The organism is Pusillimonas noertemannii (assembly GCF_003096595.1).
Taxonomy (GTDB): domain Bacteria; phylum Pseudomonadota; class Gammaproteobacteria; order Burkholderiales; family Burkholderiaceae_B; genus Pusillimonas; species Pusillimonas noertemannii.
In genome coordinates this window covers 348,867-796,293 of the sequence record NZ_QEKO01000002.1, presented here as the reverse complement: position 1 = coordinate 796,293, position 447,427 = coordinate 348,867, and the positions used below count along the sequence as shown (strand labels likewise).

General features: G+C 62.8%; 432 protein-coding genes, 1 tRNA gene and 1 riboswitch (2 of these 434 only partly in view). Of the genes, 198 read left to right on the top strand and 235 right to left on the bottom strand.

From position 1 onward, the window contains the following. Positions 1 to 478 carry the 3' portion of a S1C family serine protease gene (locus C7440_RS10900; protein WP_165832556.1) on the top strand. It extends 680 nt beyond the left edge of the window, so 478 of the gene's 1,158 nt are visible here — the last part of the coding sequence; the start codon falls outside the window, past its left edge; its stop codon occupies positions 476 to 478. A gap of 31 nt (positions 479 to 509) precedes the next feature. On the opposite strand, the gene tatC is transcribed toward C7440_RS10900, so the two are convergent. The 23 genes from tatC to C7440_RS10785 form a co-directional block, all read right to left on the bottom strand. After that, a complete protein-coding gene (tatC, locus tag C7440_RS10895; RefSeq protein ID WP_017523113.1) occupies positions 510 to 1,265 on the bottom strand; it encodes a twin-arginine translocase subunit TatC in 756 nt (251 codons plus the stop codon). After that, positions 1,262 to 1,816 (bottom strand): Sec-independent protein translocase protein TatB, encoded by a 555-nt coding sequence (gene tatB, locus C7440_RS10890; RefSeq protein WP_116518523.1) that lies wholly within the window; start codon positions 1,814 to 1,816, stop codon positions 1,262 to 1,264. Before tatB ends, tatC begins: the two co-directional genes overlap by 4 nt. 104 nt (positions 1,817 to 1,920) lie before the next feature. Then, positions 1,921 to 2,154 (bottom strand): Sec-independent protein translocase subunit TatA, encoded by a 234-nt coding sequence (gene tatA, locus C7440_RS10885; RefSeq protein WP_017523115.1) that lies wholly within the window; start codon positions 2,152 to 2,154, stop codon positions 1,921 to 1,923. A gap of 85 nt (positions 2,155 to 2,239) precedes the next feature. Continuing rightward, positions 2,240 to 2,590 carry a phosphoribosyl-ATP diphosphatase gene (locus C7440_RS10880; protein WP_116518522.1) on the bottom strand — a complete coding sequence of 117 codons (351 nt, stop codon included), beginning with the start codon at positions 2,588 to 2,590 and terminating at the stop codon, positions 2,240 to 2,242. Then, on the bottom strand, positions 2,587 to 3,000 hold the full coding sequence (hisI, locus tag C7440_RS10875; protein WP_116518521.1) for a phosphoribosyl-AMP cyclohydrolase: 414 nt from the start codon (positions 2,998 to 3,000) through the stop codon (positions 2,587 to 2,589). Before hisI ends, C7440_RS10880 begins: the two co-directional genes overlap by 4 nt. A 2-nt stretch (positions 3,001 to 3,002) precedes the next feature. Then, positions 3,003 to 3,803 (bottom strand): imidazole glycerol phosphate synthase subunit HisF, encoded by an 801-nt coding sequence (gene hisF / locus C7440_RS10870; RefSeq protein WP_026067674.1) that lies wholly within the window; start codon positions 3,801 to 3,803, stop codon positions 3,003 to 3,005. Then, complete coding sequence (gene hisA / locus C7440_RS10865; RefSeq protein ID WP_017523119.1) at positions 3,800 to 4,543, bottom strand: 1-(5-phosphoribosyl)-5-[(5-phosphoribosylamino)methylideneamino]imidazole-4-carboxamide isomerase; 744 nt, start codon at positions 4,541 to 4,543, stop codon at positions 3,800 to 3,802. Before hisA ends, hisF begins: the two co-directional genes overlap by 4 nt. A 48-nt stretch (positions 4,544 to 4,591) precedes the next feature. After that, a complete protein-coding gene (gene hisH, locus C7440_RS10860; RefSeq protein ID WP_017523120.1) occupies positions 4,592 to 5,245 on the bottom strand; it encodes an imidazole glycerol phosphate synthase subunit HisH in 654 nt (217 codons plus the stop codon). 24 nt (positions 5,246 to 5,269) lie between these two features. After that, positions 5,270 to 5,857, bottom strand: coding sequence for an imidazoleglycerol-phosphate dehydratase HisB (gene hisB / locus C7440_RS10855; protein WP_017523121.1), 588 nt, complete (start codon positions 5,855 to 5,857; stop codon positions 5,270 to 5,272). A 101-nt stretch (positions 5,858 to 5,958) separates the two neighbouring features. Then, complete coding sequence (gene hisD, locus C7440_RS10850; protein WP_116518594.1) at positions 5,959 to 7,260, bottom strand: histidinol dehydrogenase; 1,302 nt, start codon at positions 7,258 to 7,260, stop codon at positions 5,959 to 5,961. Between the two features lie 66 nt (positions 7,261 to 7,326). Beyond that, positions 7,327 to 8,013: an ATP phosphoribosyltransferase gene (gene hisG, locus C7440_RS10845; protein ID WP_017523123.1), complete on the bottom strand. Its 687-nt coding sequence runs from the start codon at positions 8,011 to 8,013 to the stop codon at positions 7,327 to 7,329. After that, positions 8,010 to 9,272: a UDP-N-acetylglucosamine 1-carboxyvinyltransferase gene (murA, locus tag C7440_RS10840; RefSeq protein ID WP_017523124.1), complete on the bottom strand. Its 1,263-nt coding sequence runs from the start codon at positions 9,270 to 9,272 to the stop codon at positions 8,010 to 8,012. The genes hisG and murA overlap by 4 nt, the downstream gene beginning before the upstream one ends. Then, positions 9,265 to 9,513, bottom strand: coding sequence for a BolA family protein (locus tag C7440_RS10835; RefSeq protein ID WP_017523125.1), 249 nt, complete (start codon positions 9,511 to 9,513; stop codon positions 9,265 to 9,267). The genes murA and C7440_RS10835 overlap by 8 nt, the downstream gene beginning before the upstream one ends. A gap of 11 nt (positions 9,514 to 9,524) precedes the next feature. Further along, positions 9,525 to 10,316: an ABC transporter permease gene (locus C7440_RS10830; RefSeq protein ID WP_017523126.1), complete on the bottom strand. Its 792-nt coding sequence runs from the start codon at positions 10,314 to 10,316 to the stop codon at positions 9,525 to 9,527. Next, positions 10,313 to 11,107, bottom strand: a complete 795-nt coding sequence (locus C7440_RS10825) for an ABC transporter ATP-binding protein (protein WP_017523127.1) — start codon at positions 11,105 to 11,107, stop codon at positions 10,313 to 10,315. The genes C7440_RS10830 and C7440_RS10825 overlap by 4 nt, the downstream gene beginning before the upstream one ends. A 140-nt stretch (positions 11,108 to 11,247) precedes the next feature. Further along, the gene (locus C7440_RS10820) at positions 11,248 to 11,895 is read right to left on the bottom strand and encodes an MlaC/ttg2D family ABC transporter substrate-binding protein (RefSeq protein WP_116518520.1); all 648 of its coding nucleotides are present in this window, start codon (positions 11,893 to 11,895) and stop codon (positions 11,248 to 11,250) included. Between the two features lie 15 nt (positions 11,896 to 11,910). After that, positions 11,911 to 12,759 (bottom strand): MlaA family lipoprotein, encoded by an 849-nt coding sequence (locus tag C7440_RS10815; RefSeq protein WP_165832541.1) that lies wholly within the window; start codon positions 12,757 to 12,759, stop codon positions 11,911 to 11,913. A 45-nt stretch (positions 12,760 to 12,804) separates the two neighbouring features. Then, positions 12,805 to 13,299, bottom strand: coding sequence for an outer membrane lipid asymmetry maintenance protein MlaD (gene mlaD / locus C7440_RS10810; protein WP_116518518.1), 495 nt, complete (start codon positions 13,297 to 13,299; stop codon positions 12,805 to 12,807). A gap of 15 nt (positions 13,300 to 13,314) precedes the next feature. Further along, complete coding sequence (gene mlaE, locus C7440_RS10805; RefSeq protein WP_116518517.1) at positions 13,315 to 14,100, bottom strand: lipid asymmetry maintenance ABC transporter permease subunit MlaE; 786 nt, start codon at positions 14,098 to 14,100, stop codon at positions 13,315 to 13,317. Beyond that, positions 14,097 to 14,930, bottom strand: coding sequence for an ABC transporter ATP-binding protein (locus C7440_RS10800; protein WP_116518593.1), 834 nt, complete (start codon positions 14,928 to 14,930; stop codon positions 14,097 to 14,099). Before C7440_RS10800 ends, mlaE begins: the two co-directional genes overlap by 4 nt. A 110-nt stretch (positions 14,931 to 15,040) precedes the next feature. After that, positions 15,041 to 16,504 (bottom strand): glutamate synthase subunit beta, encoded by a 1,464-nt coding sequence (locus C7440_RS10795; RefSeq protein ID WP_116518516.1) that lies wholly within the window; start codon positions 16,502 to 16,504, stop codon positions 15,041 to 15,043. 11 nt (positions 16,505 to 16,515) lie between these two features. Next, on the bottom strand, positions 16,516 to 21,234 hold the full coding sequence (locus C7440_RS10790; protein WP_116518515.1) for a glutamate synthase-related protein: 4,719 nt from the start codon (positions 21,232 to 21,234) through the stop codon (positions 16,516 to 16,518). 414 nt (positions 21,235 to 21,648) lie between these two features. Beyond that, the gene (locus C7440_RS10785; protein ID WP_165832540.1) at positions 21,649 to 22,392 is read right to left on the bottom strand and encodes a hypothetical protein; all 744 of its coding nucleotides are present in this window, start codon (positions 22,390 to 22,392) and stop codon (positions 21,649 to 21,651) included. Between the two features lie 294 nt (positions 22,393 to 22,686). Between C7440_RS10785 and fghA the strand changes: the two genes are divergently transcribed. From fghA to C7440_RS10740, 9 genes are all read left to right on the top strand, one after another. Then, positions 22,687 to 23,547 (top strand): S-formylglutathione hydrolase, encoded by an 861-nt coding sequence (gene fghA / locus C7440_RS10780; RefSeq protein ID WP_116518513.1) that lies wholly within the window; start codon positions 22,687 to 22,689, stop codon positions 23,545 to 23,547. Positions 23,548 to 24,020: 473 nt separating this feature from the next. Continuing rightward, positions 24,021 to 25,136, top strand: a complete 1,116-nt coding sequence (locus tag C7440_RS10775) for an ABC transporter substrate-binding protein (protein WP_116518512.1) — start codon at positions 24,021 to 24,023, stop codon at positions 25,134 to 25,136. A gap of 84 nt (positions 25,137 to 25,220) precedes the next feature. Next, positions 25,221 to 27,101: an ABC transporter permease gene (locus tag C7440_RS10770; RefSeq protein ID WP_116518511.1), complete on the top strand. Its 1,881-nt coding sequence runs from the start codon at positions 25,221 to 25,223 to the stop codon at positions 27,099 to 27,101. A gap of 8 nt (positions 27,102 to 27,109) precedes the next feature. Next, positions 27,110 to 27,952 carry an ABC transporter ATP-binding protein gene (locus tag C7440_RS10765; RefSeq protein ID WP_243410883.1) on the top strand — a complete coding sequence of 281 codons (843 nt, stop codon included), beginning with the start codon at positions 27,110 to 27,112 and terminating at the stop codon, positions 27,950 to 27,952. Then, the gene (locus tag C7440_RS10760; protein WP_116518509.1) at positions 27,936 to 28,673 is read left to right on the top strand and encodes an ABC transporter ATP-binding protein; all 738 of its coding nucleotides are present in this window, start codon (positions 27,936 to 27,938) and stop codon (positions 28,671 to 28,673) included. The genes C7440_RS10765 and C7440_RS10760 overlap by 17 nt, the downstream gene beginning before the upstream one ends. Continuing rightward, entirely contained in the window at positions 28,670 to 30,421 is a 1,752-nt protein-coding gene (locus tag C7440_RS10755; RefSeq protein ID WP_116518508.1) for an FAD-binding protein, read from the top strand. The genes C7440_RS10760 and C7440_RS10755 overlap by 4 nt, the downstream gene beginning before the upstream one ends. Continuing rightward, the gene (locus tag C7440_RS10750; RefSeq protein ID WP_116518507.1) at positions 30,418 to 30,789 is read left to right on the top strand and encodes a 2Fe-2S iron-sulfur cluster-binding protein; all 372 of its coding nucleotides are present in this window, start codon (positions 30,418 to 30,420) and stop codon (positions 30,787 to 30,789) included. Before C7440_RS10755 ends, C7440_RS10750 begins: the two co-directional genes overlap by 4 nt. Beyond that, positions 30,782 to 31,327, top strand: a complete 546-nt coding sequence (locus tag C7440_RS10745) for a winged helix DNA-binding protein (protein ID WP_017523143.1) — start codon at positions 30,782 to 30,784, stop codon at positions 31,325 to 31,327. The genes C7440_RS10750 and C7440_RS10745 overlap by 8 nt, the downstream gene beginning before the upstream one ends. Further along, on the top strand, positions 31,324 to 34,980 hold the full coding sequence (locus tag C7440_RS10740) for a hydantoinase B/oxoprolinase family protein (RefSeq protein WP_116518506.1): 3,657 nt from the start codon (positions 31,324 to 31,326) through the stop codon (positions 34,978 to 34,980). The genes C7440_RS10745 and C7440_RS10740 overlap by 4 nt, the downstream gene beginning before the upstream one ends. Positions 34,981 to 35,025: 45 nt before the next feature. Here C7440_RS10740 and C7440_RS10735 read toward each other — a convergent pair whose 3' ends face one another. The 10 genes from C7440_RS10735 to C7440_RS10690 are packed head-to-tail and all read right to left on the bottom strand — an operon-like array spanning position 35,026 to position 47,705. Then, entirely contained in the window at positions 35,026 to 36,246 is a 1,221-nt protein-coding gene (locus C7440_RS10735) for an MFS transporter (RefSeq protein WP_207775400.1), read from the bottom strand. Between the two features lie 13 nt (positions 36,247 to 36,259). Beyond that, positions 36,260 to 36,988 (bottom strand): SDR family NAD(P)-dependent oxidoreductase, encoded by a 729-nt coding sequence (locus tag C7440_RS10730; RefSeq protein ID WP_116518505.1) that lies wholly within the window; start codon positions 36,986 to 36,988, stop codon positions 36,260 to 36,262. Further along, positions 36,985 to 37,830, bottom strand: a complete 846-nt coding sequence (locus C7440_RS10725; RefSeq protein WP_371743456.1) for a cyclase family protein — start codon at positions 37,828 to 37,830, stop codon at positions 36,985 to 36,987. The genes C7440_RS10730 and C7440_RS10725 overlap by 4 nt, the downstream gene beginning before the upstream one ends. A gap of 34 nt (positions 37,831 to 37,864) precedes the next feature. Next, positions 37,865 to 39,106 carry an SDR family NAD(P)-dependent oxidoreductase gene (locus C7440_RS10720; protein WP_116518503.1) on the bottom strand — a complete coding sequence of 414 codons (1,242 nt, stop codon included), beginning with the start codon at positions 39,104 to 39,106 and terminating at the stop codon, positions 37,865 to 37,867. Next, the gene (locus C7440_RS10715) at positions 39,103 to 40,278 is read right to left on the bottom strand and encodes a thiolase family protein (protein ID WP_017523149.1); all 1,176 of its coding nucleotides are present in this window, start codon (positions 40,276 to 40,278) and stop codon (positions 39,103 to 39,105) included. Before C7440_RS10715 ends, C7440_RS10720 begins: the two co-directional genes overlap by 4 nt. Continuing rightward, positions 40,275 to 41,906 carry an AMP-binding protein gene (locus C7440_RS10710; protein ID WP_116518502.1) on the bottom strand — a complete coding sequence of 544 codons (1,632 nt, stop codon included), beginning with the start codon at positions 41,904 to 41,906 and terminating at the stop codon, positions 40,275 to 40,277. Before C7440_RS10710 ends, C7440_RS10715 begins: the two co-directional genes overlap by 4 nt. A gap of 17 nt (positions 41,907 to 41,923) precedes the next feature. After that, a complete protein-coding gene (locus C7440_RS10705; protein ID WP_116518501.1) occupies positions 41,924 to 42,418 on the bottom strand; it encodes an aromatic-ring-hydroxylating dioxygenase subunit beta in 495 nt (164 codons plus the stop codon). Continuing rightward, the gene (locus tag C7440_RS10700) at positions 42,415 to 43,743 is read right to left on the bottom strand and encodes an aromatic ring-hydroxylating dioxygenase subunit alpha (protein ID WP_116518500.1); all 1,329 of its coding nucleotides are present in this window, start codon (positions 43,741 to 43,743) and stop codon (positions 42,415 to 42,417) included. Before C7440_RS10700 ends, C7440_RS10705 begins: the two co-directional genes overlap by 4 nt. A 49-nt stretch (positions 43,744 to 43,792) precedes the next feature. Continuing rightward, on the bottom strand, positions 43,793 to 45,343 hold the full coding sequence (locus C7440_RS10695) for an indolepyruvate oxidoreductase subunit beta family protein (RefSeq protein ID WP_116518499.1): 1,551 nt from the start codon (positions 45,341 to 45,343) through the stop codon (positions 43,793 to 43,795). 10 nt (positions 45,344 to 45,353) lie between these two features. Beyond that, positions 45,354 to 47,705, bottom strand: coding sequence for an indolepyruvate ferredoxin oxidoreductase subunit alpha (locus C7440_RS10690; RefSeq protein ID WP_116518498.1), 2,352 nt, complete (start codon positions 47,703 to 47,705; stop codon positions 45,354 to 45,356). Between the two features lie 291 nt (positions 47,706 to 47,996). Here C7440_RS10690 and C7440_RS10685 point away from each other — a divergent pair, with 291 nt between their 5' ends. Then, the gene (locus tag C7440_RS10685) at positions 47,997 to 48,434 is read left to right on the top strand and encodes a MarR family winged helix-turn-helix transcriptional regulator (RefSeq protein WP_040548296.1); all 438 of its coding nucleotides are present in this window, start codon (positions 47,997 to 47,999) and stop codon (positions 48,432 to 48,434) included. A 43-nt stretch (positions 48,435 to 48,477) separates the two neighbouring features. On the opposite strand, the gene C7440_RS10680 is transcribed toward C7440_RS10685, so the two are convergent. The 5 genes from C7440_RS10680 to C7440_RS10660 are packed head-to-tail and all read right to left on the bottom strand — an operon-like array spanning position 48,478 to position 52,842. After that, positions 48,478 to 49,881, bottom strand: a complete 1,404-nt coding sequence (locus C7440_RS10680) for a sulfite reductase subunit alpha (RefSeq protein ID WP_165832539.1) — start codon at positions 49,879 to 49,881, stop codon at positions 48,478 to 48,480. Continuing rightward, positions 49,872 to 50,849 carry an FAD:protein FMN transferase gene (locus C7440_RS10675; RefSeq protein ID WP_116518495.1) on the bottom strand — a complete coding sequence of 326 codons (978 nt, stop codon included), beginning with the start codon at positions 50,847 to 50,849 and terminating at the stop codon, positions 49,872 to 49,874. The genes C7440_RS10680 and C7440_RS10675 overlap by 10 nt, the downstream gene beginning before the upstream one ends. Positions 50,850 to 50,853: 4 nt before the next feature. After that, entirely contained in the window at positions 50,854 to 51,657 is an 804-nt protein-coding gene (locus C7440_RS10670; protein WP_116518494.1) for a DUF4198 domain-containing protein, read from the bottom strand. 28 nt (positions 51,658 to 51,685) lie between these two features. Continuing rightward, positions 51,686 to 52,210, bottom strand: coding sequence for a DUF2271 domain-containing protein (locus C7440_RS10665; protein ID WP_180064383.1), 525 nt, complete (start codon positions 52,208 to 52,210; stop codon positions 51,686 to 51,688). Positions 52,211 to 52,212: 2 nt separating this feature from the next. Continuing rightward, positions 52,213 to 52,842: a PepSY-associated TM helix domain-containing protein gene (locus tag C7440_RS10660; protein ID WP_116518493.1), complete on the bottom strand. Its 630-nt coding sequence runs from the start codon at positions 52,840 to 52,842 to the stop codon at positions 52,213 to 52,215. Between the two features lie 226 nt (positions 52,843 to 53,068). On the opposite strand from C7440_RS10660, the gene rpoH reads away from it, so the two are divergent. After that, positions 53,069 to 53,953: an RNA polymerase sigma factor RpoH gene (gene rpoH / locus C7440_RS10655; protein ID WP_116518492.1), complete on the top strand. Its 885-nt coding sequence runs from the start codon at positions 53,069 to 53,071 to the stop codon at positions 53,951 to 53,953. 248 nt (positions 53,954 to 54,201) lie between these two features. Here rpoH and C7440_RS10650 read toward each other — a convergent pair whose 3' ends face one another. Genes C7440_RS10650 through C7440_RS10630 form a run of 5 tightly spaced genes read right to left on the bottom strand, consistent with a single transcriptional unit; the run spans position 54,202 to position 58,239 of the window. Next, positions 54,202 to 54,798, bottom strand: coding sequence for an SCO family protein (locus tag C7440_RS10650; RefSeq protein ID WP_116518491.1), 597 nt, complete (start codon positions 54,796 to 54,798; stop codon positions 54,202 to 54,204). Positions 54,799 to 54,857: 59 nt separating this feature from the next. Beyond that, positions 54,858 to 55,751 carry a heme o synthase gene (gene cyoE, locus C7440_RS10645; RefSeq protein ID WP_116518490.1) on the bottom strand — a complete coding sequence of 298 codons (894 nt, stop codon included), beginning with the start codon at positions 55,749 to 55,751 and terminating at the stop codon, positions 54,858 to 54,860. Continuing rightward, positions 55,748 to 56,761 (bottom strand): COX15/CtaA family protein, encoded by a 1,014-nt coding sequence (locus C7440_RS10640; RefSeq protein ID WP_116518489.1) that lies wholly within the window; start codon positions 56,759 to 56,761, stop codon positions 55,748 to 55,750. Before C7440_RS10640 ends, cyoE begins: the two co-directional genes overlap by 4 nt. Positions 56,762 to 56,765: 4 nt before the next feature. Then, positions 56,766 to 57,407 carry an SCO family protein gene (locus C7440_RS10635; protein WP_116518488.1) on the bottom strand — a complete coding sequence of 214 codons (642 nt, stop codon included), beginning with the start codon at positions 57,405 to 57,407 and terminating at the stop codon, positions 56,766 to 56,768. Positions 57,408 to 57,435: 28 nt separating this feature from the next. Continuing rightward, on the bottom strand, positions 57,436 to 58,239 hold the full coding sequence (locus C7440_RS10630) for an SURF1 family protein (RefSeq protein ID WP_116518487.1): 804 nt from the start codon (positions 58,237 to 58,239) through the stop codon (positions 57,436 to 57,438). A 35-nt stretch (positions 58,240 to 58,274) separates the two neighbouring features. On the opposite strand from C7440_RS10630, the gene C7440_RS10625 reads away from it, so the two are divergent. Next, a complete protein-coding gene (locus C7440_RS10625) occupies positions 58,275 to 58,481 on the top strand; it encodes a twin transmembrane helix small protein (protein ID WP_017523167.1) in 207 nt (68 codons plus the stop codon). A 252-nt stretch (positions 58,482 to 58,733) separates the two neighbouring features. Here the strand turns inward: C7440_RS10625 and C7440_RS10620 are convergent, their stop codons facing one another. The 5 genes from C7440_RS10620 to coxB all read right to left on the bottom strand — a co-directional run bounded on the left by C7440_RS10620 (position 58,734) and on the right by coxB (position 62,848). Further along, a complete protein-coding gene (locus C7440_RS10620; protein ID WP_116518486.1) occupies positions 58,734 to 59,609 on the bottom strand; it encodes a cytochrome c oxidase subunit 3 in 876 nt (291 codons plus the stop codon). A 41-nt stretch (positions 59,610 to 59,650) separates the two neighbouring features. After that, complete coding sequence (locus C7440_RS10615) at positions 59,651 to 59,875, bottom strand: DUF2970 domain-containing protein (protein ID WP_017525245.1); 225 nt, start codon at positions 59,873 to 59,875, stop codon at positions 59,651 to 59,653. Positions 59,876 to 59,888: 13 nt separating this feature from the next. Beyond that, on the bottom strand, positions 59,889 to 59,999 hold the full coding sequence (locus C7440_RS20105; protein WP_017525246.1) for a cytochrome oxidase small assembly protein: 111 nt from the start codon (positions 59,997 to 59,999) through the stop codon (positions 59,889 to 59,891). A 6-nt stretch (positions 60,000 to 60,005) separates the two neighbouring features. Continuing rightward, positions 60,006 to 61,604: a cytochrome c oxidase subunit I gene (gene ctaD, locus C7440_RS10610; RefSeq protein ID WP_116518485.1), complete on the bottom strand. Its 1,599-nt coding sequence runs from the start codon at positions 61,602 to 61,604 to the stop codon at positions 60,006 to 60,008. Between the two features lie 83 nt (positions 61,605 to 61,687). Continuing rightward, positions 61,688 to 62,848: a cytochrome c oxidase subunit II gene (gene coxB / locus C7440_RS10605; RefSeq protein ID WP_026068095.1), complete on the bottom strand. Its 1,161-nt coding sequence runs from the start codon at positions 62,846 to 62,848 to the stop codon at positions 61,688 to 61,690. Between the two features lie 257 nt (positions 62,849 to 63,105). Between coxB and C7440_RS10600 the strand changes: the two genes are divergently transcribed. Next, a complete protein-coding gene (locus C7440_RS10600; RefSeq protein WP_116518484.1) occupies positions 63,106 to 63,933 on the top strand; it encodes an NUDIX hydrolase in 828 nt (275 codons plus the stop codon). 21 nt (positions 63,934 to 63,954) lie between these two features. Here C7440_RS10600 and C7440_RS10595 read toward each other — a convergent pair whose 3' ends face one another. Beyond that, positions 63,955 to 64,179, bottom strand: coding sequence for a DUF3717 domain-containing protein (locus tag C7440_RS10595; RefSeq protein WP_116518483.1), 225 nt, complete (start codon positions 64,177 to 64,179; stop codon positions 63,955 to 63,957). Positions 64,180 to 64,306: 127 nt separating this feature from the next. Here C7440_RS10595 and C7440_RS10590 point away from each other — a divergent pair, with 127 nt between their 5' ends. From C7440_RS10590 to C7440_RS10570, 5 genes are all read left to right on the top strand, one after another. Then, positions 64,307 to 65,083: a PhaM family polyhydroxyalkanoate granule multifunctional regulatory protein gene (locus tag C7440_RS10590; RefSeq protein ID WP_116518482.1), complete on the top strand. Its 777-nt coding sequence runs from the start codon at positions 64,307 to 64,309 to the stop codon at positions 65,081 to 65,083. Positions 65,084 to 65,164: 81 nt separating this feature from the next. Beyond that, complete coding sequence (gene glmU, locus C7440_RS10585; RefSeq protein ID WP_116518481.1) at positions 65,165 to 66,538, top strand: bifunctional UDP-N-acetylglucosamine diphosphorylase/glucosamine-1-phosphate N-acetyltransferase GlmU; 1,374 nt, start codon at positions 65,165 to 65,167, stop codon at positions 66,536 to 66,538. 1 nt (position 66,539) lies between these two features. Next, the gene (locus C7440_RS10580) at positions 66,540 to 67,928 is read left to right on the top strand and encodes an MFS transporter (RefSeq protein WP_116518480.1); all 1,389 of its coding nucleotides are present in this window, start codon (positions 66,540 to 66,542) and stop codon (positions 67,926 to 67,928) included. A 73-nt stretch (positions 67,929 to 68,001) separates the two neighbouring features. Further along, positions 68,002 to 69,324 carry a UDP-glucose dehydrogenase family protein gene (locus tag C7440_RS10575; RefSeq protein ID WP_116518479.1) on the top strand — a complete coding sequence of 441 codons (1,323 nt, stop codon included), beginning with the start codon at positions 68,002 to 68,004 and terminating at the stop codon, positions 69,322 to 69,324. Further along, positions 69,321 to 70,391: a glycosyltransferase family 4 protein gene (locus tag C7440_RS10570; RefSeq protein ID WP_116518478.1), complete on the top strand. Its 1,071-nt coding sequence runs from the start codon at positions 69,321 to 69,323 to the stop codon at positions 70,389 to 70,391. Before C7440_RS10575 ends, C7440_RS10570 begins: the two co-directional genes overlap by 4 nt. Here the strand turns inward: C7440_RS10570 and C7440_RS10565 are convergent. Then, on the bottom strand, positions 70,380 to 70,886 hold the full coding sequence (locus C7440_RS10565) for an Lrp/AsnC family transcriptional regulator (protein WP_116518477.1): 507 nt from the start codon (positions 70,884 to 70,886) through the stop codon (positions 70,380 to 70,382). The genes C7440_RS10570 and C7440_RS10565 overlap by 12 nt on opposite strands. A 146-nt stretch (positions 70,887 to 71,032) precedes the next feature. Between C7440_RS10565 and glmS the strand changes: the two genes are divergently transcribed. Next, a complete protein-coding gene (glmS, locus tag C7440_RS10560) occupies positions 71,033 to 72,865 on the top strand; it encodes a glutamine--fructose-6-phosphate transaminase (isomerizing) (RefSeq protein WP_116518476.1) in 1,833 nt (610 codons plus the stop codon). A 40-nt stretch (positions 72,866 to 72,905) separates the two neighbouring features. On the opposite strand, the gene C7440_RS10555 is transcribed toward glmS, so the two are convergent. Both C7440_RS10555 and C7440_RS10550 read right to left on the bottom strand, forming a co-directional pair. Continuing rightward, on the bottom strand, positions 72,906 to 73,205 hold the full coding sequence (locus C7440_RS10555) for a type II toxin-antitoxin system RelE/ParE family toxin (RefSeq protein WP_116518475.1): 300 nt from the start codon (positions 73,203 to 73,205) through the stop codon (positions 72,906 to 72,908). Beyond that, positions 73,195 to 73,440 (bottom strand): type II toxin-antitoxin system ParD family antitoxin, encoded by a 246-nt coding sequence (locus tag C7440_RS10550; RefSeq protein WP_026068097.1) that lies wholly within the window; start codon positions 73,438 to 73,440, stop codon positions 73,195 to 73,197. Before C7440_RS10550 ends, C7440_RS10555 begins: the two co-directional genes overlap by 11 nt. A 201-nt stretch (positions 73,441 to 73,641) precedes the next feature. On the opposite strand from C7440_RS10550, the gene C7440_RS10545 reads away from it, so the two are divergent. After that, positions 73,642 to 74,562 (top strand): alpha/beta fold hydrolase, encoded by a 921-nt coding sequence (locus tag C7440_RS10545; protein WP_243410882.1) that lies wholly within the window; start codon positions 73,642 to 73,644, stop codon positions 74,560 to 74,562. A gap of 65 nt (positions 74,563 to 74,627) precedes the next feature. On the opposite strand, the gene C7440_RS10540 is transcribed toward C7440_RS10545, so the two are convergent. Continuing rightward, complete coding sequence (locus tag C7440_RS10540) at positions 74,628 to 75,569, bottom strand: DMT family transporter (protein WP_116518473.1); 942 nt, start codon at positions 75,567 to 75,569, stop codon at positions 74,628 to 74,630. Positions 75,570 to 75,821: 252 nt separating this feature from the next. Between C7440_RS10540 and C7440_RS10535 the strand changes: the two genes are divergently transcribed. Together C7440_RS10535 and C7440_RS10530 are read left to right on the top strand one after the other, a co-directional pair. Further along, positions 75,822 to 76,355, top strand: coding sequence for a pseudouridine synthase (locus C7440_RS10535; protein WP_207775399.1), 534 nt, complete (start codon positions 75,822 to 75,824; stop codon positions 76,353 to 76,355). A 33-nt stretch (positions 76,356 to 76,388) separates the two neighbouring features. Next, complete coding sequence (locus C7440_RS10530; protein WP_165832538.1) at positions 76,389 to 76,619, top strand: hypothetical protein; 231 nt, start codon at positions 76,389 to 76,391, stop codon at positions 76,617 to 76,619. A 57-nt stretch (positions 76,620 to 76,676) separates the two neighbouring features. Here C7440_RS10530 and C7440_RS10525 read toward each other — a convergent pair whose 3' ends face one another. From C7440_RS10525 to C7440_RS10515, 3 genes are all read right to left on the bottom strand, one after another. Continuing rightward, positions 76,677 to 77,162, bottom strand: a complete 486-nt coding sequence (locus C7440_RS10525) for a nucleoside deaminase (protein WP_116518589.1) — start codon at positions 77,160 to 77,162, stop codon at positions 76,677 to 76,679. Between the two features lie 63 nt (positions 77,163 to 77,225). Further along, on the bottom strand, positions 77,226 to 78,248 hold the full coding sequence (locus tag C7440_RS10520; protein ID WP_165832537.1) for a TerC family protein: 1,023 nt from the start codon (positions 78,246 to 78,248) through the stop codon (positions 77,226 to 77,228). 234 nt (positions 78,249 to 78,482) lie between these two features. Continuing rightward, on the bottom strand, positions 78,483 to 79,661 hold the full coding sequence (locus C7440_RS10515) for an ABC transporter substrate-binding protein (protein WP_165832536.1): 1,179 nt from the start codon (positions 79,659 to 79,661) through the stop codon (positions 78,483 to 78,485). Between the two features lie 199 nt (positions 79,662 to 79,860). On the opposite strand from C7440_RS10515, the gene C7440_RS10510 reads away from it, so the two are divergent. After that, positions 79,861 to 80,946, top strand: coding sequence for an aromatic ring-hydroxylating dioxygenase subunit alpha (locus C7440_RS10510; protein WP_116518469.1), 1,086 nt, complete (start codon positions 79,861 to 79,863; stop codon positions 80,944 to 80,946). 30 nt (positions 80,947 to 80,976) lie between these two features. Here C7440_RS10510 and C7440_RS10505 read toward each other — a convergent pair whose 3' ends face one another. The 8 genes from C7440_RS10505 to C7440_RS10470 all read right to left on the bottom strand — a co-directional run bounded on the left by C7440_RS10505 (position 80,977) and on the right by C7440_RS10470 (position 88,332). Next, a complete protein-coding gene (locus C7440_RS10505; protein WP_116518468.1) occupies positions 80,977 to 81,810 on the bottom strand; it encodes an IclR family transcriptional regulator in 834 nt (277 codons plus the stop codon). Between the two features lie 97 nt (positions 81,811 to 81,907). Then, a complete protein-coding gene (locus tag C7440_RS10500; RefSeq protein ID WP_116518467.1) occupies positions 81,908 to 82,624 on the bottom strand; it encodes an ABC transporter ATP-binding protein in 717 nt (238 codons plus the stop codon). Then, on the bottom strand, positions 82,621 to 83,349 hold the full coding sequence (locus C7440_RS10495; RefSeq protein ID WP_116518466.1) for an ABC transporter ATP-binding protein: 729 nt from the start codon (positions 83,347 to 83,349) through the stop codon (positions 82,621 to 82,623). The genes C7440_RS10500 and C7440_RS10495 overlap by 4 nt, the downstream gene beginning before the upstream one ends. Further along, the gene (locus C7440_RS10490) at positions 83,346 to 84,272 is read right to left on the bottom strand and encodes a branched-chain amino acid ABC transporter permease (RefSeq protein WP_116518465.1); all 927 of its coding nucleotides are present in this window, start codon (positions 84,270 to 84,272) and stop codon (positions 83,346 to 83,348) included. The genes C7440_RS10495 and C7440_RS10490 overlap by 4 nt, the downstream gene beginning before the upstream one ends. Next, positions 84,269 to 85,165: a branched-chain amino acid ABC transporter permease gene (locus C7440_RS10485; protein ID WP_116518464.1), complete on the bottom strand. Its 897-nt coding sequence runs from the start codon at positions 85,163 to 85,165 to the stop codon at positions 84,269 to 84,271. The genes C7440_RS10490 and C7440_RS10485 overlap by 4 nt, the downstream gene beginning before the upstream one ends. A 39-nt stretch (positions 85,166 to 85,204) precedes the next feature. Next, positions 85,205 to 86,392, bottom strand: coding sequence for an amino acid ABC transporter substrate-binding protein (locus tag C7440_RS10480; RefSeq protein WP_116518463.1), 1,188 nt, complete (start codon positions 86,390 to 86,392; stop codon positions 85,205 to 85,207). Between the two features lie 27 nt (positions 86,393 to 86,419). After that, positions 86,420 to 87,250 carry an alpha/beta hydrolase gene (locus tag C7440_RS10475; RefSeq protein ID WP_116518462.1) on the bottom strand — a complete coding sequence of 277 codons (831 nt, stop codon included), beginning with the start codon at positions 87,248 to 87,250 and terminating at the stop codon, positions 86,420 to 86,422. A 2-nt stretch (positions 87,251 to 87,252) separates the two neighbouring features. Continuing rightward, positions 87,253 to 88,332, bottom strand: a complete 1,080-nt coding sequence (locus tag C7440_RS10470) for a 2,5-dihydroxypyridine 5,6-dioxygenase NicX family protein (protein ID WP_116518461.1) — start codon at positions 88,330 to 88,332, stop codon at positions 87,253 to 87,255. A 211-nt stretch (positions 88,333 to 88,543) separates the two neighbouring features. On the opposite strand from C7440_RS10470, the gene C7440_RS10465 reads away from it, so the two are divergent. Both C7440_RS10465 and C7440_RS19865 read left to right on the top strand, forming a co-directional pair. Further along, positions 88,544 to 89,176, top strand: a complete 633-nt coding sequence (locus tag C7440_RS10465; RefSeq protein ID WP_116518460.1) for a TetR/AcrR family transcriptional regulator — start codon at positions 88,544 to 88,546, stop codon at positions 89,174 to 89,176. A 67-nt stretch (positions 89,177 to 89,243) separates the two neighbouring features. Then, positions 89,244 to 89,384 (top strand): hypothetical protein, encoded by a 141-nt coding sequence (locus tag C7440_RS19865; protein WP_165832535.1) that lies wholly within the window; start codon positions 89,244 to 89,246, stop codon positions 89,382 to 89,384. Positions 89,385 to 89,942: 558 nt separating this feature from the next. On the opposite strand, the gene C7440_RS10455 is transcribed toward C7440_RS19865, so the two are convergent. Next, entirely contained in the window at positions 89,943 to 90,335 is a 393-nt protein-coding gene (locus C7440_RS10455; protein WP_165832534.1) for a CBS domain-containing protein, read from the bottom strand. Between the two features lie 525 nt (positions 90,336 to 90,860). Here C7440_RS10455 and C7440_RS10450 point away from each other — a divergent pair. From C7440_RS10450 to C7440_RS10435, 4 genes are all read left to right on the top strand, one after another. Then, on the top strand, positions 90,861 to 91,451 hold the full coding sequence (locus C7440_RS10450; protein WP_116518457.1) for a lytic transglycosylase domain-containing protein: 591 nt from the start codon (positions 90,861 to 90,863) through the stop codon (positions 91,449 to 91,451). Positions 91,452 to 92,024: 573 nt separating this feature from the next. Continuing rightward, a complete protein-coding gene (locus C7440_RS10445) occupies positions 92,025 to 93,158 on the top strand; it encodes an ABC transporter substrate-binding protein (protein ID WP_218940650.1) in 1,134 nt (377 codons plus the stop codon). Between the two features lie 56 nt (positions 93,159 to 93,214). Then, the gene (locus C7440_RS10440) at positions 93,215 to 94,087 is read left to right on the top strand and encodes an N-acyl homoserine lactonase family protein (RefSeq protein WP_116518455.1); all 873 of its coding nucleotides are present in this window, start codon (positions 93,215 to 93,217) and stop codon (positions 94,085 to 94,087) included. Between the two features lie 135 nt (positions 94,088 to 94,222). After that, positions 94,223 to 95,038, top strand: a complete 816-nt coding sequence (locus C7440_RS10435) for a class I SAM-dependent methyltransferase (protein WP_116518588.1) — start codon at positions 94,223 to 94,225, stop codon at positions 95,036 to 95,038. Positions 95,039 to 95,103: 65 nt separating this feature from the next. Here the strand turns inward: C7440_RS10435 and C7440_RS10430 are convergent, their stop codons facing one another. Then, complete coding sequence (locus C7440_RS10430) at positions 95,104 to 95,514, bottom strand: cupin domain-containing protein (RefSeq protein ID WP_165832533.1); 411 nt, start codon at positions 95,512 to 95,514, stop codon at positions 95,104 to 95,106. A 133-nt stretch (positions 95,515 to 95,647) separates the two neighbouring features. On the opposite strand from C7440_RS10430, the gene C7440_RS10425 reads away from it, so the two are divergent. Further along, positions 95,648 to 96,904 carry a citrate synthase gene (locus tag C7440_RS10425; protein WP_116518453.1) on the top strand — a complete coding sequence of 419 codons (1,257 nt, stop codon included), beginning with the start codon at positions 95,648 to 95,650 and terminating at the stop codon, positions 96,902 to 96,904. A gap of 40 nt (positions 96,905 to 96,944) precedes the next feature. On the opposite strand, the gene C7440_RS10420 is transcribed toward C7440_RS10425, so the two are convergent. Together C7440_RS10420 and C7440_RS10415 are read right to left on the bottom strand one after the other, a co-directional pair. Further along, positions 96,945 to 97,418 carry a DUF2269 family protein gene (locus C7440_RS10420; RefSeq protein ID WP_116518452.1) on the bottom strand — a complete coding sequence of 158 codons (474 nt, stop codon included), beginning with the start codon at positions 97,416 to 97,418 and terminating at the stop codon, positions 96,945 to 96,947. After that, a complete protein-coding gene (locus tag C7440_RS10415) occupies positions 97,406 to 98,695 on the bottom strand; it encodes an SDR family oxidoreductase (RefSeq protein WP_165832532.1) in 1,290 nt (429 codons plus the stop codon). Before C7440_RS10415 ends, C7440_RS10420 begins: the two co-directional genes overlap by 13 nt. A gap of 91 nt (positions 98,696 to 98,786) precedes the next feature. On the opposite strand from C7440_RS10415, the gene C7440_RS10410 reads away from it, so the two are divergent. Beyond that, a complete protein-coding gene (locus tag C7440_RS10410; RefSeq protein WP_116518450.1) occupies positions 98,787 to 99,251 on the top strand; it encodes a hypothetical protein in 465 nt (154 codons plus the stop codon). Positions 99,252 to 99,255: 4 nt separating this feature from the next. Here the strand turns inward: C7440_RS10410 and C7440_RS10405 are convergent, their stop codons facing one another. Then, positions 99,256 to 100,593: a PepSY-associated TM helix domain-containing protein gene (locus tag C7440_RS10405; RefSeq protein ID WP_116518449.1), complete on the bottom strand. Its 1,338-nt coding sequence runs from the start codon at positions 100,591 to 100,593 to the stop codon at positions 99,256 to 99,258. 254 nt (positions 100,594 to 100,847) lie between these two features. Between C7440_RS10405 and C7440_RS10400 the strand changes: the two genes are divergently transcribed. After that, positions 100,848 to 103,013 (top strand): TonB-dependent receptor, encoded by a 2,166-nt coding sequence (locus C7440_RS10400; RefSeq protein ID WP_243410881.1) that lies wholly within the window; start codon positions 100,848 to 100,850, stop codon positions 103,011 to 103,013. Positions 103,014 to 103,165: 152 nt separating this feature from the next. On the opposite strand, the gene C7440_RS10395 is transcribed toward C7440_RS10400, so the two are convergent. The 4 genes from C7440_RS10395 to C7440_RS10380 all read right to left on the bottom strand — a co-directional run bounded on the left by C7440_RS10395 (position 103,166) and on the right by C7440_RS10380 (position 106,239). Continuing rightward, a complete protein-coding gene (locus tag C7440_RS10395; protein WP_116518447.1) occupies positions 103,166 to 103,552 on the bottom strand; it encodes a hypothetical protein in 387 nt (128 codons plus the stop codon). 14 nt (positions 103,553 to 103,566) lie between these two features. Next, positions 103,567 to 104,649, bottom strand: a complete 1,083-nt coding sequence (locus tag C7440_RS10390) for an aromatic ring-hydroxylating oxygenase subunit alpha (RefSeq protein WP_116518446.1) — start codon at positions 104,647 to 104,649, stop codon at positions 103,567 to 103,569. Positions 104,650 to 104,767: 118 nt separating this feature from the next. Then, positions 104,768 to 105,679, bottom strand: coding sequence for a LysR family transcriptional regulator (locus C7440_RS10385; RefSeq protein ID WP_116518445.1), 912 nt, complete (start codon positions 105,677 to 105,679; stop codon positions 104,768 to 104,770). Between the two features lie 68 nt (positions 105,680 to 105,747). After that, positions 105,748 to 106,239 (bottom strand): MarR family winged helix-turn-helix transcriptional regulator, encoded by a 492-nt coding sequence (locus tag C7440_RS10380; RefSeq protein ID WP_116518444.1) that lies wholly within the window; start codon positions 106,237 to 106,239, stop codon positions 105,748 to 105,750. Between the two features lie 83 nt (positions 106,240 to 106,322). On the opposite strand from C7440_RS10380, the gene C7440_RS10375 reads away from it, so the two are divergent. Continuing rightward, a complete protein-coding gene (locus tag C7440_RS10375; RefSeq protein WP_116518443.1) occupies positions 106,323 to 107,264 on the top strand; it encodes a DMT family transporter in 942 nt (313 codons plus the stop codon). 18 nt (positions 107,265 to 107,282) lie between these two features. Here the strand turns inward: C7440_RS10375 and C7440_RS10370 are convergent, their stop codons facing one another. The 6 genes from C7440_RS10370 to C7440_RS10345 form a co-directional block, all read right to left on the bottom strand. After that, entirely contained in the window at positions 107,283 to 107,762 is a 480-nt protein-coding gene (locus C7440_RS10370; protein WP_116518442.1) for a VOC family protein, read from the bottom strand. A 101-nt stretch (positions 107,763 to 107,863) separates the two neighbouring features. Next, complete coding sequence (locus tag C7440_RS10365) at positions 107,864 to 108,643, bottom strand: 2-keto-4-pentenoate hydratase (RefSeq protein WP_116518441.1); 780 nt, start codon at positions 108,641 to 108,643, stop codon at positions 107,864 to 107,866. After that, complete coding sequence (locus tag C7440_RS10360) at positions 108,640 to 110,304, bottom strand: bifunctional 3-(3-hydroxy-phenyl)propionate/3-hydroxycinnamic acid hydroxylase (RefSeq protein WP_116518440.1); 1,665 nt, start codon at positions 110,302 to 110,304, stop codon at positions 108,640 to 108,642. Before C7440_RS10360 ends, C7440_RS10365 begins: the two co-directional genes overlap by 4 nt. After that, a complete protein-coding gene (locus tag C7440_RS10355) occupies positions 110,294 to 111,085 on the bottom strand; it encodes an IclR family transcriptional regulator (RefSeq protein ID WP_116518439.1) in 792 nt (263 codons plus the stop codon). The genes C7440_RS10360 and C7440_RS10355 overlap by 11 nt, the downstream gene beginning before the upstream one ends. A 6-nt stretch (positions 111,086 to 111,091) precedes the next feature. Then, positions 111,092 to 111,946, bottom strand: a complete 855-nt coding sequence (locus C7440_RS10350) for a fumarylacetoacetate hydrolase family protein (protein WP_116518438.1) — start codon at positions 111,944 to 111,946, stop codon at positions 111,092 to 111,094. A gap of 50 nt (positions 111,947 to 111,996) precedes the next feature. Continuing rightward, positions 111,997 to 112,821 (bottom strand): VOC family protein, encoded by an 825-nt coding sequence (locus C7440_RS10345; protein WP_017524470.1) that lies wholly within the window; start codon positions 112,819 to 112,821, stop codon positions 111,997 to 111,999. Between the two features lie 333 nt (positions 112,822 to 113,154). Here C7440_RS10345 and C7440_RS10340 point away from each other — a divergent pair, with 333 nt between their 5' ends. Further along, positions 113,155 to 114,690, top strand: coding sequence for a GGDEF domain-containing protein (locus C7440_RS10340; RefSeq protein WP_116518437.1), 1,536 nt, complete (start codon positions 113,155 to 113,157; stop codon positions 114,688 to 114,690). Positions 114,691 to 114,807: 117 nt separating this feature from the next. On the opposite strand, the gene C7440_RS10335 is transcribed toward C7440_RS10340, so the two are convergent. After that, positions 114,808 to 116,262 (bottom strand): MFS transporter, encoded by a 1,455-nt coding sequence (locus tag C7440_RS10335; RefSeq protein ID WP_116518436.1) that lies wholly within the window; start codon positions 116,260 to 116,262, stop codon positions 114,808 to 114,810. Positions 116,263 to 116,496: 234 nt separating this feature from the next. On the opposite strand from C7440_RS10335, the gene C7440_RS10330 reads away from it, so the two are divergent. The 4 genes from C7440_RS10330 (at position 116,497) to C7440_RS10315 (ending at position 120,136) form a co-directional block, all read left to right on the top strand. After that, entirely contained in the window at positions 116,497 to 117,051 is a 555-nt protein-coding gene (locus C7440_RS10330; RefSeq protein WP_116518435.1) for an NADPH-dependent FMN reductase, read from the top strand. A gap of 242 nt (positions 117,052 to 117,293) precedes the next feature. After that, positions 117,294 to 118,268 (top strand): TRAP transporter substrate-binding protein DctP, encoded by a 975-nt coding sequence (gene dctP, locus C7440_RS10325; protein WP_165832531.1) that lies wholly within the window; start codon positions 117,294 to 117,296, stop codon positions 118,266 to 118,268. A 21-nt stretch (positions 118,269 to 118,289) separates the two neighbouring features. Further along, a complete protein-coding gene (locus tag C7440_RS10320) occupies positions 118,290 to 118,823 on the top strand; it encodes a TRAP transporter small permease (RefSeq protein ID WP_165832530.1) in 534 nt (177 codons plus the stop codon). Further along, a complete protein-coding gene (locus C7440_RS10315) occupies positions 118,823 to 120,136 on the top strand; it encodes a TRAP transporter large permease (RefSeq protein WP_116518432.1) in 1,314 nt (437 codons plus the stop codon). The genes C7440_RS10320 and C7440_RS10315 overlap by 1 nt, the downstream gene beginning before the upstream one ends. A 115-nt stretch (positions 120,137 to 120,251) precedes the next feature. Here the strand turns inward: C7440_RS10315 and C7440_RS10310 are convergent, their stop codons facing one another. The 8 genes from C7440_RS10310 to C7440_RS10275 form a co-directional block, all read right to left on the bottom strand. After that, positions 120,252 to 120,959 (bottom strand): class II aldolase/adducin family protein, encoded by a 708-nt coding sequence (locus C7440_RS10310; RefSeq protein WP_116518431.1) that lies wholly within the window; start codon positions 120,957 to 120,959, stop codon positions 120,252 to 120,254. Positions 120,960 to 121,030: 71 nt separating this feature from the next. Further along, positions 121,031 to 122,053 carry an ABC transporter permease gene (locus C7440_RS10305; protein WP_116518430.1) on the bottom strand — a complete coding sequence of 341 codons (1,023 nt, stop codon included), beginning with the start codon at positions 122,051 to 122,053 and terminating at the stop codon, positions 121,031 to 121,033. Then, positions 122,050 to 123,600: a sugar ABC transporter ATP-binding protein gene (locus C7440_RS10300; RefSeq protein WP_165832529.1), complete on the bottom strand. Its 1,551-nt coding sequence runs from the start codon at positions 123,598 to 123,600 to the stop codon at positions 122,050 to 122,052. The genes C7440_RS10305 and C7440_RS10300 overlap by 4 nt, the downstream gene beginning before the upstream one ends. Further along, the gene (locus C7440_RS10295; protein ID WP_116518428.1) at positions 123,585 to 124,640 is read right to left on the bottom strand and encodes a sugar ABC transporter substrate-binding protein; all 1,056 of its coding nucleotides are present in this window, start codon (positions 124,638 to 124,640) and stop codon (positions 123,585 to 123,587) included. The genes C7440_RS10300 and C7440_RS10295 overlap by 16 nt, the downstream gene beginning before the upstream one ends. 51 nt (positions 124,641 to 124,691) lie before the next feature. Next, positions 124,692 to 126,830, bottom strand: a complete 2,139-nt coding sequence (locus tag C7440_RS10290; RefSeq protein WP_116518427.1) for a hydantoinase B/oxoprolinase family protein — start codon at positions 126,828 to 126,830, stop codon at positions 124,692 to 124,694. 13 nt (positions 126,831 to 126,843) lie between these two features. Then, a complete protein-coding gene (locus C7440_RS10285) occupies positions 126,844 to 128,922 on the bottom strand; it encodes a hydantoinase/oxoprolinase family protein (RefSeq protein ID WP_017524453.1) in 2,079 nt (692 codons plus the stop codon). Between the two features lie 44 nt (positions 128,923 to 128,966). Next, the gene (locus C7440_RS10280) at positions 128,967 to 130,583 is read right to left on the bottom strand and encodes a GMC family oxidoreductase (RefSeq protein WP_017524452.1); all 1,617 of its coding nucleotides are present in this window, start codon (positions 130,581 to 130,583) and stop codon (positions 128,967 to 128,969) included. A gap of 9 nt (positions 130,584 to 130,592) precedes the next feature. Continuing rightward, entirely contained in the window at positions 130,593 to 132,065 is a 1,473-nt protein-coding gene (locus tag C7440_RS10275; RefSeq protein ID WP_017524451.1) for an aldehyde dehydrogenase family protein, read from the bottom strand. Positions 132,066 to 132,331: 266 nt separating this feature from the next. Here C7440_RS10275 and C7440_RS10270 point away from each other — a divergent pair, with 266 nt between their 5' ends. Next, the gene (locus C7440_RS10270) at positions 132,332 to 133,294 is read left to right on the top strand and encodes a LysR family transcriptional regulator (RefSeq protein WP_243410880.1); all 963 of its coding nucleotides are present in this window, start codon (positions 132,332 to 132,334) and stop codon (positions 133,292 to 133,294) included. Positions 133,295 to 133,391: 97 nt separating this feature from the next. On the opposite strand, the gene C7440_RS10265 is transcribed toward C7440_RS10270, so the two are convergent. The 3 genes from C7440_RS10265 to C7440_RS10255 form a co-directional block, all read right to left on the bottom strand. Then, positions 133,392 to 134,120, bottom strand: coding sequence for an alpha/beta hydrolase (locus tag C7440_RS10265; protein WP_116518426.1), 729 nt, complete (start codon positions 134,118 to 134,120; stop codon positions 133,392 to 133,394). Positions 134,121 to 134,196: 76 nt separating this feature from the next. Further along, on the bottom strand, positions 134,197 to 134,799 hold the full coding sequence (locus tag C7440_RS10260) for a TetR/AcrR family transcriptional regulator (RefSeq protein ID WP_116518425.1): 603 nt from the start codon (positions 134,797 to 134,799) through the stop codon (positions 134,197 to 134,199). Beyond that, the gene (locus tag C7440_RS10255) at positions 134,800 to 135,255 is read right to left on the bottom strand and encodes a MaoC family dehydratase (protein WP_116518424.1); all 456 of its coding nucleotides are present in this window, start codon (positions 135,253 to 135,255) and stop codon (positions 134,800 to 134,802) included. A 179-nt stretch (positions 135,256 to 135,434) separates the two neighbouring features. On the opposite strand from C7440_RS10255, the gene C7440_RS10250 reads away from it, so the two are divergent. Further along, on the top strand, positions 135,435 to 136,679 hold the full coding sequence (locus C7440_RS10250; protein ID WP_116518423.1) for an MFS transporter: 1,245 nt from the start codon (positions 135,435 to 135,437) through the stop codon (positions 136,677 to 136,679). Between the two features lie 7 nt (positions 136,680 to 136,686). Here the strand turns inward: C7440_RS10250 and C7440_RS10245 are convergent, their stop codons facing one another. The 11 genes from C7440_RS10245 to C7440_RS10195 form a co-directional block, all read right to left on the bottom strand. Continuing rightward, on the bottom strand, positions 136,687 to 137,502 hold the full coding sequence (locus tag C7440_RS10245; protein WP_116518422.1) for an alpha/beta fold hydrolase: 816 nt from the start codon (positions 137,500 to 137,502) through the stop codon (positions 136,687 to 136,689). Next, positions 137,499 to 137,966, bottom strand: coding sequence for a nuclear transport factor 2 family protein (locus C7440_RS10240; RefSeq protein WP_165832528.1), 468 nt, complete (start codon positions 137,964 to 137,966; stop codon positions 137,499 to 137,501). The genes C7440_RS10245 and C7440_RS10240 overlap by 4 nt, the downstream gene beginning before the upstream one ends. Further along, a complete protein-coding gene (locus C7440_RS10235; protein WP_116518420.1) occupies positions 137,963 to 138,901 on the bottom strand; it encodes a fumarylacetoacetate hydrolase family protein in 939 nt (312 codons plus the stop codon). The genes C7440_RS10240 and C7440_RS10235 overlap by 4 nt, the downstream gene beginning before the upstream one ends. Continuing rightward, a complete protein-coding gene (locus tag C7440_RS10230) occupies positions 138,898 to 139,770 on the bottom strand; it encodes a DODA-type extradiol aromatic ring-opening family dioxygenase (RefSeq protein WP_116518419.1) in 873 nt (290 codons plus the stop codon). Before C7440_RS10230 ends, C7440_RS10235 begins: the two co-directional genes overlap by 4 nt. Further along, positions 139,770 to 140,186 carry a protocatechuate 3,4-dioxygenase gene (locus C7440_RS10225; protein WP_116518418.1) on the bottom strand — a complete coding sequence of 139 codons (417 nt, stop codon included), beginning with the start codon at positions 140,184 to 140,186 and terminating at the stop codon, positions 139,770 to 139,772. The genes C7440_RS10230 and C7440_RS10225 overlap by 1 nt, the downstream gene beginning before the upstream one ends. Positions 140,187 to 140,195: 9 nt before the next feature. After that, complete coding sequence (locus tag C7440_RS10220) at positions 140,196 to 141,245, bottom strand: aromatic ring-hydroxylating oxygenase subunit alpha (RefSeq protein WP_165832527.1); 1,050 nt, start codon at positions 141,243 to 141,245, stop codon at positions 140,196 to 140,198. Between the two features lie 129 nt (positions 141,246 to 141,374). Next, a complete protein-coding gene (locus tag C7440_RS10215; protein WP_165832526.1) occupies positions 141,375 to 142,136 on the bottom strand; it encodes an ABC transporter ATP-binding protein in 762 nt (253 codons plus the stop codon). After that, positions 142,133 to 143,896 carry a branched-chain amino acid ABC transporter ATP-binding protein/permease gene (locus C7440_RS10210; RefSeq protein WP_116518415.1) on the bottom strand — a complete coding sequence of 588 codons (1,764 nt, stop codon included), beginning with the start codon at positions 143,894 to 143,896 and terminating at the stop codon, positions 142,133 to 142,135. The genes C7440_RS10215 and C7440_RS10210 overlap by 4 nt, the downstream gene beginning before the upstream one ends. Further along, positions 143,893 to 144,942: a branched-chain amino acid ABC transporter permease gene (locus tag C7440_RS10205; RefSeq protein WP_116518414.1), complete on the bottom strand. Its 1,050-nt coding sequence runs from the start codon at positions 144,940 to 144,942 to the stop codon at positions 143,893 to 143,895. Before C7440_RS10205 ends, C7440_RS10210 begins: the two co-directional genes overlap by 4 nt. 30 nt (positions 144,943 to 144,972) lie before the next feature. Then, positions 144,973 to 146,088, bottom strand: a complete 1,116-nt coding sequence (locus C7440_RS10200; RefSeq protein ID WP_116518413.1) for an ABC transporter substrate-binding protein — start codon at positions 146,086 to 146,088, stop codon at positions 144,973 to 144,975. A gap of 111 nt (positions 146,089 to 146,199) precedes the next feature. After that, a complete protein-coding gene (locus C7440_RS10195; RefSeq protein WP_116518412.1) occupies positions 146,200 to 147,282 on the bottom strand; it encodes an aromatic ring-hydroxylating oxygenase subunit alpha in 1,083 nt (360 codons plus the stop codon). A 335-nt stretch (positions 147,283 to 147,617) separates the two neighbouring features. On the opposite strand from C7440_RS10195, the gene C7440_RS10190 reads away from it, so the two are divergent. The 3 genes from C7440_RS10190 (at position 147,618) to C7440_RS10180 (ending at position 150,408) form a co-directional block, all read left to right on the top strand. Then, complete coding sequence (locus C7440_RS10190; RefSeq protein WP_165832525.1) at positions 147,618 to 148,424, top strand: IclR family transcriptional regulator; 807 nt, start codon at positions 147,618 to 147,620, stop codon at positions 148,422 to 148,424. 97 nt (positions 148,425 to 148,521) lie between these two features. Next, positions 148,522 to 149,160: an aspartate/glutamate racemase family protein gene (locus tag C7440_RS10185; protein ID WP_116518410.1), complete on the top strand. Its 639-nt coding sequence runs from the start codon at positions 148,522 to 148,524 to the stop codon at positions 149,158 to 149,160. Between the two features lie 81 nt (positions 149,161 to 149,241). Beyond that, positions 149,242 to 150,408, top strand: a complete 1,167-nt coding sequence (locus C7440_RS10180) for an MFS transporter (protein ID WP_116518409.1) — start codon at positions 149,242 to 149,244, stop codon at positions 150,406 to 150,408. Positions 150,409 to 150,475: 67 nt separating this feature from the next. Here the strand turns inward: C7440_RS10180 and C7440_RS10175 are convergent, their stop codons facing one another. Next, the gene (locus C7440_RS10175) at positions 150,476 to 150,958 is read right to left on the bottom strand and encodes an SgcJ/EcaC family oxidoreductase (protein ID WP_116518408.1); all 483 of its coding nucleotides are present in this window, start codon (positions 150,956 to 150,958) and stop codon (positions 150,476 to 150,478) included. 74 nt (positions 150,959 to 151,032) lie between these two features. Here C7440_RS10175 and C7440_RS10170 point away from each other — a divergent pair, with 74 nt between their 5' ends. From C7440_RS10170 to C7440_RS10140, 7 genes are all read left to right on the top strand, one after another. Beyond that, positions 151,033 to 152,334: a TRAP transporter substrate-binding protein gene (locus C7440_RS10170; RefSeq protein ID WP_165832524.1), complete on the top strand. Its 1,302-nt coding sequence runs from the start codon at positions 151,033 to 151,035 to the stop codon at positions 152,332 to 152,334. Then, complete coding sequence (locus C7440_RS10165) at positions 152,331 to 152,861, top strand: TRAP transporter small permease (protein WP_116518407.1); 531 nt, start codon at positions 152,331 to 152,333, stop codon at positions 152,859 to 152,861. Before C7440_RS10170 ends, C7440_RS10165 begins: the two co-directional genes overlap by 4 nt. Continuing rightward, positions 152,858 to 154,150 carry a TRAP transporter large permease gene (locus tag C7440_RS10160; RefSeq protein WP_116518406.1) on the top strand — a complete coding sequence of 431 codons (1,293 nt, stop codon included), beginning with the start codon at positions 152,858 to 152,860 and terminating at the stop codon, positions 154,148 to 154,150. Before C7440_RS10165 ends, C7440_RS10160 begins: the two co-directional genes overlap by 4 nt. A gap of 105 nt (positions 154,151 to 154,255) precedes the next feature. Beyond that, complete coding sequence (locus C7440_RS10155) at positions 154,256 to 155,413, top strand: FAD-dependent oxidoreductase (protein WP_116518405.1); 1,158 nt, start codon at positions 154,256 to 154,258, stop codon at positions 155,411 to 155,413. Continuing rightward, positions 155,410 to 156,333 carry an alpha/beta hydrolase gene (locus C7440_RS10150; RefSeq protein WP_083851272.1) on the top strand — a complete coding sequence of 308 codons (924 nt, stop codon included), beginning with the start codon at positions 155,410 to 155,412 and terminating at the stop codon, positions 156,331 to 156,333. Before C7440_RS10155 ends, C7440_RS10150 begins: the two co-directional genes overlap by 4 nt. A 1-nt stretch (position 156,334) precedes the next feature. Continuing rightward, positions 156,335 to 157,330 carry a DODA-type extradiol aromatic ring-opening family dioxygenase gene (locus C7440_RS10145; protein WP_116518404.1) on the top strand — a complete coding sequence of 332 codons (996 nt, stop codon included), beginning with the start codon at positions 156,335 to 156,337 and terminating at the stop codon, positions 157,328 to 157,330. 30 nt (positions 157,331 to 157,360) lie between these two features. Then, a complete protein-coding gene (locus tag C7440_RS10140; protein WP_116518403.1) occupies positions 157,361 to 157,900 on the top strand; it encodes a MarR family winged helix-turn-helix transcriptional regulator in 540 nt (179 codons plus the stop codon). Between the two features lie 27 nt (positions 157,901 to 157,927). Here C7440_RS10140 and C7440_RS10135 read toward each other — a convergent pair whose 3' ends face one another. Then, positions 157,928 to 158,641 carry a GntR family transcriptional regulator gene (locus C7440_RS10135; RefSeq protein ID WP_116518402.1) on the bottom strand — a complete coding sequence of 238 codons (714 nt, stop codon included), beginning with the start codon at positions 158,639 to 158,641 and terminating at the stop codon, positions 157,928 to 157,930. Beyond that, complete coding sequence (locus C7440_RS10130; protein WP_116518401.1) at positions 158,638 to 158,991, bottom strand: V4R domain-containing protein; 354 nt, start codon at positions 158,989 to 158,991, stop codon at positions 158,638 to 158,640. Before C7440_RS10130 ends, C7440_RS10135 begins: the two co-directional genes overlap by 4 nt. A gap of 147 nt (positions 158,992 to 159,138) precedes the next feature. Between C7440_RS10130 and C7440_RS10125 the strand changes: the two genes are divergently transcribed. From C7440_RS10125 to C7440_RS10100, 6 genes are read left to right on the top strand one after another with little or no spacing between them, the layout of a single operon-like run. Continuing rightward, positions 159,139 to 160,152 (top strand): ABC transporter permease, encoded by a 1,014-nt coding sequence (locus C7440_RS10125; protein ID WP_116518400.1) that lies wholly within the window; start codon positions 159,139 to 159,141, stop codon positions 160,150 to 160,152. Further along, positions 160,149 to 161,042 (top strand): ABC transporter permease, encoded by an 894-nt coding sequence (locus tag C7440_RS10120; protein WP_116518399.1) that lies wholly within the window; start codon positions 160,149 to 160,151, stop codon positions 161,040 to 161,042. Before C7440_RS10125 ends, C7440_RS10120 begins: the two co-directional genes overlap by 4 nt. Next, positions 161,039 to 162,916, top strand: a complete 1,878-nt coding sequence (locus C7440_RS10115; RefSeq protein WP_116518398.1) for a dipeptide ABC transporter ATP-binding protein — start codon at positions 161,039 to 161,041, stop codon at positions 162,914 to 162,916. Before C7440_RS10120 ends, C7440_RS10115 begins: the two co-directional genes overlap by 4 nt. 35 nt (positions 162,917 to 162,951) lie before the next feature. After that, entirely contained in the window at positions 162,952 to 164,277 is a 1,326-nt protein-coding gene (locus C7440_RS10110; protein WP_116518397.1) for an aromatic ring-hydroxylating oxygenase subunit alpha, read from the top strand. Further along, positions 164,274 to 164,756 carry an aromatic-ring-hydroxylating dioxygenase subunit beta gene (locus tag C7440_RS10105; protein ID WP_017524415.1) on the top strand — a complete coding sequence of 161 codons (483 nt, stop codon included), beginning with the start codon at positions 164,274 to 164,276 and terminating at the stop codon, positions 164,754 to 164,756. Before C7440_RS10110 ends, C7440_RS10105 begins: the two co-directional genes overlap by 4 nt. A gap of 23 nt (positions 164,757 to 164,779) precedes the next feature. Beyond that, positions 164,780 to 165,475 carry a flavin reductase family protein gene (locus C7440_RS10100; protein ID WP_017524414.1) on the top strand — a complete coding sequence of 232 codons (696 nt, stop codon included), beginning with the start codon at positions 164,780 to 164,782 and terminating at the stop codon, positions 165,473 to 165,475. Between the two features lie 42 nt (positions 165,476 to 165,517). On the opposite strand, the gene C7440_RS10095 is transcribed toward C7440_RS10100, so the two are convergent. From C7440_RS10095 to C7440_RS10085, 3 genes are all read right to left on the bottom strand, one after another. Next, positions 165,518 to 165,817, bottom strand: a complete 300-nt coding sequence (locus C7440_RS10095; RefSeq protein WP_017524413.1) for a hypothetical protein — start codon at positions 165,815 to 165,817, stop codon at positions 165,518 to 165,520. Positions 165,818 to 165,857: 40 nt separating this feature from the next. Next, on the bottom strand, positions 165,858 to 167,492 hold the full coding sequence (locus C7440_RS10090; protein ID WP_116518396.1) for a Na+/H+ antiporter: 1,635 nt from the start codon (positions 167,490 to 167,492) through the stop codon (positions 165,858 to 165,860). 111 nt (positions 167,493 to 167,603) lie between these two features. Continuing rightward, complete coding sequence (locus tag C7440_RS10085; RefSeq protein ID WP_157787568.1) at positions 167,604 to 167,855, bottom strand: DUF4148 domain-containing protein; 252 nt, start codon at positions 167,853 to 167,855, stop codon at positions 167,604 to 167,606. 175 nt (positions 167,856 to 168,030) lie between these two features. Between C7440_RS10085 and C7440_RS10080 the strand changes: the two genes are divergently transcribed. After that, positions 168,031 to 168,936 carry a LysR family transcriptional regulator gene (locus tag C7440_RS10080; RefSeq protein WP_116518395.1) on the top strand — a complete coding sequence of 302 codons (906 nt, stop codon included), beginning with the start codon at positions 168,031 to 168,033 and terminating at the stop codon, positions 168,934 to 168,936. A 31-nt stretch (positions 168,937 to 168,967) separates the two neighbouring features. Here the strand turns inward: C7440_RS10080 and C7440_RS10075 are convergent, their stop codons facing one another. Both C7440_RS10075 and C7440_RS10070 read right to left on the bottom strand, forming a co-directional pair. Next, positions 168,968 to 170,167, bottom strand: coding sequence for a Gfo/Idh/MocA family oxidoreductase (locus C7440_RS10075; RefSeq protein WP_116518394.1), 1,200 nt, complete (start codon positions 170,165 to 170,167; stop codon positions 168,968 to 168,970). Beyond that, positions 170,167 to 170,769 carry a MarR family winged helix-turn-helix transcriptional regulator gene (locus tag C7440_RS10070; RefSeq protein ID WP_243410879.1) on the bottom strand — a complete coding sequence of 201 codons (603 nt, stop codon included), beginning with the start codon at positions 170,767 to 170,769 and terminating at the stop codon, positions 170,167 to 170,169. The genes C7440_RS10075 and C7440_RS10070 overlap by 1 nt, the downstream gene beginning before the upstream one ends. A gap of 408 nt (positions 170,770 to 171,177) precedes the next feature. On the opposite strand from C7440_RS10070, the gene C7440_RS10065 reads away from it, so the two are divergent. The 6 genes from C7440_RS10065 to C7440_RS10040 all read left to right on the top strand — a co-directional run bounded on the left by C7440_RS10065 (position 171,178) and on the right by C7440_RS10040 (position 177,043). Beyond that, entirely contained in the window at positions 171,178 to 172,461 is a 1,284-nt protein-coding gene (locus tag C7440_RS10065) for an aromatic ring-hydroxylating oxygenase subunit alpha (protein ID WP_116518393.1), read from the top strand. 26 nt (positions 172,462 to 172,487) lie between these two features. After that, positions 172,488 to 173,219: a class II aldolase/adducin family protein gene (locus C7440_RS10060; protein ID WP_017524406.1), complete on the top strand. Its 732-nt coding sequence runs from the start codon at positions 172,488 to 172,490 to the stop codon at positions 173,217 to 173,219. 56 nt (positions 173,220 to 173,275) lie between these two features. Beyond that, positions 173,276 to 174,322 (top strand): ABC transporter substrate-binding protein, encoded by a 1,047-nt coding sequence (locus tag C7440_RS10055; protein ID WP_116518392.1) that lies wholly within the window; start codon positions 173,276 to 173,278, stop codon positions 174,320 to 174,322. A gap of 169 nt (positions 174,323 to 174,491) precedes the next feature. Beyond that, positions 174,492 to 175,010: a low affinity iron permease family protein gene (locus C7440_RS10050; protein ID WP_116518391.1), complete on the top strand. Its 519-nt coding sequence runs from the start codon at positions 174,492 to 174,494 to the stop codon at positions 175,008 to 175,010. 124 nt (positions 175,011 to 175,134) lie between these two features. Then, on the top strand, positions 175,135 to 175,482 hold the full coding sequence (gene fdxA, locus C7440_RS10045) for a ferredoxin FdxA (protein WP_116518390.1): 348 nt from the start codon (positions 175,135 to 175,137) through the stop codon (positions 175,480 to 175,482). Between the two features lie 139 nt (positions 175,483 to 175,621). Then, the gene (locus tag C7440_RS10040; RefSeq protein ID WP_165832523.1) at positions 175,622 to 177,043 is read left to right on the top strand and encodes an MFS transporter; all 1,422 of its coding nucleotides are present in this window, start codon (positions 175,622 to 175,624) and stop codon (positions 177,041 to 177,043) included. Positions 177,044 to 177,101: 58 nt separating this feature from the next. Here C7440_RS10040 and C7440_RS10035 read toward each other — a convergent pair whose 3' ends face one another. Beyond that, positions 177,102 to 177,947 (bottom strand): aldo/keto reductase, encoded by an 846-nt coding sequence (locus C7440_RS10035; protein ID WP_116518389.1) that lies wholly within the window; start codon positions 177,945 to 177,947, stop codon positions 177,102 to 177,104. 158 nt (positions 177,948 to 178,105) lie between these two features. Between C7440_RS10035 and panB the strand changes: the two genes are divergently transcribed. The 6 genes from panB to C7440_RS10005 all read left to right on the top strand — a co-directional run bounded on the left by panB (position 178,106) and on the right by C7440_RS10005 (position 184,690). After that, complete coding sequence (gene panB, locus C7440_RS10030; RefSeq protein WP_116518388.1) at positions 178,106 to 178,942, top strand: 3-methyl-2-oxobutanoate hydroxymethyltransferase; 837 nt, start codon at positions 178,106 to 178,108, stop codon at positions 178,940 to 178,942. 4 nt (positions 178,943 to 178,946) lie between these two features. After that, complete coding sequence (locus C7440_RS10025) at positions 178,947 to 180,677, top strand: DNA recombination protein RmuC (protein ID WP_017524399.1); 1,731 nt, start codon at positions 178,947 to 178,949, stop codon at positions 180,675 to 180,677. Continuing rightward, positions 180,674 to 181,636 carry a pseudouridine synthase gene (locus C7440_RS10020; RefSeq protein ID WP_116518387.1) on the top strand — a complete coding sequence of 321 codons (963 nt, stop codon included), beginning with the start codon at positions 180,674 to 180,676 and terminating at the stop codon, positions 181,634 to 181,636. The genes C7440_RS10025 and C7440_RS10020 overlap by 4 nt, the downstream gene beginning before the upstream one ends. Positions 181,637 to 181,759: 123 nt before the next feature. Beyond that, positions 181,760 to 182,494: a phosphoadenylyl-sulfate reductase gene (locus C7440_RS10015; RefSeq protein ID WP_017524940.1), complete on the top strand. Its 735-nt coding sequence runs from the start codon at positions 181,760 to 181,762 to the stop codon at positions 182,492 to 182,494. Then, positions 182,487 to 183,395 carry a sulfate adenylyltransferase subunit CysD gene (cysD, locus tag C7440_RS10010; RefSeq protein WP_017524939.1) on the top strand — a complete coding sequence of 303 codons (909 nt, stop codon included), beginning with the start codon at positions 182,487 to 182,489 and terminating at the stop codon, positions 183,393 to 183,395. Before C7440_RS10015 ends, cysD begins: the two co-directional genes overlap by 8 nt. After that, entirely contained in the window at positions 183,395 to 184,690 is a 1,296-nt protein-coding gene (locus C7440_RS10005; RefSeq protein ID WP_116518386.1) for a sulfate adenylyltransferase subunit 1, read from the top strand. The genes cysD and C7440_RS10005 overlap by 1 nt, the downstream gene beginning before the upstream one ends. 240 nt (positions 184,691 to 184,930) lie before the next feature. Here C7440_RS10005 and C7440_RS10000 read toward each other — a convergent pair whose 3' ends face one another. Further along, positions 184,931 to 185,413, bottom strand: a complete 483-nt coding sequence (locus C7440_RS10000) for an acyl-CoA thioesterase (RefSeq protein WP_017524937.1) — start codon at positions 185,411 to 185,413, stop codon at positions 184,931 to 184,933. A gap of 151 nt (positions 185,414 to 185,564) precedes the next feature. Between C7440_RS10000 and C7440_RS09995 the strand changes: the two genes are divergently transcribed. Together C7440_RS09995 and C7440_RS09990 are read left to right on the top strand one after the other, a co-directional pair. Beyond that, the gene (locus C7440_RS09995; RefSeq protein ID WP_116518385.1) at positions 185,565 to 186,263 is read left to right on the top strand and encodes a YggS family pyridoxal phosphate-dependent enzyme; all 699 of its coding nucleotides are present in this window, start codon (positions 185,565 to 185,567) and stop codon (positions 186,261 to 186,263) included. Between the two features lie 14 nt (positions 186,264 to 186,277). After that, positions 186,278 to 187,294 (top strand): amino acid ABC transporter substrate-binding protein, encoded by a 1,017-nt coding sequence (locus tag C7440_RS09990; protein WP_116518384.1) that lies wholly within the window; start codon positions 186,278 to 186,280, stop codon positions 187,292 to 187,294. Positions 187,295 to 187,375: 81 nt separating this feature from the next. Here the strand turns inward: C7440_RS09990 and C7440_RS09985 are convergent, their stop codons facing one another. Together C7440_RS09985 and dprA are read right to left on the bottom strand one after the other, a co-directional pair. Beyond that, a complete protein-coding gene (locus C7440_RS09985) occupies positions 187,376 to 187,852 on the bottom strand; it encodes a hypothetical protein (protein WP_017524934.1) in 477 nt (158 codons plus the stop codon). Between the two features lie 144 nt (positions 187,853 to 187,996). Next, positions 187,997 to 189,244, bottom strand: coding sequence for a DNA-processing protein DprA (gene dprA, locus C7440_RS09980; RefSeq protein WP_026068032.1), 1,248 nt, complete (start codon positions 189,242 to 189,244; stop codon positions 187,997 to 187,999). A gap of 149 nt (positions 189,245 to 189,393) precedes the next feature. On the opposite strand from dprA, the gene def reads away from it, so the two are divergent. Both def and fmt read left to right on the top strand, forming a co-directional pair. After that, positions 189,394 to 189,906, top strand: a complete 513-nt coding sequence (gene def / locus C7440_RS09975) for a peptide deformylase (RefSeq protein ID WP_017524932.1) — start codon at positions 189,394 to 189,396, stop codon at positions 189,904 to 189,906. A 56-nt stretch (positions 189,907 to 189,962) separates the two neighbouring features. Beyond that, positions 189,963 to 190,904 (top strand): methionyl-tRNA formyltransferase, encoded by a 942-nt coding sequence (gene fmt / locus C7440_RS09970; protein WP_017524931.1) that lies wholly within the window; start codon positions 189,963 to 189,965, stop codon positions 190,902 to 190,904. A 14-nt stretch (positions 190,905 to 190,918) separates the two neighbouring features. Here the strand turns inward: fmt and C7440_RS09965 are convergent, their stop codons facing one another. Then, positions 190,919 to 191,329, bottom strand: a complete 411-nt coding sequence (locus C7440_RS09965; protein WP_017524930.1) for a DoxX family protein — start codon at positions 191,327 to 191,329, stop codon at positions 190,919 to 190,921. Between the two features lie 135 nt (positions 191,330 to 191,464). Then, a complete protein-coding gene (rimO, locus tag C7440_RS09960; protein WP_017524929.1) occupies positions 191,465 to 192,814 on the bottom strand; it encodes a 30S ribosomal protein S12 methylthiotransferase RimO in 1,350 nt (449 codons plus the stop codon). Between the two features lie 133 nt (positions 192,815 to 192,947). On the opposite strand from rimO, the gene rsmB reads away from it, so the two are divergent. From rsmB to C7440_RS09940, 4 genes are read left to right on the top strand one after another with little or no spacing between them, the layout of a single operon-like run. Then, entirely contained in the window at positions 192,948 to 194,294 is a 1,347-nt protein-coding gene (rsmB, locus tag C7440_RS09955; protein WP_371743457.1) for a 16S rRNA (cytosine(967)-C(5))-methyltransferase RsmB, read from the top strand. Between the two features lie 51 nt (positions 194,295 to 194,345). Beyond that, positions 194,346 to 194,933, top strand: coding sequence for a DUF4390 domain-containing protein (locus C7440_RS09950; RefSeq protein WP_017524927.1), 588 nt, complete (start codon positions 194,346 to 194,348; stop codon positions 194,931 to 194,933). Beyond that, a complete protein-coding gene (locus tag C7440_RS09945; RefSeq protein WP_116518382.1) occupies positions 194,930 to 197,287 on the top strand; it encodes a sensor histidine kinase in 2,358 nt (785 codons plus the stop codon). Before C7440_RS09950 ends, C7440_RS09945 begins: the two co-directional genes overlap by 4 nt. A gap of 10 nt (positions 197,288 to 197,297) precedes the next feature. Then, positions 197,298 to 197,996, top strand: coding sequence for a response regulator (locus C7440_RS09940; protein WP_116518381.1), 699 nt, complete (start codon positions 197,298 to 197,300; stop codon positions 197,994 to 197,996). A gap of 89 nt (positions 197,997 to 198,085) precedes the next feature. Here C7440_RS09940 and C7440_RS09935 read toward each other — a convergent pair whose 3' ends face one another. Beyond that, positions 198,086 to 198,568, bottom strand: a complete 483-nt coding sequence (locus C7440_RS09935; RefSeq protein ID WP_017524924.1) for a MaoC/PaaZ C-terminal domain-containing protein — start codon at positions 198,566 to 198,568, stop codon at positions 198,086 to 198,088. A 223-nt stretch (positions 198,569 to 198,791) separates the two neighbouring features. Between C7440_RS09935 and C7440_RS09930 the strand changes: the two genes are divergently transcribed. From C7440_RS09930 to C7440_RS09910, 5 genes are read left to right on the top strand one after another with little or no spacing between them, the layout of a single operon-like run. Beyond that, positions 198,792 to 199,985 carry an ABC transporter substrate-binding protein gene (locus tag C7440_RS09930; protein WP_026068028.1) on the top strand — a complete coding sequence of 398 codons (1,194 nt, stop codon included), beginning with the start codon at positions 198,792 to 198,794 and terminating at the stop codon, positions 199,983 to 199,985. Positions 199,986 to 200,036: 51 nt separating this feature from the next. Continuing rightward, the gene (locus C7440_RS09925; protein WP_017524922.1) at positions 200,037 to 200,900 is read left to right on the top strand and encodes a branched-chain amino acid ABC transporter permease; all 864 of its coding nucleotides are present in this window, start codon (positions 200,037 to 200,039) and stop codon (positions 200,898 to 200,900) included. Beyond that, on the top strand, positions 200,901 to 201,878 hold the full coding sequence (locus tag C7440_RS09920) for a branched-chain amino acid ABC transporter permease (protein WP_017524921.1): 978 nt from the start codon (positions 200,901 to 200,903) through the stop codon (positions 201,876 to 201,878). Then, positions 201,875 to 202,624: an ABC transporter ATP-binding protein gene (locus C7440_RS09915; protein WP_026068027.1), complete on the top strand. Its 750-nt coding sequence runs from the start codon at positions 201,875 to 201,877 to the stop codon at positions 202,622 to 202,624. Before C7440_RS09920 ends, C7440_RS09915 begins: the two co-directional genes overlap by 4 nt. After that, a complete protein-coding gene (locus C7440_RS09910) occupies positions 202,617 to 203,318 on the top strand; it encodes an ABC transporter ATP-binding protein (protein WP_017524919.1) in 702 nt (233 codons plus the stop codon). The genes C7440_RS09915 and C7440_RS09910 overlap by 8 nt, the downstream gene beginning before the upstream one ends. Positions 203,319 to 203,405: 87 nt before the next feature. Here C7440_RS09910 and C7440_RS09905 read toward each other — a convergent pair whose 3' ends face one another. The 5 genes from C7440_RS09905 to C7440_RS09885 form a co-directional block, all read right to left on the bottom strand. Beyond that, positions 203,406 to 205,088 (bottom strand): acetate--CoA ligase, encoded by a 1,683-nt coding sequence (locus C7440_RS09905; RefSeq protein ID WP_017524918.1) that lies wholly within the window; start codon positions 205,086 to 205,088, stop codon positions 203,406 to 203,408. A 71-nt stretch (positions 205,089 to 205,159) separates the two neighbouring features. Continuing rightward, a complete protein-coding gene (locus C7440_RS09900) occupies positions 205,160 to 206,665 on the bottom strand; it encodes a bifunctional 3-(3-hydroxy-phenyl)propionate/3-hydroxycinnamic acid hydroxylase (RefSeq protein ID WP_165832522.1) in 1,506 nt (501 codons plus the stop codon). Between the two features lie 24 nt (positions 206,666 to 206,689). Further along, positions 206,690 to 207,865, bottom strand: coding sequence for a thiolase family protein (locus tag C7440_RS09895; protein WP_116518380.1), 1,176 nt, complete (start codon positions 207,863 to 207,865; stop codon positions 206,690 to 206,692). Continuing rightward, positions 207,862 to 208,671: an enoyl-CoA hydratase/isomerase family protein gene (locus C7440_RS09890; RefSeq protein ID WP_083851309.1), complete on the bottom strand. Its 810-nt coding sequence runs from the start codon at positions 208,669 to 208,671 to the stop codon at positions 207,862 to 207,864. The genes C7440_RS09895 and C7440_RS09890 overlap by 4 nt, the downstream gene beginning before the upstream one ends. Before the next feature lie 11 nt (positions 208,672 to 208,682). Next, positions 208,683 to 209,465: an alpha/beta fold hydrolase gene (locus C7440_RS09885; RefSeq protein WP_083851308.1), complete on the bottom strand. Its 783-nt coding sequence runs from the start codon at positions 209,463 to 209,465 to the stop codon at positions 208,683 to 208,685. 216 nt (positions 209,466 to 209,681) lie between these two features. On the opposite strand from C7440_RS09885, the gene C7440_RS09880 reads away from it, so the two are divergent. Then, complete coding sequence (locus C7440_RS09880) at positions 209,682 to 210,683, top strand: PaaX family transcriptional regulator (RefSeq protein WP_165832521.1); 1,002 nt, start codon at positions 209,682 to 209,684, stop codon at positions 210,681 to 210,683. A gap of 24 nt (positions 210,684 to 210,707) precedes the next feature. Here C7440_RS09880 and C7440_RS09875 read toward each other — a convergent pair whose 3' ends face one another. Continuing rightward, positions 210,708 to 211,619 carry a methyltransferase domain-containing protein gene (locus C7440_RS09875; RefSeq protein WP_180064384.1) on the bottom strand — a complete coding sequence of 304 codons (912 nt, stop codon included), beginning with the start codon at positions 211,617 to 211,619 and terminating at the stop codon, positions 210,708 to 210,710. Positions 211,620 to 212,043: 424 nt separating this feature from the next. Here C7440_RS09875 and C7440_RS09870 point away from each other — a divergent pair, with 424 nt between their 5' ends. Beyond that, positions 212,044 to 212,568, top strand: coding sequence for a ComF family protein (locus C7440_RS09870; protein ID WP_243410878.1), 525 nt, complete (start codon positions 212,044 to 212,046; stop codon positions 212,566 to 212,568). Between the two features lie 10 nt (positions 212,569 to 212,578). Next, positions 212,579 to 213,049, top strand: a complete 471-nt coding sequence (locus tag C7440_RS09865; protein ID WP_116518377.1) for a tRNA (cytidine(34)-2'-O)-methyltransferase — start codon at positions 212,579 to 212,581, stop codon at positions 213,047 to 213,049. A gap of 126 nt (positions 213,050 to 213,175) precedes the next feature. Here the strand turns inward: C7440_RS09865 and C7440_RS09860 are convergent, their stop codons facing one another. Genes C7440_RS09860 through C7440_RS09845 form a run of 4 tightly spaced genes read right to left on the bottom strand, consistent with a single transcriptional unit; the run spans position 213,176 to position 215,478 of the window. After that, a complete protein-coding gene (locus C7440_RS09860; RefSeq protein WP_017524909.1) occupies positions 213,176 to 214,207 on the bottom strand; it encodes an NAD(P)H-dependent glycerol-3-phosphate dehydrogenase in 1,032 nt (343 codons plus the stop codon). A 9-nt stretch (positions 214,208 to 214,216) separates the two neighbouring features. Continuing rightward, entirely contained in the window at positions 214,217 to 214,744 is a 528-nt protein-coding gene (gene secB, locus C7440_RS09855) for a protein-export chaperone SecB (RefSeq protein WP_116518376.1), read from the bottom strand. A gap of 38 nt (positions 214,745 to 214,782) precedes the next feature. Next, on the bottom strand, positions 214,783 to 215,040 hold the full coding sequence (gene grxC, locus C7440_RS09850; protein WP_026068023.1) for a glutaredoxin 3: 258 nt from the start codon (positions 215,038 to 215,040) through the stop codon (positions 214,783 to 214,785). A 27-nt stretch (positions 215,041 to 215,067) separates the two neighbouring features. Next, a complete protein-coding gene (locus C7440_RS09845; protein WP_017524906.1) occupies positions 215,068 to 215,478 on the bottom strand; it encodes a rhodanese-like domain-containing protein in 411 nt (136 codons plus the stop codon). 144 nt (positions 215,479 to 215,622) lie between these two features. Here C7440_RS09845 and gpmA point away from each other — a divergent pair, with 144 nt between their 5' ends. The 4 genes from gpmA (at position 215,623) to C7440_RS09825 (ending at position 220,119) form a co-directional block, all read left to right on the top strand. Next, positions 215,623 to 216,372 (top strand): 2,3-diphosphoglycerate-dependent phosphoglycerate mutase, encoded by a 750-nt coding sequence (gene gpmA / locus C7440_RS09840; protein ID WP_026068021.1) that lies wholly within the window; start codon positions 215,623 to 215,625, stop codon positions 216,370 to 216,372. Between the two features lie 7 nt (positions 216,373 to 216,379). Continuing rightward, complete coding sequence (locus tag C7440_RS09835) at positions 216,380 to 217,783, top strand: murein hydrolase activator EnvC family protein (RefSeq protein ID WP_017524904.1); 1,404 nt, start codon at positions 216,380 to 216,382, stop codon at positions 217,781 to 217,783. Positions 217,784 to 217,856: 73 nt separating this feature from the next. Further along, positions 217,857 to 219,377, top strand: coding sequence for a S41 family peptidase (locus tag C7440_RS09830; protein WP_116518375.1), 1,521 nt, complete (start codon positions 217,857 to 217,859; stop codon positions 219,375 to 219,377). Then, positions 219,370 to 220,119 (top strand): HesA/MoeB/ThiF family protein, encoded by a 750-nt coding sequence (locus C7440_RS09825; RefSeq protein ID WP_017524902.1) that lies wholly within the window; start codon positions 219,370 to 219,372, stop codon positions 220,117 to 220,119. The genes C7440_RS09830 and C7440_RS09825 overlap by 8 nt, the downstream gene beginning before the upstream one ends. A 1-nt stretch (position 220,120) precedes the next feature. Here C7440_RS09825 and slmA read toward each other — a convergent pair whose 3' ends face one another. The 7 genes from slmA to C7440_RS09790 form a co-directional block, all read right to left on the bottom strand. After that, positions 220,121 to 220,693, bottom strand: a complete 573-nt coding sequence (slmA, locus tag C7440_RS09820; protein ID WP_017524901.1) for a nucleoid occlusion factor SlmA — start codon at positions 220,691 to 220,693, stop codon at positions 220,121 to 220,123. Between the two features lie 22 nt (positions 220,694 to 220,715). Next, a complete protein-coding gene (locus C7440_RS09815) occupies positions 220,716 to 221,462 on the bottom strand; it encodes a pyrimidine 5'-nucleotidase (RefSeq protein WP_100224211.1) in 747 nt (248 codons plus the stop codon). Positions 221,463 to 221,515: 53 nt separating this feature from the next. Next, the gene (gene argB / locus C7440_RS09810; protein ID WP_017524899.1) at positions 221,516 to 222,421 is read right to left on the bottom strand and encodes an acetylglutamate kinase; all 906 of its coding nucleotides are present in this window, start codon (positions 222,419 to 222,421) and stop codon (positions 221,516 to 221,518) included. A gap of 77 nt (positions 222,422 to 222,498) precedes the next feature. Next, positions 222,499 to 222,993, bottom strand: coding sequence for a TlpA disulfide reductase family protein (locus C7440_RS09805; protein ID WP_017524898.1), 495 nt, complete (start codon positions 222,991 to 222,993; stop codon positions 222,499 to 222,501). Next, positions 222,990 to 223,697 carry a BON domain-containing protein gene (locus tag C7440_RS09800; protein ID WP_017524897.1) on the bottom strand — a complete coding sequence of 236 codons (708 nt, stop codon included), beginning with the start codon at positions 223,695 to 223,697 and terminating at the stop codon, positions 222,990 to 222,992. Before C7440_RS09800 ends, C7440_RS09805 begins: the two co-directional genes overlap by 4 nt. Then, positions 223,697 to 224,290, bottom strand: a complete 594-nt coding sequence (locus tag C7440_RS09795) for a phosphoheptose isomerase (protein WP_165832520.1) — start codon at positions 224,288 to 224,290, stop codon at positions 223,697 to 223,699. The genes C7440_RS09800 and C7440_RS09795 overlap by 1 nt, the downstream gene beginning before the upstream one ends. A 79-nt stretch (positions 224,291 to 224,369) precedes the next feature. Beyond that, a complete protein-coding gene (locus C7440_RS09790; protein ID WP_116518374.1) occupies positions 224,370 to 224,867 on the bottom strand; it encodes a YraN family protein in 498 nt (165 codons plus the stop codon). Between the two features lie 31 nt (positions 224,868 to 224,898). On the opposite strand from C7440_RS09790, the gene rsmI reads away from it, so the two are divergent. Next, complete coding sequence (rsmI, locus tag C7440_RS09785) at positions 224,899 to 225,822, top strand: 16S rRNA (cytidine(1402)-2'-O)-methyltransferase (RefSeq protein ID WP_116518373.1); 924 nt, start codon at positions 224,899 to 224,901, stop codon at positions 225,820 to 225,822. A gap of 368 nt (positions 225,823 to 226,190) precedes the next feature. On the opposite strand, the gene C7440_RS09780 is transcribed toward rsmI, so the two are convergent. After that, complete coding sequence (locus C7440_RS09780; RefSeq protein ID WP_116518372.1) at positions 226,191 to 228,266, bottom strand: hypothetical protein; 2,076 nt, start codon at positions 228,264 to 228,266, stop codon at positions 226,191 to 226,193. Positions 228,267 to 228,491: 225 nt separating this feature from the next. On the opposite strand from C7440_RS09780, the gene C7440_RS09775 reads away from it, so the two are divergent. Both C7440_RS09775 and C7440_RS09770 read left to right on the top strand, forming a co-directional pair. Continuing rightward, positions 228,492 to 229,217: a response regulator transcription factor gene (locus C7440_RS09775; RefSeq protein ID WP_116518371.1), complete on the top strand. Its 726-nt coding sequence runs from the start codon at positions 228,492 to 228,494 to the stop codon at positions 229,215 to 229,217. Further along, on the top strand, positions 229,214 to 231,160 hold the full coding sequence (locus C7440_RS09770) for a sensor histidine kinase (protein WP_116518370.1): 1,947 nt from the start codon (positions 229,214 to 229,216) through the stop codon (positions 231,158 to 231,160). Before C7440_RS09775 ends, C7440_RS09770 begins: the two co-directional genes overlap by 4 nt. On the opposite strand, the gene C7440_RS09765 is transcribed toward C7440_RS09770, so the two are convergent. The 10 genes from C7440_RS09765 to C7440_RS09720 all read right to left on the bottom strand — a co-directional run bounded on the left by C7440_RS09765 (position 231,096) and on the right by C7440_RS09720 (position 238,958). Continuing rightward, positions 231,096 to 232,124, bottom strand: coding sequence for a septal ring lytic transglycosylase RlpA family protein (locus C7440_RS09765; protein ID WP_116518369.1), 1,029 nt, complete (start codon positions 232,122 to 232,124; stop codon positions 231,096 to 231,098). The two genes, C7440_RS09770 and C7440_RS09765, sit on opposite strands and share 65 nt — an antisense overlap. Continuing rightward, positions 232,121 to 232,993, bottom strand: a complete 873-nt coding sequence (gene rapZ / locus C7440_RS09760) for an RNase adapter RapZ (RefSeq protein ID WP_017524890.1) — start codon at positions 232,991 to 232,993, stop codon at positions 232,121 to 232,123. Before rapZ ends, C7440_RS09765 begins: the two co-directional genes overlap by 4 nt. 103 nt (positions 232,994 to 233,096) lie before the next feature. Further along, positions 233,097 to 234,026: an HPr(Ser) kinase/phosphatase gene (gene hprK / locus C7440_RS09755; protein WP_017524889.1), complete on the bottom strand. Its 930-nt coding sequence runs from the start codon at positions 234,024 to 234,026 to the stop codon at positions 233,097 to 233,099. Between the two features lie 15 nt (positions 234,027 to 234,041). Next, entirely contained in the window at positions 234,042 to 234,506 is a 465-nt protein-coding gene (locus tag C7440_RS09750; RefSeq protein ID WP_026068019.1) for a PTS sugar transporter subunit IIA, read from the bottom strand. A gap of 188 nt (positions 234,507 to 234,694) precedes the next feature. Beyond that, positions 234,695 to 235,018, bottom strand: a complete 324-nt coding sequence (gene hpf / locus C7440_RS09745) for a ribosome hibernation-promoting factor, HPF/YfiA family (RefSeq protein ID WP_017524887.1) — start codon at positions 235,016 to 235,018, stop codon at positions 234,695 to 234,697. A 199-nt stretch (positions 235,019 to 235,217) separates the two neighbouring features. Continuing rightward, entirely contained in the window at positions 235,218 to 236,012 is a 795-nt protein-coding gene (lptB, locus tag C7440_RS09740; protein WP_017524886.1) for an LPS export ABC transporter ATP-binding protein, read from the bottom strand. 51 nt (positions 236,013 to 236,063) lie between these two features. Further along, positions 236,064 to 236,663, bottom strand: a complete 600-nt coding sequence (gene lptA / locus C7440_RS09735; RefSeq protein WP_100224209.1) for a lipopolysaccharide transport periplasmic protein LptA — start codon at positions 236,661 to 236,663, stop codon at positions 236,064 to 236,066. 43 nt (positions 236,664 to 236,706) lie between these two features. After that, positions 236,707 to 237,345 carry an LPS export ABC transporter periplasmic protein LptC gene (gene lptC, locus C7440_RS09730; RefSeq protein ID WP_017524884.1) on the bottom strand — a complete coding sequence of 213 codons (639 nt, stop codon included), beginning with the start codon at positions 237,343 to 237,345 and terminating at the stop codon, positions 236,707 to 236,709. A gap of 19 nt (positions 237,346 to 237,364) precedes the next feature. Next, positions 237,365 to 237,967 carry a KdsC family phosphatase gene (locus tag C7440_RS09725; RefSeq protein WP_017524883.1) on the bottom strand — a complete coding sequence of 201 codons (603 nt, stop codon included), beginning with the start codon at positions 237,965 to 237,967 and terminating at the stop codon, positions 237,365 to 237,367. Position 237,968: 1 nt separating this feature from the next. After that, entirely contained in the window at positions 237,969 to 238,958 is a 990-nt protein-coding gene (locus C7440_RS09720) for a KpsF/GutQ family sugar-phosphate isomerase (protein WP_017524882.1), read from the bottom strand. A gap of 128 nt (positions 238,959 to 239,086) precedes the next feature. Here C7440_RS09720 and C7440_RS09715 point away from each other — a divergent pair, with 128 nt between their 5' ends. After that, positions 239,087 to 239,638: an adenine phosphoribosyltransferase gene (locus C7440_RS09715; protein ID WP_017524881.1), complete on the top strand. Its 552-nt coding sequence runs from the start codon at positions 239,087 to 239,089 to the stop codon at positions 239,636 to 239,638. 53 nt (positions 239,639 to 239,691) lie between these two features. Here C7440_RS09715 and ilvA read toward each other — a convergent pair whose 3' ends face one another. Further along, positions 239,692 to 241,203, bottom strand: a complete 1,512-nt coding sequence (ilvA, locus tag C7440_RS09710) for a threonine ammonia-lyase, biosynthetic (RefSeq protein WP_116518368.1) — start codon at positions 241,201 to 241,203, stop codon at positions 239,692 to 239,694. A 91-nt stretch (positions 241,204 to 241,294) separates the two neighbouring features. On the opposite strand from ilvA, the gene C7440_RS09705 reads away from it, so the two are divergent. Then, positions 241,295 to 241,840: a YqaA family protein gene (locus tag C7440_RS09705; protein WP_116518367.1), complete on the top strand. Its 546-nt coding sequence runs from the start codon at positions 241,295 to 241,297 to the stop codon at positions 241,838 to 241,840. A 93-nt stretch (positions 241,841 to 241,933) separates the two neighbouring features. Next, positions 241,934 to 245,881 (top strand): DUF3683 domain-containing protein, encoded by a 3,948-nt coding sequence (locus tag C7440_RS09700; protein WP_026068018.1) that lies wholly within the window; start codon positions 241,934 to 241,936, stop codon positions 245,879 to 245,881. 87 nt (positions 245,882 to 245,968) lie between these two features. On the opposite strand, the gene phoR is transcribed toward C7440_RS09700, so the two are convergent. Both phoR and phoB read right to left on the bottom strand, forming a co-directional pair. Beyond that, positions 245,969 to 247,276: a phosphate regulon sensor histidine kinase PhoR gene (gene phoR / locus C7440_RS09695; protein ID WP_017524877.1), complete on the bottom strand. Its 1,308-nt coding sequence runs from the start codon at positions 247,274 to 247,276 to the stop codon at positions 245,969 to 245,971. 44 nt (positions 247,277 to 247,320) lie between these two features. Next, complete coding sequence (gene phoB, locus C7440_RS09690; RefSeq protein ID WP_017524876.1) at positions 247,321 to 248,031, bottom strand: phosphate regulon transcriptional regulator PhoB; 711 nt, start codon at positions 248,029 to 248,031, stop codon at positions 247,321 to 247,323. 194 nt (positions 248,032 to 248,225) lie between these two features. On the opposite strand from phoB, the gene ubiE reads away from it, so the two are divergent. From ubiE to rfaE2, 6 genes are all read left to right on the top strand, one after another. After that, on the top strand, positions 248,226 to 248,993 hold the full coding sequence (gene ubiE, locus C7440_RS09685; protein WP_116518583.1) for a bifunctional demethylmenaquinone methyltransferase/2-methoxy-6-polyprenyl-1,4-benzoquinol methylase UbiE: 768 nt from the start codon (positions 248,226 to 248,228) through the stop codon (positions 248,991 to 248,993). A 324-nt stretch (positions 248,994 to 249,317) separates the two neighbouring features. Continuing rightward, positions 249,318 to 250,286, top strand: coding sequence for a Tim44 domain-containing protein (locus C7440_RS09680; RefSeq protein WP_116518366.1), 969 nt, complete (start codon positions 249,318 to 249,320; stop codon positions 250,284 to 250,286). A 179-nt stretch (positions 250,287 to 250,465) separates the two neighbouring features. Next, positions 250,466 to 251,101 (top strand): ubiquinone biosynthesis accessory factor UbiJ, encoded by a 636-nt coding sequence (locus tag C7440_RS09675; RefSeq protein ID WP_243410877.1) that lies wholly within the window; start codon positions 250,466 to 250,468, stop codon positions 251,099 to 251,101. Positions 251,102 to 251,103: 2 nt separating this feature from the next. Beyond that, positions 251,104 to 252,660 carry a ubiquinone biosynthesis regulatory protein kinase UbiB gene (gene ubiB / locus C7440_RS09670; RefSeq protein ID WP_116518364.1) on the top strand — a complete coding sequence of 519 codons (1,557 nt, stop codon included), beginning with the start codon at positions 251,104 to 251,106 and terminating at the stop codon, positions 252,658 to 252,660. A gap of 158 nt (positions 252,661 to 252,818) precedes the next feature. Next, complete coding sequence (locus C7440_RS09665) at positions 252,819 to 253,679, top strand: ferritin family protein (protein ID WP_017524871.1); 861 nt, start codon at positions 252,819 to 252,821, stop codon at positions 253,677 to 253,679. Next, on the top strand, positions 253,676 to 254,158 hold the full coding sequence (gene rfaE2 / locus C7440_RS09660) for a D-glycero-beta-D-manno-heptose 1-phosphate adenylyltransferase (protein ID WP_017524870.1): 483 nt from the start codon (positions 253,676 to 253,678) through the stop codon (positions 254,156 to 254,158). Before C7440_RS09665 ends, rfaE2 begins: the two co-directional genes overlap by 4 nt. A 314-nt stretch (positions 254,159 to 254,472) precedes the next feature. Here rfaE2 and C7440_RS09655 read toward each other — a convergent pair whose 3' ends face one another. The 6 genes from C7440_RS09655 to C7440_RS09630 form a co-directional block, all read right to left on the bottom strand. Continuing rightward, a complete protein-coding gene (locus tag C7440_RS09655; protein ID WP_116518363.1) occupies positions 254,473 to 255,825 on the bottom strand; it encodes a TolC family outer membrane protein in 1,353 nt (450 codons plus the stop codon). Beyond that, a complete protein-coding gene (locus C7440_RS09650; protein ID WP_017524868.1) occupies positions 255,826 to 256,506 on the bottom strand; it encodes a protein-L-isoaspartate O-methyltransferase family protein in 681 nt (226 codons plus the stop codon). Between the two features lie 100 nt (positions 256,507 to 256,606). Then, a complete protein-coding gene (gene thiD / locus C7440_RS09645; RefSeq protein WP_017524867.1) occupies positions 256,607 to 257,416 on the bottom strand; it encodes a bifunctional hydroxymethylpyrimidine kinase/phosphomethylpyrimidine kinase in 810 nt (269 codons plus the stop codon). A gap of 30 nt (positions 257,417 to 257,446) precedes the next feature. Then, entirely contained in the window at positions 257,447 to 258,241 is a 795-nt protein-coding gene (locus C7440_RS09640; protein ID WP_017524866.1) for a thiazole synthase, read from the bottom strand. 286 nt (positions 258,242 to 258,527) lie between these two features. Then, on the bottom strand, positions 258,528 to 259,493 hold the full coding sequence (locus C7440_RS09635; protein ID WP_116518362.1) for an ABC transporter substrate-binding protein: 966 nt from the start codon (positions 259,491 to 259,493) through the stop codon (positions 258,528 to 258,530). Between the two features lie 2 nt (positions 259,494 to 259,495). Beyond that, entirely contained in the window at positions 259,496 to 261,322 is a 1,827-nt protein-coding gene (locus C7440_RS09630; RefSeq protein WP_116518361.1) for a TonB-dependent receptor domain-containing protein, read from the bottom strand. A gap of 90 nt (positions 261,323 to 261,412) precedes the next feature. Beyond that, a riboswitch (cobalamin riboswitch) is annotated at positions 261,413 to 261,601 on the bottom strand. A gap of 188 nt (positions 261,602 to 261,789) precedes the next feature. Here C7440_RS09630 and metH point away from each other — a divergent pair. Both metH and C7440_RS09620 read left to right on the top strand, forming a co-directional pair. Then, entirely contained in the window at positions 261,790 to 265,563 is a 3,774-nt protein-coding gene (gene metH / locus C7440_RS09625) for a methionine synthase (RefSeq protein WP_116518360.1), read from the top strand. Between the two features lie 20 nt (positions 265,564 to 265,583). Continuing rightward, positions 265,584 to 266,423, top strand: a complete 840-nt coding sequence (locus tag C7440_RS09620) for a helix-turn-helix transcriptional regulator (RefSeq protein WP_017524862.1) — start codon at positions 265,584 to 265,586, stop codon at positions 266,421 to 266,423. A gap of 27 nt (positions 266,424 to 266,450) precedes the next feature. On the opposite strand, the gene C7440_RS09615 is transcribed toward C7440_RS09620, so the two are convergent. After that, positions 266,451 to 267,824: a DHA2 family efflux MFS transporter permease subunit gene (locus C7440_RS09615; RefSeq protein WP_017524861.1), complete on the bottom strand. Its 1,374-nt coding sequence runs from the start codon at positions 267,822 to 267,824 to the stop codon at positions 266,451 to 266,453. A 136-nt stretch (positions 267,825 to 267,960) separates the two neighbouring features. On the opposite strand from C7440_RS09615, the gene C7440_RS09610 reads away from it, so the two are divergent. The 4 genes from C7440_RS09610 to C7440_RS09595 all read left to right on the top strand — a co-directional run bounded on the left by C7440_RS09610 (position 267,961) and on the right by C7440_RS09595 (position 270,358). Further along, the gene (locus tag C7440_RS09610; RefSeq protein ID WP_017524860.1) at positions 267,961 to 268,149 is read left to right on the top strand and encodes a DUF3460 family protein; all 189 of its coding nucleotides are present in this window, start codon (positions 267,961 to 267,963) and stop codon (positions 268,147 to 268,149) included. A 10-nt stretch (positions 268,150 to 268,159) separates the two neighbouring features. Next, positions 268,160 to 269,038, top strand: a complete 879-nt coding sequence (locus C7440_RS09605) for a segregation and condensation protein A (RefSeq protein ID WP_017524859.1) — start codon at positions 268,160 to 268,162, stop codon at positions 269,036 to 269,038. A 31-nt stretch (positions 269,039 to 269,069) separates the two neighbouring features. Further along, complete coding sequence (gene panC / locus C7440_RS09600; RefSeq protein WP_116518359.1) at positions 269,070 to 269,924, top strand: pantoate--beta-alanine ligase; 855 nt, start codon at positions 269,070 to 269,072, stop codon at positions 269,922 to 269,924. A gap of 203 nt (positions 269,925 to 270,127) precedes the next feature. Next, positions 270,128 to 270,358: a response regulator transcription factor gene (locus C7440_RS09595; protein WP_017524857.1), complete on the top strand. Its 231-nt coding sequence runs from the start codon at positions 270,128 to 270,130 to the stop codon at positions 270,356 to 270,358. A gap of 128 nt (positions 270,359 to 270,486) precedes the next feature. Here the strand turns inward: C7440_RS09595 and C7440_RS09590 are convergent, their stop codons facing one another. Beyond that, positions 270,487 to 271,164 (bottom strand): hypothetical protein, encoded by a 678-nt coding sequence (locus C7440_RS09590; RefSeq protein ID WP_116518358.1) that lies wholly within the window; start codon positions 271,162 to 271,164, stop codon positions 270,487 to 270,489. 184 nt (positions 271,165 to 271,348) lie between these two features. Between C7440_RS09590 and coaE the strand changes: the two genes are divergently transcribed. The 6 genes from coaE (at position 271,349) to C7440_RS09560 (ending at position 282,022) form a co-directional block, all read left to right on the top strand. Continuing rightward, positions 271,349 to 271,984 (top strand): dephospho-CoA kinase, encoded by a 636-nt coding sequence (coaE, locus tag C7440_RS09585; RefSeq protein WP_026068012.1) that lies wholly within the window; start codon positions 271,349 to 271,351, stop codon positions 271,982 to 271,984. Positions 271,985 to 272,006: 22 nt separating this feature from the next. After that, positions 272,007 to 272,759 (top strand): cell division protein ZapD, encoded by a 753-nt coding sequence (gene zapD, locus C7440_RS09580; RefSeq protein ID WP_026068011.1) that lies wholly within the window; start codon positions 272,007 to 272,009, stop codon positions 272,757 to 272,759. A 141-nt stretch (positions 272,760 to 272,900) separates the two neighbouring features. Beyond that, on the top strand, positions 272,901 to 274,163 hold the full coding sequence (locus tag C7440_RS09575; RefSeq protein WP_040549168.1) for an MdtA/MuxA family multidrug efflux RND transporter periplasmic adaptor subunit: 1,263 nt from the start codon (positions 272,901 to 272,903) through the stop codon (positions 274,161 to 274,163). A 27-nt stretch (positions 274,164 to 274,190) separates the two neighbouring features. Further along, the gene (locus C7440_RS09570) at positions 274,191 to 277,298 is read left to right on the top strand and encodes a multidrug efflux RND transporter permease subunit (RefSeq protein WP_116518357.1); all 3,108 of its coding nucleotides are present in this window, start codon (positions 274,191 to 274,193) and stop codon (positions 277,296 to 277,298) included. Continuing rightward, a complete protein-coding gene (locus C7440_RS09565) occupies positions 277,295 to 280,414 on the top strand; it encodes an efflux RND transporter permease subunit (protein ID WP_116518356.1) in 3,120 nt (1,039 codons plus the stop codon). Before C7440_RS09570 ends, C7440_RS09565 begins: the two co-directional genes overlap by 4 nt. Positions 280,415 to 280,537: 123 nt before the next feature. Further along, complete coding sequence (locus C7440_RS09560) at positions 280,538 to 282,022, top strand: efflux transporter outer membrane subunit (protein ID WP_116518355.1); 1,485 nt, start codon at positions 280,538 to 280,540, stop codon at positions 282,020 to 282,022. Positions 282,023 to 282,128: 106 nt separating this feature from the next. On the opposite strand, the gene C7440_RS09555 is transcribed toward C7440_RS09560, so the two are convergent. Next, positions 282,129 to 283,199, bottom strand: a complete 1,071-nt coding sequence (locus tag C7440_RS09555) for a thiamine phosphate synthase (RefSeq protein WP_017524849.1) — start codon at positions 283,197 to 283,199, stop codon at positions 282,129 to 282,131. After that, complete coding sequence (locus C7440_RS09550) at positions 283,192 to 284,058, bottom strand: ATP-binding protein (RefSeq protein WP_017522994.1); 867 nt, start codon at positions 284,056 to 284,058, stop codon at positions 283,192 to 283,194. Before C7440_RS09550 ends, C7440_RS09555 begins: the two co-directional genes overlap by 8 nt. A 170-nt stretch (positions 284,059 to 284,228) precedes the next feature. Here C7440_RS09550 and C7440_RS09545 point away from each other — a divergent pair, with 170 nt between their 5' ends. The 4 genes from C7440_RS09545 (at position 284,229) to C7440_RS09530 (ending at position 286,511) form a co-directional block, all read left to right on the top strand. Next, on the top strand, positions 284,229 to 285,194 hold the full coding sequence (locus C7440_RS09545; protein WP_026067646.1) for a polyprenyl synthetase family protein: 966 nt from the start codon (positions 284,229 to 284,231) through the stop codon (positions 285,192 to 285,194). Between the two features lie 97 nt (positions 285,195 to 285,291). Then, positions 285,292 to 285,368 (top strand) — tRNA-Pro (locus C7440_RS09540). Positions 285,369 to 285,600: 232 nt separating this feature from the next. Further along, complete coding sequence (locus tag C7440_RS09535) at positions 285,601 to 286,050, top strand: antitoxin Xre/MbcA/ParS toxin-binding domain-containing protein (RefSeq protein WP_116518354.1); 450 nt, start codon at positions 285,601 to 285,603, stop codon at positions 286,048 to 286,050. Beyond that, the gene (locus C7440_RS09530; protein ID WP_116518353.1) at positions 286,047 to 286,511 is read left to right on the top strand and encodes an RES family NAD+ phosphorylase; all 465 of its coding nucleotides are present in this window, start codon (positions 286,047 to 286,049) and stop codon (positions 286,509 to 286,511) included. The genes C7440_RS09535 and C7440_RS09530 overlap by 4 nt, the downstream gene beginning before the upstream one ends. 76 nt (positions 286,512 to 286,587) lie before the next feature. On the opposite strand, the gene C7440_RS09525 is transcribed toward C7440_RS09530, so the two are convergent. Then, entirely contained in the window at positions 286,588 to 287,691 is a 1,104-nt protein-coding gene (locus tag C7440_RS09525; protein WP_165832519.1) for an acetamidase/formamidase family protein, read from the bottom strand. A gap of 193 nt (positions 287,692 to 287,884) precedes the next feature. On the opposite strand from C7440_RS09525, the gene C7440_RS09520 reads away from it, so the two are divergent. The 11 genes from C7440_RS09520 to C7440_RS09470 all read left to right on the top strand — a co-directional run bounded on the left by C7440_RS09520 (position 287,885) and on the right by C7440_RS09470 (position 298,105). After that, positions 287,885 to 288,562: an isochorismatase family protein gene (locus C7440_RS09520; RefSeq protein WP_116518582.1), complete on the top strand. Its 678-nt coding sequence runs from the start codon at positions 287,885 to 287,887 to the stop codon at positions 288,560 to 288,562. Continuing rightward, positions 288,559 to 289,476, top strand: a complete 918-nt coding sequence (locus tag C7440_RS09515; RefSeq protein ID WP_116518351.1) for a polysaccharide deacetylase family protein — start codon at positions 288,559 to 288,561, stop codon at positions 289,474 to 289,476. Before C7440_RS09520 ends, C7440_RS09515 begins: the two co-directional genes overlap by 4 nt. Before the next feature lie 13 nt (positions 289,477 to 289,489). Next, entirely contained in the window at positions 289,490 to 290,428 is a 939-nt protein-coding gene (locus C7440_RS09510) for a polysaccharide deacetylase family protein (protein WP_116518350.1), read from the top strand. Beyond that, positions 290,421 to 291,851, top strand: coding sequence for a 3-isopropylmalate dehydratase large subunit (gene leuC, locus C7440_RS09505; RefSeq protein WP_116518349.1), 1,431 nt, complete (start codon positions 290,421 to 290,423; stop codon positions 291,849 to 291,851). Before C7440_RS09510 ends, leuC begins: the two co-directional genes overlap by 8 nt. Further along, complete coding sequence (gene leuD / locus C7440_RS09500) at positions 291,848 to 292,468, top strand: 3-isopropylmalate dehydratase small subunit (protein WP_116518348.1); 621 nt, start codon at positions 291,848 to 291,850, stop codon at positions 292,466 to 292,468. The genes leuC and leuD overlap by 4 nt, the downstream gene beginning before the upstream one ends. 128 nt (positions 292,469 to 292,596) lie before the next feature. Further along, on the top strand, positions 292,597 to 293,847 hold the full coding sequence (locus tag C7440_RS09495; protein ID WP_116518347.1) for an ABC transporter substrate-binding protein: 1,251 nt from the start codon (positions 292,597 to 292,599) through the stop codon (positions 293,845 to 293,847). A 57-nt stretch (positions 293,848 to 293,904) separates the two neighbouring features. Further along, a complete protein-coding gene (locus C7440_RS09490) occupies positions 293,905 to 294,774 on the top strand; it encodes a branched-chain amino acid ABC transporter permease (RefSeq protein ID WP_116518346.1) in 870 nt (289 codons plus the stop codon). Position 294,775: 1 nt separating this feature from the next. Then, positions 294,776 to 295,768, top strand: coding sequence for a branched-chain amino acid ABC transporter permease (locus C7440_RS09485; RefSeq protein WP_116518345.1), 993 nt, complete (start codon positions 294,776 to 294,778; stop codon positions 295,766 to 295,768). After that, the gene (locus C7440_RS09480) at positions 295,768 to 296,511 is read left to right on the top strand and encodes an ABC transporter ATP-binding protein (protein WP_116518581.1); all 744 of its coding nucleotides are present in this window, start codon (positions 295,768 to 295,770) and stop codon (positions 296,509 to 296,511) included. Before C7440_RS09485 ends, C7440_RS09480 begins: the two co-directional genes overlap by 1 nt. Continuing rightward, positions 296,504 to 297,205, top strand: coding sequence for an ABC transporter ATP-binding protein (locus C7440_RS09475; RefSeq protein ID WP_116518344.1), 702 nt, complete (start codon positions 296,504 to 296,506; stop codon positions 297,203 to 297,205). Before C7440_RS09480 ends, C7440_RS09475 begins: the two co-directional genes overlap by 8 nt. 45 nt (positions 297,206 to 297,250) lie before the next feature. Next, entirely contained in the window at positions 297,251 to 298,105 is an 855-nt protein-coding gene (locus C7440_RS09470; RefSeq protein ID WP_116518343.1) for an isocitrate lyase/PEP mutase family protein, read from the top strand. A 34-nt stretch (positions 298,106 to 298,139) separates the two neighbouring features. On the opposite strand, the gene C7440_RS09465 is transcribed toward C7440_RS09470, so the two are convergent. The 5 genes from C7440_RS09465 to putA all read right to left on the bottom strand — a co-directional run bounded on the left by C7440_RS09465 (position 298,140) and on the right by putA (position 306,433). Further along, positions 298,140 to 298,556 carry an organic hydroperoxide resistance protein gene (locus C7440_RS09465; protein WP_116518342.1) on the bottom strand — a complete coding sequence of 139 codons (417 nt, stop codon included), beginning with the start codon at positions 298,554 to 298,556 and terminating at the stop codon, positions 298,140 to 298,142. Positions 298,557 to 298,630: 74 nt separating this feature from the next. Then, positions 298,631 to 299,626, bottom strand: coding sequence for an NAD-dependent epimerase/dehydratase family protein (locus C7440_RS09460; RefSeq protein ID WP_116518341.1), 996 nt, complete (start codon positions 299,624 to 299,626; stop codon positions 298,631 to 298,633). A 9-nt stretch (positions 299,627 to 299,635) separates the two neighbouring features. Further along, positions 299,636 to 301,651, bottom strand: coding sequence for an oxidoreductase (locus C7440_RS09455; RefSeq protein ID WP_116518340.1), 2,016 nt, complete (start codon positions 301,649 to 301,651; stop codon positions 299,636 to 299,638). 147 nt (positions 301,652 to 301,798) lie between these two features. Beyond that, entirely contained in the window at positions 301,799 to 302,617 is an 819-nt protein-coding gene (locus C7440_RS09450) for a GntR family transcriptional regulator (RefSeq protein WP_165832518.1), read from the bottom strand. 147 nt (positions 302,618 to 302,764) lie between these two features. Next, positions 302,765 to 306,433: a trifunctional transcriptional regulator/proline dehydrogenase/L-glutamate gamma-semialdehyde dehydrogenase gene (gene putA / locus C7440_RS09445; protein ID WP_116518338.1), complete on the bottom strand. Its 3,669-nt coding sequence runs from the start codon at positions 306,431 to 306,433 to the stop codon at positions 302,765 to 302,767. A 464-nt stretch (positions 306,434 to 306,897) separates the two neighbouring features. Between putA and C7440_RS09440 the strand changes: the two genes are divergently transcribed. Both C7440_RS09440 and C7440_RS09435 read left to right on the top strand, forming a co-directional pair. After that, positions 306,898 to 307,212, top strand: a complete 315-nt coding sequence (locus C7440_RS09440; protein ID WP_017522987.1) for a helix-turn-helix transcriptional regulator — start codon at positions 306,898 to 306,900, stop codon at positions 307,210 to 307,212. Then, positions 307,209 to 308,507, top strand: coding sequence for a type II toxin-antitoxin system HipA family toxin (locus C7440_RS09435; RefSeq protein WP_116518337.1), 1,299 nt, complete (start codon positions 307,209 to 307,211; stop codon positions 308,505 to 308,507). Before C7440_RS09440 ends, C7440_RS09435 begins: the two co-directional genes overlap by 4 nt. 45 nt (positions 308,508 to 308,552) lie before the next feature. Here C7440_RS09435 and hutI read toward each other — a convergent pair whose 3' ends face one another. From hutI to C7440_RS09395, 8 genes are all read right to left on the bottom strand, one after another. Continuing rightward, entirely contained in the window at positions 308,553 to 309,779 is a 1,227-nt protein-coding gene (gene hutI, locus C7440_RS09430; protein WP_116518336.1) for an imidazolonepropionase, read from the bottom strand. Further along, entirely contained in the window at positions 309,776 to 310,744 is a 969-nt protein-coding gene (hutG, locus tag C7440_RS09425) for a formimidoylglutamase (RefSeq protein WP_116518335.1), read from the bottom strand. The genes hutI and hutG overlap by 4 nt, the downstream gene beginning before the upstream one ends. Before the next feature lie 13 nt (positions 310,745 to 310,757). Continuing rightward, on the bottom strand, positions 310,758 to 312,470 hold the full coding sequence (gene hutU / locus C7440_RS09420) for a urocanate hydratase (RefSeq protein ID WP_116518334.1): 1,713 nt from the start codon (positions 312,468 to 312,470) through the stop codon (positions 310,758 to 310,760). Positions 312,471 to 312,541: 71 nt separating this feature from the next. Continuing rightward, positions 312,542 to 313,246: an ABC transporter ATP-binding protein gene (locus C7440_RS09415; RefSeq protein ID WP_017522982.1), complete on the bottom strand. Its 705-nt coding sequence runs from the start codon at positions 313,244 to 313,246 to the stop codon at positions 312,542 to 312,544. Further along, positions 313,239 to 314,033: an ABC transporter ATP-binding protein gene (locus C7440_RS09410; protein WP_116518333.1), complete on the bottom strand. Its 795-nt coding sequence runs from the start codon at positions 314,031 to 314,033 to the stop codon at positions 313,239 to 313,241. The genes C7440_RS09415 and C7440_RS09410 overlap by 8 nt, the downstream gene beginning before the upstream one ends. Then, positions 314,030 to 314,896: a branched-chain amino acid ABC transporter permease gene (locus C7440_RS09405; protein WP_040548177.1), complete on the bottom strand. Its 867-nt coding sequence runs from the start codon at positions 314,894 to 314,896 to the stop codon at positions 314,030 to 314,032. Before C7440_RS09405 ends, C7440_RS09410 begins: the two co-directional genes overlap by 4 nt. Positions 314,897 to 314,905: 9 nt before the next feature. Next, positions 314,906 to 315,769 (bottom strand): branched-chain amino acid ABC transporter permease, encoded by an 864-nt coding sequence (locus C7440_RS09400; protein WP_017522979.1) that lies wholly within the window; start codon positions 315,767 to 315,769, stop codon positions 314,906 to 314,908. Between the two features lie 100 nt (positions 315,770 to 315,869). Continuing rightward, on the bottom strand, positions 315,870 to 317,030 hold the full coding sequence (locus tag C7440_RS09395; protein ID WP_116518332.1) for an ABC transporter substrate-binding protein: 1,161 nt from the start codon (positions 317,028 to 317,030) through the stop codon (positions 315,870 to 315,872). 202 nt (positions 317,031 to 317,232) lie between these two features. Here C7440_RS09395 and hutC point away from each other — a divergent pair, with 202 nt between their 5' ends. Then, positions 317,233 to 317,943 (top strand): histidine utilization repressor, encoded by a 711-nt coding sequence (hutC, locus tag C7440_RS09390; protein WP_116518331.1) that lies wholly within the window; start codon positions 317,233 to 317,235, stop codon positions 317,941 to 317,943. 125 nt (positions 317,944 to 318,068) lie between these two features. On the opposite strand, the gene C7440_RS19860 is transcribed toward hutC, so the two are convergent. Next, entirely contained in the window at positions 318,069 to 318,239 is a 171-nt protein-coding gene (locus C7440_RS19860) for a hypothetical protein (protein WP_017522976.1), read from the bottom strand. Between the two features lie 163 nt (positions 318,240 to 318,402). Next, positions 318,403 to 319,962, bottom strand: coding sequence for a TerC family protein (locus tag C7440_RS09385; RefSeq protein ID WP_017522975.1), 1,560 nt, complete (start codon positions 319,960 to 319,962; stop codon positions 318,403 to 318,405). 590 nt (positions 319,963 to 320,552) lie between these two features. Between C7440_RS09385 and C7440_RS09380 the strand changes: the two genes are divergently transcribed. The 5 genes from C7440_RS09380 to ilvD (C7440_RS09365) all read left to right on the top strand — a co-directional run bounded on the left by C7440_RS09380 (position 320,553) and on the right by ilvD (C7440_RS09365) (position 327,079). Beyond that, entirely contained in the window at positions 320,553 to 322,193 is a 1,641-nt protein-coding gene (locus C7440_RS09380; protein ID WP_017522974.1) for a sodium:solute symporter family transporter, read from the top strand. Continuing rightward, the gene (locus C7440_RS20100; protein WP_017522973.1) at positions 322,190 to 322,321 is read left to right on the top strand and encodes a putative transporter small subunit; all 132 of its coding nucleotides are present in this window, start codon (positions 322,190 to 322,192) and stop codon (positions 322,319 to 322,321) included. Before C7440_RS09380 ends, C7440_RS20100 begins: the two co-directional genes overlap by 4 nt. Before the next feature lie 146 nt (positions 322,322 to 322,467). Next, the gene (gene ilvD / locus C7440_RS09375) at positions 322,468 to 324,333 is read left to right on the top strand and encodes a dihydroxy-acid dehydratase (protein WP_116518330.1); all 1,866 of its coding nucleotides are present in this window, start codon (positions 322,468 to 322,470) and stop codon (positions 324,331 to 324,333) included. Between the two features lie 33 nt (positions 324,334 to 324,366). Beyond that, complete coding sequence (locus C7440_RS09370; RefSeq protein ID WP_116518329.1) at positions 324,367 to 325,251, top strand: AEC family transporter; 885 nt, start codon at positions 324,367 to 324,369, stop codon at positions 325,249 to 325,251. Between the two features lie 139 nt (positions 325,252 to 325,390). Then, positions 325,391 to 327,079, top strand: a complete 1,689-nt coding sequence (gene ilvD, locus C7440_RS09365; RefSeq protein ID WP_116518328.1) for a dihydroxy-acid dehydratase — start codon at positions 325,391 to 325,393, stop codon at positions 327,077 to 327,079. 408 nt (positions 327,080 to 327,487) lie between these two features. Here the strand turns inward: ilvD (C7440_RS09365) and C7440_RS09360 are convergent, their stop codons facing one another. The 4 genes from C7440_RS09360 to mdlC form a co-directional block, all read right to left on the bottom strand. Beyond that, positions 327,488 to 328,774, bottom strand: a complete 1,287-nt coding sequence (locus C7440_RS09360; RefSeq protein ID WP_116518327.1) for an MFS transporter — start codon at positions 328,772 to 328,774, stop codon at positions 327,488 to 327,490. Between the two features lie 137 nt (positions 328,775 to 328,911). After that, a complete protein-coding gene (locus C7440_RS09355) occupies positions 328,912 to 330,363 on the bottom strand; it encodes an aldehyde dehydrogenase (RefSeq protein ID WP_116518326.1) in 1,452 nt (483 codons plus the stop codon). 59 nt (positions 330,364 to 330,422) lie between these two features. Then, positions 330,423 to 331,430 carry a Bug family tripartite tricarboxylate transporter substrate binding protein gene (locus C7440_RS09350; RefSeq protein ID WP_243410875.1) on the bottom strand — a complete coding sequence of 336 codons (1,008 nt, stop codon included), beginning with the start codon at positions 331,428 to 331,430 and terminating at the stop codon, positions 330,423 to 330,425. A gap of 111 nt (positions 331,431 to 331,541) precedes the next feature. Further along, entirely contained in the window at positions 331,542 to 333,161 is a 1,620-nt protein-coding gene (gene mdlC / locus C7440_RS09345; RefSeq protein WP_116518324.1) for a benzoylformate decarboxylase, read from the bottom strand. A gap of 120 nt (positions 333,162 to 333,281) precedes the next feature. Here mdlC and C7440_RS09340 point away from each other — a divergent pair, with 120 nt between their 5' ends. The 12 genes from C7440_RS09340 (at position 333,282) to C7440_RS09290 (ending at position 344,565) form a co-directional block, all read left to right on the top strand. Further along, positions 333,282 to 334,187, top strand: a complete 906-nt coding sequence (locus C7440_RS09340; protein WP_017522965.1) for a LysR family transcriptional regulator — start codon at positions 333,282 to 333,284, stop codon at positions 334,185 to 334,187. 273 nt (positions 334,188 to 334,460) lie between these two features. Beyond that, positions 334,461 to 335,294 (top strand): response regulator transcription factor, encoded by an 834-nt coding sequence (locus tag C7440_RS09335; RefSeq protein WP_017522964.1) that lies wholly within the window; start codon positions 334,461 to 334,463, stop codon positions 335,292 to 335,294. A gap of 111 nt (positions 335,295 to 335,405) precedes the next feature. Further along, positions 335,406 to 335,573: a hypothetical protein gene (locus C7440_RS19855; protein WP_165832517.1), complete on the top strand. Its 168-nt coding sequence runs from the start codon at positions 335,406 to 335,408 to the stop codon at positions 335,571 to 335,573. A gap of 454 nt (positions 335,574 to 336,027) precedes the next feature. Next, positions 336,028 to 337,170, top strand: a complete 1,143-nt coding sequence (locus tag C7440_RS09330; RefSeq protein WP_040548189.1) for an MFS transporter — start codon at positions 336,028 to 336,030, stop codon at positions 337,168 to 337,170. A 49-nt stretch (positions 337,171 to 337,219) separates the two neighbouring features. Further along, a complete protein-coding gene (locus C7440_RS09325) occupies positions 337,220 to 338,071 on the top strand; it encodes a dihydroorotate dehydrogenase electron transfer subunit (RefSeq protein WP_116518322.1) in 852 nt (283 codons plus the stop codon). Continuing rightward, positions 338,064 to 339,014 (top strand): dihydroorotate dehydrogenase, encoded by a 951-nt coding sequence (locus tag C7440_RS09320; RefSeq protein WP_017522951.1) that lies wholly within the window; start codon positions 338,064 to 338,066, stop codon positions 339,012 to 339,014. Before C7440_RS09325 ends, C7440_RS09320 begins: the two co-directional genes overlap by 8 nt. A gap of 19 nt (positions 339,015 to 339,033) precedes the next feature. Further along, complete coding sequence (locus C7440_RS09315; protein WP_017522950.1) at positions 339,034 to 340,290, top strand: hydantoinase/carbamoylase family amidase; 1,257 nt, start codon at positions 339,034 to 339,036, stop codon at positions 340,288 to 340,290. 7 nt (positions 340,291 to 340,297) lie between these two features. Next, positions 340,298 to 341,755: an aspartate ammonia-lyase gene (locus C7440_RS09310; protein WP_017522949.1), complete on the top strand. Its 1,458-nt coding sequence runs from the start codon at positions 340,298 to 340,300 to the stop codon at positions 341,753 to 341,755. Between the two features lie 43 nt (positions 341,756 to 341,798). After that, positions 341,799 to 342,491: an orotate phosphoribosyltransferase gene (locus C7440_RS09305; RefSeq protein ID WP_116518321.1), complete on the top strand. Its 693-nt coding sequence runs from the start codon at positions 341,799 to 341,801 to the stop codon at positions 342,489 to 342,491. Continuing rightward, positions 342,488 to 343,387: a helix-turn-helix domain-containing protein gene (locus tag C7440_RS09300; RefSeq protein ID WP_116518320.1), complete on the top strand. Its 900-nt coding sequence runs from the start codon at positions 342,488 to 342,490 to the stop codon at positions 343,385 to 343,387. The genes C7440_RS09305 and C7440_RS09300 overlap by 4 nt, the downstream gene beginning before the upstream one ends. Before the next feature lie 158 nt (positions 343,388 to 343,545). After that, complete coding sequence (locus C7440_RS09295) at positions 343,546 to 343,872, top strand: hypothetical protein (RefSeq protein WP_017522946.1); 327 nt, start codon at positions 343,546 to 343,548, stop codon at positions 343,870 to 343,872. A gap of 108 nt (positions 343,873 to 343,980) precedes the next feature. Further along, positions 343,981 to 344,565, top strand: a complete 585-nt coding sequence (locus C7440_RS09290) for an acyloxyacyl hydrolase (RefSeq protein WP_116518319.1) — start codon at positions 343,981 to 343,983, stop codon at positions 344,563 to 344,565. 152 nt (positions 344,566 to 344,717) lie between these two features. Here C7440_RS09290 and C7440_RS09285 read toward each other — a convergent pair whose 3' ends face one another. The 6 genes from C7440_RS09285 to C7440_RS09260 form a co-directional block, all read right to left on the bottom strand. After that, complete coding sequence (locus C7440_RS09285; protein ID WP_026067639.1) at positions 344,718 to 345,968, bottom strand: PepSY-associated TM helix domain-containing protein; 1,251 nt, start codon at positions 345,966 to 345,968, stop codon at positions 344,718 to 344,720. 81 nt (positions 345,969 to 346,049) lie between these two features. Further along, complete coding sequence (locus tag C7440_RS09280; protein ID WP_017522943.1) at positions 346,050 to 348,275, bottom strand: TonB-dependent receptor; 2,226 nt, start codon at positions 348,273 to 348,275, stop codon at positions 346,050 to 346,052. A gap of 186 nt (positions 348,276 to 348,461) precedes the next feature. Further along, the gene (locus C7440_RS09275; RefSeq protein WP_017522942.1) at positions 348,462 to 349,031 is read right to left on the bottom strand and encodes an NnrU family protein; all 570 of its coding nucleotides are present in this window, start codon (positions 349,029 to 349,031) and stop codon (positions 348,462 to 348,464) included. Positions 349,032 to 349,052: 21 nt separating this feature from the next. After that, entirely contained in the window at positions 349,053 to 349,997 is a 945-nt protein-coding gene (locus C7440_RS09270; RefSeq protein WP_116518318.1) for a dioxygenase family protein, read from the bottom strand. Between the two features lie 31 nt (positions 349,998 to 350,028). Beyond that, on the bottom strand, positions 350,029 to 350,637 hold the full coding sequence (locus C7440_RS09265) for a transglycosylase SLT domain-containing protein (protein WP_017522940.1): 609 nt from the start codon (positions 350,635 to 350,637) through the stop codon (positions 350,029 to 350,031). A gap of 81 nt (positions 350,638 to 350,718) precedes the next feature. Further along, the gene (locus C7440_RS09260) at positions 350,719 to 351,378 is read right to left on the bottom strand and encodes a thiopurine S-methyltransferase (RefSeq protein WP_116518317.1); all 660 of its coding nucleotides are present in this window, start codon (positions 351,376 to 351,378) and stop codon (positions 350,719 to 350,721) included. 112 nt (positions 351,379 to 351,490) lie between these two features. Here C7440_RS09260 and C7440_RS09255 point away from each other — a divergent pair, with 112 nt between their 5' ends. Both C7440_RS09255 and C7440_RS09250 read left to right on the top strand, forming a co-directional pair. Next, the gene (locus C7440_RS09255; RefSeq protein WP_116518580.1) at positions 351,491 to 352,327 is read left to right on the top strand and encodes a M90 family metallopeptidase; all 837 of its coding nucleotides are present in this window, start codon (positions 351,491 to 351,493) and stop codon (positions 352,325 to 352,327) included. 164 nt (positions 352,328 to 352,491) lie between these two features. Next, positions 352,492 to 352,707: a YgdI/YgdR family lipoprotein gene (locus C7440_RS09250; RefSeq protein WP_116518316.1), complete on the top strand. Its 216-nt coding sequence runs from the start codon at positions 352,492 to 352,494 to the stop codon at positions 352,705 to 352,707. 199 nt (positions 352,708 to 352,906) lie between these two features. Here the strand turns inward: C7440_RS09250 and C7440_RS09245 are convergent, their stop codons facing one another. The 5 genes from C7440_RS09245 to C7440_RS09225 all read right to left on the bottom strand — a co-directional run bounded on the left by C7440_RS09245 (position 352,907) and on the right by C7440_RS09225 (position 357,451). Further along, on the bottom strand, positions 352,907 to 353,266 hold the full coding sequence (locus tag C7440_RS09245) for a peptidylprolyl isomerase (protein ID WP_279305860.1): 360 nt from the start codon (positions 353,264 to 353,266) through the stop codon (positions 352,907 to 352,909). 13 nt (positions 353,267 to 353,279) lie between these two features. Beyond that, positions 353,280 to 353,864, bottom strand: coding sequence for an NUDIX domain-containing protein (locus tag C7440_RS09240; RefSeq protein WP_116518314.1), 585 nt, complete (start codon positions 353,862 to 353,864; stop codon positions 353,280 to 353,282). Positions 353,865 to 353,982: 118 nt separating this feature from the next. Next, on the bottom strand, positions 353,983 to 355,461 hold the full coding sequence (locus tag C7440_RS09235; protein ID WP_116518313.1) for a TAXI family TRAP transporter solute-binding subunit: 1,479 nt from the start codon (positions 355,459 to 355,461) through the stop codon (positions 353,983 to 353,985). Position 355,462: 1 nt separating this feature from the next. Beyond that, a complete protein-coding gene (gene gltS / locus C7440_RS09230; RefSeq protein ID WP_116518312.1) occupies positions 355,463 to 356,653 on the bottom strand; it encodes a sodium/glutamate symporter in 1,191 nt (396 codons plus the stop codon). 99 nt (positions 356,654 to 356,752) lie between these two features. After that, entirely contained in the window at positions 356,753 to 357,451 is a 699-nt protein-coding gene (locus C7440_RS09225) for a TetR/AcrR family transcriptional regulator (RefSeq protein WP_116518311.1), read from the bottom strand. Positions 357,452 to 357,753: 302 nt separating this feature from the next. Between C7440_RS09225 and C7440_RS09220 the strand changes: the two genes are divergently transcribed. The 5 genes from C7440_RS09220 to C7440_RS09200 are packed head-to-tail and all read left to right on the top strand — an operon-like array spanning position 357,754 to position 364,020. Beyond that, a complete protein-coding gene (locus tag C7440_RS09220) occupies positions 357,754 to 358,647 on the top strand; it encodes a VOC family protein (RefSeq protein ID WP_116518310.1) in 894 nt (297 codons plus the stop codon). Between the two features lie 40 nt (positions 358,648 to 358,687). Continuing rightward, complete coding sequence (locus C7440_RS09215; protein ID WP_026067636.1) at positions 358,688 to 359,935, top strand: alpha/beta fold hydrolase; 1,248 nt, start codon at positions 358,688 to 358,690, stop codon at positions 359,933 to 359,935. A 41-nt stretch (positions 359,936 to 359,976) separates the two neighbouring features. Next, positions 359,977 to 361,659, top strand: a complete 1,683-nt coding sequence (locus C7440_RS09210; RefSeq protein WP_165832516.1) for an AMP-binding protein — start codon at positions 359,977 to 359,979, stop codon at positions 361,657 to 361,659. 28 nt (positions 361,660 to 361,687) lie between these two features. Continuing rightward, positions 361,688 to 362,866 carry an ABC transporter substrate-binding protein gene (locus C7440_RS09205; RefSeq protein WP_017522928.1) on the top strand — a complete coding sequence of 393 codons (1,179 nt, stop codon included), beginning with the start codon at positions 361,688 to 361,690 and terminating at the stop codon, positions 362,864 to 362,866. A gap of 2 nt (positions 362,867 to 362,868) precedes the next feature. Next, on the top strand, positions 362,869 to 364,020 hold the full coding sequence (locus tag C7440_RS09200) for an FAD-dependent monooxygenase (protein ID WP_026067634.1): 1,152 nt from the start codon (positions 362,869 to 362,871) through the stop codon (positions 364,018 to 364,020). Between the two features lie 3 nt (positions 364,021 to 364,023). On the opposite strand, the gene C7440_RS09195 is transcribed toward C7440_RS09200, so the two are convergent. The 4 genes from C7440_RS09195 to C7440_RS09180 form a co-directional block, all read right to left on the bottom strand. Beyond that, entirely contained in the window at positions 364,024 to 365,223 is a 1,200-nt protein-coding gene (locus tag C7440_RS09195; RefSeq protein WP_243410874.1) for a multidrug effflux MFS transporter, read from the bottom strand. A 151-nt stretch (positions 365,224 to 365,374) separates the two neighbouring features. Further along, positions 365,375 to 365,704, bottom strand: coding sequence for a DUF3325 domain-containing protein (locus C7440_RS09190; RefSeq protein WP_116518307.1), 330 nt, complete (start codon positions 365,702 to 365,704; stop codon positions 365,375 to 365,377). Next, the gene (locus C7440_RS09185; RefSeq protein ID WP_116518306.1) at positions 365,701 to 367,293 is read right to left on the bottom strand and encodes a PepSY-associated TM helix domain-containing protein; all 1,593 of its coding nucleotides are present in this window, start codon (positions 367,291 to 367,293) and stop codon (positions 365,701 to 365,703) included. Before C7440_RS09185 ends, C7440_RS09190 begins: the two co-directional genes overlap by 4 nt. After that, positions 367,290 to 367,607 (bottom strand): hypothetical protein, encoded by a 318-nt coding sequence (locus C7440_RS09180; RefSeq protein WP_026067633.1) that lies wholly within the window; start codon positions 367,605 to 367,607, stop codon positions 367,290 to 367,292. Before C7440_RS09180 ends, C7440_RS09185 begins: the two co-directional genes overlap by 4 nt. 103 nt (positions 367,608 to 367,710) lie before the next feature. Between C7440_RS09180 and C7440_RS09175 the strand changes: the two genes are divergently transcribed. From C7440_RS09175 to C7440_RS09165, 3 genes are all read left to right on the top strand, one after another. Further along, positions 367,711 to 368,403: a response regulator transcription factor gene (locus C7440_RS09175; protein ID WP_116518305.1), complete on the top strand. Its 693-nt coding sequence runs from the start codon at positions 367,711 to 367,713 to the stop codon at positions 368,401 to 368,403. Next, on the top strand, positions 368,390 to 369,706 hold the full coding sequence (locus C7440_RS09170) for a sensor histidine kinase (RefSeq protein ID WP_218940643.1): 1,317 nt from the start codon (positions 368,390 to 368,392) through the stop codon (positions 369,704 to 369,706). The genes C7440_RS09175 and C7440_RS09170 overlap by 14 nt, the downstream gene beginning before the upstream one ends. Positions 369,707 to 369,918: 212 nt before the next feature. Further along, entirely contained in the window at positions 369,919 to 371,910 is a 1,992-nt protein-coding gene (locus C7440_RS09165; protein WP_116518303.1) for a TonB-dependent receptor domain-containing protein, read from the top strand. Positions 371,911 to 371,957: 47 nt separating this feature from the next. Here C7440_RS09165 and C7440_RS19850 read toward each other — a convergent pair whose 3' ends face one another. Both C7440_RS19850 and C7440_RS09160 read right to left on the bottom strand, forming a co-directional pair. Then, entirely contained in the window at positions 371,958 to 372,131 is a 174-nt protein-coding gene (locus tag C7440_RS19850) for a hypothetical protein (protein WP_017522919.1), read from the bottom strand. 86 nt (positions 372,132 to 372,217) lie between these two features. Continuing rightward, positions 372,218 to 373,414 carry an MFS transporter gene (locus C7440_RS09160; protein WP_026067631.1) on the bottom strand — a complete coding sequence of 399 codons (1,197 nt, stop codon included), beginning with the start codon at positions 373,412 to 373,414 and terminating at the stop codon, positions 372,218 to 372,220. Positions 373,415 to 373,668: 254 nt separating this feature from the next. Here C7440_RS09160 and C7440_RS09155 point away from each other — a divergent pair, with 254 nt between their 5' ends. After that, positions 373,669 to 374,730, top strand: a complete 1,062-nt coding sequence (locus tag C7440_RS09155; RefSeq protein ID WP_017522917.1) for an ABC transporter substrate-binding protein — start codon at positions 373,669 to 373,671, stop codon at positions 374,728 to 374,730. Continuing rightward, positions 374,727 to 375,443 carry an isochorismatase family protein gene (locus C7440_RS09150; protein ID WP_165832515.1) on the top strand — a complete coding sequence of 239 codons (717 nt, stop codon included), beginning with the start codon at positions 374,727 to 374,729 and terminating at the stop codon, positions 375,441 to 375,443. The genes C7440_RS09155 and C7440_RS09150 overlap by 4 nt, the downstream gene beginning before the upstream one ends. Positions 375,444 to 375,511: 68 nt before the next feature. Here the strand turns inward: C7440_RS09150 and C7440_RS09145 are convergent, their stop codons facing one another. Continuing rightward, positions 375,512 to 377,263, bottom strand: a complete 1,752-nt coding sequence (locus C7440_RS09145) for a Na/Pi cotransporter family protein (protein ID WP_017522915.1) — start codon at positions 377,261 to 377,263, stop codon at positions 375,512 to 375,514. 56 nt (positions 377,264 to 377,319) lie between these two features. Here C7440_RS09145 and C7440_RS09140 point away from each other — a divergent pair, with 56 nt between their 5' ends. Then, positions 377,320 to 378,231, top strand: a complete 912-nt coding sequence (locus C7440_RS09140; RefSeq protein WP_116518301.1) for a spermidine synthase — start codon at positions 377,320 to 377,322, stop codon at positions 378,229 to 378,231. Positions 378,232 to 378,325: 94 nt separating this feature from the next. Here the strand turns inward: C7440_RS09140 and C7440_RS09135 are convergent, their stop codons facing one another. Beyond that, positions 378,326 to 378,715, bottom strand: a complete 390-nt coding sequence (locus tag C7440_RS09135; RefSeq protein WP_017522913.1) for a VOC family protein — start codon at positions 378,713 to 378,715, stop codon at positions 378,326 to 378,328. A 249-nt stretch (positions 378,716 to 378,964) separates the two neighbouring features. Further along, on the bottom strand, positions 378,965 to 381,013 hold the full coding sequence (locus C7440_RS09130; protein WP_017522904.1) for an SLC13 family permease: 2,049 nt from the start codon (positions 381,011 to 381,013) through the stop codon (positions 378,965 to 378,967). Between the two features lie 213 nt (positions 381,014 to 381,226). Here C7440_RS09130 and C7440_RS09125 point away from each other — a divergent pair, with 213 nt between their 5' ends. The 4 genes from C7440_RS09125 to C7440_RS09110 all read left to right on the top strand — a co-directional run bounded on the left by C7440_RS09125 (position 381,227) and on the right by C7440_RS09110 (position 385,035). After that, positions 381,227 to 382,276, top strand: coding sequence for an SPFH domain-containing protein (locus C7440_RS09125; RefSeq protein ID WP_116518300.1), 1,050 nt, complete (start codon positions 381,227 to 381,229; stop codon positions 382,274 to 382,276). 52 nt (positions 382,277 to 382,328) lie between these two features. Next, positions 382,329 to 382,973: a DUF3617 domain-containing protein gene (locus C7440_RS09120; protein WP_118984233.1), complete on the top strand. Its 645-nt coding sequence runs from the start codon at positions 382,329 to 382,331 to the stop codon at positions 382,971 to 382,973. Further along, positions 382,973 to 383,608: a DUF3617 domain-containing protein gene (locus C7440_RS09115; protein WP_116518298.1), complete on the top strand. Its 636-nt coding sequence runs from the start codon at positions 382,973 to 382,975 to the stop codon at positions 383,606 to 383,608. Before C7440_RS09120 ends, C7440_RS09115 begins: the two co-directional genes overlap by 1 nt. A gap of 383 nt (positions 383,609 to 383,991) precedes the next feature. Further along, entirely contained in the window at positions 383,992 to 385,035 is a 1,044-nt protein-coding gene (locus C7440_RS09110; RefSeq protein ID WP_116518297.1) for an ABC transporter substrate-binding protein, read from the top strand. Positions 385,036 to 385,081: 46 nt separating this feature from the next. On the opposite strand, the gene C7440_RS09105 is transcribed toward C7440_RS09110, so the two are convergent. Beyond that, positions 385,082 to 386,056, bottom strand: coding sequence for an asparaginase (locus tag C7440_RS09105; RefSeq protein WP_116518296.1), 975 nt, complete (start codon positions 386,054 to 386,056; stop codon positions 385,082 to 385,084). 144 nt (positions 386,057 to 386,200) lie between these two features. Between C7440_RS09105 and C7440_RS09100 the strand changes: the two genes are divergently transcribed. Genes C7440_RS09100 through C7440_RS09080 form a run of 5 tightly spaced genes read left to right on the top strand, consistent with a single transcriptional unit; the run spans position 386,201 to position 390,687 of the window. After that, positions 386,201 to 387,331 carry an ABC transporter substrate-binding protein gene (locus tag C7440_RS09100; RefSeq protein ID WP_116518295.1) on the top strand — a complete coding sequence of 377 codons (1,131 nt, stop codon included), beginning with the start codon at positions 386,201 to 386,203 and terminating at the stop codon, positions 387,329 to 387,331. 41 nt (positions 387,332 to 387,372) lie between these two features. Then, positions 387,373 to 388,248: a branched-chain amino acid ABC transporter permease gene (locus tag C7440_RS09095; RefSeq protein ID WP_116518294.1), complete on the top strand. Its 876-nt coding sequence runs from the start codon at positions 387,373 to 387,375 to the stop codon at positions 388,246 to 388,248. Continuing rightward, complete coding sequence (locus C7440_RS09090; protein ID WP_017524210.1) at positions 388,249 to 389,208, top strand: branched-chain amino acid ABC transporter permease; 960 nt, start codon at positions 388,249 to 388,251, stop codon at positions 389,206 to 389,208. Beyond that, on the top strand, positions 389,201 to 389,959 hold the full coding sequence (locus tag C7440_RS09085) for an ABC transporter ATP-binding protein (RefSeq protein WP_116518293.1): 759 nt from the start codon (positions 389,201 to 389,203) through the stop codon (positions 389,957 to 389,959). Before C7440_RS09090 ends, C7440_RS09085 begins: the two co-directional genes overlap by 8 nt. After that, complete coding sequence (locus tag C7440_RS09080; RefSeq protein ID WP_017524208.1) at positions 389,956 to 390,687, top strand: ABC transporter ATP-binding protein; 732 nt, start codon at positions 389,956 to 389,958, stop codon at positions 390,685 to 390,687. The genes C7440_RS09085 and C7440_RS09080 overlap by 4 nt, the downstream gene beginning before the upstream one ends. Positions 390,688 to 390,820: 133 nt before the next feature. On the opposite strand, the gene C7440_RS09075 is transcribed toward C7440_RS09080, so the two are convergent. Together C7440_RS09075 and C7440_RS09070 are read right to left on the bottom strand one after the other, a co-directional pair. Then, complete coding sequence (locus C7440_RS09075) at positions 390,821 to 391,696, bottom strand: fumarylacetoacetate hydrolase family protein (RefSeq protein ID WP_017524207.1); 876 nt, start codon at positions 391,694 to 391,696, stop codon at positions 390,821 to 390,823. Positions 391,697 to 391,725: 29 nt separating this feature from the next. Then, on the bottom strand, positions 391,726 to 392,418 hold the full coding sequence (locus C7440_RS09070) for a GntR family transcriptional regulator (protein ID WP_017524206.1): 693 nt from the start codon (positions 392,416 to 392,418) through the stop codon (positions 391,726 to 391,728). Between the two features lie 301 nt (positions 392,419 to 392,719). On the opposite strand from C7440_RS09070, the gene C7440_RS09065 reads away from it, so the two are divergent. The 7 genes from C7440_RS09065 to C7440_RS09035 all read left to right on the top strand — a co-directional run bounded on the left by C7440_RS09065 (position 392,720) and on the right by C7440_RS09035 (position 400,270). Further along, positions 392,720 to 393,145 (top strand): RidA family protein, encoded by a 426-nt coding sequence (locus C7440_RS09065; RefSeq protein ID WP_116518292.1) that lies wholly within the window; start codon positions 392,720 to 392,722, stop codon positions 393,143 to 393,145. Between the two features lie 20 nt (positions 393,146 to 393,165). Then, complete coding sequence (locus C7440_RS09060) at positions 393,166 to 393,996, top strand: alpha/beta fold hydrolase (RefSeq protein WP_116518291.1); 831 nt, start codon at positions 393,166 to 393,168, stop codon at positions 393,994 to 393,996. Between the two features lie 5 nt (positions 393,997 to 394,001). Beyond that, entirely contained in the window at positions 394,002 to 395,366 is a 1,365-nt protein-coding gene (locus C7440_RS09055; RefSeq protein ID WP_116518290.1) for a metal-dependent hydrolase family protein, read from the top strand. A gap of 101 nt (positions 395,367 to 395,467) precedes the next feature. Further along, a complete protein-coding gene (locus tag C7440_RS09050; protein WP_116518289.1) occupies positions 395,468 to 397,036 on the top strand; it encodes a sugar ABC transporter ATP-binding protein in 1,569 nt (522 codons plus the stop codon). Next, positions 397,033 to 398,013 carry an ABC transporter permease gene (locus tag C7440_RS09045; RefSeq protein WP_116518288.1) on the top strand — a complete coding sequence of 327 codons (981 nt, stop codon included), beginning with the start codon at positions 397,033 to 397,035 and terminating at the stop codon, positions 398,011 to 398,013. Before C7440_RS09050 ends, C7440_RS09045 begins: the two co-directional genes overlap by 4 nt. Before the next feature lie 72 nt (positions 398,014 to 398,085). Then, a complete protein-coding gene (locus C7440_RS09040) occupies positions 398,086 to 399,174 on the top strand; it encodes a substrate-binding domain-containing protein (protein ID WP_116518287.1) in 1,089 nt (362 codons plus the stop codon). Between the two features lie 25 nt (positions 399,175 to 399,199). Continuing rightward, entirely contained in the window at positions 399,200 to 400,270 is a 1,071-nt protein-coding gene (locus C7440_RS09035) for an aromatic ring-hydroxylating oxygenase subunit alpha (RefSeq protein ID WP_165832514.1), read from the top strand. 53 nt (positions 400,271 to 400,323) lie between these two features. Here C7440_RS09035 and C7440_RS09030 read toward each other — a convergent pair whose 3' ends face one another. Then, positions 400,324 to 401,091 carry an alpha/beta fold hydrolase gene (locus tag C7440_RS09030; protein ID WP_116518285.1) on the bottom strand — a complete coding sequence of 256 codons (768 nt, stop codon included), beginning with the start codon at positions 401,089 to 401,091 and terminating at the stop codon, positions 400,324 to 400,326. Positions 401,092 to 401,093: 2 nt separating this feature from the next. Then, positions 401,094 to 401,807, bottom strand: a complete 714-nt coding sequence (locus C7440_RS09025; protein ID WP_165832513.1) for an SDR family NAD(P)-dependent oxidoreductase — start codon at positions 401,805 to 401,807, stop codon at positions 401,094 to 401,096. 75 nt (positions 401,808 to 401,882) lie between these two features. Between C7440_RS09025 and C7440_RS09020 the strand changes: the two genes are divergently transcribed. Continuing rightward, positions 401,883 to 402,563: a GntR family transcriptional regulator gene (locus C7440_RS09020; RefSeq protein WP_116518283.1), complete on the top strand. Its 681-nt coding sequence runs from the start codon at positions 401,883 to 401,885 to the stop codon at positions 402,561 to 402,563. On the opposite strand, the gene C7440_RS09015 is transcribed toward C7440_RS09020, so the two are convergent. The 5 genes from C7440_RS09015 to C7440_RS08995 are packed head-to-tail and all read right to left on the bottom strand — an operon-like array spanning position 402,496 to position 406,335. Continuing rightward, positions 402,496 to 402,813: a hypothetical protein gene (locus C7440_RS09015; protein ID WP_116518282.1), complete on the bottom strand. Its 318-nt coding sequence runs from the start codon at positions 402,811 to 402,813 to the stop codon at positions 402,496 to 402,498. The two genes, C7440_RS09020 and C7440_RS09015, sit on opposite strands and share 68 nt — an antisense overlap. Next, the gene (locus C7440_RS09010) at positions 402,810 to 403,625 is read right to left on the bottom strand and encodes a DODA-type extradiol aromatic ring-opening family dioxygenase (protein ID WP_116518281.1); all 816 of its coding nucleotides are present in this window, start codon (positions 403,623 to 403,625) and stop codon (positions 402,810 to 402,812) included. The genes C7440_RS09015 and C7440_RS09010 overlap by 4 nt, the downstream gene beginning before the upstream one ends. Before the next feature lie 19 nt (positions 403,626 to 403,644). After that, positions 403,645 to 404,151, bottom strand: a complete 507-nt coding sequence (locus C7440_RS09005) for an aromatic-ring-hydroxylating dioxygenase subunit beta (RefSeq protein ID WP_116518280.1) — start codon at positions 404,149 to 404,151, stop codon at positions 403,645 to 403,647. A gap of 14 nt (positions 404,152 to 404,165) precedes the next feature. Next, positions 404,166 to 405,527, bottom strand: coding sequence for an aromatic ring-hydroxylating dioxygenase subunit alpha (locus tag C7440_RS09000; RefSeq protein ID WP_165832512.1), 1,362 nt, complete (start codon positions 405,525 to 405,527; stop codon positions 404,166 to 404,168). Between the two features lie 37 nt (positions 405,528 to 405,564). After that, positions 405,565 to 406,335, bottom strand: coding sequence for an SDR family oxidoreductase (locus tag C7440_RS08995; protein WP_116518278.1), 771 nt, complete (start codon positions 406,333 to 406,335; stop codon positions 405,565 to 405,567). A gap of 148 nt (positions 406,336 to 406,483) precedes the next feature. Between C7440_RS08995 and C7440_RS08990 the strand changes: the two genes are divergently transcribed. The 3 genes from C7440_RS08990 (at position 406,484) to C7440_RS08980 (ending at position 408,853) form a co-directional block, all read left to right on the top strand. Continuing rightward, positions 406,484 to 407,611, top strand: a complete 1,128-nt coding sequence (locus C7440_RS08990) for an ABC transporter substrate-binding protein (RefSeq protein ID WP_116518277.1) — start codon at positions 406,484 to 406,486, stop codon at positions 407,609 to 407,611. 15 nt (positions 407,612 to 407,626) lie between these two features. After that, a complete protein-coding gene (locus C7440_RS08985; RefSeq protein WP_116518276.1) occupies positions 407,627 to 408,034 on the top strand; it encodes a cupin domain-containing protein in 408 nt (135 codons plus the stop codon). Between the two features lie 99 nt (positions 408,035 to 408,133). After that, positions 408,134 to 408,853, top strand: coding sequence for a tRNA-uridine aminocarboxypropyltransferase (locus C7440_RS08980; protein WP_116518579.1), 720 nt, complete (start codon positions 408,134 to 408,136; stop codon positions 408,851 to 408,853). On the opposite strand, the gene C7440_RS08975 is transcribed toward C7440_RS08980, so the two are convergent. From C7440_RS08975 to C7440_RS08965, 3 genes are all read right to left on the bottom strand, one after another. Beyond that, positions 408,819 to 409,253, bottom strand: coding sequence for an NUDIX hydrolase (locus C7440_RS08975; protein WP_116518275.1), 435 nt, complete (start codon positions 409,251 to 409,253; stop codon positions 408,819 to 408,821). The two genes, C7440_RS08980 and C7440_RS08975, sit on opposite strands and share 35 nt — an antisense overlap. 230 nt (positions 409,254 to 409,483) lie before the next feature. After that, entirely contained in the window at positions 409,484 to 409,909 is a 426-nt protein-coding gene (locus tag C7440_RS08970; protein WP_116518274.1) for a hypothetical protein, read from the bottom strand. Between the two features lie 153 nt (positions 409,910 to 410,062). After that, positions 410,063 to 411,085, bottom strand: coding sequence for a bile acid:sodium symporter family protein (locus C7440_RS08965; protein ID WP_116518273.1), 1,023 nt, complete (start codon positions 411,083 to 411,085; stop codon positions 410,063 to 410,065). A 79-nt stretch (positions 411,086 to 411,164) separates the two neighbouring features. On the opposite strand from C7440_RS08965, the gene C7440_RS08960 reads away from it, so the two are divergent. Beyond that, positions 411,165 to 411,953, top strand: a complete 789-nt coding sequence (locus tag C7440_RS08960; RefSeq protein WP_116518272.1) for an AraC family transcriptional regulator — start codon at positions 411,165 to 411,167, stop codon at positions 411,951 to 411,953. A gap of 40 nt (positions 411,954 to 411,993) precedes the next feature. On the opposite strand, the gene C7440_RS08955 is transcribed toward C7440_RS08960, so the two are convergent. Next, entirely contained in the window at positions 411,994 to 412,398 is a 405-nt protein-coding gene (locus C7440_RS08955) for a YchJ family protein (RefSeq protein ID WP_165832511.1), read from the bottom strand. 75 nt (positions 412,399 to 412,473) lie between these two features. Between C7440_RS08955 and C7440_RS08950 the strand changes: the two genes are divergently transcribed. Then, positions 412,474 to 413,295, top strand: a complete 822-nt coding sequence (locus C7440_RS08950; RefSeq protein ID WP_116518271.1) for an isocitrate lyase/PEP mutase family protein — start codon at positions 412,474 to 412,476, stop codon at positions 413,293 to 413,295. Positions 413,296 to 413,728: 433 nt separating this feature from the next. Here the strand turns inward: C7440_RS08950 and C7440_RS08940 are convergent, their stop codons facing one another. The 3 genes from C7440_RS08940 to C7440_RS08930 are packed head-to-tail and all read right to left on the bottom strand — an operon-like array spanning position 413,729 to position 415,315. Then, complete coding sequence (locus tag C7440_RS08940) at positions 413,729 to 414,118, bottom strand: hypothetical protein (protein ID WP_016502314.1); 390 nt, start codon at positions 414,116 to 414,118, stop codon at positions 413,729 to 413,731. Further along, entirely contained in the window at positions 414,099 to 414,896 is a 798-nt protein-coding gene (locus C7440_RS08935; RefSeq protein WP_116518269.1) for a hypothetical protein, read from the bottom strand. Before C7440_RS08935 ends, C7440_RS08940 begins: the two co-directional genes overlap by 20 nt. 8 nt (positions 414,897 to 414,904) lie before the next feature. After that, a complete protein-coding gene (locus C7440_RS08930; RefSeq protein ID WP_017246034.1) occupies positions 414,905 to 415,315 on the bottom strand; it encodes a helix-turn-helix domain-containing protein in 411 nt (136 codons plus the stop codon). Positions 415,316 to 415,430: 115 nt separating this feature from the next. Between C7440_RS08930 and C7440_RS08925 the strand changes: the two genes are divergently transcribed. The 10 genes from C7440_RS08925 (at position 415,431) to C7440_RS08875 (ending at position 424,623) form a co-directional block, all read left to right on the top strand. Continuing rightward, positions 415,431 to 415,637, top strand: a complete 207-nt coding sequence (locus C7440_RS08925) for a DNA-binding protein (RefSeq protein WP_116518268.1) — start codon at positions 415,431 to 415,433, stop codon at positions 415,635 to 415,637. Between the two features lie 44 nt (positions 415,638 to 415,681). Continuing rightward, entirely contained in the window at positions 415,682 to 417,886 is a 2,205-nt protein-coding gene (locus tag C7440_RS08920; protein WP_116518267.1) for a Mu transposase C-terminal domain-containing protein, read from the top strand. 72 nt (positions 417,887 to 417,958) lie between these two features. Then, a complete protein-coding gene (locus C7440_RS08915; protein WP_116518266.1) occupies positions 417,959 to 418,681 on the top strand; it encodes an AAA family ATPase in 723 nt (240 codons plus the stop codon). A 10-nt stretch (positions 418,682 to 418,691) separates the two neighbouring features. Further along, a complete protein-coding gene (locus tag C7440_RS08910; RefSeq protein WP_165832510.1) occupies positions 418,692 to 419,156 on the top strand; it encodes a phage protein GemA/Gp16 family protein in 465 nt (154 codons plus the stop codon). Positions 419,157 to 419,481: 325 nt separating this feature from the next. Then, positions 419,482 to 419,709: a hypothetical protein gene (locus C7440_RS08905; protein WP_116518264.1), complete on the top strand. Its 228-nt coding sequence runs from the start codon at positions 419,482 to 419,484 to the stop codon at positions 419,707 to 419,709. 364 nt (positions 419,710 to 420,073) lie between these two features. Next, positions 420,074 to 420,628 (top strand): helix-turn-helix domain-containing protein, encoded by a 555-nt coding sequence (locus tag C7440_RS08900; protein WP_116518263.1) that lies wholly within the window; start codon positions 420,074 to 420,076, stop codon positions 420,626 to 420,628. A gap of 532 nt (positions 420,629 to 421,160) precedes the next feature. After that, positions 421,161 to 422,084, top strand: a complete 924-nt coding sequence (locus C7440_RS08890) for a major capsid protein (protein ID WP_218940644.1) — start codon at positions 421,161 to 421,163, stop codon at positions 422,082 to 422,084. Between the two features lie 18 nt (positions 422,085 to 422,102). Continuing rightward, on the top strand, positions 422,103 to 422,312 hold the full coding sequence (locus C7440_RS08885) for a hypothetical protein (protein WP_116518260.1): 210 nt from the start codon (positions 422,103 to 422,105) through the stop codon (positions 422,310 to 422,312). 40 nt (positions 422,313 to 422,352) lie between these two features. Continuing rightward, complete coding sequence (locus tag C7440_RS08880) at positions 422,353 to 422,565, top strand: hypothetical protein (protein ID WP_116518259.1); 213 nt, start codon at positions 422,353 to 422,355, stop codon at positions 422,563 to 422,565. A 90-nt stretch (positions 422,566 to 422,655) separates the two neighbouring features. Further along, positions 422,656 to 424,623 carry a phage tail tape measure protein gene (locus C7440_RS08875; protein WP_133244284.1) on the top strand — a complete coding sequence of 656 codons (1,968 nt, stop codon included), beginning with the start codon at positions 422,656 to 422,658 and terminating at the stop codon, positions 424,621 to 424,623. Here C7440_RS08875 and C7440_RS19740 read toward each other — a convergent pair. Beyond that, entirely contained in the window at positions 424,620 to 425,369 is a 750-nt protein-coding gene (locus C7440_RS19740) for a hypothetical protein (protein WP_133244283.1), read from the bottom strand. The two genes, C7440_RS08875 and C7440_RS19740, sit on opposite strands and share 4 nt — an antisense overlap. A 324-nt stretch (positions 425,370 to 425,693) precedes the next feature. Between C7440_RS19740 and C7440_RS08865 the strand changes: the two genes are divergently transcribed. Next, complete coding sequence (locus tag C7440_RS08865) at positions 425,694 to 426,935, top strand: TIGR03862 family flavoprotein (RefSeq protein WP_116518256.1); 1,242 nt, start codon at positions 425,694 to 425,696, stop codon at positions 426,933 to 426,935. Between the two features lie 85 nt (positions 426,936 to 427,020). Here C7440_RS08865 and C7440_RS08860 read toward each other — a convergent pair whose 3' ends face one another. From C7440_RS08860 to C7440_RS08830, 7 genes are all read right to left on the bottom strand, one after another. Further along, positions 427,021 to 427,488: a DUF6790 family protein gene (locus tag C7440_RS08860; protein ID WP_017524191.1), complete on the bottom strand. Its 468-nt coding sequence runs from the start codon at positions 427,486 to 427,488 to the stop codon at positions 427,021 to 427,023. Between the two features lie 88 nt (positions 427,489 to 427,576). Continuing rightward, positions 427,577 to 428,797: a glycosyltransferase gene (locus C7440_RS08855; protein WP_017524190.1), complete on the bottom strand. Its 1,221-nt coding sequence runs from the start codon at positions 428,795 to 428,797 to the stop codon at positions 427,577 to 427,579. A gap of 41 nt (positions 428,798 to 428,838) precedes the next feature. Further along, positions 428,839 to 430,059, bottom strand: a complete 1,221-nt coding sequence (locus tag C7440_RS08850) for an MFS transporter (protein ID WP_083851263.1) — start codon at positions 430,057 to 430,059, stop codon at positions 428,839 to 428,841. A 69-nt stretch (positions 430,060 to 430,128) separates the two neighbouring features. Next, positions 430,129 to 430,692 carry a peptidoglycan L,D-endopeptidase MepK gene (gene mepK / locus C7440_RS08845; protein ID WP_026067881.1) on the bottom strand — a complete coding sequence of 188 codons (564 nt, stop codon included), beginning with the start codon at positions 430,690 to 430,692 and terminating at the stop codon, positions 430,129 to 430,131. Further along, positions 430,686 to 432,296, bottom strand: coding sequence for a L,D-transpeptidase family protein (locus C7440_RS08840; protein WP_116518255.1), 1,611 nt, complete (start codon positions 432,294 to 432,296; stop codon positions 430,686 to 430,688). Before C7440_RS08840 ends, mepK begins: the two co-directional genes overlap by 7 nt. 88 nt (positions 432,297 to 432,384) lie before the next feature. Next, entirely contained in the window at positions 432,385 to 432,795 is a 411-nt protein-coding gene (locus C7440_RS08835) for a VOC family protein (RefSeq protein ID WP_116518254.1), read from the bottom strand. Between the two features lie 69 nt (positions 432,796 to 432,864). Beyond that, the gene (locus C7440_RS08830) at positions 432,865 to 433,479 is read right to left on the bottom strand and encodes a glutathione S-transferase family protein (protein WP_116518577.1); all 615 of its coding nucleotides are present in this window, start codon (positions 433,477 to 433,479) and stop codon (positions 432,865 to 432,867) included. A gap of 122 nt (positions 433,480 to 433,601) precedes the next feature. Here C7440_RS08830 and C7440_RS08825 point away from each other — a divergent pair, with 122 nt between their 5' ends. Next, a complete protein-coding gene (locus C7440_RS08825) occupies positions 433,602 to 434,489 on the top strand; it encodes a LysR family transcriptional regulator (protein WP_116518253.1) in 888 nt (295 codons plus the stop codon). A 188-nt stretch (positions 434,490 to 434,677) separates the two neighbouring features. Here C7440_RS08825 and C7440_RS08820 read toward each other — a convergent pair whose 3' ends face one another. The 7 genes from C7440_RS08820 to C7440_RS08790 all read right to left on the bottom strand — a co-directional run bounded on the left by C7440_RS08820 (position 434,678) and on the right by C7440_RS08790 (position 440,864). Further along, positions 434,678 to 435,571, bottom strand: a complete 894-nt coding sequence (locus C7440_RS08820; RefSeq protein WP_116518252.1) for a pirin family protein — start codon at positions 435,569 to 435,571, stop codon at positions 434,678 to 434,680. Positions 435,572 to 435,602: 31 nt separating this feature from the next. After that, complete coding sequence (locus tag C7440_RS08815) at positions 435,603 to 435,908, bottom strand: GNAT family N-acetyltransferase (RefSeq protein ID WP_116518251.1); 306 nt, start codon at positions 435,906 to 435,908, stop codon at positions 435,603 to 435,605. Between the two features lie 135 nt (positions 435,909 to 436,043). After that, positions 436,044 to 437,099 (bottom strand): lysozyme inhibitor LprI family protein, encoded by a 1,056-nt coding sequence (locus tag C7440_RS08810; protein ID WP_133244282.1) that lies wholly within the window; start codon positions 437,097 to 437,099, stop codon positions 436,044 to 436,046. Positions 437,100 to 437,222: 123 nt separating this feature from the next. Beyond that, positions 437,223 to 438,605 carry an MFS transporter gene (locus C7440_RS08805; protein WP_165832509.1) on the bottom strand — a complete coding sequence of 461 codons (1,383 nt, stop codon included), beginning with the start codon at positions 438,603 to 438,605 and terminating at the stop codon, positions 437,223 to 437,225. A gap of 228 nt (positions 438,606 to 438,833) precedes the next feature. Next, entirely contained in the window at positions 438,834 to 439,508 is a 675-nt protein-coding gene (locus tag C7440_RS08800) for a class I SAM-dependent methyltransferase (RefSeq protein ID WP_116518248.1), read from the bottom strand. A gap of 11 nt (positions 439,509 to 439,519) precedes the next feature. After that, on the bottom strand, positions 439,520 to 440,416 hold the full coding sequence (locus tag C7440_RS08795) for an NAD(P)/FAD-dependent oxidoreductase (RefSeq protein ID WP_116518247.1): 897 nt from the start codon (positions 440,414 to 440,416) through the stop codon (positions 439,520 to 439,522). Continuing rightward, positions 440,406 to 440,864 carry an RrF2 family transcriptional regulator gene (locus C7440_RS08790; RefSeq protein WP_116518246.1) on the bottom strand — a complete coding sequence of 153 codons (459 nt, stop codon included), beginning with the start codon at positions 440,862 to 440,864 and terminating at the stop codon, positions 440,406 to 440,408. Before C7440_RS08790 ends, C7440_RS08795 begins: the two co-directional genes overlap by 11 nt. Positions 440,865 to 441,212: 348 nt before the next feature. Between C7440_RS08790 and C7440_RS08785 the strand changes: the two genes are divergently transcribed. After that, on the top strand, positions 441,213 to 441,884 hold the full coding sequence (locus tag C7440_RS08785) for a cupin domain-containing protein (protein ID WP_116518245.1): 672 nt from the start codon (positions 441,213 to 441,215) through the stop codon (positions 441,882 to 441,884). 212 nt (positions 441,885 to 442,096) lie between these two features. Here C7440_RS08785 and C7440_RS08775 read toward each other — a convergent pair whose 3' ends face one another. Further along, positions 442,097 to 443,311: an MFS transporter gene (locus C7440_RS08775; RefSeq protein WP_116518244.1), complete on the bottom strand. Its 1,215-nt coding sequence runs from the start codon at positions 443,309 to 443,311 to the stop codon at positions 442,097 to 442,099. 81 nt (positions 443,312 to 443,392) lie between these two features. On the opposite strand from C7440_RS08775, the gene C7440_RS08770 reads away from it, so the two are divergent. Further along, entirely contained in the window at positions 443,393 to 444,211 is an 819-nt protein-coding gene (locus C7440_RS08770) for an AraC family transcriptional regulator (RefSeq protein WP_116518243.1), read from the top strand. A 144-nt stretch (positions 444,212 to 444,355) separates the two neighbouring features. Here the strand turns inward: C7440_RS08770 and C7440_RS08765 are convergent, their stop codons facing one another. The 4 genes from C7440_RS08765 to C7440_RS08750 form a co-directional block, all read right to left on the bottom strand. Continuing rightward, positions 444,356 to 445,330 (bottom strand): cation diffusion facilitator family transporter, encoded by a 975-nt coding sequence (locus tag C7440_RS08765; protein WP_243410873.1) that lies wholly within the window; start codon positions 445,328 to 445,330, stop codon positions 444,356 to 444,358. A gap of 131 nt (positions 445,331 to 445,461) precedes the next feature. Further along, the gene (locus C7440_RS08760; RefSeq protein WP_165832508.1) at positions 445,462 to 446,400 is read right to left on the bottom strand and encodes a nickel/cobalt transporter; all 939 of its coding nucleotides are present in this window, start codon (positions 446,398 to 446,400) and stop codon (positions 445,462 to 445,464) included. A gap of 35 nt (positions 446,401 to 446,435) precedes the next feature. Further along, positions 446,436 to 447,062, bottom strand: a complete 627-nt coding sequence (locus C7440_RS08755; protein ID WP_116518240.1) for a DUF1007 family protein — start codon at positions 447,060 to 447,062, stop codon at positions 446,436 to 446,438. A 76-nt stretch (positions 447,063 to 447,138) separates the two neighbouring features. Beyond that, positions 447,139 to 447,427 carry the 3' end of a metal ABC transporter substrate-binding protein gene (locus tag C7440_RS08750; RefSeq protein ID WP_116518239.1) on the bottom strand. 716 nt of this gene lie beyond the right edge of the window, so 289 of the gene's 1,005 nt are visible here — the last part of the coding sequence; its start codon lies off the right edge, out of view; the stop codon is at positions 447,139 to 447,141.

The following is a 447,427-nucleotide window of genomic DNA, read 5'->3' as shown; positions in this document are numbered from 1 at the left end:
TTCGGGGGGCGCCCTCATCGACGTCCACGGCCGGCTGGTGGGCATCAACACGGCCATTTATTCCGAAACGGGCGGGTCGCTGGGCATAGGCTTTGCCATACCGTCCGCGGCCGCCCAAGCCATACTCGAAGAAATCATCGCCAAGGGGCACGTTACCCGCGGGTGGCTGGGCATCGAGCCGCAAGACATCACCGCCGACCTCGCCCAGGCCTTCGGGCTGAAGGCCAGCCAGGGCGTGATCGTGGCGGGGGTGCTGAAAAACGGGCCGGCGGCCCAGGCGGGCTTGCGCGTGGGCGACATCGTGCTCGAGCTTCACGGCGAGGCCGTGGCGGACACCATAAGCTTCCTGAACCAGATAGCGCGGCTTGCACCTGGAAGCAAGACTGAAATCCAGGTGCTGCGCGCCGGAAAGCAAAAAAACTTTTCGCTGCGGGTCGGGTCGCGTCCGCCGCTGCAACTGGGCGACAGGCAGCCCTAGCGCCGACAGGCCCTGGCGGCCCCGCGCAGGCTTATTCGGCGGCTTCTTCGGCTTGAGCGTCGGCCGCTTCACGCGGCTTCAGGCGCGACGCCACCAGCAGGCCCAGCTCGAACAGCAGGCACAGGGGTACAGCCAGCATGAACTGGCTCAGCACGTCGGGCGGCGTAACCACCGCCGCGATGATGAAGGCGCCCACAATCACGTAGCCGCGCGCGGCGCGCAGCTTCTCGACCGTAACCACCCCGCCCTTTACCAGCAGGACGACCGCCACCGGCACTTCGAAGGTAAGGCCGAAGGCGACGAACATGGTGATGACGAAGCTGACATAGGCCTCGATGTCGGGGGCCGGCGTGATCGACTCGGGGGCGAACCCGGCGATGAAGTGAAAGACCGTGCGAAAGACGAAAAAATAGCAAAATGCCATGCCCAGCAGGAAAAGCACGGTGCTGGAAAAAATAAGGGGCAGGGCCAGGCGCTGCTCGTGCTTGTACAGCCCCGGGGCGACGAAGGCCCAGGCCTGGTACAGCACCACCGGCAAGGCAATGACGAAGGCCGCGAGCAGGGTCACCTTGAGGGGCACCATGAAGGGCGTGATCACGCCCGTGGCGATCATGCGGGTGCCTTGCGGCAGGGCGGCCAGCATGGGCTGGGCCAGGAAGTCGTAAATGGCCGAGGCGCCCGGATACAGGAACAGAACAATGAATACGAGCAAAACAGCCCCGACGGCTTTCATCAGGCGCGAGCGCAGCTCGATCAGGTGGGAAATAAAGCTGTCTTCCTGCGTCACGGCTGCGAACCTTTGGCGGTGGGGGGGGAATCGGTTGCGGCGCTGCCTGCCGGGGCGGGTTCGCGCTCGAAGCCGGGCAGGGGCAGAGTCTGGGTGTCGATGGCCTCGGCGTCTTGCATGTCTTGTTCAGAGGTCTGGACCGCCGGCGGGAGCTCGGGCGCGGCCGCGGCCGATTCGCCGGAAGCCTGTGCCGGCTCGGGCTGGTCGGGCTTGGGGGCCGAGTCGGCCAGCGTCTTGATGGACTCGGACGCCTGCTTGAGGGCGTCTTGGGCTTCGTCTATGGGCGCGCGCCACGATTTTCCGGTTTCTTCGACCGAGGCCTTGACCGAATTGGCGGCCTCTTGCATCTGGTCTTTCAGGTCTTTCAGGCCGCCGACCTCGGCTGCGTCCATTTCTTTGCGGATGTCGGTCTTGACGTCGTTGACGTAGCGTTGGGCGCGGCCCAGCAGGTGGCCCACCGTGCGAGCCACTTTGGGCAGCCGTTCGGGGCCGATCACGATCAGCGCAATGACGCCGATCAGCATGAGCTCGCTGAAGCTGATGTCGAACATGGAACCTTCAGGCCGGTTGAGGATTAAAAGGACAGCCGCGCAGGCGGGCTGGCGCCGGCTGCGTGGCCGGGCCGCGCGCAAAGGCGCGAGGCCTCATGGCGCGATCAGGCCTCGTTTTTTTCTTTGGCCTGCACGTCGATGGTTTCTTTGGATTCGACGCGCTCGGTGGTGACGGATTCGGGCTTGGCGGGATCGTTGGCCGCATCGGCCATGCCCTTCTTGAAGCCCTTGACGGCGCCGCCCAGGTCTTCGCCCATGTTGCGCAGCTTCTTGGTGCCGAAGATGAGCGCCACAATGACGAGAACGATAAGCCAATGCCAGATGCTGAAACTACCCATGTTTATCTCCGTTGTGCGGCGTAAGCCGCGTGTGTCGTCGCGGGGCCGCTGCCCCTTTATGACTCCATTCTACCTAACCGTGGCTTCAAGAGCCGCTGCCCCGGCTTGCTTTCTCGGCCAGGCCGGAAGTGCCCTCGCGGCGAGCCAGTTCGCGCAGGACGTCCTCGGGTCGCAGATTATAGTGTGCCAATGCGATAAGACTGTGAAACCACAGATCGGCCGTTTCGTAGACGATGCGGTCGGGGGCGTTGTCTTTTGCGGCCATGACCAGCTCGGTGGCCTCTTCGCCTATTTTCTTCAGGAAGGCATCGGGGCCGCGGGCAAGCAGCTTGGCCGAATAAGAGGCATCGGGGTCGCCGCCTTGGGCCGGCAGGCGTGTCGCCAGCGTGTCGGCCAGCCGGAAGAGAATGTCGGCGGAATTGTCGGCGTCGTTCATTTGTAGATGAGCTCGGGGTCTTTGAGCACGGGGTCGGTGATGGTCCAGCCGGGCTGGCCGGGTGCGCCGTCGAGGCGGCGGAAGAAGCAGCTTTCGCGTCCGGTGTGGCAGGCGATGCCGCCCACCTGCTCGACCTTCAGCAGAATGACGTCGCCGTCGCAATCAAGGCGCAGTTCACGCACTCGCTGCCGGTGGCCCGATTCTTCGCCTTTGCGCCACAGCTTGCCGCGCGAACGCGACCAGTACACGGCGTGTCCGGTGGCGGCGGTTTCGGCAAGCGCGTCGCGGTTCATCCAGGCGACCATCAGCACGGTGCCCGAAGCGGCGTCTTGCGCAATGGCCGGAATAAGGCCCGACTCGTCGAATTCGACGTCGTCCAGCCAGGAGTTCGGTGTGGTGGCGGTGCTCATGGTTACAGTCGCATGTTGATGCCCTTGCGGGCCATGTACTCTTTGGCTTGGGGTATGGTGAACTCGCCGTAGTGGAAAATGCTGGCGGCCAATACGGCGCTTGCGCGCCCCTTGATGACCCCGTCGGCGAGATGCTCGAGCTTGCCCACGCCGCCCGAGGCAATGACCGGAACCGGCACGGCGTCGGAGACGGCGCGGGTAAGCGCCAGGTCGAAGCCGGCCTTGGTGCCGTCGCGGTCCATGCTGGTAAGCAGTATTTCGCCCGCGCCGTAGCTGGCCATCTTGCGGGCCCATTCGACGGCGTCGATGCCCGTGGCCTTGCGCCCGCCGTGGGTAAAGATCTCCCAGCGTGCGGGTTCGCCGGCTTCGGAGGTGCGGCGCGCGTCGATGGCCACCACGATGCACTGCGAGCCGTGGTAGTCGGCCGCGGCCTTGACCAGCTCGGGGTTGGCCACCGCCGCGCTGTTGATCGAGACTTTGTCGGCGCCGGCATTGAGCAGCCGCTGGATGTCGGCCACCTGGCGCACGCCGCCGCCCACGGTAAGCGGAATGAATACCTCGGAGGCGACGGCCTCGATGATGGGCAGTATCAGGTCGCGGTTGTCGCTGGTGGCCGTGATGTCGAGAAAGGTGAGCTCGTCGGCGCCCTGTTCGTTGTAGCGGCGCGCGATCTCGACGGGGTCGCCGGCGTCGACCAGGTCGACGAAGTTCACGCCCTTGACGACGCGCCCCGCCGTGACATCAAGGCACGGGATGATGCGCCGCGTAAGCGTGTTGTTCATCGGGATGTCGCTTGCGCTCATGGTGCGCCCAGCTCGTCGGCCAGGTCTTGGGCGGCGGCGAAGTCGAGCGTGCCTTCGTAGATGCTGCGGCCCAGGATGGCGCCCTCGATGCCCTCGTCTTCAACGGCGCACAGGGCCTCGATATCGGCCAGGTTGGTGACACCCCCCGAGGCGATGACAGGAATGCTGACGGCCTGGGCCAGCTTGACCGTGGATTCGATATTGACGCCGGTCAGCATGCCGTCGCGCCCGATGTCGGTGTAGATGATGGCTTCGCAGCCGTAGTCTTCGAACTTGCGGGCGATGTCGATGACGTCGTGGCGGGTGAGCTTGCTCCAGCCGTCGGTGGCCACCTTGCCGTCGCGTGCGTCGAGGCCCACGATGATGTTGCCGGGGAAGGCGCTGCAGGCGTCGCGCAGGAAGCCGGGGTCCTTGATGGCGGCGGTGCCGATAATGACGTACGACAGGCCGATGTCGAGATAGCGCTCGATGGTATTGAGGTCGCGGATGCCGCCGCCGATCTGGACGGGGATTTCACCGTCGATTTCTTCGAGAATGGCCTTGATGGCCACCTGGTTCTTGGGCGTGCCGGCCACGGCGCCGTTCAGGTCGACCAGGTGCAGGCGCCGCGCGCCCTGCTCGAGCCATTGTGCGGCCATCGAGGCCGGCGCTTCGGAGAAGATGGTGGCGTCGCCCAAGTCGCCCTGGCGCAGCCGCACGCACTGGCCGTCTTTGAGGTCGATAGCGGGAATCAAAAGCATGATCGGAGTTCGTTAAGCAATTAGAAGGGAAAGGCGCGCAAGCGCGGCTCAGGGGTTCCAGTCGACGAAGTTGCGATACAGGCGCAAGCCGGCGTCGGCGCTTTTTTCAGGATGGAACTGCACTGCGAAAATGTTATCTCGAGCCACCGCGCAGGTAAAGCTTACCCCGTAATGGGCCAGCCCCGCTGTAAGCGCGGGATCGCTGGGCTGGACGTAATAGCTGTGCACGAAATAAAAGTGCGTGTTGTCGGCGATGCCGTCCCACAAAGCGTGGTGCCGCACGTGCTTGACGCGGTTCCAGCCCATGTGGGGCACCTTCAGCAGTTCGGTGTCGTCGGTGTGGGCCGACGCCGAGGCGTAGCCGGGGCCCGAAAAGCGCCTGACGCGGCCCTGGAAGACGTCCAGGCAGGGCGTGTCGCCTTCTTCGCTGTGGCTGAACAGCATCTGTTCGCCCACGCACACGCCCAGTAGCGGCTTGCTGCGCGCGGCGCGCAGCACTGCTTCGCGCAGGCCTGATTCATTGAGGGTGCGCATGCAGTCGGGCATGGCGCCCTGGCCGGGAAACACCACGCGCGAGGCGTTGTCGATGTGGCTGGCTTCGCGGCAGATGCGGATGTCGGCGTCGGGGGCGGCCGCGCGCAGTGCGCGTGCCACCGAGTGGAAATTGCCCATGCCGTAGTCGACGATGGCGATAGTATTCACGATTGGAGCCGGAAAGGAGTCGGGTTAAAGAACGCCCTTGGTGGACGGAACGGCGCCGTTGGCGCGCGAGTCGACTTCGGTGGCCATGCGCAGGGCGCGGCCGAAGGCCTTGAAGATGGTCTCGCACTGATGGTGCGCGTTCTCGCCCTTGAGATTGTCGATGTGCAGCGTGACCAGGGCGTGGTTGACGAAGCCCTGGAAGAATTCGCGCGCCAGGTCCACGTCGAAGCGGCCGATCAGCGCGCGCGTGAACGGAACCTGGTAGAACAGGCCCGGCCGGCCGGAGAAATCAATGACCACGCGTGACAGGGCTTCATCAAGCGGCACGTAAGAGTGGCCGTAGCGGATCAGGCCCGCCTTGTTGCCCACCGCGGCGGCGAAAGCCTGCCCCAGTGCGATGCCGACGTCTTCGACGGTGTGGTGGTCGTCGATGTGGGTGTCGCCGTCGCAGTGCACGTCGAGGTCGATCATGCCGTGGCGGGCGATCTGGTCGAGCATGTGGTCAAGGAACGGGACGCCGGTGTTGATGGTCTGGCGGCCGGTGCCGTCGAGGTTGATGGAGACGCGGATACGCGTTTCATTGGTGTTTCGGGTAATGTCGGCAGTACGCATGGTCGAGGCAAATCGGATGTGGGTCGGTTCGGGCGCCGCCGGTGCGAATGATCCGGCGGCGGCGTTGCGGGTGCTGAACGGCTGGATATCTTGTGTTTATATCAGGATTCGAGCCGGTATTGCGCGCTGCCCGCGTGCGCCTGCAGGCCTTCGCCGTGCGCCAGCGTCGCGGCGATGCGCCCCAGGGACTGGGCGCCCTGGTGCGATACGTTGATGAGGCTGCTGCGTTTCTGGAAGTCGTATACGCCCAGTGGCGACGAAAAGCGCGCCGTGCGCGAGGTGGGCAGCACGTGATTGGGGCCGGCGCAGTAGTCGCCCAGCGACTCGGAACTGTAGCGGCCCATGAAGATGGCGCCCGCATGGCGGATCTTGTCGGCCCAGACTTCGGGCTGCTGGGTGGAGATCTCGAGGTGCTCGGGGGCGATCTCGTTGGCAATAGCACAGGCCTGGTCCAGGTCGTCGACCAGGATCAGTGCGCCGCGGCCCGAAAGGCTGGCCCGGATGATGTCGGCCCGGGGCATGGTGGGCAGCAGGCGTTCGATGGATTCCTGCACCTGGTCGAGGTAGGCCGCGTCGGGGCACAGCAGTATGGCCTGGGCCAGTTCGTCGTGCTCGGCCTGCGAGAAGAGGTCCATGGCGATCCAGTCGGCGGGCGTGGTGCCGTCGGCGATGATCAATATTTCGCTGGGCCCGGCGATCATGTCGATGCCGACGGTGCCGAACACGCGGCGTTTTGCGGCGGCCACATAGGCATTGCCGGGGCCGACGATCTTGTCTACCGGGGTGATGGTTTGCGTGCCATAGGCAAGCGCTCCGACGGCCTGCGCGCCGCCGATCGCCCAGGCGCGGTCGACGCCCGCGATGGCTGCCGCGGCCAGCACGATGGGGTTGCGCGCGCCGTCGGGCGTGGGGGTAACCATGACGACCTCGGGCACACCGGCCACTTTGGCCGGAATGGCGTTCATCAGCACCGACGACGGATAGGCGGCCTTGCCGCCGGGCACATACAGGCCGACGCGATCGAGCGGCGTGATCTTTTGCCCCAGCGTGGTGCCGTCGCTTTCAGTGTACGACCAGCTTTCGGCCTTCTGGCGCTCGTGGTAGGCGCGCACGCGGCGGGCGGCTTCTTCGAGGGCGGCGCGCTGGTCTTGCGGCAGGGCCTGCAGGGCGGCCTGCCATTCCTGGCGCGGAATTTCGAGCGCCTGGACGGACGAAGCCTGTACCCGGTCGAAGCGGCGGGTGTATTCAAGCAGCGCCTCGTCGCCCCGGTGTCGCAGGTCTTTGAGCACGTCGGCCACGACGTGCTCGATGCTGTCGTCCTGCTCGGCATCGAAGGCGAGCAGCGTACGCAGGGACTGGCTGAAGTCGGGATCTTGCGAGCGGAGGCGATTGATCGGTGGCATGAAAGAAGCGAAAATAAAATCTTTATAAATCAATAGTATATAGCATGGCCAAGATGGGTGGCTGGCTCATCCCAGGCTGTCCTCGGCTGCCGATGCCCGGCCAAAGGCGTCTATCAGCGGCTGCAGCTGTTTTGCCCGCGTCTTGAGCGAGGCCTGGTTGACGATCAGGCGCGAGGAAATGTCCACGATGTCCTCCACGGCCACCAGGTGGTTGGCCTTGAGCGTGTTGCCGGTGGAGACCAGGTCGACGATGGCGTCGGCCAGGCCGACCAGGGGGGCCAGCTCCATCGAGCCATAGAGCTTGATCAGGTCGACGTAGACGCCCTTGCGCGCAAAGTGCTCGCGCGCGGCGCGCACGTACTTGGTGGCCACGCGCAAGCGCGAGCCCTGGGCCACGGCCGCCTGGTAGTCGAAGCCCTCGCGCACCGCCACGCACAGGCGGCAGCGGGCGATATTCAGGTCGATGGGCTGGTACAGCCCGCCGGCGTTGCCGGCCGCATGCTCGAACAGCACGTCCTTGCCGGCGATGCCGAAGTCGGCCGCCCCATACTGCACGTAGGTGGGCACGTCGGAGGCGCGCACGATGATGAGCTGCAGGCCGGGGTCGCTGGTGGGCAGGATCAGCTTGCGGGAAGACTCCGGGTTCTCGCTGACCTGAATGCCCGCCGCCGCCAGCAGCGGCAGCGTCTCATCGAAGATCCGGCCTTTGGACAAGGCCAGGGTCAGGGGTTTCTCAAGCGCTGCAGGGCTCATGAGGCCTCCGTGATGCGTACGATGTCGGCGCCGACCTGGCGCAGCTTTTCTTCCATGCGCTCGTAGCCGCGGTCAAGGTGATAGATGCGTTCGACCGTGGTCGTGCCCTCGGCCGCCAGGCCCGCGATGACCAGGCTGGCCGAGGCGCGCAGGTCGGTGGCCATGACCGTGGCGCCCGAAAGCGCCTCGATGCCGGTGACCACCGCCGTGGGGCCGTCGATGTCGATCTGCGCGCCCATGCGGCGCAGTTCCTGGACGTGCATGAAGCGGTTCTCGAAGATGTTCTCGACGATGACGGCGGTGCCCTGGGCGACGGTGTTCATGGCCATCAGCTGGGCCTGCATGTCGGTGGGGAAGGCCGGATATTCGTAGGTGCGAAAGCCTACGGCGTCGGGCCGGCGGTTCATGGTGCCCCGGATCCAGTCCGGCCCGGTCTCGATCGCGACGCCGGCCTCGGACAGCTTGTCGAGCACGGCGCCCAGCGTGTCGGGCGCCGCCTGGCGCAGCATGATGTCGCCGCCCGCAGCGCCCACGGCGCACAGGAAGGTGCCCGCCTCGATGCGGTCGGCCACGATATGGTGCGAGGCCCCGTGCAGCCGCTCGACGCCGTCGATGACGATGCGGTCGGTGCCGTGTCCTTCGATGCGCGCGCCCATTTTGATGAGCAGTTCGGCCAGGTCGGTGATCTCGGGTTCGCGGGCCGCGTTCTCAAGCACAGTGCGGCCTTCGGCCAGCACGGCCGCCATCATCAGGTTTTCAGTGCCGGTGACGGTGACCATGTCGGTGCGGATCGAGGCCCCCTTGAGCCGTTTGGCGCGCGCCACGACGAAGCCGTGTTCGATGTGTATTTCGGCGCCCAGGGCGGCCAGGCCCTTGATGTGCTGGTCGACCGGCCGCTGCCCGATGGCGCAGCCGCCCGGCAGGCTGACGCGCGCTTCGCCGAAGCGGGTCAGCAGCGGGCCCAGCACCAGGATGGAGGCCCGCATGGTCTTGACCAGCTCGTAGGGCGCTTCGAGGCTATTGACCTGCGAGGCATTGAGGGTGACGGTGCCCGGCTGGGGCTGTTGCGACTTGACGCCCAGTTGCTGCAGCAGCTTGAGCGTGGTGCCGATGTCCTTGAGCGCCGGCACGTTGTGCAGCGTGATGTCGTCGCTGCACAGCAGCGAGGCGCACAAAATGGGCAGGGCGGCGTTCTTGGCGCCCGATACCATGATTTCACCGTTCAGGCGCTTGCCGCCGGTGATGGACAGTTTATCCATTCGGGTTCGCTTTGTATTCTTCGGGCGTGAGGGTGCGCATCGACAGGGCGTGGATTTCTTCTTTCATGCGCTCGCCCAGCGAGGCGTAGACCAGCTGGTGGCGGGCGATGCGCCGCTTGCCCTCGAAGGCGGGGCTGACGATGAGTGCTTCGAAGTGCGAGCCGTCGCCGGCCACTTCGATGTGTTCACAGGGCAGGTGGTCGGCGATGTACTGACGCACTTGTTCGGGAGTAGGCAGCATGGTGTCGATTCCTAGTTCCGCAGTTTGTAGCCGGAGGCCAGTAAGCGTAGCGTGCACAGGCACAGTACGGCGAAAACACCAGCGACGACCGCCAGGCTGCGCCAGGGCGAGACATCGGATACCGAGAAGAATCCGTAGCGAAAGCCGTCGATGGTGTAGAAGATGGGGTTCCAGTGCGAGACCTTTTGCCAGAAGGGCGGCAGGCTGTGTATGGAGTAGAACACGCCCGACAGGAAAGTGGCCGGCAAGATCAGGAAGTTCTGGAAGGCGGCCATCTGGTCGAATTTTTCAGACCACAGGCCGGCGATGATGCCCAGCGAGCCCATGATGCCGCAGGCCAGGATGGCGAACGCCAGCACCCACAGCAGGTTGTGCGGAGGCAGCGGCGTGAAGAACAGCGCCACCAGCCATATCGCCAGGCCCACGCAGAGCCCGCGCGCAATGCCGGCCAGCAGGTAGGCACTGAATATCTGGCGATGTGACAGTGGCGGCAGCAGCACGAACACCAGGTTGCCCGTGATGCGGCTTTGTATCAGCGACGAAGACGGGTTGGCGAAGGCATTTTGCAGCATGCTCATCATCATCAGCCCCGGGATCAGGAAGGAGGTATACGGAATGGAGCCGTACACTTGCACCCGGTCTTCGAGCACGTGGGCGAACACCAGCAGGTAGAGCAGGGCCGTGAGGACGGGCGCCGCGATGGTCTGGAAGCCGACCTTCCAGAAGCGCAGGAGCTCTTTGCGCAGCAGGGTCGGGAAGCCCGAGCCGAGCGTCGGCTGGGCCTGCATCACGGGTGTGCTCATGCCAGCACCTCCAGGGCGTTGTCGCTGTGCATGATGCGCACGAAAGCGTCTTCGAGGTCGTTGCCGCCCACGCGCGCCAGCAGCGATTGCGTGGTGTCCAGCGCCACGACGCGCCCGCTTTTCAGCATGGCGATGCGGCCGCAAAGCGCTTCGGCCTCTTCGAGGTAATGGGTGGTAAGCAGGATGGTGTGCCCCTCTTTGTTCAGGCGCGAAATGAATTCCCACAGGGTGCGGCGCAAGTCGACGTCGACCCCGGCCGTGGGTTCGTCCAGGATGATGACCGGCGGCCGGTGCACCAATGCCTGGGCCACCAGCACCCGGCGCTTCATGCCGCCCGACAGGGCCCGCATATTGTTCTCGGCCTTGTCGGCCAGGCCCAGGTTGGCCAGGATTTCGTCGATCCAGTCGTCATTGTTGCGCAGGCCGAAATAGCCCGACTGCAGGCGCAGGGTCTCGCGCACCGTGAAGAACGGGTCGTAGACCAGTTCCTGGGGCACCACGCCCAAAGAGCGCCGGGCCTGCTTGTACTGGGACACCACGTCGTAGCCGCAGACACTGGCCGAGCCCGAGCTGGCCTGGGCCAGGCCAGCAAGAATGGAGATCATGGTGGTCTTGCCCGCGCCGTTGGGGCCGAGCAGGCCGAAGAACTCTCCGTGCTCGACGGTAAGGCTGACGTCGTTCAGGGCCTGAAAGCCCTGCCGCTTTCGGGCCGATGCCTGAAAAAGCCGGGAGAGCGCGCCGGGACGGGAGGCGTAGATCTTCGAGATATTCTTTAAAGTAAGCGCAGACATAATAAAAAAGCCTGGCTCGTGATTGAGCCAAGCTTTCTATTATATAGATGTATAGCGCCGGCTTTGTCGGCGCCGGAGTGTTGGCGATGGCCGGCCGGCCTGGCGCCTGCCGCCCCCTTGGGGCCCAGCCTCAACAGGCCCTAGCGGTTCTGCTTGTTCAGCGCGTCGATCAGGCCGTCGATGCCGTTCTGGTTGATCTGCTGGGCGAACTGGTTGCGGTAGTTCTGGATGAGCCAGATGCCTTCGACGTTGAGGTCGTAGATTTTCCAGCCTTGCGGGGTTTTCTCGAGGCGGTAGTCGACGCCGACCGCGGGACCGTTGCGTTGGCTGATGGTGGACCGAACGACCACGTCGTCGGCGTTGGCGTCACCGCGGAAGGGCAGGATCTGCAGTGCAGAAACCTCGTCCACCTTGGACAGCGCCCCGCTATAGGTGCGGATGAGCGTGCCCTTGAAAGCCTCGACCAGGTTTTTCTGCTGCTGCGCCGAGGCCTGGCGCCAGTAGCGGCCGGCGGCCAGCCGGGTGGTCTTTTCGAGGTTGACGTAGGGCAGCACGTATTCGTCGACCAGCTGATTGATGCGGTTCAGGTCGCCTTGCTGGGCGGCGGGTTCTTGCCGAAGCACCTCGAGGGCGTTGTTGCCCACGGCCTGCACGAATTCATTGGGCGCGGCGGTGGGGTCGACGGTTTCCTTGGCCTGGGCCGCCATGGACAGGCCCAGTGCCAGCATGAAGGCCAGGCAGAGGCGATGCAGAAAGGTGATGCGTTGGGGTAAAGCGGAAAAAGTCATGTACGGTTTCCTTCGTTAGGGCGTGGCCGGCGCGGAGCCGGACGCCGGTGCGGCGGGTGCTTCTTCGTCGTCGGAATAGTCGGGCAGTTCGTCGTCGGAGTAATCGGGCAGCGTGCCATAGGGCGCGTCGGGGTCGACCCGGCTGCCCTGGACGAGGGACTGGCGCCTTTGTATGAATGCGTCGCGGATGAAGCTGTAGCGATCCAGCGCGATGCGGTCGACCAGGTCGTCGGCGTCGAGCAGGCTTGCGCGCAGGTCGACCGCGGCCACGCCCAGAATGGTGTTGCGCAGCGGCACGTTGTCGATGGCCATGATCGGCGTATAGCTGGAAGCGCCGGCGGCAAACATGGTGCCTATGCCGGCCGCGTCGCGCACGTTGCTGGATCCGATGAAGGGCAGCACCACGTAGGGCCCCGGCTTGAAGCCCCACACGCCAAGCGTTACGCCGAAGTCGTTGGAGATGCGCTGCGACCCGTTCATGGAGGCGACGTCGATACAGCCGCCCAGGCCCATGGTGGAATTGAACAGCACCCGTCCCAGCATGTTGACGCCGTCATGGCCGCGTCCCTGCAGGAAGCTGTTGACCGACGCCCACAGGTCGGCCATGTTGGCGAAAATGTTGTGGATGCAGTTGCGCGCCGGTTCAGGCGTCAATTGTTTGTAGCCTGTGGCTATGGGCTTGAACAGGGCCTTGTCGAAGGCCTCGTTGAACTGGAACATGCTGCGGTTGTAGCTTTCCCAGGGATCTTGGGGGGTGGGGTTGGGCACATGGGCGCAGCCCGCGAAAAAGGCCGTAAGTGCCACAACAGGAGCCAGGCGGCCCAGCCGCCGGCTCGTTTCGGATTTGGTCGTGTTTTTGTTCATGATTTGCTTGTTTTCGGCCGTTTGCGTGTCGGGTGCCATATTAACTTAGGGCGCCGGCGCCGCAGCCCCCTCTTTTGCGGTGCCTTCCTTGTCTGCTGAACTGTACAGGAACTTGCTGATCAATTCTTCGAGCACGACCGCGCTTTGGGTGTACTGGATGCGGGCGCCTTGCTCCAGCATTTTATCGTCGCCGCCCGGGGTCAGGCCGATGTACTGTTCGCCCAGCAGGCCCGAGGTAAGGATGGAGGCCGAAGAATCAGCGGGAAACTCGTAGTTTTCGTCGAGGTCCAGGGTGACCGCCGCCTGGTACACCTGGTTGTCGAACTGTATGCCGCTGACGCGGCCCACCACGACCCCGCTGCTTTTGACCGGGGCGCGCACCTTGAGGCCGCCCAGGTTGTCGAAATAGGCCTGCACCTGGTAGCTGCGGCTGAAGGAGAATGAGCTCAGGTTGCCGGCACGCAGTGCCAGGAACACCAGGGCGACGATGCCCAACAGTACGAACAGGCCGACCCAGAAATCGGTTTTTTCACGCGTCATGATGGTTGTTCCGTGTTAATTGCTGAACATTAGGGCGGTTAGCAGGAAGTCCAGGCCAAGCACGACCAGTGCCCCGCTGACTACCGTGCGGGTGGTGGCCTTGGCCACTCCCTCGGGGGTGGGCCTGGCGTTCCAGCCCTCGTACAGGGCGATGAGCGTCACGGCAATGCCGAAGATCAGGCTCTTGAACACGCCGTTGGCCACATCCTTGAAGACGTCGACGCCGCTTTGCATTTGAGACCAGAAGGCGCCGGGGTCGATGCCGATGAGCAGCACGCCCACGACCCAGCCGCCGATGATGCCCACCATCGAAAACACCGCCGCCAGGATGGGCATGGCGATGACGCCGCCCCAGAAGCGGGGCACCAGCACGCGGCGCACCGGGTCGACGGCCATGACCTCCATGGCGGCAAGCTGCTCGCCCGCCTTCATGAGGCCGATCTCGGCCGTAAGCGAGGTGCCCGCCCGGCCCGCGAACAGCAGCGCGGTGACCACGGGGCCCAGCTCGCGAACCAGCGAGAGGGCCACCAGCAGGCCCAATGCTTCTTCCGAACCGTAGCGGTTCAATGTGTAATAGCCCTGCAGCCCCAGCACGAAGCCGACGAACAGGCCCGACACCGCAATGATGATGAGGGAATAGTTGCCGATGAAATGCACCTGCTGGGACACCAGGCCGGGGCGCCGCAGGGCTGCGCCGCTGCGCAGCAGCACCAGGCCCAGCAGGCGGGCGAAGGCCCCCAGGCCGAAAATGAAGTCGACGACCCAGGCGCCTGTCGCACGGATGCCTTTGACCGGGTTCATGGGCGGCCTCGCTGTTTGCCCAGCCACTGCTTGAAGGCGGGGGTTTCGGGGTAGTGGAAGGCAATGGGCCCGTCGGGCTGGCCGTCGAGGAACTGGCGGATGTACGGGTCGGACGATTCGGCCAGTTCAGAGGGCTTGCCGGCGGCCAGCAGCCGGCCCTGGCCCACCATGTACACCTGGTCGGCGATGGCGAACGATTCGGCGACGTCGTGCGTGATGAGCACCGAGGCGCAATTGAGGCGGTCGGTCAGGCCGCGGATGAGCTGGGCGGTGATGCCCAGCGAGATCGGGTCCAGGCCGGCAAAGGGCTCGTCGTACAAAATGAGCTCGGGCTCGAGCACGATGGCGCGCGCCAGCGCCACGCGCCGGGCCATGCCGCCGGATATCTCGGATATCTTCAGATGCGCGGCGGCGCGCAGCCCGACGGCGTTGAGCTTGTCCAGCACGCACTCGACGATCTGGGATTCGGAAATGCGGGTGTGCTCGCGCAGGGGAAAGGCGACATTCTCGAAGACGTCGAGGTCGGTGAACAGGGCGCCCTGCTGAAACAGCACGCCCATGCGCTGGCGAAGCTTGCGCAAGCCGTCGGAAGAGACGGTGGCGACGTTCTGGCCGAAGGCGGTGATGGCGCCGCGCTGGGCGGTGATCTGGCCGGTGGCGCCGCGCAACAGGGTGGTTTTGCCGGAGCCCGACCCGCCCATCATGGCCACGACCTGGCCGCGGTAGACGCGCAGGTCGATGTCCTGCAGGACAGTGAAGTCGGCGTAGCCCAGGGCAACGCCTGAAAAGTCGAGTAGCGGGTCTGTGCTCTGGCTCGCGTCTGGTTCCATGGAAAATGCTTGCCTGATGATCAACTGGGCATTGTATCGTGAGTCATCGGCGACAGGTTTCCGTCTGTATTGGGGGGCGTGATTTTGTTTCTTTCGCGCCCCCCAAGACTTTAGCGAGGCAGCGTGCTGCTGCCCATCAGGAACTCATCCACGGCCCGCGCGCATTGGCGGCCCTCGCGTATGGCCCAGACCACCAGCGACTGTCCACGCCGCATGTCGCCTGCCGCAAACACCTTGTCGACACTGGTCGCGTAGCGCTCGGTGTCGGCCAGGGCATTGCCCCGGGCGTCGGTCTCGATCTCGAACGAGGCTAGCACTGCCTTTACGGGGGCCACGAAGCCCATGGCCAGCAGCACCAGGTCGGCCTTCATCTCGAAGCCGGAGTCTTTCAGCTCGCGCATCTTCATCTGCCCCGTGGCCGGATCGCGCTTCCATTCGACGCGGGTTGCCGCCAGCTTCTGGACCTTGCCGTCGGCGCCTTCCAGCGCCACGGTGGATACCGCCCAGTCGCGGTCGCAGCCTTCTTCCTGCGAAGAAGAGGTTCGCAGCTTCAGCGGCCAGTACGGCCAGGTAAGGTCTTTGTCTTCGGCCTCGGGGGGGCGGGGCATGAGTTCGAATTGCGTGACCGAGGCCGCGCCCTGGCGGATGCTGGTGCCCACGCAGTCGGAGCCGGTGTCGCCGCCGCCTATCACGATCACATGCTTGTCCTTGGCCGAGATCTGGCCCGGAATGCGGGCGCCCGCGTTGGCGCGGTTTTGCTGTGTGAGGAACTCCATGGCAAAGTGCACGCCCTGCAGTTCGCGCCCGGGTACCGGAAGGTCGCGCGGGGTTTCCGAGCCGCCGGCGAGGACCACCGCGTCGAACTCTTCGCGCAGCGATGCCGGCGTGCGTACAGTGAGGCCGTCCGCGGCGTGGGCGGGGTCGCCCACATAGGTGGAGGGGTAGAACTCGACGCCCTCGGCCTCCATCTGCGCCAAGCGGCGGTCGATGTGGGACTTGGACAGCTTGAAATCGGGAATGCCGTAGCGCAACAGGCCGCCGACGCGGTCGCTTTTCTCGAACACGGCCACGGCGTGGCCCGCGCGCGCCAGTTGCTGGGCGCAGGCCAGGCCCGCGGGGCCCGAGCCGACGACGGCGACCTTCTTGCCAGTCTTGCGGCTGGGCGGCTGCGGCTGCACCCAGCCGTTCAGCCAGCCGTGGTCGATGATGGCGTGCTCGATCGACTTGATGCCCACGGGGTCGTTGTTGATGTTGAGCGTGCAGGCCGCCTCGCAGGGCGCGGGGCAGATCCGGCCCGTGAACTCGGGGAAATTGTTGGTGGAGTGCAGGGTGTCGAGCGCCGCGCGCCAGTCTTGCCTGTAGACCAGGTCGTTCCAGTCGGGGATGATGTTGTTGACCGGACAGCCTGTGGTACAGAAGGGAATGCCGCAGTCCATGCAGCGCGCGCCCTGCACCTTGGCCTGGTCGTCGCTGAGGGACTGGACGAATTCCTTCCAGTGCTTGACGCGGTGCAGCGGCGCCTCATGCGGCTCGCTGACGCGCTCGAATTCGATGAAACCGGTGATCTTGCCCATAGTGTTCTTCCTCAGGCGGCGATTTGTTGCAGGTTTTCCGCGGTCCAGAGCTCTTTCATGGCACGGCGGTATTCAGTGGGCATGACCTTCACGAAGGCCTCGCGCGAGCGGTTCCAGTCGCTGAGAATGTCTCGAGCGCGGAAGCTGCCCGTGTAGCGGTAGTGGTCTTCGATCAGGCGCCGCAGGATGCTTTCGTCGGTTTCGCGTTCGGCGCCCCGCATGGCGCAGTGCCAGAACTCTTTTTCGTCGGCTTCGAGCTGTTCGGCGTGGCTCTGCACCGTTTCGAGCTGGACCATGGCCGGATTGCAATAGCGCCGGAAGCTGCCTTCGGGGTCCCACACGTAGGCGATGCCGCCCGACATGCCGGCCGCGAAATTACGGCCGGTGGCGCCCAGCACCACTACGGTGCCGCCCGTCATGTACTCGCAGCCATGGTCGCCCGTGCCCTCGACCACCGCCGAGGCGCCCGAGTTGCGCACGGCGAAGCGTTCGCCGGCGACGCCGCTGAAGAAGGCCTGGCCGCTTAGCGCGCCGTACAGCACGGTGTTGCCCACGATGATGTGCTCGGGCCCGTAGCCGCGGAAATCATTGGGCGAGCGCACGATGATGCGTCCGCCTGAAAGGCCCTTGCCCACGTAGTCGTTGCCCTCGCCCACCAGGTCCAGGGTGACGCCGTGCGCCAGGAAGGCGCCGAAGCTTTGGCCCGCGGTGCCGTTGCACTGGATGTGGATGGTGTCGTCGGGCAGGCCCTCGTGGCCGTGGCGCGCCGCCACCACGCCCGAAAGCATGGCGCCGATGCTGCGATTGCGGTTGCGCACGGGGGTGATGAACGACACTTTTTCGCCGCGCTCGATGGCCGGCCTGCTGCGTTCGATCAGTTGGTGGTCGAGCGCGTGGTCGATGCCGTGGTCTTGCTCCTGGACCTGGCGGCGCGGCGAGTCGGACGCCACCTGGTGGAACACCCGGGTGAAGTCCAGGCCCTGGGCCTTCCAGTGTTCGAGGCCGGCGCGCATGTCGAGCAGGTCGACGCGGCCGACCAGGTCGTCGAACTTGCGGATGCCCAGCTGGGCCATGATCTCGCGCACTTCTTCGGCGACGAAGAAGAAATAGTTGACGACGTGCTCGGGCTTGCCGGTGAACTTCTTGCGCAGCTCGGGATCTTGCGTGGCCACGCCCACCGGACAGGTGTTGAGGTGGCACTTGCGCATCATGATGCAGCCCTCGACCACCAGCGGAGCGGTGGCGAAGCCGAATTCGTCGGCGCCCAGCAGCGCGCCCACCGCCACGTCGCGGCCTGTTTTCATCTGGCCGTCGGCCTGCACGCGGATGCGGCTGCGCAGGTTGTTCATGATGAGCGTTTGCTGGGTTTCGGAAAGGCCCAGCTCCCAGGGCGTGCCGGCATGCTTGATGGACGAGACGGGCGAAGCGCCGGTGCCGCCGTCGTGGCCGGCGATGACCACGTGGTCGGCCTTGGCCTTGGCCACGCCGGTGGCGACCGTGCCCACGCCCACTTCGGAAACCAGCTTGACCGAGATGGCGGCTTGCGGGTTGACGTTCTTCAGGTCGTGGATGAGCTGCGCCAGGTCTTCGATGGAGTAGATGTCGTGGTGCGGCGGGGGCGAGATGAGGCCGACGCCCGGTACCGAATAGCGCAGCTTGGCGATGTACTCGGAGACCTTGTGGCCCGGCAACTGCCCGCCCTCGCCGGGCTTGGCGCCCTGGGCCATCTTGATCTGGATCTGGTCGGCGCTGGTCAGGTATTCGGCCGAGACGCCGAAGCGGCCCGAGGCGACCTGCTTGATGCGCGAGCGCAATGAGTCGCCGGCCGCCAGGGGCACGTCGGCCTCGATGCGCTCGGCGCCCAGGACCGAGGCCAGGGTGTCGCCCTTCTTGACGGTGCTTTTTCCGGCGCGCATCTCGGGCCGGTAGCGCAGTTCGTCTTCGCCGCCTTCGCCGGTGTTGGACTTGCCGCCGATGCGGTTCATGGCCACCGCCAGCACGCTATGGGCCTCGGTGGAGATCGAGCCCAGCGACATGGCGCCGGTGGCGAAGCGCTTGACGATTTCCTTGGCTGGCTCTACTTCGTCGAGCGGAATGGCCTGGGAAGGGTCGGCGCGGAATTCGAACAGGCCGCGCAGGGTCATGTGGCGGCGCGCCTGGTCGTTGATGAGCTGGGCGTATTCCTTGTAGGTGGCGTAGTTGTTGGCGCGGGTGGAATGCTGCAGCTTGGCGATGGAATCGGGGTTCCACATGTGCTCTTCGCCGCGCACGCGGAAGGCATAGTCGCCGCCCGCGTCCAGGGCGTTTTCCAGCACCGGGTCGTTGCTGAACGCCGCCTTGTGCACCCGCAGCGCTTCTTCGGCGATCTCGAAGATGCCGATGCCTTCTATGTTGCTGGGCGTGCCGGTAAAGTATTTCTGGACCAGGGCCGAGCTGAGGCCCACGGCCTCGAATATCTGCGCGCCGGTGTAGGACATGTAGGTGGAGATGCCCATCTTGGACATCACCTTGTTCAGGCCCTTGCCGATGGCCTTGATGTAGTTCTGGATGGCCTTGCCACTGTCGGGCAGGGTGGCCAGCGACTCGAGAGCCAGATAGGGGTGCACCGCCTCGGCGCCGTAGCCGCCAAGCAGGGCGAAGTGATGCACTTCGCGCGCGGAGCCGGTTTCAACCACCAGGCCGGTCTTGGTGCGCAGGCCTTCGCGGATGAGGTGCAGATGGATGGCCGAGGTGGCCAGCAGCGCCGGAATGGCCATGCGCTCGCCGTCGGTCTTGCGATCGGTGACGATCAGGATGTTGTAGCCGCTTAGCACCGCGTCGGCCGCGTTCGAGCACAACGCGGCCAGGCAGGCCTCGATGCCTTCGGCGCCCCAGGCCACTGGGTAGGTAATGTCGAGCTCGATGCTGCGGAACTTGTGGCCGGTAATGGGCTCGATGTTGCGGATCTGGGCCATGGCCGCGAAGTCGAGCACCGGCTGGGCCACTTCGAGGCGCAGCGGCGGATTGACGTTGTTGATGTCGAGCAGGTTGGGCTTGGGCCCGATGAACGACACCAGCGACATGACCAGCTGTTCGCGAATAGGGTCGATGGGCGGGTTGGTTACCTGGGCGAACAGCTGCCGGAAGTAGTTGTAGAAGGGCTTGGGCCGGTTGGACAGCACGGCCAGCGGCGCGTCGTTGCCCATGGAGCCGGTGGCTTCTTCGCCGTTGGCGGCCATGGGCTGCAGCACGAACTTGAAGTCTTCCTGGGTCCAGCCGAAGGCCTGCTGGCGGTCGAGCAGCGATGCCGTCGGCGGTGTTTCGGGCGCATGGTGGGGCGCGGGCAGCGACTCGAGCTTGATGCGCAGGCGCTCGATCCATTGCTGGTAGGGGCGCTCGCCCGCAAGCTGGGTCTTGATCTCGTGGTCGTCGATGATGCGGCCCTGCAGCAAGTCGATAAGGAACATCTTGCCGGGCTGCAGGCGCCATTTCTTGACAATGCGATGCTCGGGGATCGACAGCGTGCCCGCTTCAGAGGCCAGCACCACCAGGTCGTCGTCGGTAACCAGGTAGCGCGCCGGGCGCAGGCCGTTGCGGTCGAGCAGGGCGCCGATCTGGCGCCCGTCGGTAAAGGCCATGGCGGCCGGGCCGTCCCAGGGCTCCATCATGGCGGCGTGGTATTCGTAGAAGGCGCGGCGGTTCTCGTCCATTTGCGCATGCTGTTCCCAGGCTTCGGGAATCATCATCATCATGGCGTGGGCCAGCGAATAGCCCGACATCACCAGCAGCTCGAGGCAATTGTCGAAGGTGGCCGTGTCGGACTGGCCTTCGTACACGATGGGGTAGAGCTTGGCCAGGTCTTCGCCCAGCACGGCCGACTGCATCATGCCTTCGCGGGCGCGCAGCCAGTTGAAGTTGCCCTTGACCGTGTTGATCTCGCCGTTGTGGGCGATCATGCGGTAGGGGTGGGCCAGGGGCCAGGCCGGGAAGGTGTTGGTTGAAAAGCGCTGGTGCACCAAGGACAGCGCCGAGACGGCGCGGGTGTCGGCCAGGTCGCGATAGTACTGGCCCACCTGGCCCGCCAGCAGCAGGCCCTTGTACACCACCGTGCGCACCGAGATGGATGGCACGAAATATTCTTGCCCGTGCGCCAGGTTCATGCGCTGGATGGCGTGGCTGGCGGTTTTGCGGATGACATACAGCTTGCGCTCGAGCGCGTCGGGCACCATGATGTCGGCCCCGCGGCCGATGAACAACTGGCGGATGACGGGCTCGACCGCCCGCACCGTGGGCGACATGGGCATGTTGGAATCGACCGGCACGTCGCGCCAGCCCAGCACTACCTGGCCCTCGTCGCGCACCGCGCGTTCGAGTTCCTGTTCACAGGCCAGGCGCGAGGCGGTTTCTTTGGGCAGGAACACCATGGCCACGCCGTAGTCGTCGGGGGGAGGCAGCTCGACGCCTTGCGCGGCCATGTCTTCACGGTATAGGGCATCGGGGATCTGGATGAGGATGCCCGCGCCGTCGCCCATGAGCTCGTCGGCGCCCACGGCGCCGCGATGGTCGAGGTTCTCGAGAATCTTCAGGCCCTGCTGGATGATGGAGTGGCTTTTATGGCCCTTGATGTGGGCGACAAAGCCCACGCCACAGGCGTCGTGCTCGTTGCTGGGGTCGTACAGGCCCTGGCGGGAAGGCAGGCCGATGCGTGTCGCGTCGACGACGCTGTATTCTGGTCGGGAGGGATGCTTCATGGGTGGCTCCGCTGAGCTGGGGTGCATGCAAGCCGTGCTTGCGTCGAGAAAAAAACAATAGCGTTGCGTGGGGCATCGCGCAAGTGTTTTTAAATAGGGTGCGTCCCTAATTAAAATTGATACCAGGTGCTCTTTAAATAAATAGGGACGGACCAATTATATTGAAATAAAAGAATATTTTTTCTTTATTTTACGCTGCAATGCACAAATTTCTCTGTCGAAGATCTGGAAAATATAAAAATATAGGGATGGATGTGCGGGGCGGTTTTGTTGCAGATGAGCCCGTGTACCTGCCGGTTTGGGATTCTCGGCGCTATTAAGGGTTTTTCGGGGACATGCGTGCGGCGCCCGGGAATGGTTCGATTGCGGCGCAGCAACCGTATCACTTTGCGGCACGGAAGCGGAAAGCAGGCGTCACGCCTCGGATATGCGGCCTTCTGGCAAGTCTTCGGAATCGGCTTGCAGCGGAGCGTCCGGCTGTTTGGGCGGGCGGCCGCGTTTTGCGGGAAGAAGGCGGCGTGTCGATTCCCTGCCGATGCGGGCCAGGAATGCTTCATCGCCCAGGGCCCACTGGCCGAACAGGGCTTCTTCCAGCCGATGCGCCTCGCTCGAGCCCAGGCCCTGCTCCAGCAGGCGGCGGTAGCGGGCCTGGCGCTCGAAGGGGGTGTTGCCCTGATGCCAGTAATCGGCATGTTCGGTCGTCCAGCGCGTGGCAACGGCCTGCCCGGTGTGCTGCGCCGCCGAAGACCAGGGCCATCTGGCGGCATCGTCCACGTAGCCGTGCTGCACCGGCAGGCGCTCCAGCCAGATCAGGGCCGGCAATATCCAGACGCCGGGCTGCAGCAGGGCGCTGCGGTAGCGTTCGGAAAACACCCTGCCCTTGTGGATGCGGGTGGCGAATCGGCGCCCGACGGCCTGCACGGTGCGGGCCAGGCTGGATTTATCGGGCGGGGTGGCCAGCAGGGCCAGGCGGTCATTGAGCAGCGCCCAGCCATGCACGGGGACACGGTTCTCGCGCGCGGCGTCGCGCAGCCAGTCAGAGAGCAGGTCAAGCTTGTCCGAAGGCGTGGAGTCGTGGGGCGGCGCCAGGGGCCGCGTGAAGCGGACCTGTACAAGCTGGGGCGTATCGGGCGCGTAAAGACGCGAAAGTCGGGCCATTACCGCATAATACTGCGTGGACCGCCCGCATTGCACCATTTGTAGTGCCTGCTACACTGGCTGTCGGAGGCATGCGTGGTCTCATGGCGGCGCCATGGCGCCGGGTGCTGCGGCGGCCGCAGGGCGGCGGGCGGAGTCGGCGCGAGCCTTGCAAGGCTGCGCTATATATAAGTTAAGCTTCAGCCATACGCAGGGGAAACGGTCGGCCGGGCGGTGTTGCGGCGGCCTGAAGCCGGCCCTCATCATTAGATAAATGGACTGGCGCGCGGCCAGTGCAACCAAGGAGAAGTATTGATGTCTATCGAGCTAGAACTGCTCAGCGAACACCGCTGTTTCGACGGTGTGCAGCGCTTTTACAAGCATGATTCCAGCGCCATCGGCTTGCCCATGCGCTTTTCCGTCTACATTCCGCCGGCCGCGCTGGGGGATTCGGCTGCCAAGGTGCCGGTGCTGTTCTATCTGGCCGGCCTTACCTGCACCGAAGAAACCTTCATGACCAAGGGCGGGGCGCAGCAGTGGGCGGCCCGCCACGGCATCATGCTGGTCGCGCCCGATACAAGCCCGCGCGGGGCCAATGTACCCGGCGAAGACGAAGGCTGGGATTTCGGCACCGGCGCCGGCTTCTACCTGGACGCCACCCAGGCGCCCTGGGGCACCCACTACCGCATGGAAAGCTATGTCGTCGGCGAGCTGTTTGGTATCGTTACGGGGCAGTTGCCCGGAGATGCGAGCCGTACAGGTATTTTTGGCCACTCCATGGGCGGCCATGGCGCCCTGGTGCTCGCCCAGCGCCATCCCGACAAGTTCCGTTCGGTCTCGGCCTTTGCACCCATCGCCTCGCCCACCAAGTGCCCCTGGGGCCACAAGGCCTTTTCCGGCTATTTGGGCGAAGATCGCGAACAATGGGCGCAATATGACGCTTCTTTGCTCATGGAAAAATCCAGCCGCCCCTTTCCCGGCGGCATCCTGATCGACCAGGGCCTGGCCGACAACTTCCTGGCCGAACAGCTATACCCCGAGGCTTTCGAGGCCGCCTGCGAAAAAGCCGGCCAGCCCCTGACCCTGCGCCGCCACGAAGGCTACGACCACGGCTATTACTTCATCTCCACCTTCATGCAAGACCATATGGAGTTTCACGCCAAGCAATTGAAGTAAGTTTTTCGCCCGTTCCAATAAGCTCAATTCTGAGGGCCGGGGGCGGCATACCCATTTCCGGGCCGTCCACCCGCGCCGAATTTCTCTTGCCGAAGCGGGGGAAGTCGGCGACAGCTTGTCCGAATCCCGAAGCGCGCAGCGCTGAGGTTGAGTTCTGCCGCCGCCCGCTTTGGCAAGAGAAATTCGGGCAGCCCGCAGGGCCGCAGGGTGTCGGCCCGGAAATGGGTATGCCGCCCCTGGCCCGCTTCAAGAACTCAATACCACCGCAAAAATTCAACCCTCCGACTCAAGAACTCAAAACAAAGCCACGTCAGAAGCCGCTGCTTCATTAGCTTATTACCTATAATACGTTAGTAAATTATCAACTAACTATTAATATCTTGTCGTACGATGACGACGACACGGCGAGCCCTTTCGCCGGGCCCACAGGGGGCGGAACGGTCGGCGTTCTTCTCTTTTCAAGGTAGACAAGCATGCGATTGATTCGATCCTCTTTTCTTGCCGCCCTGCTGCCCGCCTTTTTGGCGGCGCCGGTTCAAGCCGCCGAAGAACCGGTAACCATCGGCTTTTTCTCGCATTTATCCGGTAACTTCGCCGAATACGGCGCCAGTTTCAAGAACGCCGTCGAGCTGTACCTGGACCAGGTAAAGCAGCAAGGCGGCATCGAAGGCCGGCCCGTCAAGCTGATCGTCGAAGACGACCGCAACTCGCCCCAAGAAGCCGCCACGGTGGCGCGCAAGATCGCCGGCACGCCGGGCGTGGTGCTGGCCATCGGCTCGTGGTCGACCACGTCTTCCATGGCCGCTTCGCCGATTTTCTCTGAAGCCAAGATCCCGCAGATCAGCCCTACCTCGTCGCACCCCGACTTCACCAAGCAAAGCGACTACGTCTTCCGCCAGAACAACACCGACGACATCCTCGCGCAGTACAACGCCGACACCATCCAGCAGAAGCTCAAGGCCAACAAGGTCGTCATTCCCTATTCGCAGGACGACTGGGGCGTGTACACCGGCAAAGCCACCGCCGAAGCCATCAAGAAGGCGGGCGGCGAAGTGCTGCTGCTGGAAAGCGTGCAGCCCGGCTCGCGCGACTTCCGGCCTTTCATCAGCAAGGTCAAGGCGCTGAAGCCCGAAGGCGTCTTCCTGGCTCTGCCTTATCAAGAGGCCTCCATCTTCATTCAGCAACTGCGCCAGGCCGGCATCGACATTCCGGTGGGCGGCGGCATTCCCCTTACTTCGCCTAAGTTCATCGAGCTGGCGGGCAAGGCGGCCGAGGGCGTGGTGCTGCACACCATTTTCTTTGCGCAAGACCCTTCGAAGAAGGCCTTCACCGATGCCTACAAGGCCAAATACGGCAAGCTGCCCGATCAGTTCGCTGCACTGGCGTATGACGCCACCGGCGTGGGCGTCGAAGCCATCCGGCGCGTCATCAAGTCGGGCAAGCCGCTTACCGGCGAAGCGGTGCGCGACGAGCTGGCCAACGGCCCGGCCTACGAAGGCGTAACCGGCGTGACCAAGTACGACCACGGCAACGTCAAGAAAGACCCCATCTTCATCACGGTGAAGAATGGCCAGTTCGCACTGTTTTAACCGGTCCGGCGCCGGCCGGCCGCCCTGGGGTGCCATGTTCCGGTTCGCCGGCACGGCGCCCGCGGTTCGCCGGCGCCCCTGCATATGATTGAATTATTCTTCAGCCAGGTACTTAACGGCCTGGCCATAGGCCAGGTCTACGCCCTGATCGCATTGGGCTTCAGCCTGGTCTTTGGTGTTTCCAACCTCATCAACTTCGCCCAGGGCGCCCTGTTCATGCTGGGGGCCTTCTTTGCCTTCAGCGGCGTTACCTGGCTGGGCCTGCCGCTGCCTGTTGCCGCGGTCGGATCCATCGCCCTGGTGACGGTGCTGGGCATCGTGCTCGAGGGCGTGGCGCTGCGCCCGCTTGAAAACGGCCCCTATATTGCGCCGGTGCTGTCCACCCTGGCCATCAGCATCATCGTCGACCAGCTTGCGGAAATCATCTGGTCGCCCGAAGGGCAGGCCTTTCCGCTGCCGTTCGAAGAGGTCACCTTCTTCATCGGCGGGGCCTACATTACCAGCACCGACATCCTCATCTTCGTGTTCGGCGGCCTGGCGGCGCTGGCGCTCACCTGGTTCCTGCAGTATTCGTGGCTGGGGCGGGGCGTGCGCGCCACTGCGCAAGACCGCGACGCGGCGGCGCAACTGGGTGTGCGCACCGACAAGGTTCGCCAGTTGGCCTTTGCGCTGGCCGGCACGCTGGGGGCCCTAAGCGGCATCCTGGTGGCGCTTTATTTCAAGAGCGTGTTCCCGCAAATGGGCATGCCCTTTGCATTGAAGGGGTTTGCGGCCGCGCTGCTGGGCGGGCTCACCAGCATTCCCGGCGCCGTGGTGGGCGGCCTTTTATTGGGCATCGTCGAAACCCTGGCCAGTGCGTATGTGGGCGAGGGCTATCGCGATCTGGTGGCCTTTTCCTTGCTGCTGGTTTTCCTGTTGTTTCGTCCGCAAGGCCTTTTGGGCGACAGTCGTCTCAGCGCGCTGGGTGGATCGGGCGCGGCGTCGGGCAGCATGCCCAGCACCAGCCTGCTTGCCTCCGCCTCCAGCCAGCGTGCGGCCCACCGCATTATCGAGATGCCTGCCTGGGGGTTCCTGGTGGCCGGCGCAGTGCTGGCCGTGCTGCCCTTCATCATGCAAAGCAGCTATGTGCTGCAGGCCGTGGTGTACGGCATGATCTTCGCCATGCTGTCTGGCAGCGTCTCGCTCATCTCGGGCTCGCTGGGCGTGCTGTCGGTGGGACACGCCGCCTTTTACGGGGTGGGCGCCTACACGGTGGCGGTGCTGGGGCATACCTATGGCTTGCCGACCGAAGTGGCTTTGCCCGCCGCCGTCATACTTACCGCCCTGGTCGCGGTGGTGGCGTCCCTGCCGCTGTACAAGCTTAGCGGCCATACGGCCGCCCTGGGCACGCTGGCCATCGGCCAGATTGGTTTCCTCATCTTCATGACCTGGCTGTCGGTGACGCGCGGCCCCATGGGCTTCCTCAATATCCCCGCGCCGCAGTTCGAACTGCTGGGCGGCCTGCGCCTCAGCGCCATAAGCCACAAGTTCTGGCTGGTGGCGCTGGTGGCGGCGGTGGGGCTCTTCCTGGTACAGCGGCTGCTCGATTCCGAAATCGGCCGCGCCTGGCGCGGCATACGTGAAGACCGCCTGGCCGCGCACGCCGCCGGCCTGCCCGTGCGCCGCTACATGTTGATGGCCTTTGCGGTGTCCGGCGCACTGGCTGGCGCGGCGGGCGGGCTGTTCGCCTACGTGCAAAGCGTCATCAGCCCCGACAGCTTCAACGTGCATGCCTCGCTGCTTCTGCTGACCATGGCGGTGCTGGGCGGCCTGGGCAACCTGACCGGCGCGGCGGCGGCCGGCTTTCTGCTGACCATCGTGCCCGAGCTGTTCCGGCCCTTTGCCGAATGGCGCATGATCGTCTACGGCGTGTTTCTTCTGATGGTGCTGCGGATGCGTCCGCACGGCATGCTGGGGGCGCGATGATGTCCACAATGCAAGGCATACATGTCCAGAGCGTATCGCGCCACTTCGACGGGGTCAAGGCGGTGGACGACGTCAGCTTCAGCCTGGCGCCGGGCGAAACACTGGCCCTGGTGGGGCCCAATGGCGCGGGCAAGTCCACCCTCATCCAGCTCATCAGTGGCATCGAGCGCCTTTCGGGCGGCCATATCATGGTCGACGGCCGGCGCATCGACCGCCTGCCTCCCGAGCGCATCGCCAGGCTGGGCATCGGGCGCAGCTTCCAGACCTCGCGGGTGTTCCCCGCCCTGTCGGTGTGGGACAGCGTGATGCTGGGCACCCAGGCCAGGCTGCTGCGCCGTGAGCACGGACGCGTCCTGGTCAATCCGCTTTACGAGCTGCTGGCGGGGCTGCTGCCCTTGCGCGGCTGGCGCAAGAAGGTCGAGGGCCAAGAGGCCATCGTGCGTGAAACACTGCAGCTGTTTGGCGACCGGCTGTGGCCGCGCCGCGATCAGCCCGCCTTCAGCCTTTCGTACGCCAATCGCCGGCGCCTGGAAATCGCCCGCGTGCTGGCCGGCCAGCCCGATTACCTGCTGCTGGACGAACCGGCCGCGGGCATGAACCCGACCGAAACCGGCGAGCTGACCAGGCTGCTGCTCGAGCTGCGGCGCATGCGGCCGCAGCTGGGCATGCTGGTGGTCGAGCACAAGCTGTCGCTGGTGCGTTCGGTGGCCGATCGGGTCATTGTGCTGAACCAGGGCAAGGTTCTGGCGCAGGGCGATCCCGACCACGCGCTCGACCATCCCGAAGTCGTCGAAGCCTATCTGGGACGGGTTCGCACCCGCCCTGTTTCATCGGATGCTCACCTTGGATAAGAATCAGCCTTTTCTTCTGGTGGATGACATCGACGTCCACTACGGGCCCGTCCAGGCGCTGTTCGGCGTAAGCCTGCACGTGCAGGCCGGCGAAGTGGTGTCCGTGCTGGGCGGCAACGCCTCGGGCAAGTCGACCACGCTCAAGTCGGTGCTGGGCCTGGTCCATCCCTCGCGCGGGCGCATCCTGCTCCAGGGCGAGCCCATCCACGGCCTTTCCTCGCCCGACGTCATCGAGCGCGGCGTGGCCAGCGTGCCCGAGGGGCGGCGGGTGTTTCCCGAGATGTCGGTCTACGAGAACCTGTTGATGGGCGCCTATCCCCGACGCCGCCAGAAGGACGAAATCGAACACGACCTGGAAGAGGTGTTCGCGTCGTTTCCGCGCCTGGCCGAACGGCGCAAGCAGGCAGCGGGAACCCTTTCAGGAGGCGAGCAGCAGATGCTGGCGCTGGGCCGGGCCTGGTTGCGCAAAGGCAAGCTCATCTGTATTGACGAACCCTCCATGGGCCTTTCGCCCAAGTTCGTCGACCTGGTCTACGAGGTGCTGTTTCGCTGGAAGGCAGCGGGGCAGACCATACTGCTGGTCGAGCAGAACGCGCGCATTGCGCTTGAACTGGCCGACCGCGCCTACGTGCTGCAGCACGGGCACGTTATTTTGCAGGGCGGCGCGACCGAGCTCGCGGCCGATCCCACCGTTCAGAAAGCTTACTTGGGGGCGGCATGACTGCTGAAGAAATTGTGAACCGGGAAACCGACGTACTCATCATCGGCGCCGGCGGTGCCGGCATGAGCGCCGCGCTGGCGGCCTCGCAGGCCGGCAGCCGCGTCATCATGACCGACCGCAGCCTGATCGGCCGGGGCGGCGCCACCATCATGGCGCAGATGACGGTGGCCGTGGCCCTGGGCGAACAGACGCCCGACGACTGGCGCCACCACTATGCCGACACGCTCAAGGCGGGGCGCGGCCTGTGCAGCGAGCCGCTTGCCCGCCTGCTGTGCGAAAGCGGCGTCGATGCGATCCGCCTGCTGGACAGCTGGGGCGTGGGCTGGGCGCGCAGCGACGGCCATCTTACCCAGGCCCAGGCGCCGGGGCACGACCGTCCGCGTTGCGTCTACGTTGACTACCTGAACACCGGCCCGGCCGTGGCCAAGACCTTGCGCACCCAGGTGGCGCACGACGACAGCATCGAACGCTATGGCGACCTGCTGGTGCTCGAACTGCTGGTCGAAGACGGGCGCGTCTGTGGCGCCGTGGCCCTGCACCTGACCACCGGGCAGCCCGTGGTCATACGCGCGGGCGCCGTCATCGTGGCCACGGGCGGGCTTACCCGGCTGTACCGCCGCAACAGCGCCTCGCTGAACATGGGCGGCGACGGCTATGCCCTGGCGCTGCGCGCGGGTGCGCGGCTTATCGACATGGAGTTCGTGCAGTTCTTCCCCATCGGCCACCTGGCGCCCCGCCTGGTGGGCTTCGACCCCATCATGTGGGACCCCTTCCGCTACAAGCTGGGCGGGCGGCTGCTTAACGGCCTGGGCGAAGAGTTCGTCGAAAAATACGGCCACGCGGGCGAAGAGAAGGGCTACACCATTACGCGCGACGCCGCCACCTATGCCATCTTGAAAGAGGTCGAGGCCGGTCGCGGATCGCCGGCGGGCGGCGCCTATCTCAGCTTCCAGCACGTGCCTGAAGAAACACTGCGCAAGGCCTTCGGCCCCATTATCGACAAGCTCGCGGCCAATGGCATCGACCTGACCAAATCACCCATCGAGGTCGCGCCCATCGCTCACTATCACATGGGGGGCATCCGCGTAGAGGTCGACATGTCCACCGACGTGCCCGGCCTGTACGCAGCCGGCGAGGCCGTGGGCGGCGCGAACGGGGCCAACCGACTGTCGGGCAATGCCATCACCGAGGCCGTGTCCTTCGGCCTGCAGGCCGGAAGGTCCGCCTCGGCCTACGCGGCCGATGCGCAGGCGCTGCAGCCGCCGCGTGCGCTGGAACTGGCCGGCCCGACGCTGGCGCGGCTCGAGCCTGCGCCCCAGGTCGGCGAAGCGCCCAACGTGGCGGCCCTTATTGCCCGCCTGCAGGCCCTGATGCAAGACTGCGTCGGCCCCTTCCGCAATGAAGACGGCCTGAAGCACGCCCTGGCCGAGCTGCAGGTGCTGAAGGCCGAGCTGGGCGACGCGCTGCCCGGCGACGGCGGGCCGCAGGACCCCGTGCGCCTCGATGCGCTCGACCTGCACAACATGCTGCTGGTGGCCGAGGCCGTGACGCGCAGCGCGATCGCCCGGCGCGAAAGCCGCGGCGCGCACCAACGCGATGATTTCCCGGGCATGGACGATGCCTGGACATTGAACCAGACGCTGGCGCTGCGGGATGGGCAATGGCGGCTCGAGACCGAGCCCGTGCGGCGCCTGGACACGCCGGTCGACATTCCCGCCGGCGGAACCGAATACGAGGGGCAGGCATGAATACGCAAGACAAAGATCGAACCATCATCCTGGAAGTGCAGCGCGGTGTGGGCGGTGGGCCCTCGCGCACGCAGGAGTACGAACTGCCCGAAGGGGCGGCGGCTTCTTTGCTGGACGGCCTGCGTTGGGTGCGCGAACATCTGGACGACACGCTGGCAGTGCGCTATTCGTGCATCAACGCCAATGCGTGCAAAGAGTGCATGATGATTCTTGACGGCAAGGTGGTCTACGCCTGTGTGGCGCGCATGCAGCCGGGTGCCAGGCACCAGGTCGCGCCGCTGCCCAACAAGGCGCGGGTCCGCGACCTCATCTCCGAGATCGCGCCCGTCAAGGAAAGATTCGACCAAGAGGAAAATGCCGATGACTGACGCACGTGGCCCCGCAGCGGGCCATTCCGACGACTGCCCGCCGCGTATCCTGTCGTCCGAGCACCTGGCGCGGGGGCCTCATCCCTCCCTGTCCGAGTTCGAGTTCGGGCTGATGGTGGCCCATAACGCGTTCGCGCGCTGGGTGGTGCGCTGCATGCGGGCCGCCGGCGAGCCCGACCTTGCCGTCACCGACGTGCTGGTGCTGCATCATGTCCACCATCGCGACCGCAGCAAGCGGCTGGCCGATATCTGCTTCACCCTCAACTACGAGGACAGCCACGTGATCAACTATTCCGTCAAGAAGCTCGTCAGCATGAAGCTGGCCCGCAGCGAGAAGGTCGGCAAAGAAGTCTTCTACGCCACCACGCCGGCAGGCGCCGACTTGCTCGAACGCTTCCGCAAGGTGCGCAACCGCTGCCTGCTGCCCACGGTCGAAGGCGAACTGGCCGATGCCGAGCTCATGTCGGCCATGGCGGCCCGCCTGCGCATGCTTTCGGGTTTGTACGACCAGGCCGCCCGCGCGGCGTCTTCGCTATGAGCGCCCCGCTCAGCCAGACCGGCGCCGGGCGCTGGCAGTTCTGGATAGACCGGGGGGGTACCTTCACCGACGTGGTGGCCCGCCGGCCGGACGGCGCCTTGCTTACCGCCAAGCTGCTGTCCGAGAACCCCGAGCAATACCCCGACGCCGCGGTGCAGGGCATACGCCAGTTGCTGGGCGTGGCCCGCAACGAACCCATACCCGTCGAGCGCATCGAAGTCGTCAAGATGGGCACCACGGTGGCCACCAATGCCTTGCTCGAGCGCAAGGGCGAGCGCGTGGTGCTGGCCGTCACGAAGGGGTTTCGCGACGCCTTGCGCATCGGCTACCAGAATCGCCCTCGGTTGTTCGACCGGCACATCGTGCTGCCCGAGCTGCTGCACGAAGAGGTCATCGAGATCGACGAGCGCCTGGACGCCCAGGGCAACGTCGTGCGCAAGCTCGACGCCGAATTGGCGCGCAAGGCGCTCGAGCAGGCGCGCGAAAGGGGCTTTACCGCCATCGCCATCGCGCTGATGCACGGCTATCGCAACAACGCCCACGAACAGGCCCTGGCCGGCCTGGCCCGTCAAGCGGGCTATACCCAGGTTTCGGTCTCGCATGAAGTGTCCCCGCTCATCCGCTACGTGGCGCGGGGCGACACCACCGTGGTCGACGCCTATCTGTCGCCGGTACTGCGCCGCTACGTCGACCGCGTGGCGGCCGAGCTGCCGGGGGTGCGCCTGCAGTTCATGCAGTCCAGCGGCGGCCTTACCGACGCCCATGCCTTCCAGGGCAAGGATTCCATCTTGTCCGGCCCCGCCGGCGGCATCGTCGGCATGGCGGGCGTATCGGCCATCGCCGGTTTCGAGCACGTCATCGGCTTCGACATGGGCGGCACCTCCACCGACGTATCGCACTATGCCGGCGAGTACGAGCGCGCTTTTGATTCCGTCGTGGCGGGCGTGCGGCTGCGCGCTCCCATGATGAGCATCCATACCGTGGCCGCCGGTGGGGGCTCCATCCTGTATTTCGACGGTGCCCGGCTGCGCGTCGGCCCCGAGTCGGCGGGTGCCAACCCCGGGCCCGCCTGCTACCGCCGCGGCGGTCCGCTTACGGTCACCGACGCCAATGTCATGCTGGGCCGCATCCAGCCGCATCATTTTCCCGCCGTGTTCGGGCCCGAGGCCGACCAGCCCCTCGATGCCGACGTGGTGCGCCGGCAGTTCGCCGAGCTGGCCCAGCGCGTGTCCGCCGAAACCGGCCGGGCGATTACCCCCGAGCAACTGGCGCAGGGCTTCCTGGACATCGCGGTGGCCAATATGGCCAATGCCATCAAGCGCATATCGGTGCAGCGCGGCTACGACGTTACCCGCTATACCCTGACCACCTTCGGCGGCGCCGGCGGCCAGCATGCCTGCCGGGTGGCCGATGCCCTGGCCATGCCCCGGGTGCTGGTTCATCCCCTGGCCGGTGTGCTGTCGGCCTATGGCATGGGCCTGGCGGCGGCGACCGCCATACGCGAGCGCTCGGTTGAAAAGGTGTGGGACGCCGAAGGCGAGGCACAAGCCAGGGCCGTGCTGCAGGAACTGTGCGAACTGGCCCGCAACGACCTTCTTGCCCAGCAAGTGTCGGAAGACCATATCCGTGTCGAGCAGCGCCTGTATCTGCGCTACGAAGGCACCGATACCTCGCTGCCCGTGGTCCTTGGCAGCGCCGAAGCCATGCTTGCCGCTTTCGAGCAGGCCTATTCGATGCGCTTCTCCTTTCTTATGCCCGACCGGCGCCTGGTGATCGAATCGGCGGTGGCCGAGGCCATTGGCGACGAATCGGACAAGGCCGCCGGCGTCTTCGAGAGCCAGCCGCGCGCCGCCGGCGAGTTGCCCGAACGCTTCGATACCGTGCAGATCCACGCCGACGATGAATTGCATGATTGCCCGCTGTACCGCAGTGCCGACCTGCGCGTGGGCGACGTGCTGCTGGGGCCCGCCATCATCACCGACGCCAATGCCACCACGCTGGTCGATCCGGGCTGGCGGGCAAGCGTGACCGAACGCGGCGACATCGTGCTCGATCGCGCCACGCCGCGTCCGCAGCGCTACGCCATCGGCACCCAGGCCGACCCGGTCATGCTCGAGATCTTCAACAATCTCTTCATGTCGATCGCCGAGCAGATGGGCTACCGCCTGCAGAACACGGCCTATTCGGTCAACATCAAAGAGCGGCTCGACTTCTCTTGCGCCATCTTCGACGCCAAGGGCGACCTGGTTGCCAATGCGCCGCACATTCCCGTGCACCTGGGCTCCATGAGCGCCAGCATCCAGGCCGTGAACGAAGCCAACCGCGGCAGCATGCGGCCCGGCGATGTCTTTGTGCTGAACAATCCCTATGCGGGCGGCACCCACTTGCCAGACGTCACGGTGGTAACGCCGGTGTTCGACGCCCAGGGCCGCGACATTCTGTTCTACGTCGGTTCGCGCGGCCACCATGCCGACATCGGAGGGCTTACGCCCGGATCGATGCCTTCCAATTCCACCACCATCGATGAAGAAGGCGTGCTGATCACCAACTTCCGCCTGGTCGAGGGCGGGCGCATGCGCGAGCGCGAGCTGCGCGAACTGCTGGCAAGCGGGCCCTATCCGGCGCGCAATATCGACCAGAACCTGGCCGACCTGCGGGCCCAGATCGCAGCCAATGAAAAGGGCCGCGAAGAGCTGCTCAACATGGTCGAGGCCTATGGCCTGGAAGTGGTGCATGCCTATATGCAGCACGTGCAGGACAATGCCGAAGAATCGGTGCGGCGGGCGATTTCTCGCCTTACCGACGGCGAGTTCACCCAATTGCTCGACAATGGCGCGCGCATTCAGGTCAAGCTTACGGTCGACCAGGCCACGCGCAGCGCCACGGTGGATTTCACCGGCACTTCGCCGCGCCTGCCCAACAACTTCAACGCCCCGCGCGCGGTCACGACGGCCGCGGTGCTGTATGTCTTCCGCACCATGATCGACGACGACATCCCGATCAATGCAGGCGGGCTCAAGCCCCTAACCCTGGTCGTGCCCGAAGACTCCATGCTGAATCCCAGCTATCCGGCGGCGGTGGTGGCGGGCAACGTCGAGACCTCCACCTGCGTGACCAACGCCTTGTACGGAGCCTTGGGCGTGAACGCGGGCAGCCAGCCCACCATGAACAACCTGACCTTCGGCAACGCGCGCCACCAGTATTACGAGACCATTTCCGGAGGCGCGGGCGCGGGTGGCCGTTTCGACGACGAAGGCCGCCTGGCGGGCGGCTTCGACGGCACCTCGGTCGTGCAGACCCAGATGACCAATTCGCGCATGACCGATCCCGAAGTACTTGAATTGCGCGTGCCGGTGCGTCTCGAGCGCTACGAGATCCGGCGCGGCTCGGGCGGCGCGGGCCGCTGGCATGGCGGCGACGGCGGCTTGCGCACCCTGCGCTTCCTCGAGCCCATGACGGTATCGCTTCTGGCCAACGGCTGGATTCATCCCGCCTTCGGCGCGCGCGGCGGCCAGCCGGGCGCCTGCGGAGAAAGCCGGGTCATCCGCTCCGATGGCCGCGTCGAACCCATCAGGCATGCCGACAGCGCCGAGCTGCAAGCCGGCGATTGCTTCGAGATACTGACACCCGGCGGGGGTGGTTTCGGCGAGTGATGGTTGAGCCTTCGTGCAGGGCGCAAAGCGGCCCGCACGAAGGCTTCAGACTTGCGTAATGGTCGCGGCCGCGCCACGGCCCTTGCGCAGCCACAGCAATGACGCGCCCACCAGGCCCACGGGCAGCAGCGACACCAGGTGCAGCATGTTCCAGCCCAGCTTTTGCAGCAACCCAGCGGCGGCGATGGAGCCCACCGTGGCCACGATGAACATCGTCAGGTCATTGACGCCCTGCACCTTGCCGCGCTCGGCGGGGGCGTGGGTGGTGGACAGCAGCACCGCGCTGCCGACGAACACGAAGTTCCAGCCCACGCCGAATGCGATACGCGAGGCCACGTAGAGAGACAGCGTGGCGCTGACCGCACCGATCAGCATGGCCAGGCTCATCAGCGCCACGCCTGCCCACAGAATAGGCAGCAGGCCGATGCGGTTGATCAGAACGCCGGTGAAGAAGGCCGGGATGAACATGGACAGCACCTGGCTTTGGACCACGATCGTGATGTCCACCATGCCGAAGCCCTGTGCCTGCATGCCGAGCGGCGTGACCGTCATGTACAGCACCATCAGTGAAAAGCTTACGGTGCTGGCCAGGACGGCGGGCACGAAGCCCCGATGGCGCGCCACTGCGGCAAGCGGGCGAATGGCCGCCTCTTCACGCGGGCTTTCAATGGTGGGCACCCGCAGCTGCAGAAGCAGGGTGGCGGCAAGCAGCGACACCAGCAGCGTGACCAGAAATGATTCGCCGAACGGTATCGCGGGGATCAGCCCCAGTGGTGCGCGTGCATTGATGGGCCCCAGCACGGCGGCCACCACGCCGCCCGTCATCACGAACGAAATGGAACGGCTGCGAAACTCCAGGCGCGTCACGTCGGCGGCGGCGAAGCGGTAGTACATCCCGAAGCTCTGGTAGATGCCTATCAGGAACATGCCGGCGCAAAACAGGGGAAAGGAGGGGCGTGCAACGCTTGCGAGCATCAGCGCGCTTCCCAGCGCGCCGCCCGCCGTGGCGCCCAGGATGAATCCGGCGCGTCGGCCTATGCGCCGCATCAGCAGCGAGGCCGGAAGCGTCGTCAGCACAGTGGCGAACATCATCAGCGCGATGGGCAGGGTGGCCAGGCCGGGGCTGGCGCTGAGCCGCAGCCCGATGACGCTGGCCAGCGTCATGACCGTGATGGTGGTAATGGTGAACAGACTCTGGCTGCCGGCCAGAATCAATACATTGCCGATTTCGGCCCGGGAGGGTCTGGAGGGCGGCGGCGTCGGCACGTGTCGACAGGCCCTAGATCGTCACCGAACTGACGCTGGCCCCGCCGCAGACATACAGGGTCTGGCCCGTAATGAAGCTGTTGGCCGGATCGCAGAAGAACATGACCGCGCGGGCCACGTCGTCCGCGCGGCCCAGGCGCTGCACGGGTATGCCCTTGGCGATGCTGGTTTCGCGTTCGCTGCCCGCTTCGACGACGTCGTAGAACATGTCGGTCGCGATGGGGCCCGGGGCCACCACGTTCACGGTGACGCCGTGGGCCGCCAGCTCGAGCGACCAGGTGCGCGCCATGCCCACCATGCCCGCCTTGGTGGCCGAATAGGCGGTACGCGTGGGCAGGCCCAGCGCGCCGCGCGACGACATGAGGACGATGCGGCCGAACTGGCCGCCCTGCATGCGGGGCAGGCAGGCCTGCGTGATCTGTATGGCCGCGCCAAGGTGTATCTGGGTCAGGCCCTGAAGTTCATCCAGCTTTACCTCGGGCAGCATGTTGGGCCAGATGACGCCGGCATTGTGCACGAAGTGCGTGATCGGGAACTGCTGCGCGGCCTCGGCCGCGGCCTGTTGCGTGGCCTGGGCGTCCAGCAGGTCGACCTGCACATTGTGCAGGCGAGCGTGGCTGAAGTCGGGTGCGCGGCGCGCCATGGAAACGACCTCGTAGCCCGCGTCGAGCATCTGGCGCACGATCTCGGCGCCGATGCCGGCGCTGCCTCCGGTGACGATTGCAGTATGCGTAGTACTCAACGTGGTTCTCCTGGGTTCGGGACGGGCGCGGCGTTGGGCACCAGGGCCAGCACGCGCAGGGGACTGCCCGAGCCGCTGCGTATCTTCAGGGGGGCCGAGAAGATGACCGCGCCCGTGGGCGGCAGCTGGTCCAGGTTGGCCATGCACTGCAGGCCATAGCGGTTGTTGCCGTGCATATAGTAATGGCAGGGGTAGGGCGGCTCGAGGTGCTGCGCCTGGCCGGCGTCGGTGCCCACCGATTCGGTTCCGAAGCCGTGCACGTCGCGTTCTTTGATCAGCCACGGCACTACATTGCCATCGGGGCCGGGCGAATGCGCGCCTTCGTCGTCCATGTTCAGGTAATCGTCGGGCTTGTTGCGCTTGGACCAATCGGTACGCATGAACACCCACGAGCGGGCCGGGATGCGGCCGTGGACGGCTTCCCACTGTTCGACGAAATCGATGGTCAGCAGAAAGTCGGGGTTCTCGCGCGACTCTTTCGAGCAATCGATGACGCAGGCCTCGGCGATGAAGGCCTCGATGGGAATGGTGTCGACCGTGTTGTTGGGCTGGTCTTTGCCGCTGACCCAATGCACGGGCGCATCGAAGTGGGTGCCAGTGTGCTCGGAGCATGAAAAGTTGTTCCAGTACCAGGCCGGGCCGCGCTCGTCGTAGCGCGAGATTTCTTCGATGCGAAAGGGCCAGGCCTGGCCGAACTCGGGCGGCAGGACGATGGTGGGAAACTCGGGCGTCAGGGTTTCGGTCAGGTCGACGATGCGTATCCTGCCCGACAGCAGTTCGGACATGAACTGGCCCAGGACGGAAGTCGTCATGGTGGTTCCTTCGGATGGTTGCGTGCTCATGCTGTGCTTCCGGTTTGCGTGGGGTGCGTGGGCATCAGGCGCCCAGTTCCCGCTCGAGCGCCTTGGGGTTGTCGGCCAGGCGGGCGCGGAACTCTTGCGCCACGTCGCCTACATAAGCTTCTTCGACGCCTTCCTTCAGGGCGCCGACGATGGCTCGCGCCAGAGCGGCGGGGGCCACGCGCGGCGGCGGTGTCAGTTGTTCCCATTCGTAGTCGACGGGCCCCGAGAAGACGTTCACCACCCTGATGCCCGAGGGCCGGAACTCGTTGCGCAGGCATTGGCTCATGGAAAGCGCCGCCGCCTGCGAGGCCGACCAGAGGCCTTGCGAGGGCAGGTTCATGTGCGCATAAATGGACAGGATGTTGACCCAGGCGACCGCGCTGTTGACGCCGTCGGCGGCCCGCCCGGCCATGCCGGGGCCGAAGTGCTGCGCCAGGCGCATCAGGCCCACGCAGTTCACATTGAACGAATCCTGCGCCTTCACCAGGTCGCGGTTGTGCAGCATGCCGCCATCGCGCTCATACAGGGCGGTGTTGACCAGGATCTCGACCTTGCCGCCGATGGAGCGCGAAACGCGCTCAACCGAATCGGTGTCGGTGACGTCGAGCGCCTGCACCTGGATGCGGGGGTCGGCGCACAGGGCGTCGAACTGCGCCGACTTGCGCCACGAGGCCGGGTCGCCCACGAACACCGTGGTGGCGCCGGCGTCGAGCAGGGCGCGGGCAACAGCCATGCCCACCGCCGACTTGCCGTCGGTGACCAGCGCGCGGCGGAACTTCGGATCGCAGGAGGTTTCGCGCAATGTCTTGTCGTCTTCCATATTGGGGGTGGCCTTCTTGGGGAGAGCGATCATCACGGCCTGGCCGCTGCGATCGAGCTTGAGGCTGAGCCGAACGGCGTCGCCTTCCTGGCAGTCGCCATGGACGTGGGCCACGACGCTGGGCCCGGAATCGAGCTGGACGGTGCCGACGCGCCAGGGCAGGCGTTCGCGGAAATACAGATCGTTGCTGTGGTGCAGCGTGGTGGTGGCCAGCAGACGCCCCGAAGGGTCGACCGGCTGCCAGCGCAATTGGTCCGACAGGCAGTCGTGGCAGACCTCGCGCGGCGGGTACTGCACCGCCGAGCAGGCCTGGCACACCTGAAGCTCGAAGCGGCCCTGGGCCGCCGCGGCCGTCAGGCCCAGGGCGCGGCGGCTGCGGCTGGCGGGCGGCAGGGTGGGACGCCGGGTGCGGGCGATGGGGTCTTTCTTGCGCGGCTTGCTCAATGGCTCGGTCATGCGTCGCTCCTGGCAAGCAGGGCCGCGGCGGTGCAGATGCCGCGGTCGTAGTTGATCATGCCGAAGCCGCTGACCAGGCCGATGCGCGCATCGGCCACCTGGCGCGGGCCGGCTGCGCCGGTAAGCTGCATCAGGGTTTCGATCATGCCCAGGTAGCCCCCCGAGGCGCCTGCCTGGCCCACCGAAAGCTGGCCGCCATTGGTGTTGAACGGAAAGCTGCCGTCGGTGGTGAAGCTGTGCCTGCGCACGAATTCGGGCCCCGCACCCTTGTCGCAAAAGCCCAAGTCTTCGATCTGCATCATGTTGATGACCGGGTAGTCGTCATAGGCTTGCATCAGATCGACGTCTTCGGGGCCCACGCCCGCCAGCGAGTAGAACTCTTCGCGGTCCATGGTCCAGCCGCCGCGCATCTGTATGGGGTCTTCGATCCAGGCGTTGTGCCGTTCGATGGTGGACAGTATGCGCACGAAAGGCAGGTTCAGCTTGCGCGCCTGTTCTTCGCGCATGACGAGAAAGCCGTCGGCGCCTGCGCAGGGCATGACGCAGTCGAACAAGTGGATGGGGTCGGCGATGACGCGCGATTCCAGGTACTGCTCGAGCGTCAGCGGCTTCTTCATGAGCGCGTTGGGGTTGAGCAGGGCGTTGGCGCGCTGCGCCACGCACAGCTTGCCGAAGTCTTCGCGCGTGGCGCCGGCTTCGCGCATGTAGTGGCGGGTCAGCAGGGCGAAGCTGGCATTGGGCCCGCCCGCCCCGTAAGGGTAGACGGCGTCTTGCGCAAAGCGCGAGAACTGGCTGACGGTGTGCCGGAAGGAGTCGACATGGTTGGTGTCGCCCGCGATGCAGGCCACGATGTTCGCGTCGCCGCTTTGCACGGCGCGCGCCGCGCGGCGCAGGCCGATGACACCGCTGGCCCCGCCCATGGGGATGTGGTCGAGCCAGCGCGGCGACATGCCCAGGTGCTGGGTCAGCCCCACCGCCGTGTCGGGCGCCAGCGTGAAGCTCGAGACGCACAGGCCGTCGACCTGCTGCTTGGCCACGCCGGCCTGGCCGATGAGGGCGCCCAGCGCCTTGCCCAGCCACCAGTGGGCGCTGTGTATGGAATAGCGCACGTACGGCACGGTGACGGGCACCGTGGCCACCACGCCGTCATAGCCGATGCGGCCGGTGCTCATGTGGGCGTTTCCTGTCGTTTCTTCAAGTCGCGGGTGTCGAAGCAGCGTGGCGTGCCCGGCAGCGTGGGAGCCAGGTTCTTGAGCTCGCCGCGCTGTATCTTGTTGGTGGGGGTAAGCGGCAGGGCGTCTACAAAGGCCACGTAGCCCGGCACTTTGTAATAGGCCAGTTGCGAGAGGCTCCAGGCGACGATGTCGCGCGCCAGGCCGTGCAGGTCGGCTTCGGCGGGAGCAGGCTCGCACACCAGGCAGGCCAGCACCTCGTCGCCGCGCAGGGCGTCGGGCACGGCCGCCACGGCGGCCGCCTTGATGGCCGGGTGCTGCAGCAGCACGCTCTCGACTTCGACGGCGGCGATGTTTTCACCGCTGCGGCGGATGACATTTTTCTTGCGATCGACGAAGTGCAGGTAGCCGTGCTCGTTGCGCCGCACGATGTCGCCGGTATGGAACCAGCCGTCTTTCCAGGCCTCATCGGTGGCCGCGGGGTCTTTCAGGTAGCCGGCAAAGAAACCGAAGCGCGGATTTTCGCCCGCATGCCGCACCAGCAGCTCGCCGTCCTGGTTGGGGCCCACCGGCTGGCCGGCGTCGTCCACAATGCGCACCTGGACCTCGTCGGCCTCTTTGCCGAAGCAGCTGCTGCCGATGAAGCGCGGCTCGTGATTGGCGATGACCACGGCGCCCGAGCCGGTTTCGGTCATGGCCCAGGCTTCGAGCAGGGGAAAGCCGAAGCGCTCTTCGAACGTCGCGTGGAGGCTGCGGTCGATGCCCGCGCCAAAGCCGAAGCGCACCTGGTGGCGGGTGTCGTCAGGGCCGGGTTCGGCCTTCATCAGGATGGCGGGCATGACGCCCAGGTAGTGCACGACGGTGGCGCCCGATTCGCGCACGGTGTCCCACCAGCTGCGCGGATGGAAGCGATCGAGCGGAATCAGGCAGCCGCCCGTGACCACCATGGCCATGGTCGAGCAGGCCATGGCGTTCATGTGGACCAGCGGCAGGGGGGTAAGCATGCGTTCCTTGCCGGGGCGCAGGGCGGCCAGGCCTCCGACATTGGAATACCAGTTGCCGCAGTGCAGATAGTATTCGTTGGGCAGTATGCAGCCCTTGGGGCGGCCGGTGGTGCCCGAGGTGTACAGCAGGCCGCATTCGGTATCGATGCCGGGCTCGCGGCCGGCGTGGGGCGCGCCGAAGGCGGGCGGCGGCGGCACGTCGCCGTCGGCGATGATGCCCACCGTCCGGCCCGCGGTCTCGGCCGCTGCGCGCAAGGCCTCGTGGTGCGTGGGCAGGGCCACGGCCAGGACGATCTCGGAGTGGCCGATAAGGTATTGCAGCTCGGCGGCGCGCAAGTCGGCATTGATGGGAACCACCGAGACGCCCAGCGCGTTCAAGGCGAACCAGTGCAGGAAGAAAGAAGGCCGGTTCTCGAGCAGCAGGCCGACCCGGTGGCCGTGGCCGTAGCCGGCCTTTTCATAGGCCAGCTTGAGCGCGTCGATGGCGTCGAGCGCGTGGCGATAGTGCAGTTCGCCGGCGGGAACGCCATAGATGCCGGCCGTTTCAGGCACGATATGAAGAAAGGGGTTGTCGGGCCATTGCTGCGCAGTGGCCGAAAATGCCTGGTATACGGTCGAGGACAAGATGCGGGCCCCTTTGGTTACATAAGAAGTTGGATGCTGCGCAAGGCGGAGTCGCAGTTGACCAGGTCGACGCGCTTCAGGCGGATGCGCAGGCCGTCTTCGGCGGCGACCAGTTGATGCGTGGACCAGGCGGCATAGAGTATTTGCTGGTCGAGGCGTGTTTCGACGTAGTGAAAGGCCGTGCGCACCACGTATTGCCCTTTTTCGGGCGCATGCCACTCGTGTGCCGTTTCGATCTCGGGCCGCGCAAGCAAATGGTGGCTTCGGCTTTTGGGCTGCTGCGAGAAGGTGCGCTGGCCCGCCAGGCGCTCGGCGCGCACGCGCAGCAGCAGTTTGTCTTCATACAGCAATGAAGTGTGCAGGCGCGGGTCGGTCTGGCCGTGCTCCAGCGGCATCCAGTAGTAGCCGTCTTCGGTGAACAGATCGAGCCAGGCTTCGAAGCGCCGCTCGTCGAGCATGCGCGCCTCGGCATAAACGAAGTCGACGAGTTGCTGGTCGGTGATGGCGCTCATGCCGGCTCCTTCTGCTGCATGTCGGCGGTCATGAAATTGGCCCAGGCGCGGTACTGGTTGCGCATCTGCCACTCGTTGGTGCCGTTGGTGACTTCGTTCTTGCGGTCGAGTTCGCTGGGCTCGTACAGGCGGGCCACGTTGACCCAGTCGCGGCCACGGGAATGCAGGCCATGCTGGCCACGTTCGTAGACCTCGTGGTCGTCGTGGCCCACCATCGAGGTGGGGGCGTTGATGAGGCGGTTGTACATCAGCGTGCGCTCGAGCAGCTTGTCGGGCGCACCCACCAGGCGGAAGGTCCAGGACTCGACCAGGGTCTTGTTGGGTGCCAGCGGCTTGAAGATGCGCAGGGTCTGGATGGGGCCCTTGACCATGATGTTGGGAAAGTAGGTGGTGTTGTGGCGCACGTCGCCCAGAATCTGCTTTGTGCGTTCTTCGCCATAGGCCTTGACCATGCTTTCGTGGTAGCCCTCGATGTCGGAGTAGGCGGCGTGGATGGAGTCGCTGACCCCGGTATGGCCGTGGCCGTTCTCCCACACGCGGATGCCCATGCCTTCGAAGAACTCGTACGATGAAATAAAGGGCGCGAACTGCTCGACCGCCATGGGTTTGGGCGTGCCTTCCGGGGCCTCGTTCCAGACCCGTACGGCGGTGCCGGCGGAAGATTCGTGCGCCACCATGGGGTGGCAGGTGTCGGACTGGTTGTCGACCAGCATCTTCCAGTTGCAGTCGTGCATATAGCGCAGCACCCCGCCGACCACCTCGAGCTTGCCTTCGGGCGAGCGGTCGACCATATTGTCGAGCGTGCTGAGCGATTCGCCGAAGAATTCCTCGAAGCTCTGGCCCTCGGGGTTGAGGCGGCAGAATATGAAGCCGCGGTGGTTGTGCACGTTCTCGACCTGTGCCATGCCCTGCGAGGCCTCGGTCTGCTTGAAGACTTCGGGATCGTAGCCGCGCTTCAGGGGCAGGGCCAGCAGGGCGCCGTCGGTCTTGAAAGACCAGGCGTGGTAGGGGCAGCGAAAGAACTTGCCGGTGTTGCCGCAAGGGTCGTTGACCACCATGACGCCCTTGTGGGGGCAGCGGTTGTACAGCACGCGCACCGAGTTGTCGTTGTGCCGCACCATGACCACGGGCTGGTCGCCCACCGTGGTGGTGAAGTAGTCGCCCGCATTGGGCACCTGGCTGGCGTGGCCGACATAGACCCAGGTGTTGGCGAACAGGTGCTCCATCTCGAGCTGGAAGATTTCTTCGCTGATGAAGAGATCTTTATGGACCTCGGTGGGCCGCACCAATGCCTGTATGGCTTCGGGGTTGTTGCGATAGCTCATGGTAGCCTCGTCGAGAACAATGGCCGCGCCCCGCGGGGCGCGGCCAGGGTTATGCAGCCAGTTTCAGCTCTTGGGCCAGCATGGTGTCGAGCTTCGTGCCCTTGTCGTCGGCCAGCGCGGCCTCGCGCAGTTCGCGCAGGCGCTGGGCGGCCTCGGGGCGGCCGCGCAGGTCGGCGGCCGCGGCGATGAGGCGCTGGTATTTGCTTTCGCCGCGCTCGTGCGTATCGCTGTAGCCTTTGACCAGGCGCCGGCAGTTAACGATTTCCACCGCCAGGTCGTAGTCGACCGGCGCGGTTTCTTCGATGAGGCGCAGCCAGGCCTCGAAGCTCTTGAGCTCGATGCGGTGGCGCAGGGTGCTGCGGCGGAAGCGGCGCATGCCGGCCAGGGCGTACAGCATGAGAAAGCCCGTCAGCGTGCCGCTTTGCAGGAAGCGGCCCTTGCGGCAGAAGCGGCCCAGCAGACCGCTGGCGAATTTCGAGTTCTCGACCCAGCGGCCCAGGGGGGCGGGCATGGTGCCGCACAGCTCTTCCACGCGGGGGTGCATGTATTCGGTGGTGTAGAGCAGCTGGTCGGCCTTGGCGCCGACTTCGCCGCGCACGCGCTCGAAGCGCGCGGCCCGCGTCTTGAGGTCGGCCACGCGGATGACGTCGTCGTAGGCCATGGCCACGGCCACGTAGCGGGCCGCCGCGGTGGTAAGCGCCCAGTTCTTGGCCTGGCCGCCGTACTGTTCGTCGAGCTTGCGCAGGGCGCGGACGTGGTCAATGTACTTGGCGCCGTAGGCCGGGTCCTGGAAGTCGACGGTGCGGCGCAGGCCGGCCACCAGCATGGGCTGGGCCGCGGCCGGGAAATTCTGGCGCAGGTCGTCGAGCAGCTTGCGGATGCGGGGGTGCGAGGCTGTTTCGGGCACCTCGGGCGAGGGCTTTTCGGTGCTGACGCGCGCGGGTTCGGCCGGCGCATTGGCGGCCGCCTCGAGGCCCAGGGCGAAGGCCCGCAGGCTGGCCTCTACGCCCACGCCGCCGCGGCGGATGGTTTCTTCGAAGTCTTCACGCGTGAAGGGCAGGGTGCCGCTGCCGGCCACGGCACCGAACAGGCTGGCGCTGATGACGCTGCCGGCCTGGTCGGCCAGGGCCTGCAGGTCGACGCAGATGAAGCGCTTGGCGGCCGCCTGGCCGGTTTCGATGACCTTGTTGGAATCGGCGATGCCGTTGCCCCGCGCGGATTTTTCACCCACCGCGTAGCTGCGGTGCGAGGAAGAAATAAGAGTGCTGCGGTCGGGCGTGACCAGGCCGCGCTGGATGGCACGGCCGCCTTCCATGAGTTCGGCGGCGACCACCAGGTCGACGTCGCCCGGGGTGGGCATCATGGCCAGCGCGGGGGGCCTGCCGGCCGCCTCGACGTCGGATTCGGGCAGCATCTCGACATAGTAGATGGTGGCGCCCGTGCGCTGGGCCACACCCGGCACCGAGGTGGTTTGCGCCCACCACTTGGCATGTTCGGCCATGTCGACGATCCAGTCGGCCAGTACGCCGCCGCCCTGGCCGCCCATGGCCAGGATGGCGATCTTGATGGGCGAACCCGCTTGGAATGTAGTGCTTGTCATGGCTCGGCTCTTAGAACGAATATTGATTCAGGCGCTGGCTGCGGCGTGACTGCAGCAGGCCGATGACGCGCTGGCGCACCTTGGCCTTGAACAGGTCCCACTGAGTCGGGTTGTGGATGAGGTCGGCCCGGTAGAACGAGGGGCACAGCACGGCGGCATGGGCAACCTCGCCGCAGTTTCCGCAGCCGACGCAGGTGTTGTCCACATGGGCGATGGGGTCTTCTTTGAGGGGATCGCCGCTATCTTTGATGGTAAGCGAGGGGCAGCCCGAGAGCCGGATACAGGCATGGTCGCCCGTGCAGACGTCGGGGTCGACGCCGAAGCGCTCTTTGACCACCCGCTTGCCCTCTTTGACCGCCGCGCGGAATTGCGGCTTGAGGCGCCGCTGCTTGTTCAGCATGCATTCCGACTGAGCGATGATGACCTTGGGCCCTTTTTCGGGCGTGGTCAGGGCTTCTTCGATGGCGGCCTGCACCTTGGAGACGCTGTAGGTGCGGTCGAGCACGCGCACCCACTTCACGCCCACGCCCTTCACGGCGTCGACGATGGGGTTGTTGGTGGAGCGGCTTTTATTGGCGGCGCGGGACGACAGAATGTCTTGCCCGCCCGTGGCGGCGGCGTAGAAGTTGTCGATGATGATGATGACGCCGTCGTACTTGTTGAAGACGGCGTTGCCTATGCCGGATGCCAGGCCGTTGTGCCAGAAGCCGCCGTCGCCCATGATGGAGATGGAGCGCTTGGACGAAGGCACGTTGAAGGCCGCGGCGCTTGAGGCGCCCAGGCCATAGCCCATGGTCGTGGCGCCCAGGTTGAAGGGCGGCAGAATAGAGAACAGATGGCAGCCGATGTCGCAGGCGATGTGGTGTTCGCCCAGTTTTTCCTGGGCCAGGCTAAGCGCCGAAAATACCGGGCGCTCGGGACAGCCTGTACAGAAGCCGGCGGGCCGGGGCGGCACCACTTGGGCCAGTTCGCTGACCTGGCGCTGGAAGTTGATGGGCTGCACCGAGGGCTTGCGCGCAACCTGGTCCACCTGCATGGGCTGGACCCGGGGTATGACCGTGGGCGCTCCATTGGCGTGCGCCGCATGGCCGTTGGCCGGATGGTCTTCTTCGATGGCCAGGTCGCCGTCTTCTTCGATGGCCGGCATGGTGGCCGTGGCGGTTGCCGTCGCGGTGGCCGCGGCCGAGGGGGCAAGGGGCTCGGGGGCGGGCGCGTCGATGACGGGCAGGGATTCGGGGTGGTGCTTTTCAAGAAAGGCCTGCAGGCCGTCGCGCATGACGGCGGTGGTGTACTCGCCTGCAATGGGCAGCACGCCCTTGCCTTCCAGCGCCGCGTCGACCCCCTTCTGGCGCAATATGGTGGCGATATTCTGCTCGATGTAGTTGGGCTGGCCCTCTTCGAGCATCAGCACGGCTTTCTTGCCGCGGCAGAACTCGGCCACCTCGTCGTCGATCACCGGATAGGTGACGTTCATGATGTACAGGGGGATGCGGCTGTTGCCGAAGTGGTCGGCCAGGCCCAGCAGCTGCAGGGCGCGGATGACACCGTTGTACAGGCCGCCCTGCAGGATGAGGCCGATGTCGCTCAGGTCGCCGTCGATGAATTCGTTGAGCTTGTTCTGCTTGATGAATTCGACCGCCGCGGGCCAGCGGCTGTTGACCTTTTCGTGCTCGTGCAGGAACGAGGCCGGCGGCAGCACGATGCGGCTGACGTCGCGCTCGGGGTTGTCGAGCGCCTGGGCCAGGGTGTACTCGGGGCGCTTGTTTTCTTTGGTGATGAAACGGCCATGGACGTGGCAGCTGCGAATGCGCAGTTGCAGGATGACGGGCGTGTTGCTAGCCTCCGACAACTGGAAGCCGTGCTCGACGGCATCGACCATGCTTTCGAGGTTGGGACGCGGGTCGAGCAGCCAGATCTGCGATTTCATGGCAAAGGCGTGGGTGCGCTCTTGCATGATGGACGAGCCCTCGCCGTAGTCTTCGCCCACAATGACCAGCGCGCCGCCCTTGACGCCGCCAGAGGCCAGGTTGGCCAGGGCGTCGGAGGCGACGTTGGTGCCTACGGTGGATTTCCAGGTAACGGCGCCTCGCACCGGATACATGACCGACGCGGCAAGCGTGGCGGCCGCGGTGGCCTCGGAGGCGCTGGCCTCGAAGTGCACGCCCAGGTCTTCCAGGATGTCTTGCGCGTCGGAAAGGACGTCCATCAGGTGCGAAATGGGCGCGCCCTGATAGCCCGCGACGTAGCTGACGCCGGACTGCAGCAGCCCCTTGGTGACGGCCAGGATGCCTTCGCCGCGAAATTCTTCGCCCGGAGCGATGCGAAGCTGCTGTACTTCTTTCTTGAATGAACGTTCTGCCATGGTGTCTCCACAAAGAGAGAGGGGTGTTCTACCGGCAGCGGTAAAGCACAAATACCGGAACGGCCCCGCGTGAATGGCGGGCCTTTCCGGTTAATTTAGGTTTGACGCAAGGCGCTGTCAATAAAAACATGAAAATTCATGGATTATGGAAATTTAATATAAAGAACAGATGCTTGTGTATAAGGGCAAACCATTACATTGACGCCCCATATCAATTGGAATACGATTTTCGCGGAATGGAAAACGGGCTGCGGGGCATTTCTGCGCACCGTGGCCGACAAGGAATATTCTATGCAAAATCAGGGGGCGCAGCCTCGATTCGTTCATCGCTACCTGGCTTCGGTGCTGGCGCTGGCCAGCCATCGCATTTCCGAAGAGTTCCACAAAGAGGTGCGCAAGGCCGGCCTGACCGTCACCGAGTGGCGGGTGCTGGGCAGCCTTATCGAGGGCGAGGGCGAAACGGTGGGCGAGTTGGCCGAACTGGCGGTTACAAAGCAGCCCACCCTCAGCAAGGTGTTGCCCCGGCTAGAGTCTGAAGGCCTTGTTACATTGAAGACATCCCGTGTCGACCGGCGCCAGACGCTGGTCAAGATCACCCCCAAGGGCACGCGCCTGATCAGCGGGCTGTGCGACCTGGCCATGCAGCACCAGCATCGCCTGCTTGAAAAGCTCGATCCCGATCACGCCGATCGGCTGGTCGACATGCTGCGCGACATCATCAAGCGCTAAGGGCGCCGTCAGGCGCCGGATCTCGCCCCGTGCCTGTCCGTTCCTAATAGACGTCGCGCCGATAGCCCTGGCGCTGCAGCAGCGCTTCATAGCCGTGGAGGCCCAGGATGTCGCGCAGGGCCTGGTCCACGTCCTGGGCCATGCCGTCCTTGCTGCCGCATACATACAGCAGGGCGCCGCGGCCCGCCCATTCGCGCAGGTCGGCGGCGGATTCGCGCAGCAGGTGATGGACATAGCGCTTTTCGGCCTGGTCGCGTGAGAAGGCCAGGTCCATGCGCTGCAGCTTGCCTTGCCGCAGCCAGGTTTCGAATGTGTCGCCCCAATGGAAATCGCCGACCCGCGTGCGTTCGCCAAAGACCAGCCAGTTGTCGTGATGGCCCCGCTCCAGCCGTTCCTGCAGCAGGGCCCGAAGGCCGGCGATGCCGGTGCCATTGCCCACGAAGATGGCGGGGCGGTCGTCATCGGGGGCGCGGAAGAGGGGGTTGGCCCGTATGTGCAGGCGGGCGGGGGCGCCCGGAGCCAGTTCCGAACCCAGCCAGTGGCTGCCCAGGCCGGGTGTGCCGTCCGGCCGCTGGTGCTCGCGTACCAGCAGCCTCAGCATGCCTTCCGAAGGGATGGAGGCGATGGAGTATTCACGGCGTTCGCCGCTGTCGCCGATTTCTATGTGAGCGATATCGCCCGCTTTCCATTCGAGTGGCGTGTCGCCGGCGGGACGCCAGCGCAGTTCGTGGCAGGGCCGGCCCGCGCCCGACGGATTCGAGGTGCTGCGCTCTATCAGTGTCCAGCCGTCGAAGTGCATGCCGGTGTCCAGCCGCGCCTGGAAAAGCAGCGAAAGCTGTTCGCTCCAGGCATCCAGTGCGCGCGGGTCTGCGCGGTCGACGCGTATGGTGTCGAACAGCAGGGTCGCGCCCCGGCGCTTCAGCCAGCTTTCCAGCGCCATGCCGAAGCCGCAGAACTGGCTGTAGCTGCTGTCACCCAGGGCCAGTATGCCTGCCCGCAGGCCGGCGAAGGGGGCCTCGTCGACCCGGGCCCTGTCGACAGGATCGGCGCGGCCGCTGGAGCCGGCGGAGTCGGTCGCGCGCGCAGCATCGTCGGCCAGCATCCGTTCATGGAAGGCATGGGCCATGTCGGGCGCGTCGCCCTCGCCGTAGGTGCTGGCGATGAACAGGACCTGCTCATAGGCAAGCAGTTGCTCGGGCGCGACGCGGTCGATGGGCAGCAGCACGGCCCTGTCACCCAAGGCCTGGGCGGTGCGTTGGGCCAGTTCGATGGCGGTGCCCGTCTGGCTGGCATAGACGACGGCGGTGCTTGCGCCGGCCGGAACGCTGGGCGTGCCGGCGGTTGAGGCGGCACGGGCCTGACGTGCCGAAGGCCTGAGCAGGGTGAACCAGGTCAGCAGCAGCCAGGCCGCGACCGCCGCGAGGGCAAGTATTACTTCTAGAGACATGGTAATGCGGTGTTGGCTCCGGCAAGGTCGGCGAACGGGTCTGTCCATTCGACCGCGAAGTCATTGTCGTGCCGTGTCATGAACAGGGCCGCGAGACCGTTCTGCCGGGCATGGTGGGGGCCCTTCCGGGGGCCCAGGGCAAGCAGTGCCGTCGCCAGGCCGTCGGCCATCATGCATTGTGGATGAATGACCGTGACCGACACCAGGTCGTCGGGCAGCGGTGCGCCGGTATGCGGATCCAGTGTGTGGGCGTACCGCCGGCTTTGGTGGGTGAAATAGCGGCGGTAATGGCCCGAGGTGGCGATGGCGGCGTCCTTCAGACGCACCGGCAGCCGGTCGGGGCCCAGTCCGGGCGATTCGACCTCTACCTCCCAGGCGCCGCCCGCCGGATTGAGGCCGAAAGCCTTGAGCTCACCGCCCAATTCGACCAGGCAATGCCGCACGCCGGCATCGGCCAGCACGCGCGCCATCTCGTCCACGCCGTAGCCCTTGGCGATGGAGGACAAGTCGAAATGCAGGCCGCCGGGCTGCCAGACGCCCCGATATTCGGTATTGAGTTCGGTGCGCCGCCAGCCGCTTCGCGCCCAGGCCGCGTCGATGGCGGCCTGGGAGGGCGGGGCGTGGACCGGGCCGGGGGGGCCGAAGCCCCAGAGATCCACGAGGGCGCCCAGGGTGGGGTCATAGGCGCCCTGGGTGGCGGCGGCCAGTTCCAGCGCCTGCGCCATCACGTCGAAGAAGGCCGGAGCGATCTGGTACCAGCCCGGTTCGGCGCGGTTCAGGCGGCTGATGGCGCTTTCCGGGTCCCAGGTGCTCATCCGAGCCACGATTTCGTCCAGCGCGGTTTGCACCTGGCCGTGCAGGCGGTGCCTGTCCAGCCCCGGGTCGCGGAACTTCACCGACCAGGTGGTTCCCATGCTGGCGCCGCTTAGCGAAGCATAGCCCTGCGCGGCGGCGTCCGTCTTGCTCATGGTTTTACTGCGGCAGGACTTCGAGCGTGGCCACGTAGGAAACAGCGCGCTGGCTGGCGGCCTTGGTCGACGTTTTGGAGTCGCGAAGGTCGGCGTGCAGCCAGTAGAGGCCGGCCTGGGGCCACTTGACCTCGAAGCGGCCTTGCTCGTCGGTCTTGACGGTGATTTCTTCCACGGCGTCGCGATAGCGGCTGCCGTCGCGCACGATCTCGACCTCGAGATTCTTGGCCGGCTCGCCGTCCAGGGTCAGCACGAACTGGGCGGTTTCGCCCGCATACAGGTCGTTGGGGTGGGTGTCGCCGGAAAGGGCCAGGCCTTTCTTCACGGGTTCCAGATCGGTGGGATTGCCCTTGGTGGCGAAGGTTTCGATACGATCGACGCGCTCGGACACGACGAGATCCTTGGCGTCCTTGGGAACCTTCTTTTCCATGTCTTCGGCCTTGCCGAACCAGCGCTTGTTTGCGTCGCCTTCCTTCCAGCGGGCGAAGATGCCGCCGTCGGTGACGAGGGCGATGCGGTAGGTGCCGTCTTCGGTCAGTTTCACGTCGAAGACACTGCGCAGCCTGCCCTCGAACTCGTTTTGCGGCTCGACGCTCTTTCCCGTGGGGCTGGTGACGACCAGGTTGTTCAGCGCGATGCGGTTGTGGTTGTAGTAGAACTTGTCGTTGCCCGCCCCTGCGCTGACAGTGATGTAGGCGTCGTCGCCGGACAGCACCGTGGCAGAAGGCTCGAGCCAGCGATCATGGGCGAGGGACGTGGCGGGAGCCAGGAGGGCGGCGGCGATAAGGGCGGGGATAAGACGCTTCATGGGTCGGTGCTCCTAAGAATGTAAACGATCAGGGTGTAAGGGTGGCCTTGACGTGGCCGAGTTCGCTTTCGCCCTGGGCCTCGGCCGTGGCGGCTTGCTGGGCGGGCCAGGCAAGGGGCAGGCGCAGCACCTCGCGGCCGCCCTTTTCCCGCGAGGCTTCGACGATTACTTCATACTCGCCCGCCGGCAGGCCGGCCAGGGCGGGGTGCGTGGCGGCGACCTGGATGGTGTGCTTGCCGGGGGCCTGCGTGGCCCCGGTTATGCCGTCGGCCAGTTCATCCTGGCCGCGGCCGCTTACGCGCCACCATTGCCGCAGGTCCTTCAGCCATTTCTTGCCTTCCTCCTTGGGCATCTTGTAGTCGTACCAGACGGCGATGTCGCGCACCGTCTGGCGGTCGGCGCTTTGCAGCCACACCGCCACGTAGGGGCGGTGGTATTCGGCCACTTCGATGCGGGGCAGCTCGACTTCGACGGCCAGGCTGGCCGCGTGGAGGGGAACGGTATAAACACCGGCCAGCGCGCAGGCCAGCGTGGTCTTGATTGAAGGTTTCATGGCTAGTGCACCCATAACAGCATGAGGATGAGGGGAATCAATATGCCCAGCCCGGTCAGGGGCCAGGTGGCCTTGCGGTTCGCCGCGTGCATTTTCATCAGGAACAGGCCTGTAAAGGCGAACACCAGACAGGCGACGGCGAAGATGTCGATGAACCAGCTCCAGGCGGCGCCCGTGTTGCGGCCCTTGTGCAAGTCGTTGAAATAGGCCACCCAGCCGCGGGTGGTGCGTTCATATTCGACCTCGCCGCCTGGCAGGGCGACGGCCAGCCAGGCGTCGGCGCCCGGTTCGGGCAGGCCCACATAGACCTCGTCGGGCGAATACTCGGCCGTGCGCCCGCGGATGCGTATATGAAGCTGTTGGTCCAGCCATTGCTCGGCCAGCGCCGGCAAGGGGCCTTTGTCGGGCCCATCGGCGCGCTCGACAAGCATCGCCGCGATATTGGCGGGCATGGCGGCGGTTTGGGCCTGGACCTTGGGGCTGGCTTCCACCCAGGCGGCGTTGTTCAGCGTGATGCCGGTGGCGGCAAATACGATCAGCCCGGCCAGGCTGAGCGCAGCGCTCATCCAGTGCCATTGATGCAGGGTTTTCAGCCAGTAAGAGCGGCGTTGCGGTGAAGAGGAAGCTTTCATGCCCCTGGGGGTCGGCGAATGACGATCTGGCATTCTACATCAGATAGTAATGATTATCATGTAGGTTTTGTGGGTTCCGCCCCCGGGCACGCGGATTGCCCCGTCGTCAACAAGGAATGTAACGAACTTTTCAAGCGCGTTGGGGTCTGATAATTAGCACTCGGCAAGCTAGAGTGCTAATATCAATATCTGTCGTTGATTACATCCCAAAGGATAGTCCGAACTGATGACAACCCAAACCCAATCTCTGGCTCTGTCGAACAACGCATTGGCCATGGCCGTGTCCAATCCGGGCGCGCTGGGCACGATCGAAGCCTATATTGGAGCAGTCAACCGCCTGCCCCTGCTCTCGCAGCAGCAGGAAACCGATCTTGCCCGCAGGCTGCGCGACGACTCCGATCTCGACGCCGCCCGCCAGCTCGTGTTGTCGCACCTGCGCCTGGTCGTGTCGATCTCGCGGCAATACCTGGGCTACGGAATCGCCCATGCCGACCTCATCCAAGAGGGCAACGTCGGCCTCATGAAAGCCGTCAAGCGTTTCGACCCCGACCGCGGGGTACGGCTGGTGTCGTTTGCCGTGCACTGGATCAAGGCCGAAATCCACGAATACATCGTGCGCAACTGGCGCATGGTCAAGATCGCAACCACCAAGGCGCAGCGCAAGCTGTTCTTCAACCTGCGCCGCATGCGTCCCGACGGCCACACGCTCGACCCTTCGCAGGTAGACGACATCGCGCGCGAGCTCAATGTCCGTCCCGAAGACGTCAGCGAGATGGAAGTCCGCCTTTCCGGCCAGGAAATGGCGCTCGAGGCCCAGCACGACGACGCCGACGGTTTTGCACCCATTACCTATCTGGCCGACGAAGGCCAGGAACCTTCCCGCGTACTCGAGCGCAGGGCGCTCGACGACCTGCAGGGCAGCGGCCTGTTGAATGCCCTCGAGGGTCTTGACGAGCGTTCGCGCCGTATTGTCGAGGCGCGCTGGCTGCAAGACGAAGGCGGCGCCACGCTGCACGAGCTGGCTGCCGAATTCGGCGTCTCGGCCGAGCGCATCCGCCAGATCGAGGCGGCCGCGTTCAAAAAAATGCGGGCGGCGCTCAGCGAAGAATAAAAGGCGGCGTTTTTACATTTTGGTACAAAATACCGGGGAAAGAGTCGAACTAAACCCAACAGGCGCGGACTAAACAGTATGAGCAATGCTGAGTACAACTCCGGTTGTATTTTGTTCAAACGTCCGCTTCTGCTTCTCCTCAATCCCCTCCCTTTCGAAGCGGATGCTTACGGGACACCAACAAGGTGTCCCTTTTTTTTGCCTGGTCGCCGACGAACGGCCCCGGGGCAGCCCGGCAAGGGTTCTGTTTATAGAAGCTCACGCACGTCATGCGCTACATCTTCAGCGGGGGCGTCGCCGCGCAGCAGCACCCGGGCCTCGCCCGACTTATCCAGAATGTAGAACGAAGAACCGTGGTCCATGGTGTAGTCGTTGGCCCCAGGGCCCTGTTGCACCTTGGCGTAGTGGGCACGGAACGACTTTGCCGTGGTGGCCAGTTGCTCGGGCGTGCCGGTAAGCCCTACGAAAGAGGGGTTGAAAGCCTTGACGTAGCTGCTTAGCACCTCGGGCGTGTCGCGCTCGGGGTCGACCGAGATCATCAGCACCTGCACTTTCGCGGCGTCGTCTTCGAGCAGTTCCATGGCATGGGCAAGCTGTGACATCGACGTGGGGCAGACGTCGGGGCATTGCGTGAAGCCGAAGAACACCACCAGGACCTTGCCGCGATAATCGGCCAGCGTGCGCGGCTGGCCGCTGTCGTCGACCATGGCCAGGTCGCCTCCAAGCTTGGTGCCGCTGATGTCGCTGCCGCGGAAGTCGGCTTCGCTGCTGCAGCCCGTCAACACCAGCGCGGCGGTAACGAACAGGCCTGCAAAGAGAGTGCGAAGCGAGAAAAACAATGACATGAGGTCTCCAGACGAAACGCGCAAAGCGGTAAAACAGGCCGCTGGGTGCTGGGTGGATGCTACAGCGCCAGCATGACCCAGTGGTCGACCAGCAATGCGCCGAACACCAGGGCCAAGTACAGGATGGAAAAGCGGAACAGCTTGCGCGCCAGGGCGTCGCTGTAGTCTTTGTACAGGCGCCATGCATAAAGGACGAAGGTTCCGCTGAGCACCACGGCGCAGGCCAGGTACAGGGGGCCGCTCATGCGTATCATGAAGGGTAGCAAGGTGGAGGCGAACAGCACCAGGCTGTACAGCAGTATGTGCAGCCGGGTGAACTGGTTGCCGTGGGTAATGGTAAGCATGGGCAGGCCCGACTTGGCGTAGTCGTTGTCGCGATACAGGGCCAGGGCCCAGAAGTGCGGCGGCGTCCAGATGAAGATGATCAGCACCAGCACCCAGGCCTCGGCCGGCACGGCATTGGCGATGCAGGCCCAGCCCAGCGCGGGCGGCATGGCGCCCGACAGCCCGCCGATGACGATGTTCTGCGGCGTTCGGGGCTTGAGGATGATGGTGTAGATAATGGCATAGCCCACGAACGTGGCGAAGGTAAGCCACATGGTAAGCGGGTTGACCAAGTGGTACAGCACCAGCATGCCCAGGCCGCCCAGCACGCCCGAGAAGACCAGCACCTGCGTGTTGGTGATGGTGCCGCGGGCGGTGGCGCGCCGGGCCGTGCGCGCCATCTTGGCGTCGATTTCCTGTTCGATGAGGCAGTTGATGGCGAAGGCAGCCGCCGCCAGCAGCCAGATGCCGACGGTGCCCGCCACCACCAGGCCCAGGTCGGGCATGCCCGGGCTGGCCAGGAACATGCCGATGACGGCGCAGAAAACGGCAAGTTGGGTGACGCGCGGCTTGGTCAGCACCAGGTATTGGCGAACCAGCGACGGGTCGGGGGCGGGTAGGGTAGTCATGGCGCTATTTTAGCCCGGCCCGCACGATGCAGGCGGACCAGCAGCGTGACGCTGACCAGCACCATGCCGGCGGCGCCGCCGTTGTGCATGACCGCGATCAGCAGGGGCCATTCGAAAAAGATGGTGGTAAGCCCTGTAAGCAGCTGCAGCAGCAGCAAGAGCAGCAGCAGGCTGGCCGGCCCGGCCAGGCCGGGGTCGCGGCGCAGCTTGAAGCCCAGGGTGCCCAGGTACAAAAAGACGACAAAGGCAAAGTTGCGGTGCACCCAGTGTATGGCCGTCAGGGCCTGCTGCGAAATCATTTCGCCCGATGGTAGCTGGCCCAGGCCGCGGATCAGCGAGAAGCCGCTGTGCAGGTCCATGGGGGGCAGCCATTCGCCATGGCAGGTGGGAAAGTCCATGCAGGCCAGCGCCGCGTAGTTGGTGCTGACCCAGCCGCCCAGGGCGATCTGCACGAAAAGCAGGGCCAGCCCGGCAGCCATCCAGGGCAGGTAGGAGGCGGACCGGGCGCGTACGTCGGGGTGCGGCTTTTCGCGCGCCGCCAGCCAGGTCATCAGGGCGAGCAGCCCGATGCCGCCCAACAAGTGGGTGGTGACGATGATGGGCATCAATTGATGCGTGACTGTCCAGGCGCCGAAGGCGCCCTGCACACAGACGGCCACCAGCGTGACAACGGCCAGGCGCGGCGTGTTGCCCAGCACCTTGCGGTGGCGCCAGGCCATGTAGACGATGAGGATGATGAGCAGCCCCAGCAGCGAGCCGACATAGCGGTGGATCATCTCGATCCAGGCCTTGGGAAAGCTGACTGCCCCGTAGGGCATGGCGGCGTACGCCTCCTGGATGTGCTGCGAAGCGCCTATGGGGCTGATCTTGCCGTAGCAGCCCGGCCAGTCCGGACAGCCCAGCCCCGAGTCGGTCAGGCGCACGAAGGCGCCGAACATGATGAGGTCGAGCGTCAGGAACCAGGTTAGATAGACCAGCTTGCGATAACGGGCCTTGATGCGTTCTGCCATGCCCCTACCCGATGCGCGAATTGTAGATCAGCTTGCTGATGTCCTTGCGCACGCTGACGGGGTCGGCGTTCTCGGGGAACTCGATCATCAGGTTGCCCAGCGGGTCGATGATCCACATCGGCGCGGCCAGCGCCTGCCCCGCCGGCGCCGAAGCGCCTGGCGTCAGGAAAGCAGCCAGTTTTTCTGGTTTGGCGCGCACGATGATGGTGCCCTGATAGGCCTCGAGTATCTGTTCGGAAATCGGCGCGTCGTCTGTCACGAACCACACGCGCGACAGGCGTTCCACGTTCTTGCCCTGGCTGGCGTGCGAATTGCGCAGGATGAACAGCTTGGTCACGCACGATTCGGGGCAGGCGCCCGGGCCGGCCGACGCGAGAACCCATTGCCCCTTCAGGCTGGCCAGGTCAAAAGGCTGTCCGTCCTCGGTTTTCAGGTCCAGCGCTTCGGCGGCGGGAATGGGGCGTTGCGGATCGAGCAGCCGTCCGTAGTTCGAGGCCTCTTCGGGACGCAGGCCCAGGGCGGGCACGTAATAAGCCAGAATGGCGAACACGATGGGCGCCAGGCACACCAGAAGAATCCAGACCAGAGGCTGGATCGAGCGCGGTTTCGCCGGTGCGGCGGAAGCAGTGCGGGGGTTGCGGTCCACGGGGTTTCCTTGCTGTGGAGAATGGGTATCAGGAGCGGGGCGTGCCGGGTCTGGCCGCGCGCTTGCGCAGCGCGCGCCAGGCGATCAGGATCCAGGCGATGACGGCAATGGCGGCAAAACTGAACCATTGCAGCGCATAGCCGCGATTGGTGTCTGAATCGGTGGGTGGCAGCGGCCACTCTCGGACCAAGTCGGTGTGTTGTTCGACCGCTGCGTCGGAGGTCTGTTCCAGCACGACGGGTATCAATTTTAAGCCAGTTGCGGCGGCATAGTCATCGAGGTCCAGATTCTGCACCCTGGGGGGCTTGCCGTCCGCCGCGGGAAACGACCCGGGCAGCGCATTGGGGTCGCGGCCGCTGAAGGACCACAGCTCGAAAAGGCGCGGCACGCGCTGCCGTATTTGCCCCGAGACCTCCTGGACGCCCTCTGGCGGCGCCAGGTCGGGCAGGGCCTGGCCCGGACCCAACGGCCTGGCCAGCCAGCCGCGCAAAACCAGCAGGGCCGTGTTGGTTTCCTGGTCGAGCAGCAGCGGCGTTGCCACCCAGAAGCCGGGCCGGCCATTGAAATTTCTGTTGTCCAGCAGTACTGTGAACCGGTGCAGCCATATTCCCCTGGCCTGCGCGGCGCGCCAGTCTTGCAGCTGTTCGGCGGGCGTGCCGGGCAGCAGGGCAAGCGGCGTGCTTTGCTGCCCGCGCTCTATGGCCTGCGAGATGGCGTCGCGTTCGGCCGCGCGGTCAAGCTGCCAATTGCCCAGCGACACGCATACGGCGGCCACCACGGCCAGCAGCGCCAGGGCGGCAAGGGTGCGGGCGCTCAGGTAAGGGCGGGCCATGTCTGCAATAATTCTGGTTTCATCGGAGAACCTTCATGCGTATCATCGTTATCCTGGCTTTCCTCGGGATATTGGGCAGCCTGGCATCGGCACTGGTGTACCTCATGCGCGACAAGGGCGGAACCAGCCGCACCGCATACGCCCTGACATGGCGTGTGGGGCTTTCAATCGCGCTGTTCCTGTTCGTGCTGCTGGCTCATCACCTGGGCTGGATCGAAAGCACCGGCGTAACGTTTCGTTAGTGTCCTGTTTGGTTAATTCACGTACTTATCTTCGGCGCCTGGGCTCGCCATGCTGCGTTGCAAATCCGCGCGATAGCTACGGCTATCGCTGTGGTTTGCGCCTTGCCTGACAAGCCCATGCATCCGAATATAAGCACACAATTAACTAAACAGGACACTGGCGCATTTTCTTGATCGGGCGTAAAAAAAGCCGGCATTGGCCGGCTTTTTCGTCTGGGGCGGGGTGCTTGGCGCACCCCTGCGGAGCAAGGCTTAAAACCAGTAAACAAACAAGTATAAACCGAGCCAGACCACGTCGACAAAGTGCCAGTACCAGGCGGCGCCTTCAAAGCCGAAGTGATGGTCGGCGGTGAAGTGCCCCTTGATCAGCCGGAAGAGGATGACCGTAAGCATGGTGGCGCCCAGAATGACGTGGAAGCCGTGGAAGCCCGTAAGCATGTAGAACAGCGAACCGTAGGCGCCGGAATCAAAGCGCAGGTTCAGTTCGTGGTAGGCGTGGAAGTACTCGTAAGCCTGACAGGCCACGAAGGTGAAGCCCAGGATGACGGTGGCCGCGAGCCAGAACATGGTCTTGCCGCGATGGCTGGCGCGCAAGGCATGGTGGGCGATGGTAAGGGTAAGGCCCGAGGTCAGCAGCAGCGCCGTATTGATGGTGGGCAGCCAGAAGGGGCCCATGGTTTCAAAGGGCTCGACCACGCCGGCGGGGCCAAGATTGGGCCAGGTGCCGGTGAACGACGGCCACAGCAGGGCCTGGTGTTCGAGGTCGCTGAGCCAGGGCGTGGTGACCTGGCGCACATACCATAGCGCGCCGAAGAAGGCCGCAAAGAACATGACTTCGGAAAAAATGAACCAGGCCATGCTCCAGCGGTAGGAGTGGTCGACGCGAAGGCTGTTCAGGCCGCCTTCGGATTCACGGATGGCGTCGCCGAACCAGCCGAACAGCACGACGAAGAGCGACAATATGCCCAGCAGGAAAACCCAGTGGCCGATGGCATAGCTGTTGATCCACAGGGCGGCGCCGAGCAGCGCCAGCAGCAGCGAGAAGCTGGCGCGTACGGGGTGCGGCGAATCGGCCGGCACATAGTAGTAAGGCGCCTCGTTGCCGTGAGCCGAGTGACTTGCACTCATGGTGATCTCCTACGAATTATTCAATATTGCAAATTTGGACGCTAAACCGCCTGATTGATGAAGAACTTGGCGACCATGACCAGACCCACCACGAAAAGCACGGTGGCAATGATTGCCGCGATTATAAGGTGCACGGGATTGAGCTTGGAAATGTCTTCCTGGTAGCCCTTGCCCTTGCGCACGCCGAAGAAGCCCCAGAGCACCGCCTTGAGGGTCTGGAAGAAGTTCAGCTTGCGTTGCGACAGTTCGCGGATGTCTTTGCTCATGGATACTGCGTTGTCAATTCATCAGCGCCGAACCGCGCACGAATGTCCAGGCAAAGATCGCAATGACGATAATGGCCAGGATGATTCCTGCGATGCGGTTGCGGCGGCGTTGTTCAGGCGTCATGGCTGTTTACTTGACCACAGGCGGGGTGACGAAGGTGTGGAACGGGGCCGGCGAGGCGACTGTCCATTCTAGCCCTTCGGCGCCTTCCCAGGGCTTGGCTGCGGCGGGTTCGCCCCGGCCCGCATAGGCCTTGAGCACCACGTACATGAACAGGATCTGCGACAGGCCGAACCAGAAGGCGCCGATGGTGGCGATCTGGTGGAAGTCGGTGAACTGCGCAGCGTAGTCGACGTAGCGGCGCGGCATGCCGGCCAACCCCAGGAAGTGCATGGGGAAGAACGTGACGTTGAACGAGATCATGGTGGACCAGAAGTGCCATTTGCCCAGGCGCTCGTCGTACATGCGGCCTGTCCATTTGGGCAGCCAGTAGTAGGCGCCGCCGAACAGCGCGAACAGCGAGCCGGCCACCAGCACGTAGTGGAAGTGCGCCACCACGTAGTAGGTGTCGTGCACGGCGATGTCGATGGGCGCAACGGCCACGATCAGGCCCGTGAAGCCGCCCAGCGTGAACACGAAGATGAAGCCGATGGCGAACAGCATGGGGGTTTCAAACGTGAGCGAGCCGCGCCACATGGTGGCCACCCAGTTGAAGATCTTGACCCCGGTGGGAATGGAGATGAGCATGGTCGCGTACATGAAGTACAGCTGGCCGGTTACGGGCATGCCGGTGGCGAACATGTGGTGCGCCCACACCAGGAAGGAAAGAATGGCGATGGCGGCCGTGGCATACACCATGGAGGCATAGCCGAACAGGGGCTTGCGCGCGAACGCGGGGACGATGGCCGACACGATGCCGAAGGCCGGCAGAATCATGATGTAGACCTCGGGGTGCCCGAAGAACCAGAACACGTGCTGGTACAGCACCGGGTCGCCGCCGGCGGCCGCATTGAAGAACGACGTGCCAAAGTGGCGGTCGGTAAGCAGCATGGTGACGGCCGCGGCGAGCACGGGCATGACGGCGATCAGCAGGTAGGCCGTGATGAGCCAGGTCCAGCAGAACAGGGGCATCTTCATCAGCGTCATGCCGGGCGCGCGCATGTTCAAAATGGTGACGATGATGTTGATCGCGCCCATGATCGACGAAGCGCCCAGGATATGCACCGCAAAGATGGCGAAGTCCATGCCGGGGCCCATCTGCAGCGACAGAGGCGCGTACATGGTCCAGCCCGAGGCCGTGGCGCCGCCGGGCACGAAGAACGAGGCGGTGAACAGAATTGCACCCACGGGCAGCAGCCAGAAGCTGAAGTTGTTCATGCGTGCGAAAGCCATGTCGGAGGCCCCGATCTGCAGGGGGATCATCCAGTTGGCGAAGCCCACGAAGGCCGGCATGATGGCGCCGAAAATCATGATCAGGCCGTGCATGGTGGTGAACTGATTGAACAGCTCGGGCTGGAAGAACTGCAGGCCCGGCTCGAACAGTTCGGTGCGCAGCAGCAGGGCCAGCGTGCCGCCTTCGAGCAGCATCAGGAACGAGAAGATGAGATACATCGTTCCGATGTCTTTGTGGTTGGTGGCGAACAGCCAGCGTCGCCACCCGCGCGGCATCTCGTGGTGGTCGTCGTGCCCGTGGCTCGCGGGTACGTGATCGGCAGTAACACTGCTCATGGTGGACTCCTTCCTACTGGATCGAGGCGCCGCCTTGGGCGGCCTCGACGAAAACGTTTGAATTTACGGTGCGCATGTCGTTTCTAGCGCTGCGCGGTCACGTCGGCGGGCTGCACGACCGGGTCGGGGCCCTTGCCGGCGTTGCTCCAGGCATTGCGCGTATACGTAATGACGGCAGCGATTTCGACATCGTTGAGCTGGTCGCGGAAGGCCGCCATGGCGGTTCCGGGGTGGCCGTTGAGCACGGTGTCGATCTGGCCTTGCTTGGGCGCCAGTACGTATTTCTCGTCGCCGTCGAGGGGCGGGAACGTGGGCGGCATGCCCTTGCCGTTGGCCTGGTGGCAGGCGACGCAATTGGCGGCAAATACTTTTTCGCCACGGGCCATCAGGTCTTCTTTGGTCCACTCTTTGGTCGGGTCGTCGGCGGCGCTGGCCAGGGCCTGCTTCTGCTCGTTGGCCCAGGCGTCGAATTCTTCTTGCGAGACGACACGCACGACGATGGGCATGAAGGCGTGGTCTTTGCCGCACAGCTCGGCGCACTGGCCGCGGTAGGTGCCGGTTTTGGTGGCGCGGAACCAGGTGTCGCGCAGGAAGCCGGGAATGGCGTCTTGCTTCACGCCGAAGTCGGGAACCATCCAGGCGTGGATGACGTCGGCCGAAGTGACGATGATGCGCACCTTGCGGTCGACCGGAACGACCAGCTCGTTGTCGACTTCCATCAGGTAGGTGTTGCTGCGCGGCTCGGTGCCCATGATCTGGGTGCGAGGCGTGGAAAGCGTGGAGAGGAACTTGACGTCTTTGGCCGCGCCGTCAAGGTATTCGTAGCCCCATTTCCATTGGTAGCCGGTGGCCTTGATGGTCAGGTCGGCGCTCGAGGTGTCCTTCATGGCGACCACGGTGCGCGTGGCGGGCAGGGCCATGGCGATGACGATGAGGAAGGGGATGACTGTCCAGGCGACTTCGACGCCGACGTGCTCGTGGAACTTGGACGCCTTGGCGCCACGAGACTTGCGGTGCATCACGATCGAATAGAACATGACACCGAACACGCCGATGAAAATGACCGTACAGATGATGAGCATCATCCAGTGCAGCCACATGATGTCGTTGGCAATCTCGGTTACCCCCGGAGGGAGATTGAGCTGGTTGACCCTTGGGCCCCCGGGCATATCTGTGACCTGTGCACTGGCCGCGCCTGCCATGAGCATTGCGCCTGTTCCCAGTACCCCTCTCAACTTCTTCATGCTGACCTCGAAATACGGAGTGCCTTCGCCGAATGACGAGTTGAATCAAGGCGTGATTAAGACGCCCTTTGGAAAAGGCACAATGATTGGATGGCAGGCTTTTCTGTAGCTCGGCCTCAAGACTGCCTGCTCGATTTAATTACTTAGAGACCGCAGAATTATAGCGAACTGGCAGACTCTTGGTTGTCGCACCCCACATATTAGGCCTGTGCAAGTACGTTGGTAAAGCGCCAAGGGCCTTCCATTACAATTGCCGGATGAACGCTCCTCCCGCCAAATCGCTGCTTTCAACGCTCGAGAAACGCTACGCGCGCCTCGTGCCCCGCATTCAGCAACTTCCGCCTTCGGGCTCGCGGCCGCTTACCGTCACCGGCCGCGTGGCAGGCTGGATCACGCCGCGGGCCACGCGGGCGCTGGCCCACCTCGATGGGGTGCGGGTAGAGCCCGAGGCGGTCTGCATCGACGCCAGCGCGGCGGGCCGCCGGCTGCAGGTCAACCAGGTATTGGCCCAGGCTGCGATGCTGATGCGCGATGCCGGCTGCCTGCGGGCCTGGCGCGACGAACTGCTGGACGTGGTGGGCGAGGGCAAGACGCTGGGTGTAATAGAGCGGGCGGCCATCCGGCCGCTGGGCATGCTGACCCGCGCGGTGCATCTCAATGCCTGGACGCCCGATGGCCGCCTGTGGATCGCCCTGCGCTCGGCCACCAAGTCCACCGACCCGGGCTTGTGGGACACCCTGGTGGGCGGCCTGGCGGTGGCGGGTGAAACGCTCGATGCCTCTTTGCTGCGCGAGAGCCAGGAAGAAGCGGGCCTGTCGCCCGGGCAGCTCGAGCAGCGCTCCCCGCTGCGCATCGTGCTGCGCATGCACCGGCGGCTGCCCGAGGGCTATCAGGTCGAAGACGTGCTGGTCAGCGAATGCGTGCTGGACGAATCGATTCCCATGAACAACCAAGACGGCGAGGTCGACGAAATTCGCGCGGTCACCATCGACGAGGCCTGGACCCTGGTGCAAGAAGGGCGCTTCACCGTCGAGGCCGAGCTGGTCGTCGTCGAGGGCCTGATCCGGCGATTGCTGTCTCAATAGATAAACCAACCCTTACAAATCTCATCTTTGCGTCGCAGCCTCCCATTCTGCCAGCGCCTGTCGCGCCTTGTCGGAAAGCGCTTCGGCTTCGATTTCGCCCCGCCGCTCATAGATCATCAGCGCATAGGGCTCGGCCAGGGCCGCCGCCTGGGCGCACAGGGCCTGCTCTTCGCCTTGCGAGGGCGACACATTGCGCCAGTAATTGATGGCGGCTTCCAGTTCGGTCAGGGGATAAAGGCGTTTCATGGTGGGCTGGGTGCGCGAAAGCCGCGCCGAAGGCGGAGTCGATTAGACGCTGGGCGTCTGTTCAGTTTAAGCTTACAGCATACGCAGATTGGCCACCGTCTCCAACTCCATGCAGCAAGGAGCCCCCATGAACAGCCAGAACAGCAACCCCTTTGCCCTGCCCGGGTTCGGCCAGGCCGGCGACATGTCGCACAACCCCCTGCTGGCCAGCATGGAAATGATGCGGCAGGCCTGGCAGGGCCTGGCCACGTCGGGCATGCTTGCCCAGCCGCCCGTTTCCGCGGCGCTTACCACCGAAGACCTCGATCGCCGCATCGGCGACCTGCGGGCCGTCGAGAACTGGCTGCGCATCAATATGTCCATGCTTGCCAGCTCCATCCAGGCGCTTGAAGTGCAGCGGGCCACCATCGCCACCCTCAAGTCCTTTGCCAATGTGCCGGGGGCGCCGGCCGATTCCGGCGACAACCCTTCGCCGCTCGAGGTGGCGCTGGGCATCAAGCCGTCGGGCCAGGCCAAGATCAAGACGCCGGCCCAGGTGCATGACGAGGCCGCTTCCGAAGCCGCCCAGGCCTCACCGGCCGGCGCCGACCCCCAGGCGGCCGCCCATCTGCTTCAGTCGGATCCGGCGGCGCTGTCGGGCGCCGCGCAGGGCTGGTGGAACATGCTGCAAAAGCAGTTCGACACCCTGGCCGCCGCCACGGTGGCCGGCATGCAGGCCACGCAGCCGGGCCAGGCCGGGGCCTCCGGCGCAGACGGCCGCGGCGCGGCTCGCAAGGCGCCGGCCAAGCGGGCCCGCGCAGCGTCTTCGGCAAAAAAGGCGGCCGGCAAGGCCCCGGCGGCCAAGTCCAGTGCTGCCGCCAAGCCCCCGCGCAAGCGGGCCGTACGGCAAAGCCGGGCGACCTGAGCGCGCATTCACCATACCGCGGGCGGTGCAAGCGCCGCCCGCCGAATCTACCGTTTTCAACACTCGTCCCCATAGAAATACATGCTGAACATCGTGATTTTGGCCGCAGGCCTGGGCAAGCGCATGCAGTCGGACCTGCCCAAGGTGCTGCACCCGCTCGCCGGAAAACCCATGCTCGAACACGTTCTCGACAACGCCCGGCAGCTCGAGCCCGATCGCATCGTGGTGGTGGTGGGGCACGGGGCCGAGCGCGTGCAGCAGGCCTTTGCCGGCCATGCCGACCTGAGCTTCGTCGTCCAGAGCCCCCAGCAGGGCACCGGGCACGCCGTGCAGCAGGCGGTGCCCCTGCTGCTGCAGGGCGACGGCGGGCGCGACACCACACTGGTGCTGTACGGCGACGTGCCGCTGGTGCAGGCCTCTTCCCTGGCCCGCCTGCTGCAGGCGCGCGCCGACGGCATGGCCGTGCTTACCGAGAAACTGGCCGACCCCGCCGGCTATGGCCGCATCGTGCGAGATGCCGGCGGCCAGGTGGTGCGCATTGTCGAGCACAAAGACGCATCCGAAGCCGAGCGCGCCATCAACGAGGTCAACACCGGCATACTGGCCGCGCCCACCGGCCGCCTGAAAGAATGGCTGGGCCGCATCGACAACAACAATGCGCAGGGCGAGTACTACCTGACAGACGTCGTGGGGCTTTCCGTGGCGGATGGCGTGCCGGTCAATGCCTCCCACGCCGAGGCGTCCTGGGAAACCCTGGGCGTCAACAGCCGGGTCCAGCAGGCCCAGCTCGAGCGCATCTGGCAGGGCGAGCAGGCGCGCCGCCTGCTCGAGCAGGGCGTTACCCTGGCCGACCCCTCGCGCTTCGACCTGCGCGGCAGCTTGCGCTGCGGCCGCGATGTCTTCATCGACGTAGGCTGCGTATTCGAGGGCGAGGTCTCGCTGGCGGACGGCGTCCGCATCGGGCCGCATTGCGTCATCAGCCAGGCTGAAATCGGCGAAGGCACGGTGGTCGAGGCATTCAGCCACGTGCACCAGGCCAGCGTCGGCGAGCAGGCGCGCATCGGTCCCTATGCCCGCCTGCGGCCCGGCGCCCAGGTGGGCGACGAGGCGCACGTGGGCAATTTCGTCGAAATCAAGAAAAGCCGGCTTGGCCGGCAGGCCAAGGCCAACCACCTCTCCTATATAGGCGATGCCGTGGTGGGCGAGCGGGTCAACATCGGCGCCGGCACCATCACCTGCAATTACGACGGGGTGAACAAGTTCCAGACCGTCATCGAAGACGACGCCTTCATCGGTTCGGACACCCAGCTGGTGGCCCCGGTTACGGTGGGCCGCGGCGCAACCCTGGGCGCCGGCACCACGCTGACCAAAGATGCGCCGGCCGGCCAACTGACGCTTTCCCGCTCGGGGCAAAAAACCATTCCTGGCTGGACCCGTCCGGTCAAGAAAGCCTGAAGTGCCGACCCCCGAGCCGCGCAGCGGGGGCTCTGCGCATCCCGACGGCCTCGAGGCGCCCAGGCGGTACTGGGCGGTAGCGGCCATACTCATCGGCATCCTGTTCACGTCGCTGGACATGACCATGGTCAACGTGGCGCTGCCCACCATCGCCCGCGATCTCGGCATCGACCCGGGCCTGGTGGTCTGGCTGGTCATCGCCTACAGCCTGGTGGTCGTGATCACCCTGCTGCCGTTCTCGGTGATCAGCGAGCGCATCGGCTCGCAGCGCATGTATGCGCTGGGGGTGCTGGTGTGCATGTGCTCGGCCATCGCCTGCGCGCTGTCCACCACCTTTGTCGGGCTGCTGGCCTCGCGCATCTGCCAGGCGCTGGGCACCTCCATGCTGATGTGCCTGTTCGGCGGCCTGGTGCGCAACACCTACCCCATGCGCATGATGGGCTTCGGCATCAGCCTGAATTCGCTTGCGGTCGGCTCGACCATGGTTATCGGCCCCAGCATCGGCGCGTTCATCCTGCAGTATGCGCATTGGCGGTGGATATTCATCGCCTATATTCCGCTTTGCGTCATCGCCGCCTTGGGGGCGCGCTTCCTGCCGGACATGCCGCGCATAAAAAGGCCCTTCGACTGGACCAGCTGCATACTCAATGTGCTGACCCTGGGCCTGTTCATCAGCGGCCTGGACATGCTGGTGCACAAGCCCTGGCAGGCGCTCGTGTTCCTGCTGGTCGCGGGCGCATGCGCCGCGATGCTGGTGCGGCGTTCCTGGGACCAGACCGCGCCGCTGGTGCCCATAGATTTGCTGCGCATCAAGCCCGTGGCCTTCGCGGTGGGAGCCTCGGCCTGTTCTTTCGCCGCCCAGATGAGCTCTTTCGTGGCCTTGCCCTTTTATTACCTGAACGTCGTCAACTACAGCTATTCCGACGTGGGCATTCTATTGGGCGTGTGGTCGTTCGGCACGGCGGCCATGGCGCCGCTCTCGGGCCTTCTGTCCGACCGTTTCCGGGTGGCGGTGCTGTGCGGCATCGGCGCGGCGAGCATGGCGGCGGGGCTGGGCTGGATCGCCGCGCTTCCCGTCGATGCCGACTTCACGTGGTATGCGGCGGCCATGCTGATGGGCGGAGTGGGATTCGGCTTTTTCCAGAGCCCCAACAACCGGGCCCTGCTTACCGGCGGCCCGCGCCGGCGCAGCGGCGCCGCGGGCGCCCTGCAGGCCACCACCCGGGTATTCGGCCAGAGCCTGGGCACCGCCCTGGTTGCCATTGCCTTCAATGTCAGCGGGGCCCATGGCGCCACGCTTGCCATCGTTGTTGCCGCGCTTTGCGCGGTGGGGGCGCTGGCGGTCAACGTGGTCCGCTATTTCAGCCCGGTGCCCGACAGCGAGCTTTGATCGGGCCCGGCGTACGGCGGGCGCGCAAGCGCCCTCTATAATTGTCGCGGTTGAAAGGGTTCAGACGGGCGCTATGAAGATCACGGTTATCGGCACAGGTTATGTAGGTTTGGTTTCGGGCGCATGCCTGGCCGACATGGGCAACGACGTAATGTGCCTTGACGTCGACGAGGCCAAGATCCGCCAGCTGCGGCAGGGCGCAATTCCCATCTACGAGCCGGGCCTGGAAGAAATCGTGCGGCGCAACGCCGGTGCGGGCCGGCTGCGGTTTACCACCGACGTCGCCGAAAGCGTGGCATTTGGCGACGTGCAGTTCATTGCCGTGGGCACGCCGCCCGGCGAAGACGGTTCGGCCGATTTGCGGCACGTGCTTGAAGCCGCCTGCAATATCGCGCGCCAAATGACGGCCGCCAGGGTCGTGGTCGACAAGTCGACAGTGCCCGTGGGCACGGCCGACAAGGTCCGCCGGGCCATGGCCGATGTTCTGGCCGAACGCGGCGTGGATTTTCCATTCAGCGTCGTGTCCAACCCCGAGTTCCTGAAAGAAGGCGCGGCCATCAAAGACTTCATGAGCCCCGACCGCATCATCATCGGGGCCGACGACGAGCACGCCATCGACGTCATGCGGCGCATTTATGCCCCGTTCCAGCGTACGCACGAACGCGTCATGGTCATGGACGTGCGCTCGGCCGAGCTGGCCAAGTACGCGGCCAACGCCATGCTGGCCACCCGCGTTTCGTTCATGAACGAAATGGCCAATCTGGCCGAGGCGTTGGGCGCCGACATCGAGCAGGTACGGCGCGGCATCGGCGCCGACCCGCGCATCGGCTACCACTTCCTGTACCCGGGCGCGGGCTACGGCGGCTCATGTTTTCCCAAGGACGTGCAGGCGCTGATGCGCACCGCCGCCGAACACAAGCTTTCCATGCGCGTGGTCGAGGCGGCCGAGGCCGCCAACCACCTGCAGAAGCTACGTTTGCCGCAGAAGGTGGTGGCGCGCTACGGCGAAGACCTTGCCGGCCGCACGTTCGCCTTGTGGGGCCTGGCTTTCAAGCCCAATACCGACGATATGCGCGAAGCGCCCAGCCTTGCCGTCATTGCCGAGCTTACACGGCGCGGCGCGCGCGTGCGTGCCCACGACCCCGTGGCCATGCCGCGCGCCCGCGAAATTCTTGCCGCCAATACGGCTGTCGAGTTCTGCGACGACATGTACCAGGCGCTCGACGGCGCCGACGGCCTGCTTATCGCCACCGAATGGAAAGTCTTTCGCGCACCCGATTTCCAGCGCGTGCACAGCCTGCTCAAGACCCCGCTCATCATCGACGGCCGCAACCTGTATCAGCCCGCTGAAATGCGTTCGCAGGGCTTCGATTACCAGGGCATCGGAAGGGCATGAAGATACTCCAGCTCAATTTCGAAAAAGGCTGGCGGGGCGGCGAGCGCCAGACCCTGTACTGCATGCGTGCATTTCGCGCGGCGGGACACCAGGCCGAAGTGCTGTGCCGTGCGGGCGGCCCGCTTCAGGCGCGCGCCGCCGAAGAAGGCTTTGTCGCCCATGGCGTACGCAACGTTCCGGCGCAGCTGGGTTTTTTGGCCCGCGCCGGCCTGGGCTACGACATCATTCATGCCCAGACCGCCAACACCGTTACCTGGGCTGTCCTCACCAAGGCCCTGCACAAGCGTCCCGTGGTGTTTTCGCGCCGCACGTCTTTCGCCGTCAAGCCGGGCGACGAATGGAAGACCGGGGCAAAGTGGCGGCGCGTTGATTGTTTCGTGGCCATCAGCGAGATGGCGGCGGCCGAGCCGCGCCGGCTGGGCATAGAGCCCGTCATCATCCGCAGCGCCGTCGAGCCGCATGAAATCGACCGCTCCAGCGTGGAAAGACTGCGTGACGAGCTGGGTTTGCGTGGCAAAAAGGTGTTGGCCACTTCTGCCGCCCTGGTCAGCGACAAAGATCCGCTTACCCTGATACGCGCCGTGGGCGAGCTGGCGCGCTTGCGCAACGACTTTGTCTTCGTGCACTTCGGAGCCGGCGGCAGCCACGAAGCCGAAGCCCATGCCGAAGTGCAGCGCCTTGGTCTGCAAGACATTTATCTCTTTGCTGGCTTTCGCAAGGGTGTCGAGGATTTCTACAGTGTCTTCGATGTCTTCGTCATGAGTTCGCGTGAAGAGGCCCTGGGCAGCAGTGTGCTGGACGCCTTCCTGCAGCGCGTGCCGGTGGTTTCCACTGATGCAGGCGGCCTGAAGGAAAGCCTGGCCGATGGCCGCGGTGTGCTGTGCCCTACGGGCGACGCCCACGCCTTGGCGCAGGGCATGGCGCGCTGCCTGGACGATGAGGCGTTTCGCCGGCAGTGTACGCAGCGCGCCTATGACTATGTGCGCGCCGAGCACGACGTTACAGAGATGGGCCGCCGCTACCTGGCCCAGTTTCAGCGCCTGCTGCAGCCGGGTTCAAGCCGCTGAGCCGTCGGGCCCCGACACATCGATTCGCGTTTCGAACTTGGACCTGTGTACGGAAAAGAAGGTGCGCACGTTGCGCACATTCGCCTGCGCAGTAAAGGCGCGCCGCACCAGCGCATGATAGGCCGGCATGTCGGGCACTTGCGCCACCACCACAAAGTCGGGCCCCGGCGAGACGCGGTAGCACTGCAGCACCGCCGGTTCGTCGACCAGGCTGCGCTCGAAACTGTCCAGGCTTTCGGCCGCCTGCACATCAAGTGTGATTTCTATGATGGCGGTAAGCGTGCTGCCCAGCTTCTCGGGCGCCAGTATGGCTACCTGCCGTTCGATCACGCCGGCTTCCACAAGACGCCGCACCCGCCGCAGGCAGGTGGGGGGCGAAGCGTGTACCCGGCTTGCCAATTCCTGGTTGGTCAGCGCGCAGTCGGCTTGCAACTGTTCCAGAATGCGTCTGTCCAGCTCATCAAGCTCGATCCGCGATGGCTGGGTGCTTTTCATTTATTTCTTGCGTATAAGTTTTAAGAAAGAATATTTTATAACGACTCTGTAAGTAAATCATCTTTCATATATTTGATAATAAGGAAATCAAATTTCAAATGGGCCAGGGCATAATGCGCCGATAGGAAACTTAATCGGAGGTTCATATGTGCGGCATCGTCGGAGCCGTCGCCCAGCGCGACGTAACCCCCATTCTGGTCGAGGGCCTCAAGCGTCTCGAATACCGCGGCTATGACTCCTGCGGCGTGGCCGTATACGTAGATGGCGCCCTGCGCCGCACGCGCAGCACCCAGCGCGTGGCCGAGCTCGAGCGCGAAATCCAGCAAGAACAGCTGGCCGGCTTCACCGGCATAGCCCATACCCGCTGGGCCACTCATGGCGCGCCTGCCACTCACAATGCCCATCCCCATTTCTCGGGCCAGAACCGCGGCGAACCGCGCATTGCCCTGGTGCACAACGGCATCATCGAGAACCACGACGAACTGCGCAGCGAACTGCGCGCCGCCGGTTACGAGTTCGAAAGCCAGACCGATACCGAAGTCATCGCCCATCTCATCGACCACAACTACGATGGCGACCTGTTCGCCGCCGTGCAGCAGGCCACGCAACGCTTGGAAGGCGCCTACGCCATCGCCGTGTTCTGCCGCGACGAGCCCCACCGTGTCGTGGGCGCCCGCCAGGGCTCGCCTCTGGTGGTGGGCCGCGGCCAGGACGAAAACTTCCTGGCTTCCGACGCCCTGGCGCTGGCCGGCACCACCGACCAGATCATCTATCTTGAAGACGGCGACGTGGTCGACCTGCAACTGGCGCGCGTATGGATCGTCGACGGCCAGGGCCGCCAGGTAGAGCGCGCCGTGCACACCGTGCATTCGCACACCGCCGCCGCCGAGCTGGGCCCCTATCGGCACTACATGCAGAAAGAAATCTTCGAGCAGCCCCGCGCCGTGGCCGACACCCTGCAAGACATCGAGACCATCACCCCCGAGCTGTTCGGCGACGAGGCCTACAAAGTCTTCAAGGAAATCGACAATCTGCTCATACTGGCCTGCGGCACCAGCTATTACGCGGGCCTTACCGCCAAGTACTGGATCGAATCCATCGCCAAGATACCCGTCAACGTCGAGATCGCCAGCGAATACCGCTACCGCGACAGCGTGCCCAACCCGCGCAGCCTGGTGGTGACCATCTCCCAGTCGGGCGAAACCGCCGACACCCTGGCCGCCCTCAAGCACGCCCGCGGCCTGGGCATGGAAAACACGCTGACCATCTGCAATGTGTCCACCAGCGCCATGGTGCGCGAGTGCAAGCTGAACTACATCACCCGCGCCGGCGTTGAAATCGGCGTGGCCTCTACCAAGGCCTTCACCACCCAGCTGACCGCCCTGTACCTGCTGACCCTGGCCCTGGCGCAATCAAAGGGCCGGCTTGCCGATGAGCAAGAGGCCGAGGGCCTGAAGGCCTTGCGCCACCTGCCCGTTGCCATCCAGGCCGTGCTGGCGCTAGAGCCGCAGATCATGGCCTGGGCTGACCGCTTCGCCGCCAAGGAAAACGCCCTGTTCCTGGGGCGCGGCATGCATTACCCCATCGCCCTCGAAGGCGCCCTCAAGCTCAAAGAGATCAGCTACATCCACGCCGAAGCCTACCCCGCCGGCGAACTCAAGCACGGCCCCCTGGCTTTGGTCACCGAGCACATGCCGGTGGTTACCATCGCCCCGCGCGACGAGCTGCTTGAAAAACTCAAGTCCAACATGCAGGAAGTGCGCGCCCGCGGCGGCGAGCTGTACGTGTTCGCCGATGCCGACACCAAGATCGCCAGCGAAGAAGGCATGCACGTCATCCGCATGCCCGAACACTACGGAAAGCTGTCGCCGCTGCTGCATACGATACCGCTGCAGTTGCTGGCGTATCACACCGCGTGCGCAAGGGGGACTGATGTGGATAAGCCGCGGAATCTGGCGAAGAGTGTGACGGTGGAGTAGGGGGGGTTGAAGCCATAGCCCAGCGAGTATGAGAGGCGGCTTACAGATGCCTCTCGACATCCATGCGCTGGTGCAAAATACGGGTGATATCCAACGCGTCGGGTGTCATGCGGTAGAACATAATGTGGGAGCCGACGGCGTACTGATAATAGCCTTCCCGAACACTGCATACGCGGCCCGTTTTGGCATTGCACGCGAGGTCTTCCATCGCGGCGGTAAGGTCGCGTACATATGTATCGGCTTGCTCAAGAGACCAGTGCTTGAACGTGTAGAGCCAGATTTGCTCAAGGTCGGCTTCAGCTAGAGGCCTGAGTTTGATTTGGCGCTTTTTAGCGGACATGCGAGGTGCGCATCCGCTTCAGGAAGGATGTGGTGTCGAAAGGAACGGCTGCGCCAGAGTCTTCACCCGCTTTCAGGGCTTCTTGCAGTGCGCGAACCTGGTTTTCGTGGGATTCAAGCATGCGCAAGCCGGCCCGCACCACTTCGCTGGCCGATCCATAGCGCCCGGACGATACTTGGCTGTCGACGAATTCTATAAAGTGGTCACCCAAGGAGACGGATGTGTTGCGTGGCATGAGAGGCCTATTTCGGCAATAACGATGATTTGATCGTACCAAAAATTGGTATTCTTGAGAACGGTCTCCTTTCCGTGCCGGGCGTGTGCGCCGGGACAGCGAAGGAAGAGCGATTGGGTCGTGCATCAGTGCTGACGTTGAATGTCGATGCCCCAGCAAAAGGGGAACCAGCAACCCGCCGTCAAGCGTTAACATCATGGCATGAATACAACATCTTCCTATACCCCGCACAGACCCGGCACCATCGAGCAAATCCAGATCCGAGGCGACGTGTCGTATCGACTTCGCCGCTGGCTGGCGCAAGAAAGTTCGAGCATGAGCGCACCTCCGCTGCTTCTCGCACATGGCTGGATGGACATGGGAGCGTCTTTTCAGCGCTTTGTCGATGCGTTGGGCACAGAGCGCGAGGTCGTTGCCTTGGACTGGCGGGGCTTCGGAGGAAGCAGGGCGTCGCGGCCCAGCGATAGTTACTGGTTCTACGATTATTACGCCGATCTCGATGCGGTCATTGACCATATCTCGCCGAATGCGCCGATCGACCTTCTGGGTCACAGCATGGGCGGTAACATCGCGATGATTTATGCCGGAACGTGTCCCGAACGTATCCGGCGCCTGGTCAATGTCGAGGGGTTCGGGCTTGCGCGAACGTTGCCGTCTCAGGCGCCGGGCAGATTGGCTCAATGGCTTTCAGAACTGAAGACGCCGGTTGCGATCCGCACGTTTGCTAGCGTGCAAGAGGTCGCCGGCCACCTGCTGAAACGCAGCCCCCACATGGATGAAGGGTTCGCCCTATGGCTTGCGGGGGAATGGGCTGAACGCAAAGCAGACGGGCGCTGGCATGTGAGGGCGGATGCAGCGCATAAGCGCGTGAACCCGATACTGTATCGCTGTGATGAGGTGCTTGCCGCCTGGGAAAAAATTCAAGCTAGCGTGCTATGGGTGGAAGGGGACAAACCGGAACAGACTCCGCTGAGCCCCGAGCGCTACTCGCGTGAAGAATTCGAAGCCCGCCTGGGCAGGATAAAGTCTCTGCAGCGGCTGCGCATCGATGATTGCGGGCATATGGTTCATTTGGATCAACCGGGTATTCTGGCCCAGGCTGTGGAAAGCTTTCTGGTGTAGTCGCCAGCCAATATCCCGATCATCGAGATACCTCTTTGCGAAAACGATTGTGACTGCGCTATCTGTCATCCATTGATGCTGGCGAGTTGAGCCTTTGAGGTTTGCCTCTTGGTAGAGAAGCTGTTCAGTACCAACGCGCTGATCACCAGGGCTACCCCCGCTAGCTCCCACCCTGTTGGGATGTGTCCTTGCATCAACGAGACCGAGAACGCGGTTACAGGCACGAGATTGATAAACAATACCCCATGGGCGGGGCCTAGCGCGCGCATGCCGGCATTCCAAAAAAGAAATCCCATGACGGACGCGAGGAGTACCAGGTAGCCGAACGACGGAGTGAAACTGACGAGCGTGGCCAGGGTCGGCAATTTGATGGCGCCCAAGGCCAACGCAATAACTTGCATGGCGAGAATGCTTAGTACGGCCAGTGTAAGGGTAAGTGTGGTGTAGCGCAGACCCGACCAACTTGGAAACTCTGCCGCTGCCAATGTATAGAATACCCAGGAGGTTACCCCAACGAAAACCAGCGCCAAGCCACGCGTTTCGGTGCCATGCAATAGGGCTGCCGGATCACCGCGGGACGCCACCAGGGTAACCCCTGCAAGGCCCAATGCGATTGCAAGCAAAGCGGGCGGTCTTGGCGGGCGGCGTGTGCGCACCGATATCACCACAATGGAAATCAGGGGCATCAGTGCCGGTACGACAGCCGCATGCTCTGGTCGGATGGATTCGAGGCCGAAGATGGCCAGCACTCCGAAACCGAAGAAACCAAGCGTGCCCAGCCACCAGAGTCGAAGCGCTTTGCCCTGGGTGTTTAGCGCTGAGGGGCCTTCGATGAACAACAGGATTGCAATTAGAATCGGTACGGAAAATCCGAAGCGGATCAACGCAATAGTGAACGGGTCGACGTGCTCAAGCAGCGGTTTCATGACGGGGAACATGCCTCCCCAGGTCATGGCTGTGGCTGCAAGCATCAAGCCGCCGCGCAGCCACAATGGGAAGACGGACATCCAGAGCTTTCCTTAAGAGGTCGTCCGGGCATTATATCTATGGATGGTCGCCATATTGATGCCTGGCGAGCGCTTTCTTCTATAGCGGGCAGTCATAGTTGATATACTCAAGGCCATTGCCCCACGCGGGTGCTGATGATCGATTCCATTTTGATCGCGCCGAAATCCGGCCAGCTTGGAAACCATAGGCCAAAGCCCGATAGGGCCCGGCGGCCGGTGCGCCAAGCGGCCCCCGCCACGCCACGGCTATTGATGCTGAACAAGCCCTTCGACGTACTGGCTCAGTTCAGCGACGACCAAGGGCGTGCCACACTCAAAGATTTCGTCGACGTGGCCGACGTCTACCCCGCCGGCCGCCTGGATCGGGATAGCGAGGGTCTGCTGCTGCTGACCAATGACGGCCGTCTACAAGCCCGCATTTCGGACCCTCGGTATAAATTGGCCAAGACCTACTGGGTTCAGGTAGAAGGCCAGCCCAGCCCGGAGCAACTGCAGAGTTTGCGTCGAGGTATTGTGCTGAAGGACGGCCCCACGCTGCCGGCCCAGGCTCGCCTGATCGACGAGCCCGACATCTGGCCTCGCAATCCACCGGTGCGGTTCCGAAAAAGCATTCCGACCGCTTGGCTTGAATTGACGATACACGAAGGCCGCAACCGTCAGGTGCGAAGAATGACCGCCGCGGTCGGCTTGCCCACGTTGCGCTTGGTTCGGGTGCGAATAGGCCCATGGGGATTGGACGGGCTGGCGCCAGGGCAGTGGCGCGAGCTGGATCCCAAGGTTGTTTAGAGCCTAAACTGACTAAACTCGTGGAGATAAGTGATGACATCAAGCAAACATAACAGCCGCATTCTGGACGAAATGCACGACACTGCCCTTGGTTTGCACAATGCCGGGCTTATCAGCAAGCGCCGCATGGGCGAGTTCGACGCGTTGCGCCATCTTCAGGTGCACGAAATGCAGCTTGAGCAGACCAAGCGACTGAGCGCGTTCCGGGGGAAACTGCCCGCCGATTTCCGCCTTAGTCGTGACCAAGCCAATGAGCGCGATTAAAGCCCGTTTGCTCCAAGTTGATCTTCTGCAGCGCCGACCGCACCGCACCCCTGAAGCCTAGCGCTCACCCTTGGCGTAGTACCGAACCTGAAGCTCGTGCACCTGTTCGGCAAGCTCATCGTCCGGCCCGTCGACCACCGCATCCGCAATGACGTCGCTTATCGGCAAGACGCGCACTGGCGAGGGCGCAACGCCCAGCGCCGACAGCCAGCTGCGCAGTTGCGCCGAAGAGCTGGCATAGACGATGCGGCCAAGCCCGGCCCAGCCGTGGGCGGCGGAGCACATGGCGCAGTGTTCGCCCGAGGTGTAAACCGTTGCTTGCGCGCGCTCTTCGGGGCTCATGTTCTGCGCCGCCCATCGGGCTATGGCGAACTCGGGGTGCTGGGTGGCGTCGCCGCTTGAAACGCGGTTGTGGTCTTCAAACAATACTTCGCCCCCAGCTGATACAAGCACCGATCCAAACGGCTTGTCGCCTGCGGCCAACGCCGCTTCCGCCAGTTCGATGCTGCGCCTGAGGTATTGGCGATCTTGTTCGCTGATCATCGTCATCCCCAATAAGAAATACGGTCGAAACTCCAGGCCGGTCTTGCCGCCAGGGCCTGGCGCCTACTCCTTTGTACCAGACTTGTCCTCACGCTTGGGCCTGAACGGAAACGCCGACCGGGCCTGGCCCTGCTTGGCCGGTATCTTCAGCGACAGCGCCATGGCGGCGGCAAGCGCGCTGACCGTAAAGCCCAGGGACCAGGCGACGGGTATCTTGTAGATGTCGATAAGCAGCATCTTGGCGCCGATGAACACCAGGATGACAGCCAGCCCGTACGAAAGCAGATGGAACCGTTCGTGCACGCCGGCCAACAGGAAATACATGGCCCGCAGGCCCAGTATCGCAAAGACGTTCGAGGTAAGCACAATGAAGGGGTCGGTCGTAATGGCGAAGATGGCGGGGATCGAGTCCACCGCGAACACCACGTCCACAATGCCGATCAGCACGATCACGACAAGCAGCGGGGTGGCCATCTTGATTCCATTGGCCCAGGTGAAGAACTTTTCTCCGTCGTACTCGGCCGAGATCTTGAAGCGCTTGTTGATCCAGCGAAGCGCGGGGTTGTTCCCAAGGTCCGGCTCCTGGCCGGCCGCCCGCCACATCTTGAATCCGGTGAACACCAGGAACACGCCGAACACGTACATCAGCCAGTGAAACCGGACGATCAGCCAGGCGCCCACCAGGATCATGACGGCGCGCAAGACCAAGGCGCTTAGAATGCCTATCATCAAGGCCCGCTTCTGGAAGGGCGCGGGCACGGCGAAATAGGTGAAGATCATCAGGAACACAAAGATGTTGTCCACCGCAAGCGCCTTTTCGACCAGGTAGCCGGTGATGAACTCCAGCGCCTTGGCGTTGGCCAGGTTGCGGGAAACGGGATCGGCGCCGGTGCCGCCCAGGTACCACCACATCCAGCCGACAAACAGAAAAGATACGGCCACCCAGATCAGCGACCAGATGGTGGCTTCCCGCATGCTGACGGCATGCGAGCCTTGGCGGTTGAGTGCAATGAAATCGATCGCGAGCGCGATCAGGACGAACACTGTGAACAGCGTCCAGAGCAAAGGTGTGCCGATAGAGGCCATAGCGGGCGAGTCTCGCTACCCAGGCAGGCAAGGCATGGGCGACAAATGGTCAGGAAACCTCGCCAGTCTTGCCGCCCAAGGCGATGAACCTTGAGAAACGGCACCGGACCCCAATGGCTGCCAAACCAATTGGTGTCGTAATGACGGCGCCGCAACACAAACCATTTAGCGCTTGTGCCAGCTACTCCCCTTTGAGAGGCTCAAATTGAAGCAGAATTTGGCCGCTCTCGTCAACTAGCCTTTGATATTGGTGCATTGGGCGCCGTAGTGGTCGACATAGTTCTCGACCACAGTTCCGCGGGTGACAAAGCCCAGTTTGCCGTCTTCTTTCTTTACGGTCTCGCGCAGATAATAATTTTGTATGGGCATATGGTTTTTGCCCAGCTTGAAGCCGGGGCCGCGCACCGACTCGAAGTCGGCCTTCTGCACCGCTGCACGCAAGGCGTCGACGTCGTCCAGCTTGCCTTGGGTCGCCACCACGGCGCTGTTGATCAGCATTGCCGTGTCATAGGCGCTGGCGGCATACTCGGAAGGGTAGTAGCCGTAGCGGTCGACAAATTTTTTGATGAATTTCTGGTTGGCTTCAAAGGGCAGATCTTCGACATACTGCGAAACGCCCAGTGTGCCTTCAGCCGATGGGCCTATAGCCTGCAAGGTGGTGTGGTCGACCGAATACACCGAATAAAGGGGTATTTCGCTGTTCAGGCCGGCCTGAGCCCACTGCTTGACGAAGTTGATGCCGTTGCCGCCGGGCATGAATACAAACACCGCGGCCGGCTTGGCGGCGCGTATCTGGCTCAGTTCGGGTTGAAAGTCGGTTTGGGAAAGCTGTGTGTACACTTCGTCCACCAGTTCTTTGCCGAACCCGCGCTTCAGGCCGGCGATCATGTCGCGACCGGCTTGGTAATTGGGCGCCAGGGCGTACACGCTTTCCACGTTTTGTTCTTTCAGGTATCGGCCCAGCGCCTCGCTGGCGCCGTCGTTTTGCTGGCCCACGCTGAAGAAGTTGGGTTGGCACTGCTCGCCGGCCAGGTTCGAAGGCCCGGCATTCGAACTGATCAGCAGCTTGTTTGCATCGGTCACGGTCTTGAGCGAAGCCAGCAGCACGTTCGAGAAATTGAAGCCCGCCACAATATCCACGTCGTCGCGTTCCACCATGCGTTCTACGACGGTCTTGGCGATTTCCGGCTTCAGTTGGTCGTCGCCGTATTCGACCTTCACGTCCAGCCCCGCCATCTTGCCGCCCAGTTCTTCCACCGCAAGTTCAAAGGCGTCCCGATAGTGCTTGCCCAATATGGCACCCGGCCCCGAGAAGGTGTTTACGTAGCCGATCTTGATTTCATCCGCCAGCGCGGTTGTGCCTGTCGCCCCGAGAACGGACGCCAGACAGAGTGCGATCCATAGCCTTTTCACCGTGTTCTCCTTAGTCATCGTTGTAAATATGGTTGCATCTGGACAATAACATCAAATTATTTAGCCAAAAATTCGGTAATTTCCCTAATTCTGAAGAGCATTTTTGGGATATAAAGTTGTATTGGATCAACAGTGTTGATTTTCGCGTGCGTCGTTAAACCATCCGGTCCACGCCGTGCAAACTTCCCAGGAGCCCATCATGTTTGTGCAAAATGTTTGGTATGTCGCGGCCTTCGAGTCCGAGTTCGATCAACCGTTCGTTGCGCGGCGCCTGCTCGATGTTCTTGTCCTGATGTTCCGTACCTCGGCGGGGCAGCTCTGTGCCATGGACGATGCCTGCCCGCATCGCCTGCTGCCTTTATCGCAGGGCAAGCGGGTGGGCGATGAAATTCGTTGCGGCTATCACGGCATGTGTTTTTCCGCGCAGGGCGAATGCACGCACGTTCCGGGGCAGTCCGGCATCCCGGCCGCCGCCAGGGTCAAGACATACCCGCTTGAGCTGCGCCATGGCCTGGCGTGGATATGGCTGGGCGATGAAACGCTTGCAGACCCCGAACTGATTCCTGATCTCCACTGGAACAACAGCCTCGAGTGGGCCGCTTCGCGGGGCTACCACAACATCGGCGCCAACTTCCGCCTGCTTAACGACAACCTGCTCGACCTTAGCCATGAAACCTATGTGCACGAAGACACCATCGGCAATGACGAGGAAGAGTCCATTGCCAACTATGCGGTCAACGTTACGGTCGAGGCCGGCTGTTTGACGCGGGCACACCGGGAAATGCCCGATATAGAGGCGCCGCCATTTTTTGCCATGTCTTTAGGGGGCGAATGCGTCATCAATCGATGGCAGTCCGCCATCAACCTGGTGCCAGCCATCAACCTGACCATCGTGGGCTTCCACCCGGTCGAGCAAGATCGTTCGGGGGCATTGATCGGCCACGTATTGCATCTGCTGACCCCCGAGACAGAGACCAGCACCCACTACTTCTGGGCATTTGTTCGCAATTACAAGATTGAGGACGAGGCCATGACGGAATCGGTGCAAAAGGCGATTGCTGCGACCTTCGACCAAGACAAAGCCATTCTTGAAATCCAGCAGAAGCAAATGCAAGAGCGCAAGACAGAGGTGCCGACGGTTGCCATCAAGCTCGATCAAGCGCCCATACAGGCTCGCCGCCTGCTTGAGCAGCGGTTAAAGGACGAAGAAGAGAACCCGGCGCATGTTGTGGCCCCGCCTAAATTGGTGCCCGAACATTCGTTTGCGCTGCTCGAAGAGGTGTAGCAGGGCGGAACGGTAGCCCACCCGGTCATTTCAGCGCTCTTTTTCAGACCACCCCAGCTGCAGGCTTAGCCGCTTGGTCAATTCAAGCAGGGCGTGCGCCGGGGTGTCTTCGTGCGTATCCTTCAGGGGGCCCACCTGCCCGACGACAGACAGCATGGCCACGGGGGTGCCGGCCCTGTCGAGCACCGGCGAGGCAATGGCGGTAAACCCCGCCAACAGCCTGCCGGACGAGACTGACAACCGGGTTGCCCGGATCTCTTCGCCCTGCGCCGTGCCCTGCATGGGAAAGTCGTCCACCACAAGACCCTGGCGGCGTTCGGTGCGCAGAAGCGGTGAAATGACCGCCTTGGGCAGGAAGGCCGCATAGGCGCGCCCCATGGCAGAAGTCTGCAAGGGCAGGGCCGTGCCCACCCGGATTTCCAGCACGGTGCGGTTGCGTCCGTCGACGCGGTCGATGATGGTGGGCCCATGTGTGCCCCACACAGCCAGGAACACCGAAAAGCCCAGCTGGTCGGCGAGTTGCCGCATTTCGCTGCGCGCAAGATTGATGATGTCGAATTTTTCAAGGGCGGCCAGCCCCAGGCGCAACGCCGTGGGCCCCAGGCTGTAGCGGCCGCTGGGCGCCTCTTGGGTAACGAGGCCCAGCTCCAGGAAGCTGACCAAGTAAAAGCGCAGCTTGCTGGCGGGCATGTTGCTGGCCTCGGCCAAATGCTTCAGCCCGAGCGGCGTCGGCGATTCGGCCAGGCGGTCCAAAATATGGAAGCCGATGAGAATCGACTGGATGCCGCGGGGTTTAGCGGCTTGCGTTCTGCCTTGCGTCGAAACTGAATGGTTTGAATCGACGAGCGAGAGTTCTTCTGACATGAGTCACCCGTACATTGAGTTCACCATCTTAGTGTAACGACGAGCGGCTCAGCAAGTTCAGGCCGATGGATGCCGGAATAGACGCTTAAAGCAAGCCCTATAGGCCCAGGTAGGCCTGCCGGATGCGCGGGTTGTCGGCGAGCTGCTGGCTGGGCCCAGACAACGCAACGTGTCCGTTCTCGATTACGTGGGCGAAGTCGGCTACCTTGAGCGTGCTACGGGTGTCTTGCTCGGCCAGCAAAATGGTCAGGCCCGAACGGTTGAGCTCGCGTATGGTGTCGAATACGTGCCTGGCCATGATGGGGGCCAGCCCCAGGGTGGGTTCGTCCAGCAGCAGGACACGGGGCCGGGACATCAGCCCGCGCGCGATGGCCAGCATCTGCTGTTCGCCGCCCGATAGCGTGCCGGCCGCCTGGTTGCGGCGTTCTTGCAAGCGCGGGAAGAGTGTGTGCATCTCGGCGAGCCTCTCTTGCCAGTTATGACGGGCTCGAGCCGTGACCGCGCCCAGGCGCAGGTTCTCGTGAACGGTCAGGTTGGGAAAAATCTTCCTGCCCTCGGGAACCAGGGCGATGCCCGCCTCGACGCGTTCGTCACTGCGTGTCTGGGTAATGTCGGCGCCGTCCAGGCGCAGCCGTCCCGCCGTCACGGGCAGCAGCCCGGCCAGCATCAGCATCAAGGTGGTCTTGCCGGCGCCGTTTCCGCCAACCAGGGCTGTAACGCCGCCTTCGCGCACTTCAATGGAAACGCCGTGCACGATTTCCATTTTTCCATAGCCGGTCGCGGCCTGTTCGATCGAAAGGACGTTGCGGGTCATTGTTCTGCTCCGAAATAAACGTCGTGTACCCGGGGGTCGGAGGCAATGTCGTCAGGGGTGCCGCTGAGCAGTACTTCGCCCAGGTGCAGCACTACAATGCGGTCGGACAAGGTCATCAGGGCGCGCATGACATGCTCGATAATGACGATGGTCAGGTTGCGCGAGCTTTGCAGCCGGGCGATGACGTCGAGCATGTCCTGTACTTCAGGCGGCGTCAGCCCCGCCATGACTTCATCCAGCAGGATCAGGTCTGATCCGCCGCATAGGGCGCGTGCCAGTTCAAGGCGCTTTTGTCCCGACAGGGTCAACTCGGAGGCCGGCATGTCGGCGCAGTGCGCCAGGGCCAGGTCTTCCAGAATGCCCGCGCAATGTTCCATGGCCTGTTTGCGGTCGCGCAGGCCGATGCGGCCGAACAGGGCCGCCGTAAGCAGGTTGTCGGCAACCGTCAGCCGCGGAAAGGGCTTGACGATCTGAAAGGTGCGCCCGACGCCCAGGCGGCAGATCTGGTCGGGACGAAGCCCCGCCAACGGCTGGCCGCGCAGCAGGATCTGGCCGCCGGATGCCGGGATGTGGCCGGTGATCAGGTTGAACAGCGTCGTTTTGCCGGCGCCGTTGGCTCCCATCAGCCCGACGATCTCGCCCGGCCGAACGTCGAACGACACGTTGCTAAGCGCCTGGACCCCGCCGAAGTTCTTGCTTACGCCCCGCAGTGACAAATGGTTCATGTGGCGCTCCGTTGGCGTGTTCGTTGGCGGGCCTCATGCAGCCCCAGCAAGCCGTTCGGCAGCAGGACCACGAACACCAGCATCAGCAGGCCCAGCACGATCAGGTAGAACTGCGGCGCCTCGACCCACAGCCATTCGGAAAGCAGCACGAGGAAGGCGACGCCGATGAGCGGCCCGCGCGCATTGTCGCCCCCGCCTATGATGGCCATGACGATGATGTTGATGGAGATCAGGGGGTCGAAAGCCTGGCCGGCTTCGAAGTAAGTGGAACGCAAGGCCATCACGCCGCCGACCATGCCGGGGATGAAGGCCGACAGCACGTAGGCATAGAGTTTGAAGCGAGTGACGGGCACCCCCAATGTCTCGGCTGCCTGTTCGTCTTCGCGCAGCGAGCGCAGGCCGTGGCCGAAGCGCGAGCGGTGCACGGCTTCGAGCAGTATGGTCGAAGCTACAGCCAGGGCCAGTATCATCCAGTAGATGGTGACGATGTCGGGCGCTCCGAACAAGAGGCGGCTGGATATGCCCATGTGGGCTTCAAGCGCCAGCAATGCATATTTGACCAGTTCAGCCAGGCCGAAAGTAAGAATCACGAAGTACGGGCCGCGCACGCGCAAGACCGGCATTCCGATCAGGGCGGCGAACAGCGCGCTGGCCAGGCCCCCGGCGGTGATGGACATCCAGAGCGGCACCTGCTGCCAGGTCACCACCACGATATAGCTGCCCAGGCCATAGAAGACGACGTGGCCCAGCGAAATGTAGCCGGTCATGTTGGACAGCACAGACCAGCTTTGCGCCAGGGCCAGCCACATGAGGAAGGACAGGCCGATGCCGATGAAATAATCGTGGCCGCTGAAAGGCAGGCCAAGAAAGAGAATCAGCAACACGGGCCACAGAAGCGCGCCGCTCAGCTTCTTGTTTTTCATTTTTTGAACCTTCTCGGGAACAGGCCCTTGGGCAACAGAATCAAGGCCAGGACGAATACGCCATAAAGCAGCACGGACCGCATGTTGGGCGAGGTAAGCGCCACGCCGTAGACTTCGATTGCGCCCAGCAGCATGGCGGCGGCGAAGCCCGCGGAGATATTTCCCAGCCCTCCCAGAATGATGACGATGAAGGCGGCGATGGTCATGGGAAAGCCAATGAAAGGAGAGAACTGCTCCATCATGCTGATCAGTACGCCGGCGACGCCCGCTGCGCCAAAGCCCAGCGCCAAGCTGATGAGATGGACGCGTTCGACGTTGACTCCAACGATGCGGGCGGCGTCGGAACGTTCGATGACGGCGCGCAGTGCCAAGCCGAAAATGCTGCGCTGAAGAAACAGGGCGATGGCCGCGCAGACCGCCAACGCGACCAGCAGAGACAACAGGCGATTGCCCGTCATCGCCAAAGCGCCGACCCGATAGACCTGATCAAAATAGGTATATGCGCGCGGGGTTGCGGTTTGCAGCGTCACCATGGCGTTCTGGATCAACAGCGACAGGCCGAAGAACAGCAATAAAGAGTTGGCTTCGAGCTGGGCGGTGCTTGCCGGCCTGGCCATCACCCGGCGAAGCAGCACCTTGTACAAGCCCATGCCCAGCAGCGCGCAGCCCCCCGCCACCACGAACAGCGACCACAGCGGTGAGACTCCGGCCGCTGTGAACAGCCAATAGGCGGCATAGGCGCCTATCATTACGATGTCGCCATGCGCCACATTGAGCAGGCGCATGGTGCCATAGACCATGTTCAAGCCCACGGCCACGATGGCATAGAGGGCCCCGGTCAGCAGTGCGGCGAACAGCAACTGGCCGGAGAGCAGGATATCAAGGGGGTTCACGTATGTACTCCTGGCGGCGCGCTACGGGGCATCATCGATTTACCCGCCTGACTTGGGCCGGAACTTACTGGTCGCGATCGAGTCGGGCCAGACGATCTGCAGCTTGCCGTCTTGAATCTGCAGGAAGGCGGTAGGTGTGATGACGTTTTCCACGCCTTCGAAGCGGATGTCTCCGTTGATGGTCGAGAACGTGTCGCTCGAGATCGTCTCGCGCAGCTTCTCTTTGTCGAGTCCGGCCTTGGCCACCGCCTGCTCGAGGATTTCCAGCGAAAGGTAGGTAAGGGCGGCGTTCAAGTAGTCGGGCTCATGCTTGTAACGCTCTACGAAATTATCGCGAAAGGCGCGGGCATTGGGCCACTCGGCGTGCTCGGGCGACCAATGGCCGATGGTGACGACCCCCTCGGAGGCCTGGCCGGTGGCGTCGCGGAACGCCGAGGTGGAAGGGCCGACCGCCACGAACTGGAAGGGGCTTTTAATGCCGATTTCGTTGGCCTGCTTCTGGTACAGCACTGAGTCGGCGGGATAAGAGAGCACCAGCACCGCATCGGGCTTGGCATCGCGAATTTGCGTGACCATGGAGGTCATGTCCTTGATGCTGGGCGGATACTCGGTGCTGTAGACCACCTTGATCCCGGCTTTCTCAAGTTCAGGCTCGGTAAAGTTCTTGATTTCTTTGGTAAACGGCAAGATGTTGGAGATCACGGCAGCTGTCTTCACCCCGTTTTCTTTAAGCATGGCGGTCAGCTCCACCGCCATGCGATCGGGAATCGCCGAGGTTGGGAACCAGATATAGCCCGGCTTTACTTGCCGGACAGCGACGGACGCCCCCGTATTGCCCACAACCGGAAACTTGTACTTCTCCAGTACCGGGGCCAGCGCGATCTGGAATGGCGTGCCCCATGGCGCCAGCAACAGGTCGACCTTGTCGTCGGTGATCAGTTTTTCGTAGATGCGTATCGATTGTTCGGGCTTGGATTGGTTGTCGTACTCCACCAGTTCAATCGGGCGTTTGGTGCCGGCTACATTCATGCCGCCCTTTGCGTTGACTTCGTCCTTCCACATTTGATAGACCGCAAGCTGTTCTTGCGCTGCGGCCGCGAAAGGCCCTGTCTTGGATATGGAATAGCCGATGCGCACGGGGGATTCTTGTGCATGCAGCGGCATGTGTAGACCAATGGAAACCAGGCATGCCGCCGCGGCGGTCATGAAATGGCGTCGTGTAATCATCTTGTGCTCCTCGTTTTTATAAAGCGCTTAGTTGACGATTGACTGCATCCACTTGCTGAGACGATCCGGCCACAATCCGTCCACCTCACCGGCCGCATGGCTGGCCGTGAAATGATTGTGCCGAGGCAGGACCAGGGTATCGACGCGCGTGCCTTGTCGCTGCAGCGCGTCGGACATTTGTTGTGCTTGGACAATAAGGTGGGGAAAGTCTTTCTCGCCCCAGGTTAGAAGGAAAGGGCAGGTTGGCCCCGACAGACGGCGCAGCGGGGACGCGTGGACTTCGTTGCCGGACTCCGGGGCGCCCAGAAAGCGTGGGCGCACAGCCATACCGGATTCTTCACCGAAGTAAAAACTGCCCGAGACCGGCGCGCTGCCGCGTATCAGGGGGCGTACGTCGGTGCCGTCAGGCAGGGAGTCGGCGGTGGCCAGCAGGGCTGCATAGTGTCCGCCCGCCGAATGGCCGCCAACGAACATCATGTCGGGGTCGCCGCCGAACTGCTTCACATTCGCCGCCAGCCATTTCAGGGCCTCTCCGCAATCTTGCAGGCCGGCTGGGAACACATGGCGGGGCGCCAGGCGATAGCCCGCCGTGGCATAGGTGATGCCCAACGCGTTGAGCGCCGGCGCCATGAAGGCCATCCACTCTTTATAGCCGTTCGTCCAACCGCCGCCATGCAGATACATCAGTACGGTGCCGTTGGGCTTCTCGGCCGGAAACACCATGATGCTTTGGTAAGGATCGTCGCCATACTGCGCTTCGTGAGCACGGCTTTCGTCGGCCTGGCGCATGAGGTGGTCGTGGTAAGCCTGCATGTTTTCCGACATGGGCTCTTGCGGGGGGTATTGATCTATGCGCATGCTTAGCGCACCTCACGCGGCACGATCATTTTCGGATCGATCAGGCGTCCTTCTTCCACCACGCGCTTGCCATCAAGTTCAATGGTGCATTCACGCATAGGCAGGTCATAGTGGCCGCGGGTCGTGCGCTTGCCGCCGCCCTGGGTATTGGGGCCGGTAGAGAACAGGAAATTGCCCGGGAAGCAGCGTGAAGCGGCACGGCTGCGCTCTGGTCCATCGCCATACAGCGCAATGGAGTCCCAGCGACACTGTGGGTTCAGGCCCCAGCCCAGGTGAGACAGCGCATAGGGGTCTTTGTCGTCCTCGTGCGTCTTGCCGTCGGCCAGCCACTCGCGCATCAGCGCAGCGTCCAGCCCGCCTTCGATGCTCTGGATGTGGCCGTCGCGCACCTCGATCTCGATATGGTCCTGCACATAGCGGCAATAGGGCAGAATCACCACGTCGCCCGGCTGCACGATAACCCGACCCGAGGCGCTGCCTTCATTCGGAAAGGTGTGGATCAGGCCAACGCCCCAATGATCGAAGCGGCCCGGCTCGTCGGCAAAGCCGTATTGGCTCATTACCGGATATTCACCGCAGGAGTAGCTCAGGTCGGTGCCGGCCTTGCTGGTTACGCGCACCTGCCTGGCCTGCTCGTATACCCGGTGCGCGTGCATGACGGCTTCCTTCAGGCCCTTGGGGGCTTGCAGGGCATACAGGTCGTCGGGCGCGTCGATGATCATCTGCACGCGCACGCCCGCATTCATGACTTCGCGCAGCCAGCTTGCAAAGAGCGGCACATGGAAGATCAGGATCATGTCGCAGGCCTTCAGCGCTTCGAGCGTGCCCTTGCACTGTCCGATGGTGGGCGTGCCCACGTTGGTCCATCCCGGTATGGCGTTGACGCGCATCTCGTAGATATCGGCGCCGAGCATGTCGGTGGCGGCAAAGGCCGCTTCGATGTACTCGGTTCGGGTGCCCAGATCGCTGACGATGGCGATGGTGTCGCCGGGCTTGATTCGGCAAAGCTCGAATTGTTTCCTGAACAGCCCGGGCAGCAGGGCGGGATTGGTGGAGCGGGTGCGGATGTCCGAAGGCATCATGATGGTTTGCCTCTTGAATGAAGTGACGGTTTAAGCCAAGGTGGCGCTCTGAAAGAGCCGGAAGAGGGTTGTCTCTTGATAATAACGAACAGCGTTCGGTTTTGTGGAATAATAGATAGAGCCGCCTGACGGCGTATATTGTGGTTTTCCCTGAACGGGTCTAACGTATCGTCCCGGCGCCGGGGCGCCCCTTGGCAGGCTTGGTGATGTGATGGTCAATCTGCCCCCGGGAGGGCAGTTGGTTCAGGCGCCACCCAATACTTCCCAGGAACTAAAAGTGGTTCAGATAAGAAAGGTCGAGGTAGAGCAAGCCATAGTTTCAGCCGCGCGAGATTTGTTCATGCAGCACGGCTACGCCGGAACACGCATTCCACAGGTCGCCAAGGCCGCAGGCGTATCGCCCGCCAACATATATGTGTACTTCGGTTCGAAGCTGGAGTTGCTGAACCGCGTGTATGAGCAATGGTTTGCAGAGAGGCTGGATGAGTTGCGCAATGAGCTCGAACAATGCCGTACGCATGAAGACAAGCTGCGCAAGCTCGTCATGGCAATATGGCGCGACTTGCCCGCAGCCGACAATGGCTTTTGCAACAGCCTGATCGAAGCGCTATCGGCTCCCGGAAACAAAGAAAAATACAGTTCAAGCCTTCGTGTCACCGTTGAGCAAGGCTTGGTTTCCATGCTGTCCGTGTGCCTGCCCGCCCTGGCACACCAGCAACATCACGCCGCGGCAAAGTTCTTGTTGATGGCGTTCGATGGATACGCCTTGAACTATCACCTGAATAGCGGAGAAACGGCGTCGGAAGAAGACGTGGCATTTCTATGCGGGCTTTTGCTTCGCTAATCTGAAGCAAGTGCTCGTCAGAGCCGAGTGCCCCGCCCGAATTCGGTGGGCCGTCGGCTGCCTATCTATGTCGCTGATGTTGCTGCCGATGCTGATGTCGCGGCCCCGCAGCCCTGCCTCGATGGTCATGGGCGCGCGGCTTCCCTCGCTGTGCGTTGCGATGCTTATGAGCCTCATGAAAGCGCTGCCGCTCAACCCGCTTGTGTGATTCGAAATGATGCCGGCGTATTTCCGCATGGCGGCGCTGCTGCGCCTGGCGGTGACGGGCTTGCGCGCGCCAGTCGGGACGGGGGGAGTAGTGGCCGCGGTAAACGGGGCCCGGACTGTAGTAGCCGTGATGATAGCTGCTGTGTCCGCCATACGATCTGTAGTGCGGTGAATCGTACGCACAGGCTGAAACCGTAAGGGCCAGGCCCAGCACCACGGCGCTGCGCATCCATCTTGAATACCGGTTTCGGCCCGGCGAGGCGGGCCGGCTGAATAAAGTGAAGGACATAGCTGTCTCCCGTTGCCCATGCGGGCGGTCTGGCATAGCTTCATCCTAATGCCGAATGCGGCCGCTGTGATGAGGGGAGAAACCATCCGAAACAGATCGGGGAGGCGCGGCGGAATTTTGAAAGCCGGTGAAATGGAATTGCAAGTGGATTGAACAAGAGCTCACAAGGCTGCGTACGAATTTCGTCCAAGCGCATGCCTGTGCGGGAGGTGTCCCCCATGCGCCAAGGGACACCACGCCGCTTGTGAATGTAATGAGGAAGGGCAGCTGTCAGCCGTCAAGGCCGGCAAAATACCGCAGCACATCGGTGCGGGTAACGATGCCGGCCAACTGCTTGCCATCCATTACCGGCAGGCACCCGATGCCTTTTTCGACCATCATCTGCGCGGCTTGCTTCAGGGCGGTGCCTTTGTCGATGGTGACCACATTTTTTCGCATGATCGTGTCGATGGTGACCTTATCCAACAGATAGAGCAGCTCGTGCACTTCCAGCGTGGTGGCGTCAGAGGCCGAGGCCCGCTTCAGGTCGCGGTCGGTGACGATACCCACCAGGCTGCCCGCACGGTCGACCACCGGCAAATGCTTGATTTTGTTGTCTTTCATCGTGCGCGTGGCATGCAGCAGGGTATCGCCCGCCTCGATGGTTACAACCTTGGTGCTCATGGCTTTCTCGATTGTCATTTCAGCCTCTCAGGGTTAAGTTGAACAACAATGGACCTAAGAAAAATAGTAACCAAGCGAGCGTGAAGAGTGTTGATTTTGGTCAATGTGTTTGTGCTTCAGAAGTCCGGGCAGGCTAGGAATGTCATGCCTGCTTACAGCCCCTAGCAGGGCTGTAACGTTTACAATGCTATGATTCCGAAGGAAAAAAACGGCGCTTCAGGCGCTGTTTTGCTGAATACACCTCTGATACGTGCTTGGTGACACGCAGCACCGCGCCCGGCACTCCAACGTACTAAACCCAATAACCAAGCGGCCTGATCACTCGGGAGGCTATTCCTGCGAGTGCAGGTGGTTGTGGGTACAGGGCCGATGACTGACAAGAAAACCTTACTGAACCGCGTTGAATCGCTTTATCGATTAACTTCCCGCCGAACCTCTGCATTTGCTGTCGCGCTTTGTCTTGCAGGCAGCTCAATTGCCATCCCCAGCGCCTGGGCCAGCGAGCCCGAAAGCGACCCGGCGGCCATGGCGTTCAATCAGCTTACCGTACTTGAATCCCTCCAGCAGCAGGAGGCCGCGTCGGACATCGACCTGGAAAGCGTGCAGGACATGGAGTCCATGGTGGACGAGGCCCGCATGCGGGCGCAGGTCGAGTACCTTGCCGAAAAGTTGCGCAAGCCGCCGGAGACGGTGCAGAAATACGTGCAGCTTGCATGGGCCGAAGCCAGCCGGCGCGTGGGGCTTACCCCCGAACTGCTGATCGCCATCATGCACAAAGAAAGCACTTTCCGCCCCAAGGTGCAAAACAGGTATGGCGCGCAAGGGCTGATGCAGGTGGTGCGTCGCTGGCACCGCGAGAAGCTCAAGGCGTCCGAGTCGTTGTTTGACCCAGCCGTGAATGTTCGTGTGGGCGCCGACATACTCGAAGAGTATCTGGAATCCGTGGGGGGCGATTTGTCAAAGGCCCTGGCCAAATATTCCGGCAATTCCCGCAACTATGCAAAAAAGGTGCTGGGCGAATCTCATAAGCTGGCCCATGTGGCCGACATGGCTGCGGCTGAAGTGGCGATGGCCACGTGGCAGCTTGAAGATTCGTCGGCGGGGCAGACCGGATAAGGCTCATGGCGTGCGTGGCGGTGCAAGCCTGGCTCATCATGCAGGACGTGTCGGAAATCCACGCGCTGTCTGGTGTATGAACGGTGGTCGGCTGGTCCTGACAGGTCGCCGCACAACAATAAAACCCACGGCCTCAAAGCGTTACCGCGTGTGATCCTGCGGTACCTGCTCGGCAGCTTGCACTAATGCCTTGCCGCCCCTCGGTATTCAAACTCCAAATCCTCGAAGGGCCCTTGCGGCCCGGCAGCGACGCCTGCGCGCGCTGAGCCTGTTTGCGTAGCGGGACGGCCTCGATATGAAGTGGGTGCGACACCATTGGGTTGAGATGGTGGGCAGTTCTTATCAGCGCTTGAGTAAATCGATATTATTTGTTTAAATCGAAAGTTGTAAAAAAAATCGATGTAAATATAAAATGTCGACTCATAACTCGGGTTTCGACCAGAGGGGCCGCCAGAAGCCCCAGCTAAAAACACACACGGGTACCTATCTACGCAGGCGAGCGTTGGCGTCGGCCCAATCAACTGGAGACATACAGTGAAAACCATACTTAGAACCCTGGCCGTGCTGGGGTGCATGGCCATGGCGGCCGCGGCTCATGCGGCGGAGCCCTTCAAGATCGGTCTCATCATTCCCCTGACGGGGCCCTTTGCTTCGTTCGGCAAGCAGATGGAAGCGGGGGCAAGACTCTATATGAAGCAGCACGGCAACACCGTTGGCGGCCGCGAGATACAGCTGATCGTCAAGGACGACGGGGGAGTCCAGCCCGAACTCACCAAGCGCCTGGCGCAAGAACTTGTCGTCAAGGAAGGTGTCAGCGCGCTGGCGGGCTTCGGGCTTACGCCGCTGGCCTTTGCCACTGCCCCCATTGCCACGCAGGCCAAGGTGCCGATGGTCGTCATGTCGGCCAGCACGTCGTCGGTAGTTGAAAAGTCGCCCTACATTGTTCGCACGTCGATGACGGAAGCGCAGGTCACCCTGCCTATCGCCGATTGGGCCGCCAAAGACCCCAAGGCCGATATCAAGACCGTGGTGACGCTGGTTTCCGACTACGGTCCGGGCCTCGATTCTGAAAAAGTCTTTGTAAAACGCTATACCGAAGGCGGCGGCAAGGTGCTGGAATCGATACGCGTGCCGCTGGTGGGGCCGGATTTCTCGCCGTTCATGCAGCGCGTAAAAGACCTGAAGCCTGACGGGCTGTTCGTGTTCCTGCCGCCGGGGCCGGGCGTTACCCTGATGAAGCAGTTTGTGGAACGCGGGCTGCGCGATGCCGGCATACAGCTCATGTCCACGGGCGGCCTGCTTGATGACTACTTCATGCCCACGATAGGCGACGAAGCGCTTGGCACGGTTACCTCGGGGCATTACTCGGCCGCGCACGACTCGCCCGAGAACAAGGCTTACGTGAAGGATTTCGAGGCATTCGTGGACAACACGATGCGCCCCAACTTCATGTCGGTGGGCGCATACGACGGCATACATGTGATTTATGCCGCGCTCGAGAAAGCGGGCCCGGATGCCACGGGCGAACAGCTTGTCGAGGCCATGAAGGGCATGGAGTGGATGAGCCCGCGCGGCCCCGTCAGCATCGACCCCGAAACTCGTGACATCGTGCAGGACGTCTATCTGCGCCGCACCGAAAAAGTCGACGGCGAGCTCTACAACATAGAGTTCGACACGATAGAGAAAGTGAAGGATCCCAGGCTTTGAAAAACGCGGTCGGCATCAGGCACGACTGGCTCGCATCACAGGTAAGGAGTACACACATGACAGACTGGAGCATCTGGAGTTTTTGCTACGCGGTGGGCAACTTACCCTATGACTTCCTGAGCGGTTCGCCCATTCACAGCAACCAGGGCAAGGTCGACACGCCGATGCTCATCACCTTGCTGCGCTCGACCGATGGCGAGACCATTCTTATCGATACCGGGTTCGAGTCCGCCGGCTCCATGACAGGCGCCGGTTTCGCCAACTTCGTTCGAAGCGACCAACTACTGGAGCGCTTTGGCTTTGCCCCCGAAAGCATCGACAAGATAGTGCTGACCCACATGCATTTCGACCATGCGGGCAACTTCCACAATTTCCCGAATGCAAGAATCTATCTCCAGCGCTACGAGTACGATGCGTGGAAGCAGGTGATTGGCCAGCACGACACCAGCAAGGTAAGCAAGGCCGACTGGGCCTTCTCCTCATTGAACCTCAACGACTTCGACCTGCTGGAGCGTGCCATCGGCGCAGGCCGCGTCGAGTTCCTGGAGGGCGACGCCGAAGTTGCCCCGGGCGTTACGTGCAGGCTTGCGCAAGACACGCATACCTTTGGCAGCCAATGGGTGGAAATCGCGTCGGCTCGCGGGCGCTATGTCGTTGCGGGCGATTGCTGTTATACGTTTGAGAACGTGCATCGCATGTGGCCGCCCGGCTATACGCAGGGCAATCCTTGGAACATGCTTCGCGAGTTCCAGAAAATGAAGAGCGTTGCGGGTGATGACCTTTCGCGACTGGTGCCCGGCCACGACATCGAGCTTTTCAAGCGCTATCCGTCCGGCGAGCGGGATGGAGTTCGGTTTGCCGAGGTGTCGCTTGCCGAACAGCATGCTTCGTTGCTAAGGCCGGCCTCGCCGTCTGTGGCCGGAGCCTGATCGAAGACCTTGCCAATACGTTGTATGCTGGCGTTTTCCAAACGCTGGCCATGCTTGGCCCGTTGTGGCAATGCAGCCACCGGGCGCAAGCTGGAAACACGGCCGGCCACGCTTAAACTCTACGAGAACTACACAATGAGACAAGCCCTTGCCGCCGTAATTGCCCTTGGTATGGCTTCCATCGCCCATGCCGCCGCCCCCGCCGCCGATGATGCCCTTAAAGCAGCCATAGCCAGCGATCAGCGCACACCGGCCTACGTGCAGCGCGATGCCGCCCGCCATCCCTACGGGACGCTATCGTTCTTTGGCATACAGCCCAATATGACCGTTGTCGAACTTAGCCCTGGTGGCGGTTGGTATACGGAAATTCTGGCTCCCTATCTACGCGACGCAGGCCGCTATATTGCGGCCGCCTACGGCGAAGACTCGCCCAAGGAATACCGTCGGGGCTATACCGCGAACTTCAAGAAGAAACTGGCGGCAGACCCCACCCGCTTCGGCAAGGTGCAGCTTACGGTCTTCGAACCGCCCAGCAATCTCAGCTACGCACCGCCCGGCAGCGCCGATCTGGTGCTTACCTTCCGCAACTTGCACAATTGGCTGTCTTATGGCGACGACAATATGAAGCGGGTGTTCCAGAGCGTGTACGACACCCTGAAGCCCGGGGGCGTTTTCGGGGTGGTCGAGCACCGCCTTCCCGAAAACATGAAGCAAGACGCAACCGCCAGCTCCGGCTACATGCATGAGTCGTATGTGATCGAGATGGCGGAAAGCGTCGGCTTCAAGCTGGCGGCAAAATCCGAGATCAATGCCAACCCCAAAGACACCGCCGACCACCCCAACGGCGTATGGGCCCTGCCGCCCACGTATCGCAACAAAGACAAAGACCGCGCACGTTACGAGGCAATCGGCGAGAGCGACCGCATGACACTGAAGTTCGTGAAGCCCTGAGGCGCGCGGCTTCTTTAGGACTTCAATCCGATGTCTCGGCTTATCGGAGAGTTTGCCGGCTTGGATTACGGCGTTGCCTTGCGTTTGCGAGGCGGATGATAAATAACGAGCATTTCCAGAGCCTGGTCGCCGATGTTTCGAAAGGAGTGCGCCTGGCCGGCGGAAATCGGGCTTACCGACCCAGCCCTGACCTCCTGCACCTCGTCTTCGACCGTTACTTCGCCATGGCCGGACAGTACGTAGAACACATGCGCCCAAGGCTCTTTGTGCGTTGGAGAGGACCCGCCCGCGCCGACAGTCGTCAGTTCAATACTGTAGGCGCCATTGCTGAATTCGGGTGGCACAACGGTTTTATAGCCGGCTTTCTGGATGAATAGGCCAGTGAGCGGTGTCCAGTCGATATCGTCCGTGTGCCAAGTGATGGAAGCAGCGTCTTTGACCGCCGGCCGGGAAGTGGAATCGGTGGGTTCATTCATGCTCGGTTCTCCGGCATTGCGAGCGCCTGCGCGCTGCATGGTGAGTGTCTCAAGGGGAATCTTCTCGAGATCGTGAAGTCACTTTATAGTGTGTGGAATTCCTGATCAATATTGATTGAATTAATCAACAGACATGGAAAACCCTGATTATTTGACGCGCGACGAGGCGGCTCGGGCCCTGGGAGTAAAACCAGCCACGCTCTATGCATATGTAAGCCGAGGCTTGCTGCGCAGAGCCAAAGATCATGCACGGCGCCGAAGCATGTACCTGCGTGAGGACGTTGAGCGGCTCAAGGCCCGGCATCCAGGGCCGCCGGTAAAGGCCGAGACTGCCTCCCGGGCCTTGCGTTGGGGCGAGCCCGTAGTTAATACAAACATCACATATATCGACTCTACCGGGCCTTTCTATCGCAATCGCAAGGCGAGCGAGCTCGCGGATTCCGGCATCTCATTCGAGACTGTCGTCCATTTGCTGCTGGCGGGCGTATGGCAGCCGGGCATCGAGGCATGGCCAGAGCTCGAAACCCCCGCTTACTGCCAAAAGGCATTGGCCTTGGGCATGAAGGGCGTTGAATCGGACGATGTCAGCAAAGTCCTGGCCAGGGCGATATTGGCTCTCGGCATGAGCGGAGGCGGCGCTCGGGAACTTGCGGGAAATCGTGTCCAGGCCGAGCGGCTGATTATCCAGACTCTGGCCGGCTGCCTTGGCTATTTTTCTCCCGCCAAGCGATTTGTGCACCGCCGAGCGAATGAGCCTATTGCTGTCCAGGTATTGCGGGCCGCGGCGTGCGAGCCGACAGAGGACAATAGATCTGCGGTCAATCAGGCGCTGGTTTTATTGGCCGACCATGAACTGGCAAGCGCCTCATTCGCGTCGCGCATCGCAGCCTCTACCAATAGCGACTTGTTTTCTTGCGTCGCTGCAGCCTTGTGTGTACACGCCGGATCTTCTACCGTCGCTGCTACAACTGCCGTGGATGAGCGGCTGTTTGAACCGCTCTCCAGGCGTAACTGGAGCGAGATGCAGCGCTTTGCCGCGCAACGGGGAACATCGCTATTCGGCTTCAACCATCCCTTGTACCCGAAGGGAGACCCTCGCGCTGAATATCTGTTGAGGCTTGCTTCGAAGCTTAAGCCCATGGACCCCAAGGTTCCCATGCTGCTCGAGTTCCTGGCACAGGCCAAGGCCGAGAGCTCGGTTCTGCCCGGAATAGCTGTGGCGCTGGTCATACTCGCCAGGTCAGTGGGAATGCCCCGAGACGGTGCTTCGGTCTTGTGGATACTCAGCCGATCAGTCGGCTGGATGGCACACGCGCTGGAGCAGCGAACGCAAGGGTTCATGCTGCGTCCGCGGGCGCGCTACGTTGGTGGCGAACCGGGCGCTTTGTAGCCGGGTTGACGCGATGAGCGGCCCGTTGCGCAGCCGGGGGTCAACTGAAAGCGGCCGGCTTGAAAACCATAAGATAGAAGATGGCGACGAATGCAAAAAATGCGGGAACGCCTAACGCGATCCAAATGCGGAACCAGTACCAGTAGGCCCGGGGCAGCGCGACTTGCTGTTGTGCGGCATCTCGGGCCAGATTGCGTAGATGTACCTGTATGCCCACCACAGGCAACCAGCAAGCAATGGCGATCCCATACAGAAATATGGAGTAATACAGCCACGCCGCCGATAGCGGAAAGCCCGCCAGGTGAACCAGCCAGAACCCCGTCAGCGGCTGGGCGAGCGCTGTCGTGGCGGTGAATAGGTAATCAGCGATGACCACATAAGCCGATACTTTCGCCACAACAGCCGTGTCTTTGGACAGGCTGGCAAGCAGCAGATAGAAGGCGCTGCCTATGCCGGTGCCAAACAACAATGTGGAACCCAGCACATGAAGCCATTTCACGATCAGGTATTCCATGGCCGGTCCTCTAGTTCGTAAATGACCCACAGGGCTGCCAAGAAGGGTAGGTTCTTCAACACAGGACCATAGGGATGCAGCCAGAACTCGGGAAGTTTCAATGTAATGATGGCGGTGTAGGCGAGCACCAGCACCGCCTGCGCCACCCATGTAACGCGTGGGCGCCGCGGCAGTATGGTCAGCACCCCCAGCGCCAGGTCTAATAGCGCGGCGCCATGCAGGAACAGCGGTTGCACAGAGGGCGGCATGCCGGTGCGTGCCAGTAGCTCGTAGCTTTGCTCCACGGGATAAAGGCCTAGTGAGACCAGGCCGGTAATGATCCATACCAGCGCGATAGACCATCGCAACACTGGCAGCAGCCATCGCATTTGCGCGCGGGTGGCCACGGCATCGGCGTAAGGCCGTGGAACGAAATGCCTTGGCTCGCGTGGTTCATGACCCAGCAGTGAAATCAACGGCGCGGGATCGCCCGTGTTGCCCCTTTGCAGCATACCCAGCGTTTCTTCGTCCAGGAAACCTCTTCCCAGGCGACTGCTGATTGCAGCTGCCCAGCGCACCAGGAGCATCGGGATGCCGATAAAGCGCGCCGGGCGGACGAAACCCATGGCTTGACGCAAGGCGGCATAGAAGGCTCGCATGGTTATCGGTTGGGGACCCACCAGGGCAATCCGGGTGTCGGATGTAGAGGACGACTCGATGATAAGCCGCAATGCGACGACCACATCGTCTATATGCACGGGTTGCACTTGCTGCTTGCCGTCACCGGGCAAGGGAATTAGAGGCATGCTGGCAAAGCGCTCGAAGAGGGCGGCACTCGCGCCACCCGGGCCGTACACCAGCGAAGGCTGCACGATGGTGCTGCGTGTTGGCAGGGCCAGCAGGAAATCATCGGCCGCCTTCTTGCTTAGATGATAGCGCGAGGTCGCTTGCGCATCGGCACCCAGCGCCGAAATCTGGACAATGTGGCCAACGCCGGCTTGGGCTGCCGCTGAAAACAGCGCAGTGGGTGCGGCTCGATGCAGCGCATCGAAGGTTTGCCCTGGCGATTCGCGCAGGATGCCTACGGCATTCACGACGACCTCCACGCCGTCAAGCTCGGCGAGCCAATCTTGCGCGCGCCTGGCGTCGTTGTAGTCAATGATGAACTGCGACGTGCCCGGCCTTGCCTCGGCTTTCGCTTTGCGCAGAGCACAGACCACCTCATGGCCCGCATCGAGCAGGGCATCGAGCAAATGTCTACCGATAAAGCCCGACGCTCCGGTGAGCAATATCTTCATGTCGGCCTCGGATGCGTTCAACAGGTCGTTACAAGGAAAGCCAGCGCCTCTTGCTATTCTAAGAGGCCGCGGGCCTCCGGAGATTCCACAAATGAAAACATTGGTAAGAGTGCTCAAGAGCGCCGCCACTTCGGGTAGCTACGCCAGTGTTGTATCGACAGTCGCCTTATTGCATGGTGGCGCGCGCGACTGCAGCGCCGCGTTCGCTCCGGTGAACGCCGTAAGCCACTGGCTGTGGGGCGACAAGGCCCTGCATAAAGAGCAAGGCTCACTGCGCTACAGTCTGGCCGGCTACTGCATACACCACGCCGCCTCTATCTTTTGGGCCCTTGGCTACGAGTTTCTGTTGAGTCGTCGCAAGGCCGAGCCCACCAAGTTCGAGGCCTTGACTCTGGCGGGTGGCGTTGCGGCCACGGCCTGCGTGGTGGACTTGTACTGTACGCCCGAACGACTGACGCCCGGCTTTGAGCGCCGGCTCGGCAAGCCATCGCTAGCCTATGTCTACCTTGCCTTTGGGGCGGGTTTGGCCTTGCATGCGCTGTTGAAATCTAAATAGAAGCCTAGGCCTGGCGGCGCCCCCACTTCCACGCTATCAAGGCCACGGGCACGCTAAGCGCCATCCATGACACGGCGTCTTTCCAGCCGTCGCCCACGAGGGCCGCAATCAGGCCGACCAAGGTGATCGCCGCCACGATCGTGGGAGCCTGCCAGATATCACGCATGCCGCTGTGTGGGCGCTTGTTCTCGCCTTTGGCTGACATCCGGTTTGCGGAGGACGGCGCTATGGCGCGGTCGGGCTGGGCGGGTGCCTGTCGGCCGCGGGCGAGCCAAAGGTACAGGCCGCTACCCAGTACGATGATCGTAATGATGTCCAGCGCTGCCCAGAGTATTTTCATGGGCAGGCCGCCATAGTCTCCGAAGTGAAGCGGTTCTGAGAGAAGCAATGTAAGCATGTACCAGGGCAGGGGGCGGTTGTCCGTGACTTGCAATGTTCGCGCGTCCACCAGTACGGGTTTCAGCAGGCGCGACGTCAGCGGCTCGGTGCCACGCATGAACACCGCATAATGATGTGGGCTTGCCATGCTGGAGCCGGGGTACGCGACAAAGCCCAGCTGCATATTGGGTTCGAGCTGCTGGGCTGCACGCACTGCCTGCTGCAGCGACCCGGGCTCTGTTACGGGCGGCCGGCCCGCATACGGAGCCACCATTTCGGCCATCTGGTCGGCGCGCCATGCGCCAACGATCAACTCGGCCCAGGTGGTGATCATGCCGGTGGCGCCGACAGTGCCTACCCAGACGAGGGTTACGATGCCCAATAGATTGTGCAGGTCCAGCCATTTAAGACGCGGCTGACGATCGCGGCGAATCTCGCCGAAGCGCAGTCTCCGCATAAAGGGCGCATACAGCACTACACCGGATATGATTGCTGCAAGCAAAAGGAACGCCATCAGCCCAAGGAACAGCTTGCCGGGCAACCCCAGAAACAGGTCGGTATGCAACTGCAGCATGAATGCCATGAAGGCACTGCGCTGGGCGGATGGGCCCAGCACTTTGCCTGTGTAGTAGTCGACGGTCACGGTGGTTCGTGAGCCGCCGCCGCTTACCTTGTCGGCAAGGTTTACATACCAGAATCCGTCGTCGGTAATATCGCCGACGAACATGACCTCCTTACCGGGGGCTTGTTCTTGGGCGGCCAATACGACCTGGTCGAGGTCAGCCATGGGCAGGCCGCTGGCGGCCGTAGTGTGCTGCGCGTCTTCAGCCAGCCAGTGTTCGATCTCGTGCTCAAAAATCAGGGGCAGGCCGGTCAGGCACAGCATTAAAAGAAAAACCGTGCTGATCAGGCTGGTCCACTTGTGCACGAAAGACCAGTTACGCAATGCTCCGGTGGACAGCATGGCTTAGATCCCGGCTGCGGCGGGTTGCATGGCCTCGTGCGGTGTCGTGGCGCTGAGGGCGTAGGCAAGCTGGAAGGGTGGATTACAGGCCATGCCGGTTCCTGGGTGCGAAGGTTCGGCTGGATCGCCGGTTTTTTGTTGATAATGTAGTTGAGAACGATTATTATTTTTAGGTTTAAAAATTATACCTATATCCAACGACCAAGCCTATGCGCCCCTTCTTCTTCGGTTTTACGTCAAATAAGAGCTATTTCATGCCTTCTCGTTCTGTACTGCGTCCCACTTTGCTAAGCCCTCTGGCAGCCGGCCTTTTGCTCGCGTATGGGGGCGGAGCGTTCGCGCAAACGGCGACGCCGTCGACAGTATTGCCGGCCGTCGTCGTGCAGGGTAGCCAGGCCAACGATCCATTACAGCCCGTTTATGCGGGCGGGCAGGTGGCGCAAGGGGGCGGTCTGGGAATGCTGGGCGCGGGCAACGTCATGGACACGCCTTTCAGCACGGTTAACTACACCTCGGAACTAATAGAAGACATACAGGCGCGCACGTTGGCCGACATCATCACCAACGATGCCTCGGTGCGCACCACCACTTCCACAGGCGGCTTTGGCGAAGACTTCCAGATCCGCGGATTCAGCGTCGGCACGGGCGACGTGGGAATGAATGGTTTATACGGCTTGCTGTCGGCCAACCGCCTTCCATTGGAATTCATCGAACGCGTCGAAGTGCTCAAGGGGCCCGGCACGCTTATGCGGGGCATTCCGCCCAATGGAAGTGTGGGCGGCAGCATCAATGTGGTAACCAAGCGGGCTCGCGACGAGCCGCTGACGCGTTTGACCACCACCTATACCAGCAAGGCCAATCTGGGCGCTCACGTAGATGTGAGCCGGCGCTTCGGCGAGAACAATGCATGGGGCGTGCGCTTTAACGGCGTATTGCGCGGCGGCGAAGCGTCCATTGACGATGGCAAGCAGAATCTGGGCCTGGGGGCGCTGGCGCTGGACTATCGGGGCGCGCGCCTCAGGTGGTCGCTGGACGCGATATACCAGGATGAAGAAGTGGATGATTTCCGCTCGCAGATCGGCTTCCGTCCCGATATTACCGAGATTCCCGCCGCGCCCGATGGGCGTATCGCCTTCTATCCGGGCACTACACTGACGCAGCGCGACAAGACGATCGCCTCGCGACTTGAATACGATATTACCGACCACATAACGGGCCATTTCGCCTTGGGCTATCGAGATAACGTCGTCAAGCAGGTGTTTCCGATTTCCGTCGATCCGCTTACGCTCGCACGGCAGGGGGTGGACGCCGACGGGAACTTCGGGGTCATGAATTCCTATTACGACTCCTATTCCAAGACCTTCAGCGGCGATGTCGGCCTGCAGGCCCGTTTCGACACGGGCGGAATAGGCCACACGCTAAGCCTGGCCGCGACGCGCCTGAGTCAGGAAACCGGCAACGCCTACTCGCCCGGCACCATCGCTGTGCCATCGAACATCTATGATCCTGTGCCGCTTCCTCCGAATTCGCCCGTGCGCAACAGCATGGAGCGGGCGTCCGAGACTACATTGGACAGCATCGCAATTGCCGACACCTTGTCCTTCGTTCAGGATCGCGTCCTCCTGACCGTGGGTGCGCGTAAGCAGACCGTTGAGGTCGACAGCTACAGCACGGCCACCGGCGCAAAAACCGGCACCTATAAGGCCGACGCCATTTCGCCGGTGGCGGGCATCGTGGTCAAGCCGTTGGACAACGTTTCGGTTTACGGCAACTTTACCAAAGGGCTGACGCGCGGCACCGTGGTAAGCCCGATGTACGCGAACGCCGGCGAAGTGCTCAGTCCGTACAAGTCAAAGCAGTACGAGGCGGGCGTAAAGGTCGACTGGGGCCATATCACCACCACGGCGGCGGTCTTTCAGCTGGCTCGGCCGGCCGCCCAGGCCGACGACGCTAATGTGTACGGCTATTTTGGCGAACAGCGCAACCGCGGCCTTGAACTCACGGCCTATGGCGAACTGCAGCCCGGGTTGCGCATCATGGCCAGCGCTGCTTTCACGCAGGGCAAGCTCACCAAGACGCAGGGCGGCATCAATGAGGGCAACACGGCGCCCGGCGTACCGCGTCGAACTTTCAACCTTGGACTGGATTGGGACACTCCGTGGGTGGAAGGCCTGAGTCTCAATGGACGTGTTTCGCACACCTCGTCCACTTACATCAGCGCGGAAAACACCTTGAGCCTGCCTGCCGTCACGACCTTCGACGTGGGCGCCCGCTATCGCACCAGGGTGGCCGGCAAAACGGTAGTGTTTCGCGCCAACATCGACAACCTGACGGACAAGAAATACTGGCTAGCCAGCGGGTCCTTTGCGACCAACGCCGCCGGACGTACCTTTATGTTGTCGGCCACGGTCGATTTCTAGGTTTGAACTCATGGCGTTATAGCCCGCAAAACACTTCAGGCCTCGCTCGGTCTGAGCCAGCCCTATGGGAGCTTGGTCGAAGCCAGGGGCTTCACAAGCTTCCGTGTGGAGGATGTCACGCAATGGGTAGCGGCGTCGATTGATTTTTACTGTTATTGTGTCTGGACGAACTGATCGACCAATGCGTCCATATCCGTAATTTCTGTAACCCTTGCCATCAGTACGGACGGCGGCCCCGGCGTGTAATTGGGAAAATCCTCGGATAGCAGCCGGGCCGCCTCTTCTACGTCGAAAAGCCCGAGAAATTTTTCCGCCTCTTCCTTTTTCTCGAAATAAACATTGGTAATGGCGCTATAGGGCGAAGAGTCTTCTTTGTTGTTAGGCCCATGCACAGGAAAGTAGGCGACAATCTTCAAAGGCTTGATCTCCAAGTGCTTGTGCGTCAGGCCCACGCCTAACGGCAAATGCCTGTTCACCAGATGTTCATAGTCGAACTTGCGTGCTTCTCCGTTTGGATAGCAAAAGGCAACCATATACATAGCTAGATCTCCGCTCAGGATGTAAGGGCAAGGTTTTTTTCCAACTCGGCCAGCTGCGCATTGATGACGCGTGCTCGTCGGTACAGCATGTCTCCGGCGAAGGCGACGGACTTCCGGGTGAGTACTTCTTCATCGCCGATGTTTCGCTGTTGTGCTTCCAGTATGGGCTGGTCTTGGTCGAAGATGGCTCTTACGCCCTCCATGAATGGCCCGGCCAGCTCCTCGCCTCCGTAGTTCTTTACGGAACGGAAGAAGTAATGTGAACTCGTTGCGGTTTCAGGCGTGACGGCATGCATATTGCAAACCTGCGCGCCGTCGGCTGGTGCCTTTCCGGATGGCCGGGCATTGAGCAGGAAAGAGGTATATGAGGGTGCGCCCCAATCGACCTGCATGTCCAGGTCGACCTTGCCGGCGTAGTGCTCGACGCCCATGCTGGTCGAGACCATCCATCGGTAGAATGGTCCACCGGCGTCCATGTTCAGTGATCGCACTCGGAACGTAATGCTTCTTTCGCCGATGCTGTAGGTTGTTTTCTGATCGACAAAGTCATGGCCCTCATGAAGCTGCCGGTAAAAGCGCATTTCTTCACCACCGAACGATCCGGGGTGGACATATTCGGCGTGTGTAATGTCGAACAGGTTGTCATTGATCAAGCTATAGCTCGCCTGTATGGATTCGAAGTGGCCATAGCCGCCGTCCCAGTCGGGATGATCGCCTCGGTATAGAAATTCCGGAATGCTGGAAACGTCAGATGAAAGCTCGGGTTCGCCCATCCATATCCAGACGTATCCGTGTTTTTGCAGTGTGGGGAACCGTTTGATACAGGTGTTCGGGACAGAAGACTGCCCAGGTACCAGATGAAAATTGCCGCGCGTGTCGAACTGCGCGCCGTGGTAGCCGCATTGGATGTTTTCTCCTGCGACTCTGCCAAGCGACAAGGGCACGAAACGATGCGGGCATCTGTCCTCGAGCGCGGCAATTTGGCCGGAGTCCGTCCGGAACAAGACTACCGGCGTATTCAATACTGTGCGTGCCAACGGGCCGCCATTCAGTTCCTGCGGTTCTGCCGCAACGTACCAGGTATTGTAGATAAGCATCGCATAGCCTCCTCTTGTGTCGTTCTTGTATGAGAAGTCTATCGGCGACGTCGACCGGCATAAATAGTGCCGACGCCATTAGACTGTTGTGCCATAGTCAACAATCAGGGGAGCGTATCTAGACCGGACACACCCGGATGAGGCGTTCAATATTGTCGCTGAAGTAATCGATGAACATACGTACTTTGGCGGGGGTGTATCGGGAATTTGGGTAAACCATCCAGACCGGCAATGGGTTGGAGCGAAATTCTTCGAGGACAGGAACCAGTGTTCCGGCGTTGATATGGGTCCGCAAGTAAATTTCTGGCAAGCGGCAGATTCCTACGCCCTGCAAGGCTGCGTTGACCAGCGCGGGGCCGCTATTGCTTGTCCAGCTTCCCTTGGGCAGAAATTCTATCTGTTTGCCGTCCACCGCAAAGTGCCAGGGCACACAGGGCTCGAAGGCAGATTTCAGGCAATTATGCGCCTCAAGCTGGTCGATGCTGTCCGGCACGCCGTGTTCGGAAAAATAGGCCGGCGAAGCACAGACGACGTGAGGCAAAGCAAAAACTTGCCGGGCCCTAAGCGACGAATCGTCGAGATCGCCGAACCGGACCACAATGTCGTAACCTTCGGCGATCAAGTCTATAGTCCGCATGGTTACTTGAACGTCGACTTGCAACTGGGGATACAGCTTGCTTATCTCGGTCGCCGCGCGGGCCACATACTGCTCTCCTATGATGTCCGGACATACCACTCGCAGATGCCCTGCAAGTTGAGAGTCCGGATTGGCCGCGGATTGTACTGCCTCTTCGAGCTCGCCGAACAAGCGCGTGCATTTCAGGTAAAGCTGCTCGCCTTCGTCGGTCAGCTTCATCTTTCGCGTTGTACGGACAAGCAGCTGCGTACCCAGGTTCTGCTCGAGCTGGGAAATTTGCTTGCTTAAATGAGATTTGGAAATCTCGAGTCGTTCTGCTGCCAGCGTAAAGCTGCCTGCCTCGGCGACCTTGACAAAGGAGTGCAGGAACGGCCAGTGCTCATGGTTTTTCATTGCGGTTTCCGGAATGAACCTGACGCTCACCTTGTAGTCCTTGACGCTTGCATCGTCAATCGGCTTATTTACTCCCCGCCTTCCAGCCTCGCAAGAAACACCCGCAACAACTCATCCATCTGCGCACGCTGTTTCTTCGTCAGGCCGGCCACCAGCCGGGCCTGTGTCTGCACGTGCGCGGTGACCGCTTCATTGATGATTTCCAGCCCGCGCGGCGTAAGTGAAATCAGGAAGCCGCGTCCATCTTGCGGGTTGCGGATCCGTTCCACAAACCCCGCTTTTTCAAGCTGGTCGATGCGGTGGGTCATGGTGCCAGAGGTGACCATGGTCCAGGCCATGAGGTCGCCTGGCGAGAGGGCGTAGGGCGGACCAAGGCGGCGCAAGGTTGCCAACACGTCGAAGCTTGCACGGTTCAATCCGAACCGGGAAAAAGTGTCTTCCATTTCGCGCAGCACGTGGCGCGACAGCCTTTGGATGCGGCCGAGGGTGCCCATTGCATCTACGTCGAGATCGGGGCGTTCTTGATGCCACTGGGCGAGGATCTGATCTACATGGTCCATGCCGCAATTGTGCCCCAGAATAGATTGACGTCAAGATATTAATGGTTTATCTTGATGTCAAGATAACTTGAACCAAAGCTGAAATGTCTGCCCAATCAACCGTCTCGCGTGGAAAAAAATCGCGCTTGCTGCCCGTGCTTCTTCTTTTTGCAGGCGGGGGCTTGCTGGGCGTGTCCACCAACCTGGCCAAGCTGGCAGTGGGAATCGGGATGACGCCGCTGGCCTTCCTGACGTGGTCGCTTGCCGGTGCCGCTCTGCTTTTGCTGACAGGGGCGGCGTTGCGCGGCAGTTTGCCGCCACTCAACAACCGCAGCATCAAGTATTACGCGGTGGCCGCGCTGGTGGGTGTTGCCGGGCCCAACTTCATCTTTTTTGAGGCCATCCCGCACGTGGGCGCCAGCTTTGTGGCGCTGATGATCGCGCTGCCTCCATTGCTGACATACGCGGGGGCGCTTGCGATGGGCATGGAGGGCTTCCAGTGGGCGCGGGCGCTGGGTGTCGTCGCGGCCCTGGGCGGGGCGGGGGTCCTGGCAGCTAGCCGGCAAATCGCTTCAGACGCAGACTTGTTCTGGACGGTGCTGGTTTTGCTGGGACCGGCCTTGCTCGCCGTGGGCAATATATACAGGACCTTGAAGTGGCCGGCGGGCGTTTCGGCGCATGCCCTGGCAACGGGCATGCTGTTCGTGGCTGTCTTCATGCTGATGCTGTTCAGCATGCTGCCGGGCTATTCTCTGGCAGTGCCGATGGATCGCAGCCTGCCTGTCGTGCTGACATTGGCGCAGGCCTTTGTGTTTGCCGCCCAGTTCCAGGTGCTTTTCCTGCTGCAGAAAACCGGAGGCCCGGTATTGTTGAGCTTGCTCGGCTCGGTGGGCGCGGTCGTTGCCGTGCCCGTGGCCATCTACCTGCAAAACGAGGCGCCGCCTGCCGGCTTGCTGCCGGGGGCGGGCCTGATCGCGCTGGGCGTCGCGCTTATCGCAGGCAGCCGGGCGAAACTGGCTGCCCGTTCGCCGCGCGGGCGACAGTAGACAGGACCAGCGCAAGGCCTATCCCCGCCAGGCGGCCTCGATTGCGGCGATGTCGATCTTGCGCATCGTCATCATGGCCTCGAAGGCGCGTTTGGCGGCGGCCGGGTCGGGGTCGTTGATTGCTTCGGTCAGGATACGCGGTGTAATTTGCCATGACAGGCCCCACTTGTCCTTGCACCAACCGCAGTCGCTCTCTTGGCCGCCGTTCTTCACGATGGCGTTCCACAGGCGGTCGGTCTCGGCCTGGTCGTCGGTGGCCACCTGGAACGAAAATGCTTCGCTATGCTTGAATGCGGGCCCACCGTTCAGGCCCAGGCAGGGGATGCCCATTACCTTGAACTCGACAGTCAGGACGTCGCCCTTCTTTCCCGAAGGAAAGTCGGCGGGGGCGCGCAGAACATTCCCCACCGAGCTGTCGGGAAATGTCTGGGCATAGAAGGTTGCGGCGTCCAGTGCGTCGCTGTCGTACCAGAGGCAAATGGTGTTCTTGCTGGGCATGGCGGGTCTCCTGGGGCGGGCATTGCTTGCCAAGGGCAGAAAATTGAGCCGGCAAGCCGCATGCCCGCCAGCTGGAAAATAGCAGGGTGGGGGAACGGTGCCTACACGAAGCGTACGGTAGCGGCTCCAAGGCCGGCGGATTTATTGGCGACGCGTTGACCGCGCTGCACCAGGTATCCCTTGGTCAGCCCGCCCGTCAAGATCACGTCGCCCACTTGAATGCTTTTGTTTTCCTGGCCCAGTCGGTTGGCCAGCCATGCGACCGCAAGCAAGGGATCGTCCAGCGCGTTGGCGCCGACGCCCTGGTCTTTTAGCTCGTCGTCGATCCATAGTTCGATGCCCAGGGCCCTCAGGTCGGTGTCGGGGTTTATGGGCGCGGGTTCCCCAAGCACATACCGGGCCGCCGAACTGTTGTCGGCGATGTTGTCCACCGCCTTGAACTGGTACGTGGGATAGCGGGTGTCGCAAACTTCGATGGCAAGCATGTACTCAGGCCTGGCGGCCAGTACCGAATTTCGGTCGTGCATGTCTGCGCGCGGCAGGCCTTCGTTCAGCCGGATGGCGATCTCGGGCTCGACCAGAGGATGGATCAGCGCGTCATAAGGCAACTCGCTACCCCGGACGAGCTGGTCTTCGGTGAGCACCCCGTAGTTCGGCGACGAGATGTTCATTTGAAGCCTCATGGCCGCGCTGGTGTAGCCCAGCTTATAGCCCGTGGACTTGCGGTTTCTAAGCTGCAGCTTGGCCGCTGCAATACGATAGGCGTCGGCTTCGTCCAGGCCTGGATGCTTTTGGGACAGCAGGGCCGCGGGTTGGCGGGTTTGTTCGGCCTGCCAAAGGGACTGCGCCAGTTCCAGGATCTGATCGTCACTCAAGCTCATGGGGTTTCCTTGCATGTTGCGACCTCAAGGGCGGCGCCTGGGGCCGGCTCGGCGCATGGCGCCTCGGGCGGGGACAGCAGCCGCTGCAAAGCGTCCACCGTTGCGTTGGCCGCTTTGCGCGGAATCCTGGCCATCACATATCTATCGGGCCTGACCAGCAGCCAATAATCGCGTGCACCGGGGTAACGTTCTTCAAACGCGCCGGTCTTGTCCCGCACGGCGACGACACCCTGGGGCGCTTCGAAGGGATTGTAAAACCTGGAGGTGATGCAAACGCGGTTGATGCCCAGGCGTTCTTCGAACTGCATGGCGGGCAGGCCGTCGAACGCTTTTTGCGGGTCGTCGGCAAAGGCCAGCAGGGCGAAGCCGTCTGCCAGCACTTCGTCCAGCTTCCTGGTTTGCCGGTCTTGCGTCTCGACCAGAGGCTGGGTAAGCATGCGGCCCACCAGGGTATCGCGCGGCGCGGCGCCGTCGGCCACGAAAAAGCCCTTGGAAAAGCACGGCTTGGGCTTGTAGCGCATCTGGGTGATGTAGTCGTTAAGCGGCGGAACCAGGCGCAGTGCGCGAAAGCCGCTTTGAATCAGATGTGCCTTGGACATGGTGTCGGGCATCATGATGCGGCCCAGGGTGATGGCCATCTCGATAAGCTGCCAGGCATGCTCGGGGCGTTCCTGCTGGTAGCTGTCGAGCGCCTTGGCGTGCAGCCTGCCTTGCACGACACCCGCCAGCTTCCAGGCCAGATTGGCGGCATCGCGCAGGCCGCTGTTGAGGCCCTGGCCGGCGAAGGGGGGCGTGAGGTGGGCGGCGTCGCCCAGCAGGAAGGCCCGGCCCTTGCGCCACTGCTGGGCCATGAGCGCATGAAAGGTATAGACCTGCTTGCGTACGATGTGGGCGTTTTCATCGGGCCCATGGTCGCGCAGCAGCCGGCGCACGAAAGCCTCGTCGGTAACCTGCTCGTCGGTTTCGCCGTCGAGCAGCATGAATTCGAAGCGCCGGGTCTGGCCGGGGCCGGGCAGGTTGATGCCGGGCCGCCGGGGGTCGCAATAGACGCGGGTTTCGCGAAAGTTGTCGCGCGTGCCCTCCAGGTCGATGATCAGCCATTTTTTTTCGTAGGTATGGCCGCTCATGCCGATATCGAGCATGTGGCGCAAGGGGCTGCGTCCGCCGTCGCAGGCGGCCACGTACTGTGCGTGCAAGGTGTATTGGGCCCCGTCGACGGCCCGCACCTGCAGGACGGCGCCTGATTCATTTTGCTGCAAGTGGGTGACTTCATGGCCGAAGCGCGCATCCACTGTGCCGAAGCGGCCCAGGCCTTCGCGCAGCAGGGCTTCGAGCTGCGGCTGGCTGAATGCGGTTCGCCTGGGATAGCCGAACTCGGCGGTGCTGGGCGACACCTTGGCAAAGGGACGGCGCCTGGTATCGAGGTACACCGAGCCGTAGTCCAGGGCGCACAGCTTCAGCATCTCGTCGGCCAGGCCGGCGACCTGTAGGGTGCGCAGCGATTCATCGTCGATGGAGATGGCACGCGGCTGCTGCACGGTGGTGCTGTTTTTTTCCAGCAGCACTACAGGCACGCCGTAGGTCGACAGAAGGTTCGCCAGGGTCAGGCCGATGGGGCCGGCGCCCACGATGGCGACGGGTATGCGGTGGTCAGGATTCATGGCTGTGCTGGGTTTCGGCGCGGCTTAGCGCTTCGCTGATGCGGCTGGCGGCGGCGACCACGCTGGTGACGATGCGGTCTTCGCGCGCGGCATCGACATCTTGCTGCCAGACCACGGCGCTGAGGCTGCGCAGCGCACGGTTGCTGGAGTCGAAAATGGGCGCGGCGATGCCCATGCGCCCGGCGTCGACCTCGCCGCGTGAAACGCAGTAGCCGCGCTTGCGGATGTCGCGCAGGGCGCCGCTGAAGCTTTTCCAGTCGGCGCCCAGGCCCAGGGCGCGCAGTTCGCTTTCATTGTTTTCGAACTCGCGCTTCTGGTGGCGCCAGGGCTGGTGGGCCAGTATGACCTTGGACGTGGCGCCGCGGAACATGGGCATGGGCTTGCCGCGCTCGTAGCCGATGGAGGGATGCAGCGGCCCGATGACGCGCTGGTGTATGCACATGACCTTGCGGCGGTATACCTGGCACAGGATCAGCGACGTGCCGGGCTCCATCGCCTTGGCCAGCGTATCGACGATGGGCTCGGCCACCTGCCACAGCGGATCGCTGACGCGTATAGAGCGGTCGAACTCGATGAAGGCGGGGCCAAGGCAGTAGCCGCCTGCAGGGGCCTCGTCAAGAAGCTCGAACTTGATCAGGCTTTGAAAGTACCGGTAGGTGGTACTGACGGGCAGGTCGAATTCACGCGCCACTTCTTCCACTGTCCACACCGGCCTGCTTTCGGTGAACAGGCGCGGTATGGAGAGGATGCGATCAATGGAGCTGCTGCGATCGGGCTTCATGGATACTTAAGCTTGCTCGTCGACGATGGGGTTGCGCAGCAGGCCCACCTGGGTGATTTCCACCTCGACGACGTCGCCGGGCTTCATCCACACCTTGGGATCGCGCTTGGCGCCCACGCCGCCCGGCGTGCCGGTGGCGATGACGTCGCCGGCTTCCAGCGGCGTGAATGACGATACATAGGCGATGATTTGCGGTATGGAGAAGATCATGTCGCTGATCAGCGTTTGCTGCATGACCTGGCCATTCAGGCGGGTGGTAAGGGTTTGCGCCGTAATGTCGGCCACCTCGTCGCGGGTGACGAGGGCGGGGCCGAAGGCGCCGGTGCCGACAAAGTTCTTGCCGGGGGTGAACTGGTGCGAATGGTTTTGCCAGTCGCGCACCGAGCCGTCGTTGTAGCACGAGTATCCGGCCACGTGCTCGAAGGCCTGCTCGGCGCTGATGTATCGTCCGGGCCGGCCGATGACCACGGCCAGCTCGCCCTCGTAATCGAGCTTGGTGGAGACCGTGGGCCGGATGATGGGGTCGCCAGCGGCCACCTGGCTGGCGGCAAAGCGGGTAAAGATGGAGGGATGCTGTTCTACGGGTCGCCCGGTTTCAAGGCGGTGGGCTTCATAGTTGAGGCCCACGCAGATGATTTTGCCCGGGTTGGGAACGACGGGAAGCAAATGGATTTCATGCGTGGAAAGCCGTGGCGCCAGCCGCAGCACGGCATCGGCCTCGTCCAGCCCGCCGCCGATCAGCGACTTGAGGTCGGGGTAGCGATGGCCGAGCAGGGCACTGAGATGGGCAACCTGGTGTTCGTCGAGCTGGGCGCCGTAGCCGGCCTGGCCGCTGCGGGTCACAAAAGAGAGAAGACGCATGAGTAGTCCTTTGATGTGGTGTTCGGGAATGGGGTGTGTGGGGCCGAGCCCTAGCTGCGCAGATAGGCCTTGCCCCAGCTGTTGAGGGTTTTCTCGCAATGCTGCCAGCTGCCTGTGGGCCGGTCATCTTGGCACAGTTCGAGCTCGGCCGAGATTTCAAGCCAGTTCTGGTCGGGGTCGCGGATCATGAAGAACAGGTTGTCGCCGGGGCCATGGCGGCCCGGGCCCCAGTCAAGCGGGATGTCGTGGGTGGCCAGGTGGTCGGCCCAGTCGCGGATGAGATCCCACGACCCGGCTTCGTAGCAGTGATGGTCGAAGCAGTTGCGGGCCGCCTTGAAGATGGCGACGACATGGTGCTCATTGCCCGCGCGCAGAAAGGTGGAGCGCAGGCTATCGCCGTCGGCATAGACATTGTCGCTGGTGCGCAGGCCCAGGGTCTCGGTGTAGAAGCCGATCATGGCTTCGATATGGGTGGTGCCCAGCGCCAAGTGCTGCAGCCTGGCGGGCAAGCCGCTGCTGTGCCCGTTGCGAGGGCCGTGGCCGAACACGATGCGGTTGCCGTCGGGGTCGGAAACCATGAATGCGTGGCTGTCGAAGAAGGGCGAAGGCGAGGGCTGCGGCGCCACGCCTTTTTCTTCAATCCGGCTGCGCAGGGCGGCAAGCGCCGGCAGGGAGGGTAGCCTGAAGGCCAGGTAGTGCAGCGACTTGGCTTCGCCCTGCCGCATGACCATGCGGCGATGGCGCCCCTCGCACAGGATGCGGTCATTGGCCGGCCAAGTGTTCAGTTGCAGGGCCTGGGCGTAGAAGCCCGCCAGCCTTTCGGGGTCGGGTGAGCCGATTTCCATGTGGTCGAGTTCGGCCTCGAGGTAATTCATGCGGATCTCCTGTAGGGGGCCGTAAGGCGATGCCGGCTTGCCAGGCTCTTGTGCAAGAGCGGGGCGGCCTTGTGCCTAGGGTAAGTCTCTAAGAATTTCTTGTTTCAGCCATTTCGATAAATTGTACATTATATTTTTACCAAAATATCGAAATATGGGAAATTTGCAATACAAATGGAGTGAAGTTAGCCTTGCAAGGGCAGGGCTCAGGCTTGCAAGGCAAGGCTGACTCGCTATTCCGGTATTATCTTGTCACAGGGCCGCCGTGCGTGAACAGGCTGAACATCAAAGGCTTCGGGCCGGGCCGAGCGGATAAGACGAAGGGGTCACATCATGGCGAGCATTCCGCAGGCCAGCGCCGCACAGTTTCTTACGCAATTGAAGTACTGCAAGAGCCTGCCCACGCTGCCCGCCGTTGCATTGCAGCTGATAGAGCTGGCTGAGGACAGCACCGCGACACTCGATGAATTCGCCCAGCGGGTGTCGTTTGATCCCGCCTTGGTCGGCAAGCTGCTGCGCACCGCGAATTCTTCCTTCTACGGCTTCAGGCGCAAGGTGGCGAGCCTGTCGGAAGCCATCGGCCTGATGGGCCTGAACGCCACCATTTCACTGTCGCTCAGTTTTTCCTTGCGCGGCCTTACGTCCGGGCAGGGCGGGGCGCTTGACGATACGGATTACTGGTCGCGCTCTTTGCTGACAGCCCTGGCGGCCAGAACCATCGCTACCGAACTGCGCGAGCGGCAGCCCGAAGATTTTCTGCTGGCGGGGCTGCTGCAGGACATCGGCGTGCTGGCCATGGCTTCCATGCTGGGCGACGCCTACATCGCGCTCTACAAACAGGGCGCCGGCCACGCGGCACTGCTGAAGCAAGAGGTGCAAAGCTACGGCTTCGACCATGCGCAGGCGGGAGCCCAGTTGCTCAAGTATTGGCGCCTGCCCGAGCGATTTCACGAATGTGTGCTGCGCAGCCATGCGGCAACCCAGGCAGGCGGCGAAGGCGGCGCTGGCATTGTGCAGCTTTCTGCATGCGTCGCGGCCGCCGCCCACATCGCGGATGCCTGGATCCAGGGGGCAACCGACGCCTCGTTCAACGCCGCCTATCGATCGGTGCGGCACTACCTGGGCATCAGCCCCGGACAATACCAGAACATCATCGCCAAGATGCGCGACGAAATGCCCGAGATGGAGGCGCTGTTCGAATCCGAACTGCTTGATCCGGGCATTTTGCAAGGCATACAAGATAGCGCGCGCGAACTGCTGGCCCTGAACAACCTGCGCTTGTCCAGGGCATCGGCGGAGGCCAGTGTGCAGATACAGGCGCTCGAGCAGCGTATTGCCACGCTCGAGACGCAAACGCGGCGCGATGCCCTTACCGGCCTATATAACCGGACCTATCTGCAGCATCAGCTCGAACTGGAATTTGACAAGGCGATGCGCGAGCAATCGCCTTTATGCCTGGCCTACATCGACGTGGACCGGTTCAAGTCCATCAACGACACCTTTGGCCATGCCACGGGCGACCAGGTTCTGGTAACCGTCGCACAGCGCATATTGTCCGCGGCACGGCCAACCGATACGGTGGCCCGCTATGGCGGCGAAGAATTCATCGTGCTGCTGCCCGACACCGGACTGGCCGACGCTCGCGCCGTGCTGGAGGGCATGCTGTCCAGGGTGCGCGACAAGCCGTGCCTGGCGGGCGCCAATGCCGATTCGCACGTTACTTTCTCGGCCGGCATCGCGGCGCTCGTGCCGGGCGCCGCGTCGTTCGGCAACCCGGCAGCGCTGCTGGAGGCGGCCGACGATGCGCTGTACAGGACCAAGTCGAACGGACGGGGACAGATCACTGTGCATGAGCCGGATGCACAATAAGAGATGCGCGATACGTAAGCGCGGCTCGGTGTAAGCGCTGCCCGATTTCGTCACGCGCCGACGCGACGCCTTCGGTGCCGATCGGGCAAAGAGCCGGCGCCGTGTCTCGGCGTTGTTCTAGCCGCGGTCGCGCAGGTCTTTGATGGCCACCGCCAGGGCCAGCAGCACCACAAGGGCCACCACGCCAAAGCCCACCATCACGGCGATGGCCCATGACGTCGTGGCCTCGAGCGTGGCGAAGGTCGCGGCCGTAATGACGGCAATGCCTATTGAAGTGCCCATGCGCTGGCCGGTCTGCATGATGGCGCCGGAGCTTCCGGCGTACGACAGGGGCACGTCGGCCAGCGTCAGCGCCTGGTTCGGGCTGATGACCAGGCCTTGGGCCAGCCCGATGAACGACAGCGTGGCCACCAGCCACCATATATTGACCAGGCCCTTGTCTTGCAGAAGGGCGATGAGCATGCTGGACCCCAGGCCAAGCAGGGCCAGCAGGATGCCGCCGATGACGATGCGGCGCCCATAGCGCATGACCCGCTTGCCGGCCCAGTCGGCCGTGTAGGCCGAAAGCAGGGCCGCGGGCACGCCGAACAGCCCCGCTTCCAGAGCGCTTCTGCCCGTGCCCAGCTGCACGTACAGCGCCACGAGCACCCAGACACTGGTCATGCCCAGAAAGTACAGGGTCATGATCAGGGTTCCGTTGGTAAAGCTGGAAATAGAAAAGATGTTCAGGTCGACCATGGGGCTGCCGCCCAGGCGGGCGTAGCGGCGTTCCCATTTGACCCAGACGTAGGCCAGTATCAGGCCTGCCGGCAGCAGCAGCCAGGTAATGGGAGCCGTGCGCGATTCCATGAAGGGAAACAGCACCGCAAGCACGGCCAGGCCAAGCAGGGTTGCGCCGACGGGGTCGAGCGAGCGCAGCAGGCTGCCGCCCGGCCTTGCCGCTTGCCCCTCGCCGTCGCCTTGGAAAAAAAACGGACGCGGGAACCAGAGCAAGCCCAGGACAATGGTGGCAAGCCCCACGGGAACATTGATAAGAAAGGTAAGCCGCCAGCCCAGGTCGGCGCCGCCCAGCTGGATGAGCAGGCCGCCGAACACAGGCCCCACCGCTACCGAGAAACCTACCACCGTGCCCAGATAGCCGAATGCCCGGCCCCTTTCGGCGCCTCGGAAATACTGCTGGATCATGCCTATGCCCTGCGGACTGAGCAGGCCGGAACCCAACCCCTGAACGAAGCGCGCGGCATTGAGCCAGGTGGCGTCGGAGGCCAGGCCGGCCGCCACCGAGGACAAGGTAAAAACGAGCGTTCCGATCAGAAAGAGCCCGCCGCGGCCCATGATGTCGCCCGCACGGCCCGAGCTGACCAGGACGACGCCAAAGGTAAGCGCATAGCCTGAAAGCACCCACTGGATGTCCGACTGCGAGGCATGCAGCCCGTGCTGTATGGAGGGCAGGGCGACGTTGACGATGCTGACCCCGACCAGCGACATGAACAGCGCCACCAGCAGGACGATCAGGATACGCCAGCGCGCCGGATCGGGCTTGAAGGGAGCGTTTTTCTTATTGGCGGTCACAGGTTTACACCTCGATTCATCGATGGGAATGCGGCGGGCGGTGTTGCGGGGCGTTGCGGCTTTCCATATAGCGTCATTATGCGCGAAAGACCGGGACGGCATTTTACAAAGGGTGCGGGCCGCTTAGCGCGAATCTCGCTGCTGTTGAGTGGTCTGGAGAATTGGCTTGTGCACTGGCGGGGCCGTTGACTACACTGGCTTGGGCACCCTTCAACCAGTTTTACGAGGCAAACAATGAGTCAATTCAAAATTGCAGTGGTCGTTGGCAGCATACGCAAAGAGTCGTTCAACGCTCGCCTGGCCGAGGGACTCAGCCGCCTGGCCCCTTCGAACTTTACCTTCAGCAAGCTGCGCATCGACGACCTTCCTCTGTACAACCAGGATGACGACGGCAACCAGGCCGAAGCCGTCAAGCGACTGAAATCCGAGATTGCTGCGGCCGATGCAGTGCTGTTCGTTACGCCCGAATACAACCGTTCCATGCCCGGCGTGCTCAAGAATGCCATCGATCATGCCTCACGACCCTATGGCCAAAGCGCCTGGGCGGGCAAGCCGGCCGGGGTGATCGGCGCCTCGATCGGAAGCATAGGCACGGCCCTTTCCCAGCAGCATTTGCGCAACGTGCTGGCCTATCTCGACATGCCCACCATGGGACAGCCCGAGGCCTTCATCCAGGTAAAAGACGGGCTTTTTGACGACAACGGCGACATCGGCGCCGGCAGCCGTGAATTCCTGCAGAAGTGGGTCAATGCCTTTGCCGCTTTTGTAGAGCGGCACGCGAAAGTCTAGATTGGCTCGCTGCCACGCAAGCGCCAGGCTCGGGCCTGGCGCTTTGCCGTTCAGTCGCGTCCGGCCTTAAGGAGGGCCCGTGCAGAAGGAGTCCCCGACGTCAGGCATATTTGAACTTAAACCATAGCCACTTGGCTATTATTTACGTCTGAAATATATATTATTAATTACGTTGCGCCTTAACTAGAATGTCCCTCAAGCCGGTGGCGAATCGGCATTATTTTTATAAGAGGAGACAAGTCATGCGCAAGTTCCTGCTTGCTTTGTCGGCATGTGCCGTGATGTTTTCATCGTCGGCGTTCGCCGAGCCCGTGACTTTGCGGGCGATCTCGGCTTTTCCCCCGAACCTAGAATTCACGAAGCAATTCCAGGCGTTCATCGATCGTGTCAACCGGGCCGGAGAAGGCGTGGTCAAGATCCAGTTTGTAGGCGGGCCGGAGGTTATTCCGCCGCAGCAGCAAGACACGGCGCTGCGTAATGGTGTATTTGACATGCAAATGGGGCCAGCCTCTTACTACAACGGGATTGTGCCCGAGGCCGATGCCTTGTTCGGTGCAAACGTGGGGCCGGTACAGGCTCGGGAAGACGGTGCGGTAGAGCTGCTCAACGACATCTGGCGCAAGAAACTCAATGCGCAATTCATTGGATGGCAAAGCGGCGGCATTCCGTTCTATGTGTATCTTACCGATCCGCCCAAAATGTCCGGCAAGGGGGTGCTTGACCTGACCGGGATACAACTGCGCTCTACGCCTGCTTATCGCGAGTGGTTTGAGGCGCTGGGCGGAAACAACGTCATGCTGCAGACCTCCGAGATGTTCACAGCCATGGAGCGCGGCGTGGTGCGCGGCTTGGGCTGGCCGGCGATCAGCTTCACCGACATCGGCGTGCACAAGTTCCTGAAATATCGGGTTGCCCCTCCGGTTTGGCAGCTGGATCTGGTGATCATCATGAATGGCCGGAAGTGGGATGGCCTGTCTCCTGAAGCGAAGCAGGTCATTGAAAAGGCTGCGATCGAGCATGAGAAAGCCACCCAGCGGGATTTTGCCGCCATACGCGACAGGGAAACGAAGATTCTCGAGCAGTCTGGAATTCAGACAGTCGAGGTGGACAATCCCGCGCTGCACCTCAAGATTGCACATGACTTGGTGTGGGACCGGCTTGCAAGTCGCGACCCGAGTAATGTGGAGATGCTGAAGTCCAAGCTCTATAAAGAATGATCCGACTGCCTGGATATGAACATGAAAGCAGTTCGACTTTTTTTATGCGGCCTGGCAAGGGCAAACGACATTGCGGTCTTTGCGATGGCCGGATTGGCGGGCTTGGTGCTGGTGGCCACTTTCCTGGCGATTATCGTGGACGTCCTGATGCGTAATCTGGGCCTGGCTTCCCCATCTTGGACGAGCGCGCTTTCAGAATATGCCATGCTGGTCGCAACCATGGGCGCCGCTCCATTGCTTATTCGCGAGCGGCGCCACGTCTGGGTGGAATTCATAGAGTCGTTCACAGGGCCGCGCTTCCAGCGCCGATTGGCGGTGCTTGTCGTGTTGCTTTGCGTCGGCATCTGCGCCGTCATGGCCTGGTTTTCCATTGTGATGGCGCTCGACTCCGCAGCAAGGGCCGAGGTCGACATCCGCTCTATCATCTTGCCGCGATGGTTCCTGTACGCTGTGCTGGCGGTGGGGTTCACCTTGTGCGCGACCGAGTTTGGCCGTTTCATACTGCGCCGCGAGGACATGTATGAAAAAGGCCCTGTCGAGCCGGGGGCGACATAATGGACTGGTATATTGCAGGCCTTATTCTGGTAGGCGTCATCCTGTTCCTGATGGGCATGCGTATGCCCGTTGCATTCGCCTTTCTGGCAGCCAATATGGTCGGCGCCCTGGTGTTCATCGGGGGCGATGTGGCGATGATGCAGCTGGTGGCCAATGCGACGACGTCGGTGACGACGTTCACACTGGTGCCCGTGCCGCTTTTTCTGCTGATGGGCGAGCTCTTCTTTCACACGGGCATTGCGCTGCGGGTATTTGACGCCATCGACAAGATACTCGGCCGCATTCCGGGGCGCTTGTCGTATCTGACCGTAGGCGGAGGCACCCTATTCGCGGCGCTGTCTGGATCGAGCATCGCGAACATTGCCATGTTGGGCTCAACGCTGCTGCCCGAAATGACACGCCGAAGGTATGCATCCGTATTGTCGATGGGGTCGATCATCGCGACCGGCGGGTTGGCCATCATGATCCCTCCGTCGACTCTCGGCGTTTTGCTGGGCAGCATCGCCCAGATCGACATTGGCCGTCTTCTCATCGCGGGGATCATCCCGGGACTGCTGCTCGCGCTGGCCTATGTGCTGGTAATTGCCGTGACCATATGGCGCAACCCCGATGCTGCGCCACGATACGATATTGACGTACCTTCTGGCGCGGAGAAGTTCCGCTTGTTCATGACGAACATCTTGCCCATGGGTGGAGTGATCTTCATGGTCGTGGGCTTTATTATTCTGGGGATCGCAACGCCGTCCGAGGCGGCGGCCTTCGGAGTATTGGGTGTGGTGATATTGGCTCTGGCGTTTCGCGCCCTGACGTGGGCAAGCATACGTAAATCGGTACAAGGCACTGTGCGCGTGACCGGCATGGTGTTCTTGATTATCGTCGGGGCATCCGCCTTCAGCCAGATGCTGGCGCTGTCGGGGGCTTCGAGCGGCCTGATCGGATGGGCCACTTCGCTGCAGGTCAGCCCGCTCTGGATTCTGATCGGCATGCTGCTCATCGTCCTGGTGCTTGGAATGCTCATGGAATCGGTATCGATCATCATGCTGGTGGTGCCGATATTCTTCCCCTTGGGGGCGAGCCTGGGATTTGACGCTGTCTGGCTGGCGATCCTGTTTTTGCTGATGCTGGAGATCGGCCTGGCGACCCCGCCTTTCGGGATGGGCCTGTTTGTACTGGTGGGCGTGGCGCCCAAAGGCACCACATTGTCCCAGGTGGTGCGGGCGTCGCTACCTTTCATCACCGTGGCGTTTGCCGTGGCCGCTCTGTTGATTGCGGAGCCCATGCTGGTGACATTCTTGCCAGGCCTCATGGATTAGATAGAGCACATCAAGCAACAAGGTTTGGGATATAAGAAAAGCGCCCGGCACAGGTTTTTACCTATGCCGGGCGCCGCCGTTCTGGATGCTGCACACCTCGAGCAGCCGGGCAGAATTATTGTGAGGCCTCCAGAGCGCGGCGCTTCCACAGTTGCCACGGGCGATCGAGGTGCTCGTCGTTCATGGCGGACGTAGCCTGCGCTTCGCCCTCGGTCAAGAAGTTAATGTTGCCAAGCGGCGCGGCCTGCAGCTGCAGGCGTGCGTTGTTTTCCGTGTAGATGGCGCGGTACACGGCCTGCTTTATCGATTCCCCCACCGCGACGCTGCCGTGGCCCCGCATCAGGGCTACGGTGGCTTTTCCAAGCGTGTCGGCCAGGGTCCGGCCGAGCTTCTGGCTGCGAACGAGCAGGTCCGATGTCTCGCCAATGAAATCACGGATTTCATACACGGGCGTGGTGGCGCCCAGGAAGCCGCTCATGTGGCATATGGGACGCAGTTGGTATCCGGTCACACCAAAAGGAATCACGGATGGAGAGTGGCTATGAACTATCGCGTGGACATCGGGGCGGGCCCTGTATATTTCGCTGTGGATGTAGCGTTCGGTATACGTCTTTCGGCCTTGCGAGTCGTGCACCACGCCGTCCAGATCCACTTCGACGATATCGTCCGGCGTGACAAGAGCGGGCGCCATGGTGCGCGCGATGAAAAACCGGGTGCTGTCTTCGGGGTTCCGCACACTGATGTGGCCGAAACCGTCCAGCACGCCTTCATTGAACAGGATCCGATTGGCGATTGCCAATTCTTTGAGAAGTTCTGTGTTCATTCCTCTTCCTAAAGTAAGTGTAGTGGGAAAACAGGGTGGCCCCTTTCGAATCAGGAGAGGAGCCCGTATCTTTAGCTTTTCGACGCCTTGGTGGCGCGTCGCAAAATTGACCATTTCGCAAGTCCCAGCGCAGCCAGCAGCGCTGCGCCGTTGAAGAGCTGTTCTACGTAGAAGCTGGCGCCCATCTGCTGAAGGCCGGCGATGCCTATGGCCAGGGTATAGACGGCGATGACGGTGCCCGGAGCGTTGAAGCGACCTGGGCGGATGCAAGTCGCACCCAGGAAGACCGCGGCAAAGGCCGACAGGAGATAGTTGCCGCCGACGTTGGGATTGGCGGAGCCCAGTATGGTCGCGGAGAGGACGCCAGCCAGCGCGGATAAAAAGCCCGCCAGCCCGAAACTGGACAAGGTTATGCGGCGGACATTCACTCCGCTGAAAAGCGCTGCGCGTTCGTTACCGCCGGTGGCCAGGCTTCTTCGGCCCCAGGAAGTGCGTTCGTAAGCCAGCCATAAGGCGGTTGCAATGACGATGACATAGATCAACGGCAAGGGGATGCCGTTCAGTTCAGAGCGGCCGATCGCCAAGAACCAGCTTGGCAAATTCCCGAAGATGGACTCCCCGTTCGTATACCATTGAGTGAATCCCTGGATGAGTATGCCGGTGGCCAGGGTCGTGATGAAGGCGTTAAGGCCCGCATAAGCGACGAGCAGGCCGTTAAGGAGGCCGATGAGCAGGCCGGCCGACAGCGCAACGAAGATGGCGAGCATGGGGTCCAGGCCTTGCATCAGGATCAGGCCGGTTGCCAGTGATTGCGCCAATGAAAGCGTAAAACCTATGGAAAGGTCGAATTGTCCGGCCACCAGGGGAGCAATGGCGGCCAAAGCCAATATCGCCAGCACGGCATTGGTGGACGCGATCATACGTGCATTCGCTACACTGAAGAAAGTGTCGGGGCGCAAAAGGCCGAATAGCACCACCACGATGAAAAGAACGAGGACCAGCCCATAATGCGAGAGCAGCTTGCCGAGCAGCGGAGGAGGCGGCTTATGGGTTGAAGGAAATTGGTCGGTTTTCTTGCCCTGTATAACGCTCATTGCTGTGTCTCCTTATGCTCATGCGCATGAGCCGCGCCGAGCGCTTCGTACACGAGACGCGCCTGGTCGATGTCGCCGTGCTCCAGGACTGAGGCTAAGCGGCCTTGCGCAAGTACCAGGGCCCGGTCAGCCAGGCATTCGATCTCTTCAAAATCGCTGGATGCGAGCACGACAGCAAGCCCACGTCCGGTTTCTCGCCGCAGCAATGCGTAAAGCTCTTCGCGCGCGCCAATGTCGACACCGGCGGTGGGGTCGATCATAAGCAGTGCTTTCGGGCCGGCGTCCAACGCCCTGGCGAACAGGACTTTCTGCTGGTTGCCGCCCGAAAGAGCACTGAGAGGAAGCTCGCTTGACCTCGGGGGTCTGACACCATAGTGTTGAGCCTGTTGCGCGGCACGCTTTCGCTCCGCGTCAAGGCTTCCGGCCCGTCCGGCCATGCGAGTGGGGAACATGTTTTCGCGAACGGAGAGTGTTTGAAAAGCGCTTTCAGACCTGTGCCCGCTGATCGCTTGAAATCCCGCCGTGCGCAAGACATGGGGCCGGCCAAAAGGCAGATCGGCGCCGCTCAGGCCGAGCGAGCCGCCAGACGGCTGGTCCAGGCCCGCCAGCCAGCGCGCCACGGCCTCATAGCCCGAGCCGACCAGGCCCGTAATAGCCACAATCTCGCCGGGCATAACAGAGAAGTCCAACGGGCTGCCGACGCCTGGGCCCCAGAGTCCCTTCACGGACACGCGAGGAGAAGCCGTATTCTTAGGCGCCGTTGGACGGGTTGCCTGAGCAGGCTCACGGCCCACGATCCAACGTATGATCTGGGACCGGTTTACATCGCTTAGGCTCGCACAGGCGACATGCTTGCCGTCGGCCAGCACCGTCGCCCGGTCGCACAGTGAAAGAACCTCGTCGATGCGATGAGAGACGAAGACCACCGAGACGCCTGTGTCTCGAGTCTTTCGGATTACTTGGTGCAGGCGTTGCGCCTCGGGGGCTGGCAGGCTGGCCGTTACCTCGTCCAGCACGAGCACCCGCGTTCCTTCCCGCAATGCGCGGGCCATGGCCACGATCACTTTCTCGGCCTGGCTCAGGTCGCCGACCTGTTTTTCGGGGTCTAGAAAGCTGCCCAGCACAGCCAGCCGGCCACGTACTTGGGTGATCGTGACCTTGTGGTCGATAAACCCCCATCGTCCCCTGGCATAGCCTGTTTCCAGTGCGATATTGTCGGCGACGCTCAGGCTGTCCACGAGGGCAAGGTCCTGGTGGACGAAGCGCAGACCCGAAGCGGCGGCATCTTGTGGCATCATGCCGTTGCTCCAGCTTTGGTCTGCGATGAATATTTCCCCCGAATCGGGCTTGACCAGGCCGGCCAGCGTTTTGATCAGTGTCGACTTGCCAGCGCCGTTCTCTCCAAGCAACGCATGTATTTCGCCTGCCTGCACGTTGAAATCGACGCCTGCGAGCGCAACTGCGGCGCCATAATGTTTCGTCAATCCGCAGGTGCGCAATACACTTGTGGAAGTTTCGGGCGTGCGCGCCTTTAGCGGCGTTTCCATAATGCCTCGTACCGCGCTTTGTAATCCACGTCTCCTGTCCATCCCTTGGTATCAGGCACGTTGCCTGCGTCGATCAAGCGGGACGGAATCGGCATGTTTACCGCCTTTGCGCCGTTGAATGCCCGATTCAGCTCGTCGACGGCCTGCCAGCCCATCCATTCCGCCGGGTTCGCAACCGTCACTGCCTGCGCTCCATTGCGAATTGCTTCGAAGGCTTGCGGATCACCTTCATAGCCCGCGACTTTCACCTTGCCCTTCAGACCCGCTTGGCGTACTCCCTCAATGACAAAGAAGGCGTTGGAGTCGAAGGGAGCGGCGATATAGTCCACTGCCGGGCGGCGGGTGAGCTCCGTGGCGACGGCGCTGGCCAGCCGCTGGGCCATGGTTCCAATAGTCGACTCGATGTTTCCGACGATCTCGCATTTGGCGCATTTCGCGATTTCCGCCTTGAATCCAGCCACTCTTTCGGCAAGTTCGGGGAACTGCCTATCTTCGACAAGAAGTATTCTGGCTTGTCCCCCGGAGTCATCGATAATCCATTGAGCTAACAATTGCCCTTGTCGCTTGTGTTCCGGCCGTACGAATGCAAACACAGAGCTGTCGGCGTCTGGCACGGGGTTGAAGATGGAAACGACGGGAATCTTCGCGTTTGCGGCCTTTGACAGGGCGTCGCCAACCAGCATGGGCGGCACCGCATCGATGACGATGCCGTCCGCGCCGGCGGCGATCGCCGACTGGATGGCGCCGTTCCATGTTCCGGGGTCGCCTTTCCCGTCGACAACACGCACGCTCCAGCCGAGAAGTTCACCCGCTTCCTTGACGCCATTGGCGGCGCGTACGCATCCTATTCCTTGCGATGTGCAGGTAACGACATATACCGTCTTGCCCTCTTGCGCGGGAGGCGCCGACGGAGGCTTTTGCCACTGGGACAGTGGTTGTTTCGCGGCCTGCACCGCCTGGGCGGCTGGCTGTGCGAATGCATGATAATGGCTCAGCCCGGCCGCCAGTAGTGCCGAGGCCGCGATATTTATAATTTTCATGATTTGTCTCCCTTGGTTGAAAGAATGCGGATTACGGCCCGCGGCAGTTCGCTATGACGGGGTCAGCGCGACATTGTGAAGAGGGGTGCTGCCGCGGCGCAGAACTTCCAGTTCGAGTAGGGTTGCGCACTCGGGACAATTGAACGCCCGCAGCTCGAGATCGGCGTGCAGCGTTATGTGTTTGCCCGCCTCTTGCGCCGGAACAGCCCTGCCGTGGGCCGCGTCTTTCCAGTTTCGGTCGGCGGGCCCCAGATCGCATCCGCAGCGGCAGCTGAAGCGGCTGGTTCCGTGCGTGGAAATAGGGGGAATCGGCTTCTTGCCCTGGGCTTTCAGGATGGGTTTGACGGGGGCCGTCCCCCCCAGCCGTGCTCTACGAAGTGTCTCCCGCCTGGCCGCGGTGGCGGCCGCATCGACCTCTTCGCTGGTGATCACGACGCCATAGTGCATTTCGGCGGCGTCCTTGCTGACCAGGCCCTTGAGGACGTCCGCAAGCACCTTGCCGGGGTCGCGCAGAAGCGGATCGCCATAGCCACCGCCGCCCTGGAAGGTATACGCCAGAACATCTCCGGCAGCCAGAGACATGTTGCCGGGCTTGGCGCCGATATGCTCCACCCCTTCGTCGCGCATCAATGCTTCGGTTTCTGTATAGGCGTGGACGAGCTCTGCAATATCGCCGGCGTTGCGGCGCAGGAGGTTCTTGCCGCAGCCCCCGGGCATGCCGCCGAACAGGCCGATGGCATTGGGTACCTCGACGCCATGGCCGAGCATCATCGCATGCAGGCCATCCGTATCGTAGGGAGTCACTGCCAGACCCACCCCCGCACCGCCCCGTTGCTCGCCCGGTCCGCCGGTGTCGGGAATGAACGAACGGTACAAGTACAGGTAGGGCCCGTGGGCCTCATTGGCCTCGACGTTGGCAATGGTGGGCCTTGGCACGACATAGTCGCCCGATCCGTCCAGGCCGTCGTGGTCTATGTAGGCGCCGCCGCCCCCGGCCGTCGAGTCGAGAAGGAAGGTGCCGAATGGCTCTCCGTCCCGCCCCCGGCCGGCCAGCGTCATGACCATCATGTGGCCTTTGGTTACCGCTTGTCCCTCCTGGATCAGGTGTGGAGCATGGGCCACAATGCGCGACAAGGCCGCTACCGCGACATTCTGGACTACCCATGCGGCGGAAATTGTTCCCGACGAGGTCGGGGCGGGACGCTTGGCGTTGCACAAGAGCCCTTCCTCGGCCTTTATGGTGATGGGCCGCATCACACCCTCGTTCCAGCGGATGTCGTGGGCAAGAATGGGCAGCACGCCGGTGAAGAGTGCACCCCTGAGCCCGCTCATGGTGCAGTTGATGAAACCCGGGGCCTGCTCCGACGTACCCTCCATGTCGAAAAGCAACGAATCACCTTGCTTCGTGATGGACAGGACCACCTCATAGAGCGTATTGGTGTGGCCGTCATGTTCGAGATAGTCGCGGGCACGGTATACCCCGTCGGGTATCGTCTTGAGACGTTCACGCAGCCGCCTTTCGCTGAAGTCTATTTCATCGTGCATGACCTGCTCCACGGTTTCGGCGCCGTAGCGGGTCAGCAGCTCCTTCAGACGCCTGGCGGCCACATTGTTGGCGGCGATCATGGCTTTCAGATCGAGGCCAAGCAGGTTGGGAAGGCGGGTCATGCCCATGATCATCCGCCACAGATCATCGCGTAGCACGCCTCTTTCGACGATGCGGACGCCCGGAATCAGGACAGCCTCTTGCTGGATCTCCGTGGCGCCTATGCCCCAGCTCCCGAAGCGCATGCCGCCCATGTCGAGCTGGTGCGAGCAGGATCCCGCCCAGGCGACATGCCGGCCTTCGTGGAAGATGGGGGCAACGATCGATACATCAGGCTGGTGAATCGCGCCCTTGTACGGATCGTTGAGAATGAACATATCGCCTTCCCGTATGTCTTCGGGCTTGAAGTCGGCGAGGATGCTTTTGATGACCGTGCTCATCGTTCCCGTATGGAAAATCACTTGCGGGCCCATGGTCACGATAGATCCGTCGGGAAGATACAGCCCATTATTGAAGTCGCTGGCCTCGGTGACGACGGGCGAGCCCGAGACGGCCTTCAGCGTAAGCGCCTGTTCTTCTGTAATGGCCTGCAGCTTGTTGCGGATGACCTCGAAGGTGATCGGGTCGATGGTTGAGGGCTTCATGTTGCGCTCCTTGTTAGGCCGTCACGGATTCGATGGCGAGATTGCCCGCTTCGTCGAGGGAGGCTCGTTGTCCGGCCCCGACGAACACCGCTGTTTCCGGATGCTCGATGACGGCGGGGCCTATGACTTCATGCCCGACCGGCAGGGTCAGCCATTGCCAGATTTGAGCCGATACGGCCTTGTCCTGGCGTGGCTCGTAGATTTCCCTCAGCTTCGGCATGGGGAGCCCGGTGACGGGCTGGGCGGCCAGGTCAGGCTTGCGTGTCCTGCCTATTGCTTTGACGCGGAAAACGCTGAGGTCGATTCTTGCGTCGCTGAAACCAGACCCCTCGCCATAGGCACGTTCATAGGCATCTTCGAACTTCCGCGTCACCGTACTGATCATGTTCGCGTCGACCGTTCCGGAGGGGAACGTGATTGAAAGGTCATTCACCTGCCGGTGATAAAGCATGCCCGCGCTTCGGACGACTTCCGTGTCCTCTTCCTTGATGCCCGCACGGAGTATTCCCGTGCAAGCCTCGCGCTCGAGCTCATTGAAGATTGCGTCGATGCGCTCGGCGGACGAGCTTGCGCAAGGCATCGGTTCACTCAGTTCCACCGATTTATAGATGTCGGACGCCAACGCGCCATAGGCGGAGTGAGCCATGCTGGTCGCGGGGACGATGATCTTCCGGACCCCGAGTTCCGCGCCGAAGCCCGCGCAATGTACGGGACCCGCGCCGCCATAGGCGAACAAGACGAAGTCGCGCGGATCATGGCCTCTTCCTATCGTCACCTCTCGTAAGGTGTCGGCCATGTGATCGTCAACGATTCTTCGTATGCCGGCTGCGGCCTCTTGAATCGACAGACCCAGCGGCTTCGCAATTTGTTCCTCGATGGCTTTGGCGGCGGCCTCCCGGTCGAGCTTCATGCGCCCGCCCAAAAAATTATCGGGATCAATGATGCCCAGCACGACGTCCGCGTCCGTGGTGGTTACTAATTTTCCGCCGCGGCCATAGCAGACCGGTCCGGGTCTGGCGCTCGCGCTTTCGGGGCCTACTTGCAGCAGTCCGTCGTTGACCCGGGCGATTGATCCCCCGCCCGCGCCGATCGCCCTGATATCGATCATCGGCGAACACAGGTGGAAGCCGGCCGCTTCATGATTGACCGACTCCACGGGAACGCCATTGACTATCATAGCCACATCGAAGCTGGTTCCTCCCATGTCGGTCGTGATGACGTTTTCATGGCCCATGGCCAGGGCCAGTTCCAATGAGCCCATGACTCCCCCTGTCGGCCCGCTGGTCACCAGGGCGACGGGCTTCTGGCCGGCCTCGGTAGAGGGCATGACGCCGCCTGCGCTGTTCAATATGAAGAAGTTGCCCCGGAAAGCATGCTCGCGAAGGAGGGCTTCGATTTTGCCGAGGTATGAGACGACCTTGACGGCGAGATAGCTGTTCAGCGCGGTCGTTGCGGTCCGTTCGTACTCGCCCATGACCGGCGCTACTTCGCATGAGAGGCTCACGTATGCATCGGGCGCCTGCTCATGAATGAGTTCGCGGATGCGCTGTTCATGCCGGGGATGCCTGAAGGACCAAAGCAGAGAGACGGCAAAAGTCTCCACTTTTCGGGCCAGCAGCCTTGCGATGCTTTCCCTCACCCCGTCTTCATCCAGGGGCAGAATCACCCGGCCCGCATGATCGACGCGTTCCCGGACCTCTTCGATCAAGTGTCTCGGAACGATCGGTTCGGGATGCCGGCGCTTGCTGTACCAGCCCAGTTGCTCGCTCGGAACGCCCGCAGTGAAACCCTTCAGGCGTTGCAGGGCCAGCGTGTCGCCGAATCCCATCGTGGTGATCAGCCCTGTCGAGGCGCCGTCGCGTTCGATCAGCGCATTCGTCGCTTGCGTGGTGCCGTGCCCGAACGTTACGACTTTGGCCAGCAGTTCCTGCCTGGTCAGTCCGACCGATGCCGCTGCCAGATCTATGGCCTCGAAGAGGCCCTTCTGCAGCTCGCCAGGCGTGGTGGGCGCTTTCGTTGTTGTAACGTGTCCATTGGCGTCCATCAATACCAGATCGGTAAAGGTGCCGCCGATATCAATTCCCAAATACATGGTGTCTCCTCCTCTGAGCGCGCTACCGGTCGTTGGCGGGCGCTCTACAGTTTGGTTTTCTTGCCTAGAATCAGGTCGGCGGCTTTCTCGGCCATCATGATGATCGGGCCGTTGGTGGCTGCGCGCACCGTCCTGGGTATGGCCGAGCCGTCGACCACCCGCAACTGGTCGATGCCGCGTACTCGCATTTGCTCATCCAGCACCGCCATGGGGTCGTCGGCCCTTGCCATCTTGCAGGTGCCGACGGGATGATGCAGGGTGATGGCGGTGCGCCGGATGAATGAATCGACCTCCTCGTCGCGGCATACTGCGGGCCCCGGAGCGAGCTCTTCGGCGATGTATGGACGTAGCGGCGGCTGGGCTCCGATCTCGCGCATGCGCTTTACCATTTCGCGCACCGCGCGGCGGTCGCTTTCGGTGGCGAGAAAGTTCTGTTGGATCCGAACCGGAGCTCTCGGGTCAGGGCTTGCCAGCTGTACGTGCCCGCGGCTTTCCGGAGTCAGGTAGACGCCCTTGATTCCGAATGCGTCGACGTAGGGTTGAATGAAGGGCTTGAGATAAGGGCCGGCCGTCATGGGGGCGGCCGCCAATATCAATTGCGTGTCGGGAAGATCCAGCTCTGGCTGGCTGCGGACCAGCCCGACCGCGGCGGCGGGGATGGCGCCGGAAAGACCTGTGCCAAAGAGCCAAGTGCGCAGCACGTCCATCCCAATACGGTCCAGCCGCATGACGCGATGCAGCGGCCCTGGCGAAGTACGGCGCCACTTGAGATCGCAGACGATGTGGTCGTGCAGATTTCGTCCGACCCCGGGCAGGTTCGCCTGGACGGGTATGCCATGCTCTTGGAGCTGGGCGGGATCGCCGATTCCCGACAGCATCAGCAATTGGGGCGAGTTGATGACGCCCCCCGCCAGGATGACCTCGCGAGCCGCGAATATCTTTTCGGTTTTGCCCTCTCGCAGTATTTCGACCCCAATTGCTTTTTGACCGTCCAGGATCACCCGGCTGACGGTGGAACCGGTTCTTACCGTGACGTTTCCGCGTGCGACCGCGGGACGAAGATAGGCGGATGCGGCACTCCAGCGCCGCCCTTTGCGGATGGTGGCCTGCATCGGCCCGAAGCCTTCGACCGAGGCGCCGTTATAGTCACTGTTGAGCGGATACCCTGCTTGCTGTGTGGCTTGCAGAAACGCATCGACCAGAGAGTCCTGGTAATGCAGGCGCTTCACGACAAGGGGGCCCTCACCACCGCGCAGTGCACTCGCGCCTTCTTCCCAGCTCTCGCTTCGCTTGAAGTACGGCAGTACATCGTCGTACGACCAGCCTGTCAGGCCCAAGTCGTAAGCCCAATGATCATAGTCTTGCCTGGCCCCCCGGCCATACGCCATTCCATTGATGGATGAGCTTCCCCCAATGACCTTGCCGCGAGCGCATTCAATACGTCTTTGATCGAATCCGGGTTCCTGTTCAGTGAAATAATTCCAGTCAAAAAGCCGATTTTTCAGTATCAGGCCCCAGGTAAGGGGGATCTGGATGACGGGAGACCGGTCCGACCCGCCCGCTTCGAGCACCAGGATTCGGGACGTGGCGTCGGCCCCCAGGCGATATGCAACCGTGCAGCCGGCGGAGCCTGCCCCCACAATGATGTAGTCATAGTCCATGGGCTGCGCTCAGTCGAGCTTGAGATTGACGTTCTTTGTATACGTGAACTCCAACAGCTCTTCGAAGCATTCTTCCCTTCCGATGCCGGAGTTCTTGATTCCGCCAAACGGCGCTCCCATGAAATGCTGGCTGGTGTTGTTGATCCACACATAGCCTGTTTCAATCCTGCGCGCCGCCCGGTGGGCAGTGGCCAGGCTTGTCGTCCAGATTGAACCGGTAAGGCCAAACTTCACCGCGTTCACGTCGCGCCATAATTGTTCTTCGTCGTTCCACTTGAATACCGAAAGGATGGGTCCGAACACCTCTTCGCGGGCCAGGTGCATGGAAGCATCCACATCGGCGAAGATCGTGGGTTCGAAGAAGAAGCCGTCTTTCAGATTGGCGTTGTCCGGCTGCTTGCCCCCCGTCACCAGCCGGGCACCTTCGTCCAGAGCAGTACGGACGAAGCCCTGGACCTTCTCGAGTTGGGCGGCGCTGACAAGTGAGCCCATCGTCGTCTCCGGGTCGGTCGGGATGCCCGGTTTGTGTTTGCTTGCGAGCAGCGCGGCCACATCGGCCAAGACGTCATCGTGGATGGATTCGTGCAGAAACACCCGACTGGTCGACCCACAGCTTTGTCCCGACCATGTGAAGTTCATTCCATTGACTATGCCCTGCACCAGTTTTTCCCGGTCGGCGTCTGGGTACGCCACCAGCGCGTTCTTTCCTCCAAGTTCCAGCAGCACGGGCTTCAGATCGTCGGCGGCATTCTTCATCACGGCCTTGCCTGTAGGAACGCCGCCAATCAAGGTAATTTTGCGTACGAGCGGATGTTGGGTAAGCGCTTCGCCGCATTCCCGAGTTCCGCACAAAAAATTCACGACGCCCGGAGGAAAAATACCGCCGATCAGTTCCGCCAGCCGAAGGATGGACAGTGGGGCTTGGTCCGGAGACTTGACCACCACGGTATTGCCTGCCGCCAACGGTGCCGCGATGCGCAGTGCGGCGAACATCAACGGATGGTTATAGGCGACGATTCGGGCGACTACTCCCAATGGCTCGCGTATCGTGTAGTTCAGGTTCTGGTCGCCCATGGGGATGGTCTGGCCCTTTATCTCGGTTGCCAGGCCGGCGAAGTAGTCAATTCCATCCGCGGCGAAATTGGCATCATGAGCCAGGATCGATACTGGGTTGCCGTTGTTCAAGGAGTCGAGCAGAGCAAGCTCCTGGGCGTGCTGGCGCAAGACATCGGCTGCCTGACGCAAGAGTCGTCCCCGGGCTGTCGGCGTGGTTGCCGCCCATGCCGAAAACGCCTGATGTGCTGCTTGTACGGCAGCATCGACGTCTTCGCTGCTGGCCACCGGAACCTCACAGATCGCTTCGTTATAGGCGGGATTGATGGTTTCCGCATAGAGGCCGCGGATAGGCTTGTGCCAACCGCCGCCATAGTAAAGGGCCCGGTGGCTGGGCAGCAGTCCTGATGGGATTTGATGCGTTCGCATTGGAAATGCTCTCCGTGCAAAGAGAATAATGTCGGTTTTTACTGTTGCCGCTGTGATCGCCAGGTGCGCGCGGTAGAAGCGGCCAACGTTGAGGGGAGTGTGTGCCGCTCGCATCCCGCCTTGGGTCTGGCAATGGCAAACATGGGTTATAGGCGCCGTCTCACTCGCAATCTTTCCCTCGACGTTTTTATTTGTGGTCATGGTAGCGTTGGGGTTTAATAGCGTCTAATACAAAGTTTTCCCTGCAAACATAGTTATTTGGCTATATGACATCGGATAATTCACAGTTCGGGTTAATGCGCAGATTCGATTCGCAGTTGACGCTGAAGAAGATCGAGATTTTTTGTCTGGTGGCCGAATTGCAAAGCGTCACGCGGGCGTCGCAACACCTTTTTGTGTCTCAACCTGTCGTCACGGCACATTTGCGCAGTCTCGAAGAGAAGCTGGGCGCGCCTTTGTTGCGCCGCGAAGGGCGGGGCGTTGTGCTCACCCCTGCCGGAGAAAGGGTGTTCAAGTGGGCCAAAGAGATGGTCGCAAAAACCAGGGAACTCGAGCGCGAGCTTGCCGGCGAAATCGAAGTGGGCAGTGGCCGGGCTGTAGTCGCTTCGTCGATGAGCGTGGGTTCTTATTTATTGCCGCCCATTGTGTGTGATTTTCAACTGCAACACCCGGAAGGGCTGGTAGAAGTTGTCATTTCAAACCCGCAGGCGGCGCTCGATGCCGCCCGCACGGGCATTTGCGATTTTTCGGTTCTTATTGTCTCGCCGGACCAGATTACGACGGGGCTTATCGTCGAGCCTTTGTGGGACGAGCCGTTGCTGCTGATGAGCGCGCCCGAGAGCAAATGGGTGGGTGACAGCACCGATCGGGAAGAGATGGCCAGGCTGCCTTTTATCAGCACATCCAATAGCACGGTGATGTATCAGCTGGAAGAAGGCCAACTGCGCCACAACGGTATCCCTTCGCGCAGAATCGTACTTTACCTAGGCCATCCCGAAGCCCAGAAAGAGGCGGTGCGCCGCGACGTTGGCGTATGTTTTTTTACCCGTTCGGCGGTGGAAGAAAACCTGAAACGTGGCGATATGCGCTGGGTGCGCACACCAGGGCTTGAGCTGAGCATCCCGCTTTACACGCTACACCGCGAAGACAAGCACTTTTCGCCGTTCCAGCACGCTCTCAAGGCTTATGTCGAGGCTGCACAGCCTGATGGAATGCCTGTATTGCGCTGATTGAATGTTTTTGTCGCTTTCTAGAGCAGATAACGCGAAGGCCCCGGTTTGGCCAGCGGCGGGACAAGCGCCAGGCTCGGACCTGGCGCTTTGCCGTTCAGTCGCGTCCGGCTTCGATGATGGCCTGGGCCAGGCGCGGCGGATTCGAAAACCAGGTTTCATGGCTGCCCGCGCACTCTACCAGCCTGAACAGGCCAAGGCGCTCGGAAAGGCGCGGGTGCCAGGGCAGGCCATGCGGCAAGGCGATGTCTTGCTGGCAGTTCAGGTACGACTTGCCGATATTCAGCTGGGCCAGCGGCTGCTTCAGGCTAATGGGGTCGATAAAAGTGTGATAGGGATGCGGGTTCAGCTTGGCGTAGCTGGATTGCGCCAGCGCCAGGTCTGCGTCATTGATGAACGCCTCGCGCCAGACTGGAAACGGAAGCATCACCGCGTTGTTGTTCTGGGCGGCGATCGAATCGAACAGCTCTACGTAGTGGGGCGGGACCAGGTCGTTCAGGCACTGGCCGTCGAGGGGAACGAAGGCGTTTACATAGACCAGCCGCTCGAGCCGGTCGGCAATGCGGTCGGCCACGCCCGAGATCACCATGCCGCCATAGCTATGGCCCACCAGGCGTACGTTGTGCAGATCTTTCTCTTCAATGAAGCGTACGGCGGATTCGATGGCGTCGTTCAGGCCCATGGTGCTGCGGTCGTCTTCGGGGCGATTGCCCGCCAGAGTGGGGCAATGAACCACGTGCCCGCTTTCGCGCATGTGCTTGGCGACGGCTTCCATTTCGGCGCCGGTGTGCCAGGCGCCGTGGATGATGACGTAAGTATCTGACATCTTTTGTCTCCTTGTGTGGATTGTTTTTGTTGCGGCTTGCATATTCTTGCACAGGCACAAGGGCTAGGTAACTTTTTCAAGACTTGGCCAGCGCCTCGAGCACCGCCGACTGCATCTGGCCAACCAAGGCGCTGCGGCCCACCGTACGTTCCAGGAAACCCGTTCCTATCATCGCTGCGAAAAGGAGCAAGATCTCGGCCTCCGAGAGCGGTGGCTCTTGCTTTTGCTTCCTCTTTGATGCTCGCGCAGCTTCAGCATGAAACCGGCCGAACAATTCTTCGACGCCTTGGCGATAAACCTGAGCTGTTGTGCTGTCTGTCGGCGAGTTGCCAACCAGCGACGAGAACACCAACATCGGGCAATACTGTTCTGGAGGACGTTTCTTGAAGTAGTGCTGGACCAGGGCGGTGAGCGCCTGAAGCGAGTCGCCGGATTCGCTGCTTTTCGTTATGGCCGCCCACGCCTCGGAAGCCTGCTTGAAAGCCATTGCAAACGCTTCGTCCATTAGCGCTTCTTTTGACTCGAACTGCTTGTAGAACCCGCCGGGCGTCAAGCCCGCTTCACTCATGATGTCTGCAATCGAGACATTCTCGACGCCATACATGCGGAACAGGCGGCAGGCGCTTTCAACCACACGCTGGCGGTTCAGTTGAGCCTGTTCGCGCGAGACTCGGCCCACTTATGCCTCCGTCCTACGCAGGACGACCAGGCGAGGCACCAGGTTCTGGCACGTTTCGCCGTGCTGGTTGATTGTGCGGCATTCAGCCGTCACGATGCCGCGGTCGGGCTTCGAACGCGAGGGCACGATGTCGACAATTTTGCTGACAACGTGCAGAGTGTCGCCCGGCCGGGTAGGCCGAGGCCAATCAATGGCTCCCCCTGCTCCGATGATGCCGCTGCCCAGGGGCAGGCTGTCCACGAGCAGTTTCATCGTGATCGCCGCGGTGTGCCAGCCGCTTGCCGCCAGCCCCTGGAATAGCGAGTTCTTTGCGGCCTCTTCATCGAGATGGAAAGGCTGAGGATCGAAACGGCGGGCGAAATCGACAATGTCTTGCGTTTCAAGCTGGTATTCCGCACTACGGTACTCGGCTCCAACCGCAAGGTCTTCAAGAAACAGAGGTCGGTGCTTTGTCATGTCGAGGTTCTCCGTGTGCGGCCTCCAAACGAAGGCACTGTCAAAATAGATTATAAATATAATCTATTTAGGGAATGACTTGTGCAGACCGGGCCGGGCCGATACGGCATCGGGCATAGTACTATCACCAGAATCGTTGCCGTAACAGACTTTGCATTAAGGCATTTGGCCTATCTCCAATGACCGATACCACTCTCACTGCAGACCCCTCTTCCTCCCTGCTTCCCGAAAGTACTCAGCGCGGCAATATATGGCGGCTTTCCATTGCGCAGGCCTTGGCGGGGGCCAATGCCATCGTGGTGTTCGCCACGGGCTCCATCGTGGGCAATATGCTTGCCCCGACGCCGATGCTCGCCACCTTGCCCATTTCCATATTCGTCGTCGGCATGGCGGCATGCATCCTGCCCGTAGGTGCGATCGCGCGGCGATACGGCCGGCGCACTTCTTTTCTGGTGGGAACCGCAGCAGGCGTGCTTGCCGGGCTATTGGCCATGGTGGCGGTGCTGCAGGCGGGGTTCTGGCTGTTCTGCCTGTCCACCTTCTTTGCGGGAGGCTATGCAGCGGTCGTGCTTTCCTTTCGTTTCGCGGCGGCCGACGGCGTAGAACCCAAGCGGCGTGCGCGGGCGCTGTCGCTGGTCATGGCGGGCGGGGTTGCCGCAGGGGTCGTGGGCCCGCAGCTTGTCACTTGGACGATGGACCTCTGGCCTCCCTATATGTTTGCCGCCACCTATCTGGTGCAGTCGGCGGCCGCCGCGCTTTCGGCGCTTATCCTGCTTGGCGTCCGGCTGCCCATGCCTACCGCGGCCGAGGTGGCGGGCGGGCGGCCGTTGAGCGTCATTGCCAGGCAGCCGCGTTTCGTCGCCGCCGTGGTGTGCGGGGCCGTGTCCTACATGCTGATGAATTTCCTCATGACAGCCGCGCCCCTGGCGATGCATCTGTGCGGGCATTCGCAGGAATCGGCCAACCTGGGCCTTCAATGGCATGTCATCGCCATGTATGGGCCCAGCTTCTTCACGGGCAGCCTCATCACGCGTTTCGGTGCGGGGCGCGTGGCGAGCGTCGGCCTGCTGCTTACCGGCATTTCGGCCGCGGTCGGGCTGGGAGGCATCGATGTGATGCACTTCTGGTGGATGCTGGTGCTGCTGGGCGTGGGTTGGAATTTCGGCTTCCTGGGGGCGTCTTCGCTGGTGCTGGAATGCCATCGCCCCGAGGAAAAGACACGCGTGCAGTCGCTTAACGACTTCATCGTGTTCGGCCTGATGGCGATAGGGTCCTTTTCATCGGGTGGCCTGCTTTCCGCCTATGGCTGGGACATGGTGCTGTGGGTGTCCTTCGTGCCCCTGGTCCTGGCGGTCGTGGCGCTGGCGCTGGCCATGCAAAGAAGGGCGCGGGCCGGCTCGGTCGAGGCCGGCGAGCATCCATGATCGCGCGTCAGCCTTCGGCGTCTTGCTGCGATTTCTCGAGGAAGCGCTGAACCTCGTGGTTGAACCGGGCCGGATCATCCAGATTGACCATATGGCCGGCATCGGAAAATTCGACAAGCATCGCGCTGGGCACCCCCGCTGCGATGGTGCGCGCTATGTCGCGGTAGCCGGCAACGTCCAAGCCGCCGCTCAAGATTAGGCACGGCGCCTTGATTTCGGCAAGATGCGCCGCCGTCAATGAAAACGGGCGCATGGGGTTTTCGTGGGTCCAGTGCCATCCATCGTAGCGTTGTATGGCGCTCCATAGGTCGTCGCGGGCATCGGGACGGGACCTGCTGCCGGCGAACAAGGGATGCTCGAACCAAAAGCGCCTGGTGGCCTCGACGCCGTGGCTTCTGGCGTATGCCTGCGCGGCTTCGGGCGGACGCTCTTCGTTCCAGGCATGGCCGGGAAGCCCAGGCGAGGCCGCCACCAAGGCTCTTACGGCTTGCGGGTGGACACGCGCCAAGTTCAAGGCTACGTTGGCGCCCAGGGAAAGGCCAATGAAATCGGCAGACCGGATTCCCATATGTGCCAGCAGGTGCTGCAGATCCTCGACATGGTCATAGGGGCCCACGGGCCGGGACGAACGTCCGAATCCGCGCATTTCATAGCGTATGGTGCGGTGCGTGCGCGAAAAATGGGCGAACTGCTTGTCCCACATCGCGGCGTCCAGGCCGAAGCCGTGGATGAAGACGAGCGGGTCGCCCGCTCCGGCAACTTCGACCCACAGTTCGCCTTGATCGCCCGGCAGGGCTATATGTTTCCCGATTGCTTCCGTCATGCCGCGGGCGCCGCTTCGGGGTTCTTGAAGACCGGGCGGATCACGCGTTCGCTGATGCGCCACATGCCGTCGTCTTGCAGCACATAGCTGTCTTCGAAGTCGGCCACCATGAAGGCGGAGAGCGTGTCGACGGGCGCCTCGGCGTTACAGGCATAGGATATCCACACGCTGCGGCCCATGGCCTTGCGGCCGTCGTCGCTGAATTGCAGGCGCAGGCCGTCGCCCATGTGGCGAGTGCTGCGGGGACCGCCTTTCTGCCTGCGCTGCTCGAAGAATTGGACAATCTCTTCGGGGCCGGTCAGGGCGCGTGGCCCGCTGATGTAGACGGCATCCTCAGTGAATGCGTCGGCCATTTCCTGGTAGGTTTTATGATCCAGGCAATGGGCCACCCAGGCGTTGAGTTCCTCGATGGCCAGGCGGTGCCCCAGTGTGGCCTCGAGGGCTTGGACGGTATGTCGCTTCATCTCCATTCCACGGGGTTGGACAAGGTGCCAAGTTCCGAGATGCTGACCGAAATGGGCCCGCCCAGTTGATTGAGGTCGATGTTCTGCACGGCCTTGCCCCGGGTGGCGCCGGCCGCTTTCAGCGCGGTGCCCATCGATATGATGTCTCCCGGCTCCAGCGCCATGTAGGTGGAGGCGAAAGACACGACGTCCCGGATCTTGTAGAAAAGATTGGTGGTATTGTCCTCGGTCACCAGCTCGCCCTGATGCTCGCAGCGCACGGTCAGGTCGTGCGGGTCGGCTACGGCCTCTTTCGCGACGACCCAGGGCCCGATGGGGCCGAAGGTATCGGCGCACTTATAGCGGCCGGGGTAGGAAACCCAGGTGTCGACGTATTCGATGGTGCTGGCGTCGCCCTCTTTGGGATGGATGGCGCGGTAATGGAAAGTGTCTTCGCCCCGCATGGTGGGCGAGGTCAGGTCGTTGATGATGCTGTAGCCGAAGACGTGCTCCATGGCGTCTTCCGGCGCGATATCGCTGCCCGCCTTGCCGATGATGACGGCCAGTTCGGGCTCGGGGTGAACCCGCCCGAATTCAGCGCGCAGCCGGATGGGCTGTCCATGCCCTATCAGGGACGACGACGCCTTGACGAACATGGCGGGATGCTTGGGGCCGCTCATGATGCGGTCTTTGTTGGCGCTGTTGTTCAGCGCCACGCACAGCACTTTTCCGGGGCGGGGAACGGGCGGCAGCCAGTGCAATCCATCCATGGGGGTTCCTTCGCGGCCGGCCACGGCGGCGGCGATGCGCCGCCGCATGGCCTCGCCGCCGGCAATCACTTCCAGCATGGTTTTCGGAGCATCGTCCATGACGTCCTCCAGCACCAGGGCCGTGTCGTGTCCCACCCCCGCCACGACGACGTCGCGGTCATTTTTTCTGATTGTTCCGAACTTCACTTTTGCTCCTTCGTAGACTGCTGTTCAAACTGTGGTTCGGTCATGGCCAGTACGCCGCAACCGGTTATCTGGGGACAGGTGTAGTGGTCGTATACCGGCATGGCGTCCGGCGACAGCGCCGCGCGCATGGCGAACCACAAGGAAAGCTCGGCGGCTTCAGTGCCTCCGTAGCGCATGTAGTCCTCTTGGGGAATGGCCATCAGCGCGTCCATTTCCGATGGCAGGGCCTTGAGGAACCGTTGGTCGAACTCCTGGTTGGAGATGCCGAAACGCGCGCCGCTGATCTGATGCGACATGCCTCCGGTTGCAATGACGAGCACGCGTTCGCCGGCATCGCTGGCCTGGACCGCCGCGCGTATTTCCGCGCCCAGCCTGGCAAGGCGCTGCGAGGTGGGCAAGGGATGGCGCACCATATTCACCGCTATGGGCGTGACGGGAATCTTCCAGGGCAGGTCGAACAGGCAGGGGAACCATGAATACACGCCGTGATCGAGCGCCAGGGACTGGCATACCGTCAGGTCGAATTCACTTTGCCTGACCAGGTATTCGGCCAGGGGGATGGCAAAGCTTGGATTGCCCGGCATGTCGGGCCAGGGGCGCCGACCCCAGCCTTCGTCGGCCTGTTCGAACCGGGACGAGATGCCGATGGCAAGGGTTGGATAGGCGTCGAAATCGAAATGGTTCAAATGGTCGTTGTACACGACGATGAGCTGCGTGGGCCTGATGCGCTCGAGCCATTGCCGAACGGGGCTCAGGCCTTCGAACCACGGCCCCCAGCGGGAATCGAAGCCATTTGCCCGGCCGCGGTCATACTCCATTCCCATGGAAGGGGTGTGGGCAATGCCTATGCCGCCTATGATGTGCGCCATCAGTGCATCCCCTCGGGCAGGCCGCTTACTTTGCGCGGGCAGGCCGCCTTCAGGCGCTCGACGTCCATTTGGGCATTGTGCGCGCCGATGTGCCACAGGCTTTGCCCCACCGTCGCGGCCACCTTGAGGACGGCCTGCAAGTGTCCACCCGCCAGCAGCAGGGCGCTCCAGTCGCGTTCAAGCACCAGCCGGATTTCGTCTTCGCTCAGGTGCTGCGCCTTCATGTAGGCCGTCTCGTTGGCCAGATAGCTGCACCGGTTCTCGGGCTTGCGCAAGCTCAGGGCGAATTTGTTCAGGTGATGGCCTTTCAGTGCCAGCTGGGGAGAGAAGATCAGCGTGCCGGGCCAATGCAGGTCGAAGCCCGGCCCTTTCGTCGCGGATTCCGCGGGCGGCGAGGTGTTGTCGATGGTGTTCATGGCTGATGCTCAAACGGGCTGAGTGGGCGGGTTCTCGTGGTCGGCAAGCTTTTTGAGATGCTTGCGCATGGCTACGCCAGCCCGGTCGGCCGCCACCGAGCGCTCATGGAATACGGGTTCGCCGAGCCGAACCTGGGTGATGCGTTCCAGTGCATAGACGTCTTCGTGGAACGCGGCCTTGATGGATTTCAGGATGAACTCGGACATGGCCTGGTCGTGCAGGGCGAAGTCGCGCACCACGGTAAAGTGGTAATGCAGGGTGCCGTCCGATTCGGGAGTGATGATCTGTGCGGTCTTCAGGTGGAAGTCGCGCCGTTGTTCCTGCGGCAGTTCAAGATTGCGCAGCAGCAGTTCCGTATAGGACAGGGCCGGGGAGACATAGGTAGAGGTCACGATGCGCGCGGCGTCGACGCCCGTCATGCCAGTGGGTTCGGCATAGACGGGGGGCAAACGCGTGGGCGCCACTGTGCGCTGTACGATGAACTCTCCGTCGCCTGTCTGGATGTCGAAGGGGGCGCTCGCGTAGTCGGGGGTACCGAAGGTCTTGGCGTGCAGATAGCTTAGATGGGAAAGGTCGAGCAGGTTCTCGTGCAGGAAGACATAATTGGACTTGACGTGCATATAGCCATGCGAACCGGTCCATTCGTCAGAGTCGCGCATCCAGGCTGCGCCGGGAATCTGTGCCGGATCGGCCAGCCCGGGGTCGCCCATCCAGATCCAGACATGGGGCGAATGCTCGACGACGGGAAAGCTGCGCACCGAGATGCCTCCCGGGCAGCGTTCGGGCTGGCTGGGGACGTGGTCACATATTCCCTCGGTGCCGTAGCGAAAGCCATGGTAGCCGCATACGACCTTGTCGTCCTGGATGTAGCCGTCGGACAGGGGCATCGAACGGTGGGCGCAGCGATCGTGCAGGGCCGCGATGCCGTTTTCGGTTCTATAGAGCACCACATTGACGTCGAGCAGGCGCCTGGCAAACAGTTTGCCGGGCGCCAGGTCGGCGCTGAGCGCCGCCACGTACCAGCAGTTGCGGATGAGAGGGGTGGTTTCGTCCGCCATAGAATTGGCGTTCGCGCGGGACGGCACCGGGGCCGCTTGGCCGGCGCGGGATCTCTCATGCGAGGGGCGGACGGCCGAAGCGGCGGCGGTGGAGGGAATTCGATCTTGTATGGAGCCCATTGCTTCTTCCTAGGAGCATGCTTGTTCAGTGGTCGCGGCGGCGCGAGCCTCGTCCTGGCTTCCGCCCAGGTAGCTTGCGGCCACGGCCGGGTTGGTCAGGAGGTCGGATGCCGGCCCTTGCAATGAAATGGCCCCGTTCTCGAGGACATAGCCGTAGTCGGCAACTTTCAGGGCGGCGCGCGCATTCTGTTCGACCAGCAGCACGGATATGCCCTGGTCGCGCAGGCGGCCCACCGTTTCGAGCGTGTCGCGCACGACCAGCGGAGCGAGACCCAGGCTGGGTTCGTCCAGCATGAGCAGCCGCGGCCTGGCCAGGAAGGCCCGGCCCAGCGCCAGCATCTGGCGCTCTCCGCCCGACAAGGTGCCGGCGGTCTGCAGCTTGCGCTCGCGCAGGCGGGGGAACAGCCGGTAGGCTTCTTCGACCAGTTCGTCGCGGCCGGCGCGGCCCCTGCGCGAGAACGCCCCCAGCCAGAGGTTGTCCTGCACCGTCATGGTGCTGAAGAGGTTGCGCTGTTCCGTGACCAGGCCCATGCCCTGGTAGATGCGGTCTTCGGTATCGTGGCGGGTGATGTCGCTGCCTTCGAGGCTGACGGTGCCGCCGCCAACATCGAGCAGGCCGGCCAGCGCATTGAGCAGCGTCGTCTTGCCCGCGCCGTTCGGCCCGATCACGGTCACGATGGTGCCGGCTTCCACCTTGAGCGATATGTCCTTCAGCACGCTGACGCGGCCGTATCCCGCCTCGAGATTGTTGACTTCCAATAGCGATCTCATGCCGCCTCTCCTCCCAGGTAGGCCTCGATGACCGACGGATTATTGCGGATCTGCCGAGGCTCTCCGCTGGCCAGTTTTTCGCCGAAGTTCATGACCACCAGCCTATCAACCAGGTTCATGACGAAATCCATATCATGCTCGACTAGCAGAATGCTGACGCCGTCTTCTCTAAGGTCTTTCAGCAATTGCGCCAGCTGCTGCTTCTCCAGGTGCCGCAGCCCCGCGGCGGGTTCGTCCAGGAGCAGCAACGTGGGGCCCGTGACCAGCGCCCGCGCCACTTCTATGAGCCGCTGCTGGCCCAGGGCGAGGCTGCCGGCCGCTTCATGCATCTTGTCCGCCAGCCCGACGCGCCGTACCTGGGCAGCGGCGGCCGCCAGCAGACCCGCCTCTTCGTTCTGGTCCAGGCGCAAGGCCGCCGACGTCAGGCCCCGCTTCCCATGCAGATAGGCGCCCAATGCAACGTTCTCGAGCACGCTCCTGTCGGAGACGAGCTGGACGTGCTGGAAGGTGCGCGCGATGCCGAGCCGGGCGATGTTGCGCATGCCGGTCCCGTCGATGCGCTGCCCCGCATAGCGGACTTCTCCCGATGTGGGCGCGAGGACATTGGTGACGAGATTGAAGGTGGTGGACTTGCCGGCGCCGTTCGGCCCGATCAGGCCCAGTATTTCGCCGTTCTTCAGGCTGAAGGACAGCTGGTTCACCGCGACGAGTCCGCCGAATTTGCGTGTGACTCCGGAAAGCTCCAGCAGCGGGGCGGCCGGGTCGGGCTGGGATCGCCGGGGCATGAGGCGGGTTATGCCCTGGGGCGGCTCTTTAGGAGTCGAGCGTACGTACCGGGCCAGCACGGGCGCTATGCCGTTGCGGGCGCGGTGCAGGACGAGCATCAGGATCACTCCCAATACGACGATGTCGAAGTTGCCGGACCGGCCCAGCACCAGCGGCAGGACGTCCTGCAGCCAGTGGCGCAGCAGTGTGATGATGCCCGCCCCGAGCACCGCGCCCCATACATAGCCCGCGCCGCCCAGCACCGCCATGAAGAGATATTCGATGCTGGCGTAGATGCCGAAGGGCGTGGGATTGACGAAGCCGATGTAGTGGGCGTACAGCCAGCCCGCCAGTCCGGCCACCAGGCCGGTGAATACGAATATCTGGATCTTCAGCGTATAGGTATTGACGCCGAAGCTTTCGGCCATTTGCTGCCCGCTTTTCAAGGCCCGTATGGCCCGGCCCTTGCGCGAGGCGAGGATGCGTTCGATGGCGATGATGACCGAGATGGCCACGGCCCAGATCAGCACCGCATACCAGCGGCCCGAGTATTCGTACAGCAGGTCGAGAGGTAGTCTGGGAACGCCGGGAATGCCGGTGTGGCCGCCCAGGGCGGCGACGTCGCCCATGATGTAGAACAGGCCCAGACCCCAGGCCATGGTGCCCAAGGCCAGGTAGTGGCCCGAAAGGCGAAAGGTGATTGCCCCCAGTATCCATGCCGAGAGCCCGCTCAGCGCCAGGCATGCCGGCAGGCTCAGCCATGGCGACAGGCCGAAGGTGGTGGTCATGACCGCGGTCGTGTAGGCGGCGATGCCGACGAAAGCGGCCTGGCCGAACGAGGTGACTCCGGCGACCCCGGTGAGCAGGACCAGCCCGACGGCGACCAGGCTGTACAGGCCGACGTAGGCCAGCAGGTTGACATAGAAGCCCGGCGCCAGCGCTATTGCCGCGAACAGCAGTGCGGCCAGGCAAAGAAAGACGGTTTGGCGCTTCATGACTCTTCCTCGCTAACGACGGTGCCCGCGCCTGAACCAAGCGACAAATAGAGCAGGACAGGGATGATCAGCAGGAACAGCGCGGCGTCCTTGAGGGAACTGTAGAAAAAGGCGGTGAACGCTTCGATGACGCCGACCATAAGTGCCCCCACCGCCGCGCCGGGGAAGCTGACCAGTGCGCCCACGACGGCGCCGATGAACCCGCGCATGCCTATGGCCAGCCCGGAGTCGTAGTAGACCGTTGTCAGGCTAACAAGGAGGACGCCGCATACGGCGCCGATGGCGGCCGCCAGGCCGAAAGCCAGCTTGCCCGCCACATGGGTGCGGATGCCGCTGAGCCTGGCGCCGGTGCGGCTGACCGAAGTGGCGCGCAGAGCCTTGCCGTAGACGGTATGTTCGAACAGGTAGTAAAGGCCTGCGACCACCGCGGCGGACGCTGCATAGACGAGCAGGCTTTGGGCGGACACGACGACTTCTCCGAAACTGATGTCGCCATTCAGCAGCGGCTGTGCGCGCATGCCTTCGGGGCCGAAGAAGAAAAGAGACATACCCAGGAGCACGAAGTGCACGGTCACCCCGACGATCAGGAGCGTGAGGATGGAGGACTGGGCTACGGGCATGAAGGCGATTCGATAGATCATGGGACCCAGCGGTATGACCAGGGCAATGGCGAGCAGGGCGCAGACCAGCGGCGGCGCATTGTTTCGAGCGGCGATCCAGGCCAGCAGGGCCAGGAGCGCCGGCAGCGCCAGATTGGCGACCAGGGTGCGCCGGGCGGCCGTGAGCCGTTTGCCGGTGGCCGCCGAGCCGATGTCCGAGATCGCGGCGAGCACGCCGAACACCAGCAGCAGCCATACTGTTCCCGGCATCTGGCCTTTGTTCAGCAGCGTGAAGCCAAGCGCGCCAAACACCACGAACTCGCCTTGCGGCAGGAACAGCACGCGGGTGACTGAGAACACCAGTACCAGGGCCAGCGCCAGCAGCATGTAGATTGCGCCGTTGGTCAGGCCGTCCTGGAACAGGAGTATGCCGATCGATAAATCCATGATTCGCTCCGCCGGATGCGCCTTGACGCTTTATTCGGGCACGTAGTTCAGTTGCCCGTCCTGGATCTCGGCCATGACGACGGCTCGGGTGTCCAGCCCCGAGTGGTCGGCGGGCGAGAAGGTGTAGATGCCCGTATTGCCATGCAGGTCATGGACGTTCTCGATGGCGTCTCGCAAGGCCCGGCGGAACTCCGGGGTTCCGGGCGAGGCGGATTTGGCGGCCACGGGCAGGGCTTGCCTGAGTATGCGGAAGGCGTCGTAGCCTTGCATGGCGAAGATATTGAAGGTGCCCTCGCCGAACTTGGCCTCGTATTGCTGCTTGAATTCCTGGTTGAGTTTTTTCAGGGGATTGGAATCGGGCACTTCGTCTGCAACCAGCCCCACGCCGATGCTCAGCAGGGCGCCATTTGCAGCGGGGCCTGCCGTTTCCATGAACTCCTTGGTGGCGATCGAGGCGTTGAGATAGATCTTGCCCTTGAAGCCGCGCTCGCGCAGTGTCATGGTGGGCAGTGCTGCGGGGGTGCCCGATGCGGCGATCAGGACCGCATCGGGTTTCTTCATCAATACCTTGAGGACTTGCGCGGTGACGCTCGAATCGGTGCGCCCATAGCGTTCGGCGGCGACGATTTCAACGTCGTAGTTGCCGGCGATCTTGGACATTGCCTGCAGCCAGCTTTCGCCGAAGGCATCGTTGAAGCCGATGAAGCCCAGCTTCTTCACGCCGCTTGCCTGCATGTGTTTGGCCATGCCCTCGATCCAGACTTCGTCGTTGGGGGGAATCTTGAAGACCCATTTGCGCTTGTCGTCCATGGGGGTAACGACCGCGGAGGCCGATCCGAGGCAGATCGTCGGTACCTCGGCCTGTGCGATGGCGTCCAGCATGGCCAGACATTGCGGCGTGCTGGACGAGCCGATGATGACGTCGACGGCGTGCTCTTTGCTTAGCTTCTTGACGTTATTGACGGCGGCGGTCGTGTCCGAGGCGTCGTCCAGCGTGATGTACTGGATGGACAGGTCGCCTACTTGCCTGTCATACATCTGCATGGCTTTTTCCTGGCCCAGCCCGAGCATGGCCACTGGCCCAGTAAGGGGAATCGTGGCGCCCACTTTTACCTGGGCCGCGGCCGTGCTTGCCGCGAAAGCCATACAGCATCCGATTGCTTTCATCCAATTCATCAATGTCTCCTGTTGCCGGTCTTGTTCCGGCCCTGTGTTGAATGTTGTGTATCGAGCTCGTTTTTGTGCCGGGCCCGCTTGCTAGCCTTGTTCGTCGGCGGCCAGGTTCAAGATGATCCGGCGCATGGCCACCCCGGCCTTGTCGCTTTTTATGTGGATTTCGGTTTCAGGAGCCTTGGGCTCCGACCGGTAGATACGGGAGATTTCCTGCAGCGCATGGCGGTCTTCGTTGAAGGCGGTAAGGGCGCTGGACCTCATGTATTCGTCCACCTGCGGATCATTCAGTGCGAAGTCCCTGGCGAAGGCGAACCAATAATGGGTGGTGTCCTGGGTTTGAGGCGTGGCGAAATGGGTGATAAGAATGGTGAAGTCGCTGCGCTGGCCGGCGCCTGCCTGCAGATCGGTCATCAAGGCTGATGCGTGGTGGATGGCGGGTGAAACGAACTCAGACTCGGTGCGGCGCGAGATTTTTCCCTTGATTCCCGTTTTTGCGTAGATGGGGGGCAGGTCGCACTCCTTGACAAAACGCTTTATCCGCACGCGACTGCCGTCCACTTCAACGTCGAACGGAGTGCGGGCATATTCGGGCGTGCCCAGGGTGGTGGGATGCAGGTAGGTGAAATGCGACAGGTCGAGCAGGTTCTCGTGCAGGTAGACGTAGTTGGCGTCCAGCTCTAGATAGCTGCTTACGTGGTTCCAGGCGGGGTCGACCAGCCAGCTCGTGTCGGGAATGGCGGTTTCGTCGGCTTGGGCGGGGTCTCCCATCCATATCCAGACAAAGGGGCCGCGCTCGGCAACGGGAAACGAGCGGGTGCACACGCCGGGAGGCACCGTGGCTTGCGCCGGAATTTCGCCGCAAGAACCGTCTTGCCGGAAGGTAAGGCCATGGTACCCGCAGCGCAGCAGATCACCTTCGAGCGAGCCATGCACCAGCGGGAAAGAGCGGTGCGGGCAGCGGTTGAGCAGGGCCACGGGCTGGCCGGCCAGGGTTCGATAAAGAACCAGGCTCTGGCCGAGGAAGGTGCGTTCGCGCAATTCACGCGTAAAGTCGGCCGCCAGGCCGGCTACGTACCAATGGTTCTTCAATAGCGGCGTACAGCCGTCGGCCAGCCTTGAGTTGGCCCGTGTCAGTGCGGTGGCTACCGCTTGTTCGTTTGCACCCATGAGACGAGCATCCTTTTCCCAAAAAACGTTGTTTCGATCAAAGCTCAGCGGAGCCGCGACACCTGTCAATTGTTTTTATGCAGAATAGCTGCATAAGTGCAGCTATAGTATCATCGCAATAACGGGGGAATGCATCAGGGTATTCCCCAGAATTTGGGTGGTTGCGGCCTGTTTTGCCCCGATGAAAAGGGGCAAGGATGGAAAATGGCTGGATATACTGGGCAGTGGTAGAGTGCTGTGCGCCAGAGGGAATTCGGACCGCGGGCCGGCCGATGCGCGTGGGCTCATCGGATCCGCATCTAGCCGCCGCTGATACAAGGACGAAAAATACGCTTATGTCGAAAGTCTTGGCCAAAGGAATACAGTCGGTGGACACCGCCTGCCGAGTGCTTCATATTTTGCAGCGCAGCACCCAGCCCATGTCGCTCAAGGACATCGCGGCGGCCGCCGGCATGTCGGCCAGCAAGACTAGGATGTACCTTGTAAGCCTGCTTAGAACAGGCCTGGTGTCGCAGAATGCGGCCAGCGCCTATACGCTGGGCCTTGCCACCCTCAACCTGGGCCTGGCGGCGTTTCGCCAGATCGATCTCATCGACACCACCCGCGCCCTGATGGCTTCATTGACGCAAGAAACCCAGGCTCCGACCTTATTGTCGATGTGGACGGGCACTTCCATTACCATCATCAGCCGCAACGACAACCAGGTCGATCTTCCCATCGACTTTCGCATAGGCGGACAGACGTCCCTTCTTCATACCGCCACCGGGCATGTGTTTCTTGCCTATTTGCCTCCGGAGCTGACCGAGGCGGCATTGCTGCATGAACTGGCCAATACCCCCGTGGGCGCCGTGATGCCCCTCACGCTCGACTCGTTGAAAGAGCGGACGCGGGTCATCCGCGAGCAGGGCTACGATATATCGTCGAACATCGTATTGGCGTCGGGCCCGCGCATCACGCTTCAGGGCTATGGCGCCATCGCGGCCCCGGTCGTCGATATCTTCCAGGAGCTTCGCTTTGTCATCACCGTGCTCTACCGCAAGACCGGGGACGAACAAGAGGCCCTGCTCATTGAAAAAATCCTGACAAGAATCCGCGAAGGCCTGCCTTCCCCGCTGCGCCAGCCCGAACCGCAGGTTTCCTGAGCGGTGGCCTTTCGAAGCCGGCCGCGATGCAGCGGCTGCTTGCCGGACCTTGCGCATCTTCATGCATCCATCCCTGTCCCTGATCACATCACACACTATGCCTCGCATCGCACTCATCCACGCCCTGGCTCATTCCGTGGCCCCCATCAACCAGGCCTTTGCCCGGCACTGGCCGCAGGCCGGCCTGATGAATCTGCTGGATGACAGCCTGTCTTCCGACCTGGCAAAGGGCAGCCTCGATGCCCGCATGCACCAGCGCTTCCAGACGCTGGCCGACTACGCCGTCGATTGCGGGGCCGACGGCATCTTGTTCACATGCTCGGCCTTTGGCTCCTGCATCGATGCCGTGGCCGACCGGCATGCTTCCATGCCCGTGCTCAAGCCCAACGAGGCGATGATTGCGGCGGCGGCACGGCAGGGCGGGCGTATCGGCCTGGTGGCCAGCTTCGCCCCCACCCTGGCGTCGATGCCGGCCGAGTTTCCGGCGACCGTCAGTGTGGACGTGGAACTGGCCGAAGGCGCCCTGGCTGCCCTGGAAAGCGGGGACAGCGCAAGGCACGACGCGCTGGCGGCCGAAGCGGCGCAGCGCCTGTGCGAACGAGGCTGCAACCTGATCGCCCTGGCGCAATTCAGCCTGGCCAGGGCTGCGGACACGGTGCGCGGCAGGGTATCCGTTCCTGTGCTGACAACCGTGGACAGCGCTGTGGAACTGCTTCGAAGCAGGCTTCCGTCCTGAACAATTTATTGAATACTCACGACATTATTCCTCTATCATGAGGGCAGGAAACACTCCATTCGCCCCGGCATAGAAGAAACCATGACACAGCAGCAACTGCCCGCATCAGGCGGCCCCGACCAGCGCATTCCCCGGTCCGCCTATGTGCTCACCGGCTGCGTCGGAGTGATCGGGGCGAATTCGCTGGTGCTGGGCCCCATTGCGCCCGAGGTGTCGCGCAGTTTTGGCGCCGACGTGGCCACGGTCATGATGGCCACGGCGGCCTTTGGCTTTGGCGCCGCGATCAGCTCCCTGTTTCTTGCGCCGCGCATAGACCGCTTCGGTGCGCATCGCATGCTGCGGCTGGCCATGACACTGCTTCCGATCGCACTGGCGGCCAGCGCGCTTTCCCCCATGGTCGCGGTGCTGGTGCTGGCGCAATTTGCGGCGGGCATCGCCTCGGGCGTGGCGCTGCCGGCCATCTATGCCGGCGCGGCCAATATGGCCCCGCCAGGGCGCGAGAGCAAGACCATCGGCGTGGTATTGAGCGGCTGGATGCTGAGCATGGTGGTGGGGGTGTCGCTGGCGGCCATCATTGCCGACCTGACGCACTGGCGCGTCGTGTATGGCGTGGTGGCCCTGCTGGCGGTGCTGGCCCTGGCCTTGCTTTCACTTGTGAAGCGCCAGGCCGCGCCTTCGGCGGACAAGGGGACAAGCCCTTTTGCCGCGCTGGGCCTGGCCGGCATCAGGCCGCTGCTGTTCGCCTGCGGGGCCTTCATGATGGCTTTTTATGGCCTTTATGCCTATCTAGGCGATTACTTCCACAGCAAATTGGGCCAGCCGGTAAGCGCCAATGGCTTGATCACCCTTGTATACAGCATAGGCTTTGGCAGTGCTATTTTGATGGGCGGCCTCGTCAACCGCGTAGGGGTCCGGCGCATGCTGTCGACGGCGCTATTCTGGGTGGCTGCGGTGTATCTGCTGCTGGCGGCGATAGGCAACGGGCTTGCCGCGGTGCTTTGCCTTCTGGCGGCATTGGGTTTCGGCAACTACTACGGGATCAATCTACTTATCGTGCGATTGACCGCCATCGATCCCGCCAAGCGCGGCACCATCATGGGCCTGCACAGCACGGTTACCAACCTGGCCGTGTTCGCGGGGACGAGCAGCTTCGGCCTGGTATACGAGGCCGGCGGCTTTGCCATGACGGTCTATGCTGCAACAGCCCTCACCCTGGCGGCCGCGGTAGCCAGCATGGCTCGCCGCTGACGTTTTCCCGCCTTGCCGCCAGGCCGTGCGCGCTTGCGTGCGCCCTTGGGGGCGACACAATCGGGTTTTACTTTTCGGGCATTGCCGACGAGTGGTGGCTGGTGATCAGCCACTGCCTGCCGTCCCAGTTGTAGGTATAGGTGTAGCGGGCGACGACCTGCTTGCCGGTCGAGGCGAAGGTGAAGGTGTAGATGCCTGCGTCAAGGGCCGTGTTGCAGCCGATCTCTATCATTCGTGCGTTGATTCTTCCGCTGGGCTTGTCGGCCAGGAAATGGTGGAAGTAGTCCTCTTTCTCGGCTGCTGAAAACCGCAGCTTGTTCGACATGGTGGGCAGCAGGATGGACCGTTGGGCATAGTTGGCCACCACCTTGTCCGGGTCGCCGGTTTGCAAAGAGGCGTTCCACCTGTCGAACAGGGCGGCGATGTCCTGTTCGCCGGCGGCCTTGCAGGCTTCGGTTCGCGAGGCGGATGTGGCCGTGCCGGATGGAGGCGCGGCGCAGCCTGCGAGCGCGACAAGCAGGACGGCGGAGAGGGCGGTGGTGTTCTTCATCGGGTTCCTTTGCGACAAGGTACAGAATGGATCAGCGCTGCTGGAAGCAGCGGTCGCCCCAGAGGCCGAAAGGCGTGAGCGGCTGGCACGTGAGGCTTTGTATCAATTTTTCGGAAATTTATCCAGCACTGGGGCATAGCCTGGAGGCCGCGGCCATGGGTGTGGATGAGCAACCTAGGATATACCCTAGTTTTGCTTTCGCGGCATTGCAAAGGGCGATCCACGCAGGCACTATTGTAATAACAATTGTAAAGACAACTATTAAGCTGGCCAGTTCGCGGCGGTTGGCGTCACTACAGGAGAGGACAATGAAAAGCTGTCATGTATTGGGCGCGGTCGCTGCCGCCGCCACGGCGTTGATTCTGGGCTGGGTTCCGCAAGGGGCACTGGCTGCCGAAACCACGATGCTGACCTTCAATCGCTGGACGCCCGCCACCCACCACTTTCACGCGCGCATCATGAAACCCTGGGCGGACAGGGTCGAAGAGGCCACGCAAGGCAGAGTGAAGATCCAGTTCACCGCCGCGTCGCTGGGGTCGCCCGCCCGCCAGTTTGATCTTGCGCGCACCGGGGTGGTGGATATTGCGTCCTCCAATCAGTCATACACGGCCGAGCGCTTCCCCCTGGCGGGATTCGCCGAGCTGCCCTTTCTTTCTTCCAATGCGGAAGCGTTGTCGGTGGCGAACTGGCGGGCCACCATTGCGCTGCAGAAACAGGTGGACGAATACCAGGGCACCAAGCTGCTGACTGTGTTCTCGAATGGCCCCGCGATGATTTTTACGCGTGACAAGGCCGTGAAGACAATAGCCGATCTCGACAACCTTCGAGTCAGGGCTTCCGAGGGCATACCTGCGCGCATAGCCCAGTTGCTGGGTGCAGTGCCGGTGTCGGCGCCCATCACCGAGGCGTATCAGATGCTGTCCAAAGGCATCATCGAAAGCATCATCCTGCCGCCGGATTCCATCCACAGTTTCAAGATGGACCAATACCTGAAGCACATGACGACCACGCCGGACGGCCTGTTTTCGTCGACCTTCTTTGTGGTGATGAATGAAGCCAAATGGAATTCCTTGTCCGAGCAGGACCGCGAAGCGATCATGAGCGTCTCCGGCGAAAACTTCGCTCGAGAAGCGGGCAAGGTGTGGGACGACCAGGACAAAATGGCACTCGCCGCCTTCAAGAAGGGCGGGATGGACGCGCAAGTGGCAAACGAAGCGCTTGCCGCTGAAATCAGTAAAAGGCTTGTGGTTCTGGAAGAGGAATGGCTTGCCCTGGCCAAGGCGAAAGGCGTGGACGGAGCGCAATTGTTGAAAAGCGTCCGTGACGACATACGAAGCTACCGCGATTCTGCCGGCTCGACGGAAGGCAAGCAATGAGCGCGCTGGAAAACGACCCGGGCCTCGAAGAAGGCCGCGGGGCACGGCGATTGACGCTGGTCATGGGGGTTCTGGGCGGTGCGGCCCTCATGGCGTTGATGCTGGTCACCGTGGTCGACGTGGTGGGCCGCAACATCATCGACGTTACAGTCATTGGCGCCTATGAGCTCTCGGAATTGGCGGTGGGGCTTATTGTCGCCGCGGGCCTGCCTTTGGTGGCCTTGCGCAGCGACCACGTGCACATCGATATGGCGCTGCCGCTGCTGAAGGGCTGGCTGCGCAGCTTGCAGCAACCCGTGGCGCTGTTTGCCACGGCGCTTGCAGAGGGTATTGTGGCCTGGCAGGTGTGGGTACAGGCGGAGCTGGCCACGGATACCCAGCGCACCACCTCGATGCTTCATTTGCCGGTGTCGCCGGTTCTGTACATCACGGCGATTCTATTCGGCGTATCGGCGCTGTTGACCACTGTCCACGCGCTACGGAAGATCGCGGCTCGGGGGGAAGCGTCTGAAGGGAGCGCGACATGACGGCTTCCCTGATCGGCTTTGCCGTCATGGTGCTGATGATGGCGTCGGGCATACCCATAGCAGTATGCATGGGCGCGGTGGGAGTCGTGGGTTTTGGCCTGCTGGTGGGATGGGCACCTGCGCTGGCCATGACTGGGCAGATTGTCGTCGACAACATGCTGAACTACAGCTTTTCGCTGTTGCCCTTGTTCATACTGATGGGCAACCTGATAGCCCAGTCGCGCCTATCGCAAGACCTGTATTCGGCCGCCTATGCCTTCCTGGGCCACTATCGGGGAGGCTTGGCGCACGCCACCATCCTGGCCTGCGGAGGCTTCAGCGCCGTGTCGGGATCCAGCATGGCAACAGCCGCAACCATGGGAAAAGTAGCCCTGCCGCAAATGCGCCGCTATGGCTATGCGGACGGGCTGGCGGTGGCTTCGGTCGCAGCCGGGGGCACGCTGGGCATACTGATACCGCCCAGCGTCATTCTGATCATCTACGGCTTCCTCACCAATACCGACATTGCCCAGCTGTTCATGGCGGGTGTGCTCCCCGGCTTGCTGGGCATCCTGCTGTACAGCATGGCGGTCACGTATGTCACACTCGTCAATCCGAAGGCGGGTCCGCGCGGAGAGCGCACGGCCTGGCCGCAGCGCCTGCGTGCCCTGGTCAATGTGTGGGCCATCGTCTTATTGTTCGTGCTTATTCTCGGCGGCATCTATTCGGGGCTGTTTACGCCCAACGAGGCGGCGGGAATAGGCGCTGCGGGAGCGTTCCTGTTCGCCCTGGGCCGCCGCACCCTCACCTGGCAGCGCTTTCTGCATATTGTGGTCGATACGGTGCGCACCACCTCCATGATGTTCTTCCTGCTTTTCGGCGCGCTGCTGTTCTCGAACTTTCTCAGTATTGCCGGGGGCGCCACGGCGCTCGAGCAATGGATAGGAGGCCTGGGGGTGTCGCCCCTGACGGTGATGATCATCATCGTGTGCATCTATCTTGTGCTGGGCACGATGCTCGAGAGCCTCTCGATGATTTTGCTGACGGTGCCGCTGCTGCTGCCGGTGGTTTCAGGCCTGGGCATTGATCTCGTCTGGTTCGGCATAGTGGTCGTCATCGCGACCGAAGTAGGGCTTATTTCGCCGCCGGTGGGGCTGAATATTTTTGTGTTGAAGGCGACCTTCCCGGATATATCGACCGGCCAGGCCTTTCGGGGCGTCCTGCCTTTCTTTGTGTTCGATCTGGTGCGAATCGGCCTGGTGCTGGCTTTTCCGGCGATCGTCCTGTTTTTGCCGGCTCTTATGAACTAGGCGGCGCCGGCCTGGCACGGGAAGCCGGCGCCGGGCATATTGCCAGGGCCGGTCGCTGCCATCATGCCTATTAAGTATGCAAGAGCGTTGGAATTGGAGATGAGAATGACCAAGCAGTTTCAAGCGGAAATAGCGGGTGGAGGAATTTGCGCCCTGACCACGGCCGCCGCGTTGGCTCAGCGCGGCTGGAAGGTCAGGGTGCACGAGCGCAATAGCGAGATTCGCGAGGCGGGAGCCGGCATCTATATCTGGGGCAACGGCCTGCGTGTGCTCGAAGCGGTGGGCGCGCGCGAAGAGGCGTTGCGCAACGCCAATCGCGGCATGGCCTCCGAGTTGCGCGACTGCGACAACAATGTCATTCCACGGGTGCCGGTGCAAGGAGAGGGGGCGGTCGAGGTGTTTGCCCTGCCCCGGCAGCAGTTGCTTCAAGCCCTGCTTCATGCAGCGCTGACCGCGGGGGTCGAGGTGGTGACAGGCTCCGAGGCCGTGGGCGCCACGCCCGACGGCAGGCTGCTGTTGCGGGACGGCAGTTCGCTGGCGGCGGATGTTGTCGTAGGAGCCGACGGCGTGCACTCCAGGGTAAGGGATTCATTGGGGCTGGCGAGCCAGTTCGAGCTGCTGTCCGAAGGTGCGATACGTGTCATGGTTCCTCGCTTGCCCCAAGACGGCGACGGCCGCTTCGTGGAGCATTGGAATGGAACAAGGCGCATACTCGTCACGCCCTGCTCGCCCGACCAGGTCTACATCGCACTCACCTGCTTGCACAATGACACCGCCGCGGCCCGGGTTCCCGTGGACAAGGCACTTTGGACGGCCAGCTTTCCGCACCTGGCATCCCTAATCGACCGTATCGGCGCTTCGGCGCGATGGGACCGCTTTTCCATGGTCAAGCTGAAGCGATGGTCTCAGGACCATGTCGCCGTTACCGGGGACGCGGCGCACGCAATGCCGCCCAACCTTGGGCAGGGGGGCGGCACCGCAATGCAAAACGGGCTGTCGCTGGCCCACGAGCTTGGGGCCGTTGCCTCGCGTGAGGACATTCCCCAGGCGCTTGCGCGCTGGGAGGAGCGCGAACGCGAACTGACCGAGCACACGCAGCTTTGGAGCATGCTCTATGGCGTGCTGACCTCTTGGCCGGATGAACTGCGTACCGCCGCAATGGGCTTCGCCAGCAGCCATCCGTGGCTTTCCGCGCAGCGCCTGCGCACTGCCCGAAGCCATCCCACCGGGGCGAGCCCGCTGGCAACGGAGGGCGCCGCATGAGCTGGGATGCATTGCCGCCACGCCCTCCAATGCTGCACCCCGAAGCCGGCCCCTATGCGGAGCGGGTGCTTGAACTGACCCGCGCAGCGCAGTTGCATGCAAGGCCGGTGCTGGATGTTCCTTATGGGGACGACTACTGGCAGAAGCTCGATATCTATCCGCCCGCTCGTGTTGCCGGCGAACCCGTGCCCGTGCTGATGTTTCTACATGGAGGAGCATGGACTTGCGGCTACAAAGAATGGATGGGCTTCATGGCGCCTTTATTCGTAGACTTGCCGGCCATTTTTATATCGGTGTCGTACCGCTTGTCGCCGGAGTCGAAATTTCCCGAGGCGCTGCACGATACCCAGGATGCCTTGTCGTGGGTCTGGCGGAACATTGGAGCGCATGGGGGCGACCCGGACCGCATCGCATTGGGCGGCCATTCCGCCGGAGGGCATCTGGCGGCGTTGTCGGTCCTTGATGCAGAGGGCTTGGCTCAACGCGGCCTCCCCCCTGATGTGGTCAAGGTTTGCCTGCCCGTTTCCGCCCCTCTTGACCTGAGGGCGCCACCCGATCACAGAGACGCGGGCCAGCAGCGAGCCTATCGCGACTTCCTGGCGCATGAGCAGGACGATGCCCGGGCCAGTCCTATTGCCAGGGCCAATCCTGTTGACGCGCGCTTTCTCGTTGCATGGGGCGAGAACGATTTCCCGCGCATCAAGCTGCAGGGGCCCCTGATGGTCGAGGCCTTGTCGCGTGTGGGCGTTGATTCTGTGGGGATGCAGGTGCCGGGCGCCTCTCATTTCGACACCAGCCTGAACTGCATCCAGGCGGGGCACCCATGGACGCTCGCCGCGCGCGAACTGATTGCCGGCATGTCCTTGCCGGCGCAGCATGCCTCGTTGCTTGCACCTCCCCGTATCCAAGGACGGAGTTGATATGATTTCTGACCGTATTACGAAAGATCCGGCACTGGCCGGCAAGGTCGTGGCCGCCGTGTCAATGACGCATACGCCGGGCCTGGGAGACCGCCTGGACGCGCCGCCAGCCGACCAGATGGAGCGTTTGTACCAGGCATTCGGCCAGGTCAGGAGGGAGCTCGAGGCGGCGGAGCCCGACCTGGTGCTTGCGTTCGTCAATGATCACTTCGACATGTACTGGCTGAACAATATGCCGGCATTCTCGGTGAGCGTATCCGATGTCCATTACGGGCCTTCGACCGATGCGCAGGACTGGCTGCAGATGGCACGGCAGCCTCATCCCGGCGACGCCGGCTATGGCAAACACATACTCGAGCAGTGCATCGCCGACGGCTTTGATATGATGCGTTCCGGCCCGGCAGAGTTCAATCACAATGTGCTGATACCCAAGAAGTTCCTTTGGCCGGATCGCGACATTCCCGTCGTGCCGGTCTTCATCAATTGCTTTGCGCCTCCGCTGCCCGCATGGCGCAGAAGCTATGAACTGGGCCGGTGCATACGAAAGGTCGTCGCCAGCCGGCCCGAGCGCATCGCCTTGCTGGCGTCGGGCGGCATTTCGCATTGGCCTCCTTTTGTCGATGAAGATCGCATTCCCGCCGATGATGAACTGCTGCAGCGCCAGCTTCGCACCCAGCTTGAAGGACCCGCAGCCCGGGCGGCGGACCCGCACTTGCGGCGCGATTTCCACGCCCGCGAAGCACAGATGTCGGCCAGCGACCAGCCATTGATCAACGTTGAATGGGATCGCGACGTCATGGCGGCCCTCGAGCGCGGCGATATAGAACATCTGCTGCGCCAGGACTACGCTGCGGTCGAACGGTCGGGCGGCAACGGCGGACATGAGATGGCGATGTGGATAGCCCTGGCGGGCGTCCTGGACGGAGCCCCGGGCAGGACAGTGATCTATGAGCCCGTAAAGGAATGGATGGGGGGTGTGGGTATCCTCTCATACTGAGGAGAACGCCAACGTGATCGAGACCAATGCATGAACAAAGCAGATACCAATGCCGCTGCGCGGCGCGGCGCCTCGGGGGCCGTCGAGGCGGCATCTTCCCAAGATTCGCTATCCGGCAGGAACCGGGGCACAGACTTGCCCGAGGACTGGCAGTTGAACGGCAACGTCGCGCACTATTTTTCAAGAATCATCAACCGGCTGAATCTGGATCTGGCGGACAGAGTGCGGGCGCTGGATATTACGGCTCAGCATTATCGTGTTCTACAGATACTTTATTTTGGCGACGGAATCACCATCGGAGCGCTCAGAAAGCGCATCGTCATTACGCTTCCCGTGCTCAGCCGCGTTCTGGACCAGATGCAGCAGCGTGGCTTGCTGGTCAGGCAGTCCAAGCCGGAAGACGCGCGTTATACCTATATATTCCTGACCCAGAAGGGCGTCGAGGCATACGAAAAGGCCTGGCCTGAAGCCAGGCCCATTATCGACGACGCCCTGGAAGGCCTGACGCGCAGCCAGTTGCGTACTCTCTTGAGTCTTATTCAGAAGATAGACGGCCGCATCAACGAATGAGAGCTTGCCTATAGCGGGCGCAGCCCCCTATGCGCTGTTGTTCTGTTGCTCGATCAGAGAATCTTGCGTGGCGTAATAGGCGGCGACCGCCTTGCGCAGGTTGAAGCGGACGCTTTCCTGCACCGCCTCGACGTCTTTGTCCATGAAGGCCTCGGTAATTTTTCGGGTCGAGGTCAGGGACCATTCGCGGAACTTGGGGTTGCGCAGCGTGGCCAGCCGTACGGCTTCGACGTGATCGGCCAGGCGCGTGATCATGCTGGCCAGGTGCCGATTGGGAACCTGGCTGATCCAGGTGGTGCGGAAAAGATCGTTGGCCTCCATATAGCCGATGATGTCGTTCGATTCATGCGCCTTGATCGATGCCTCGGTGGCCTGGCTCATGATGGCAAGGCCTTCGAGCGTGGCGCTTTCGCAGGCGCTGGCGGCGGCCGGGGGTTCGAGCAGCAGGCGCACTTCGAACATCTGGGCGATGTCGGTGGGTGTGAAGCGGCGCAGCACGAAGCCCCGCGACGTGCCTTCGAGCAGGCCTTCGTGCTTGAGCTGCAGAAGCGCCTCGCGCACCGGCATGCGCGACACTGAAAGAGAGGCTGCGATCTCGTGATCGACCAGCCTGTCGGCCAGGCCGACCTCGCCCTGGCGCATGCGCGAGCGCAGATGATGGTAGACCTTTTCACGAATGCTGAGCTTTGGCGGCTGCGGGCGGGTGGCCGGCGGGCCGGGCTTCCTGGCGGTGCGTGTCATGGCGAATCAGATGCCTTGTTGGTGCGTAGGAGGAACCTGCAGTGCTTGCAACCCTGCGCGGCGCATGCGGTTTCTTCCACGGATACCGGGGTCTGCGCAATGAGCGCGCCTACCGCGGAAAGCATGCCGGCGATTGCGCTGCATACTGGTTTTTCGCTGGCGCCGAAGCCCGCGGCAAAGGGGCTGTTATGCACGATGAGTTCCCATTGCCCCGGGGTATTTTGATTGAAGGCCCATTTTCCCCAGCCCAGCTCGGCCGAATAGGCTTCCATGGTTTGAAGAAAACGCCGGGCGTCGTTGTGCAGCGATTGAAAATAGGATCGGGCCGACTTGCCGCCCGAATCGCGCACGGCCTGCCCGAACGCGGCCAGCGCCTTCGAAACCTACCAGACGGGCTACATCCTGCCTCAGGAGTACTCATGGAAGTAAGGCGGGCAGGGCGGCCGGCGCGCTGCCCGGCTGTTTCACGGCCATGGCGGCCATGAAGGAAGGGCGCCATGGCTAGCTATGCGGCCCTTCTTGGAAGAAAGTTCGGCACGGTGTGTCTTACGGCGCTGTTGCTTTCCATCGTCGTGTTCATCGTGCTCCGCATCATTCCTTCTGACCCGCTGGCAATGATGCTGCCGCCTTCGGCCACGCAGGCCGACATCGACTTCATCCGCAAAGAACTGGGGCTTGACGGCTCGATCTTCCAGCAGTACCTGGTGTGGCTGGGCAACGCGCTGCAGGGCGACCTGGGCGCCTCGATCTATTTCCGCACCCCCGTGCTCGAGCTGCTGAAGACGGCCTTGCCGCCCACGCTGGAACTGGTGCTGGTCAGCCTGGTCATGGCCCTGGCCATCTCGATTCCGGGCGGCGTGCTGCTGTACAAGCTCGAGCGGCGCAAGGGCGAGATGCTGGCCGACTTCGCATTGGTGTTCCTGCTGTCCGTTCCGTCTTTTCTGTGGGGCATCATACTGATCGTCGTGCTGGGCGTGGTCTACCCCGTCCTGCCCTTCATGGGGCGCATCGACCCAAGCTTCCCGGTTGATACGATTACGGGGTTCCTGCTGATCGACACCTTGCTGCAGGGCCAATGGCGGGCCTGGCTCGATGCCTTCCAGCATCTCATCTTGCCGGCGCTGGCCCTGGCGCTGTCGTTCAGCCCCATTATCGTCAGGGTGCTGCGCTCCAGCCTGCTGGATACCGCCGCCGCCCAGTACGTGAACGTGGCCCGCCTGCGCGGCCAGTCCGAATGGCGGGTGCTGGTCCATCACATGCTCAAGAACGCCGCTTTGCCCACGCTTACCCTTATCGGCGTGCAGTTCGGCTTTCTGTTCGGCGGCACGCTGCTGATCGAGCTGATCTTCTCCTTTCCCGGCATAGGCAACCTGATGGTGCAGGCCATCAAGAACTTCGACTTGCCGCTGATCCAGGGTGTCGCGCTGGTTTTCTGCCTGATGGTGCTGGTGGTGAACTTCTGCGTAGACGGCCTATATGCGGTGCTCGACCCGAGGCTCAGAACAGCATGAGCAGCATATCCATCAATCAACAGGCCAGGCCGCGCGGCGGCATGGCGCGCATCTTCAGCCACCCCAAGGTAGCCGTCGGGGGCGCCATGGTGCTCCTGTTCGTATGCGTAGCGGTGTTCGCGCCGTGGCTGGCGCCCAACGACCCGAATGCGCAAGACCTTCTGGCCACGCTGCTGCCGCCCGCCTGGGCCGCCGACGGCATGGCCCAGTATCCGCTGGGCACCGATTCGCTGGGCCGATGTGTGCTGTCGCGGCTTATCTACGGCAGCCGCATCGCGCTCATTGTGGCGGTGGCGGCCGCCACGGGCACCATGCTGCTGGGCACCACGCTGGCCATCCTGGCCGGATACCTGCGCGGCGGCTTCGACCGGGCAACGAGTTTCATCGTGGTGCTATGGATGGCGTTTCCGCCCGTGGTGTTTTCCATGATGCTGATGGTGGGCCTGGGCACGGGGGTGCGCAACGTCATCCTGGCCGTGATCCTGGTCGACTGGACCCGCTTCTACCGCGTGGTGCGGGCCGAGGTCATCGTCGCCCGCCAGCGCGAGTACGTGCAGGCGGCGCGCTTGCTGGGCTTCTCGCACCTTCGGGTCATGCTGCGCGAGGTGCTGCCCGGCGTGGCGCCGCTCATCATCACCCTGTTCAGCCTGCAGATGGGCGTGGCCATCATCGTCGAGGCCATCCTCAGTTTCGTGGGCCTGTCGGTGCCTTCCAATGTGGTCGCCTGGGGCGTCATGCTGGCCGATGGCCGCGACCAGATCTACCAGGCCGGCTGGAACCTGCTGGCCCCGGTGTGCGGAATCGTATTTGCCGTGCTTGCGTTCAACCTGCTCAGCGACGGCTTGCGGGTGGTGCTTGATCCGCGCTTGCGCAAAAGAGGGGGCGAATGATGCCGGCGGTGCTAGAGTTCAAGAACGTCTCGGTCAGCGTCAAGGTGGGCGGCGCTGACGTCGCCCTGCTGCGCAATGTCACGTTCGACGTCGGCAAGGGCCGCATCCTCGGCCTGGTGGGCGAGTCGGGTGCGGGCAAGAGCATGGTCGGCAGGGTGATCTCGGGCCTGCTGCCCGACAACCTTCGCTTCTCGGCCGGCCACGTGTATTTTCAGGGCGGTGAGCTTACGGGCCGCAAGGCGCGGGCGCTGCTGGGCCGCCGCATCGCCTTCATTCCGCAAGAGCCGCTTTCGGCGTTGAACCCCGTACTTACGGTGCGCCAGCAAATGTTCGAGCACATGAAGCACCTCGGCCTGCCGCGCAAGCAATGGGAGCCCTACTGCCTCGAGCGTCTGGCCGAAGTGGGCCTGCCCGATCCAGCCGACATGCTCGGGCGCTATGCACACCAGCTTTCGGGCGGCCAGTGCCAGCGCGTGCTGATCGCCATGGCGTTCTCGGGCGACCCCGAGCTTATCGTGGCCGACGAACCCACCACGGCGCTCGATGTTGTCACCCAGGCGCAAATCGTAAGGCTGCTTCGGCAGGTGCAGCGCAAGCACGGCACGGCGGTCATTCTCATTACCCACGACCTGCGCATGGCGGCCCACGTCTGCGACGAGGTGGCAGTGCTGTATGCGGGCGACGTGGTCGAGCGGGGTTCCGCGCGCAGGGTGCTCGAGGCGCCCTGGCATCCCTATTCATGGTCTCTCAAAATGGCCACGCCCAATCTGACGGGGCCGCAGTATGTCCTGCCGGCCCTGGCCGACCTCATGCCGGGCCTGAAGCAGATTGCCGAACTGCCCGGTTGCCGCTTCGCGCGCCGCTGTCCCACACGCAATGCCGAATGTGAAAACCGCGTGTCGGCGCTTGAAAGCGTAGGCCAAGGCCACTTTGTCGCATGCGCAGGCCAATGCCGCGTCGATTCGGCGAGCCGCAAGACCGAACCCCACGCGTTGCCGCCGGCTGCCCATCCTGGCGGCCGGCCGTTGCTCGAGCTTCGCGACGTGGGCATGACCTACCAAGGGCGGGGCGGGCGCAAGGGGCAGCTGTTTCATGCGCTCAAGCCCTTGTCCCTAAGCATAGGCCCCGGCGAGCTGCTCGGCGTGGTGGGCGAGAGCGGCAGCGGCAAAAGCACCCTGGCCCGCCTCATGGTGGGCCTGATGGCGCCCACGGCCGGTACCGTGCACGTCGATGGCGTTGCGCGAGCCCAAGCCTCGGCCCGCCAGGCCGCCCAGATGCGCGAGACCGTGCAGATGGTGTTCCAGGATCCCGATTCCGCCCTGAATCCAAGGCGTACCGTCGAAGGCCTGGTGGCCCAGGCGCTTGAGCTGCGTCCTGATATTGCGGGGATTGAACGCAAGCGAATTGCCGAACGCCTGATCAAGCAGGTGGGCATGGCCGTCGATGCATTGCAGCGTTTTCCCTCGCAATTGTCGGGGGGGCAGAAGCAAAGGGTGAACATTGCGCGTGCGCTGTGTGTCACCCCGCGCTTGCTGGTGGCCGACGAAATCGTCTCGGGGCTCGACGTCTCGGTGCAGGCATTGATCATGAACCTGCTGCTGCAGCTCAATCGAGAGCTGGGCATTGCCGTGGTGCTGATATCGCACGATCTTTCCGTGGTGCGCTACTTGTGCCAGCGCGTGCTGGTCATGCGTCACGGCGAGGTTGTCGAACAGGGGCCCACCGATCAGGTCTTTGGCAATCCGGCGCATCCGTATACCCGGCTGCTGCTCGAGTCGGTGCCGTCCGACGACGCCGGCGCCGCCTGGCCGCCGACGGAGCATGATCAAGATAGTGTCCGGGCCGGCTCGGCCGAACTGGAGTTTCAATCGTGAGGCGCCCCGCGGCGCCCGCGACCAAGGAGCGATGAATGGATTATCGACATGACAGAGCGGCGCTCGACGGGCTGGTGCAAGCAGGCCAGGTCCATCGTGACGCCTATCTCAGCGAAGAGATCTTCGAACTCGAGCGCGAACGCCTGTTCAGCCGCTCCTGGCTGTACGTGGGGCATGAAAGCCAGGTGCCCGGGCACGGCGACTACATTACCGTAGACCTGGCGGGTAGTTCGGTGGTCATGGTGCGCGACACGGACGGTTCGGTGCGCGTGCTGATCAACCGTTGCGCCCACAAGGGCGCCCGCCTGGTCAGCGAGCCGCAGGGCAATGCCGGCAGGGTGATGCGTTGCCCCTACCACGCCTGGACCTACCGGCTCGACGGCTCGCTGCTTGCGGTGCCGCTCAAGGCCGGGTACGAAGGCACGGTTTTTTCTCAAAGCCGCGCCGCGGCCGGCCTGTCGGCGCCTGGCGGCGTACAGGTATATCGGGGCTTCGTGTTTGCCCGGCTCAGCACCGACGGCCCTTCATTCGAAGACTATTTCGGCCAGGCGCTCAAGGCTCTGGACAACATGGCCGACCGCTCTCCGGAGGGCGAGCTGCAGGTGGCTTCCAACTGCATACGCAGCGTCATTCGCTGCAACTGGAAGATGTACCTCGAGAATGTCAACGACACCGTGCACCCGATCTCCACGCACGAGTCGGCCTCTTCCACGGCGCGCAAGGTGGGAAACGAGTTTGCCGACACCGTGCCCACGGCCATGGAGCAATTGCTTCCGTTCGGTGCGGGCTACGACTTTTACTCGAAGATGGGGGCCACGACCCTGCCCCATGGGCACAGCATTCTGGGCAGCGAGTTCAGCATTCATACCGACTATTCAGACGTTCCGGGCTATCGCGAGATGCTCGAGCAGGCGCACGGCCCGGCGCGCGCCCGTGAAATCCTGTCTTATTCGCCGCAGAACGTGGTGCTTTATCCCACTCTGGCCGTAAAGGGCTCTCCGCAGATACTGCGCGTGCTGCGCCCCGTTTCGGCCGGGCTGACGCGGCTGGAGACCTGGGTCTTCCAGCCCAAGGGGGCGCCGGCGGCCTTGCTCGAAAGAGGGCTTACCTATGCCCGCCTGGTCTTCTCGCCCATGAGTGTGGTGGCCCATGACGACGTGCATCTTTTCGAGAGCCAGCAGAAGGTGATGGCGTCGGCCGGCAACCCATGGGTGAACCTGCAGCGGCAGTTCGACCCGGAGGAGTGCGGGCAGGAAACCCACGATTTCGAAGACGGAAACAATGAGCTCGTCATGCGCAACCAGTACCGGGCCTGGCTGGCGATGCTGGCCGAGCCCGCAGCAGAGGAGAGCCTGGCATGAACCAGTGCATTACCTTGGACAGCCGCCTGCGGCGATTCGTCTACGATGAAAACCGTTTGCTCGACGAGCGGCGCTTCGACGAGTGGTTCGAGCTGTTCGCTGAAGAAGGAGTCTATTGGGTGCCCGCCCGGGCAGGGCAAACCGACAAGGAGGGCGAACCCTCCATCGCTCTGGAAGGGCGGCTGTTGCTGAAGCTGCGCGTCGACCGCCTCAAGCATGAACGGGCCCACTCCCTGCATCCGCAAGTTCGCAGCATGCACGTGGTGCAGCGTCCCAGGGTCGAAGAGCCCGAAGGCGGGCTGGATGCGGTATCCTGCAATCTTGTGTATTTTGAGTACCAGGGTGGCAGCCAGCTCGTGCTTGGTGCGCAGGTTCGCTATTTGCTGCGGGAAGCCGAAGGCCGGCTTCTCATTGTCGAAAAGCGCGTTCAACTGCTTGACTGCGACGCATACCTGCCGGCCATCCAACTCTTCATCTAATGTTTTCTTGCCTGGCTTGATAAATGTGCGCTTCTCCTTCCTCCGGCCCCACTGAAATTGCTGCCGCCCAGGGCGAATATACGTCCCTGCCTATTGCCGACCTTTCTTCTTCCCAAGCCTACAAGCTGCTGACGGGGGTGGTTGTGCCGCGCCCCATCGCATGGATAAGCACGCGCAGCACAGACGGCGTGGTCAACATTGCGCCGTTCAGCTCGTACAACTATGTGGCCGACACGCCGCCCATGCTGGCCGTCAATATCGGTCTGCACGACGACGGGACCATGAAGGACACGGCCCGCAACATCAGGCAAACCGGCGAATTCGTGGTCAACGTCACCACCCGGGCCGCGCTCGACGTCATGAACGCCAGCAGTGCAAGGTATGGGGCGGACACCAGCGAGGCCGAGCAACTGGGCATACAGCTGCTGCCGGGCCAGGTGGTGGGGGCGCCGCGCGTGGCGTCTTCGCCCGTGCACATGGAATGCCGTTTGTCGAAGATCGTTCCCTTGGGCGCGGGCGTCAATACCTTGTACATCGGCGAGATCGTGATGTTCCATCTGGCCACTCACGTATACGACGGGCGCCATGTAAACAGCGAGGCCATCGACCCGCTTGCGCGGCTGGGCGGGCCTTTCTATGCGTCGCTGGGCGAGATCTACAAGCGCAAGCGCCCGCTCGACCCCGAAAGCGACATCGAGGCGACAACAGGCGGCAATTAGCCTTGGGTAAGCCCGGCGAGCCCGGGCGGTGTCGGGCCGCTCTTACGGAACGGTATTGCTGCCGGGCATGCCGCCTTCGTTTTCCATGCGCGATATCTGCTTCGAGTCAAGGCGGGTGAACTTCAGGCGCACGCCCGCGCCGCCGCCGTTTTCATCGATGAAGACGGCCCCCAGATCCTCCAGGGTCTCCTGAAGCTTGCGTATGACCTGGGCTTCGGGCTCATCGAGCTTCTGTTCGAATTTTTCAATGATGCGCCGATCAATCCCCGAGCGGGAGGCCAGCCTGCCCACGGTGATCTCGACAAGGACGCGGGCAGCCCAGCATTGCGGTCCGGTAATCATGTTGGCTCCTTTTTTGTTCGGTGCGGCGACCGCCTGGTTGTCAGGGGCTGAGCCGCACTTCCTGCAGATCCAGTAACTGTACCTGTTCTCGCGCCAGTTCGTCCGAGATGCGATGGGTGCGGGCCAGTTCGAAAATGGCCTGGCGCGAGGCGGCGATGGCGGCAAGCCTCATCAGGCGCTCGGCTTCGCGGCGCCGTTGGTATTCTTGCGGGTCGGCCTGTTCGTCGGTCGAGTCATGGTGGTCGCGCAAGTCGGCCAGAACCCGGTTGGCCGCGTCGGTGTACACGGCCGTGTCGGGCGCCGAACTGGTTTCGAGCAGTTCGTTCAGCGTCAGGCCCACGCTTTTTATCGCTGCATCATGTGCCATTTTGCGGGCCAGCGCCTCTTGCCGGTGGCGCCGGGTCTCGACGGGCGCCTTGAGCCCGCCCAGCAGCGCGGGCAGGGCGATGCTGGCCACCAGAAGCGAAGTGATGATGACCATGGCGGCCAGGAAGATGGCCAGGTCCCGCGCCGGAAAGGCGCTGCCGTCGGGCATGGCCAGGGGCAGCGTCATGACGCCGGCCATGGTGATGGCGCCCCGGGCGCCCGCCAGCGACACCACCAGTATCATGCGCCGGCTCACCGGCGTGGCGTCGCTGCGCGTGCGCGATTCGAATACGTGGCTGATTTTCAGTGAGGCATAGACCCAGGCATAACGGATGAGGATCAGCGCCAGGCAAATGACGAAGACATAAATGGCCAGCCACCATACCTGATGGTGCCCGGTTTCCTGTACGACCGTCACGGCGCCGTCCAGAATGGCCGGGAACTGCTCGCCCAGCAGCACGAACATGATGCCGTTCAGCGTGAACTGCAGCATGTCCCAGATGACCTTGCGATTGACGCGCGTTACCGCAAGCGCGCCGCCCGACAGTTCGGCATAGCTCATGGCCACGCCTGCGGATACGGCGGCAAGTATCCCCGAGGCCTGGGCATGCTCGGCGACCACGTAGGCGGCGAACGGGGTCAGCAGGCTGATCAGCACTTCCGAGCCCGGTTCTTCGCCGAAGCGGCGCGTGAACCAGTTCTTGGCGAAGTTCACCAGCAGCACTACGCCCACGCCTATGACAAGGCCCGCCAGCGCCGTCCAGAGGAAGGACGCGGCGGCCATGCTCAAGGAAAACGTGCCCGTCAGCGCGGCCGCCACTGCGAATCGGAAGGCGACCAGTCCGCTGACGTCGTTGAACAGCGATTCGCCTTCCAGTATGGAGGCGATGCGCCGTGGCAGCGGGTTGCGGCGCGTGATGGCCGAAATGGCGACCGGGTCGGTGGGCGAGACGATGGCGGCGAGCGCAAAGGCCACGGGCAGGGGCATGGCGGGAATCAGCCAATGCAGCAGGTAGCCCAGGCCCGCCACCGTCAGCAGCACCAGTCCGAATGCCAGCTGGACGATGCCCAGCTTTTCGCGGAACAGGGATTCTTTGGGAATGCGCCAGCCGTCCAGGAACAGCAGCGGGGGCAGGAAAAGAAGAAAGAAGATGTCCGGATCGAGACGGACTCCCTCGCCGAAGACGGCGGAGATCAGGAAGCCCAGCGCGATCTGGACGAGGGGAAGGGGCAGGGGAAGCAGGCGTGCCAGCACGCCGCTGAGCAGTACAGCGGCCAGCATGGCCAGGGCGATGCCTACTGCTTGCATGGCGCCCCGTTTGAGTGGGGGTGAAAGCGTGGTCTCATTCTATGTCGCGGGCTGCGCGCCAACCGGCGCGCATGACCGCATTATTGTGACACAGACGAGACTACGGGCTGCTTACTGGGCGTCGGCCTGGCGCAGTTGCTGGTACTTGGCCATGCGGCTCTTGTAAGCGTCGCTGAACGCGTCGTAGGAAAGAGCGATATAGGCCTGTTCGCTGAAGCCGGCGTCACGCCAGGCTTGCAGGTCGCGCTGTACTTCCTGGCGGGTCAGTTCGGGCTGGTCGGCGTTCTGGGCCAGGGCGCTTACCGAGGTGGCCGAAGCCAGCAGCCCGAATCCAAGGGCGAGTGCTGAAAGAGTGGATTTCATGATGTTCCTTACTTGGTTCAAGAGGTGGAAAAAAGAGCCGCTGCGAAGATGCGTGGTGTTCGAGGCCATCAAGCGGCTCAAGCTTCCTGTAAGTGAATTCTATCCAGAGCTAGTAAGGGTAGAAACTAGGGAAAAAGCAATTTAAAATTCCATAAAACGGAATCATGAGAGGGAAATGGCAGATTCGATCAGCGAGCTGGAGCTTTTCATCCAGATCGCGGCCGCAGGTTCAATCACCATGGCCGCGATCAAGCTTGACAGCTCGCCGCCGGCTGTCAGCCGGCGATTGGCGGCAATGGAAGCGCGGCTGGGAGTGCGCCTGATAGAACGCAGCGCCCGGCGTTTCGAACTGACCGAAGCGGGGCACGCATTGCTCGAGCGCGCGCAGCGCATCGTCGCCGAGGTCGAAGAGGCCGAGGCCGAGGTGGCAAGCCACGCGCGCAAGCTTGTCGGTCGCCTGAGCATAGGCGCCATGCAACGGCTCATTCGCACGCGCCTGGCGCCCGAGGTCGCGCGCTTTGCGCAACTGCACCCGCAGCTTCAGGTCGAGTTCCGTCTTTCCGAGCGCCCGCTCGATCTCGAGGAAGACGAGCTCGACATCCTGTTCCAGATAGACGTGCCGTCTGCGGCCAACGTGGTGGCGCGCAAGCTGACCGACAGCCGCTTCGTCCTGTGCGCTTCGCCCGACTATCTGAAGCGGCGGGGCCAGCCCGCGAGGCCCGACGATTTGCTGCAGCATGACTGCCTGTGCTTTGTACGGGGTCGTCGCCTGATGAATAGCTGGACCGTCAGCGAGGGCGGAGTTGTGCGCGACGTAACCGTCGAGGCGCGGCTTGCCAGCAACAGCGGCGACGTGCTGCATCAATGGATACAAGGCGGCTTCGGCATCGGCATGCAGTTTCTGTGGGATGTCGAAGAGGAACTGGCCGCGGGCCGCCTGGTGGAGTGCCTGGCGCCCTACACAAGCATGTCGTTCAGCCTGTATGCCGTCTATGCGTACAAGGGCTATCGGTCACCGAAGATGGAGCAGTTTCTGAAGTTTCTGGACGATCGGTTCGGCGACGGGGCCGACGCGGCTTGACCACGGGCTGCGGTCATGCAGCCATGCGGTGTCACTTTTTCTGCCCAGAGCCGTGAGAGCCGGGCAGGCCCACCTGCTCGTGCAAGCTCACTTCCGCGCCGGTGCGAGACGACTCGATGGCTGCCGCGCATACCTCGAGGTTGGCCAGGCCCCAATGGCCGTTGTGGATGGCTGGGTTCCGGCCGGTGATGGCGCCGTGGAATTCATCCATGACCAGGTCACGCGGGCTGCGGTCGGAGGGCAGGCTGATTTCTTCGGCGCCATGCGGCGTGAACACCTGCAGGCCCTGAGGCGATTGGCGGATGTCGCCGCCTTCGCAGCTGACCAGGGTAAGGCCAAAGAAGGGCTGCAGCGGGGCGTCGGCGGGAATGGCGCTGCGGGCGCGCGCCTGCTTGGCCGCGAGTTCGGCCCGGGGATCCGCGCCGGGTGAGGCCCAGCGGCGGCTGCCTGGCGGCTGCCGATGCCCCCATTCGGACACGTCGAAGGTAAGGTCCATGCTGGAGAAGCGGCCGTAGCCGTTGTAGACGGCGGTGGCCGCCGCGCCATCGGCGAAATCGAGGTAGGCCACGTGGGCGCCGATGACGCGGCGCGAAGTGTCCATATCGAAGGTGCGTGCGCGTACGCTTTGCGCCTGGCCCCCGCACAGCAGCCTGATGATGTCGAACTGGTGCGACCCCTGGCGGTAGGTGACGCCGCCGCCCTGCTGCTCATCGAGCTCGTCGGGCCGGCGCGGGCGATAGACCCAGTCGGTGTAGCACCAGGTATTGACCATGCGCACGCGGCCCAGCCCGCCTTCGTCGATGATGCGCCGCATGGCGTGTATGGGCATGTCGTAGCTGTGTGAATGGCCCACCAGCATAATGACGCCCGCGCGCTGAGCAGCCTGCACCATTGCCCGTGCTTCATCCAGCCCGGTTGCCATGGGTTTTTCGACCAGGATATGGACCCCGGCCGCGCAGGCTTGCAGCACGTGCTGGGGATGCAGGGCGGTGGGGGTGGCGATATAGACTGCCTGCAGCCCGGGGTGCGCCAGCATGGCCTGCACGCTGTCGTAGCCTTTGGCGTCGAGGCCGGCGAGGGCCTCGGCGCGTACTTGCGCCGAAGGCTCGGCCGCGGCGGCCAGGCGAAAGCCGGGGTGGCGGGCAATGGCGGGCAGGAATGCCCGCCCCGCCGCGCCCAGGCCGGCGATGCCTATGGCCACTGGAGCGGCGGTATTGCGCGGCGTGGCCATCAGGCGGTCTCGCCCCGCGCTTGCCCGCCCGCGCCGGTTTTCTTGCGCGGCGGCCGGCCGCTTTGTTCAGGCTTTTTTTCAGTGGCCTGGCCGGGCTCTTTGGTGGCGGCCTGCGTCATTTCGTCGATGTTCAGGTTTTCGATGATGGCCACCAGCGAGCGGCGTGTGACCGCGAGGTCTTCATCGGGGACGCCGGTGATGGCGATGCGGTTGGTTTCTTCTGCCAGGGGCACGATGAGATTGCGCAGGGCGGCGCCTTGCGGGGTAAGAAAGATGCGGATCTGCTTGTTGTTGCCCGGCAGCTTCTGGCGCGTGATGTAGCCCAGTTTTTCCATTGCCTGCAAGGCGCCGAAGGCGGTGGATTCCATGATGCCCGCCTGCTCGCTTAGCTGGCGCTGCGTCATGCCGTCGAGCTGCCAGAGTATGCGCAGCAGCGTCCAGTGCCCGTACAGCACGCCGTGGTGGCGAAGCCGGGATTGCAGCGCGCGTGACGACCCGCGAAAGGCTACCTTGATCAGGTGAAGAATCCGTTCATGCGGACCTGTTTCGCGCAAGAGCGCGGGCGAGGCTTCGTCTTCGGGGGCGTAGGGGGTGTGGGTCACGTGTGTCCTGGTGCTTTCGTTGGGCAATGGCAGGAGCTTATCAGCCAGGGATTGATAATTGCTTTGGTACCAAAGTTATTCTAGGATAAATTGCCTGGATTGAAAACGTTTTTGCGTGTTAATACTCGTTATCTCTTTTTAGCTACAGCTATCAGCAAAAAAAATATACTTAGATAAAAATCTTGGAAAGTGGCTATAAACATCCTTCATACAACTTCTTTAATCCTCCTTCCTTTAATCCTCCTTCATCAGGGATTTCCCGAGAATTCGATATCAACTGATATAGATGAGTTGTATTTTTAGGTACCTAAGTTTATTATAAAAATCGAAGGCTTCAAAGGAATTGCCATTCGGGCTGCTTCGGCATGCCGCGCGGGCGGCGGCCGCTTCATGAAAGAGGAAACCACGATGTTGACTGCAGAACTCAACGCCAAGCTCACCCAGGTATCGCGGGGCACCCCCATGGGTGAATTGCTGCGGCGTTATTGGCAGCCGATTGCGGCTGCGGTTGAACTGAAAAAAGCCTGGACGAAACGTGTCAGGCTGCTGGGCGAAGACCTGGTGCTGTTTCGCGACCGCCAGGGCAGGCTCGGCCTTATCGCCGAGCAGTGCCCGCACCGCCGCGCTTCGTTTGCGCACGGCATACCCACCAACGACGGTATCCGATGTCCGTACCACGGCTGGGAATTCAACGGTGCCGGCAAGTGCCTCAATCAACCCTTCGAGCCGGACAACCAGGCTTTTCGTGACTCGGTTGCCACCACGGCTTATCCGGTGCAGGAAATGGGCGGCCTGCTCTTCGCCTACCTCGGTCCGCAGCCGGCGCCGCTGCTGCCGCGTTTCGACGGCTTCGTGGCCAAGGGCACCATCCGCCAGCTGGGGCGCACCTTGCTGCCGGTGAACTGGCTGCAGGTCATGGAGAATTCCCTCGACCCCGTCCATACCGAATGGCTGCACGGCCACCATTACGAATTCCAGAAAGAGCAGGAAGGCATCAAGGTGGCCATCAGCACGCGTCACCAGAAGATCGATTTCAAGGAGTTCGAGTACGGCATCACCAAGCATCGTCTGCTCGAGGGCCATTCTGAAGAGGGCGACGACTGGCGTATCGGCCATCCCATCGTGTTCCCCAACATGCTGGCGGTGGGCAACGGCGGCGACCACAACCGCTACTACTCCTTCCAGATTCGCGTACCGGTAGACGACGAGCACACCCTGCATTTTTGGTACAACGCTTACGTTCCGCCCGCAGGGGTCAAGGTGCCGGAGCATCTGTTGAATACCGTGCACTTGTACGACGTGCCCTACAAAAACGAGAAAGGCGAGTTCGTCGTCGACAACGTCGACGGCCAGGACATGATGGCCTGGGTAACACAAGGGGCGGTGGCCGATCGCACGCAAGAGCATCTGGGCGCATCCGACGCGGGTATTGCCTTTTACCGTCACGTGTTGCGTCGCGAGCTCAAGAAGCTTGAAGAAGGCAAGGATCCGATCGGCCTGGTGCGTGACCCGGCGCGCAATATCTGTATCGAGCTGCCGAACGAGCGCGACAAGCACCACAACAGCGACGGCTTTTCAAGCTTCATGCTGCGCACCCACGCCAAGTATTCACCCATTGCCCCTGACCTGGTCCGCATCTTCGAGCCCGGCCGCGGCCAAGAGCAGGCCGAACCCGCCGAAAGCCTTTACTAGGGCCTGTTGACACTAAAGGAACCTCCATGACGCTGGACGAAGCAAAACGCAAGCTGATCGACGCAGGCAAGATCCTCGAAGACGCGGGGCAGGGCGACCTTACCCGCGGGCATGTTTCCATACGCATGCCGGGCGACCCGTCGCTTTTCATCATGAAGCCGCACAGCCATGGCTTTGATGAGATCACGCCCGAGAACATCGTGGTCTGTAATCTCGAGGGCGAGAAGGTTGGCGGAGAAGGCAAGCGCCACAGCGAGGTCTTCATCCATTCCGAGATCTACCGGCTGCGGCCCGACATCAATAGCGTCATCCATTCACACCCCACCCATGCCGTTGCGCTGTCGGCCACCGGCCGGCCGCTGCGGCCCATCAGCCAGCCGGCCGTGGCCTTTGCCGACGGGCTGCCCTACTACACCGACACCATCAACCTCATCCGCAGCCAGGAGATGGGCCGCGGCGTGGCGCAGGCGCTGGGCGCCTGCAAGGCGGTGCTCATGCGCAACCACGGCGTGGCGCTTGCAGGCAAGACCGTCGAAGAGGCCACCATACTGGCCATCATGCTCGACAACGCCTGCCAGATCCAGTTGCTGGCCGAAGCGGCCGGGGGCATCGGCCAAGAGTTCTCGCCTCAAGAAGTTGAAAAGCTGCACTTCGACATTACCCGGCCGGCCCAGTACGAGGTGAATTTCCAGTACCTGCGGCGCCGGGCGCTTAAAGACGCAAGCTGGGCAGGCCACGCCTTGGCCGACCAGATATAAAAACATTGACCCGCACGCCGGCCGCAGCGGCGTGCCCACCAAGGAGAGACAGACATATGCTAAAACGCAAAACCCTGAAAGCGCTGGCGGCGGCCCTGGCCGCTGCCGCCTGTTGCACCCTGGCGCCCATGGCGCAGGCGGCCTCGCCCGAAGACCTGGCCACCTACCAGGGGCCCGATCGCCACGAGCGCCTGGTCGAGGCCGCCAAGAAAGAGGGCGAGCTCACCGTTTATCACGCCTACCCCAAGCTGACGGTGGCCATCGATGCCTTCAGCAAGAAATACGGCATCAAGGTCAAGAACTGGCGGGCCGGTTCCGAGGCGCTGCTGCAGCGCATTGTGTCCGAGGCGCGCGGCGGCCGGCACGACGTGGACATCGTGCAGAACAATGCGCCCGAAAACGAGGCCCTGCATCGCGAAGGCCTGTCGCGTCCGGCCTGGTCGCCGCACTTCGCCGATCTGCGCGCCAACGCCGTGCCCAAGCACCATGCATGGGTGGGCCTTACCATGGACGTCTGGACGGCCGCCTACAACACCGAGAAGGTCAAGCCCGAAGACGTGCCCAAAGGCTACGAAGACCTGACCGATCCGAAATGGAAGAACAAGCTGGGCGTCGAGGCCTATAACTTCGCCTGGTTCGGCACGCTGCTGCAGGCCATGGGCGAAGAAAAGGGGCGCAAGCTGTTTTCCGACATTGTCGCCACCAACGGCATGTCGTTTCGCAAGGGGCACTCGTTGCTGACATCGCTGGTGGCCTCGGGCGAGGTTCCGCTTGCCCTTACTGTTTACAGCTGGAACCCCGAGCAGCTCAAGACCAAGGGCGCGCCCATCGAGGGACTGCCTCTTGATCCCATCATTGGCCAGTTCAGCACGCTGGCATTGCTGGCGGAATCTCCTCATCCCAATGCCGCCTTGCTGTTCTACGACTTCATGCTGGACGAAGGTCAGAAGATACTCGCCGATATGAATTATGTGGTGGTAACCGACAAGATCAAGACCCCGTTCACCGGCGTGGACGTCACCATGGTCGATCCGGGTCAGGCCCTTGACCACCAGGACGAGTGGATGAAGACCTTCGAAGAAGTGCTGGGCAAGGCACCCTGAGCGGCAGGGCGTGAGCTGCGGCAGCCATCCGCCTTGCGGCGGCGGGTGGTTAGGACAAGGGGCGCGAGCACGGCGGCATGATGTTTGCTATGTGGCCTGCGACGGTGCTGGGGGCGTTTCCCGGCCCTGGCGGGCGCAAGCCCCGGCACCCCTCCGGAGAGACCACGTCATGGAAGACAAATTTCGCTACTTTTCCGAGCGCATCGCGCAATGGACGGGAACCCCCTGGTCCTTTGCGCTGGCCATAAGCCTTGTTCTGTTGTGGGCGGTGTCGGGCCCCGTGTTCGGCTATTCCGACACCTGGCAGCTTGTCATCAACACAGGAACCACCATCATCACCTTCCTGATGGTGTTCCTTATTCAGAACACGCAAAATCGCGACGCCATCGCCGTGCAGCTCAAGCTCGACGAACTGCTCAGGGTGGTGAAGGGCGCGCGCACGGGTATGATCAATGTAGACCAGCTAAGCAATGCCGAGCTGGAGCAGCTTCGGCGCGATCTGGAAAAAATCGGCCGTGAAGATGGATGCGACCTGGCCTCCATCGAGGCCAAGGTTACCTCGCACAGCCGGCGCCGACACGAAAAATCCGGCGCGTCTTCCGAAGAACTAAGGTCCGAACGGTCGGTCGAGGTCGAAATCGAGAAGAAAGTCAAAAAAGAAAGCGAAAGCCCAGGCGAAACACCCTGATGGGCCGCAGGCTTGTGCGGGCGGCGGGATAGCCGCCTTGTCCAGAAGCGGCTCTTGGCGCCACGTTCACAAAGCTGCAACGGCGGCTCGCTTACAATAAGCCGGATTCATTCCAGGCTTGACCATGACATTTGTAGTAACCGAAGCATGCATTCAATGCAAATACACTGATTGTGTCAGTGTATGCCCCATGGACTGCTTCTTCGAAGGCCCCAATTTTCTCGTCATCAACCCCGACGAATGCATCGATTGCTCCATTTGCGTGGCCGAATGTCCGGTGGGAGCCATCGTCAGCGACCAGGAAATCCCCGGCGACCAGCGGCATTTCCTGGAAATCAATCGCGATCTTTCGCAAGACCCGCGCTACAGGCGTATCTCGAAGGCCAAAGAGCCCATGCCCGACCACGAAAAATGGGCCGGGGTCAAGGATAAGCTCGGCCTTTTGGGCTACGACGCGGCAATCGAGTCCTAGGCGGCAACTTCCGCGTCGAGCATGCCTGTCGGGCCAGGCGCTCGGCCGGGTCTGGAAGAGCCGCGGGCAGGCGTTCCCGCTATGCTACAGTGCTGGCTGATCACCGCCCTCGAAGGCGGTGGGTTGATGGGGATGAGCCATGCCACACGCAGGAAATACGGCATCGTGGGCCGAGCTTCTAAGCGGCCGCAACGGATTGCGCTCGATCGCGCTGGCCGGCGGTGTCGCCCTGCACGCCGTAAACGTATATATCGTTGCCACCATACTTCCGTCGGTCGTGCGCGACATCGGCGGCCTGCCGTATTACGCCTGGAACATGACCTTGTTCGTGGTGGCATCCATACTCGGTTCGGCCTTGTCGCCGAAAACCATGGACAAGTTCGGGCCCAGGCGCGCCTTCCAGGTGGCCATCGCGGTGTTTTCCGCAGGTACGGCTGTGTGCGCGCTGGCGCCCACCATGGGGTGGATGCTTGCGGGCCGTACCCTGCAGGGCTTTGGGGGCGGCCTGCTGCTGGGCCTCAGCTATTCCTCGGTCCGCATTGTGTTCGAAGAGCGCCTGTGGCCCAAGGCCATGGCCCTGGTTTCAAGCATGTGGGGCGTGGCAACGCTGGCGGGCCCGGCCATCGGCGGCATATTCGCCGACGCCGGCCACTGGCGCTGGGCTTTCGGGGCCGTGCTGCCGGTCGCCTTGTTCCTGGCCTGTCTCGTGCAGACCCAGATCGCCGTCAAGTCTTCGGCCCGCGGCCATGGCCCGGTGCGCATACCCATGGCCCAGATCGGCCTGCTCGTCGTGTCGGTGCTCATCGTCTCGGTGGCCAGCCTGTCGGGGCACGTCGGCTGGAGCGCCCTGGGTATAGCCGCGGCGCTGGCCGTGGGCTTGGGGGTGGCGCGGCTGGACGCTCGCAACACCACCCGCCTCATGCCCGTGGGCGCCTACGATCTCAACCGCCTGGGTAGTGTCTATGCCTGCGTGGCACTGGTAAGCATAGGCATCACGGTTGAAATGTTCGTGCCGTATTTCCTGCAGGTGCTGCACGGCCACTCGCCCTTGGTGGCCGGCTATCTCAGCGCCCTGATGTCGGCGGGCTGGACGCTGGGGGCGGTTACCAGTTCGGGCCGTTCCCCCGCCGTTGCCGACATCTACGTGCGTCTCGGGCCGATCATATCGGCCGTTTCACTGGCCGTCCTCGGCTTGCTTCTGCCATCCACCCCCTTGCAAGACGCCCTGCTGCGCTGGGTGGTGGTCCTGCCGCTGCTGGGGGTGGGGCTGGGCATAGGCATGTGCTGGCCCCATCTGCTGACCTACGTCTTCAAGGTGGCGCCGGCCGGACAAGAGAACATGGCTTCGTCGGCCATCATCACCACACAGTTGTACGCCATGGCCCTGGGCGCCGCAATAGGCGGGGTCATCATCAACGCGGCGGGCTTTACAGACCCCGGCGGCGTGCAGGGAACGGCCCAGGCCGCCCTGGCCCTGCTGCTGTGCATTGCACTGGCGCCGGGCCTGGCTGCCTGTTTCGTGCTTAGAGTGGTGCGAGGCCGCATACAGATCAGGGCCTAGGGCCCCCGGGGCTGCACATGCGGCGTTGCCGACCCGCCATGGCGGGCCGGCGGCCGGCCTAGCTCGCCTTGGGCAGGCGGAAGCGCTCGGGGTCCGGGCCATGGCGGGCGCCTTCATCGTGCATTGCTGCAATGGCCGCCAGGTCGTCGGCGTCGAGCTTGAAGTCGAAAATATGGAAGTTCTCGCGGATGCGCTCCGGCGTGATCGACTTGGGAATGACGACATTGCCCAATTGCGTATGCCAGCGCAGCACCACCTGGGCAAGCGAGCGCTTGTGCTTGGCGGCAATGCCTGCAAGCACGGGGTTGTCCCACAGCAGGCCGTGGCCCAGGGGGCTCCAGGACTCGGTCACGATATTGTGCTCGGCATGGTATTGCCTTAGCTCGGGCTGCTGGAAGCGCGGGTTGAGCTCGATCTGGTTCACCACCGGCAGCACGCCGGTTTCGTCCAGCAGGCGCTGCAGGTGCCCGATATTGAAGTTGGAAACGCCAATGGACTTGATGCGGCCTTCGTCGCGCAGGCGGATAAGGGCCTCCCATGATTTTACGTACAGGCCGATCTTGGGGGCGGGCCAGTGGATCAGGTACAGGTCGATGTATTCAAGCCCCAGCTTTTGCATGCTTTCGTCGAAGGCGGCAAGCGTTTCATCGTAGCCGTGCCGGTCGTTCCAGAGCTTGGTGGTAATGAACAGCTCGCGCCGGCCGCGGCCGCAGTCGCGGATGGCCTCGCCCACGCCCGATTCGTTGCCATAGATGGCCGCCGTGTCGATAAGGCGGTAGCCCGTGTTGATGGCGGTCTTCACGGTGTCGGCGACGATGTCGTTCTCGACCTGCCAGACGCCGAAGCCCATCTGGGGTATGGCATTGCCGTCGTGCAGTTTGATGCTGTTTAGAATATGGGACATGGTGCTCTCCGTGATGCGTGAACGGGTTATGCTGGACTTTGCGCAGCCATGGCAGGCGCAGGTTCGTTGGAACCGATTATACGTATGTTACAAAGCATGCCGCAGGGGCGCACGCCTAGGCCGGCGCCCGGCATGCCGTCAATTTCAAGGAGCAGTACGTGAGCATCCACACCGAAGTCAAGCGCATCAGCGTGCCGCAACTCATGGCTTACAAGGGCGAGCAGAAAATCGCTTCGCTTACGGCCTACAGCGCACCGTTTGCCCGCTTGCTCGATGAGCATCTCGACATGATCCTCATCGGCGATTCCACCGCCATGGTGGGCTACGACATGCCCAGCACGCTGGCCATCACCCTCGAGCAAATGGCAGCGCACGCGGCGGCGGTGGTGCGTTCCACGCGCCGGGCCTGCATCATCGTCGACATGCCGTTCGGCAGCTACCAAGAGTCGCCCTCGCAGGCCTTCCAGAGCGCCGCCCGCATGCTGGCCCTCTCGGGCGTGGCCGGCGTCAAGATGGAAGGCGGAGCCGCCCTGGCGCCCACCACCGAATTCCTTGTCGAGCGCGGCATTCCCGTGCTGGCGCACGTGGGCCTCATGCCCCAGTACGTCAACTCCATGGGGGGCTTCAAGGCTCAGGGCATGACGGACGAGTCGGCCGAGCGCATCTATAACGATGCCCTGGCCCATGAAAAGGCGGGGGCCTTCGGCCTGGTGCTCGAGGGCGTTGCCGAGGGCCTTGCCCGGCGCATCACCGAAGACGTCTCCATTCCCACCATAGGCATCGGGGCCTCGCCCGATTGCGACGGCCAGATACTGGTTACCGAAGACATCCTGGGCCTGACGGGCGGCCGCATTCCCAAGTTCGCGCGCCAGTTCGCCGACGTGGGGGCGCTGATCAGCCAGGCGGTGGGGCAATATGCCGAAGAAGTGCGTTCGGGCACTTTCCCCGCGCTCGAAAACTGCTTCGGCGTCAAGAAACAGGCGGGGCAGGGCTAAGCGCGTGGTACAGATATCTTCTTCACTGGCGGGCGTCCTGCTGTTCCTTGCCGGCCTGCTGGCCGGCATCGTGGCTTATTTCCTGTATGCGCGCCGTGAAGCCGCTGCGCTGCGCTCGCGCCTGGCCGTGGCCGAGGCGGCCATTGCGCAGCATCAGGGCAATGCCGAACGCCTGCAGGCGGGGCTGGGCCAGGCGGAACAGAGGCTTGGCGCGCTCGACGAAGAAAAGAACCGGCTCGATCGCGAGCAGGCGCATTGGCAGGCCGAGGCGGCGGGGCTGCGCGAACGGCTTGCCGAGGCGCGCCAGGCGCTTACAAGTAAAGAGCAATCCCTTTACACGACGGCGCAGCGGCTTGCAGACGCCGAAAAAGAGCTTTCCGGCCTGCAGGCCACCCATGCCGAGAAGCTGGCGGGCTACGAAGAGCTCAAGCAGTCGCTCGAGCAGTCGCGCCAGCAGCTCAAGACCGAGTTCCAGAACCTGGCCAACCAGATTCTGGAAGAAAAGGGCAAGACCTTCGCCCATGCCAGCCAGGCTTCGCTCGATGCCCTGCTCAAACCCTTCCGCGAACAGATACATGGCTTCCAGCAGCGCATCAACCAGGTGCACGACGAATCGGTAAAGGGCAATGCCGCATTGGGCACCGAGATCAAGCAGGTGCTCGAGATCGGCCTGAAAATGAGCACCGAGGCCAACACCCTGGCCACCGCCTTGCGGGGCGAGAAAAAAACCACCGGAAACTGGGGCGAGATCCAGCTCGAGCGCAGCCTGCAGCTGGCCGGCCTGATGCCGGGCGACCACTACGAGGCCCAGGCCCACTTCAAGGACGAGGCCGGTAATCACCGCCATCCCGATTTCATCGTCAAGCTGCCGGACGACAAGCACATGGTCATCGACAGCAAGGTGTCGCTGGTCGACTACGACCGCGCCATCGGCGCCGAATCCGAGGCCGAGCAGCGGGTAGCGCTCGATGCCCATGCAAAGGCCGTGCGCAACCACATCGACGATCTTTCCCGCAAAGACTACAGCAACCTCATCGGCATGCGCAGTCCCAGCTTCGTGCTCATGTTCATGCCCATCGAACCCGCTTACATCGAGGCGCTCAAGCACAACCGCGACCTGTTCGACTACGGCTACCAGCGCAACGTCGTCATGGTGTCGCACACCACGCTCATGCCCATCCTGCGCACCGTCGCCAACCTGTGGCGCATTGCCCGCAGCAACCAAGAGGCGCACGAGCTTGGCACCAAGGCGGGCGAAATCTACAACCAGGTCGTGGTGGTGGCCGAAAACCTGAAGAAGCTGGGCGACACCCTAGGCACCGTCAGCAACCACTACAACAAAACGGTCACTTCGCTGGCCGGCCGCCAGGGCCTGTACGGCAAGGCCTCGCGGTTCAACGAGCTTTCGGCCAAGGCCAACAAGACCATGCCCGACCTCGAGCCCCTGCACACCGATTTCCAGACCGAGAAGCTGGAGCTCATTGTGTCGGCGCCCCTGCTAGAAAAAAGCGATCCGCCGGGGCAGAGTGAGACGTTGGAACATCATCAGCCCGAAGAACTCGAGGCTTCGGATCAGAACGCGATACACGCGGCAGACCAGGCTTCGGAACAGGCTCCTGAAGCCGATCAAAGCGATGCCCGGGGGGGCGAAACAGGCGGGCGGGCGACCGGGCCCGACCACGGCGACATGCCCGGCGAGCCGGAGACCACGGGCGAAGCCGACAGGCAGCCATGAAATCCCTGCGCAATGCCCGCCTGATGGCGGGCGCACCGCTACCGGTGCGCGACGGCATTGCGCCGAGCCGGGTCTATCTGCCCATGGGGCCGTGGGCCACGGTGCTTGATTTCCTGGTCGAGCGCTTTCGCTTCATGCCCGCCGACCTGCTGCGCCAGCGGCTGGAAAACGGCGACATCGTGGACGAGGCCGGTGCGCCCCAGCGGCCCGGCTCGCCCTATGCGCCCCATCGCTGGCTGTGGTACTACCGCATCGTGCCCGATGAGGCCGCCGTACCCTTCGAGCTGGAAATATTGCACGCCGACGACCGGATCATCGTTGTCGACAAGCCTCATTTCCTGGCCAGCATTCCGGGCGGCCGATACTTGCGCGAAACCGCCCTGACCCGTTTGCGCGACCGCTTCGGCCTGCCCGAGCTCACCCCTGTCCACAGGCTCGACCGCGACACGGCGGGCGTCATGCTGTTCTGCCGCGATCCGGCCAGCCGTGGGGCGTATCAAGGGCTGTTTCAGTCGCGAGAAGTGGCCAAGGAGTACGAGGCCGTTGCACCCTGGCGACCGGGCCTGAGCCTGCCTTGCATTCATCGAAGCCGCCTTGAACCAGGCGAGACGCATTTCATCATGCGGGAAGTGGCGGGCGAACCCAATAGCGAAACCCGCATCGAGCTGATCGCCCGGCTGGGCCCCTTGGCTCATTATCGCCTGCTGCCCACTACGGGCCGCAAGCACCAGTTGCGCGCCCACATGAGCGCCTTGGGCGTTCCCATTTGCAACGATTCCTTCTATCCGTGCTGGCGGCCGCAGGCCCCGGAGGACGACTACGACAGGCCCTTGCAGTTGCTGGCCAGAGCCGTCGAGTTTGCCGACCCCTTCAGCGGAAAGCGTGTCCGGTTCGAATCCCACCGTCAATTGGGTTGCCTCGGGTTCGGGCTCGGCACGGAACCGGACGGCTCGGCCTGAAGAGAGCGCGGGACCCCAAGGCGGCCAAATACCCAGACGCCATAAACAGCTAACGATTAAGTAGTTCCCTAGACCGCCGCCTCGCTCCAAACTATCCCTCTCCGAGAAAAGATAGGGAACAGCTTGACCACCGCCACGCCGCTGCTCGACCAGGAAACCCGCCACAAGTGGCAAACCCTGCTCGATACCCTTGCCGACATCAGCGCCCGGCATCCCGATGCCGTGTTCGCCTCTTCGCTGGCGGCTGAAGACATGGTGCTGACCCACGCGATTTTCGAAGCGCGGCTGCCCATCGAGATATTCACGCTCGACACAGGCCGCCTGCATCCCGAAACCCTTGCCATGGTCGACCGCATCGCCCAGCGCTATGGCGTCGCGCTGCGCGTCGTGCATCCCGATTCCAGGGCCGTGCAAGAGCATGTGGCCCAGCATGGCGAATTCGCCTTCTACGACAGCATCGAGCTGCGCAAGGCATGTTGCGGCATCCGCAAGGTGCAGCCCCTGCGCGGGGTGCTGGCTGGCCACAGCGCCTGGCTTACTGGCCAGCACCGCGACCAGTCCATTACACGCAGCGAGCTGCGGGAGTCCGAGTACGACCATGCGTTCGGCCTGCACAAATACAACCCCCTGGCGTCCTGGACCGACGCCCAGGTGTGGGATGTGATCCGTGCCCACGACATTCCGTACAACCCGCTGCATGACCAGGGCTACCCCTCTATAGGCTGCGACCCCTGTACGCGCGCGGTCCGGCCGGGAGAGCACCCGCGCGCGGGCCGCTGGTGGTGGGAACAGGCCTCGTCCAAAGAGTGCGGCCTGCATCAAGGCAATATTGAATCGAAGGTAATTAAAAATGGGTGATCTGTCATCAAGGACGCATCTTGACTGGCTCGAGTCCGAAGCCATCTATATTTTGCGCGAGGTGGCCGCCGAATGTGAACGGCCCGTCCTGCTTTTCTCGGGCGGCAAAGATTCCGTGGTGCTGCTGCGCCTGGCCGAAAAGGCCTTCCGGCCCGGCCGCTTTCCCTTTCCTCTGATGCACATCGACACCGGGCACAACTTCGACGAAGTCATACAGTTTCGCGATCGCCGCGTGGCGGAGCTGAGCGAAAACCTGATCGTGCGCTCGGTTGACGATTCCATCGCGCGGGGCACGGTCGTGCTGCGCAAGCACAACGATTCGCGCAATGCCGCCCAGGCCACCACCCTGCTCGAGGCGATCGAAGAGTTCGGCTTCGACGCCTGCATAGGCGGTGCCCGCCGCGATGAAGAAAAGGCGCGCGCCAAAGAGCGTGTCTTTTCGTTCCGCAACGAGTTTGGCCAATGGGACCCCAAGGCCCAGCGTCCCGAGCTCTGGAACCTCTTCAACACCAAGGTCTACCCCGGCGAGAACATGCGCGTGTTCCCGATCTCCAACTGGACCGAGCTGGACGTGTGGCAATACATCGCGCGCGAAGAACTGAGCCTGCCTTCCATCTACTACGCGCATCAGCGCACGGTGGTGCAGCGGCAAGGCCTGCTGGTGCCGGTAACGCCGCTTACGCCGCCCAAAGAAGACGAGACCCCGGAACTGCGCACCGTGCGTTTCAGAACCGTGGGCGACATCTCCTGCACCTGCCCGGTGGCCTCAACGGCCGCGACGCCGCTGGAAATCATCGCCGAAACCGCCATCACCACCATCACCGAGCGCGGCGCCACGCGCCTGGACGATCAGACGTCCGAAGCCTCGATGGAGAAACGCAAGAAAGAGGGGTATTTCTGATGAACGCCGTACACGAACCCTGGGCGGTCGCCGCCGACACGCAGGTGCTGCGCTTTATCACCGCCGGCTCGGTCGACGATGGCAAATCCACGCTGATCGGCAGGCTGCTGTTCGACAGCAAGGGCGTTTTTGCCGACCAGCTCGAGGCCATCTCGCGCAGCAAGTACAAGCGCGTGCAGGCCGATGAGCCCGACCTGGCCCTGCTGACCGACGGCCTGGAGGCCGAGCGCGAACAGGGCATCACCATCGACGTGGCCTACCGCTACTTCGCCACGCCGCGGCGCAAGTTCATCGTGGCCGACGCCCCGGGACACGAGCAGTACACCCGCAACATGGTCACGGGCGCATCCACCGCCCAGGCGGCCATCATCCTGATCGACGCCAGCAGAGCGCGCGACGGCAAGCTGCTGGCCCAGACACGCCGGCACAGCGCCCTGGCGGCGCTGCTGGGTATCCGGCACATCGTTGTCGCCGTCAACAAGATGGACCTGATCGACTGGGAACAGGGCGCGTTCGAACGCATACGCGCCTCGTATGCCGACCTGGCCGCCAAGCTGGGCATCGATGAATTCCATATCGTTCCCATTTCGGCCCTCAAGGGCGACAATGTCGTGCAGCCTTCGGCCAGCACACCATGGTACGAGGGCCCGCCCCTGCTTACGCTGCTCGAAGAGCTGCCCATAGCCGACCAGGCCCTGCACGGGCCGGCGCGCTTTTTCGTGCAATGGGTCATCCGTCATGGCGGCGATTCAAAAGACGATTTTCGCGGCTATGCCGGGCAGGTGGCCAGCGGCACGCTGCGTGCGGGCGACGAGATCAAGGTGCTGCCTTCGGGTATTGCCGCCCGGGTAGCGCGCCTTATCTCTTTCGACCGCGACGTCGAAGAGGCGAGGGCGGGCGACAGCATAACCCTTGTGCTGGACCGTGACGTTGACGTTTCCCGGGGCGATCTCATTGCCCCGGCCGATGATGACCTGCGCATTGCCAGCGCCTTTGAGGCCGAAGTGTGCTGGCTGGACCAGCAGGCGCTCAATCCGGCCCGCCAGTATTGGCTCAAGCAGGGCACCCGCCTTACCAAGGCGCGCATCCGCGGTGTGCATTCGCGGCGCGACATTCACGAACTGCAGCATGCCGATTCGGCCGAAAGCCTTGAGATGAACGACATCGGGCGGATTTCGCTGAGCACGCGCGACGCGCTTGCCCTGGATTCCTACGCCAGTGTCGGGGCGACCGGGGCCTTTATATTGATCGATACCGCCACGCACCAGACCGCGGCGGCCGGCATGATTCTGTAGCCTGCGGGTCATGGCCCATGGCGCGGCGCTTCCCTTCCATCGAAGGGTGCGCGCCGGCCAGTGTGGCTGTTCTAGTGTCCTGTTTGGCTAATTCGCGTACTTATCTTCGGCGCCTGGGCCCGCCATGCTGCGTTGCAAATCCGCGCGATAGCTACGGCTATCGCTGTGGTTTGCGCCTTGCTTGGCAGGCCCATGCATCCGAATATAAGCACACAATTAACCAAACAGGACACTAACGGGCTAGTCCGCCGCCTTGATGTGCAGGTGGCGGCTTTCCATTTCGTGGCGCAGTTCGCGCCTTAGCTGGGCGGCCTGGAATCGCGCCCTGGCCTCGTCGTCGGCCGGCTGCAGGGGCGGAACAACCACGGGTGTGCCGTGCTCGTCGACCGCGATCATGGTGAAGTAGCAGCTATTGGTGTGCCGCACCAGCTTGCGCCGGATGTCTTCGGTAACGACCTTGATGCCGATCTCCATCGAGGTGCGGCCCGTGTAATTGACCGAGGCGTAGAAGGTGACCAGCTCGCCCACGTGTATGGGCTGGCGAAACATGACCTGGTCGACCGAAAGCGTGACCACATAGGTGCCCGCATAGCGGCTGGCACAGGCGTAGGCGACCTGATCGAGATGCTTGAGGATGGCTCCGCCATGCACATTGCCCGAGAAATTGGCCATGTCGGGCGTCATGAGTATGGTCATGGATATCTGGTGGGCCGAATCGTTCATGGCAAGGGTGCTGATTGAGGTTGGCGGAAGGCGCTGCAAGGTGCAAGTGCACTAAACTGTCGGCATTTGCATGTGCGAGAGCGCATCGATCGTGCGTGGCGGCAAGGCCTTGCCTTGCATCGTCGCCAAATTATGCCATCGTAGGAAACTGATGTCAGACTCTTTGGAAACACGGCTGGCCGCCGTGCGCCGGCGCATCGCCCTGGCATGCGAGCGTGCGGGGCGCTCGCCGGATGAGGTCGCGCTGCTGGCTGTAAGCAAGACCTTTCCTCCCCAGGCGCTGCGGCAGGCGGCTGAACTGGGCATACGCCGGTTCGGCGAGAGCCGCATGCAGGAAATCCGGCAAAAAGACAGCGAACTTGCCAGCCTGAAACCCGAGTGGGTGCTGATAGGCCATTTGCAGACCAACAAGGCCAAGGACGCGGCGCGGTTGGTCCACGAAGTGCAGTCGCTCGACCGCTGGTCCCTGGCCGAGGCGCTGGACGGCAGGCTGCAGGCCGAGGGCCGCACTATCGACGTTTTGGTGCAGGTCAAGACTTCGCCCGAGCCTTCCAAGTTCGGCCTCGAGCCGGCCGAGCTTGCGGGCTTTCTCGAGCGCTTGCAGGGCTTGCATACCATGCGGGTCAAGGGCTTGATGACGATGGCGGTCAATTCCCCCGACGAAAGCGCCGTGCGCGCCTGCTTCCGCTCCCTGCGCGAACTGCGCGACCGCATGCAAGCGCAAGGGCATGCCGGCCTGCAGCGCCTTTCCATGGGCATGAGCGGCGACTTCGAGTGGGCCATCCAAGAGGGCGCAACCGAGGTGCGCATCGGCTCGGCCATCTTTGGCTCGCGCCAGTATCCCGATTAATCGAAGGAGAAGACATGCGTTACCTTTCCTGTGTCCTGGCCGCGTCGGCCCTGCTGCTGGGTTCCCACGCGGCGCGCGGCGATACGCTCGACGTCGTCAAGCAGCGCGGCCACGTGCAATGCGGCGTCACCACCGGGTTCGCCGGCTTTTCGGCCCCCGACGACAAAGGGGTCTGGCGCGGCCTCGATATCGATTTCTGCCGGGCGGTTGCGGCCGCGGTGCTGGGCGACGCCGGCAAGTTCAAGGCGGTGCCGCTCAATTCGCAGCAGCGCTTCACGGCCCTGCAGTCGGGCGAGATAGACCTGCTGGCGCGCAACACCAGCGTTACCCAGCAGCGCGATACCGCCCTGGGCGCCATCCATGCCGGCATCAACTTCTACGACGGGCAGGGCTTTCTGGTGCACAAGTCGCTGGGCGTCACCAGCGCCAAAGAACTCGACCAGGCCTCCATCTGCATGCAGACCGGCACGTCCAACGAAAACACCATGGCTGACTGGGCGCGCGCCAACGGCATCACCTACCGCCCGGTGGTCATCGAGCAGTTCAACGAGGTGGTCAACGCCTTTGCCGCCGGGCGCTGCGACGCCTTCACCACCGATGCGTCGGGCCTGGCGTCCATCCGGGTGTCCCGCATGCAGGATCCCGACGCCTACGAGGTTCTGCCCGAGCTCATTTCCAAAGAGCCCCTGGGGCCCTTTGTGAGGCAGGGCGACGATGCCTGGCTGAACGTCGTCAAATGGACGTTGCACGCCATGACGGGAGCCGAAGAGCTGGGCGTGACCAGCGCCAACGTCGATGAAAGCCTGCAAAGTAAGAACCCCGCCATTCGCCGCCTGCTGGGCGTGACGCCGGGGGCGGGCAAGAACCTGGGCCTGGACGAAAAATGGGCCTACAACATCGTCAAGCAGGTCGGCAACTATGGCGAAAGCTTCGAGCGCAACGTGGGCATGGCCAGCCCCCTGAAGATTCCGCGCGGCCTGAACGCCTTGTGGTCGGACGGCGGCCTGATCTATCCGCTGCCCATACGCTAGCTTGCACCTCGCGCTACCGGCTGGGGCCTTTGCCCATCGGAGTGACGGCCGGTGTGCGGCGCGCAAGCCGGGGCGGTTGCGCTAGCGTCGGCGATACACCACGGCGATCTTGGCAAACGCAGTGTGAAGCTCGGGTGTCCCGCTCTGGAAGATGACCGGACGGCTGCGGCCGGTGAAGCAGATGAGCCGCTTGGATGCGATCATGGGCACGAACTTGGCAAACTGGATGTCGTGCCAGCCTATGGCGCGCTTGGTGATCCAGGTCTGTTCGATGCCCTCTTCCGTTATGCGCGTGGTCGAGATGGCCATCACGCGGGCAATGAGCAGCAGGCCGCAGAAGCAGATCACGATGCTGCCGGCCATGAAGGGGTTCACCGGCTCGCCTTCGAACCCCATGGCGACACGCACCAGCTGTACGCCGATTACGGCGACCACGACCCACACCATGATCTTGACCCACGAGGGCCAGGCCGGCCCCTGTATGGGCAGCGGGCCCAGTTCGGCGAGCAGGGCGGCGTGTTCTTCAGCGCTGGGGCGCGTCGATTGAAATAATTGCATGAGGGTTCCGGGCAGTTGGGCGCCCGCATGGGCGCGTCGCCATTTTAGACCAGCATGCGTCCGGCCCGTTGGGGCCCTGCGGCAAGCTGTTGGCCGGCGGACGGCGGTGACCATCGAGGCGGCCGTGCCGCGGCCCGAATATAGTCAATGTGCGGCCAGGCGCTGGTAGCGGCCGTCTTCAAGCCGGGCCACTGCTTCTTCGAGCTCGAGCCGGAGCAGCAGGCTGCCCAACTGAGAGATATCCATGCCGGTGCGCGACTGCAGTGTGTCGGCGTCGGCGGGGTCATGCCCCAAAGCTTGCAGCACCAGGGCCTCGGGGGTGTTCCGTGCGAACAGGGGGTGTTGCGCGCCTGATGCGGCGCTGGCCGAGAGCGGCTCGGCCGCGTTCTGGGTGCGTGAACCTTGCCGTGCAGTGCCTGCCCGGCGGCGATTCTTATCCTTGCCTGCCTGGGCGGGTTCGAGGGCGGCTTGGGAGTCGGCCGGGCCCGGCCCAGGCCGGTCGAGCTCTTCGTGGATGTCCTGGCCCGATTCCACAAGCTTGGCGCCCTGGCGAATGAGTGCGTGGCAGCCCCGCGACAGGGGCGAGTGGATGGAGCCCGGAATCGAGAACACCTCTCGGCCCAGTTCGGTGGCCAGGCGGGCGGTGATGAGGGACCCGCTCTGCTTGGCGGCCTCGACGACCAGGACGCCGCGCGCAAGGCCTGCCACGATGCGGTTGCGACGCGGAAACTGATGGGAGATCGAAGGCGTGCCCAGGGGTAGTTCGGAGACCAGGACACCTTCGTCCGCAATACGGCGCGCCAGGGCCAGGTTGGCCGAGGGGTAGACGATGTCGATGCCGGTACCCATGACGGCAATGGTGGAGCCCGCCTGCGCCCCCGCCGCGAGGGCGCCCTGGTGGGCCGCCGCGTCGATGCCGTGGGCAAGGCCGCTGGCGATGCACCACCCCTGGCCGGCCAGGTATTGCGCAAACGCCCGAGCGTTGTCGCAACCGCCGGGCGTGGCGTTGCGGGCGCCCACGATGGCGATGACGGGACGATTGAGCAGCTCGGGCCGGCCGTTTGCGTACAGGACGGTGGGCGGGTCGTGGGTGTCGAGCAGGGCCGCCGGATAGGCCGGGTCGGCCAGGGTGATCAGGTGGTGTCCGGGTTCGGCAAGCCACTGCAAGGTGCGTTCGATGCAGGCCTGGATCTCGGACGAGAGCGGGCGGCGCAATTGGGCGGCGAGTTCGGCTGGCACATATCGTGTCAGGGTGGCGGCCGACGAAGCGTAGATGTCTTGCGGCAGGCCTATGCCCGCCAGCAGCCCCCGAGCCTGGACGGGGCCCAGGCCGGGCTCCAGCGTCAGGCGCAGCCAGGCGGAAAGCTCGTCGGAGGAGGGTGGGGTATGCATGGCGCCAGTTTGGCATATTGCGGGCCGTTTGGGCGCCGGCATGGCGTGTAAAGTCATACCTCCGGGCAACGCCCGTGCCGCGGGCCCCGCAGGGGCGAGGCCAAAACCTGTTTTGTTATAATCGCTTAGACGCTTTCCGGATTGTTTGCATGGCCCTGCTTCCCATTCTTCACTACCCCGACCCCCGCTTGCACAAGGTTGCCAAGCCGGTGCAGGTGGTCGACGACCGCATCCGCCAACTGGTTCGCGACATGGCCGAAACCATGTACGACGCGCCGGGGGTGGGGCTGGCCGCCACCCAGGTCGACGTGCACGAGCGCGTGGTGGTCATCGACGTCTCCGAAGAAAGCAACAATCTGCTGGTGCTCATCAATCCCGAAATCACCTGGAAAAGCGACGAGCAGCAGGTCTACGAAGAAGGCTGCCTTTCGGTGCCGGGCGTCTACGATGAGGTCAAGCGTTCGGCCCGCATCCACGTGCGCGCCCTCAACGAACAGGGCGAACCCTTCGAGTTCGACGCCGATGGCCTGCTGGCCGTGTGCGTGCAGCACGAACTCGACCATCTCTTGGGCAAGGTATTCGTCGAATACCTTTCGTCGCTCAAGCAGAACCGCATCAAGACCAAGATCCGCAAGCAGGAACGCGAAGCGCTCAAGGCTTAGTGTCAACAGGCTCTGGGCCTGTTCCGTGTCCATCTCCAAAGCTGAAAGGGCGGCGCATGCGCATTGTCTTTGCCGGTACACCTGAATTCGCACGCCAGGCGCTCGACGCCTTGCTGGCCGCGGGCCACGACATCCCCTTGGTGCTGACCCAGCCCGACCGCCCCGCCGGCCGCGGGCTCAAGCTCATGCCCAGCGCCGTCAAGCAGGCTGCGCTGCAAGCCTCGGTGCCTGTTTTGCAGCCGCACAGCCTGAGGCTCGACGGCAAATATCCGGAAGAGGCCGCCGCGGCGCGCCAGGCCCTGCTCGATGCCGAACCCGACGTCATGGTGGTGGCGGCCTACGGCCTGATCCTGCCGCGCTGGGTGCTCGACCTGCCCCGGCACGGCTGTCTCAACATCCATGCAAGCCTGTTGCCGCGCTGGCGTGGCGCCGCGCCCATACAGCGGGCCATCGACGCCGGCGATGCCGAGACCGGCATCACCATCATGCAGATGGACGTGGGCCTGGACACCGGCGACATGCTGCTGGCGCTGCCGCTGCCGATCGGTCCCCTGCATACAGCGGCCAGCCTGCACGACGATCTGGCCGCATTGGGTGCCCAGGCAATCGTCGAAGCCTTGCAGAAGCTCGAAGGGGGAACGCTTCAGGGTGCGAAGCAGGATGAAGCCCTGGCCACCTACGCGGCCAAGCTTGAAAAGTCCGAGGCGCCGCTCGATTTTTCGCAGCCGGCCCAGGTGCTTGCCCGGCGGGTGCGCGCTTTCAACCCCTTTCCGGGGGCGACCATGACGCTGCCGGGGCTGGATGCCCCGGTGAAGATATGGCAGGCCCTGGCCTTGCCGCAAGCGGCCGCTTGCCGGCCGGGCGAGGTAGAGTCGGCGTCGGCCGAGGGCATCGATGTCGCCACCGCCCAGGGCGTGCTGCGCATAACAGAACTGCAGAAGGCGGGTGGCAAGCGGCAGGCCGCCGCCACCTTCATACAGGGCTGGCAGCCCCAGTAGCCCTGGGGCCGCTGTTAGTTCCAGCGGCCGTTGCGGCCGCCCAGGCTGTATGCGCCAGCCCCCAGGCAGATCAGCGCGATGGCCGTAAACAGGAACATGCCCTGCAGCTCAAGCTGCCAGCCCCCCGAGCCCGAGATCATGAACAATTGATGGCTGTGCGCCAGCAGGATGGCCACGACCATGTTGATGGCGACCAGCAGCGCGCCCAGGCGGGCGTAGATGCCCAGTATGAGCAGCACCGGCGCAACCACCTCGCCGATATAGGCTCCCCACGCAAAGAAGGCCGGCAGGCCATGCGCATTGAGCATGGACTCGATGCCGCCGATGCCGTTGAAAAGCTTGGACAGGCCATGCATCAGAATGAAGATGCCCAGGGCGAGCCGCATAATCAGTCTGCCCAGATCGTCGCAGGAAGTAGAGGACATGCGCTTGGACTCCTTGGTAAGCAGGTACCGGCCGACCGCCGCGCGGTTCGAAGAGCCAGTGCCTTGGCAAGCGGCAGTTTAAACCTCTATGCAATGTTTGGGCAAAGAATTAAAGCTTCTTTGCCCGGTCGCGCTTTATTGCGCGGCGTCAGCGTACAGGTCGTATTCGTCGGCATCGGTGACCCGGACGCGCAGCATGTCGCCGGGGCGGGCGCCCTCGGCGCCGCTGACGAAGACATTGCCGTCTATCTCGGGCGCATCGGCGCTTGAGCGGCCAATGGCGCCGTCTTCGTCGATCTCGTCGATAAGCACGTCGATTTCCCGGCCGATCTTGCGCTGCAGCCGCTGGGCCGAGATGGCCTGCTGGTGGGCCATGAAGCGCTCCCAGCGCTCTTGCTTGACTTCGTCGGGCACGGCATCGGGCAGTTCGTTGGCCCTGGCGCCTTCGACGGGCGAATACTGAAAACAGCCGACGCGGTCGAGCTGGGCCTCGCTCATCCAGTCGAGCAGGTACTGGAAGTCTTCTTCGGTTTCGCCCGGAAAGCCCACGATGAAGGTCGAACGCAGGGTCAGGTCGGGACAGGCTTGCCGCCACTGCTTGATGCGGGCCAGGGTGCGGTCTTCGAATGCCGGACGCTTCATGAGCTTGAGGATGCGGGGGCTGGCATGCTGGAAGGGGATGTCGAGGTAGGGCAGCAGCCTGCCATCGGCCATCAGCGGGATCACCTCGTCCACATGGGGATAGGGATAGACATAGTGCAGCCGCGTCCAGACGCCGAAGCCGGCCAGGGCCTCGCAAAGCTGGGTCATGTGCGTCTTGATGGGCCGGCCGTTCCAGAAGCCGGTGCGGAATTTCATGTCGATGCCGTAGGCGCTGGTGTCTTGCGAGATGACCAGCAGTTCTTTCACGCCCGCGTTCACCAGGCGCTCGGCTTCGCCCAGCACGTCGCCAACGGGGCGGCTGACATGGGTGCCCCGCATCGACGGGATGATGCAGAAGCTGCAGCGGTGGTTGCAGCCTTCGGATATCTTCAGGTAGGCGTAGTGGCGGGGGGTAAGCTTGACGCCCTGCGGCGGCACCAGGTCGACATAAGGATTGTGCTCGAGGCTGGGCGGCGCGGCCTGGTGGACCGCGCGCACGACTTCTTCGTATTGCTGCGGGCCGGTCACGGCCAGCACGGAGGGGTGCACGTCGCGGATGACGGATTCTTCGACGCCCATGCAGCCGGTGACGATGACCCGGCCGTTCTCGGCGATGGCCTCGCCGATGGCGTCCAGCGATTCGGCCTTGGCGCTGTCGATGAAGCCGCAGGTATTGACGACCACCACGTCGGCGTTGTCGTACTCGGGCGTGATCATATAGCCCTCGGTGCGCAGTTGCGTCAGGATGCGTTCGGAATCGACCAGCGCCTTGGGACAGCCCAGGCTGACAAAGCCGACTTTAGGGGGGGCCGCGTTAGGGGGGGCCGCCTTGGGGGAGTTCATGAGTAACCTCTGGTAGCCATGCGGCCAGGTAAAGAAGAATGTTCAGTATTTGCCTGCCCGCGCCGCTGAAGCGCGGGGCTATTTGATGATAAAGTCCGCACAGATGAATATTGCACCCGGATGAACGCAGCTCGTGCCCGCTAACCACAATTCCCCGCAACGCCCTGTCGCGTTGTCCGACGTCATGCTTGCCTGCGCACGGGCTGTGCAGGCGGTAAAGTCGGGCCGTTCGCTTTCGGATGCGCTTGCGGCAACACCCGCGCATCTGCGCTCTGCCGCGCAGGCCATCAGTTTCCATGTAATGCGGCGCCTGGGCCTGGCCACGGAAATAAAAAGCCTGCTGGTCAGGCGCACGCCACCCAACCCCTTGTTTGACGCCTTGCTGCAGGTATCGCTGGCACTGCTCGACACGGCCATGGAGGCGGCCCTGCCGGACGCGCCGGAAAAAGCCTCGCAAGAGCCCGTGTACGCCGTGCATACGGTTGTCGACCAGGCCGTGCGGGCGGCCGACATGCCCAGCATGCGCAGCTACAAGGGTTTGCTGAATGCCGCCTTAAGGCGCTTCACGCGTGAACGAGCCGATATTTTAACCCAGGCGCGGCGCAATCCCGCCGCCCGCTGGAACTACCCCTTGTGGTGGATCAAGCAGCTTGAGCGGGCTTATCCCGACCACTGGCAGGCCCTGCTCCAGGCCGGCGACCGCCAGGGCCCCATGACGCTGCGTGTCAATGTGCGCCGTAGTTCGGTGGGCGAGATGACCGAGCGCCTGGCGCAGGCCGGCATCCAGGTCCGGCGGGTCGGCGAGGCGGGCCTCGCGCTTGGCCAGGCGCGTCCCGTGCACGAGCTGCCCGGCTTCGAAGAGGGCTGCTGGTCGGTGCAGGACGCCGCGGCCCAGCAGGCGGCCGTTTTGCTGCAGCCCTTCGACGGGGCCCGCGTGCTGGACGCCTGCTCGGCGCCCGGCGGCAAGGCGGCCCATGTGCTCGAGCTGGCGCGCTGCAGCCTGCTTGCGCTGGACAACGATGCGGCCAGGCTCGAGCGCGTGGCGCAAAACCTGGACCGCCTGGGCCTGCACGACGACCCTGTGCTGCTGTGCGCCGATGCGGCCGATCCGCAGTCATGGTGGGACGGCCAGCCGTTTGACCTGGTGCTTGCCGACGTGCCCTGCACGGCTTCGGGCGTGGTGCGACGCCATCCCGACATACGTTGGCTGCGACGCGAGGCCGATGTGGCGCGCACCGCGGCCCTGCAGCAGAAAATTGTCGCCGCCTTATGGAAGACCGTGAAGCCCGGCGGCCGCTTGCTGTATGCTACATGCTCGATTTTTCCCCAGGAAGGCGAGCTTCAGGCGCAGCGCTTTCTGGACGCTCATCCTGATGCCCGGCGGCTGCCGGCTCCCGGCCAGATCCTGCCCCTGCCGGATGAAGACGGCAGGGCTCTGTACGATGGATTTTTTTACGCCTTGTTTGCCAAGCGTGCTTAAGACGTCAACAATAGTGCTTTTGTCCTTGCGGCAATCGTATACGTGAGCTCAATGGTTTCCCGAATCTTGTCGCTCCTGGTCCTGTGCTTCGCCTTTGCGCTGTTCGGCGCAGGCCCTGTTGCGGCCCAGTCTGGCTTCGAGCGGGTGGTGCGCGTCGATCCCGTCATGCGCGAAGGCAATCTCTACATCGACGCCGACGTCGAGTTCGAGGTCTCGTCCGAGCTGCGCACGGCGGCACAGAAGGGCGTTCCCATCTATTTCATCGCCGATCTCAGAATCACCACGCAACGCTGGTGGTGGTTCGACAGGGTAGCGGTCGACCAGCAAATGACCTGGCGCATCGTCTACAACGCGCTTACCCGCCAGTGGCGCGTCGGAAGCGGCGAGCTCTCCATTCCCGTAGCCTCGTTCGACGATGCCTTGTCGTTCGTGCGCAATATCCGCGGCTGGGCCGTGGCCCGCGCCGAAGAGCTGGACATCGACGAGGAATACCAGGGCCGCATCCGGGTCAGGCTTGATACGTCACGCCTGCCCAGGCCCTTCCAGATCGACGCATACAACAGCAGTGCCTGGTCCCTAGCCACCCCATGGAAAGATTTTCAATTCTCGGTCTCCGCCGGCGATCACCCACCCTCTTGAGGTGGGGGTTGAGGCTTGCCTTGCTGGTCGCCGCCGTCAGCGCGCTGGCGCTGCTGGGCCTGCTCGTGTGGTCAACGGGTAATGCTTCCCGCTATGCGCAGCAGTACGACATTCTGCTGATGCTCAATGGCGTGCTGGCGGTGGCGCTGATCTTCTGGGTGGGCGTGCTGGCTGCGCGGCTGCTGCGCCAGATCCGCCGGAGGCAGTTCGGCGCGCGGCTTACCGCCCGGTTCGCGCTGTTCTTCGCCCTGATAGGCGTGCTGCCCGGGGCGCTCATCTACGTGCTTTCAGTGCAGTTCATGTCCAGGTCGATCGAATCCTGGTTCAACGTGCGGGTCGACAGCGCGCTGGAGGCCGGCCTGAACCTGGGGCGGGCGGCCCTGGACACCCAGCTCAGCGACGTGCGCAGCCGAGCCAAGATCATCGCCACGGGCCTCAATGACACAAGCGACGCCGACATGGCCGTGGCCATCACCCGCCTGCGCGAGACCAATGGCGTGGCCGAGGCCATGATCTTTACCGGTAGCGGCCGGCTGGTCGCTTTCTCGTCGTCGGACTATGGCCAGCTTATCCCGGACGGCCCCCCCGCGCACGTGCTGAATCACTTGCGGGTGGCGCGCTCCTACGAGGCCGCCGAGGCGGACGAACCACCCGGTGTCGAAGACGGGCAGGCCGCAGACGTTTCCGGCGGCGAGCAGGGCCTGCATCTGCGCGTCGTTATCCCGATCCGCTCGCTCGACAGGGCGTCGTCCGCCCTGGGCATGTCGCCCGAGACACGCTGGCTGCAGGTCATCCAGCCCGTTCCCGAGCAGATCGCGCGCAATGCCAATCAGGTGCAGCAAGGCTTCCGCGACTACCAGGAGCTCGCCCTCTCGCGCCTGGGCCTGCGCAAGCTGTACGGCATTACGCTTACCCTGGCCTTGATCCTTGCGGTGTTTGCCGCGGTCGTGGTGGCGCTGGCGCTGTCGCGCCGCCTGGTCAGGCCCTTGCTTACCCTGGCGGCCGGAACCCAGGCGGTGGGCGTGGGCGACTATCGGCCGTTGCCCGAGCCGCCCGAGAAAGACGAAGTGGGTCAGCTGACGCGCTCGTTCAACGCCATGACCCGCCAGCTCGACGAGGCCAGGCGCATGGTCGAGAACAATCGCCAGCAGCTCGAGCGCTCCAATGTCTATCTCGAGTCGGTGCTCAGCAATCTGTCGTCGGGCGTGCTGGTGTTCGACGAAGGCTTCCGGCTCAATCTGTTCAACCAGGGGGCGCAGACCATACTCCAGGTCGATCTGCGCTCGGCCAAGGGCCGGCCGCTCGAAACGGTCGAAGGCGCGTTCAAGCTGTCGCAGCTCATCCGCCAGGCATTTGCGGCCCACGCCGCGGTGGGCTCCGAGCGCCCCTATTGGCAGCAGCAGTTCGAGCTCGAGCTCGACGGCGACGAAGGCAGGCGCGAGAACGGCCAGCACCACGTGGTAACGCTTCTTGCGCGCGGCACGCATCTTACCGTCGATGGCCGCGGCAACGGCTATCTCGTGGTTTTCGACGACATCAGCGAAGTCATCTCAGCCAACCGCACCGTGGCCTGGGGCGAAGTGGCGCGCCGCCTGGCGCACGAAATCAAGAATCCGCTCACGCCCATCCAGCTCTCGGCCGAGCGCCTGGCCATGAAGCTGGCCGACCGCCTGAACGAAAGCGACGCGGCCATGCTGATGCGGTCGACCAATACCATCGTCAACCAGGTGGCTTCACTCAAGCAGATGGTGGACGACTTCCGCGAGTACGCCCGCACGCCGCCCGCCCAGATGCAGGACCTGGATATCAACGACCTGGTGGCCGACGTGCTGCTGCTGTATGGCTGGGATCCAAGCGGCGGCGCCATGCGCGGCGACGGGCGCAGCGCCCGCATCGAAGCCGTGTTCGAACCCGGCCTGCCCGTCATCGAGGGCGATCCCACGCAATTGCGCCAGCTCATACATAACCTCGTGGCCAATGCGCGCGACGCCGCATGCCAGTCGCAGCCCATCGAAGAGGCGCGCATCTACGTCCAGACGCGGCTTACCGAGACCAGCGGCAACGACGGCGCCCAGCAGCAGGCCGTGCGCCTTACCGTCGCCGACAACGGGCCCGGCTTCGATACCCAGGTGCTGACCCGGGTGTTCGAACCCTACGTCACGACCAAGGCCACGGGCACGGGCCTGGGACTTGCCATCGTAAAGAAAATCGTCGAAGAACATGGCGGCCGCATCGACGTCGCCAACCGGCGCGAAGGCGGCGCGCGCATCTCCATCCTCTTGACCCGCCTGGCACATTCGCGGTCTGATGTAGACTCGAAAGAGCAGGCGGACGATAATGCCGAAAAAACATAGGTGAAGCTTTATGGCCAGAATTCTGGTTGTTGATGACGAAATAGGTATACGCGAACTGCTGTCCGAGATCCTCTACGACGAAGGGCACACGGTCGAACTCGCGGAAAACGCCGCCGAGGCGCGCGCGGCGCGGCTGCGACGCCGGCCCGACCTGGTTCTTCTCGACATCTGGATGCCGGACACCGACGGGGTCAGCCTGCTTAAAGAGTGGGCTTCGCAGGGCCTGCTCGACATGCCCGTCATCATGATGAGCGGCCACGCCACGGTCGACACCGCCGTCGAGGCCACGCGCATAGGCGCGGTTGATTTCCTTGAAAAGCCCATCACGCTGCAGAAGCTGCTCAAGACCATCGCTTCCGGCCTGGCGCGTCCCATGGTGGCGCCGGGCCTGGTCACCACCATGCGTCCGCCCGAACTGCTCGACCCCGGTGCGCAGCCGCTTACCACCGTGCCGGTGCCCGAACTCAACCAGCCCGCTCCGGCGCCGGTTCCCGAAACCGGCAATTCGCTGCTGGGCGGCATTGCGCTCGACCAGCCCCTGCGCGACGCCCGCGACGAATTCGAGCGCATCTATTTCCAATACCACCTGGGCCGCGAAAACCACAGCATGACGCGGGTATCCGAAAAAACCGGCCTCGAGCGCACCCACCTGTATCGCAAGCTCAAGCAGCTGGGCATAGAAACCTCGCGCCGCAAGAACAACAGCTAATACCAGCGGCTGGCGGCGGGACAGGCCAGCCGCCGCTCGCCAATCGTCACGCTCGAACAGCATACCGGCATGGCCCACAGGCCTGGCAGTTAGCCGCGCTTGTTCTTCAGTACATGGTTGTCGATGAATGTCATCACTGTGTCGCCGGTCGGACCGGTGACTGAATATCTGAGCCGGGCGACGCCATAGTCGCGACCGGGGCGCGGTTGTTTCAATTCGATTACTTCCGCAGTCACATCCAGCACGTCGTCGGGTCGAACCGGCTTGATAAAACGCAGTTCGTCGATCCCGGCACCGCAGATCACCCGATCCTCCACCAGAAAGCCTCCTAATACGGAAAGCGCGTGCACCACTGAGAGCGATTGCAGTCCGCTGACGATCAGTCCGCCGAAGAGGGATTGTTTTGCCGCTTCCGGGTCATTGTGAAACGAAAGAGGGTCTAAGGCGTTGGCAAATTCCAAGGCGCTGTCCAACGGAATCACCGTCTTGCCGATACGGTACCGATGTCCAATTTCCAAGTCTGAAAGATAGCCTAGAGGCTCGCTCGGACCTTGGAGAATAGCAGGCTTCATTTTGTTCAATGTCTTCCTCTCCTGGTTGTGTTTAGCCCTATTTTACGTGGCCTCCAAAATATTACTTGCATATAGATTCTATGTCTAATATAGTCATGTTTACTATATGAGCCGGGCGGCATTTAGCTGTCCGTCACGAGAACCTGGTCTGCACAGGCGCCCAATGGACGCCTGTGCAAAAGACCATCACATACCGGCCCGACAAGGCCCTGGGGAGACGAATATGAGATTTTTCAAGCGGATACTTTCGATTGCGGCTGTGGTGTCCGTCGCAGTTGCGGGCGCCGCAGCTGCGGAAACGATAAAAATCGGGCTGATAACATCCACTTCCGGCCAAGGAACGTTCTTGGGCGAGCAGATGATCCAGGCGGCGCAACTGTACATGGATCAAAACAAGGGCCGGCTTCCTTCAGGGACCGACGTCAAATTGATCGTGCGCGATGACGGTGGTCCCAATCCCGATAAGGCGCGCCAATTGGCCCAGGAACTCATCGTGCGCGAGAAAGTTGAGTTCCTGACGGGTTTCATCTGGTCTCCCAATGCCGCTGCGGTGGCGCCGTTGTCGACCGAAGCCAAGGTTCCCACCTTGCTGATGAATGCTGGCGCATCGGTGAATATCACACTTTCGCCTTACTTCGTGCGTTTTTCGATGGGCACGTCGACCGCACCGTACTATCTGGGCAAGTGGGCGGGCGCACGCTACAAAACCTCTTACATCGCCGTCACCGATTACGGTCCCGGTTTCGATTCCGAGAAATATTTCGAGCTAGGCTTTAGAGAAAACACAGGCGCCGAAGTCGTGGGGCGCGTGCGTATGCCTATCAATACCGCCGACTTCGTGCCCTATCTGCAGAAGGTGAAGGAGCTGAATCCCGACGTGCTGTTCGTGTTCGTACCTACGGGCCGGATAGGCGTGAATTTTGTCAAGGCCTTCAATGATCTGGGTCTGGCTAAGCAGGGCATCAAGCTGGTGGGCACGGGCGACATCACCGCTGACGAAGAGTTGCCGTCTCTGGGCGATGCCGCGCTCGGTCTGCTCACGGTACATCATTACTCGGGCGCCGCCGACCGACAGGCCACGAAAGACTTCAATGCCGCCTGGGCCGCCGCTTATGGCAAAGACTCCATTCCCAGTTTCGCGGCGCCTCAGGCATGGGACACTATGGACGCGATCTACGAAGCGATCATCGCGCAAGAAGGCAAGGTCGAGTCGGACAAGTCAATGGAGATCTTGCGCCACTACAAGTCCGATGAGAGTCCGCGCGGCACGATCTCCATCGACCCCAGAACACGCGACATCAGGCAGAACGAATATCTGCGCGAAGTCCGGAAGGTCGATGGCCGTCTGGCCAACGTCGAAATTGAGGTCGTTGGCCAGCAAGTCCTTGATCCATGGGTAGAGCAAAACAGCAAATAATCGGGCGCGATCCCTCCCCGGCGGGGAGGGGCCTTCATCCTGGGATTCTTCATGTTGGAAATCATAAATGTGATGTTCCATGGCGCGGCATTCGGCATGGTGCTGTATGTCATCACCGTGGGACTGTCCATCACCATGGGTCTGATGCGGTTCGCTAATCTGGCCCACGGCATTTTTGCGATGGTTGGCGGCTACGCGCTGATCGTATTGATGGGCCGATACGGCGTCCCTTATCCGGTAGCGCTTGGCTTGGCATTCGTCGCGTCGTGCCTGATGGGCTATGTGCTCGAGCGCCTGCTGTATGCGCGTTTCTACGGCGACAGCGAGCTGGCGCAGGTGCTGATTTCCATCGGTCTGATCTTCGTTGCGATCGCGCTGGTGCGCATAGCGTTCGGCCCTCAGTCGCAGCGCGTCGACCTGCCGCCTTATCTTCAGGGTCAATGGCATATCTTCGGCCTCGACTGGATCGCGTACCGGGTTTTCATCATCGTGGTCGGGGCGCTGCTAATCCTGGCATTGTGGTTTGGCATTGAACGCACGCGATGGGGCGCAAAGGTGCGCGCCGCGGTAGACAATCGTGCCATGGCGCAGTCGATAGGCATCGACACCTCGCACATATTCAGCCTGACCTTCATGCTGGGCAGCGGCCTGGCCGGTCTGGGTGGGGCTCTGGGGGTCGAGTTGCTGGCAGTGCAGCCCGGCTATCCCTTTGAGTTCCTCGTCATCTTCCTAATGGTTGTGGCGCTCGGAGGCATAGGATCGCTGCGAGGCACCTTCTTCGCGGCGCTGTTGATCGGCCTGACTGATACGGCGTGCAAATACTGGATTCCGGAACTGGGCTCTTTCTTGTTGTATGGCCTCGTCATTGTATTTCTGGGCTTGAGGCCTGGAGGTTTATTTGGAGCGCAAACGTAAATGGATGGTCAGCGACTGAAGTTCTATCTGCCGCGGGAGCCGTTCGAGATCACCGAGCTGATTCCATGGGTGTTGGGCATCGCCGTGTTCTTTCTGCTGCCCGAATATTTGGCCTTGGCGGCGCGGATCCTGATTTTCATCATTCTGGTCCTGTCGCTGGATCTGATCGTCGGCTATGCCGGTGTGGTATCCCTGGGTCACGGGGTCTTCTTTGGCGTCGGGGCGTATGCTGCGGGCATAGCCAGCGTCTCCTTGGCCATCCACGACCCGCTGATCCAGATGCTCATTGCCGCCGCTTGTGCAGGCCTGCTGGGGTTGCTCAGTGGCGCGGTGGTGCTGCGGGGCAGGGGCCTGACATTGATCATGCTGACGTTGGCAGTGGCGTCGTTGGTCCATGAAGCGGCCAACCGCGCCACGCAGCTTACCGGCGGGGCGGACGGTCTGACCGGCGTCGTGATCGGTCCGCTCCTGGGTCTGTTCCGCTTCGACATGTTCGGCAAGACGGCGTACGTTTACAGCCTAGTCGTGCTGTTCATGGTCTGGCTTTTGCTGCGCACGCTTTGCCGGTCGCCGTTCGGCGCTTCCTTGATCGGCATCCATCAGAACACGATGCGCATGCATGCGATAGGTACGCCCGTGCAGCGCCAGCTGCTGTTCACCTATACCTTGGCGGCCGCCATTGCGGGCATCGCGGGCGCCTTGCTGACGCAGACCAGCAGCTTTGTCGGTTTGAACACCCTGGGCTTCGAACTGTCGGGAGAAATTTTGGTCATGTTGATTCTTGGCGGCGTCGGACGCTTGTACGGCGCTTTCGTGGGCCCGGTGGTGTTTCTGGTGGCCCAGGATTATCTGGCGAAGCAGTTTCCCGAAAACTGGTATCTGGGCATAGGTGTTCTGCTTATCGTAGTCATTTTGTACGCGCGCGGCGGCATTCTGGGGCTGTTCGACCTGTTAGTAAAAAAAGGTGTAAAAGCATGACAGCCACACTGGAAACCATAGGCTTGTATCGGACCTTCGGTGCCTTGGTGGTGGCCGATCACATCGATTTTCGTCTCGAAAAAGGCGCCAGGCACGCCCTGATCGGCCCCAACGGGGCCGGAAAGACAACCTTCATCAATTTGCTGACGGGCCGCTTGCGGCCATCGGCCGGCCAGGTGCTGTTGAACGGCGTAGACATAACCTTTGATCGCCCCGCCGCGCGGGTCAAGGCGGGAATAGGGCGCACCTTTCAGATCAATGCGCTATTTAACGACCTGACCGTGCTGGACAACGTATGTTTGTCGATCGCCGAGCGGACTGGGGCTTCGCGGCTCATGCTGAAGCCGGCCTATCGACACGGCGAGATCGTAGACGAGGCGATGGCTCTGCTGTATGCGTTGCATATCCACGACGTTTGTGACCGATTCGTGTCGGACCTGCCTTACGGCAAGCAGAGGCTGGTCGAAATCGCCATTGCGCTGGGACTTCGGCCATCAGTCCTTTTGCTCGATGAGCCTGCGGCGGGCGTGCCGTCGCACGAGTCGCACGTGATTTTCGATGTTCTGGAGGAGTTCCCCAAGGATATTTCAATTTTGTTCATCGAGCACGATATGGATTTGGTTTTTCGTTTCGCCGAGCGGATCACCGTACTGGCGGGCGGGGCTACCCTGGTCGAGGGCACCCCCGACGAGATCCGCGAAAACCAGATCGTCCGGGATGTATATTTAGGAGAGTCACATGGCTGAATGCCTCAAAGTCAGGGGCCTAGTCGCGGGCTACGGAGCAACGGTGGTTCTCGAAGACATTGACCTAGACATTCCGGAACAGGGTTCGCTGGCCATCCTGGGCCGTAATGGCGTCGGCAAGACCACCTTGCTTGCCACCATCATGGGCCACACGACCTTGCACAGCGGTTCCATCGTCTTCGATGGGCAGGCGATAGAGAGGCTACCGGTGCACGAGCGGGCCCGCCTGGGCATCGGCTATGTCCCGCAAACCCGCGACATCTTCCCATCGCTGACTGTGGAAGAGAATCTGATGGTGGCCGAGCACGGCGCTGGCGACTGGTCGCTCGACAAAGTGTATGAGTTCTTTCCGCGCTTGCTTGAGCGGCGGGGAAATTTCGGCAATCAGCTCTCGGGCGGCGAGCAGCAGATGCTGTCTATCGGCCGCGCCCTGATGGGTAATCCCAAGCTGCTGATTCTGGACGAACCTCTGGAGGGTCTGTCGCCCATCATCGTGGACGTACTGATGGAGTCTATCCGGCGTCTGCTCGAAGACAAGCTGACCGTGATCCTGGTCGAGCAATCGGCCCGCAGGGCGCTCCAGTCGACCCAGGAGGTCATCGTGCTCGATCGCGGTCGAATTACCTGGAAGGGGCAGAGCGGCTACCTTCTTGCTCATCCCGACGAATTGTCGGCGATCATGCTCGCCGGCTGAGTACCATGCCGTGGCCCGGCGAGGCCCTGAGTGCACAACAGGCCAGGCGGTATACACTGCCCGGCCTGTTTCTTTCCGTGAAGAACCTCAATGAGCCGACGTTTCGGGTGCATCCAGCAGTTTCTTGACCAGCGCTCCCTGGACCTTACCCACGCTGTCCCGAGGCAGGGCGTCGATGAAGCGGATTATCCGGGGGGCCTTGTAGGGAGATAGTTCGTTGGACACCAGATTGCGCAGTTCTTTCTTCAGCTCGCTGCCGGGCGTGAATCCGGGGTTCAAAACGATGAAGGCGCAGACCTGTTCGTATCGGACGGGGCATGGGGCGGGTATGACCGCTACTTCCTTGACACTGGGATGCTTGGACAGCGCTTGTTCGACTTCGATCGGAGCGACCTTGAAGCCCGCGGTGCTGATCATGTAATCACTGCGCCCAAGGTAATGGGCGAAGCCAGTCTCGTCGTAGCGGATGATGTCGTCGCAAACCGTCCAGCCGTCCACGACGTCGCGTTTCTGGTAGTCGGGATGATTCCAGTAGGTAAGGCCGCTGGGCCCCCGAACCGCCATGCGGCCGAGCTCGCCTCGGGGAAGAACGCGCAATTCGCCATTCGTGATTTCGACGGCCTCTACCTGATAGCCAGGCATTGGCTTGCCCAGTGCGGCGCGCGGCGTCGGCTCATCGAGCGGCGGTATGAGCACCCAATTGGCGAACGAGGTACTGCCGAAGTTGTTGAGCAGTTCGATGCCACGATTCTTCCAGAAATCGAAGATATCGGCAGAGCTGGCAGTTTGCCACATGGCAAAGCAGCGGGTTAGCGATTCCTCCTTCCAGTCCAGTCCGTTGCGTAGCTCGACGGCCATTTTTCCCCAGGTAATCATCAGCGCCGTGAAGTGCGTTATCCGGTATTTTTCGATGCAGGCGAGCAGGTGCCGGGCGTCGGAAAAATTCTCGATGAAAACGACGGTTGCGCCGTTGAGCATGGAGTAGATGGTTGAGTGGATGATGCCCAGGGCATGGCCGATGGGAGCGGCGGACGCCCATCGCTGTCCGGCCCGTACGCCTGCGCCGACGCCGAATGACAGGCCGGCTGCGAGAAACCGTTTATGCGTGTGGTAGCACCCCTTGGGTCGGCCCGTGGTGCCGCCGGTATGCCAGATGATAGCGGGGTGATTGCAGTCGACGTCCACCGTGGGCAGGGTGTTTTTATGGAACAGGTCCGTCCATGACGGAAAGCCGGTTTCAACCCCCTCGTCCGCGAATGCGTATATTGCCTCGAAGCCCAGTGCTTCTTTCTGGGCCTCGACCGCCTCCAAATTGCCCGCGCGCGGGTGCACGAACAGGATGCGCGGCCGAGTGTCCTCGACGTAGTCGGCGATTTCGGTCGCACGTGTATTGGCGGGAATCGGAACGACGATGGCTCCTGCCTTCCAGGCGGCCAGCATGACGATGATCGCCGCCGGGTCGTTGGCGGTCGAGTAGGCGATTCGGTCGCCTTTGCGTATGCCGTAGCGTATCAGGCCGCTGGCCAGCTCCTGGCTTTCCCGCGCGAGCCGGCCATAGGTGTATGTAGAGCCCGACTCGGCGTGAATGGCGGCGATGGCTTCGCTTCGTCCGTAGGCGACCTGGGCGTCCGCAAGGGCCATACCGACGTTGTGGGTCTGTGATATCGGCGTTGCCGGCGCGACCTGGAAGTCCAGGTATTCGGGCTGATGTTCCGTAGGCACGAGGTGGCCCGGCGGAACCTGCGTATCGGTGGGGTAGTCATCTCTCATGTTCTCGTGCTTCTAAATTGGGTTGCCGTGGTGGCATTCGTTTTATGCCGTCACGTTGCATACCGCCGCGTTTATGCTGTTACCGCCTTGCAGGCCAGCACGTTTCCAACCTCTTCCGTAATGGTGTCTAGCAAGTCGCTCGTGCCTAAGACATAGCGATCAGGGCGCACGACCACCACTTGGCACGGATTCTGCTTGAACCATCGTTCGAGCTCGGGTGAATCCAGTTCCGAAGCCATGGCGACATGGGCATCCATTTCTGTTTGCCACCATTGGGCGCTGTGTCCCACGGCCGCCTCCGACTTGGCAACGATCAGGAAGCGCGATCCGACGATGTCATCTAGATAACGTTCATGGAGCCGGGGCTGCACGAACAGATTGCCGCCGCCTTTTCGGACCAGGGGACCCTCTTCCAGTGGTGGCAACGAGAATAGCAGATTGTCTTGGCTACCCTTATCGTTCGCCAGCAGCAGGCGATCTCTTTCCGCGGCGCGTTCGGGGTCGAGCTCGCAAATGACCTTGCCGATCCGGATGGCGGCCTTGATGACCTTGGCAGCGTGAGGCGCACGCTCGGATTGATACGTGTCCAGAATGGCATCGCCGCACAGGCCGCGAACCACACGATGCAGCTTCCAGGCTAGATTGGCCGCGTCGCGGATGCCCGTACACATTCCCTGACCCAGAAAGGGTGGCGTCTGGTGAGCTGCGTCGCCGGCGATCAGCACGCGCTCTTTGCGCCATTCGTCGGCGATGATTCCATGAAAGGTGTAGACGGCGGCGCGATCTATTGTGTAGGCTTCTTCAGGAATCCATCTCGCCAAGAGTCCCGCTATGGTTTCGTGCTTGAGCATGGTGGCATGATCTTCGCCTTCGAGCAGCATGAACTCGAACCGCTGCCGGTCTTTAGCGATGGGCGTGGTCAGGTAGGGCCGCTTTGGGTCGCACACCTCGATGACATGGTCCGCGGGCAGCCGATGCTTTTGGGCGTCCACTTTCAGGTCGATGACCAGCCATTGCTCATCGAAGTCCAGGCTGGACAGCGTGATTCCGCTTAGCTCGCGCGTGGGGCTTCTTGCGCCATCGCAACCCACGACCCAACGTGCCGTGATGGTTTCATGTGCTCCGGCCTCATTGACGACCTCGAGTTTCACCAAGCCCTGGTCCGCATGCTGCTCGATGGCGGTCATGCATACGCCCGTGCGGGCTGTGACGCTGGGAAAGCTCGCCGCGGTCTTGCGCAGGGTACGGTCGAACTCCGGCTGATAGAAGTAGACACTGGTCGGCAGCCCGGACACGCTGCGCTGGTCGGCCGGGATTCGGCGTAATAGCTCAAGGTCTGCGTTGAGCAGATCCAGGCGCGTGTTTCTGATGACCTCGGCCAGAATCTCATCGAGACAGCCTGTTTCCTGGATGGTCCGCAAGCCGGTATGGTCGATATGGGCAGCGCGTGGCAAGGGGAAGACCTCGCGGTCCTTCTCGATGTTGATGACATCGAGCTCGTATTTTCCCAGAAGCGCCGTCAGCACGGCTCCGACCGGCCCCATCCCCACGACGGCGACGTCGTATATTTTTTCCATGGTTGAGTCCTTGTTCATTTCAGTTCAGGCTTCCAGCACCGTGATTGCGATGGCTGCCGTATCCGTTCCTGTAAATCCCCCCGCGTTTTCAGCGACGGCCACTTTTGCCCCCTTGACTTGCCGTAGCCCTGCTTCGCCTCGCAGTTGCGAGACCAGCTCGTGGATCTGTGCGGTTCCGGTGGCGGCGACGGGGTGGCCACGCGACTCCAGGCCTCCACTGGGATTGACCGGAACGCGGCCGCCCAATGTGGTGGCGCCGTCCTGGAACAGGGCGGCGCCTCGGCCAGGCTCGCACAGACCCAACTCTTCATAGGCGAGCAGCTCGTTGAACGAAATGGAGTCATGCACCTCGGCGACGTCGATGGCGGCGGGTGTGATACGGGCCTCGGTATAGGCCTTCGCAGCCGTCCTGGCCACGGACGTCGCTGCGCCGGCGGCTGATGCCATCATGATGACGGACCCTCTTATCCATACGGGCCGTTGATGTTTCCGTACGAGGCGCTCGCGCGTGACGATGACGGCCGAGGCCCCGTCTCCGACGGGAGCACACATGAGGGCCGTGATGGGGCCGACGATCTGGCGGGAACCCAGGACTTCATCGACGGTCAGTGGTGTCGTGAACTGGGCATTGGGATTGTGGGCCGCATGGTTGCGGTTCTTAACCGCGATTTGAGCGAGCGTTTGCGCGTCGAGCCCGAATTTTTGCTGGTAGGCTTCCAGTCTGGGCGGATAGACCGCCGAGACGAAAATGCTGGCCTTGGTGACGTCTATGTCGTTGGCGGCGACGAAGTCGATGTCGGCTGCGCCGTTGAGCGCGATATAGGCTTTCGTTCTATCAGCGCAGATCAGTTTTTCGGCTCCCAGGACCAACACCGTGTCGGCGGCGCCGGCGCGGATATACTGGACTGCAAGATGCAGAGCGCTGGACGACGATGCGCATGCGTTGTCTATATTAAAAACGGGAATCGAGTGAAAGCCGTTGGCCTCGAGTATGGTCTGCCCGACGATGCTGACCTGGCCCGTGGTGATGCCGGCCATGGCGTTGGCGACGAAGGCTGCGTCGATATCGCTCGCTTCCAGGCCCGCGTCGGCTAGGGCATGTCGAATCGCCTCTCCTCCCAGAGTCTTCAGGGAGAAGTCCTGGTGCTTGCCGAAGCGGGTCATTCCCGTGCCGATTACCGCGACATTTTCCATGCTCATGATTGTCCGTACCGTTTGACAAAGTCGGCGGCGCCGCTGCGGAAATTTCCGCGCCGCATGGCGTCCCAGTGAACCGCATGGTCGAGACACATAGCATTTTCGAGCGGTAGTTCGCTGCCGCCGAAAATGGATCTCTTGGCGGCGGAAACGCCGATGCGCCCAGCTTTCCTGGCGACGTCGCGAGCGAATTTTCGGGTATCTTCCAGCAGGGTTTCGGGAGGGCATAACCGATCGACCAGGCCGTTTTCAAAGGCTTGCTGAGCGGAGACGGGATTTGCCTCGAGGATGAACTGCAGTGCCCGCGAAGGACCCATCAGACGGGCAATGAATTGTGTGCCTCCACCTCCCGAAGGCAGTACGCCGAACAGGTTCATTTCGGGCACGCCAATTTGCAAGCGTTCGTCGTCCGCGGCGAATCGCAGGTCGCAGGCGGCGGCTAGTTCGAGGCCCCCGGCCAGGGTATGGCCGTTCAACGCCGCCACGATCAACAGTGGGCTGCGTCGCAAGGACAAACACACGTCTCGGAAAACGTCCATTGCTTGGTTGAATTCATTGACCAGTGCTTCAGGTCCACGCTCGTTCAGGACGGAACCCATCCACCCTGCATCGCCCCCCGCTGAGAATATGCGTAGTTGGCTGGTAAGCACGATGGCGCTGATGCCAGGATCCGCTTCCGCGTTCTGCAAGGCCTGCTTCATCTCACAGAGAAGGTCGGGGCTCAAGGCGTTGACGGGGGCGAAGTTCAGGCGCCACGTTTGCGTGCCGCTTTCGGTTTCGATGATCAATTTTTGAGGGCTATTGGACATGGTGCACGTGTTCAAAGAGTAGAAAGAAAGCTTCTTACAACGTCATGGAAGGCATTCTTGTTGTCGATGACGATGAGATGGCCGCAGTTTTCCACGACGGCCAATTTAGAGCCGGGGATGGCTTGCGCGCATGCCTGACCCGTGGCGACAGGCGCCACCTGATCCTGGTCTCCATGGATGAGCAGCGTGGGAAGCTCCAGGCCTTTCACGGCTTCGGCGGGTTCGTAGTGCTCGAGGAGCCTCACCGTTTCAACGGCCACGCATAGGGAGGCATCGCCGAACATGCGTTCGATCCACCCCAGGGTGGCTTCGGACTGAGTGTTGTAGAACAGGGCTTCGGCCGATTTGCGGGCGAAACCTGGCCAGTCGCGCCGCATCGCTCGGGGCATTTTTGCGTAGGGTGAGGCTTGCGCCGACGGAAGCCCCACCGCGATAACCGCCGTGATCTGCGTCGGGTTCGACTTGCCCAGAGCCACCGCGATCGCAGCACCGAAAGCAAAGCCCGCTACGACGGGGCGCTGCAGCTCCAGCTCGTTGAATGCGGCAGCCAGGTCTCGGGCATGCCGCTCGAAGCCATAAGGGCCGGCCAAGTGTGACGAGCGACCGAAGCCGGCTAGATCGAAAGTGATGATCTCGTGATCTGCGCCCAGGTCCTCTTGCGCGTAAGCCCACATCTTGGCGTTCAGGCACCATCCGTGCAGCAATACGAGAGGAAGGCCTTTACCGCGCCGTTCGTAGGCAAGTCCGTTCGAAGTACGGCCCTGGGAGTATTCGGATTGAGAGGAATGTGGCATGGCCTAATCGATGCATGAGTTGGGGGATGCGGAGTAGGCCCATCAACGGCCTGAGATGATACTACTTAAAAATAAATTACATGTCAATTATAATAGTGTATAAGATTTATCGTAAAGTATGTTTAGGATGGAGCATTGCTGTGGGAGTCTTGGCGAATGCTCGTGCTAACATCATTGGCCGATACCCGGCATTGGGATATTCGGTGGGAAGTCATAATGACGTATTACTTTGAATCTCGAGGAAGCTTTGTGACTCGTCCAGCGTCTCTGGCCCCTGTTCGCAGCTCGAAACCACGTACGAAAAAAGTCAGTCTTGCGCAGCAGGCCAAGAAATTCACAGTATTGCAGCCCCAAGAGATCATTCTTGGCCTGTTCGGCGAATACGTGGAAGAACACGAACAGGTGTGGTCGGGAGGCCTCGTCAATCTACTTCAGGATCTGGGTTTTTCCGTAGCTGGCGCCCGGGTGGCGATCAATCGCGTCTGCCTACGCAATCTACTGATTTCGCAACGTGAGGGTCGTTTTATTTTTTATGTCAGCGCGCCTCGCCTTCTGGCGGTCATCGAAGAAGGCCGGCATCATACTTTCTCGGCGAAGGCCGATCCCCAATGGGATGGAAGTTGGAGGATCGTTTTGTATCAAGGTGCCGAGGGTCACAAGGTCGACGGCCATCGCGCGGATCGGGTCCGCTTGGGTCGTTGGCTTACCTTACGCCATTTTGGCGTGATCCAGGAGGGCATATGGATAGCAGGTGGTGGAGAGAGTCGTGAACTGAAACGTCTGATTTCCCGTCTAGGGATGGAAGGACAAGTATTGAGCCTGAACGTGAGCCTCAACGATCCGCAGGAAGCCCGCAACGTCATTCATCGTGCGTGGAATCTCGAGCTCCTGAGTTCTTTGTACGATATGTTCCTGGCGAAATTCGAGCCGATGTATGAAACGATCAATAAAAAAGGGGTGTCGCCCCTGGATGCCTTCGTCATCAGAACGCGATTGATCGATATGTTCAGGAAGATGGCCACGATAGACCCCAATCTGCCGGATACTGTCCTGGAGATCGAATGGCGGCGCGGGGAGGCGCTTGAGTTGTTCTATGCCATGCATCCCCTGCTGGCCGAGGGCGCGCGCGAGCACTTCGAGCAATGCGCCATCAGAACCACCCAGCCCATCGACATGGACACGAAAAAAACCAGGAAACAGACGCCGCGTCAACCCTGAAAGGGCCGCCCTTCGCCCTAGGCTTTAGCCGCCAGCGGGGCGGCGCCCTATCGAGTCGATCGAAATACGCGTCTCGCCGCTTGAAACCCTTCTTGAAGCCGCACGCCACGCATGGCCATAGGCCACCTCGAGGCTCAGGTGTATCGTGCCGTCAAGATGGCGCTGTTTTTGAAGCGCGTCGAGCAGGCGGCCGCGCCAGTCCCGGCCCACCAGCCCGGGCGTGCGCCCCAAACTGGGGTTGCCGCCCAGAACGCGAAGGTCATCAAGCAGCCTGTCGGCCTGCCGGTAGGTAAGGGTGATGACTTCCTGGTCCATGACCGGATCGGCGAAACCCTGCTCGAGCAGCAGGTCTCCGAAATCATGCATGTCGACGAACTGCGGCACGGCGGTCTTTATGCCGGCTTCGGCCAGGGCCTGGCGCAGCTCTTTGAGCGAGCCCGGGCCCAAGCACGAGAACATGGCCAGGCCGCCCGTTTTCAGCACCCGGCGCCACTCTGCCAGCACTTCGTGCGGCCGATGGTGCCAGTGCAGGGCCATGTTCGACCAGACCAGGTCCTGGCTTTCCGGCGGCTGGCCCGTATCAGCCATGTCGGCGACCAGGAAGCGCGCTGCCTGGGTCGGCTTGTTGCGCAGCTTTTGCCATAGGCTGGGCCGTGTGGCGTAGCGGTCGATTGCGGCCCGGATCTGGGGCGGGCAGGCGTCGATGCCCGTGTAGTCTATGTTTGCATAGCGCGCGCGCAGCGGCTCGAGCGCATGGCCCGCCCCGCAGCCGGCGTCCATGACCGCATGCGGCTGCACCTTGATATAGCTGAGGCGCTGCAGCATGCGCTGGGCGATTTCCCCATACAGAAACTGGGCCTTGTCCAGGGGCGCTCGGCGCGCGAACTGGCGGATGACATGCGCGGGTTCCAGCGGCAGGGTAGGAGGCTGTGACATTTGTGCGGTAAGGGTCTGGCAGGCGCCGGCAAGGCATGCTGTGATGAAGGCACCTTTCATGCGAGGACCAAGTGGCTGGTCTTTCATTATGGCCGATCTGCCTTCTCGACGCGAATCGCAAGGGTTCTCCGACGCCGCCGCGCCTTCGGGCCGTCATGCGGCGCAGGCGGCAGCGCCTGTGCCGCGCCGGGCGGGCAACTGGCTCGGGCGGGCAGCTTTTCACGGGTATCGGCTGTCTGTCCCGCAGCGGTATCTGCTGCGTTGGCTCGATCACGTGCCAACCCATTGTCCGCTATGTCTGGCGGCGTCGCGGGGCGGTAGGCCTTGTTCCGGCTGCCTGGTCGACATGCGCGCGGCGGCCGGCCACCGCTGTCCCGTTTGTGCGCTCGCGCTCCGGCCTGGCGCACAATGCCCGGATTGCGCGGTGCTTGCGCCCGCATTCGATCGCGTGGTGGCGGCGCTCGACTACGTGCCGCCGGTCGATCAATTGATCCTGCAGTTCAAGAATGCGGGAAAGTTCCACCACGCCCGCTTCATGGCCGAACTACTGGCGCAAGCCGTGCGGCATGCCAGCCCACAGGTCGAGAGGATTACAATCGTGCTGCCCGTGCCTTCCAGCCGCCAGGCGCTGCGCAGGCGGGGGTTCAATCCGGCCGGCGAAATCGCACGGCAACTGGCCGCCAGGCTGGGGCTGGCCTATCGGCCCGGCCTGCTGCTTCGCAGCGGCGAAGGAGCCAGCCAGAAGCAGCTTGGCCGGGCCGCCCGCACCGGCCCACAGGCAGGCAGATACCAATGCGTCGGCCCGGTGGAAGGGGCGGCGGTGGCGGTGGTCGACGACGTACTGACTACCGGCGCCACCTTGCATGCCGTTGCCGTGGCGCTAAAAAAGGCCGGTGCGGCAAGGGTGGTGGGCCTGGTGGCGGCACGCACCCCCTATAGACAAGACTGACGGAATAACCATGTTTCACATCGTGCTGGTCTCTCCCGAGATCCCTCCCAACACGGGCAATGTCATCCGCCTGGCGGCCAATACGGGCGCATCCCTGCATCTGGTGCGGCCGCTGGGCTTCGAGCTTGAAGACAGCAAGCTCAGGCGCGCCGGCCTTGATTACCACGAGTGGGCGACAGTGCGTGTCCATGACGACCTGGCCGCCGCCCTCGAGGCAATCGGGGCACCTGCCGGGCGCTGCTTTGCCATGACGACCCGGGCCAGCAGCCTTCTGGGCGCTCAGCGCTTCGAGCCGGGCGACGCCTTTGTATTCGGGCGTGAAACCGCGGGCCTTTCAGCGCACGACCTGCAGCGCTTTGCACCTGCGCAGCGCTTGCGCCTGCCCATGCTTCCCGACCAACGCAGCCTGAATCTTTCCAATGCGGTGGCCGTGACGGTGTTCGAGGCCTGGCGTCAGCAAGGGTACAAAGGCGGCGTGTAGGGGGCGGGCAGATGCTGGCCGGCTCGCTTTGCGCAACCGGGGCTCCCAATGCCTCGCTCGCAGCGGCTTTCAAAGCTTGGCGCCAGCCGGGATACACGGGCGGCGCCGAGGTTTTGGTGGTGGCGCTTATTCGGGCTTGGCTTCGCGCGACAGCAATTCTGAAACGGCCTGGCGGGGTGCCAGGCCGTCGAACAGCACGCTGCATACGGCTTCGGTGATGGGAAGGTCGACGCCATGCTTCTGACCCAGGGCCAGGGCGGCGCGCGCGCAGCGCACTCCTTCGGCCGTCATGCCGCCCGCCAGCACGGCTTCCAGCGTTTGGCCGGTGCCTATTGCCAGGCCCACCCGGCGATTGCGCGACAGGTCGCCGGTGGCGGTCAGCACAAGGTCGCCCAGGCCCGTCAGGCCGGAAAAGGTTTCGGGCATGCCGCCCAGGGCCACGCCCATGCGCTGGATTTCGGCCAGCCCGCGCGTGATGAGGGCGGCGCGCGCATTGGCGCCCAGTGCCAGGCCGTCGGAAATGCCGCAGGCGATGGCAATGACGTTTTTCAGGGCGCCGCCCACCTCGACCCCGACGACGTCGGTGCTGCCGTAGATGCGTGCCGTGCGCCCGTGCAGGGCGGCGGTAGCCGCTTGGCGGGTTGCTTCGTGTTCGCTGGCGATGGTCAGCGCCACCGGCAGGCCCTGTGCCACTTCTTTGGCGAACGAGGGGCCCGACAGCACGCCCGGCAGGGCGAGCCCCCGCAGGGCGGCCGCGGCGATTTCGTGCGGCAGCTGGCCGCTGGCCTGGTCAAAGCCCTTGCATGTCCATATGACGGGCGGCTTGCTGCTGGGCCATTGCGCCAGTGCCTGGGCCAGGCGGGAACAGGTTTCGGCCATGCCCGCGACCGGCACGCCCAGGATGATGAGGGCGGACGAGACGCCGCCCCGGCAGGCGTGCCCCACCGCTTCATCGAAGTCGCTGGTGCATTGAAGCGCCGAAGGCAGCTGTATATCGGGCAGATAGCGTGTGTTGACGTGCTGCTTGCCTATGGCCTGCGCCTGGGCGGCGTCGCGCGCCCAGAGCAGGGTGTCGGAATGGTGACTGGCCAGGGCGGCCAGGGCAGTGCCCCAGCTACCGGCTCCGAGCACCGTCGTACGCAGGCGTGGCACGGCCATATGAAGCGCTTATTGGCGCGTGACGCCGGGAGGCAGGACGATGCCCGAGTCTTGCCGCGCGGGCTGGCCCTGCTGCTCGGCCAGCTGCTGCAGGCGCTGTTCGTACAGGTTCTGGAAGTTGACCTCGGTAAGATGCAGCGGCGGCAGCGAGGTGCGGTTGATCAGGTCGGCCACGTTGGCCCGCAGGTAGGGGTACAGCATGGTAGGGCAGACGATGCCCAGAAGGGGGTCGAGCTGTTCGGCGGGAATGTTGGCGGCCTCGAAGATGCCGGCCTGGGTGGCTTCGATGAGATACAGCACTTTGTCTTCGACGCGTGTCGTGACGGTGGCCGTGACGGTGGATTCGAAGATGGTCTCGGCCAGGCGCTGTCCGCCCACATTGATCGACACCTCGACCGTGGGGCCTTCCTGCTCGAGGAAGATCTGGGGCGCATTGGGCATTTCGAGCGAAACATCCTTGATGTAGGTGCGCTGCAGCCCGAAGCTGGGTTCCTGGTTATTGTTCTGATTGGCTTGGTTTTGGTCCTGATCGGCCATTTGTCTTCCTAAGTGTGAACGCTTGCGTTCGGGTTGAGTCAGTTGTTGAGCAGCGGCATCAGGCCGTCGGCGCGGTCAAGCGCCGCCAGGTCGTCGTAGCCGCCGACGTGGGTGTCGCCGATGTAGATTTGCGGCACGGTGCGTCGCCCCGTGCGTTGCATCATTTCAACCCGCCGCTCGGGGTGCGTGTCGACGCGGATCTTGTCGATTTGGGTGACGCCCCGCTGCTTGAGCAGCATTTCGGCGCGTATGCAGTAAGGGCATACTGCCGTGCAGTACATCGTAACGGATGCCATGAATTGCCTCGCAGGGATGAAAGTGGTTCAGGCTTTTTTCGACAGGGGCAGGCCCGCCTGGCTCCAGGCGCGCAGGCCGCCCTCGAGGCTGACCGCCTCGAGCCCGTGCTTGCGCAAGGCGGCCGCCGCCCGAATGGCTTCGCGGCCCTGGTCGCAAAACACGATGAGCGGCTTGTTCTTGGGCAGCGTGTCGAGCTTGGCCTCGATTTCGGCTGCCGGCACATTGCGTGCCTGGGCGATGGTGCCCGCCTTGTATTGCTCGGGGCTGCGCACGTCGATAAAGACGCCCTGCTGGCGGTTTGCCAACTGCACGGCTTCGGTGGCGCTGACCGGGTTGGAACCGCGGCGCTTGCCTAGGGAAGGCCACAGCAGCAACGCGCCCGACACGACGGCAATAAGTACAATGTACAGATTATTCTGACTAAGGATGAAGTCCACGATATGTATCTCGATTTATCTCTTTAAGTAAGGGGGAATCGGTCGATTATAAAATGGACGGCAATATTCAACTAACCAGCCTCATGTCCCGCGGTTTTGTCGCCATGACCGCGGGACGCGACACTAGGAAAACCTGGACTTACTATGCATAAACTCGTACTGATGCGTCACGGCGAAAGCCAGTGGAACCTCGAGAACCGATTTACCGGCTGGACCGATGTCGATCTTACCGACACCGGCCGCGAGCAGGCCCGCCAGGCCGGCGAGCTGCTCAAGCGCGAAGGCTACGAGTTCGACCTGGCATTCTCGTCGGTGCTCAAGCGGGCCATCCGCACCTTGTGGATCGCCCTTGACGCCATGGACGCCATGCATACGCCCATAGGCCTGAACTGGCGCCTGAACGAGCGGCACTACGGCGCCCTGCAGGGCCTGAACAAGGCCGAGACCGCGGCCAAGTTCGGCGAAGAGCAAGTACTGGTGTGGCGGCGCGCCTATGCCATCGCCCCCGACCCCCTCGACCACGACGACCCGCGCCACCCGCGTTTCGACAAGCGCTATGCAAAGGTTGCGCCCGAAAACCTGCCCGCCACCGAATGCCTGAAAGACACTGTCGAGCGCGTCGTGCCTTTCTGGAACGACTCCATCGCTCCGGCGCTGCGCGCCGGCCGCCGTGTGCTGATCGCGGCCCACGGCAACAGCCTGCGTGCCCTCATCAAGCATCTCGATTCCATTTCAGACAACGATATCGTGGGCGTCAACATCCCCACCGGCCAGCCCCTGGTCTACGAACTCGACGACGATCTCAAGCCGCTGCGCCATTACTACCTGGGCAATGCCGACGAAATCCAGGCAGCCATGGCGGCTGTGGCCGCCCAGGGCAAGGCCAAGGGTTGATTCCTTGATGCAGCGTATCGGTTCGGCGGCGCTATTGGCCGTATGGCTCGGATCGGCGCTTGCGGCCGATCCGGCCGCGTCCCTGCAAAGCCGGCAGGCCGACGCGCAGGCGCAGCAGGCCCGCCTGCGCGACCGCATCGAGACGCTGCAGAAAGACATCAACAAGCACGAGGCCTCGCGCAACGATGCGGCCCAGGCGCTCGAAGCTTCGGAAACAGCGATCTCGGACATTGACCGGCGGCTGGCCGAACTGGCCCGCCAGAAGCAGCAGGCCGAAGATGATCTCAAGCGCCTCGAAGGCCAGATCGCCGACTCGCGCCAGGAGCTCAAGCAGCGCCAGCAAGAACTGGCCGATCAACTGCGGGCCCAGTACGCCAGCGGCCTGTCGCCGTGGGCCGCCTTGCTGTCGGGCGATGACCCGCAGGCCATAGGCCGTGAGCTGGGCTATCTTAGCTATGTCTCGCAGGCCCAGGCGGCTGCGTTGCAGGCGGTTGCCCAGGCGCTCGAGCGCCTGAATGCCTTGCAGGACAGGTCCCGGCAGCGCAAGAGCGAACTCGAGCGCGTGGCCGAAGAAACGGGGCAGCGCAAGGCAGAGCTCGAAGAGCAGAAACAAGAGCGCAAGCGCGTCCTGGACAAGATCAGCGAACAGCTGAAGGCCCAGCGGGCCCAGGCCGACACCATGCAGCGCGACGAGCGTCGCCTGGGCCGGCTCATCACCGGGCTCGAAGAGGCCATTGCCAAGCAGGCCGAAGAAGCACGACTGGCCGAAGAGCGGCGCCGGGAAGCGGCGCGCCAGGCGGAACTTCGCCGTCAGGAAGAAGCGCGGCGCCTGCAGGAGCAACGCGCCGAGCAAGAGCGCCAGCGTCAGGAAGAAGCACAGCGGCAGTCGCACCGCGACCAAGAGGCCGCGCGCCAGGCCCGCGAGCAGGTAGAGCGGGCTCGCGCCCGCGAACGCGAGCAGGAACAAGCCGCCCGGCAACAAGCGCAGGAAGCCCCGGCGTCGGCGCCCGAGCCCGCCGCCCTGCGTGGCCTGCGCCAGGGCCTGCCTTACCCCGTGCGCGGCGAGGTGCAGGGCCGCTTCGGCGCAGAACGACCCGATGGCGGCCTGTGGCGCGGAATCGTGCTCAGGGCAAGCGAGGGCACGCCGGTCAAGGCCATCGCTGCCGGCAGGGTCGTCTACGCCGACTGGCTCAAGGGTTTCGGCAACATTCTCATCATTGACCATGGTGCGCAATACCTCAGCGTCTACGCCTACAACCAGAGCCTGCTCAAGCAGGTCGGCCAGGCGGTGGCGGCCGGCGAGGCGATCGCTACGGTGGGCGCAACAGGCGGCCAGGTCGAGTCCGGTCTATACTTTGAGATTCGCCATCAGGGCAAACCCGTCAATCCGCTTCTTTGGCTGGCGCGTTAATTTCGGTACTATTTGTCTGGCGGCACCGCCGGCGGCGGTGCCGATACCAAAATATCATTTCAGGAATGTGTGCATGGGCACTCGCAGGGTAGGCAGTTTCGGTTTGGTGGTTCTGGGCGCCGTGGGCGGCATCCTGGTCAGCCTGGGCATATCGGCCCTGGCGCAGCGTGCGGAACCTTTGCCCCTGAAAGAGCTGCAGCAGTTCGCCAACGTGTTTTCGGCGATCAAGGCCAGCTACGTCGAGCCCCTGACAGACGAAAAGCTCATCAACGATGCCATCAAGGGCATGTTCGACGACCTCGATCCCCACTCGGCCTATCTCGACGCCGAGGCATTCAAGGAAATGGAAGCCATCACGCAGGGCGGCTTCGGCGGCCTGGGCATCGAGATCGGCAGCGAAGACGGCATGCCCAAGGTCATTGCGCCCATCGAAGACACGCCGGCCGCACGCGCCGGCATCCTGGCAGGCGACCTCATCACCCATATCGACGGCAAGCCCACCAAGGGCATGACCCTCAATGAAGCCATCAAGCTCATGCGTGGCGAGCCCAAGACCTCCATCGTGCTTACCATCAAGCGCGCCGAACAAGAAAAGCCCCTTGTCGTGAAGATCGTGCGCGACCTCATCAAGGTGCGCAGCGTGCGCAGCAAGATGCTCGACAACGGCATTGCCTACGTACGGGTGGCCCAGTTCCAGGAACGCACCGCGGCCGACTTGGTCAATCAGCTGAGCAAGCTGGGCGAATCCAAGCCGCCCAAGGGCCTCATCCTCGACCTGCGCAACGATCCGGGCGGCCTGCTCGACGCGGCCATTGGTGTTTCCTCCACCTTCCTGCAGCCCAACGTGGCGGTCGTCTCCACCAAGGGCCGCATTGCATCGGCAAATCGCGAGTACTTCGCCAAGCCCAGCGACTACATGCGCTCGTTCGCGGGCGGCGATCCCCTGCGCGGCGCGCCCGAATGGACACGCACCGTGCCTATGGTGGTGCTGGTCAATGTCGGCTCGGCTTCCGCCTCTGAAATCGTCGCGGGCGCCCTGCAGGACCATGGCCGCGCCAAGGTGCTGGGCAACCGCACTTTCGGCAAGGGGTCGGTACAAAGCGTCCTGCCGCTGGGCGAAGACACCGGCATCAAGCTAACCACGGCCCGCTACTACACGCCCAAGGGCCGCTCCATACAGGTAACGGGCGTCGAGCCCGACATCACGGTCGACGATACGGCGCAGGGCAATCTGTTCCGCCTGCCGCGCGAGGCCGACCTGGCGCATCACCTTGAAAATGCAATGGCCACGCCCGAAGTCGTTACTCCGGTCGAAGACGAAGAAGGCGATCGCCCCGAGCCCAAGATGTTCGAATTCGGCGGGGCCGACGACTTCCAGCTGCAACAGGCCATCAATCTGCTCGAGGGCAGGTCTGTCAGCAAGAGCGGGCCGCGTCCCGCCGCGGCCAAGAAAGAACCCGCCGGCGCTTCGCAGGCCGCCGCTTCCAAGGACGAGGCTCAAAAAAAAACTGAGCAGCCCGCGCAAACCGTCCCGCCCGACAGAATAGAGCGTTTCCGCATCACTCCGGACGGTCTGGCCCCCATCCATGAATGACCAGGATCTGCTGCGGTATGCGCGGCACATCCTGCTCAACGAGCTTGGTATCGAAGGGCAGGAGAAACTGCTTCAGGCGCGCGTGCTGATCATAGGCGCGGGCGGTTTGGGGGCACCGGCCTCGCTGTACCTGGCCGGCGCCGGGGTCGGCCGCATCACGCTGGCCGACGACGACGTGGTCGAGCTCAGCAACCTCCAGCGTCAAATCATCCACACTACCGACAGGCTCGATCAGGCCAAGGCCGAATCGGGCAAGCTGGCCCTGCATGCGCTGAACCCTTCGGTGCAGGTCGATGCCGTTGTGCGGCGCCTGCTGGGAAGCGAGCTTGAAGACGCCGTGGCCCAGGCCGACGTGGTGCTTGATTGCTGCGATAATTTCGCCACCCGCCATGCGGTCAACCGGGCCTGTGTGCTGCATCGCAAGCCGCTGGTGTCGGGGGCGGCCATACGGTTTGCGGGGCAAGTCAGCGTCTATGACATGCGCGACGATGCATCGCCCTGCTATCACTGCCTGTTTCCCGAGGCCGACGAAGCCGACGAAGTCAGTTGCGCCACAACAGGGGTGCTGGGCCCGCTGGTGGGCATCATCGGCAGCACGCAGGCGGCCGAAGCCATCAAGCTCATCACGGGCATGGGTAAAAGCCTGACAGGGCGCCTGCTTTGCCTGGACGCCCTTACCATGCAATGGAGCAGCATAGGCCTGCAGCGCGACCCGGCCTGTCCGGTATGCGGCCACCGCTGATCTACAGGCCCAGCAGTTCCAGCTGCTGCCTGAAATTGCCGGTGGGGGCCGCCTGCCAGCCGCTTTGCGCATAACGCAGCCAACGGCCCAATACATACAGCAGCAGTACTTCGGCTCGGGGGCCGGCATCGCCCCCCGGCAGCTCCCCTTGTTCCATGCCCAGCCGGGCGCTTTCAGCCAGCATGCGCTCCACCTCGCGCAGCAAGGCGTTGGCCTGCTCTTGCAGCGCCGGCGCTTCGCCGGCCAGCGCGCCGCCGGTCAGGACGCGGGCGGCGCCCCGATGCCGCTCGACGAACAGCAGCAGGGCGTGAACCTGCTTGCGCAACCTGGGCCGGCCCTGAGCCTCGGTGATCGCAATGTGGGTGAGGTCTTCGAGGATCTGATCGCCGACCAGCGCGATAAGGCCGGCGAATATGGCGGCCTTGCTGGAGTAGTGACGATACAGCGCCGCCTCGGACTGGCCCATTTCATGGGCCAGGGCGGCTGTGGTGATGCGCCCGGCGTCCGGCCGTTCGAGCATGGCGGACAGGGTCTTGAGAATGGCGGCCTGCTTGGCGGAAAAGTGCGTGGCCATGGCTCGTATGAAGGCCGGAGGCTCAGCCGCGCAGGGCGTGGCGGCTGGTGAGCAGCTGGCCGATGGAGTTGACCCGCAGGTCGACGTAGGGGCTGCGGCCGGCGTGCAAGCCCGAAAAAGGTGTGCCGGGATGGAATATGTGGACGGTTTTCATGCCGAGCGCCCGTGCGGACTTGAGGTTGCGGAGGGTGTCTTCGACCAGCACCACGTTGGACGGCGGCTGGCCCACGCGTGCCAGCACCTGCTTCATCAGGGCCATTGTCGGCTTGGGCCTGATACGTCCTTGCAGCGTCATGTGGTCGATGGTCCAGAGGCTTTCGAACTGCTGCAATATGCCAAGGGTGCCGAGCACGCCGCGCGCATATGCCAGCGGAGCGTTGGTAAGCAGGATTTTACGCCCCTTCAGGCCGCGCAGCTTGCGCGCCAGGCCCGCCTCGCAATGCACTAGCGGCGCCGGGTCGAAACGGTGGCTGCGCTCAAGGAACGAACGGGTATCGATGCCGTGATGGCGCGACATGCCTATTACCGTGGCGCCGTAGCGCTTCCAGTACATGACGCGTAGCCGATGGGCTTCGCCCAGGTCGACGCCCAGCGCCTCGATCACTGCCTCGGTCATGTTCTGGTCGATGGCCTTGAAGATGGCGACCGAGCAGTCGTGCAGCGTGTTGTCCAGATCAAAGAGCCAGACACGCTCGCCGCCATCGCCCGCCGCCCAGCGCGAGCCGATGCTGCGGCGGCGCGGGCGGTGCGGCGCCGGGGGAACGAGCAGCCGGCGTTGTGCCGGCTCGTTTTCGGGCCTGGAAGCCGCCGGCACCGGCGAGCCTAGTGGGAGCTGATCATGGTGCCTACGCCACGATCGGTCAGGATCTCGAGCAGCAGGCAATGCGGGACGCGGCCGTCGACGACATGCACCGAGGTGACGCCGTTGCGCGCGGCCTCGAGCGCGGACGAGATCTTGGGCAGCATGCCTCCCGAGATGGTGCCGTCCTTGAAGAGTTCGTCTATGGTCTGCGCCGACAGGCTGCGCAGCAACTGGCCGTTCTTGTCGAGCACGCCGGGGGTGTTGGTCATCATGATGAGTTTCTCGGCGCCCAGCACCTCGGCGATCTTGCCGGCCACGAGGTCGGCATTGATGTTGTAGGCGCGGCCGTCCTCGCCGTATCCGATGGAGGAGATGACCGGTATGAACTGGTCGTCTTGCAGCGCCTTGACCACGGCGGGCTCGATCCGGGTGATATCGCCCACATAGCCGATGTCGAGCCACTCGCCGGGCTTTTCATTGTCGGGTAGCATCTTCTTGCGGGCCTGGATCAGGCAGCCGTCCTTGCCCGTGAGGCCCACCGCCTTGCCGCCGGCCTCGTTGATCATCATGACGATGTCTTGTTGCACCTGGCCGCCCAGCACCCATTCCACGACTTCCATGGTTTCGGCGTCGGTGACCCGCATGCCCTGGACAAAGGTGCCTTCTTTGCCGATGCGCTTGAGCGCGTCGTTGATCTGCGGGCCGCCGCCATGCACCACCACCGGATTCAGCCCGACCAGCTTGAGCAGCACGACGTCGTGCGCAAAGCTGCGCTGCAGTTCTTCTTCGATCATGGCGTTGCCGCCGTACTTGACGACGACGGTCTTGCCATGGAAGCGGCGGATGTAGGGAAGGGCTTCGGACAGGACGTCGGCCTTGACCGTTGAAGAGTGCGAGGAAGAATCGTTGGGGGCGGGTGTGGTCATGGCGGGCGGAGAAGTGGATGACTGTGAAAAACCCGAAAGCGGGGCTTTCGGGTTCGACATGCGGACCTGGCGAAGGATCAGCCTGCCAGGGCCCGTTCTACCGTTTGGCGAAAGGCCAATTTATCGTAGTTGCCCAGATAGCGCTTGATGATGCGTCCCTGCTTGTCGACGAGAAATGCGGTGGGCGTGAGCTTTACGTCGCCGAACGCCTTGGCGATCTCGCCCGTTGCATCCATGGCAACGGTAAAGGGCAACTGGCGCGACTGGGTGAAATTGCGGACGTAGTCGGGCGGATCGTAATCCATGGCCACGGCAATGACTTCGTAGCCTTGCGGCGAGTAGTCGTTGTAGGCCTGCACGGTGTCGGGCATCTGCTGCACGCAGGTGACGCAGCTGGTGGCCCAGAACTTGACCAGATACACTTTGCCGCGCAGGTCGTTGGTGGTGAACTGGCGGCCGTCGAGCGACGTATAGGTGACTTGCGGGGCGGCCTTGGCCGAACCCTGGAATTGCCACAGGCCGATACCGGCCACGACAATCAGGGCCGCCAGGCCCAGAAGTAGTTTTTTCATTGGACAGGCATGGTTTGTACTTCGGCCGAACCGGAGTCGGGCTGGGTGCCTGCGGCGGGAGCGGAGGACTCTTGGACAGGCGCGGCGGACGTGTCGGTGGCCAGGCTTTCAGGCGAGACGATCTCGAACAATTTTACTACTTTATTGATGCCGGACACCCCGGCGGCGGCCTTGCCGGCCCTTTCGCTTTCGGCTTCGGTGACCCGGCCCATGAGGTAGACGACGCCCCGCTCGGTGGAGACCACGATGGTGCGGGTGGGGACGTCTTTGGTATTGATGAGCGTGGTGGTGACCTTGGTGCTGAGCCAGCTGTCGTTGGTGCGCACGTTGATGGAGGTGATGTCGCCCACCCGCAGCTGGTTGTACACCCGCTTGACCTTTTCGACCTTGGAAGCCAGCTGCTCGGCCTGCTGCTTGTCTTGCTCGGTGGGGACATCGCCCGTCAACAGCACATTGCCGGCGTATGCAATCGTATTGACACGCCCCTTGTCGCCGACCAGCTTGCGCATTTCGGCGCCGACCTTCATTTCGATGGCCTGGTCTTCGACCTGTTCGCCCGCGGTGCGGCGGTCGGTGGCCACGACGGCGGTGGTAGCCGCGGCGCCGCCCACCACCAGCGGTGCGCAGCCGGACAAGGCGACCAGCGACACCACGGGAATGCAGGTGACGAGCAGCAGTTTCGAAAGGCGGTGGTTCATGGCCATTAGAGCGTATCTCCGAGAAGCAGGGCGTCTATGCCGTCGCACAGGGCATGCAGAAGCAGGATATGGACCTCTTGGATGCGCATGGTGCGATCGTGGGGCACACACAGGTGGATGTCGGTTTCGTAGAGCAGTTCGTTGAGCTTGCCACCGCCTTTGCCGCTAAGGGCAATGACGGACATTTCTCGTTCGTGGGCTGCTTCTATGGACCGCAGTACATTGGGTGAGTTCCCGCTGGTGGAAATGGCCACCAGTACGTCGCCCGGCTGGCCCAGGGCCGCCACTTGCCGTTCGAAGACCGCGTCGAAGCCGTAGTCGTTGCCCACCGCCGTGAGGATGGAGGTGTCGGTGTTGAGTGCGACACCCGCCAGGGGCAGACGGTCGCGCTCGAAGCGGCCGACCAGTTCGGCAATGAAGTGCTGGGCATCGGCGGCCGAGCCGCCATTGCCGCAGGCGAGGATCTTGTTGTTGTTGGCCAGGGCGCTGAAAAGCAGGTCGACCGCATTGGAAAGCGGCTGAGCCAGGGCCTGCGAACTGGCCTTGAAAGTGTCGATCGCGTCGTCGAAGTGCGACGCCATGCGTGAGGTCATGTCCATGGCCGCTATTATCTCATGCGCGGCAATAAAAAATGTCAATGTGGGTAACCAGTGCCGCCCGGATGGCGAAGGCCAAGGCCTAGCCGGGCGCCATCACCACCCCCTGCAGCCAGGTCAGCTCCGAGCCGTCGATGGCGACGACGTCGAATCGGCAGGCAGGTACGCGTCCGGCGAAATGGCGCCGGGCCAGCTTCGGCAGGAACCACGCGGCGGCGCGGGCCAGGCGTTGCTGCTTGGCCTGGTCGACGCTGGCCGCTGCGCCCCCGAAGCGGCCGCTGTGGCGGTGGCGCACCTCGACGAAAACCAGTACGCCACCCTGAAGGCAGACGAGGTCGATTTCGCCGGCCCGACAACGCAGATTGTGTTCAAGCACCCGTGCCCCGGCGGCCTCGAGGTGGCGCCAGGCGCGCTCTTCGGCGCGTCGGCCCAGGCGCTGGGTGGGCGACAGATGCGGTAGCTCGGGGGTGCCGGCTGCCGTCGCGCCGCAGGCGCTGCGCGTGGCGCGCCGGCGCCGGCGTATGGCCCGCCGTTGCGCCGCGCGCGCCAGCGCGTAGGGGTCTGACGTATCATCGAGCATTGAATCCTCCCAACATGCATCGACAGCCAGTATGAGCCAAACCCCCCCTCCCGACATCACCGCGACATGGAATCGTCTTGCCCAAAAAGTGGCCGACCAGCATTGGCCGGCTTCCGCCCTGTACGTGGTGGCCACGCCCATTGGTAACCTGGGCGACCTGAGCCTGCGGGCCTGGCAGGCGTTGTCGCAATGCGACGTCATCGCGGCCGAAGACACCCGTGCCAGCCGCACCTTGCTCGATGCCTGGGGCATCTCCACGCCGCTTATGGCCGCCCACCGGCACAACGAGGCCGGGGCGGCGCAGGCCATTCTGCAACGACTCGAGCAGGGCGAGCGCGTCGCCCTGGTCTCTGATGCCGGCGCGCCGGCCGTCAGCGATCCGGGCGCCCGCATCGTTCGCGTCGTCCGCGAGGCGGGCCACGCGGTCGTTGCCATACCAGGGGCCAGTGCCGTCGTCACCGCACTGATGGCCAGCGGCGTCACCTCTGACGAAAACCCGGCTTTCGTATTTGCCGGATTCACCCCCGCCAAGTCGGCGGCGCGCCAGAAGTGGTTCAGGCAATGGGCAGCGCTGCCCGCCCCGGTACTGATGTTCGAGTCGCCGCACCGCCTGGCCGCTGCCCTGAAAGACCTGCTCGAGGTATGCGGCCCCGATCGCATGCTGACCATCGCCCGCGAACTGACGAAACGCTTTGAGCAGGTGGCCACCCTGCCACTGGGCGACGCGGCGCGATGGTTGGCAGAAGACAGCCATCGCAGCCAGGGTGAGTTCGTGCTGATCGTCCACGAGGCGGCCGCCGCCCCGGACGACGGCGAGGTCGATGCCTCGGCCCTGCAACTGCTCGATGCCTTGCTGGAAGAGCTCAGCGTCCGCGATGCTGCGCGCGTGGCCGCCAAGGTAAGCGGCCTGTCGCGCGACGTGTTGTACGCCGCCGCGCTGAAGCGAAAGCGTTAGTGTTCGCTAGTGTTCTTAAGCGCTGCTGGAGGCAGTATCGGCAGTCGGTGATGGTCAGCACCAAACGCAAGCCGTCGGAGACACGGAGTCTTCAGGCGGGCGTCGGAGGGCGCCGCGTGCTGACGAAGGGAGCGTGGGGGCTTTCGGCGAAAGCATGTTCGAGTTCCGAGGCGCGTAGCGACGAGGGCGAGTTCTTTCGCCGCCCACGCGTACGAGGCAGACGCGGGTAGTCCGGCGAAGCCGGACCGCCTGACCGCCCGCCTGAAGACTCCGCGTCTCCGACGGCACTTAAGAACTCAAAATAAAAACGTCACACAAGAAAAACGCCGCGAGCGCAACAGCACTCGCGGCGTTCAATGTGCGGCTGCCTAATTCATGAAATCAACCGGCTGCGGAAAGCTCAGGTAGTTCTTGGTGAGTTGCTTTTCCCGCTGCTGGTTCGGGTTCGCGTTTACGCACCAATCGTCTGATTTGGCGTGCTTGACACCCTTGCTGTCGGTAACCAGGCAAGACGCCTTGTCGACAATTCCAGATTTGTTCGCCGGGCATTGCGACGGATCCATGTCTTCGGTGCAGGCGGCAAACTTGGTATTCACGCGCAGCGAATACACATTGTCGTTCAAGTCGGTAAACCGTACCTGAATCGGGTAGGACGCTACGCTGCCTACCCGGAAGCCTGCAATCTGGCTGTTGTTGGGCATGTCGACATCTTGCTTGTTGGCCTCGCATTTCAGGTCATTGGCATCGTGGTTCAGCACGCATACGCCGTACTTCTTGATCAACGCCTCGTTTGCTCGCCCGTTCTTGGACTCAGGCACGCCGATCGCCAGGGTAAAGCCGTCTGCATAATTGAATTGTTGCGTGTTCTCAAGGCCTTCGGAACCGCCCACGGTAAAGATCAGCCCGTCGCCCAGTTCACTCATGAAGCCCACGGCGTCGTCTACAGAGAAACCGTAGGCGTTCATTTCAAGGTCGTCGTGTATCAATTGCACATAAGGGTTGAACAACAGCTTGGGATTGGCCTGGACATTGGTCTGCAGATGGTTGTACTGCAGTTCGTGAATGTACATGGACTGCGCCTTGGCGTGGTCCCAACCGGGGATCTTTGTGTCTGCCAAAGGGTTTGCCGCCGCACCGCAGCCCTCATTGAAGGGAACCCAGCCGTAGATATGCATCATGGCTTCCCAGTAAGTGAAGGTGGGTTTCTGCGGTGTGGAACCTTGGCATTGGCCAGCGCTGTACATATTCAAGTAGTTTTGATGGTTCTGAACGAAGAACTGCTTGATCACCGCCATCCTGTCCTTCATGTCGGTGGGGCATGTCACGTTTTCCGTGACGTAAGCGCTCAGGTCTTCGTTCCAGTCGACGCAAGAGCCCCACAAGTTCTGCATGCGCTGAACCGCCTCGCCATAATGCAGCGATTTCTTCTGCTGTTCAGTGCACCCGCCGTTGATGCAATTCAACACCGTCAGCACGGGCGGATAGCCGTCGGCGGGCTTGACCGGCACGTTGTCGCTGGGAGGCAGGGTGCCCGAGCGCTGGGCGAAGATGTTGTAACCGCCGGGCAGCTTCAGTTCGTCCAGGTTGTACACCGGCCACCCTTCGCCGACAGAGGTGCTTGCCAGGAAGGCGGTCAGCTTGTTCCTGAAGCCGGCCAGAGGTTGGGTGGATCCGCTGTAGCCGATGTAGGGATTGTTCTTGGGTCCGATAGCGACCGGCATGTACACGTGGTCGACATACGAGATGTTGTAGCCGACGTTCTCGGGCTTTAACAGCCGCAGCGACTGCCCTGCAGGCACGATCGAGTCGCCGAAGGTGTATTCGGACAGCTGCGCATAGATGTTTTCCGGAAACTGCACGTTGCTGGAATAGGTGCTAAGCGTGCAAGCCGTATTGTGCCCCTCGCACGTGACGCTATTGGGCGTCTCCATGGCGGTGTCTTCTTTGCCAAGCAACCTTTCATCTCGGTCGGCCAGCACAACGCGACCGCCGTTCCACCACGTGATATAGCGCTTGTCGGCCAACTGGCTGTACAGCGGCAAGGTGAGTGTTACCGAGGAGTTGGGGGGTATGCCCTCGCCTTCGTTCACATATAGCTTGTACACATAATCGGTGGGGTGGGGCGCAGTGGTACGCAAGCAACCCTGGATCCACTCGTTGACTGCGTTCTTGCTGGTGGCCAGTACGGGGTACAGGGTATTGGCAGAATTGTTGTAAATGGTGATGGTCTTGGGCGCCACGCCAACCTGTTTGCCGTCGTAACCCTTGCAGGAAATTACATTGGAAGCCGGGGGTGTGCCGGCCACGGGGCCGGGCTCGGCCGGGTCGGAACCGTCTGAACTGCCGCAGGCGGCCAGCAAAAGGGTAAGAAGCAGTGCGCCGGAAAGATGCAGCGTTGCGGCGGACGCCGACCTGCTGGCCGGCCCTTGGTTGGGGGAATTCATGTAAATCATCCTTTTAAATCGGAATGACACAAATAGTGCAGTGTAGTTACGTATTAACTGGAGGAAATCTTTGCGGCGCACACAATCCGGGTTTCTGAACCTGGTAACGAATTATAAAAAGCCCTATTCCCTGCGGGTTGGACTAATTTCTGTCAAATGCTGGAAAAATCTGTCAACGAACCTCGGCACGGAGTATTCTGAGCGCTCCTTACCATCGGTTTCATCATGTCAAATTCCTTTTCGCTTCTGGTCGCGGTGGTGGAAGACAGCCCGGAATTACTTGCCGATCTGGTCGAGTTCCTGAACCTGAAGGGTTTCGTGGCACAGGGCTTTGAAAACGGGGAAGCCTTCTTCCAGGCTTGGCCGAGCACATCCTTTCACCTCCTTCTGCTTGATGTGGCCTTGCCGGGTATAAGCGGCCTGGAAATTGCGCAGCGGGTGCGCGCCCAGCCGAACACGCGGCCCCCCGAAATCGTGATGCTGACAGCCCTTGATTCCAGCGGCGACCACGTGTTGGGGCTCGAGGCGGGGGCCGACGCGTATTTGTCCAAGCGCAGTTCATTACAGGTTATCGAGGCCACCTGCCACAGTGTGCGCCGGCGCTTCGAGCGCATGGGCGAGGCGCACGAAGCCCCGCCCGACGAACCTGCGTGGACACTGCACGTGCGTGATTGGCTTATTACCGCGCCCAACGGACAATCGCTGCACCTGACCCACGCCGAGGTGGCGGTGCTGTCGATGCTGTTTGCGTATCCGGGCAAGGCAGTGGCGCGCGAGGCGCTTCTTCTGCGCCTGGAGAAGCAGGACACGCTTTCCAATCTACGCAACCTCGACAACACGGCCAGCCGGCTGAGGCGCAAAGTGCTGGCATCCTGCGGCATCGAGCTTCCCCTAAGGCCCAGTTATGGCAAGGGTTATACATTTAGCGGTCGTTGCGGGCTGGCAGCATGAGGCGCTGCGTCCTTGTCTGGCTGGTAGTGCTGGCATCGATGCTGGGGGCGCCCGTTGCACTGGCGACCGTGACCTTGCAAGCGCACACCCCGCAGGTCTCGCTGGAAGGGCAGCTTCAGCATTACGCCGACCCGTCGGGCGCCTTGTCGTTCGATGCCGTGCGCAGCCAGCATTTTCAGCGCATGCCTGATTTCCGCAGCCTGGGATATGACGACGCCGTCCATTGGTTCCGCGTTGAGCTTAGCCGCGCGAAAGGGGCGCCATCGCGCTGGATTCTGGCCATCGGCATGCCCGAACTCGAAGAGGTCGACCTCTGGGTGCAACAGGCCGACGGAGGCTTCGAGCCACATGCCATGGGGTATTACCGCCCCTACCAGAACCGGCCCTTGCAGACACGCCTGTTTGCCGTGCCGGTCGATGTACGGGAAAGTACCCAGGTCTATATAAGGGTGCGTACCCACAACGCCATCAATGTGCAGGCCCAGCTGTGGCAGCCGAGTGCCTTCAGCGCCCACCAAACCCGCGACAACTTCTATCGGGGCGTGTATTTTGGCGTGCTGCTGCTAACGGTCATTCTGTATTTGATACTGGGAGTGCGCCTGCGCGACGTGCCCATGGCGGCCTATGCCGGCTACGTAGCTTCGCTGCTTCTGTTCCACCTTGGCACCAACGGTTATCTTCCGGTTCTGCTTGATGGCCGGGGCGCCTGGATGGTCGACGCCCTGTCGCGGGTAGGATGGCTGGGCGGCGCTGTGTCGATCGTGCTGATGTGGGACAGGCTGCTGAACCTGAAACGCCACTATCCCGTCATCCATCGCTTGTACTGGTTCACCCTTTACCTGAACCTGGGCTTGCTGCCGTTTGCCTTGATGCCTTCGCTGGTCGCCCCCTGGCTGCTGGTCGTGGTGAAGCTGGCCAATGGTCTGAACAGCCTCAACTTCCTGCTGGGCATGGCCGTGGTGCTGATCCTTTGGCGCCGCACCCGGCAGGTTGAACTGATGGTGTATTTCATTGCCTTCATCATTCCGGCCTTGGGCACGCTGATCAACACCGTCGGGAACCAGGGCGCCCTGGCCCAGAATCTCTTTACCACCAACCTGTACCAGATCGCATCGCTGGTCCATGTGCTGGTCATGAGCTACGGCATGGCCCTGCGCCTGCGCCAGCTGCAGCGCGGCAAGGCCGCCGCCGAGCAAGAGGCGGCGGTTGCCACACAGCGAACCGAAGAGCAGAGGCGCTTCGTGGCCATGCTGTCGCACGAGTTCCGCAATCCCCTGGCGGCCATCGACCGGGCCGCTGAAATGATCCAGATAAAGGTGCCCGGCATGCAGGCCTCTGAAATCCAGCGCCTGGAGCGCATTCGGGGTAATGTGGCCACGCTCTCGAACTTCGTCGATAACTTCCTGCTGGTAGAGATGCTGGAGCACCGGGGGGTGGCGGCCTCACGCAGGCCCTGTGCCCTCGGGCCGCTGCTGAAGAATCTTGTTCGACAGCTGGGCGAGGCGGACGAGGCCCGCGTTCAGTTGCGGGTCATGCCCGAAGATCTGGCCTTCGAGGTCGATGAAACCCTGCTGGGTGCCGCCGTGGGCAACCTGGTGTCGAATGCCCTGCGTTATTCGCCCGCCGACAGCAAGGTGGAAGTCAGTGCGGTGCGCGATGAGGCCGGGCTGCGGATACGTGTCGTCGATCATGGGCCGGGCCTGGACGAGGCGGCGCTGGCCCAGCTGGGCACGCCTTATTTCAGGGCGGGCACATCGCTAGGCAAGAAGGGAAGCGGCCTGGGGTATCACTTTACGCAACGCATTGCGCAGGCCCACAAAGGAAGCCTGCATGCTTCTTCCGGGCAAGGGCAGGGCCTGACGGTAGAGATGTTCCTGCCTAATCCCGGGTCGCAACCGTTGCCCGGGCGCCCGTCTGCTGCTGAATGCGCAGGGCAGCATTGACAGCTTCGGTGCGGTTGGCATAGGGCCCGATCTGTACGCGGTACAGGTTGTCTGAGGGGGTGATCTGCGCCTGGCGGCTTTCGACCAGGGCGATCTGACGATTGATCTGGCTGGCCAGGGCCTGGGCGTTATCGTGTCCGCTGAAGGCGCCGAACTGCAGGTATATGCTTGAGTCAGTCGAATGCTGGAGCGTGGGCAGGGGCAATATGCCCCCATCTTGCTCCATGCCGTTGGGCGATGACAGAGCCGCCTGGGTATCGAGCACGGCCAGGGCGTCGGGCATGCTGGCAGCGGCCTGGTCGAGTTCTTCTGCCGCCGCCTGGTTCAGCCTGGCTGCCAGGGTGGGTTCGCTGCTGGCCGCTTCAGCCATGGGCGGGGCGGCGTTGCCGGCGCTTGCCAGGGCCTGGCCCGACTGGGCGCGGGCAATGTCGGCATTGGTAATGGCCTCGACCACCACCTTGCCGCTGCCTGCGCCGATAAGCCCCAGGCGAGCGGCCGCCGCATACGACAGATCGATAATGCGCGAACTGTGGAAAGGCCCCCGGTCGTTGACGCGCACCACCACCGAAGCGCCGGTGGTGGTGCGCGTTACGCGTGCATAGCTGGGCAGCGGCAGGGTGGGATGGGCCGCTGTCATGGCATACATATCGTACGTTTCGCCATTGGCGGTTTTGTTGCCGTGGAATTTCTTGCCATACCACGAGGCCACGCCGGTCTGGCGATAGGGTGTATCGGCGGCCAGGGGCACGTAGGTTTTGCCCAGCACGCGGTAGGGCCGCATATTGGCCGGTGCATAGCTTTCGATGCGCGGCACGGCGTCGGGGGTGTTGCGGACGTTTGCGGGTATGTCGGAGCCGGGGCCGTCGTCTTTGTAGTAGCCGCCGCCCTTGTGGCCGGTGGAGCCGCAGCCGGCCAGAATCAGGGCCGCGGACGCCAGGACAATGAAGGCGCGGACCTGTTTCATGGGACCTCCACGGGCGCCTGGTTGCGATGGCGCACAAGCAGGGGCGAGTGGTCGGCAAAGCGGCGCGCCAACTGCTCGGTGACATAGACCGAGCGGTGCTGCCCGCCGGTGCAGCCCACGGCCACGGTCAGGTAGTTGCGCGTATCCTGCATGTACAGGGGCAGCCAGCGGCGTATGAAGCCGGCGATGTCGTCGATCATGGTTTCGACGCTGCCGAACTGTGCCAGCCACTTGGCCACCGCGTCGTCGCGGCCTGTAAGCGGACGCAGTTCGCGGTCGTAGTGCGGATTGGGCAGGCAGCGCACGTCGAACACCAGGTCGGCGTCGCCCGGAACCCCGCGCTTGTAGGCGAAAGACTCGAAGGTAAGCACGACCGATGAGCGGTCGGCCTGGACCAGCTCGCGCATCCAGGCACGCAGCTGGCCAGGAGTAAGGTCAGAGGTGTCGATGACGTGTTCCTGTTCGCGCAAGGGGGCAAGCAGTTCACGTTCGGTGTCGATGCATTCTTGCAGGGAAGGCGATTTGCCGCCCGTGGCCAGCCGGTCGGTAAGGGGATGCCGACGGCGGGATTCAGAATAACGCTGCAGCAGGGTATGGTCGTTGGAGTCAAGAAAGACCACGCGGAACTCGGTTCCGCTCGCGCGCAGCGCGGTAATGACGGCGGGAAGGTCTTCGAGTTCGCCGGGCGAGCGCACGTCGATGGCGACCGCCACGCGTTCAAGGCCGTCTTCGCGCGTGGTGGCGATGAAGTCGTGCAGAAAGCGCACCGGCAGGTTGTCGACGCACAGATAGCCGGAATCTTCGAGAAGGCGCAGGGCCACGGATTTGCCCGAGCCCGAAATACCTGTGATCAATACTATTTTCAACATAATTGCATGGGCTGGCGCCCTGGGAGCCCGCCCTGACTGCGCCTTGCGCCTTGATGGTCAGTGATTTGCGTGCTCATGCGCCTGTCCTTTCAGTGTCAATGCCCTAGTCGGGGCGGCTGCTTTCCATGATGGCCAGGGCCTGGCGCTCGATGAACTCGCCCATGGTGTCTATGCCCCGCAGGGTAAGAATGGTGTTGCGCACCGCCGCCTCGACCAGCACCGCCAGGTTGCGGCCGGGAGCCACCTGCAGCATGACGCGGCGTATGGGTATGCCCAGGATTTCCTGTGTAAGGTCTTGCACCGGCAGGCGTTCGAACGCGTCGGCGTTCAGGCGCACCAGCTGGACGATGAGCTTGAGCTTCATTTTGCGGCGCACCGAGGTTTCGCCGAAAATGGTGCGGATGTCGAGCAGGCCCAGCCCGCGCACTTCGAGCAGGTTCTGAAGCAGGGGCGGGCAGTGCCCTTCGATCATATTGGGTGCAATGCGCGAGAGCTCGACGGCGTCGTCGGCGACCAAGCCGTGGCCCCGCGAGATGAGCTCGAGCGCCAGTTCGCTTTTGCCCAGCCCCGAATCGCCCATGATCAGCACGCCCAGGCCCAGTACGTCCATGAACACGCCGTGCACGGTGGTGCTGGGAGCCAGCCGCTTGCCCAGATAGTAGCGCAGCAGTTCGATGAGTTCGGCCGCCTCGACCGAGGTGGAAAGCAGGGGAATGCCCTGTTCCTGGCAGAACAGCCGCAGATCGTCGGGAACTCCCTGGTTGCCGGCCAGCATGATGGCCGGTACGCCGCCCGCGACCAGGTCTTCGAGATGGTGCTGGCGCCGCCGCGGATCCATGCGGTTATAGTAGGCGAGTTCTTCTTTGCCGAAGACCTGTATTCGCGCCGGATGGATGAGGTTCAGGTGGCCGACCAGGTCGGCGCCCGACAGGCCTTCGTTGGCGATGACGCGCTTGCCGGCTTCTGTGCCGGCCACCCAGGTGAACGAAATCTTGTCGGTGTTTTCGTTGATGAGTTCCTGAACGGTCAGCATGGGGGCCTTCCTGTCTTATTCCGTCGTGGCGACGTCGGCGGTAAGCAGGCGGTGGATGACTGCAGGATCGGTTTCGGTGGACAGCATCTGGCGCAGAGACGGGTTGGACACCAGGCGCGCGATCTCGGCCAGAAGGTCGAGGTGCAGCTGTGTGGCGGTTTCGGGCACCAGAACGAAGAACAGCAGGTTGGCAAGCCGCCCGTCACTGGAGTCGAAGCGCACCGGATCGGCCAGGCGCATGAAGGCGGCGCACGGCTCTTTAAGGCCCTTGATGCGGCCATGCGGCACGGCAATATGATGCCCCAGCGCTGTGGAGCCCAGGCGCTCGCGAGCGATCAGGCTTTGAAAAACGGCCGTGCGGGCTATGCCGTGGTGGTTCTCGAAGAGCAGGCCGGCTTGCTCGAACGCCCGTTTTTTGCTGGTGGCTTCGACATCGAGCGCGATGTTCTCCAGCGGCAGGATACGCGACATGAGATTCATACGGGCATTATATGAGTATATGAGCCTATAGAGAAAGTCGCCAGCCCGGAAAGTCAAAGGCCCCAGTCGGATGAGAGGGGCCTTTTTTGCCGTAGTGCCGCAGACTTGAGTGCGGCGTGGAGGCATTTACGGGAGTTCGCTTCAGCCAATGAAGGCGCGCGGTACTGCCCGTGACTCTGGAGCGCTGATTAAGCGCTTACTTGCTGCCTTTTTACGGGCTCGTGCGCATGATCCTGTATTTTGGTTTTGTATTTGATGACCTGGCGATCGATTTTGTCGGACAGCAGGTCGATGGCGGCGTAGAGGTTTTCGTCGGTGGCCTCGCAGTGGATGTCTTTGCCGCGCAGGCGCATGGTGACCTCGGCCGTGTGTTTCAGACGCTCTATTGAAAGCATGACCTGGGTGTCGATGACATTGTCGAAGTGTCGTGCAACCCGTGACATCTTGTTCTTGACGTAGGCACGGATGGCGGGGGTGATTTCAAGATGACGACCAGTGATGTTCAGGTTCATGTACTGCTCTCCTGTAAGGACGGTGTGCGCAGAATGCGCGTTGTAGGGGATAAAGGGTTCTCCTTGTTATGAAGTTGCAACAGTTTTAGTGTATCGCCTGGAAAAACTAAATCAAGTGGTATGAATCCCCGGTTTGCGAAAGATCAAGGTATCTCCATAATAGGGGTCGACGCCTTGATGCAGCGGCCCGGGGGGCCGGCTACATCCGGAAATTCTTGCCCAGATAAACCTTGCGCACGGCTTCGTTGGCGATGATTTCGTTGGGGTGGCCGTTGGTCAGCACCTTGCCTTCGCTGATGATGTAGGCCCGGTCGCAGATGCCCAGGGTTTCGCGTACGTTGTGGTCGGTGATAAGCACGCCGATGTTGCGGCCCTTTAAAAAGTGCACGATGCGCTGAATTTCAATCACGGCAATGGGGTCCACGCCCGCAAAGGGCTCGTCCAGCAGGATGAAACGGGGGTTGGTGGCCAGTGCGCGCGCGATTTCAACCCGGCGGCGTTCGCCGCCCGACAGCGAAATGGCGGTATTGCGGCGGATATGCCCTATCTGCAGCTCGTCGAGCAGGGTTTCCAGGCTTTCGCCTATGCGGGCCGACGAAAGCGAGCGGCCCTCAGGGTCTTGCTGCAGTTCGAGCACGGCGCGGATGTTCTCTTCGACGGTCAGGCGGCGGAACACCGAGGCGTCTTGCGGCAGGTACGAAAGCCCCAGGCGTGCCCGCTTGTGCATGGGCATGGCGGTGATCTCGACGTCATCGATCTCGATGCGCCCCGAATCGGTCGGGACGATGCCCACGATCATGTAGAAACTGGTGGTTTTTCCGGCCCCGTTGGGGCCGAGCAGGCCGACCACCTCGCCGCTGTCCACCGACAAGGACACGTCGTGCACGACCGTGCGCTTGCCGTAGGTCTTGCGCAGGCCGGTGGCCTTGAGGCTGCCCGGCTGGTCGCTGGGCGGGCGGGTCGAGCTGGAGCGCGTCGATGCGGAAGAAAACATAAATGGGCTTGCGGTGATAACAGGTGTCGGGGGCCGGGTCGGGCGCGGGTGTCAGCCGTTGGCGGATTTTTTCCGGCAGGCTTCCGCCGCCGCATCCGCCTTGGCGCTGGGGGTGGCGAGCGAACGCACCCGTCCGCCCTGGGCCGACGACTGGGGCCCGCCAAAGGCCTGGTAGACGTTGGTGGTCTGGTTGTACTTGACGCGTTCGCCCCGGATGGTGTCCAGCGGCTTGCCGCAAACGTACTTGGTGACGACGGCCTGGCCGATCATCTCGATTTCGTCGGTCTTGCCGTTGTACACGCCGCGCAGCCCCTCGGCCTTGATGACCTCGAATTTTTCGGGGGTTTCCTGGCGGACCCGGACCCGGCCGCCGGAGTCGGCCACCGTGGCCACGCCGTGCTGGAAGCCCTGGGCGTCTTCGCTCATGACCAGGGTGTCGGCGTGCAGGGTAAGAAGCCCCCGGGTCATGATGACATTGCCCGTAAAGGTGCTTTCTTTGGTGGCGTCGTTGTAATTGAGGGTGTCGGAGAGAATCAGCGTGTCGGGTTCTTCCTGCTGGCCGGCCGCCGGCTGTGCCGGCGCGGCGCTGGCGGGCTGCTCTTGGGAGGCGGCAGGCTCGGTGGCCGCCGGCTGCTGGGCCGCCGCGCCCATGGACGACAGGGCAAGTAGGGCGGCGGACAGCCAGAGGGTCAGGTCAGGGTGTCGTGGATTCATGGTTGTTGTCTTGGGAGCCTTGGTTTTTTGAACGGGCGGCCTGGGAGTCTTCGGCTGATATCCGGACGTCGGTGGACGAGAAAACCTTAAGGATGCGGTTCGCGTTATCGTACCGCATGCCGGTGCCGACCATGGTGGATTTGCCATTGACGACCACGGCGCGCAAGTTGGTGTAGGCCACGTCTTCGTCGGGCAGCAGGATCAGCTCTTCGCTCTTGACGTCCAGTGCGGGGCGGTCGTCATAGGGCTGGCGGTGCAGGTGAGCGTTGCCGCGCATGGTGATCCGCGTGCCGTCCCGGTCCATGATGGCCATGTTCGACGTGGCGACGGTAATGGGCGAGTCGGCGCGCTGGCCTATGGCCCTGGCCTGGGTGACCTCATAGGAGTCGTCGTCGGGAAAATGCCGCAGGTAGTCGCCTTCCATGCGGTTGATGGCCATGCCGTTGGCGTCGGCGCGCACCATGACGAAGTTGCTGGACCAGGCGTCGGGTTCGTGCGTGATGCGGCGGGGCGGTTCGATGTGTACCGCGCGCTGGGTATAGTCGGCCGCCCACCACGTGCCGGCAACCAGAACGAACAACAGGGCGATGGCGATAAGGGCCGGCAGGCGTTCTTTCATGGCTTAGCTTCAACAGGCCCTACTGGGTGACGCCGCCCAGGATCACGGCATTGGGCGAGAAGAAATGCTTCAGGCGGCCCTGTGCCGCCAGGATGAGGTCGCAACATTCGCGCGCGGCGCCGTAGCCGCCTTCGCGCGAGGATACCCAGTGTGCGGCCTGGGTAATGTAGGGCGGCGCGCCGGGAACGCTGGCTGCGAAGCCCGCGCGCTGCAGGGCGGCCAGGTCGAGGATGTCGTCGCCCATGAAGCCGACCTGGTCGAGCGTATGGCCCCGTTCTTGTGCCAGCCCCGCCAGGGCCTGCGACTTGTCGCGCACGCCTTGCAGAACCAGCGAGATGCCCAGTTCGGCGGCCCGCCGCGCCACGATGGGGCCTTCGCGCCCGGTAACCAGCGCCACCGAGATGCCGCCCTCGCGCATCAGGCGCAGGCCGTGGCCGTCGAGGGCGTTGAAGCGCTTGATGGTTTCGCCGTTTTCGCCATACCAGAGGCTGCCGTCGGTCAGTACGCCGTCGACGTCGAAGGCCATGAGGCGCACCTGGCGGGCCCGCTCGACCGCTGCGGCGGGAGCCTTGGCCAGAATCAATGCTTCGGCGGGGTGGGGGGGAGCCATGTCGGGGGTCATATTAAATTACCTTGGCGGCCAGCAGGTCGTGCATGTGCAGGGCGCCCAATAGTAGCCCGTTGTCATCCACGACCAGGACCTGGGTAAGGCGGTTGTCGTTCATGAGGGTGGCCGCCTCGACGGCCAGCGAACCGGGCGGAACGGTTTTGGGGTTGGGCGACATGCCGTCGGCCACGGCCAGGGGGCGGATGTCGCCCCGGGCCGAGATGAGCCGGCGCAGGTCGCCGTCGGTGAAGATGCCTACGGGGCGCCTGTGTTCGTCGACGACGATGGTCATGCCCATGCCCTTGCGCGACATTTCTTCAAGTGCCTGGGGAATGGCTGTTTCGGCGCGGACGACGGGCAGCGCGTCGCCCGAGCGCATGACGTCGCGCACCAGGGTGAGCAGGCGGCGGCCCAGCGCACCGCCGGGGTGCGAGCGCGCGAAGTCTTCAGAGCTGAAGCCCCGGGCCTCGAGACAGGCCACGGCGATGGCATCGCCCAGGGCGAGCGTGGCGGTGGTGCTGGCCGTTGGAGCCAGGTTGAGCGGGCAGGCCTCTTGTTCGACATGGACGTCGAGGTGCAGGTCGGCGTTGACGGCCAGTTGCGATTGAGGATTGCCAGTTATGGCGATAAGCGGTATGCCCATGCGCTTGGCGACGGTCAGGACGGTGAGCAGCTCGCTGGCCGCGCCCGAGTACGAAATGGCCAGCACGATGTCGCGGGCGGTGAGCATGCCCAGGTCGCCGTGCAGCGCCTCGACCCCGTGCATGAAGAAGGAGGGCGTGCCGGTGGAGGCCAGGGTGGCCGCGATCTTGCGCGCGATGTGGCCCGACTTGCCGAGGCCGCTGACGACCACCCGGCCTTCGCAGGCCAGCACCATGCCGACCGCGCGCGCGAAGCTGTCGTCGAGACGATCGTGCAGGGCCCGCAGGGCGTTGCCTTCGATGGACAAGGTGCGGCGCGCCGATGCGATGGATTCCGACGCTATCGGGGAGGGCGTGCTATTCATTTCGCGATTTTAAACGCTGGTGGCAATTTGGTCTTGGGGCGGGCCTCGCCCCGGGGCAGGACACTGTAACCGAATGATTGGAGTTATAGTTATGCTGCTTAGCTCCCCAGGTCAATTTGGCTCTCTTCATGCATACTGATCCCGTCTCTTACGTTCGCAACGCGATACGTAGTGTCCCCGGCTGGCCCAAGCCCGGCGTTACCTTCCGCGACATCACCCCCGTGCTGCAAGATCCGCAGTCGTTCAGGGTGCTGGTCGACCTGTTCGTCTACCGGTACATGCGCCAGCGGCTGGACCTGGTCGTGGGCATCGACGCCCGCGGCTTCATCCTGGGGTCGGTGCTGGCCTACGAGTTGAACCTGGGTTTTGTTCCGGTGCGCAAAAAGGGCAAGCTGCCCTACCAAACCCTGGCCGAAGACTATACGCTGGAGTACGGCAACGCCACGGTCGAGATGCACGCCGACGCGGTCAAGCCGGGGCAGCGCGTGCTGCTGATCGACGACCTGATCGCAACGGGGGGCACCATGCTGGCGGCGGCCAAGCTGCTGCAGCGCCTGGGCGCCAATGTGGTCGAAGCGGCTGCCATCATCGACCTGCCCGAGTTGGGCGGTTCGACCAGCCTCAAGGCAACGGGCCTGCCGGTATTCTCCGTGTGCAGTTTTTCTGAAAGCGACGCCTGACCGCGTGACGGTTCTCGGGGGCCGTGGCCGGCCGGCCACGGCCCGGCGCCGGCCTACAAAAACAATCGATACGCCGGGTTGCTGGTTTCGTTCCAGTACGGATAGCCCAGCGATTCCAGGAATTCCTTGACGGCCTTCTTGTCGCTTTCGGGCGGCAATTGCATGCCCACCAGCACTCGCCCGTAGTCGTCGCCCTGGTTGCGATAGTGGAACAGGCTGATGTTCCAGTCGGGGTTCATCGCCTGCAGGAAGCGGGCCAGGGCGCCGGGCCGCTCTGGAAACTCGAAGCGGAACAGCATTTCGTGCTTGGCCAGCGACGACCGGCCGCCCACCATGTAGCGCAGGTGGGTCTTGGCCAGCTCGTTGCCGGTCAGGTCGAGGGTGTCGAGCCCCTTCTTGCGGAACATGGCGGCCAGCTTCTCGGGCTCGCTGGCCGAGCTTATCTGCACGCCGACAAAGACATGGGCCTGGGCGGAATCGGAAATGCGGTAGTTGAACTCGGTGACGCTGCGTTTGCCCAGGGCTTCGCACAGCTTGCGGAAGCTGCCGCGCTCTTCCGGGATGGTCAGGGCGAACAGGGCTTCGCGCGCTTCGCCGACGTCGGCCCGATCGGCCACGAAGCGCAGGCGGTCGAAGTTCATGTTGGCGCCGCTGGTGATGGCCACCAGGGTCTTGTTCTTCCATTTGTTCTGGGCCGCATAGGCCTTGGCCCCGGCCAACGACAGGGCGCCGGCGGGCTCGAGCACGCTGCGCGTATCCTGGAAGACGTCCTTGATGGCTGCGCAGATGGCGTCGGTGTCGACCGCGATGAAGTCGTCCACGTACTGGCGCACCAGCTTGAAGGTTTCGGCACCCACGAGCTTGACGGCCGTGCCGTCCGAAAACAGGCCCACGTCGCTCAGTTCAAGGCGGCGGCCCGCCTTGACGCTGCGCATCATGGCGTTGGAATCTTCGGTCTGTACGCCGATGATGCGGGTTTCCGGGCGCAGCTGCTTGATGTAGGCGGCCACGCCGGCGATCAGGCCGCCGCCGCCGATGGGTACGAAGACGGCATCGATGGGGCCGGAGTGCTGGCGCAGGATCTCCATGCCCACCGTGCCCTGGCCGGCGATGACATCGGGGTCGTCGAAGGGGTGGACGAAGGTGAGCTTTTCTTTTTTCTCGAGCTGCATGGCGTGCTCGTAGGCGTCGGAATAGCTGTCGCCGGCCAGCACGGCCTCGCCGCCCAGCGCCTGGACCGCGTCCACCTTGAGGCGGGGCGTGGTGGTGGGCATGACGATGACGGCCCGGCAGCCCAGCCGTCGGGCCGACAGCGCCACGCCCTGGGCATGGTTGCCGGCCGAGGCCGCGATGACGCCGCGCTTGAGCTCCCCAGGGCTGAGGTTGGCCATCTTGTTGTAGGCGCCCCGCAGCTTGAAGCTGAAGACCTCCTGGGTGTCCTCCCGTTTGAGCAAGACCTTGTTCTGGATGCGCGCCGAGGTAAGGGTGGCGGGTTCGAGGGGGGATTCGACTGCGACGTCGTAGACCTTGGAGTTGAGGATGCGCTTGAGATAGTCGTTGGACATGGGGGAGGGGCAGGAAAGAGCAGGAAAAAGTTGTCTGAAAGAATATCACAGCGCCCTTTGCGGCAGCGAAACACGGCTACACTTACGCGCTATGGAAGCCTGGCTGCGTTCGTCGATACATTGGTTGCTGGCGGCCCTGGCCTTGCCACGGGTCGGGCTCAGCGCCATCTTCATCGTCAGCCTGGTTTCGGCCACCATACTGCCGCTGGGATCCGAACCGGCGGTCTTCGGCTACGTCAAGCTCTCGCCCGATATGTTCTGGCCGGCGGTGCTGGTGGCCACCCTGGGCAATACATTGGGCGGGGCCGTCAGCTATGCCATGGGCCTGGGGGCCGAGAAAGGCTACGAGCGCTGGCGCGAAAAGCACGGCCACGGCCATGCCGACGTCGAGGCGCAAAGGCGCAAGTCGGCCGGGCGCTGGCACCGCCAGATCAGCGACTGGGTGCATCGCTTCGGCCCGGCGGCCCTGTTTTTTTCCTGGCTGCCGGTGGTGGGCGACCCATTGTGCGTCGTGGCGGGCTGGCTCAAATTGCCTTTCTGGCCATCGGTGTTCTTCATGGCGCTGGGCAAGTTCCTGCGCTACCTGATCATGACGGCCGCACTGCTGTGGTTCTTTCCCGAGGCCGTCCATGGCTGATCCCGGGGCGGCCGGGGGTGGCGATGAAGTAAACTTAGGCCTTGCCACGGGCCTTTTAGTGTTGATTGGCCCCACGTTTACTCTTCCATTGCCATGAACGCCCCTCTCGCCAGTCAATTGCTTGCCGCCCAGGCTCAACCGGCGGATGCGCCCCGCTTGCGCGAAATCCCCTACAACTACACGTCGTATTCCGACCGCGAGATCGTCTGCCGCCTGTTGGGCGAGCAGGCCTGGCAGTGGCTGACCGACCTGCGCACCGAGCGCCGCACCGGCCGCTCGGCGCGCATGCTGTTCGAAGTATTGGGCGACATCTGGGTGGTACGGCGCAATCCCTATCTTCAGGACGACCTGCTGCACAGCCCCAAGCGCCTGCATGCGCTCATCGAGGCGCTGCGCCACCGCCTGGGCGAGATCGACAAGCGGCGCGACGCCGACGACCCCGAGCGCGACGGCAGGGTAGTGCGGCTTTTGCAGGCCGCCCACAAGGCGGTGGCCGACTTCGAATCCGAATTCGAGCTGACGACGGTGCTGCGCAAGAAGGTGCTGCGCCGCCTGTCGGGAGTTACCGCCAAAGACAACATCAAGTTCGACGGCCTGTCGCGCGTTTCGCACGTTACCGACGCCACCGACTGGCGGGTGGAGTATCCCTTCGTCGTGCTCACCCCCGACACCGAAGACGAGATCGCCGCGCTGGTGCGGGCCTGTATCTCGCTCGATCTCACCATCATTCCGCGCGGCGGCGGCACGGGCTATACCGGCGGCGCCATTCCGCTCACCTGGCGTTCGGTCGTCATCAACACTGAAAAGCTGGACTCTCTGGGCAAGGTCGAAGCCACGCCGCTGGCGGGGCACGAACAGCCGGTCACGACGATATGGTCGGGCGCCGGCGTGGTAACCCGGCGCGTGGCCGAGGCGGCCGAGGCGGCGGGCTTCGTCTTCGCCGTCGACCCGACTTCAGCCGACGCCTCCTGTATCGGCGGCAACATCGCCATGAACGCCGGCGGCAAGAAAGCCGTGCTATGGGGCACGGCGCTCGACAACCTGGCCTGGTGGCGCATGGTCGACCCCGAAGGCAACTGGCTGGAAGTCACCCGCCTCGACCACAACCTGAGCAAGATCCACGACGCCGCGCAGGCCACCTTCAAGCTCGACTGGTTCGACGGCTCGGCCGCGCCGGGCGCCCGGCTGCTGCGCAGCGAAACCCTGGCCATCGAAGGCGCCCGCTTCCGCAAGGCCGGCCTGGGCAAGGACGTCACCGACAAGTTCCTGGCCGGGCTGCCCGGCATCCAGAAAGAAGGCTGCGACGGCCTGATCACCTCGGCGCGCTGGGTGCTGCACCGCATGCCCGCCCACACCCGCACGGTGTGCCTGGAATTCTTCGGCCAGGCGCGCGACGCCATCCCGTCCATTGTCGAGATCAAGAACTACCTCGACGGCGAGGGCCGCCGCATGGGCGCCATTCTGGCCGGCCTGGAGCACCTCGATGAACGCTACCTGCGCGCGGTCGACTACGCCACCAAAAGCAAGCGGGGCGGCCTGCCCAAGATGGCGCTGTTCGGCGACATCGTGGGCGACGACCCCGACGCCGTCGCGGCCGCGGCCAGCGAGGTGGTGCGCCTGGCCAACACGCGCCACGGCGAGGGCTTCGTGGCCGTCAGCGCCGAGGCCCGCAAGCGCTTCTGGCTCGACCGGGCCCGCACGGCCGCCATCGCGCGCCACACCAACGCCTTCAAGATCAACGAAGACGTCGTCATTCCGCTCGATCGCATGGGCGAATATACCGATGCGATCGAACGCATCAACATCGAGCTGTCCACCCGCAACAAGCTGCGCCTGCTCGACCAGATCGAACTCTTCCTGACCTCGGGCGAACTGCCGGTGGGCAAGACCGAAGACCACGAAGATGCCGAGCACACCCGTGAAGACATTTTGCAAGAGCGCGTGCGCGACGCCGTCGCCACGCTGCAGGCGGTGCGCGAGCGCTGGAACTGGCTGCTGCTGAACCTCGACCTGCCCTTGGCCGAAGGCCTGGGGCGCATGCAGGACCTGGGCCTGGAAGACCCCGCCCAACGGCCGCTGGCGTCGCGCCTGGCCGTCCAGCCGGATGCCTGCGTGTTCAATGTGGTGCAGGACCATACCCTGCGCGTTTCCTGGAAGACCGAGGTGCGGGCGCTGATGGAGCGCTATTTCGCCGGCGCCGACTGCGCCGCCGTGCTGGCCGAGATCCAGGCCATCCACGACCGCGTGCTGCGCGGCCGGGTGTTCGTGGCGCTGCACATGCACGCGGGCGACGGCAATGTGCACACCAACATCCCCGTCAATTCCGACGACTACGAGATGCTGCGCGAAGCCAACGAGGCCGTGGCGCGCATCATGCAGATCGCACGCGACCTCGACGGCGTCATATCGGGCGAGCACGGCATAGGGCTGACCAAGTACGAGTTCCTTACCCAGGAAGAGCTGCAGCCCTTCCAGGACTACAAGCAGCGCATCGACCCCGAGGGGCGCTTCAATGCGGGCAAGCTGATGCCCGGCGCCGACCTGCGCCACGCCTGGACGCCCAGCTTCAACCTGCTGGGGCATGAATCGCTGATCATGCAGCAAAGCGAGATCGGCGCCATTTCATCGGCCATCAAAGACTGCCTGCGCTGCGGCAAGTGCAAGCCGGTGTGCGCCACCCACGTGCCCCGGGCCAACCTGCTTTATTCGCCCCGCAACAAAATCCTGGCCACCTCGCTGCTGATCGAGGCCTTTTTGTACGAAGAGCAGACGCGGCGCGGCGTGAGCCTGAAGCACTGGGGCGAATTCGAAGACGTGGCCGACCATTGCACCATCTGCCACAAGTGCTACAACCCCTGTCCGGTCGACATCGACTTCGGCGACGTCTCGATGGAGATGCGGGCCCTGCTGCGCCGCATGGGCAAGAAGTCGTTCAACCCGGGCACCACCGCGGCCATGTTCTTCCTTAACGCCAAAGACCCGCGCGTGATCAAGGCCACGCGCACGGCGATGATCGACGTGGGCTACAAGGCGCAGCGCCTGGCGCATGACCTGCTGGCCGCCCCGTCGCGCAAGCAGGTCGAGCACCCGCCGGCCACGGTGGGCAAGGCGCCCATCCGCGAGCAGGTCATCCACTTCGTCAATAAAAAGATGCCGGGCGGCCTGCCCAAGCAGACGGCCCGCAAGCTGCTCGACATCGAAGACCCCGACTACGTGCCCATCATCCGCAACCCGGCGGCCACCTCGCACGACACCGAGGCGGTGTTTTATTTTCCGGGCTGCGGTTCCGAGCGCCTGTTCTCGCAGGTGGGGCTGGCCACCCAGGCCATGCTGTGGCATGCGGGCGTGCAGACCGTGCTGCCCCCCGGCTACCTGTGCTGCGGCTACCCCCAGCGCGGCAATGGCATGAACGACAAGGCCGAGAAGATCATCACCGACAACCGGGTGCTGTTCCATCGCATGGCCACCACGCTCAACTACCTGGACATCAAAACCGTGGTGGTCAGCTGCGGCACTTGCTACGATCAACTGGCCGGCTACGAATTCGACAAGATCTTTCCCGGCTGCCGCCTGATCGACATCCACGAGTACCTGCTCGAAAAGGGCATACGGCTCGAGGGGGCGACCGGGGTGCGCTACATGTATCACGACCCCTGCCACACGCCCATGAAGCTGCAGGACCCCATGAAGACGGTCAAGTCCCTGGTGGGCGACGGCGCCATCCGCACCGACCGCTGCTGCGGCGAATCGGGCACGCTGGCCGTCAGCCGGCCCGACATTTCGACCCAGGTGCGCTTCCGCAAACGCGAGGAACTGGCCAAGAACGACGCCACGCTGCGCGCGGACGGCTATTCGGGCGAGGTCAAGATGCTGACGTCCTGTCCCTCCTGCCTGCAGGGCTTGTCGCGCTACCAGGGCGATACGGGCATGGACGCCGACTACATCGTGGTCGAGATGGCCCGCCACATATTGGGCGAGGGGTGGATGGAAGACTACGTGAAACAGGCCAATGCGGGCGGCATAGAGCGCGTGCTGGTCTGATACCGGGGGGGCGCCGGCCTGGCCGGTGCCTGATGCTTGCCGCGCGGCGATGTTCGGCGGGCCGGGCCTGCCGGGCACCGTCCTGGTTCAGGCCACCGAGTCGTCGGGGGTGACCACCCGCGAAGCGGGAAACTCGAGCGAAAATATGCTGCCGGCGCCGAAGCGGCTGCGGATGTTCAGCTCGGCATTGTGGCGCATGGCGACGTGCTTGGTAATGGCCAGCCCCAGCCCCGTGCCGCCGGTGGCGCGCGAGCGTCCGCGGTCGACGCGGTAGAAGCGCTCGGTCAGGCGGGGGATATCTTGCGACGCGATGCCTATGCCCGTGTCCTGCACCGAGTAGCAGGCGGTGCCGGCTTCGGTCAGGTACCAGCTGACCGTAATGGTGCCGTCTTTCGGGGTGTAGCGCACGGCGTTGGTAAGCAGGTTGCTGATTCCCGAGGCAAGCTCGGATTCGATGCCGGCCACGTACAGGTCTTCATTGACGTTCACCACGAAGACGTGCTGGTCTTTCGACAGGCTGCGGGCCTGCTGCAGGGCGGTCTCGATCAGGTCGCCGACCCGCACCGGCTCGCCCATGCCCGAAGGCGACGACTCGAGCGTGGAAAGCGTCAGCAGGTCGTCGACGATGGCCTGCATGCGGCGGGCCTGCTCCATCATCAATAAATAGTAGTGTTCGCGCTGTTCGTCGCTGATCGAGGGCGCGGGCATGTCGTGCACGGTTTCCAGGAAGCCGGCCAGCACGGTCAGCGGGGTGCGCAGCTCGTGCGAGACGTTGGCGACGAAATCCTTACGGGTGGTTTCCAGCTTTTCAAGCTGGGTGACGTCGCGCGTGACGATGAGGAACTGCTTGACCCCATAGCGGGTAAGCTGCACCAGCAAAGAGCGCTCCTGGCCCTCGCGGGAGATGTGCAGCAGCACCGGGTCCTTCCACTTCTCGCTGCGGGCGTAGGTGGCGAACTCGGGCGCGCGCAGGATGTTGAATATGCTGAAGCCCCGGTCTTTGCTCATGTCCAGGCCGATATGCTCGGAAGCCACCGGGTTGCACCAGGTGACCGCCATTTCTTCGTCCAGGGTGATGGCCCCGTCGGGCAGTGCCCCGGCGGCAAGCATGATGCTTTCGACGTTCCGGTTGAGCTCGTCGATTTCCAGCCGGTTGGCGCGCAGCTTGCGGTATATGGGGGCCAGCACTTCGTCCCAGGGCCCGACCGACGGCGGAGGAGGCTCGTCGATGTTCTTCACCCACCTGGATATCTGGGACAGTTGCACGCCGCTGACCAGGATCATGGCGACGAGGCCCACGGTAAGTATCACCCAGCCGGTGACAGGGTTGATCCAGATGCCGCACAGCCAGGCCACGAGCGCCCAGAGACAGATCGTGAATAAGGTTTTTGTCATGCTTCGGTCGCTGTGGCGTTTGCGGTGGTTGGCTGGTGACTGTGTCAGTGGGCGGCGGCGGGCACCGGGCGCTGCACTGCGAACCGGTAGCCGGCACCGCGCACCGTTTCAATATGGCTGTCGTGACCGGTGGGCTCGAGCGCTTTGCGCAGGCGGCGGATGTGCACGTCGACGGTGCGCTCTTCGACGAACACGTGGTCGCCCCAGACCTGGTCCAGCAGCTGTGCCCTGGAAAAAACGCGTTCGGTGTGGGTCATGAAAAAATGCAGCAGGCGGAATTCAGTGGGCCCGACGGTAAGGCTTTGGTTGTCGCCGCTGACGCGGTGGGTGGCCGGATCGAGTGTCAGTGTACCTATTTTAATGATGTCGTCGGTGAGCTGGGGCGCGCGCCGGCGCAGCACGGCCTTGATGCGCGCCATGAGCTCTTTGGGAGAGAAGGGCTTGGTGATGTAGTCGTCGGCGCCGGCCTCGAGGCCTTCGATCTTGTCGTGTTCCGAGCCCTTGGCCGTGAGCATGATGACGGGCACCTGGCGGGTGCGTTCGTCGCTGCGCAGCTTCTTGGCCAGGGTAATGCCCGAGGCGCCCGGAAGCATCCAGTCGAGCAGGATGAGGTCGGGCAATTCTGCGCGGATCAGCGTCTGGGCCTGTTCGGCATCGAAGGCCCGCAGCACTTTATGGCCGGCGAAGCTCAGGTTGACGGAGATCAGTTCCTGGATGGCGGGCTCGTCTTCGATGACTAGAATGGTTGTACTCATGGCGTGTGGCGATGGCTTGAATGAATGGTTCGAGAATAGTTCACCCTGACATCTTATGGCTTGATTATTACAGGTTTGTGAAGGCGGGCGGCCCGGAAGCGGATGAATCCTGTTGCATCGCCGGCGGCGGCCCGGCTTTGTGGCCGGGGTTTCATCTAAAATGGGGCTTCAAGCATTCCAAAGCGACCATTGCCATGCAAGACTCCCCCCGCGACGCCGCGCCCGGCGCATCCACCACGCATTTCGGCTACCAGACGGTGGACGAAGCCGACAAGGCGCGCAAGGTGGCCGAGGTCTTCCACTCTGTGGCGGCCAAGTACGATGTCATGAACGACCTGATGTCGGCGGGCCTGCACCGGGTCTGGAAGGCCTTTACCATCGGCCGGGCTGACGTGCGCCCCGGCATGAAGGTGCTTGATATCGCCGGCGGCACGGGCGACCTGTCCAAGGCCTTCGCCCGTAAGGCCGGCCCCGACGGCCAGGTCTGGCTCACCGACATCAACGACTCCATGCTGCGGGTGGGGCGCGATCGCATGGTCGATGCCGGCCTGCTGCTGCCCACAGCCGTTTGCGACGCCGAGAAGCTGCCTTTCCCCAACGCCTATTTCGACCGGGTCAGCGTCGCCTTCGGCCTGCGCAACATGACACACAAAGACCAGGCCCTGGCCGAGATGCGCCGGGTGCTCAAGCCGGGCGGCAAGCTGCTGGTGCTCGAGTTCTCGCGCATCGCCAAGCCGCTCGCTCCGGCATACGACTGGTATTCGTTCAACGTGCTGCCGTGGCTCGGTAAAAAAGTGGCTGGCGACGAGCAAAGCTATCGCTATCTGGCCGAATCCATACGCATGCATCCCGACCAGGAAACCCTGGCCGGCATGATGCGCGAGGCGGGCCTGTCGCGCGTGCGCTTCTTCAACCTCAGCGCCGGCCTGGTCGCCCTGCACGAAGGCGTGAACCTGGGCTAGGCTGCCGGCCTCTGCCGGCCAGTAAGGCTGTCCTTTCAGCGTCAACAGGCCCTGAGTCGCTTTCCCATTGGTAGCAAGCCGGCGCAGCCGCTGTGGCTGCGCGGGCATTTCCGGCCCCGGCCTGCCGGGCAGCGCCGGCTATGCCCATGCCCGGTTTGCGGACACCTTTCGCCGGCGCTCGACCATGCCGTGAATAAATGAACTTTTATATTGGGTATGGGTCGTAATTAAGCTAATATTCAGGTTAGCGTAAGTTTTTCTAACCCGATTCCATTTCCTTGGCCGGCGCCGCGGGGCGCCGGCCGGGCAACACAGGAGCACTCGATGAGCCAACGCTTGTCCCGTTTTTTTGCCTCGGCCCTGCTGGCGGTCTGTGCCGTGGGCATGGTGTCCGTTTCGTTCGACGCCGAGGCGCGCCGCTTTGGCGGCGGCAAGAGCTTCGGCTCGCAGTCGTCGCGCGTCACGCAAAACCAGCCCGCCGCCAAGGCGCCGGCTGCCAATACCACCCAGCGCAATGCCACGTCGCCGTCGGCGGCCACGGGCGCTGCGGCAGGCACGGCCGCCCGTAGCGGCATGTCGCGCTTTCTGGGCCCCATCGCCGGCATCGCCGCCGGCCTGGGCATTGCCGCGCTGCTTTCCCATCTGGGCCTGGGTGGCGCCTTCCTTGAAATGATGTCCAGCCTCATCCTCATCGCGCTGGTCATATTTGCCATCATGTTCATCGTGCGCCGTCTGCGCGGCGGCGGCCCGGCCACAGCCACCCAGGCGGCGGGCGGTGCAATGCGGCGCGAAGGCATGGGGGCTTCCGACTGGGCCCGTCCGTCGGCGCCTGCCGGGGGCGCGCTCTCGGGCGCCACGGTGGCCGAGCCCGAGCCCGTAGCGCAGCAAACCCCGCAAGACGGCTGGTTCATCCCGGCGGGGTTCGATACGGCTTCATTCCTGGCCAACGCCAAGAAGCAGTTCATCGCGATCCAGGGCATCTGGGACCGCGGCAATGTCGACGAATTGGGCGAATACCTTACCGACGACCTCATCGCCGAGTTCCGGCCGCAGATCCAGGCGCGCGAGGGCCAGCCCGAGCACACCGAGGTGGTGCTGCTCAATGCCGAGCTTCTGGGCATCGAGGCGGTTGCCGGCGGCCACCTGGCCAGCGTGCGCTATTCGGGCATGCTGCGCGAGGCGCCGGGCGCCGAGGCCTTCCGTTTCGAAGAAGTCTGGAATCTCTACAAGGGCGAGAGCGCCGGCTGGCTGCTGGCCGGCATCCAGCAGATCTCCGGACAGCGGGCTGACTGACCTATAGCGGGCCGGCGCCAGCCGGCCGCCTTTACCCTGCCTGCCAAACACTCCAAAAGCGGCCTTGCCCGCTTTTGGAGTGTTTTCATGACTGGACCTCCGGCCCTTCCAAAACCGTTAAACTTAGGGCCTGATACCTTTTGCAAAGGGCGGCCGCCGCGCCGCAGTCCCGCCTCATCATGTTTTCTTTCTTGCCATTCCCCGCCCCGGCTTCTTTGTTTGCCCGCTTGCTCAATAGCTTGTTGCGTCGCGAAGACTGGGCCAAAGAGCGGCTTGCCCGCCACGCCGGCAAGTCGCTGCGGTTCGTGGCCGAGCCGTGGCGGGTGGGCCTGGCCATAAGGTCCGACGGCCAGGTCGAAGCCAGCGATTCCGCCATCGTTCCCGATGTAACGCTTACCTTGCCCGGCGAAAAGCTCGCGCAGCTGCCCGCTATATTGCGTCGCGGCAATACCGACGAAATCACCGCCTTGCTGCACATACAGGGCGATGCGGGCCTGGCGCAGGTGGTTTCCGAGCTTGCGCAGGGGCTGCGCTGGGATATCGAAGACGACCTGTCGCGCCTGGTCGGCGACGTGGCCGCCGTCCGCATTACAGGCGCGGGACGCAACCTAGCCGGCGCCGCCCGGCGCTCCACGGCCCGGTTGGCCGAGAACGCGGCCGAGTACCTTGTCGAAGAAAGTCCCCAGGTGCTGGGGCGGCCGGCATTCGAAGACTGGCGCGACCGCCTGCAGGCCATGCAGCAGCGGCTTGGCCGCCTCGAGCAGCAGGTCCTGCGCATCGAACGCCGCGGCGCGCATCACGCGGGGCGCGCCTGACCATGCTGACGCTGTGCCGCCTTATTCGCATCGTCCTCGTATGCCTGCGCTACCGGCTCGACGAGCTCGTGCTGTCGAGCATCAAGCATCCTGTGGCCCATGGCCTGCTGAAGGTCGTGCGCTTTGGGCGGCCGCCGCGCATGGCGCGGGGCGTGCGTCTGCGCCTGGCGCTCGAGGCGCTGGGGCCCATCTTCGTCAAGTTCGGCCAGGTTCTCTCTACAAGACGAGACCTCATTCCCCACGATGTGGCCACCGAGCTGGCCCTGCTGCAAGACCGCGTCCCGCCCTTCCCCTCCGAGCAGGCGGTTGCTTGCATCGAGGCGGCGCTGGGCGCCTCGCCCCACAAGCTGTTCCAGCATTTCGAGACCAAGCCCGTGGCCTCGGCCTCTGTGGCCCAGGTGCATTTCGCGGTGCTGCACGACGGGCGGGAAGTGGCGGTCAAGGTGCTGCGGCCGGGCATGCTCAAGGTCATCGACAAAGACCTGGCCCTGATGCGCATACTGGCGGGCATGGTCGAGCGCCTGCTTCCCGACGGCCGGCGCCTCAAGCCGCGCGAGGTGGTGGCCGAATTCGACAAATACCTGCATGACGAGCTGGACCTCATGCGCGAGGCGGCCAATTGCAGCCAGCTGCGGCGCAACTTCGGCCCTGAAACCGGACGCAACCATCTGCTGATAGTGCCCGAAGTGGTCTGGCAGTACACCGCCAGCACCGTATTCACCATGGAGCGCATGCGGGGCATACCTGTCAGCCAGCTCGACAGGCTGCGCGACGCGGGCGTCGACATCGAACTGCTGGCCCGCACGGGGGTCGAGATCTTCTTCATGCAGGTCTTTACCGACGGCTTCTTTCATGCCGACATGCATCCGGGCAATATCTACGTTTCTGACGCGCCCGAGACGCTGGGGCGCTACATTGCGCTCGACTTCGGCATAGTGGGCTCTTTGTCCGAGCACGACAAGAACTATCTGGCCCAGAACTTCCTGGCCTTTTTCCGGCGCGACTACCGGCGGGTGGCCCAGTTGCACATCGAATCGGGCTGGGTGCCGCCCGATACGCGCGAAGAAGAACTCGAGGGCGCGGTGCGTGCGGTATGCGAGCCCTATTTCGACCGCCCCCTGGCCGAGATCTCGCTGGGCCAGGTGCTGATGCGCCTCTTCCAGACGTCAAGGCGCTTCAATGTCGAGATCCAGCCGCAACTGGTGCTGTTGCAAAAGACACTGTTGAACGTCGAGGGCATGGGACGCGAGCTGGATCCCAACCTCGATCTCTGGAAGACGGCCAAGCCTTATCTCGAGCGCTGGATGCGCGAGCGGGTGGGCCTTGCCGGCGTGCGCAAGCGCATGGAACAAGAAGCGGCCCAGTGGGGGCAGATGCTGCCCCAGCTACCGCGCCTTACCTACGCGGCGCTGTCGCGCCCCAATATGCTGCCCCATGTGCATGCCGAGCTGACCCGGCTGCGCAAGGCCCAAGAACACTCCAACAGGCTGCTGATCGTGTTTGCCGCCACGGTGGCGGTGGCGATCGGTGTTGCAATTTGGGCACTTGCAGCCCATTGAATTGGGTATTACGCTTATTTGAATGAATTTGTCAAGTAAAGGGTCTATTGTCGTTCTTGCGACAGCGGGCTCCAGGTCTACGCTAAGCGGGGCATAGGCTTGTCGACGACACGTGTGCAGCATGCCCACGAAAACCATGAAAACCAAGAGAGATTCTTATGCTTTATCCTGAATTGTTCAAATCGATGGAAGCAGTGCGCTGGAACATGGCCTCTGACATCCCCTGGGACCAGTTCGAGGCAAGTAAACTCTCGGACGAACAAGCCTACACGATCAAGATGAACGCCATCACCGAGTGGGCAGCCTTGCCGGCGACCGAGATGTTCTTGCGCGACAACCGCGACGACAGCGACTTTTGCGCCTTCATGTCGATCTGGTTCTACGAAGAGCAAAAGCACTCGCTGGCGCTGATCGAATACCTGCGCCGTTTCCGTCCCGAGCTCATGCCCACCGAACAAGAGCTGCACAAAGTGCGCTTCGAGTTCGATCCGGCCCCAGCGCTCGAAACCCTGATGCTGCATTTTTGCGGGGAGGTGCGCCTGAACCATTGGTATCGCCGCGCGGCCGACTGGCATACCGAGCCCGTCATCAAGGCCATCTACAAAATCATTGCACAAGACGAGGCGCGCCACGCGGGCGCCTATCTGCGCTACATGAAGCGCGCCCTGGTGCATCAGGGCATGGAGTTCGGCCAGCATGCCAGGCTGGCTTTCTCGAAGATAGGCGTGCTCATGGCTTCGGCCCACCGCACGCCCCAGGCGCTGCACCCCACCAATCTGCATGTCAACAAAGACATGTTCCCCAACGACACGGTGCAGTCCCAGCTTCCCAGCCCGGGCTGGCTCGAGAACTGGCTCGACAACCAGATCTGCTTCGACAAGGAATGGGAGGGCAAGGTCAGCGCCCGCATCCTGCACAACCTGTCGCTGCTGATGGACACCACCTTCAATACGGTGCAAGACCTCAATCGCTATCGCAAGGGACTGATCAAGAACCAGCCTGCGACGGCGGGTGCATGAGCGCCCGTTTCGAGGCCAAGGTACTTTCGCGCGAAGAATGCGTCGCCCGCGCGCAAGCGGGCGATTTTGCGCGTCCGCTGGTATTTACCAACGGCGTATTCGATATTCTGCATCGCGGCCACGTCAGCTATCTTGACGAGGCGGCACAGCTGGGCGCCACGCTTATCGTGGCCGTGAACACCGACGCTTCGGTGCGCCGCCTGGGAAAGGGCGCCGATCGGCCGCTCAATGCCCAGGCCGACCGGGCGGCGCTGCTGGCGGCGCTGGCCAGCGTTTCGCATGTCACCTTCTTCCATGAAGACACCCCGCTCGAGCTCATCGGGCAGTTGCGCCCCGACGTCATCGTGAAGGGGGGCGACTACGACATGAGCGTGTTGCCCGAGACGGCCCTGGTCGAATCCTGGGGCGGGCGCGCGGTGGCGATACCGTTCGAGTTTCAGCGTTCGACGACTTCGCTTGTGCGGAAGATTCGTTCTTGAGCCTGGGAGTCGAAGCTTAATGCTCTGCCGAGGCGCTTTTTAGCGTCGTAGCCATTCTTTGGGTTCTTGAGCCAGGCGAGGGGCGGTAAACTCTTTGCAGGCCGCATCATGCGGCCCTTCGGGCTTCCCGAATTTCTCTGCTTTGGCCGGGCGGCGGCAGAACTCAACCTCGCTCCTACGGAGCTCGGGATTCAAACAGGCTGTCGCCGAAAGCCCCCGACCAAAGCAGAGAAATTCGGCGCCCGCTGGACGGCCTGCAAAGAGTTTACCGCCCCTCGCCCTCTGATCAAGTATTAGCGGCGAGAGAGTAGTACCTAGCGTTGGGTCGTGGTCGGGCCGCGCCTTTCTTCGAGCAGCGCGTTGATGGCGACGATGTCCTCGTCGGTGAGTATGCCGCTGGCGGCCTTCAGGCGCAGGCTGTTCATCAGCGTATCGTAGCGGGCCCGCGATAGCGCGCGCCGTGTTTCGAACAGCTGCTGCTGGGCGTTGAGCACATCGATGTTCACCCGCACTCCTAGTTCATAGCCGGTGCGATTGGCCTCGAGCGATGCCTGGCTTGATTCTTCGGCCGCCCGCAGCGCCTGGATGCGGGCCAGGCCCGAGGTGACGCCAGAGAAATACTGCTGCGTGGATTGCACCGCCTGGCGCTTGGCCGCCTCGTGGACGTAGCGCGCCTGCTGCAGGCGGGAAGTCTGTTCGCGCACCTGCGAGGAAATCTCGCCGCCGCTGAAGATCGGGATGGAAAGCTGCAGCCCCACTGCCGAATCCACCGAGCGCGGGCCGTTGCGCTGGCCGTAGATGCCCTGGTCGCTGGCACTGCCCGTTTGCGCGTAAAGGCTTAGCGTGGGGTAATGGCCGCTGCGGGCGATGTCGATCTGTTTCTCGATGATCAGGGCGTCGAGCCGCGCCCGCGCGACATCGAGGCTGGCCTGCGACGATTGCGTGGTCCATTCGTCAAGGCGCGCCGGAGCGGGAGGCGGCAGCGAGGTGTCGGGATCGAGCCCCAGCAGCTTGCCGGGACGCTCGCCGATGATCTTGGCGAGCATGTCCTCGCTGACCTGCAGGGCGTTGTGCGCCTCGATTTCGGACGCGTTGAGCAGGTCGAGGCGCGAACGCGCCTCGTAGATGTCGGTAACCGTGGTGGCCCCCACCTGGAAACCCCGCTCGGCCGCATGTAGCTGGGTTTCGACCGCCTGCTTCTGGGCCTTGATGGTTTCGAGGGTGTCCTGGCTGGCGAGTACTTCGAAATACGCCTGGGCGACGCGCAGGATCAGGTCCTGGTAGGCCTGCTGCAAGGCCAGGTTGGCCGAGTCGGCGATGTATTCGGACTGGCGCAGCTGGTCCCACTTGCCGATGTCGATAATGGGCTGGGTAAGCGTCAGGGCCCATAGCCCGACGCGGCGGGTCTCGTAGTGCTGAAGGTTGTGCGTGCGGCGGACGTCTTCGATTTCACCGCTGGAATCAAGCGTGATGTAGGGCAGCAGCCGGGCCCGGGCCTGCGGGATTTTCTCTTGGTCGGCGTTGCGGCCGGCACGCGCCGCGGCGTAGGCGGGGTCGCGCTGCAGCGCCGCGGACCACACCGAAAGCAAGTCCTGGCCCAGCGCAGGAAAACACACGCCCAGCGACATTGCCGCTGCGGCCAGGGCAAGCAGTGGGCGGCGGCGCATTCAGAACTTGAATTGAGACACCGCCGTACCGCGCAGTGGCTTGATGACGGTATCGAACAGGCCTTCAGTGTCGAAACTGGCTGCGCTTGTCCGGGTGATGCGGCATGCGGTCATGACGGGCTGAGTGCCGACCACGACGACCATGCGGCCGCCTATGCTGAGCTGGTACTTGAGGGCGTCGGGAACGGTGGGCACCGAGCCGGTAAGGAGTATGGCGTCGTATTCGGCCGTGCCCCAGCCCGCGTGGGCGTCGCCGATCTCGACCTTGACGTTGCCGACCTTGTTGCGGTGAAGGTTCTCGATGCCGAAGGCGGCGATGCGGCTGTCGATTTCGATGCTGGTAACCTGTTGCGCCAGTCGGGCCAGCAGGGCTGCCTGGTAGCCCGAGCCCGTGCCGATCTCGAGGACGCAGTCACTGGGCGTGAGCTGCAGCTCTTGGGCCAGGCGGGCCTCGACCTTGGGCGTCAGCATGGTTTCGTGCGTGTCGACGGCATTGATGACCAGGGGCAGCTCGACATCCGAGAAAGCCAGGGCCTGCAGCCGGGACGGCGCGAAACGCTCGCGGCGCACGTCGAGCAGGGCCTGCAGCACGCGGTGGTCTTGCACCTGCCAGGGGCGGATCTGCTGCTCGATCATGTTGAAGCGGGCGAGTTCGGTTTCGGAGAGGCCAGTCGCGGTCATGACGTCATGTAGAAAAGAGAAAGGCAAACTGGCCCATTGTACCGATTCGTTGCAAGGCCTGCCGCGCCCCTGGCTTGCCGCGCCCCGGGCGCGGCGGGATTCACCACCAGGCGTGGAAGTGCTGCACGGGGCCATGGCCCGATCCGACGCTTAGCCGGTCGGCCTGGCCGATGGCCGCCACCAGATAGGCTTTGGCCCGGCGGGCGGCTTCGGGCAGATCGCCGGTCTGGGGCAGCAGGGCGGCCAGCGCGGCCGAAAGTGTGCACCCCGTGCCGTGTGTATTGGGCGTGTCGATGCGGCGGCCGGGCAGCTCTATCATCTGGTCGCCGTCGTGCAGCAGATCGATGGTGTCGGAGCCCGGCAAATGGCCGCCCTTGAGAAAGACCCAGCGCTGGCCCGAGTCGCTCAACTGGCGGCGCAGCTTCTCGGCCACCCTGCGCATGTCGCGCAGATTGTCGGCCGCCGAGCCGCCCACCAGCACGCCCGCCTCGGGCAGGTTGGGCGTAAGCACGGTGGCCAGGGGCAGCAGGCTCTCGCGCAGCTCGTCGATGGCGCTGCGCTCGAGCAGGGCATCGCCGCTTTTGGCGATCATGACCGGATCGAGCACGACGTGCTCGGGCTTCCAGTGGGCCAGCCTTTCGGCCACGGCCCGCGTGACGCCCTGCTGGCCCAGCATGCCGATCTTGACGGCATCCACGCGCACATCGGAGAACAGGGTGTCGATCTGCAGCGCCACGAACTCGGGCGGCACAGGGCTGATGCCTGTTACGCCCCGTGTGTTCTGGGCGGTAAGCGCGGCCACCACCGCCATGCCGTACGCGCCCAATGCGCTCATGGCCTTGACGTCGGCCAGTACGCCGGCGCCGCCGGAAGGATCGACCCCGGCGATGGAAAGAGTGTTCGGAATCATGTCTTGACGAATACCGGTATCGGGCCGCGGCTAGCGCGACTGGATCAGCCCCTCGGCGGGCGAGCTGGGGTCGGCGCTATAGAACTTGCGCGGCATGCGGCCGGCAAGGTGGGCTTCGCGCCCGGCCTCGACGGCTTTCTTCATGGCGCTTGCCATCAGGATGGGGTCGCGCGCGCCCGCGATCGCAGTGTTCATGAGGACGCCGTCACAGCCGAGCTCCATGGCGACCGCGGCATCGGAGGCGGTGCCCACGCCGGCATCGACCAGCACCGGGACACTGGCCTGGTCGATGATGAGGCGCAGGTTCCAGGGATTGAGTATGCCCATGCCCGAGCCGATGAGCGACGCCAGCGGCATGATGGCCACGCAGCCAAGGTCTTCGAGCATGCGGCACTGGATCGGGTCGTCGGCGCAGTACACCATGACCTTGAAGCCGTCGTCCACCAGGGTTTTGGCGGCCTTGAGGGTTTCAGGCATGTTGGGGAAGAGGTTGCTGGGGTCGCCCAGTACTTCGAGCTTGACCAGGTCGTGGCCGTCGAGCAGCTCGCGCGCCAGGCGCAGGGTGCGCACGGCGTCGTCGGCCGTATAGCAGCCGGCGGTATTGGGCAATATGGTGAACTGCGACGGCGGCAGGAAGTCGAGTAGATTGGGCTCGCCGGCGTTCTGGCCGATATTGGTGCGGCGGATGGCGACGGTGACGATCTGCGAACCGCTGGCCTGGATGGCGGCGCGGGTTTGTTCGAAGTCTTTGTACTTGCCGGTGCCCACCAGCAGACGCGACGTGTATTCGCGGCCGGCGAGCTTGAAAGTGTCTGAATGAGTCATTTACAAGAGAGGTGGCGTACGGGCGCCGGCGTGGGTCGAGCAGTTGGATTGACGCGGGGCCGGCGTGCCGTCTGTGAAGGATTTGCTGCAATCAATGTAAAAGGATAAAGCATTTGGCGGGGTTTGTGCAGCGGAAGGGCGAGTGTCCTGTTTGGTTAATTGTGTGCTTATATTCGGATGCATGGGCTTGTCAGGCAAGGCGCAAACCACAGCGATAGCTGTAGCTATCGCGCGGATTTGCAACGTAGCATGGCGAGCCCAGGCGCCCTCAGGGCGACGCAATGTTTTATCGACCCGTTCCCTTGCGGGCGCGTTCCAGCTTTTCGCACAGCCCGCCGGTGGCCTCGATCAGGCGGGGGCCGGGGCGGAAGAGGGTGTCGGGGTCGATGCCGTATACATGGGTCCCCGTTTCCGGGGCCAGGCCCAGCGAGGCCCATTGCTCCCGGGTCCGGCGCTCATCCTGCGGCGTCGCGGCGGCCGCCAGGATGACGTCGGGCCGTTCCGCCAGGATGCGCTCGACGCCTATGGGCAGGGCGGCAAGGGGGCCGTCCTGAAAGATGTTGACGCCGCCGCAGGCTTGCAGGGCGTCGTTCAGCAGCATGTCCTTGCCCACGGCGTATATAGGCGAGTGGCCGATCGCTATGAAGACGGATACGGGCGGGCGATGGGCGTAGCGGCTGCGCAGCCCGCGCAACTCGCCGCGCAGCGCGGCAGCGGCCCGCCCGGCTTGCCCTGTGGTGCCCAGGCGCTTGCCCAGGTGCTCGATCTGGCCGGGGATGTCGTCCAGCCGGGCCGGGGCCAGGAACTCCACGTCGATGCGCAGGCTTTCCAGCAAGGGGGCCACGGCCTTTACGGCGCCCGAGTCGTGCCAGGCCAGCACCAGGTCGGGCGCCAGGCGCGCCAGCATTTCGGCATTGATGCTGGCCACGCCGTCGCCGACCTTGGGCAGGGCGCGTGCGGCGGCCGGGTAGTTGCTGCTGGCCACGGTGCCGACCAGGCGTTCGCCGGCGCCGGCGGCAAACACCATTTCGGTGATGTGGGGCGCCAGCGTCACGACCCGGCTGGGGAGGTCGGCGCCTTGCGCCCAGGCCGGCAGCCCGGCCAGCAGGCATACCGCAGTCAAGAGCTTTGCCGCCCGCTGCAGCAGCCGCCCGCACCCAAGCCGGCTCAGCCTCCCGGCCGGTGGCATGGGCCGTCCGCGGCCCAGCCGCAAAGCGGTGTCGGAAAACGGAGCCGGGCGCGGATGCGGCATGGCTACATCTTCAGGGCCAGGTTCACGAACACATTGGAACCGGGCATGTTGTAGCCATAGGCATTGGCGTAGTCCTTGTCGAATACGTTGTTCCAGCGGACCTGCACCGCCACTTTCGACGTGAAGGCGTACGAGGCTGTAAGGTCGAGCAACCCATAGCCGCCCAGGCGGGTCGTGTTGGCCGCGTCGTCGTAGCGATGGCCGGTGAAGCGGTATTGCGCGCCCAGCGCGAACTGGCCGATCTGGTGGTCGACGCCGATGCGGTAGCTGTGCCGGGCTCGTCGGGCCAGTCTCGATCCGGTCTCGTCGTTGCGTGCGTCCAGGTAGTCGAAGCCGGCATGCACCCGGGTGTCGCCCCAGTTGCGGCTGCCTGTCAGCGAGACGCCCCGCAGCGTGGCCGAATCGATGTTCTGCATGGTGTAGGTTTCATCGCTGGCGATGAGGTTGCGCACCTTGTTGCGATAGGCGGTCAGGCCCATTTCGTATTCGGCCGAGGTGTAGCGCAGGCTGGCTTCGATGTTGCGGGACTTTTCAGGCTGCAGATCGGGGTTCGAGCCCCAGGGCCCGTAGAGGTCGCTCATGGTGGGGGCCTTGAAGCCGGTGTTGCCCGCCACGCCCACGCGCCAGCCCGGCGCGATGTCGTAATCGTAGGCCAAAGAGCCTGTGGCCTGGTTGCCGTAGCCCGAGATGTTGTCGTTGCGCGCGCTGGCCTGCAGGTGATGCCGCGCGAAGTTGCCGCGCCAGATCAGCCCGGCCGAGTTCGTGTCGCGCCGGTCTTCCTGGTAGACGTTGCTGCCGCGCGCTCTTTCCTCGAGGCGCTCGAGGGACAGCGACAGGCTTTGCCGCTCGTCCACCTGCAGGGTGTTCTGCCAGGAGTAGCTGCGCTGAAGGCTGCCGTAGGTGGCAGGATAGAAGGGGTCGCGGTCGTCGCCCATCTCTTTGGTCAGGCCGAAGCGCAGGACGCTTTGCCAGCGGTCGGTGAGCTGATCGGTGCTGGTCAGCGTGTAGGCTTGCTGGCGCGTGATGGCGTGCAGGGGATGAGAGAATTCGCCGTTGTCGTAGTCGGCGTCGATATAGTTATTGTAGGCGGTGAGGCCGATGTGATGGCCCGGCTTCCAGCGGTAGCCCAGCGAGCCCGAGAAGCCATGCTGGCTGTAGCCGTCGCGATCGGGGTGATAGGCGCCGAACAGGGCCAGCGGGCCGGTGGCGCTGTATCCATCGCTTTCGGCCACGCTGGCCGAGAAGGCATAGTCCCAACCATCTTGCGCGCCCGAGGCGCCCGCGCTGGACTTGAACGTGCCGTGGCTGCCGAAGCCGAGATTCCCGTGGGCCTGAAGCGGCCGGTCGCCGCCGTCCCTGCGGGTGATGATGTTGACCACGCCGCCGATGGCGTCCGAGCCGTACAGGCTGCTGGCCGCGCCCCGCAGCACCTCGACGCGCTCTATCAGGGCCGGGTCCAGGGCGTTCCAGTTAATGTTGCCGAGGGTCGAGCTGTTGATGCGCACGCCGTCGACCAGCACCAGGGTCTGGTTGGCATTGGCGCCGCGCAGGAAGACGCTGGTCGGGGTCTGGGGGCCGCCGGAGTCGGCGAACTGGATGCCATGGTGGCGGGACATGATCTGGGCCAGGCTGTCCTGGCCGGCCCCGGCGAGTTCGTCGCGGCCGATGACGGTGACGTCGCCCAGCGCGTCGGCCTGGGCCTGTGCGATGCGGCCGGGCGTGACGACGATGTCTTCAAGCTGGGAAACCGGGGTCTGGGCGTAGAGGGAAGCGGGGGCAATACAGAAAGAAAGGGCGGCCAGTGCGCGCGCCCGGAAGACTTTTTTCATTATGGTACCTGAGCACGGCGTGCGTCCCCGCACGCCACGAGAGGAAAAACCGTTGCGGCGGATTCGCCCGGCGCTGTGCGCCGGCGGGCCGGAACGGGCTCGGTGAAGGCTGGTGTCGGGCTGGTGTCAAGGACACGGTACCGTTGCGGGGGCAGCACAGCTTGCGCGGCCCTTCATCGAAGCGATGCGGGCGGCGGACTGTTTCCCATTGAACTTTCGCAGCATTGCGGCCAGCATGGCCGGACGCGAAGCCGAAAGCACCTCCGAGGGCGATTTTAACCCGAGGACGATCCAGGGGCGGCCGGCGCCTGATCGGGATGCGCGGGAACATGGGCCAGGCTGGCCGATGCGGCCGCCGCAGCGGCGCCGCGGCGGCCCGGCCGGGCATACTCGTTACAATAGAGTGTTCCCTTAGCCAATTACCATGCCGGCCGAGCCGGCCTTCGCCCGTTCTTTCAGGTAGCCGCGTGTCCCATCCTTCCCTGCCTTATCCCCTTTCTTCCTATACCCATGGCGCCGAGTTCGCGCGTCTTCTGGCCAGCCGCATGATGATCCTGGACGGCGCCATGGGCACCATGATCCAGCAGCACAAGCTGACCGAACTGGATTTCAGGGGCGAGCGCTTTGCCGAGCATCCCAGGGACGTCAAGGGCGACAACGAGCTGCTGTCCCTCATCCGGCCCGATCTCATCCTGCAGATCCACCGCCAGTATCTCGAGGCGGGGGCCGATGTGATCGAGACCAATACCTTTGGCGCGACCTCGATCGCGCAGGGCGATTACGGGCTGGCCGACATCGCCTACGAATTGAACGTTGAGTCGGCCCGCCTGGCCCGCCAGGCCTGCGACGAGTTCAGCACCCCAGAGCGGCCGCGCTTTGTCGCCGGGGCGCTTGGGCCCCAGCCCAAGACGGCCTCCATCTCGCCCGACGTCAACGACCCGGCCGCGCGCAACGTAACGTTCGAAGAGCTGCGCGCCGCGTACACTGAGCAACTGAACGGCCTGCTCGACGGCGGCATCGACATCGTGCTGATCGAGACGATCTTCGACACGCTCAATGCCAAGGCGGCCATCTTCGCGGTCGAAAGCGTGTTCGAAGAGCGGGGCGTGCGCCTGCCGGTCATGATCTCGGGCACGGTCACCGACGCGTCCGGGCGCATTCTTTCGGGCCAGACCGTCGAGGCCTTCTGGAATTCGGTGCGGCATGCACGTCCCATAACCATAGGCCTGAACTGCGCGCTGGGCGCGGCGCTGATGCGGCCCTATGTCGCCGAACTATCCAAAATCTGCGACACCTACCTGTGTGTCTACCCCAACGCGGGTCTGCCCAATCCCATGGCCGAGACCGGCTTCGACGAAACCCCCGGCGACACCTCTTCGCTGCTCGAGGAGTTCGCCCGGGCGGGGCTGGTCAATATGGTGGGCGGCTGCTGCGGCACCACTCCCGAGCATATCCGTGCCATCGCCGAGAAGACGGCCGAACTGCCGGTGCGCCAAGTGCCCCAGGTGCCGGTGCGCACCCGCCTGTCGGGCCTCGAAGGCCTTAATTTCGATGCCGAGTCGCTGTTCATCAACGTCGGCGAGCGCACCAACGCCACCGGCAGCAAGATGTTCCTGCGCCTGATTCGCGAAGAAAAATACGAAGACGCGCTGGCGGTGGCGCGCCAGCAGGTCGAAAACGGCGCCCAGATCATCGACATCAACATGGACGAGGCGATGCTGGATTCGGTCGCCTGCATGCACCGTTTCCTGAACCTGGTGGCTTCCGAGCCCGACATCGCCCGCGTGCCCATCATGGTCGACAGCTCCAAATGGGAGGTCATCGAGACCGGGCTGCGCTGCATACAGGGCAAGCCGATCGTCAATTCGATTTCCATGAAGGAAGGGGTGGGCCCCTTTCTCGAGCATGCCAGGCTGTGTCGCAAGTACGGCGCGGCGGTGGTGGTCATGGCGTTCGACGAAAAAGGCCAGGCCGATACCCTGCAGCGGCGCAAGGACATCTGCGGCGAAGCCTATCGGCTGCTGGTCGAAGAGGTGGGCTTCCCGCCCGAAGACATTATCTTCGACCCCAACGTGTTCGCCATCGCCACCGGCATTGAGGAGCACGACCACTATGCGATGGACTTCATCGAGGCGGTGGGCTGGATTACGCAAAACCTGCCCCATGCACGCGTGTCGGGCGGCATTTCCAATGTCAGCTTCTCGTTCCGGGGCAACGAGCCCGTGCGAGAGGCCATCCATACCGTCTTCCTGTACTACGCCATCCAGCAGGGTCTGACGATGGGCATCGTCAATGCGGGCCAGTTGGGTGTCTACCAGGACATCGACAAGACACTGCGCGACCTGGTCGAAGACGTCGTGCTCGACCGGCCCGAGCCCGTCGGGCGCACCGACCCGAAGGACGAGCGCAGCAGCACCGAGCGCCTGGTCGAGTTCGCCGAAACGGTCAAGGGCTCGGGCGTGCGCAAGGAAGAAGACCTGAGTTGGCGCGAGCAGGCGGTCGAGCAGCGCCTGACCCATGCGCTGGTCAACGGCATTACCACCTTCATCGTCGAAGACACTGAAGAGGTGCGCCAGAAGATCGCCGATCAGGGCGGGCGGCCCATCCAGGTCATCGAAGGCCCGCTGATGGACGGCATGAACGTGGTGGGCGACCTGTTCGGCGCGGGAAAGATGTTCCTGCCCCAGGTCGTCAAGTCGGCGCGCGTGATGAAGCAGGCGGTGGCCCACCTGGTGCCCTTCATTGAAGAGGAAAAGCGCCAGATTGCGGCGGCGGGCGGCGACGTGCGCCCCAAGGGCAAGATCGTCATCGCCACCGTCAAGGGCGACGTGCACGACATCGGCAAGAACATCGTCACCGTGGTGTTGCAATGCAATAACTTTGAAGTGGTGAACATGGGGGTGATGGTGCCCTGCGCCGACATCCTGGCCAAGGCCAAGGAAGAAAAGGCCGACATCGTCGGGCTGTCGGGGCTGATCACCCCCAGCCTCGAGGAAATGGCCTATGTGGCGTCCGAGATGCAGCGCGACGACTACTTCCTGAGCCGCAATATGCCCTTGCTCGTGGGCGGCGCCACCACCAGCCGGGTGCACACGGCGGTAAAGATCGCCCCCAACTACGAGGGCCCGGTCATCTACGTGCCCGACGCCAGCCGCTCGGTGGGCGTGGCCACCAGTCTCATGTCCGACCAGTGCGACGCATACCTGGCCGAGGTGGCCGAAGAGTACGAGCTGGTGCGCAAGCGCCACGCCAACCGCAAGGAAACCCCGCTGGTCAGCCTGGAAGACGCCCGCGCCGCCCGGCCCGCCATCGACTGGTCGGCCTATGTGCCGCCCAGGCCCAAGTTCATAGGCCGGCGCACCTTCGCAAACTACGACCTGGCCGAGATTGCGCGCTACATCGACTGGACGCCGTTCTTCCAGACCTGGAGCCTGTTCGGCCAGTACCCGGCCATTCTGCAGGACAAGGTGGTGGGCGAGCAGGCGGCCAAGGTATTCGAAGAAGGCCAGGCCATGCTGCGCAAGATCATCGACGGACGCTGGCTGACCGCCAGCGGCGTGGTGGCCTTTTATCCGGCCAATACCGTCAATGACGAAGATATCGAGGTCTACAGCGACGAGTCGCGTTCCCAGGTGCTGTTCACCTGGCGCAACGTGCGCCAGCAGACTGTGAAGCGCGACGGGGTCGACAACAAATGCCTGGCGGACTACATCGCGCCCAAGAGCAGCGGCGTGGCCGACTACATCGGCATGTTCGCCGTGACGGGCGGGCTGGGCATCGAAGCCCGCGACAAGGCCTTTCTCGACGACAACGACGACTACTCCAGCATCATGCTCAAGGCGCTGGCCGACCGTTTCGCCGAGGGTTTCGCCGAATGCCTGCACGCGCGCGTGCGGCGCGACCTGTGGGGCTATGTGCCCGACGAGACGCTGGACAATCAGGCGCTTATCGCCGAGAAATACCAGGGCATACGTCCGGCGCCCGGCTATCCCGCCTGCCCCGAGCACGTGGTCAAGAAAGAGATGTTCCTGCATCTGCGCCCTGAAGAGATCGGCATGCAGCTTACCGACAGCTATGCCATGTATCCGGCGTCCAGCGTGTCGGGTTTCTATCTCAGCCATCCGCAGTCGCAGTATTTCAACGTGGGCCACATCGGCGTCGACCAGCTGCAAGACTATGTCCGGCGCAGCGGGCGCGAAGAAGACGACGTGCGCCGCACGCTCGCCAGCGTCCTGCGCTGACCGATCACAAGGGTGACGACATGGCGGCTTCCGATCCCCCCCAGCAGGCTTCCGAGCCCTCGGGCCGCCAGACGGAAGGCCAGGCCCGCTCGGTGCGCCGGGCCGCGCTGGGCGACTTCCTGCGCAGCGTGCGTGCGCGGGTCTCGCCCGAAAGCGTCGGCCTGCCGCCCGGCGCCCGCCGCCGCACCCCGGGGCTGCGCCGCGAAGAGGTCGCCCAGTTGGGCGACATCAGTGTCACCTGGTATACGTGGATAGAACAGGGGCGCGACGTGTCGGTGTCGCCCGCCGTCTGGGCGCGCCTGGCCAATGTGCTGCACCTGACGCGCGCCGAGCGCCATTATCTGTTCGAGCTGGCCGAGTGCGCCGATCCCGAGCACGGCGGCGAGCTTGCCGAACCGCTGCCCGAAGGGCTGCAAGACTGCGTGCACAGCATCGAGGCGCCCGCATACGTACTCGACCGTTGCTGGAACGTGCTGGCGCGCAACGAGGCCATGCTGCAGCTTTTCGACGGCTGGCCCGACCGCGTCCAGCGGCCCAACCTGCTGCGCTATATTTTCCTGGATCCGGCCGCCCAGCAACTGGTGGTGGACTGGGAGTTGCGGGCGCGAAGGGTGGTGGCCGAATTCCGCGCCGACGTGGCCGCCTATGCCGAAGAGCCCGATGTGCGCGAAGTGATCGATAGTCTGCTGCGCGATAGCCCGGTGTTTGCGCACTGGTGGCGTCGCCAGGCCGTGGTCGAGCGCGAGGGGGGCAGCCGCGCCTTCCGCCATCCGCGGCAGGGCGTGCTGAACTTTCGCCAGATCACCTTTCGTTCGGCCATACGCCCCGATTGCAAGCTGGTGATGCTGCTGGCCGGCTGATTTCCAGCCCCGGGCGGGCAGTTTTCTTCAGGCCTTGGCGCGCGACCGAAGATGCTGGGCCACATTGGCGGGCAGCCGCATGAACGAGAACGCCGAAAAGCATGCCATGACGCCCAGGATCATGAAGCCCCAGAACGTGTCGACGGGCTCCAGGTGCTCGGCACCGCGCCAGCTCATGCTCAGGTTCAGCACCAGGGCGGCGCCGCCGACCCCCAGGCTGATGGCCAGTTGCTGCGCCATGGCCGAGAAGCTGCTGGCCCGGCTCATTTCGGCTGAACCCAGGTCGGCATAGGTCAGCGTGTTGACGGCGGTGAACTGCAGCGAACGCGAGATGCCGCCCAGTACCAGCACGCCCATCATCACCCATACCGAAGTCTGGGCGCTGAACAGGCCGCATACCATGACCAGCGCGCCGGCCAGCACGGCATTGACGACGAGGACGCGCTTGAACCCGTAGCGGTTGATGACGGGGGTGGCGACGAGCTTCATCAGCAGGGCCCCGGCCGCGCTGCTGAAGGTGATCAGCCCAGCCGCAAAGGGCGACATGCCGAAGCCCACCTGCAGCATCATGGCCAGCAGAAAGGGGGCGGCGCCCACCGTGAGCCGGCACAGATTGCCGCCCAGCGTGGCAATGGCGAAGCTGCGTACCTTGAGCAGGGACAGGTCGACGATGGGGTGCTCGTGATGGCGGGCGTGCCAGATGTAGAGCAGGCCGCAGCCCAGGCCCACCCCCAGCAGGACAAAGACCTGGGTGCGCGACACGTCGTTGTGCCCGATGGATTCGAAGCCCGACACCAGGCAGGCCAGGCTGACCCCGCTCAGGATGAAGCCCAGCCAGTCCAGCCGCAGCGAGCTCTGGGGAATGTCGGGCGAAATATAGCGCAGCACCAGGGCGATGCCCAGCACGCCCACGGGGATGTTGATGAGAAAGATCCAGTGCCAGGACGTGTACGTAACCAGGAAGCCGCCCAGGGGCGGCCCCACGATCGGCCCAAGCAGGGCGGGCATGGAAAGAAAGGCCATGGCGCGCAGCAGTTCGGCCTTGGGCGTCATGCGCAGCAGAATGACGCGCCCCACCGGCACCATCATGGCGCCCGCCATGCCCTGGACGGTGCGGGCCATGACCAGGTGCGTCAGGTTCTGGGCCAGGGCGCAGGCGACCGAACTGACGGTGAACAGCACGATGGCGGTAATGAAGACCCGGCGTGCCCCGAAGCGGTCGGCGGCCCAGCCGCTGACGGGTACGAATACGGCCAGCGCCAGCAGGTAGCTGGTGATGGCGACGTTCATCTTGACCGGCGTGGTGCCCAGGGCCCGGGCCATGACGGGCAGGGCGGTGGCGACGACGGTGGAGTCGAGCATCTGCATGAAAAGCGCACAGCCCACGATGAAGGGAATCATGCGGATGGCCGTGCGTTCGTGTGCGGAAGAGGGGGAAACTGTAGAAGGTGGGTTGTCTGACGCCATGCCTGCATTCTAACTTTGTTCGTCTGCGTTAAACTCTTGGTTGACGGTTACTCATAGCGATACATAGGATATGGCCCGCCACTACGAATCCGAAATCACCCAGTTCCTGAACCAGTACAAGCGCGAGCACGCCGACACCGAGCAGCGCCAGCGCGAAGGCCGCGCCCGGCTCTGGGACAAGAACCTCGATCCCGAACTGCTCGAAAACTACCGGGCGGGGCGGGTCTGTCAGCGTCCCTACGTCTACCAGACTGACTGAACCCCCCTCCATGGCAGCGTCCGCCGTCTCGGCCGATGATCTGAACGCGCTGGTCGACCCCAAGGTCGACAGCACACCCGACGTCGTCGACAGCGTCGCGCTCGCACGCCTGTACGGCGAACCCCTGTTCGCCCTGCCGCAAGACCTCTACATCCCGCCCGATGCGCTCGAGGTCTTCCTGGAAACCTTCCAGGGGCCGCTCGACCTGCTGCTGTACCTTATCCGCAAGCAGAATTTCAACGTGCTCGACATTCCCATGGCCGAGGTCACGCAGCAGTATCTTTCCTACGTCGAACAGATACGCACCCAGAACCTCGAGCTGGCGGGCGAATACCTTCTGATGGCCGCCTTGCTCATCGAGATCAAGTCGCGCATGCTGCTGCCGGTCAAGCATGCCGACACCGGCGAAGAGCCCGACGACCCGCGGGCCGAGCTCGTCAGGCGCCTGCTCGAATACGAACAGATGAAGCTGGCCGCCCAGAAGCTCAACGAGCTGCCCCAGCTGGGGCGCGACTTCCAGCGCAGCCGGGCCTTCATGGACCTTCACGTCGAGCGCATGCTGCCTCAGGTCGATGCCGACGACCTGCGGCAGGCCTGGGCCGACATCATGAGGCGGGCCAGGCTCAACGCCCACCACCGCATCACGCGCGAGCAGCTCTCGGTGCGCGACCACATGAGCCAGATCCTGCGCCGGCTGGCCGACGTGCGCTTCATGGAGTTTTCCGAGCTGTTCACCGAACGGGTGCAGCAGGGCGACGCCGTGGCGGTCATCGTCGTGCACTTCCTGGCCATGCTCGAACTGGCGCGCGAATCATTGCTTGAAATCACCCAGGCCGAACCCTACGCGCCCATCTACGTGCGCTTGTCATATACGGCGGCGGCCGCCTAGGGCCAGGCGCGCGTCCCCGACGGAGATCTTCTTGAAAGTCGTACACACCATCGAAGAGTTGCGCGACCAGTTGCGCGGCCAACTGCATGTCTCGTTCGTGCCCACGATGGGCAACCTGCATGCGGGACACCTTGCGCTGATGAAGCTGGCGCGCCAGCACGGCAGCCCCGTGGTGGCCAGCATCTTCGTCAACCGGCTGCAGTTCGGCCCCAACGAAGACTTCGACCGCTATCCGCGCACCCTGGAGTCGGACATCGAGAAGCTCGAGCGCGAACGCGATGTCTATGTGCTGTTCGCACCGCGCGAAAGCGAGATGTATCCCGAGCCGCAAAGCTTCCAGATCCAGCCTCCCAGCGATCTTGGCGGCATTCTCGAGGGCGAGTTCAGGCCCGGCTTCTTCATGGGCGTGGGTACGGTGGTGCTCAAGCTGTTCTCTTGTGTGCAGCCGCGCGTGGCCGTGTTCGGCAAGAAGGACTACCAGCAACTGATGGTGGTACGCAGCATGTGCCGGCAGTTCCAGCTTCCGGTCAACATCCTGGCCCACGAAACCGTGCGCGACCACGATGGGCTGGCGCTGTCCTCGCGCAATGTCTATCTTTCGGAGGCCGAGCGGGCCGAGGCGCCGCGCCTGTATGCCCTCTTGCAGCGCATCCAGGACCAGTTGAAGCAGGGCTGTGCCGACCGCGAGCAGCTCGAGGGCGAAGCGCTGGCCGACCTGTCGGGCCGCGGCTGGCAGGTAGACTATGTTTCACTGCGCCGCCAACGCGACCTGGGCATACCCACTGCAGAAGAAATCCGGGCCGGCGAACCGCTGGTCACCCTGGCGGCGGCCAAGCTGGGCGCCACCCGGCTGATCGACAACCTCGAAATGCGCTACGGTGAATAGCATCGCGCTTTGCGCAGCCCGAGCACCTGCCTGGCCTTGCGAAGGCCTGTCTATTTGCATCTTTTGGGGTGATTAAGCCGAAATTAGAGGCTTATAGACGGGAGATGCGCACAAGAGTCGTCTGTCAGAAATGACAGGCGACAACTTATTACATGACATGACAAAATTCCTTCAGCTTTTAACAAAACAAAACGAGGGGAGTCATGCCAAACAACCGGCCAATTGATGCACTGATTTCCACGCTGACACCGCGCGAGCGCGATGTCATGCACTTTGTCGCCATGGGGGCGCCCAACAAGATCATTGCCGCCGAACTGGGCGTGTCGCAACGCACTATCGAGGCGCACCGGGCACGCTGCTTCCAGAAGCTGCAGGTGCGCAATGCCGTAGAGCTGGCCCGGCGGGTGATGTCGCTGCCCCAGTTTCGCGGTTAGCGTCAAACGCCGCCCCCGCATGGGCGGGCGTTTGACGCGATTATGCGCGGCGCGATGATTCCTCGCGGGCGGGGCCTTGGTTATATCGCAAGCTTATTGACGGGCCGGGGTCTCGGTTATTCGCGGGCTTATTCGCAGGCCGGGGCCTTGGCGCTGTTCAGTTCCACAATGCCGTCGATGTCGGCCTGGCGGGTAAGATGGTAGTCGAGCACGGGCTGGTGGTCGTTGACCGAATTCACGCGCAGCATGTTGTCATTGACAAAGGTCAGGCTGGCGGTTGACGATTCGCTGCCCGAGAGGCGCAGGCGAATGCGCCAGGGCTCTACCCCGATAACGTCCCAGCAGCCTTGCTGAGCCGAGGTCGAGGCGGCGCCGCCGTTTGTAAGCGGTTGCGAGCGCGCCCTCCATTGGCCATTGGGGGCCAGCGTAAGCGTGACCCGGCTGGCGTCGCAGGCGCCGCCCATCAGGCAGGGCAGGGTGCCCAGAAAAGTCTTGGCTTCGCGCACGGGCCGGGCCTGGGCGGCAATGGCCGCCTTGTCGGCCTGTTCAGACTGGGTGGCCGGATCTTGGGCATTTTGCCTTGGGGCGTTCTGGCCAAAACCCAGTTGAACCTGCGATGCCGCTGTGCTGGGTGCGCGGTTGCCCCGCGCTTGTGCCTGGGCGTCGGACAGCGAGGCCGGCTGCGACCGGGGCTGATTGATTTGCTGCTGCTGCGCGCAGCCCGCCAGGGCCATCAGCGTGGCGGCCACGGCGGCCAGGCTGGCGCGTGGCTTGAACGAAACGCGTTTGAACGGTGTGACGGTCATGACGAGCTCTGCTTTTTAGTTGTGGGCGAAAAGGGCACGGCTTTGCTTTTGGGCCGCTTTCAATTCTCGCCGCTATGTTAACAGGCCGGCTTCGTGCTGCGCATCTGTTTTCAGCTGCATTATGCGTGCTCCAGGGCCATGGGCTGCGGTACATTCCTAGTTTTGGACCGCGGGGTTTTAGCCCATGTTGAAGATAGGATTGACTGGTGGCATAGGTTCGGGCAAGTCCCGTGTGGCTGATTACTTCCAGTCGTGGGGGGCGTCGGTGGTCGACACCGATGCCATCGCCCATAGCCTCACGGCGCCTGGCGGAAGAGCCATAGAAGCCATACGAGGCGAGTTCGGCGACGCCACGATAGCGCCCGACGGCTCCATGAACAGGCAGGCCATGCGCGATCTCGTGTTTCAGGACGCCGGCGCGCGCCTGCGCCTTGAAGCCATTCTTCACCCAATGATAGGCGAGGTTACACGCGAGCAGGCAGAGCAGGCCCGGGGCTGCTATCTTGTATTTGTCGTTCCCCTGCTCATCGAGTCGGGCCGCTGGCGCGACAAGGTCGACCGCATCTGTGTCGTCGACTGCGACCCCGCCACCCAGATAGCCCGGGTGCGGGCGCGCAGCGGGCTGACTCAAGAGGCTATTGAGCGTATTATGTCGGTGCAGGTCAGCCGCGAGGCCCGTCTGGCCGCCGCGGACGACATCGTGCTCAACGACGGCGCCACCACCCTTCACGAACTCGAGGCCCGCTCGCGTGCGCTGCACGATGGCTGGTGCAAACTGGCAGCCCGGCAAGACTCCACCGGGAACGACAAAGTGTACTAACCACCAAAAGGTTACTGGTCGCGTGATTCTTTATGAATATCCTTGCAACGAACGCGTTAGGGCTCTGCTCCGGGTCGAGCATTTGTTCGGCAGGCTGTTTTTCTTTGCCAACGGTCCCGACGTCCATCATCACCAGATAGCTCTCGATACCCTGTTCGACCTGCTCGAGGTTTCCGAGCGCAGCGACCTGCGCGGCTCTGTGCTGCAAGACCTCGAGCGCCAGCGTGTCTCGCTTGGCGGCTTGCGCCAGCACCCCGGCGTCGATGCCGCGGCCCTCGACGCCATGCTGGCCCAGATCCAGGACGCGGCCACGGCGCTTGGGGCGCAAGGGCGCATCGGCCAGGGCCTGCGCGACAACGAATGGCTGGCCAGCCTGCGTGGCCGGCTGGCGGTGCCGGGCGGCTCTTCGCCCGCCGACATACCCTCGTACTACGCCTGGCAGATCAAGCCCCAGGAAACCCGGGTGCAAGATCTCAGAGAGTGGATCAGCCCCTTCCTGCCGCTGTACAGCGGCCTGGCCCTTATATTGCGCATGCTTCGCGATTCAAGCGACATCGAGTCGCTCGAGGCCCGCCAGGGCGCCTACCAGGAAATGCTTACCGGCAAAACGTACCAGCTGCTGCGTGCCTGGATCAATCCCGAGCTGGGCGTCTTCCCCGAAATGAGCGCCAACAAATACGTCATCTGGATCAGGTTCTCTACCCAGGACAACGAGCTCAAGCCGCAGCCGGTAACGCGCGACATCCCCTTCCAGCTGGCGCGCTGCAACTTGTAAAGGCGCGTCGCCGCCATTGCAAGGCCTCTCCTCGCCCGCCGGTGGAAGTTGTTGCGGTCGATTTCAATTGGCTGTTTTTTGTTCGCGCCCGGGACAGAATTGGCGACAATAGCGGCTTAATTTTTCCACTGGAGATCTTGCATGTCGGATTCGCGTCCCGGGACGGGCAGGCGCCGCATCGCCCGCCCTTGGTGGTGGATGCTATGCATAGTATTGGTGGCCGCCGCGGCATACTGGTACTTTGGCAGCGGCGGGCAGCCCGGGCAGTCAGGACCGACCGGACCCGCCGGGCCGGGCAACCCCTTCATGCCCGGCGGCATGGGGGCCGCCGTACCCGTGCGAGTGGCGCCCAGCCAGGACAGCAAGATCGACATCGTCTACCGGGCCATCGGCACGGTTACGGCCTACAACACTGTCACGGTGCGCAGCCGGGTCGACGGCGAGCTGCAAGAGATCTTTTTCGAAGAAGGCCAGAAGGTCAAGCAAGGCGACCTGCTGGCCCGCATCGACCCCCGGCCCTACCAAGTGCAGCTCGACCAGGCGCTGGGGCAGCAGAAGCAGAACCAGGCCCAGCTCGAGAACGCGCAGCGCGACCTGCAGCGCTATCAATTGCTGTTCAAGCAGAATTCCATCGCCAAGCAGCAGGTCGACGCCCAGGCCGCGCTGGTGCAGCAATACCTGGGTTCGAAAAAAAGCGACCAGGCGGCGGTGGACGACGCCAGGCTGCAGCTCGGCTTTACCGAAATCACCGCTCCCATCGACGGCCGGCTGGGGCTGCGCCAGATCGACCAGGGCAATCTCATTTCATCGTCAGGCACCGACGGCCTGGTGGTCCTGACGCAGACCCAGCCCATCTCGGTGGTGTTTACCCTGCCGCAGGCCCGGGTTCCCGAAGTGCTCGAGCAGTTCAGGCAGGGCATCAAGCTCGAGGTCGACGTCTACGACAGCGGCGATACGCGCAAGCTGGCCACGGGCGAGCTCGAGTCGGTCGACAACCAGATCGATATCGCCACCGGAACCCTCAAGCTCAAGGCGCGTTTCCCCAACCAGGACGAAACGCTGTTCCCCAATCAGTTTGTCAATGTGCGCGTCAAGGTGCGCACCGGGCTGCCCGCCATCGTGATTCCGGCCGCGGCTGTGCAGCAGGGCTCCCAGGGCGCCTTTGTCTATGCCCTGGCCGAGGACGATACGGTGCGCATCCAGCGCATCGCGACGGGCACGGTCGACGGCGACAGAGTGGCGGTTGAAAGCGGCCTCGAAGCGGGCGTGCGGGTCGTCACCGAGGGCGTCGACCGGCTGCGCGAGGGCGCCAAGGTTGAAATCGTGACCGGCGAAGAGCAGGCGGCGCGGCCCGCCGCCGTGCCGGGCGGACGTCGCGGCAGCGGCGTGCGCTCGCCGCACTAGCAATATTGGCAGACCTCTGTTCGCGCCATGAATCTATCGCGTCTTTTCATTCTTCGGCCCGTAGCCACCACGCTTTCCATGGTGGCCCTGCTTATCGCCGGCCTGCTGGCCTACCGCATGCTGCCGGTGTCGGCGCTGCCCGAGGTCGACTACCCCACCATACAGGTCAGCACCGAATATCCGGGCGCCAGCCCCGACGTCATGGCTGCATTGGTCACTTCGCCGCTCGAGCGGCAGTTCGGGCAGATGCCGGGCCTGATCCAGATGACCTCCACCAGCTCGGGCGGCCTGTCGTCCATCACGCTGCAGTTCGACCTGGACCTGGCGCTGGACGTGGCCGAGCAAGAGGTGCAGGCGGCCATCAACGCAGCCTCCAGCCTGCTGCCCAACGACATGCCGGCGCCGCCGGTATACAACAAGGTGAACCCGGCCGATACGCCGGTGATCAGCCTGGCCGTCACGTCGCCCACCCTGCCGCTGCACGAAGTGCGCGACCTGATCGACATCCGCGTGGCACAAAAGCTTTCGCAGATCACGGGCGTCGGCCTGGTCAGCATAGCCGGGGGACAACGGCCGGCGGTGCGCATCCAGGCCGATCCGCAGGCCCTGGCCGCGCGGGGCCTGGCCCTGTCCGACCTGCGCAATGCCATCACGTCGGCCAACGTCAACCAGCCCAAGGGAAATCTCGACGGTCCCCAGCGGTCGACCACCATCAACACCAACGACCAGCTGAGCTCCATCCAGGACTACGAAAACCTCATCCTCGCCTACAACGAGGGGGCGGCGCTGCGCCTGCGCGACGTCGCGGTGGCCAGCCGGGGCGCCGAGAACACGCGCCAGGCCGCCTGGGTGGGTAATGAACCCGCCATCCTGCTGAACATCCAGCGCCAGCCCGGCGCCAACGTCATCGAGGTGGTCGACCGGGTGAAAGAGCTGCTGCCTTCGCTGCGGCAGGCCCTGCCCATAGGGGTGGATGTTTCGGTTGCGACCGACCGCACCCAGACCATCCGCGATTCGATCAACCACGTGCAGTTCGAGATGCTGCTGGCCATCGTGCTGGTGGTCATGGTCACCTTCGCCTTCCTGCGCAGCTGGACCGCCACCTTCATTCCCAGCGTGGTCGTGCCGCTGTCCCTGGTGGGCACCTTCGCCATCATGTACTTGACGGGTTTCAGCGTGAACAACCTGACCCTCATGGCGCTGACGATCGCGACCGGCTTCGTGGTGGACGACGCCATCGTCATGATCGAGAACATCGCCCGCCACATCGAAGAGGGCGAGAGCGCCATGCAGGCGGCCCTGAAGGGCGCGGCCCAGATCGGCTTCACGCTGGTCTCGCTGACTTTGTCCCTGATCGCCGTGCTGATTCCCCTGCTGTTCATGAGCGACGTCATCGGCCGCCTGTTCAGCGAGTTCGCCATTACCCTGGCGGTGGCCATTCTTCTGTCGCTGGGCATATCGCTTACGCTCACGCCCATGATGTGCGCGCGGCTGCTGCGTCCCGAGGCCGAACAGCGGCACGGGCGCTTCCAGCGCTGGCTGGGCCGCGAGATGGATCGCCTGGTGGCCGCCTACGAGCGGGGCCTTGGCTGGGTGCTGAACCACCAGCGGCTTACCCTGTGGGTGGCGGTGGGCACGCTGCTGCTTACCGCCGTGCTGTACGCCCTGGTGCCCAAGGGCTTCTTTCCGCAGCAGGACACCGGCCTCGTCCAGGCCATCAGCCAGGCACCCGCCACGGTTTCCTTCAGCGCCATGGCCGAGCGCCAGAAGCAGGCGGTCGACGTCATCTTGCAAGACCCGGACGTCGATACGGTTTCGTCCTTCATCGGCATCGACGGCACCAACGCCACCGTCAATACCGGCCGCATGCAGATCGCGCTCAAGCCGCTTTCAGACCGCGGCTCGAACGCGGCCGACATCATACGGCGCCTGAACGAGCAACTGGCCGGCATACCCGACATCCGGGTGTACATGCAGCCCGTGCAAGACCTGACCATCGAAGACCGCGTCAGCCGCACGCAATACCAGATGTCGCTGTCCGACCCCGACCGCGCGGTGCTGCTGGAATGGGCGCCGCGGCTTGAAGAGGCCATGCGCCGGCTGCCGCAGCTGGAAGACGTCGCCAACGACCAGCAATCGGGGGGGCTGCAGACGGTGCTTGCGATAGACCGCGATGCGGCCGCCCGGCTGGGCATCACCATGGCGGCGGTCGACGAGGCGCTTTACGATGCATTCGGCCAGCGCCTGGTGTCGACGATATTCACGCAATCGGCCCAGTACCGGGTGGTGCTCGAAGTGGACGAGCAGTTCCGGCGCAGCCCCGAGGCGCTGAACCACATCTATGTGCGCACCGAGTCGGGCGCGGTCACGCCCCTGAGCAGCATCGTGACGGCCACCGAGCGGGCCGGGCTGCTTTCCATCGAGCGCCTGGGCCAGTTTCCCGCCACCACGCTTTCCTTCAACCTGGCGCCCGGCGTGGCCCTTTCCGACGCCGTGGACGCCATCACGCGGGCACAGGCCGAGCTCGACATGCCCGCCACGATAGAGATGCGCTTCCAGGGTGCCGCGCGGGCCTTCGAGGCATCGCTGGCCAGCACCCTCTGGCTGATGCTGGCGGCCGTGGCGGCCATGTACATCGTGCTGGGCATCCTGTACGAAAGCTACATTCATCCGGTCACCATATTGTCGACGCTGCCGTCGGCGGCCATAGGCGCCTTGCTGGCCCTGCTGCTGACCGGCAAGGCGCTGGACATGATAGGCATCATCGGCATCATCCTGCTGATAGGCATCGTCAAGAAGAACGCCATCATGATGATCGACTTCGCGCTCGATGCCGAGCGCCAGCGCGGCCTGGCGCCGCGCGACGCCATTCATGAAGCGGCCCTGCTGCGCTTCCGGCCCATTTTGATGACCACCCTGGCGGCCCTGTTCAGCGCGATTCCACTCATGCTGTCCACGGGCGCGGGTTCCGAACTGCGCCAGCCGCTGGGCCTGGTCATGGTGGGCGGATTGATCTGCAGCCAGCTGCTCACCTTGTTCACCACGCCCGTCATCTACCTGATGTTCGACCGGATGTCGCGCCGTTACAAGGCAAGGTGGGCGCGGCGTAGTAATGCCGGTGAGGCGCTGCCATGAAATGGCTGACCCTGTTCATCATGCGGCCGGTGGCGACCACGCTGTTGTCCATCGCGCTGGTGCTGACGGGCGTGCTGGCCTACAGGCTGCTGCCGGTGGCGCCGTTGCCCGAGATCGATTTCCCCATGATCTCGGTCAATGCGCGCATGGCGGGGGCAAGCCCCGAGACCATGGCGTCCAGCGTCGCCATGCCGCTCGAGCAGGCATTGGGCTCCATCGCGGGCCTGAAGGAAATGTCGTCGCGCAGTTCAGAGGGCTCGACCAACATCACGCTGATGTTCGACATGGACCGGGACATCAACAGCGCGGCCCGCGACGTGCAGGCGGCCATCAACGAGGCGCGCAGCATGCTGCCCTCGGGCCTGCGCAACAACCCCACCTACAACAAGGTGAACCCCTCGTCCGCGCCCATCATGGTGCTGGCGCTGACTTCCGACGTTGCCACCCAGGGCCAGCTGTACGACCTGGCCTCCACGGTCATTGCGCAGAAGCTGGCGCAGGTAACCGGCGTGGGCGAGGTGACCGTGGGCGGAAGCTCTTTGCCGGCCGTGCGCGTCAGCCTGAACCCGCAGGCGCTGGTCAGCGCGGGCGTCTCGCTGGACGAGATCCGCATGGCGCTGTCCAATGCGAACACCCTGCGGCCCAACGGCATCGTCGAGAACGACCGCCATCATTGGCAGATATTGTCCAGCCCGCAGATGACCCGCGCCGAGCAGTACGCGCCGCTTATCGTGGCCTGGCGCGACGGGGCGCCGATACGGCTGAGGGATGTCGCAACCGTCGAAGACGGGCTCGAAGAAATCTACAACGTCGGCTACTTCAACGACAAGCAGGCGGTCCTGCTGATCATCCGCCGCCAGCCCGACGCGAACATCATCGAGACGGTGGACGCCATACGCGCGCAGCTGCCGATGTTCCAGGCCATGGCGCCGGCCCACGTGCAGCTGACCGTGGCCCAGGATCGCACGCCCAGCATACGCGCCTCGCTGCACGAGGCCGAGATCACCCTGATCATTGCCGTGATCCTGGTGGTGATGGTGGTGTTGCTGTTCCTGCGCAATCTGCGTGCGGCGCTCATCCCCAGCATTGTCGTGCCGGCTTCGCTCATTACCACCTTTGGCTTGATGTGGTGGTTCGGCTTCAGCCTGAACACGATCTCGCTCATGGCCCTGATCGTGGCCACCGGCTTCGTAGTCGACGACGCCATCGTCGTGCTCGAGAACATTTCGCGGCACATCGAGCGCGGCATGTCGCCCTTTCGCGCGGCAGTGCGCGGGGTGCGTGAAGTGGGCTTTACCGTGATGGCCATGAGCGTGTCGCTGGTGGCGGTCTTCATTCCCATCCTGCTGATGGGCGACATGCTGGGGCGGCTGTTTCGCGAGTTTGCCGTCACGCTCACGGCGGCCATCATGGTCTCCCTGCTGCTGTCGCTGATCCTTACCCCCATGATGTGCTCGCGCCTGCTCAAGCCCGGCGCCCAGGTCAAGCGGCAGCCCGGCGCAGTGGGCCGGCTCTTGCAGAGCGTGGGCGATCTCCTGTGGCGCGGGTATCGCAGTTCGCTCGAATGGGCGCTGCGCCACAGCCGCCTGATGATATTGCTGCTGTTCGCCACCATAGGGCTGAACGTCTACCTGTATTCGGTCGTGCCCAAAAGCTTTTTTCCGCAGCAGGACACGGGGCAGCTCATGGGCTTCTTCAGGGTGGACCAGGGAACCTCCTTCCAGGCCGCCCGGCCCAAGCTCGAGAAGTTCCGCCGCATACTCATGGAGGATCCCGCCGTCGACAGCGCCACGGTCTTCATGGGGGGGCGCGGCGGCAGCACCTCGAGCTTCATGATGATCCAGCTCAAGCCGCTTGACGAGCGCAACGCCAGCGCCGTCGAGGTCGTCAACCGCCTGCGCCCCCGGTTCAGCAGCGAGCCAGGCGCGCGACTGACGCTGATTCCCGAGCAGGACTTGCGCGGAGGGGGGCGCAGGGGCTTCAGCTCGTACGACTACACGCTGATGGCCAGCGACCTGTCCCTGCTGCAAACCTGGGTTACCAAACTGCGCGCGGCCATGTCCGCGCTGCCCGAGCTCGTCGACGTGGAAGACGGTATTGAAGACAGGGCCCAGCGGGTCGAACTGGTGATCGACCGCGATGCGGCCACCCGCCTGGGCGTGGACATGTCGCTGGTCGCCTCCACCCTGAACAACGCCTTCAGCCAGCGCCAGGTGTCGGTCATCTATGGGCCCTTGAACCAATACCATGTGGTCATGGCCGTCGACCCGCGCTACGCCCGCGACATCGAGTCGTTGAAGCAGGTGCAGGTCATTACGGCAGAGGGCAATCGCGTGCCCCTGGCTTCGTTCGCCCGGTTCGAGTCGGGCAATGCGCCGACGAGTGTCAGGCACGAGGGCCTGCTCGCCGCCGAAAACACCTCGTTCGACCTGGCGCCGGGCGTGACCCTGGAAGAGGCTTCCGCCGCCATCGAGCGGGCGGTGGCCCGCATCGGCCTGCCCAGCGACCAGATCCAGGCGGGCTTCGTGGGTGATGCGCAAGACCTGCAGAAAGCGGTGCAGCAGCAGCCCTGGCTGATTCTCGCCGCGCTGCTTACCATGTATATCGTGCTGGGCATGCTGTATGAAAGCTATGTGCACCCCATCACCATTCTTTCGACCCTGCCTTCGGCGGGCATCGGGGCGCTGCTGGCCTTGCGCCTTTTGGGGCACGAGTTTTCGCTCATCGCACTGATCGGCGTCTTTTTGCTGATCGGCATCGTCAAGAAGAACGCCATCATGATGGTGGATTTCGCCCTTCAGGCCGAGCGCCAGCGCAAGCTGTCCACGCGGGACGCCATCTTCGAGGCCTGCCTGGTTCGCTTCCGCCCCATCATGATGACGACCGTATCGGCCCTGTTCGGGGCGCTGCCGCTGATATTCGCCACCGGCACGGGTGTCGAGATCCGCCAGCCGCTGGGCATTACCATCGCGGGCGGCCTCATCCTGAGCCAAGTGCTTACCCTTTACACCACCCCGGTGGTCTATTTGTACCTGGATCGCCTGCGCTTGTGGGCGGCCCGCTGGAGGCGTCCGCGCGGGGCGCGGGAACCACTGGCGGCCGGGTCCGATGAGTGAGGCCGTGACGATGCCTGAAGCCAGGGCGCCCCGGCGGCAGGCGGAGCGCCGCCAGGGGCACGGCAAGCATGAAAGAGAGCATAGGGCCGTCTGCGCCGCGCGGCCAGGAAGAAAGAGAGAAACATGAACGGAATCGGTTTGAGTTTGCCGGATCAGTATCGCCAGGGCCTGCGGGCCGTCGCGCTGGCCGTCTGCGCGGCCCTGGCGGGCTGCGCTGTGGGCCCCGACTACACCCTGCCGGTCGTGCAGGTGGGCGACCACTACAAGGAAACCGAAGGCTGGACCCCGGCCCGTCCCAGCGACGCGGCGCCGAGGCCCGACTGGTGGCGCAGTTTCCAGGACCCGCGGCTCGACGAGCTCATGCGCGAGATGCTGGACGTCAACCTTACGATTGTCCAGGCCGAGGCGCGCAACAGGCAGGCCCAGGCCCTGGTGCGCTCGGCCGGCGCGGGCTTTTTCCCCACCTTGGGCACTTCCGCCTCGGCCACCCGCTCGGGCGGCGGCTCGGGAAGCTCGAGCTCGGGCGGCGGTTCTACGGGGGGCACGGGTAATCAGTACAGCCTGTCGGGCAACGTCAGCTGGGAAGTCGACCTGTGGGGTCGCGTGCGTCGCACGGTGGAAGCCAGCGAGGCGGGCGCGCAGGCCAGCGAGGCGGACCTGGCGGCAACCCGGCTGAGCATGCAGTCGACGCTGGCGCAGACCTATTTCCAGCTGCGCGCCTATGACGCCGAGAAAGATCTCTTTCGCCAGACCGTCAAGGCCTACGAGCGTTCGCTCGAGATGACGCAGAACCGCTACGCCGCCGGCGTGGCGGCCCAGGCCGATGTGGCCTCGGCCCGGACCCAGCTTGAAAACGCCCGCACGCAGATGCTGGCGCTGGACCGGCAGCGGGCCCAGCTGGAGCATGCCTTGGCGGTGTTGCTGGGGCGTGCGCCTTCGCAGTTCGGCCTTGAAGAAGCGCCGTCGCTGGTGGCCGTGGTGCCCAAGGTGCCCGACACAGGCCTGCCCTCGCAGCTGCTCGAGCGGCGTCCCGACATTGCGGCGGCCGAACGCCGCACGGCCCAGGCCAATGCGCAGATCGGCGTGGCCCAGGCGGCGTGGTTTCCCGACCTGACGCTCAGCGCCCAGGCGGGCTACCGGGGCAGCCAGTGGGCCGAATGGCTTAGCGCGCCCTTCCATTTCTGGTCACTGGGGCCGGCCCTGGCATTCACCATTTTCGACGGCGGCGCCCGGCAGGCGAGGCTGGACGAGACCCGCGCGGCCTATGACGAGCAGGTGGCGGCTTACCGGCTTACGGTGCTTTCCGCCTTGCAAGAGGTGGAGGATTATCTCATACAGCTGCGCGTACTGGCGCAGGAGCAAGAGACGCAGGGCAGGGCGCTGGCTTCGGCCCGCGAGTCGCTGCAACTGACGCAGAACCAGTACGACGCGGGAATGATCGACTACCTGAGCGTGGTGCAGGTGGAGGCCACGGTGTTGAATGCCGAACGCTCGGCCCTGGATCTGCGGCTGAGCCGCCAGATCGCGGCGGTGCAGCTGATGACGGCGCTGGGCGGGGGCTGGCAGGTGCCGGAGGCCGAGCGGCGACCCGACGATAGTGTGGAATAGCCGCAGTTTTTGAAGCTGGATTCAGGTTCTTCGAGACGCTGAATCGGGGTCTTTTTGAGCCCTGGGTCTGAGTTCCAAGCATCGCCCGGATGGCCCTGGTTCTGGTTTACGCGAGCAAATGCCGAATGCCCGCAACACCGTGCGCGCCATGCTGCCTGGCTGCGGGCAGGGTAGCCGCCGACTGGCCCCCTATGGCGTACACCGGCAAGCCCGCTTCGAAGGCCAGGCCGGCAAAGCCTTCCCAGCCCAGCGGGGCCTGGCCCGGATGCGAGGGCGTATCGAGCACGTGCCCCAGCACGGCAAAGTCGGCGCCCAGGCTGCGGGCGGTTTTCAGGTCGTCGGCATTGTGGGCCGACACACCCAGCAGGCGGCGCGGCTTCAGATGGGCGTCGCGGCGTGTCAGGGCGTATTCGCGGCTGTTTGGGTCGGTGCCGTTGGCCTGCGCCGGCTCGTCGGGTAAGTCGGGCAGGGTGCCGGCCGGGGCCTGGCGCTGGCCGCTGGCCAATTCGGCTGCATCCTGGGCGCGCAGATGCACCCCGTCGGCCAGGGCCCACCAGTCTTCAGGATGAGCGCTATTGAGCAGGCAAGGCGCGCCGGCCTTGCGGCAAACCCGAAGAACGGCTTCCAGGCCGGCACGCACTTCGGCGGCATCGGCCTGGGCGGCCCATTGGGGCTCGCGGAACTGGACCAGCATCTTGCCGCGGGCCAGGGCCGCTTCGAGTTTGGCCAGGAAGCCCGCCAGACCCTCGCTGCCGCCTATCGAGGTCAGCAGATAGCGTTCAGGCAGTTGCAGCCAGCGCAGCGGCGGCTCGGTGGCGGGCAGCAGGGGGCCGATGTCGAGCGGCACGTCGGTGCGAACCCAGGCCAGGGATTGGCCCTCGATGCCGGCGGGCGTGCCTTGCCACCCCGTGACCTTGCAGAAGGAAAGGCGCACGATGGTCTTGGGGTATTCGTGCACATGGGTGACCCAGCGCGCGGATTCGGTCACGTCGATGTCGAGCTCTTCCTTCAATTCGCGGGCCAGGGCCTGCAGCACGGTCTCGCCGGGTTCGATCTTGCCGCCGGGCAGCTCCCACCAGCCCGACCAGGGCTTGTCGCCCGGGCGCTCGGCCAGCAGCAGTTCGCCGTTGGGGCGCAGGATGAGGCCCGCCGCAACGTCGATGAAGGGTTTAGACATGGCGGGCCGCCCAGTCGCGGGCAAACTGGCGTGCCACACGGCCCGAGCGCGAGCCGCGTTCAAGAGCCCATTGCAGCGCTTCGATGCGGGATTCCGCGATGTTCTCGGGCGAGCAGCCATGCACGCCCAGCCAGTAATTCACGATGTCCAGGTAGTCGTCCTGCTTGAAGGGATAGAACGAGAGCCACAGGCCGAAGCGTTCGGACAGCGAGATTTTTTCCTCGACGGTTTCGCCCGGATGGATCTCGCCGTCGGGCTGGTGCTGCGCGCTGAGGTTTTCGCTGAGGTATTCCGGCATGAGATGGCGGCGATTCGAGGTGGCGTAGATCAGCACGTTGTCGCCCGAGGCACTGATGGAGCCGTCGAGCACCGATTTCAGCGCCTTGTAGCCGGGTTCGCCTTCTTCGAAGGACAGGTCGTCGCAGAAAATGATGAAGCGCTCGGGACGGGTGCCCAGCAGATGCACGATGTCGTCCAGGTCGGCCAGGTCGGACTTGTCGACCTCGATCAGGCGCAGGCCCTGGTCGGCGTAAGTGGCCAGCATGGCCTTCACGAGCGAACTCTTGCCGGTGCCCCGGGCGCCGGTCATCAGCACGTTGTTGGCCGGCTTGCCTTCTATGAACTGGCGGGTGTTGCGGTCGATGATGCCTTTCTGGCGCTCGATATGCTGCAGGTCGCCGGCCTCGATGCGGGAAACCTGCTTTACGGCGTCGAGCCAGCCGCGCGCGCCGCGCTTGCGCCAGCGGTATGCATGGGCGCTCCAGTCGGTTTCGGGCGGGGCGGGCGGCAGCCAGGCTTCAAGTTGGGCCAGAACGCGTTCCGCGCGTTCCACGAGCGTGGTCAGGTCTAAGGCACTCAAGCGTTTCTCCAGGCAATTCCGGGCAAACCGCCATTATCGCCAATTTCGGGCCGGGGGGCTGCAGAGGGCCTTGTGCAAGCACGTATAATCTAGCCTGGCCCGCGAGGTTGTTCCGGCATCCCCCAGCGGTCTCGAGTGTGCCCCTTGGCTTCTTTGTTGCGGATTCCCCTTTGAACCTAGCCGATTTGCTTGCGCCCATTTCTGACGACATGAAAGCCGTCGATGCGGTCATCCGGGCGCGCCTGAACTCCGACGTCGTCCTGATCCGCACCGTGGGCGACTACATCATCGGCGCCGGAGGCAAGCGCATGCGGCCGGCCCTGCTGCTGATGATCGCCAACGCGCTGGGCTACAAGGGCTCGCAGCACCACCTGCTGGCCGCCGTGGTCGAGTTCATACACACCTCTACCCTGCTGCATGACGACGTCGTCGATGAATCCGACCTGCGGCGCGGGCGCAGCACGGCCAACGCCGTGTTCGGCAACGCCGCCAGCGTGCTGGTGGGCGACTACCTGTACTCGCGCTCGTTCGAGATGATGGTCGAAGCCGACTCCATGCGCATCATGCAGGTGCTGTCCAAGGCCACCACCATCATCGCCGAGGGCGAGGTGCTGCAGTTGCTCAACGTGCACGACCCCGCCGTTTCCATCGAGCGCTACATGCAGGTCGTGCGCTACAAAACGGCCAAGCTGTTCGAGGCCGCCGCCCAGGTCGGCGCCATCGTGGCAGGCGCAGACGCACGTCAGGAAGAGGCCGCGGCCGCCTATGGCCGGCACATCGGCACCGCATTCCAGCTGGTCGACGACGTGCTCGACTACAGCGGCGACGCCGGCTCGCTGGGCAAGAACGTGGGCGACGACCTGCGCGAAGGCAAGCCCACCATGCCCCTGATCCGGGCGATGGAAGTCGGCACCCAGGCTCAGCGCCAGCTCATCGCCGGCGCCATCGAGGCCGGCGACGGCGACTTCGAAGCGGTGGCGCAGGCCATTCATGACACCGACGCGCTCGAGCACACTCGTGCCATCGCCGCGGCCGAAGCCGAAGTGGCGCGCCAGGCGCTCGAAGCCTTCCCCGTTTCCGTACATCGCGATTCTTTGCTAAAATTCTGTTCTTTCGCGGTGGAACGAGACCGCTGAAAAGAAGGGCCGGCCCATGGCTTGATAGGGGTCCCGGCCATTTTTGGGTCTGAAGCCTTGAGCCTTGGCCTGTAGATTTCAAGCCAAAACACACACTCGGGGTGTAGCTCAGCCTGGTAGAGTACTGCGTTCGGGACGCAGGAGCCGGAGGTTCGAATCCTCTCACCCCGACCAAGTTATTAAAACAAAGCCCTTGAAATCCCACGCCTGGATTTCAAGGGCTTTGTTTTTGTTGAGGTTTTGGTTTGGCTCTTTCCGTTATCGGGGGTCTGGGCATGGTTTTCTGGTTCAGGCATGCAGGTGTACGTGGCGCTTGGCATGATCGAACCACAGCGTAAGTGAGGCGTCCGGCGAATACCGCCTATAATACGGTATATGCCGAATCTGGCCATGCCAGGAGGACACCATGTTTGCCGAAATAATGAGAGACGCCGGCTACGCTGCCTATCGCTCGCGCTTGAACGCCTTGCTGGGCATTCCCGAGAACGCAAGCGAGACGCAGATTCACGACAGCATTGTGCATGGGTTTCCTGCGACACGGCTCGTCGAGCTATGTGAAAAAGGCGAGGTTACGCCGCTTGAGCGCGATCAGATAATTCCCTTACGCACACTTAAAGCACGCCTTTCCAAAGAGCAGCCTTTAACGGTAGACGAAAGCGACCGGCTTTTCCGCGCGGCACACATCGCCGCTATGGCGCAAACAATCTTTGGCGATCAGGCCAAGGCCAGGCGCTGGCTATCCAAGCCTAAAGCACGATTCAATGGCCAAAATCCCATGGCGCTTCTTACGACGCTCCAGGGTACGCGCCAAGTCGAAGAAATGCTGCTGCAAATTGCCGAAGGCTACGCGTTTTGATTTTTTGGAGAATCAGCGCCTTCCCCGATCTGACCGGACGAGGTGGCATGCTGGCCGGCGGGCGCTGGCACCGTGCCGGAAGGCCTGTCGTTTATCTGGCTGATTCCCCCGCTTCGGCCATGCTGGAAGTACTGGTGCAACTTGAAATAGACGCTGAAGACGTTCCCGATAACTTGAAACTGCTTCGCATCGAAATTCCCGACAGCGCATCAATGCAAAATCTCGCCGATCATCTGCCCGAGCACTGGGAAGACAACCCGGCACACACCCGAGCACTGGGCGACGATTGGCTGGCCAAGAACCAAACTTTGCTATTGCAAGTACCCAGCGCAATCATGCCCCATACACGGAATTATCTGTTCAACCCTCTGCATGCCGAAGCGGGTTTGGCGAAAGTGGAAGTGGAAACCTTGAGGTTGGATGGGAGGTTGTTGAAAGGAAGAAGCCCTACCTCCGGCTGAAGCTCAGGCAAACTCCGACTCTGGCTACGTCCGTACTTGCTTGCCCGCCGGAAGGGCTTTTTGTTTTTCGCCGCAGCTAACCGAAGATCGCCTCGGGCAGCACGGCGGAAACGACGTAGTTGGGAACGTCGACGGCGTTGCTGATGCGCAGGTCGGCGGCGATGCTGCAAATGACGTACGCCTGCTGCTGGCTGAAGCCGCGCTCTTGCAGCAGGTGCATCATGTTCAGAACCGCATTGCGGGCGGCAAGGTTCAGGTTCTCGCCCTCGCAATCGCCATCGGGATGCAGGGGCATCCCCATCACGCCAAGCATTTGTTGCGACAGGTTCGAGCGTGGGTCGGGAACGGGTTGCGTATAGGTGAACACCGGGCCTTCGAACTTGCGCCGCAAGGCCAGCCCGGCATGGCGCTTGAAGCGAACGGCAACCGTAGCGCCCATCTCGATCGCATTGACGCAGACTTCGCCGTCGCCTTGTGCGAAGTGCCCGTCTCCGGTTGAGAACAGGCCACCGTCGACATACACCGGCAGGAACAGCTTGGCGCCCTTGGTAAGCTGCTTTACATCGAAATTGCCGCCGTTTTCACGCGGAGGCAAGGTTCTAAGCCCATGAACGCCGCAGGCGCCGGCCGGAATGGCGCCTGCGGGGTCGGGCATCATGACCATGCCCCCGCGTTCGGCTATTTTTTGTTCCCGCCTTGTCCATTCTTCGACCTTCTGGCGCGACGGAGCAACGGCTGAAATGCCCATGAACGGCGCGCCCGGAATGCGCACCCCGGGAACCTGCTCGGACGTCGCCCATCCGTCGCTAAGCTTCCAGTGAGCAAGAAAAGGGTCGGTCATGACGTCGCGCAGAAAGCCCAGGCCGGGCAAGATGCAGGTGAAGCCCGTTGCCTGCGGCACGACGTCGAGAAATTCAATTTCAAGAACGTCGCCGGCTTTTACGCCCTTGACATAGACTGGCCCCGTAAGCGGATGAAGCGCGCCTATGTCGATCTTGGCAAAATCAGCCACCGTTGCGTCGGGCGCGATCTGGCCGTCGACCGCGTCGCGCGTTTCAAGTATGACTTCTTCGCCCTCATTGACTTCGAGCAGCGGCTCGATATCGGGATGATAGCGGTTGTGCCCGCAATGGGGTTCGTCACACAACCTCTTGCTTCGGTCAATACGAATCGCGTGCATACCGCGGTCTCCTTGTTTATTGGATATTGTTCTACCCGAGCGATACCGGCATTTCGAGCGTAGCCTCCACTTCAGACCACCTGATGTTAGGTCCTTTCTCAAGGGGGAGCACACCATCTGAGGAAAACCCTTATACGCCTCTTGTTTCTAATGATATAGCATTAGGTGTTCTGATAATGTGTGGGAAATGATCATGGAGCTTTCCAGCAAAACTGCCCGGGAACTTTACGAAGAGATCAAGCGTAAGCCGACTCGTCCCCGGTTCGGGTTTGGCCGCAAGCCCATTCTGGTGAACGTCGACCTGCAAAAGTCGTACACCAGCGTGGGCGAGTTCGCCACCGCGTATGAAACCGACCCCAGGCAGCTCGAATATGTCAATCAGCTGGCCGACGCCTTTCGCGCGCAGCAGTTGCCCGTGGTGTGGACCTACGTCGCCTACATGCAGTCGGGCGAAGACTGCGGCGTGTGGGGCACGCGCACCGATACGCCCGACTCTTTGCAGAACATCAAGGTGGGCGCGCGCCGCGCCGAATTCGACGACCGCATCAACGTGGACCAGGTGCGCGACGTCATCTTCAACAAGCGCATGCCCTCAGCCTTTTTCGAAACCCATCTGCGTTCGCTCATGACATGGCACGGCTGCGACACGGTGGTGGTTACCGGCGGCTCAACCTCGGGCTGCGTGCGGGCCACGGTGGTGGATGCGCTGTCCAACGGCTACCGGGTGGTGGTGCCCGAAGAATGCGTTGCCGACAAGCATGAAAGCCCGCATTTCGCCAACCTGTACGACATTGCCGTGAAGTACGGCGACGTGGTGCCGGTGGCCGACGTGTTCGAGCACCTGAAGCAAAGAGCGGGGTCGGCAAAATGAGCGAGACCCAAGTCAGCGACCTGAAGCTGTACGATTATTTCCCGTATCGCAACCGGCCCCGCATCGCCTGGCCGGGCGGCGCGCGCATTGCGGTGTGGGTGGCGCCCAATATCGAGTTCTATGAATTCGATCCGCCCAACAACCCCAAGCGCAAGCCCTGGGCCCGTCCCCACCCCGACGTCCTGGCCTATTCGCATCGCGACTATGGCAATCGGGCGGGGTGGCAGCGCATGATGCGCGCGATGGACGAAACCGGGTTCCGGGGCTCTGTTTCGCTGAACGTGGCCATGTGCGACCACCACCCGGAAATCATCAAGGCGTGCGCCGACCGGGGCTGGGAGTTCTTCTCGCACGGCATCTACAACACGCGCTATGTGTACGGCATGACGCGCGAAGAAGAGCGCGGCATCGTGGTCGATTCCCGCGAAACCATCAAGAAGTGGACAGGCCAGAGCATGGACGGCTGGCTTTCGCCGGCTTTGTCCAACAACCCCTGGAGCCTTGACGTGCTGGCCGAAGAAGGGGTGCGCTATACATGCGACCTGTTCCACGACGACCAGCCCACGCCCGTTCACGTTTCCAGCGGCCGGCTCATCAGCGTGCCGTACTCGCTCGAGATGAACGACACCATCGTCTACAACGTGAATCTGTTCACGCCCCGCCATTATGGCGAGATCATCAAGCGGCAGTTCGACCAGCTGTACGCCGAGGGCGCACAGTCGGGCACGGTCATGTGCATTCCGCTGCACCCCTACCTGGTGGGGCAGCCGCACCGCATCGACGCCTTTGCCGAAGCGCTGGCCTACATCGCCGGCCACGAGGGCGTCTGGCTTGCGACGGGCCGCGAGATCGCGCAGCACTATTACGACCATCACTACGACACCGTCGCACAGGCCATTGCGGCCGTTCAATAAGGCAGGAGCGAACATGGCTTTGACGGACGATTACTTCAGCTATCCGCATCGCGGGCATCGCATGGACCACGACCTGTATGCATGGTCCGACCTTTTCCAGCGCAAGCCCGTGTCTTGGCCGGGCGGGGCGCGCGTGGCCTTATGGGTCGCTCCCATTTTGCAGTGGTTTCCCTTCGATGCCCCGGCCACGCCTTTCAGGGCTCCCGGCGGCCTGACCATGCCTTACCCCGACTTCCGGCACTACTCCAGCCGCGACTACGGCAATCGGGTCGGCATCTTCCGCATTCTCGATGTCTTGAAAGCGCATTCCGTGCCGGCGTCTGTGGCGTTGAACGCGGCGGTCGCAACGCGGTATCCGGCCCTGATGCGCGAACTGCAGCAGCATGGCGTCGAGCTGATCGCCCACGGCCTCGACATGGGGCACCTGCATTACACGGGGCTCGATCCCAACGAAGAGTCGGCTTTGGTCGAAAGAACGCTTGTCCAGCTGCGCGAGGCGGGGGCCGGGCAGGCGATACGCGGCTGGCTGTCGCCGGGCCGCAGCCAGTCGTTCGATACGCCGCGGCTGCTGGCCGAACACGGGCTGGAGTATTGCTGCGACTGGGCCAACGACGACATGCCTTATCTCATGGAAACACCCGGCGGCGGGCTGTATTCCATGCCTTTGGCGCAAGAAACGGACGACCGGGCCGTGACGCTCGACCTGCATCAGACCGAGCTCGAGTGGCTGCAGCAGGTTAAGGACCGCTTCGACGTGCTGTACCGCGAATCGGCCGAGTACGGCGGGCGCGTCATGAGCCTGCCCCTGCACGCCTGGGTAATGGGCGTGCCGTATCGCATCCATGTAGTGAAAGAGGCGCTGGCCTACATGCTGGGGCACGACGGCGTCTGGGCCGCCACGGGCGGCGAGATTCTTGACGCGTTCAAGGCGTCGGAGGCCGGCCATGCCTGAAAGGCAAGAGGCCCCCGGGCCTCGCACGCTCTTCGACAAAATCTGGGAAAGCCACGTAATCGTGGCCAAAGAGCAGGGGCCGTCCCTGCTCTACATCGACCGCGACATCATCCATGAAGGGTCGTTCCATGCCTTTGCCGACCTGCGCCGCCGCGGCCTGAAGGTCAGGTCGCCCCGCCAGGTGTTCGGCGTGCCCGATCACTACGTTCCCACGAACAGCCGCAGCGCCTCGGGGGCGGCCACCCCCGAGATAGCGCGCATGATCGACACGTTCGACGAAAACATGCAATGGAGCGGCGTGCGTCATTTTCGCCTGGACGACCCCCGGCAAGGCATTGTGCACGTCACGGCGCCCGAGCAGGGCATGGTGCTTCCGGGCTTCATCGTGGTGTGCAGCGACAGCCATACCTCGACCAACGGGGCGCTGGGGGCGCTGGCCTTCGGCATCGGCCAGTCCGAGAACGCGCACGTCATGGCCACCCAGGCCTTGTGGCAGGTCAAGCCCAAGGTCATGCGCATTACCGTAAGCGGCGAACGCCGGCCGGGCGTCTCGGCCAAGGACGTCATCCTGGCCATTATTGCAACCATCGGGGCGGCGGGCGCCACCGGCCATGCCATCGAATACGCGGGGCCGGTCATCGAGGCCATGTCCATCGACGAGCGCCTGACCCTCTGCAATATGTCCATCGAGGCGGGAGCCCGCTGCGGCATGGTTGCGCCCGACGACACCACTTATGCCTACCTGAAGGGCCGGCCCCACGCTCCCCAAGGCGAAATCTGGACCAAGGCCGAGCAATACTGGCGCAGCCTGCCCACGGATCCAGGCGCCGTGTTCGATGCCGAGGTCCACATCGATGGTTCACAAATCGAACCCATGGTCACCTGGGGCACCAGCCCCGAGACGGCGATTCGCATCGGCGATGCCGTTCCCGACCCCGCCGCCCAGAAAGATCCGGTCGCGCAGGCGGCGATGCGGGCGGCGCTTCAGTACATGGGGCTTGCTCCCGGCATGCCGCTCGAGGGCGTGCCGGTCGACATGGTTTTCATCGGCTCCTGCACCAATTCGCGCCTGCATGACCTGCGCGAAGCCGCGCGCGTGCTGGCCGGAAGAAAGGTGCGGGTACCCACCTGGATCGTTCCTGGGTCGGGCCTGGTGCGCCGCGAAGCCGAAGAAGAGGGGCTGGGCCGAATCTTTGTGGAGGCGGGGGCGCAGTGGATGTTGCCGGGCTGTTCGGCCTGTGTCGCCATGAACGGAGACGTGGTGCCGAATGGCAAGCGTTGCGCGTCGACGTCCAACCGGAACTTCGTCGGCCGCCAGGGGCCCGGGGCGCGAACGCATTTGCTAAGCCCCGCGATGGCCGCGGCGGCGGCCGTGTCGGGCACGATTACAGACGTACGACGACTGGAGCTGGCCAAAGCATGAAGCCCTTCATTCGCGAAACCGGCCGGGCGGCGCCCATCGAGGGCCGGAACATCGATACCGACCAGATCCTGCCGGCGCGCTTTCTCAAGCAGGATCGAAGCAAAGGATACGGGCAACTGCTGTTCCACGATCTGCGATTCGATGCGGCAGGGCGCGAGCAGCCGGGCTTCGTGCTGAACCAGCCGGGCTATCGCGATGCGCGGATACTCGTCGCTGAAGAGAATTTCGGTTGCGGCTCGTCTCGCGAAGGCGCTGTGTACGCGTTGAGCGATTTTGGCATTCGCGCCATCCTGGCCCCCAGCTTCGGCGATATTTTTCACAATAACTGCTTGAAGAACGGCATCGTGCCCGTGCGATTGCCCGAGGCCGTGTGCCGGGACATCAGGCAAAGCCTGCGCCGGGAACCCTCGCAGGAAATTGCCGTCGACCTGGCCGCGCAAAAGGTGCAGCTTGCGGACGGGACGGCGCACGAGTTCAAGATCGACCCCTTCTGGCGTGAATGCCTCATGAAGGGGGTGGACGATCTTGAACTCACGGTAGGCATGCTTGACCTCGTGGAGCGTTTTGAGAAGGACTATTTTTCAAACATGCCATGGGCACAACCCAGGAGCAGCTAGTGTCCTGTTTGGCTAATTCGCGTACTTATCTTCGGCGCCTGGACTGGCCATAACCAAACAGGACACTACCGGTGTGGCCGTCCTGGCCATGACTTTCGTGGCACAACCATATTTCAAGGGTGGAAACTATGAAAACAATCAAAGAAACAGGTTTATCACATGATGCGCTGAAACGACGGAGCGTGCTGAAAGCCGGTGCGCTCACCGCTGCCGGAGCCATGCTGGGCGTGCCCCTCGTGGGGCGCGCGCAAGCGGATGTGGTCAAGCTGGGGGCGGTGGGGTCCATTACCGGAGCCCTGTCGTATACCGGCACGCAGGCCCGCAAGGGCATCCAGTTCGCGCTGGATCACATCAATGAGTCGGGCGGCATCAAGAGCCTGGGCGGCGCGAAGGTTGAAATGGTGTTCGTCGATGCGCAGTCGCGGCCCGACATCGGGGCTGCCGAGGTCGACAAGCTGGCCCAGGCGGGTGTGGCGATTATCGTCGGTGCGCAATCCAGCGCCATCAGCCTGTCGACCACGCAGGCCGCGGCCCGCTACGGCATTCCCTATGTGGTTGACGTGGGCAGCGCCGAGCAGATCGTGCAGCGCGGGCTGAAGAACACTTTCCGGTTTTCGCCGGGGGTGGTGCGCTCGGTCGAGCAGTCTATGCTGAACCTGGACGCCATGAACAAGGCGGCGAACCATGCCGTGCGCACGGTTGCCATCGTTCATGAAGACGGCCCCTTCGGCAGCGGCATGGCCAAGATCCTCAGCGAGAAGTTGCCCGATATCGGCATCAAGGTGGTCGAAACCATCAGTCATCCCACGCCGCAGCGCGACTTCACCAATATCGTGCTTCGGCTGCGCGCCTCGGGCGCCGACATGGTCATGCCCTCGCACTATATCAACGAGTTCATCCTGTTCATGCGCGCCATTCAGCAGCAGCGGCTCAAGCTGAAGGCCATCTACTCCATTTACGGCGGCGGCGCGTCGAATATCCGCTTCGTGCGCGAACACAACGAGGCGGCGCAGTACGTGATCGACACCAACCACTGGTTCGACCCCAAGAAGCCCTTGTCGAAGAAGCTGGTGGAGCAGGCGGCCGCCGCCAAGGTCGACCTGACCTATGACGTGATGGTGGCCTACGCCGCCACGCAGCTGGCCGTGGACGCCATCGAGCGGGCAGGTTCCACCGACCACGCGAAGATCATCGAGACCCTGGCCAGCCAGACGTTCTCGGACACGATCATGCCCTACGGACCCATCGTGTTCAAAGATGGCGACAACACCGGTTCGCAGCTGGTGAACACGCAGGTTCGCGGCGACAAGATCGAGCTGGTGTTTCCCAAGGAGTTCGCCACCGCCGAGCCGGTGTTCCCCATGCCCGACCGCGGTTAGTAATCCATGCATCTCGGGTGCGCCCAGGGCGCACCCGGCCTTTCTGGAAGCAGTCGAATGCTGAGCCTTATTGCTCCCGCAGTAATTAGCGGTCTTGCCACCGGGGCCATCTATGCGTTGGTCGCCCTGGGGCTGACCATGATCTATGGCGTACTTCATATCATCAATTTCGCGCACGGCAGCCTGCTGATGCTGGCGCTCTATGCCGTGTTCTTTGCGAATACGCTGCTGGGCGTCGACCCGTACGTCGCGATGCCCTTCCTCATGGCGGTTTTCTTTGTGTTCGGCTATTTGCTGCAGCGGGGCGTCATCAACACCTTCAGCCACGGCAAGGACTCCAATACGCTGCTGGTGACGCTGGCGCTGGCCATCGTCATCGACAACCTCGCCCTGTATTTCTGGACATCCAACACCCGCACCATCGATGTTCCCTATGCGTTCAACATGGTGGAGATCGCCGGCGCCTACCTGCCCTTGCCCAAGCTCATCGCCTTCGTCGCCTCGCTGCTGCTCGTGGGGCTGGTCTGGCTGTTCATGATGCGCACCCGCATAGGCCAGGCCATACGGGCGGTCGCCAAGGAAAAGCGCGGAGCCCAGCTGATGGGCATCGACGTCAACCATACCTACGCCGTGTGCTTCGGCATCGGCACCGCCTGCGTGGCGGCCGCGGCTTGCCTGCTCATGCCCACCTTCTATGTCACGCCGCAGGTGGGCTACAGCTTCGTGCTGGTGGCGTTCACCACCGTGGTGCTCGGGGGCATGGGCTCTTACATGGGCGCACTGGTGGCCGGCCTCTTCCTGGGCGTGGTCGAGGCGCTCAGCGGCCTGTTCCTGGGCGAAACCCTGGGCCAGATCGGCATATATGCCTGCTTTATCCTGACGCTTCTGTTCCGGCCTTCGGGATTGTTTGGAAGGAAGGGGGCCTGAAATGAAGAATCTCTCGATCGGAAACAAGGCCGTTGCGCTGCTTCTGGTACTGTTCGCGCTGTTTCCGCTGGTGTGGCCCACCGAAGAATGGCTGGGCTTCGGCATCAACATCCTGCTGATGTGCGTGCTGGCCATAGGCTGGAACATCAGCGGCGGATTCGGCGGCATGCTGTCGTTCGGGCACGCCGCGCTGTTCGGCACGGGCGCGTATGCCGCGGCCATGTTCCAGCTGCAAGCCGGGTTCAATCCCTGGCTGGCCGGGGTGGCGGGCATGCTTTGCGGCGCGCTCGTCGGCGCGTTCATCGGCGCCGTCTCCTTCCGCTACGGCTTGCGCGGCTCGTATTTTTCCCTGGTTACGCTGGCGTTCGCCGAGGTGCTGCGCGTGGTGGCCAGTTCGTTCGAGTTTACCGGCGGGGGCTCGGGCCTGCAGTTGCCGCTGGTGCAGCAATGGAGCAGCCTGCAGTTTCCCTCGCGCACCGAGAACTACCTGTTCGCGCTGGGCCTGGTCATTCTGGCCCTGCTGGTGTCGCTGGCGATCAAGCGCTCCCGCTTTGGCGCATATCTTGCCGCCATACGCGAGAACGAAGATGCTTCCAAGGCGCTGGGCATCAATACGTTCCGCATCAAGGTGGCGGGCATGTTCGCCGCGGGCGGGGTGTCCGCGGCGGCCGGCGTGGCCTATCTGCAGACTTTCCTGTATATCGACGCGCCCATCGCCTATGGGCCGGTCATGTCCATCGAAGCCCTGCTGGGCGCCACCATAGGCGGGGCGGGCACCATTCTGGGCCCGGTGCTCGGCACCGTGCTGCTGCATTCGGTGGGCGAGATCGTGAAGATGGCGGTGGGCAGCGCCACCGGCATCAACCTGGTGTTCTATGGCGTGTTGCTGCTGCTCATCCTGCGCTTCCTGCCCGATGGCGTGATGGGGCTGTTCGATCGCATGGGGCCGCGCCGAGGGCGTGGCGCCACCGGGGTGTCCAAGGAGAAGGCATGATGCTGAAAGTGGAAGGAGTAAGCAAGCGCTTTGGTGGACTGCTCGCCGTCGACAACGCGTCTCTTGAAGTGAAGCAGGGCAGCATCGTGGCGCTGATAGGCCCCAACGGCGCAGGCAAGACCACCTTGTTCTCCATCGTCTCGGGCTTTGCCCCTCCCGATTCGGGCGAGATCCTGTTCCAGGGGCGATCCATCAAAGGCCTGCCTCCGCATGAAATCTGCCGCCTGGGCCTGACACGCACATTCCAGATCGTGCAGCCCTTCGCCGGGCTCAGCGTGCTCGAGAACATCGCCGTGGGCGCCCACCTGCATCACAAGAAGCGCGAAGATGCCCTGGCCAAGGCGCGCGAAGTGGCCGTGCAGCTGGGCATGGGCCGCATGCTCGACCTGCCGGCGCAAGACCTGACCGTCGCGGGGCGCAAGCGCCTGGAACTGGCCAAGGCCCTGGCCACCTCGCCGTCTTTTCTTTTGCTGGACGAGGTGATGGCCGGCCTGATTCCCAGCGAAGTGCAGGAGATCGTGACGATGATCCGTGCGATACGCAGCCAGGGAACCACCATTCTTCTCATCGAGCACGTCATGCAGGCGGTCATGTCGCTGTCCGATGAAGTCTACGTGTTGAACCAGGGTGCCATGATCGCCCACGGAACACCCCAGGAGCTGGTGAGGAATGAGACCGTCATCGAGGCCTATCTGGGCCAGGGGGCTGCCAGGCGCCTGAACACGGAGCAGACAAATGCTTGAGATATCCGATCTGAAAGCCGGTTATGGCTCGGTGGACATACTGTATGGCATCGACATGCGCGTGGCCGAAGGGGAAATCGTCGCGGTGCTCGGCTCGAACGGGGTCGGGAAGACGACGCTGAACAACACGATAAGCGGCCTGATCCGGGCCAGGGCGGGCTCCATCCTCTTCAATGGCTCCGAGATCAGCCATTGCTCCTCGGCCGAAATCGTGGGGTTGGGCATCGCGCACGTGCCCGAGGGCCGGCGCGTGTTTCCCGACCTGACGGTTGAAGAGAACCTTGAGGTTGGGGCCTATCGCCGGGCCGGCGCCAACAAGCGGCGCAACATCGAGCGCATGTTCCAGGCCTTTCCCCGGCTGAAAGAGCGCCGTTCGCAGGCGGCCGGCACCTTGTCGGGCGGCGAGCAGCAGATGCTGGCCATTGCGCGCGGGCTCATGTCCGAGCCCCGCCTGCTCATCCTGGACGAGCCGTCGCTGGGCCTGTCTCCGGTCATGGTCGAGGAAATGTTCTCGCTGATCAGGCGCATCAACGCCGAGGGCCTGAGCATCATGCTGGTCGAACAGAACGTGGTGCAGTCCCTCGAAGTGGCCAGCCGCACTTATGTTCTCGAGCAGGGGCGCTTTGCCATTTCGGGCAGCTCGCAAGAGGTCATGGCCAACCCCGAGTTGCGCCGCACCTATCTTGGAATGTGAACAAGTATTGAAGGCGCGCCGCGCGCCTGTCGAAAGAGAGGACATATGCTGCTGAAGAAATTGCTGTCCCAGGGCGAAACCGTGATCGCCCCGGGCGTGTATGACGCATTGACCGCATTGATTGCATCCGGGCATGGCTTCAAGGCCTTGTACCTGACCGGGGCGGGCGTTGCCTATACCCGGCTGGGGCGGCCCGACATCGGGCTGGTGACCATGACCGAGGTCGCCGAAGTCATTGCACTCATTCGCGATCGGGTGCAGACACCCCTGATCGTCGACGCCGACAACGGGCACGGCAACGCCCTGAACGTGCAGCGCACCGTGCGCCTGTACGAGCGCGCGGGCGCCAGCGCACTTCAGCTGGAAGACCAGAGCATGCCCAAGCGTTGCGGCCATCTCACCGGAAAATCGCTCATCCCCATGGCCGAGATGGTGGGCAAGGTCAAGGCTTCGCTCGATGCGCGCGCCAGCGACGAGACGCTGATCATCGCGCGCACCGATGCGATTGCGGTCGAAGGCTTCGAGGCGGCGCTGGAGCGCGCGCACGCCTATCAAGAGGCCGGCGCCGATGTGATCTTCGTCGAGGCGCCCCGGTCGCTGGACCAGATGCGCCAGATCGTTTCTTCGCTGGGGGGCAAGGCGCCCCTGCTGGCCAATATGGTCGAGGGAGGGCATACGCCCTTGCGATCCGCGGCCGAGCTGTCCGAGCTGGGCTTTCGAGTCGTGATCTTCCCCGGAGGTATCGTGCGTGCCCTGGCGCATACGGCCGAGCTGTACTACGCGTCGCTGGCCAAGAACCAGTCGAACCAGCCGTTCCAGGACCACATGTACGACTTCGATGGCCTGAACGATGTCATCGGAACCAAGGCGCTGCTGGCGTCCAGCGAGCGCTACGCCTAGGCAGCCCCGGCATAGGCGCCAGGGGCGGGTTCGCTCAGGGCGCCAGACTGACTTCAACCTCTACATTGCCCCGGATGGCGGCCGAGTAGGGGCAGGTATTGTGGGTGGCCGAAAGCAGTTCCTCGGCCTTGTCGCGGGGCAGATCGGGCAGGGCGGCCTGCAGCCTTGCCTGCAGCCCGTACTTGCCGTCGGGGCCCACGCCCAGGCTGACCCAGGCCTTTACCTTCACTTCGCCCAGTTCGATCTTGCGCAGCTTGGCAAGGTGGTCCAGCGTGCTGGCAAAGCATGCGGCATAACCGCAGGCGAACAGCTCTTCGGGGTTGGTGCCGCCGCCCGGGCCGCCGATTTCGACCGGCCGCGCCAGCTTTGCGCTGAATGAGCCGTCTTCGCTCTGGGCGTGGCCCTGGCGGCCGCCTGTTGCGGTGGCGACCGCTGTGTAAAGTACTTTCATCGTCGATGATTCCTTGGTTGCATGAACTGGCAGGGTGGTAAGCCCTTGCAATAGTGTCTTGACCAAACAGGACACTAGGGGTTGAGAAGAAAGCGGGAATGCTCGTGCACCCATCGCGCATAGATCTCCACGGCGCGGGCGGCTGGGGTGAACGCTGTCTGGAACTCGCTGCTGTACCGTTCGCCCAGCAGAGGCGATATGCGCGGGCGGCTCAGGTCGTCGTTGTATTGCACCGTGCAGGCCGAAGCGTCTTCGGATTCCTGCCATGACCAGTGCGGGAACACGGCCTGCAGGGCCTGGCAGAGCATGCGCGGGTGCCAGAGCTCGCCGCTGGCCAGGTTGTACAGCCGGTGCCGGGGGGAAGGTGCGAACAGCAGCGTGCAGATGCCGGCGGCGATGTCCGTGCTCAACGTCCAGTCGCGCCGGCCGTGCGCGGAAATCGTGGCGGGGCTGCCGCGCAGCGCTTCGAGGGCAAGCTGGAACGGCGGGCTGAGCGTGCCACGCACGCCGGTGTCGCGCTCCCAGGGGCCGAAGATGGCCGTCAGCCTGGCGGTAATCACGTCCAGCCCATATTGCTGCTGCCATAGCTGGGCCAGTTGTTCGGTGGCCAGCTTGGTATAGCCATACAGCCCCAGCGGACGCGTCGACGACGTTTCATCCAGCCGTTGCGGCTCGAACGGCGCATCGCCATTGACGGCCGATGAACTGATCAGCACGAAACGCTTGACCGAAGCCTGGCGAGCTGCCTGCAGCATCAGCTGGGTGCCGGTGATGTTCACTCTCAACACCCGTTCCGCCTGAGTGGGCGGCAGCTGCGGGCCGGCGGTGATGGTGGCCGCATGCACCACATGCGAGATATCGCGGCCGGCGAACAGCGACTGCACCGTGTCGGGGTCGCTGACATCGCCGCGCAGCCATTCCAGCGAGCCCCCGAGCGGGGCCAGATGAGCCAGCGCGTGTTCCGGAACGGCGTCGTGGCTGAAGGCCACGACTTTTTCGCCCTTGCGCAGCAGTGTTTCCAGCAGGTTCAACCCGATAAAGCCCGAGGCGCCCGTGACAAGTATGCTCATGCTGTCTTCTTAATCGTGGTTGCCCGAAAGGGCGGAATGGATTTTTCGGGCCGCTTCGGCGCCCTCGTAGAGGGCCTCCAGGGCCGTGCGCGGCGCAAGGCAGTCTCCCACGAGCGTTACCGCCATGCCCGCCTGGCGCAGGGGCGCATGAAGCCCGTCGTTGGCAATGTCGTACTGGGCGACGACGACGCTGTCGAAGCCGGCGAGCTCCAGGTTCTCGCCGGTGGAGACGTCTTCCGCCACAAGGGTCCGGCCGTCCCATGAGTGCACTTTTCGCAGGGGCATGATGCGAACCTTTTTTTCGCGCAGCCGGCGCTGGGTGGCCAGGTTGCTGTAAATGGTGGTTCGCCATGCAAAGGCGGTGCCGGGGGTCAGGACGCTGACACGGCGTGTTTGCGCAAAATGCTCGATGGCCGACAGCGATGACCACTCGCCTGTCAGGTCGACGAAGGCGACGGAGCCGCCCAGCTGATCGAGTTGCTCCAGTGCTTCAGCAAGGCGAAACACCTTGCCTTCGCCGGCAAGCGGGGCGGGGCGCGGTAGTGAGCCGGTGGCCAGTACGATTGCATCGGGGCGGGCGGCACACAGCGTCGCGGCATCGGCGCGGGTGCCCAGGCGCAGGGTTACGCCATGGCGGCCGAGGCGGATGCGCTGGAAGGACAGCAGGTGTTCCCATTCGTTGCGGAGCGTAAGCGCCGCCGCGTATTGCAGCTTGCCGCCCAGGGCATCGCCGGCTTCCCAGAGCTGCACCTTATGTCCCAGGGCCGCGAGTTCGGCGGCGGCTTCCATGCCGCCGGGGCCGCCGCCCACGACGACAATGGCGCCGGGCCTGGATGCTTTGGGCAGTGCTTGCGTTTCGTCCCACCGGCTTTCCAGGCCGGTGCGCGGGTTGACCAGGCATCGTATGGAAATATTCTTTTCCAGCATGCCGGCGCAGCCCTGGTTGCAGTTGATGCAGGGGCGGATCTCGTCCTGGCGGCCTTCGATGGTTTTCCTGACGATGGCGGGTTCCGCAATATGTGCCCGCGCCATGCCGACCATGTCGGCGTGGCCGGCCCGCAGGGTGGCCTCTGCTTCGTCCAGCGTTCTGAAGCGGCACACGGCCATGACCGGAAAGCGATGGCCGTCGTCATGCAGGGCTTTGCGCACCGCTGCGGGAAACTGGCGGAAGGGCTGCGGGTCGATGGCCATGTCGGCCATCTGCATGGCAAGCGAATAGCTGGCGTGATAGGCCGAGTGCGACACATTGACGAAGTCCAGCCGCACGGCCCGGGCAAGGCGCCTGGCGATCTCCACCGCCTCATCCAGGTGCAGCGCTTCGGGCAAAAACTCTTCGGCGCCCAGGCGCACGCCCATGCAGAAATCGTTGCCCACCGCCTTGCGGATGGCGGCCACCACGGCCAGGGGAAAGCGCATGCGGTTTTCCAGGCTTCCGCCATAGGCATCGTCGCGTTGGTTGGAAAGAGGCGAAAGGAATTGCGGAAGCAGATGGCCGTGGGCCAGCTGCACCTCGATGCCGTCCAGGCCCGCCTCGACCAAGTTCAGGCTGGTGCGCACATGGGCGTCGATGACGGTCTGCATGTCGTCTTCGGTCATGATGTGGGGCATGGCCGAAGAGGTGGACCAGCGGATGTCCGAGGGCGCCCAAGAGACCGTACGTTCGAAGTCGCCGTCCACCTGCCGGCCCAGGTGGATGACCTGCCCCAGCAGCCGCGCGCCTTCGGCATTTACCGCCCGGGCGATGCGCGAGAAAGGCTCGATACAGGAGCGCTCGAAGCCCGCAACCCCCTGGGGGCGGCCCACGCAATTGTCCTGCACCCGGATGGCCTCGAAGATGATGGCGCCCACTCCTCCGCGCGCCCGGGCGGCGTGGTAGGCCAAGTGCTGATCGGAGGGAAGGTGGTCTTTGCCGTAGCTGGTGGTGTGCGCCGGCACGAAGATGCGGTTGCGCAGGGTAAGCCCACCCAGCTGGATGGGCTGCAGCACCAGCGCGTCTTTCGGCACCGGCAAAGAATCGCCAAGCATGAAAACTCCTCGGAAGCTCGCCGATCCTTCTAATGTATTAAAGATCGGTTGTTATATCATATGAAGAGATGGTCATGCCGGACCATTCGGGTTATCCCGGTGGGGCAACAGGGAAGCAGGGGAGTCCTGCGAGCGGGCGGGCTCTATTCAGAGTGACGAATGAAGATCGACCTGCATCTGGTTGTCGGCGTCCCTGGTCCAGGTCACGCGGAACTCGAAGCGATCGGGGTGATAGTAGATCTCGGCGACGTTGATCGGCAGGTTCTGCGGATCGAAGAATACCCGGCTCAGTTTCAGAAGCGGGGCTCCCACGTGGGTCTGCAGCAGCCGGGCCTGCGTGTCGTCGGCCAGGGTGCTGACGATAGACTGTTCCACCCGATGTATGACGCGTGCGCGCTGGATCAGGCCGATGAGTGTATGGGTTTCGAGATCTTTGCGCGAGTACGAGCGGCCCACTTCTTCAATGACGTGGCTGACCGATTGGGAAAACGGCTCGCCCCTGAGAAAACGCACGCGCGTCGCTTTCTGTATGGACGTGCCCGGCTCGATGTCCAATGCCTGGGCGACCGACCGCGACGCTCGCTGATAGCCGAAGTGGATGAGCTTGACCGTCGTGCCCTGGCCGATGTTCGAAAGATTGACCAGAAGCCCGTTCATGCTTGCCGCGATCGGGCGATCAACTTGCAGCGAGGCCGCCTCTTGGGTCACGGTGGTGCCGCGGCCCCGCGCGCGTGTGACGAAACCTTCGCCGGCCAGCGTGTTGAGCGCACGCTGGACCGTAATGCGGCTGACGCCGAACGCGTTCATCAGCTCTGCCTCTGAAGGCAGCGTGTCGCCGGGCCCATATGTGCTGTTGACGATGCGTTCGCGCAGCAGCAGGTATACGCGGTGGTACAGGGGCAACGGAGAAGACGAACTGAGTCTTGCTTCTTCGTGGTGGGTGTCGGAAATAGAGGTAGAGGGCATATCGAATGCGGACGATGTTGTACGCCGTAAATGATATGCCATTAGGTCTTTTGGGGCAATTGGCGCACTCGCCGCAGTGCCCGGAAATCGGGCCGGAGGCGATCTTTGTGAATCGGTCCGGAGGTGATCAGGCCGCCTTGAAAAGTGTCAGTTCATGGTCAATAAAGCGGGGTTGCCGCCCGCTGCCGCGGTATTGATGCTGATGCTCCGCTCGACCACGAGCCGCTCCAGGGGAATTTGCGCGCAGCCCGCATCCAGGGCGATCAAGGCGATGATCGGCCCCTCTTGCCCGGCCAGGGCATGGGCCAGTTCCGTGGCCGCCGGCCGGGAACCATGAAACAGTGCGGCCTCGAAACGTTGGCCTTGCCAGTCTTCGACAACATGTACGCGGTCAAGCACCCGGTGGGGCAGGCGGGAAAGGGGGGCGGCGTGCTCTGAAAGCACCAGGGCATGGCTGCCTACCGCCACGGTGGCAGCAAGCTGCATCAGCAAATCGTCATCGCTTTGGCCCAGGCACAATATCGGACCCTTGGGATGCAGGCTGTACGTGTTGAGTTCGCCCGTGGGGCCGGGAAGCGTATACCTGGTCCCTGAAGGGGTGTTTGCCGCAAAAAGCTGGCAGGCCTTGGCCAGGGCGGGGCGCTGATGTTGCAGTGCCCAGTCTTGCAACTGCGCAAGTTCGCCCTGCATGGCGTTTCGGCTCGATGTGTCGACCGATATCGTCACGTCCGGCGATTCCAGGGCCCGCATCGCCGCCGAGGCGGGCTTTTGCGACAGCAGCCTCAGCAGGTACAAGGGGCCGCCCGCCTTGGGGCCGGTGCCCGATAGCCCTTCTCCTCCGAACGGCTGCACACCCACCACCGCGCCGACGATATTGCGATTGACATAGATGTTGCCGGCCCTGGCCTGGCTGGAGGCCTTGGCGATGGTTTCGTCGATGCGGCTGTGCAGGCCGAAAGTCAGCCCGTAGCCCAGGCTGTTGATGTGCTGGATCAGCGAGTCGGAATCCTGGCGCTTGTAGCGAACCAGATGCAGCACGGGGCCGAATACCTCGTCTTCAAGTCGAAGTACGGATGGAATTTCGATCAGGGTGGGGGCGATGAAAGCACCGTCGAGCCGATCCAGTTCGTTCTGGTCGTGCGCCTGGAAAACGGCGCATCCCTGGGCTTTGAGCTGTTCGATGTGGCGCATGATGCGCGCTTTGGCGTGGCCGTCGATGACCGGCCCGATGTCGGTCGCCAGCAGGATGGGTTCGCCGATGGCCTGCTGGGCCATCGCGCCTTTCAGCATCCGCAGCACGGGTTCGGCAATGTCGTCCTGCAGGCAGAGCACGCGCAAGGCCGAGCAGCGCTGGCCCGCGCTGTCGAATGCCGACGCCATTACGTCGCCGACAACTTGCTCGGGCAGGGCCGATGAATCCACCAGCATGGCGTTCTGCCCGCCGGTTTCCGCGATCAGCGGCACCTGGCGTCCCCGGGCATCGAGACGCCCGGCGATCTGCCTGGCAAGCGTTTTTGCCACGTCGGTCGAGCCTGTAAACAAGACCCCCTTGATGCGTTCGTCGGCGACCAGGGCCGAGCCGACCGCCCCACCGGCGCCGGGTAACAGCTGCAGGGCCGTCGCGGGGACACCGGCGTTCAGCAGCAGCCGGACCATTGCATGGGCAACGAGCGGGGTCTGTCCGGCGGGCTTGGCCAGAACCGTATTGCCGGCGGCCAGGGCGGCGGCGATCTGCCCGGTAAAGATTGAAAGCGGAAAATTCCAGGGACTGATGCAGGCCACTGGTCCCCAGGACTCATGCGTGCCGCGGGCAAAGCTTCTGGCCTGCCGCGCATAGAAGCGCAGGAAATCCACCGCTTCGCGAACTTCGGCCAGGGCATTGGCAGAGGTTCTGGCGGCTTCCCGTATCAGCATCGCCATGAACAGATGGGTGTCTCGTTCAAGAGCGGTTGCAGCGGCTTCCAGTATGGCGGCGCGCGAGGCGGGCGCCGCCTGCGACCATTGGAACCAGCCTTGTGCCGCTATGGCCACAGCCTGGGATACTTGCGTGGCGGTCGCTTCGCTTGCGTACCCGACAATCTCGGATCGCCTGGCGGGGTTGAGTACGGCGCGGCGCTGCCCTGGCGCGTCTTGCCCGTTGATGATCGGCGCGGCATGCCATTGGCTTCTTTCCTCATCCAGCAAGTACGCCGTCAGCGCGGCGATGGTGTGCTCGCTGTTCAGGTCGGCGCCGGCGGAATTGACGCGGCTTGGGCCGAACAGGGCCGCCGGCAGGGGTATCCGCGGATGAGGAAGCCCGATTCTGCCGTCTACCTCGCCCGCCCGCTCGATAGTGTGGACAGGATCCTGGATGAGCGAGTCGATCGAGCGCGAGGGGTCGGAAATCTGGTTGACGAACGAGGTGTTGGCGCCGTTTTCCAGCAGGCGCCTGGCCAGGTAGGCCAGCAAGGTGTCGTGCGTGCCCACCGGCGCGTAAATGCGGCAGGCGTGGCCAAGCTTGCCTTCCGAGGTGGGGCCGGCTACCTGCCGGTACAGGGTCTCGCCCATTCCGTGCAGGCACTGGAACTCGTATTCGCGCGGCTCGGCAGCCGCTTGGGCCATTTCATGGATGGCCGCCACGGTATGGACATTGTGGGTGCCGAACTGCGGGTAGCAGAGCTTGGGCTCGGAAAGCAGCGTCTGCGCGCAGACGAGATACGCCAGGTCGGTGTGCGCCTTGCGGGTGAACACGGGGTAGTCGGGCAGGCCGCCCACTTGAGCGCGCTTGATCTCGGTGTCCCAATAAGCGCCTTTTACCAATCTGATCATCAGGCGGTGCCTGCTGCGCCGCGCCAGATCGAGTAAAAAGTCCACGACCTGCGGGCATCGCTTCTGGTAGGCCTGGACGGCGACTCCCATTCCGTCCCAGCCGGCCAGCAGGGGATCGAGGCGCAGCCGCTCGACGAGGCGCAGCGAGATTTCCAGCCGGTCGGCTTCTTCGGCGTCGATGTTCAAGCCCATGTCATAGTGCTTTGCCAGCACGGCCAGGTGTTGCAGCCGTGCGTACAGCTCGGTCATGACACGGTCGATCTTGGCCCGGCTGTAGCGGGGGTGCAGCGCAGACAGCTTGACTGAAATTCCGGGCCCCTCGTAGATGCCGCGGCGGTTTCCCGCTTTGCCGATGGCATGGATGGCTTGTTCGTAAGCCTGCATATAGCGCTGAGCGTCGGCGCTGGTCAGGGCGGCTTCGCCCAGCATGTCGTAAGAATGGCGAAAACCCGCCTGCTCGGGCTCTTGTGAGCGGGACAAGGCTTCGGCGATGGTCTGGCCGGCGACGAACTGTTCTCCGATCTTGCGCAGGGCCACGTCGACGGCGGCGCGAATCAGGGGTTCGCCGCCCCTGGCCGCCAGCCGTGCCAATGAGCCAGCCAGCCCGCTTTCATGATCGGAGACCAGCCGGCCGGTGACAAGCAGGCCCCAGGCGGCCGCATTGACGAAGGTCGAGGCAGAGGCGCCCAAATGCCGTTGCCAGTCGCCGGCGGAGATCTTGTCGCGGATGAGGGCGTTGCGAGTCTGTTTGTCTGGGATGCGCAGCAGTGCTTCGGCCAGGCACATCAATGCAATGCCTTCTTTGTCTGACAGCGAGAATTCCTGCAGCAGGCTTTGTGTCAGGTCGTTCTGGCCGGAGGCCTTCTGTTCGCGCCACGCGGTGGCCAGGCGACCGGCCAGGATGTGGATGGGCCTGGCCTGCTGCTTCAGGGGCCCGGCCCGGGCCAGCAGGCCTTCGACAGCCTGGGGTTCGGACATGAGGTGCGCGGCGGCGACGGCGTCGCGCAAGGGCGGCGCGCAAGGGCGGCGCGCCGGACGATTGGGCGAGCTGTTTTTGCAGAGATGCCACGCTGGATGTGCTCACGCCGACCCCCTAGTGTGCTGTTTGACTAATTCGAATACTTATCTTCGGCGCCTGAACTCGCCATGCTGCGTTGCAAATCCTCGCGATAGCTACGGCTATCGCTGTGGTTTGCGCCTTGCCTGACAAGCTCAGGCATCCGAATATAAGTGCACAAACTAATCAAACAGCACACTAGGCGATCAAGGCATTGAGTGTCTGCTTTCTATTATGCACGCGGCTCAAGCCGGGAGAAGACTTTATTGGTATGGGAAAAAGCTAATAGTAATTAGCTTTTAATATGAAAAGATCATTTATATAATCATTTGAATTGACGCAACCAGCAATGGATGATAATTTTAATTATCTTTAACCAATAAAAGATCATTTCAATGATCTTTCGGAGCAAACAATGGTTCAGCTGCTTACAGAGTATGCCCAAGCGCGCCAAGACCAGAAGCTAAGCCAGGCGGCTGTGGCCGAAAGGGCGGGCTTGAGCCGCATGGCCGTGCAAAAGATGGAATCGGGCGCATCCGATCCGCGCCTTTCCACGCTTATTGTGCTGGCAAGAGCCCTGGGAATGGAGCTCATGCTTGTTCCCAGCGCGCTGCGGCAAGACCTCGAGGCCTTCGCCCGTTCGGGGGGACGCACTCTTGGCCAGCCCGCGGGGGTCGATGCGCCCGCATCCATTATTGACGATCTGCTTTCCACGTCCGCAAAGCGATGAGCACCTTCATCCGCTATCTTCGCCTGTACCTTCATGGGCCGCAGGGCAAGCGACCTATCGGATACCTTTCGCAGTACGGCGACGTTCTGCGGGTTTCCTTCGATCAAGAGTACGTCCAGGATAAAAATCGTCCGGTGCTGTCGCTTAGCTACCAGGGGGCAGACGAAGAGCGTACGCGTGCCATTCTTACGGCAATGCGAGACGCCCGCCTGGTGCGCAACAACGGCAGATGGCCTTCGTTCTTCCAGAACCTATTGCCCGAGGGCCACAATCGCGAACGGCTTGCCCAAGAAAGGGGCTGTCGGCTCGATGACGAGTTCGAGCTATTGGCCGCCGCGGGCCACGACCTCATGGGGGGCGTCGAGGTAGAACCCGTTCCGCTTGAAGAGGGCATTCCCGACCCTGTGCGTTTGTGGCATACCTCTTTGGGCCTCGATGTGCTGGAGCCCGGCTTCGTCGATCTGCCGGTTGAAGACGCCGCGGCCATTCCAGGCGTCGTGACCAAGTTTTCAGCCATTCGTGACGGTCGCCGCTATGTCGTGCGCCGACATGGCCAGGCGGGTTCTTTCATTCTGAAGCTGCCTTCCATCCGGCATCCCGACCTGGTGCAAAACGAGTACACGGGCTACCAATTGACGCGGTCTTTGGGGCTGGCCTGCGCCCAGGCCGAACTCATCTCGCGCGACGAAGCGCAGCTTCCTGAAGCGGTGGCTTTTCCCGAAATACTTGCGGTCAAGCGGTTCGACCGCGGCGAAGGCGGGGCCCGAATCCATATGGAAGAGTTTGCGCAGGTGCTTGGCTACGAACCCAGGCATAAGTACGGAAAGGGAATCGAGCCGGACTTCGTGGCCATCGTGCGCATTCTGGACCAACTGTCGGCCGAGCCTGTGCACGATGTACAAGAGTTCGTGAACCGGTATGTGGCGTTCATCCTGATGGGCAATACAGACGCCCATCTGAAGAACTGGTCCTTGCTTTATCGCGACGGAGCCACCCCGGAACTGGCGCCACTATACGACCCGGTCAGCGTAAGCTCATTCTTCTCTGAAGTGCCAGGCACCGACTATGGCATCAATCGCGCCATCGATGCCAAGTTGCACAAGCTCGGCTGGCACCACCTGGATGCCATGCTTGCGCAAGCAGGCATCGTGCGCCGCAGCCGGGTGCTGCAGATCGCCAAAGCCCGTGTTCGCCAGGCACAAGCAGACTGGCCTGGCCTGCTGCGTGACGCGCCACCGGCCATGCGCCGCGAGATAAACCGCCGGCTGAATGGGGGGCTGGCGCTTACGAGCTGAGCGGGCCAGATGCTGAAGCCGACGGGCATGCGGCGCGGAATAAACCTAGCGTATTTCCCCGGCCTTCACGGATAGTGCGCAGGGATTGAACCCCATGGCGTAGGCCAGGTCGCCCGGCCTGTCGATATTCCACAAGGCAAAGTCGGCTTTCTTGCCCACTTCCAGGCTGCCGATGGATTCTGCCAGCCCCAGGGCCCGCGCCGCATTCAGGGTAGCGCCGGCCAGCGCTTCCCGGGGTGTCAGGCGGAAAACCGTGCAGGCCATGTTCATGGCCAGCAGCAGCGAGGTCATGGGCGAGGTGCCGGGATTGCAGTCGGTGGCGATGGCCATGGGCACGCCGGCCTGGCGCAGCGCCTCGACGGGAGGCAAGCGGGTGTCGCGCAAAAAATAGAAGGCGCCCGGCAGAAGGACGGCAACCGTTCCGGCTGCGGCCATGGCGGCGATGCCTTCGGCGGAAAGATGTTCGAGATGGTCGGCCGATAACCCGCCATACCGGGCGGTAAGCTGGGCCCCGCCCTGGTCGGAAAGCTGTTCGGCATGCAGCTTGACAGGCAGCCCGTGCTGCTTCGCGGCCAGGAACACGCGTTCAGTCTGCGCCGGGGTAAAGCCGATGTTTTCGCAGAAGGCATCCACGGCGTCGACCAGGCCTTGCCCGGCCAGGGCCGGCAGCATGGTCTCGCATACTTCGCCGATGTAGTCGTCGGCCCGGCCGGCGTATTCGGGCGGCAGGGCATGGGCGCCCAGAAAGGTGGTGCGCACGTCCAGGCCCGTAAGCCGGCCGATCTCGCGTGCCACGCGCAGCATTTTTTCTTCGTTGGCCAGGTCGAGGCCATAGCCGGACTTGATCTCGAGCGTGGTGAGGCCTTCGGCCATCAGGGCGCGCACCCGGGGCAGGCTGGCCTGCAGCAGTTCATCGAAGCTGGCCGCGCGGGTGGCACGCACGGTAGAAACGATGCCGCCGCCCTGACGCGCGATCTGCTCGTAGGGCACGCCGTTGAGCCGGGCTTCCCATTCGTCGCTGCGGTTGCCCGCGTAGACGGCGTGGGTGTGGCAGTCGATAAGGCCGGGCGTAAGCCAGGCCCCGCCGCCATCGTGTTCCTGCCCGGCCCGGGCTCCGGCCGGAAGCGCGTTGCGTGGGCCGATCCAGGCTATCTTGCCCTCATGCACGGCGATGGCGCCGTCGGTGATCTCGCCATAGCCGGCGCCGGGCCTCATGGTAGCCAGGTGGACGTTCAGCCAGAGTGAATCCCAGTCGCGGGTAGCGTGGCTCATAAGGCACCCGCCTGGTTTGCGATGCGGGCGACCAGCCGGGCGGCCACGCGCGCACTGCGATGGTCGATGTCGAAATCGGGATTCAGCTCGGCGATATCCGCCAGGCGCATCTTGCCCGACGCGGCAACGTGGTCGGCCAGGGCTTCCACCACTTCAAGCGGCACGCCGCGCGCCGCGGGGGCGCTGACCCCCGGGGCCACACAGGCGGGGAGCACGTCCAGGCAGATGGTGAAGTACACGTGGTCGACGGAATGGAGGAAGGCGTCGAGCCGCGACAGCGCGTTCGTGCGATCGGAAGTGCCCAGCTCTTCGTCGAGCATCCAGCCGACCCCCAGCGATTCGGCGCGGTCGAACAGCGCCTGCGTGTTGGCATAGCGGCTGACGCCCAGGCAGCAATAGTTGAATGGCCAGCCGCGCTGCCGGCAGTTTTCGGCGATCTGCCGAAAGGGTGTGCCCGAACTGGCGCGGTCGTCTTGCCGCAGGTCGAAGTGGGCATCCAGGTTGACGATGCCGATGCGGGGGGGCGAACCCGAGCTAGCCGCAAGGTGGCGCGCCAGCCCTTCGAAGGATCCGAAGGCGATCTCGTGCCCGCCGCCCAGGGTGATGGGCAGCAGGCCCTGGGCGAGCAGGCCGGCCAGGTGGCTGGAAAGCTCATCTTGCGCCTGCTCCAGGCCGTCGTGCGTGCCGGATGCGACCGGCGCGATATCGCCGGCGTCGTACAGCGTCTGGCAGTCGAGTACCGGCATATTGCTCAGCATCGAGCGGATGGCGCCGGGCCCCTTGCGCGCGCCGGGCCGGCCGTGGTTGCGATGCACGCCGGCATCGCAGGCGAAGCCGGTAAGGGCCACGCCCTGGCCGGCTTCGGGGGCCCAGGGCTGCATTATCTGGTGCCAGCGCCGCCCGGCCTGGCCCTCGGCCGCGTCGACGCGGCCCTTCCATTGCGTCATGTCGGCGGGAGTATGCATGGCGGAACCCGGCCTACTTGATCATGGGAAGGTGCAGGCCGAAGCGCTTGGCGCAGTCGATGGCGGCCTGGTAGCCGGCATCGGCGTGGCGCATGACGCCCGAACCGCAGTCGTTGATCAGCACACGCTCGAGCCGCCGGGCGGCCGCGTCGCTGCCGTCGGCCACGATGACCATGCCGGCATGCTGCGAATAGCCCATGCCCACGCCGCCGCCATGGTGGAAGGACACCCAGCTGGCGCCGCCGGCGGTATTGAGCAGCGCGTTCAGCAAGGGCCAGTCGGACACGGCGTCGGTGCCGTCGCGCATGGATTCGGTTTCGCGGTTGGGGCTGGCGACCGAACCGGTGTCAAGATGGTCGCGTCCGATGACGATGGGCGCCTTGAGCTCGCCCCGCTTCACCATTTCGTTGAAGGCCAGGCCCGCCACATGGCGTTCGCCCAGCCCCAGCCAGCAGATGCGCGAGGGCAGGCCCTGGAAGGCGATGCGTTCGCGCGCCATGTCCAGCCAGCGCGTCACCGGCTTGTTCTCGGGGAACAGCTCTTTGATCTTGGCGTCTGTCTGGTAGATGTCTTCGGGGTCGCCCGACAGTGCAACCCAGCGGAAGGGGCCCTTGCCCTCGCAGAACAGCGGCCGGATGTAGGCCGGCACGAAGCCGGGGAAGTCGAAGGCGTTGCGCACGCCGGCGTCGGAGGCAACCTGGCGGATGTTGTTGCCGTAGTCGACGGCGGGCACGCCCAGGGAATGGAAGTCGAGCATGGCCTGCACGTGCACCGCGCACGACTGGCGCGCCTGTTCGGTCAGCTCGCCATGCCGGGCCGGGTCTTTGCGCGCGTCTTCCCATTGCTGCAGGGTCCAGCCCTTGGGCAAGTAGCCATTGACCAGGTCGTGCGCCGAGGTCTGGTCGGTGACCAGGTCGGGCTTCATGCCGCCTTCTTTGGCGCGCCGGGCCAGCTCGGGCAGGATGTCGGCGGCGTTGCCCAGCAGGGCGATGGACACCGCTTCTTTGCGCTCGCAGTGGTGGCGCACCATCTCCAGCGCTTCGTCGAGGTCTTTGGCCTGCTTGTCGACATAGCGCGTGCGCAGGCGGAAATCGATGCGGCTTTGCTGGCATTCGACCGTCAGCGACACGGCGCCCGCCAGGGTGGCCGCCAGCGGCTGCGCGCCGCCCATGCCGCCCAGGCCCGCGGTAAGTATCCAGCGGCCGGCCCAGTCGCCATTGAAGTGCTGGCGGCCCGCTTCGACAAAGGTTTCGTAGGTGCCCTGGACAATGCCCTGGCTGCCGATGTATATCCAGCTGCCGGCCGTCATTTGCCCGTACATGAAGAGGCCCTTGCGGTCCAGTTCGTTGAAGTGTTCCCAGTTGGCCCATTGCGGCACCAGGTTCGAGTTGGCGATCAGCACCCGGGGCGCGTCGGGATGGGTCTTGAAGACGCCCACGGGCTTGCCCGACTGCACAAGCAGGGATTCGTCCTCGTTCAATTGCTTGAGCTCGGCCAGTATCTGGTCGAAGCATTCCCAGTTGCGCGCGGCACGGCCTATGCCGCCATACACCACCAGGTTTTGCGGGTCTTCGGCCACCTCGGCGTCGAGATTGTTCTGGATCATGCGGTAGGCGGCCTCGCTGATCCAGTTCTTGCAGTTAAGCGTGCTGCCGCGCGGCGCACGGATGCTGCGGCTGGCGTCGAAGCGGGGGTCGGTGGAGGTTTTTTCGGCGACGGTGTTCATGGCGGTTTCCTTTCTGTGGTTCGGGCGTCAGGCGAAGCAGGCGGCTTGGTGGCGCCCCGAAATCGGGTTGTTCAATGCAGGCCCAGGTAGGCCGAGGCCAGGTCGGGGTCGCGGGCGGCCTCTTGTGCGCTGCCCTGCCACACCGTGCGGCCGGATTCAAGCACGCATACCTGGTCGGCCACGCTGAGCGCGCGGTCGGTGTTCTGTTCGACCAGCAAGATGGCCATGCCGTCTTCGCGCAGCTTGTGCAGGGCCTGGTAGCAAAGGTCGATGACCTTGGGCATGAGGCCCAGCGAAAGCTCGTCGATCATGATCAGCTTGGGCCGGGTCATGAGGGCGCGTCCGATGGCCAGCATCTGCTGTTCCCCTCCGGACAGGTTGCCGGCGAGGGAGTCAAGGCGCTCGCCCAGCCGTGGAAACAGGCTCAGCACTTGTTCGCGGTCGTGGGCGTAGTCGGAACGCGGGCGGATCAGGCCGCCCACCCGCAGGTTGTCTTCGACGCTCAGGTCCTTGAACAGCCGCCGGCCTTCCGGCGAAATGGCCAGGCCGAGGCGCACGCGGTCGTGCGCCGGCAGGGTGCTGATGTCGCGGCCTTCGAACATGATGCTGCCGCCATGAAGCTGTATGTGGCCGGCAATGCACATGAGCGTGGACGACTTGCCCGCCCCGTTCGCACCCAGCAATGCCGTAATGGTGCCCGGCTGCAGGGCCAGCGAGAGGTCGTGCACGGCTTCGAAGGTGCCGTAGCCGCAGGTGAGGTTCTTGAGCTCAAGCACTGTGTGCCTCCGTGGATTCGGCGGGCGCGTCGGTGCCCAGGTAGGCGGCGCGCACCTGCGGCTGCTGCATGACTTCGCGCGGCGCGCCGCTGGCGATGCGGCGGCCGTTGTCCAGCACGACCAGCCGCTGGCAGATGCGCATGACCTCGCCCAGGTTGTGCTCGATGAGGATGATGGTGACCCCCTGCCGGTTGATTTCGGCAATGGTGTCCGCCAGGGTGGCGGCTTCTTTCGAGTTCAGGCCCGCCAGCGGTTCGTCGAGCAGCAGCAGCTTGGGATTCTGCGCCAGGGCGCGCGCCACTTCGAGGCGCTTGAGCACGCCCAGGGGCTGGATGCCCGGCATCTGGTCCGCGTGCCTTGAAATGCCGACCCGGGCGAGCATCTCGCGCGCGACCTCGCGCTCGTGCGCGGAGTCGGTGTGCAGCAGCGATTTCAGGGGCGAGCGGGTGTGGGCGGCGCCCGCGGCCAGCGCAACGTTGTCCAGTACCGATATCTGGCGAAACGGCTTGACCAGCTGCTGCGAGAAGGCCAGGCCCTTGCGTATGCGTTGATGGATGGGCAGGTGGGTAAGCTCTTGGTCGCCCAGGTGGATGGAGCCCGTGTTGGCGGTGACGACGCCGGTGATGGCGCGCATGAGCGTGGTCTTGCCGGCGCCGTTGGGGCCGATCAGGCCCAGCAGCTCGCCCGGGTAGACCTCGAAGGACACGTCGTCGACGGCCTTGAGACCGCCGAACTGGACGGTGACGCCGCTGACGCGAAGCAGGGCCGAATCAGATGTCTGGCTCATGAGCTTGCTCCGGGTTGATGGCCTGCGCTGCGACGCTGCAGCAGCGAGCGCACGATGCCGGCCACGCCGCCGGGCGAGAAGCGCATCATCAGGAAGAGCACGCCGCCGTAGACCAGCAGCTTGTAGTCGCCGATGAACTGGAACCACGCCGGCAGCGCCGACAGCAGCGCGGCGCCGAAGATCACGCCGGGCACGGAGCCGATTCCGCCGAACACCACCATCGACAGCACGGTGATGGATTCGATGAAGCCGAAGCTTTCGGGGCCGATATACTTGAAATGCTGGCCGTAAAGCGCGCCGGCCAGCCCGGCCAGGGCCGTGCCCATGGCGAAGGCTGCCAGCTTGTATCGCGGCACATCCACGCCCAGCACGCGCATGGTGTCTTCGTCTTCGGCCACGCCGTTGAACACCCGGCCCATCCACGACTTCTGGATGTAGATGCAGAACACCGCCACCAGTGCGGCCAGGCCCAGGGCCAGCCACATGAAGCCGAGCCGGTCGAGGCCCGAGCCGGGAATGCCCGAAATGCCCATTTCGCCTCCGAGCCATTCTTGCTGGCGCACGATGCCGACGAACAGGAAGACCACCCCCATGGTGGTAATGGCCAGGAAGTCGTCGCGCACCCGCAGGCTGGCCAGCCCCACGACAATGCCCACGATGCCCGCCAGCAGCATGGCCACGGGCAGTGTGGCGAAGAAGGGCAGGCCCGCCTTGCACAGCATGGCCGAGGTGTACGCGCCTATACCCAGGAAGGCCGCATGCCCCAGGCTGATCTGGCCGCAGAAGCCGGTGATGAGATTGAGCGACAGCGCGAAGATGACGCTGATGCCCATTGCGGTAAGCAGAGAAATTTCATATGCCATGTTCAGCCCCTAGCGTCGTGCGAAGAGTCCCTGCGGACGGACCATGAGTACGAGAATGAGCAGGGCGAAGGCGATCGCGTTGCGGTCGAGCCATTGGTCGAGATAGATGGTGCCGAACGATTCGGCCACGCCCAGCACCAGCGACGCGAGCAGGGTGCCGCGCACGGAGCCCATGCCGCCCAGCACGATGATGGCCAGCGCCTTGTACGAGGGCACGCTGCCCATGGTGGGTTCGACCAGGTTGTTCAGCAAGGCCACCCATACGCCGGCGAAGCCCGCCAGCGCCGAACCCACGAAGAAGTTCAGGTCGCGCACCGTGCGCAGGCGGATGCCGAAGGACTGCGCCATTTGCGGGTCGGACACCGTGGCCTGGCAGGCGATGCCCACCCGGGTGTGGGTTTGCAGGTAGCCCAGGGCGGCGATGATGGCCAGCGAGCTGCCCATCACGACGAGTTCGGCCAGGCTGAAGTGCAGGCTGCCGAACACCGACACGTACTGCTGCAGCGGTGGCGCATCATAGGTAAGGCCGGCTGCGCCGAAGATGATGCGGAAGGCTTCTTCGAAGGCGATGTACAGCCCGATGGAGGCGATCAGCGCCACGAACGGCGGCTGGCGCAGTATGGGTTCGTAGCACAGGCGATAGATGATCACGCCTACGATGCCCGCGCCCAGCATGGCGAAGATGCAGGCCAGCGTCAGGCTGCCCGTGGCGTTGGTGGCCAGTACGCCGATATAGCCGCCCAGCGTGAACAGGGCGGCGTGTGCGATGTGCAGGATGCGCAGCAGTCCGTACACCAGGGTCAGGCCAAGGGCGATCAGTGCATAGATGCTGCCTTGCACGAGTCCTTGGGCGACGAGCTCGATGAAGAGCATGGGTGCTCCTGGAGGTTCTTCTTGGAAGCCGGGGCGGTGCCCGCGGGCGTCGGCCCGGCTTCATGCTTGGGAAAGGCGTGCGTTGGCGCACGCCCGTGGCTTACTTGCTGTCTTTGGTCGGGGCGGCAAGCAGTTCCGGGTCGTGCAGGACCGAATGGCGATGGAATGCGCCGTCTTTCACGATCTGGACCTGCAGGTCTTTGTTGACCTCGTGCAGGTCGTTGAACTGGAGCGTGCCGATGGGCATGGTGTAGCTGCCCTGGGCGATGGCGTCGCGCAGTTCGGCGCCGCCCTTGCCGCCTGTTTTGCGCAGGCCTTCGATAAGGATGGCTGTGGCCGAGTAGGTGGCGGCTCCCACCATGTCGGCGCCAAAATTGGCCTTTTCCCGGAATTTTTGCAGGAACTCCTTGGTTTCTGCAACATCGGAATCGCGGTCGAGCGAGGTGACCAGCAAGGTTCCCTCGGCGGCCTTGCCGGCGATCTCGATGAATTTCTCGCTGTCGTAGCCTTCCTGGCCAATGATGGGCACCGTGATGCCGGCCGCGCGCATCTGCGAGACCAGCGGGCCGGCATTGAAGTAGTAGCCCGATGCATAGATGGCTTCGGGATTGTCGGACTTGATCTTGGCGATCAGCGAGCCGAACTGGCGGTCCTTGATGTCGTATTCATATTCGCTGGCGATGTCCAGGTCGAACTTCTTGGCGCCCTCTTTGAAGCCCCTGGCCAGGGTCTGGCCGAAATCGTTCTTGAGCGTAACGAGCACGACGCGCTTCTTGCCCAGTTCGTTGACCAGCTTGGCGCCGCCGCGGCCCTGTACTTCGCCCATGGACGAAACGCGGAACATATAGTCGCCTGCGCGAGTAACGCTGGGGTCGATGGAGTAGGCGACCACGTAGGGCACTTGGGCGGCCTGGAAGATCTGAGCGGAGGGGCGGGTGGCGGCCGAGTACGAGCCCGACACGGCGCCCACGACCTTGTCGCGTTCAATGAGCTTGGTGGCGATGGGCGTGGCCTCTTTGGCGGACGCCTGGTCGTCATAGACGACCAGGACGATTTTTTCGCCGTTGATGCCGCCTTGGGCATTGGCCTTTTCAACGGCCAATTGGGCGCCGATATGGGCCGAGTTGCCGTCGGCGGCGGCAAAGCCGGTTAGCGGCACGTTGAGCCCGATCTTGATGTCGGCCAGCGCGGCGGGCGCGGCGAAGGCGGTGGACAGCGCGAAGGCCAGGGCCAGTTTGCGGGTGCTGACGAGTCGTTTCATTATTGTCTCCAGAGGGGTTGACCACGCGCGCTTTTTTGCATCGGTGTGGATGTGAACAAGCCCGCGATTTGGTTGCGGCCGTTGCAAATGGCCAATTTTGTTACTTGGCTGAGTAGCCTTGAGGACGCTTCTCATGCTAAGTTGTCTATACAACTTTATCAAATAAAATCTCACGCATCAATAGTATTTACCAGGAGACAGCGTGGCCAAGGACGACGTGGCGATACCCCGCTACCTGCGCATCAAGAACTATCTGCTGGCGGGCATTGCGAAAGGGCGCTGGAAAGAAGGCGACGTGGTGCCGGGCGAGCAGGCGCTGGCCCAGAAGTTCGGTGTTTCGCGCATGACGGTCAATCGGGCCGTGAAAGAGCTGACCGCCGAGCAGGTGCTGACGCGCATACAGGGCTCGGGCACCTATGTGGCCCAGCAAAAATACCAGGCGACCCTCATCGCCATCAAAAGCATTGCCGACGAGGTGCGGGGCCGCGGCCACATGCATAGCAGCGAAGTGCATCTGCTCGAGCAGCGCAAGGCGCAAGAGCCCCTGACGCAGCAGTTCGGCGTCCCCGCCGGGCATGTGCTGTTTCACTCGATCATCGTGCACTTCGATAACGGCGTGCCGATACAGACCGAGGACAGGTGGGTGAATTCAGTGCTGGCGCCCGAATACCTCGAGCAGGACTTTGGCGTGACGACGCCCAATGAATACCTGATGGCGGCCGCGCCGCTGCAGGGGGTGCGCTACAGCGTGGAAGCCATGAGCGCCCCCCACGATATTGCGCTTATGCTGCACATTCCCGAGGGCGAGCCCTGTCTGGTGCTCAAGCGCAAGACGCTGTCGCTGGAGCAGGTGGCGTCGGTAGCCACCATGTGGTACCCGGGCAGCCGCTACCAGTTGGCGGGCGAGCTATAGGGCATTGCTCAAGGCGAAGAAGCAGGCATTACCTAAGGCGAAAAGCAGTACTTGATGCCTCGGCTTTCAGCTGCCGAGGCTGGCGTTTCTTGCGTTGAGGGCCGCTTGTCTGCTTTGTGCGGCGATCAGGCCGCGGCTTTTTCTTCTTTCTTGCTTTGCTTGCTGGAGTGCAGCGAGATCATTGGCGGCTGGGCCTGCTGGGCGCGCTCTTGGGCGAGGCGGGTTTCAAGGGGGAGGGAATACGGCTTGACTTTCCAGGTGCGATACGGGGCGAGAGTCTTCTGTGTAGCAGACATTGAGTTTCCTGTTAGACCACCCAGGACCTTTCGGTGGTGAAAGACCCTGGCGTTGCGGAGCCATCATCTTTGCACATGCATGTTTCACCAGTGCTACCAGAGGATGGCACATGTATGTACATGTGCGCATCAGTGATATCCCTTGCTTTTACACGTTCGACCCCTAGGCGGCCATGTCGTCGTCCGGCAGCTTGCGCACCCTCAGTTGGGTAATGCGCCGCCCCTGCAGCTCGGCGACCTCGAACTCGAATCCGTCGATTTCCACCCGCGAGCCGGGCTCGGGCAGGCTGTCCAGGCGGGCCAGGACCAGGCCCGCGATCGATGAAACGTCGATGTCGTCATCGAACAGCGAGCCTGTGCCCAGCTCCTGTTCCAGGTGATGCAGGTCGGTGGCGCCCGACACACGCCAATACCCTTCGTCCAGGGCCTGTATGGAAGGTTGCTCGTCCTCGTCCGGAAACTCGCCGGCGATGGCCTCGAGGATGTCGATGGGCGTGACCAGGCCTTGTATGGTGCCGTATTCGTCGGCCACCAGGGCCAGTTGGCCATGCGAGTTGCGCAGGGTCTCCATGGCCTTGATCACGCCCGTCAGTTCGTTGATGACGATGGGCTGGCGCAGCGAAGCCGCCACGTCCAGCCGCCCCGTGTCCAGGACCCCGGCCAGCAGGTCTTTTGCGCGGACCACGCCAAGCAGGGTGTCCAGGTCTCCCCGGCCTGCAGGAAAGAAGCTGTGCGGCGTGTCGCGCAGCATCTTGATGGTCTTGGCGGGGTCGTCGTCTACATCGACCCACGAGATGTCGGAACGGGGCGTCATGATGGTGCGCACCGTGCGTTCGCCCAAGGTCAGCACGCCGCTGACCATATTGCGCTCTTCGGCGCCGAAGGCGGGCGGTTCCGAGCTTTCGTCGGCGGGCGCCATGTCGCCGGCAACTTCGTCGGCCTGCCGTTTCGCCCCCAGTATGCGCAGGACGGCCTCCGCGGTGCGGTCGCGCAGCGGAAGCCGGGCTTCATTGCGCAAAATGCTGCGGCGGGCCAGCTGGTTGAAGAATTCGATGACGATGGAAAAGCCGATGGCGGCGTACAGATAGCCCTTGGGAATATGGAATCCAAGGCCTTCGGCCGTGAGGCTCAGGCCGATCATCAGCAGGAAGCTCAGGCACAGCACCACCACGGTGGGGTGGGCGCTTACAAAGCGTGTCAGGGGCTTGGAGGCCCACAGCATGATGCCTATGGATATGACGACGGCGGCCATCATCACCGGCAGTTCATCCACCATGCCCACGGCGGTGATGACGGCGTCCAGCGAAAACACGGCGTCCAGCACCACGATCTGCGCGACCACCACGCCGAAGCCGGCATAGGCCTTGGACTGGCTGTGCGCATGCGTCTTGCCCTCGAGCCGCTCATGCAGTTCGGACGTGGCCTTGAAAAGCAGAAAGAGGCCTCCAAGCAGCAGTATCAGGTCGCGGCCCGAGAAAGCCATGCCGGCGATGCTGAACAGGGGAGCCGTCAGCGTCACAAGCCAGGACACGATTGAAAGCAGGCCAAGACGCATCAGCAGCGCCAGCGAGAGGCCGATGACACGGGCCCTGTCGCGCTGCTGGGGCGGCAGCTTTTCGGCCAGGATGGCGATGAAGATCAGGTTGTCGATGCCGAGGACGATTTCCAGCACGACGAGCGTCAGCAGCCCAATCCAGACGTTGGGATCAAATAGCAGGTCCATGGGGATTTGGGTTGGTTGTAAAAGAGGGTCGCGGCTCGGCCTCGGACGGATCGCCGGGCAGTGCGCCAATGGCCGCAGAAGGGGATGGGGAACAGATGGAGAAGGCGGAGGGTCGTCTCATGCAGAGGCGAAGAGTGGCTGGCCCCTTAGTATAGTTGAGCTTGCATCTTTCGCCTGATTCGCGTGCATACGCTGGAAAAATATCAAGCGTACACACGTGTCGGCTAGACAATGCGCGTCAGCGTGGCTTATACTAGTTGCTTGACTGTTTTGCGGCTTTGTCGCCCAACAGCATTTAATCAGGCCCTAATACTCGCGAATTTCGCTTGGGTCTTGTCAATTGCCACCACGCGGTGGCACGGCCATCGGCCGATTCAACGGTTCTTCGAGCCGCATAAAAGTACGAACCACGTACAGCAAGGTACGCCACAAGTACCCCAATCGCAGGGTTTGCGCCGCCGCCACGCATTGCGTGTTGCGTAACCTTTGGTATGGCCGTCGACAACGAGCCTTTCAGATGCCGCGGCGCCGGCTTGCCGGCCCGTGCGTTGTGTCGTCCATAGAAAATCAATCATAAGGGATCGTGTTTCATGCAGGACAGCGAGTTGTTTCAGTTATCGGGGCTGACCGCCGTATTGCTGCTGGTCGGCTTTTACGTGACTACTTTTTTGATGTCGCTGACGATCAGGCAGAAGAACGAGAACGTCGACGGCTACATGGTGTCCAACAACGCCATCGGCTTCGGCCTGTCGGCCGCCAGCATGATCGCGACCTGGATATGGGCGGCTTCTTTCTACGCCAGCGCGAGCGCCGGCTTTCGCTATGGCATCTCGGGCCCCATCCACTACGGCCTTTGGGGCGCGCTGATGATATTGTTCATCTACCCCTTCGGGCGCCGCTTCCGCCAGCTGGCGCCCAAGGCGCACACCCTGGCCGAAGTCATGCACGCAAGGCATGGCAAGTCCAGCCAGCTGATCATGGCCGTGTCCAACCTGGTGGGTAGCTGCATCAGCCTCATGGTCAACTTCACCGCCGCGGGCGCGCTGGTTTCCATACTGAGCCCCCTGAGCTTCGTGCAGGGCGTGGTCATCGCGGCGGTGGGGGTGCTTTCGTACACCATCTGGTCGGGTTTTCGCGCATCGGTCATGACCGACTTCGCGCAGCTTGCGGCCATGATTATTTCCGCCGTGGTGATCATTCCCATCATCTTCTTCAACGTCGGCGGCACCGAAATGCTGGCCGCCAATATGTCGACGCTGACCGTCCAGCAGGCCGATTTCTTCTCTTCCGAGGCTTTCCTGCGGCAGGGCGCCCCCTATCTGGTCGCCGTGCTTGCCTACGCCATCGGCAACCAGACCATTGCCCAGCGCCTGTTCGCCGTGCGCGAAGACCTGATCAAGCCCACCTTCATCTCGGCCACCATAGGCTATGGCGCCATCGTCATCGGCCTGGGCATGCTGGGCCTGCTGGCCTTGTTCATCGGCCTGGAACCGGCCGGCGGCAACCTCAACAACATCATCCCGCAAATGGCCTCGGCCTATCTGCCGCCTTTTGCCATCGGCCTGTTCTTCATCCTGGTGGTGGGGTCTCTTTCATCGACGGCCGACTCCGACCTGTCGGCCCTGTCGGCCATCGTGATGACCGACATCTACGGCAAGAACCTTGCCAGGGGCAGGCCCGACCCGGCCCGCATGCTGTTCTGGGGCCGCATGACCATGGTGATAGCAACCACGGTGGGCGTGATCTTCGCCAGCCTGCGCATGGACATCCTGGTGATGCTCGTCTTCGTGGGCGCGCTGTGGGGCGCCATCGTATTTCCGGTGATCATGAGTTTCTACTGGGACCGCATCAGCAACAAGGCCTTTACCAGTGCGGTCATCAGCGCCGTGGCGGCGTTCGCCTTGCTCAGGTTCGAGCTGGTTTCGCTGCAAGGCCCCCTGGCCGTGCTGTTCGAACTGCTGGCCTCGGTCGGCGGCGGCATCGTGGTGGGCCTGATGGCCTTCGGATTTTTCGGCAAGACGACGGGCATGGTGCTGGGCGCGCTCACCATGGCGGTGCTGGCCCCCTTCAGCGTCGGCTTCCTGCGCGACTACGTGGTGCTGATCAGCTCGCTTACGGCCTATGGCGTCAGCGCCATCGTGTGCGTGGCGGTCAGCCTGCGCTCCAGCGAGCGCTTCGACTTCGACCTGCTCAATGAGCGGGTGGTGGCTTTTCAAGGAGAACAAACATGAGTGCATTGGGACTTAGCGCCTATATATTGATCTGGCCCGTCATCTCGGCGGCCGTCCTGGCCATGCTGATCGTCGCCCTCATCCGCGACATGCGCGAAGCGCGCCGCAAGGGCGAGGAAATGATCTGATCGGGCGCCGTCCATAACTTGGTAAACTTGAACTATTCCACTTTGTTACGGATATGAGCGCTGGGCCGGCCCTCGGCAAATAGCCGAGGGCCGGCCCAGCGTCCGTACCCGCAATGGCAACCCGCAATCCGCTGCAGAGGCTCCAGATGCCGCAATACCGTTCCCGCACTTCGACCCATGGCCGCAACATGGCCGGCGCGCGCGCGCTTTGGCGCGCCACCGGCATGAAAGACGACGACTTCAACAAACCCATCATCGCCGTGGTCAATTCCTTCACCCAGTTCGTGCCCGGCCACGTCCACCTGAAGGATCTCGGCCAGCTCGTGGCGCGCCAGATCGAAGCCGCGGGCGGGGTTGCCAAAGAATTCAACACCATCGCGGTCGACGACGGCATCGCCATGGGGCATGGCGGCATGCTGTATTCGCTGCCCTCGCGCGAACTCATCGCCGACTCCGTCGAGTACATGGTCAATGCGCACTGCGCCGACGCCATGGTGTGCATCTCCAATTGCGACAAGATCACTCCGGGAATGCTGATGGCCGCCATGCGCCTGAATATTCCCGTGGTCTTCGTGTCGGGCGGCCCCATGGAGGCCGGCAAGGTCATCGACACCGGCACCAAGAAGGTGCTGATGAAACTCGACCTGGTCGACGCCATGGTCAAGGCGGCCGACGTCCAGGTCAGCGACGCCGAGGTCGAGACCATCGAGCGCAGCGCCTGTCCCACCTGCGGATCATGCTCGGGCATGTTCACCGCCAACTCCATGAACTGCCTTACCGAGGCCCTTGGGCTGGCCCTGCCGGGCAACGGCTCGCTGCTGGCCACCCATGCGCGCCGCAAGTCGCTGTTCGAGAACGCCGGCAAGCTGGCCGTCGAGCTGTGCAAGCGCTATTACGAACAGGACGACGCCTCGGTATTGCCGCGCAGCATCGCCACCGTGCAGGCCTTTGAAAACGCCATGGCCCTCGACGTTGCCATGGGCGGCTCCACCAACACCGTGCTGCACTTGCTGGCCGCCGCCCAAGAGGCCGGCGTCGACTTCACCATGTCCGATATCGACCGTATTTCGCGCCGTGTCCCCTGCCTGAGCAAGGTGGCGCCCGCCACCGACAAATACCACATGGAAGACGTCCATCGCGCCGGCGGCATCTTCGGCATTCTGGGCGAGCTGGCCCGCGCCGGCCTGCTCAACCTCGACGTGGGCAACGTTCACAGCGGCACCCTGCGCCAGGCCATCGACCGCTGGGATGTCAACAGCGGCCACGCCTCGGCCGAGGTGCTGGACTTCTACCGCGCCGCGCCGGGCGGGGTGCCCACCCAGGTGGCATTCAGCCAGGACCGCTACTACGACACGCTCGATGTCGACCGCCAGGGCGGCTGCGTGCGTTCGCGCGAGCATGCCTATTCGCAGGACGGCGGCCTGGCCGTGCTGTACGGCAACCTGGCGCCCAAGGGCTGCATCGTCAAGACGGCGGGCGTGGACGAAAGCATACTGACCTTCACCGGCACGGCGCGCGTCTACGAAAGCCAGGAATCCGCCGTCGAGGGCATATTGGGCGGCGAGGTCAAGGCAGGCCACGTGGTCATCATCCGCTACGAGGGCCCCAAGGGCGGCCCGGGCATGCAGGAAATGCTCTATCCCACTTCTTATCTCAAGTCCATGGGCCTGGGCGCAAGCTCCGCGCTGCTGACCGACGGCCGCTTTTCAGGCGGCTCTTCGGGCCTGGTCATCGGCCACGCTTCGCCCGAAGCGGCCGAAGGCGGCAACATCGGCCTGGTCAACGACGGCGACACCATCGAAATCGACATCCCCAATCGCCGCATCCACCTGGCCATCAGCGAGCAAGAGCTCGCCGGCCGGCGCGCCGCGATGGAAGCGCGCGGCGACAAGGCCTGGCAGCCGGTCGATCGCGAACGCTACGTATCGCAGGCCCTGCAGGCCTATGCCGCTCTGGCGACATCAGCCGACCGCGGCGCGGTGCGCGACGTCAGCCAGCTGCGCGGGCGCTAGCGTCAACAGGCCTAGGTTCGCAATGGCCGGCGCATGCCCCTGACACTGCTGAACATTGTTTTACCCGTGGCGGCCATAGCCGTCCTGGGTTTTTTGTTCGGCAGGCGGCAGGCTCGCCGGCCGGACATGGACTTCATCAATCACGCCAACGTGATGGTGTTTTGCCCGGCACTGGTGTTCTCGGCCTTGTTCGACAACCCCGTCGACCTGGCGCACAGCTGGCCCCTGGTTGCGGCAGGAATCCTGATCATCGTCGTGCCTGGCCTGCTGCTGGCTCTGGTTCCCCAGCGGCAACTGGCCCGTAGGGCCTTCCTGGTGTCGGGCATGTTCCGGAACACCGGCAATGTCGGCATTCCCTTGATGATGCTGGCGTATGGCAAGCACCTGATGGGCGACATCGTGGTGCTGTTCGTACTGTCGAATCTGCTGCATTTTTCGCTGGGGCTGTTCTTGCTGTCGCGCGCCAGCAGCCGCTGGATGTGGCTGCGCAACCCGAACGTATGGGCGGCCGTACTGGGCGTGTGCCTGGCGCCGTATCGCCAAAGCTTCCCCTCGTTTTTCGCCACCCTTGTCGATATGCTGGGGCAGATCGCCATTCCGCTGATGCTGTTCTCGCTGGGCGTCAGGCTGTCGCAAGATCGTATCGAGAACATGGGCCTGGCGTTGCGCATCAACCTGCTTTATCTGCTGGCCGGACTGCTGACCTTGCCCATCGTCTTGTGGCTTTTGCCCCTGACGCCCGAATGGTCGCGTCTGGTGGTGCTGTCGGTTTTGCTGCCCCCCGCGGTGCTCAACTACCTATTGTGCGAACAATACCGCGCCGACCCCCGCATCGTCGCCAACGTGGTGTTGCTGGGTAATGTGATGTCGCTCGCCACCATACCGCTGGTCGTGTGGGCTACCCTGGTGTGGTGGTAACACGCCTGGGCGTCACCATGGGCAATGCCGCTGCGGCCCTGGCCCACTGAAGCAGCAAGCAGAGCGCATGCGCGGCATCGCCGCCCTTGCGCTCTGCTTGCTGTGGTGACAAACTGCCCTTTTGCACCAGGAGACCGCCATGCCAGAAGAAAAGCGCCGCCTGCGCTCGGCCCATATCACGCAAGGGGCTGAACGCGCGCCCAACCGGTCCATGTATTACGCCCTGGGCTACACCGAAGAAGACTTCTCCAAGCCCATGGTGGGCGTGGCCAACGGCCACAGCACCATCACACCCTGCAACAGCGGGCTGCAGAAGCTGGCCGACGCAGCCATTGCGGCCATTTCGGCCGGCGGCGGCAATGCCCAGGTGTTCGGCACGCCCACCATCTCCGACGGCATGGCCATGGGCACCGAGGGCATGAAGTATTCCCTGGTTTCGCGCGAAGTCATCGCCGACTGCGTCGAAACCTGCGTGCAGGGGCAGTGGATGGACGGCGTGCTGGTCATCGGCGGCTGCGACAAGAACATGCCCGGCGGCATGATGGGCATGCTGCGCGCCAACGTGCCGGGCATCTATGTGTATGGCGGCACCATCCTGCCGGGCAGGCTCGACGGCAAAGACCTGAACATCGTCAGCGTGTTCGAGGCCGTGGGCGAAAACGCAGCAGGCCGGCTCAGCAACCAGGAGCTCAAGCGCATCGAGCTTCACGCCATACCCGGCCCAGGCTCCTGTGGCGGCATGTATACCGCCAACACCATGAGCTCGGCCTTCGAGGCCATGGGCATGAGCCTGCCTTACTCGTCGACCATGGCCAATGTGCACGACGAAAAGGCCGCTTCGGCCGCCGAATCGGCGCGGGTGCTGCTGCAGGCCATCAAGAACGACCTCAAGGCGCGCGACATCGTCACGCGCGAATCCATTGAAAACGCCGTCAGCGTCATCATGGCCATCGGCGGCTCCACCAATGCCGTGCTTCACTTCCTGGCCATCGCCCACGCCGCGGGCGTGCGCTGGACCATCGACGATTTCGAGCGCGTGCGTAAAAAAGTGCCCGTGCTGTGCGACCTGAAGCCCAGCGGCCACTACCTGGCGGTAGACTTCCATCGCGCCGGCGGCGTGCCCATGGTCATGAAGCTGCTGCTCGACGCCGGCCTGCTGCACGGCGACTGCATGACGATTACCGGCCAAACTGTGGCCCAGCAGCTGGAAGGCCTGCCGGACAAACCCTCTGAAGACCAAAGCGTCATCCGCACAATCGACAAGGCCCTGTACGCCCAGGGCCACCTTGCCATCCTCAAGGGCAACCTTTCCACAGAAGGCTGCGTTGCCAAGATCACCGGCCTGAAAACCCCCGTCATGACCGGCCCCGCGCGGGTCTTCAACGACGAACAGTCCGCGCTGGCCGCCATTCTGCATGGCAGCATCAAGGCCGGCGACATCATGGTGCTGCGCTATCTCGGCCCCAAGGGCGGGCCCGGCATGCCAGAAATGCTGGCCCCCACCAGCGCTCTCATCGGCGCCGGCCTGGGCGATTCCGTCGGCCTCATCACCGACGGCCGCTTCTCGGGCGGAACCTGGGGCATGGTGGTGGGCCACGTCGCCCCCGAGGCCGCGGTGGGCGGCTGCATCGCCCTGGTCGAAGAAGGCGATTCCATCACCATCGACGCACACCAGCAGCTGCTGCAGCTGAACGTGCCCGACGAAGAACTGGCCCGCCGCCGAGAACACTGGACCCCGCCCCAGCCCCGCTACACCCGGGGCGTACAAGCCAAGTTCGCGTTCAATTGTTCCAGTGCCAGCACCGGCGCGGTGTTGGATAATTTCTGATTTTCAATCGATTGATAAAAAGTCGGCGGACTATATAACTCGCGGAACGAAGTACCGAGCGTCGCTTCACGCTAAAGTCGAGGGCCCGTGGCGGTGCACCTTTTTCAGTCCGTCCAGCATGCGCCGAATTTCTCTGGGTCGGTCGGGGGCTTTCGGCGACAGCCTGTCTGAATCCCGAGACGCGTAGCGGCGAGGTTGAGTTCTGCCGCCGCCCGACCAACCCAGAGAAATTCGGGAAGCCCGAAGGGCCGCATGATGCGGACTGGAAAAGGTGCACCGCCACGGGCCCGGGTTAAGAACACCTCGTGCGGACCGACGCGTAAGGTTCAGCCGGACAGGTAGTTCTTTGGCGACCCACGCCCGGGTCAAGAACTCAAAATGCATTTCCCTGGGTAGATCCAGGAAACATCACGTCGCCCGCACCGGCGCGCCGGCCGTTGGCGCCGAAGGCCGGCTGCGATAAAACAGGTAAGCCACAATCCCCAGGTTCAACAAATTCCACCCAATGCAAAACACAAACGCCATGAAGTAAGAATGCGTCGCGTCATAAACCTTGCCCGGCAGCCAGCCCCCAAGCGCCATCCCCAGCATCGTCGCCATGATCACCGTGCCCACCCGGGCCCCCGCCTCGCGCGGCGAAAAATACTCGCGCACAATAATCGCATACGTGGGAACAATACCCCCCTGGAACAGCCCGAACATCGCTGAAACCACATACAGCGACACCAGCCCCCTCGTCGGCAGGAACATGAACAGCGCAATCATCTGCAGAAACGACGTAAGCAGCAGCGTTCGCAAGCCTCCGATGCGGTCGCACACCGCCCCGAAGAACAGCCGGCTGGCAATGCCGCAGGCAAGCATCAGCGAAAGCATCTCGGCGCCCCGCGCCGGGCTGAAGCCCAGGTCCATGCAGTAGGCCACAATGTGCACCTGGGGCATCGCCATAGCTACGCAGCAGGCGACCCCCGCGATGCTGAGCAGCAGTTGGGCCCGTCCCGGCGACATCCCGAAGGGGCGGTCGCTGGCCGCCGCCGCCCGGGCCAGGTGACGTGGGCGGTTCTTGCCCTGCGGAACGCCGCCATGGTCCTTTGGCGGAGGCGCGCGCATCAGCATCGCCAGCCCCGCCATGGTGACCAGGCTGAACAGGCCCAGGTAGACATAGGTTTGGCGCCAGCCGACTTCCTGCACGAAGTGCTGCACAATGGGTGGCGCGATGGTGCCGCTTAAGTAGTTGCCGCTGGCCGCCACGGCCACGGCCAGGCCCCGATAGCGCACGAACCACAATGAAGTATCGGCCACCAGGGGCGCAAAGGCGCAAGCCCCGCCCAGCGCGCCCAGAAGCAGGCCGTGCAGCGCAATGAAAACCCAGATGTTGCCGGCCATGGCCGACAAAATATACCCCGACCCCAGGCCTACCGCGCCCACCAGCAGGGGTGCCGTGACACCGTGGCGGTCGGAGAGATAACCCATGAGTATGCCGCCCAGCCCAAAGCCCACCATCATGATGGTGTAGGGCAGAGAAGCCACCCCGCGCCCCGAGTTGAAATCAGCCTGTACGGCGGGCAGCACGACGGCCATGATATACATGCCGGTCGTGCCTATGGTCATCAGGGCCAGGGTAACGAGCAGGCGCATGACGGCCTGCCGCGAATCGGGAAGCGAGGGACGAGGGCTGGAGAGTGTTTCGCGGGCCACGGAGGCGCCTTGTTAAACGGCCCGGGGCGGCCACGCAGTCCGAAGGGATTTGCGTGCCGCCCCAGGCCGGCTGGGTGGAAAGGCCTAGTGTCCTGTTTGGCTAATTTGCATAAGCACACAATTAACCAAACAGAACACTAGAACGGATAGTGGCGCGGGGTGGTCTGGATGGAGATCCAGCGCAGCTCGGTGAACTCGTGTATGCCCGCCTTGCCGCCGAAACGGCCGAAGCCGCTGCCCTTGACGCCGCCGAACGGCATTTGCGCCTCGTCGTGGACGGTGGGGCCGTTGACGTGGCATATGCCCGACTGTATGCGCGCCGCCACCTGCCACGCGCGGGAAGAGTCTTTGCCGAACACGGCTGCCGACAGGCCGTAGTCATTGTCGTTGGCCACGGCAATGGCTTCTTCGACGCCGTTGACCCGCACGATGCCCTTGACCGGCCCGAACGATTCATCGCTGTAGATTTTCATGTCGGGCGTGACGTGGTCGATAAGCGTGGCGGGGATCAGCGTGTTTTCGGCCTTGCCGCCGCAAAGCAGCTTGCCTCCCTTGGCCAGCGCGTCGTCGATAAGGGCGTTGCAGCGTTCGACCGTTGCCATGTCGACCACCGAACCCAGCACGACCGGCCCTTGGCGAGGGTCGCCCAGGGGCAGGCCCTTGGCCTTTTCGGTAAGGCGAGAGACGAAGTCGTCGGCGACTTTCTGGTCGACGACGATGCGCTCGGTGGACATGCAGATCTGGCCGGAATTGGCGAAAGCGCCGAAGGCCGCGGCATTGACGGCGTCGTCGAGGTCGGCGTCGTCGAGCACGACCAGCGGCGCCTTGCCGCCCAGTTCAAGCACCGAGGGCTTGAGGTATTTGGCGCAAGTGCCGGCAATGATTCTGCCCACGCGGGTGGAGCCGGTGAAGTTGACCCGGCGCACGGCCGGGTGGGCGATGATGGCCTCGACGATTTCGCCGGCGTCGGCGGGGGCATTGGTGATGAAGTTGACCACGCCTTCGGGGAAGCCGGCCTCATTGAGCGCCTCGATGATGAGGCCATGGGTGGCCGGGCAGATTTCAGAGCCCTTGAGAATGACGGTGTTGCCGCAGGCCAGCGGGGTGGCGATGGCGCGCACGCCCAGGATGACGGGTGCATTCCAGGGCGCCATGCCCAGCACGACGCCGGCCGGCTGGCGCACGCCCATGGAAAGGCTGCCCGGAACATCAGAAGGGATGACCTCGCCATGGATCTGCGTGGTAAGCGAGCCGGCCTCGACCAGCATGTTGGCGGCCAGCTGCACGTTGAAGCCCGCCCACATGGCCGAGGCGCCGGTTTCGTTTGCCACGGCCTCGATGAAGGCCTGTTCTTTGGCCTTGAGCGCCTGGCCCGCCTTGATGAGCAGGCCACGGCGCTCGGTCGGGCCCATGGCCGCCCAGGCCGGGAAGGCCTTGGACGCCGCTTCGACGGCCGCCACCGCATCTTCGGCCGTGGCGGCGGGCGCCGTGGTGGCTACCTTGCCGTCGAGCGGGTTGCGGCGCTCGAACGTGGCGCCGTTGCTTGCCGCTTTCTGCTGGCCGTTGATGAGCATGGAGATCGATGACATTTTTTCCTCCAGGAAATGTGTGGTTTGAGGCAAGCATAACCCATGGTGGGCCCGGAGGGTCAGCCGCCCATTATGTGGCGTTCGCGTATCAGTTTGCCGAAGCGCTCGGCATCGTCGACCGCCTTCTGGCCGAACTCCTCCGGCGTCATGGAGGCTGGTTCAGAGCCCATGACGGCAAGGGTTTCCTTGAACTTGTCGGAGTTCACGATCTTGTTGATTTCGGCGTTCATCTTCTTGATGATCTCGGGCGGCGTGCCGGCCGGAGCGTAGAAGCCGAAGTAGGTGTCGGCGTCGAAGTCGGTCAGGCCCGCTTCGTGCAGAGTGGGCACGTCGGGGAAGCGGCTGGAGCGGTGCATGCTGCCGATGGCCAGCAGCTTGAGCTTGCCGGCCTCGACGCTGGAAAGGCCTATGCCCGGATCGAACATGAAGTCGATCTGGCCGCCCAGCAAGTCGCGCATGGCCGGCGCCGCGCCCCGATAGGGGATATGCACCGCGTCGACGCCCGCCTTTTCCTTGAAGAGCTCGCCCGCCAGGTGCGGCGAAGAGCCGTTGCCCGGCGAACCGTAATTGAGCTTGCCCGGATTCTTCTTGAGATAGTCGATGAATTCCTGCACGTTGTTGACGGGGACGTCGGGCTTGGTCTCGAGGTAGACGATCACCCGCGCGGCCGCCGCCACGGGTTCGAGGTCTTTCTTGGGGTCGAAGGTCATGTTGTCGTAGATGAGCGGGTTGATCGACACCATGCCGCCCGAGGACATCAGGAAGGTATAGCCGTCGGGAGCGGCCTTGGCGGCCGCGTCGCCGCCGATGTTGCCGCCCGCCCCCGCCTTGTTTTCGACCACGAACGACTGTCCCAGCGTTTCGCTGAGCGGCTGGGTGATGGCGCGCGCGATCTTGTCGGCCGCGCCGCCCGGCGGGAAGTTGACGATGACGGTGACCGGCTTGCTGGGCCATTGCTGGGCCGGCGCCGGGGCGGGAGCCAGCGCCAGTACGGTCGTGGCCAGGGCGGCCAGCGTCAGGCCGCGTCCGAGCAAGTGGCGTCTGCGTGGGGAATAGGCTGTTTTCATGCTTGTCTCCGTGTGGTTATAGATATTGCGGCCGCTGTGGGTGAACGGCCCGAGCTGAAAAAGCGTTTCTTCTAAGGGCCCGGAAGCCGCAGGCTGCGGCCCCCGGGGTAACTAGGCCACCCGAACCTCGACCAGGATGGGCCCTTTGGATTGCAAGGCGGATTTCAATGTGTCGGCCAGCAGGGCGGGGTCTTCGACCCGCAAGGCTTCGCATCCGTGTCCCTTGGCCAGCGCGACGAAATCGAGGCCGGGCAGTTCGGATCCTTGCAGGTGCTCGCCCGGCTTGAAGCCGAAGGTATGGGCGAACTCTTGCAGGGCGGCATAGCGCTGGTTGTTGATGATGATGAAAGTGATGGGCAGTTGAAGCTGAACGGCGTTCCACAGGGCCTGGATGGAATACATGCTTGAGCCGTCGCCGACCAGGCCGATGACGCGCTTGCCGGGCATGCCCAGGGCCACGCCCACGGTGGCGGCCAGGCCATAGCCCAGCCCGCCGCTGGCCATGGTGTAGAAGGTTTCGCTTTGGTAGATGGGCATGTAGCGGTGCATGACCGGGCGGGCGCTGGGCGATTCTTCGACGATGACGGTGTCGGGTGCGCGCACTTCGTCGAGTGTTTGCAGCAGGTAGGCCACCGGCATGGGGGAAGAGGGCTCGGCGCGCGGCGCCTTTTGCCGCAGGGGCGGAGCGGGCCGCTTCGGCGGGCTCGAGGCCTGCAGCAGGGCCGAGATACCCGCCCGTACCCCACATACCATGGCCGTGCCTACGGGCGCCCAGGCGGCAATGGCCGGGTCGTCGATGACTTGCGCCAGGCTGGCGCCCGCCGGCAGGTGGGGGCCTTCGCCTTCGATGTGGTAGGTGAAGGCGGGCGCGCCCAGAACCAGTATGGCGTCGTGGCCGCCCAGAGAGCCGACGATCTTGGCGCGTTCGGCGGGCAGGTAGCCGGCAAAGAGGGGGTGGTCGCCCGGAAAGCCGCAGCGAGCCGACATGGGGGCGATCCACACGCGGGCATTGTGCCGCTCGGCCAATTGCACGGTTTCATTCCAGGCGCCGTCGCGGTCTACGCCCGTGCCCACCACAAAGGCGGGCCGCTCGCAGTGGTTGAGCATCTCGGCCACCTGGGCAAGGATCTCGGGCTGTGGCCAGGCGGTGGTGCTGACCGTGCGCGGCTGCAGATAGTCGCAGGGCCGGTTCCAGTCGTCGGAAGGTATGGACACCAGCACCGGCCCGCAGGGCGCCTGGGTTGCCATGTAGTAGGCGCGCGCGATCGCCTGGGGCACGTCTTCGGCGCGGGCGGGTTCGACGCTGTACTTTACGTAGGGCATGGCCAGGTGAGTGGGGTCGGACGACGACAGAAAGGGGTCGTAGGGCAGGATGGAGCGAGCCTGCTGGCCGGCCGAGATGACCAGGGGCGTGGCATTTTTGTAGGCGGTGAATATCGCGCCCATGGCGTTGCCCACGCCTGCCGCCGAATGCAGGTTGACGAAGGCGGCCTTGCGCGTGGCCTGGGCATAGCCGTCGGCCATGCCCACCACCACGGCCTCTTGCAGGCCCAACTGGTAGCTGAAGTCGTCGGGAAAATCGAGGAAAAGCGCCAGTTCGGTGGAACCCGGGTTGCCGAAAATGGTGGTCATGCCGAAAGAGCGCAGAAGGTCGAGCACGGCGTCGCGCACGGTGGGGCGGGCGGTGTCCGCGGCCGCGGTGGCGCGAAGGGAGGACGGCTGGCCTGACATAGGGGGTGATTCCTTGATGTGCGTTGCAGGTGTTGCCGGGTGTCGACCGGCTGCTTGTTGATTATGTGGCCTGGACATTCATAATCCAATAAGATAAAAATAATATGGATTATTAGATAAATGAATATCAAGGATATCGACCTCAACCTGTTGCGGCTGTTCGATGCCATCTACCGAACCCGCAACGTCAGCCGGGCCGCCGAGGCGCTCGACATCAGCCAGCCCGCGGCCAGCCAGGGGCTTTCGCGCTTGCGCATGGTGCTCGACGACCCTCTTTTCGTGCGCCACGCGGCGGGCGTGCGGCCCACCCCGAGGGCCGACAGGCTGGCGGGAGTAGTGCGGCAGTCGCTGGGGGCGCTCGAGCTGGCCCTGACCGAGGCCGCTTCGTTCGACCCGGCGCAGTCGAGACGGGTGTTCCGCATACACATGAGCGACATCGGCGAAGGCCGCTTCCTGCCCGCCTTGCTGCAGGCGCTGCGCGAACGGGCTCCGGGCGTGCGCATCGATACGCGGCCCGTTGCCGCAACGGAGATCACCGATGCCCTGGACGACGCCCGCCTGGACTTCGCCTTCGGTTTCCTGCCTCAGGTTCGCGAAACGCGCCGCGTCAAGCTGTTCGACGACCGCTATATCGTCCTGCTGCGCAGCGGCAACCCCTTCCTGAAGCGCCGCAAGAACGAAGTGCCGCTGGAAGACCTGCGCGAACTCGAATTCGTCGCGGTGCGCACGCACAGGGAAACCCTGCGCATCCTTCATTTGCTGGGCCTGGAAGACCGGCTTCGGCTTACCACCGAGCATTTCGTGGTGCTGCCCGCCATCGTGCGGGCCACCGACCTGGGCGTGGTCATGCCGCGCAACATTGCGCGCACCTTTGCCCAGGAAGGGCCTTACGCCATCATCGAGCCTGCGTTTCCCCTGCGCGATTTCACCGTATCGCTGCACTGGAGCAAGCGGTTTGAGTCCGACCCGGCCATTCAGTGGTTCCGCGACCTGGTGGTCGAGGTTTTTGCCGACCCCGCAGACTAGGACCTGTCCACACCAATAGCTGAAAAGGCTGTCCTTTTATGTCGACAGGCTCTAGGCGCAGCGCGATTCGCAAGGCGGACTTGTCGGCGGGTTTTGTGGGCCTGCCGGCGCCCATAAGCCAATTGAGGGCGGTTTAACATTTGTTGACATTCTGGCGTGCGAACCGCCATGATTTCAAAGTTTTACTGCTTGATTTCAAAGGTGGTTCTAGCAATCTGGTCGCAAAATGAAACCAGACAATACTGTTTCATTGCTGGTTTACTACTGGTTCAGATGGCTGCGCTTCAGATTCTGCTGATCGACGATAATCCACACCAACTTCGCCCGCTGATCGAAGCGCTGAAGGAACAAGGTCACCGCCCCACCGTTGCCTACGACGGATCGGCGGGATACGCGCGCGCCGTGGCCATGCTGCCCGACGTCATCGTGCTCGAGAGCCAGCTTCCCAGAATGGACGGCCTGACGCTGGTGCGGATGCTGGCCGCCAATGCACAGACCGAACACATTCCCCTCATGTTTCTTTCCGAGTCGGCCGAACCGGCGATGCGCCTGGCGGGCTTGCGCGCGGGCGCGGTCGACTACATTGCCAAGCCTTTCGAGCCGGCTGAAGTCATTGAAAGAATCGACATCCATACACGGTTGGCGGCGGGCCAGAAGGGACCGGCAGCGGGCGGCGCGCGAGGCGGGCGGGCCGGCGCTGACAACGGCGGGGCGAACGCCGTAGACCCTGCTGCGCACCATGAGGCGGTAAAGGCGGCCGGCAGCGACCTCTACCACCATGACGACGTGCTGTTTCGCGCCATCCGGCGCATGGTCTTCGACGGAGTGGAGCACCCCCCGTCATTGGCGGAACTGGCTAGAAGCCTGGGTGTTTCGCAGCGCCGGATAGCATCGGTGGTCAAGTCGCAGACGGGCGGCAGCCTGTTCGAGCTGGTGCGCGGCAGGCGCATGAGCAAAGCGGCACGCCTGCTGGTCCGGACGGGGCTGCCCATTACCGACGTCGCGATCGAGACCGGCTACTCCAGCGCCGCCAACTTCACCACGGCCTTTCGCGACTATTTCGGGGTTACCCCGACCGCGTACCGAAGAAGCCACTCCTTCAAATAGGTAGCGCGACGCCCCCCTGCGGCGAAGAGGTTTGACGTTCGTCAAGAACGCCAACGGCCTTTTTGCTACGATCCATAGTGCGCCATGACCGCGCTTTCAAGGGAGGGGTATATGTTTTTCCATAATTCGACATTGCTGCTGCTGGCCGTGCTTGGAGTGATCTTCACCTTCATCGGCTTTGGCCTGCGCGATCGCAATCTGGGCCTCGTGCTTCTGGGGCTTGGCCTCCTGGCGATCGTTTACGCGGTCATTACCAAGGCGATCGAGCTTTTTGGCTGACGGCGGCTCAAAACCCGCCGCCTCTTGCGCAAGGCCGATTTTGAAGTCATTCCCCGCACGGCGCATGCCCCCTACTGGGAAGACCCTGACACCTTCAACGTCGTGCTGGAACACTTCCTCGATAGCGCCGGCTAGCATCCCGCTTGCGGGCGCAAGAACTGCTGGCGCTACCCGTTCCGCCCGCATTCTTAGGCGGAAATAATGGGTCAATTCCCTGAAATATCAGTGTTAACCCCAGTTTTTTTGGGTTTATGAATCTCAAAAAAAAGACTAATATCGAAAAATATACAGGAGTGGGAGGGCACGCTGATGCCCGCATATTCAATATTCAAACATCCTTCACAGGAGTAGAACCGTGCAAGCTCAGACCGAACCGGCGACCCATGTCGTCGACCAAGACAAAGTCACCCGCTATGGGTGGAAGGCCCTTGCCGGGTCGGCCGTTGGCTACGCCATGGACGGCTTCGACCTGCTGATTCTCGGCTTCATGCTGGCGGCCATCTCGGCCGAACTGATGCTGACCCCGAGCCAGGCCGGCTCGCTCGTTACCTGGACCCTGGTGGGCGCCGTGGCCGGCGGCATCATCTTCGGCTCGCTCAGCGACTACTACGGGCGCGTGCGGGTGCTTACCTGGACCATCGTGCTGTTCGCGGTCTTTACCGGGCTTTGCGCCTTTGCGCAAGGCTACTGGGACCTGCTCGTCTACCGCACCATCGCCGGGCTGGGCCTGGGGGGCGAGTTCGGCATCGGCATGGCGTTGGCCGCCGAGGCCTGGCCGGCCAAGCATCGCGCCCGGGTGTCTTCGTACGTGGCGCTGGGCTGGCAGGCGGGCGTGCTGGGCGCGGCGCTGCTCACGCCCTTGCTGCTGCCCCACATCGGCTGGCGCGGCATGTTCCTGGTGGGCATCATCCCCGCCCTTGTCGCCTGGTATATCCGCAACCGCCTGCACGAGCCCGAGGTCTTCGTGCGCAAGGCCAAGGAAAAGGGCTCGCTGGGCCGCTCGTTCAGGCTGCTGGTCAAAGACGCCGCCACCACCAAGATCAGCATAGGCATCATCATCCTGTGCGGCGTGCAGAACTTCGGCTACTTCGGCATCATGATCTGGATGCCCAGCTATTTGTCCACCGAACTGGGCTTTACCCTTACCAAGTCGGCCATGTGGACATCCGTCACCATCGTGGGCATGGCCATCGGCATCTGGGTGTTCGGACAGCTTGCCGACCGCATCGGCCGCAAGCCCAGCTTCATCATGTTCCAGGCTGGCGCCGTGGTCATGGTGCTGTACTACTCGCAGCTTACCGATCCCTCTACCATGCTGTGGGCCGGCGCCCTCATGGGTCTGTTCGTCAACGGCATGCTGGGCGGCTACGGGGCCCTTATTTCCGAGGCCTATCCCACCGAAGCCCGCGCCACGGCACAAAACGTGCTGTTCAATATCGGCCGCGGCATCGGCGGCTTCGGCCCCGTGGTGATCGGCGCGCTGGCCATGGCGTACTCGTTCCACGTCGCCATCGCCTTGCTGGCATCCATCTATGTCCTGGCCATGCTGGCCACCATATTCCTCATTCCCGAACTCAAGGGTGTGGAGCTGAAGTAATGTCGAAAGCAGTACGGGCGGCCCGGGCCGCCCACTCAGGAGAGGCGCAATGACGCAGGCAGAAGGTTTCCAGCGCAACGCCGAGAGCGTCGCCTCTCATCGCTGCGAAGTAGCCGAGCACCGTTGGGTCAACGACCGCTACAAATATCTTCGCCTGCGCGCGCCCGGCCCATTGGCCCGGGCGACGCGGGCGGGCCAGTTCTATCAGCTCAAGTGCCCCGTCAGCGACGACCTGCAGCCCTTCCTGCTAAGGCCCATGAGCGTCTACGGCATGGGCCCGCAGCCCGAGACCCTGGAGTTCCTGTACAACGTTACGGGACTGGGCACCCTGGCCATCTCCGATCTGGCCGTGGGCGACCATATGGATATCGTCGGCCCGCTGGGCAATACCTTTTTTCTTGGGCCGGAATTCAAGCGCATTATGGTGGTGGCGCGGGGCGTGGGGCTGGCCACCATGGCGCCGCTGGTGCAAATGGCGGCGGACCGGGGCATTGCCGTTACCGCCATCATGTCGGCGCGCGCGCCCAAAGACCTCATGCGCGACGAGTTCCTGCGCGGCGCCCCGGCCGATGTGCACTGTGTCTACGACAGCGACGGCTCGTCCGACGTCGACGCGGTCGAGGCGCTGGTACGCCGGCAGCTTGAGCAGCACAGCCACGACGCGGTCTATACCTGTGGCTCGCATCGCCTGCTGATGCTGTTGCAGCGGGTGCTGGCCGACTATCCCGACGTGCTTGGCCAGGTTGCCATGGAACAGCGCATGGCCTGCGGCATGGGTGTCTGTCTTTCCTGTGTGCGCCTGTTCGACACCGCCGAGGGCGACAAGCAGTTTCTGCGGGTCTGTCGCGAAGGGCCGGTTTTCTCTATACGCGACGTCGTCGGGGAGGTCGAATTTGGCTAAGCTCAATGTCAAGGTGGGCGACCTGAAGCTGCGCAATCCGGTCATGCCGGCGTCAGGCTGCTTCGCCATCGAATACTCCGAGGCGCTCGATTTCAATAATCTGGGGGCGCTGGTGATCAAAAGCGTGTCGCCCAAAAGCCGGGCCGGCAACCCCACGCCGCGCGTGGCCGAAACCCCCAGCGGCATGCTCAATTCCATCGGCATTCCCAGCAAGGGGCTCGACTACTACCGGCGCGAAGTGCTGCCGCCCTATACCCGCTACGACACGCCCGTGGTGGTTTCCATCTCGGCCGACACCGTCGACGAATTTGCGCAGGCCGTGGCCGAGATGTCGCTGCCCGAGGTGGCCGTGATCGAAGCCAATATCTCCTGCCCCAATCTCGAGGCGGACGGCATGGCCTTTGCCATGGACCCCGACACTACCTACAAGGCGGTCAGCGCGATAAGGCGCCATACCAGCCATCCGTTCTGGGCCAAGCTGACGCCCAACGCCTCCCATGTGGCCGTGGTGGCCAAGGCGGCCGAAGAGGCCGGCGCCGACGGCATCGTCATGGGCAACACCATGCTGGGCATGTCGATCGACGTGCGCACCCGCAAACCCAAGCTGGGCAACGTCATGGGCGGCCTGTCGGGGCCCGCGATCAAGCCGGTTGCGCTGCGCATGGTGCACCAGTGCTATCGCAGCGTGCACATTCCCATCATCGGCTGCGGCGGCATACGCTGCGCCGAGGACGCGGTCGAGTTCATGCTGGCCGGTGCCACGGCGGTGCAGGTGGGCACAGCCTCGTTCATCGACCCGGGGGTCATGCAGAAAATCATCGACGGCCTGCACGCCTACTGCGACGAAATGGGCGTCGAGCGCATCAGCGAGCTCACCGGCCAGGTCAAGCTCGACCGACAATTGACCGACCGCTGGCTGCGCTTCGCCCAGCAGTCGGGTTAGGGCCAAGTCGGAGAACACGATGGATCTCATGCAGTATCGCGAACTGGCCGAGCAAATCTTCAACGACGTCCGCGAGATGTCGTTCGACGGCGTGGGCGTTACCCGCGAAAGCTATGGTCAGGGCGAATCGGCGGCGGGCGACTACCTGACCCGGCTGGCCCAGGCCGAGGGCCTTGCGGTCGAGGCCGACCGGGCCGCCAATATTCTGTTCAGCCCCCCCGACCTTGCCGCCGATACGCCGGCGGTCTGGGTGGGTTCCCACATCGACTCAGTGCCCCAGGGCGGCAACTACGACGGGCTGGCGGGGGTGGTGGCCGGCCTGCTGTGCCTTATCGCACGCCAGCGCGAAGGCGGCGGCAAGGGGCCGCCGCTGCGGGTGGTTGCGTTTCGGGGCGAAGAAAGCGCCTGGTTCGGCAAGGCCTACATGGGTTCCAGCGCGCTGCTGGGCAAGCTCGGCCAGGCCGACCTCGATCTTACCCAGCGCAGCACGGGCGATACGCTGGCGCAATACATGGAGCGTGTCGGCGCCGACGTCCAGGCCATACGTGAACAAGAGGTCCTGGTCGACCTCGGGCACATTCTTGCCTATCTTGAATTGCACATCGAGCAGGGACCTGTCATGGTGGCGCGTGGCCTGCCCGTGGCGGTGGTGTCGGGCATCCGGGGCAATATCCGCCACAATCGCATCGAATGCCTGGGCGATGCCCAGCATTCCGGCGTCGTGCCCCGCTGGCTGCGCCACGATGCCATGTTCGCGGTGTCCGACCTTGTCATGCGGCTGGACGAGCATTGGCGCGTGCTGCTCGAGCGCGGCACCGATCTCGTGGTCACAGCAGGCATCGTGCAGACCGATCCGGCCGAACACTCCATTTCACGCATTCCGGGGCGGGTAAGCTTCAGCCTGGAGGCCCGCAGCAAAAGCACCGACACGCTCGAGGCTTTCTATCAGTTGATGCGCGCCGAATGTGCGGCGATCAGCCGCGAAAGAGGGGTGAAATTCGAATTCGACAGGCGCGTATTCAGCGAACCGGCTACTATGGACACCCAAATCTGCGATATTTTGTCCAAAGCTTGTGAACAGCGCGGCGTGCCCTACGAAGTGATTCCCAGTGGCGCGGGACACGACGCGTCGCTGTTTGCCAACGCCGGCATACCCAGCGGCATGCTGTTCGTGCGCAACCAGAACGGTTCCCATAACCCTCGCGAAGCAATGGAGATCGAAGATTTCATGTTGGGCGTACAGGTATTGGCCGACGCCCTGAACCAATTATCTTGAGGCTTATATGAGCGAGTTTCGCATCGAGCGCGACCTCCTGGGCGAGCGCGAAGTACCTATCGATGCCTATTATGGTGTGCACACCCTGCGCGCGTGCGAGAATTTCCAGATTACGGGCACATCGGTTTCCATCTTTCCCGAGCTGGTGGTGGCATTGGCCTCGGTCAAGCAGGCCGCGGCCCAGGCCAATACCGAGCTTGGCCTGCTGGCCACAAAAAAATGCGAGGCCATCGTTGCGGCATGCGAAGAGATCCGCGCCGGATCGCTGCACGACCAGTTCGTCGTGGACGTGATCCAGGGCGGCGCGGGCACGTCGACCAACATGAACGCCAACGAGGTCATCTGCAACCGCGCGCTCGAGCTCCTGGGGCATGAACGCGGCCAGTACAGGCATTTGCATCCCAACGAAGACGTCAACATGGCGCAAAGCACCAACGACGTCTACCCCACGGCGCTGCGCATCGCGGCGCTGTTTTCCATGGACAGCCTGCTGGCCGCCATGGAGCATCTGCGCGCGGCGTTTCATGCCAAGGCGCTGGAGTTCTCGCCCCTGCTAAAGATAGGCCGCACGCAATTGCAGGACGCGGTGCCCATGACCCTGGGACAAGAGTTTTCCACCTATGCGCTGATGCTCGAGGAAGACATCACAAGGCTGGACGAAGCCAAGCGCCTGATCAGTGAAATCAACCTGGGGGCGACGGCCATCGGCACGGGCATCACCGCCCATCCGGATTACGCGGGCAAGGCGCTTGCCGCCCTGAACCAGATTACCGGGCTGTCGCTGCATACCGCACCCAACCTGATCGAGGCCACCCAGGATTGCGGCGGTTTCGTGCAGTTGTCGGGTATCTTGAAGCGCATTGCCGTAAAGCTCTCTAAAACCTGCAACGACTTGCGCCTGCTGTCCAGCGGGCCGCGCTCGGGTTTTGGTGAAATCAACCTGCCGCCCATGCAGGCGGGGTCTTCCATCATGCCTGGCAAGGTCAATCCCGTCATCCCCGAAGTGGTCAACCAGATCGCCTTCGAGGTTATCGGCAATGACCTTACCGTTACCATGGCGGCCGAGGCGGGCCAGCTGCAGCTCAATGCCTTCGAGCCCATTATCGCCAACGCGCTGTTCCGCAGCTTCAAGCATCTTGCCAATGGCTGCACCACGCTCGCCGACCTGTGCGTCAAGGGCATCACGGCCAATCCCGACCGGCTCAAGAGCAATCTAGACCGATCGATCTCGCTGGTGACGGCGCTCAATCCCTTCATCGGGTACGAAGAGGCCACCGCGGTGGCGGCCGAGGCCTATGCCAATGGCACCAATGTGCGGGACGTCATCCTGCGCCGCCGGCTGATGACCGAAACCGAGCTCGATGACGCCCTGCGCCACGAGGTGCTGACGCAGCCGCGCGTGTACGAGCTGGTCAACCGCGCTCGGCATATTGATCCGCCCGAGGCGGGAGACGAAAACAGTTAGGCCATGAACGGCGGGTTCGCCGTTCCCGGAAAGTGGAGACATCGTGACCAAGCACTACACGCCCGATCCCGACTCGAAAGCCGTCGCGGCTGCATTGCTGGATGCAGGCTGTGTCACGGCGCGCACCGACGAGCCCTTTCGCCTGCCTTCGGGGTGGGCCAGTCCCGTCTATATCGACTGCCGCCGCCTCATCTCTTTTCCGGACCTGCGCCGCGACATCGTCAGGCGTGCGCAGGCTCTGCTTGCGGCCAAGGGCGCGCTGAAGGGCATTTCCTCGGTCGTTGGCGGCGAAGCCAGCGGCATCGCACTGGCGGCCTGGCTGGCCGAGGCGCTGAACCTGCCCATGCAGTACGTGCGCAAGAAGCAGGCGGGGCAGAGCCAGGTCGAAGGCGTGCTCGAACCGGGCTCCAAGGTGCTGCTGGTCGACGACATGATGGCGGGGGGGCAGTCCAAGCTGCGCTTCTGCCAGGCGCTGTCCGCCTGCGGCGCGCATGTCAGCGACTTGTTCATCGTTTTCGACTACGGCACTTTTCCCACCGATCAGTTGCTCGTCCCCCTGGGGGTCGAGGTTCATGCGCTGGCCACCTGGAAAGACGTGCTGGCCGTCGCGCGCGAGCGCGGCGATTTTTCCGGGCCGGTGCTGGACGAGCTGGCGGATTTCCTCGACGACCCGGCCGCGTGGTCGCGAGATCGCGGCGGACGCGCGTCATATGCCGAGGCAGGCCCTCCCAGATGAGCGCCACGCGTACGTTCAAGTCGACCATCGATTACGCGGCACTGGGCAACCGGCTCAGGGCCTATCGTGTCGGTGCGGGCTTGCAGGCCGAAGACGTGGCCGAGCGCCTGGGCGTGTCGCGCGCGGTGGTCTACCGCATGGAAAAGGGCGAGATCGTCAAGATCGAAATGCTCGAGCGCCTTGCCCACCTGCTCGATACATCGCTGGCATCGCTGCTTGGGGTCGAGGTCGAGTATTACTCGAACGCCATGGGGCTGTTCGAGCGGATGCGCCAGCTCGAGCAAAAGTCCGAGCGCATTTTTGCGCATTTCGAACCCGTTTCGCTGCTGCTCACGTCCGACCATTACCTGGAGCACATGCGGTCCATGCTGCTCGAGGCCACGCCGCGCGAAACAGGCGGCGTGCTCAAGCAGAAAGAGGTCGACGAGCTGATACGCCTGATCGCCGAGCGCAAAGAAGCATTCGAGCAGCGGAAACCCCATCTGATCAGCCTGGTGGGCCTGCGCGAGCTCGAACGTTTCCTGTACAACGGCCTGGTGGGCCGCATGGACCTGCCCGCGCGCACCCGCAAGGCGCGCCAGGCGGCGGCGCGAGCCGAAGTCGAGCACATGGCCGAGTTGATGGAAAGCGAGCCCCTGCACGTGCAGATTGCGCTGGTCGACGACACCATGCCCGCCTCGACCTTCCAGGTGTTCACCATGGGGCGCAGAAAGGCGCTGGCCGTCAGTCCGTTCAGGCTGGCCGAACTGCCCAATGTGCGCAACGGCATCGCCACCGTCACCGAGTCGCCTCAGGCGCTGCGGCTGTACGAGAACATGATCTCGAAGCTGTGGCGGCATGCCTACAAGGGCAAGGCGGGCGCCCGGCACCTTCGCCAGTTGCTGGCCGGATTTTAGTGTCCCATTCGAAAAAGGCTGTTGCAACCGTTTCAGGCGAGGCGGAACCCCCCTGCATCCGGCGCACAAGGCATTTTTGATTTAGCATACACAGATCGCCGCGGCTTGCCCGCTGCGGCCCAGGTTTTCAGTTTGTCTTGAAGCGGAGTCATCATCCAATGACGTTCAAAGAAATCACCGAGCGCTTTGCGCATTCCGAGTCGGGCAGCGACTCGTTCAAGCTCTTCTTCAAGGAGGCTTTCGAGCTCATGAAAGCCGATCCCGACAATGCCGGGCTGTACTTCGTCGTGGGGGTTGCCGCGCAAACCTACGTCATCAAGTACGAAGACCAGGCGGTCGATCCCGAGTTCGCCGATCGCGCCAAGGCCACGCTTGAAGGTTTCAACAGCCGCCTGCTTCAGGCGCTCGACATGGACCCTCTTGCGCGCCTGCGCGTACTCGGAGAAGTGGCGGTAGAGTATGAGTGGAAGGTGGATGCTTTCTGATATCTGGCACAGCCCGCCGGCGCTTGAATCTTCAAGGCTGCCCGGCACGTTGCTTGCTATCCGTTTACAGCATCCATAAAGCATTCATAACAAGAGGAAAACAACAATATGAACACCTACGCTTCCATGCGTACGGCGCGCGCGGCGCCGCCCGCCATGCTGGCCGCCGCGCTGGCCCTTGCCTTGCTTGGCTCGCCCGTACACGCTCAAACCGCCGCTCCGCGCCACCAGGCCGCCGCGCCGGGCCAGGGCTTTTCGCTGCAGTACGGCTACCACTCCAAGTACCAGCGCCTGGGCCTGGCCTACGAAACGCCGTCCCTGTGGCGATACGACTTCAGCAATAACGGCCGCATAGACCTCAATGTAGAGCTGGGCGCAAGCTACTGGAAGGCCAGCGGCAACCGCGAGCCCGACAGCATGTGGCAGGTGTCCGCCGTGCCGATGCTGCGCTGGTGGCCAAGCGACACCTACTATCTTGAAGCGGGCGTGGGCCCGTCGCTGCTCAGCCGCGCCCACTTCGCCGGCAAGCAACTCAGCACCCGTTTTCAGTTCACCTCGCACATCGGCGGCGGTATCCTGGTGGGCGACGCGCATCGTTTCGGCCTGCGCTACACCCATGTCTCGAACGCCAGCATCAAGACCCCCAATCCGGGCCTCGACCTGATCGAAGTCTCTTATACCTATCAGTTCTAAGGCTGGCGCGGCAAAAGGCGCCCGGCATCCGCCGGTGCGCCATGAATGCCTTATCGGGCATGCTCGCCGGTTTCCGCAGCGTTCTTCGGGGCCGAGTGCCGGGGCAGAGGGCTGCCGGCTGGCCGCCGATGGCTTATGCAGGCAGGCCTGTGCTAGTGGCCGCCTTGCAGCCGGGCGGCGCGGCGCGCCACGCGCTTGCGATTCCAGACAATGATGCCCGTGATCGAAAGCATGACCACGATGAGGCCCATGATGGACATCATGATGCGGCCGGGCATGCCAAGTATTCTGCCTGAGTGCAGGGGCAGCTGCAGTTGCACGAAGACGTCGGCCGTCGTGCCGTGCCAGGGCCGGTGCTGTCCCAGCACCGAGCCGTCCTCGGCGTCTATGTACAGGTTCGACAAGCCCATGCCCGCGGCGCCCAGTTCGTTGGCGGGATCAAAGAACGACACGTTGTAGAAGTTGTAGCCGCCGCCGTAGTAGATGCCGGACGGGGGAAACTTGAAGCCGCGCCGCTCGGCTTCTGTGCGGGCGATGTCCACGGCCTCCTGGAAACTGAGCCTGGGCACCGTTCGGCTTCCATATGGAGCGGGGGTTTGCGTTTCATAAGGGCCCGGCGTGGTCTGCGACACCAGCGACATGGCCGGGTAGAACACTTCCTTGTACAGGTTCAGCGAAAACGACGTGAACGCTACGATAAGGATAATGCCCCATACCCACAGGCCGCCCGCGCGATGCAGGTCGAAGTTCAGCTTGAACCCGCCGGCCTGCCATCGCACCAGCCATGAGGGCTTCCAGCGCGAAAGCCACTGGCCCAGCCGGCGATGCCGATGCTGCCGCGCCGCCGTATCACGCAGCCGGCGCGGCCAGGTCAGGTAGAAGGCCACGAAACTGTCCAGCAGCCAGATCAGGGCGATGCCGCCCATCAGCCAGTAGCCCCAGCGGTCGGTGCCCCAGAAGGCAGGTATGTGCAGGCTTTCATGGATGTTGCGCACGAAGGGCATCAGGCTGCGGCGCGAAAACGAGGCGGCCTGGGAATCGCGCCGGCCGGTGATTTCGCCGGTGACGGGGTCTACGAAGACCGTGTTGTAGTCGAGCGCGTAGGGTTTGCCGCTTGCCTCGTCGATGCGCGGGCGGACGAGGAAGCTCGCCGCATGGCCTTCTTCTAGCGCCAGCGAAATATAGCTGATCTCGACGCGAGGATCGTCGGCTTCGACCAGGGCTGCAAGCTCGATGGGGTCGCGCAGGGGGCCGCGGCTGTCCACCTTCATGATGTCGGCGTTCAGCCACTCGTCGATTTCATGGTCCCATGAAGTGATCGCGCCGGTCAGGCCGGCGACGATGAGGAAGAGGGCGATGAACAGGCCCAGCCAACGGTGGATCAGGATACAGGCAGCTCGCATTTGGAAAACAGTGTGGTCGAGATGTGTAAAAGGCCGGCTGCGCATAAGGTGCGCCGCCGGCCCCGTTAACGGCGTATGGCTTTAGAAATCGGCCGACATCGAAAGCTTGAACACCCGGCCGCGGCCCTGGGTCAGTGCGCCATTGGCGGCGATCGTGCCCACCGTGGCCCAGTAGCGGCGGTCTGTGACGTTGTCGATTGCGGCGCGCAGCACCACATTGTGGCCCGAGACTTTTGTGCGGTAGGCTGCACCCAGGTCGAGCCGGGTCCAGCTGTCGATCTTATACCGGTTTGCCGCGCTGGTGTATTGCGAACCCTGGTAGCGCACATTGGCCTGCAGGCTCAGGCCCGGCACAGCGGCAATGTCCCACTCGCTGCCCAGCACGGCGGTGAAGCGCGACACGCCGGCCGCGTCATTGCCGTCGTTGGTGCCATCAGCCGTATTGCGCAGCTTGGGCTGCATCCAGGTGGCGCCGCCCAACAGCCTCCAGCCCTCTATGGGCTCGCCGTAGACGCTCAGCTCGACTCCGCGGTTGCGCTGTTCGCCGTGCGTGCCGAATACGCCGGAGGCGTCGGTAAATGCCTCGGGCTTTTCTATCTGGAACACGCCCAGGCTGCCACCCAAGTCGCCCAAGTCAACCTTGACGCCCGCCTCGATCTGCTTGGTGCGGTACGGGGCCAGCACTTCTCCGCCATTGACGGCTGTGCCATCTATGGGGGCCACGCCGCCCTGCGTCAGGCCTTCGATGTAGTTGGCGTAGAGCGACACCGTGTCCCATGGGCGGAACACCACGCCGATCACCGGCGTGACGATGGAGTCGTTGTAGTGGCTTTCTTGCTCGTTGGTGGTGATGTTGTAGCCGTTGTCGGTGATGGCCTGGTAGCGTCCGCCCAGTGTCAGCAGCAGGTCGCCGTCAAGCAGGGAAAGCGTGTCGGACAGAGCCAGGCTGCGCAACTGGGTACGGCGAGAGACATTGGGGTCGCCCATGTCGCCGCCTGCCAGGTTGGCCACGGGGCGGGCGACCGCGGTGCCTTCGTGGATGTTGACGGCGGGAAGGCCGCCCCATGCCATTTCCCAGGCCTGCCTCGCGGTGGTGTTCAGGGCCGAGTAGGCCAGGTTGACCCGATGGCCCACGCTGCCTGTCTTGAATTCGCCGCGCAGGCCCACTTCGCCGGTGACGGAATCGCGTTGGTAAGGGACCTCGAGCAGACCGGTGGTGCCCACGCCCGTGCCGTCGACTGTGGGAGAAGAATAAACGCCGTATTCTTTGTCGCGGCTGACGCCGACTGCGGCATAGGTAGTCCAGGAAGGGGCCAGGTCGTATTCGGCCCGGGCCACACCAAAAGTGCTTCTCATGGTGCTGTAGGCCCACGACTGCCCATAATTGACATCGTTGTCGGGTACGTCGGGCACGGGGCCGTCGAGGTAGACGTTGGGGCGCGGGTGGTCGAAGCGTACACGTTGATAGCCGGCGTCAAGCGAGGCGCGTAGCTTATCTCCACGGAAGTCCAGCCCGATGGTGGCCACTGAGGTGCGCGCGTCGGCGTTATCCACCTCGGTCTCCCCGTCGCGGTGCGCGGCATTGATGCGAACGCCGTAGCGGTTGTCCTCGCCCCAGCGGCGGCCAATATCGACGCCGCCGCCGGCTTGGCCGCGGCTGGTGTAGTCGAGCGTGAAACGAGTAAGCGGGTCGTCTTGGGCGCGCTTGGGCTGGATGTTGAGAACGCCGCCCAGGCCGCTGCCGCCCGGCGCCGCGCCGTTCAGGAAGGCGCTGGCGCCCTTGAACACTTCGACGCGCTCTATCATTTCAGTCGGCAGGACCTGGCGCGGCAAAATGCCGTACAGGCCGTTGAAGGAAAGGTCGTCGTTGTATAGAGGCAGCCCGCGTATGACGTAGGATTCGGCCTGGTTGCCGTAGCCCAGGCCCGTCTGCACCGACGGGTCGTTTTTAAGCACTTCGCCCAGCGTGCGCGCCTGCTGGTTCTCGATCAGCTTGGCCGTATAGCTGGTCTGCGTAAAGGGCATGTCCATGTAGTCCATATTGCCCAGAACGCCGGCTTGCCCGCCGCGCGCCACCAGCCCGCCCGTGAAGGCCGGAGGGGTGGCGTTGTTGAGCGGGGCGCTGCCCGTGACAGTGATCGCCTGCATGGTGGTGGGCGGCGTGGCCACTGTTTGCGCCTGTGACAAGGCGGGCAGGGCCAGGGCCACCAGGGCGGCAAGAATGCCGCCGGCCGAAAGGGCGAGCCGGGGCTGCGAGGGCGCGACTGACGAGAGGCCGGCCGGCGCCGGGCGAATGAAGGTAGGCATGCGAAGGAATTCCCTGATTGCGTGACAGCGACGCGGCTGTTTCTTATTTTTTGAAATGAGAATACTTATTATTGTCTGGTGGGATATGAGCTGTAAAGGGCAAGCGGGTGCCACAGCGCCCACGGCCGCATAAACCGTGGTGCTCGCGACACACTTTCGTCGTTTTGAGGGGCGGCTGCCCCGGCCTTACATCGGCGCGACGCCGAACAGCCAGCGATGCAGTCCGCCGACGAACAGCGCGTAGACGACCAGCCCGCCGATAATACAGATGCCGTCGTTGAAGCGGCCGGCCGGCACCGTGGGAATGTGTTTGGGGGGCCTTTTGGACATCGAGATCATGTCTGCCACCGCCCACACCAGGAAGCCTCCGAACAGCAGGACGTCGGCCCAGTGGCCGTTGGACAGCAGGTGTGCCAGCGCCCAGAGTATGGTCGCCAACAGCATGGGATGCCGCGAGACCGATTTGATGCGGCCCGGAAAATAGGTGGCGAACAGCAGGATGAACACCGGCAGCATCAGCAGGTGGGTCAGGTGGCGCAGGCCCGCCGGCGGAACGTAGGCCACAAGGGCGCTTAGCCTGGCAATACTGTAGCCGTAGATGACCAGCAGAAGGCCGATGATGGCAATGACCGTGTACACGCCTTTCCAGGCGTTCTCGCCGTGGCGGGCGATCATGCTCTGCCCCAGGCCGGGCTTTACGATCAGTACAGAGTGGATGCCCAGAAAAACAATCAGGCCGAGTATCAGGATCAACATGAGGCTCCTCCAGGGTTGCGATTATTCCGATCGCGTCAGCACGGCAAGCTGGGGCCGGGGGCCTTCCGCCTTGCCGGTGATGGGCGGCTTGGGCAAAGTGGCCTCGCCCGGCTCGATGATGAAATGGCGCTCGAGCGAATACCATGACCCGGACACATCGGGCTGGGGCGCTGGTTCGTCTTCGTGCAGCACGTAGTCGGCCACGAGCGCGCGCGTCACGCCGAACTGGACGTCGGTTTCCAGGTTGGGGTCGTCCGACGAATACACCTGCGAGAACTGCGTCTTGAAACCCGGCTTGTGGATCATGAAGTGGATGTGCGCCGGCCGCATGTTGTGCCGCCCCTGGGCGCGCAGCAGTTCGCCCACCACGCCCGATATCGGTATGGGGTAGCCCACCGGCTTGACGGTGCGGAACCAGATGTGGCCCTGGGCATCAGTGGTGAACTTGCCCCGCAGGTTCATGTCCGCCTGCTGGGGGTCCTGGTTTTCATAGAAGCCTTCGCCCGAAGCCTGCCAGACGTCGACTTCGGCGCCGGCCACCGGTTTGCCCTCGCGATCGCGCACCCAGGCATCGACGAACACCGGTGCGCCCGAGGTGCTGGAGCGCACGATGGAGCCGCCATTTTCGGTAAGGGGCGAATCCATGCGCCAGAACGGCCCCATGAGATTCGCCGTGGTGTCGGTCTGGCCGTGTTCGCCGTTGTTCAGCAGACAGACCAGCGAAGACAGGCCAAGCGAGCCCGCGGCCAGTACGACCTCGTTGTGCGACGGGGTGGTAAGCTGGCCCAGCCTTGCAATATAGGCGCACATCTTGTGGAACTCGGCTTCGGTCAGCCGGGTTTCGCGCGCGAAATCGTGCAAATGCCGCACGGCCACCGACATCAGTTCCTTGAAGCGCGCGTCGGGTGCGCGATCGAGTTCCTGGAGTACGGCTTGGGTAACGTCCTGCTGCTTGCTGATGATCATGGCGTGTCTCTGTGCGTTAGGGTTGAGCGGCTCAGAACAGCCCGAACAGGCCGCCCCTGGAGAGCGAATCTTTGCAGCCGCGGTACTGCGCGCCAAAGCGCTCGGCCCGGGCCTGCACCTGGCCGGCGACGTTCTTGAGCCAGGCCTTGCGTTCGTAGCTGCGATTGCGGTAGCCCGTCCAGCCTTCATGGTAATTGAGGTATTGGCCGTAGGCATCCCATTTCGATACCCCGTTGAGCCGCTGCGACTTGCTGATATACCAGCCCATGAAGTCGACGGAATCATCGAAGTCGTCGCGGCTGGCCAGCCATCCGCCGGCTTCGCGCTTGTAGTCGGCCCAGGTCTCGTCCTTGGCCTGGGCATAGCCGTAGGCCGAGCTCACGCGGCCCCAGGGGATGAAGCCCAGAAAATAATAACGGGGCGGCTTGGCATCGTGCCTGAAGCTTGATTCCTGGTACATCATCGCCATGGGAATCTGCGGGGGCACGCCCCATTTCTTTTCCGCCGCAAGGGCCGCCTTGTGCCAGTCGGGTTTCTCGCGAAAGATCTCGCACAGGTTCTCGGGGCTTGAAGGCGGCACGGTGGCGCAGCCTGCCAGCGCCAGGCTCAAGAGGGCAGCAAGATACAGCGTTCGATGCATGGTCGCTCTTTTTTTTGTTTGGGCCCCTGCGGGCCTTGCGGCGCGGGGGTGAGTCCCCATGCCGCGCACGGGGGTATGCGATTACTTTCCTGTTTCCAGCTTGTACACCGCGGTGTCCAGCCGCTGCACGCCGGCACGCAGGAATTTGTCTTCTTCCTTCAGGATGTCGCGCCGTTCAAGCAGGCTTGCCGAAGTACGCCCGGAAAAGAGCGCGCGGATTTCTTCGTCCGGTACCGAAAAGGGCGGGCCGTTCATTTCGTCCTGAGGGTAGTCAAGCGTAATGAGCAGGCCTTTGCAACCCTGCGGCAAGTGGCCGTATACGTGGTCGACATAAGCTGGCCTCATGTCGGCCGGCAGGGCGATCAGCGCGGCCCGGTCGTAGACACCCTGGCAGCCGGCCAGCGTCTGCGCGCTCAGCTTGAAGATGTCGCCGCAAATGAGCTCGATATTGCCGGCGGCATAATGGCGGCCCTGGTCCGAATCGTGCATGGCCGGCTGCAGGCCGTGTTCGGCGAAGAACTGCTCGACGGCCAGTTCTGAAATTTCCACCCCAAGCACTTGAAAGCCCTGCGATGCCAGCCAGGGCATGTCCAGCGACTTGCCGCACAGGGGCACAAGCACGCGGGCGCCCGGGGGCACCTCGAGGGCCGGCCAGTGCTTGCGCAAAAGCGGCATGACCTGTGGCTGATGAAAATGGGTGCGTCCTTCGCGCCAGCGCCCGAGCCAGAATTCGGCGTCCATGGTGTCTGCTTCCTTGCTGTGATGATGGATGTCGGGCCATTGTAGACAACAAGGCGGGCGGCCAGGAGCGTATGGTAGTATCAGCGACGCATTCATTTTCCTGGTGTTCGGCATGTTCAGATGGCTCGCGGGCCGGGGCGCCACGCAGCGCGACGTCGAGCGCGCGCTCGCCCGCATCGATCACGACGACTGGCGGCATGCCATGGCCGGCCTGCCTTTTCTGGCCGGCCTTGCGCCGCAAGAGCAAGATGCCTTGCGCGCCCGCAGCGCCTGGCTTCTGGCCAGCAAAACCTTCAGCGGCGCCGGCGGGCTCGAAGTGACCGACGCCATGATGCTTTCCATCGCCATCCAGGCGGCCCTGCCCATATTGCAGCTCGACACCCGGCTTTACGAGGGCTGGACGGAAATCATCGTCTATCCCGGCGGTTTTCTCATTCCCCGCAGCGACATGGACGAAAGCGGCGTCGTGCATGAATACATGATGGAGGCCTCGGGCGAGGCCTGGGAGGGCGGGCCGGTGATTCTTTCCTGGGACGATCTTTCCCGCGCCGAAGACGGCGGGGTCAATGTCGTTATCCACGAGTTCGCCCACAAGCTTGATCTGTACGCGGGCGAGGCCGACGGCATGCCCGGCCTGGGCGCCCATCCGGACATCGACCCGCGTCATTGGCGCCGGGTGCTGGACGATTCGTTCGAGCGCTTCAACCAGGCGCTGGACGTGGTCGAAGAGGCCATTCCGCCCGATGTCGATCCCGAGTCGGACGAAGCATCGCCCTGGTACGAGCAATTGCCGCTGGACCCCTACGCGGCCACCGACGAAGCCGAGTTCTTCGCAGTCAGTTCCGAGGCATTTTTCGTTCAGCCCTTGCCGCTCTCGCAGGCCTTGCCGCAATGGTACGAGCTGCTGGCCCGTTACTACCGCCAGGACCCGTTGCGCCGCGAGGCGTAAATGCCGCTGTTACAAAGCGCACAAAACCTTGCGCCGCCAGTCCGGGCCAAGGTGGGCGGGCCGAATCTGCCGCGTATGGCCTTGTGCCAATACACACAGTCTCTTACAACGGCGGCGCGGGGCTTTGCTACGGTGAATGCTGGTTCCACACGGGAGAAACAAGCATGAACATCAAAAACCTTTTGCTCGCCGCTTCTGTCATGGGTTTGCTGGCAGCCTGCTCGTCGCCGCATGAAATGACCACCCGGGACGGCCAGACCATCGTCACCAATGACCGCCCCGAGGTGGGTGAGGACAAGGATTTCATCACCTACGAGCGGGACGGTGCCGAGACGCGCATCAACAAGTCCGAAGTGCGCGACATCCGCGAAGTCGAGTGATCGCCGGCAGGCCTTGGCCGCGCGCTGGCCGGCATCTGCGTTCAAGCTGCGGCCGCGCGAGCGCCTTGAGTCCAGGCCGGGCATGAAAAAATCCCAGGACAACAGATCCTGGGATTTTTTTGGCCATCTTCAAGGCAAGCGCCTTGCAAAGAAAGGGTGACGGCCCGAAGGCGCGGGACGGCGCCTTTTGGGAAGGAGATCAGTCCTGGCGGTTGGTGACTTCGACCAGGTGATAGCCAAATTGGGTCTTGACGGGACCTTGCACCACGCCGACGGGGGCGCTGAATACGACCTGGTCGAATTCGGGAACCATCTGGCCGCGGCCGAAAGTGCCCAGGTTGCCGCCGTCGCGGCTGGAGGGGCAGCTGGAATTCTCTTTGGCCACCTGGCCGAAGTCGGCGCCGTTTTCGATGGCCGATTTCAGTTCGTTGGCTTTTTCTTCGGTGCTGACGAGGATGTGGCGGGCTGAGGCTTGAGCCATGTATTTGCTCCTTGAATCGTTGAATTTGCTGTTACGGTTTTGACAGGTTAACGCACTTTGGCGGACGAAAGGTGTGATCGGCGCGCGCGTTTCATGCGTTTACATGCCGCCAGTCGAGCGTCCATGCGCCCGACAGCACGTTCTGCAGCCATAGGGTGCAGGTAAGCGTCTTCGCGTCGGTCACGCCGCCCTGGCGGCAGGCCTGCAGCAGTTCGCCGGCGGGCAGGGTGATGACCTCCAGGAATTCATCCTGATCGAGCTGCTGCTTTCCCTGCGTCAGCTCGCGCGCAAAGAAAATATGTATGACTTCGGTGGAGTAGGCGATGGCAAGGTGCAGGTCGCCCGCATGCGCCCATTGCCGCGCCGTGTAGCCCGTCTCTTCGAGAAGCTCACGGCGGGCGCAGGCCAGCGGGTCTTCGCCTGCATCGAGCTTGCCGGCCGGGAACTCCGTCATGACCCGGCCCACCGGGTAGCGGAACTGCCTTTCCATCAGCACCGTTCCGTCGTCGAGCATCGGGATGATGACCACTGCGCCCGGGTGCACAATGTACTCGCGCTGGGCGGTGGCGCCGTCGGGCAGGCGGACGGTGTCGCGGCGCGCCTTCAGGAAACTGCCCTCGTAAACAGATTCGGACCGGATGCGGGTTTCGGCGAGATGGCTGTCGTCCTGGGCCATGATGCAGGTCTCTTTACATTGATGCGCCGTAGCTTAACACCGGCGATTCCCCGCCCCGGCGTCCCCCGGCCCGGTCCGGCGCTCTTCGGGCGCCATTGGCTGGCCGGAGCGCACCGCTTTATTTGCCGCTGGCCGCGGCCAGCTCTTCCAGCGCCCGGGCCGCCGCCGGGTGCAGCGGCACCGAGAGCCCCACCGCGCTGGTGGCCGGCGATATGAGGGCGCCCTGGGCGCTGCCCTTGCGGGGGTAGTCGCGGCCGCTTTCAAAGACGTGCCGGGTCAGGGCGTCGATCTCGGCGTCGGAAAGCGTGGTGTCGGTCAGCAGCAGCGCCGCGGTGGCGATGGTCGGGATGTTCCGGGCCTGGCCGGGATAGGTTCCGCGCGCAATCGTGTATTTGAAATAGCCGTCGTGCTCGTCCACCAGCCGGGCCGCCGCCTCGTCCGACAGCGGCAACAGGCGCAGCGGCGTGCCCACCAGCAGTTCGCGGACGTCGTCCGCGGGCGTGCCGATGACCTGCATCAGGGCGTCGGCCCGGCCCTGCTTCAGTGCTGTGAAGGCGTCGCCTATGCTCAGCTCGAGCGGTTCGATGTCGTCCAGCTCCAGGCCATGGGCCTGCAGCACGCGCAGCGCCGTCGTTCTTGATGCGGCGCCCGCTTCGCCGATGGCAACCCGTTTGCCGCGCAGTTCTGCCAGGGATGCCAGGCCGCTGTCGGCGGCCACCAGCACGTGCATGGGCTCGGGATACAGGCTGCCCAGGCTGCGCAAGGCAGCGTGGGGGCCGTGCCCGGCAAAGACACCGGCGCCTTCGTAGGCGTCCTGGGCGGCATCGCCCTGAGACAGGGCGAGCGAGACCGTGCCGGCCCGCAGCAGCTCCAGGTTCTCTTCGCTTCCCCGCGTGATCAGCGGCACCACGCGCGAATCCAGCGGGAACAGCGCCCGGGCCACGCGCAGGTATTGCCCATGCTCGGCGCCCGCCGCAATGGCGTAGCCCTTGGCGTTTCGCGCCAGGCGCGCTTCGATGTTCTGCCTTGCCATCATCAGCTCGTCCTGGATGATGCGGTTCTGCTCGGGCGATGTATCAAGGGGGAAGGCATCGAGCGCCGAGCGGATGGCCGCCAGTGTTGCGCCCGGCCCGTCGGTCTGGTCGCCTGAGAGCCCAGCCGCCGGGGTGGGGGGCTTGTAGCCCGCCGGTGCGACCAGCGTCCATTGATCTCCTTCCTGACGATACAGTGCCGTGCCGCGCACCTGGATGAGGTCCCCCGCCCGATTACCACCCGAAGTGACGCCGCTTATGCCCCGGGGCCCCGCGCCCAGCGCCGACACCAGGGCCGAGATGCCGGGCGAATTCCAGGCGCCGAAGTCGATGTCCCGGTCCAGCTTCAGCTCGGTATCGAAGTAGACCACGCGCCTTGTTTCGCCCTGGGGGGCGTCGGAATCTCTTTGCGAGCCGCGCCGGACCAGGGAGACGATCTCGATGCCCTGGCCGGGCATGGCCTCTTCGAGCTGGGCGGCGACGTCGACGCGCACGATGTCGACGTCGGGCCCGCGGCCGCAGGCGGCAAGCAGTACAAGCAGCAGGCAGGCGAACAGCTGTTTCACGTCAGCCTCCGACAAACGGTAGGGACAGCATGATCGTGATCACGAAGGCGTTGATGATGTCCACGAAGAACGCCCCGGCAAGCGGCACGATGAGGAAGCTGGTGGGGGCGGGCCCGTGCTTGGCTGCGATGGCCTGCATATTGGCCATTGCCGTGGCGGTGGTGCCCATGCTGAAACCCAGGAAGGCCGCCGTGGTGACCGAGGCCTCATAGTCGCGTCCCATGAAACGGAAGCACACCAGCAGGGCGTAGACAATGACCACGATCACCTGCACCAGCACGATCAGCAGGAAGGGCCCGGCCGACCGGGCTACGTCGAGCAGGTCAAGCGCCATCATCGTCATGACCAGGAACAGCGAAAGCGATACGCTGGAGATGATCTCGGCCGGCCTGTCATCGACCTGGATGCCCGCGACGGGCAGCAGGTTGCGGATGGCAATGCCCAGCACCATGCACCAGAGGAACTCGGGCACGGTCACCGGAATGTCCGAGAACAGCGCCGCCAGCCATTGCCCGCCTATCACCGCGGTAAGCACGCCCGCCAGCGCCACCAGCACGGAGTGGGTGGTTATGGGCGCGGGCGATTCATGGAAAACATGGGTTTCGGCGGCTTCTTCGGCCGCCGAGCGCAGGCCATGCCGCTTGATCAGGTACTGCGCCACCGGCCCGCCGATGATGCCCCCGACGACCAGGCCCACCGTGGCCAGCATCATGCCCAGCTCGACCACCATCTGAAGGTTGTTGATCTGGGCGAAGCCGTCGGTGTAGGCCGCCGCCGTGCCGTGCCCGCCTGTCAGGGTGATGGAGCCGGCCACCAGCCCGAAAACAGGGTGCAGGTCGAGCAGCCGGGCCATGGCCACGCCCGTCAGGTTCTGGATAAGGATGAAAGGCAGCAGCAGCGCCAGAAAAATGGGCAGCGCCTTGCCGCCCCGCTTGAGCATGCGCAGGTCGGCGCACAGGCCAACGCCGGCAAAGAACATCAGCAGCAGCAAAGGCTTGATCGACTGGTCGAACACAATATGGAAGTCGAAGAACTCGAGCGCCAGCGAAGCCAGCACGGCGAAGATCAGGCCGCCGGTGATGGGGTCGGGAATGTTGTAGCGGGAAAGAAGGGGAATCCTGCGATTGACATAGCCGCCCACGAGCTGCATGAAGATGGCGACAAGAAGCGATCCGAGCGCGGCAAAACTCATGGGGCGTCCTGGGCTGTTGATGGGCGGCGATGCGACAGTTTATTCGGTTTGGCGCTCGCCGTTGTGGCTATCCGTCCGAATGCGTTGCCGCCTTGCCGTTTATTCCCGAATCCGCCCTTGGGAATCGATGACTTCTTTCAACTGGCTGAGGTTTTCTTCGAGCATGCGCAATGATTCGTCCACGCCGACTTTCATGCCCTTTTTCACTTCGCCGCGCTCGAGGGCGTGCAGGCTGAAGTCGGCCAGCATGTCAGCGACTTCCTCGGCGGTTTTGGCACCATCGGCCTTGAACCACCAGGCCGTCCAGTTGCACATGCCGATGATGGCGAATGCCGCCATCTTGGCATTGACCAGGCGAAAGCGGCCATTGTCTATGCCGCGCTGAATGACTTCGGTGAATTTCTGCAGCAGTATGCGGCGGGCCGACTCGGCGATTTTTTGCTGCGCTTCGGGCAGCGAGCCTTCGGCCCGTTCCACCACCCTGAACTGGACGGGGCGGAACAGGATGAGCCTGGCATGCTGGTGAACCAGTTCGCGCAGCGCTTCTTCGGGCGCCTTGCCTTGTTCGACCACCTGCGAAGCCAATTGCTGGGCGGCGATGGTCAGCCCTTCGGTGAGGCTGGCGAGAATCTCTTCTTTGTTCTTGAAGTAGTAATAAAGGGCGGAGCGGGAAATGCCCAGTTCCAGGGCGATGTCCTGCATGGTGGTTCCTTCGTAGCCGCGCCTGATGAACAGGTTCGAAGCGGTTTCCAGTATCGCCTGGGGAACCACATTGATTTTTGCCGTTTTCCTTGCCATGCCGATTTCATCCCGCAAAACCGTACTCTAACACATGCGTCAGTTTTTCGACGAATTATGAATAATCGTTGAAAAGCTTCATGTCCTTTGTTTTTCATAGGAAAAATCCCCATTCACCGTACGCGCCCGGCCATTTCGCATTAGGCGAAACATGGCTGATTTCAAGAATTTTGCAATTTATTTGACGCATGTGTCAGTTTTTAGTCTATTATGTATATAAACAGCGAATGAAAAGCCTTGGTAGGCCCGCGAAACGACAGCCGGCCTTCAAGGCGCTTCTTCAAATTGCCAAGGAGACTACCGTGACCAGTCATGACACTCTTGCCGAGCTTCGGCTCCACGGCGTTGACCACACCGCGCGGCCAACCTGGAAACTGAAGGAAACCGTCGAGTTCTATCGCGATACGCTCGGCCTGCCGCTCATCCACACGATTTCGGCGCGCGGCTGGGGGCCGGCCACGCATCCCGACTTCCTGCATTTCTTCTTCGACAGCGGCAAGGGCAGCACCATCGCCTTCTTCTATTACCTGGGCAGCAAAGAGCCTGAGGGTATGAAAGACAGGCCTGGCCAGCCGCCCGTGCCCTCCGACCACCTGTTCGACGCCACGCATACTTCCTGGCTGGTGGACACCAAAGAAGAACTTCTGGCCTGGAAGGAAAAACTTGAAGGCAAGGGCGTCGAAGTTTCGTCCACCACCGCGCACGAAGTCATCGAATCGATCTACTTTCGCGACCCGAACGGCTACTTCATTGAAATCACGCGCAAGCTGCGGCCCGTGGACGAGATCGACGCAACGGACGCCGCGCTGACGCTCGAGGCGGCCATCCGGCTCGAGGCCGAAGGGGGCGAGCCGAAGGCCGAACAGCCGTCCATCGACGCGGTATGGAACAAGAAGGCCAGCTTGCTGGAAGCCGAGCTCGGCGGATCCGCGGCATCGGCGCGCCCGGCGGTTCGCCTGTATGTTCTCGACGTACCCGAGTTCGCCTCGCTGGTCGAAGACGCCCGCGGCCGAAGCGATTGCAAGGTCAGCCCGGCGGGACGCAACTATCTGCTCATCGAGGCGCAGGACGTCCTGGAGTTCAAGCGCAAAACCCTGAACCTGAAGCCGGCCATCTGGTATGGGCTCTTCACCGGCGGCCTGCATGGCCGGATCGAGTGCTTCGACCGCGACAAAGTGCGGATCGCGCCCGAGTAAGCGTCAAAGCCAGCCCTGTCAGAACGCAACGGACCTCATCATGACTGAACCGCGCAAAAGCCAACGGCCTTCCCTGGGTATCGACTGGTATCCACAGTCTCCGCCCGCCGACACGGAAACCAGGGCATTCACTCTACGGACGCAGGACGGCGCTGCCGTGCTGGGTACGCTTTATGTCCGGGGCCGGCCCCGCAACGTCGCCTGCCTGATGCACCCCCGCGAATATTTCGGCGCGCATTACCTGGTGCCGGCCCTGCTCGAGTGCGGCATGGCGGTCTGGACGCAAGGTGCGCGCTCCATCGGCAACGACCTGCGGCTGGAGCACGAGCAGGCGGTCGTGGACGCAGCCGCGGGCATTGATTTCCTGCGTGGCCGGGGTTTCGAGAAAATCGTCCTCATCGGCAATTCGGGCGGATCCGGCGTTTACAGCTACTACATTCAGCAGTCGTCGCTGGCGCCAGAGCAGCGGCTGGCAAAATCGGTGGTGGGCAAGCCCACCGGGTTCGCCGGCACAAGCATGCCGCAGGTGGACGGCATGATCTATCTGGCCCCCCATCCCGGGCAGGGGCGGCTGCTCATGGGCTGCATCGACCCCTCGGTGAGTGATGAGCACGACGCCTTGTCGGTCGACTCCGGGCTCGATCCGTTCAACCCGGACAACGGCTACGTCGCGGCGCCCGGGGAATCACGCTATGCCGATGACTTCATCCAACGCTACCGCAAGGCGCAGCGCGCCCGGGTCGAACGCCTTGATGAACTCGCCCGGGGGTTGATCGAACGCCGGCAATCGGCGCGCCGGCGGGTGAAAGAGGGCGAAAGCGATCGCGCCGTGCGCCTGCAGGCTGCCCATACGCCGATCATGACCGTCTGGCGCACCGATGCCGACCTGCGCTGCCTGGACCTCAGCCTCGATCCTTCGGACCGCGCGCCGGGTTCCATCTGGGGCGCCGATCCGCTGGTGTCGAACTACGGCGCCGTGGGCTTCGGCCGTCTGTGTTCGCCTGAGTCATGGCTGTCCACGTGGTCGGGTGTCTCGTCGCATGCGGCGCTCGAAAACACCGCGCCTTCGGTGACGATGCCCGCGCTGCTGATCGAGTACACCGGCGATCAAACCACCTTCCCGCTCCAGGTCCAGGAGATCTTCTCGTGGATCGGGGCAAGCGACAAACAGCATGTCCGTGTGCGCGGAGACCACCACGGCCGCCCGGTTCCAGGCGAAGAAGACTCGGGCCGGCTGGCGGCGGCCCGGCACATGGCCGACTGGCTGGCCAGCCGCGGTTTCGTATAGTGCGGCGCCTGGGCCAACGACAAATAAAAGGAGACAGAGCAATGACCGGACCGATGAATCGCATCGACGGCGTCCAATATGAAGAGCCCGGACGTGCAAGCGAATATCTTGCCAACGGGGCATGGATGGACGTAACGGTCGGCGACATGCTGCGGCAAACCGCCGCCCGACTTTCCGACAAGATGGCCTTGCTTACCGACAGCGGCAGCGTCACGTTCGGCGAGCTCGACGAACTGACCGACCGCCTGGCCGCGGCGCTGCTCGACCTGGGCCTGCGGCCGGCCGATCGGGCCATCTTCCAGATGGGAAACAACATCGAGACGGCCCTGGCGGTGGTCGCCTGCTTCAAGGCGGGCATCGTTCCCGTGTGCGCCATTCCGCAATACCGCGAAGTCGAGATCGGCCAGCTGGCGCGGCTGAGCCAGGCAAGGGGCTATTTCGTCCAGTCCGATACACCCGGCAGCTTCGACATGGTGGGTTTTGCCCAGTCGATGGCCGATGCGCACCAGATCCAGCATCTGGTCTTCTCGGGTTCGCGCGCGCCCGAGCCGGGCGCCACGATCATGTCGTTGATCGAAACCCATGACGCCGCCTCCGCCCGGGCGCGGCTGGCCCAGGTTCGCATCTCGCCCGCGGACGTGCTGAGCTTCCAGCTGTCCGGCGGAACCACCGGCGTGCCCAAGATCATTCCCCGCTTCCACGGAGAGTATCTTTCCCACGCCGCATTCTGCGCGCGCAACTACGAGATGGACGAAAACAGCGTTTTCCTGTGGGCGCTGCCCCTCATGCACAACGCGGGCCAGCTGTATGCCCTGATGCCCACGTTCGTTCTGGGCCGCAGCACCATCCTCATGCCGGGGGTGGACATTGCGCGCATGCTCACGCTGGTCGAGACGCACCGGGTTTCCCACATTGCGTCCATCGGCCCGATCGCGCCGCAGATCATGGCCTACCCCGACCTGCACAAGCACGACCTGTCGAGCCTGAAGCTGTTCTTCACCATGACTCGCGCGGACATGCTCGAAGCCAAGATCAATGTGCCCTGCAGCAATCTGTTCGGGATCACCGAGGGGCTGCTGCTGGGGTCGGGCCCCTCCATGCCCGAGCGCGTGCGCCACGGCACGAATGGTGCGTCCGGCTGCCCGTTCGACGAGATCCGGGTGTTGGCTCCAGAATCGGAAACTCCTGTTCCTCCGGGCCAAATGGGCGAACTCTGCTTTCGGGGGCCTTCTTCCTTGCGCGGCTACTTCAAGGCGCCGGAAGCCAACCTTGCTGCGCTCACGTCCGACGGCTTCTGCCGCACCGGCGACATCGTCTCGGCCCATGTCATCGACGGCAAGACCTATTACCGCTTCGAAGGCCGTCTGCGGGACAACATCAATCGCGGCGGCGAGAAGATCGGCTGCGAAGAGGTGGAAGAGTTCGTCAGCAAGCACCCCGCTGTCCTGGACGCCAAGCTCATTGCCATGCCAGATCCGGTCTATGGCGAAAAGGGCTGCATATTCATCATTCCCCAACCAGGCGAGGCCGCGCCGAGCGTGGGCGAGCTGGCCGATTTCCTGGTATCGCAGGGCCTGGCGAAGTTCAAGTGCCCCGAAAGAGTCGAAGTTGTCGAGGAGTTCCCCGTGACAAGGGTTGGCAAGGTCGACAAGCCGGCAATGAAGAAGCAGATTGCCGAAATACTGGCCGGCGAAGACACCGGGAAAGCCCGGAGCTCGTCCTGAAGGCCATTCATAAAACAAGGAGACAGATATGAAACTACTGAGCAAAACGAATTTGAGCCTGGCGGTCGGCGCCATGGCGCTGATGGCGGCCACGGCAGCCAACGCCCAATTGAAGATCGGGCACATCGGGGCCATGAGCGGCGTGCTGGCCGCATTGGGCGCCGACCAATACGACGGCTTCATGCTGCGCGTGGCAGAGGGCGACGGGATGCTCGGCGGCCAGAAGGTGGAGGTGGTGCGCGTGGACGCCCAGAGCAAGCCGGAAGTCGGCCTGCAGGTCGCCAGAGAGCTGGTCGAAAGAGAGGACGTCGACATCGTCGTCGGCATGACGGCCTCGAACGTCATCAACGCCGTCCTGCCCTATGTCACCAAGGCTGAAGTGCCGCTCATCGGCACCAACGGCGGCCCTTCGCCTTTCGCGGGCGCGCAGTGCTCGCCGTGGTTCATCTCCACCGCCTTCCAGAACGACGGTGCCCACGAAGCTGCGGGCCAGGAAGCCCAGAACAGGGGCTACAAGAATGTCGTCGTCATAGCGCCCAACTACCAGGCCGGCAAAGACGCCGTGGCGGGTTTCAAGCGCTTCTACAAAGGGCAGCTGGCGGATGAAATCTACCCGGGGCTGGGCCAGAACGACTTTGCCGCCGAGATCACCCAGGTGTCGGCTGCCGATCCGGACGCCGTCTATGCGTTCCTGCCGGGCGCCATGGGCATCAACTTCATCAAGCAATATTCCCAAGCCGGCATGATGGACAAATACCCGCTCCTGTCGTCGTTCACCGTTGACGACATCACGGTGCCGGCCATTCGCGATGCGGCCGTCGGATCCCTGGTCAGCGCGCATTGGGTATCGGGCGCCACCAACCCGCAGTCGCAGAAATTCATCAAGTCGTTCCAGGCCAAGTACCAGCGCACGCCGTCCAACTATGCCCTGCAAGGCTACGATGCCGCGTCGATCATCGACGAGGCGATCAAGGCGTCGCCCGCCGCGGCCAAGGACGGCAAGGCGCTGATGCAAGCCATGCGGGCGCTGAAGCTGGATTCCCCGCGCGGCGAAGTCACCTTCGAGCGCAACGGCTTTCCCATCCAGGACTACAGCATCTGGAAAGTCGTCAGCAAGGGAGACGGCAAGGTGGGTTTCGAACATCAGAGCGTCGTGCTCAAGGCTCATCATGACGCATATGCGTCGCAATGCCCTCTGAAAGGATAGCCATGAAAATCGCAGTCGCAGGCGGTGGTCCCGCAGGAATGTATTTTTCACTCCTGATGAAAAAACACGAACCGCGCCATGAAATCACGGTGTACGAGCAAAACCCCGCAGGCGCCACCTACGGGTGGGGCGTGGTTTTCTCGGATGTGGCGCTGGGCTTCCTGAAGCGCGCCGACGAGGCCTTCTTCAAGAAGTTCACCGCGGGCCACGAGCGATGCGACTACATGGAGGTCGTCCATAATGGCGTCCACGTACAGTTGCGCAACAATCATTTCTCACGCGTCGCGCGCATCGAGCTCCTGAGGGTGCTGCGCGAGGAATGCATCGAGGCCGGTGTCGAGTTTGTCTTCGACACCCGCATCGATGATGTTGCGCAACTGGGCGATGCAGATTTGATCGTGGCGGCCGATGGCGGAAAAAGCGCGCTGCGCACGCAGTTTGCCGGGCATTTCAAGCCACGCTTCGAGCGGCGCCGCAATATGTTCGCCTGGTACGGCACGCGCCAGCTGTTTCATCCGGTGTCGCTGATATTCCGCCAGACCGAGCACGGGGTGTTCATTGCCCATTCCTACCAGTACAGCAAGGATCTCAGCACCTTCCTGATAGAGGTCGACCCCGACACCTGGCGCCGTGCGGGCCTGGACACCATGTCCGACGAAGAGAGCCGCCGTTACTGCGAGAAGGTGTTCCAGCCCGAACTGGGCTCCAACGGCCTGCTGTCCAACCGTTCCATCTGGTTCTCGGCCGACATCGTCAGCAATGAAAAATGGAGCCATCGCAACATCGTCCTGCTGGGCGATGCATTGCGCACCGTGCACTTCTCGCTGGGTTCGGGAACGCGTATGGCCATGCAGGATGCCATCGCCCTGCACGAGGCCTTTTCAGCCTGCGGAAACGATGTGCCCGCCGCCTTTGACGCTTTCGAGCGGGCCCGGCGCACCTCGTCGGCCGACTTTCAGGAAGCCGCCGCGCGCAGCCTCGACTGGTATGAAAACGTGCAGGACAAAATGTCCATGGATCCGGTTTCCTTTGCGTACGACTACATGCGGCGCACTGGCAGGGTGGGCCATGAAGACCTGCGGCAGCGCGATCCCGATTTCGTCGCACGCTACGAAGCACTGACCGGAGTGCAGGCCGGCGCCTCGGCGCATTGAACTTCAATGCGCCGGCATTTCGGCCTTTTTCGGAAACCACAACACGCAGATCAGCACCGAAGCCAGAGCGCATGCGGCCATGATCGCCGTCAGGCCCAGCCCTCCATAATGGGCCAGGGCGCCCGACACGCCCGATATCAGCGCGCCCGAGCCAAACTGCATGGAGCCCATCAGGGCCGAGGCGGTGCCCGCGTAACGGCCTTGCTGCGCCAGGGCCAGCTGGCTGCCGGTGGGCATGAGAAAGCCCAGCGAGGCCACGGCCAGGAACAGGCCCACGCTCCATACGGCGACACTCGTGCCGCCCAGCAGCAGATAGGCCAGCAATAGCGCCAGCACCGCGAAATACGCCACGACCAGGCGCCGGAAGGTGGCCAGCGCGCCGATGCGCCGGTGCAGGCGCGGGTTGATCAGGGCGGCCGCCATCAGCGCGATGGCATTCACCCCGAATATCAGGCTGAACTGTGTGGGCGAGAGCCCATGCTCCGAGATGAACACGCTGGCCGAGCCGGCGATATAGGCGAAGAAGCCGGCCTGGGCCGTGCATAGCGCCAGGGTGAAGGGCATGAAGCGCTTGTCGACGAAGATGCGGCCGTAGGTATGAAGCGTACGCCCCAGCTCAAAGGCCTTCCGGTCGGCGGCCAGGCGCGTCTCGGGCAGTAGCGCGGCGATCATCAGCGCAAGCACGACGCCGTACGCGGCCAGGAACCAGAATATGGTGCGCCATGAGCCGAGGTTGTGCAGGAAGTCGCCCACCAGGGGCGCAAGCACCGGCGTAATGCCCAGCACCGCAAGCACCAGCGACATCATCTTCCCCACGGCGGGCCCCGAAAAATGGTCTTTGATCACCGCGAAAGCGATCACCATGCCGATCGATCCGCCTATGCCCTGCAGGAATCTCAGCCATTGAAGCTGGGCGATGGTTTCTGTCCATGCGCAGGCCAGGGAGCCCAGGGTGAAAATGCCCAGGCCCAGGTAGGACAGGGACTTGCGGCCGAATTTGTCCGACAGCGGGCCGTAGGCCAGCTGGCCCAGCATCAGCCCCACGAAGAAGGTCATCAGCGTCAGTTGAACGGCGCCTTCGTCGGCATCGAGCGAAGCCGCCATGGACGGAATGCTGGGCAGATACATGTCGATCGCCATCGGGCCGGTGGCGGCGAGCATGCCCAGTACGAAAACCATAGAGCCTTGACGGTTGGCGTTCATGAATCAAGTCCGCTGACAGCAAAGCGGCCTATTCTACGAGAAAGCCGCCAAGAAGGCGGCTTGATACTGACAAATTGCTGAACCGCGCTGCCGGCATGTACGCGCTTGTGCCTGTCGAGGCGTGCGCGCCTGCTTGCCCTGCCGGCGCCTTCTAGCCTGCGATCAGCAGCCAGGCGGGCACCGAGACAGCCGCGGCCGCCAGCAGGGGCGGTACGAACCGTGGCGCATAAGTATGCAGCAGCAGAACGGCAAAGGCGGCGAGGGTCAGTTCGCCCACCCAGACGGCCAGCCCTATGGACGTTCCGTGGCGGGCGATGGGCGGCAGCGTGGAGAGGATCAGCAGCAGCCAGCCCAAGGCGACCGCCACGGCGGGCCGGACCAGTGCCGGCCGGTCGCCGAAGACCTGTTCATGATGCCGCGCCATGCTCAGAGCCAGCAGTGCCAGGCCGCAGAACTCCAGGGCAAGACTGGTCCAGTTCATGGCGACACTCCCTCGATGCCTTCGGCCGGGGCTGAGGCGCGCTTGCCCGATTTTGCCTGGACGGGCCTCAAGAAATAGACGCCGGCGGCCGACAGGGCGGCAAAGGCCAGCAGCGCGAGGTCCATGCCGGCGGCCACCCAGCTGCCGTGCGACACTGCGGCCAGCAGCCCGCCTCCGCCCCGCAGCAGGTCGTGCAGGGGCAGCAGCGCCAGCAGTAGGGCGAGGGCGCCGAGCTGTTCCTTCCAGGCTTTGCGATGCGGCCTGAAGCAGGCATGCGCCAGGCAGGCCAGCCACGCGATGAAGAACGCATCGATCTCCCAGTCGGCGCGCGCCTGCAGCGGCACGGGCAGAAGCCGGTTGGCCCAGAAATAGGCGGCTATCGCAAGGGGCAGCCCCGCGATGCCGGCGACGTTAAGGCTTTCGACCAGGCGGTGGCCAAGATGGCTGCCCTGCTTGCGGCGCTGGGGCAGGCGCTTGACCACCCACAGGACCATGCCCGAGGCGACCATGGCCGAGCCCAGCACACCGCCGATGAAGAACAGCCAGCGCAGCCAGCTGTCGGCAAAGCGCAGCAGGTGCAGGCTGGAGAAAACGTTGTAGATGGCCGAGAACGCGTCGGGCCTGACCTGTTCGGGCGATTCCAGCAATGCGCCGCTGGCGCCGTCGAACAGCATGCGGCCGCTGCGGCCCCGGTCCAGCAGGCTGCTGGCGCCGCGTTCGCGCAGCTCGATGGTGGCGAGGCTTGTGCCGGGGTCGGTCACCGTGATCTGCTCCACGCCGCTGGGCCACCTGGCCTGCGCCTGCCGGACCAGGGGGGCGATGGCCGTGAGGGCCGCCGGAACCTTGTCGGCGGCCGGGGCCTGCGTGCTGGCGGCTGCACGGTTGCCGCGTTCGGAGAAGAAGGCCTGCCTGTCGCCCCCATAGGCGCTGTCCACGCCCCAGGGCATCAGCATGAACATCAGCAGCAACAGCCCACTGTAGGTGATCATTAAATGAAAGGGCAGGGCCAGCACGGCCAGCGCGTTATGCACGTCCATCCATGACCGCTGCCCCTTGCGCGGGCGGAAGGTGAAGAAGTCGACGAAGATCTTCTTGTGCGTGATGACGCCGCTGATGATCGCCACCAGCATCATCATCGTGGCAATACCCACTATCCATCGCGCCAGTATGCGCGGCATGCCGTACAGCTCGAAATGGAAGCGGTACAGGAAATCGCCCCCGCGCGAGGCGCGCTCCTGCAAGGGCTGGGCGGTGGTGCCGTCCAGCACCACGCTTTGTCCGCCGAACTTGCTGCGGCGCTCGCCCTGTTCGAACCAGCGCACCTGGGTGGTGGGGTTGCGTGGGCCGGGCAGGGTAATGGACCACAGCGATGCATCGGGCGCCATGGCCTGCATGGTGTCGATGGCCCGCTGCGGCGCCTCGGCGTGGGCCACCGATGCATGCTGGGCGGGCTGCATCCAGAAACTGATCTCGTCGCGGAAAAAGCTCAATGCGCCCGTGACGAAAACCGCATACAGCAGCCAGCCCAGCAACAGGCCCGACCAGGTGTGCAGCCAGGAGTTGGCCTGGCGGAATCCGAGCCCGTTCATGCCGCCACCCACCTGAAAGCCAGATGGGCCGCCGGCAGGGCGGCCAGTACGGCGGCCACCGACCAGGCCCGGCGCGCCGTTGCCGCGCTGTAGGCCCAGATGACCAGTGCGCAGTACAGGGCGAATGAAAACAGCGTGGCCGCCATGACCGCCTGCGCGCGGGGCAGGGGCAGTGCAACGCCCAGGCTGGCCGTGGCCATGGCGGTAATGGCGTAGCCGCCCGCGACGGCCAGCAAGGTGCGCGACGCCACGTTCCAGCGATGCTGTGCCGGCGACGGCTTGTTGCCTGAACCAGTGGATTTCTTTATGCTCATATTCAAATGCGAACGCCTATCAATTTCATTTTCGCGCATATAATGCCCTTTTTTCCTGATGGCTGCCTGACGTGGGGCATTGCCAACATCGCTGTCTATCCCCATGAAACTTCTCATAGTCGATGATCACGGCCCCTTGCGAGGTCTGCTGGGCGAGCACATGGAGCGCTGCGGCTTTGTCGTGGACCAGGCAAGCACCGGCAGGCAGGCCCTGGACGCCCTGGAAATGTCCCGCTACGACGCCATGGTGCTGGATATGGGCTTGCCCGACATGGACGGCATCGACGTGCTGTCGGCGCGCAATGCCAGCCGCAACGGGCCGGTGCCTTGCATCGTGCTGACGGCCCGCGATGCGCTCGAAAGCAAGATCGCCGGCCTGAATGCCGGCGCGGACGACTATGTGCTCAAGCCGGTGGAAGTCGCCGAGCTCGAGGCGCGCATCCGCGCAGTACTGCGGCGTTCTTCTCACGGCTTCATTGCGCTCGCGCAGGGCAATCTGTCTTACGAACCCGAGTCCAGGCATGTGACCATAGCGGGAAAAGTGCTGCATTTGCCACGCCGCGAGGCCATGATGCTCGAAGAATTGCTGCGTTCGGCGCCTCGCCTGGTCATCAAGGACGTGCTCGAAGAACGCCTTTACGCCCATAGCGAGGGCGTCACGCTCAATGCCATCGAAGCGCTGGTGTCCCGTCTGCGGCGCAAGCTCGAGTCCGCGGGCGCCAGCGTCCGCATAGACACCGTCCGGGGCCTTGGGTACCGCCTGGTTGCCGAAGCGAGCCAGCATGTGCAGCCATAGCTTGCGATGCCGGGTGCTGGTTTCGCTGCTGGCGGCCTTTCTGCTGGGCTTTGGCGTGTTGGCGTACCACTTGTTCGATACACGCGACCAATTGCGCCGGGGCATGGTGTACATCCATGCGCAAGAGATCGCCGCAAGCCTGGCGATGCAAGGCGAGCTCGACCAGTTGCCCCTGACACATGCGGGCGGCGAGCTTTCCTACACGCTCTATGACCCGGACGGCAAAATGCAGTGGTATTCGAGCAATCTTAAGCGGCCGCGCCGTCTCAAGAGCGGCACCTTTGCGGAAGAAGTAGGCAGCTTTCGCTGGGCCATGAACAGCGGCCGCGTCATCAGCGTGCCGGTTCGGCTGGCCGACGGCTCCACGCTCATGGTCGCCAAGGAAGACCGCCTTGAAAGCCGCATGATCGACGATTTCCTGCAGGCCCGGGTGCGGCAGGGCCTGGTCGTGCTCCTGCCTTTCTGTTTGCTGGGACTGGTGCTGGTTCTGGGCCTGCTGCACTGGACCCTGCGCCCGGTCAGGCAGGCGGCCCGCTTGGCCGCCGACATCGGCCCCGATGAACCGGGCCGGCGCATTCCGCTGGACAAGCTTCCGCGCGAGGTTTTGCCTTTGGCCAAGGCCGCCAACGATGGCCTGGACAGGCTTTCCCAGGCCTATGAATATGAACAGCACATCGTCGCCGACGCCGCGCACGAGCTGCGCACCCCATTGACCGTGTTGAGCCTGAGGCTGCAGAAGTTTCGCCGCGAGGGCAAGGTCGATTGGGCGGCCGTCCAGGCCGATGTCGCCCAGACCTGCAAGCTCGTGAACCAGCTTCTGCTTCTGGCCCGCGCCGACCGCGGACAGGCGCAAGCACAGCCGGACACACATCGCACGCCTTTGCCGCGCACGGTGCGCGAAGCGGTGACCGGACTGCTGCCGCTGTTCGATGATCGCGGGCGCGCGGTGGAGGTTGTGATCGAGGCCGAACAGGCCTGGGTCAGCGGCGATTCCGACCAGCTTCGCGAGGCCATACGCAATGTGATCGAGAATGCGCTGTTTCATGGCGCAGGCACCGTGCGGGTGAATCTGGCGCCGGCACAAAACGGCGTCCTTACCCTGGATGTCTCCGACGAGGGCGAGGGCGTCGCCCTGGAATCGCAAGAAGTATTGTTCCGCCGCTTTCGCAAGGGCAGGCAGGGCAGCGCCGGCTCGGGGCTGGGCCTGGCCATCGTGCGACGTGTCATGCGCAATGCGGGCGGCGAAGTGCGGTTCATCAGCGCCGGCCCCTGTGTGATCCGCCTGAGTTTCATCAGCGCCTGACGTGTCCCGGCCTTTGCCGGCAAGGGTGTCTCGGCCTTTGCCCGCAAGGCGCGGATGCGCGCGCATGCCCCCCGCGTGCCGGATGGCGTACGTCAGACTTTGGTCAGAGTCACTCCTTACAATCCCCTGGCTTCAACAAATAATAAGACTGATTCGCATTTGTATTGTTTGAGTGCGATGTCTTGACTCGTTAAAAAAGTAAAAGGGGAATCATGCTCGTTCGTTCATCGATCCGCCATGCGGCCACGCTGCCCAGGCGCCATCGTCTTGCATACGCCACCATCGCCGCGCTTGCCGCGATGGCGCTGCCTGCCTCGGCGGCAGGTGAAGAAGTTACCGTCCTGCCCAACGTCGTGGTCACGGCTTCAGGCTTCGAGCAGATGATTGCCGATGCGCCCGCCACCATCACGGTCATTCCCAAGGAAGAGCTCGAGGGCAAGGCCTACCGCAACATCACCGACGCCCTGCAGGACGTGCCGGGCGTGTCCATCGAAGGCGGAGCGGGCGGCAAGCTCGAAAGCACGCAGGTGAACATACGCGGCCTGGGCGAATCGTACGTGCTGTTCCTGGTCGACGGCAAGCCGCTGGGCTCGTCCTCTGAGGCCTATTACAACGGCTTTGGCGGCGGCGCCCAGGTCAATTGGCTGCCCCCCATGTCGGCCATCGAGCGCATCGAGGTGATCCGGGGGCCGATGTCGTCGCTGTACGGCTCCAGCGCCCTGGGCGGGGTGATCAACGTCATTACCAAGAAGGTATCCGATACCTGGACGGGCAGCTTCACAGTCGATACGACGCTGCAGGCGCATTCCTACGCCGGCAATTCATACCAGGGGCGCTATTACCTCAGCGGCCCGCTGGTACAGAACCGGCTGGGCCTGACGGTGTACGGCTCGCATTTCGGACGCGAAGAGGACGAGATCGAATCGGGCTATGCGCAGCAGCGCATGACATCGAACAACGCGCGGATAGACTGGTTGCTGACGGACAAGCACAGTCTGCAGTTCGAAGGGGGCGTGACCACCACCGACAACCTTCGCAGCGAGATATCGGGCGGCCCCATGGACATGGACAACAAGCGGGTGCACTATGGCCTGACCCATGACTGGAAGTGGGGCAATAACGCCAGCACCAAGACCTATGTGCTCAGCGAAGACGTCAACATCGTCAACAGCACCAATGAATCCGAGTACAAGTCCACCATCTTCAATACCAGGTCGGTCATTCCGTTCACGTCGCACATGCTTTCCGTGGGCGCCGAGTACAAGCAGGAAGAGACCCTGCATGACGCCGACCGCTTTCCCGGCTCGAAGTCGGTGGATCTTTCCCGCTGGCAGGCGGCCGTATTCGCCGAGGACGAATACAACCTGACCGAGAACTTTGCCCTGACGGGCGGTGTGCGCCTGGACAAGAACGAGCACTACGGCACGCACGTTACTCCGCGGCTGTACGGCGTGTATCACGCAAGCGACAGCCTGGTGCTGAAGGGCGGCGTCAGCGGCGGCTTCAAGACGCCCACCCTGAAGCAGGCCGACGAAAACATCGTCGAGCAGGCGGGCCGTGGGCGCTCGTGGGACATGGGCAACAACGATCTTCAGCCCGAGGAAAGCACAAACTACGAGTTGGGTTTTGCGTGGTCGGGCCCCAATGAAACGGACTTCGGCCTGATGGCCTACCACACCCGCTTCAAGAACAAGATCGACAAGCACTACATATGCAATACGCCGGCCGGCGACCCGCCAAGCTGCACCTACAACGGCGAGACCCGCTACAGCATCCAGCAGTACATCAACCTGGATTCGGCCGTGATGCAGGGTGTGGAGGCCAGCTTCGGCATGCCCATCGGCGACGTGCGGCTGACCGCCAACTACACGTACTCCGACAGCGAGATCAAGAGCGGCGCGGATGCCGGCCGGCCCCTCAACAACACGCCCCGGCACATGTTCAACCTGGGCCTGAACTGGAAGGCTTCGGGTCAGACGAATGTCTGGGGTAAGTTGAAGTTCAAGAGCGACACCATCGACGGCGGCGAAGATCGTCTGCCTTCGTACACGCTGGTCGATATCGGCGCCAGCTACCGCTTCAATCGCAACGCCACCGGCTTCATCGGCATATATAACGTGTTCGACAAGAAGATCGAGACCGAAATGTACGGCAAGCGCCTGGATGGCCGCCGCTACTATGCGGGTCTGACGGTGGGCTTCTGACGGGGGCTTGATTCAGGCGCTGCGCAGAGCAGCTTGGCCGCGGGTGCCTAGAACCCGCACAGCGACACGAAGTTGGCCCACTGCACCCGCATGGCGGGTGTCAGGTGGCCCATGAAGGCCAGGCCCAGCACCACGGCCAGCAGCAACAGCCCCGCCACGCGTCCCCGGGTGACGCGGCGGGGTTTTTCTTCGTTGTGCGTAGAGCTTTGCGAGCGGGACATGGCGATTACACCCAAAAGCGGAAGCCCAGGCCTGCCTGTGCTTGTTGCGCGGCGCGGTTCGGCTGCCGGGTGCTTGGACCCGGCGTTCAGGCCGCGGCCGGAGCGGCCAGCGGTTTTTCCTTGATGGGCAGGCAAAGCACAGCGGCGATGACGGCCAGGGCAATGCTGACCCACCACACCATTGTATAGCTGCCGGTGGTCTGGTAGGCATAGCCGCCCCACCAGACGCCGATGAAGCTGCCTATCTGGTGGCCCAGGAATGCAATGCCGGATAGCGTGGCGGCATAGCGCAGGCCGTAGATCTGGCCGATGAGGCCCTGCGTGAGGGGCACCGTGCCCAGCCAGAAAAGGCCCATCCAGGCTGCGAATACATAGACGAGCAGCGGGGTAAGCGGCAGGGCCAGCAACAGGATGATGCCGAAGGCGCGCAGGAAATACACCCAGGCGAGCAAGGTCTTTTTGCTGAAATTCTCGCCGAACTTGCCGGCGTAGTAACAGCCCACGATATTGAACAGGCCGATCAAAGCGATGGCCGTGGCGCCATGGGTGGCGTTCAGGCCGCCGTCGGTCAGGAAGGCGGGCAGGTGCAGGGTGATGAAGGCCGTATGGAAGCCGCAGACGAAATAGCTCCAGAACAGCAGGTGGAAGGACTTGTGCGCCAGGGCCTGGCGAACGGCTGCGCCCAGCGAAAGCGTGCCCTCATGCGCGCTGGGCCGGCCCTTGAGGAAGGCCGCCAGGGGAATGACCAGGGCGATGAACAATGAAAGCATCCACAAGGCTCCGGTCCAGTCCATGCCGGTGATCAGCGCCTGACCCGTGGGCACGATGACGAACTGGCCCAGCGAGCCGCCGGCGCTTGCCACGCCCATGGCGGTGCTGCGATAGGCCGGGGGCACCACGCGGGCAATCACGGGCAGAATCACCGGAAAGGTGGTGCCAGCCTGGCCCAGCCCCACGATCAGGCCCGCGGTCAGGTAAAGCTGCATCTCGGTATGCGAAAAATACATGCCCGCCATGCCCACGGCGTAAAGCAGGGCCGAAATCGCGATGGTCCGGCCCGAACCCACGCGATCGGCCAGAATGCCCATGAAGATGGCGCCCACGCCCCACACCAGGTTCTGTATGGCGAAGGCCAGCGAGAACACGTCGCGGCCCCAGCCCAGTTCGGTGCCCATGGGTTGCATGAACAGCCCGAAGGTGGCGCGCACCCCCAGGGAAAGCAGCACCACGAGCGAACCGATGTACAGCGTGCGCTTATAGGGGCTTTGAAGAGAATCGGACATGTCGGCTACCACGCGAAGGAAGAAGGGGAAAGGCGGCGCTGCAGGCTTAACGCTCAGTTCAATGAGGATTATACGGATTCGCGGCGGCGCCGCCGTGTTGTCGCTGGCCGCGGGCGCCTTGGCCATGCTGCTGCTTGCCGGCGGCTGAGGGCCTCATTGACAGCAAGAGCCGACAACTGATACCTTCGACTTCAATCATAATTTCAGAACGGTGTTCTTTATAAAAGAACAAAAGGAATTGAGGGAGAAGGAGCATGCGCGGTTTGCCGGCCTTGTTGTCCGTTCTTGTGGCATGGGGAGTGCTGGCCGCTCCGTCTCTTGCGGCCCGGCCCTCCGACGCGGGCTCGGCGGTGCAGCAGGCCGCGCTCTACGACGGCTCGGACAGGCATGAGCGACTCGTCGAAGGGGCGCGCGCCGAGGGCGAGCTACTGGTCTATACCTCGATGCAGAGCGAGGATTTCGCCGCCATAGCCCAGGCCTTTGAAAAGAAATACGGCATCAAGGTACACAGCTGGAGGGGGTCCGCCACCAAGACCCTGCAGCGTGTCGTGGCCGAAGCAAACGGGCGCCGGTTCGAGGTCGACGTGATTGAAACGAACGGCCCCGAGATGGAGGCGCTGCACCGCGAAGGCCTGCTGCAGCGCGTCCGGTCTCCCCACCAGGCCCAGCTTATTCCCCAGGCCCTGACCCCGCACGGCGAATGGACGGCCACCCGGCTGAACATCTACGCCCTGGCCTACAACACCAAGCTCGTGAAGAAGGACGAACTGCCCCGTGGCTATGCCGACCTGCTCGACCCGAAGTGGAAGGGCAAGCTTGGCGTAGAGGCCACCAACGACGACTGGTTCGCCGGCGTCGTCAGCGAGCTCGGGGAGGAAAAAGGGCTGCAGCTATTTCGCGATATTGCGCAAAAGAACGGCTTTTCGGCGCGCATAGGCAACACCTTGCTGGCCAAGCTGGTGGCCATGGGAGAAGTGCCGCTGGCGCTTACCGTCTACAACTACAAGGCCGAGCAACTGAAGAAAGAGGGCGCCGATCTGGACTGGTTCGTGATCGAACCGGCCGTTGCGCGCGCCAATGGCGCCGGCGTGGCGCGCAATGCGCCGCATCCCAATGCCGCCGTACTGTTCTTTGACTTCATGCTGAACGAGGCCCAGCCCATCCTGCTTTCAAAAGACTTCGTGCCCGTCAGCCGAAAAGCCGAAACCCGGCTCAATCAGATGCCGCTGCGTTTTGTCGATCCGGACAAGTTCCTGGACGAGCAGGAAAAATGGAGCGGCCTATATCAACAGATCATCGTGGAGGGCTCGAAATGAGCGCACAAACCATCGCAAGTGGGTCAAGAAGGCCTCATGTCTGGGAAGACCTGATCAACGACGAAATCCGCGAGATAAGCCCGTACTACGGCGGCTTCGCCGGCCTGGGAGAGCGCCCGGCCCTGCTGTGCATCGACAACTACAACGCCGTATTCGGCGACCGGGCAGAGCCCTTGAAAGACGCGATAAAGCGTTTTCCGTCCACATGCGGCCCTTCGGCCTGGGCCGCCATAGAACCCACGAAGAAGCTGATGGCGGCGGCGCGCACCGCAGGCATTCCTGTATTACACACCACGCGCGCCGAGCTCGAGCCCACCTTCGGCCCGGGCATCTATTCCACCAAAAGAGAACGGCCGCGCAACAACGAGACCGAGTGGAACTATTCCCTGTTCTCGCAGCTGGCCGCCCTGGACACCGAAGTGGTCATTCCCAAGCCCCGGGCCAGCGCCTTCTTCGGTACGGCCCTGGGCGCGCGGCTTACCCAGCTCCGGGCCGACTCCATCATCGTGTGCGGCAACTCGACCAGCGGCTGCATCCGCGCCAGTGTTTCCGATGCCTTCATGAATGGCTACGGCGTATGCGTGGTCGAAGAATGCGTCTTCGACCGCAACACGCTCAGCCACAAGGTAAACCTGCTCGACATGCAGATGAAGTATGCCGACGTCATGTTCCTGGACGATGTGCTGGCTTACATCGAGAAGCTCGCAAGATAGGGCGCTGGTGGTCCGCTTGGGGGCGGCGGCTTCAAGAGAGGAGCCTCGGCGCGGGGCCTGCCGATGCGTCAGCGGCTGTCGTGCGCGCCTTGAATCGCTTCGCCTGCGCCGGTCGCCAGTGGGCCGGCCGCCGCTGGGGCGGCCTCGCCACTTTCCGCCGGCGGCGGGTCCGCCTGTACCGACACGCTGTTCTCGGCTAGCGCCAGATAATGGCAGGCCCGCCAGATGTGGGCCGCGGTTCTCTCGAACCATCGATAGATTTCAGTCGTGCGCAATGTATGGCCGGCTTCGCCTTCGGCGACAGGCTCGGCCAGCAGTGCGCGCCGGGCTTCGCGCAGCCGGCCGGCAAGAGCTGTCGAGCCTGCCTCGAGCTGCGCGGTCCAGCCGGCTTGGGTTCGGTCGCCGCCCAGGCCCTCTTGCGCCACCACCGCAACACGCCGCGCCTGCTTTGCCGCGTCGTCATATTGCGGGCTGCCGAAGTCGGTATCGCTGTCCAGTACATTCCAGATACGGCTGCCCAGGCGCAGCAGGTGGTCCACCGCATGCAGTTGCGCGCTGCGTCTCTCGTTCAGATGCGCGTCGTTCGGGGGAAGCTGTATGCGCGCGACGAACTCGTAGGCCTCGTCCAGCACCTGCTTCATCTCGCCCAGGTCTTCGTGCGCCGAGCCGGGCACGGCCTTGTCCAGTACCTGGCGATACAGCTGTATGAGGTTCAGGGCGATCTGCCGCAGCGTGCGTTGCGAGGCCTCGAGCGCCACGGTGGGCATGCCCAGCAGGCTGGAGTCCAGGTGATGCTCCACCCGCGCGGCGCGTCCGCGCACCAGGCGCTGGACCAGGGCCGCGAACTGGCGGGTGAAGGGCAGGAAGATAATGGCGCCAAGCGCCATGAAGGAACTATGGAAGGCGGCCAGGGCCAGCGCGCCGGGAACGACGTCCATGCTGGCCCCCACGGCATACAGGGCCGGCAGGAAAAAGGGCAGCAGCAACAGGGCGATCAGCCCCGAGACCACGTTGAACAGAATGTAGGCCACCGCGGTGCGCTTGGCATAGATGGTGCCGCCTATGGCCACCAGCGCCCCGGTCAGCGTCGTGCCGATTGCCGCGCCCACCACCATGGCGGCGGCTTGGTCGAAGTTGACGGCGCCGGCGTCCAGCGCCGTCAGGGTCATGGCAATGGCGGCCGTCGACGATTGAAGCACGGCGGTCAGCGCCACGCCGATCAGCATGATGAGCAGGTGGGCGCCATAGCCGCCGGAGGGAAGGTGGGCCAGGCTGAACGAACCGGCCAGCCCCTGCATGCCGTCCTGCAGCGTGCTCAGGCCCAGGAACAGCATGCCGAAGCCCGCCAGCGCGCGGCCCAGATCGCTGGTTGCGCCCTTGCCCAGCAGCTTCAGCAGCGCGCCTATGCCTATCAGGGGCAGCGTATACAGCCCCAGGCTGACCTTCAGGCCGAGCCCGGCCACGATCCAGCCCGTAGCCGTATTGCCGAAGCTGGCCCCGATGACGACGCCGATCGCCTGGGTGAATGTGATCAGCCCCGCGCTGACGAAGCCTATGAGCGTGACGGTGGTGGCTGTGGACGACTGGGCCAGCGTGGTAAGCAGCGCGCCCGACGCAAATGCCTTGATGGGCCTGCCTGTCATGGCCAGCAGCACTCTTTGCAAAGAGCCCCCGGCAAAAGCCACCAGACCCTCCGACAGCAGCATCATGCCTATCAGGAAAAGACCGAGCCCCCCGGCAAAGGAAAAAACGGTTTCGAGCATGGTCGTGGGGGAAGTGATGGTGGAAATCGAAGTATAGGGCCGATCAATGCGGTGCATCGCCGCGGGATCGAGATTACCATTGTCGGCAATATCGCAAAGTATGGAGGCTGTTGATGAATGCTTCGGCGGGGCGTCGGGTCTGGCTGATTATTGCGGGTCTTGCCGTGATTGCGCTGGCTGCACTGGCCGCCGTCAAGTTTCTTGCGCCCGCTTCGAATGTGGACAGCGGCTTGCGGCTGGTCCGCGAAGAGCCCTCCCGCTTCGACACCGTGGTTGTCTACGACCGCCAGGGCGAGCGCTGCATGAGCTTCGGCGCCATGGACACCACCGGGCGCCAGACCTGTTTCCGCCTGGCCGAGCCCGATACGATGGTGTTCGAGTACACACGCATGATGGCCGGCGCCCTGCTGGCGCAGCCTGCGCCCGAACGCATCCTGATCATCGGGCTGGGGGGCGGAACCCTGCCCACCGCGCTGGCCCGCATCGTGCCCGGCGCGGTGATCGACAGCGTCGAGATAGACCCGGCCGTTGTAAAAGTGGCCCAGCGGTACTTCGGCTACGAGCCGGGCCCGCGGCAGCGGGTGTTTGTGCAAGACGGCAGAGAGTTCGTCGAGCGGGCGCATCGCGAAGGCGCCACCTACGATATGGTCATGCTCGATGCCTTCGACATAGACTACATACCCGCCCACTTGCTTACGGTGGAATTCATGGAGCAGGTCAAGGGCATTTTGTCGAGCCGGGGCGTACTGGTGGCCAATTCTTTTGCCCAAAGCCAGATGTACGATCGCGAGTCGGCCACCTATGCCGCCGTGTTCGGTCCCTTCTTCAATCTGCGCGGGCGCATGGACGGCAACCGCGTCATCGTCGCCGTGCCTTCTGGCCTGCCGTCGCAGGAAGTGCTGGAGCAGAATGCCCGGATCCTGGCCGGTCCCTTGGCGGATTTCGGCATTGATGTCGCCGCCGAGCTTGAGCGCTACCGCGGGGTTCAAGACTGGCCCGATGAAGCCAAGCCGCTAAGGGACTGAGCATGCCCGGCCTTTGCGGCCAGGCTTGCTGGAGCCCGGTGCCTGACATCAAGAGACGGGCCGCGATGGTCTGCGGCTTATGCCCGGCAAGGGATTAGTCGCGTGAAGAACCCAGCCAGCCCTTGCTTGAAATATCAAACACAATGCCGTCGGGGTCTTTGAACTTCTGCTCGAAATTGTGCTTCTCGGGATCGCCCAGGCTGAAGAAGAACTTGCCGCCATGCTGCTCGATGGCCTGGGCGGCCGCTTCGGAATCTTCGACGATGAAGCCGAAATGATGCGAGCCCACATAGCCGTCCATCGCGCTGCCCGGCGAGCCCTTCAGCAGCGCCAGGTTCACCACGCCGTCGCTAAGATAGACCCCCGAGCCCATTTCAAGTGTTTCCTCGCCCACGCGCTCAAGCCCGAATACCTTCTGGTAGAACTCGGCGGCGGCCTCGAGGTCGCTTACACAGATGGCGAAATGCCTGAGCTTTGCTGTCATGGTGGTTCCTTTGATGAGTATTGGGGTGCCGGGCCGGGCGCGGCATGCTTTGCCGCCGAGCCTTCTTCCGTGCCTGCGGCCCTCCTGATATTTTATTTTAGCTTCGGCGGGCCAGATGTCGTCGGTTTCGCGCGAGGGCGAGCGCAGTACTATTTCTCCAGCCGTTTCCGGAAGTTCACGGGCCTGTCGCCTACGGAATGGAAGTCGATGTTCGGCCCTCACGACTTATGACTGCGGTGCCTACCGGCTTCAAAGCGGCCACACCAGCAGCAGCATCGGTATGGCCACGATGCCCAGCGCAATCTCCAGCGGCAGGCCCAGGCGCCAGTAGTCGCCGAAGCGGAAGCCGCCCGGGCCCAGGATGAGCGTGTTGTTCTGGTGGCCGATGGGGGTCAGGAAGGCCGCCGAGGCGCCGATGGCCACGGCCATCAGGTAGGGGTCGGCGCTGACGCCGAGCTGGTTCGCGGTGCCGATGGCGATGGGGCACATGATGGCGGCGGTTGCGGCGTTGTTGATGACGTCGGACAAGGTCATGGTTACCGCCAGCACTACCGCCAGGGCAAGAATGGCATTGCCCTGCGCCACGTTCTCAAGCAGGAACACGGCGATCAGTTTAGCCAGGCCGGTGTCTTCGGCCGCCTGTGCAACGGGCAGCAGGGCGCCCAGCAGCACAATGACAGGCCAGTCAACGGACTCATACATCTTGCGCAGGGGCAGCACCCTAAGCACCATCACCAGCAGTACGCCCAGCAGAAAGCTGATGGCCGCTGGCAGCAGGCCCGCGGCGGTAAGGCCCACCGAAAGAATCATGATGCCGGCCGCGGTGAACATTTTCTTGCGGTCCGGAGAACGCAGCGAGCGGGGCGCCAGCGGGGCGCATCCCGTATCCGAGGCAAACTCCGAGACCAGTTCGCCGGCGCCTTGCATCAGCAACACGTCGCCATCGCGCAGGGCGGTGTGGCGCACTCGGCTGTGGATGCGCGAGCCCTGTCGGGAAATGGCCAGAAGGTTGATCCCATAGCGCTTGCGCAGGTCGAGGTCGCTGGCGCTGCGCCCCAGCAGGCTCGAACCCGGCAAGATCACCAATTCGATCAGCTCTGCATCGTCGAGCTTGGCGGAGCGCTCTATCTTCTTGCTTTGTTCTTCTTCGTCTTGCAAAGGCTCGCCGGCCTCGTCGATGCCATTGCCATCGCCGTGGCTGTCCCCGTGGCTTTTTGCGTTGATATCTCCGTCGTCGCCCTCGGCATTCAGATTCGAGCGCGGTTCGATCCGATTGCGCGCCGCGCCGCCGGGCGCAGCTTGGACGGCCTCGGTTGAAGAGGCCCTTTGGAGCCTACCGTCGGTCTCGGCCTGGCCCTCGCCTTCGGCCTCCGCCGTCGAATCCTCTTCCTCCGCCTCTTCCTCTTCCTTGCTCTTTCCTTCGCCGAAAACCAGACCCAGGCTGTCCAGCGCGCCGGCCAGCGCCTCGGGGTCGGCCTCGATCAGCACGACGTCGTTCTCGCGCAGCGGCCCGGCGGCATAGGGCGATACGCGGACCTCGTTGCGCACCAGGCTGATGATTTGCGCGTCGGCGTCCTCCAGGGCGGCTTCGGCCTCGTGCAGGGTCATGCCGACGGCTTTCGACTTGGCGGCCACACGGGCTTCAGTCAGGTAAGAACCTGTGTCGAAGGAATCTGCGCCGGCGCGCTCGCGAGCGGGAACGATGCGCCAGCCGATGAAGCCGATGAACAGCAGGCCGCCCACCGCCACCGCCACGCCCACCGGCGCAAAGTCGAACATCTGGTACCCGTTTACACCTTCCTGGGTACGGAAGCTGGAGACGATCAGGTTGGAGGGTGTGCCTATGAGCGTGGTCATGCCGCCCAGTATCGTTGCGAAAGAAAGCGGCATCAGGATCTTTCCCGGCGCGATTTCGTGGCGCTGCGCCATCTGTATTGCAATGGGCATGAGCAGCGCCAGGGCGCCGACGTTGTTCATGAAGCTGGACAAGAAGGCCGCCAGGATGACCAGGGCAAAGATGGCCACGGTAGGCCCCGTATTGGTGGGCAGAACGCGTTGCGCCACCATGTCGACCACGCCGGTGTGCAGCAGCGCGCCGCTGAGTATCAGCACGCAGGCCACCGTAACCACCGCCGGATGCGCAAAGCCCGCGAACGCGTCCTGGGCGGGAACCAGCCCCACCAGCACGGCGGCAAGCAGCGCCGCGGCCGATACGATGTCATGCCGCCAGCGCCCATAAAGAAACAACCCCAGCGTTGCGACCAGAATGGCCAATATCATCCACTGGGGCTGCGTCATAGGCTGCGATCCGTTTCGTTGTTCATGGGTCTTGCCACTTTACTGAAAGGGCCCGCCGCCTGCAATCGCTGGGCCGGAGGCAGACCAGCGTTGTTTTCATTTCGGGCAAGATACATGGACTGAACAATGATTACATCTACACATGGAATGGTAAGTTGATGTCCATATAATGCGTCCCTGTGTTTCAACACTTGTAGAAGAGTGGCGCTTTATATGGAAAGTATCTTCGATTTCCTGACATCGCTTACCTACACGGCCTTCAATATATTCTGGGTGGTCGTGGCCGTATTGTGGGTGAAGTCCATTTTTGTCATCACGCCGCAGCAGCATGCCCGGGTGCTCGAGACCTTCGGACGTTATAGCGGCTATCGCTCCGCGGGGCTGTCGATCAAGCTGCCGTGGCCCCTGCAGATTGCCCGCCGGGCGTTCTCTTTGCAGACCAAGCAGATCGCCCTGCAGTTGGGCGTCAAGTCTAGGGACAACGCCTTCGTCACCATGCCGATCAGCTTGCAGTATCGGGTTACGCCCAGCCAGATCAAGGCGGCCTTCTACGAGCTGCACAATCCCGAAGAGCAGATTGAATCTTACGTGGCCACCGAGGCGCGGGCCGTGGCCGCCACCAAGACCTTTGACCAGCTTTACACCGATCGCGACGAGTTCACCCGGACCGTGCGCGAGTCGCTCGACGAAGCCATGCATGATTATGGCTATGAAATCAGGGCGGTGCTTATAGACGACCCCAGGCCTACGGCGGAAATGGTTTCCGCCTTCAACGAGGTGCTGTCCTCGCAGCGTCGCCTGGAAGCCGCGCAGAACGACGGCGAGGCCGAGAAGATCAAGCGCACCAAGAGCGCCGAGGCATCGGCCATGGCCATGGCCATTACCGCGCGCGGCATTGCGGAAAGCCGCAGCATCATCGCCGAAGGCAACGCCAAGGCCTTGGCCGCTTTCCGCGAAGACACCACCTTGACCGACGAAGATGCAATGGCCTTCATGATGGAGATCAATCGCCTCGAGGCCTTGAGGGATGCCGCCGCCAACGGCGGACGAACGGTTCTTGTCACGGGTGACGGCCAATCGGCTGCGCTCGAGGCCAAGGCCCTGCTCGCCGGCCTGGCGGGCGACGCCGGCATACGCAGCGCGCCGGCCCCGGCGGCTGGGCCGACGCCTACGCTGGCAGTCGCCCAGGATGCTGGCGCCAATGGGCGCAGTGGCAGGCACAGCGAGAAGGGCGGCGACAAGGAAGGCGAAAAGAAAGAATGAGCCGGCGGGCCGGCTCGCGCATTTCATTGGCAAGAGATCAGAGGAGGGTGTCTTGAGGGGTGTTCATGCTTCCGTTTTCGGCCTGGCCATGGCGCTGTCGGGCTCCGTCTTCGCCGCAAACTACGATCTGCCCGACAATATTCCGCAACGCAAGCCGGGCTTATGGGAAATGGTGCAAACCGGTACGGTGGGGCCCAACAAGCTCAGGAGCATCAAGCGTTATTGCCTTGACGCCAAGGCCGACCGCGCCCTGTATGAACTCGAGCTTCTTAGAAACGAGCTTACGGTCGTTTATAGCGACATCCATTGCCGGCCCCCGCGGTTCACCATGGAAGGAAATGTGTTGACCGGCGACATGATCTGCAGGACCAACTCCCTTACCGACCACCAGGACGCGGGCCAGGACTACCATTGGAAAGTGGCTTTCGACGGCGACACCCGGGCGACGTTCGAACAAGAAGCCACGCCCGTCGACGTCATGCTCTTGCTCGACGTCGACCTGGTGGAGAACCAGAAATGGGTGGGCGAGTGCCCGGCAGGCATGCAGCCGGGCGATTACATCGACGAAGGCTTTCATTACAACAGCGACGCCGACCCCGATGAAGGCCGGAAAGACAACATCTATGAATCCAGCAGGGTGGTCGGCAAGATGCTGAACGAAGGCAAGGAGATCAACAAGCGCCTGGGGGCCATGTAATGCGGCGGGCACGCTTGCAATGCTGCCTGGCCGCGCTGGCCTGGGGTGCTTCGGCGGCCGCCCCGGCCTTTGAGCTTTCCGCCGACATGCCCCCGCGCCAGCCGGGCCTTTGGTTGATGGAGCAGACCGGCACCATCAGCGATGGCAAGACCACATTCGAGATCCAGAAGGTGTGGCGAGTGTGCCTGGACGGCGAGGCCGACCGTGCCCTGCACGAACTCGAAGTGCGCGAGCAGCAGGCCAGCGTTGCGGGCCTGAACGAACGTTGCGACGAGCCCGAGCCTGTCTTCAAAGAGGGCAGGCTTTCATGGTCGATGTACTGCTCGGGGCCTTCACCCATCGAGGACAAGATCGGCAAGACCGAAATCCGGCACACCACCACCTTCGTCAGCGGCGAGGAAACGCGCGCCGAGACCGCCGTCGTCAACCTGGACAACCTCATACAAAGCAAGGGCCGTTTCGACACCGTGATGAAGCGGCTGGGCGCCTGCGCAGAAGGCAAGAAAGCCGGCGACATGCTGTTGATGCACTGGCGGGTAAACGGCGAAGAAACCCTCAAGGCGCGCCAGTTCAGGAATGTCTTTGAAAAAGTGGCCAACAGCAAGACCTTCACCGCGTCGCGCCTGAACCGCTGACCGCTGCGCAAGACCCCACTCGAGCAATGGGCGAACGCCCGCTTCGGCGAGGCATACGGTCGCGGCCCTGCGTTCTCCGTTACATGGCGGTCGCATCTTTTTCGGGGCGGCCGGCAAGGGCGTTCCTATACCGGGCTTCGAATCCTTCCTTGACACCCGAGCCTCGAATCCCTATATTTTCTGTTCCTTCATACGATAATACGTTCTGCTTATAAGAATGATATGTTGTGGCCGACTGCTTATCGTCATGGCCGGTTGTTCGTCGCGCAAAGCCACGACAGTCATTCCGGCGAGTAGAGTCGCGCGCTGCACCACTGCTGTCACAAACGAGTCGGGCGAGGCGTTTCGTCCGAACATCTTGATCATTGACGAAGGGGGAAGGCATGAGCGTAGTTCGTTTCACCAGCATGGCCGCCATTGCACTTGCACTGGCTACGCCCTGGCTGCCCAGCGCGGCGCAAGAGTCGCTGGCGTCATACAAAGGGGCCGATCGCCAGCAAAGGCTGGAGCAGGCGGCCAAGGAAGAAGGCACGCTAACCCTGTACACCAGCACGGCGCAGAAAGACATCGCCCCCCTGGTCGAGCCCTTCGAGAAAAAGTACGGCATCAAGGTCAAGTCCTGGCGCTCGGGCTCCGAGAACGTATTGCATCGCACGCTTACCGAGGCGGGCGCAGGCCGGCATGAGGTCGACATAGTGCAAAGCGCCTCCCCCGAAATGGAGTCGCTGTTTCGCGAGGGCGTGCTGCTGCCCATAGAATCGCCGGCGCAGGCCAACCTGATACCTGGCGCACTGCGGCCGCATCACGGCTGGGCGGCGTCTTTCCTGGCGGTATGGGTGCAGGCCTACAACACGAACCTGCTCAAGAAGCAAGACCTGCCCAAGACATTCGACGACCTGCTCGACCCCAAGTGGAAGGGCAAGCTGGCCATCGAGGCCGACGTCTCTGAATGGTATGCCACGGTGGTCAGCGACATGGGGGAGGAGAAAGGCATCGCCTTCTTCGACAAGCTGGCACAGCAGAATGGGATATCGGCGCGCAAGGGCCATTCATTGCTCAACAACCTGGTGGTGGCGGGCGAAGTGCCTTTGGCGCTTACCGTGTACAACTACATGCCCGAGCAGTCAAAGAAGAAGGGCGCGCCCATCGACTGGTTCGTGCTGGACCCGGCTATTGCGCGGGCCAGCGGCGCGGGCGTGGCCAAGCAGGCGCCTCATCCCAATGCCGCCTTGCTGTTCTACGACTACTTGCTGTCGGAAGAGGCGCAGAAAATATTCCTGCAGCTGGACTATGTGCCCACCAATTCCAAGGTGGCTTCGCCCTTGCACAAGATGCGCACTTCGCTGGTCGACCCCGTGCAAATACTGGACGAATCCGAAAAGTGGGAATCGGCGTTCCAGCGGATGATCAACCTAGGCAAGCCATAGCGGGCGATACTTGTGCCGGCGTTCTTGCAAGACAGTGCCTCGGAATCTAATTGAAGGCCTCGAACGCGGCGCTTAGCGCCTGCCCGTCCAGCCCGCAGCCCACCGCCACAGAAAGCAGCAGGCGCGCCTTGTGCGGCGAGAGCCATCCGGCCGGTACAAGGCCGCGCCCAAGCAGGTCTATTTCCGAACCAGGGAAGCCGTAGGTGTTGCGAAAAACTGGCCCGCTCATAACACGCGAGGCCAGCACGACCGGCATCTTGTCCGCAACGGCCTCGAGCGCGGGCGCCCATTTTTCCGATGTGTGCCCGGCACCCATGGCTTCGACCACAACGCCTTCATAGCCAAGCCCGGGCAGGGCGGCGAGCAGGTCGGGCTGGTCGTCCAGGCTTGTCTTTATCAATGCAATCTTGCCGAATCGCGTGGGTGCGAACCGCGGCATTTTGTGCGCCGGCATGTCGCGCAAAATGCGCAAGCCGCCTTCCACGTAATAGCCCAACGGCCCGCCGTTGGGTGATTGAAACGCGCTGGCCAGCCCCTTGTGCATTTTCTCCACTGCGCAGGCGTGGTGGATTTCGTCGTTCAACACTACGAGCACGCCGCAGCCTTGCATCTGCGGGCTGGCGGCCACCGCCACGGCAGCCATCAGGTTCGCGGGGCCGTCGGCGCCGGGCGCGGCCGCGCCCCGCATGGCGCCCGTCATCACCACCGGGCCATCGCCACTGTACAGCAGCTGCAATAGAAAGCTGGTTTCATCGATGGTGTCGGTGCCCTGCACGACGACGCAACCCGCGGCCGAGACATCAGCGGCCATATCGCGCGCCACTTGCGCGATCTCGTCCATGGTCAAAGAAGCGCCCGGTTTCAAGAAGGGTGTATGCACCTTCAATTGGGCGATGTCTTTCAAGGCGGGCAGGCCGGCAGCCAGGTCGTCACCCGTAAGCTGAGGCGTGATGCCCTTGGCGCCGGGGGCCATGGTAATGGTTCCGCCCAGCACGTACACATTCACTATGGGCTGCGTCATGGCTCTTGGCTCCTTGTGGCTTGCTGAAGCCAATTTTAGGGAATTCCCTAGCTTTTTAATTTATTGATCGTTTAGTTAATATTCGATTATTAACCGTTGCGGCAGATGGCGGCAACTCTCTTTCATTCAACAGGAGACACAATCATGAAGATGACCATCCTCGCTGCGGCGCTTACCGCTTGTTGCGCAGCCTTGTCCGCGCACGCCGCCGAAACAGTCAAAATCGGCCTGATCGAACCCTTAACCGGGTCGGTCGCCTATAACGGCGTCTCGGCTGTGAATGGCGCAAAAATTGCCGTGGCCGAGCGCAATGCCAAGGCGGGCGAAAACGGCGTCAAGTACGAACTGGTGGTAGAAGACGGCCAGTGCCAGCCCTCGAAAACGGTCAGCGCGGCCGAAAAGCTCATCCAGAAAGACCAGGTGCCCGTGATCGTGGGGGCGTTCTGCAGCTCGGCAACCATCGCCGCCATGAGCGTCATAGAAAAATACCAGGTACCCATGGTGTCGGGCATTTCGTCGAAAAGCGACCTGACCGAGCGCGGCAACAAATGGTTCTTCCGCAGCGCCGAGACCGACGGCCTGCTTGCCAAGGCCTTTGCCAAGATACTGGTCGATCAGCTCAAGCTCAAGAAAATCGCCTACATCGGCGTGAACGACGACTGGGGCAGGGGCGGCATCAGCGAATTCTCCAGCCAGATCGAAGCGGCGGGCGGTGAAACCGCCATGAAACTGTACTTCGACCATGGCGCTACCGATTTCTACACGCTGCTTACCCGCGTGCGCGCCGCCAAGCCCGATGGCGTGTTCGTGGCCGCCGAGACGCAGGACGGCTCCATCCTGGTCAAGCAGATGAAAGAAGTCGGCCTTGAAAGCCAGGTATTCGGGGTGGGCAGCTGGGCCACGGCCGATTTCGTGAAGCTGGCCGGCGAGGCCGCCGAGGGCATCCACGCCGCCGTGCCCTACGCCTACACCATCGACCGTCCCGAGAACAAGGTGTTCGTCAAGGAATACCAGGAAGCCTACAACGAGCTGCCGGGCAAGTATTCGGCGGCGGGCTACAACGCGCTGAACATCGTCATGGACGCCATCGAGCGCGCGGGCGAAGCCACGCCGCAGAAAATACGCGACGCCCTGCCGGCCACCGACTACAAGGGCCCCAACGGCACCTTCAAGTTCACCGACAAGGGCCAGGGCTACGGCTTTGACGCGGTGCTGGTAAAGCTGCACGAAGGCGCCCCCCAAATCGTCGATCGCGCCACCGTCACGCCCGAATGACAATGCTTGCCGGGCGCAAGCCCACCTTATGGAGATGACAGGTGTTTGATCTGTTCCTGCAGTTCGTACTGAACGGCTTGGTCAATGGAACCTTCTATGCGCTGTCGGCGCTGGGGCTTACATTGATCTTCGGCCTGATGCGCTTGGTGAACTTCGCCCATGGCGAGTTCTACATGATGGGAGGCATACTTGGCTGGGTCGTAACCAGCCAGCTGGGCCTTGATTTCTTCAGCGGCCTGGTCGTCGTCGTGGCCGTCATGGCGGCGTTCGGCTGGCTGCTCGACCGGTTCATCATCGTACGAGTACGCGACAAAGGGCCCGAGCCCGGCATCCTGCTGACCATCGGCCTGGCGATATTCCTGACCAATACCGCCTTGCTGCTGGTCGGCACCGCGCCCCACAAGGTCGTGGCTCCGGTCTCGAACGCGCCGCTGCTGCTGGGGCCGGTCATTATCACCAAAGTGCGCATATTCGCCGTGGCGGTGTCCATCCTGGCCATCGTGGGCGCGCGCCTGCTCATCCAGAAGACCAAGCTGGGCCGCGCCATGCGGGCCACTTTCCAGGACGCTACCGCGGCCAGCCTGGTGGGCATCAACACCGCGTCGATCTATGCCTCGACGTTTGCGCTGGGTTCGGCGCTGGCGGCCACTTCAGGCATGCTGCTGGGCTCGATCTATGTGGCCCAGGCCTCCATCGGCGGGCTGATCAGCCTGAAGGCGTTTGTCGTGGTCATTCTGGGCGGCATGGGCAATTTTGCCGGCGCCATTCTGGGCGGGCTCATCCTGGGCGTGGCCGAAGCATTGTGGGGGGGATACGTGCAGACGGGTACTGTGGACATGGTGGGTTTTGCACTGGTGATATTGATTCTTTTCTTCCGCCCCTACGGTTTGTTCTCGATACGAGCGGAGCGTGCCTAAATGAATTTCGAACGTAACGCCATGGCGGCATTCCTGGTCATTGCCTTCCTGCTCGGCGCCTTCCTGCAGAACGAATACCTGCTGCACATTCTTATTCTGGTGCTGCTCTATACCATCCTGTCGGCCAGCCTGAACCTCATCGTGGGCTATGTGGGCGAGTTCCCACTTGGCCACGTCGCATTCTTCGGGCTGGGCGCGTATTCGGTGGCCATACTCAGCAGCCCCGATGTCGGCTGGCCCATGCTGGTGACCATACCGCTGGCGGCCGTCATCGCGGCGGTGGCCGGATGGTTCATCGGACGCATCACGCTAAGGCTGAACGGGCCGTTCTTCGTCATTGTCACGCTGGCCTTCGCCGAAGTGCTGCGCCTGCTGGCCAGCAACTGGATCGGCCTGACCAATGGCCCGATGGGCATATCGGGCATCGCCAGGCCGGCCATCCTCGACTGGTGGCCCTGGCTGCACGGCAAGCGCGGCTTCGTCATGATGGGCGTCGTGCTTACCGCCTTCACCCTGTTCGTCACCTGGCGGGTCGTGCGCTCCAGCGCCGGCCGCGCCGCCGTAACCTTGCGCGAGAACAACTACGTGGCGCAGTCGGTCGGCATCAATCCGCTGCGCTATTCCATGTTCGTGTTCGTGGTGGCGGCGTTCCTGGCGGGCGTCTCGGGCGCCTACTACGCCACCTATATCTCGTTTGTCGGCCCCGAGGTCTTCGCCTTCCCGTTCACCGCCACGATGATCATCATCGTGCTGCTCGGGGGCAAAGGCTCGCTGGTGGGCCCCATTCTGGGCGCCGTCATCGTGACCTTGCTCGAGGAATACCTGCGTGAATTCAAAGAAGTGCGCCTGTCGCTGTTCGGCCTGATCGTCATGGCGGTGGTGCTGTTCGCGCCCGACGGCGTCATGGGCTATGTGCGCCGGCGCTTCCCGATCTTCTATAAAAGGGCGTCCCATGCTTGAAGTAAAGGGCTTGAGCAAGTCGTTCGGCGGCATCCATGCCGTGCAGGACATCAACTTCACCGTTCCCAAGGGCCAGATCGTCAGCCTCATCGGCCCCAATGGCGCAGGCAAGACCACCTGCTTCAATCTCATTACCGGCTTTTATCAGCCCACCAGGGGCCAGGTGTTCTGGGATGGAGCCGACGTTACCGCCAGCAAGCCGTACGACATGGCGCAACGCGGGGTCATCCGCACATTCCAGAAAACAAACGTGCTGCGCGGCCTCAGCGCCTTCGAGAACATCGTCCACGCCCACTACCTGCGCGACCGCACGCCCTTGTGGCGCACCTTCTGGCGCGCGCCCGACAGCCGCCGCGTGCAGGCCGAAATACAGGAATCGGCCCGCGCCATCCTTGACCTGGTGGGCCTTGGCAAGCGGCAAGACGTCGAGGCCGGATCGCTGTCCTGCGGCGAGCTGAGGCTGCTCGAGGTGGGCGTTGCATTGGGCGCCAAGCCCAGGTTGCTGATGCTTGACGAACCCGCCGCGGGCCTGAACAGCCGCGAGGCGGAAGGACTGGGCGGCCTGCTGCGCACCCTGCCCGGCAAATGGGTAGAGTCGCTACTGCTAGTGGAGCACAATATGCACCTGGTCATGCAGGTGTCGCATCACGTGGTTGTGATGAACTTCGGCAAGAAGCTGGCCGCCGGCACGCCGGCCGAGATCCAGGCGAACGAAGAAGTATTGGAAGCCTACATGGGGACAGCGGCATGACGCATCAAAATGAATCCGAGGTCCTGCTCGAGCTGGACAATGTCGTGGCGGGCTACGGCAACCTGGTCGCGCTGCACGGCATCAGCCTTTCGGTGCGCCATAAAGAGGTCGTGGCCCTGCTGGGCGCCAACGGCGCCGGAAAATCGACCACCTTGCGCACCATCTCGGGGCTGATCAAGCCCAGCGCCGGCGCCATACGGTGGAAGGGGCAGGGCATCGCCGGCAGCCCGCCCGAAGCCATCTTGCGCCTCGGCATATCGCACTGCCCCGAAGAGCGCCATGTATGGCCCGAGATGACCGTGGAAGAAAACGTCGAGCTGGGCGGCTACCTGCTCAATTCCAAGGTAGAGCTGCGGCGCCGCAAGGAAATCGCCTTTCATCGCTTTCCGCGCCTGCGTGAACGCGCCCGGCAGCTGGCCGGAACGCTAAGCGGGGGCGAGCAGCAGATGCTGGCCATTGCGCGCGCACTGATGTCCGAGCCGCAACTGCTGATCCTCGACGAACCCAGCCTCGGCCTGAGTCCGCGCATGGCCGACGAAGTATTCGACGTCATCCGCGAGATCAACGCCCATGGTGTTTCCATTCTGGTGGTGGAGCAGAACGTGCACAAGGCCCTGAACGTAGCCTCGCGGGCCTATGTGCTGGAAACCGGCGAGGTCATCGCCGAGAAGGACAGCGCCAGCCTGAAGAACGATCCGGAACTGCTCAACGCCTACCTGGGCGGCTAGCCGGCCGGGGCCACGGGCGGGCGGTTGCCAACCGGCGGCTCGGCGCCCGCACTTGACTCTATGGGCCGCCTTGGCGCCGCTTGCCGCATAAGGGCGCGCCCGATGCGCGGGGCGTAGGGCGGCAGGCGCCGGCTTAACGGATGGTGTTGCTCAAGCGTCCCAGGCCTGTGATCTCAACTTCGACCTTGTCGCCGCTTTGCAGGAACTTGGGCGGGGTGAAGCCGATGCCCACGCCCACTGGCGTCCCGGTGGCGATGACGTCGCCGGGCAGCAGCGTCATGCCCCTGGAAAGCGTGGCGATCAGCGTGGGGATGTCGAAGATCAGGTCGCGCGTGTTCGAGTCTTGCCGCAGCTCGCCGTTGACCCAGCACTGAACCTGCAGGTTGCCGCTGTCGACTTCATCGGCGGTAACCAGCCAGGGGCCCATGGGGCAGGAAGTTTCAAACGACTTGCCCAGGAACCACTGCTTGTGCACCGCCTGCAGGTCGCGCGCGGTAAGGTCGTTGATGACGACGAAGCCGAACACATGGCCCATGGCGTCGGCCGGCTCGATGCCTTGCCCGGCCTTGCCTATGACCACGCCCAGTTCCGCCTCGTAGTCGAGCTGCTGGCTCTGGTTGCCGGGGTAGCCGATTTTCGTATTGGTGCCCACCACGGTTTCGGGCATTTTCGTGAAGATGATGGGTGCCTTGGGCACGGCGTCGCTGGCGCTGGATGCGCTGCTGTCAAAGCCGCTTTTCGTGAACTCGTGCGCGTGCTCGTAGTAGTTCTTGCCCACGCACATCACATTGCGGTGCGGGCGGCGAATAGGGGCCAGCACAGTGGCTTCGCCCAGTGCAATGGGCTCGCTTTCGCTCCAGTTCTTGCCCGAGGCCGAAGCGTGTTCGATGAACGCCTGCATATCGGCAACCCGGCGCCCGTCGATGCTTAGCGGCCGGGCCGTGGCGTTGTCGCTGTCTATGGTTGCTACAAAGATCTCGTCGCGATGGCTTAGCGTGGCGAGTTTCATGAATTGTCCCCTTGTGGTTGTAGGTGCGGCTAGGATTCCGGGTCGAGCGTGGGCAGGCGCGAAAGCAGGCGATCGCGCGTGTGCTCGGAATGTTGGCGGGTAAGTTCGACGAACTGGCCTATTTCGCCCATGACGAAGGTCTTGGCCAGAAGCGTGTGTTCTTCCTGGGCCTGGCGCAGGTCGCCCGTAAGATGGGTTTCGGTGCGTATATACGATTCGATCAGGTTGCGCGAGTGGTCGAGCGCCTTGAGATGATGAGGGCAGTCGGCCGGAGTGAGCAGGGCGGTATGGAACTGCATGTTCAGGTCGAACCAGCGGGCCGTGCCGGCCGGGTCGGTTTCTTCGGCCAGCGGCGTCATTTCGGAAATGATCGCGTAGATGCGGGCGATGTCCGCTTCGGTGCGCTTTTGAATCGAGCGGCGCGCAAGCTCGGTTTCAAGCAGGCGCCTAAGATCGAAGACCTCGGTGATCTGCTTGGGGTCGAGCGAGGCCACCGCGTATCCGCGGCGCGGATGCAGCACCACGATGCCGTCGGCCTCGAGCCGGGGCAGGGCCTCGCGCAGCGGGCTGCGGCTTACCCCGAGCTTGGCCGCGACTTCATCTTGCCGAAGCATCTGTCCGGGGCTGAACACGCCGTTCAAGATGGCGTCCCGCAACTTTTTATAGACGATGCTGGGTAGGGTTTCGGCAGGGCCGATTCCGGTGAATTCGTGTGCGCTCATGTCCTGTCAAAGCCCCTTGTGATAGCCTGCTCAGACCGTGTTTTCTAGATTGTATAAAAAATAAGTCGTTGTGGTCAATACTCTGGTGGCATAGCCGAGCCTTGCATCCATATGCGGAACCAGAAGTTAATGGCTCCATATACCAGCTTGCTATAGGCATTATAGGAATTTTCTTACGCAGCTAGGTATAAACACTTATTCAATCCTGAATAGACAGCTTTATCATTGAGTCATTCCATAAATTTTATTTTGTATAAAGTTTATCGGATGCACCCAAATCGCGTTCTTGAAAGGAGTCGCAATGACCACCAATGCAACCAGTCCCGTCAGGTATCTGAATCCCGAAGGCTCTTGCCCCGCCCAAGGCCTGTATTCCCACGTGGGCACGCCCGACGGCAAGCTCATGTTCATCGCCGGCCAGCTGGCGGTGGGGGCCGATGGCGGCGTGGTGGGCAAGCACGATTTCGATGCGCAATTTCGCCAGGTGTTCAGCAACCTGGGCGACGTGCTGCGGGGGCTGGGGGGCGACTACAGCAATATCCTCAAGTTCACCACCTATCTCGTGCACTCGCAGGACATCGACCATTTCATGAGGCTGCGCGCCGAAATGTTCCCGCAGTTCTTCGGCGACAAAGACTACCCGCCCAACACGCTGCTTACCATCGACCGTCTCGTCAAGGAAGACTTCCTCATCGAGGTCGAAGCCACCGCCTACATCGGCGACTAGCCACTAACGGGAGCCAGGACGTGATCACAGAAAGCTTCGAGTTCGAAGGCATTCCGGTCAACTGCTATCGGGCCGGGGGCGGCCCGGCCCTGCTGCTGCTTCATGGGTCGGGGCCTGGGGCTTCCAGCATAGGCAATTGGCGCCCTGTGCTGTCCGCCCTGGCCGAGCGCTTCGACGTATACGCCCCCGACATGGTCGGTTTCGGCAAAAGCGGCCGCAAGCCCGCCGCGCCATACTTCGATTACGCACTGTGGGTGCGCCAGGCCACCGCCATGCTGCAGCGCATTCCCCAGAAGCGGGTCGGGGTCATCGCGCATTCGCTGTCGGCTTCCATCGGGCTCACCATGGCGGCCGACCAGCCGCGCGTGGCGGGCATCATGACAACCGGCGCCATGGGGGCCCACTTCAAGCTTCAACCCGGAACCACCCGTACCTGGACATGCCCGCGCAACCGCGAGCAACTGGTCGCGGCGCTGTCGGGCCTTATACACGATACGTCGGGCATAGACGAGGCCTACCTGCAGGCGCGTGAGCAGGTCATCTTCGCCCCGGGCTATGCCGACTACTTTGACGAAATGTTCGGGGGCGACCAGCAAAAATACATCGACGCCGCCATCTTGTCCGACGAAACCCTGGCGCGGGTCCAGTGCCCCGTGCTGATGCTGCACGGGCGCGAAGACGGGTCTTTCCCGCCTTCATGTTCGGAACAGATTGCGGGCAAGCTGAAACGGGCCGACCTCATGCTGCTCAGCGACTGTTCCCACTCGGTTGCGGTAGAGCGCACCCCCACGTTCCTGGCCTTGGCCAATGAGTTCTTCGACGGGCTCTTGAACAATGATAACGGAGGCTAATAATTATGGAAAAGCGCAAGGGCTATTTGCTCAAGGGCAAAGTTCTAGATGGCACGTTGAATAAGCCAGTAGAGCAAGGCGCCGTGGTGGTTGATGGCGAGCATATCGCCTGGGTCGGAATGGCCGATGCCATACCCGCACAATACAATCCGGCCGAGTACGAGCTGATCGACTTGCCTGGGCGTACGATCATGCCTGGATTGGTCGACGGCCATACCCACATCTCTTTTGGCGAGTCGCGCTCGGAAGAAGAGAACGCGCTGTATACGCCGCCCGAGTTCCGCACGGCCAAGGCGCTGTACTACTCGAAGAAGGTGCTGCAGGCCGGCGTGACCAGTGCGTTCGACGCGGCCACCACCTATGGCGTAGCGCAGGCTGTGCGCGATGCCATCGACACCGGCATGTTCCCAGGGCCGCGTTTCACAGTTTCGGGCAAGCAGATCACCAACCACCAGGGTCTCGAAGACTCTTTTCCCAGCAATATGGAATTTCCGCTGGGACAGTCCGCCGTGTTGGTGAAAACCAAAAGCGACCTCGTCGAAGCCATTCGCCTGCAGGTGAAGGATGAAGTGGATGCCATCAAGGTATCGGGGTCCAACGATAACCTCATTACTCCCGATGCATTAGGCGCATCCGCGTTCACGCTCGAAGAGCTCAAGATCATTGTTGACGAAACCCACCGACTGGGCAAGCTGTGCAGCGTTCATGCACGCTCGTGCGACTCGGCGCGTGACTCGGCCCTGGCCGGTTTCGACAACCTCTTTCATGCTTCGTATATCGACGATGCCGGCATCGAGGCTTGTCTGAAGAACAATTGCGTCATTACGCCCACGCTCACTTTGCTCGTCAATCTCATCGAAGCGAATCCGGCCAACGCGGGCGCGTCGACGGCATCGGCTTTCGAAAGAGAGGTCGAGGCGGCCAGCGTGAATTTGCGCAAGGCCTTCGAGGCCGGGGTGCCCTTGATCGCCGGCAGCGAAAGCGGATGGTCGCCGGTGCCCTATGGCCAATGGCATGCACGCGAGATGGAAGTTTTCGTGAAGTATCTGGGTCTGTCACCGTTGCAGGCTATACACGCCAATACGTTAGGCGCCACTCGCCTGCTGTCTCCTCGCTACCGCGATCAGGTCGGCAAGCTCGAGGCGGGTCGGTACGCCGACATCCTGGTGCTGCCCGGAGACCCTACGCAAGATATAACCCTGCTTCAACGGCCCAGCCGCTTCGACTACATCTTCAAGGGCGGGCAGCCGATAGACCGTACTCCACCAGCACCCCGCAGACGCAAGTGGTACGAGCGCACCAAAACCTTCCTTGCCGGCTTGTATGTGTTCGACGAGGAAAAAGGCTGCGGTCATCTCATTCCAGAGTGACGGAACAAGTTCGGCTGGAAAAGACTTTAGAACAGATAAAGAATCAAAGGAGTAGACATGAGCAATGCACTTCAGCAGCAGGGGCTTGCAGGGAGTCTTACATGACAAACGTAACGGCTCAAGAGTTTCAGGCTACCACTCATGTGCCGCTTAGGCCGGTCGACTCAACTTCCGCGCAATCTTTCCCGCTGCTGAGACTAAAAGCAGTATGCAAGAGCTTTGGAGCAACGAAAGCGCTGTCTGATGTCTCCATTGCATTTGAGGCAGGGAAGATACATTGCCTCCTTGGAGAAAATGGTGCGGGCAAATCGACTATCGGGAAAATCATTGGAGGCTTGTATGCCCCCGATATAGGTGACGTTTTATTGGAGGGCCAAGAGATACGCGTCAATAGCCCTTCGCATGCACGCGCATTGGGTATTGCGGTAGTACACCAAGAGCTCTCCTTGGCGCCCGACCTGTCGGTTCGTGACAATCTTTGGCTTGGCGCTGAGACAAAATGGTGTCTGAGCAGGCAGGGAGAATCAAGAAGAGCGGTTGATGTCTTATCACAGCTTGGTCTGGAGCTTGATCTCGAAAAACCGGTCAACACCTTGCCTGTTGGAACCCAGCAGTTAGTGGAAATTGGCAAGGCATTGATGAATGCGCCAAGATTGATTGTGTTCGACGAGCCTACCGCGATGTTGGGCGCAGTCGAGAAGCAACAGCTTTTTACGGTTTTGCGTCGCCTTCGCGCAAGCGGAATTTCAGTGATTCTCGTTACGCACCACATAGATGACGTGATGGAAGTTGGCGATTGTGTAACGGTGATGCGCAACGGGCGATGCATCGACTCTTTCGATCTGGAAGATCACCTGCAAGGAGCGGATGTATTAGAAAGGTTGACGGGACAGCGTCAAGTTTTCGAGGCGGCGCACGAGCTGCGAGAGGCCACTGGAGAGATCCTTCTTGAGATTGAGACTAGCGGAGCTGACAGCACAAAGAAAATTTCTGTCCGTTGTGGCGAAATTGTCGGCTTATATGGGGTGTTGGGCTGCGGAGCAGAAGATATAGTCCAAGGACTGGTTGGCCTGAAAACTTTCCGTAACACTCGATATCTGCTAGGCGGAAAGCGCTTCAAGCCATCGCAGCCTGTTGATGCTATGCGCCACGGCGTGGGCTACCTTGCTGCGGGTCGACAACAAAACGGTGTTCTCAGCCAACGATCGATCAGGGAAAACCTGATGCTGACACAGCTACATCAATTTAGCGTGATGGGGTGGCTGAGTCGAACATCTGAATGCAAACACGCGACACAGCAGCTGGCAGACGCAGCGGTGAAGTATGGCTGTCAGGAGGATGCCATTGAAAGTCTCAGTGGGGGTAATCAACAGAAAATTCTTCTTGCACGAGCCATGGCAGGCGCGCGTGACCTGCTCGTATTAGAAGAACCCACAGCAGGGGTGGATATCGGCGCGAAACAACAGATACACGAGCGGATAAAAGCGGCCGCTGCTCGGGGGTTAAGCGTGGTGGTCCTTTCCAGTGATTTGCCGGAGGTCATTGCCTTGTGCGACACCATCTATACCCTGCACCAGGGAAATATTGTGAATCAATACGAAGCCCCGGATGAAACGTGTCAAGCGCAAATTGTGGGCGATGTACTAGGAAGATACGAGGTGCAGTCATGAACGAAAAAAGCTTGGGATTCCGACCCTTTTCACGTCAGGAGTCGATTTTGAAAACTACTAAATTGAATCTGGCGGATGGCATCTTACCGGCATTGATAGTGCTGATCGCCCTTGTCGCAGGAGCCATAGAGCCTAGGTTCTTGTCAGTAGATAATTTTATGAATCTGGCTCGCCAACTGGTGCCGCTATTGATCATATCCATTGGCCAGGCTTTCACTATTATGCGCGGCGGTTTGGACCTATCAATGTCCTCGGTCCTGTCGCTAGCCGGAGTTGCCGGCGTAATTCTGATGCCAGATATCGGAATTGTCGCAGGAGTTTCCGCAATGTTGCTAGTGGGTGCTATCGCGGGCTTGACCTCAGGTGCGATCATCGCGTGGTTTCGTACTAGTCCGTTGGTGGTTACTTTAGGGATGCTGTCCGTAACCCAGGCGCTTGCATTGATGCTGTCGAATGGCGTGCCTATCTATGATGTTCCCCCTCCTTACGTGGATTCGATTGGCTTCGGTACCTTTGTGGGCTTGCCGATAATGGTATGGATAGCTTTGATATTGGCGATAGTGGCCGCCCTGGTATTGCGTCACACCATTTTTGGCCGATATGTCTATGCGCTGGGCTCCAGCGAGTCCGCAGCAGCGAAGTCGGGAGTGAATGTCCGCTTATATACGATTCTGGTGTATGGCGTTAGCGGCTTGTGCGCTGGTATTGGCGCCATCGTATTAACAGCATGGGTTAGTTCAGCACAGCCTATTGCCGCACCCAGCCTGACTCTTCAGTCCATTGCCGCAGTTGTACTTGGTGGAGTGGCGTTGACTGGAGGCCGGGGAACCATCTGGCAGGTTTTCCTCGGCGTTCTGGTGCTTTCACTGCTTTCAAATGTCATGAACATTACCGGCGTTTCCGCCTACTTTCAGACTTTGATCGTTGGGATTGTCATCATCATCGCGGTAATTCTTGACCGATTCAGACGTACTTGAAATGTTTGAGCCAGCTTCATAGTTAATGCAGTTCACAACCACGATTTAGCTACGTCATAACCAGGAGACAACATGAAGAAACTAATAACTACGCTCACGAGAAATCGGCGAAATTTGCTGGGCAAGGCGATTTTCAGAGCTTTGATAGCGGCTGGAGCCTTGGCGTTTGCCAATGCTCAAGCTCAAGATACGTCTGATCGCTTGCTGGGTTTGGTAGAACCCATTCAAGCTACAAAGCCTTTGACGCTTGGTATTACCGTTGTGCATCTCATGGACAACTTCTATACGGGAATTGCATATGGAATTATTGACGAGGCTAAGCGGTCAGGAGTGGAGGTCGCTCAGGTTTCAGTGGCAGGGGCGTATGGAAATGTTAAAGAGCAGTTCGCCCAGCTCCAGGCCTTCAAATCATTAGGTGTGGATTATGCCGTGTTGTCGCCTGCCGCATATTCAGGCTTCGATCCGGTCATAAATGACCTTGCAAAATCAGGCATTAAAACGATTTCTGCCGGCATTCCCGTGAACAGCGCGAAAGTAACCTTTGGTGTGTTACAGGACGATTTTCAAATTGGACGCTCCCTTGGGAAGGCTTTATGCGATGACGGGGCCAAAGGTAAAAAGGTAATCGTTGTTCCCGGATCTGCTGGCCTGGAGTGGTCTCGCTTACGGTACGAGGGTTTCAAAGAGGTTGCGACCGAATGCGGAGCTGACTTAGGAGACCCTGCTTTCAAAGGCGATATGACGTTGGCAGACGGTTTGTCTCAAACTCAAGACTTATTGATGCGAACACCTGACGCGCAGTACGTCTTTACGCCGGTGAGCTATTTGGGCATGGGGGCAGCTCAGGCTGTGCGTCAGTCGGGCCGTAAGGTGAAAGTACTAACCAGCACTATGGTCAAAGAAGAAGAAACTATGATTAAAGACGGCCGGATGCTTGCCGTTGCATCTGAGCCAGGAATCATCATGGGCCGTCTGATTGTGCAATATGCAATACGCGAACACGAGGGCTTGCCCATGCCTCCGTTGGCCAAGCCTAATGACAGCGTTCCCTATCCGCATTTCAACGTGCCGACCGTACTGATTACGAAAGATAACGTTGAAACCCATCCATATAACTTCTACGAGTATCCGCCTAAAGACTGGAAAGTTAGTGGTAATTGAATAAGATCTATTTATGGAGGTCGTAATGAGCAGTACACCGATTGGGCAATGCCAGCCATATGATCCTAGAAACGCCAATTATCCGTTGAATCTATGGTGGGTGGCTGGTAGATCTGATGAACTGGAAGATGGCAAACTGGTGTCGCGTAAGCTTCTGGGCACGGACGTTTTACTGTATCGCAAGAGCGATGGATCAGTAGCGGCAATGGAAGATCGCTGTATCCACCGGGGGTTGCCCCTGTCGATGGGGTGGCTCGATGGTGACAAGATCGTTTGTCGCTATCATGGCTTCAAGTATTCGCACGAAGGGAAGCTTGTGGAAATTCCCACTCAAGAGAGATGCCCGAAGCGGGGAGCTTTGCGAACTTTTCCCATCGTGGAGCGTGCTCCATTCCTATGGATATGGATGGGACCGGAGGGAGAAGCTGATATTGAAGAGGTTTCTGATTTCCCGTGGTTGAGAGATCCGAACTGGGTCTGGGCTGGTGGCCATTTGAACATTATGGCCAATTACATGTTGCTGAAGGAAAATGTACTCGATCTGACCCATTTCCCCTTTGTGCATCAAACGACGTTTGGTGCTTTAGACGACTACGAGGCCGCTGCTACCTTTGTGCAAGAAGGGTCGCGAGTGGCGTTCATCAAAGAGTTTAATAATCAACCTCTGTCCCCCATTTACAATAAGGATCTAGAGTGGGGAGACCGGCTGGTCAATCGAACAGATAAAGGTATGTCGGTTTCTCCTGCCGAGCACTTGTTTACAGCGACCATTGTCGACCCGAATGCGGGGCCTGGTGAGCGTTCAGAGTATCTGTTTCGTTTTCAGCACTTGACGACTCCAGAAACAAATACAACCCATCATTATTGGTGGGCGGCGTCCCGTAACTATGGAGTTCATGACGACGCCTCAGCGTGGATAGCCAGTATTGCTCAAACGGCGTTTGCCGAAGATAAAGAAGTTCTTGAGGCAATTCAGCGGCGTATCAATGAAAGTCCTGCGCCGTTGGAACTTCCGGAAGTAAGTGCAATAGCGGACCAGGGGGGGCTCATGGCTCGTCGACAGCTTCAGGCATACATGGAGCGTGAGTCGCGATAATTGCAGTGTAGTTTCCCCGCCACGCCGGCCCCGTATTCGATTCATGAGGATTGTTACGTGGGCCGGAGTGGTCTTGGCTCAAGCAAGAACTCCCGCACTTCGCGCGCAAACACATCGGGCTGCTCAATATGGGGAGCATGCCCGGACCGCGGGACAATGCGCAGGCGGGCATGAGGCAAGGAATCGACCAGAACCCTAGAGACCTCGGCGCCAGTCACGCGATCGTCCTCGCCGCACAGCACCAGGGCCGGTTGCGTGATTGATTCGAGCCAAGGGCGGGCATCTGTGGCCGCTATGGCATTGGCGACCGCCATATATCCGTCGGGTCGCGCTCGCCTCATGTGCCGCGCTATCTCATCAATAATTTCTGGTGCTGCGGCCGGAGACGCGATTTCTGCCGCCCTCTCCACGCTTACTTCCTGCAGGCTCCCGGACAGCGAGCGGCGTTTCTCCAGCCACTTTTCCCGCTCTTGGCCGGTCATGTGGGCGCGTCCCAAGGTTGCATCGGCAAGCACCAGCGAACGTACGAGTTCAGGGTGATGGCGCGCCAGGGCCAAGGCCAGCAGTGCTCCGAACGAGACGCCAAGCACGTGGGCGGGTTCGCCGGCCAGCAGGTCGGCCATGGCCTGCACGAAGGGGCGCATGCTATTGCCCCCGGCGGCCGGGGTGTCGCCATACCCGGGCAGGTCCGGGGCGAGGCAGGCGAAATCTCCACTCAATCTTTCGATTTGCTTGCTCCAGGCTGTGGCGCTTCCGCCAATGCCGTGCAGCAGCAGAAGCCGTGGTCCCTGACCGAGGAACTGTGTAGATGGTTTGTCCATGATTAGATGCCTGTCAGCTCGCCGCCGTCGACAAGAAAGCCCGCCCCAGTGATGTAGCCGGTGGTTTCACCGCATAAAGAGGTAACGAATCGGCCGAAGTCATCGGGCTGGCCAATTACCCTGTCCTTCACACCCAACTCCAGCGCCCGCCCGGTCTGGTGGGGGCCGGCGAATAGGGCGTTGATCGTGATTCCGCTTTTGTAAATTTCGGGCGCGGCGCTTTTGGCCCACGCCCACAGCGCACTGCGCGATGCGGCGGACAGGCACAGGAAGGGTTTGGGCGCCTTGACACTGGTCGACGAAATAATGACGATGCGTCCATGCATTGCTTCCTGCATGGCTGAAACGGCCGCGCGGATCAGTCGGACAGCCGGATAGAAAGTAGAGTCGAACGCAGAGGCGAAATCGCTATCCTGGGCCTCAAGCGGCAACACCGCGCGGGGCCCGGGCGTGTTGACGATGGTGATGTCCAGCCGGCCGAACTCCTTTAGCGCCAGGTCGACCGCTGCTTGGGGCAGGGCCGGGTCCCGCATGTCGCCGGCCATCACCTTGCAGCGTCCGGGATAAAGCGACTCGATTTCTTCGAGCTCTGGGCTTTGGCGGGCCACGACCACAAGCTTGGCATGTTCATCTGCCAAGGCTTCGACCGTGGCGCGACCCAGGCCGCGCGAACCGCCTGTAACCAGGGCGACTTTGTCTTTTAATCCGATATCCATGAGTTTCCTTGTGATGGCGCATGTAGAATGTGACATACTACGTACAGCAAAAATTCTTCTGACCGACGAGTGCCAATGTCAAACCTCTCCAGCCTGGTTCGCTCTGAAACCCTTGCCCAGCAAGGCTATAAGGCTATTCGCCGAGCAATCCGCGACGGCAAGATTCCACGCGGCCAGTTTTTTTCTGAAAGCACTCTGGCCGAATCGCTGGGCGTGTCCCGGACGCCGGTTCGCGAAGCGCTGCTGAACCTGTATCGCGACGGGGTGGTCGAAATCGTGCCCAAAAGGGGGTATCGCCTTATCGACCTGGACGAAGCGGCCATCAGCGAAATCCGCCTGCTTCGCGTCGCTCTGGAGCAGATCGTGGTGGAGCGATTGTGCAAGACAGCTACCGCCGAAGACATCGCGGAATTGCGCGCCATCCTGAATGGCGCCTCGGAAAGCCGCGAGGACATGTACACCATCGACGAGGCCTTCCACATCCGGATGGCGGAAATGGCGGCGCTGCATCAGATCCGCAGAGAGCTGTTGAGCGTGCGGGGAAAGATGTACTTGATCGCCAGCGGCGCCCGCCTGACCTCGCTGCGCGATGAGAACGTCGTGCGTGAGCACGCCGAGCTGGTCGACGCGCTTGAGCAGCGCGACCAGAAGACAGCGCGGCGCGTAATTACTGATCATGTGGAACGCTCTATCGACGCTTTTGTAGCGGCTCGCGCCGAGCTTCTGAAACAGAGCCGGCTTGATCGGCTTTCGTAAGCTCCGCTTCGCCGATGCAGGCGTAATAGCGCTCCATGGACCACCCGCAAAGGCGGGCGAAATAAAGCAGGGCCATGGGCGAGACACCCGCCAGCCATAGCGCGGCGATGTCCTGTTCGCGCACGGCGGCACGCATCGCTTCGGAAAGCGGTGATGCGGCGATCACTTGCTGGCTGTCTTCCGCGTAGGCCTGCTTCAGCTGTCCGCGCGTGATATCGATCAAGAACTGCGTGACGTCGGTTTCCCTCATGGCATTCTCCACAACATTTGATGCACACCGGTGTGCCAGCCCGGCGCGTAGGGAATGGTCGTCACGACTTCGGGCTGCGCCGGATGCGCGGCCGCGGCCGCCGCTATCCAGCTGCGGATCTCGTGCGTGCCATTGCCCAGGGCGTCCAGCTCGCTATCGGAGTATGAGCATGCCTTGTCCAGATCGCTTGCCACGAGCGCGGCGATGAAATCCGAATCGAACTGTGGATGGTTGCGGTCCATGCCCGGGGCGCCCACCGCGTGTGAAATGCCGCCCGTCGCCAGAATGCCTGTGCGTTCATCCACGCCCATGGCGCGTAGGGCTTCGCCGATGGCTCTGCCCAACGCTCTGCACCGTTTCAGGGTGGGCAGGGGAGGGAACAGAGTGTTGAAGATAATGGGGACGACGCGGACATGCGGCGCGATCTGAAGCTGCTGCAGGGGCAGCGTCGTGCCGTGATCCAGGCGAAGCTCGCTGGAATGGGCGGGGTCCATGCCTTTGTCATACAAATACTCTATGAGGGCGTATGCAAGTTCGGGATCGCCCGGCCTGGTGACCGGTTCAAGATTGAACTGAGGCTCGGGAAAAGCGGCATGGACGGCACCCGTTCCGATCAGGAAGGGGGGCGCCATGCGCGGCTGGAGATTGACGATATGTTCGCTCGTCAAAACGATGAGTGTCTCCACGTTCGCGTCGGAAAAGGCTTTGCTGATGCGCTTGAAGCCTTGGTGCGTGGCGTCCCGGTGCGCGGGCTGGGCCTGGTCGGGCCAAGCGGTCATGTAGGGAAAATGCACGGTGGCGGCGACTAGCATGGGTGAATGCCTCCGTTTCTTAGAAGAAGACGCTCAAGCCCTGGTTCCCAAGCGCTTGCCGGTCCAGGACTACGCGCCGATTGCGCAGAAGAAAGCTGCCCCCGTCCTCGCGTGGCATGAGTAGGTCTGTGCGGCCTCCGCTGAACTGCTGCTCCATGTTCCATCGGTATTGCAGAAGCAGTAGATTGCTTCGAGCGATGATCAGCCCATCGTCTTGGTGGGTCACGTCCACGACCTGGATGAAATAGCGCAGCCGCGAGGGCGGCTGTTCTACCCAGGACTGCTTGCTTTCCAGCTTGGCAACGCGGGCCTTGAGCAGTTCGAAGTCTTCGTCGTAGTAGCCCAGCTCGTCTTCGCTGCTCTCCAGTCCGTTCAGGGACGAGGTGGTGACTGGAACTCGGTAGCTGATGCTGCCGTCCATCAGTTCCAGCCACTCGCGATAGCGGCGGTCCTGCAAAAGCAGGGTTTCCCGGCGATAGAAGTTCTCCACCGCGGTCCATAATTGGGTGTTCATTACGTCGGTCATGGTTCTTCCTGGAATTACGGCTTGCAGCGCGGGTCGGCCATCAGCGACGCATAGTGCCTGTAGAACGCGCGCTGATTGGCCTCGGTCATCAGGATGTCGCTGGTGCTGCCGGGAAAAGGCGGCCCATATCTGGAGGAGGTCGGGGCTTCGCGGCCGAGACCCATCTGGTAGTTGAATCGCCCTTGCCGCCCGATGTGGCCGCGCAGGTTGTCCTGGACGCTTTGCCAGACGTCGCCGTCGTCCTGTTCGAAAATTCCGCCGGGGCCGAAAGCCAGAGAATACTGTTTGCGAACGGCCGCTTTGAGTTCCGCCGGCATCGCCTTGTCGACCAGGCACCACGAATGCACTTCGATCTTGTCCACTCCGCGCGGATGCCACACCCGGAAGGAACGGAAGCGCGCGCTGTCCAGGAAGGACATATTGGGAAATATCGTGCCCACCCCGATGGGGACGAAGGCCGAAGCCGATTCCCCGTACCGGTCCACGAGTTCGCTGCGCATTTGGGCAATGAAGGCGTCATAGTCGGTCTTGACGGCTGTGCCCTGCTGCGCGCCGCCGCGCTCGCTTCCGATGGAATGGCCGTTGCCGGTCTGGATGCAATAGCCGTCGTTGCTGAGGCGGCTTCGATAGCCCATCTCGACACCGGCCCCGTGCGTGGAGGAGACGTGGTAGTGGTCGCCCGCGAAGTTCTCGGACGGAATCTTCCAGTTCACGTTGATCGTCCAGCGGTGAACGCCGCCGATGAGTTCAGTGCCGCCTTCCATGCGGTCCAGCATGAGGTCCAGATAGAAGGCCATGTCGCCCAGGTATTCGCGCAGCGTCGGTGCTTGAGGATCCCAGCTTGCGAATATCATCCCGCCAAAGCTGTCGACGTGGGGCGCCTCGCGCAAGCCGTGCAGGCTGCGGTCGAGCTTGTCCCCGTACACGGGCCCCAGGCGCGGCACGGAGGCCAGCTGGCCTTCCGTATTGAACGTCCAGGCATGGTAGGGACATTTGAATGAGGTCGTTACGCCGGAGTCCACACGGCACACCCTGGCGCCCCGATGGGTACAGCTATTGAGATAGACCCTCAGGCGGCCGGTCTTGTCGCGCACCAGAATGACCGGATCTTCGCCCATCGTCATCGTCAGGAAGGAGCCGTTCTCGGGCAGGGCGCTTTCATGGCCGAGATACAGCCAGCATTTGGCAAAGATCCGTTCCTGTTCCAGGCGATAGAGGCCTTCATCGACAAAGACGCGACGGTCCACAGACGAGCCGTCGGGCGCCAACAGGTCTCCGGCCCGGTATTCGCCCATGGCGGCGTCGGCTGGAATCAGTGGGGGAAGAGGGGTAGCGTCGGTGTCGGACGATGGGCTCAAGATATTCGAATCGTTCATTCTTTTGTCCTCTAACGAAAAGTACAGGCCCCGCGTCCTAGAGCCTGGGGCCGCGAAGCGCGGTTCCGCCATTCAGGTCCAGGATGCTTCCCGTGGCCATATGCGCCGCCGCGTCCGATGCCAGGAAAGCATAGGCTGACGCATAGTCTTGCGGCGTTGCAATGGCTTGCAACGGAAGGTCGGTGGCGGCGGGGGCGCTTGGGTTCTGGCTCTGGCCCAGGCTTTCCAGGCCGCGCAGGGCCGTCGGCACATAGCCGGGTGCGACGGCGTTGACGCGGACGTGCGGCGCCAGCTCCAGAGCCAACTGCCTGGTCAAGCCGTTGATGGCATGCTTGGCTGACACGTACAGCGCTCCGCCGAAGCCGGCGTGGGTGCCCGAGACGGAACTGGTGAAGATGATGGAGCCGCGATGCTGCGCCAGAATGTCCGCCGCAGCGCGGGCGGCGAGCATGTATCCCTTGACGTTGATGGCGAAAAGTTCGTCGAACGCGGTCTCGAGCTCGCTGGCCGAGAAGGAGAGGAACGGCTTGCGATTGTCATAGACGCCGGCGTTGGCGACCAGTACATCCAGCCGGCCGAAGCGCTCTTGGGCCAGCGCGACGGCGCGCGCGTTGTCGGCCTGCGAGCGCGCATCGCCTTCGCAGCACACTACATCGCTGGCGCCGAACTCCCTCTGCAGGGCTGGCCCGCTGCGGTCGAATGCGACGACGCCGGCCCCTTCGGCCAGGAAGCGTTGCGTAATGGCAAGCCCCAGGCCGCTCGCGGCGCCTGTTATCAGTGCAACCCTGTTTTGTAACTGCTGTGACATTGCCTCCTCCTGCATTGATGACGGAACCTCGTCTAATTGTTGACGCGCTACCTGATCCCGCCGTAGTATTCTAGTGTAGTATTCTACATTAGTATTCTACGGCGGTGAACAAGAAAATAGGGAATCGCCATCTACCAAAGGAGACAACATGAGAAAGAAACTCTTGGCGCTGCTGCTGGCTGCATGGTCCGGAGCCGTTTGCGCTGAAGTGGTGGTTGGCGTGTCCGTCAGCTCGACGGGCCCAGGCTCTTCGCTGGGCATTTACGTGGCCAATGCCGTGGCCCTGTTGCCCCGGACGGTCGCCGGGGAGGACGTTCGCTACGTCCTGCTGGACGACACCAGCGATCCGACCGTGGGTGCAAGAAACGCCCGCAAGCTGATCACCGAAGAAAAGGTCGACGTCATCATTGGCTCGAGCACCGTACCGGTCGCCATCGCCCAAGGCAGCGTGGCCAACGAGGCCAAGATTCCGTTGATCGCCATCTGCCCCATTCCCATAAAGGCCGCCGAACAGCCGTATTCATTCGCCGTGCCCCAGCCCATTCCCTTGATGGTCAATGCCTTGCTGGATCATATGCAGGCCCATAAGGTGAAGAATCTCGGCTATATCGGGTTCTCGGATTCGTGGGGTGACATGAACTACAACTTTGCCAAGAGCGGCGGAGAAGCGCGCGGCATCACCGTTACCACCAACGAGCGCTATACCCGGAACGACACATCTGTGAACTCCCAGGTGCTGAAGGTGGTCTCGACCAAGCCCGACGCCATCTTCGTGGGCGCATCGGGAACACCGGGGGCGCTGCCCCAGCTTGCTGCGGTGGACCGTGGCTATCGCCAGCAGATCTATCACACTCATGGCGTGGTCAATCGAGACTTCATCCGGGTCGCCGGAAAAAGCGCCGAAGGCGTCATTGCCCCGACCGGAGCCGTGGTGGTCGCGGAGCAGTTGTCCGACGATCATCCATTGAAGGCCACGGGTATGGACTTCCTGGAGCGCTATGAGGGCCGCTACGGCGCGGGCAGCCGCAACGCCTTTGCCGCCTACGCCTGGGATGCGGGCCTGCTCATACAGGCCGCGATTCCCGTCGCCTTGCAAAAAGCCAAGCCCGGCACCCCCGAATTCCGCCAGGCGCTGCGTGATGCGCTCGAAAGCAACAAAGAGGTAAAGGGCACCCATGCGGTCTACAGCATGAGCCCAAGCGACCACTATGGCGTGGACGAACGTGCGCGCGTGCTGGTGCAGGTGAAAGACGGCGAGTGGAAACTCTCTCAGTAACAGAAGGAGAAGGACGTGAACGGGTTCAAAGTAAGACGGATCGAGGATGCGGAATACGTGTCCTATGGCCCAAAAAGCGACTTGCGGGTGCTGATCGGAGACGCCCGGCAGAGTACGCCGATTCGCACTGCGTTGCAGACTTGCCAGCCGGGCTACGATGTGCCCTTTCACTGCCATCCGTATATCGAGTATCTGATCGTTCTCGAGGGTTCGGCGGAGTTCCGGATCGAAGACGACGGCGTACAGACCGTGGTGGCGAAGAAGGGCGACACAGTCGAGTTGCACCCCGGGGTTTGGCATGCTTTCACCACAAGTCCGACCGAGGTGACCCAATTGCTGGGCATCCACATTTCATCCGAGCGTATTGTGAACTACAAGCCCGATGTCAAAATCGATTCGAGGGGGTTTCGCATAGAAGGCTGATGCGTACTGCATTTGCGGCGTTAGGCAGGCTGGCTGCAGGCTATTCCTCTGTTGTATGGAGCCCTTCAGCGGCTTGCCCGATCTCGTAAAATGGGGCCTATGCCCATACAGAAGAAACGACCTCGGCGCCGGTGTACCCGGTGCCAACGTCCCTTGTCGCATTGCCTTTGCACGCATATACCAAGCATTTCCAACCGTACGCGTGTGTTGGTCCTGCAGCATCCCGACGAGGCCAAGCACCCCTTGAACACCGCGCGGCTGGCGGTGTTGGGCCTGGAGCATGCGGAACTGCTCGTGGGCGAACATTTTCCCCAACTGGATGGCATAGTGGCCTCCATCGGTCGGGCTCTGTTATTGTTCCCCGAGAAAGATGAGGGCCGGCCTCGGCCCGAGCTGCAAAGCCGTCCCCGGTCGAGCGAGGCAGAGTGGCCGAGTGCATTTGCCGAGGGTGGGCCGGCATTACTTATCGTGCCCGACGGAACCTGGCGCAAGGCACGCAAGATCGTCCAGCTGAACCCTGTGCTGAACACCTTGCCCCGCCTCGGCCTTCCCCCCGGCGAGCCTTCTGAATACAGAGTACGCAAGGCCAGCGAGCCGGCCGCCGTTTCCACTATTGAAGCCATATCGCGCAGTTTGTCTATGCTGGAGCCCGGTCAGGATTTCCAGCGTTTGCTCGCACCATTCAAGGTGCTGGTGCAGCAGCAGATAGAGGCGATGGGGGAAGAGGTGTACGAGCGGAATTATTCGCTCAGAACGGCGAAACAGATTTCCGGTACTTCGCTTCCTACTTCAATGCCGCCGTCTGCAGCACAGGAATAATGTGTTCCCGAAGCAGCGGGGCAACTGTAGCTGGAACGGGCATGTCCAGGGAAAGCCAATCGGTAGCTTCTATCTCTGCCGCCAGGCTGAACCGCTGTCCGTCTGGAAGCCGCGCCCGGAATACATTGGCGCTTACCCGTGTATCAGGCTCGTTGGCTGCCGCGGCCTGAAAACTGCCAAGAAATGAAATGTCGTTCGGGCTTAGGGAAACCTGAAGCTCTTCGCCGACTTCACGCACCAGTGCTTGTTCGGCAGTTTCACCCGCGTCCAGCTTGCCGCCGGGCAGCATCCACATTGTTGTGCCTCGCTTTCGGACCACCAGCAAGGCGTTGGCGGAATTGATGAAGCAGGCTGTTGCGATGTGAAGAGTGGATTGGGGTTGGCCAAGGGCAGTGGTCATCTTTCTTGCCTGCTCGAGAAGCTTACGGTGATCGCCTATAAAGGGTGAATTTGGCTTGCAGCATATTTACGAGCAGCATATCAGCCTCCATGTACGCTTGATCTAGTCTAGCTAAATATGCATGTCTTATGCAATGTCCGCGGAGATGCCGGTATAAGGGTGGCTCATGGAAAGGCAGGAAGGGTTGATTTCCCTCTTGAAGGTGGGTTTTGCCCGCCGGCTGAATGCGATCAATGCGTGGCCGGCGAACCATCCGCGGCCGGCACGAAACAATGCGGGCTGTTGACCAGGGTGGCGGTGAATCGGCATAGCTCGGTCTTGGCGCCGTATGCGACGAAGGCCGCCATGCCCACGCCCGCGTCGTCGAAGTAGATAAAGGCGCCGGGCTTGTCGCCCGCCTCTAGGGCGCCATGGTAGAAGTCGGTACCCTTGCACCTGACTATCGGCGCCGCCCGAAGCTTGCCTGCACCGCCCGGCATCACGCTTTTGCCGATTTGGTCCAGTATGAAATGAAGGTTCTCAAGCTGGCATGGCACAGACTGCTTCATGAAGTCTGGATGCACCGTGAGGTCGAAGAATTCCATCCAGGCTTCGTCAAGATTTTGCGCGTGCAGAACGGTGTTCTTCAGTTTATTGATGCGGGCAAGAAGTGTCATAAGGCCTCTTCGGGTTCAAATGCGCTGCACAGACAGCATGCAGACAGGCTACCCAAAGTATCGAGGCCGGTGGTGCAAAAGGAGACGGAATTACCGCGCGTAGTTTCCGAGGTTACGGTACGACATGCATGACCGGAGGGCTATACGATTCGATTATCGGGCCTGTGTCGCGGGCCTCTTAGCCTGTGCGATGTCGTCTCCTTCTTCAGCACGGGGGTATCTTTGCGCCAGCATCGCGCAAACCATGAGCTGGATCTGGTGGAAAATCATGAGCGGCAGCAGTACCGGGCCCACTGCGCTTGCGCCAAACAGCACGCCCGCCATGGGCACGCCCGTCGCCAGGCTTTTCTTCGAGCCGCAGAAAACAATCGTGATCTCGTCCGCGCGTCCGAAGCCCAGGCGGCGGGTGGACCACATGTTGCCGACCAGCACCACGGCCAGCAGCACGCAGCACGCGGCCACAAGCCAGCCCAGCGAAACGGCGTCCACCGTCTTCCATAGGCCGCCCACCACCGACTCGCTGAACGCCGTGTACACCACCAGCAGGATCGAGCTGCGGTCCACTGTAAGCACCAGTTTGCGGTGTGCATCCATCCAGCGTCCGACAAGGGGCCGTGCAAGATGGCCCACCACGAAAGGCAGCAGGATCTGCAGGCTGATCTTCTCGATGGCGGTGATGAGCGCGCTGTTGCTGAGCGCAGAGGTGTCCGTGCCCAGGATGAGCCTGAGCAGCAAGGGCGTAATCAGGATTCCAATAAGGCTTGAGGCCGAGGCCGCGCATACGGCGGCGGGCACGTTTCCGCGCGCGATCGAGGTGAAGGCAATGGCCGACTGCACGGTGCCGGGCAATACGCACAGGTAGACTACCCCCACTGCAAGGGGCTCGCCGACCAAGGGCACCAGAACCGGATACGCCGCCCAACCCAGAAGGGGGAACACCACGAAGGTCCAGACGAAGATCAAGGCATGCAGCCGCCAGTGCATGGCCCCGGCGATGATGGCTTGGCGAGAAAGCTTGGCGCCGTGCAGGAAAAACAGCAAGGCGATGGCAAAGGTGGTTATCCACTCGAAAACCACCGCCCCTTGGCCGTGGGCGGGAAAGAAGGATGCCGCCGCCACCACGGCCACGAGACTGAGGGTGAAGCGGTCGAAAAGCAAATGTAATTTGGCGGCCATGGCCGTTCCTGCGCTCTTTGATGTTGGTCCAGAACCAAGCTTAAGCTATGATGAAACTTACGTTTAGCGGTAAACAGCTATGAACTATTCGCGAACGGACAGATGGGCGCAGTTCGAGTCCCTGCCCCGCCCGCTCACCGGGCATTTCAGCACCCCGCCCAACCTTGTTTTTCCCGGGCGGCACCGCCATGCCTGGGGGCAGCTTTCATACGCCACCGAAGGGTATTTGCAGGTATGGACGCCCGACGCCCGTTTCATCGCCTTGCCGCAACGGGGCGTATGGATTCCGCCGGGCATCCTGCACCGTGTGCGCCGCACGTCCAATGCCGTCGTGCGCAGCCTGTATCTCGACACACAGGTCTTTGGGCTGCAATGGGACCATTGCTGTGTGCTCTCGATCAGCCCCCTGATGCATGAGCTGATCCGCGAATTCTGCACGCTTCCGCTCGACTACGATGAAAGCGGCCGCCACGGGCGCCTGGTGCAGGTGCTGGTCGACCAGTTGTCAGACTGTTCCGAAGCCGGACTCATCCTGCCCTGGCCGTCCGACCCTCAGCTGCGACGCATCTGCCTGCGCATGCAGCACCATCCTTCCACCGAATTCAGCCTTGAAGACCTGAGCGCGTCGCTTGGCGTTTCCACCAAGACCCTCACGCGCCGCTTCCAGCAGGAAACAGGCCTGGGCTTTCGGCTTTGGCGCCAGCGAGCCCGCCTCATTCATGCACTGCCCCTGCTCGAACGGGGCGACCGCATCACAGACGTCGCTTTGGCTTGCGGCTATGAAAGCCTGTCGTCCTTCATTGCCATTTTCAGGGAACACACGGGGGTAACCCCCGGAGAGTTCGCGCGCGGCGTTTTTGATACCTAGCACATAATTAACCAAACAGGACACTAGCGGCGGCAGCGCGTCAAAAATCCCCATTCACATAAAACCACCTTCCGTCTTCACGAACGAAGCGGCTGGTCTCGTGCAGCCGGGATGCCCGCCCGCTATGGCGTGAACGGGCGATGAACTCGACCGTGGCGTGCTCGGCGTCCTGGCATTCATGGCGGCGCACCTCCAGGCCCAGCCACTTCGTGCCCGGCGGGTTCGCCTGCAGGCTGGCTGGCCGGGTGCTGGCGTGCCAGGTTTCCAGCAGGTAGTCGAGTTCGTCCAGCACGAAGGCGGTATAGCGCGAGCGCATCAATGTTTGCGCATCGGGCGCCATCAGGCGTTGCGGGCCGCGATGCCAGCGTCCGCAGCAGGCTTCATAGCCCGCGGCGCCGCCGCAAGGGCAGGGTGCAAGGACCGGCGATTTCGCTGTTTTCTTCATGCCGCCATAATACAGGCGATGGATTGCGCTACATTAGCAAGGCAGCTGATTATTCATTCCACTTCGGAGGGTGTAATGTCCGGTTCCACAGCAAGCGAGAAACGCAAGGCATTTCGGCAGCTTCACCAATCAGGTTGCTTCGTCATTCCCAACCCCTGGGACGCCGGCAGCGCCAGGATGCTGGCATCGATGGGCTTCAAGGCCCTGGCCACCACCAGTTCGGGCTATGCCTGGTCCAATGGCAAGCCCGACGGCGGCTTGCCGCGCGACGAGGTGCTGGCGCATATGCGCTTCATGGTTGAAGCCGTAGACCTGCCCGTCAATGCCGACTTCGAAAGCGGCTTTGCCGACACCGCGGCCGGTGTCGAAGAAAGCGTGCTGCTGGCCATTGAAACCGGCGTGGCCGGCTTCTCTTTAGAGGACGCCACCGGCAACCCGCAATCGCCCCTCATGGATATCGAAGAGGCGGCAAGGCGTATCAGCGTGGCCCGGGCCGCCATCGACAAGGCGGGGGGCGACACCTTGCTGGTGGGCCGTGCCGAGAACTTCTTCGTGGGGGTGCCCGATCTTGACGACGCCATCGCCCGCTTGAAGGCCTATTCCGAGGCGGGCGCCGATTGTCTGTATGCGCCGGCCATAAAAACCGCCGAGCAGGTCAAGGCCGTGGTCCAAGCCGTGACCCCCAAGCCCGTGAATGTACTGATAGGCTGGGATACCGAGCTTACGGTCAAAGACCTTGCCCAACTGGGCGTGCGGCGCATCAGCGTTGGCGGCGCCCTGGCGCGGGCGGCGTGGACGGGCTTCTACCAGGCGGCCCGGGGCATCGCTGAAGAAGGGAAGTTCGCGTTTGGTTCCGGCGGGCCCACGGGCAAAGAACTGAACAGTCTCTTCAAGTAAGCAGGCCGCTTTCGGGGCGCTCTCAGTCTGCGCTAGATACACGGCGTACTCAAAGGCCCCTGCCGGGGGAGGCCAGCGCGGGCATCCCCATTCCTGAGTCAAATAGGGGTCTTTTCTTCATGCCAGGCAAGTGCCGGCGCCGTGGCGCCCGGCCGAGGCGGCCGGAGCGAATCGAGTAAAATCGCGCCCACCTCCGTTCGCTTCTGGGAGGGATTTAATTATTCCGGAAAAGAAGCCCATAATTAATCCGGAAAATGCGGGTTTAAGTGAGTTTAAACGAATCGAAGCGGGTTGTTCGGAGGCTTTGAAGGCGGATTTTATTTCGCATGGTGGTAAAAAGGGCCATTGACGAAACGATTGGCGAAGCATTGGCGAAACGATTGGCGAAACTCCGGCTGCTGCGAGTTCCCGTGCAAACCTTTCACTTAGTCCGTCATTTCAGTCTGTCAGCCTGGGAGCCAAGGGCCGCAAATCCGAGTATTCCCAAGACACCGACAACCAGAGCAACGCCACTGATACCGCTCGGAAGGTATTGACTGCCCATAGCTAGTACCAAACCAATAAGGCCGGATATCACAGCCGCCTTGGTAAGTCGTTCCTTTTGAGCATTACGGGCCTGCTGCTGAAAGAAGGCTAACACAGGCCGTCCGCAGTTCCAGCACCCCGGTGCATTCCACCAGGTGCGCTGACCGCACTGAAATGGGCAAGGAACAACATTGGGATCATCCTCACGCATGAAGGGCGTCGGCGGCTCAACGATCAAATCCCCATCTAGCCTTCCTACCTGGACGTTGTTGTTCCCTTCAATTTGTTGATTCGCCATACATAGCCTCCAATGCCCTGCGAAGATAGCCCACCCAGTGGCGAAACTCTGCATCCGTCATGTGTCGCCGCGATTCCTTGCCGGTAACAATCTCGCGCTGCATCGTCGCATAGTCGTCATTCCAACCCAATTGAGCCAAGTAGTCCGTTTCGATTTTGAAGAGATGGCCGCGCGTGTGCATGTAGGCTTCACCTCTAGCTGCCCTATCAATTCGTCCCTGCTGAGTGTTATTGAGCTTCGCCTCTAGCCAATGGATGACTTCAGGCGCCATTGATTCGTCAAATAGCCAGATATCCCTCCAGCTCTTCGGAGCAAGACCAAATGCCTTTGCTAGTTCTCCGTATAGAGCGCCAAACTTGAACGATTTACCAAGGCGCTTGTGGCGGTATTCGTTAATCTGCTTGATTAGGCTTTCTATACGTGCCCTGAAAGCGGGGTCGGCCCCTATAGATCCAAATGGGGCGGCTATCTCAATTCTCGGCGCTTTGTTGGCGTGTACCGTCACGCGACCAACCGCACCGCCAATCTGCACGTTACCGCTGCCCTTGATTGACTGGTGAACCACCCTTTCCCCAGCGACCTGCGTATTGTTATCGCCCTCTACGGACTGCGATGGAAGAGACTTTCCCCTTCGTGTCTTGTTGGAAGGTAACGCAGGTGCATCCTGGATCATCTTCACAGCATCCAGAAAAGCAGCGCCTGGTGAAGGTGTGTCAGGCTTCTTCGACGACCGGCCTACTACAGGAAAGCGAATGATGTTCGACTTTGTATTTGTCATGGTTTCTCCTACGCTGCGAGCTCGATAACCTGACGGATCGTGTCTGAATCAATGTGCTGCTGGGAGGAAAAAGAGCGGTACAACATCACGATGGCGCGGGCTTTCTTTCCTGCGGAAAGACTCTTATGCATCTTCGTCAGCAATAACTCCATGCCCTCAATAATCTGCGAGAGCAGCTCTTCGTCGATTGGTGTTGTAGATGCGGCGTGAGCCTCCTCCATCCGGTCGCCTGATAGAACATAAAGAACATCGAGCCCCTTCTTCATGAGCGTTTCTAGGTAGAGAGCATCGGGGAACCGCTCGCCATTCTCGTAGTTGAACTGGGTTTTCCGGCTTACTCCCGTCAGCGCGCACATCTCAAGCTGCGAGAGACCCAAGCGGTCGCGCTCACTCTTCAGTCTTTCCCCAATGGTTTGCATAATAAATTACCCATAATTTGGTAAATAGATACCGCTATCGCTTGACAATGTATAAGTTTTTACCCATCATAGCAACAAATAACCCATTCTTACGCATTCTACTCTAGGTGACGATATGAAAACGCTCAGAACCCCCCAACAAGTGCTGGCGGACTTCGAACATCGCGGAATAACGATTTCCGGCTGGGCAAGGTCTCATGGTTTCTCGCGTGATGTTGTGCGCTCTGTTTTATACGGGCGCGTCAAAGGCCTCTACGGCTCCGGGCACAAGGCTGCGGTGCTGTTGGGCCTTAAAGATGGCGTCATCGACGAACTGAAATAGGCGGTTGTAGCTATACCAGAGATAACCTCAACAAATAGACCGCCATGAACCTGTCCGTACCGACCCCAAACACCTCGCGAGCTCCCGCTATATCCGTATTAAATGCGGTGAACAGCGATTGGCTGACCGCCGATGATTTCGCGAGGTTGGCCGGGATTGATATCCGCGCTGGTCAAATTGCGCTGCGAAAAGCTGTAGATGGCAAACCTTGGCGCGGATGCTATTTAGACATTCGTACGGTGCAGGGCATCGGCGGTAAGTCGGGGGAGCGATACGAAGTTCACCTTTCATCCCTATCGGAAGACCTACGCTGGAAATGGGCCAAAGAGCAGCGCAAGGACTGCGTAGCCGATACGCCTGCCGTCACGCTTGTGATGCCTGAGAGGCTGCTCAGCGACCCGACCGCCAGCAAGCGCACCGAACAGGCCATGTGGATTTACTCGATCATCCGGCCTGTGCTGGGCCTTCGCCGCCATAAGCCGGAGCGTTCCGCTGCGGTTACAGAAGTGCTTTCGCGCGAATACACGCGCCCCGATGGCAAGAGGGTCCGCATCAGCAAGACCCAACTCTATGAGTGGATCAACCGTTACGAGAAGAGTGAATTAGAGGGCCTAAAACCCAGGTCGCGCAAAGATGCAGGCCATTCACGCGTGCTAATTACTCGCCGCTGGGATGGTGCCTGCCCGCTGGATACTACAAAGAAGCAGGCTGTGGCTGAGGCGCTCGCTCACTATGTGCGTTCCCTTTGGGGTAGCGGCGTCCCCGGTTGGCAGGTTGTGCAGCGTTTTGCCACTGAGAAACTTGTGAAACTATCACGCGCGGCTGGTTGGAACATTCCCGATGAAAAAGCCCCGACCCTTTGCGCTGTCACACGTCGCTTTGTTGAACAAGGCCGCAAAGATAGCCTGCTGGCAGTCTATGACCAAGACGCCAAGCAATACTGTGACCTATACATCCCGCGCATTCGCCGAAACCGCGAAGGTATAAAACCCATGGACGTTGTGGTGGGTGACGTGCACCCTCTGGATATTGCAGTTTGCCGCGAAGATGGCAGCATCGTCTATCCGCGTGCCATCTGCTGGCATGACGTGGCAACCAACCGGCTCTATGGCACGCTCGTACTGCTGGAGAAGGGTGAGGGTATCAAGCAAGCGCACGTGGCCGCGAGCTTTGCCGCCATGTGTGCAGCGTGGGGGTTGCCCCTTACGCTATACCTGGATAACGGCTCTGAGTATTCCTGGCACGAAATGATGACGGCTTTCAGCGAGATTTCGCGCTTGACGCAAGCGATGGATCGCAAGTTCGGCGTATCCCCCCTGAAAGCCGAAAGCGAAATCGGAGAACTGGTCAGCGAACAACGCCAAGTGGTACGCGCCAGACCTTATAACGCACCCGCAAAACCCATTGAAGGACTGTTTTCGGTCATTGAGCAGACGGTCCTTTCCATGATCCCCGGCTGGACAGGCGGTGACCGCATGCGCGCCAAAACACATAACGTGGGAAAGGCTCCAATTCCTTATACCGGCACGGCGGACGACTTTCTGAGTGATTTTGATACGGCGCTTTCCTTTTATCACGGTGCTAAGCAGGGCGGATCGATGCAGGGGCAAAGCCCAGAGCAAGCATACCGCGCCCATGTTGATGCGGGTTGGACTAAGACCGGGGTTTCACCGCAAGTGCTCCTACTTGCCTTTGCCGAGGAAGGTAAGCGAAAGGCCTCTCGCGGCTACATCAGCTGGAATGGTGTCGAGTATTACGACGATGCGCTGTTGCCATACACGGGCCAGAGCCTGACCGTGCGTGTGGCCCGCCACAGCCCTGATTACTGTTTTGTGTTCGATGCTAAGCGCACCCTTATTTGCGCTGCGGGTGTTGCCCCGACTTTCGGCTTCTTGGACCCAGCAGGGGCCAAGGAACAGGCTCGGCGAGAAAAAGTCATGCGCCGCCATGTTGCCGAGGTGCGCGAGAACAGTAGCCGCTTGGACCTGGTCGGGGAGATGCGCGAGGTGGTCAAGGGCTCGCCCGCGATGGTGCAAGCCCCAACAGGCACAACAGTGGCGATATCAGACGAAGCCGCGCAGATGTTGCGCGGGCTGCAAGCCAGGCAGGCCGTCGAGCAAGAGCTGTTGGATGACGATAGAAAAGTGAAAGCCGCCCAGGCGAGCCCGAAGCGGCTTTCACAGTGGCATTCGCCTGACTATACAGACCCGTACCTGGAAGCGGTGCAATGGTCTGATGAAGGTGAATAAGACGCTTTGCGCACAACCCAATGTGGATCCGATATCCCCGCGCGCAAACCATATAACCGGAGAGAAGTTTACATGAGCCAAACGATAGAAACAAGGAATCTACATGAAGCTAGGCAGATGGCCCTATCCATCTGGGAGTCCCGAGAAACAGGCCCCATTGGGCAGATTGTAGGTGAGCCTGGCACAGGCAAGACCTGGGCGAGCAAGTGGCTAGCCCAGGAGCTCGATGCCGTACGTGTGTGCTGTGCCCATGGCATCACGGACAAGGCGCTGGCTATAAAGCTACATACGGCCTTTGGCGGGGTGCAACTCCAGGGCAGCGCGACCACGCTCCTGGCAAAGCTTGAACACTTAACGGCAGACAGGCTACTGATTGTTGATGAGGCCAATCACCTGCGCTGGCAACAGATGGAAATGCTGCGCTATCTCGCTGACGAGGCCGGAATGGCACTGCTATTGGTAGGCACTGACCTTATGGATAGGCCTTTTCGTGATGGGCGCACCGCGACGTATCTTGCACAGCTCTCTAGCCGCATCGGTGCTAAGCGTGTGCGATTTGAACCGCTCACGAACTTGGACGATGCGGCCGGATACATGATCCAGCCGCACTTCGGGCGCGTGGACAAGGCTACCGCAAAAGCTTTTCACAAACAGGCCAAGGGGTACTGGCGCGATGCGGCCGAGCTCGCAGCCGCTTGCCGCCGCGTCATGGACGCCCAGAGCCTCACCAACCTTTCTGTTGCCGTGGTTGAGGCCGCATCCAACTGGATGGCCCCGGCCCGCATTACCGTCTAGGAGAACTGCCATGCAAACGAACCATCGTAATGCCATGCTGGCCCGTGTGCACATGCTTGCTAAAGAGCTCGCCATGGACGAAAAAAGTTATCGCGTCCTGCTGCAATGCCACACTGGCAAGCGTAGCTGCAAAGACCTCAATCAGGCCGCTCTACAACTCTTTACCAAGACTCTAGAGCGCATGGCCAGCGGCGTGGGGCCGGACGACCTAGAGGGCACGCCTGTTGTTTCGTCTATGGCCTTACCGCTGGCCATGTACCCAACCCGAAAACAGTGGCAAACGCTCGCTGGACTGACCCGTACCATCGGTTGGTGCGGGGTGCGCGACGACAGGATGCTGTGCTTTGTGAAACGCACAACCAAGGTCGAACGCCTGGAAGAACTCACGCGCCACGAAGCGAGCATGTGCATCACGGGGCTGCTCGCCTGGCAAAAGCAAATCAAACGTCACACAGTAACCGGAGAACATGTATGAAAACCACAGACATCCCGCGCGTTTTCACCCTCGCACGCGTTGAGCGTCTGGGCCGCGCCAACAGCCTCGCACGTCGCCTGAAAGCGATAGGCTACCGCATAGTTTGTGAAACCCCGCTGCCCGTCAATGGTAGCGCCCCATCTATCAGCGTAGATCTGGGCACGTGCGGTGTGCAGCCCCTATACGCGCTGGGCAATGGATCTTTGCGAGATGCTCGCGCTGGAGTCGAGCGCGTGCTCATTGATGGTGTGTGGGTATCGTGGCCGACCGTCGACGTTTCGCGGGCGCGGTCGGTTTGTGGCAACGGACTGGAGGAGGTTGCAGCATGACAACGACAATCGTACAAGGTGAACACGTCGAACTCGATAACGAAACTTACTTCGGCGCACGTCGGGCGTTGTCATTGGTATGGGCGGCGCACAAGATTCTCGTACAAGTGCCAGAAGGGCCACGGCTATCCCATGAGGCAATGGTAGAAATGTCCGAGCGTGTCGGGCACCTTATGGAGCTAGCCGAAATAGAAATAGAAGCGCTTACGGCATCGGCCCTTTAATCTGATAGACATTCGAATTAAGGGCTGTGGAAGCCGTTTTTGCATTAAGGGTATGGCTTCACATTAACAAAAATAGTTAAACAAGCCTGCGGGGCGTTAAACGGGTTTTAAACCGGTTAAACGATGACGCCCCCAGGCGATTTCGCCGGAATGGCGCTGTTGGCCCATTCCTGCATCCTCACTGCGAAGCGGTGCTTTCGGGCATCGACCTTCCCCCACTAGATACAACCCCCATTCCTCGCGCAATCTGAAATACCACATCCTGGTGACCGGCCTTCACGATCTTCCTGTGAACTCCTTCACCTAGCCGCTCCTATCCCTTTTAGAAATACTAGGCGAAAGATTTCAGCGTGAAGGCATATTGATGGACCCCGATTATTTACAAGATGAGGTAGGCGAGCTTGAAGCGGCGTATCACGACGGCTTGATTACCAAAGACGAACTGCTAAGCGCGGGCGGCGAAGAGTTTGGGCATCTCGTGATGGAGGCGCCAGTGTTAGCACTTCGGGTGGCTGATCGGTTTGGTGGTCAGAGGGGACGCATCCCGACTTGCCTTAATGGTGGTCGAAACAATCTATTTATAAAAGGCCTTGACGAAGCCGATGCGCAGAAGATTATAGATATCTACCGGGGTTCGGACATTGTTGTGCCAATCTTCTCGGGTTTGCGTGCGGCCTTACGCCGTCAAATGATTATTAATTTGTACAAGTCTGAAATGACCGTGCAATGTATTGCCGAACTTGTCAATGTCTCCGAGCGGCGCGTATATCAAGTGCTGCGGCGTGCGGTCAGGGACTCCGAGCGACGCCTATATCAAGCGCGACAGGGCAAGCGTTCGACGCCAACGTCAAAGAGCGCTCAAAGAGGTCGTGTTCGTCATGATCCGATTTTTGGGGAGCTGTCATGGCGAAAAGCTTAAGAGATTCGCGACACGTTGATCTTTTAGCTGCTTTCCGTGATGGCCTATTTTCCGAGGCGGAGTTACGTGCAGTGATTAAGCCGGCGCTTAGGTTCGTTCCGGACGTTTCGTCGGAGACTGTCATACGCCTTATCGAAGCGTACGGTGGGCTAAGGATGTACGTCGCGCTCTCGATGGAGGATAACGCTTGGATGCTCGACATCATGCCTAACGCTGAGGCATGGGCCTTTATAGAGGGGTATGGCGGACATCGGGTGCAGGTCCCATTCTGTTTAATGCTTCGCAGCACCGTGAGGGCGCGGGTGCTGGCTGCGCTGCGCGCCCACGGCTGGAGCATGCATCAGCTAGTCGCGTGTTTTCGCATACACAACAGGTCGATCCAGGAGGCAGTACGGCGATTCCATTCACAAGGTGGCGTGGCTGTGGATCCCGCGGCTTGGCAATACCTTAATTTTCAACGCGAGATCAGCTCGCAATCAAGAGACTCTACATCCGAAATGGATGTAACCCTTCAGGAGAATATCAAGTGAGTATGAATACCAAGCAGGCCCGCGTCATCGATCCCGTTCTTACTGAGGCGGTCATGGGTTATAGGCATCCAGATCGAGTCGGTCATGTGCTCTTCCCGCACGTTCCGGTTCTTGCGCGGGGTGGTCAGATTATCGAGTTCGGCAAGGAATCATTCCTGCGCTATAAAACCCGCCGCGCACCAGGAACAAACACTAAACGCCTTCAGTTTGGGTATCGCGGTCAGCCATTCGTTCTGACTCAGGACGCCCTTGAGGGTATGGTTCCCATAGAGCATGTAGAAGATGCTGCCCAGGTTCCAGGTCTCGATCTGGGCAAGGCGGCTGTCACCGAGGTTATGGATATTCTAAGTTTGGGCCTTGAGATCGAACAGGCGCAACTGGCAACCGATGCCAGCAAATATAGCGCCAATAACAAGGTTGCACTTGCCGGCTCCGACCGATGGAGCGATCCAAGTTCAGATCCTGCTCAACAGGTGAGGCAATACGGTGAAGCGGTCCGAGGCCGAATTGGCACGCGACCTAATGTTCTGTTGGTTTCCGCGTCCGGATTTAACGCGTTGATCGATCATCCGAAGATCATTGAACGATTTAAGTACACATCCAGCGCGTCGATCACTACTGAGATGCTGGCACAGCTGTTCAACGTGCGGCGGGTGGCCGTTGGCGAGGCGGTGTATTTGGAGCAAAACGCAGACGACATGCAGGACGTTTGGGGCAACTCGGCGGTGCTTGCGTACGTGCCTGAGCAAGTTACGTCGCTGCGCGCACCTTCATTTGGCTACACATATACCCTAAAAGATCATCCCTTAGCTGAAGAGTCCTATTTTGAGCGCAATGCGAAGAGCTGGATTTACCCAGTCACCTACGATCGCGCGCCCGTACTGTCCGGTATCGACGCGGGTTTTCTAATTCAGAACCTGGCCTAAAGAAGAGAGGGTGAAAAGATGGCGAAGCGACTTTTACGTGTGCTGACCAGCGTCGATTTAGCGCAGCTGGAGGGCCTTACCGGGGGTGAGCTTCGCCGTCTCGCGCAGCGCAGCGCCTGGATTCATGAGGTGGCAATGAGACGGCTTGAGCAGCGCAATGCCGCATTCGCTGAGTCGGTTGGCCCCGCGGATGCTGGCGTGGTGGTCTTTGTTGAAACCTTCCGCTAGGCGTTTAAAACGAAGATATCGGCCTTGAGCGAGGGCAAACATGAAGACGGACCAGACGTTTCGTATGGATGGCATCAACGACATGGGGCAGATGGAGCGGCTACGCACAAAGGTTAATGCGCGTTTGCGAAAGATTTCGATCCGCCGTGCTTGGGCGGCGCAGAGGGTTGCGGGAAAAGTGAGACCGCAATCGGCCGGATACTTCAACAGCCTCAAGCGCGAGCTGTTTCAAATCATCGACGAGGCTGATTAGTAATGCTCAAAGCCGACACTTCCGCGAGCAGCGCAAGACTACTGAAGTGCATATACAACGAGACAATAGGATGACACGCAAATGGCTGGAATGACTACAAGCATCGTGATGCAGTTGGTGGATCGGGTTACAAGCCCAATTCGCCGTATCCAGCAAACCATGGCGAGATTGAGCCAAAACGCCAGGTTTGACAGACTTAGCCGCTCGGCGCGGCAGCTCGGTGTGCAAATGGGCTTTGCAGTCCAGCAGGCGAAGGCGCTGGCGATGCGTACGGCAGCGCTGGGGGCGGTCGCGGTGGCGGGGGCCTGGGGGGTCAGTCGGCTGGTGGGCCGGGTCACCGATGTGGGCAAAGCCATAAAGGAATCGTCCGAGCGGCTGGGTGTGGGCAGTACCTGGTTGCAGGAATGGATTTACGTCGGTCGCCAGTTTGGTGTGCAGAACGACGCCATGGTTGATGGGCTAAAAGAGTTGGGCCTGCGCGCTGACGAATTCATTATGACAGCCGGGGGGCCTGCGGCCGAGGCGTTCAAACGTCTGGGGATAGATCATACAGATCTACGCAAAACCAAGGGCAACACCGAAGCCATGTTTGACCTGGTCATGTCGCGTCTTCGCGGCGTAACAAACTTCGCCGCGCGTCAGCGCCTGGTTGATGAGCTTTTTGGAGGATCTGGCGGTGAGCAAATGGCTGCTATGGTCAGCATGACTACGGAGGAAATCGAGAAGATGAAGCGGGCCGCGCATGATGCGGGCGGCATCTTGACTCCCGAGCAGATTGAGCAGTCCCGCGAATATAGCCGCCAACTGGGCGACCTTCAAAGCCGATTCTTTGGTATCCAATCAGTGATTGTGGGAGGTGTGCTACCCGCTATCAATAACTGGTTGCTGAGAGTTTCGAGTCTGATAAGCGCCAACAAAGCAATGATTAGTGGTGGCATAAACCAAGGTTTAGCGCGTATTTGGAATGTTCTGAAAATGGTGGGGCGGGCGGTATCCTTTGTCGCTGATCGGATCGGCGGCTTTGGGAATCTGCTTATTGGTGTGGCGGGAATCATGGCGGGAAAGTTTGTGCTCTCTGTCGGTTTAGCGGTTTGGCGCCTGGGTGTCTTTGCAAAGAACGCGCTTGTTTGGTCGGCAGCGGGGCTTCTGCGGTTAGGGCGAAGTGTGGCGCTCGCTGGAGCGGGTTTGGTGAGGTTCGCGGTGGGTGGCGTGGCTATGGCGGCTACGTCACTGGTGTCGCTGTCTCGAGGGCTGCTTGGCTTGGCGGCGCGTGCCGTGCCGGCGGTGATTGGTGCTATACGCGCTATGTCGTTGGCGCTGTTGACTACGCCCATAGGCTGGATCATTACCGGCATCACGGCCGTGGCGGGTATTGCGTTCCTGCTTTACAAAAACTGGGATGGTGTTGCGGCCTGGTTTGGCCAGATGTGGGAAGGGATTAAGCGGTTCTTTAGCCAAAGCCCTGGACAAATTGCCCAGCAGCTCGCTTCATTTAGTCCGGCCATGTTGATCTACCGGAACTGGAGCGGTATTACGACCTGGTTCGGCCAGATGTGGGAAGGCGTCAAAACGTTCTTCACCCAGGGCATCGGCGAGCTGGTCAAGCAGTTGGTGGGCTTTAACCCTGCTACGCTGCTGGGCCAGGGGGTTGATGCGGTATTTGGCATGTTTGAAACCAAGTCGCTGACCGAGACCGGCACCAAGTGGATCAGCGGCCTGTGGGATGGCATTAAGGCGCGCTGGGGCCAGTTAACCGCCTGGCTGCGCACCAGCGTCGCGGACCTGACCAGTTGGATGCCTGACTGGGCAAAGGGTCGCCTGGGTATCGCGTCGATGGCCGCACCGGCGGCGGGCGGTTCGCCCGAGGCTGCCCTGGGCGCGCCGGTGGCCACCCCTGGCTCGGTGCCGGGCCTTGCGGCCCAGCGCAGCCAGGTGGACGTGGGCGGTCAGCTGAAAATCAAGATTGATTCAGAGGGGCGTGCGCGCGTTCAAGAGGCGCGCAGCCGTGGCGGAATGGATTTTGATGTGGATTCGGGCATCCTGGGTATGGCCGGTTAGAGCAGAGGCTCAATGCTCTCAAATCGGACGATAAATTCCGGTTTCCGAACAGAGCCCTGTTCCGTTGCGCTACCCTCCGAGGCGAGAAAGCCAGAGAAGCTTACTGGCGTGCCCTCGGAGAGCCCAGCTAGCACATCAAACAACGGTGAAGCCTGGGGGATGAGGGTGCCGTCCTTGATGTCCGAAAAGGCATTGTTCCATGTTTTGAATGTCGTCGTCGCGTTTGCCCGGATGGATACGATTGCTTTCCCGTCGCCGTTCGTTTGCAACCCTTCTATAACACCGGTCCAGTTTTCTAGCTTGCTGCCGGGTGTAAATTCTCGCGAATCAATCTTGCGCTGCTTGGCAATCTTGGACTTTACCAGCTCATTGGGAGCATCATCGTATGCCACGGCTGCGGCAGCCATAACCCCAAGAAATCCCTTTTGTGCGTCAGGCATTCGCAGGGCGACTAGCTCCTTTGCTGTGAGCGGTTTCGGCTTGGTTGGGGTGTTGGCTGATTTTGCTCCTACCGGTGCGGTAGCTGCAATCGAGGCGGTTGATGCCGCGCCGGGAGCTTGAGAGCCTTCATTATCTGTGCTTACTCCAAAGCCTACGAAGCACACTGCGGCTACGAGCAGGTAGAGCCCGGACGACTTCCAGCGCTTGGGAGCTTGAGCCCACGGCATACTCCATTTGGGTTTAATGATGCCAAGTACCAGCGCTATAAGCGACAATAGCAAAACGATCAAAAACAGATTGGCCATGGTTCCTTCTCCTCTTGTCTAACTGTGAGAGAGTGTAACGCATGGGGTGATGTTCATGATTGAGGCTGGAGCTTGCTGGGAAACGTCGAGAAGCTGTTGGCAAGGGCGTGGCTCCGCTGTGCTGCTGGAGCGCTCTCCGCGTGCCCGTGCTGACGCCCCAAGGCAATCAAGTATGATTGCCTGAAGCCATCCCCCTACTTAGTGTTTTCCGGTTTAATTTGATCCGTTTCCGGTTTAATTAGGGCCGTTTTCCGGTTTAATTTGAGCCGGTCTACTTCCGAACCCGCCCGCACGGCGCGAGCCGCGCGCACTTACCTACCGCCCATGACCGACCCCGCTCACGACCACATTGCCATCGTTGGAGGCGGGCCGGCGGGTCTGATGGCGGCCGAGGTGCTTGCACGCGGCGGCCACGCCGTGGTGGTGTACGAGGCCAAGCCCTCCGTGGCGCGCAAATTCCTAAGGGCCGGCATCGGCGGGCTCAACATCACCCATGGCGAAGAATACGAGCTGTTCTGTACCCGCTATGGAAATCGCCAGGCCAGCCTGCAAGCCATGCTCGATCATTTCCCGCCCTCGACCCTGAGGGCCTGGGTAGAGTCGCTGGGCGTAACCACCTTCGCCGGCTCTTCGGGCCGTGTATTTCCAGAAGGCATGAAGGCGGCGCCCCTGCTGCGGGCCTGGGTGCAGCGTTTGCGCGGGCTGGGCGTGCAGTTCCAGCTACGGCATCGGTGGCTGGGGTGGGACGAAGACGAGGCCTTGATTTTCAACACGCCAACAGGCGAGCTCCAAACGAGGCCGCGCGCCACGGTGCTGGCCCTGGGCGGCGGCAGCTGGCCGCAGCTGGGCTCCGACGGCGCGTGGGCGCCCTGGCTGCAGGCAAAGGGAGTGGGTGTCGCGCCATTGAAAAGCGCCAACTGCGGCTTCGATGCGGCCTGGAGCGAACACCTGCGCCAGCATCATGCCGGCGCGCATCTGAAATCCGTGGCTTTGCGCTTCACCGATATGCATGGCCACACAGACCTGCGCCGTGGGGAACTCATCATCAGCCGGTACGGCGTCGAGGGCAGCCTGATATACGCCTACTCGCGGCAGTTGCGCGAAAGCATCGAGGCCAAGGGCAGCGCCACTTTCACACTGGACCTGCTTCCGGACCGCAGCGCAGCACAAGTGCTGGCGGCCGTGCAGCATCCGCGCGGCGCGCGTTCGCTCTCCAGCCACCTGAAAGGCAGGCTCAATATTTCCGGCGTGAAGGCGGCTTTGCTATGGGAGACCCTGGGCAAGGAAGCGGGCGCCGATCCCGCCCGGCTGGCTGGTGCCATCAAGGCCTTGCCCATTACAGTGACCGCGACGCGCCCTTTGAACGAAGCCATCAGCACCGCGGGCGGCGTGCGCTTCGAAGACGCGGACGAGCGATTGATGCTCAAGGCGCTGCCCGGTGTATTCGTGGCTGGCGAAATGCTGGACTGGGAAGCGCCGACCGGCGGGTATTTGTTGACCGCCTGCCTGGCCCAGGGCGTGTGGGCGGGAGCGGGCGTTCACGATTGGCTGCGGCTGGGCGGCTAGCGCCTGCGATTGCCGCTGCAGCCGGCGGCGCCGGGGCTGCCGTTGCACATCCGCCGTCATAGACAGCGTTGCGCTGCTGGAGTGTTCATTGCGCAGACAGCAGGGCATGCCACACAAGGTAAACAATAAGCACCGCAGCCAGGCCCAGGTCGGACACCATGGCGGCGATCTCGGCGCGGGTTGTCGGCTTGTTCCTGATGTGTTGCAGGCCGGCCAGGCCAAAGAAGATGCAGCCTGCCAACGCCAGGGCGGGCACCCAGGCCGGAAAATACAGGCTGGCAATTGCAGGAATGCCTATCGCCAGGTTGCCGAAGCCGATCTCCAAAACAAGCTTGCCGGCCGCCGGGTCGTCTATTTCAAAGATATCCTTCGCGGTATAGGCGGGCCGCAGCATCTGGTGCAGTGCCGCGCTGACAAGGCGCCATCCCACGGCCCAGAACACGAACCATTTGCCCAATGCTTCGACCAAGAGCACTTGGTTCGTAGCCAAGTCCTGGACAATGGAAATGATGGGCAGCACCACCATCAAAAGAATGATCGCAGCGAGCTGCATGGCAGGTTCCTAAAGCGAAGAAATATGCGTGACGATAACTGCGGGACTATGCGCGCGCAAGCACTCTGTACGCACTAACCGGCACGACTTAGCCGCTACGCCCGGACAGGATCGATTCAATTTCCTCTACCGCTGCAGCCGTGCCGTGCTCGAGCAACATCGCTCCCGCCATGGCAGCGGCATTTGCCTTTGCCTCAGTGGAGCGCGCGAACTGCAGGGCTTGCCTGATGGCATCCGCACTCAGCTTCTTGGTGGAGATGGGTACACCGGCCAAGCCCCTGCGGGCCAGTTGATTCGCCCAGAAAAACTGGTCTCCCGCGAAAGGCAGGACCACAGACGGAACACCGGCGCGGCAGGCAGAATGCGTGGTGCCGCTTCCGCCATGGTGAATGGCCATCGACACATGTGGAAAGAGCCAGTCATGAGGGGTGTCGTCGATAACAAGAAAATTGCCAGGCAATGAAGCTTCCGGCAGGCCGGACCAGCCCGGATGAAAGAGGACGCGCTCGCCCTCCAAGGCGTCAAGCAGCGTATGCAGCAAGGCCTCTCGGTCAAAGCCCGTCATGCTGCCGAACCCTACATATATGGGTGGTTCACCGGCATCCAGAAAAGCCTGTAGCTCGGGCGGGGGCTTCCACGCGTCGGCCGGCGCAAGCCATTGCCCGCACAGTTTTGCGTTGGCCGGCCAGTCCTTTGGCTGGGGCAGCAATGCCCCAGAGACGCCATACAGCATGGGATGCCCGGTCCAAAGCATATGGCGCGGCGGCAGTCCCAGCACCCGCCTTCTTGCCCGGTTGATGGACTTCCTGAATGCGAGCCACAGCATCCAGTTGACCAGGTGATGGCTGGCCTTGTTCAATCGCGCCGGCAGCTTTCCAGGAAGAAATGGCGACGGAAATGCGCTTGTCGGAGAAATGGGAATCATGCCCGCGCCAACCAGGGGAATACCGAGAGACTCGGCTACGGAAAGCCCCACGAACGCCGCCAAGCCGGAGACGATGATTCCATCGCGGCCCGCCGCCGCTTCCGCAGCCTGGCGCATCCAGCTTTCGGCCTGGGCATTGGCAATGCCCGACAAGGCCGTCACAGTGGCATTAACCCCTTTCCCTTGCGAAACCAGGGCTTCCAGATCCTTACGCATGTTCCCGCTCAAAGCGGCGTGCGGCACCCCGAGACTCCGCGCGCTGCCAAGGGAATTTTCTTCAGCAAGCAGCAGCACCTCATGCCCGGCCTTCATCAAGGCGTGGCAAAGCGCCGCGACAGGGCGCGTGTCGCCTTCGGTGCCGTAGGTCAGGGCCAGCAGATTCATAATGGCTTTCCTCGCTTTCCTTCAGGGCGCCCAATGCCGCCTCAGGCCGCGCGGCTCGTTCGGGCGTAAGTCCACAGCACCAGCGCGACAATGACAGCCCCATACACATTGGCGGCGGTAAGCAGGTTGGTGCGTTGCGCCAGATAGCCGGCCGCAATGGTGGGCACACTGTGGGCCAGGTAGCTTTGAACGTAGAACACGCCCATCAAGGCGGAACGCTCATGCGGCCGCGCCAGGGGCAATATGCTGCGCAATGCGCCCAGAAAGGTCATTCCGAACCCACAGCCCGCTACCAGGGAGCCCACGAGCAGCAAGCTCGATTGGCTGAAATTGGCGCCAAGCAGAATGGCCGCAATACCCGAAATAAGCGTCCGCTGGCCCATGCGAAGCAGCCATCCCGGTTGCTTGTCCCGCACGCAGATGATGCTGATCGCGCCGCTTAGCGTCAGGGCGGCGATCACCAGGCCGCTGAGCCATGGCGTACGCACCTGGGTTACGCCCAGCGCCAGCGAAGGCATCAGCGAAAGATAAAAGCCGCCCAGCATCCACACGGCCATATTGCTGGGGCTGACGGCCCGCAATGCGCCCCTTACCTGCGGGGGCACCGCAATGCGGGGCCGCAGGCTGGCCCAGGCGCCCGGGTGGCGCTGGCCCGTTTCGGGCGCGAAGCACAAGGCGATCAACTGCAAGCAAAACACCGTCAGAAACACCCCGAACACCGTCTGGGTGGGGGCCGGAAAGTACACCATCAGCGCCGTCGTGGCCAGGGCGCCCAGCGCCGTGCCGCACATGGGCCCCATGCTGTTGATGAAGGCGCCGCGCTCTTTGTTGAGATCGATCAGCGCCGCCCCCACCGATGTTGTCGCCATGCCGGTCGCAAAGCCTTGCAGCATGCGCGCCGTAATCAGGTCGACCAGGCTGCCGGCATTCCAGAATATGCTCATGGCCACGATTTCCATCACCAGGGCCACCGCCATGACGGGCTTGCGTCCAAGGTGGTCGGACAATCGGCCCGTGATCAGCAAAGAGACCAGCAGCATCAAGGCGTAGACGGCAAACACCACGGTAAGCCAGGTCGAGCCGAACGACCACGCGCTTTGGTAAAGGCGATACAAGGGCGAGGGGGAACTGGACGCGGCCACGAACGCCAGCAGGATAGAGGCATACAAGGCCAAGGTGGCCTTGCCGGGAGGACGGCGCTGAGACAGGCGGCTTGCTGGCGAGATAGGCAAAGAAGACGACGATGGTGGAGGTGTGGACATAGTTTCCCACAAAGGGCAAAACAATTGCGTTTGCGAAGAATACGCTATGTTTTCGCTAAAGCGTGGCGCTTAGCCCTTCCAGGAGCGGACCCTGCCCGTATCCACGTGCACGAAATCGCTGCCCGGGTAGTAGCCTACGCCGCCGGCCTTGAGCTCCAGCGCGGCATCGCGCAGTTCCTTCAGCGGAACGCCCGGTATGCGCAGGTCTACCGCCTTGCCGTCCATGTGCAGGCTGTGCTTTGCAACGCCGCCGCCACCCTTGGCGCGCAGGCGCTCATTGGTTTTGGGCGAACGGTAGCCCGAAATAATCTGGTAGGGCGACCGCACCTTCAACGACGCGCGCAGCGCATACATAATGTCGTACAGGCCCGGGTCCATGTGGCCGACAAGGCCCGAATAATGGTCGCGCAGAAAATGATCGAGGCCCGTCAAGGCCTCTGGCAAGTACCGGCTGCCCACCGCGTAGGTAAGCTGGATCTTCTCGAGCGTGTGCGTGTGGTCCATGGACAGATCGCGTTCGGCGTGGCTGCCAAGCGTAATGGCCTTGGCCACCATGGGAAAAGCGCACAGGCTTGTGGCGCCCGAGGCGGCCATTAGCAGCCGCCGGCGTGTGGGGTCTATTCTGGTCACGATCGAGTGGGGCGCGCGCTGCGCAAGGCCTGCTCCAGCCGCGCATCCTGCTGATAGATATCGGGAAAAAAGTACACCTTACCACCATCCTTTACAACAACGGTACTGTAGGCGATGAGAACGGGAATGGGTTCGTCCAGCCGCAGGGTGCGAGACTTGCCGCCGCCCATGGCCTCTTCGATGCGCTCACGTGTCCATTCCGGTTTGTTCTGCAAGACAAATTGCGCAAGCTGGACCGGATGCTCGATGCGGATGCAGCCGTGGCTGAAGTCGCGCCGCGCCCGAGAAAAAAGCTGCGGCGCCGGCGTATGGTGCAGGTAGATATTCTGGTCGTTGGGGAAGATGAACTTGATGTCGCCCAGCGCATTGCGCGGCCCCGGGCGCTGGCGAATGCGCCATTGCCCGCTTTGCACCGCGTCAATGGCTTCGCCCGTAAGCGTATTGCTTACCGAGCCGTCCTTGCCGACGAACTCAAGCCCCTGCTGATCGAAGTAGGCCGGGTCGCGCCGCAGACGGGGCAAAGTCTCACCGCGCGCAATCGACGGCGGTATGTTCCAGTAGGGGCTGAACTCGATAAAGCGCATGTCTTCCAGGAAGATGGGCGTGCGCGTGTCAAGCGCCCGGCCCACCACCACGCGCATCTCCAGGTCGAGCTGTACTTGCGACCCCTTACTTTCGTATGCGCGCAAGACGAACTCAGGAATATTCACCACGATCATGCGCGGCCCATACAGCAGCGGCGTCCAGCGCAGGCGCTCGAGCGTAAGCGCCATCTGCCCCACCCGCTGCGCCGGCGACACATTCAGCTGCGCCAGGGTGGCCGCCCCCACCACCCCGTCGGCGTCCAGGCCGTGGCGCGCCTGGAAGCGCTTTACCGCCTCGACCAGTGCGTCGTCATAAAGCCCGGCAACGGGCGTATCGGCCGGAAGGTCGCCCAGGGCTGCAAGACGCTGGGCCATCAGGGCCAGGCCTTCCCAGGCTTCGCCAGGCTTCAGGGAACGTGCGGGCAGCGCTGGCAGGGGCGTCTTCCATGCCGCATGGTCGCCCATGCCCCGATAGGCATCCATCGCCGAGCGAATGGCCTCGTACATGGGCACCTGCGGCTGGGCGGCCTTCAGCGCCTGGGCCAGGTCGCCCGACTGGCGCGCCCGCATCAAATAGCCGCGCGCATCAAAGCGCTGGTCAGAGGGCGCCTTGAAGCGATGCTTCAGCACTTCGGGGCTGAGCCGGCCATTGTTCAGGTCGGAAAGGTAAAGCTCCAGCGCCGCGGTCAGCTCGGCATCCATCCGGGCAATGGCATCGGGCGCTGGCCCGGCGCCTTGATCCTGCTCGAACTCGAACGCCAGCGTCAGCTCTTGAGCCCGGTAGTCATTCGGATCCAGGCCCTGAGAGGCCGCGTTCACCAGTACATCCAGGGCCACCCAGGCGTTGTCGACAGGCTGGCCATCGTCGAACCACGAAGGCATGGGCGCCAGCGGTTCAAGCTGAAGGCCGGCTGGGGGTGGGGGCGGGGTGGTTTGCGTGAAGGCCGGCTGCTGGATAAACAGGCAAAGGGTACATAAGGCCAAGATTCTGAACAGGAGGGACGAGGCGGAAAATTGCTTCATGGGGCGCCTGGCAAAATGGACGTGTTTCATTGTCCCATACCGGGCGGGGCAGCGTTTATGCCTCAGGCCCCGCGCGTGTCCTGGTGTATCAGCCCGCCAGTATCTCGTTGAACTCCAGTACGTTCAAATCGGGGTCTCGAATGAAGCAGACATTGCGGCGACCGTGGCCCATTGTTACCGGGCCTTCGCTGATGCGGATGTTCTCTTGCGCCAGCCACGCCACCAGGTCCTTCATGCTGTCGACAATAAAAGCGGCGTGCGTGTAGCCGGGCCGCTTCACGGGCGCGTCAAGCAGCACATTGCCTTCGCGGGCAGGCTCGCCGTTGTAGATAAGATGAATCCTCAGGCCCGTAGGGTGCACCAGGCCGCAGGCCTTGGCCTGGGGTGAAAACTCATCGGGGTCGCGGGTAAAGCCCAACTTGGCATAAAAGGCCTCGGCCACGGCCAGGTTGCTGACGCGAATGCCCACATGGTCCAGGCGCAGTGTGTCAAAGCGCATGTCTATCTCCTGCTTGAATAAGGCTGATGAATCAGGGTAAAGCGCCATGCGGGCGCTGTATGGGAGGTTTCAGGCTTCAAGCCCGGCCGGGGTTCGCTGGAACGGGACAAAACCAGGCAGCGTCTCGACCCGCCGCAGCCAGGCCCGAACGGCGGGGTAGCCGGACAGATCCACATTGCCCTCGGGCGCCCGCTCTACATAGCTGTACAAGGCAATGTCGGCAATCGTGGGCGCTTCGGTTTCGGCTATCCAGCGCTGGTCTTGAAGGGCCTGCTCCATGACAGCCAGCGTGGCGTGCGCGCGCCCGATCACCTCTTCAGCGTTGAAGCTCTTGCCAAATACGGTAATAAGCCGCGCGGCAGAGGCGCCGTAGGCGATTTTTCCGGCGGCGACCGAAAGCCACCGCTGTACGCGTGCCTCGGCCACGGGGTCGGTGGGCAGCCAGTGAGAGGGCCCCACTTTTCGGGCTGTGTAGACCAGTATGGCCAGCGAGTCGGCGATGATGATGCCGTTGTCGTCCAGCACCGGGATCTCGCCAAAGGCATTCAGGGCAAGAAACCCTGGCTGGCGGTGGGCGCCGGCCGCCATGTCGACGTTGACCAGCTCGTGGTCAATGCCGACGACCGAAAGAAAAAGGGCCACGCGATGCGCGTGTCCAGACAGGGGGTAATGGTAAAGCTTCATGGCCGTCATCCTTTGTCTTCAGTGGCTTGGCGTCCAGTATGACTGCTATCAAATCTATTTAGAATCCGTTAAATTGGAACTTCACTATTGCGTTGTTTGAAGATAATGAAGAGGGGACGGCAATGGACAGGCTGCGGATGCTCAACACCTTTATCCACGTGGCCGAGCACGCCAGCTTTGCCGAGGCGGGGCGCCAACTGAACATGTCGCCCACCACCGTGTCACGCGCCATTGCCGCGCTCGAGGCCGAAGTGGGCGTGCAGTTGTTAAGGCGAACCACCCGCAGCGTACGGCTTACCGACGAAGGCGGCGATTTTCTGGCGCGATGCCGGGCAGGCATAGCCGAGATCGACGGGGCGTTCGCCACCGCGCGCAGCGGCCAAACAGTACCTAGCGGCACGCTTACCGTCACGGCGCCGGTCATGTTCGGCCGGCTGCACGTGCTGCCGGTCGTTGCCGAGCTGTCGCAGCGCCATCCCGAACTTCAAGTCAGGCTGCTGTTGCTGGACCGCGTCGTGCATCTTGTGGACGAAGGCGTCGACGTCGCCGTGCGCATTGCCGATCTGCCCAACAGCTCGCTTCATATGCTGCGCCTGGGCGAGGTGCGTCGAGTCTTCAGCGCCAGCCCGGCCTACCTGGCGGCGCGCGGCCGGCCCGCCTCGCTGGCCGATCTGCGCGACCACGACATTATCTGGATAGAAGACGAATACGGCCAGCACCGGGGCTGGGGGCTGAGCGCGGTCAAGCGCTCCGGTCGCGCGGCGCGCTTCTCGGTCAATAACATGGATGCGGCCGTGTCCGCCGCGGTGGCGGGGCTGGGCGTGGTGCGTACGCTTTCATACCAGGTGGCCGGCCAGATCGCCGACGGCCGGCTCGAGCCTCTGTTCCCCGGCGACGACGCGCCCGTGCTGCCCATTTCGCTGTTGTTTCAAAGCGGACGCAAGGGGCACCCGAACGTGCGCGCCTTTGTCGAGGTGGCAAGGCGCCATTTGCGGCGCACTTCGCTGTAGGCAGGAGCGAAGCGGCCCGGGTAATGGCGGTTCGCTTGGGCGATAGGGGGCGGCGAGGCGACGTTGGTGCGCCCAGGGGTGACGGCCCGCTCGGTCGGCAGCGGTTTGCTGAGGCGATGCTCGTTCAAGCAGTGGCAACTAGGGGGCCGCCAAGGCCGGTCCAGGCGAGCTTCGGGCTTATTGCAGCATCAGGACATCGGCGGTGCCGGCGGCGCCGGGTCGTCGGGCAGCGGGATGAACTCTTTGTTGTCGGCATCGGGCAGCTTCATTCTTCCGGCTTTCCAATCAGAGGCCGCCTGCGCCAGCCGGTCTTTCGAAGAAGACACGAAGTTCCAGTAAAGGAATCGTTCCCCCAGTGGTTCGCCCCCCAGAACCATCACGGCGGATTGCTCCAGGGCCCGTACGCGCGAGGCGCCAGCGCCCAGCACCAGCATCCTGCCGCTTTCGTAGCGGGTGCCGTCGACCTCTACCGCGCCGGTGGCGATGTAAAGCGCCCGCTCGCTGTGTTCGTTGGGAATCTCGGCTGTGGAGGCCGGCGCCATGTCCAGATGGGCATAGAACAGCGGCGAATGCGTTTCGGTGCCCGCCGTAAGACCGTAGGCGCTGCCGGCAATCAACTGCCCTTTTACGCCTGCGTCGCTCCATGTGGGCAAGTCGGCGCCGGCATGATGCGAGAAGGAAGGAGCGGTCTCTTCCAGTTCCGTGGGCAGCGCCACCCAGGCCTGGATACCGTGCAGGTGGTCGCCCTGCACCCGCGCGCGCTCGAACCGCTCGCTGTGCGTAATGCCGCTGCCCGCGGTCATCCAGTTCACTTCATGCGGCCGGATGGCCTGTTCGTAGCCCAGGCTGTCGCGGTGCATGACCTCGCCCGAGAACAGATAGGTGACAGTGGAAAGGCCGATGTGCGGATGAGCGCGGATATCCAGCTTGTGGTCGGGGCTGGGCTCAATGCTAAGAGGCCCCATGTGGTCGAAGAAGATAAAGGGGCCCACCATGCGCCGCTTTGCAAACGGCAGAATGCGGCCTACCTCGAATCCGCCGCCCAGGTTGCGGCGCCGCTGCTCGATAACCATTTCAATCATGTCGTGCTCCTTGCAAGGCGCGCCGTCTTTCTCAAAGCTGAATGACGTCGGCCCATTCTGGATGCTTCTGCGACTGCGCCCGCACATAGGGGCACAGCGGCACGATGCGGTAGCCCTTGGCGCGGGCGTCGGCGATCAGCGCGTTCACCATGGCCAAGGCCGCGCCCGTGCCGCGCATCGCATCGGGCGCGAACGTATGGTCGGCGATGACCAATGTTTCTGAAACTTTCGAGATCGTGAGTTCGCCTTCTTCGTCGATGCCTTCCATGCGGGCAACGAAACGGCCTTTCTGGTCGTGGTCTTCGTATGAAACTTGAACTGCGGGCTTGTCGGTCATTTCAATCTCGGCGAGCGGGGGTGGGCGGTGGCGATACAACAATAAGAACACGCCACCACCGCCCAACGCAAGCGCGGTCAGCCGGCGCTCTCGAAACCCGCTTGCAGTACGCCCTAGCCCACCTGAGCCTGGCGGCTATAGCTTCTCACCCAGAAACAGCTTGGCATGCGTTTGCCCTGTACGCGAGATTTCAGCGCAGTAGTCGAAGGCCGCAAATTTCTTTTCCGCTCTTGCATGCGGTATGTTGACCCACGTCACGATCAGGCTGTCCAGCGTCTTGGAGCGTTTGCTTTGCGAGTTGGCGTCGTCGCGCTCGGCGTACACCGCCAGGGCCGGGGCAACCTTGGCTTCGTCCGTTTCCCAGATACATTGCATTAAATAGCGGGGCAGCGCGTTCACGTCCATGAGCGGCTTGCGCAGTGCAAGACTACGGGTGGTTTCGGCCAAGGACAAAGAGGGCAGATACTTCGCATAGTTCAGCAGTACGACCTCGTCCGAGGCCTCGAGCCAGCCGAACACTGCCGTTCCCCCCGCCGCTTCCACAGGCTCGGCAAACTGAATGTAGGCGCGCAGGTCGGCTTGATAGCTGCCTTTTTCCTTGTCCGTTTCACTATACATGCCAAAGAACGAGCCGCGACTGGTGTGGTCACGATTGTCCAGCGTACCGGCCATCGACGCCGGCGGCACCGTTGCGGGCGGCTGCGCGGGCGCTTTGTCTTCGTCCTGCTGTGCGCCGGCGGGGGAGCGCGCTGCGGGCGGCGCCGCATCCTGGCTGCTGGCCTGGACGCTGCGCGGTGCGGCCTCGCAGGGCGGATCCGAAGGCGCCTCGGCGAGGCTGGCGGACTTCAGTTCGCATGCCCGCGCCTGTGTCATGGCGCGCAGGCATTCGGCCGCTTCTATCCGGCTCAGGCTGCCCGAGGCCGAGCCGTAGAACGCGCAGTTGGCATCCCGATAGTTGATCCATGATCGCTGCGCGGCCTTCAAGGGCGCCCGCTGGCCCTCTTCCGCGCGGCTCATCAGTGCCTTGTAGGCACGGTTCAGTTCGGCATCCCAGCGCTTGGCGTGCCGGTCGACGCAGTTCACAATGTCGACCGTGGCGTCCTGGTTGCATTGTTCGTAGTCTGGGCCATACATCTGCGCCAGGCAGGACAATGGGGCCAGGCCCAGAAGAACAGAAATGACTACTCGCACGAGCGCCTCCCCCTTTTTGACTTTATTAAGCGAAGGCTAACGCGGGATTCGCGAACGCGCTATCGGTCAAACGGCTGTTCCGAAGCGATGTCGGCCATGGGCGTTTCCCGTGATCGCAAGGCCTTACCAGGCCCCGCGCTGCTCAGGCACCCATCGGGCCAGCGGCATGATCAGTACTCGAAATACCGCCAGAAAGGCGAAGGTCCAGGCCAGCGTCCGGCCCGCGTCGTGCTGCTGCGACAAAACCGCCGTCACGATGGAGACAGTGCCGATGGTGCCGATCTGCAGCGACAGCGTACGCAGCGCCGCCAGCATCGAGGAAGACTCCGGCGCAAGTTGCAACCCCGCATTGCGCATCGCCGGGTTGATGACGCCTGCGCCTGCGCCCAGCAAAAACGTCGCGAAAGCGAGCCATGCATACGGCGATGCGTCCCACGCCGGAGGCAGCGCAAGCAGGACGAATCCTGCCACCGTGACAGCGCTTCCCGCATACAGGGGCAGGCGGTAGCCGCTACGGCGCAGCACCGCCACGGCGAGCAGGGAAAAGACCAGTGCGGCAACGCCCTGCGCGGTAAGAAGGGTACCCGACCGCAAGGCGTCGATGCCGTAGCGGCTGGTGGCGTAGAGCGGTATCAATGCCAGCGCTCCGATGACGATGCCGCTGTAGGTCATGTTGACCAGATTCACCACGCCGAAATCGGGGCCGTAGATGAGGCGCGGGGCGATGAAGGGCGTCCGGGTGCGGCGGATGTGGCGAAAGAACGCCCCGACCAGCGCGGCCGCGAAGGCCAGCAGCGCCAGAGGAGGCCACAGCGCTTCGGAGGGCTGCCTTTCCCCCAATATGCTGACCGCCAGCATGCCGGCCAGGAGGCCGCCGCCCAAAAGCGCCACGCCAGCGACGTCCATGCTTTTTGGGCGTCGGCGAGTCCGCGTGGGGTCGCGTGGCACAAAGCGCAGCGCAAGCGCGATAATGAGCAGCCCGATCGGCACATTGACATAGAACACGTCGCGCCACGACCAATAGCCTACGAAATAGCCTCCGAAAACCGGGCCGATCATCGCTCCGATCGGAAAAATGCTTCCAAAGAGGCTGACATAGCGATCACGCGCTGGGCCGAAGTGGTCCACGATAATGCCCGTGGCGGTGGGCGTGAAGCCCGCGCCGCCGGCCGCCTGCAACGCCCTGAGCAGAATCAGGGCGTAGATGTCGTTGGCCATTGCACAGCCGAGCGAGGCCAGCGTAAACACGGCGACGGAGGCCAGGAAGACCTGGCGCCGCCCGAAGCGCTCGGCCAGTTTGCCGCTGATCGGCAGCATCAGCACAAAGCCGAACGAATAGGCGGTCAGTGTCCAGCCCGCCAGATTGATCGAGGTATGCAGGCCTTGCTGAATGGCGTCCAACGCAATGGCGACGATGGTCGAATCGATCGACATCATCAGCAGCGCGGCGCCAACGATAAGAAAAACAGTATTCCGGCGGACGGGTGTTGCAGCAGTGGAGGTCATGGGAACGCGTGACGAGAATCGTAATACGGCCGGGTCCTTGCTGCGGCGCGTGGTCGCCCAGAGCGACTCACCCGCCGCGAACCTTTCGCATCGGTTGAAGGATGCGGTGGTTGGGCGGAATCGGGTCTCATAAACATCCTCGCACATGGAAGGGTAAAGATCGGCCCGGACACTTCCTCCGGCGACCGCGCGAGGAACGTGCAGCACTTGGCGTGCCGCTGGTGGTTTCTAGCCCTTGTATGCCACCCAGCCCTTGAACGTAAGGGCGGCGTAGAAGAGTTCTACTTGGGAGAAGCCGGCGGCATGCAAGGCGGCAATATCTTGCTCGGGTGAAAGGATCGGCAAGCGCTCCTTCATGGCCTGAATATTTAGGCTGGACTGGACACCGTCGATCTCAAACGCCGCGACGTACGCGGCGAAGCGCGCGAGCCACTTGTCCTTGCTCGCATCATCATTCGGGAAGCTGTGGTGAACGGTTACGAGCGGGGCGCCGGGTTCGAGCCGCCGATATAACTCTTTTAGCGTGTGAACCCGTTCTTCTTGTGCAAGGAAGTGCAGTGTCAGGAGGCAGGTCGCGCCATCGAAAGGGCCTTGGGGCGCGTCGTCGATATAGCCTTCGTGAAGCATTATGCGGTCTGTGAAGTCGCGCGTGGTTACGCGCGCCTGGTCGAGCATCCGCGTGGAAGGATCAATGCCGTCGAAACGCCAGCCCGTATGCATGCTGGCCATGGCGCGTAGTTCCAGTCCGCCGCCCGCACCCAAAACCAGGACGCGGCCATCTGCCGGCACCTTCTCCGCAAGAAGCACACCCACCATCCGGTGGAGATCGTGCAGGGCGGGAACATTGCGTTCCGCCATTTTCGCATAAGCGTCGACGCTCTTTGGATCGGAAAAGGATGTCATTGTGGTTCCCGTCATGCGCTTGCGTCGGGCCAGACCAATGAACGGTGCAGCTGGATGCCGGCCATCACCCCATCGGCAACGGCAAAGGAGACAGAGTGCGGCGCGCGCGCCAGATCCCCACACGCAAAGATGCCCGGCACGGTCGTTTGCTTGGCCTCGTCCGTACGGACCTGAAGCCCTATCGGCGTTTCCTCCAGTGCGCAGCCACTCTCTGCTGCGAGTTCGCTGGCGGGTTCGCATCGAGAGGCCACGAACAGCCCCGCGAACGACAAGCCCCTTCCGTCCGAAAGTTGGACGTCCGCATCCCGGTGAACGCGGGCGATCCCGGCTTCCTCGATGAACACCCCCCGAGCGAGGAGTGTCTGCCGCGCCTGTGCGTCGATATCGATTGTGCCGTTGGCCAGCAGCGTCACGTCGCCCCATTCGGTGAGCAGTTCGGCTTGGTGCACCGACATCGGCCCGGTGGCAATGACGCCGATCCGCCCGCGGCCGAGTTCGTACCCATGGCAATAGGGGCAGTGAAAAACCGTTTTGCCCCAGCGTTCGGCAATTCCGGGGACCGGAGGCAGTTGGTCGGCTACGCCAGTGGCGAAAAGGACACGTCGGCCTTGGCATGTTTGTCCATTGGCCGTCAAGACGGTGAAATCATCGAATTGCCCTGTAACGGCTTCGGCCCGACCGTCAAGCCACGTCAGCGCCGGATAGGTTTGGAGCTGCGAGCGCGCGTTCAGGGCGATTTCACCGGCATCGGTGCCGTCGTGACTGAGAAACCCGTGCGAATGGCTCGCGAAGCGATTGCGCCGCTCACCCGCGTCGATCACCAGCACAGGCCTTCGCGCCCTGACAAGCTGGAGGGCCGCGGCCATTCCCGCATAGCTGCCCCCAATAATGATTACGTCATAGTGCATAGTCGATTCCTTTTGAGCGCCGCCGTTGTTCATGACGCCGCGCAAAATCGGCGGCCAGGTCGGCGAGCGTGATTTCCGAGAACCGCGCCAAGAGCAAAGCCTCAGCGTCGGCGAATGCGTTTCCAAGCGCGGCGTTCACAGATTGCTCCACCAGGCAGCCAGGTGTCTCGTTGCGGTTGCCTATGGCAAAGACGGCCGGTTCGCCCAGCGCCTCGTGCAACTGGCGAAGGGTGATGGCCGACAGGTCTGCCGTGATGCGCCACCCGCCGGCATGGCCGCGATCCGAGGCCACCAGCCCCGCCTCTCGTAAATACGCCATGGTGCGCCGGACGACGACCGGGTTGGTGCCAAGGCACTGAGCCAGGGCGGCAGAGGTCATGGCTCCCTGGCGCTCGGCCATGTGGAGCAAGGCGTGCAGGACGGAGGAAAGTCGGCTGTCGCGTTTCATGTAACTTATGATGTTCTATTTGTGGATGACTGTCAAGACTTCCACTGGTATCCCGAATGGACACAGGGGGGCCGAGTCATTCCTCAATCTCATTTGTCACCGCCGAGAATCGAGGGGAAAATTAGACTTATCTCAGGCAAACGCTTCGGATAGCCCGTTGCCACGAGAAATCATTAAATGCTGATGATTCGAAAGATTTTCTTTGTGCGGTAGCGTAGTTCGCGCTGGCCTATTCAGCCCATGTGCCTGACGCTCATGCACAACTACCCAAAAAATGAGTCACGCGGGCATAGGCGGAGTAGCCCTGGTCCAGGGCACTCTGTGCTAAGCCGCGACAGGAATAATGCCATGCTTATCAACGCAGATTTTTCCCGGCGCGTTAGCGTAACGCCGCAGCAATATGAATGGGTTTCCTCGCCTCAACGAGGCGTCGAGCGAGTGATGCTCGACCGGGTGGGCGGGGAACAAGCCCGCGCAACCAGTATTGTGCGATACGCCCCCGATTCTTGTTTTCCGCGCCATCAGCATCCTCGCGGTGAAGAGCTTCTGGTGCTGTCCGGCACCTTCTCCGAGGACGGCACGCATTACCCGGCGGGCTGGTACCTGCGCAGCCCGCCGGGTTCGGGCCACCAGCCCTCCAGCCGGGAAGGGTGCATCATCTTCGTCAAACTTCAGCAGATGCAACCAAGCGAACAGCGCATTGTGCGGATTGACACACAGGTGGCATCGGCTTGGCACCGTCACGGCGATGGTGAAATCTGCCCTCTGTTCTCCGATGAAACCGAGCAGGTCAGCCTGCGGCGGCTGGTGCCGGCAGAAGCCCTTTTTGTCGACCCGGCAAAAGGCGCCGAGTTTTTGGTGCTGGCTGGCATTGTGATGGTGGACGGCCAACGCTATGAAGGCGGTAGCTGGATGCGCGTGCCGCTGGGCCAGAGCCCGCAAATCGCCGCGGACAAGACACATGGAGCTACCCTCTATCTCAAGACCGGCCACTTGGCCGGCATGCCGGCAGGGGGATAAGTATGCGGACGGCACGCATCGCTATCGTGGGCGACGGCGTGGCCGGGCTGTATGCGGCTCGGCTGCTTGACCGTTTCGATTTGGGGCCGACATGGTTCTGGCCGGTCTATCAGCGGAAACTCGAGCGCCTTATCGACAGCCTCGGCCTCAATTGCTTTGTGCAACACGCAAATATAGCGAACTGGCCGACGGTCTTTGATCGGTTCCTTGCTTCATTTAGCCAAGGCAGATGTCTTCTTGCGGGTGGCCAATCCTAGTGCGACAACCGACAAGACAAGGGGAACGAAAGACACCCAGAGTACTGTATCCCAGCCATAGGCGGACAGCAGCCCCCCGGACAGGAATGACCCAACGGCCATCAGGCCGAAGACAATGAAATCGTTGAATGATTGGACACGCGTTTTCTCCTCAGGCCGATGACACTCCAGAACCAGAGCAGAGGCGCCCAGGAACCCGAAGTTCCATCCGACGCCAAGCAGAATCAGCGACCACCAGAAATGCATAATCTCGATGCCGCCTAGTCCAACTGCGGCAGACAGGCCAATCAGGCCCAGGCCCACCGCTGCTATTCTTCCTGCGCCAAAACGTGAAATCAGGCTGCCCGTGAAGAAACTCGGGGCGTACATGGCAATGACATGCCATTGCAGGCCCAGGTTGGCTGACTCCTGGGAATGTCCGCACATGTGCATAGCCAGTGGCGCCGCTGTCATGAGGAAGTTCATCAGCATGTAGGAGACAGCGCCGGCAATTACTGCTGAGATAAAGCGCGGCTGCAACGCGATCACGCTAAGCGGCCGCCCACCAGCCATTTCCGCCGGTGTGGGCGCGGGTAGCTGGACGCCGAGCAAAATGAATGCCGACGCTGCCGCCACCACCGCCTGTGCCAGGTAAGTAGCCGCGAACATATAGGGTGGCCAGAGATCCATCGTCCAACTGACGAGTTGCGGTCCCACGACGCCGGCGGCAACGCCGCCGGCCATTACGAGCGATAGCGCACGAGCCTTTCGTTTCGGCTCTACGCCATCGGCCGCTGCGAAGCGGAAGGACAGCACGACCGCGGCATAGACCCCGCCGAAGAACGTAGCCAGACAGAAAAGCCAGAATCCTTGCATGATGACTGCGATCATGGCCAGCAACCCGGTGAGCACGCCAGCCCCTGTCCCCAGCAGAAAAGCAGCCCGACGGCCGTAGCGTCGCGCGAAAGCTCCAACGGGAAGGGTGCATGCGGCCATGCCCACCACAAAAATGGAAATGGGCAAGGTCGCCAGCATCGCTGTGGGAGCCAGCATGCTGCCCACAATGGATCCGGTGGCATAGACCACCACTGAGTTCGCGCCTGCCAACGCCTGGGCGACGGAGAGCCGCCATATGTTTGCCCTTTGGGTTCGCTCGGGCAAGACCAAAGAGGGGTTGCTTATCGAAGTCATACGCTATTGCAGCGCACAAATAGAATGTTGTCTGTCGACTAAATGCTGTTTAATGTAGAATAAAAGACAAAAATCAAGCTTATGCAATGGATCCCTCTTGCCGCTCCCTTGAATGTGCTGCCTCCGAATCCGATGACGATGCGGGTGCAGTCTATTCCGCCCCAACACCAATTTTCTGACCATTTTCATCACTGGAACCAGATGGTCTACGCGATTTCTGGTGTCCTTACTGTTGTTGCGGAAGGGCGTTCTTTTTTGATCTCACCGAGCCAGGCCGCGTGGCTGCCCACTGGCAACGTGCACAGGGTCGGTTCGCTTCTTGGTGCAGAGTTCCGAAGCGTATGGGTGCGTGACGATCTCGGCGAAAGTCTTTTTTCAGGTGGGGTGGCGGTTTTCGCTGTTTCTCCTTTGTTGAAGGCGTTGATTATCGAAGCGGCAGGGCTCGATATAAAGCGCGATGCCGACGGTTATCGCGACCGGGTTTTTCAATTGATTATCGACCAATTACGCCGGGCGGACCCCGTTGCCAGTGCCCTTCCATGGCCTATAAGTGAAGGGCTGACGAAACTTTGCCAAGAACTCTTTGAGAATCCGGCAGATCAGCGTGGCATCGAAGAGTGGGGCAACACTTTGGGCATGTCGGGCCGAACTCTTGCGCGCCGTTTTCATGCCGAAACAGGAACCTCTCTTCGTTCCTGGCGCCGCCGCCTCAGGTTGTTTAGGGCTATCGAGCTTCTGGAAAGCGGCATGGGGGTAACCGCTACAGCGATAGAGCTGGGGTACAGCTCGGTCTCGGCTTTCACATATGCATTCAGAACCGAGATGAAGGGCAGCCCCCGCACTTACCAGTCAGGCGCAGCCCGAGGCCACGCGCATGGAGCTAAGGGCCGGGTACCGTAATCCGATTTGCCGGACCGGCAGTGGAAGATGAGGCCTTGCTTCACAAGGGCATGCGCTGCTGGGGGAGAGATGGGTTTCAAGGACATGGCGATTGACTCAAGTCGGTTGGGTTCAAGGACAGGCCGAATGCCGGACACCAAACGCTTACCGCCGCCTTGTTCGACCGGCGTTGACACCTAGTGAGCTGGATTCAAAGAAAATGTGCTGGATCGTTGGGCACTGGCTGGAAATCTTGCGCTCCAGGCGTTCCATGGCTTGCTCGACTTCGCTGATATGCATGTCTTGCCTGAACCGCACCGAAGCTGTCAGCAGCGCCTGCGCGGGGCCCAGTTGCATGGTTAAAAGGCGATCGACGCGGTCAATAGAGGGGTCCTCTTCAAGCAATTTCCTTAATAGCGCGATCTGCTCGCGGTCTATGCTTTCGCCCACCAGCAGGCTGCCTGTCTCATACGCCAGCACCATCGCAGCCGCCACCAGCACCAGGCCGATCACAATCGACGCAGCCGGGTCGATAAAGGGGTTGTTCAGCAGATGCCCCAGCCAGATGCCAAGCAGCGCCACCGAGATTCCGATCAGCGCGGCCGAGTCCTCGACCAGAATCGTAAACACCGCCGGATCCTTGCTGCGGCGCATGGTCGTCCAAAGCGACTCGCCCGCCCGCCGGCGTTTGTTGAGCTCCAGGCGGGACACATTCCAGCTATAGCCCTCGAACACGGCGGCAGCCAGCAGAACAGCATAGTTCCAGCCCGGGTTTTCCAGCTTGGGCGGGTGAGGCAAGGTAAGAATGCCATGATAAATAGACACCCCGCCGCCCAGCGAAAAGAGCGATACCGCCACTATTAAGGCCCAGAAATACAAAACCTTGCCATATCCGAAGGGGTGAGACGGATCGGCCGGCCGGTTGCTGCGCCGCATGCCCAGCAGCAGCAAGAGTTCATTGCCCGTATCCACGATTGAATGCACCCCTTCCGCCAGCATCGCGGCGCTGCCGGTAGCGGCCGCGGCGATGAACTTGCACACCGCAATAGCCAGATTCGCCCCCACCGCCGCGTAGACCACTCGCCGCGAACCCTTCGCGTCGGTAGAAGGATGCGGTGGCTGGGCGGAATCGGGTTTCATAAGCATTCTCGCGCACGAAAGGGTAAAGATCGGCACGGACGCTTGGCCCGGCGATCGCGGCGGGAACGTGCAGCACTTGGCGTGCCGCTTACGGCTTAAAGCGTTCAGCCAAACGTAATCGAATTTGTAAGCTACAAGATGGGGTGCGGGGCGGCGGTCAACCCTTGTTGGAGGAGGCCAGCGCCCATAAGACCTATCACCAAGCCGCCAATCAGACCCATTACATCAAAGACTATGTCTGTACGATGTGAAGCGGCATGGCGGCGCTGGAAAAATCGCAGTGCAATATGCCGAAACGACACGGCAAAGGTCGCCAGCAGGCTGACGGTTGCCGCGGTGCCAAGCGACATGGCCAGCACGGCGGCAATGCCGACCCAGCGCAAGCCGAGCGAGTAAGCAACCAGCAGCACGAGAATGGCCCCTGTGCAGGGCCGCATTCCAATGGCCAGGATGATGGGTAGTGCTGTACGCCAGGTCAGGGGTTGATTCAGATGGTCTCGACTTAACTGGTGCGGGCCGCCGCAGTCGGCGCAATATGGCTGGAGTTTGCCGCCGCTTGAAAACAGCGAACCCGTGCCGTGTTTCGGTTTGCGCCAGCGGCGATACAGCCCTCTTGCGCCGCGCAACGCAAGCACCGCGCCCAGCAGTGCGACCAGAGCAAAGCTGATATTTTCCAACTGGCCGGCGGCGCCCTGGGTGCGCCGCAGAGAATAGCCCAGCACATTTGCCGCCACTTCGACAAGCAGCACCGCCGTCAAGCCTTGGACGAGGGCCGACAATAGCGACAAGAACAGACCGCGTCGCAGCCGCGTTCTGCTTGTGCCCAGGTAGGTCGTGATCACTGCTTTGCCATGGCCGGGCCCCGCCGCATGGAAGATGCCATAGAGCAGGCTGATGCCGATGAGCGGCCACGTTGCCATCCAGCCTTGCTCCGCCACCAGGCGCATGGTCGAGGCCAGTTGCTGGTGCAGTCCGGCCTGGGTGGTCATGATCCAGGCCAGAAGCCGGCTCCAGGCGGCGTAGTGATTCAACCAGCCCCACATGAAAAACAGCAATGCGCCCGCAAGCATGCAAATAGTCAGCAGGCGCACAGATGGCCCGCGTATCAATCGCATTGGATATACACCTTTTCGGCGAAGATGTCGCCCAGGCCTTCTTCGGGCGTCGTGCCGCGATCCAGGGCGAATGCGCGCGCAATATCTTCAGGGGTCGGATTGGGCGGCTGCACCTGCACCCGGCAAGAATGGCTTTTCTCGCTTCTGATGGTGGGCGGGTCCTGCGGGCGATGCGTCATTTGAATGAAGTAAGTAGGGTCGTACACAGAGAAACCGACGTCATGACGCATGGGGTCCACAGGTTCGGCAAGGAGTGCGGTGAAAGACAATTGCAACTGCCGGCCCTTCATTTCACTTTTGAACTGGGTGACGGTGTTCAATTTGATCGGACGGCCATTGGCTGTGATGTGCATGAAATAGCCATACGGGCCCAGGTTTTCGATGACCTCGGCGGCAAAGTCGCCCAGCACCGCCTTTTTCTCGGGGCTGTCTTCCTTCAGGCCTTCGATTATGGCCGCACTGTACAAATCGTCGAACAGCCACTCTTCCTCAATGGCTGGAATCAACCCATCAGCCGACAGGACGATCGTGCTGCGCACGTCGATCCAGGCATGCGGATGGGCGTACAAGCTAAAGGGTGCAAGCGCCAGCGTCAGCGCAGCGAGTTGTCTATTCACGTTTTCTGAACCTTACAGCGGACCTGAACCGCACTCCGCTTTCAAGTGAGCGGGCGGCTTGTGGGTCGACAGCTCATTATCGCCCCAGCACGGCATCCCGGATCGTGCTGACATTATGCTGCATCATATCGATATAGGTAGAAGCGGGGCCATCGGCAGGCGACAGGGCGTCGGAATAAAGCTTGCCGCCAATCCTCATGCCCGTTTCGTTGGCTATTTGCTGGATCAGCCGAGGGTTGCTGACGTTTTCAAGAAAGATGGCGGACGCCTTTTGGGTCTTTATCTGCTGAATCAATAAGGCGACACCCGCGGCCGAAGCTTCTGATCCGGTGCTGACGCCTTGTGGCGCCAAAAACTGAAGACCG

What these genes read in the sequence shown, in the direction of transcription:
- C7440_RS08855 (WP_017524190.1), bottom strand. Translation starts at nt 428,797, where the DNA reads ATGAATCTGCTGGCCCTGACCTACGGCACCGAAGGCGACACGCGCCCT.
- C7440_RS09675 (WP_243410877.1), top strand. Translation starts at nt 250,466, where the DNA reads ATGTTTTCTTTCTTGCCATTCCCCGCCCCGGCTTCTTTGTTTGCCCGC.
- C7440_RS09170 (WP_218940643.1), top strand. Translation starts at nt 368,390, where the DNA reads ATGTGCAGCCATAGCTTGCGATGCCGGGTGCTGGTTTCGCTGCTGGCG.
- argB (WP_017524899.1), bottom strand. Translation starts at nt 222,421, where the DNA reads ATGACCACACCCGCCCCCAACGATTCTTCCTCGCACTCTTCAACGGTC.
- C7440_RS10790 (WP_116518515.1), bottom strand. Translation starts at nt 21,234, where the DNA reads ATGAAGCATCCCTCCCGACCAGAATACAGCGTCGTCGACGCGACACGC.
- C7440_RS10740 (WP_116518506.1), top strand. Translation starts at nt 31,324, where the DNA reads ATGAGCGCCCCGCTCAGCCAGACCGGCGCCGGGCGCTGGCAGTTCTGG.
- C7440_RS10110 (WP_116518397.1), top strand. Translation starts at nt 162,952, where the DNA reads ATGGATTATCGACATGACAGAGCGGCGCTCGACGGGCTGGTGCAAGCA.
- C7440_RS10075 (WP_116518394.1), bottom strand. Translation starts at nt 170,167, where the DNA reads ATGGCCACGCCGCGCAATACCGCCGCTCCAGTGGCCATAGGCATCGCC.
- C7440_RS09495 (WP_116518347.1), top strand. Translation starts at nt 292,597, where the DNA reads ATGAAAACAATCAAAGAAACAGGTTTATCACATGATGCGCTGAAACGA.
- C7440_RS09405 (WP_040548177.1), bottom strand. Translation starts at nt 314,896, where the DNA reads ATGGCATATGAAATTTCTCTGCTTACCGCAATGGGCATCAGCGTCATC.
- C7440_RS08980 (WP_116518579.1), top strand. Translation starts at nt 408,134, where the DNA reads ATGCCCATACAGAAGAAACGACCTCGGCGCCGGTGTACCCGGTGCCAA.
- C7440_RS09080 (WP_017524208.1), top strand. Translation starts at nt 389,956, where the DNA reads ATGACGCATCAAAATGAATCCGAGGTCCTGCTCGAGCTGGACAATGTC.
- C7440_RS10505 (WP_116518468.1), bottom strand. Translation starts at nt 81,810, where the DNA reads ATGTCAGAAGAACTCTCGCTCGTCGATTCAAACCATTCAGTTTCGACG.
- hprK (WP_017524889.1), bottom strand. Translation starts at nt 234,026, where the DNA reads ATGCTGACCGTTCAGGAACTCATCAACGAAAACACCGACAAGATTTCG.
- C7440_RS09455 (WP_116518340.1), bottom strand. Translation starts at nt 301,651, where the DNA reads ATGCTTGGCGATTCTTTGCCGGTGCCGAAAGACGCGCTGGTGCTGCAG.
- C7440_RS10650 (WP_116518491.1), bottom strand. Translation starts at nt 54,798, where the DNA reads ATGTCATTGTTTTTCTCGCTTCGCACTCTCTTTGCAGGCCTGTTCGTT.
- C7440_RS08950 (WP_116518271.1), top strand. Translation starts at nt 412,474, where the DNA reads ATGTCCGGTTCCACAGCAAGCGAGAAACGCAAGGCATTTCGGCAGCTT.
- C7440_RS09990 (WP_116518384.1), top strand. Translation starts at nt 186,278, where the DNA reads ATGCGTTACCTTTCCTGTGTCCTGGCCGCGTCGGCCCTGCTGCTGGGT.
- C7440_RS09940 (WP_116518381.1), top strand. Translation starts at nt 197,298, where the DNA reads ATGGCCAGAATTCTGGTTGTTGATGACGAAATAGGTATACGCGAACTG.
- C7440_RS09725 (WP_017524883.1), bottom strand. Translation starts at nt 237,967, where the DNA reads ATGACCCCCGACATGGCTCCCCCCCACCCCGCCGAAGCATTGATTCTG.
- C7440_RS09150 (WP_165832515.1), top strand. Translation starts at nt 374,727, where the DNA reads ATGAGCGCACAAACCATCGCAAGTGGGTCAAGAAGGCCTCATGTCTGG.
- C7440_RS08920 (WP_116518267.1), top strand. Translation starts at nt 415,682, where the DNA reads ATGAACCTGTCCGTACCGACCCCAAACACCTCGCGAGCTCCCGCTATA.
- C7440_RS10195 (WP_116518412.1), bottom strand. Translation starts at nt 147,282, where the DNA reads ATGGGTGCAAACGAACAAGCGGTAGCCACCGCACTGACACGGGCCAAC.
- C7440_RS10270 (WP_243410880.1), top strand. Translation starts at nt 132,332, where the DNA reads ATGACATCGGATAATTCACAGTTCGGGTTAATGCGCAGATTCGATTCG.
- C7440_RS09780 (WP_116518372.1), bottom strand. Translation starts at nt 228,266, where the DNA reads ATGAATTCCCCCAACCAAGGGCCGGCCAGCAGGTCGGCGTCCGCCGCA.
- C7440_RS09765 (WP_116518369.1), bottom strand. Translation starts at nt 232,124, where the DNA reads ATGAAACAGGTCCGCGCCTTCATTGTCCTGGCGTCCGCGGCCCTGATT.
- C7440_RS09175 (WP_116518305.1), top strand. Translation starts at nt 367,711, where the DNA reads ATGAAACTTCTCATAGTCGATGATCACGGCCCCTTGCGAGGTCTGCTG.
- C7440_RS10815 (WP_165832541.1), bottom strand. Translation starts at nt 12,759, where the DNA reads ATGAACAAAAACACGACCAAATCCGAAACGAGCCGGCGGCTGGGCCGC.
- hisB (WP_017523121.1), bottom strand. Translation starts at nt 5,857, where the DNA reads ATGCGTACTGCCGACATTACCCGAAACACCAATGAAACGCGTATCCGC.
- C7440_RS10880 (WP_116518522.1), bottom strand. Translation starts at nt 2,590, where the DNA reads ATGAACGACGCCGACAATTCCGCCGACATTCTCTTCCGGCTGGCCGAC.
- C7440_RS09010 (WP_116518281.1), bottom strand. Translation starts at nt 403,625, where the DNA reads ATGCTAGTCGCCGCCACCGTGCATTTTCCCTACATGACCGCTTGGCCC.
- C7440_RS09805 (WP_017524898.1), bottom strand. Translation starts at nt 222,993, where the DNA reads ATGAAAAAACTACTTCTGGGCCTGGCGGCCCTGATTGTCGTGGCCGGT.
- murA (WP_017523124.1), bottom strand. Translation starts at nt 9,272, where the DNA reads ATGGATAAACTGTCCATCACCGGCGGCAAGCGCCTGAACGGTGAAATC.
- C7440_RS09880 (WP_165832521.1), top strand. Translation starts at nt 209,682, where the DNA reads ATGACGTATTACTTTGAATCTCGAGGAAGCTTTGTGACTCGTCCAGCG.
- C7440_RS20100 (WP_017522973.1), top strand. Translation starts at nt 322,190, where the DNA reads ATGAGTGCATTGGGACTTAGCGCCTATATATTGATCTGGCCCGTCATC.
- C7440_RS10470 (WP_116518461.1), bottom strand. Translation starts at nt 88,332, where the DNA reads ATGATGCCTTCGGACATCCGCACCCGCTCCACCAATCCCGCCCTGCTG.
- C7440_RS10670 (WP_116518494.1), bottom strand. Translation starts at nt 51,657, where the DNA reads ATGAAGCGTCTTATCCCCGCCCTTATCGCCGCCGCCCTCCTGGCTCCC.
- gpmA (WP_026068021.1), top strand. Translation starts at nt 215,623, where the DNA reads ATGCATAAACTCGTACTGATGCGTCACGGCGAAAGCCAGTGGAACCTC.
- C7440_RS08790 (WP_116518246.1), bottom strand. Translation starts at nt 440,864, where the DNA reads ATGAAACGCGACAGCCGACTTTCCTCCGTCCTGCACGCCTTGCTCCAC.
- C7440_RS10390 (WP_116518446.1), bottom strand. Translation starts at nt 104,649, where the DNA reads ATGCTTATCTACAATACCTGGTACGTTGCGGCAGAACCGCAGGAACTG.
- ubiE (WP_116518583.1), top strand. Translation starts at nt 248,226, where the DNA reads ATGCAAGACTCCCCCCGCGACGCCGCGCCCGGCGCATCCACCACGCAT.
- C7440_RS10440 (WP_116518455.1), top strand. Translation starts at nt 93,215, where the DNA reads ATGACAGACTGGAGCATCTGGAGTTTTTGCTACGCGGTGGGCAACTTA.
- C7440_RS10220 (WP_165832527.1), bottom strand. Translation starts at nt 141,245, where the DNA reads ATGGCGGACGAAACCACCCCTCTCATCCGCAACTGCTGGTACGTGGCG.
- C7440_RS19865 (WP_165832535.1), top strand. Translation starts at nt 89,244, where the DNA reads ATGTCGCTGATGTTGCTGCCGATGCTGATGTCGCGGCCCCGCAGCCCT.
- C7440_RS10000 (WP_017524937.1), bottom strand. Translation starts at nt 185,413, where the DNA reads ATGAACGATTCGGCCCACCAGATATCCATGACCATACTCATGACGCCC.
- C7440_RS08915 (WP_116518266.1), top strand. Translation starts at nt 417,959, where the DNA reads ATGAGCCAAACGATAGAAACAAGGAATCTACATGAAGCTAGGCAGATG.
- leuD (WP_116518348.1), top strand. Translation starts at nt 291,848, where the DNA reads ATGAAGCCCTTCATTCGCGAAACCGGCCGGGCGGCGCCCATCGAGGGC.
- C7440_RS10530 (WP_165832538.1), top strand. Translation starts at nt 76,389, where the DNA reads ATGACATCAAGCAAACATAACAGCCGCATTCTGGACGAAATGCACGAC.
- C7440_RS10050 (WP_116518391.1), top strand. Translation starts at nt 174,492, where the DNA reads ATGGAAGACAAATTTCGCTACTTTTCCGAGCGCATCGCGCAATGGACG.
- C7440_RS09125 (WP_116518300.1), top strand. Translation starts at nt 381,227, where the DNA reads ATGGAAAGTATCTTCGATTTCCTGACATCGCTTACCTACACGGCCTTC.
- C7440_RS09000 (WP_165832512.1), bottom strand. Translation starts at nt 405,527, where the DNA reads ATGAACGATTCGAATATCTTGAGCCCATCGTCCGACACCGACGCTACC.
- C7440_RS09790 (WP_116518374.1), bottom strand. Translation starts at nt 224,867, where the DNA reads ATGCTCGATGATACGTCAGACCCCTACGCGCTGGCGCGCGCGGCGCAA.
- C7440_RS09090 (WP_017524210.1), top strand. Translation starts at nt 388,249, where the DNA reads ATGAATTTCGAACGTAACGCCATGGCGGCATTCCTGGTCATTGCCTTC.
- C7440_RS10770 (WP_116518511.1), top strand. Translation starts at nt 25,221, where the DNA reads ATGATTGAATTATTCTTCAGCCAGGTACTTAACGGCCTGGCCATAGGC.
- C7440_RS09025 (WP_165832513.1), bottom strand. Translation starts at nt 401,807, where the DNA reads ATGGATATCGGATTAAAAGACAAAGTCGCCCTGGTTACAGGCGGTTCG.
- C7440_RS08825 (WP_116518253.1), top strand. Translation starts at nt 433,602, where the DNA reads ATGGACAGGCTGCGGATGCTCAACACCTTTATCCACGTGGCCGAGCAC.
- C7440_RS09195 (WP_243410874.1), bottom strand. Translation starts at nt 365,223, where the DNA reads ATGAACGCCAACCGTCAAGGCTCTATGGTTTTCGTACTGGGCATGCTC.
- C7440_RS09470 (WP_116518343.1), top strand. Translation starts at nt 297,251, where the DNA reads ATGCTGCTGAAGAAATTGCTGTCCCAGGGCGAAACCGTGATCGCCCCG.
- C7440_RS09475 (WP_116518344.1), top strand. Translation starts at nt 296,504, where the DNA reads ATGCTTGAGATATCCGATCTGAAAGCCGGTTATGGCTCGGTGGACATA.
- C7440_RS10690 (WP_116518498.1), bottom strand. Translation starts at nt 47,705, where the DNA reads ATGGCAGAACGTTCATTCAAGAAAGAAGTACAGCAGCTTCGCATCGCT.
- C7440_RS19855 (WP_165832517.1), top strand. Translation starts at nt 335,406, where the DNA reads ATGTTTTTCCATAATTCGACATTGCTGCTGCTGGCCGTGCTTGGAGTG.
- grxC (WP_026068023.1), bottom strand. Translation starts at nt 215,040, where the DNA reads ATGGCATCCGTTACGATGTACTGCACGGCAGTATGCCCTTACTGCATA.
- C7440_RS19740 (WP_133244283.1), bottom strand. Translation starts at nt 425,369, where the DNA reads ATGGCCAATCTGTTTTTGATCGTTTTGCTATTGTCGCTTATAGCGCTG.
- C7440_RS09935 (WP_017524924.1), bottom strand. Translation starts at nt 198,568, where the DNA reads ATGAAGCCTGCTATTCTCCAAGGTCCGAGCGAGCCTCTAGGCTATCTT.
- C7440_RS10550 (WP_026068097.1), bottom strand. Translation starts at nt 73,440, where the DNA reads ATGCCACGCAACACATCCGTCTCCTTGGGTGACCACTTTATAGAATTC.
- C7440_RS10595 (WP_116518483.1), bottom strand. Translation starts at nt 64,179, where the DNA reads ATGAAACGCCTTTATCCCCTGACCGAACTGGAAGCCGCCATCAATTAC.
- C7440_RS10225 (WP_116518418.1), bottom strand. Translation starts at nt 140,186, where the DNA reads ATGAACACCATCGACAACACCTCGCCGCCCGCGGAATCCGCGACGAAA.
- C7440_RS10240 (WP_165832528.1), bottom strand. Translation starts at nt 137,966, where the DNA reads ATGAAGCGACATACCGTCCAAGCCCTCGAGGCCACACTGGGGCACCGC.
- C7440_RS10155 (WP_116518405.1), top strand. Translation starts at nt 154,256, where the DNA reads ATGACCAAGCAGTTTCAAGCGGAAATAGCGGGTGGAGGAATTTGCGCC.
- C7440_RS10340 (WP_116518437.1), top strand. Translation starts at nt 113,155, where the DNA reads ATGGCGAGCATTCCGCAGGCCAGCGCCGCACAGTTTCTTACGCAATTG.
- C7440_RS09115 (WP_116518298.1), top strand. Translation starts at nt 382,973, where the DNA reads ATGCGGCGGGCACGCTTGCAATGCTGCCTGGCCGCGCTGGCCTGGGGT.
- C7440_RS10380 (WP_116518444.1), bottom strand. Translation starts at nt 106,239, where the DNA reads ATGGACCATGTAGATCAGATCCTCGCCCAGTGGCATCAAGAACGCCCC.
- C7440_RS09085 (WP_116518293.1), top strand. Translation starts at nt 389,201, where the DNA reads ATGCTTGAAGTAAAGGGCTTGAGCAAGTCGTTCGGCGGCATCCATGCC.
- C7440_RS09490 (WP_116518346.1), top strand. Translation starts at nt 293,905, where the DNA reads ATGCTGAGCCTTATTGCTCCCGCAGTAATTAGCGGTCTTGCCACCGGG.
- C7440_RS10705 (WP_116518501.1), bottom strand. Translation starts at nt 42,418, where the DNA reads ATGAGCGCCATCACCGACCAGCAACTCGTCGACTTCGTTTATGCCGAG.
- C7440_RS09005 (WP_116518280.1), bottom strand. Translation starts at nt 404,151, where the DNA reads ATGACCGACGTAATGAACACCCAATTATGGACCGCGGTGGAGAACTTC.
- C7440_RS09575 (WP_040549168.1), top strand. Translation starts at nt 272,901, where the DNA reads ATGTCGGATTCGCGTCCCGGGACGGGCAGGCGCCGCATCGCCCGCCCT.
- C7440_RS19850 (WP_017522919.1), bottom strand. Translation starts at nt 372,131, where the DNA reads ATGTCCCGCTCGCAAAGCTCTACGCACAACGAAGAAAAACCCCGCCGC.
- C7440_RS09310 (WP_017522949.1), top strand. Translation starts at nt 340,298, where the DNA reads ATGAGCGAGTTTCGCATCGAGCGCGACCTCCTGGGCGAGCGCGAAGTA.
- C7440_RS10165 (WP_116518407.1), top strand. Translation starts at nt 152,331, where the DNA reads ATGAGCGCGCTGGAAAACGACCCGGGCCTCGAAGAAGGCCGCGGGGCA.
- C7440_RS09615 (WP_017524861.1), bottom strand. Translation starts at nt 267,824, where the DNA reads ATGATTCCCTTCATCGTGGGCTGTGCGCTTTTCATGCAGATGCTCGAC.
- C7440_RS09825 (WP_017524902.1), top strand. Translation starts at nt 219,370, where the DNA reads ATGAATGACCAGGATCTGCTGCGGTATGCGCGGCACATCCTGCTCAAC.
- C7440_RS08890 (WP_218940644.1), top strand. Translation starts at nt 421,161, where the DNA reads ATGAATACCAAGCAGGCCCGCGTCATCGATCCCGTTCTTACTGAGGCG.
- C7440_RS08885 (WP_116518260.1), top strand. Translation starts at nt 422,103, where the DNA reads ATGGCGAAGCGACTTTTACGTGTGCTGACCAGCGTCGATTTAGCGCAG.
- C7440_RS09110 (WP_116518297.1), top strand. Translation starts at nt 383,992, where the DNA reads ATGAGCGTAGTTCGTTTCACCAGCATGGCCGCCATTGCACTTGCACTG.
- C7440_RS10115 (WP_116518398.1), top strand. Translation starts at nt 161,039, where the DNA reads ATGATGCCGGCGGTGCTAGAGTTCAAGAACGTCTCGGTCAGCGTCAAG.
- C7440_RS09155 (WP_017522917.1), top strand. Translation starts at nt 373,669, where the DNA reads ATGCGCGGTTTGCCGGCCTTGTTGTCCGTTCTTGTGGCATGGGGAGTG.
- C7440_RS10425 (WP_116518453.1), top strand. Translation starts at nt 95,648, where the DNA reads ATGGAAAACCCTGATTATTTGACGCGCGACGAGGCGGCTCGGGCCCTG.
- C7440_RS10360 (WP_116518440.1), bottom strand. Translation starts at nt 110,304, where the DNA reads ATGAATCCTGACCACCGCATACCCGTCGCCATCGTGGGCGCCGGCCCC.
- fmt (WP_017524931.1), top strand. Translation starts at nt 189,963, where the DNA reads ATGCGCATTGTCTTTGCCGGTACACCTGAATTCGCACGCCAGGCGCTC.
- C7440_RS10355 (WP_116518439.1), bottom strand. Translation starts at nt 111,085, where the DNA reads ATGAAGCCCGATCGCAGCAGCTCCATTGATCGCATCCTCTCCATACCG.
- C7440_RS09590 (WP_116518358.1), bottom strand. Translation starts at nt 271,164, where the DNA reads ATGACCGTCACACCGTTCAAACGCGTTTCGTTCAAGCCACGCGCCAGC.
- C7440_RS10120 (WP_116518399.1), top strand. Translation starts at nt 160,149, where the DNA reads ATGAGCAGCATATCCATCAATCAACAGGCCAGGCCGCGCGGCGGCATG.
- C7440_RS08960 (WP_116518272.1), top strand. Translation starts at nt 411,165, where the DNA reads ATGAACTATTCGCGAACGGACAGATGGGCGCAGTTCGAGTCCCTGCCC.
- C7440_RS10190 (WP_165832525.1), top strand. Translation starts at nt 147,618, where the DNA reads ATGTCGAAAGTCTTGGCCAAAGGAATACAGTCGGTGGACACCGCCTGC.
- C7440_RS09130 (WP_017522904.1), bottom strand. Translation starts at nt 381,013, where the DNA reads ATGACGCAGCCCCAGTGGATGATATTGGCCATTCTGGTCGCAACGCTG.
- C7440_RS09290 (WP_116518319.1), top strand. Translation starts at nt 343,981, where the DNA reads ATGAACACCTACGCTTCCATGCGTACGGCGCGCGCGGCGCCGCCCGCC.
- C7440_RS10385 (WP_116518445.1), bottom strand. Translation starts at nt 105,679, where the DNA reads ATGAAAAACCATGAGCACTGGCCGTTCCTGCACTCCTTTGTCAAGGTC.
- C7440_RS08875 (WP_133244284.1), top strand. Translation starts at nt 422,656, where the DNA reads ATGACTACAAGCATCGTGATGCAGTTGGTGGATCGGGTTACAAGCCCA.
- C7440_RS09910 (WP_017524919.1), top strand. Translation starts at nt 202,617, where the DNA reads ATGGCTGAATGCCTCAAAGTCAGGGGCCTAGTCGCGGGCTACGGAGCA.
- C7440_RS10405 (WP_116518449.1), bottom strand. Translation starts at nt 100,593, where the DNA reads ATGCTGTCCACCGGAGCATTGCGTAACTGGTCTTTCGTGCACAAGTGG.
- C7440_RS08905 (WP_116518264.1), top strand. Translation starts at nt 419,482, where the DNA reads ATGACAACGACAATCGTACAAGGTGAACACGTCGAACTCGATAACGAA.
- C7440_RS09325 (WP_116518322.1), top strand. Translation starts at nt 337,220, where the DNA reads ATGACGCAGGCAGAAGGTTTCCAGCGCAACGCCGAGAGCGTCGCCTCT.
- C7440_RS08835 (WP_116518254.1), bottom strand. Translation starts at nt 432,795, where the DNA reads ATGCGCTTTGACACACTGCGCCTGGACCATGTGGGCATTCGCGTCAGC.
- C7440_RS09930 (WP_026068028.1), top strand. Translation starts at nt 198,792, where the DNA reads ATGAGATTTTTCAAGCGGATACTTTCGATTGCGGCTGTGGTGTCCGTC.
- C7440_RS10065 (WP_116518393.1), top strand. Translation starts at nt 171,178, where the DNA reads ATGTTGACTGCAGAACTCAACGCCAAGCTCACCCAGGTATCGCGGGGC.
- C7440_RS09240 (WP_116518314.1), bottom strand. Translation starts at nt 353,864, where the DNA reads ATGGCCCAGGACGACAGCCATCTCGCCGAAACCCGCATCCGGTCCGAA.
- C7440_RS09160 (WP_026067631.1), bottom strand. Translation starts at nt 373,414, where the DNA reads ATGTCCGATTCTCTTCAAAGCCCCTATAAGCGCACGCTGTACATCGGT.
- C7440_RS09890 (WP_083851309.1), bottom strand. Translation starts at nt 208,671, where the DNA reads ATGTCCAATAGCCCTCAAAAATTGATCATCGAAACCGAAAGCGGCACG.
- C7440_RS10435 (WP_116518588.1), top strand. Translation starts at nt 94,223, where the DNA reads ATGAGACAAGCCCTTGCCGCCGTAATTGCCCTTGGTATGGCTTCCATC.
- C7440_RS10785 (WP_165832540.1), bottom strand. Translation starts at nt 22,392, where the DNA reads ATGGCCCGACTTTCGCGTCTTTACGCGCCCGATACGCCCCAGCTTGTA.
- C7440_RS10175 (WP_116518408.1), bottom strand. Translation starts at nt 150,958, where the DNA reads ATGAAGAACACCACCGCCCTCTCCGCCGTCCTGCTTGTCGCGCTCGCA.
- C7440_RS08955 (WP_165832511.1), bottom strand. Translation starts at nt 412,398, where the DNA reads ATGAAGAAAACAGCGAAATCGCCGGTCCTTGCACCCTGCCCTTGCGGC.
- C7440_RS10665 (WP_180064383.1), bottom strand. Translation starts at nt 52,210, where the DNA reads ATGAAACCTTCAATCAAGACCACGCTGGCCTGCGCGCTGGCCGGTGTT.
- C7440_RS10265 (WP_116518426.1), bottom strand. Translation starts at nt 134,120, where the DNA reads ATGTCAGATACTTACGTCATCATCCACGGCGCCTGGCACACCGGCGCC.
- hutG (WP_116518335.1), bottom strand. Translation starts at nt 310,744, where the DNA reads ATGCATACTCCCGCCGACATGACGCAATGGAAGGGCCGCGTCGACGCG.
- C7440_RS10150 (WP_083851272.1), top strand. Translation starts at nt 155,410, where the DNA reads ATGAGCTGGGATGCATTGCCGCCACGCCCTCCAATGCTGCACCCCGAA.
- C7440_RS08840 (WP_116518255.1), bottom strand. Translation starts at nt 432,296, where the DNA reads ATGAAGCAATTTTCCGCCTCGTCCCTCCTGTTCAGAATCTTGGCCTTA.
- C7440_RS09865 (WP_116518377.1), top strand. Translation starts at nt 212,579, where the DNA reads ATGTTTCACATCGTGCTGGTCTCTCCCGAGATCCCTCCCAACACGGGC.
- C7440_RS10500 (WP_116518467.1), bottom strand. Translation starts at nt 82,624, where the DNA reads ATGACCCGCAACGTCCTTTCGATCGAACAGGCCGCGACCGGCTATGGA.
- C7440_RS09020 (WP_116518283.1), top strand. Translation starts at nt 401,883, where the DNA reads ATGTCAAACCTCTCCAGCCTGGTTCGCTCTGAAACCCTTGCCCAGCAA.
- C7440_RS09860 (WP_017524909.1), bottom strand. Translation starts at nt 214,207, where the DNA reads ATGGCCGTGCCACGCCTGCGTACGACGGTGCTCGGAGCCGGTAGCTGG.
- C7440_RS08775 (WP_116518244.1), bottom strand. Translation starts at nt 443,311, where the DNA reads ATGACTTCGATAAGCAACCCCTCTTTGGTCTTGCCCGAGCGAACCCAA.
- C7440_RS09300 (WP_116518320.1), top strand. Translation starts at nt 342,488, where the DNA reads ATGAGCGCCACGCGTACGTTCAAGTCGACCATCGATTACGCGGCACTG.
- C7440_RS10310 (WP_116518431.1), bottom strand. Translation starts at nt 120,959, where the DNA reads ATGAACACAGAACTTCTCAAAGAATTGGCAATCGCCAATCGGATCCTG.
- C7440_RS09330 (WP_040548189.1), top strand. Translation starts at nt 336,028, where the DNA reads ATGGACGGCTTCGACCTGCTGATTCTCGGCTTCATGCTGGCGGCCATC.
- C7440_RS09280 (WP_017522943.1), bottom strand. Translation starts at nt 348,275, where the DNA reads ATGCCTACCTTCATTCGCCCGGCGCCGGCCGGCCTCTCGTCAGTCGCG.
- C7440_RS10345 (WP_017524470.1), bottom strand. Translation starts at nt 112,821, where the DNA reads ATGAATTACCTCGAGGCCGAACTCGACCACATGGAAATCGGCTCACCC.
- C7440_RS10290 (WP_116518427.1), bottom strand. Translation starts at nt 126,830, where the DNA reads ATGAAGCCCTCAACCATCGACCCGATCACCTTCGAGGTCATCCGCAAC.
- C7440_RS09605 (WP_017524859.1), top strand. Translation starts at nt 268,160, where the DNA reads ATGGCAGCGTCCGCCGTCTCGGCCGATGATCTGAACGCGCTGGTCGAC.
- C7440_RS09680 (WP_116518366.1), top strand. Translation starts at nt 249,318, where the DNA reads ATGAGCCAACGCTTGTCCCGTTTTTTTGCCTCGGCCCTGCTGGCGGTC.
- ubiB (WP_116518364.1), top strand. Translation starts at nt 251,104, where the DNA reads ATGCTGACGCTGTGCCGCCTTATTCGCATCGTCCTCGTATGCCTGCGC.
- C7440_RS10620 (WP_116518486.1), bottom strand. Translation starts at nt 59,609, where the DNA reads ATGAGTGCAAGTCACTCGGCTCACGGCAACGAGGCGCCTTACTACTAT.
- hutU (WP_116518334.1), bottom strand. Translation starts at nt 312,470, where the DNA reads ATGAACACCGTCGCCGAAAAAACCTCCACCGACCCCCGCTTCGACGCC.
- C7440_RS08935 (WP_116518269.1), bottom strand. Translation starts at nt 414,896, where the DNA reads ATGACAAATACAAAGTCGAACATCATTCGCTTTCCTGTAGTAGGCCGG.
- C7440_RS10700 (WP_116518500.1), bottom strand. Translation starts at nt 43,743, where the DNA reads ATGAGCTATCGCAACAACCCCGAAGCCATACAGGCATTGGTGCGGCCC.
- C7440_RS10570 (WP_116518478.1), top strand. Translation starts at nt 69,321, where the DNA reads ATGAAGATACTCCAGCTCAATTTCGAAAAAGGCTGGCGGGGCGGCGAG.
- C7440_RS10100 (WP_017524414.1), top strand. Translation starts at nt 164,780, where the DNA reads ATGTGCGCTTCTCCTTCCTCCGGCCCCACTGAAATTGCTGCCGCCCAG.
- hpf (WP_017524887.1), bottom strand. Translation starts at nt 235,018, where the DNA reads ATGAACCTGAACATCACTGGTCGTCATCTTGAAATCACCCCCGCCATC.
- C7440_RS10105 (WP_017524415.1), top strand. Translation starts at nt 164,274, where the DNA reads ATGAACCAGTGCATTACCTTGGACAGCCGCCTGCGGCGATTCGTCTAC.
- C7440_RS08795 (WP_116518247.1), bottom strand. Translation starts at nt 440,416, where the DNA reads ATGCACTATGACGTAATCATTATTGGGGGCAGCTATGCGGGAATGGCC.
- phoR (WP_017524877.1), bottom strand. Translation starts at nt 247,276, where the DNA reads ATGACAAAAACCTTATTCACGATCTGTCTCTGGGCGCTCGTGGCCTGG.
- C7440_RS09140 (WP_116518301.1), top strand. Translation starts at nt 377,320, where the DNA reads ATGAATGCTTCGGCGGGGCGTCGGGTCTGGCTGATTATTGCGGGTCTT.
- dprA (WP_026068032.1), bottom strand. Translation starts at nt 189,244, where the DNA reads ATGCATACCCCACCCTCCTCCGACGAGCTTTCCGCCTGGCTGCGCCTG.
- C7440_RS09665 (WP_017524871.1), top strand. Translation starts at nt 252,819, where the DNA reads ATGCTTTATCCTGAATTGTTCAAATCGATGGAAGCAGTGCGCTGGAAC.
- C7440_RS10490 (WP_116518465.1), bottom strand. Translation starts at nt 84,272, where the DNA reads ATGAAAAACAAGAAGCTGAGCGGCGCGCTTCTGTGGCCCGTGTTGCTG.
- C7440_RS08925 (WP_116518268.1), top strand. Translation starts at nt 415,431, where the DNA reads ATGAAAACGCTCAGAACCCCCCAACAAGTGCTGGCGGACTTCGAACAT.
- C7440_RS09900 (WP_165832522.1), bottom strand. Translation starts at nt 206,665, where the DNA reads ATGGAAAAAATATACGACGTCGCCGTCGTGGGGATGGGGCCGGTCGGA.
- C7440_RS10375 (WP_116518443.1), top strand. Translation starts at nt 106,323, where the DNA reads ATGTCTGCCCAATCAACCGTCTCGCGTGGAAAAAAATCGCGCTTGCTG.
- C7440_RS09450 (WP_165832518.1), bottom strand. Translation starts at nt 302,617, where the DNA reads ATGCCCTCTACCTCTATTTCCGACACCCACCACGAAGAAGCAAGACTC.
- C7440_RS09070 (WP_017524206.1), bottom strand. Translation starts at nt 392,418, where the DNA reads ATGAGCGCACACGAATTCACCGGAATCGGCCCTGCCGAAACCCTACCC.
- C7440_RS09920 (WP_017524921.1), top strand. Translation starts at nt 200,901, where the DNA reads ATGGATGGTCAGCGACTGAAGTTCTATCTGCCGCGGGAGCCGTTCGAG.
- rfaE2 (WP_017524870.1), top strand. Translation starts at nt 253,676, where the DNA reads ATGAGCGCCCGTTTCGAGGCCAAGGTACTTTCGCGCGAAGAATGCGTC.
- C7440_RS10835 (WP_017523125.1), bottom strand. Translation starts at nt 9,513, where the DNA reads ATGCTGCCTACTCCCGAACAAGTGCGTCAGTACATCGCCGACCACCTG.
- C7440_RS10825 (WP_017523127.1), bottom strand. Translation starts at nt 11,107, where the DNA reads ATGTCTGCGCTTACTTTAAAGAATATCTCGAAGATCTACGCCTCCCGT.
- phoB (WP_017524876.1), bottom strand. Translation starts at nt 248,031, where the DNA reads ATGAGTACAACCATTCTAGTCATCGAAGACGAGCCCGCCATCCAGGAA.
- C7440_RS10315 (WP_116518432.1), top strand. Translation starts at nt 118,823, where the DNA reads ATGGACTGGTATATTGCAGGCCTTATTCTGGTAGGCGTCATCCTGTTC.
- C7440_RS10445 (WP_218940650.1), top strand. Translation starts at nt 92,025, where the DNA reads ATGGCCATGGCGGCCGCGGCTCATGCGGCGGAGCCCTTCAAGATCGGT.
- C7440_RS09635 (WP_116518362.1), bottom strand. Translation starts at nt 259,493, where the DNA reads ATGCCGCATCCGCGCCCGGCTCCGTTTTCCGACACCGCTTTGCGGCTG.
- glmU (WP_116518481.1), top strand. Translation starts at nt 65,165, where the DNA reads ATGCTGAACATCGTGATTTTGGCCGCAGGCCTGGGCAAGCGCATGCAG.
- C7440_RS10370 (WP_116518442.1), bottom strand. Translation starts at nt 107,762, where the DNA reads ATGCCCAGCAAGAACACCATTTGCCTCTGGTACGACAGCGACGCACTG.
- C7440_RS10330 (WP_116518435.1), top strand. Translation starts at nt 116,497, where the DNA reads ATGAGTCAATTCAAAATTGCAGTGGTCGTTGGCAGCATACGCAAAGAG.
- ctaD (WP_116518485.1), bottom strand. Translation starts at nt 61,604, where the DNA reads ATGAGCAGTGTTACTGCCGATCACGTACCCGCGAGCCACGGGCACGAC.
- C7440_RS08800 (WP_116518248.1), bottom strand. Translation starts at nt 439,508, where the DNA reads ATGACATCCTTTTCCGATCCAAAGAGCGTCGACGCTTATGCGAAAATG.
- C7440_RS10295 (WP_116518428.1), bottom strand. Translation starts at nt 124,640, where the DNA reads ATGAAAATTATAAATATCGCGGCCTCGGCACTACTGGCGGCCGGGCTG.
- C7440_RS10750 (WP_116518507.1), top strand. Translation starts at nt 30,418, where the DNA reads ATGAATACGCAAGACAAAGATCGAACCATCATCCTGGAAGTGCAGCGC.
- C7440_RS08865 (WP_116518256.1), top strand. Translation starts at nt 425,694, where the DNA reads ATGACCGACCCCGCTCACGACCACATTGCCATCGTTGGAGGCGGGCCG.
- C7440_RS08995 (WP_116518278.1), bottom strand. Translation starts at nt 406,335, where the DNA reads ATGTCACAGCAGTTACAAAACAGGGTTGCACTGATAACAGGCGCCGCG.
- C7440_RS08830 (WP_116518577.1), bottom strand. Translation starts at nt 433,479, where the DNA reads ATGAAGCTTTACCATTACCCCCTGTCTGGACACGCGCATCGCGTGGCC.
- C7440_RS09830 (WP_116518375.1), top strand. Translation starts at nt 217,857, where the DNA reads ATGGGCACTCGCAGGGTAGGCAGTTTCGGTTTGGTGGTTCTGGGCGCC.
- C7440_RS09895 (WP_116518380.1), bottom strand. Translation starts at nt 207,865, where the DNA reads ATGAGCATGGAAAATGTCGCGGTAATCGGCACGGGAATGACCCGCTTC.
- C7440_RS10085 (WP_157787568.1), bottom strand. Translation starts at nt 167,855, where the DNA reads ATGAAATCCACTCTTTCAGCACTCGCCCTTGGATTCGGGCTGCTGGCT.
- lptB (WP_017524886.1), bottom strand. Translation starts at nt 236,012, where the DNA reads ATGTTTTCTTCCGCATCGACGCGCTCCAGCTCGACCCGCCCGCCCAGC.
- C7440_RS09705 (WP_116518367.1), top strand. Translation starts at nt 241,295, where the DNA reads ATGGAAGCCTGGCTGCGTTCGTCGATACATTGGTTGCTGGCGGCCCTG.
- C7440_RS20105 (WP_017525246.1), bottom strand. Translation starts at nt 59,999, where the DNA reads ATGACGCCTGAACAACGCCGCCGCAACCGCATCGCAGGAATCATCCTG.
- C7440_RS10565 (WP_116518477.1), bottom strand. Translation starts at nt 70,886, where the DNA reads ATGAAAAGCACCCAGCCATCGCGGATCGAGCTTGATGAGCTGGACAGA.
- C7440_RS09465 (WP_116518342.1), bottom strand. Translation starts at nt 298,556, where the DNA reads ATGAAAGTACTTTACACAGCGGTCGCCACCGCAACAGGCGGCCGCCAG.
- C7440_RS09965 (WP_017524930.1), bottom strand. Translation starts at nt 191,329, where the DNA reads ATGTCCTCTACTTCCTGCGACGATCTGGGCAGACTGATTATGCGGCTC.
- C7440_RS09515 (WP_116518351.1), top strand. Translation starts at nt 288,559, where the DNA reads ATGAGCGAGACCCAAGTCAGCGACCTGAAGCTGTACGATTATTTCCCG.
- C7440_RS10205 (WP_116518414.1), bottom strand. Translation starts at nt 144,942, where the DNA reads ATGGATTTATCGATCGGCATACTCCTGTTCCAGGACGGCCTGACCAAC.
- C7440_RS10765 (WP_243410883.1), top strand. Translation starts at nt 27,110, where the DNA reads ATGCAAGGCATACATGTCCAGAGCGTATCGCGCCACTTCGACGGGGTC.
- C7440_RS09720 (WP_017524882.1), bottom strand. Translation starts at nt 238,958, where the DNA reads ATGAATAGCACGCCCTCCCCGATAGCGTCGGAATCCATCGCATCGGCG.
- C7440_RS09565 (WP_116518356.1), top strand. Translation starts at nt 277,295, where the DNA reads ATGAAATGGCTGACCCTGTTCATCATGCGGCCGGTGGCGACCACGCTG.
- lptC (WP_017524884.1), bottom strand. Translation starts at nt 237,345, where the DNA reads ATGAAAGAACGCCTGCCGGCCCTTATCGCCATCGCCCTGTTGTTCGTT.
- C7440_RS10350 (WP_116518438.1), bottom strand. Translation starts at nt 111,946, where the DNA reads ATGCGTCTTCTCTCTTTTGTGACCCGCAGCGGCCAGGCCGGCTACGGC.
- C7440_RS09075 (WP_017524207.1), bottom strand. Translation starts at nt 391,696, where the DNA reads ATGAAACTCGCCACGCTAAGCCATCGCGACGAGATCTTTGTAGCAACC.
- C7440_RS08850 (WP_083851263.1), bottom strand. Translation starts at nt 430,059, where the DNA reads ATGTCCACACCTCCACCATCGTCGTCTTCTTTGCCTATCTCGCCAGCA.
- C7440_RS09105 (WP_116518296.1), bottom strand. Translation starts at nt 386,056, where the DNA reads ATGACGCAGCCCATAGTGAATGTGTACGTGCTGGGCGGAACCATTACC.
- C7440_RS10140 (WP_116518403.1), top strand. Translation starts at nt 157,361, where the DNA reads ATGAACAAAGCAGATACCAATGCCGCTGCGCGGCGCGGCGCCTCGGGG.
- def (WP_017524932.1), top strand. Translation starts at nt 189,394, where the DNA reads ATGGCCCTGCTTCCCATTCTTCACTACCCCGACCCCCGCTTGCACAAG.
- C7440_RS08770 (WP_116518243.1), top strand. Translation starts at nt 443,393, where the DNA reads ATGCAATGGATCCCTCTTGCCGCTCCCTTGAATGTGCTGCCTCCGAAT.
- C7440_RS09510 (WP_116518350.1), top strand. Translation starts at nt 289,490, where the DNA reads ATGGCTTTGACGGACGATTACTTCAGCTATCCGCATCGCGGGCATCGC.
- C7440_RS10135 (WP_116518402.1), bottom strand. Translation starts at nt 158,641, where the DNA reads ATGACACGCACCGCCAGGAAGCCCGGCCCGCCGGCCACCCGCCCGCAG.
- C7440_RS09620 (WP_017524862.1), top strand. Translation starts at nt 265,584, where the DNA reads ATGGCGGCTTCCGATCCCCCCCAGCAGGCTTCCGAGCCCTCGGGCCGC.
- C7440_RS10020 (WP_116518387.1), top strand. Translation starts at nt 180,674, where the DNA reads ATGAAATCCCTGCGCAATGCCCGCCTGATGGCGGGCGCACCGCTACCG.
- C7440_RS09535 (WP_116518354.1), top strand. Translation starts at nt 285,601, where the DNA reads ATGTTTGCCGAAATAATGAGAGACGCCGGCTACGCTGCCTATCGCTCG.
- C7440_RS10280 (WP_017524452.1), bottom strand. Translation starts at nt 130,583, where the DNA reads ATGGACTATGACTACATCATTGTGGGGGCAGGCTCCGCCGGCTGCACG.
- thiD (WP_017524867.1), bottom strand. Translation starts at nt 257,416, where the DNA reads ATGATTCCGAACACTCTTTCCATCGCCGGGGTCGATCCTTCCGGCGGC.
- C7440_RS10725 (WP_371743456.1), bottom strand. Translation starts at nt 37,830, where the DNA reads ATGAGCACGCAACCATCCGAAGGAACCACCATGACGACTTCCGTCCTG.
- C7440_RS10480 (WP_116518463.1), bottom strand. Translation starts at nt 86,392, where the DNA reads ATGATTACACGACGCCATTTCATGACCGCCGCGGCGGCATGCCTGGTT.
- C7440_RS10090 (WP_116518396.1), bottom strand. Translation starts at nt 167,492, where the DNA reads ATGCAAGCAGTAGGCATCGCCCTGGCCATGCTGGCCGCTGTACTGCTC.
- gltS (WP_116518312.1), bottom strand. Translation starts at nt 356,653, where the DNA reads ATGAGTTTTGCCGCGCTCGGATCGCTTCTTGTCGCCATCTTCATGCAG.
- C7440_RS09410 (WP_116518333.1), bottom strand. Translation starts at nt 314,033, where the DNA reads ATGAGCCAGACATCTGATTCGGCCCTGCTTCGCGTCAGCGGCGTCACC.
- C7440_RS10680 (WP_165832539.1), bottom strand. Translation starts at nt 49,881, where the DNA reads ATGTCTCTAGAAGTAATACTTGCCCTCGCGGCGGTCGCGGCCTGGCTG.
- rpoH (WP_116518492.1), top strand. Translation starts at nt 53,069, where the DNA reads ATGACAACCCAAACCCAATCTCTGGCTCTGTCGAACAACGCATTGGCC.
- glmS (WP_116518476.1), top strand. Translation starts at nt 71,033, where the DNA reads ATGTGCGGCATCGTCGGAGCCGTCGCCCAGCGCGACGTAACCCCCATT.
- C7440_RS09800 (WP_017524897.1), bottom strand. Translation starts at nt 223,697, where the DNA reads ATGGCCATGAACCACCGCCTTTCGAAACTGCTGCTCGTCACCTGCATT.
- C7440_RS09520 (WP_116518582.1), top strand. Translation starts at nt 287,885, where the DNA reads ATGGAGCTTTCCAGCAAAACTGCCCGGGAACTTTACGAAGAGATCAAG.
- C7440_RS10185 (WP_116518410.1), top strand. Translation starts at nt 148,522, where the DNA reads ATGCCTCGCATCGCACTCATCCACGCCCTGGCTCATTCCGTGGCCCCC.
- C7440_RS10160 (WP_116518406.1), top strand. Translation starts at nt 152,858, where the DNA reads ATGACGGCTTCCCTGATCGGCTTTGCCGTCATGGTGCTGATGATGGCG.
- C7440_RS10630 (WP_116518487.1), bottom strand. Translation starts at nt 58,239, where the DNA reads ATGGCCCGCCCTTACCTGAGCGCCCGCACCCTTGCCGCCCTGGCGCTG.
- C7440_RS08765 (WP_243410873.1), bottom strand. Translation starts at nt 445,330, where the DNA reads ATGAAACCCGATTCCGCCCAGCCACCGCATCCTTCTACCGACGCGAAG.
- C7440_RS08910 (WP_165832510.1), top strand. Translation starts at nt 418,692, where the DNA reads ATGCAAACGAACCATCGTAATGCCATGCTGGCCCGTGTGCACATGCTT.
- C7440_RS08820 (WP_116518252.1), bottom strand. Translation starts at nt 435,571, where the DNA reads ATGATTGAAATGGTTATCGAGCAGCGGCGCCGCAACCTGGGCGGCGGA.
- C7440_RS09285 (WP_026067639.1), bottom strand. Translation starts at nt 345,968, where the DNA reads ATGCGAGCTGCCTGTATCCTGATCCACCGTTGGCTGGGCCTGTTCATC.
- C7440_RS10275 (WP_017524451.1), bottom strand. Translation starts at nt 132,065, where the DNA reads ATGCGAACGCATCAAATCCCATCAGGACTGCTGCCCAGCCACCGGGCC.
- C7440_RS10830 (WP_017523126.1), bottom strand. Translation starts at nt 10,316, where the DNA reads ATGAGCACACCCGTGATGCAGGCCCAGCCGACGCTCGGCTCGGGCTTC.
- C7440_RS10535 (WP_207775399.1), top strand. Translation starts at nt 75,822, where the DNA reads ATGCTGAACAAGCCCTTCGACGTACTGGCTCAGTTCAGCGACGACCAA.
- C7440_RS09835 (WP_017524904.1), top strand. Translation starts at nt 216,380, where the DNA reads ATGCAGCGTATCGGTTCGGCGGCGCTATTGGCCGTATGGCTCGGATCG.
- C7440_RS10775 (WP_116518512.1), top strand. Translation starts at nt 24,021, where the DNA reads ATGCGATTGATTCGATCCTCTTTTCTTGCCGCCCTGCTGCCCGCCTTT.
- C7440_RS08970 (WP_116518274.1), bottom strand. Translation starts at nt 409,909, where the DNA reads ATGACACTTCTTGCCCGCATCAATAAACTGAAGAACACCGTTCTGCAC.
- C7440_RS09380 (WP_017522974.1), top strand. Translation starts at nt 320,553, where the DNA reads ATGCAGGACAGCGAGTTGTTTCAGTTATCGGGGCTGACCGCCGTATTG.
- C7440_RS09925 (WP_017524922.1), top strand. Translation starts at nt 200,037, where the DNA reads ATGTTGGAAATCATAAATGTGATGTTCCATGGCGCGGCATTCGGCATG.
- C7440_RS08900 (WP_116518263.1), top strand. Translation starts at nt 420,074, where the DNA reads ATGGACCCCGATTATTTACAAGATGAGGTAGGCGAGCTTGAAGCGGCG.
- C7440_RS09275 (WP_017522942.1), bottom strand. Translation starts at nt 349,031, where the DNA reads ATGTTGATCCTGATACTCGGCCTGATTGTTTTTCTGGGCATCCACTCT.
- C7440_RS10715 (WP_017523149.1), bottom strand. Translation starts at nt 40,278, where the DNA reads ATGAGCACCGGCCGCATCGGCTATGACGGCGTGGTGGCCACGGTGCCC.
- C7440_RS10545 (WP_243410882.1), top strand. Translation starts at nt 73,642, where the DNA reads ATGAATACAACATCTTCCTATACCCCGCACAGACCCGGCACCATCGAG.
- C7440_RS09030 (WP_116518285.1), bottom strand. Translation starts at nt 401,091, where the DNA reads ATGGACAAACCATCTACACAGTTCCTCGGTCAGGGACCACGGCTTCTG.
- C7440_RS09255 (WP_116518580.1), top strand. Translation starts at nt 351,491, where the DNA reads ATGTTCAGATGGCTCGCGGGCCGGGGCGCCACGCAGCGCGACGTCGAG.
- C7440_RS09650 (WP_017524868.1), bottom strand. Translation starts at nt 256,506, where the DNA reads ATGACCGCGACTGGCCTCTCCGAAACCGAACTCGCCCGCTTCAACATG.
- C7440_RS10410 (WP_116518450.1), top strand. Translation starts at nt 98,787, where the DNA reads ATGAAAACATTGGTAAGAGTGCTCAAGAGCGCCGCCACTTCGGGTAGC.
- C7440_RS10465 (WP_116518460.1), top strand. Translation starts at nt 88,544, where the DNA reads ATGGTCAATCTGCCCCCGGGAGGGCAGTTGGTTCAGGCGCCACCCAAT.
- mlaE (WP_116518517.1), bottom strand. Translation starts at nt 14,100, where the DNA reads ATGAACCCGGTCAAAGGCATCCGTGCGACAGGCGCCTGGGTCGTCGAC.
- C7440_RS10755 (WP_116518508.1), top strand. Translation starts at nt 28,670, where the DNA reads ATGACTGCTGAAGAAATTGTGAACCGGGAAACCGACGTACTCATCATC.
- C7440_RS10795 (WP_116518516.1), bottom strand. Translation starts at nt 16,504, where the DNA reads ATGGGCAAGATCACCGGTTTCATCGAATTCGAGCGCGTCAGCGAGCCG.
- C7440_RS09555 (WP_017524849.1), bottom strand. Translation starts at nt 283,199, where the DNA reads ATGTCTAAACCCTTCATCGACGTTGCGGCGGGCCTCATCCTGCGCCCC.
- C7440_RS08815 (WP_116518251.1), bottom strand. Translation starts at nt 435,908, where the DNA reads ATGACCGACAAGCCCGCAGTTCAAGTTTCATACGAAGACCACGACCAG.
- hisA (WP_017523119.1), bottom strand. Translation starts at nt 4,543, where the DNA reads ATGCTTTTGATTCCCGCTATCGACCTCAAAGACGGCCAGTGCGTGCGG.
- C7440_RS08990 (WP_116518277.1), top strand. Translation starts at nt 406,484, where the DNA reads ATGAGAAAGAAACTCTTGGCGCTGCTGCTGGCTGCATGGTCCGGAGCC.
- C7440_RS10600 (WP_116518484.1), top strand. Translation starts at nt 63,106, where the DNA reads ATGAACGCTCCTCCCGCCAAATCGCTGCTTTCAACGCTCGAGAAACGC.
- C7440_RS09885 (WP_083851308.1), bottom strand. Translation starts at nt 209,465, where the DNA reads ATGCCACATTCCTCTCAATCCGAATACTCCCAGGGCCGTACTTCGAAC.
- C7440_RS08760 (WP_165832508.1), bottom strand. Translation starts at nt 446,400, where the DNA reads ATGCTTGCGGGCGCATTGCTGTTTTTCATGTGGGGCTGGTTGAATCAC.
- C7440_RS10060 (WP_017524406.1), top strand. Translation starts at nt 172,488, where the DNA reads ATGACGCTGGACGAAGCAAAACGCAAGCTGATCGACGCAGGCAAGATC.
- C7440_RS09035 (WP_165832514.1), top strand. Translation starts at nt 399,200, where the DNA reads ATGAGCAGTACACCGATTGGGCAATGCCAGCCATATGATCCTAGAAAC.
- C7440_RS09165 (WP_116518303.1), top strand. Translation starts at nt 369,919, where the DNA reads ATGCTCGTTCGTTCATCGATCCGCCATGCGGCCACGCTGCCCAGGCGC.
- C7440_RS09065 (WP_116518292.1), top strand. Translation starts at nt 392,720, where the DNA reads ATGACCACCAATGCAACCAGTCCCGTCAGGTATCTGAATCCCGAAGGC.
- hisF (WP_026067674.1), bottom strand. Translation starts at nt 3,803, where the DNA reads ATGAGCGCAAGCGACATCCCGATGAACAACACGCTTACGCGGCGCATC.
- C7440_RS09560 (WP_116518355.1), top strand. Translation starts at nt 280,538, where the DNA reads ATGAACGGAATCGGTTTGAGTTTGCCGGATCAGTATCGCCAGGGCCTG.
- C7440_RS09250 (WP_116518316.1), top strand. Translation starts at nt 352,492, where the DNA reads ATGAACATCAAAAACCTTTTGCTCGCCGCTTCTGTCATGGGTTTGCTG.
- slmA (WP_017524901.1), bottom strand. Translation starts at nt 220,693, where the DNA reads ATGGCCACGCACTTTTCCGCCAAGCAGGCCGCCATTCTCAAGACCCTG.
- C7440_RS10540 (WP_116518473.1), bottom strand. Translation starts at nt 75,569, where the DNA reads ATGTCCGTCTTCCCATTGTGGCTGCGCGGCGGCTTGATGCTTGCAGCC.
- C7440_RS10675 (WP_116518495.1), bottom strand. Translation starts at nt 50,849, where the DNA reads ATGAGCAAGACGGACGCCGCCGCGCAGGGCTATGCTTCGCTAAGCGGC.
- C7440_RS10300 (WP_165832529.1), bottom strand. Translation starts at nt 123,600, where the DNA reads ATGGAAACGCCGCTAAAGGCGCGCACGCCCGAAACTTCCACAAGTGTA.
- C7440_RS10520 (WP_165832537.1), bottom strand. Translation starts at nt 78,248, where the DNA reads ATGGCCTCTATCGGCACACCTTTGCTCTGGACGCTGTTCACAGTGTTC.
- ilvA (WP_116518368.1), bottom strand. Translation starts at nt 241,203, where the DNA reads ATGTCCAACGACTATCTCAAGCGCATCCTCAACTCCAAGGTCTACGAC.
- C7440_RS09715 (WP_017524881.1), top strand. Translation starts at nt 239,087, where the DNA reads ATGCATACTGATCCCGTCTCTTACGTTCGCAACGCGATACGTAGTGTC.
- C7440_RS09770 (WP_116518370.1), top strand. Translation starts at nt 229,214, where the DNA reads ATGAGGCGCTGCGTCCTTGTCTGGCTGGTAGTGCTGGCATCGATGCTG.
- C7440_RS10080 (WP_116518395.1), top strand. Translation starts at nt 168,031, where the DNA reads ATGGCAGATTCGATCAGCGAGCTGGAGCTTTTCATCCAGATCGCGGCC.
- C7440_RS10555 (WP_116518475.1), bottom strand. Translation starts at nt 73,205, where the DNA reads ATGTCCGCTAAAAAGCGCCAAATCAAACTCAGGCCTCTAGCTGAAGCC.
- C7440_RS10615 (WP_017525245.1), bottom strand. Translation starts at nt 59,875, where the DNA reads ATGAGCAAAGACATCCGCGAACTGTCGCAACGCAAGCTGAACTTCTTC.
- rapZ (WP_017524890.1), bottom strand. Translation starts at nt 232,993, where the DNA reads ATGTTGAAAATAGTATTGATCACAGGTATTTCGGGCTCGGGCAAATCC.
- C7440_RS09985 (WP_017524934.1), bottom strand. Translation starts at nt 187,852, where the DNA reads ATGCAATTATTTCAATCGACGCGCCCCAGCGCTGAAGAACACGCCGCC.
- C7440_RS09485 (WP_116518345.1), top strand. Translation starts at nt 294,776, where the DNA reads ATGAAGAATCTCTCGATCGGAAACAAGGCCGTTGCGCTGCTTCTGGTA.
- C7440_RS10055 (WP_116518392.1), top strand. Translation starts at nt 173,276, where the DNA reads ATGCTAAAACGCAAAACCCTGAAAGCGCTGGCGGCGGCCCTGGCCGCT.
- C7440_RS09185 (WP_116518306.1), bottom strand. Translation starts at nt 367,293, where the DNA reads ATGAACGGGCTCGGATTCCGCCAGGCCAACTCCTGGCTGCACACCTGG.
- C7440_RS10430 (WP_165832533.1), bottom strand. Translation starts at nt 95,514, where the DNA reads ATGAATGAACCCACCGATTCCACTTCCCGGCCGGCGGTCAAAGACGCT.
- C7440_RS10800 (WP_116518593.1), bottom strand. Translation starts at nt 14,930, where the DNA reads ATGGAACCAGACGCGAGCCAGAGCACAGACCCGCTACTCGACTTTTCA.
- C7440_RS10625 (WP_017523167.1), top strand. Translation starts at nt 58,275, where the DNA reads ATGCGTATCATCGTTATCCTGGCTTTCCTCGGGATATTGGGCAGCCTG.
- ilvD (WP_116518330.1), top strand. Translation starts at nt 322,468, where the DNA reads ATGCCGCAATACCGTTCCCGCACTTCGACCCATGGCCGCAACATGGCC.
- C7440_RS09215 (WP_026067636.1), top strand. Translation starts at nt 358,688, where the DNA reads ATGACTGAACCGCGCAAAAGCCAACGGCCTTCCCTGGGTATCGACTGG.
- C7440_RS09045 (WP_116518288.1), top strand. Translation starts at nt 397,033, where the DNA reads ATGAACGAAAAAAGCTTGGGATTCCGACCCTTTTCACGTCAGGAGTCG.
- C7440_RS09440 (WP_017522987.1), top strand. Translation starts at nt 306,898, where the DNA reads ATGGTTCAGCTGCTTACAGAGTATGCCCAAGCGCGCCAAGACCAGAAG.
- coaE (WP_026068012.1), top strand. Translation starts at nt 271,349, where the DNA reads ATGTTGAAGATAGGATTGACTGGTGGCATAGGTTCGGGCAAGTCCCGT.
- C7440_RS09995 (WP_116518385.1), top strand. Translation starts at nt 185,565, where the DNA reads ATGTCAGACTCTTTGGAAACACGGCTGGCCGCCGTGCGCCGGCGCATC.
- C7440_RS09270 (WP_116518318.1), bottom strand. Translation starts at nt 349,997, where the DNA reads ATGATCATCAGCAAGCAGCAGGACGTTACCCAAGCCGTACTCCAGGAA.
- tatB (WP_116518523.1), bottom strand. Translation starts at nt 1,816, where the DNA reads ATGTTCGACATCAGCTTCAGCGAGCTCATGCTGATCGGCGTCATTGCG.
- C7440_RS09435 (WP_116518337.1), top strand. Translation starts at nt 307,209, where the DNA reads ATGAGCACCTTCATCCGCTATCTTCGCCTGTACCTTCATGGGCCGCAG.
- C7440_RS10210 (WP_116518415.1), bottom strand. Translation starts at nt 143,896, where the DNA reads ATGAAGCGCCAAACCGTCTTTCTTTGCCTGGCCGCACTGCTGTTCGCG.
- C7440_RS09050 (WP_116518289.1), top strand. Translation starts at nt 395,468, where the DNA reads ATGACAAACGTAACGGCTCAAGAGTTTCAGGCTACCACTCATGTGCCG.
- C7440_RS09100 (WP_116518295.1), top strand. Translation starts at nt 386,201, where the DNA reads ATGAAGATGACCATCCTCGCTGCGGCGCTTACCGCTTGTTGCGCAGCC.
- C7440_RS09295 (WP_017522946.1), top strand. Translation starts at nt 343,546, where the DNA reads ATGACGTTCAAAGAAATCACCGAGCGCTTTGCGCATTCCGAGTCGGGC.
- C7440_RS08975 (WP_116518275.1), bottom strand. Translation starts at nt 409,253, where the DNA reads ATGACCACTGCCCTTGGCCAACCCCAATCCACTCTTCACATCGCAACA.
- C7440_RS10820 (WP_116518520.1), bottom strand. Translation starts at nt 11,895, where the DNA reads ATGACTTTTTCCGCTTTACCCCAACGCATCACCTTTCTGCATCGCCTC.
- C7440_RS09950 (WP_017524927.1), top strand. Translation starts at nt 194,346, where the DNA reads ATGGTTTCCCGAATCTTGTCGCTCCTGGTCCTGTGCTTCGCCTTTGCG.
- C7440_RS10695 (WP_116518499.1), bottom strand. Translation starts at nt 45,343, where the DNA reads ATGACAAGCACTACATTCCAAGCGGGTTCGCCCATCAAGATCGCCATC.
- C7440_RS10365 (WP_116518441.1), bottom strand. Translation starts at nt 108,643, where the DNA reads ATGAGCTTGAGTGACGATCAGATCCTGGAACTGGCGCAGTCCCTTTGG.
- C7440_RS10040 (WP_165832523.1), top strand. Translation starts at nt 175,622, where the DNA reads ATGCCACACGCAGGAAATACGGCATCGTGGGCCGAGCTTCTAAGCGGC.
- C7440_RS10760 (WP_116518509.1), top strand. Translation starts at nt 27,936, where the DNA reads ATGCTCACCTTGGATAAGAATCAGCCTTTTCTTCTGGTGGATGACATC.
- C7440_RS09905 (WP_017524918.1), bottom strand. Translation starts at nt 205,088, where the DNA reads ATGAGAGATGACTACCCCACCGATACGCAGGTTCCGCCGGGCCACCTC.
- C7440_RS10420 (WP_116518452.1), bottom strand. Translation starts at nt 97,418, where the DNA reads ATGGAATACCTGATCGTGAAATGGCTTCATGTGCTGGGTTCCACATTG.
- C7440_RS10095 (WP_017524413.1), bottom strand. Translation starts at nt 165,817, where the DNA reads ATGATTACCGGACCGCAATGCTGGGCTGCCCGCGTCCTTGTCGAGATC.
- C7440_RS10685 (WP_040548296.1), top strand. Translation starts at nt 47,997, where the DNA reads ATGCAAAATCAGGGGGCGCAGCCTCGATTCGTTCATCGCTACCTGGCT.
- C7440_RS09205 (WP_017522928.1), top strand. Translation starts at nt 361,688, where the DNA reads ATGAAACTACTGAGCAAAACGAATTTGAGCCTGGCGGTCGGCGCCATG.
- C7440_RS10415 (WP_165832532.1), bottom strand. Translation starts at nt 98,695, where the DNA reads ATGAAGATATTGCTCACCGGAGCGTCGGGCTTTATCGGTAGACATTTG.
- C7440_RS09655 (WP_116518363.1), bottom strand. Translation starts at nt 255,825, where the DNA reads ATGCGCCGCCGCCCACTGCTTGCCCTGGCCGCAGCGGCAATGTCGCTG.
- dctP (WP_165832531.1), top strand. Translation starts at nt 117,294, where the DNA reads ATGCGCAAGTTCCTGCTTGCTTTGTCGGCATGTGCCGTGATGTTTTCA.
- C7440_RS09915 (WP_026068027.1), top strand. Translation starts at nt 201,875, where the DNA reads ATGACAGCCACACTGGAAACCATAGGCTTGTATCGGACCTTCGGTGCC.
- C7440_RS09135 (WP_017522913.1), bottom strand. Translation starts at nt 378,715, where the DNA reads ATGACAGCAAAGCTCAGGCATTTCGCCATCTGTGTAAGCGACCTCGAG.
- C7440_RS08965 (WP_116518273.1), bottom strand. Translation starts at nt 411,085, where the DNA reads ATGGCCGCCAAATTACATTTGCTTTTCGACCGCTTCACCCTCAGTCTC.
- C7440_RS09795 (WP_165832520.1), bottom strand. Translation starts at nt 224,290, where the DNA reads ATGGACATGACCTCACGCATGGCGTCGCACTTCGACGACGCGATCGAC.
- leuC (WP_116518349.1), top strand. Translation starts at nt 290,421, where the DNA reads ATGCCTGAAAGGCAAGAGGCCCCCGGGCCTCGCACGCTCTTCGACAAA.
- fdxA (WP_116518390.1), top strand. Translation starts at nt 175,135, where the DNA reads ATGACATTTGTAGTAACCGAAGCATGCATTCAATGCAAATACACTGAT.
- C7440_RS09385 (WP_017522975.1), bottom strand. Translation starts at nt 319,962, where the DNA reads ATGGACCTGCTATTTGATCCCAACGTCTGGATTGGGCTGCTGACGCTC.
- C7440_RS10455 (WP_165832534.1), bottom strand. Translation starts at nt 90,335, where the DNA reads ATGAGCACCAAGGTTGTAACCATCGAGGCGGGCGATACCCTGCTGCAT.
- C7440_RS10125 (WP_116518400.1), top strand. Translation starts at nt 159,139, where the DNA reads ATGGCTAGCTATGCGGCCCTTCTTGGAAGAAAGTTCGGCACGGTGTGT.
- C7440_RS10035 (WP_116518389.1), bottom strand. Translation starts at nt 177,947, where the DNA reads ATGTCCCATATTCTAAACAGCATCAAACTGCACGACGGCAATGCCATA.
- C7440_RS09350 (WP_243410875.1), bottom strand. Translation starts at nt 331,430, where the DNA reads ATGAAAACAGCCTATTCCCCACGCAGACGCCACTTGCTCGGACGCGGC.
- C7440_RS09370 (WP_116518329.1), top strand. Translation starts at nt 324,367, where the DNA reads ATGCCCCTGACACTGCTGAACATTGTTTTACCCGTGGCGGCCATAGCC.
- C7440_RS09750 (WP_026068019.1), bottom strand. Translation starts at nt 234,506, where the DNA reads ATGAATCTCATGTCGCGTATCCTGCCGCTGGAGAACATCGCGCTCGAT.
- C7440_RS09225 (WP_116518311.1), bottom strand. Translation starts at nt 357,451, where the DNA reads ATGGCAAGGAAAACGGCAAAAATCAATGTGGTTCCCCAGGCGATACTG.
- C7440_RS10510 (WP_116518469.1), top strand. Translation starts at nt 79,861, where the DNA reads ATGTTTGTGCAAAATGTTTGGTATGTCGCGGCCTTCGAGTCCGAGTTC.
- C7440_RS08860 (WP_017524191.1), bottom strand. Translation starts at nt 427,488, where the DNA reads ATGCAGCTCGCTGCGATCATTCTTTTGATGGTGGTGCTGCCCATCATT.
- C7440_RS09315 (WP_017522950.1), top strand. Translation starts at nt 339,034, where the DNA reads ATGGATCTCATGCAGTATCGCGAACTGGCCGAGCAAATCTTCAACGAC.
- C7440_RS09570 (WP_116518357.1), top strand. Translation starts at nt 274,191, where the DNA reads ATGAATCTATCGCGTCTTTTCATTCTTCGGCCCGTAGCCACCACGCTT.
- C7440_RS09260 (WP_116518317.1), bottom strand. Translation starts at nt 351,378, where the DNA reads ATGGACGCCGAATTCTGGCTCGGGCGCTGGCGCGAAGGACGCACCCAT.
- C7440_RS09595 (WP_017524857.1), top strand. Translation starts at nt 270,128, where the DNA reads ATGCCAAACAACCGGCCAATTGATGCACTGATTTCCACGCTGACACCG.
- fghA (WP_116518513.1), top strand. Translation starts at nt 22,687, where the DNA reads ATGTCTATCGAGCTAGAACTGCTCAGCGAACACCGCTGTTTCGACGGT.
- C7440_RS09015 (WP_116518282.1), bottom strand. Translation starts at nt 402,813, where the DNA reads ATGAGGGAAACCGACGTCACGCAGTTCTTGATCGATATCACGCGCGGA.
- C7440_RS10215 (WP_165832526.1), bottom strand. Translation starts at nt 142,136, where the DNA reads ATGAGATCGCTATTGGAAGTCAACAATCTCGAGGCGGGATACGGCCGC.
- secB (WP_116518376.1), bottom strand. Translation starts at nt 214,744, where the DNA reads ATGGCCGATCAGGACCAAAACCAAGCCAATCAGAACAATAACCAGGAA.
- C7440_RS10575 (WP_116518479.1), top strand. Translation starts at nt 68,002, where the DNA reads ATGAAGATCACGGTTATCGGCACAGGTTATGTAGGTTTGGTTTCGGGC.
- C7440_RS09395 (WP_116518332.1), bottom strand. Translation starts at nt 317,030, where the DNA reads ATGAAACGACTCGTCAGCACCCGCAAACTGGCCCTGGCCTTCGCGCTG.
- C7440_RS09180 (WP_026067633.1), bottom strand. Translation starts at nt 367,607, where the DNA reads ATGAGCATAAAGAAATCCACTGGTTCAGGCAACAAGCCGTCGCCGGCA.
- C7440_RS08805 (WP_165832509.1), bottom strand. Translation starts at nt 438,605, where the DNA reads ATGACCTCCACTGCTGCAACACCCGTCCGCCGGAATACTGTTTTTCTT.
- C7440_RS09340 (WP_017522965.1), top strand. Translation starts at nt 333,282, where the DNA reads ATGAATATCAAGGATATCGACCTCAACCTGTTGCGGCTGTTCGATGCC.
- C7440_RS09265 (WP_017522940.1), bottom strand. Translation starts at nt 350,637, where the DNA reads ATGCATCGAACGCTGTATCTTGCTGCCCTCTTGAGCCTGGCGCTGGCA.
- C7440_RS10590 (WP_116518482.1), top strand. Translation starts at nt 64,307, where the DNA reads ATGAACAGCCAGAACAGCAACCCCTTTGCCCTGCCCGGGTTCGGCCAG.
- C7440_RS10495 (WP_116518466.1), bottom strand. Translation starts at nt 83,349, where the DNA reads ATGAACCATTTGTCACTGCGGGGCGTAAGCAAGAACTTCGGCGGGGTC.
- C7440_RS09055 (WP_116518290.1), top strand. Translation starts at nt 394,002, where the DNA reads ATGGAAAAGCGCAAGGGCTATTTGCTCAAGGGCAAAGTTCTAGATGGC.
- coxB (WP_026068095.1), bottom strand. Translation starts at nt 62,848, where the DNA reads ATGAAGAAGTTGAGAGGGGTACTGGGAACAGGCGCAATGCTCATGGCA.
- C7440_RS08940 (WP_016502314.1), bottom strand. Translation starts at nt 414,118, where the DNA reads ATGGCGAATCAACAAATTGAAGGGAACAACAACGTCCAGGTAGGAAGG.
- C7440_RS10320 (WP_165832530.1), top strand. Translation starts at nt 118,290, where the DNA reads ATGAAAGCAGTTCGACTTTTTTTATGCGGCCTGGCAAGGGCAAACGAC.
- C7440_RS10525 (WP_116518589.1), bottom strand. Translation starts at nt 77,162, where the DNA reads ATGATCAGCGAACAAGATCGCCAATACCTCAGGCGCAGCATCGAACTG.
- rsmI (WP_116518373.1), top strand. Translation starts at nt 224,899, where the DNA reads ATGAGCCAAACCCCCCCTCCCGACATCACCGCGACATGGAATCGTCTT.
- rimO (WP_017524929.1), bottom strand. Translation starts at nt 192,814, where the DNA reads ATGAACTCCCCCAAGGCGGCCCCCCCTAACGCGGCCCCCCCTAAAGTC.
- C7440_RS09640 (WP_017524866.1), bottom strand. Translation starts at nt 258,241, where the DNA reads ATGACTCATTCAGACACTTTCAAGCTCGCCGGCCGCGAATACACGTCG.
- C7440_RS09190 (WP_116518307.1), bottom strand. Translation starts at nt 365,704, where the DNA reads ATGAACTGGACCAGTCTTGCCCTGGAGTTCTGCGGCCTGGCACTGCTG.
- C7440_RS09525 (WP_165832519.1), bottom strand. Translation starts at nt 287,691, where the DNA reads ATGCACGCGATTCGTATTGACCGAAGCAAGAGGTTGTGTGACGAACCC.
- C7440_RS10400 (WP_243410881.1), top strand. Translation starts at nt 100,848, where the DNA reads ATGCCTTCTCGTTCTGTACTGCGTCCCACTTTGCTAAGCCCTCTGGCA.
- C7440_RS09460 (WP_116518341.1), bottom strand. Translation starts at nt 299,626, where the DNA reads ATGAGCATACTTGTCACGGGCGCCTCGGGCTTTATCGGGTTGAACCTG.
- C7440_RS09610 (WP_017524860.1), top strand. Translation starts at nt 267,961, where the DNA reads ATGGCCCGCCACTACGAATCCGAAATCACCCAGTTCCTGAACCAGTAC.
- C7440_RS10395 (WP_116518447.1), bottom strand. Translation starts at nt 103,552, where the DNA reads ATGTATATGGTTGCCTTTTGCTATCCAAACGGAGAAGCACGCAAGTTC.
- mdlC (WP_116518324.1), bottom strand. Translation starts at nt 333,161, where the DNA reads ATGTCAGGCCAGCCGTCCTCCCTTCGCGCCACCGCGGCCGCGGACACC.
- C7440_RS09040 (WP_116518287.1), top strand. Translation starts at nt 398,086, where the DNA reads ATGAAGAAACTAATAACTACGCTCACGAGAAATCGGCGAAATTTGCTG.
- C7440_RS09775 (WP_116518371.1), top strand. Translation starts at nt 228,492, where the DNA reads ATGTCAAATTCCTTTTCGCTTCTGGTCGCGGTGGTGGAAGACAGCCCG.
- C7440_RS10285 (WP_017524453.1), bottom strand. Translation starts at nt 128,922, where the DNA reads ATGTATTTGGGAATTGATATCGGCGGCACCTTTACCGATCTGGTATTG.
- C7440_RS10640 (WP_116518489.1), bottom strand. Translation starts at nt 56,761, where the DNA reads ATGGCAGAACGCATCAAGGCCCGTTATCGCAAGCTGGTCTATCTAACC.
- C7440_RS08785 (WP_116518245.1), top strand. Translation starts at nt 441,213, where the DNA reads ATGCTTATCAACGCAGATTTTTCCCGGCGCGTTAGCGTAACGCCGCAG.
- C7440_RS10745 (WP_017523143.1), top strand. Translation starts at nt 30,782, where the DNA reads ATGACTGACGCACGTGGCCCCGCAGCGGGCCATTCCGACGACTGCCCG.
- C7440_RS10245 (WP_116518422.1), bottom strand. Translation starts at nt 137,502, where the DNA reads ATGACGGAAGCAATCGGGAAACATATAGCCCTGCCGGGCGATCAAGGC.
- cysD (WP_017524939.1), top strand. Translation starts at nt 182,487, where the DNA reads ATGGGTGATCTGTCATCAAGGACGCATCTTGACTGGCTCGAGTCCGAA.
- C7440_RS09400 (WP_017522979.1), bottom strand. Translation starts at nt 315,769, where the DNA reads ATGCTCTTCATCGAGCTCGTCGCCCAAGGACTCGTGCAAGGCAGCATC.
- C7440_RS10145 (WP_116518404.1), top strand. Translation starts at nt 156,335, where the DNA reads ATGATTTCTGACCGTATTACGAAAGATCCGGCACTGGCCGGCAAGGTC.
- C7440_RS10305 (WP_116518430.1), bottom strand. Translation starts at nt 122,053, where the DNA reads ATGAGCGTTATACAGGGCAAGAAAACCGACCAATTTCCTTCAACCCAT.
- C7440_RS09200 (WP_026067634.1), top strand. Translation starts at nt 362,869, where the DNA reads ATGAAAATCGCAGTCGCAGGCGGTGGTCCCGCAGGAATGTATTTTTCA.
- mlaD (WP_116518518.1), bottom strand. Translation starts at nt 13,299, where the DNA reads ATGACGCGTGAAAAAACCGATTTCTGGGTCGGCCTGTTCGTACTGTTG.
- hutI (WP_116518336.1), bottom strand. Translation starts at nt 309,779, where the DNA reads ATGAGCCACGCTACCCGCGACTGGGATTCACTCTGGCTGAACGTCCAC.
- C7440_RS10005 (WP_116518386.1), top strand. Translation starts at nt 183,395, where the DNA reads ATGAACGCCGTACACGAACCCTGGGCGGTCGCCGCCGACACGCAGGTG.
- C7440_RS10250 (WP_116518423.1), top strand. Translation starts at nt 135,435, where the DNA reads ATGACCGATACCACTCTCACTGCAGACCCCTCTTCCTCCCTGCTTCCC.
- C7440_RS09335 (WP_017522964.1), top strand. Translation starts at nt 334,461, where the DNA reads ATGGCTGCGCTTCAGATTCTGCTGATCGACGATAATCCACACCAACTT.
- C7440_RS10720 (WP_116518503.1), bottom strand. Translation starts at nt 39,106, where the DNA reads ATGACCGAGCCATTGAGCAAGCCGCGCAAGAAAGACCCCATCGCCCGC.
- C7440_RS10180 (WP_116518409.1), top strand. Translation starts at nt 149,242, where the DNA reads ATGACACAGCAGCAACTGCCCGCATCAGGCGGCCCCGACCAGCGCATT.
- C7440_RS09700 (WP_026068018.1), top strand. Translation starts at nt 241,934, where the DNA reads ATGAACGCCCCTCTCGCCAGTCAATTGCTTGCCGCCCAGGCTCAACCG.
- C7440_RS10200 (WP_116518413.1), bottom strand. Translation starts at nt 146,088, where the DNA reads ATGGCTTTCGCGGCAAGCACGGCCGCGGCCCAGGTAAAAGTGGGCGCC.
- tatA (WP_017523115.1), bottom strand. Translation starts at nt 2,154, where the DNA reads ATGGGTAGTTTCAGCATCTGGCATTGGCTTATCGTTCTCGTCATTGTG.
- C7440_RS09145 (WP_017522915.1), bottom strand. Translation starts at nt 377,263, where the DNA reads ATGCACCGCATTGATCGGCCCTATACTTCGATTTCCACCATCACTTCC.
- C7440_RS09875 (WP_180064384.1), bottom strand. Translation starts at nt 211,619, where the DNA reads ATGTCACAGCCTCCTACCCTGCCGCTGGAACCCGCGCATGTCATCCGC.
- hisD (WP_116518594.1), bottom strand. Translation starts at nt 7,260, where the DNA reads ATGCCACCGATCAATCGCCTCCGCTCGCAAGATCCCGACTTCAGCCAG.
- C7440_RS09630 (WP_116518361.1), bottom strand. Translation starts at nt 261,322, where the DNA reads ATGAAAAAAGTCTTCCGGGCGCGCGCACTGGCCGCCCTTTCTTTCTGT.
- C7440_RS08880 (WP_116518259.1), top strand. Translation starts at nt 422,353, where the DNA reads ATGAAGACGGACCAGACGTTTCGTATGGATGGCATCAACGACATGGGG.
- C7440_RS10475 (WP_116518462.1), bottom strand. Translation starts at nt 87,250, where the DNA reads ATGCGCATAGATCAATACCCCCCGCAAGAGCCCATGTCGGAAAACATG.
- lptA (WP_100224209.1), bottom strand. Translation starts at nt 236,663, where the DNA reads ATGGGCGCGGCGGCCCAGCAGCCGGCGGCCACCGAGCCTGCCGCCTCC.
- ilvD (WP_116518328.1), top strand. Translation starts at nt 325,391, where the DNA reads ATGCCAGAAGAAAAGCGCCGCCTGCGCTCGGCCCATATCACGCAAGGG.
- C7440_RS08930 (WP_017246034.1), bottom strand. Translation starts at nt 415,315, where the DNA reads ATGCAAACCATTGGGGAAAGACTGAAGAGTGAGCGCGACCGCTTGGGT.
- C7440_RS10450 (WP_116518457.1), top strand. Translation starts at nt 90,861, where the DNA reads ATGGCGTTCAATCAGCTTACCGTACTTGAATCCCTCCAGCAGCAGGAG.
- hisG (WP_017523123.1), bottom strand. Translation starts at nt 8,013, where the DNA reads ATGAGCCCTGCAGCGCTTGAGAAACCCCTGACCCTGGCCTTGTCCAAA.
- hisI (WP_116518521.1), bottom strand. Translation starts at nt 3,000, where the DNA reads ATGAGCACCGCCACCACACCGAACTCCTGGCTGGACGACGTCGAATTC.
- C7440_RS10230 (WP_116518419.1), bottom strand. Translation starts at nt 139,770, where the DNA reads ATGGCGCACATCATAGGCGGCATAGGCATTGCCCACACCCCTTCCATG.
- C7440_RS09355 (WP_116518326.1), bottom strand. Translation starts at nt 330,363, where the DNA reads ATGTCATCGATCTCCATGCTCATCAACGGCCAGCAGAAAGCGGCAAGC.
- cyoE (WP_116518490.1), bottom strand. Translation starts at nt 55,751, where the DNA reads ATGACTACCCTACCCGCCCCCGACCCGTCGCTGGTTCGCCAATACCTG.
- C7440_RS09480 (WP_116518581.1), top strand. Translation starts at nt 295,768, where the DNA reads ATGCTGAAAGTGGAAGGAGTAAGCAAGCGCTTTGGTGGACTGCTCGCC.
- C7440_RS19860 (WP_017522976.1), bottom strand. Translation starts at nt 318,239, where the DNA reads ATGTCTGCTACACAGAAGACTCTCGCCCCGTATCGCACCTGGAAAGTC.
- C7440_RS10660 (WP_116518493.1), bottom strand. Translation starts at nt 52,842, where the DNA reads ATGAAAGCTTCCTCTTCACCGCAACGCCGCTCTTACTGGCTGAAAACC.
- C7440_RS10255 (WP_116518424.1), bottom strand. Translation starts at nt 135,255, where the DNA reads ATGACAAAGCACCGACCTCTGTTTCTTGAAGACCTTGCGGTTGGAGCC.
- C7440_RS09210 (WP_165832516.1), top strand. Translation starts at nt 359,977, where the DNA reads ATGACCGGACCGATGAATCGCATCGACGGCGTCCAATATGAAGAGCCC.